433 protein-coding genes, 6 tRNA genes and 4 pseudogenes (2 of these 443 running past the window's edge) are annotated in these 461,373 nt (G+C 48.5%); 144 read left to right on the top strand and 299 right to left on the bottom strand.

Features of this window, described 5'->3' with window-relative positions; all coding sequences use genetic code 11:
- Positions 1–46, top strand: partial view of a carboxymuconolactone decarboxylase family protein gene (locus ACJJIC_RS13795; protein ID WP_444890277.1) — the 3' end only. The gene continues 521 nt to the left of window position 1, outside the view; only the last 46 of its 567 coding nucleotides appear in the window; the start codon falls outside the window, past its left edge; its stop codon occupies positions 44–46.
- Between the two features lie 187 nt (positions 47–233).
- Here ACJJIC_RS13795 and ACJJIC_RS13800 read toward each other — a convergent pair whose 3' ends face one another.
- Both ACJJIC_RS13800 and ACJJIC_RS13805 read right to left on the bottom strand, forming a co-directional pair.
- Positions 234–1,127, bottom strand: a complete 894-nt coding sequence (locus ACJJIC_RS13800) for an enoyl-CoA hydratase-related protein (protein ID WP_444909572.1) — start codon at positions 1,125–1,127, stop codon at positions 234–236.
- 273 nt (positions 1,128–1,400) lie between these two features.
- Positions 1,401–1,568, bottom strand: a complete 168-nt coding sequence (locus ACJJIC_RS13805) for a hypothetical protein (protein ID WP_444909571.1) — start codon at positions 1,566–1,568, stop codon at positions 1,401–1,403.
- Between the two features lie 122 nt (positions 1,569–1,690).
- On the opposite strand from ACJJIC_RS13805, the gene proA reads away from it, so the two are divergent.
- The 3 genes from proA to ACJJIC_RS13820 all read left to right on the top strand — a co-directional run bounded on the left by proA (position 1,691) and on the right by ACJJIC_RS13820 (position 9,178).
- Complete coding sequence (gene proA / locus ACJJIC_RS13810; protein ID WP_445359692.1) at positions 1,691–7,489, top strand: anti-phage protein ProA; 5,799 nt, start codon at positions 1,691–1,693, stop codon at positions 7,487–7,489.
- A gap of 51 nt (positions 7,490–7,540) precedes the next feature.
- The gene (locus ACJJIC_RS13815) at positions 7,541–7,816 is read left to right on the top strand and encodes a hypothetical protein (RefSeq protein WP_444909567.1); all 276 of its coding nucleotides are present in this window, start codon (positions 7,541–7,543) and stop codon (positions 7,814–7,816) included.
- Positions 7,817–7,924: 108 nt separating this feature from the next.
- Positions 7,925–9,178 carry a tyrosine-type recombinase/integrase gene (locus ACJJIC_RS13820; protein ID WP_282932847.1) on the top strand — a complete coding sequence of 418 codons (1,254 nt, stop codon included), beginning with the start codon at positions 7,925–7,927 and terminating at the stop codon, positions 9,176–9,178.
- Positions 9,179–9,293: 115 nt separating this feature from the next.
- Here ACJJIC_RS13820 and ACJJIC_RS13825 read toward each other — a convergent pair whose 3' ends face one another.
- The 3 genes from ACJJIC_RS13825 to ACJJIC_RS13835 all read right to left on the bottom strand — a co-directional run bounded on the left by ACJJIC_RS13825 (position 9,294) and on the right by ACJJIC_RS13835 (position 11,208).
- On the bottom strand, positions 9,294–9,623 hold the full coding sequence (locus ACJJIC_RS13825) for a hypothetical protein (RefSeq protein ID WP_445357189.1): 330 nt from the start codon (positions 9,621–9,623) through the stop codon (positions 9,294–9,296).
- Positions 9,624–9,715: 92 nt separating this feature from the next.
- Positions 9,716–10,213 (bottom strand): SRPBCC family protein, encoded by a 498-nt coding sequence (locus ACJJIC_RS13830; protein ID WP_445357190.1) that lies wholly within the window; start codon positions 10,211–10,213, stop codon positions 9,716–9,718.
- 149 nt (positions 10,214–10,362) lie between these two features.
- Positions 10,363–11,208, bottom strand: coding sequence for a MerR family transcriptional regulator (locus ACJJIC_RS13835; RefSeq protein WP_445357191.1), 846 nt, complete (start codon positions 11,206–11,208; stop codon positions 10,363–10,365).
- 167 nt (positions 11,209–11,375) lie between these two features.
- On the opposite strand from ACJJIC_RS13835, the gene ACJJIC_RS13840 reads away from it, so the two are divergent.
- From ACJJIC_RS13840 to ACJJIC_RS13850, 3 genes are all read left to right on the top strand, one after another.
- On the top strand, positions 11,376–11,540 hold the full coding sequence (locus tag ACJJIC_RS13840; protein WP_445357895.1) for a helix-turn-helix domain-containing protein: 165 nt from the start codon (positions 11,376–11,378) through the stop codon (positions 11,538–11,540).
- Positions 11,541–12,141: 601 nt separating this feature from the next.
- Entirely contained in the window at positions 12,142–13,155 is a 1,014-nt protein-coding gene (locus tag ACJJIC_RS13845) for a cytochrome-c peroxidase (RefSeq protein ID WP_445357192.1), read from the top strand.
- A gap of 866 nt (positions 13,156–14,021) precedes the next feature.
- A complete protein-coding gene (locus ACJJIC_RS13850; RefSeq protein WP_445357193.1) occupies positions 14,022–17,507 on the top strand; it encodes a fascin domain-containing protein in 3,486 nt (1,161 codons plus the stop codon).
- A 135-nt stretch (positions 17,508–17,642) separates the two neighbouring features.
- On the opposite strand, the gene ACJJIC_RS13855 is transcribed toward ACJJIC_RS13850, so the two are convergent.
- Both ACJJIC_RS13855 and pcp read right to left on the bottom strand, forming a co-directional pair.
- Complete coding sequence (locus ACJJIC_RS13855) at positions 17,643–18,554, bottom strand: SMP-30/gluconolactonase/LRE family protein (protein ID WP_252081692.1); 912 nt, start codon at positions 18,552–18,554, stop codon at positions 17,643–17,645.
- 33 nt (positions 18,555–18,587) lie between these two features.
- Positions 18,588–19,256 carry a pyroglutamyl-peptidase I gene (gene pcp / locus ACJJIC_RS13860; RefSeq protein WP_252081693.1) on the bottom strand — a complete coding sequence of 223 codons (669 nt, stop codon included), beginning with the start codon at positions 19,254–19,256 and terminating at the stop codon, positions 18,588–18,590.
- A 477-nt stretch (positions 19,257–19,733) separates the two neighbouring features.
- Here pcp and ACJJIC_RS13865 point away from each other — a divergent pair, with 477 nt between their 5' ends.
- Positions 19,734–21,056, top strand: a complete 1,323-nt coding sequence (locus tag ACJJIC_RS13865) for a tyrosine-type recombinase/integrase (protein WP_445357194.1) — start codon at positions 19,734–19,736, stop codon at positions 21,054–21,056.
- A 254-nt stretch (positions 21,057–21,310) separates the two neighbouring features.
- On the opposite strand, the gene ACJJIC_RS13870 is transcribed toward ACJJIC_RS13865, so the two are convergent.
- The 5 genes from ACJJIC_RS13870 to ACJJIC_RS13890 all read right to left on the bottom strand — a co-directional run bounded on the left by ACJJIC_RS13870 (position 21,311) and on the right by ACJJIC_RS13890 (position 27,384).
- Positions 21,311–22,915 (bottom strand): MFS transporter, encoded by a 1,605-nt coding sequence (locus tag ACJJIC_RS13870; RefSeq protein WP_445357195.1) that lies wholly within the window; start codon positions 22,913–22,915, stop codon positions 21,311–21,313.
- Between the two features lie 47 nt (positions 22,916–22,962).
- Positions 22,963–24,339 (bottom strand): diaminopimelate decarboxylase family protein, encoded by a 1,377-nt coding sequence (locus ACJJIC_RS13875; RefSeq protein ID WP_445357196.1) that lies wholly within the window; start codon positions 24,337–24,339, stop codon positions 22,963–22,965.
- Positions 24,340–24,387: 48 nt separating this feature from the next.
- Entirely contained in the window at positions 24,388–25,545 is a 1,158-nt protein-coding gene (locus tag ACJJIC_RS13880; protein WP_252081697.1) for an arginase family protein, read from the bottom strand.
- A 45-nt stretch (positions 25,546–25,590) separates the two neighbouring features.
- Complete coding sequence (locus tag ACJJIC_RS13885; protein ID WP_252081698.1) at positions 25,591–26,364, bottom strand: SDR family NAD(P)-dependent oxidoreductase; 774 nt, start codon at positions 26,362–26,364, stop codon at positions 25,591–25,593.
- A gap of 219 nt (positions 26,365–26,583) precedes the next feature.
- On the bottom strand, positions 26,584–27,384 hold the full coding sequence (locus tag ACJJIC_RS13890; protein ID WP_252081699.1) for an SDR family NAD(P)-dependent oxidoreductase: 801 nt from the start codon (positions 27,382–27,384) through the stop codon (positions 26,584–26,586).
- Positions 27,385–27,573: 189 nt separating this feature from the next.
- On the opposite strand from ACJJIC_RS13890, the gene ACJJIC_RS13895 reads away from it, so the two are divergent.
- From ACJJIC_RS13895 to ACJJIC_RS13910, 4 genes are all read left to right on the top strand, one after another.
- On the top strand, positions 27,574–28,716 hold the full coding sequence (locus ACJJIC_RS13895) for an Ldh family oxidoreductase (RefSeq protein WP_252081700.1): 1,143 nt from the start codon (positions 27,574–27,576) through the stop codon (positions 28,714–28,716).
- Between the two features lie 797 nt (positions 28,717–29,513).
- The gene (locus ACJJIC_RS13900; protein ID WP_445357197.1) at positions 29,514–30,497 is read left to right on the top strand and encodes an alpha/beta hydrolase; all 984 of its coding nucleotides are present in this window, start codon (positions 29,514–29,516) and stop codon (positions 30,495–30,497) included.
- Between the two features lie 305 nt (positions 30,498–30,802).
- Entirely contained in the window at positions 30,803–31,414 is a 612-nt protein-coding gene (locus ACJJIC_RS13905; protein ID WP_445357198.1) for a hypothetical protein, read from the top strand.
- 103 nt (positions 31,415–31,517) lie between these two features.
- Positions 31,518–32,057 carry a Dps family protein gene (locus ACJJIC_RS13910; protein WP_252081703.1) on the top strand — a complete coding sequence of 180 codons (540 nt, stop codon included), beginning with the start codon at positions 31,518–31,520 and terminating at the stop codon, positions 32,055–32,057.
- Positions 32,058–32,258: 201 nt separating this feature from the next.
- On the opposite strand, the gene ACJJIC_RS13915 is transcribed toward ACJJIC_RS13910, so the two are convergent.
- Entirely contained in the window at positions 32,259–33,179 is a 921-nt protein-coding gene (locus ACJJIC_RS13915; RefSeq protein WP_445357199.1) for a LysR family transcriptional regulator, read from the bottom strand.
- Positions 33,180–33,460: 281 nt separating this feature from the next.
- Here ACJJIC_RS13915 and ACJJIC_RS13920 point away from each other — a divergent pair, with 281 nt between their 5' ends.
- From ACJJIC_RS13920 to ACJJIC_RS13935, 4 genes are all read left to right on the top strand, one after another.
- On the top strand, positions 33,461–34,435 hold the full coding sequence (locus tag ACJJIC_RS13920) for an LLM class oxidoreductase (protein ID WP_445357200.1): 975 nt from the start codon (positions 33,461–33,463) through the stop codon (positions 34,433–34,435).
- A gap of 9 nt (positions 34,436–34,444) precedes the next feature.
- The gene (locus ACJJIC_RS13925) at positions 34,445–35,263 is read left to right on the top strand and encodes an SDR family NAD(P)-dependent oxidoreductase (protein ID WP_444939233.1); all 819 of its coding nucleotides are present in this window, start codon (positions 34,445–34,447) and stop codon (positions 35,261–35,263) included.
- Positions 35,264–35,318: 55 nt separating this feature from the next.
- Positions 35,319–36,164 carry an enoyl-CoA hydratase/isomerase family protein gene (locus ACJJIC_RS13930; RefSeq protein WP_445357201.1) on the top strand — a complete coding sequence of 282 codons (846 nt, stop codon included), beginning with the start codon at positions 35,319–35,321 and terminating at the stop codon, positions 36,162–36,164.
- 138 nt (positions 36,165–36,302) lie between these two features.
- Entirely contained in the window at positions 36,303–37,292 is a 990-nt protein-coding gene (locus tag ACJJIC_RS13935; protein WP_445357202.1) for a zinc-dependent alcohol dehydrogenase family protein, read from the top strand.
- Positions 37,293–37,401: 109 nt separating this feature from the next.
- Here the strand turns inward: ACJJIC_RS13935 and ACJJIC_RS13940 are convergent, their stop codons facing one another.
- Entirely contained in the window at positions 37,402–37,827 is a 426-nt protein-coding gene (locus ACJJIC_RS13940; protein WP_445357203.1) for a nuclear transport factor 2-like protein, read from the bottom strand.
- A gap of 115 nt (positions 37,828–37,942) precedes the next feature.
- Positions 37,943–39,523 (bottom strand): FAD-binding oxidoreductase, encoded by a 1,581-nt coding sequence (locus tag ACJJIC_RS13945; protein ID WP_445357204.1) that lies wholly within the window; start codon positions 39,521–39,523, stop codon positions 37,943–37,945.
- A 258-nt stretch (positions 39,524–39,781) separates the two neighbouring features.
- Between ACJJIC_RS13945 and ACJJIC_RS13950 the strand changes: the two genes are divergently transcribed.
- The 3 genes from ACJJIC_RS13950 (at position 39,782) to ACJJIC_RS13960 (ending at position 43,071) form a co-directional block, all read left to right on the top strand.
- Complete coding sequence (locus ACJJIC_RS13950) at positions 39,782–40,804, top strand: methyltransferase (protein WP_445357205.1); 1,023 nt, start codon at positions 39,782–39,784, stop codon at positions 40,802–40,804.
- Between the two features lie 68 nt (positions 40,805–40,872).
- Positions 40,873–42,039 carry an AMP-binding protein gene (locus ACJJIC_RS13955; RefSeq protein ID WP_445357206.1) on the top strand — a complete coding sequence of 389 codons (1,167 nt, stop codon included), beginning with the start codon at positions 40,873–40,875 and terminating at the stop codon, positions 42,037–42,039.
- Between the two features lie 42 nt (positions 42,040–42,081).
- On the top strand, positions 42,082–43,071 hold the full coding sequence (locus ACJJIC_RS13960) for an alpha/beta hydrolase (protein ID WP_445357207.1): 990 nt from the start codon (positions 42,082–42,084) through the stop codon (positions 43,069–43,071).
- Between the two features lie 197 nt (positions 43,072–43,268).
- On the opposite strand, the gene ACJJIC_RS13965 is transcribed toward ACJJIC_RS13960, so the two are convergent.
- Positions 43,269–44,675 (bottom strand): FAD-binding oxidoreductase, encoded by a 1,407-nt coding sequence (locus ACJJIC_RS13965; protein ID WP_445357208.1) that lies wholly within the window; start codon positions 44,673–44,675, stop codon positions 43,269–43,271.
- Positions 44,672–45,997 carry a cytosine deaminase gene (locus tag ACJJIC_RS13970; RefSeq protein WP_445357209.1) on the bottom strand — a complete coding sequence of 442 codons (1,326 nt, stop codon included), beginning with the start codon at positions 45,995–45,997 and terminating at the stop codon, positions 44,672–44,674. The genes ACJJIC_RS13965 and ACJJIC_RS13970 overlap by 4 nt, the downstream gene beginning before the upstream one ends.
- An 85-nt stretch (positions 45,998–46,082) precedes the next feature.
- On the opposite strand from ACJJIC_RS13970, the gene ACJJIC_RS13975 reads away from it, so the two are divergent.
- The gene (locus ACJJIC_RS13975; RefSeq protein ID WP_444909543.1) at positions 46,083–46,238 is read left to right on the top strand and encodes a hypothetical protein; all 156 of its coding nucleotides are present in this window, start codon (positions 46,083–46,085) and stop codon (positions 46,236–46,238) included.
- Between the two features lie 235 nt (positions 46,239–46,473).
- On the opposite strand, the gene ACJJIC_RS13980 is transcribed toward ACJJIC_RS13975, so the two are convergent.
- From ACJJIC_RS13980 to ACJJIC_RS13990, 3 genes are all read right to left on the bottom strand, one after another.
- Positions 46,474–47,721 (bottom strand): DUF418 domain-containing protein, encoded by a 1,248-nt coding sequence (locus ACJJIC_RS13980; RefSeq protein WP_445357210.1) that lies wholly within the window; start codon positions 47,719–47,721, stop codon positions 46,474–46,476.
- A 330-nt stretch (positions 47,722–48,051) separates the two neighbouring features.
- Positions 48,052–48,609, bottom strand: a complete 558-nt coding sequence (locus ACJJIC_RS13985; RefSeq protein WP_252081718.1) for a hypothetical protein — start codon at positions 48,607–48,609, stop codon at positions 48,052–48,054.
- Between the two features lie 72 nt (positions 48,610–48,681).
- Complete coding sequence (locus ACJJIC_RS13990; protein ID WP_445357211.1) at positions 48,682–49,590, bottom strand: hypothetical protein; 909 nt, start codon at positions 49,588–49,590, stop codon at positions 48,682–48,684.
- 253 nt (positions 49,591–49,843) lie between these two features.
- Here ACJJIC_RS13990 and ACJJIC_RS13995 point away from each other — a divergent pair, with 253 nt between their 5' ends.
- From ACJJIC_RS13995 to ACJJIC_RS14015, 5 genes are all read left to right on the top strand, one after another.
- The gene (locus tag ACJJIC_RS13995; protein ID WP_445357212.1) at positions 49,844–50,248 is read left to right on the top strand and encodes a hypothetical protein; all 405 of its coding nucleotides are present in this window, start codon (positions 49,844–49,846) and stop codon (positions 50,246–50,248) included.
- 241 nt (positions 50,249–50,489) lie between these two features.
- Positions 50,490–52,028, top strand: coding sequence for an efflux RND transporter periplasmic adaptor subunit (locus ACJJIC_RS14000; RefSeq protein ID WP_445357213.1), 1,539 nt, complete (start codon positions 50,490–50,492; stop codon positions 52,026–52,028).
- Complete coding sequence (locus tag ACJJIC_RS14005) at positions 52,022–55,159, top strand: efflux RND transporter permease subunit (protein WP_445357214.1); 3,138 nt, start codon at positions 52,022–52,024, stop codon at positions 55,157–55,159. The genes ACJJIC_RS14000 and ACJJIC_RS14005 overlap by 7 nt, the downstream gene beginning before the upstream one ends.
- 275 nt (positions 55,160–55,434) lie before the next feature.
- Positions 55,435–56,823 carry an ATP-dependent RNA helicase DbpA gene (gene dbpA, locus ACJJIC_RS14010; RefSeq protein ID WP_445357215.1) on the top strand — a complete coding sequence of 463 codons (1,389 nt, stop codon included), beginning with the start codon at positions 55,435–55,437 and terminating at the stop codon, positions 56,821–56,823.
- A 127-nt stretch (positions 56,824–56,950) separates the two neighbouring features.
- Complete coding sequence (locus ACJJIC_RS14015) at positions 56,951–57,520, top strand: DJ-1 family glyoxalase III (RefSeq protein WP_444886273.1); 570 nt, start codon at positions 56,951–56,953, stop codon at positions 57,518–57,520.
- 51 nt (positions 57,521–57,571) lie between these two features.
- Here ACJJIC_RS14015 and ACJJIC_RS14020 read toward each other — a convergent pair whose 3' ends face one another.
- On the bottom strand, positions 57,572–58,495 hold the full coding sequence (locus tag ACJJIC_RS14020) for a LysR family transcriptional regulator (protein ID WP_444884774.1): 924 nt from the start codon (positions 58,493–58,495) through the stop codon (positions 57,572–57,574).
- Between the two features lie 106 nt (positions 58,496–58,601).
- On the opposite strand from ACJJIC_RS14020, the gene ACJJIC_RS14025 reads away from it, so the two are divergent.
- Positions 58,602–58,904, top strand: coding sequence for a GFA family protein (locus tag ACJJIC_RS14025; protein ID WP_445357216.1), 303 nt, complete (start codon positions 58,602–58,604; stop codon positions 58,902–58,904).
- Between the two features lie 84 nt (positions 58,905–58,988).
- Here ACJJIC_RS14025 and ACJJIC_RS14030 read toward each other — a convergent pair whose 3' ends face one another.
- A complete protein-coding gene (locus ACJJIC_RS14030) occupies positions 58,989–59,894 on the bottom strand; it encodes a LysR substrate-binding domain-containing protein (RefSeq protein WP_445357217.1) in 906 nt (301 codons plus the stop codon).
- Between the two features lie 249 nt (positions 59,895–60,143).
- Between ACJJIC_RS14030 and ACJJIC_RS14035 the strand changes: the two genes are divergently transcribed.
- On the top strand, positions 60,144–61,157 hold the full coding sequence (locus ACJJIC_RS14035; protein ID WP_445357218.1) for an aldo/keto reductase: 1,014 nt from the start codon (positions 60,144–60,146) through the stop codon (positions 61,155–61,157).
- 357 nt (positions 61,158–61,514) lie between these two features.
- Here the strand turns inward: ACJJIC_RS14035 and ACJJIC_RS14040 are convergent, their stop codons facing one another.
- The gene (locus ACJJIC_RS14040; RefSeq protein WP_444904854.1) at positions 61,515–62,372 is read right to left on the bottom strand and encodes a LysR family transcriptional regulator; all 858 of its coding nucleotides are present in this window, start codon (positions 62,370–62,372) and stop codon (positions 61,515–61,517) included.
- Positions 62,373–62,481: 109 nt separating this feature from the next.
- On the opposite strand from ACJJIC_RS14040, the gene ACJJIC_RS14045 reads away from it, so the two are divergent.
- Entirely contained in the window at positions 62,482–63,570 is a 1,089-nt protein-coding gene (locus ACJJIC_RS14045; protein ID WP_445357219.1) for an alkene reductase, read from the top strand.
- Between the two features lie 34 nt (positions 63,571–63,604).
- A complete protein-coding gene (locus ACJJIC_RS14050; RefSeq protein WP_445357220.1) occupies positions 63,605–64,489 on the top strand; it encodes an SDR family oxidoreductase in 885 nt (294 codons plus the stop codon).
- Positions 64,490–64,513: 24 nt separating this feature from the next.
- On the opposite strand, the gene ACJJIC_RS14055 is transcribed toward ACJJIC_RS14050, so the two are convergent.
- The 4 genes from ACJJIC_RS14055 to ACJJIC_RS14070 all read right to left on the bottom strand — a co-directional run bounded on the left by ACJJIC_RS14055 (position 64,514) and on the right by ACJJIC_RS14070 (position 69,959).
- On the bottom strand, positions 64,514–64,843 hold the full coding sequence (locus ACJJIC_RS14055; RefSeq protein WP_444909529.1) for a hypothetical protein: 330 nt from the start codon (positions 64,841–64,843) through the stop codon (positions 64,514–64,516).
- Positions 64,844–64,932: 89 nt separating this feature from the next.
- Positions 64,933–66,144: a serine hydrolase domain-containing protein gene (locus ACJJIC_RS14060; protein ID WP_445357221.1), complete on the bottom strand. Its 1,212-nt coding sequence runs from the start codon at positions 66,142–66,144 to the stop codon at positions 64,933–64,935.
- A 440-nt stretch (positions 66,145–66,584) separates the two neighbouring features.
- Positions 66,585–68,078 carry an aldehyde dehydrogenase family protein gene (locus tag ACJJIC_RS14065; RefSeq protein ID WP_445357222.1) on the bottom strand — a complete coding sequence of 498 codons (1,494 nt, stop codon included), beginning with the start codon at positions 68,076–68,078 and terminating at the stop codon, positions 66,585–66,587.
- A gap of 171 nt (positions 68,079–68,249) precedes the next feature.
- The gene (locus tag ACJJIC_RS14070) at positions 68,250–69,959 is read right to left on the bottom strand and encodes an alkaline phosphatase D family protein (protein WP_445357223.1); all 1,710 of its coding nucleotides are present in this window, start codon (positions 69,957–69,959) and stop codon (positions 68,250–68,252) included.
- Between the two features lie 311 nt (positions 69,960–70,270).
- On the opposite strand from ACJJIC_RS14070, the gene ACJJIC_RS14075 reads away from it, so the two are divergent.
- The 5 genes from ACJJIC_RS14075 to ACJJIC_RS14095 all read left to right on the top strand — a co-directional run bounded on the left by ACJJIC_RS14075 (position 70,271) and on the right by ACJJIC_RS14095 (position 76,913).
- Positions 70,271–71,446, top strand: coding sequence for a thiolase family protein (locus ACJJIC_RS14075; protein WP_445357224.1), 1,176 nt, complete (start codon positions 70,271–70,273; stop codon positions 71,444–71,446).
- A 373-nt stretch (positions 71,447–71,819) separates the two neighbouring features.
- A complete protein-coding gene (locus ACJJIC_RS14080) occupies positions 71,820–73,085 on the top strand; it encodes a glycosyltransferase family 2 protein (RefSeq protein WP_445357225.1) in 1,266 nt (421 codons plus the stop codon).
- A gap of 53 nt (positions 73,086–73,138) precedes the next feature.
- Complete coding sequence (locus tag ACJJIC_RS14085; RefSeq protein ID WP_445357226.1) at positions 73,139–74,617, top strand: TackOD1 domain-containing metal-binding protein; 1,479 nt, start codon at positions 73,139–73,141, stop codon at positions 74,615–74,617.
- Positions 74,617–75,882, top strand: a complete 1,266-nt coding sequence (locus ACJJIC_RS14090; protein WP_445357227.1) for a glycosyltransferase family 2 protein — start codon at positions 74,617–74,619, stop codon at positions 75,880–75,882. Before ACJJIC_RS14085 ends, ACJJIC_RS14090 begins: the two co-directional genes overlap by 1 nt.
- Before the next feature lie 5 nt (positions 75,883–75,887).
- Positions 75,888–76,913 carry an HlyD family secretion protein gene (locus ACJJIC_RS14095; RefSeq protein ID WP_445357228.1) on the top strand — a complete coding sequence of 342 codons (1,026 nt, stop codon included), beginning with the start codon at positions 75,888–75,890 and terminating at the stop codon, positions 76,911–76,913.
- Here ACJJIC_RS14095 and ACJJIC_RS14100 read toward each other — a convergent pair.
- The 3 genes from ACJJIC_RS14100 to ACJJIC_RS14110 all read right to left on the bottom strand — a co-directional run bounded on the left by ACJJIC_RS14100 (position 76,903) and on the right by ACJJIC_RS14110 (position 78,773).
- A complete protein-coding gene (locus ACJJIC_RS14100; RefSeq protein WP_445357229.1) occupies positions 76,903–77,328 on the bottom strand; it encodes an acyl-CoA thioesterase in 426 nt (141 codons plus the stop codon). The genes ACJJIC_RS14095 and ACJJIC_RS14100 overlap by 11 nt on opposite strands.
- A gap of 100 nt (positions 77,329–77,428) precedes the next feature.
- Positions 77,429–78,319, bottom strand: a complete 891-nt coding sequence (locus ACJJIC_RS14105; RefSeq protein ID WP_445357230.1) for a metallophosphoesterase — start codon at positions 78,317–78,319, stop codon at positions 77,429–77,431.
- Between the two features lie 28 nt (positions 78,320–78,347).
- Entirely contained in the window at positions 78,348–78,773 is a 426-nt protein-coding gene (locus tag ACJJIC_RS14110) for a Cd(II)/Pb(II)-responsive transcriptional regulator (RefSeq protein ID WP_445357231.1), read from the bottom strand.
- Between the two features lie 78 nt (positions 78,774–78,851).
- On the opposite strand from ACJJIC_RS14110, the gene ACJJIC_RS14115 reads away from it, so the two are divergent.
- The 3 genes from ACJJIC_RS14115 to ACJJIC_RS14125 all read left to right on the top strand — a co-directional run bounded on the left by ACJJIC_RS14115 (position 78,852) and on the right by ACJJIC_RS14125 (position 85,750).
- Entirely contained in the window at positions 78,852–81,029 is a 2,178-nt protein-coding gene (locus tag ACJJIC_RS14115) for a heavy metal translocating P-type ATPase (RefSeq protein WP_445357232.1), read from the top strand.
- A 543-nt stretch (positions 81,030–81,572) separates the two neighbouring features.
- Positions 81,573–82,652 carry an efflux RND transporter periplasmic adaptor subunit gene (locus ACJJIC_RS14120; protein ID WP_445357233.1) on the top strand — a complete coding sequence of 360 codons (1,080 nt, stop codon included), beginning with the start codon at positions 81,573–81,575 and terminating at the stop codon, positions 82,650–82,652.
- Complete coding sequence (locus tag ACJJIC_RS14125) at positions 82,649–85,750, top strand: efflux RND transporter permease subunit (protein WP_445357234.1); 3,102 nt, start codon at positions 82,649–82,651, stop codon at positions 85,748–85,750. Before ACJJIC_RS14120 ends, ACJJIC_RS14125 begins: the two co-directional genes overlap by 4 nt.
- Positions 85,751–85,946: 196 nt before the next feature.
- Here the strand turns inward: ACJJIC_RS14125 and norR are convergent, their stop codons facing one another.
- Positions 85,947–87,518 (bottom strand): nitric oxide reductase transcriptional regulator NorR, encoded by a 1,572-nt coding sequence (gene norR / locus ACJJIC_RS14130; RefSeq protein ID WP_445357235.1) that lies wholly within the window; start codon positions 87,516–87,518, stop codon positions 85,947–85,949.
- Positions 87,519–87,694: 176 nt separating this feature from the next.
- On the opposite strand from norR, the gene ACJJIC_RS14135 reads away from it, so the two are divergent.
- Together ACJJIC_RS14135 and ACJJIC_RS14140 are read left to right on the top strand one after the other, a co-directional pair.
- The gene (locus ACJJIC_RS14135; RefSeq protein ID WP_252081748.1) at positions 87,695–87,946 is read left to right on the top strand and encodes a hypothetical protein; all 252 of its coding nucleotides are present in this window, start codon (positions 87,695–87,697) and stop codon (positions 87,944–87,946) included.
- A gap of 172 nt (positions 87,947–88,118) precedes the next feature.
- A complete protein-coding gene (locus ACJJIC_RS14140; RefSeq protein ID WP_445357236.1) occupies positions 88,119–89,363 on the top strand; it encodes an MFS transporter in 1,245 nt (414 codons plus the stop codon).
- 89 nt (positions 89,364–89,452) lie between these two features.
- Here ACJJIC_RS14140 and ACJJIC_RS14145 read toward each other — a convergent pair whose 3' ends face one another.
- Positions 89,453–91,093 (bottom strand): acetolactate synthase large subunit, encoded by a 1,641-nt coding sequence (locus tag ACJJIC_RS14145; RefSeq protein ID WP_252081750.1) that lies wholly within the window; start codon positions 91,091–91,093, stop codon positions 89,453–89,455.
- Between the two features lie 445 nt (positions 91,094–91,538).
- On the opposite strand from ACJJIC_RS14145, the gene ACJJIC_RS14150 reads away from it, so the two are divergent.
- Entirely contained in the window at positions 91,539–93,428 is a 1,890-nt protein-coding gene (locus ACJJIC_RS14150; RefSeq protein ID WP_445357237.1) for a potassium transporter Kup, read from the top strand.
- An 83-nt stretch (positions 93,429–93,511) separates the two neighbouring features.
- Here the strand turns inward: ACJJIC_RS14150 and ACJJIC_RS14155 are convergent, their stop codons facing one another.
- On the bottom strand, positions 93,512–94,285 hold the full coding sequence (locus ACJJIC_RS14155) for a penicillin-binding transpeptidase domain-containing protein (RefSeq protein ID WP_445357238.1): 774 nt from the start codon (positions 94,283–94,285) through the stop codon (positions 93,512–93,514).
- Between the two features lie 155 nt (positions 94,286–94,440).
- On the bottom strand, positions 94,441–95,751 hold the full coding sequence (locus tag ACJJIC_RS14160; RefSeq protein WP_445357239.1) for a hypothetical protein: 1,311 nt from the start codon (positions 95,749–95,751) through the stop codon (positions 94,441–94,443).
- Positions 95,752–97,058: 1,307 nt separating this feature from the next.
- Here ACJJIC_RS14160 and ACJJIC_RS14165 point away from each other — a divergent pair.
- The 3 genes from ACJJIC_RS14165 (at position 97,059) to ACJJIC_RS14175 (ending at position 100,833) form a co-directional block, all read left to right on the top strand.
- Positions 97,059–99,680: a S8 family serine peptidase gene (locus ACJJIC_RS14165; RefSeq protein WP_444909513.1), complete on the top strand. Its 2,622-nt coding sequence runs from the start codon at positions 97,059–97,061 to the stop codon at positions 99,678–99,680.
- Positions 99,681–99,693: 13 nt separating this feature from the next.
- Positions 99,694–100,245 (top strand): serine protease external chaperone, encoded by a 552-nt coding sequence (locus ACJJIC_RS14170; RefSeq protein ID WP_444909512.1) that lies wholly within the window; start codon positions 99,694–99,696, stop codon positions 100,243–100,245.
- Positions 100,246–100,569: 324 nt separating this feature from the next.
- Positions 100,570–100,833 carry a hypothetical protein gene (locus ACJJIC_RS14175; protein ID WP_445357240.1) on the top strand — a complete coding sequence of 88 codons (264 nt, stop codon included), beginning with the start codon at positions 100,570–100,572 and terminating at the stop codon, positions 100,831–100,833.
- A gap of 114 nt (positions 100,834–100,947) precedes the next feature.
- Here the strand turns inward: ACJJIC_RS14175 and ACJJIC_RS14180 are convergent, their stop codons facing one another.
- Entirely contained in the window at positions 100,948–101,754 is an 807-nt protein-coding gene (locus tag ACJJIC_RS14180; protein WP_444909511.1) for a matrixin family metalloprotease, read from the bottom strand.
- 281 nt (positions 101,755–102,035) lie between these two features.
- Between ACJJIC_RS14180 and ACJJIC_RS14185 the strand changes: the two are divergent.
- A pseudogene (locus tag ACJJIC_RS14185) lies at positions 102,036–103,175 on the top strand (IS30 family transposase).
- Between the two features lie 690 nt (positions 103,176–103,865).
- Here the strand turns inward: ACJJIC_RS14185 and ACJJIC_RS14190 are convergent.
- From ACJJIC_RS14190 to ACJJIC_RS14210, 5 genes are all read right to left on the bottom strand, one after another.
- Positions 103,866–104,306, bottom strand: a complete 441-nt coding sequence (locus ACJJIC_RS14190) for a hypothetical protein (RefSeq protein WP_445357241.1) — start codon at positions 104,304–104,306, stop codon at positions 103,866–103,868.
- A gap of 227 nt (positions 104,307–104,533) precedes the next feature.
- Positions 104,534–107,680 (bottom strand): efflux RND transporter permease subunit, encoded by a 3,147-nt coding sequence (locus ACJJIC_RS14195; RefSeq protein ID WP_445357242.1) that lies wholly within the window; start codon positions 107,678–107,680, stop codon positions 104,534–104,536.
- 13 nt (positions 107,681–107,693) lie between these two features.
- A complete protein-coding gene (locus ACJJIC_RS14200; RefSeq protein WP_445357243.1) occupies positions 107,694–108,947 on the bottom strand; it encodes an efflux RND transporter periplasmic adaptor subunit in 1,254 nt (417 codons plus the stop codon).
- A gap of 14 nt (positions 108,948–108,961) precedes the next feature.
- Entirely contained in the window at positions 108,962–110,293 is a 1,332-nt protein-coding gene (locus tag ACJJIC_RS14205) for a TolC family protein (RefSeq protein ID WP_445357244.1), read from the bottom strand.
- Between the two features lie 76 nt (positions 110,294–110,369).
- Entirely contained in the window at positions 110,370–110,765 is a 396-nt protein-coding gene (locus ACJJIC_RS14210; protein ID WP_444900651.1) for a hypothetical protein, read from the bottom strand.
- Between the two features lie 217 nt (positions 110,766–110,982).
- Here ACJJIC_RS14210 and ACJJIC_RS14215 point away from each other — a divergent pair, with 217 nt between their 5' ends.
- Positions 110,983–111,987 carry a DUF2092 domain-containing protein gene (locus ACJJIC_RS14215; protein WP_445357245.1) on the top strand — a complete coding sequence of 335 codons (1,005 nt, stop codon included), beginning with the start codon at positions 110,983–110,985 and terminating at the stop codon, positions 111,985–111,987.
- Complete coding sequence (locus ACJJIC_RS14220) at positions 111,984–112,499, top strand: hypothetical protein (RefSeq protein WP_252081766.1); 516 nt, start codon at positions 111,984–111,986, stop codon at positions 112,497–112,499. The genes ACJJIC_RS14215 and ACJJIC_RS14220 overlap by 4 nt, the downstream gene beginning before the upstream one ends.
- 70 nt (positions 112,500–112,569) lie before the next feature.
- Here ACJJIC_RS14220 and ACJJIC_RS14225 read toward each other — a convergent pair whose 3' ends face one another.
- Positions 112,570–112,764 carry a zf-HC2 domain-containing protein gene (locus ACJJIC_RS14225; RefSeq protein ID WP_444886313.1) on the bottom strand — a complete coding sequence of 65 codons (195 nt, stop codon included), beginning with the start codon at positions 112,762–112,764 and terminating at the stop codon, positions 112,570–112,572.
- A 4-nt stretch (positions 112,765–112,768) separates the two neighbouring features.
- Complete coding sequence (locus ACJJIC_RS14230; RefSeq protein WP_252081768.1) at positions 112,769–113,389, bottom strand: RNA polymerase factor sigma-70; 621 nt, start codon at positions 113,387–113,389, stop codon at positions 112,769–112,771.
- Between the two features lie 248 nt (positions 113,390–113,637).
- Between ACJJIC_RS14230 and ACJJIC_RS14235 the strand changes: the two genes are divergently transcribed.
- Positions 113,638–114,696: a methyltransferase domain-containing protein gene (locus ACJJIC_RS14235; protein ID WP_445357246.1), complete on the top strand. Its 1,059-nt coding sequence runs from the start codon at positions 113,638–113,640 to the stop codon at positions 114,694–114,696.
- Between the two features lie 45 nt (positions 114,697–114,741).
- Here the strand turns inward: ACJJIC_RS14235 and ACJJIC_RS14240 are convergent, their stop codons facing one another.
- Together ACJJIC_RS14240 and ACJJIC_RS14245 are read right to left on the bottom strand one after the other, a co-directional pair.
- Positions 114,742–115,728 (bottom strand): hydrolase, encoded by a 987-nt coding sequence (locus ACJJIC_RS14240; RefSeq protein WP_445357247.1) that lies wholly within the window; start codon positions 115,726–115,728, stop codon positions 114,742–114,744.
- 189 nt (positions 115,729–115,917) lie between these two features.
- Complete coding sequence (locus tag ACJJIC_RS14245) at positions 115,918–117,132, bottom strand: MFS transporter (protein ID WP_445357248.1); 1,215 nt, start codon at positions 117,130–117,132, stop codon at positions 115,918–115,920.
- A 117-nt stretch (positions 117,133–117,249) separates the two neighbouring features.
- Between ACJJIC_RS14245 and ACJJIC_RS14250 the strand changes: the two genes are divergently transcribed.
- Positions 117,250–118,497, top strand: a complete 1,248-nt coding sequence (locus ACJJIC_RS14250) for an ArsB/NhaD family transporter (RefSeq protein WP_445357249.1) — start codon at positions 117,250–117,252, stop codon at positions 118,495–118,497.
- 51 nt (positions 118,498–118,548) lie between these two features.
- Here ACJJIC_RS14250 and ACJJIC_RS14255 read toward each other — a convergent pair whose 3' ends face one another.
- The 4 genes from ACJJIC_RS14255 to ACJJIC_RS14270 all read right to left on the bottom strand — a co-directional run bounded on the left by ACJJIC_RS14255 (position 118,549) and on the right by ACJJIC_RS14270 (position 124,030).
- On the bottom strand, positions 118,549–119,019 hold the full coding sequence (locus ACJJIC_RS14255) for a DUF411 domain-containing protein (protein ID WP_445357250.1): 471 nt from the start codon (positions 119,017–119,019) through the stop codon (positions 118,549–118,551).
- Between the two features lie 22 nt (positions 119,020–119,041).
- Positions 119,042–120,010 (bottom strand): L-histidine N(alpha)-methyltransferase, encoded by a 969-nt coding sequence (gene egtD / locus ACJJIC_RS14260; RefSeq protein ID WP_445357251.1) that lies wholly within the window; start codon positions 120,008–120,010, stop codon positions 119,042–119,044.
- Position 120,011: 1 nt separating this feature from the next.
- Complete coding sequence (gene egtB / locus ACJJIC_RS14265; protein WP_445357252.1) at positions 120,012–121,295, bottom strand: ergothioneine biosynthesis protein EgtB; 1,284 nt, start codon at positions 121,293–121,295, stop codon at positions 120,012–120,014.
- Positions 121,296–121,483: 188 nt separating this feature from the next.
- Positions 121,484–124,030, bottom strand: a complete 2,547-nt coding sequence (locus ACJJIC_RS14270; RefSeq protein WP_252081776.1) for a TonB-dependent receptor — start codon at positions 124,028–124,030, stop codon at positions 121,484–121,486.
- A 294-nt stretch (positions 124,031–124,324) separates the two neighbouring features.
- Here ACJJIC_RS14270 and ACJJIC_RS14275 point away from each other — a divergent pair, with 294 nt between their 5' ends.
- Entirely contained in the window at positions 124,325–126,682 is a 2,358-nt protein-coding gene (locus tag ACJJIC_RS14275; protein ID WP_445357253.1) for a penicillin acylase family protein, read from the top strand.
- Positions 126,683–127,170: 488 nt separating this feature from the next.
- Here the strand turns inward: ACJJIC_RS14275 and cysG are convergent, their stop codons facing one another.
- The 7 genes from cysG to ACJJIC_RS14310 all read right to left on the bottom strand — a co-directional run bounded on the left by cysG (position 127,171) and on the right by ACJJIC_RS14310 (position 135,901).
- Positions 127,171–128,562, bottom strand: coding sequence for a siroheme synthase CysG (gene cysG / locus ACJJIC_RS14280; RefSeq protein ID WP_445357254.1), 1,392 nt, complete (start codon positions 128,560–128,562; stop codon positions 127,171–127,173).
- A gap of 90 nt (positions 128,563–128,652) precedes the next feature.
- Positions 128,653–129,936: a serine--tRNA ligase gene (gene serS, locus ACJJIC_RS14285; protein WP_445357255.1), complete on the bottom strand. Its 1,284-nt coding sequence runs from the start codon at positions 129,934–129,936 to the stop codon at positions 128,653–128,655.
- Positions 129,937–129,991: 55 nt separating this feature from the next.
- On the bottom strand, positions 129,992–130,366 hold the full coding sequence (crcB, locus tag ACJJIC_RS14290) for a fluoride efflux transporter CrcB (protein ID WP_444884728.1): 375 nt from the start codon (positions 130,364–130,366) through the stop codon (positions 129,992–129,994).
- Between the two features lie 19 nt (positions 130,367–130,385).
- A complete protein-coding gene (locus ACJJIC_RS14295; RefSeq protein ID WP_444909495.1) occupies positions 130,386–131,729 on the bottom strand; it encodes a replication-associated recombination protein A in 1,344 nt (447 codons plus the stop codon).
- On the bottom strand, positions 131,722–132,333 hold the full coding sequence (gene lolA, locus ACJJIC_RS14300; protein ID WP_444884726.1) for an outer membrane lipoprotein periplasmic chaperone LolA: 612 nt from the start codon (positions 132,331–132,333) through the stop codon (positions 131,722–131,724). The genes ACJJIC_RS14295 and lolA overlap by 8 nt, the downstream gene beginning before the upstream one ends.
- An 89-nt stretch (positions 132,334–132,422) precedes the next feature.
- Complete coding sequence (locus ACJJIC_RS14305; RefSeq protein WP_444909494.1) at positions 132,423–134,765, bottom strand: DNA translocase FtsK; 2,343 nt, start codon at positions 134,763–134,765, stop codon at positions 132,423–132,425.
- A 98-nt stretch (positions 134,766–134,863) separates the two neighbouring features.
- Positions 134,864–135,901, bottom strand: a complete 1,038-nt coding sequence (locus ACJJIC_RS14310; RefSeq protein WP_444884724.1) for a class I SAM-dependent methyltransferase — start codon at positions 135,899–135,901, stop codon at positions 134,864–134,866.
- 401 nt (positions 135,902–136,302) lie between these two features.
- Between ACJJIC_RS14310 and trxB the strand changes: the two genes are divergently transcribed.
- From trxB to infA, 4 genes are all read left to right on the top strand, one after another.
- On the top strand, positions 136,303–137,244 hold the full coding sequence (gene trxB / locus ACJJIC_RS14315) for a thioredoxin-disulfide reductase (RefSeq protein WP_444909493.1): 942 nt from the start codon (positions 136,303–136,305) through the stop codon (positions 137,242–137,244).
- A gap of 69 nt (positions 137,245–137,313) precedes the next feature.
- Entirely contained in the window at positions 137,314–138,033 is a 720-nt protein-coding gene (gene aat / locus ACJJIC_RS14320) for a leucyl/phenylalanyl-tRNA--protein transferase (RefSeq protein WP_444904898.1), read from the top strand.
- A complete protein-coding gene (locus ACJJIC_RS14325; protein ID WP_252081787.1) occupies positions 138,026–138,745 on the top strand; it encodes an arginyltransferase in 720 nt (239 codons plus the stop codon). The genes aat and ACJJIC_RS14325 overlap by 8 nt, the downstream gene beginning before the upstream one ends.
- Positions 138,746–138,871: 126 nt before the next feature.
- Entirely contained in the window at positions 138,872–139,090 is a 219-nt protein-coding gene (infA, locus tag ACJJIC_RS14330) for a translation initiation factor IF-1 (protein ID WP_010130378.1), read from the top strand.
- A gap of 91 nt (positions 139,091–139,181) precedes the next feature.
- Here infA and clpA read toward each other — a convergent pair whose 3' ends face one another.
- Positions 139,182–141,467: an ATP-dependent Clp protease ATP-binding subunit ClpA gene (clpA, locus tag ACJJIC_RS14335; protein WP_444886328.1), complete on the bottom strand. Its 2,286-nt coding sequence runs from the start codon at positions 141,465–141,467 to the stop codon at positions 139,182–139,184.
- Positions 141,468–141,601: 134 nt separating this feature from the next.
- A complete protein-coding gene (gene clpS, locus ACJJIC_RS14340; protein ID WP_252081789.1) occupies positions 141,602–141,982 on the bottom strand; it encodes an ATP-dependent Clp protease adapter ClpS in 381 nt (126 codons plus the stop codon).
- 280 nt (positions 141,983–142,262) lie between these two features.
- Here clpS and cspD point away from each other — a divergent pair, with 280 nt between their 5' ends.
- Positions 142,263–142,571, top strand: coding sequence for a cold shock domain-containing protein CspD (cspD, locus tag ACJJIC_RS14345; RefSeq protein WP_286036961.1), 309 nt, complete (start codon positions 142,263–142,265; stop codon positions 142,569–142,571).
- Positions 142,572–142,687: 116 nt separating this feature from the next.
- On the opposite strand, the gene icd is transcribed toward cspD, so the two are convergent.
- Positions 142,688–143,938 (bottom strand): NADP-dependent isocitrate dehydrogenase, encoded by a 1,251-nt coding sequence (gene icd / locus ACJJIC_RS14350; RefSeq protein ID WP_252081790.1) that lies wholly within the window; start codon positions 143,936–143,938, stop codon positions 142,688–142,690.
- Between the two features lie 149 nt (positions 143,939–144,087).
- On the opposite strand from icd, the gene ACJJIC_RS14355 reads away from it, so the two are divergent.
- From ACJJIC_RS14355 to ACJJIC_RS14385, 7 genes are all read left to right on the top strand, one after another.
- Positions 144,088–144,702, top strand: a complete 615-nt coding sequence (locus ACJJIC_RS14355) for a pseudouridine synthase (RefSeq protein WP_444904899.1) — start codon at positions 144,088–144,090, stop codon at positions 144,700–144,702.
- A 97-nt stretch (positions 144,703–144,799) separates the two neighbouring features.
- Entirely contained in the window at positions 144,800–145,945 is a 1,146-nt protein-coding gene (gene mnmA, locus ACJJIC_RS14360) for a tRNA 2-thiouridine(34) synthase MnmA (RefSeq protein WP_444909492.1), read from the top strand.
- Between the two features lie 9 nt (positions 145,946–145,954).
- Positions 145,955–146,590, top strand: a complete 636-nt coding sequence (hflD, locus tag ACJJIC_RS14365) for a high frequency lysogenization protein HflD (protein WP_152453442.1) — start codon at positions 145,955–145,957, stop codon at positions 146,588–146,590.
- 15 nt (positions 146,591–146,605) lie between these two features.
- Positions 146,606–147,979, top strand: coding sequence for an adenylosuccinate lyase (purB, locus tag ACJJIC_RS14370; RefSeq protein ID WP_252081793.1), 1,374 nt, complete (start codon positions 146,606–146,608; stop codon positions 147,977–147,979).
- 157 nt (positions 147,980–148,136) lie between these two features.
- Complete coding sequence (locus ACJJIC_RS14375; protein ID WP_444909491.1) at positions 148,137–149,291, top strand: JmjC domain-containing protein; 1,155 nt, start codon at positions 148,137–148,139, stop codon at positions 149,289–149,291.
- Between the two features lies 1 nt (position 149,292).
- The gene (locus tag ACJJIC_RS14380) at positions 149,293–149,715 is read left to right on the top strand and encodes a GNAT family N-acetyltransferase (protein ID WP_444909490.1); all 423 of its coding nucleotides are present in this window, start codon (positions 149,293–149,295) and stop codon (positions 149,713–149,715) included.
- A gap of 346 nt (positions 149,716–150,061) precedes the next feature.
- The gene (locus ACJJIC_RS14385) at positions 150,062–151,483 is read left to right on the top strand and encodes an 8-oxoguanine deaminase (protein WP_444909489.1); all 1,422 of its coding nucleotides are present in this window, start codon (positions 150,062–150,064) and stop codon (positions 151,481–151,483) included.
- Between the two features lie 970 nt (positions 151,484–152,453).
- On the opposite strand, the gene ACJJIC_RS14390 is transcribed toward ACJJIC_RS14385, so the two are convergent.
- The 8 genes from ACJJIC_RS14390 to ACJJIC_RS14425 all read right to left on the bottom strand — a co-directional run bounded on the left by ACJJIC_RS14390 (position 152,454) and on the right by ACJJIC_RS14425 (position 163,347).
- A complete protein-coding gene (locus ACJJIC_RS14390; RefSeq protein WP_444909488.1) occupies positions 152,454–153,032 on the bottom strand; it encodes a flavodoxin family protein in 579 nt (192 codons plus the stop codon).
- Complete coding sequence (locus tag ACJJIC_RS14395; protein ID WP_444909487.1) at positions 153,029–153,913, bottom strand: arylamine N-acetyltransferase family protein; 885 nt, start codon at positions 153,911–153,913, stop codon at positions 153,029–153,031. The genes ACJJIC_RS14390 and ACJJIC_RS14395 overlap by 4 nt, the downstream gene beginning before the upstream one ends.
- Positions 153,914–154,104: 191 nt before the next feature.
- Positions 154,105–155,631 carry an efflux transporter outer membrane subunit gene (locus tag ACJJIC_RS14400; RefSeq protein ID WP_445357256.1) on the bottom strand — a complete coding sequence of 509 codons (1,527 nt, stop codon included), beginning with the start codon at positions 155,629–155,631 and terminating at the stop codon, positions 154,105–154,107.
- Positions 155,609–156,730 carry an HlyD family secretion protein gene (locus tag ACJJIC_RS14405; RefSeq protein ID WP_444886338.1) on the bottom strand — a complete coding sequence of 374 codons (1,122 nt, stop codon included), beginning with the start codon at positions 156,728–156,730 and terminating at the stop codon, positions 155,609–155,611. Before ACJJIC_RS14405 ends, ACJJIC_RS14400 begins: the two co-directional genes overlap by 23 nt.
- Positions 156,731–156,732: 2 nt before the next feature.
- Positions 156,733–156,945, bottom strand: coding sequence for a DUF1656 domain-containing protein (locus ACJJIC_RS14410; protein WP_353505426.1), 213 nt, complete (start codon positions 156,943–156,945; stop codon positions 156,733–156,735).
- A 17-nt stretch (positions 156,946–156,962) separates the two neighbouring features.
- The gene (locus ACJJIC_RS14415; protein ID WP_445357257.1) at positions 156,963–159,146 is read right to left on the bottom strand and encodes an FUSC family protein; all 2,184 of its coding nucleotides are present in this window, start codon (positions 159,144–159,146) and stop codon (positions 156,963–156,965) included.
- Positions 159,147–160,047: 901 nt separating this feature from the next.
- The gene (locus ACJJIC_RS14420; protein ID WP_444909485.1) at positions 160,048–162,222 is read right to left on the bottom strand and encodes a malate synthase G; all 2,175 of its coding nucleotides are present in this window, start codon (positions 162,220–162,222) and stop codon (positions 160,048–160,050) included.
- A gap of 189 nt (positions 162,223–162,411) precedes the next feature.
- Positions 162,412–163,347 carry a LysR family transcriptional regulator gene (locus ACJJIC_RS14425; protein WP_252081803.1) on the bottom strand — a complete coding sequence of 312 codons (936 nt, stop codon included), beginning with the start codon at positions 163,345–163,347 and terminating at the stop codon, positions 162,412–162,414.
- 114 nt (positions 163,348–163,461) lie between these two features.
- Between ACJJIC_RS14425 and ACJJIC_RS14430 the strand changes: the two genes are divergently transcribed.
- From ACJJIC_RS14430 to pta, 3 genes are all read left to right on the top strand, one after another.
- Positions 163,462–165,060: an isocitrate lyase gene (locus ACJJIC_RS14430; RefSeq protein WP_444909484.1), complete on the top strand. Its 1,599-nt coding sequence runs from the start codon at positions 163,462–163,464 to the stop codon at positions 165,058–165,060.
- 259 nt (positions 165,061–165,319) lie between these two features.
- Complete coding sequence (locus ACJJIC_RS14435; protein ID WP_444909483.1) at positions 165,320–166,528, top strand: acetate kinase; 1,209 nt, start codon at positions 165,320–165,322, stop codon at positions 166,526–166,528.
- Positions 166,529–166,530: 2 nt separating this feature from the next.
- The gene (gene pta, locus ACJJIC_RS14440) at positions 166,531–168,696 is read left to right on the top strand and encodes a phosphate acetyltransferase (protein WP_444909482.1); all 2,166 of its coding nucleotides are present in this window, start codon (positions 166,531–166,533) and stop codon (positions 168,694–168,696) included.
- Between the two features lie 7 nt (positions 168,697–168,703).
- Here the strand turns inward: pta and ACJJIC_RS14445 are convergent, their stop codons facing one another.
- Positions 168,704–170,908, bottom strand: coding sequence for an acetyl-CoA hydrolase/transferase C-terminal domain-containing protein (locus ACJJIC_RS14445; RefSeq protein ID WP_444909481.1), 2,205 nt, complete (start codon positions 170,906–170,908; stop codon positions 168,704–168,706).
- Between the two features lie 24 nt (positions 170,909–170,932).
- Positions 170,933–173,167 (bottom strand): acyl-CoA dehydrogenase, encoded by a 2,235-nt coding sequence (locus ACJJIC_RS14450; protein ID WP_252081808.1) that lies wholly within the window; start codon positions 173,165–173,167, stop codon positions 170,933–170,935.
- 360 nt (positions 173,168–173,527) lie between these two features.
- On the opposite strand from ACJJIC_RS14450, the gene ACJJIC_RS14455 reads away from it, so the two are divergent.
- Complete coding sequence (locus ACJJIC_RS14455) at positions 173,528–174,964, top strand: di-heme oxidoredictase family protein (RefSeq protein WP_445357258.1); 1,437 nt, start codon at positions 173,528–173,530, stop codon at positions 174,962–174,964.
- A gap of 96 nt (positions 174,965–175,060) precedes the next feature.
- Here the strand turns inward: ACJJIC_RS14455 and rraA are convergent, their stop codons facing one another.
- The 3 genes from rraA to ppsA form a co-directional block, all read right to left on the bottom strand.
- Positions 175,061–175,540, bottom strand: a complete 480-nt coding sequence (gene rraA, locus ACJJIC_RS14460) for a ribonuclease E activity regulator RraA (protein ID WP_252081810.1) — start codon at positions 175,538–175,540, stop codon at positions 175,061–175,063.
- Between the two features lie 141 nt (positions 175,541–175,681).
- The gene (locus ACJJIC_RS14465; RefSeq protein WP_252081811.1) at positions 175,682–176,251 is read right to left on the bottom strand and encodes a L,D-transpeptidase; all 570 of its coding nucleotides are present in this window, start codon (positions 176,249–176,251) and stop codon (positions 175,682–175,684) included.
- Positions 176,252–176,680: 429 nt separating this feature from the next.
- Positions 176,681–179,044: a phosphoenolpyruvate synthase gene (ppsA, locus tag ACJJIC_RS14470; protein WP_444904912.1), complete on the bottom strand. Its 2,364-nt coding sequence runs from the start codon at positions 179,042–179,044 to the stop codon at positions 176,681–176,683.
- 196 nt (positions 179,045–179,240) lie between these two features.
- Here ppsA and ppsR point away from each other — a divergent pair, with 196 nt between their 5' ends.
- From ppsR to ACJJIC_RS14485, 3 genes are all read left to right on the top strand, one after another.
- On the top strand, positions 179,241–180,068 hold the full coding sequence (gene ppsR / locus ACJJIC_RS14475) for a phosphoenolpyruvate synthetase regulatory kinase/phosphorylase PpsR (RefSeq protein WP_252081813.1): 828 nt from the start codon (positions 179,241–179,243) through the stop codon (positions 180,066–180,068).
- 84 nt (positions 180,069–180,152) lie between these two features.
- A complete protein-coding gene (gene pabB, locus ACJJIC_RS14480) occupies positions 180,153–181,484 on the top strand; it encodes an aminodeoxychorismate synthase component I (RefSeq protein WP_444909478.1) in 1,332 nt (443 codons plus the stop codon).
- A 167-nt stretch (positions 181,485–181,651) separates the two neighbouring features.
- Positions 181,652–181,948, top strand: a complete 297-nt coding sequence (locus ACJJIC_RS14485; RefSeq protein ID WP_444909477.1) for a hypothetical protein — start codon at positions 181,652–181,654, stop codon at positions 181,946–181,948.
- A gap of 27 nt (positions 181,949–181,975) precedes the next feature.
- Here the strand turns inward: ACJJIC_RS14485 and cysB are convergent, their stop codons facing one another.
- The 4 genes from cysB to ACJJIC_RS14505 form a co-directional block, all read right to left on the bottom strand.
- The gene (gene cysB, locus ACJJIC_RS14490; RefSeq protein WP_444909476.1) at positions 181,976–182,947 is read right to left on the bottom strand and encodes an HTH-type transcriptional regulator CysB; all 972 of its coding nucleotides are present in this window, start codon (positions 182,945–182,947) and stop codon (positions 181,976–181,978) included.
- A 208-nt stretch (positions 182,948–183,155) separates the two neighbouring features.
- Entirely contained in the window at positions 183,156–184,067 is a 912-nt protein-coding gene (locus ACJJIC_RS14495) for a 5'-nucleotidase (RefSeq protein ID WP_444909475.1), read from the bottom strand.
- A complete protein-coding gene (locus tag ACJJIC_RS14500) occupies positions 184,067–184,747 on the bottom strand; it encodes a TetR/AcrR family transcriptional regulator (protein ID WP_444909474.1) in 681 nt (226 codons plus the stop codon). Before ACJJIC_RS14500 ends, ACJJIC_RS14495 begins: the two co-directional genes overlap by 1 nt.
- Positions 184,748–184,834: 87 nt before the next feature.
- Complete coding sequence (locus ACJJIC_RS14505; protein WP_444909473.1) at positions 184,835–186,124, bottom strand: NAD(P)/FAD-dependent oxidoreductase; 1,290 nt, start codon at positions 186,122–186,124, stop codon at positions 184,835–184,837.
- 227 nt (positions 186,125–186,351) lie between these two features.
- Between ACJJIC_RS14505 and ACJJIC_RS14510 the strand changes: the two genes are divergently transcribed.
- Positions 186,352–187,686: a glutamine synthetase family protein gene (locus tag ACJJIC_RS14510; protein ID WP_444886354.1), complete on the top strand. Its 1,335-nt coding sequence runs from the start codon at positions 186,352–186,354 to the stop codon at positions 187,684–187,686.
- Between the two features lie 434 nt (positions 187,687–188,120).
- Positions 188,121–190,244 carry a M4 family metallopeptidase gene (locus ACJJIC_RS14515; RefSeq protein WP_444909472.1) on the top strand — a complete coding sequence of 708 codons (2,124 nt, stop codon included), beginning with the start codon at positions 188,121–188,123 and terminating at the stop codon, positions 190,242–190,244.
- A 111-nt stretch (positions 190,245–190,355) separates the two neighbouring features.
- On the opposite strand, the gene ACJJIC_RS14520 is transcribed toward ACJJIC_RS14515, so the two are convergent.
- From ACJJIC_RS14520 to ACJJIC_RS14625, 22 genes are all read right to left on the bottom strand, one after another.
- Positions 190,356–192,014, bottom strand: a complete 1,659-nt coding sequence (locus tag ACJJIC_RS14520; RefSeq protein ID WP_444909471.1) for an alanine/glycine:cation symporter family protein — start codon at positions 192,012–192,014, stop codon at positions 190,356–190,358.
- A 108-nt stretch (positions 192,015–192,122) separates the two neighbouring features.
- Positions 192,123–193,148, bottom strand: a complete 1,026-nt coding sequence (locus ACJJIC_RS14525) for a D-cysteine desulfhydrase family protein (RefSeq protein WP_445357259.1) — start codon at positions 193,146–193,148, stop codon at positions 192,123–192,125.
- 87 nt (positions 193,149–193,235) lie between these two features.
- A complete protein-coding gene (locus ACJJIC_RS14530; protein WP_445357260.1) occupies positions 193,236–193,826 on the bottom strand; it encodes an OsmC-related (seleno)protein in 591 nt (196 codons plus the stop codon).
- A 136-nt stretch (positions 193,827–193,962) separates the two neighbouring features.
- Positions 193,963–194,295 carry a preprotein translocase subunit YajC gene (yajC, locus tag ACJJIC_RS14535; protein WP_020415218.1) on the bottom strand — a complete coding sequence of 111 codons (333 nt, stop codon included), beginning with the start codon at positions 194,293–194,295 and terminating at the stop codon, positions 193,963–193,965.
- A gap of 115 nt (positions 194,296–194,410) precedes the next feature.
- Complete coding sequence (locus ACJJIC_RS14540; protein WP_020415217.1) at positions 194,411–194,857, bottom strand: helix-turn-helix domain-containing protein; 447 nt, start codon at positions 194,855–194,857, stop codon at positions 194,411–194,413.
- 422 nt (positions 194,858–195,279) lie between these two features.
- Positions 195,280–195,756, bottom strand: coding sequence for a thioredoxin-dependent thiol peroxidase (bcp, locus tag ACJJIC_RS14545; RefSeq protein WP_445357261.1), 477 nt, complete (start codon positions 195,754–195,756; stop codon positions 195,280–195,282).
- A gap of 82 nt (positions 195,757–195,838) precedes the next feature.
- A complete protein-coding gene (locus ACJJIC_RS14550; RefSeq protein WP_444886357.1) occupies positions 195,839–196,360 on the bottom strand; it encodes a DUF2244 domain-containing protein in 522 nt (173 codons plus the stop codon).
- A gap of 394 nt (positions 196,361–196,754) precedes the next feature.
- On the bottom strand, positions 196,755–197,735 hold the full coding sequence (locus ACJJIC_RS14555) for a malate dehydrogenase (RefSeq protein WP_252081829.1): 981 nt from the start codon (positions 197,733–197,735) through the stop codon (positions 196,755–196,757).
- A gap of 131 nt (positions 197,736–197,866) precedes the next feature.
- The gene (locus ACJJIC_RS14560; RefSeq protein ID WP_444925216.1) at positions 197,867–198,490 is read right to left on the bottom strand and encodes a dUTP diphosphatase; all 624 of its coding nucleotides are present in this window, start codon (positions 198,488–198,490) and stop codon (positions 197,867–197,869) included.
- A 28-nt stretch (positions 198,491–198,518) separates the two neighbouring features.
- On the bottom strand, positions 198,519–199,295 hold the full coding sequence (locus tag ACJJIC_RS14565; protein ID WP_445357262.1) for a TatD family hydrolase: 777 nt from the start codon (positions 199,293–199,295) through the stop codon (positions 198,519–198,521).
- Between the two features lie 7 nt (positions 199,296–199,302).
- Positions 199,303–199,656 carry a PilZ domain-containing protein gene (locus tag ACJJIC_RS14570; protein WP_020415211.1) on the bottom strand — a complete coding sequence of 118 codons (354 nt, stop codon included), beginning with the start codon at positions 199,654–199,656 and terminating at the stop codon, positions 199,303–199,305.
- A 128-nt stretch (positions 199,657–199,784) separates the two neighbouring features.
- A complete protein-coding gene (locus ACJJIC_RS14575; protein WP_445357263.1) occupies positions 199,785–200,804 on the bottom strand; it encodes a DNA polymerase III subunit delta' in 1,020 nt (339 codons plus the stop codon).
- 67 nt (positions 200,805–200,871) lie between these two features.
- The gene (gene tmk / locus ACJJIC_RS14580; protein WP_445357264.1) at positions 200,872–201,492 is read right to left on the bottom strand and encodes a dTMP kinase; all 621 of its coding nucleotides are present in this window, start codon (positions 201,490–201,492) and stop codon (positions 200,872–200,874) included.
- 5 nt (positions 201,493–201,497) lie between these two features.
- On the bottom strand, positions 201,498–202,562 hold the full coding sequence (mltG, locus tag ACJJIC_RS14585) for an endolytic transglycosylase MltG (protein WP_445357265.1): 1,065 nt from the start codon (positions 202,560–202,562) through the stop codon (positions 201,498–201,500).
- The gene (locus ACJJIC_RS14590) at positions 202,556–203,287 is read right to left on the bottom strand and encodes an aminotransferase class IV (RefSeq protein ID WP_444884692.1); all 732 of its coding nucleotides are present in this window, start codon (positions 203,285–203,287) and stop codon (positions 202,556–202,558) included. The genes mltG and ACJJIC_RS14590 overlap by 7 nt, the downstream gene beginning before the upstream one ends.
- 79 nt (positions 203,288–203,366) lie before the next feature.
- Positions 203,367–204,608, bottom strand: a complete 1,242-nt coding sequence (gene fabF, locus ACJJIC_RS14595; protein ID WP_252081834.1) for a beta-ketoacyl-ACP synthase II — start codon at positions 204,606–204,608, stop codon at positions 203,367–203,369.
- A 195-nt stretch (positions 204,609–204,803) separates the two neighbouring features.
- Positions 204,804–205,040 (bottom strand): acyl carrier protein, encoded by a 237-nt coding sequence (acpP, locus tag ACJJIC_RS14600; RefSeq protein ID WP_152453358.1) that lies wholly within the window; start codon positions 205,038–205,040, stop codon positions 204,804–204,806.
- A gap of 222 nt (positions 205,041–205,262) precedes the next feature.
- Positions 205,263–206,018 (bottom strand): 3-oxoacyl-ACP reductase FabG, encoded by a 756-nt coding sequence (fabG, locus tag ACJJIC_RS14605; protein WP_252081835.1) that lies wholly within the window; start codon positions 206,016–206,018, stop codon positions 205,263–205,265.
- 45 nt (positions 206,019–206,063) lie between these two features.
- Positions 206,064–207,008, bottom strand: coding sequence for an ACP S-malonyltransferase (gene fabD / locus ACJJIC_RS14610; RefSeq protein ID WP_252081836.1), 945 nt, complete (start codon positions 207,006–207,008; stop codon positions 206,064–206,066).
- Positions 207,009–207,060: 52 nt separating this feature from the next.
- A complete protein-coding gene (gene plsX / locus ACJJIC_RS14615) occupies positions 207,061–208,107 on the bottom strand; it encodes a phosphate acyltransferase PlsX (protein WP_444909464.1) in 1,047 nt (348 codons plus the stop codon).
- 3 nt (positions 208,108–208,110) lie between these two features.
- Positions 208,111–208,305 carry a 50S ribosomal protein L32 gene (gene rpmF / locus ACJJIC_RS14620; RefSeq protein WP_252081838.1) on the bottom strand — a complete coding sequence of 65 codons (195 nt, stop codon included), beginning with the start codon at positions 208,303–208,305 and terminating at the stop codon, positions 208,111–208,113.
- Between the two features lie 74 nt (positions 208,306–208,379).
- The gene (locus tag ACJJIC_RS14625; RefSeq protein WP_252081839.1) at positions 208,380–208,922 is read right to left on the bottom strand and encodes a YceD family protein; all 543 of its coding nucleotides are present in this window, start codon (positions 208,920–208,922) and stop codon (positions 208,380–208,382) included.
- A gap of 107 nt (positions 208,923–209,029) precedes the next feature.
- On the opposite strand from ACJJIC_RS14625, the gene ACJJIC_RS14630 reads away from it, so the two are divergent.
- A complete protein-coding gene (locus ACJJIC_RS14630) occupies positions 209,030–209,629 on the top strand; it encodes a Maf family protein (protein ID WP_444909463.1) in 600 nt (199 codons plus the stop codon).
- Here the strand turns inward: ACJJIC_RS14630 and ACJJIC_RS14635 are convergent.
- Complete coding sequence (locus ACJJIC_RS14635; protein WP_444909462.1) at positions 209,619–210,263, bottom strand: HAD-IA family hydrolase; 645 nt, start codon at positions 210,261–210,263, stop codon at positions 209,619–209,621. The two genes, ACJJIC_RS14630 and ACJJIC_RS14635, sit on opposite strands and share 11 nt — an antisense overlap.
- A gap of 12 nt (positions 210,264–210,275) precedes the next feature.
- Entirely contained in the window at positions 210,276–211,271 is a 996-nt protein-coding gene (rluC, locus tag ACJJIC_RS14640) for a 23S rRNA pseudouridine(955/2504/2580) synthase RluC (RefSeq protein WP_444909461.1), read from the bottom strand.
- On the opposite strand from rluC, the gene ACJJIC_RS14645 reads away from it, so the two are divergent.
- Positions 211,270–211,461 (top strand): hypothetical protein, encoded by a 192-nt coding sequence (locus ACJJIC_RS14645; protein WP_444886370.1) that lies wholly within the window; start codon positions 211,270–211,272, stop codon positions 211,459–211,461. The genes rluC and ACJJIC_RS14645 overlap by 2 nt on opposite strands.
- A gap of 123 nt (positions 211,462–211,584) precedes the next feature.
- On the opposite strand, the gene ACJJIC_RS14650 is transcribed toward ACJJIC_RS14645, so the two are convergent.
- Positions 211,585–212,088: a hypothetical protein gene (locus tag ACJJIC_RS14650; RefSeq protein WP_445359693.1), complete on the bottom strand. Its 504-nt coding sequence runs from the start codon at positions 212,086–212,088 to the stop codon at positions 211,585–211,587.
- On the opposite strand from ACJJIC_RS14650, the gene rne reads away from it, so the two are divergent.
- From rne to ACJJIC_RS14690, 8 genes are all read left to right on the top strand, one after another.
- Positions 212,069–215,011, top strand: a complete 2,943-nt coding sequence (rne, locus tag ACJJIC_RS14655; protein ID WP_445357266.1) for a ribonuclease E — start codon at positions 212,069–212,071, stop codon at positions 215,009–215,011. The two genes, ACJJIC_RS14650 and rne, sit on opposite strands and share 20 nt — an antisense overlap.
- A gap of 164 nt (positions 215,012–215,175) precedes the next feature.
- A tRNA-Ser gene (locus tag ACJJIC_RS14660) sits at positions 215,176–215,263 on the top strand.
- A 245-nt stretch (positions 215,264–215,508) separates the two neighbouring features.
- Positions 215,509–216,027 carry a hypothetical protein gene (locus ACJJIC_RS14665; protein WP_445357267.1) on the top strand — a complete coding sequence of 173 codons (519 nt, stop codon included), beginning with the start codon at positions 215,509–215,511 and terminating at the stop codon, positions 216,025–216,027.
- Complete coding sequence (locus tag ACJJIC_RS14670) at positions 216,027–216,242, top strand: hypothetical protein (RefSeq protein WP_445357268.1); 216 nt, start codon at positions 216,027–216,029, stop codon at positions 216,240–216,242. The genes ACJJIC_RS14665 and ACJJIC_RS14670 overlap by 1 nt, the downstream gene beginning before the upstream one ends.
- Positions 216,235–216,378: a hypothetical protein gene (locus tag ACJJIC_RS14675; protein WP_445357269.1), complete on the top strand. Its 144-nt coding sequence runs from the start codon at positions 216,235–216,237 to the stop codon at positions 216,376–216,378. Before ACJJIC_RS14670 ends, ACJJIC_RS14675 begins: the two co-directional genes overlap by 8 nt.
- Positions 216,379–216,858: 480 nt before the next feature.
- Positions 216,859–217,293: a hypothetical protein gene (locus tag ACJJIC_RS14680; protein WP_445357270.1), complete on the top strand. Its 435-nt coding sequence runs from the start codon at positions 216,859–216,861 to the stop codon at positions 217,291–217,293.
- A gap of 2 nt (positions 217,294–217,295) precedes the next feature.
- The gene (locus ACJJIC_RS14685) at positions 217,296–218,300 is read left to right on the top strand and encodes a hypothetical protein (protein WP_445357271.1); all 1,005 of its coding nucleotides are present in this window, start codon (positions 217,296–217,298) and stop codon (positions 218,298–218,300) included.
- Positions 218,301–218,397: 97 nt separating this feature from the next.
- On the top strand, positions 218,398–219,399 hold the full coding sequence (locus ACJJIC_RS14690) for a hypothetical protein (RefSeq protein ID WP_445357272.1): 1,002 nt from the start codon (positions 218,398–218,400) through the stop codon (positions 219,397–219,399).
- A 133-nt stretch (positions 219,400–219,532) separates the two neighbouring features.
- Here the strand turns inward: ACJJIC_RS14690 and ACJJIC_RS14695 are convergent, their stop codons facing one another.
- The 23 genes from ACJJIC_RS14695 to ACJJIC_RS14805 all read right to left on the bottom strand — a co-directional run bounded on the left by ACJJIC_RS14695 (position 219,533) and on the right by ACJJIC_RS14805 (position 236,048).
- Complete coding sequence (locus ACJJIC_RS14695) at positions 219,533–219,775, bottom strand: hypothetical protein (protein WP_445357273.1); 243 nt, start codon at positions 219,773–219,775, stop codon at positions 219,533–219,535.
- Positions 219,776–219,833: 58 nt separating this feature from the next.
- The gene (locus ACJJIC_RS14700) at positions 219,834–220,562 is read right to left on the bottom strand and encodes a hypothetical protein (protein ID WP_445357274.1); all 729 of its coding nucleotides are present in this window, start codon (positions 220,560–220,562) and stop codon (positions 219,834–219,836) included.
- 2 nt (positions 220,563–220,564) lie between these two features.
- A complete protein-coding gene (locus tag ACJJIC_RS14705) occupies positions 220,565–221,272 on the bottom strand; it encodes a hypothetical protein (RefSeq protein WP_445357275.1) in 708 nt (235 codons plus the stop codon).
- Positions 221,269–221,763 (bottom strand): baseplate complex protein, encoded by a 495-nt coding sequence (locus ACJJIC_RS14710; protein ID WP_445357276.1) that lies wholly within the window; start codon positions 221,761–221,763, stop codon positions 221,269–221,271. The genes ACJJIC_RS14705 and ACJJIC_RS14710 overlap by 4 nt, the downstream gene beginning before the upstream one ends.
- Before the next feature lie 30 nt (positions 221,764–221,793).
- Positions 221,794–224,106, bottom strand: a complete 2,313-nt coding sequence (locus ACJJIC_RS14715; RefSeq protein ID WP_445357277.1) for a phage tail-collar fiber domain-containing protein — start codon at positions 224,104–224,106, stop codon at positions 221,794–221,796.
- On the bottom strand, positions 224,066–224,584 hold the full coding sequence (locus ACJJIC_RS14720) for a phage tail protein (protein ID WP_445357278.1): 519 nt from the start codon (positions 224,582–224,584) through the stop codon (positions 224,066–224,068). Before ACJJIC_RS14720 ends, ACJJIC_RS14715 begins: the two co-directional genes overlap by 41 nt.
- Positions 224,581–225,759: a baseplate J/gp47 family protein gene (locus tag ACJJIC_RS14725; RefSeq protein WP_445357279.1), complete on the bottom strand. Its 1,179-nt coding sequence runs from the start codon at positions 225,757–225,759 to the stop codon at positions 224,581–224,583. Before ACJJIC_RS14725 ends, ACJJIC_RS14720 begins: the two co-directional genes overlap by 4 nt.
- Positions 225,756–226,082, bottom strand: a complete 327-nt coding sequence (locus ACJJIC_RS14730) for a DUF2590 family protein (protein ID WP_445357280.1) — start codon at positions 226,080–226,082, stop codon at positions 225,756–225,758. Before ACJJIC_RS14730 ends, ACJJIC_RS14725 begins: the two co-directional genes overlap by 4 nt.
- Positions 226,082–227,926: a phage tail tape measure protein gene (locus ACJJIC_RS14735; protein ID WP_445357281.1), complete on the bottom strand. Its 1,845-nt coding sequence runs from the start codon at positions 227,924–227,926 to the stop codon at positions 226,082–226,084. Before ACJJIC_RS14735 ends, ACJJIC_RS14730 begins: the two co-directional genes overlap by 1 nt.
- Before the next feature lie 10 nt (positions 227,927–227,936).
- On the bottom strand, positions 227,937–228,077 hold the full coding sequence (locus ACJJIC_RS14740) for a DUF6890 family protein (RefSeq protein WP_445357282.1): 141 nt from the start codon (positions 228,075–228,077) through the stop codon (positions 227,937–227,939).
- Positions 228,078–228,115: 38 nt separating this feature from the next.
- Positions 228,116–228,421 (bottom strand): putative phage tail assembly chaperone, encoded by a 306-nt coding sequence (locus ACJJIC_RS14745; RefSeq protein WP_445357283.1) that lies wholly within the window; start codon positions 228,419–228,421, stop codon positions 228,116–228,118.
- A 15-nt stretch (positions 228,422–228,436) separates the two neighbouring features.
- Positions 228,437–228,700, bottom strand: coding sequence for a hypothetical protein (locus tag ACJJIC_RS14750; protein WP_445357284.1), 264 nt, complete (start codon positions 228,698–228,700; stop codon positions 228,437–228,439).
- The gene (locus tag ACJJIC_RS14755) at positions 228,700–229,182 is read right to left on the bottom strand and encodes a hypothetical protein (RefSeq protein ID WP_445357285.1); all 483 of its coding nucleotides are present in this window, start codon (positions 229,180–229,182) and stop codon (positions 228,700–228,702) included. Before ACJJIC_RS14755 ends, ACJJIC_RS14750 begins: the two co-directional genes overlap by 1 nt.
- Complete coding sequence (locus ACJJIC_RS14760; RefSeq protein WP_445357286.1) at positions 229,179–229,766, bottom strand: hypothetical protein; 588 nt, start codon at positions 229,764–229,766, stop codon at positions 229,179–229,181. Before ACJJIC_RS14760 ends, ACJJIC_RS14755 begins: the two co-directional genes overlap by 4 nt.
- Positions 229,766–229,975: a TraR/DksA family transcriptional regulator gene (locus tag ACJJIC_RS14765; RefSeq protein WP_445357287.1), complete on the bottom strand. Its 210-nt coding sequence runs from the start codon at positions 229,973–229,975 to the stop codon at positions 229,766–229,768. Before ACJJIC_RS14765 ends, ACJJIC_RS14760 begins: the two co-directional genes overlap by 1 nt.
- A gap of 16 nt (positions 229,976–229,991) precedes the next feature.
- Positions 229,992–230,444: a phage protein gene (locus ACJJIC_RS14770; protein ID WP_445357288.1), complete on the bottom strand. Its 453-nt coding sequence runs from the start codon at positions 230,442–230,444 to the stop codon at positions 229,992–229,994.
- A gap of 45 nt (positions 230,445–230,489) precedes the next feature.
- The gene (locus ACJJIC_RS14775; RefSeq protein WP_445357289.1) at positions 230,490–231,596 is read right to left on the bottom strand and encodes a DUF2586 domain-containing protein; all 1,107 of its coding nucleotides are present in this window, start codon (positions 231,594–231,596) and stop codon (positions 230,490–230,492) included.
- Between the two features lie 21 nt (positions 231,597–231,617).
- Positions 231,618–232,262, bottom strand: a complete 645-nt coding sequence (locus ACJJIC_RS14780; RefSeq protein WP_445357290.1) for a phage virion morphogenesis protein — start codon at positions 232,260–232,262, stop codon at positions 231,618–231,620.
- Positions 232,246–232,734: a phage tail protein gene (locus ACJJIC_RS14785; RefSeq protein WP_445357291.1), complete on the bottom strand. Its 489-nt coding sequence runs from the start codon at positions 232,732–232,734 to the stop codon at positions 232,246–232,248. The genes ACJJIC_RS14780 and ACJJIC_RS14785 overlap by 17 nt, the downstream gene beginning before the upstream one ends.
- Positions 232,734–233,195: a head completion/stabilization protein gene (locus ACJJIC_RS14790; protein ID WP_445357292.1), complete on the bottom strand. Its 462-nt coding sequence runs from the start codon at positions 233,193–233,195 to the stop codon at positions 232,734–232,736. The genes ACJJIC_RS14785 and ACJJIC_RS14790 overlap by 1 nt, the downstream gene beginning before the upstream one ends.
- Positions 233,196–233,299: 104 nt before the next feature.
- Positions 233,300–233,980 (bottom strand): phage terminase small subunit, encoded by a 681-nt coding sequence (gene gpM / locus ACJJIC_RS14795; RefSeq protein WP_445357293.1) that lies wholly within the window; start codon positions 233,978–233,980, stop codon positions 233,300–233,302.
- 131 nt (positions 233,981–234,111) lie between these two features.
- Positions 234,112–235,146: a phage major capsid protein, P2 family gene (locus tag ACJJIC_RS14800; protein ID WP_445357294.1), complete on the bottom strand. Its 1,035-nt coding sequence runs from the start codon at positions 235,144–235,146 to the stop codon at positions 234,112–234,114.
- A 50-nt stretch (positions 235,147–235,196) separates the two neighbouring features.
- Positions 235,197–236,048 carry a GPO family capsid scaffolding protein gene (locus ACJJIC_RS14805; RefSeq protein ID WP_445357295.1) on the bottom strand — a complete coding sequence of 284 codons (852 nt, stop codon included), beginning with the start codon at positions 236,046–236,048 and terminating at the stop codon, positions 235,197–235,199.
- 189 nt (positions 236,049–236,237) lie between these two features.
- Here ACJJIC_RS14805 and ACJJIC_RS14810 point away from each other — a divergent pair, with 189 nt between their 5' ends.
- The 3 genes from ACJJIC_RS14810 to ACJJIC_RS14820 all read left to right on the top strand — a co-directional run bounded on the left by ACJJIC_RS14810 (position 236,238) and on the right by ACJJIC_RS14820 (position 239,404).
- A complete protein-coding gene (locus ACJJIC_RS14810; protein WP_445357296.1) occupies positions 236,238–237,983 on the top strand; it encodes a terminase large subunit domain-containing protein in 1,746 nt (581 codons plus the stop codon).
- Positions 237,984–237,995: 12 nt separating this feature from the next.
- Positions 237,996–239,057: a phage portal protein gene (locus tag ACJJIC_RS14815; RefSeq protein WP_445357297.1), complete on the top strand. Its 1,062-nt coding sequence runs from the start codon at positions 237,996–237,998 to the stop codon at positions 239,055–239,057.
- A gap of 92 nt (positions 239,058–239,149) precedes the next feature.
- Positions 239,150–239,404, top strand: coding sequence for an ogr/Delta-like zinc finger family protein (locus ACJJIC_RS14820; RefSeq protein WP_445357298.1), 255 nt, complete (start codon positions 239,150–239,152; stop codon positions 239,402–239,404).
- Here the strand turns inward: ACJJIC_RS14820 and ACJJIC_RS14825 are convergent.
- On the bottom strand, positions 239,401–239,646 hold the full coding sequence (locus ACJJIC_RS14825; protein ID WP_445357299.1) for a hypothetical protein: 246 nt from the start codon (positions 239,644–239,646) through the stop codon (positions 239,401–239,403). The genes ACJJIC_RS14820 and ACJJIC_RS14825 overlap by 4 nt on opposite strands.
- A gap of 224 nt (positions 239,647–239,870) precedes the next feature.
- Here ACJJIC_RS14825 and ACJJIC_RS14830 point away from each other — a divergent pair, with 224 nt between their 5' ends.
- Both ACJJIC_RS14830 and ACJJIC_RS14835 read left to right on the top strand, forming a co-directional pair.
- Complete coding sequence (locus tag ACJJIC_RS14830; protein ID WP_445357300.1) at positions 239,871–240,233, top strand: helix-turn-helix domain-containing protein; 363 nt, start codon at positions 239,871–239,873, stop codon at positions 240,231–240,233.
- A 1,229-nt stretch (positions 240,234–241,462) separates the two neighbouring features.
- On the top strand, positions 241,463–242,095 hold the full coding sequence (locus tag ACJJIC_RS14835) for a ribosome-inactivating family protein (RefSeq protein ID WP_445357301.1): 633 nt from the start codon (positions 241,463–241,465) through the stop codon (positions 242,093–242,095).
- 315 nt (positions 242,096–242,410) lie between these two features.
- Here the strand turns inward: ACJJIC_RS14835 and ACJJIC_RS14840 are convergent, their stop codons facing one another.
- From ACJJIC_RS14840 to ACJJIC_RS14865, 6 genes are all read right to left on the bottom strand, one after another.
- Positions 242,411–242,650: a hypothetical protein gene (locus tag ACJJIC_RS14840; protein ID WP_445357302.1), complete on the bottom strand. Its 240-nt coding sequence runs from the start codon at positions 242,648–242,650 to the stop codon at positions 242,411–242,413.
- A gap of 19 nt (positions 242,651–242,669) precedes the next feature.
- Positions 242,670–242,912 (bottom strand): hypothetical protein, encoded by a 243-nt coding sequence (locus ACJJIC_RS14845; protein WP_445357303.1) that lies wholly within the window; start codon positions 242,910–242,912, stop codon positions 242,670–242,672.
- Positions 242,905–243,345: a hypothetical protein gene (locus ACJJIC_RS14850; protein ID WP_445357304.1), complete on the bottom strand. Its 441-nt coding sequence runs from the start codon at positions 243,343–243,345 to the stop codon at positions 242,905–242,907. The genes ACJJIC_RS14845 and ACJJIC_RS14850 overlap by 8 nt, the downstream gene beginning before the upstream one ends.
- Positions 243,342–243,617: a hypothetical protein gene (locus tag ACJJIC_RS14855; protein WP_445357305.1), complete on the bottom strand. Its 276-nt coding sequence runs from the start codon at positions 243,615–243,617 to the stop codon at positions 243,342–243,344. The genes ACJJIC_RS14850 and ACJJIC_RS14855 overlap by 4 nt, the downstream gene beginning before the upstream one ends.
- A 256-nt stretch (positions 243,618–243,873) precedes the next feature.
- Complete coding sequence (locus ACJJIC_RS14860) at positions 243,874–246,606, bottom strand: toprim domain-containing protein (RefSeq protein ID WP_445357306.1); 2,733 nt, start codon at positions 246,604–246,606, stop codon at positions 243,874–243,876.
- A gap of 9 nt (positions 246,607–246,615) precedes the next feature.
- The gene (locus tag ACJJIC_RS14865) at positions 246,616–246,828 is read right to left on the bottom strand and encodes a hypothetical protein (RefSeq protein WP_252081884.1); all 213 of its coding nucleotides are present in this window, start codon (positions 246,826–246,828) and stop codon (positions 246,616–246,618) included.
- 236 nt (positions 246,829–247,064) lie between these two features.
- On the opposite strand from ACJJIC_RS14865, the gene ACJJIC_RS14870 reads away from it, so the two are divergent.
- The 3 genes from ACJJIC_RS14870 to ACJJIC_RS14880 all read left to right on the top strand — a co-directional run bounded on the left by ACJJIC_RS14870 (position 247,065) and on the right by ACJJIC_RS14880 (position 249,657).
- Positions 247,065–247,415, top strand: coding sequence for a helix-turn-helix domain-containing protein (locus ACJJIC_RS14870; protein WP_445357307.1), 351 nt, complete (start codon positions 247,065–247,067; stop codon positions 247,413–247,415).
- Positions 247,393–248,421 (top strand): phage integrase, encoded by a 1,029-nt coding sequence (locus tag ACJJIC_RS14875; RefSeq protein WP_445357308.1) that lies wholly within the window; start codon positions 247,393–247,395, stop codon positions 248,419–248,421. Before ACJJIC_RS14870 ends, ACJJIC_RS14875 begins: the two co-directional genes overlap by 23 nt.
- A 93-nt stretch (positions 248,422–248,514) precedes the next feature.
- Positions 248,515–249,657: a PIN domain-containing protein gene (locus ACJJIC_RS14880; protein ID WP_445357309.1), complete on the top strand. Its 1,143-nt coding sequence runs from the start codon at positions 248,515–248,517 to the stop codon at positions 249,655–249,657.
- An 809-nt stretch (positions 249,658–250,466) separates the two neighbouring features.
- On the opposite strand, the gene ACJJIC_RS14885 is transcribed toward ACJJIC_RS14880, so the two are convergent.
- Both ACJJIC_RS14885 and ACJJIC_RS14890 read right to left on the bottom strand, forming a co-directional pair.
- Positions 250,467–251,201 (bottom strand): SOS response-associated peptidase family protein, encoded by a 735-nt coding sequence (locus tag ACJJIC_RS14885; protein ID WP_444904924.1) that lies wholly within the window; start codon positions 251,199–251,201, stop codon positions 250,467–250,469.
- 78 nt (positions 251,202–251,279) lie between these two features.
- The gene (locus ACJJIC_RS14890; protein ID WP_445357310.1) at positions 251,280–252,446 is read right to left on the bottom strand and encodes a patatin-like phospholipase family protein; all 1,167 of its coding nucleotides are present in this window, start codon (positions 252,444–252,446) and stop codon (positions 251,280–251,282) included.
- A gap of 541 nt (positions 252,447–252,987) precedes the next feature.
- Between ACJJIC_RS14890 and ACJJIC_RS14895 the strand changes: the two genes are divergently transcribed.
- Positions 252,988–253,539 (top strand): hypothetical protein, encoded by a 552-nt coding sequence (locus ACJJIC_RS14895; RefSeq protein WP_445357311.1) that lies wholly within the window; start codon positions 252,988–252,990, stop codon positions 253,537–253,539.
- A 216-nt stretch (positions 253,540–253,755) separates the two neighbouring features.
- Here ACJJIC_RS14895 and ACJJIC_RS14900 read toward each other — a convergent pair whose 3' ends face one another.
- From ACJJIC_RS14900 to ACJJIC_RS14920, 5 genes are all read right to left on the bottom strand, one after another.
- On the bottom strand, positions 253,756–254,694 hold the full coding sequence (locus ACJJIC_RS14900) for a UDP-glucose 4-epimerase family protein (RefSeq protein WP_445357312.1): 939 nt from the start codon (positions 254,692–254,694) through the stop codon (positions 253,756–253,758).
- Positions 254,695–255,722: 1,028 nt separating this feature from the next.
- Positions 255,723–256,001, bottom strand: a complete 279-nt coding sequence (locus ACJJIC_RS14905; RefSeq protein ID WP_252081914.1) for a hypothetical protein — start codon at positions 255,999–256,001, stop codon at positions 255,723–255,725.
- A 117-nt stretch (positions 256,002–256,118) separates the two neighbouring features.
- Positions 256,119–259,808: an efflux RND transporter permease subunit gene (locus tag ACJJIC_RS14910; protein ID WP_252081915.1), complete on the bottom strand. Its 3,690-nt coding sequence runs from the start codon at positions 259,806–259,808 to the stop codon at positions 256,119–256,121.
- A gap of 18 nt (positions 259,809–259,826) precedes the next feature.
- Positions 259,827–260,933 (bottom strand): efflux RND transporter periplasmic adaptor subunit, encoded by a 1,107-nt coding sequence (locus ACJJIC_RS14915; protein WP_444909456.1) that lies wholly within the window; start codon positions 260,931–260,933, stop codon positions 259,827–259,829.
- A 2-nt stretch (positions 260,934–260,935) separates the two neighbouring features.
- Positions 260,936–262,258, bottom strand: a complete 1,323-nt coding sequence (locus ACJJIC_RS14920) for a TolC family protein (protein WP_444884661.1) — start codon at positions 262,256–262,258, stop codon at positions 260,936–260,938.
- A gap of 305 nt (positions 262,259–262,563) precedes the next feature.
- Between ACJJIC_RS14920 and ACJJIC_RS14925 the strand changes: the two genes are divergently transcribed.
- From ACJJIC_RS14925 to ACJJIC_RS14965, 9 genes are all read left to right on the top strand, one after another.
- Positions 262,564–263,271 carry a TVP38/TMEM64 family protein gene (locus ACJJIC_RS14925; RefSeq protein WP_444886380.1) on the top strand — a complete coding sequence of 236 codons (708 nt, stop codon included), beginning with the start codon at positions 262,564–262,566 and terminating at the stop codon, positions 263,269–263,271.
- The gene (locus tag ACJJIC_RS14930; protein WP_444909455.1) at positions 263,271–265,514 is read left to right on the top strand and encodes a hypothetical protein; all 2,244 of its coding nucleotides are present in this window, start codon (positions 263,271–263,273) and stop codon (positions 265,512–265,514) included. The genes ACJJIC_RS14925 and ACJJIC_RS14930 overlap by 1 nt, the downstream gene beginning before the upstream one ends.
- Complete coding sequence (locus tag ACJJIC_RS14935; protein WP_444909454.1) at positions 265,511–266,785, top strand: glycosyltransferase; 1,275 nt, start codon at positions 265,511–265,513, stop codon at positions 266,783–266,785. Before ACJJIC_RS14930 ends, ACJJIC_RS14935 begins: the two co-directional genes overlap by 4 nt.
- A 9-nt stretch (positions 266,786–266,794) precedes the next feature.
- Positions 266,795–269,242 (top strand): endonuclease/exonuclease/phosphatase family protein, encoded by a 2,448-nt coding sequence (locus ACJJIC_RS14940; protein ID WP_444909453.1) that lies wholly within the window; start codon positions 266,795–266,797, stop codon positions 269,240–269,242.
- A 178-nt stretch (positions 269,243–269,420) separates the two neighbouring features.
- The gene (locus tag ACJJIC_RS14945; RefSeq protein ID WP_444909452.1) at positions 269,421–270,104 is read left to right on the top strand and encodes a Bax inhibitor-1/YccA family protein; all 684 of its coding nucleotides are present in this window, start codon (positions 269,421–269,423) and stop codon (positions 270,102–270,104) included.
- Positions 270,105–270,169: 65 nt separating this feature from the next.
- Positions 270,170–270,562 (top strand): sulfurtransferase complex subunit TusD, encoded by a 393-nt coding sequence (gene tusD / locus ACJJIC_RS14950; protein ID WP_444909451.1) that lies wholly within the window; start codon positions 270,170–270,172, stop codon positions 270,560–270,562.
- A gap of 2 nt (positions 270,563–270,564) precedes the next feature.
- Complete coding sequence (gene tusC, locus ACJJIC_RS14955; RefSeq protein WP_444886385.1) at positions 270,565–270,927, top strand: sulfurtransferase complex subunit TusC; 363 nt, start codon at positions 270,565–270,567, stop codon at positions 270,925–270,927.
- A 1-nt stretch (position 270,928) separates the two neighbouring features.
- The gene (gene tusB / locus ACJJIC_RS14960; RefSeq protein WP_444909450.1) at positions 270,929–271,219 is read left to right on the top strand and encodes a sulfurtransferase complex subunit TusB; all 291 of its coding nucleotides are present in this window, start codon (positions 270,929–270,931) and stop codon (positions 271,217–271,219) included.
- Between the two features lie 8 nt (positions 271,220–271,227).
- Positions 271,228–271,563: a TusE/DsrC/DsvC family sulfur relay protein gene (locus ACJJIC_RS14965; RefSeq protein WP_444909449.1), complete on the top strand. Its 336-nt coding sequence runs from the start codon at positions 271,228–271,230 to the stop codon at positions 271,561–271,563.
- 9 nt (positions 271,564–271,572) lie between these two features.
- Here ACJJIC_RS14965 and ACJJIC_RS14970 read toward each other — a convergent pair whose 3' ends face one another.
- Complete coding sequence (locus ACJJIC_RS14970) at positions 271,573–271,977, bottom strand: secondary thiamine-phosphate synthase enzyme YjbQ (protein ID WP_444884653.1); 405 nt, start codon at positions 271,975–271,977, stop codon at positions 271,573–271,575.
- A 55-nt stretch (positions 271,978–272,032) separates the two neighbouring features.
- On the opposite strand from ACJJIC_RS14970, the gene trmA reads away from it, so the two are divergent.
- Complete coding sequence (gene trmA, locus ACJJIC_RS14975) at positions 272,033–273,121, top strand: tRNA (uridine(54)-C5)-methyltransferase TrmA (RefSeq protein ID WP_445357313.1); 1,089 nt, start codon at positions 272,033–272,035, stop codon at positions 273,119–273,121.
- A 334-nt stretch (positions 273,122–273,455) separates the two neighbouring features.
- On the opposite strand, the gene ACJJIC_RS14980 is transcribed toward trmA, so the two are convergent.
- The 4 genes from ACJJIC_RS14980 to ACJJIC_RS14995 all read right to left on the bottom strand — a co-directional run bounded on the left by ACJJIC_RS14980 (position 273,456) and on the right by ACJJIC_RS14995 (position 277,573).
- Positions 273,456–273,776, bottom strand: a complete 321-nt coding sequence (locus ACJJIC_RS14980; protein ID WP_444909446.1) for a hypothetical protein — start codon at positions 273,774–273,776, stop codon at positions 273,456–273,458.
- A gap of 34 nt (positions 273,777–273,810) precedes the next feature.
- Complete coding sequence (locus ACJJIC_RS14985; protein WP_444909445.1) at positions 273,811–274,527, bottom strand: helix-turn-helix transcriptional regulator; 717 nt, start codon at positions 274,525–274,527, stop codon at positions 273,811–273,813.
- A gap of 211 nt (positions 274,528–274,738) precedes the next feature.
- On the bottom strand, positions 274,739–276,238 hold the full coding sequence (locus tag ACJJIC_RS14990) for a vanadium-dependent haloperoxidase (RefSeq protein ID WP_444886392.1): 1,500 nt from the start codon (positions 276,236–276,238) through the stop codon (positions 274,739–274,741).
- A 717-nt stretch (positions 276,239–276,955) separates the two neighbouring features.
- A complete protein-coding gene (locus ACJJIC_RS14995) occupies positions 276,956–277,573 on the bottom strand; it encodes a LysE family translocator (RefSeq protein ID WP_445357314.1) in 618 nt (205 codons plus the stop codon).
- Between the two features lie 297 nt (positions 277,574–277,870).
- On the opposite strand from ACJJIC_RS14995, the gene ACJJIC_RS15000 reads away from it, so the two are divergent.
- On the top strand, positions 277,871–278,395 hold the full coding sequence (locus ACJJIC_RS15000; protein WP_445357315.1) for an IS110 family transposase: 525 nt from the start codon (positions 277,871–277,873) through the stop codon (positions 278,393–278,395).
- Positions 278,396–278,444: 49 nt separating this feature from the next.
- Here the strand turns inward: ACJJIC_RS15000 and ACJJIC_RS15005 are convergent, their stop codons facing one another.
- The 11 genes from ACJJIC_RS15005 to ACJJIC_RS15055 form a co-directional block, all read right to left on the bottom strand.
- Positions 278,445–278,942 (bottom strand): hypothetical protein, encoded by a 498-nt coding sequence (locus ACJJIC_RS15005; protein WP_444909442.1) that lies wholly within the window; start codon positions 278,940–278,942, stop codon positions 278,445–278,447.
- A gap of 106 nt (positions 278,943–279,048) precedes the next feature.
- On the bottom strand, positions 279,049–279,321 hold the full coding sequence (locus ACJJIC_RS15010; protein WP_444909441.1) for a hypothetical protein: 273 nt from the start codon (positions 279,319–279,321) through the stop codon (positions 279,049–279,051).
- Positions 279,322–279,444: 123 nt separating this feature from the next.
- Entirely contained in the window at positions 279,445–279,660 is a 216-nt protein-coding gene (locus ACJJIC_RS15015) for a hypothetical protein (RefSeq protein WP_444909440.1), read from the bottom strand.
- A 156-nt stretch (positions 279,661–279,816) separates the two neighbouring features.
- Positions 279,817–280,362 carry a hypothetical protein gene (locus ACJJIC_RS15020; protein WP_444909439.1) on the bottom strand — a complete coding sequence of 182 codons (546 nt, stop codon included), beginning with the start codon at positions 280,360–280,362 and terminating at the stop codon, positions 279,817–279,819.
- Positions 280,338–280,640, bottom strand: coding sequence for a hypothetical protein (locus ACJJIC_RS15025; protein ID WP_444884527.1), 303 nt, complete (start codon positions 280,638–280,640; stop codon positions 280,338–280,340). The genes ACJJIC_RS15020 and ACJJIC_RS15025 overlap by 25 nt, the downstream gene beginning before the upstream one ends.
- 585 nt (positions 280,641–281,225) lie before the next feature.
- Entirely contained in the window at positions 281,226–281,591 is a 366-nt protein-coding gene (locus tag ACJJIC_RS15030; RefSeq protein WP_445357316.1) for a hypothetical protein, read from the bottom strand.
- Between the two features lie 17 nt (positions 281,592–281,608).
- Positions 281,609–282,085, bottom strand: a complete 477-nt coding sequence (locus ACJJIC_RS15035) for a hypothetical protein (RefSeq protein ID WP_445357317.1) — start codon at positions 282,083–282,085, stop codon at positions 281,609–281,611.
- Between the two features lie 91 nt (positions 282,086–282,176).
- The gene (locus ACJJIC_RS15040; RefSeq protein WP_445357318.1) at positions 282,177–282,575 is read right to left on the bottom strand and encodes a hypothetical protein; all 399 of its coding nucleotides are present in this window, start codon (positions 282,573–282,575) and stop codon (positions 282,177–282,179) included.
- A gap of 90 nt (positions 282,576–282,665) precedes the next feature.
- On the bottom strand, positions 282,666–283,031 hold the full coding sequence (locus ACJJIC_RS15045) for a hypothetical protein (protein ID WP_445357319.1): 366 nt from the start codon (positions 283,029–283,031) through the stop codon (positions 282,666–282,668).
- A 93-nt stretch (positions 283,032–283,124) separates the two neighbouring features.
- Positions 283,125–283,589 (bottom strand): hypothetical protein, encoded by a 465-nt coding sequence (locus ACJJIC_RS15050; RefSeq protein WP_445357320.1) that lies wholly within the window; start codon positions 283,587–283,589, stop codon positions 283,125–283,127.
- 131 nt (positions 283,590–283,720) lie between these two features.
- The gene (locus ACJJIC_RS15055; protein ID WP_444909433.1) at positions 283,721–283,996 is read right to left on the bottom strand and encodes a hypothetical protein; all 276 of its coding nucleotides are present in this window, start codon (positions 283,994–283,996) and stop codon (positions 283,721–283,723) included.
- Positions 283,997–284,283: 287 nt separating this feature from the next.
- On the opposite strand from ACJJIC_RS15055, the gene ACJJIC_RS15060 reads away from it, so the two are divergent.
- Entirely contained in the window at positions 284,284–285,225 is a 942-nt protein-coding gene (locus ACJJIC_RS15060) for an IS110 family RNA-guided transposase (RefSeq protein ID WP_445357321.1), read from the top strand.
- A 21-nt stretch (positions 285,226–285,246) separates the two neighbouring features.
- Here ACJJIC_RS15060 and ACJJIC_RS15065 read toward each other — a convergent pair whose 3' ends face one another.
- The 9 genes from ACJJIC_RS15065 to ACJJIC_RS15105 form a co-directional block, all read right to left on the bottom strand.
- Positions 285,247–285,921, bottom strand: a complete 675-nt coding sequence (locus tag ACJJIC_RS15065; protein WP_444909431.1) for a hypothetical protein — start codon at positions 285,919–285,921, stop codon at positions 285,247–285,249.
- 87 nt (positions 285,922–286,008) lie between these two features.
- Positions 286,009–286,587 carry a hypothetical protein gene (locus ACJJIC_RS15070; protein WP_444909430.1) on the bottom strand — a complete coding sequence of 193 codons (579 nt, stop codon included), beginning with the start codon at positions 286,585–286,587 and terminating at the stop codon, positions 286,009–286,011.
- 129 nt (positions 286,588–286,716) lie between these two features.
- Positions 286,717–287,187 (bottom strand): hypothetical protein, encoded by a 471-nt coding sequence (locus ACJJIC_RS15075; RefSeq protein ID WP_445357322.1) that lies wholly within the window; start codon positions 287,185–287,187, stop codon positions 286,717–286,719.
- A gap of 90 nt (positions 287,188–287,277) precedes the next feature.
- On the bottom strand, positions 287,278–287,667 hold the full coding sequence (locus ACJJIC_RS15080) for a hypothetical protein (RefSeq protein WP_445357323.1): 390 nt from the start codon (positions 287,665–287,667) through the stop codon (positions 287,278–287,280).
- Positions 287,668–288,137: 470 nt separating this feature from the next.
- Positions 288,138–288,416: a hypothetical protein gene (locus ACJJIC_RS15085; protein WP_445357324.1), complete on the bottom strand. Its 279-nt coding sequence runs from the start codon at positions 288,414–288,416 to the stop codon at positions 288,138–288,140.
- A 126-nt stretch (positions 288,417–288,542) separates the two neighbouring features.
- Entirely contained in the window at positions 288,543–288,803 is a 261-nt protein-coding gene (locus ACJJIC_RS15090; protein WP_445357325.1) for a hypothetical protein, read from the bottom strand.
- A gap of 95 nt (positions 288,804–288,898) precedes the next feature.
- Complete coding sequence (locus tag ACJJIC_RS15095; RefSeq protein ID WP_445357326.1) at positions 288,899–289,423, bottom strand: hypothetical protein; 525 nt, start codon at positions 289,421–289,423, stop codon at positions 288,899–288,901.
- 101 nt (positions 289,424–289,524) lie between these two features.
- Positions 289,525–289,836 carry a hypothetical protein gene (locus tag ACJJIC_RS15100; RefSeq protein ID WP_444890900.1) on the bottom strand — a complete coding sequence of 104 codons (312 nt, stop codon included), beginning with the start codon at positions 289,834–289,836 and terminating at the stop codon, positions 289,525–289,527.
- A gap of 124 nt (positions 289,837–289,960) precedes the next feature.
- Positions 289,961–290,263, bottom strand: coding sequence for a hypothetical protein (locus tag ACJJIC_RS15105; protein ID WP_445357327.1), 303 nt, complete (start codon positions 290,261–290,263; stop codon positions 289,961–289,963).
- A 695-nt stretch (positions 290,264–290,958) separates the two neighbouring features.
- On the opposite strand from ACJJIC_RS15105, the gene ACJJIC_RS15110 reads away from it, so the two are divergent.
- Positions 290,959–291,939, top strand: a complete 981-nt coding sequence (locus ACJJIC_RS15110) for an integron integrase (protein WP_445357328.1) — start codon at positions 290,959–290,961, stop codon at positions 291,937–291,939.
- Positions 291,940–292,019: 80 nt separating this feature from the next.
- Here ACJJIC_RS15110 and ACJJIC_RS15115 read toward each other — a convergent pair whose 3' ends face one another.
- The 12 genes from ACJJIC_RS15115 to ACJJIC_RS15170 form a co-directional block, all read right to left on the bottom strand.
- Complete coding sequence (locus ACJJIC_RS15115) at positions 292,020–292,466, bottom strand: GNAT family N-acetyltransferase (RefSeq protein ID WP_444909417.1); 447 nt, start codon at positions 292,464–292,466, stop codon at positions 292,020–292,022.
- Between the two features lie 82 nt (positions 292,467–292,548).
- The gene (locus ACJJIC_RS15120; RefSeq protein WP_252081947.1) at positions 292,549–293,013 is read right to left on the bottom strand and encodes a thioesterase family protein; all 465 of its coding nucleotides are present in this window, start codon (positions 293,011–293,013) and stop codon (positions 292,549–292,551) included.
- Positions 293,010–294,407 carry a Si-specific NAD(P)(+) transhydrogenase gene (sthA, locus tag ACJJIC_RS15125; protein WP_444909416.1) on the bottom strand — a complete coding sequence of 466 codons (1,398 nt, stop codon included), beginning with the start codon at positions 294,405–294,407 and terminating at the stop codon, positions 293,010–293,012. The genes ACJJIC_RS15120 and sthA overlap by 4 nt, the downstream gene beginning before the upstream one ends.
- A 136-nt stretch (positions 294,408–294,543) precedes the next feature.
- Positions 294,544–294,786, bottom strand: a complete 243-nt coding sequence (gene nqrM / locus ACJJIC_RS15130; RefSeq protein WP_252081949.1) for a (Na+)-NQR maturation NqrM — start codon at positions 294,784–294,786, stop codon at positions 294,544–294,546.
- Entirely contained in the window at positions 294,786–295,844 is a 1,059-nt protein-coding gene (locus tag ACJJIC_RS15135; RefSeq protein ID WP_445357329.1) for an FAD:protein FMN transferase, read from the bottom strand. The genes nqrM and ACJJIC_RS15135 overlap by 1 nt, the downstream gene beginning before the upstream one ends.
- A gap of 14 nt (positions 295,845–295,858) precedes the next feature.
- Positions 295,859–297,082: an NADH:ubiquinone reductase (Na(+)-transporting) subunit F gene (nqrF, locus tag ACJJIC_RS15140; protein ID WP_252081951.1), complete on the bottom strand. Its 1,224-nt coding sequence runs from the start codon at positions 297,080–297,082 to the stop codon at positions 295,859–295,861.
- Between the two features lie 17 nt (positions 297,083–297,099).
- On the bottom strand, positions 297,100–297,708 hold the full coding sequence (gene nqrE, locus ACJJIC_RS15145; protein WP_444909414.1) for an NADH:ubiquinone reductase (Na(+)-transporting) subunit E: 609 nt from the start codon (positions 297,706–297,708) through the stop codon (positions 297,100–297,102).
- Positions 297,709–297,711: 3 nt separating this feature from the next.
- The gene (locus tag ACJJIC_RS15150) at positions 297,712–298,368 is read right to left on the bottom strand and encodes an NADH:ubiquinone reductase (Na(+)-transporting) subunit D (RefSeq protein ID WP_252081952.1); all 657 of its coding nucleotides are present in this window, start codon (positions 298,366–298,368) and stop codon (positions 297,712–297,714) included.
- A gap of 2 nt (positions 298,369–298,370) precedes the next feature.
- Positions 298,371–299,153 carry a Na(+)-translocating NADH-quinone reductase subunit C gene (locus ACJJIC_RS15155; protein ID WP_252081953.1) on the bottom strand — a complete coding sequence of 261 codons (783 nt, stop codon included), beginning with the start codon at positions 299,151–299,153 and terminating at the stop codon, positions 298,371–298,373.
- Positions 299,146–300,357 carry an NADH:ubiquinone reductase (Na(+)-transporting) subunit B gene (locus tag ACJJIC_RS15160; RefSeq protein WP_252081954.1) on the bottom strand — a complete coding sequence of 404 codons (1,212 nt, stop codon included), beginning with the start codon at positions 300,355–300,357 and terminating at the stop codon, positions 299,146–299,148. The genes ACJJIC_RS15155 and ACJJIC_RS15160 overlap by 8 nt, the downstream gene beginning before the upstream one ends.
- Before the next feature lie 2 nt (positions 300,358–300,359).
- Positions 300,360–301,700 (bottom strand): Na(+)-translocating NADH-quinone reductase subunit A, encoded by a 1,341-nt coding sequence (locus ACJJIC_RS15165; RefSeq protein WP_445357330.1) that lies wholly within the window; start codon positions 301,698–301,700, stop codon positions 300,360–300,362.
- 393 nt (positions 301,701–302,093) lie between these two features.
- Positions 302,094–303,554: a glyceraldehyde-3-phosphate dehydrogenase gene (locus ACJJIC_RS15170; RefSeq protein ID WP_444885908.1), complete on the bottom strand. Its 1,461-nt coding sequence runs from the start codon at positions 303,552–303,554 to the stop codon at positions 302,094–302,096.
- Between the two features lie 306 nt (positions 303,555–303,860).
- Between ACJJIC_RS15170 and mfd the strand changes: the two genes are divergently transcribed.
- The gene (gene mfd, locus ACJJIC_RS15175) at positions 303,861–307,340 is read left to right on the top strand and encodes a transcription-repair coupling factor (RefSeq protein ID WP_445357331.1); all 3,480 of its coding nucleotides are present in this window, start codon (positions 303,861–303,863) and stop codon (positions 307,338–307,340) included.
- Between the two features lie 137 nt (positions 307,341–307,477).
- Positions 307,478–308,437 (top strand): CsiV family protein, encoded by a 960-nt coding sequence (locus tag ACJJIC_RS15180; RefSeq protein ID WP_445357332.1) that lies wholly within the window; start codon positions 307,478–307,480, stop codon positions 308,435–308,437.
- Between the two features lie 662 nt (positions 308,438–309,099).
- On the opposite strand, the gene ACJJIC_RS15185 is transcribed toward ACJJIC_RS15180, so the two are convergent.
- The 5 genes from ACJJIC_RS15185 to ACJJIC_RS15205 form a co-directional block, all read right to left on the bottom strand.
- Positions 309,100–309,315 carry a cold-shock protein gene (locus ACJJIC_RS15185; RefSeq protein ID WP_020413094.1) on the bottom strand — a complete coding sequence of 72 codons (216 nt, stop codon included), beginning with the start codon at positions 309,313–309,315 and terminating at the stop codon, positions 309,100–309,102.
- A gap of 299 nt (positions 309,316–309,614) precedes the next feature.
- Complete coding sequence (locus tag ACJJIC_RS15190; protein WP_444909410.1) at positions 309,615–310,721, bottom strand: mechanosensitive ion channel family protein; 1,107 nt, start codon at positions 310,719–310,721, stop codon at positions 309,615–309,617.
- Between the two features lie 79 nt (positions 310,722–310,800).
- Entirely contained in the window at positions 310,801–311,817 is a 1,017-nt protein-coding gene (nagZ, locus tag ACJJIC_RS15195; RefSeq protein ID WP_444909409.1) for a beta-N-acetylhexosaminidase, read from the bottom strand.
- 34 nt (positions 311,818–311,851) lie between these two features.
- The gene (locus tag ACJJIC_RS15200) at positions 311,852–312,484 is read right to left on the bottom strand and encodes a TetR/AcrR family transcriptional regulator (RefSeq protein WP_444884603.1); all 633 of its coding nucleotides are present in this window, start codon (positions 312,482–312,484) and stop codon (positions 311,852–311,854) included.
- Between the two features lie 394 nt (positions 312,485–312,878).
- Complete coding sequence (locus tag ACJJIC_RS15205; protein ID WP_252081961.1) at positions 312,879–313,517, bottom strand: LOG family protein; 639 nt, start codon at positions 313,515–313,517, stop codon at positions 312,879–312,881.
- A 164-nt stretch (positions 313,518–313,681) separates the two neighbouring features.
- On the opposite strand from ACJJIC_RS15205, the gene lexA reads away from it, so the two are divergent.
- Entirely contained in the window at positions 313,682–314,287 is a 606-nt protein-coding gene (gene lexA, locus ACJJIC_RS15210; protein ID WP_252081962.1) for a transcriptional repressor LexA, read from the top strand.
- 86 nt (positions 314,288–314,373) lie between these two features.
- Here the strand turns inward: lexA and ACJJIC_RS15215 are convergent, their stop codons facing one another.
- From ACJJIC_RS15215 to ACJJIC_RS15230, 4 genes are all read right to left on the bottom strand, one after another.
- Positions 314,374–314,628 (bottom strand): hypothetical protein, encoded by a 255-nt coding sequence (locus ACJJIC_RS15215; protein WP_152453256.1) that lies wholly within the window; start codon positions 314,626–314,628, stop codon positions 314,374–314,376.
- A 103-nt stretch (positions 314,629–314,731) separates the two neighbouring features.
- The gene (locus ACJJIC_RS15220) at positions 314,732–315,220 is read right to left on the bottom strand and encodes a DUF6586 family protein (RefSeq protein WP_445357333.1); all 489 of its coding nucleotides are present in this window, start codon (positions 315,218–315,220) and stop codon (positions 314,732–314,734) included.
- Positions 315,221–317,890, bottom strand: coding sequence for a type I DNA topoisomerase (gene topA, locus ACJJIC_RS15225; RefSeq protein WP_444884601.1), 2,670 nt, complete (start codon positions 317,888–317,890; stop codon positions 315,221–315,223).
- A 214-nt stretch (positions 317,891–318,104) separates the two neighbouring features.
- Positions 318,105–318,629, bottom strand: coding sequence for a hypothetical protein (locus ACJJIC_RS15230; protein ID WP_444909407.1), 525 nt, complete (start codon positions 318,627–318,629; stop codon positions 318,105–318,107).
- 146 nt (positions 318,630–318,775) lie between these two features.
- Between ACJJIC_RS15230 and ACJJIC_RS15235 the strand changes: the two genes are divergently transcribed.
- The gene (locus tag ACJJIC_RS15235) at positions 318,776–319,219 is read left to right on the top strand and encodes a universal stress protein (RefSeq protein ID WP_252081967.1); all 444 of its coding nucleotides are present in this window, start codon (positions 318,776–318,778) and stop codon (positions 319,217–319,219) included.
- Positions 319,220–319,278: 59 nt separating this feature from the next.
- On the opposite strand, the gene ACJJIC_RS15240 is transcribed toward ACJJIC_RS15235, so the two are convergent.
- Positions 319,279–321,144, bottom strand: a complete 1,866-nt coding sequence (locus tag ACJJIC_RS15240) for an ATP-binding cassette domain-containing protein (protein ID WP_444909406.1) — start codon at positions 321,142–321,144, stop codon at positions 319,279–319,281.
- Between the two features lie 163 nt (positions 321,145–321,307).
- On the opposite strand from ACJJIC_RS15240, the gene ACJJIC_RS15245 reads away from it, so the two are divergent.
- Positions 321,308–323,311 (top strand): transglycosylase SLT domain-containing protein, encoded by a 2,004-nt coding sequence (locus ACJJIC_RS15245; protein WP_444909405.1) that lies wholly within the window; start codon positions 321,308–321,310, stop codon positions 323,309–323,311.
- Between the two features lie 129 nt (positions 323,312–323,440).
- Here ACJJIC_RS15245 and ACJJIC_RS15250 read toward each other — a convergent pair whose 3' ends face one another.
- Positions 323,441–323,698: a glutaredoxin family protein gene (locus tag ACJJIC_RS15250; protein ID WP_252081970.1), complete on the bottom strand. Its 258-nt coding sequence runs from the start codon at positions 323,696–323,698 to the stop codon at positions 323,441–323,443.
- Entirely contained in the window at positions 323,695–324,576 is an 882-nt protein-coding gene (locus ACJJIC_RS15255; RefSeq protein WP_444909404.1) for an FHA domain-containing protein, read from the bottom strand. The genes ACJJIC_RS15250 and ACJJIC_RS15255 overlap by 4 nt, the downstream gene beginning before the upstream one ends.
- Before the next feature lie 329 nt (positions 324,577–324,905).
- Here ACJJIC_RS15255 and ACJJIC_RS15260 point away from each other — a divergent pair, with 329 nt between their 5' ends.
- From ACJJIC_RS15260 to ACJJIC_RS15270, 3 genes are read left to right on the top strand one after another with little or no spacing between them, the layout of a single operon-like run.
- Positions 324,906–325,838: a PP2C family protein-serine/threonine phosphatase gene (locus tag ACJJIC_RS15260; RefSeq protein ID WP_445357334.1), complete on the top strand. Its 933-nt coding sequence runs from the start codon at positions 324,906–324,908 to the stop codon at positions 325,836–325,838.
- Between the two features lie 17 nt (positions 325,839–325,855).
- A complete protein-coding gene (locus tag ACJJIC_RS15265) occupies positions 325,856–328,192 on the top strand; it encodes an SUMF1/EgtB/PvdO family nonheme iron enzyme (RefSeq protein ID WP_444909402.1) in 2,337 nt (778 codons plus the stop codon).
- A gap of 41 nt (positions 328,193–328,233) precedes the next feature.
- Positions 328,234–328,644, top strand: coding sequence for a hypothetical protein (locus ACJJIC_RS15270; RefSeq protein ID WP_444909401.1), 411 nt, complete (start codon positions 328,234–328,236; stop codon positions 328,642–328,644).
- Between the two features lie 110 nt (positions 328,645–328,754).
- Here the strand turns inward: ACJJIC_RS15270 and rlmKL are convergent, their stop codons facing one another.
- Entirely contained in the window at positions 328,755–330,941 is a 2,187-nt protein-coding gene (gene rlmKL / locus ACJJIC_RS15275) for a bifunctional 23S rRNA (guanine(2069)-N(7))-methyltransferase RlmK/23S rRNA (guanine(2445)-N(2))-methyltransferase RlmL (RefSeq protein WP_444911017.1), read from the bottom strand.
- A gap of 438 nt (positions 330,942–331,379) precedes the next feature.
- On the opposite strand from rlmKL, the gene rmf reads away from it, so the two are divergent.
- A complete protein-coding gene (gene rmf / locus ACJJIC_RS15280) occupies positions 331,380–331,631 on the top strand; it encodes a ribosome modulation factor (RefSeq protein ID WP_444884593.1) in 252 nt (83 codons plus the stop codon).
- Between the two features lie 138 nt (positions 331,632–331,769).
- Here rmf and ACJJIC_RS15285 read toward each other — a convergent pair whose 3' ends face one another.
- Together ACJJIC_RS15285 and ACJJIC_RS15290 are read right to left on the bottom strand one after the other, a co-directional pair.
- Positions 331,770–332,807 (bottom strand): quinone-dependent dihydroorotate dehydrogenase, encoded by a 1,038-nt coding sequence (locus ACJJIC_RS15285; RefSeq protein ID WP_444900554.1) that lies wholly within the window; start codon positions 332,805–332,807, stop codon positions 331,770–331,772.
- 130 nt (positions 332,808–332,937) lie between these two features.
- On the bottom strand, positions 332,938–337,854 hold the full coding sequence (locus ACJJIC_RS15290; RefSeq protein WP_445357896.1) for an NAD-glutamate dehydrogenase: 4,917 nt from the start codon (positions 337,852–337,854) through the stop codon (positions 332,938–332,940).
- A gap of 315 nt (positions 337,855–338,169) precedes the next feature.
- Here ACJJIC_RS15290 and ACJJIC_RS15295 point away from each other — a divergent pair, with 315 nt between their 5' ends.
- From ACJJIC_RS15295 to ACJJIC_RS15320, 6 genes are all read left to right on the top strand, one after another.
- On the top strand, positions 338,170–339,141 hold the full coding sequence (locus tag ACJJIC_RS15295) for an AAA family ATPase (RefSeq protein WP_444884591.1): 972 nt from the start codon (positions 338,170–338,172) through the stop codon (positions 339,139–339,141).
- Positions 339,141–340,112: a DUF58 domain-containing protein gene (locus ACJJIC_RS15300; protein ID WP_252081977.1), complete on the top strand. Its 972-nt coding sequence runs from the start codon at positions 339,141–339,143 to the stop codon at positions 340,110–340,112. The genes ACJJIC_RS15295 and ACJJIC_RS15300 overlap by 1 nt, the downstream gene beginning before the upstream one ends.
- 100 nt (positions 340,113–340,212) lie before the next feature.
- Positions 340,213–340,764 carry a DUF4381 domain-containing protein gene (locus ACJJIC_RS15305; protein ID WP_445357335.1) on the top strand — a complete coding sequence of 184 codons (552 nt, stop codon included), beginning with the start codon at positions 340,213–340,215 and terminating at the stop codon, positions 340,762–340,764.
- Complete coding sequence (locus ACJJIC_RS15310; RefSeq protein ID WP_445357336.1) at positions 340,757–341,794, top strand: vWA domain-containing protein; 1,038 nt, start codon at positions 340,757–340,759, stop codon at positions 341,792–341,794. Before ACJJIC_RS15305 ends, ACJJIC_RS15310 begins: the two co-directional genes overlap by 8 nt.
- Entirely contained in the window at positions 341,794–343,671 is a 1,878-nt protein-coding gene (locus tag ACJJIC_RS15315; RefSeq protein ID WP_445359694.1) for a VWA domain-containing protein, read from the top strand. Before ACJJIC_RS15310 ends, ACJJIC_RS15315 begins: the two co-directional genes overlap by 1 nt.
- 64 nt (positions 343,672–343,735) lie before the next feature.
- Positions 343,736–345,439, top strand: coding sequence for a BatD family protein (locus tag ACJJIC_RS15320; protein ID WP_445357338.1), 1,704 nt, complete (start codon positions 343,736–343,738; stop codon positions 345,437–345,439).
- A gap of 206 nt (positions 345,440–345,645) precedes the next feature.
- On the opposite strand, the pseudogene ACJJIC_RS15325 reads toward ACJJIC_RS15320, so the two are convergent.
- The 3 genes and pseudogenes from ACJJIC_RS15325 to ACJJIC_RS15335 form a co-directional block, all read right to left on the bottom strand.
- A pseudogene (locus ACJJIC_RS15325) lies at positions 345,646–346,618 on the bottom strand (integrase core domain-containing protein).
- A 384-nt stretch (positions 346,619–347,002) separates the two neighbouring features.
- A complete protein-coding gene (locus ACJJIC_RS15330) occupies positions 347,003–348,115 on the bottom strand; it encodes a glycosyltransferase family 4 protein (RefSeq protein WP_444909397.1) in 1,113 nt (370 codons plus the stop codon).
- On the bottom strand, positions 348,112–349,143 hold the full coding sequence (locus ACJJIC_RS15335; RefSeq protein WP_507012356.1) for a glycosyltransferase: 1,032 nt from the start codon (positions 349,141–349,143) through the stop codon (positions 348,112–348,114). Before ACJJIC_RS15335 ends, ACJJIC_RS15330 begins: the two co-directional genes overlap by 4 nt.
- Before the next feature lie 276 nt (positions 349,144–349,419).
- Between ACJJIC_RS15335 and ACJJIC_RS15340 the strand changes: the two genes are divergently transcribed.
- The 6 genes from ACJJIC_RS15340 to ACJJIC_RS15365 are packed head-to-tail and all read left to right on the top strand — an operon-like array spanning position 349,420 to position 355,754.
- Positions 349,420–350,127: an ABC transporter permease gene (locus tag ACJJIC_RS15340; RefSeq protein WP_445357340.1), complete on the top strand. Its 708-nt coding sequence runs from the start codon at positions 349,420–349,422 to the stop codon at positions 350,125–350,127.
- Positions 350,124–350,840, top strand: coding sequence for an ABC transporter ATP-binding protein (locus ACJJIC_RS15345; protein WP_445357341.1), 717 nt, complete (start codon positions 350,124–350,126; stop codon positions 350,838–350,840). Before ACJJIC_RS15340 ends, ACJJIC_RS15345 begins: the two co-directional genes overlap by 4 nt.
- Positions 350,837–351,838 carry a hypothetical protein gene (locus ACJJIC_RS15350; protein ID WP_444909393.1) on the top strand — a complete coding sequence of 334 codons (1,002 nt, stop codon included), beginning with the start codon at positions 350,837–350,839 and terminating at the stop codon, positions 351,836–351,838. Before ACJJIC_RS15345 ends, ACJJIC_RS15350 begins: the two co-directional genes overlap by 4 nt.
- Positions 351,839–351,864: 26 nt before the next feature.
- Positions 351,865–352,800 carry a glycosyltransferase gene (locus tag ACJJIC_RS15355; RefSeq protein ID WP_444909392.1) on the top strand — a complete coding sequence of 312 codons (936 nt, stop codon included), beginning with the start codon at positions 351,865–351,867 and terminating at the stop codon, positions 352,798–352,800.
- Positions 352,797–353,921 carry a UDP-galactopyranose mutase gene (glf, locus tag ACJJIC_RS15360; protein WP_445357342.1) on the top strand — a complete coding sequence of 375 codons (1,125 nt, stop codon included), beginning with the start codon at positions 352,797–352,799 and terminating at the stop codon, positions 353,919–353,921. Before ACJJIC_RS15355 ends, glf begins: the two co-directional genes overlap by 4 nt.
- A 36-nt stretch (positions 353,922–353,957) precedes the next feature.
- A complete protein-coding gene (locus tag ACJJIC_RS15365; RefSeq protein ID WP_445357343.1) occupies positions 353,958–355,754 on the top strand; it encodes a glycosyltransferase family 2 protein in 1,797 nt (598 codons plus the stop codon).
- A 1,521-nt stretch (positions 355,755–357,275) separates the two neighbouring features.
- Here ACJJIC_RS15365 and ACJJIC_RS15370 read toward each other — a convergent pair.
- The 8 genes from ACJJIC_RS15370 to cysC form a co-directional block, all read right to left on the bottom strand.
- Positions 357,276–358,592 carry a glycosyltransferase family 2 protein gene (locus tag ACJJIC_RS15370; protein WP_445357344.1) on the bottom strand — a complete coding sequence of 439 codons (1,317 nt, stop codon included), beginning with the start codon at positions 358,590–358,592 and terminating at the stop codon, positions 357,276–357,278.
- 11 nt (positions 358,593–358,603) lie between these two features.
- Positions 358,604–359,578, bottom strand: a complete 975-nt coding sequence (locus ACJJIC_RS15375; RefSeq protein WP_444909388.1) for a glycosyltransferase family A protein — start codon at positions 359,576–359,578, stop codon at positions 358,604–358,606.
- Between the two features lie 109 nt (positions 359,579–359,687).
- Entirely contained in the window at positions 359,688–360,563 is an 876-nt protein-coding gene (locus ACJJIC_RS15380) for an NAD(+) kinase (RefSeq protein ID WP_444909387.1), read from the bottom strand.
- A 192-nt stretch (positions 360,564–360,755) separates the two neighbouring features.
- A complete protein-coding gene (locus tag ACJJIC_RS15385) occupies positions 360,756–361,721 on the bottom strand; it encodes a 1-aminocyclopropane-1-carboxylate deaminase/D-cysteine desulfhydrase (protein ID WP_444909386.1) in 966 nt (321 codons plus the stop codon).
- Between the two features lie 370 nt (positions 361,722–362,091).
- Positions 362,092–362,168: transfer RNA gene (locus tag ACJJIC_RS15390), tRNA-Asp, on the bottom strand.
- Positions 362,169–362,195: 27 nt separating this feature from the next.
- A tRNA-Val gene (locus tag ACJJIC_RS15395) sits at positions 362,196–362,271 on the bottom strand.
- A gap of 95 nt (positions 362,272–362,366) precedes the next feature.
- Positions 362,367–364,733, bottom strand: a complete 2,367-nt coding sequence (locus tag ACJJIC_RS15400; RefSeq protein WP_444909385.1) for a DUF6351 family protein — start codon at positions 364,731–364,733, stop codon at positions 362,367–362,369.
- A 202-nt stretch (positions 364,734–364,935) separates the two neighbouring features.
- On the bottom strand, positions 364,936–365,565 hold the full coding sequence (cysC, locus tag ACJJIC_RS15405) for an adenylyl-sulfate kinase (RefSeq protein WP_444886443.1): 630 nt from the start codon (positions 365,563–365,565) through the stop codon (positions 364,936–364,938).
- A 993-nt stretch (positions 365,566–366,558) separates the two neighbouring features.
- Here cysC and nhaA point away from each other — a divergent pair.
- Positions 366,559–368,010: a Na+/H+ antiporter NhaA gene (nhaA, locus tag ACJJIC_RS15410; protein WP_445357345.1), complete on the top strand. Its 1,452-nt coding sequence runs from the start codon at positions 366,559–366,561 to the stop codon at positions 368,008–368,010.
- 180 nt (positions 368,011–368,190) lie between these two features.
- Here the strand turns inward: nhaA and ACJJIC_RS15415 are convergent, their stop codons facing one another.
- The 3 genes from ACJJIC_RS15415 to ACJJIC_RS15425 form a co-directional block, all read right to left on the bottom strand.
- Positions 368,191–368,586 (bottom strand): universal stress protein, encoded by a 396-nt coding sequence (locus ACJJIC_RS15415; RefSeq protein WP_444884573.1) that lies wholly within the window; start codon positions 368,584–368,586, stop codon positions 368,191–368,193.
- 345 nt (positions 368,587–368,931) lie between these two features.
- Positions 368,932–369,762 carry a glycerophosphodiester phosphodiesterase family protein gene (locus ACJJIC_RS15420; protein WP_445357346.1) on the bottom strand — a complete coding sequence of 277 codons (831 nt, stop codon included), beginning with the start codon at positions 369,760–369,762 and terminating at the stop codon, positions 368,932–368,934.
- A 2,360-nt stretch (positions 369,763–372,122) separates the two neighbouring features.
- Complete coding sequence (locus tag ACJJIC_RS15425) at positions 372,123–372,257, bottom strand: hypothetical protein (protein ID WP_445357347.1); 135 nt, start codon at positions 372,255–372,257, stop codon at positions 372,123–372,125.
- Positions 372,258–372,721: 464 nt separating this feature from the next.
- Between ACJJIC_RS15425 and ACJJIC_RS15430 the strand changes: the two genes are divergently transcribed.
- Positions 372,722–375,187, top strand: coding sequence for a glycosyltransferase (locus ACJJIC_RS15430; RefSeq protein WP_445357348.1), 2,466 nt, complete (start codon positions 372,722–372,724; stop codon positions 375,185–375,187).
- Between the two features lie 753 nt (positions 375,188–375,940).
- Here the strand turns inward: ACJJIC_RS15430 and ACJJIC_RS15435 are convergent.
- The 3 genes and pseudogenes from ACJJIC_RS15435 to ACJJIC_RS15445 all read right to left on the bottom strand — a co-directional run.
- Positions 375,941–376,817: pseudogene (locus tag ACJJIC_RS15435) on the bottom strand (IS3 family transposase); the annotation flags it as partial.
- 12 nt (positions 376,818–376,829) lie between these two features.
- Positions 376,830–377,441, bottom strand: a complete 612-nt coding sequence (locus ACJJIC_RS15440) for an IS30 family transposase (protein WP_445357897.1) — start codon at positions 377,439–377,441, stop codon at positions 376,830–376,832.
- A 30-nt stretch (positions 377,442–377,471) separates the two neighbouring features.
- On the bottom strand, positions 377,472–378,011 hold the full coding sequence (locus ACJJIC_RS15445; RefSeq protein ID WP_445357349.1) for a hypothetical protein: 540 nt from the start codon (positions 378,009–378,011) through the stop codon (positions 377,472–377,474).
- 889 nt (positions 378,012–378,900) lie between these two features.
- Between ACJJIC_RS15445 and ACJJIC_RS15450 the strand changes: the two are divergent.
- A pseudogene (locus ACJJIC_RS15450) lies at positions 378,901–379,119 on the top strand (DNA-processing protein DprA); the annotation flags it as partial.
- A gap of 957 nt (positions 379,120–380,076) precedes the next feature.
- Here ACJJIC_RS15450 and ACJJIC_RS15455 read toward each other — a convergent pair.
- The 22 genes from ACJJIC_RS15455 to ACJJIC_RS15560 form a co-directional block, all read right to left on the bottom strand.
- Positions 380,077–381,774 (bottom strand): hypothetical protein, encoded by a 1,698-nt coding sequence (locus tag ACJJIC_RS15455; RefSeq protein ID WP_445357350.1) that lies wholly within the window; start codon positions 381,772–381,774, stop codon positions 380,077–380,079.
- A gap of 395 nt (positions 381,775–382,169) precedes the next feature.
- Positions 382,170–382,640, bottom strand: a complete 471-nt coding sequence (locus ACJJIC_RS15460) for a hypothetical protein (RefSeq protein ID WP_444909375.1) — start codon at positions 382,638–382,640, stop codon at positions 382,170–382,172.
- A 445-nt stretch (positions 382,641–383,085) separates the two neighbouring features.
- Positions 383,086–383,403: a DUF2793 domain-containing protein gene (locus ACJJIC_RS15465; protein ID WP_444909374.1), complete on the bottom strand. Its 318-nt coding sequence runs from the start codon at positions 383,401–383,403 to the stop codon at positions 383,086–383,088.
- Between the two features lie 16 nt (positions 383,404–383,419).
- Positions 383,420–383,542, bottom strand: coding sequence for a hypothetical protein (locus tag ACJJIC_RS15470; RefSeq protein ID WP_444909373.1), 123 nt, complete (start codon positions 383,540–383,542; stop codon positions 383,420–383,422).
- A gap of 2 nt (positions 383,543–383,544) precedes the next feature.
- On the bottom strand, positions 383,545–384,012 hold the full coding sequence (locus ACJJIC_RS15475) for a GTA baseplate fiber-binding domain-containing protein (RefSeq protein WP_444911014.1): 468 nt from the start codon (positions 384,010–384,012) through the stop codon (positions 383,545–383,547).
- A 58-nt stretch (positions 384,013–384,070) separates the two neighbouring features.
- Positions 384,071–384,244 carry a hypothetical protein gene (locus ACJJIC_RS15480; RefSeq protein ID WP_444909372.1) on the bottom strand — a complete coding sequence of 58 codons (174 nt, stop codon included), beginning with the start codon at positions 384,242–384,244 and terminating at the stop codon, positions 384,071–384,073.
- Positions 384,245–384,272: 28 nt separating this feature from the next.
- Positions 384,273–384,701 carry a phage tail protein gene (locus ACJJIC_RS15485; RefSeq protein WP_444909371.1) on the bottom strand — a complete coding sequence of 143 codons (429 nt, stop codon included), beginning with the start codon at positions 384,699–384,701 and terminating at the stop codon, positions 384,273–384,275.
- Positions 384,702–384,810: 109 nt separating this feature from the next.
- Positions 384,811–385,275 carry a hypothetical protein gene (locus ACJJIC_RS15490; protein WP_445357351.1) on the bottom strand — a complete coding sequence of 155 codons (465 nt, stop codon included), beginning with the start codon at positions 385,273–385,275 and terminating at the stop codon, positions 384,811–384,813.
- Between the two features lie 29 nt (positions 385,276–385,304).
- On the bottom strand, positions 385,305–385,655 hold the full coding sequence (locus ACJJIC_RS15495; RefSeq protein ID WP_444909369.1) for a DUF2460 domain-containing protein: 351 nt from the start codon (positions 385,653–385,655) through the stop codon (positions 385,305–385,307).
- Entirely contained in the window at positions 385,655–385,822 is a 168-nt protein-coding gene (locus ACJJIC_RS15500; protein WP_445357352.1) for a hypothetical protein, read from the bottom strand. The genes ACJJIC_RS15495 and ACJJIC_RS15500 overlap by 1 nt, the downstream gene beginning before the upstream one ends.
- A gap of 113 nt (positions 385,823–385,935) precedes the next feature.
- Complete coding sequence (locus ACJJIC_RS15505; RefSeq protein WP_444909368.1) at positions 385,936–386,454, bottom strand: phage terminase large subunit family protein; 519 nt, start codon at positions 386,452–386,454, stop codon at positions 385,936–385,938.
- 95 nt (positions 386,455–386,549) lie between these two features.
- Positions 386,550–387,071 (bottom strand): hypothetical protein, encoded by a 522-nt coding sequence (locus ACJJIC_RS15510; RefSeq protein WP_444909367.1) that lies wholly within the window; start codon positions 387,069–387,071, stop codon positions 386,550–386,552.
- Positions 387,072–387,157: 86 nt separating this feature from the next.
- The gene (locus ACJJIC_RS15515) at positions 387,158–387,484 is read right to left on the bottom strand and encodes a hypothetical protein (protein ID WP_445357353.1); all 327 of its coding nucleotides are present in this window, start codon (positions 387,482–387,484) and stop codon (positions 387,158–387,160) included.
- A gap of 97 nt (positions 387,485–387,581) precedes the next feature.
- Entirely contained in the window at positions 387,582–387,875 is a 294-nt protein-coding gene (locus tag ACJJIC_RS15520; protein WP_445357354.1) for a hypothetical protein, read from the bottom strand.
- Positions 387,876–387,894: 19 nt separating this feature from the next.
- Positions 387,895–388,107 carry a holin gene (locus ACJJIC_RS15525; protein WP_445357898.1) on the bottom strand — a complete coding sequence of 71 codons (213 nt, stop codon included), beginning with the start codon at positions 388,105–388,107 and terminating at the stop codon, positions 387,895–387,897.
- Positions 388,092–388,331 (bottom strand): hypothetical protein, encoded by a 240-nt coding sequence (locus tag ACJJIC_RS15530; protein WP_445357355.1) that lies wholly within the window; start codon positions 388,329–388,331, stop codon positions 388,092–388,094. Before ACJJIC_RS15530 ends, ACJJIC_RS15525 begins: the two co-directional genes overlap by 16 nt.
- A gap of 242 nt (positions 388,332–388,573) precedes the next feature.
- Positions 388,574–389,056 carry a YcxB family protein gene (locus ACJJIC_RS15535; RefSeq protein ID WP_445357356.1) on the bottom strand — a complete coding sequence of 161 codons (483 nt, stop codon included), beginning with the start codon at positions 389,054–389,056 and terminating at the stop codon, positions 388,574–388,576.
- 210 nt (positions 389,057–389,266) lie between these two features.
- The gene (locus ACJJIC_RS15540) at positions 389,267–389,575 is read right to left on the bottom strand and encodes a D-Ala-D-Ala carboxypeptidase family metallohydrolase (protein ID WP_444890088.1); all 309 of its coding nucleotides are present in this window, start codon (positions 389,573–389,575) and stop codon (positions 389,267–389,269) included.
- Positions 389,576–389,718: 143 nt separating this feature from the next.
- On the bottom strand, positions 389,719–390,546 hold the full coding sequence (locus tag ACJJIC_RS15545) for a hypothetical protein (RefSeq protein WP_445357357.1): 828 nt from the start codon (positions 390,544–390,546) through the stop codon (positions 389,719–389,721).
- Between the two features lie 366 nt (positions 390,547–390,912).
- Complete coding sequence (locus ACJJIC_RS15550; protein WP_445357358.1) at positions 390,913–391,677, bottom strand: substrate-binding periplasmic protein; 765 nt, start codon at positions 391,675–391,677, stop codon at positions 390,913–390,915.
- An 826-nt stretch (positions 391,678–392,503) separates the two neighbouring features.
- Positions 392,504–392,701, bottom strand: a complete 198-nt coding sequence (locus tag ACJJIC_RS15555) for a hypothetical protein (protein ID WP_252082020.1) — start codon at positions 392,699–392,701, stop codon at positions 392,504–392,506.
- A gap of 294 nt (positions 392,702–392,995) precedes the next feature.
- Positions 392,996–393,697, bottom strand: coding sequence for a hypothetical protein (locus ACJJIC_RS15560; protein ID WP_252082021.1), 702 nt, complete (start codon positions 393,695–393,697; stop codon positions 392,996–392,998).
- A gap of 439 nt (positions 393,698–394,136) precedes the next feature.
- On the opposite strand from ACJJIC_RS15560, the gene ACJJIC_RS15565 reads away from it, so the two are divergent.
- Together ACJJIC_RS15565 and ACJJIC_RS15570 are read left to right on the top strand one after the other, a co-directional pair.
- Complete coding sequence (locus tag ACJJIC_RS15565; RefSeq protein WP_445357359.1) at positions 394,137–394,688, top strand: DNA-processing protein DprA; 552 nt, start codon at positions 394,137–394,139, stop codon at positions 394,686–394,688.
- Positions 394,689–395,097: 409 nt separating this feature from the next.
- Complete coding sequence (locus ACJJIC_RS15570; protein ID WP_444884555.1) at positions 395,098–395,454, top strand: hypothetical protein; 357 nt, start codon at positions 395,098–395,100, stop codon at positions 395,452–395,454.
- 333 nt (positions 395,455–395,787) lie between these two features.
- On the opposite strand, the gene ACJJIC_RS15575 is transcribed toward ACJJIC_RS15570, so the two are convergent.
- The 9 genes from ACJJIC_RS15575 to ACJJIC_RS15615 form a co-directional block, all read right to left on the bottom strand.
- Positions 395,788–396,174 (bottom strand): GmrSD restriction endonuclease domain-containing protein, encoded by a 387-nt coding sequence (locus ACJJIC_RS15575; protein ID WP_445357360.1) that lies wholly within the window; start codon positions 396,172–396,174, stop codon positions 395,788–395,790.
- Positions 396,175–396,323: 149 nt separating this feature from the next.
- Positions 396,324–397,208 (bottom strand): DUF2971 domain-containing protein, encoded by an 885-nt coding sequence (locus ACJJIC_RS15580; protein WP_445357361.1) that lies wholly within the window; start codon positions 397,206–397,208, stop codon positions 396,324–396,326.
- Between the two features lie 137 nt (positions 397,209–397,345).
- Positions 397,346–397,711: a hypothetical protein gene (locus tag ACJJIC_RS15585; RefSeq protein WP_445357362.1), complete on the bottom strand. Its 366-nt coding sequence runs from the start codon at positions 397,709–397,711 to the stop codon at positions 397,346–397,348.
- A gap of 102 nt (positions 397,712–397,813) precedes the next feature.
- The gene (locus tag ACJJIC_RS15590; RefSeq protein WP_445357363.1) at positions 397,814–398,362 is read right to left on the bottom strand and encodes a hypothetical protein; all 549 of its coding nucleotides are present in this window, start codon (positions 398,360–398,362) and stop codon (positions 397,814–397,816) included.
- 578 nt (positions 398,363–398,940) lie between these two features.
- A complete protein-coding gene (locus ACJJIC_RS15595; RefSeq protein ID WP_445357364.1) occupies positions 398,941–401,133 on the bottom strand; it encodes a hypothetical protein in 2,193 nt (730 codons plus the stop codon).
- A 12-nt stretch (positions 401,134–401,145) separates the two neighbouring features.
- Positions 401,146–402,162, bottom strand: coding sequence for a hypothetical protein (locus ACJJIC_RS15600; RefSeq protein WP_445357365.1), 1,017 nt, complete (start codon positions 402,160–402,162; stop codon positions 401,146–401,148).
- A gap of 32 nt (positions 402,163–402,194) precedes the next feature.
- Complete coding sequence (locus ACJJIC_RS15605; RefSeq protein ID WP_444909356.1) at positions 402,195–402,596, bottom strand: hypothetical protein; 402 nt, start codon at positions 402,594–402,596, stop codon at positions 402,195–402,197.
- Complete coding sequence (locus tag ACJJIC_RS15610) at positions 402,535–403,083, bottom strand: hypothetical protein (RefSeq protein WP_444909355.1); 549 nt, start codon at positions 403,081–403,083, stop codon at positions 402,535–402,537. Before ACJJIC_RS15610 ends, ACJJIC_RS15605 begins: the two co-directional genes overlap by 62 nt.
- 10 nt (positions 403,084–403,093) lie before the next feature.
- Positions 403,094–403,636, bottom strand: a complete 543-nt coding sequence (locus ACJJIC_RS15615; RefSeq protein WP_444909354.1) for a hypothetical protein — start codon at positions 403,634–403,636, stop codon at positions 403,094–403,096.
- A 94-nt stretch (positions 403,637–403,730) separates the two neighbouring features.
- On the opposite strand from ACJJIC_RS15615, the gene ACJJIC_RS15620 reads away from it, so the two are divergent.
- Positions 403,731–404,540, top strand: a complete 810-nt coding sequence (locus ACJJIC_RS15620; protein ID WP_444905004.1) for a potassium channel family protein — start codon at positions 403,731–403,733, stop codon at positions 404,538–404,540.
- Between the two features lie 98 nt (positions 404,541–404,638).
- On the opposite strand, the gene ACJJIC_RS15625 is transcribed toward ACJJIC_RS15620, so the two are convergent.
- The 5 genes from ACJJIC_RS15625 to ACJJIC_RS15645 all read right to left on the bottom strand — a co-directional run bounded on the left by ACJJIC_RS15625 (position 404,639) and on the right by ACJJIC_RS15645 (position 407,150).
- Positions 404,639–405,028, bottom strand: coding sequence for a hypothetical protein (locus ACJJIC_RS15625; protein ID WP_444909353.1), 390 nt, complete (start codon positions 405,026–405,028; stop codon positions 404,639–404,641).
- 335 nt (positions 405,029–405,363) lie between these two features.
- Positions 405,364–405,615 carry a hypothetical protein gene (locus ACJJIC_RS15630; protein WP_444909352.1) on the bottom strand — a complete coding sequence of 84 codons (252 nt, stop codon included), beginning with the start codon at positions 405,613–405,615 and terminating at the stop codon, positions 405,364–405,366.
- Entirely contained in the window at positions 405,612–406,709 is a 1,098-nt protein-coding gene (locus tag ACJJIC_RS15635; RefSeq protein ID WP_444909351.1) for a hypothetical protein, read from the bottom strand. The genes ACJJIC_RS15630 and ACJJIC_RS15635 overlap by 4 nt, the downstream gene beginning before the upstream one ends.
- A 21-nt stretch (positions 406,710–406,730) precedes the next feature.
- The gene (locus ACJJIC_RS15640; protein WP_444909350.1) at positions 406,731–406,949 is read right to left on the bottom strand and encodes a hypothetical protein; all 219 of its coding nucleotides are present in this window, start codon (positions 406,947–406,949) and stop codon (positions 406,731–406,733) included.
- A 24-nt stretch (positions 406,950–406,973) separates the two neighbouring features.
- Complete coding sequence (locus ACJJIC_RS15645; RefSeq protein WP_444909349.1) at positions 406,974–407,150, bottom strand: hypothetical protein; 177 nt, start codon at positions 407,148–407,150, stop codon at positions 406,974–406,976.
- Between the two features lie 184 nt (positions 407,151–407,334).
- Here ACJJIC_RS15645 and ACJJIC_RS15650 point away from each other — a divergent pair, with 184 nt between their 5' ends.
- Positions 407,335–407,595, top strand: coding sequence for a site-specific integrase (locus ACJJIC_RS15650; RefSeq protein ID WP_444909348.1), 261 nt, complete (start codon positions 407,335–407,337; stop codon positions 407,593–407,595).
- Positions 407,596–407,835 carry a site-specific integrase gene (locus ACJJIC_RS15655; RefSeq protein ID WP_445359695.1) on the top strand — a complete coding sequence of 80 codons (240 nt, stop codon included), beginning with the start codon at positions 407,596–407,598 and terminating at the stop codon, positions 407,833–407,835.
- A gap of 225 nt (positions 407,836–408,060) precedes the next feature.
- Here the strand turns inward: ACJJIC_RS15655 and ACJJIC_RS15660 are convergent, their stop codons facing one another.
- Positions 408,061–408,447, bottom strand: a complete 387-nt coding sequence (locus ACJJIC_RS15660; protein WP_445357366.1) for a hypothetical protein — start codon at positions 408,445–408,447, stop codon at positions 408,061–408,063.
- A gap of 856 nt (positions 408,448–409,303) precedes the next feature.
- On the opposite strand from ACJJIC_RS15660, the gene ACJJIC_RS15665 reads away from it, so the two are divergent.
- Positions 409,304–410,377 (top strand): hypothetical protein, encoded by a 1,074-nt coding sequence (locus ACJJIC_RS15665; protein WP_444905017.1) that lies wholly within the window; start codon positions 409,304–409,306, stop codon positions 410,375–410,377.
- A 106-nt stretch (positions 410,378–410,483) separates the two neighbouring features.
- Here ACJJIC_RS15665 and ACJJIC_RS15670 read toward each other — a convergent pair whose 3' ends face one another.
- The 40 genes from ACJJIC_RS15670 to ACJJIC_RS15865 all read right to left on the bottom strand — a co-directional run bounded on the left by ACJJIC_RS15670 (position 410,484) and on the right by ACJJIC_RS15865 (position 440,871).
- A complete protein-coding gene (locus ACJJIC_RS15670; protein ID WP_444909345.1) occupies positions 410,484–411,737 on the bottom strand; it encodes a Y-family DNA polymerase in 1,254 nt (417 codons plus the stop codon).
- On the bottom strand, positions 411,738–412,127 hold the full coding sequence (locus ACJJIC_RS15675) for a LexA family protein (RefSeq protein ID WP_444909344.1): 390 nt from the start codon (positions 412,125–412,127) through the stop codon (positions 411,738–411,740). It lies immediately after the preceding gene.
- A gap of 405 nt (positions 412,128–412,532) precedes the next feature.
- Positions 412,533–413,378, bottom strand: coding sequence for a CPBP family intramembrane glutamic endopeptidase (locus ACJJIC_RS15680; RefSeq protein ID WP_445357368.1), 846 nt, complete (start codon positions 413,376–413,378; stop codon positions 412,533–412,535).
- Positions 413,379–413,500: 122 nt separating this feature from the next.
- Positions 413,501–414,154, bottom strand: coding sequence for a hypothetical protein (locus ACJJIC_RS15685; protein WP_445357369.1), 654 nt, complete (start codon positions 414,152–414,154; stop codon positions 413,501–413,503).
- A 484-nt stretch (positions 414,155–414,638) separates the two neighbouring features.
- Positions 414,639–414,998, bottom strand: a complete 360-nt coding sequence (locus ACJJIC_RS15690) for an IS3 family transposase (RefSeq protein WP_445357899.1) — start codon at positions 414,996–414,998, stop codon at positions 414,639–414,641.
- A gap of 95 nt (positions 414,999–415,093) precedes the next feature.
- On the bottom strand, positions 415,094–415,963 hold the full coding sequence (locus ACJJIC_RS15695) for an RbmA family biofilm matrix protein (RefSeq protein WP_445357370.1): 870 nt from the start codon (positions 415,961–415,963) through the stop codon (positions 415,094–415,096).
- A 96-nt stretch (positions 415,964–416,059) separates the two neighbouring features.
- Entirely contained in the window at positions 416,060–416,932 is an 873-nt protein-coding gene (locus ACJJIC_RS15700; RefSeq protein ID WP_444909340.1) for an RbmA family biofilm matrix protein, read from the bottom strand.
- A 272-nt stretch (positions 416,933–417,204) separates the two neighbouring features.
- Positions 417,205–417,645, bottom strand: a complete 441-nt coding sequence (locus ACJJIC_RS15705) for a DUF2793 domain-containing protein (RefSeq protein ID WP_444909339.1) — start codon at positions 417,643–417,645, stop codon at positions 417,205–417,207.
- 16 nt (positions 417,646–417,661) lie between these two features.
- Complete coding sequence (locus ACJJIC_RS15710; RefSeq protein WP_444909338.1) at positions 417,662–418,135, bottom strand: hypothetical protein; 474 nt, start codon at positions 418,133–418,135, stop codon at positions 417,662–417,664.
- Positions 418,039–419,214: a phage tail protein gene (locus tag ACJJIC_RS15715; protein ID WP_445357371.1), complete on the bottom strand. Its 1,176-nt coding sequence runs from the start codon at positions 419,212–419,214 to the stop codon at positions 418,039–418,041. Before ACJJIC_RS15715 ends, ACJJIC_RS15710 begins: the two co-directional genes overlap by 97 nt.
- A gap of 27 nt (positions 419,215–419,241) precedes the next feature.
- On the bottom strand, positions 419,242–419,829 hold the full coding sequence (locus tag ACJJIC_RS15720) for a hypothetical protein (RefSeq protein ID WP_444909336.1): 588 nt from the start codon (positions 419,827–419,829) through the stop codon (positions 419,242–419,244).
- Between the two features lies 1 nt (position 419,830).
- Positions 419,831–420,766 (bottom strand): hypothetical protein, encoded by a 936-nt coding sequence (locus tag ACJJIC_RS15725; RefSeq protein ID WP_444909335.1) that lies wholly within the window; start codon positions 420,764–420,766, stop codon positions 419,831–419,833.
- On the bottom strand, positions 420,763–421,683 hold the full coding sequence (locus ACJJIC_RS15730; RefSeq protein ID WP_444909334.1) for a hypothetical protein: 921 nt from the start codon (positions 421,681–421,683) through the stop codon (positions 420,763–420,765). The genes ACJJIC_RS15725 and ACJJIC_RS15730 overlap by 4 nt, the downstream gene beginning before the upstream one ends.
- A complete protein-coding gene (locus ACJJIC_RS15735; RefSeq protein ID WP_444909333.1) occupies positions 421,671–422,114 on the bottom strand; it encodes an NlpC/P60 family protein in 444 nt (147 codons plus the stop codon). Before ACJJIC_RS15735 ends, ACJJIC_RS15730 begins: the two co-directional genes overlap by 13 nt.
- Positions 422,114–423,058: a phage/gene transfer agent baseplate hub protein gene (locus ACJJIC_RS15740; protein ID WP_444909332.1), complete on the bottom strand. Its 945-nt coding sequence runs from the start codon at positions 423,056–423,058 to the stop codon at positions 422,114–422,116. Before ACJJIC_RS15740 ends, ACJJIC_RS15735 begins: the two co-directional genes overlap by 1 nt.
- The gene (locus ACJJIC_RS15745) at positions 423,055–423,648 is read right to left on the bottom strand and encodes a DUF2460 domain-containing protein (protein ID WP_444909331.1); all 594 of its coding nucleotides are present in this window, start codon (positions 423,646–423,648) and stop codon (positions 423,055–423,057) included. Before ACJJIC_RS15745 ends, ACJJIC_RS15740 begins: the two co-directional genes overlap by 4 nt.
- Complete coding sequence (locus ACJJIC_RS15750) at positions 423,648–425,894, bottom strand: phage tail length tape measure family protein (RefSeq protein WP_445357372.1); 2,247 nt, start codon at positions 425,892–425,894, stop codon at positions 423,648–423,650. The genes ACJJIC_RS15745 and ACJJIC_RS15750 overlap by 1 nt, the downstream gene beginning before the upstream one ends.
- Before the next feature lie 16 nt (positions 425,895–425,910).
- Positions 425,911–426,174 carry a phage tail assembly protein T gene (locus ACJJIC_RS15755; RefSeq protein WP_444909329.1) on the bottom strand — a complete coding sequence of 88 codons (264 nt, stop codon included), beginning with the start codon at positions 426,172–426,174 and terminating at the stop codon, positions 425,911–425,913.
- A gap of 20 nt (positions 426,175–426,194) precedes the next feature.
- Entirely contained in the window at positions 426,195–426,554 is a 360-nt protein-coding gene (locus tag ACJJIC_RS15760; RefSeq protein ID WP_444909328.1) for a phage tail assembly chaperone family protein, TAC, read from the bottom strand.
- A 10-nt stretch (positions 426,555–426,564) separates the two neighbouring features.
- On the bottom strand, positions 426,565–427,038 hold the full coding sequence (locus ACJJIC_RS15765; RefSeq protein WP_444909327.1) for a phage tail tube protein: 474 nt from the start codon (positions 427,036–427,038) through the stop codon (positions 426,565–426,567).
- A 51-nt stretch (positions 427,039–427,089) separates the two neighbouring features.
- Complete coding sequence (locus tag ACJJIC_RS15770) at positions 427,090–427,482, bottom strand: hypothetical protein (RefSeq protein WP_445357373.1); 393 nt, start codon at positions 427,480–427,482, stop codon at positions 427,090–427,092.
- A 102-nt stretch (positions 427,483–427,584) separates the two neighbouring features.
- A complete protein-coding gene (locus ACJJIC_RS15775; RefSeq protein WP_444909325.1) occupies positions 427,585–428,295 on the bottom strand; it encodes a hypothetical protein in 711 nt (236 codons plus the stop codon).
- Between the two features lie 166 nt (positions 428,296–428,461).
- Positions 428,462–428,725, bottom strand: a complete 264-nt coding sequence (locus tag ACJJIC_RS15780; protein WP_445357374.1) for a hypothetical protein — start codon at positions 428,723–428,725, stop codon at positions 428,462–428,464.
- Between the two features lie 89 nt (positions 428,726–428,814).
- Positions 428,815–429,138: a hypothetical protein gene (locus tag ACJJIC_RS15785; RefSeq protein ID WP_444909323.1), complete on the bottom strand. Its 324-nt coding sequence runs from the start codon at positions 429,136–429,138 to the stop codon at positions 428,815–428,817.
- Positions 429,139–429,301: 163 nt separating this feature from the next.
- Positions 429,302–430,363 carry an exonuclease/endonuclease/phosphatase family protein gene (locus tag ACJJIC_RS15790; RefSeq protein ID WP_445357375.1) on the bottom strand — a complete coding sequence of 354 codons (1,062 nt, stop codon included), beginning with the start codon at positions 430,361–430,363 and terminating at the stop codon, positions 429,302–429,304.
- Between the two features lie 169 nt (positions 430,364–430,532).
- Positions 430,533–430,889, bottom strand: coding sequence for a hypothetical protein (locus ACJJIC_RS15795; RefSeq protein ID WP_445357376.1), 357 nt, complete (start codon positions 430,887–430,889; stop codon positions 430,533–430,535).
- Between the two features lie 102 nt (positions 430,890–430,991).
- Entirely contained in the window at positions 430,992–431,309 is a 318-nt protein-coding gene (locus ACJJIC_RS15800; RefSeq protein ID WP_444890038.1) for a hypothetical protein, read from the bottom strand.
- 211 nt (positions 431,310–431,520) lie between these two features.
- Positions 431,521–431,820, bottom strand: coding sequence for a head-tail joining protein (locus ACJJIC_RS15805; RefSeq protein WP_444909320.1), 300 nt, complete (start codon positions 431,818–431,820; stop codon positions 431,521–431,523).
- A gap of 7 nt (positions 431,821–431,827) precedes the next feature.
- Positions 431,828–432,199 carry a capsid cement protein gene (locus tag ACJJIC_RS15810; protein ID WP_444909319.1) on the bottom strand — a complete coding sequence of 124 codons (372 nt, stop codon included), beginning with the start codon at positions 432,197–432,199 and terminating at the stop codon, positions 431,828–431,830.
- A gap of 98 nt (positions 432,200–432,297) precedes the next feature.
- A complete protein-coding gene (locus ACJJIC_RS15815) occupies positions 432,298–434,265 on the bottom strand; it encodes a ClpP-like prohead protease/major capsid protein fusion protein (protein ID WP_445357377.1) in 1,968 nt (655 codons plus the stop codon).
- A 9-nt stretch (positions 434,266–434,274) separates the two neighbouring features.
- Positions 434,275–435,759 (bottom strand): phage portal protein, encoded by a 1,485-nt coding sequence (locus ACJJIC_RS15820; RefSeq protein ID WP_444909317.1) that lies wholly within the window; start codon positions 435,757–435,759, stop codon positions 434,275–434,277.
- Entirely contained in the window at positions 435,756–435,974 is a 219-nt protein-coding gene (locus ACJJIC_RS15825; RefSeq protein ID WP_444909316.1) for a DUF6148 family protein, read from the bottom strand. The genes ACJJIC_RS15820 and ACJJIC_RS15825 overlap by 4 nt, the downstream gene beginning before the upstream one ends.
- 66 nt (positions 435,975–436,040) lie before the next feature.
- A complete protein-coding gene (locus ACJJIC_RS15830) occupies positions 436,041–436,487 on the bottom strand; it encodes a terminase gpA endonuclease subunit (RefSeq protein ID WP_444911010.1) in 447 nt (148 codons plus the stop codon).
- Between the two features lie 2 nt (positions 436,488–436,489).
- Complete coding sequence (locus tag ACJJIC_RS15835) at positions 436,490–437,671, bottom strand: terminase gpA endonuclease subunit (RefSeq protein WP_445357378.1); 1,182 nt, start codon at positions 437,669–437,671, stop codon at positions 436,490–436,492.
- A 12-nt stretch (positions 437,672–437,683) separates the two neighbouring features.
- On the bottom strand, positions 437,684–438,418 hold the full coding sequence (locus tag ACJJIC_RS15840; RefSeq protein ID WP_445357379.1) for a hypothetical protein: 735 nt from the start codon (positions 438,416–438,418) through the stop codon (positions 437,684–437,686).
- A 239-nt stretch (positions 438,419–438,657) separates the two neighbouring features.
- A complete protein-coding gene (locus ACJJIC_RS15845; RefSeq protein ID WP_444909313.1) occupies positions 438,658–438,882 on the bottom strand; it encodes a hypothetical protein in 225 nt (74 codons plus the stop codon).
- Positions 438,883–438,919: 37 nt separating this feature from the next.
- Positions 438,920–439,138, bottom strand: a complete 219-nt coding sequence (locus tag ACJJIC_RS15850; protein WP_444909312.1) for a hypothetical protein — start codon at positions 439,136–439,138, stop codon at positions 438,920–438,922.
- On the bottom strand, positions 439,138–439,530 hold the full coding sequence (locus ACJJIC_RS15855; RefSeq protein WP_444909311.1) for a DUF5675 family protein: 393 nt from the start codon (positions 439,528–439,530) through the stop codon (positions 439,138–439,140). The genes ACJJIC_RS15850 and ACJJIC_RS15855 overlap by 1 nt, the downstream gene beginning before the upstream one ends.
- 136 nt (positions 439,531–439,666) lie before the next feature.
- Complete coding sequence (locus ACJJIC_RS15860; protein ID WP_444909310.1) at positions 439,667–439,999, bottom strand: hypothetical protein; 333 nt, start codon at positions 439,997–439,999, stop codon at positions 439,667–439,669.
- A gap of 209 nt (positions 440,000–440,208) precedes the next feature.
- On the bottom strand, positions 440,209–440,871 hold the full coding sequence (locus tag ACJJIC_RS15865) for a hypothetical protein (protein WP_444909309.1): 663 nt from the start codon (positions 440,869–440,871) through the stop codon (positions 440,209–440,211).
- Between the two features lie 110 nt (positions 440,872–440,981).
- On the opposite strand from ACJJIC_RS15865, the gene ACJJIC_RS15870 reads away from it, so the two are divergent.
- A complete protein-coding gene (locus tag ACJJIC_RS15870; protein WP_444909308.1) occupies positions 440,982–441,254 on the top strand; it encodes a hypothetical protein in 273 nt (90 codons plus the stop codon).
- Here ACJJIC_RS15870 and ACJJIC_RS15875 read toward each other — a convergent pair.
- Entirely contained in the window at positions 441,185–441,742 is a 558-nt protein-coding gene (locus tag ACJJIC_RS15875) for a hypothetical protein (protein ID WP_444909307.1), read from the bottom strand. The two genes, ACJJIC_RS15870 and ACJJIC_RS15875, sit on opposite strands and share 70 nt — an antisense overlap.
- Before the next feature lie 15 nt (positions 441,743–441,757).
- Between ACJJIC_RS15875 and ACJJIC_RS15880 the strand changes: the two genes are divergently transcribed.
- Entirely contained in the window at positions 441,758–442,273 is a 516-nt protein-coding gene (locus ACJJIC_RS15880; protein WP_444909306.1) for a LexA family protein, read from the top strand.
- Between the two features lie 46 nt (positions 442,274–442,319).
- Here ACJJIC_RS15880 and ACJJIC_RS15885 read toward each other — a convergent pair whose 3' ends face one another.
- The gene (locus tag ACJJIC_RS15885; RefSeq protein ID WP_444909305.1) at positions 442,320–442,784 is read right to left on the bottom strand and encodes a hypothetical protein; all 465 of its coding nucleotides are present in this window, start codon (positions 442,782–442,784) and stop codon (positions 442,320–442,322) included.
- Between the two features lie 130 nt (positions 442,785–442,914).
- Here ACJJIC_RS15885 and ACJJIC_RS15890 point away from each other — a divergent pair, with 130 nt between their 5' ends.
- The 7 genes from ACJJIC_RS15890 (at position 442,915) to ACJJIC_RS15920 (ending at position 446,067) form a co-directional block, all read left to right on the top strand.
- Positions 442,915–443,256, top strand: a complete 342-nt coding sequence (locus ACJJIC_RS15890) for a response regulator transcription factor (RefSeq protein WP_445357380.1) — start codon at positions 442,915–442,917, stop codon at positions 443,254–443,256.
- 178 nt (positions 443,257–443,434) lie between these two features.
- Positions 443,435–443,737, top strand: a complete 303-nt coding sequence (locus ACJJIC_RS15895; protein WP_444900484.1) for a DUF7673 family protein — start codon at positions 443,435–443,437, stop codon at positions 443,735–443,737.
- A gap of 168 nt (positions 443,738–443,905) precedes the next feature.
- Positions 443,906–444,070 carry a hypothetical protein gene (locus ACJJIC_RS15900; protein ID WP_444884490.1) on the top strand — a complete coding sequence of 55 codons (165 nt, stop codon included), beginning with the start codon at positions 443,906–443,908 and terminating at the stop codon, positions 444,068–444,070.
- On the top strand, positions 444,067–444,354 hold the full coding sequence (locus ACJJIC_RS15905) for a phage antirepressor KilAC domain-containing protein (protein ID WP_444884489.1): 288 nt from the start codon (positions 444,067–444,069) through the stop codon (positions 444,352–444,354). The genes ACJJIC_RS15900 and ACJJIC_RS15905 overlap by 4 nt, the downstream gene beginning before the upstream one ends.
- A gap of 89 nt (positions 444,355–444,443) precedes the next feature.
- On the top strand, positions 444,444–444,716 hold the full coding sequence (locus ACJJIC_RS15910; protein WP_444884488.1) for a hypothetical protein: 273 nt from the start codon (positions 444,444–444,446) through the stop codon (positions 444,714–444,716).
- 77 nt (positions 444,717–444,793) lie between these two features.
- On the top strand, positions 444,794–445,033 hold the full coding sequence (locus tag ACJJIC_RS15915; RefSeq protein WP_252082084.1) for a DUF4224 domain-containing protein: 240 nt from the start codon (positions 444,794–444,796) through the stop codon (positions 445,031–445,033).
- Complete coding sequence (locus tag ACJJIC_RS15920; RefSeq protein ID WP_445357382.1) at positions 445,033–446,067, top strand: tyrosine-type recombinase/integrase; 1,035 nt, start codon at positions 445,033–445,035, stop codon at positions 446,065–446,067. The genes ACJJIC_RS15915 and ACJJIC_RS15920 overlap by 1 nt, the downstream gene beginning before the upstream one ends.
- A 1-nt stretch (position 446,068) precedes the next feature.
- Here the strand turns inward: ACJJIC_RS15920 and ACJJIC_RS15925 are convergent, their stop codons facing one another.
- The 4 genes from ACJJIC_RS15925 to ACJJIC_RS15940 all read right to left on the bottom strand — a co-directional run bounded on the left by ACJJIC_RS15925 (position 446,069) and on the right by ACJJIC_RS15940 (position 447,350).
- Positions 446,069–446,848 carry a hypothetical protein gene (locus ACJJIC_RS15925; RefSeq protein WP_444884486.1) on the bottom strand — a complete coding sequence of 260 codons (780 nt, stop codon included), beginning with the start codon at positions 446,846–446,848 and terminating at the stop codon, positions 446,069–446,071.
- 139 nt (positions 446,849–446,987) lie between these two features.
- Positions 446,988–447,063 (bottom strand) — tRNA-His (locus ACJJIC_RS15930).
- A gap of 115 nt (positions 447,064–447,178) precedes the next feature.
- A tRNA-Arg gene (locus ACJJIC_RS15935) sits at positions 447,179–447,255 on the bottom strand.
- Positions 447,256–447,273: 18 nt separating this feature from the next.
- Positions 447,274–447,350, bottom strand: a tRNA-Pro gene (locus ACJJIC_RS15940).
- A 340-nt stretch (positions 447,351–447,690) separates the two neighbouring features.
- Between ACJJIC_RS15940 and folD the strand changes: the two genes are divergently transcribed.
- From folD to ACJJIC_RS15955, 3 genes are read left to right on the top strand one after another with little or no spacing between them, the layout of a single operon-like run.
- Positions 447,691–448,536 carry a bifunctional methylenetetrahydrofolate dehydrogenase/methenyltetrahydrofolate cyclohydrolase FolD gene (gene folD, locus ACJJIC_RS15945; protein WP_444884485.1) on the top strand — a complete coding sequence of 282 codons (846 nt, stop codon included), beginning with the start codon at positions 447,691–447,693 and terminating at the stop codon, positions 448,534–448,536.
- A complete protein-coding gene (gene rsuA, locus ACJJIC_RS15950; RefSeq protein ID WP_445357383.1) occupies positions 448,529–449,233 on the top strand; it encodes a 16S rRNA pseudouridine(516) synthase RsuA in 705 nt (234 codons plus the stop codon). The genes folD and rsuA overlap by 8 nt, the downstream gene beginning before the upstream one ends.
- Before the next feature lie 5 nt (positions 449,234–449,238).
- Positions 449,239–450,252 carry a class I SAM-dependent methyltransferase gene (locus ACJJIC_RS15955; RefSeq protein ID WP_445357384.1) on the top strand — a complete coding sequence of 338 codons (1,014 nt, stop codon included), beginning with the start codon at positions 449,239–449,241 and terminating at the stop codon, positions 450,250–450,252.
- A gap of 87 nt (positions 450,253–450,339) precedes the next feature.
- Here the strand turns inward: ACJJIC_RS15955 and ACJJIC_RS15960 are convergent, their stop codons facing one another.
- The 10 genes from ACJJIC_RS15960 to cysS all read right to left on the bottom strand — a co-directional run.
- Positions 450,340–450,795 carry a hypothetical protein gene (locus tag ACJJIC_RS15960; protein ID WP_152453116.1) on the bottom strand — a complete coding sequence of 152 codons (456 nt, stop codon included), beginning with the start codon at positions 450,793–450,795 and terminating at the stop codon, positions 450,340–450,342.
- 140 nt (positions 450,796–450,935) lie between these two features.
- Entirely contained in the window at positions 450,936–451,682 is a 747-nt protein-coding gene (locus ACJJIC_RS15965) for a methyltransferase domain-containing protein (RefSeq protein WP_445357385.1), read from the bottom strand.
- The gene (gene msrC / locus ACJJIC_RS15970) at positions 451,682–452,155 is read right to left on the bottom strand and encodes a free L-methionine (R)-S-oxide reductase MsrC (RefSeq protein WP_444909294.1); all 474 of its coding nucleotides are present in this window, start codon (positions 452,153–452,155) and stop codon (positions 451,682–451,684) included. Before msrC ends, ACJJIC_RS15965 begins: the two co-directional genes overlap by 1 nt.
- 140 nt (positions 452,156–452,295) lie before the next feature.
- On the bottom strand, positions 452,296–452,751 hold the full coding sequence (locus ACJJIC_RS15975; protein ID WP_252082092.1) for a hypothetical protein: 456 nt from the start codon (positions 452,749–452,751) through the stop codon (positions 452,296–452,298).
- A 178-nt stretch (positions 452,752–452,929) separates the two neighbouring features.
- On the bottom strand, positions 452,930–454,132 hold the full coding sequence (locus tag ACJJIC_RS15980; protein ID WP_445357386.1) for a Wadjet anti-phage system protein JetD domain-containing protein: 1,203 nt from the start codon (positions 454,130–454,132) through the stop codon (positions 452,930–452,932).
- A 42-nt stretch (positions 454,133–454,174) separates the two neighbouring features.
- Positions 454,175–457,822 carry an ATP-binding protein gene (locus ACJJIC_RS15985; RefSeq protein WP_445357387.1) on the bottom strand — a complete coding sequence of 1,216 codons (3,648 nt, stop codon included), beginning with the start codon at positions 457,820–457,822 and terminating at the stop codon, positions 454,175–454,177.
- Between the two features lie 155 nt (positions 457,823–457,977).
- The gene (locus ACJJIC_RS15990) at positions 457,978–458,742 is read right to left on the bottom strand and encodes a DUF4194 domain-containing protein (protein ID WP_444909291.1); all 765 of its coding nucleotides are present in this window, start codon (positions 458,740–458,742) and stop codon (positions 457,978–457,980) included.
- The gene (locus tag ACJJIC_RS15995; RefSeq protein ID WP_445357388.1) at positions 458,735–460,162 is read right to left on the bottom strand and encodes a Wadjet anti-phage system protein JetA family protein; all 1,428 of its coding nucleotides are present in this window, start codon (positions 460,160–460,162) and stop codon (positions 458,735–458,737) included. Before ACJJIC_RS15995 ends, ACJJIC_RS15990 begins: the two co-directional genes overlap by 8 nt.
- Positions 460,163–460,177: 15 nt before the next feature.
- Positions 460,178–460,366 carry a DUF3012 domain-containing protein gene (locus ACJJIC_RS16000; RefSeq protein WP_444900467.1) on the bottom strand — a complete coding sequence of 63 codons (189 nt, stop codon included), beginning with the start codon at positions 460,364–460,366 and terminating at the stop codon, positions 460,178–460,180.
- Positions 460,367–460,476: 110 nt separating this feature from the next.
- On the bottom strand, positions 460,477–461,373 hold the 3' portion of the coding sequence (gene cysS, locus ACJJIC_RS16005) for a cysteine--tRNA ligase (protein WP_444909289.1). The gene runs 480 nt beyond the window's last position; only the last 897 of its 1,377 coding nucleotides appear in the window; its start codon lies beyond the right edge, outside the window; the stop codon is at positions 460,477–460,479.

The raw sequence follows: 461,373 nt of genomic DNA on the forward strand, positions 1-461,373 counted from the left end.
GTTTTTGCCAATGGCTTGGAGTAAGGATATGGATTCGAATGGTTGAGCGCAAAAGCAAATAAAAAACATGTATCCGATTCAAGCGTCTAATAAAGACTGGGCCTTGGGAAGAGGGCGCCTGTCCAGATCATAAAAGTGACGATAAGAACCCCACTGATTCACCAAAGTAATGAGGCCCATATAGCCACTATGGGCCTCTACTACAAATACAGCCTTCTTTTGGCTTATCGTAATTACTCCATTTCGCTACGAATAATACCGGGTGTTTTGGCTTGTCCTCGCACTCGGTCAGGATGATCGCGCTCGTTAAAGCGCCTCAAGCCTTCGGACAGCTCTGCTTTGGATTCAGAGTCGCTGAATAATCGGTTAAAGCACTCAGCCTCAATTCGTAGACCTTCATCAAGATCCTTTCCATAACCACGAATGGCGGCTTCTTTATCAGAGTGAATCGCTGGCTGGGGAAGGGTAGAGATATATTGTGCTAACTCAACGGCACGATCTAATGCGGCTCCCTTTGGCACCACTTCGTTGGCTAACCCAATGCGATAAGCTTCTTCAGCATTAATAACTTTTCCCGTGATGATTAACTCCAGCGCTCGCCCCATACCAACAATACGCGGCAAACGCTGAGTACCACCATCGGCTAAGCCGATATTCCAACGACGACAAGTCATTCCAAAGGATGCGTGTTCTTCTACAATCCGCATATCGGCAAAACATGCCCACTCAAAGCCACCCGCATATGCAATTCCGTTCACAGCCGCAATGATAGGCTTATAGATATCGGTCCAGCGGGATGGACCTATAATCCCTGGAGCTTCACCTCGATTATGCCGGGCAATATCAGCGGGTTCTACAGGGCATAAAACAGCCTCGTCAGGATCGGGGTGGTTGGTGGGTTCGGTTGCAGCAAGATTGCTTTTTAAATCACCCCCTGCACAAAATGCAGAATCGCCAGCGCCGGTGATTACCGCAACTTTAGCTCCGTCATCGGTACGAAAACGATCGAATGCATCCACCAGCTCGCGATGAGCGCGTGTTCCAATGCAGTTCTTAACCTCTGGACGGTTAAAAGTAACGATGGTTACAGGGCCATTTTGCTCATATTTAATATGATGATATTCCATGTCATAAGACCTTTATCATGTGGCGTTGAAGTAATATTTAAAATCTACCCTTGATACATCAAATAAGAATTTAATCCAGGTGCCGATTAATATTTTATCAACATATACCGCAATAAATTAGTACAAATGAACCTTGGTTGCTGACTGGTTTTTAACCACTATTTCCTGATCTTCATCAATTGTATCAGGCAAAATAGAGGCGCATAATGGCGCTTGGACTCCACCACGGACCAAGGCGAAATGATACACAAACGGCACAGCAACAGCGGTTTTTCAACCCCTCAATCCAACCAACTCTTTCACTCCGCGGAAGCGCCAGTGGTAGCCTTTCCGATTCAGTCCGTACTCATTGAATGGGATTACACAGCGGTCAATCAGGTAGTAGGACTGAAAAGCCCTGGTAGTAGCGACCTCCATGCGGCTTGCATTGATATGGCTCATTAAATGAACTGCCACTGCGGCTAGTATTTGATCGAACCCCGGTAGCGGTATAACAATAAGTTTTTAGCAAGATATTCTGAAAGAAAAGTTCTGACATGAATTCTACGAATACGGATGAACCAATGGCATCTGGGCCCGCCGTTCAGTTAAAGATAGATCACTTATCCACCTTCTCATTGGCCGCACAACAAAATGCGTATCCAATATTCAGGTCAATTAGCTTGTACGCGCCAACCGCGCCCGAAGAGCCAGTGGAAAATGCACCAATCGCACTATTAAAGAACTTGGTTGTCACGCTACGTTCGGATCCCGAAATCTTCGCGCCAGAAGAATGGTCTATCGATGAAATTCGACCAGGACAAGCGATCTCGCTTCAAAAACGCCCGCTCAACGTGCCGCATGATTTGTTGTTTAATTTAACAGAAGAAATGAAGGTTTCCGTTTCACTTTCAGTCAATTTACGAGACAACACTGATGAGGCCTTAACGACTTCTAGATTTACCATTGAGGTTCTTCCGGCTAACTTTTGGGGCGGGGAGAGTAGACAGCCAGACCTGTTGGCTGCCTTCGTGAAACCCAACGGGCTATATGTTGAATCTTTATTACGGCAAGTCGCGGAAATGCTGGAAAACGGTGGACACGGAAGAGGCATTGATGGCTACCAATCTAATACTCGTGAAAAGCCCTACATGATGGCTGCCGCATTGTGGAACGTTATATTCGCTCAACGAATTGCCTACGTTACACCACCGCAGGGCTTTGCTAGGCACGGACAACGTATACGGCTAGCCGCTGACATCAGCGCCTCTAAAATTGCGGCCTGCCTTGACACATCGCTGCTTTTTGCCAGCTGCCTAGAAGCGATGGGCCTAAATCCGGTAGTAGCGATAACGAAAAATCACGCATTCGTTGGTGTCTGGCTGATCGATGAGCATTTTCCTGTTTTAACCAATGATGATCCCATGGATCTACGTAAACGTATTGATGCACGCGATCTAGTACTTTTTGAAAGCACGCTTGTCACTAATGATTCGCCTGTGACCTTTGAGCAGTCTAAGGAGCACGCACGGAACCTAGTCAGCGAGGACAAAGAGGTCGACTTCGTCTATTTGATTGATATTAAACAGGCTCGTGCGAGAAAGATTAAGCCAATTTCCACCATTGAAGAACAGCCGGAGGAAAAGCCCTCCGACTCAGATACAGCGTTAAGCTTACCGATTATTCCGCCGCTTCCTCCAGTCAGAGCGGATGAACAAGTTATCGATGAAACACCTGATACACGTATTGATACTTGGCAAAGGAAGCTGCTTGATCTAACAAAACGCAATTCATTGTTGTCATTAAAAGACCGCTCTGTGGCAATAAAGCTCTACTGTCCTGATATCGGTGCAATGGAGGATAGTCTCGCTGACGGCGCGTCGTTCAAATTCCTATCTTCAGAAGAAAGTCCTCTCAATGACAGGGAGCGCAGTGGAGAGACCTTTCGTCTACAGGCTGGGTCCGACATTCATCGGGAATACGCTTTAGAGCAGCTCAACAAGCATGTTCTCCTTGCCAACATGTCCAAGAAGAAACTCGAGCAAAATGCAGTCAATCTTCTTCGGAAGGCTAAGAATGATCTAGAGGAGGGCGGGTCTAACACGCTATATCTGGCGTTGGGCATGCTGCGCTGGAAAGAGAATCCGAAGGATGATCGTTCATACCGAGCCCCCTTAATCCTGATCCCGGCAGAACTTACACGTAGCAGTGCGAGAGCACCCGTCAAAATTCGTCAGTTACCTGATGAAAGCCCGATCTTTAATATGACGCTCATTGAGTTTCTGAACACTGAGCACAATATAGACCTGAATCAGTTCAGAGAATCTATGCCTGAAGATGAGTCCGGTGTAGATGTGGCTCTTGTCTGGAACACAGTACGTGCAGCGATTGCTGAACAACCTGGGTTTGAAGTTGTCGAAGAGCTGGTGCTTGCGTCGTTTTCCTTTGCGAAATATCTAATGTGGATGGATCTGAAAGATCGCCTCGATGACTTGAAAGATAACCCTTTTGTTAAACACCTCGTTGACCATCCCCAGGATGCCTATGTTCAGGACGCTAGCTTCGTTCTAAGGGATGAAGTTGATGAGAAGGTCGATCCCGAAAAGGTATTCACACCCCTCAACTGCGACAGCTCCCAATTAGTTGCGGTAGAGGCCTCTGGTAGACCCCAAGATTTCGTGCTTGAAGGCCCTCCTGGCACAGGTAAATCGGAAACCATTGCAAATATCATTTGCCACAATCTTGCACTCGGTAGAAAGGTACTATTTGTCGCCGAGAAAATGGCGGCCCTAAACGTTGTTTATCGGCGCATGGAAAAGGTTGGACTCGACCATTTGTGCCTCGAGCTACACAGTAATAAAGCCAATAAAAAAGCCGTGTTGGAACAGCTGAGGATGGCTACCGATAAACGCGATGAGTCGCAGAGCGCCGGATGGGTTGATTCCGTTCGAGCACTCAAAGAGAAACGAGATAAACTCAATGGTTTTGTAAAGGTACTTCACAAAAAATCGATATATGGCATCTCTGCTCGTGATGCGATTGCTAGAGATGTGCGTTACAAAGACAAACATTCACTAAGTATTAATTGGCCCCTTGGATTCGACAGTGCACCAGTTAACAGCCAAGAAAAGCTAGATGATATGCTGGCTGCAGTTAAAGAGTCTGCATTGGCGTATAACGATATATCCCGCTTGGATCCTACACCGTTTCGTATAATCCGCGCAAAAAGCTGGTCTAACGCGTGGCAAAACCAGGTTTTGGACTGTTTAAACCGATATCAAACGTCGCTCAACGAAGTCTACCGTTCTGCAGCGACTCTTGTATCCAGCTTCAACCTCAAACTGCCGGAAAACACACCGCACAATCTTGTTCGTGCCAATCAGCTAGCAAACCTCGTTGAGATAGCTGAATCAAACTCCCTCAGCTATATCGTTAAACGAGGCGTGAAAGAATCGTTAGACGATCTAGAAGAATTAAGCAGAGCTAAAGCCTCATTTGATAAAGCCCTCGAGACTATAGAGTATAAGGCTACAGCAGAAATGCTAGCTAAAAGCCCTGTATCCGAATGGGTGGAAATGTACGAGGAAGCCAAAGAGAGTTGGTTTAAGCGGGTCTTGGTCAAATTCAAGATAAACGAGGCAGTGAAAAAGCTCGGATACTCGAAATTCAGCGACCTTGACGTCCTTCCTGATCTGGGAAAAGCTGCTGCACTTCAGGAGGACATAAACTCCCTTAAAGGCCAGTTCGAATCTGACAACATCTGGCATGGCTGGGAGACCAGCTCTGAAAGTCTTCAACAGTCAGCATCAATAGGAAAATCAGCGTATCACGCTCTGGTCGACGCAGTAGCGCTAACCGACGATCCTGCCGTCTTGCTTACTGCGATTAAGTCAAGGCTAGTTGATGGACGTGATTTTCTCGAAAGCTCTAAAATTTCAAAACAGAAACATGAGTTTAAACAGTACTGGTCAACCTACAATGCAATAGCTGAAGAAGCTGAAAAACTAGAGCTTTCGTTTGATGAAAACGCCACGTTAGAAGAGGTAACATCAGCCATTGAGCAGCTGCTCACTGGAGCAGTCAAATTCAAGGCGTGGAGTGAATGGCTTTCTGCGAAAGAAGAACTGTCACGTTACAAGCTCGAAAACCTCACCAAAGATCTAGAAGCCAGAACTATTCTGTCGGACGATGCTGAAGATCAAGCTCTCACGGCATTTTGTCGCTGGTTGGCGCCACAGCTGATCGATCAGAGTGAAGAGTTGCGGCAGTTTAAGGCCTCTACACATGAGCAATTGATTGATGAATTCCGAAAGCTCGACGAAGAAGTTTCCATAACAACCAGTGACTATGTGGCAGCGATCGCAGCAAAGGCGATTCCGGATCCATTTGCCAAAAGTAGCCCTAAAGAACTTGGGCTATTGGCCAGGGAGCTGCAGAAAAAAACACGCCATAAGCCAGTACGCTCATTATTCAATGAAATGGGTGGGCGATTACTGGACCTATGCCCCTGTATGATGATGTCACCATTGTCAGTTGCCCAATTTTTACCCTCAGATTTTAACGGTTTTGATTTGGTCGTTTTTGATGAAGCATCGCAGATGACTACGTGGGATTCAGTAGGGGCAATTGCCCGAGGGAAAAATGTGATTGTGGTCGGTGACCCTAAACAAATGCCGCCAACCAGCTTCTTTAGTGGGGCAGTGAATGTAGATGACCCAGATGAAGAAGACCTTGAATCTATTCTGGATCAGGCTCTAGCCGCACGACTGCCTCATTTGAGACTGAAGGGACACTATAGAAGCCGGCACGAAACACTTATTGCCTTCTCCAACAGTAAGTACTACGAGAACTCGCTAGTTACATATCCATCGTCCGACACCAAGCAGTCTGCAGTTACACTACATCGTGTAAATGGCGTTTATTCAAAAGGTAAAGGAAGGAACAATCCTATTGAAGCGGCAGCAGTCGTTGATGAAATCGTTCGACGTTTGACCAATCCTGCAAACACCTCCCAGACTATCGGCGTCGTAACTCTGAATACCGAGCAACAGCGAACAGTAGAAGATTTACTGGATGATGCCCGTAGAAAACATCCCCACATAGAACCATATTTTCAGTCTACTGATACTTATGATGGAGTTTTTGTTAAGAATCTGGAGTCCGTGCAGGGGGATGAACGTGACATTATTATCCTCAGCCTGGGCTACGGACCGACCGAAGCACATGGCCGAACGATGAGTATGAACTTTGGGCCATTGAATAAGTCCGGTGGCGAACGCCGTTTAAATGTAGCGATCACAAGGGCTACCAGTGAAGTACTGATATTCTCGAGTTTTGACTCTTCAATGATTGATCTTAGCCGTACGTCGGCATTGGCAGTTGAACATCTAAAACACTATTTAGAATTTGCTGAGAAGGGACCTATTGCTCTAGCAGAGCAAGCGACCGCAGATTATGGGGTAGACCAGTTCGATAGCGATTTTGAGCAGTCTGTAGCCTGGGCACTACGAGATAAGGGGTGGAGGGTTCAAACTCAGATTGGAGTTAGTAAGTTCAGAATTGATTTGGGAATAATACATCCAGACCATCCAGGTGTTTATTTGGCAGGCGTTGAGTGTGATGGAGCAACGTATCACGGCTCTCCTTCAGCAAGAGATCGTGATCGAGTCCGTCACGCTATTCTCGAGAACCTTGGGTGGCGATTAGTAAGACTGTGGTCTACAGACTATTTTCAAGATCCAGAAGAGGCGATCGATAAAATTGATCGCAGGTTAAATGAAATACTAGAAGAGGACAGAAGGTCAGCCCCAGGCGACGAGCAGATTAGCCCAGCTAACAATGAACCTGAGGATGATATTTTGACAGAAGAGGCTGAGCGTGCAGAAGAGACGATATCATCCGACGAATATAGCCATTTGCGCTACTTCGACGATGACCACAAGGAAACACTTGTGGGTATAGCAAAATCAATTCTATCCCAGAAAAATGGTATTACACTTCATGAATTGGCACTTGATATTGCCAACCTGCATGGCCTATCAAGGACAAGTAAAAAACAGCTTAAGCACATATTTGAATTGCTCACCCCCTGGGCAGGAATTAAAAGAGATAACATTCATAAGCCCGTAGTTTGGCTATCACCGAATGACATCGTCGATGAAATCCCATGGCGAGGGCTCGCACCTTGGGAAGAGGAGAGGGACTGGGCAGAAATACCTCATCCTGAAGCCTTGGGACTTGCTCGATTGGCCATTGAAAAATCGCCAACAAATCCTGTCGAATACATATGCAATGAATTCCGATTGAAACGCCGACACTTTAAGACGCTACAGCAGTTTCAAGCATGGGTTGACGAGGTTACTGAAGAATTAACTGTGAACTAGCTGAACGCGTTCATGAGACTTTCTTATGACTCAGGCAATGGAGCTGGAATCTTGGTAGATAACCCGGCTCCGTTTGATGTGCACCTAACAATATTCGCTAACGAAGTTCAGCCGCTCCGCGACTTCCTTGCGAGCATAAACACCGACCTGGTTAACCTAAAAACCAGGGACCTAAAACAGACGGAAAGCATCATGGGAGCACTTCAGGAAATCATCGGCGAGCTAGACCAGATACAAGTTCGGCCAGAGCATCTCAATCAGGCGTTTCCACAGGAGGGACAGACGTGGTTATCGGAAATAGCCGTCAAGAAAAAACTTCAAACCTAGGCCCTGTAAGGGCTCCCACTATTTCCGATATTTGTGAATATCGGATATTTTATAAATGCCTTTTTTTCCGTATAATTTGCCGCATTCCAACAACAAATCTATATTTCTATGTCTGCTTCCAACCGGCCACCAGCACCAATCATCGACAACCTGAGCAACCTTGAGAATCCATTCCGCTGCACCAGCTTTTCAGCTAGCCGTTATCTCAGCAAGCAGATTCCTGGTGCTGATACCGATCTGGAGTTCACGCTTAAGTTTCTTTACAGCTACAACGGCAGCCAGGCAACGTTTAACAGCTACCGTCGTGAACTTGAGCGGTTGCTGCAATGGGCGTGGCGCATTGAAGAAGTTTCAATAATGACTCTGAAGCGCGAACACATTGAGGAGTTTGTGCAGTTTTGCATTGAGCCTCCAATTGCCTGGATAGGGACTAAGAATGTTGCCAGATTCAAAACACAAAATGGCGAGCGCGTTGTGAATGCCGATTGGCGGCCATTCGTAGTCAGTGTGTCCAAAGTTGAGTTTCGTGCTGGTAAAACGGCTTCTCCCAAGGAGTTCCGGCCATCCCAGGCAGCGATCAAATGCATCTTTACTGCATTGTCGTCCTTCTTCGATTTTCTCTATCAAGAAGGCCTTGTTCCAGCTAATCCTGTGGCACTGATTCGCCAGAAAAGTAAGTTTGTTCGACGCGAACAACAAAGCCAGGTTGTACGTCGAATCAGCAACTTGCAGTGGGACTATGTCCTGGAAACTGCTGAGATCATGGCCGAGACATCACCTACTGATCACGAGCGAACTTTATTTATTATGAACGCCCTATTCGCTATGTATTTGCGAATCTCTGAGTTAGTTGCAGATGAAAGATCGGCGCCAGTTATGGGTGATTTTAAGAAAGATCGCGACGGAAACTGGTGGTTTCACGTTACGGGTAAAGGAAACAAGGGCCGGGCAATCACTGTTTGCGACCAAATGCTGAAGGCCTTGAAGCGCTACAGAAATTATTTGCAGCTCCCTGCTCTGCCCAGCATCAATGAGCAGACACCTCTGGTGCACAAGTCCCGTGGCAAGGGACCAGTTACCAGTACCCGACAGGTGCGCCTGATTGTTCAAAACTGCTTTGATGCTGCCCACCAACGGATGGTTGAAGAAGGCTTAGGGGAAGATGCTGAAGATCTCAAGGCAGCCACTGTGCACTGGCTCCGCCATACGGGTATTTCTGAAGATGTGAAGTACCGCCCCCGCGAGCATGTGCGCGATGATGCGGGACATGCAAGTATGGCTACGACCGATCGCTACATTGATTCCGACATGCGGGAACGACATGAAAGTGGACGGAGTAAGCGGGTAAAGGAGGAGCGGTAATACTACCGCCCTGCCCTATAATGAGGCTCGGGAGTCCTTAGCCGACCTTACTAGGTTTTCCGGAGTTCCTATTATGGTCTCCTTATCAATTGAGTTACGACCAGTAAACATGTAGTCAGATGATTTCGGAAGTTGGTAACTCAGGCTCTACCCGCCACTTCCTACCATAAATAATCTTCTGGCAAGGTTGCTGCTGTAGTGGAATATAAATATCGTAACTAATCACACCGACTTGAATATATATTCCGGAGCTGTCTTCACAGACAAATATGGGGAATTTTTCATCATAGTGAATATCTAACACCAACTCCTCTACAGTTTCTCTTGTATGGTAATATCGCAAAAATTGCTGAGGTATGTAACTGAGCTTCTTATTGTTTGAATGAATCTCAGGTGCTCCCTCTATTGCCACCTCTCGACGTCTTAAGTCTACTGAATACGACATTGAAAAACCTTAAGGGTAGCCAATATGAAATATTTGGGGGCTGTAGGTACTCAGCCCCCCAGAGATATCATTATTGCCTGTTGATATTACTGCTAAGCGGCCTTAGCTATGTTAAGTTTTATTTGTTCTTCTTTTCGCGGATGGACTTTTCCGGTTTCTGAAAAGACTTTCAACTCCTCAAGCACAACCTTGGCAAGTTTGTTAAACTGCCTCTTCATTAGTACTCCCATAATCTGAGCAAATATGGGGAGCAAAGTTACACCAATTTCAAAGCTAACTCGTGACTGCCCATTAGCAACCGGTTCAACTTTCCAAGTATTAATCATGGATCTAACAAAGAATGGCATACTAGATAGCTTTACCTCATAGGAAAAAGTATGCTGACCACTATCCACATTCACTAATGTTTCACTGGCAATGGCTCCATCAGGCAACTCGCACTTTCGACCATCACCTTTCGGTAAATCTGGATTTTCAGTGGATACAACAACAGCACTGGTCCAACTACTAATCTCGCTAAATTTACCTGATAATATTTCCCACACTTTATCAATAGAAGTGTTGATGTTAATTTGATTGACAATCTTCATTTGCACTCTCCCAATTAAAAATTATGACGTAAAAATAAAGTATTCTGTTTTTAAGATATACGAACCCCTAAGCCTTAATTGCCTATTCATTAAAATCTGATTTTTAATATGTTTTACTGTTCGATATCTATAGGGCTTTACCTATATATTCAAACAGAAGTGGTTGGCCTTGTTACCGGAAATTGAATCTCACAAACGCAATCTTCAGGGTCCCCTTGGGATGGTGGCTTTATAAATATTTCTTTTGCAGGCCCTGATATTTGAAAATCACTATTCTCTATCCACCTACCTAGCTGAGCATATTTCTCATACCCGTTTTCAAATGCTCCTACCCTGATCGTAGAAATAACACTCTGCTCTGATTGGAGAACCCGTTCTTTAACTTCACTTCCTCCAGGTAGCAGTAGAACTCTTTCGATACTCCTCTTAACTGGAAACCCTACTTCGATATCTACGTTTTCAATACTAAAAGCATTACCGTGAAGTATGATCGTTAGAGGGCCAAGCTGGTCTTTCCCCGCCACGTCAGGTACATATTCCCTTAGCTCAGTCACCAAGTGGATTGTGTCAAATAGGTTTGGCATTATCTTTCTAACAGAATAGAAAGGCTGCTCAGCAATGCTTTTAAGAATAATTCCATCGAAATTCAAACTCTCAGGCCTTTCGGCCTCTTTTAGGCGTGCTTCAATGATCTTTAGGTGATTAATTTGTTCCTGAACAGTTTGCTCTATTTGTGCTTTTCTCAGCAGTAACATGCCTTGAATTTCTTGCACCGATACGTCCTGAAGAACCATGATCTTAATTTGTTCAAGCGAAATTCCCAGCTCTTTCAAGGCGATAATACGGTTTAATTCAGGCAACTGATTAGTGCTGTAGTATCTATACCCTGTGGACTCATCTGTGTGATCAGGCTGAAACAGACCAATTTGATCGTAATACCGTAATTGTGAAACAGCGGTCTGGGCTATTTTTGAAAACTCACCGATTCTAAACATAGTTCCACCTATCTGTTCGCCCTTCTGCGCGTGAGTTGAAGTATGGACTCTCAAGCTACTTGAGAGTCAACAGATAGATACAAGAAAGATCTCCTTGAGAGACAAAAAGTTATAACCGAAGAGTTAGATATAACCTTTAGAGCTTGAAAGGCAGAAGGCCCTCGTGAATTAAGGCCCGCGAGCTATTGGAAACGGGCACATTGCAAGTCGAACAGATCGCTTGGCAAGTGGGATATGAGGAAGTCAGCGCATTCCGGAAAATGTTTCACAAACAGACCGGTCTTTCTCCTCGGGAGTATCGACAGAGGTTCTCAGGTGGCTCTAAAATGTAATTCCCCGAAAAGGCGGACTAATTGGGAAAGTAACCAATTCCACTAAAGAGATTGATCGAAGAGATTCTTGTTAAGCCCAGTAGCTTGATAGGCAGCGGAACGCCTCTATTTAGAATACGTAGATCAATATAAAAGTTAAACAGATATAACAATAAGATTAAAATCTTCCTAAAACCTAAAAGCGCTAACTAAAAAATTTGACCACATTCAGATAGTTCAGGGGTCATTTATCGTTCGAGTAAATATTACACCTCCAACCGGCTAGCAGAAATACGAATCATTTCTCTTTGGAGATGCCGATAAGTATCCCCTCTATTCTACACTTCCTCCCCATCTCAGAAATTGCCCTGAAATTTTCAAAGGTAAATAGCAAGACATCAATTTTTCCAAATACAGTGCCCTCAATGGATAGGTCAAGTTCTGAGTAATATTTGAAAAAATATTTTGTGAACAATTCTGGATATTCTAAAAATCAACAAATTTTTTGTTAAATTATGGTATCAGCTGAACGAGCTCCCCTATATAGTTAGTGGCACCGCCTAACTTTGATTAAAAATAGGTTAGTTTTCATTCTTTTTTGAGATTTGGGAGAGATACCAAAGTGATTAAGGAAATTTTTTCGAAAAGAGATCTAAAGCTTCCAATCATTGGCGGCTTGATAGCGGCAGCAAGCTTGCTATCAACAACGGCAACAGCCGAAGTTGATATAAATCAATTACGTCAACAATCAAAAATTATGTTCGGCACTCTCTCAGAAACTATGCCAGGCAGTGAGAATGACACCCCAGCTATGGTTGAGCTTGGAAAAACACTGTTCATGGACAAACGGCTTTCAGTCAATGATAGCCAATCTTGTAACAGCTGTCATCAAGTAGGGAACTACAACGGTTCGGGCGTTGACAATGAAGCGACATCACCGGGAGCTTTACCTGGTACCAAGGGTGATCGAAACTCTCCAACGGTCTGGAATTCAGGATTCCAAATGGCTCAATTTTGGGATGGTCGCGCAGAGGACCTGAAGGAACAGGCCAAAGGTCCAATTCTAAACCCTGTAGAGATGGGAATGCCTTCAGAAGAGGCTGTTGAGACAAAGATTTCAAAAATTGCCGAATATCAAGAAAGTTTCAAACACGCCTTTGGTAAAGAAAATGCTATCTCTTACGACAATATTGCTCAGGCCATAGCTGCATTTGAGCGCACCCTGATTACGAATGATCGTTTTGATGATTTTATGAGCGGCGATGATCAGGCTATGACAAAAAGTGAGTTAAAGGGCTTGCAAACCTTTATCAACACTGGTTGTTCGGCATGCCACAATGGTGCAACCTTGGGTGGAAACATGTACCAGAAGATGGGGCTAGTCAACCAATATCCACACCAAGAAGATTTAGGTCGTTATAAAGTTACAGGCCTTGAAAAAGATAAAATGATGTTTAAAGTTCCAATGTTACGCGATATAAGCAGAAGCGCTCCTTACTTCCACGACGGGCGTGTAGAAACCATTGAACAAGCAATTTACGATATGGCTTGGTACCAATTGGGGCAGAAATTAAGCACACAACAAGTAGATGATATTGCAACTTTCCTAAATGCTTTAGAGCATCAAATCCATTAAGGTATTTCCCACCTTTCGGGGTGGGCCCCTTTCGCTCTATTTAATTTTGGCTAGGCTCGCGGATTTTAAATCACTACTCATTGATAACTTATTATCACTCTGCCCTACCTTTGTGTATCAGCCACGTTCAGAGATAGAAGCTAGCGGACTAAACAGTTTCCTAATTGCTAACCAGTTGGTAATGTATAGCCCTCTAACAATATCTATACCAAGTCGGAAAAGTGAAATCCATAGTGAGGTGTATAGTTTTAGCTATCGATTTGCGGCAGCTCCATTAAATTACCGTTCACTACCTGAGCATTCAGTTATCAGTTGTCTTTATCAGAAGGTGTTCTGTCCGTTCAAGGTCAAGTAATCTGATTTATTCGGCGGAAGGTATCAAGTTAATCAGTAGTGATTAGTTTAGCTTTAGACGATAGTATCGAATTCACATCTTTTCAGCTATTAGCTACTAATACAAGTTGCGACAGTCATGCCCCTGCCAATTAGATTTATTTAGATAAACCATTTGCACAAGGCGAGCCAAAGTCACTTTCTCAACACAGAAGCCTAAGAGTATTACGAAATTATTAATGCAATATTTCATGAGATTGCAGAATCAACTTTTAAAAGCTTCGTGAGATCAGTTTCTCACTATACGCCATCTCTGTTTGACCCGATCAACAACAAGGTCTTACATTGCTGAACGAATTTTGAAGTTCGAACAGCCAGCATACATCACTTACTTTATCCAATAATAATTTAATATGCGGCATTGCAAAAATTTCGTGGAACTTTCTAAATTATATGATTAATTTTTAACAAAAAATATTTCCCCTCCAAAGAGTTACTTCTATTTGGTCAAAAAAACAATATAGGACTTGATCATGAAGCTCAAAAAAATAGGTGCGTGTATCGCACTTATGTTTATTCTAATTTTACCAGCATATGCCCATGCAGGATTGTGGGATAAATTTACAACCTGGGTTGTTGATACTTGGGATACTGTTGAAGAGAGAGTTGAAGAGATTATTGAGGATGTCGTTACAACTGTAGAGGATGGTGTAACGTCAGCAATTGGTTTCTTTGTAGATACCGGTGAGTGGATATACGATGGACTAACGACCGTGGTTGAAGGTTCACTTAATTTCTTCTACGGCGTTGCCGATGGTACAGTCACGGCATTAAATTACTTCGGCCTGGATCTCGATATATCGGACTGGTTCACCACGGGGGGGCAGAATTCCGAGGACGGTGCGCGGCTGTGGAGCCTTACAGACTATGATACGTCCTCGCATCCTGCATATTTAAATGCCTTCCGTGATCGGCAGGTAGCTTATATCGAACGCGTTCTTGATTCATCCAAAGCCGAACCTAATAACGATCATTATGTACTCAGGGCATATTATGATTTACCGCTGGATAAAGAGGCTCTGGCTCGGGGGCTGACCGATCTTTTTACACCAGGAAAGCACGCTTACAAAAACCCTGATATGCGCCTGATAGAATATATTAGGCTATTGGCAGAGAGTGATGAGTACGATGATATTATCCTGAGTGAAATTATCAAACTACCTTATTGGCAGGATGAAGATACTGAAGGAAAGCGAGTTTACACTTCTGAAAATCACGTACTTATGTGGCTATCTTCCAGCTGGTTACTATCTGAAATGGAAGGTTGGGATATAGGTGGTGGGCCCGAAAAACTAAGGGAGCGTCTTGTACGTTATCTGGAGGTTAAAAAGCAGTTTGGAGTATATGAGTCCACTTCAAATGTTTATAGTCCATTTTCCCTGACAGCATTGTTAAATTTATACGACTATGCCCAGGATACAGAGATTAAAACCCTAGCTGGACAGGTTGCCCTTATTTTTCTTAATGATATCGCTATGGTCACCAACGACCTTGGTGCTGCTATAGCTGTCGATTCAAGGACCTATGAAGGTGTTCACCAAGATCTTAACTTCTTGAATAATAAGTTCGCACGATATATCGCGTTGATTACTGGCAAAGGTCCACAAGATTTTACGGGTAGTACCCATATGGATATTTTTGCCATGACTTCACTTGATGTAAGCAGTGTTGCCTATAATCGCCTTGAAAAACTTAATGGTGAGATTAACATAAGCTATTCTTCCGGCCACCCTATCACTGAAGTTGATACCGTATGGGCTGGGTTGGACCTCCAAGATAAGTTAATTTTCTCTCAATCTGCCGGCGCCTATGCCCACCCAGAACTGATTGATGAGATGCTGGAATATTACCTGAATCCACTTGCCGGTCTGAACTTCTTTTTGGAAGATTTGATTGTGGAGTCTAACCTGGCAGATGACGTAGTCGACATGTCAGGTGTTCTTCTTACTGAAACCAGTGCACCTTTCACCACAAGCTCAATTATTTCAGAAAAAACCATGGATCTGTATCGCCATGGTAATGTGCAATTATCGTCATACCAGGATTTCCATGCGGGGAATGCAGGTTGGCAGCAGCTGCCCTGGATAGCAACAACCGGTACTATACCGGTTTATACTCGTTCAGGTGCGGAATACGGTGGCTGGAAGGCTGGTGGCCAGGAGCAAATGAACACGCACTTACCCTATATAAAGCAAAATGAGAATGTAGCCCTGGTTTTGTACAAACCTGCGATGGAGCTGCGCTTTATGGATGGTGTTAACAGAGCAACTGACTTTTTACCTGTAGATGACTTTCTAACTGCACCAGTAAATTTGTATTGGCCAACAGAGCAATTCGATGAAGCAACCAGTTTCCAGAACTGGTTGTTTGCACGTGAGGGTGATGGTTATGTGGCTGTTTATCGTCACTGCCTGGATACCAAAACCTTTATTCGCAATGAAGAGGTTGTAGAAATTTACAGCTGTAGTGCTGATGAACAAGTCTGGGCAACAGTTGTTGGTAATACGCAGACTCACGAAAGCTTTAGTAATTTCATTTTTACTGTTTCACAAGCCAAGATCAAAAGCAAATGGTACTGGAGCTGGGCAGAGACCCGCCATGTATGGGAGACAACTTTAGAAGTCGATGGAAAGACCTTAAGTTTTGGCTGGGAAGCAAACGTAGATGATTTAACGGATAGAGAAATGTGGGAATTGGCCAGTGCTAATAACGCATCTACTATCGAAATGGCTTCGGTGAGTGGATTCCAGGTCAATAATGTAACAGACACAGAAACTAATACGGGGCATGGTAACTGCGAGAGTTCAAACGATGTGCTTTTACATCAAAACGTAAGCTTTAACGGTTTTGATCCAACAATATTACGTATGGCAGAGGCCGATAACGGTGAATGCTATCTGATTAACGTAGAAGATCAGTCACAAGATATGGAATTGATCCATGAAGGTGAAAAGGTCGATGTAGTGCGTTTTACTAACCGACGCTTTGTAGGTGGCGAGGCTGATAAGGCTTACGGGATAAATCACGAATGGACTACTATAGAGTTGGACTTCAGTTATGAAAACCCTGTGGTGTTTGCTTCAGTAATTGGTATTGCCGGCACTGACCCGATAACAACTGAGATTCGCAATATCACTTCAACCAGCTTCGATGTGCGTGTTGCGGAGTTTGCCTGGAACGATGGCATCCATACATCGGAAATGGTGCATTATGTAGTGATGGAGGCTGGTAGTTACTCAATTGCCAATGGATTGCAGCTTCATATTGGCGCCGTTGCACTGGAAGATAATTTGAGTGGCTCCCCGGACTTTGAAACTGTCGGGGTCGACTTACAGGATTACTTACTGATCAGCCAAGTACAAGGTAGTGACAGGGATGAAACACTAAGCACGCGTGTCAGAAATAAGAAAACTGGCACATTTGAAATGAGCCTGATGGTACAGGAGGCAAACAGTAATAATGAGGAAACTATAAAGGCAGTTGTAGGTTATATGGCTGTCGGAAAGCCCCCCGTTAAATCCTTAAAAGTGGCACTTAAAGGTGCCCACGGGAAGTATCTGGGCGCCGCAGGTAATGGAGGAAATGGCAAAACTGCCAACGCCAATGCCTCAGTAATTGGTAGCCATGAGACTATTGTCCTTACAGGAAATAGCCTGCAACAAGGTTGCCTAATAGACGGGGATGACGTGTGGCTGCAAAGCACCGATGGTTATTACTACAGTGCCCAACAAAGTGGTGCTTTAGATGTCGATAGAACGGCTAGGTACAGCTGGGAAACATTTAAGTTGATCAATCACTCAGACAATTCGGGCTGTTTACAAAATGGTGACGTGATCTCCTTATACAACCCAGAACATGGTAATTACATCGTTGCAGAATCAGATGGCCGGGCTAATGCGAATCGCAAAGCAATAGGTTCCTGGGAGAAATTTATTGTTTACGATCTAAACGATAACTAACAAGTACCAGGCGGGCACCCACATCCATTCTTACTGGGTTTGGGTGCCCTAATCTTTGGAGATTACGTATCTGCAAAATTATCCTGTGTCAATAAGCTAGACAGATACTCATCAGTGATCCTAACTCGGAGCTTTTCAAGCTCCAAACTTTGGCTCCGGGAGCCCCCGAACACCAAGGCCATGAATAGCAAAAATACTACCTGGCTGCGGGTGACGAGCCAGTTCCTCAGGAGTTACAAATGATTGCTGTGAAGTAACATAGAGAGTTTCATAATTGTCGCCGCCGAATGTAACGCAGGTGGGACTTCGGATCGGTAGGTCAATCTCACGATCAAGGCGGCCCTTAGGATCAATCCTTAAAATCTTACCGCCAAGATTCAAAGCAAACCAATAATACCCTTCAGCATCGACTGTTGCGCCATCTACAATCGCGGGCTTACGCTCTTGAACTGAAAAGAACGGCCTTCGGTTACTGATACGGCCCTCATCCATATCCAAGTCAAATACATAGACCATGCCACCAATGGTATCGCCAAAGTACATACGAGTGTCCTCTGGGTCGAAGGCAATCCCATTGGAACATACAAAGGAAAAGTCCTTAGCAACCTGGCGCACACTAAAATCAGGCTCAAGACAATATAAATGAGAGACTTTACCTTTCAATTGCGTATCCATACTACCGCACCAAAAACGCCCTCTTCTATCGATCTTTCCATCGTTTAACCGGTTTTGGGGTAGATTCGGTTCCGGATCAACAACTGTCTCAAACTCCCCTGTTTCAAGGTCAATGGTGCAGAATCCTGAATTGGCAGCGCCAACTAACCCTCTCCCCTTACGGAAACCAAAGGACCCTACCTGCTCCGGCATTTCCCAAGTCTTTCTTTCACCAGTAGAGATGTTTAGCCGCCGAATCGATGGCCGCCGGGGCCCTGCCAAATCAACCGAAGGGCCGACATGATCCGCCCAGTAGATAGAAGTGTCTTCTGCATGCCAGATGGGTGTTTCTCCCAATCCATCGTTACACTCCCAAAGACATTCAATCTCCATTTTCAAAACCCTTCTTAATAGTTTCAGTAGGTCTTAGACTTGAAACTTGGATGGAATAGGAACATCAATATCCTCAGTATGTAGCAATGCGGCCTCTATTCCAGCATGGACACCAAGTGCTGAGGTCTCTCTGGACATGCTGGGTGTACCAAGGTTTTCGGGCAAAGCCGCTACTTGAGGTAATTGCGGGAGGTGAATCCACCCTGCGCGTATATCCAGCTGATTGCTGGCAATAAAGTGCAAAACGCCATACATCAAGTGATTACAGCAAAAAGTGGCGGCATTATCCGAAATATCTGTAGGCACTCCGGCTTCACGCATTGCCCTAACCATAGCTCTGAGAGGAAGATTACTACGATAGGCTACCGGTCCACTGGCAACCGTAGGTGCGCCCTGCATCTCTACGCCGCGATTGTCCTTTAGGTTGTATCGAGTAGAATCGTTAAAATTTTGAGCAATTCGCTCTACCGTAACCATCGATCGCCCACCATATTCACCCATCATGATCACTATTTGTGGACGGAGCTCATCTATAGCGCTAGTTACTACGTCAATACACTCAAAGAAGTTACTAGGAACCAGGATTCCAAAAACATCTGAATTCCCAATACGGGTACCATCCAAAACACGCATTACCGATTCTGCAGGATTTATTGGCGTATGCCCGAATGGTTCAAAGCCGGTCACTAAAACCTTTTTCATGACAATACTCTTTGAGTCGTTTGAAATTGGCCTTCAGAAATGTGCTGTCTGATTCTATTTATCAAGAATAGAAACTTTTAAGGGCTCAGACTTAAAAGAACGGTTTTGCTGATGTGTTTGATTGGCACAATATGCCAATTAAGAGGCTGTCATGAACCATAGATCTGTAGAAAGGCAGCAGAAGCGTTTTTCAGATAGACGTGAACTTAGTCTCCATTAACTAAAGCGCAATCTACAGGCTTATACCTCGGTATGTCGAACAATGCCTAGCGACACGTATCTCTCATGGAAGAGTGTGTACTTAGGCTCTCTCTGATATCACACCGCCTGTAATGCACCACCAACAAGTGTGGTACGGCGCATCACGATTTCCGGAACGAACCTGCCCTACATATACAGAGTTTTTTCTGCCTCAATTTGTAATGATAAATATTTGTGCAATTAAGTACTTTACTTGGCCAAAATTAAGATAAGTTATTGATTAATAACGGCTTTGTAAGAATACTGATTAAGTACTTTACTTGGCTGTCCACCGTATACCATCAACAACTTCATTTCCTTTCTATGTCTGCCTCCAATCAATCACCAGCACCAATCATCGATAACCTGAGTAATCTTGAGAATCCATTCCGCTGCACCAGCTTTTCCGTTAGTCATTATCTCAGTAAGCAGATTCCTGGTGCGGATACCGATCTGGAGTTCACGCTCAAGTTTCTTTACAGCTACAACGGTAGCCAGGCAACGTTTAATAGTTATCGCCGCGAACTTGAACGACTACTGCAGTGGGCTTGGCGTATCGAAGAAGTTTCAATCTTGTCGCTCAAGCGTGAGCATATAGAGGATTTTGTTCAGTTCTGTATTGAACCGCCACTTGCCTGGATCGGTACAAAGAATGTCGCTCGGTTTAAAACTAGAAACGGCGAACGTGTTGTTAATTCAGATTGGCGACCATTCGTAGTCAGTGTATCTAAGGTTGAGTTTCGTTCAGGTAAGACCCCATCCGCCAAGGGCTTCCGGCCATCTCAGGCGGCCATCAAGTGTATCTTTACTGCGCTGTCTTCTTTTTTCGACTTCCTGTTTCAGGAAGGCTTAGTTCCCGCCAACCCTGTGGCATTGATCCGGCAAAAAAGTAAGTTCGTCCGGCGTGAGCAACAAAGCCAGGTAGTTAGGCGCATCAGCAATCTGCAGTGGGATTATGTGTTGGAAACTGCTGAGGTTATGGCCGAGATGTCACCACTTGAGCACGAGCGTACATTGTTCATTATGAACGCCCTATTCGCTATGTATCTGCGTATCTCTGAGCTGGTTGCCGATGAAAGATCGGCACCCGTTATGGGTGACTTCAAGAAAGATCGCGACGGAAACTGGTGGTTTCACGTCACCGGTAAGGGTAATAAAGGCCGAGCCATTACCGTGTGCGACCAGATGTTAAGTGCCTTAAAGCGCTACAGAATCCAGTTGCAGCTCCCTGCTCTGCCCAGCATCAATGAGCAGACACCCTTAGTGCAAAAATCTCGCGGCAAGGGACCTGTCACCAGTACACGTCAAGTTCGACATATCGTACAGAACTGTTTCGATGCCGCTTACCAACGGATGGTTGAAGAGGGCCTTGGTGAAGACGCGGAAGACTTGAAAGCTGCCACGATGCACTGGCTAAGACACACTGGAATCTCCGAAGATGTGAAATATCGTCCCCGGGAACATGTTCGTGATGATGCAGGCCATGCAAGTATGGCCACAACCGATCGCTATATTGATTCCGGTATGCGGGAACGGCATGAAAGCGGACGAAGCAAGTGAGTTAAGGAGGGGCGGTAAAACTACTGCCCTACTCTACTAACAAGTATGCCCTATTCGCCGAGGCGTTTGTATTATGCACGCGGTTGCTGTGCAGGATCTTCTTATGCGTAATTGGGAGGATACAAAAGCCTGCGTACTAAAGGCCTTTTTAGAGTTACTATCTAGTTAGACATCAATCATTTTGCGTTAATCAAGGGGATTATTTATAGATGTTGTGAATTACAAGATAATCACTAAAGTCTAACCTTTTACTTTCACCTCAAGATTCTGTTAGGCAAAAAAAACATCAATACCAATGAAAGAAATAAAAATATATTTATAGAAAAAAGGGCGTCTTTCAGACCAGTATTTGCGGCTCTCGAAACTATATCTGAATAAGCTAATCTGATTTTTTCTGGCAACTCTGAGACATACTTTTCTTCTTCAGGGACAGAGATACTATTAAATATATCTTCTAATTTGACAACCTCTTCCTGGCGAGTTCTATCTGATAAGGTTTTTCCCTCTATATTGGCATACGAGTCTGCCATACTTGCATATACGGATCCAAAAAGTATAGAACCCGCAAAAGCCACAGCAAAACCTTGCCCTAATATTTCTTTCATAGTTTCAGTTAAACCTGACGCTGCTCCACTATTTTCAGGTTTAACATTCATCATCGTAACTCCCGTATATTGGGCCATTATTAATCCGCCCCCTATTCCCGCAATAATCATAGGAACTAGCAACTCAAGAGGTGTCATATCCATTCTGGCCAACTGCCCGGATAACCATATTCCCAGGAGCATGCAGATTGCACCAAAAATCAGAATCCATTTTGGTGCAATATTTTTTCCGAGGGGTGGAGTTAAAAATGATAATATCGCTAAAATTGCTGTGAATGGTAATGTTGTTAGGGCCGTTGAGAGCGAGTCCATCTGAACACCAGCCTGTAGATATACAGAAACAACAAATAGAAACCCCGCATTTACCAGAAAAAATAAGCCACCAATGAACAATCCTAATGAAAATGATATATTTTTAAACAGGGTTAAATCTAACAATGGGACTTTCCCCTGCTTCTTCAATCTAACACATCGAACAATAAACAAGAATATTGCAATTAGACTCACCCCATAAATAATTGGAACAACTGACAGCTCTCCAAAGGTAATAGTGTTTCCAGCGATTACTAATGGCCTCTTCTCCCACAACCAACCATACTGCCCAGCAAGAGTTGTGCTTACTAAGAAGAAACCAAAACCTAGCGTCGACAAGATGACACTTCTGACATCTATGCTTATCGTTTTATCGCCTTCTGTTTCAGGAAGGGAATGAGCCATCAATAAAGTAATTATTCCAAATATAGGAGATAAAGAAAGTGATACGCGCCAATTAACATTGTCAGCTATTAAACCAACAATTACTGGAGCTAATGCCGATACAGCTGAAAGAACAGCTCCATAAACCCCAAAAGCCAACACCCTCTGGCTACCATGATAATAATTCATGATTAAAGCGATTGATGTGGGCACAACCATAACCATCCCCAGAGGCCAAACAATGGCCCACCCTACAATGAAAATAAGGGTATTTGGGCTTAAAATGACAATTATCATCCCAAGAACATAAATGGCCACTCCAATAGAAAATATTTTCTTTTCTCCATATTTATCACCGAGCCTTCCTGCTGTCACCATTAATGCCCCACCAATTAACGAAGCAGAAACAATAACGGCCTGTAAGGTTGAAACCGTACTTTGAAGGTCATTTACGATCGGAGATATAAGAACATTTACACCAAAAGTTGTTATATAAAGCATCACATTTGACAGAGAAATAACAATCATTGGAAACCAGCTGCGCTCAACTTTTGACATTTTATTTAATCTTAAATTAAGAGCTGAAATACTAAGACTAATGATAACTAGTTAATCCATGGAGGAATAATATCCCGTTGAAACACCTCATCTTGTGTTTCAGGTCGCTTAATCCAGCTAGCTTTATGGCCACTCACCAATAGCATACCCGGTCGAGGGAGAGCGTTAAAATTACACGCATAGGTTTCTATATATGAGCCAGTATTGAGGAACGCCAATATATCTTTTGCAGCAACTTCTGGCATCATGACTTGCTCAGCAATACATTCATAATTACACGTTATTCCTACAACATCATATGGAGCATACTCGGGTGAATTTGCTCTGTTGGCTAATAAAATATCAAATGGAGGATTTGTATTTAAGCTGCCTATACCTAGAAAACACTCAGAAGTATCAGTCTCTATCCAACTGCGGGCAATATAGTTTCGTTCCAATTTTATGTTATGAACTTTTGTTAAATGGATAGCAGTTTCATTGTGGAGTGCTCTTCCTGGTTCAATCTCAAGTACAATCCCTTCCGTTGAAAGGCCTAGTTTTTGCATTGATTTTCTAAATTGCTTAGTAATCATCTTTGCATAATCTTTAGGTGTAGGAGTTTCATAATCCGTTACCGGGACTCGGGTCTCATGATCATTAGAGGCTGCAAAGCCACCACCCACTGAAACTATTCTCGGTACCCAATCCCCTCCCATTAACATACTTATTTTACCTATAAGTGATGCATAGTCTCTCATTAAAGCCTTCCAGAAGGCCGCTTTCTTAGAATGGCGTCCTGCATGAGTATGAAATCCTACGAGATCACACCATTTCGAGCTTTTAAGCTGTGGAATCATATCTACAAGCTCACTGTGAGGGATACCATACTTAACAGTTTGTGTCATTTCTCGAATAGTACGATCAGGGTAAAAATCTGAATTTAGATCAAGATTCTTTAGCCAGGGCTTGACCCTAAGTATTACAGTAGCTTTCTTTTTTAAAAATTTAGCTTCCTGCTCACAATATAAAAGCTCTATAGGACTATCTAAAACAATGGGAATACCTAGATTTATAGCTTTACTTATAATCTCTCGTCCCTTAATAGATCCATTTACAGCTATATCCTTTAATGGAACGTTTCCTCGAAGAGCCAGCTCCAACTCCCCCTTACCGAAAGTGTCACAACCGGCCCCTTCTCTTGTCAGTATTTTACGTATTGCTGTAACAGGATTTGCCTTAATCGCGGCCATAATTCTGACCTTACCCTCAGGCCATTCAGACTCAAATGCCTTCCTATATGATCTTAAGTTTTTAACCAAATGGTTTTCTGATACAACAAATAATGGGGTTCCATATTTCTCAGCAAGCTCAACCGTATCACAGTCTTCAATGAACAAATGGCCATGCCTAACGGATAGAAATTTATTTAAATATTTATATTCCATGCAAAGTCCATTTAAAGTAAATTAAACTATAAAATCCTCATTTGTATATCACAAGCTTGCCTTACCCATAGCTAAAGGCCATTCAGTCTTTTGTTTTTCTCCCTTACGCTTAGCTACACAATCCGCCAGCCAACAGAGCAGTTTCCAACTAATACCGCATGCTATATATGCGTCTCTATGTGTAGAGTCTAGGTATGGAGCATATTCACATACATCAGCACCAACAAGATCAATGTCTCCATTTTTTCTGAGATATCGAATAATGTCCCATATTTGTCTAGACTTTAGTCCAAAGGGCTCCACCGCTGAATTGGAAGCATTATCCGTAGCGTCAAGGCTATCGAGATCTAGAGTGAAATATGTAGGTCCATCTCCAACAACCTCTAAAATCCTTTCTGCAATTTTGTCCGTCCCCAGCTCAAATACTTGATCGGCAGTATAAGTAGTTACGCCAAAATTTTTTGCATGTCCACCAACCAAGGCTGTCATCCTTCCCCGGATACCCATAGTTATCATACGTTCTGGGTCGAGATATCCCTCTGCCATATTTTTTGTGAATTGATTGCCAGAGTGATATGGATAGTTAAAATCCGCGAAGGTTACCAGGTCATAATGCGCGTCGAAATGAATCAAACTTAATGGGCCAAATTTTCTGCCGAGAACATTAATTGGTGCATAGCTAATTGTATGATCACCACCCCAGGTAAATGTGACACAGTCATTATCTAGAACTATCTTTTCATATTCCTGGATTATTTTAGATACCTCATCAGACAAATCAAATCGCCCGTAAGTATCAATATTTCCATAATCTATGATTCTACATGTATCGAAAGGTATATCCCAACCTCCATCAGGATTTGGTTCGATAGTCCCCATGGCATTCTTTGAAAACTCACGAAGGACTTTTGGACCATATTTATGAGATGCATTCATCGGCGCAGCCTTTTCTAAGGGCTGGCCAACTATTACGAGGTCTGCATTTTTACAGTCCCGAGAGTAAGGCGACATAAAGCCACCTAAATAATCCTTGTTTAGGTTACCAACAACTTCTAATCCAACGCCGCCCATCTTACCCATTCTTTGTAGGTGAGACGCTACTTCCGGGTCTATCCCATCAGAGCTTCTAGAATGTTTCCATAAATCCTGAAGACGTGCTTTTTTCTCTTTCGACATTTCTGGATAAGGGTAATTCCTTTTACTCATTTTTACGTCCACTTAAATAACAATATGAAACACCTTAAATTATATCTAAGTATGAGCCAATTTATTGAATGCAGAGATAGAAAGCCCTGCACTAAAACCACCATCAACATTAATGGCTTGACCATTGATAAAGGTACAGTCATGTGACGCTAGAAAATGTATCAAAGCGGCAATTTCATCTGGATGTGCAATGCGTCCCAAAGGAACAGCAACTTTTTCCATAGCTAATTGCGGTTCGCCGCCTTCTGCTTGGGCCATTGGTGTATCAACGGAAGTTGGGCATATGGCATTTACCCTAATATTTTGTGCCCCTAACTCCAATGCTGCTGTCTGTGTAATACCAACAACTGCCCATTTTGATGCAACATATGGAGCAAGGTAAGGAACGCCAGATTTTGCGGCGGCTGAAGCAACATTGACTATGGAGCCACCATACTTCATATGAGGTGTGGCGTATTTTATACCAAAAACGACTCCCATTGTATTGACGCTGTAGTTTGCCCCAAAGTCATTGCAATCTACGTTAAGCAGCGTTTCATATCCTTTGTTTATGCCTGCACAATTAACCAAAGTATCTATTTTCCCAAATTTTTCTGCTGCGTAATTCATTAATTCTTTTACTTGTGACTCACTTGATACGTCTGTTTCAACAAAGTCGCCGCCTTCTATATCCCGAATTGCATTATCCCCACTACCAATACCCGCTATAATGACGTGAGCGCCAGCCTTATGGAAACGTTTTGCAGTGCTCAATCCAATTCCTGAGTTTCCTCCAGTTATCACTGCCACTTGGTCATTAATATCAAAGAATCTATTCATAGCTTATTTCTCCAAAATTCGGTTTTCCTAGGAACTGTTAGTTTTCGGCTGCTATCATTTTTTTGTTAAGGTTTTTGACCTTTTAATTGGATTAATTTTTTCAAAAGAAATGAGTGAGGAAGCGCAAGTGCTGAGCATTTTGAATGCTCACATGGAAATCTTATTAAATACAATATAATTATATGAACCTAAAAGTAAGCTATTACCTCTTAAATATTACTAAATTCCTGGAGACAAGCCTCCACTTACAGGTAATACAACACCTGTAATATACGATGCCTCATCACTTGCTAAAAAAGCTATTGCCGCAGCAACCTCAAAGGGTTCTGCTGGGCGCCCTAACGGTATAGATGAGTTTTCTTGTTCGGCTGCCTGAGAAATAGAAATTCCTTCGCCTTCAGCTATTGCCGCATAAGCTTGCTGCAACATATCTGTATTGATTGCACCAGGTGCTACAACATTAACCCTTATGCCCTTGTCTGCATATTCTAAAGCTAAAGCTTTGGTTGCACCTACCAATGCATGCTTTGTAGCTATATAAGGATATGGCATACCCGCAGAAACCCCGATACCAGCTGTAGATGCAACATTGACTATTGCCCCAGAACCCTCTTTTTCCATTATCTTCAGTACTCCCTTACACATAGATAATGCACCTTTTACATTGATGCTGTAATTAATATCCCAATCTTTATTCTCATTTTCATTTAAAATGGCGGATCCAAATCCAACCCCAGCGTTATTGACTAAAATATCAATGCGACCAAATTTATCTGCCAGGTCATTAACTGCATTATCTATTTGATCAGGTTTTGACATATCTATAAATATATATGTAGCCTCCCAGCCACTAGATTCTATTTCTTTAACATTACATTCAAGGCTATCCTTTGACTTTTCTCTCCCTGCAAGGATCACAGTTGCTCCTAATGAGGCTAGTTTTATTGCTACAGCTTGACCCAACCCTTTTTGCTTGGTAGCACCAGTTATAATCGCGATCTTACCTGAGAGTTTTTTCATAAAGCAGGCTCTGAGATTAATAGCTAGTTATATAGTAGCTAACTACCTAATTGTTTAAATATAAATTTAGAGCTAGATTTTAATTTACTACAATTAATTTTTTGGATAAATCATAAAATTATAGTTTGTAATTCTCCTTTGATACCCATCTATACTTTGACCAACAGGTTAATATAACTGGAAGAAAATATGAATGCTGATGCACAAACGAGAAAAACAAGTGGAGATTTTTTAAGTTACTGCATTAGAAGGATATGGAAAGCTGAGGGGGCAAGCGATGAGCACTGCAATGCGGTGGCAAATGCATTAATGATCGGAATATTCCAGGGCAAACTAAATCAGGGACTCGGTGTTTATGAAGCCATAGATTTGACCCATAAAATGGGAATGTTGGATATCAAAGCTGAACCTGAGATCGTTGATGAAGGTCCTACTTGGGCATCAATTGATGGTAAACGCTCATCTGGATACTATACGATGACGAAAGTTGCCCAGACTGCGATCAAAAAAGCAAAAGAGCAAGGCATTTCAATAGTATTTGCTCATAATCATAATGATGCTGGCAGTTTTGGCGCATACACGTGGCTTGCTCATCAAGCCGATTGTGTAGCACAAGCGTCGAATAACTCTGTACCCATGTGCTCCCCACTGGGCGGTATGGGAAATACAATTGCCGTACCGCCGCTTGATGCCATAGGCCCAAGCGGAGAACAGCCACCGGTCTGGATGAGCACGAAACTGTGTGAGTGGTATGATGCAGATACTGCACAGGCTGTTTTGCAAGGTACCAAGCTTAAATATAATGCTGTAATTGACCCGGATACAGGTGAGCTGGGTAATGATTTGGCTCCCTATGCAATTCCAGTCGAGGGATATGGTCGTGTATATGATCAGACCTGCTTCCAGAATCTTCACGAACCCCGGGTTTATATGCTGAATCTATGGAACGAGTTACTAACAGGCATCATAAATCCTAGAGGTATCATAACGCCAGAGGTTCCCACTTTAGCAGACTTCATAAACGGTAAGGCACAGGCTACCTCAGTAGGTGGTAGTTACTATATATGTATTGATCCCTCTAAATTCGGCCCTATTTCCGAAGTAAAGGCTAAGTCTGATCGTTTTGCGAAAGCTATACAGAATACTCCCCCGTTACCGGGCGGTAGAAACTGTCGTATGCCAGGTGGTACTGGTTGGAAGAAGTTAAATCAAAAGTCTGATGAAGTTGAAGTACTTGAAAGTCACTGGGTTCCATTTTTTGAAACCCAAGCCGGCCGACATGGTTGGAGTGAGGAAAGCTTGAAAAAGGAATGGGAAGCGCAGCGGGAATAACGAGGCTATTCATATTTGTTACATCAAATTAGATTGTTTTTAAGCTCTACTCTGGCCGCTTCTGCGGTTTTCTTTGCAGTGATTTACATGCTTGGACTCGATCCATCAACAACGGACACATCGTTTTTCTACCAGTTGATCTTCAATTTCGTCTAGGCTGAGATAAGCATTAGGGCTGTTAATAGCGGAACTTCTGAGATTATGGCCGAGACATCGCCAACTGTTCACGATCTATCCTTATTTATTATGAGCAGCCTATTCGCTATGTACTTGTGAAACTCTGAGTTGGTTGCCGTTTAAAGATCGTTACCCGCTATGGGTGATTCCAAGAAAGATTGCGGCGCAAACTAATGGTTTCACATTTTAGGTAAAGGTACAAAGGCTGTACGATCATTGTTTGCGAACAAATGCTTAAGGCGCTATCGTCCACTGGTTTCGCCATACTGGTATTTCTGAAGATTTGAGGTACCGTCCCCGTAAGCATATCCGTGATGATGCGGGAACGGTATGAGAGCAGGCGACGTAAGCGAGTTAAGGAGGAGCGGTAAAACTACCGCCCTACTCTACTGGCAAAAATGCACTATTCCAAATTGAAACGATTAAGGCTCACTAATGCGCTTGAACCTGCAAGATATTAAATGACAACAGCTGTTTGAACTGTATTTTTTAGGATCAGCTAAGCTGATATATCAAGAGTAATCTGTCGCGGGATATCGCCAAGTGAACAATTTATGGATTAGTGAATTTATCTACGCGCCATATGAATAAACTGCAGTTACCATTTGAGTTAAAGCGATATGAAAGCCAAGTCAATTTTAGCCAGAGTGCTAACTGTTATCTCAATATGCATTGCTATCCCATCCTGCTCTCAAAGAATAGCTAGCTCAATAGAAAAAGCTGAACACTTCTCCTTTGGAGAAAGGATAACTGTCGAGCGAATAGAACAGTTAAACTTCAGGAAAGCTGAATATTGCCCACCTGGAAAAAAGACATGCATTAGTTATTATTACGGGTCACCTTTAGCCGACGCCAACCTAAACTACTCTGTAACATTTGGTGAGGACGAAAGAGAAAATATTGTTAAGATTAATTTAAGTAGAGATTCTTTAGATCGAAGCTACTTTGGCACCGTAATCTTACTGCATGGATTCCGTACTTCCAAAGAATTTATGCTGGATTCTGCTCTTTATTTTCGTTTTCTTGGGTTTCAGGTTATTGTTCCAGACCTTCTAGGTCATGGTGAAACTGGAGGCAAGAAGAAATATGGGGTAAATGATACTAAATATATCAACTCCCTTATTGACAACCTAATTGAAGAAGGGATCATCAAAAATGAAAATATATATATTGTAGGAAACTCTATGGGCGCCGTAACAGCCTCTCATATTTCTTCTTTAAGATCAGATATTAGCGGAGTTATTCTTTTAGCTCCGATGTTACAACTTGATGAAGCTGTATACAATTATGCAAAACGTGACCACCCCATACTTAGCAGAGTTATCCCTGAGAGAGATATACGCAAGGGGGCGATTTTGGCTCTAAGAAAATCTAATATAAATTTGAAAGATACAAACATAAAACCTCTCTTAAAATCCTCCCAAACTCCGACTCTACTAATGCTCTCAGATTCAGACCATATTTCACCATATGCAAGTTTCAAACAATTGAAGAAAGATAATATCAAAATATTTAAAGTTCATGATAGGTATCATCCAAGCATGAATACAATAGGTGAGATCGAGCATAAAGCCATTGTTAAATGGCTCAATACTACTCAGTAATACTGCCTATAAAGTTTTCGGATATATTCAAAATTTAAATATCGCTGGATAAACCTACCAGAGATAGAGCGAGATAGAGCAGTTATCTTTGTCGACCCTATTAGTTTTTTTCATAATAAGCCTGGATAAGCCACAACCACGGCTACTTAATGAGCAATTAAAGATAATGTTCTTGGGGTGTTCCTTCACACTGCCTGGTCGATAATGACATAGAAACAAATATTAATTAACAACTGCTATTATTTGAGTTTGAGTAAATGTCTGCTCATATCCTACCCGCCCCTTGATTCATAAAGGAGATGTGCATGAAGAAGCATTCATTCTTATTCATAATGATTTTGATTGCTCTTGCCTTTGTAGGGTTTAACACAGCGGCTGAAGAAGGTAAGCCTAAGCCTCCTCAAAGTAGTGAAGGCAATATTTGTAGTAATGAATATGTCTTATGCACTTCCGCCCCTTGTATCCCGGACCCTAGAAATCCGGATTCAAATGCAATTTGCCAATGTGATGTTAACAAGGGTTTAAACTTCGGGATGTCAGCATGTAAAGCCCGGATTCCTGTAACTAACTCGACCGGTGTAAAAAAAGTCTTATCGACTTTTTCTTTCGCTCAGGCACCCACTAAACCAGTGCTTTCCTGTCCAGAAGGTAAACCTTGGACGGATTGCCTGGATCAACCCTGTATTGTCGACCCAATGAATCCACTCAAGGCCATTTGCACATGCAAAATAGTACGTGATCAGCCTTTTGTAACTTTTGGAGGAGACTGCGTTACGTTGACTTGTGATACCGGCTATTGGTCAGGCGCAACAGTAGGGTCCTATATTGGGGCAAGCAGGCAGCTGATGAAGGCTTTTGGTTTAGACCAGACACCTGCTAAATATTGTGCGGGAACAAAGGCGAAAGTCTCAGAGTGACCCAGGCTTGACTGGCAAGTCGCCCTACAGGCGTCTAATCTAATGCCAAGATAATATCTACTCTTCTAGCTCTCCCCCTTGCCATAACCTTATGAGGCTTCCTATGAGAAAAGCAACCAGTGAACAAGTAAGCGCAAAGGATCAAGCCAGACTTAAGGCTCCAACTGATTTGGGCGAGAACGCTAGGAGTAGCATTACTACTGCCGTCAATACGCTACTGGCAGACACCTTTGGCTTATACATGAAAACGAAGAATTTTCACTGGCATGTGAGCGGCCCGCACTTCCGGGACTACCATCTACTGTTTGATGATCAGGCCAGTCAAATTTTTGAGATGACCGATGTTTTGGCTGAGCGTGTGCGTAAACTGGGGGGAACCACACTTCGCTCCATTGGTCAGATCGCCAAACTACAACGATCTTCAGATAATGATGCGGATTATGTAGACCCACAAGATATGCTCACGGAACTTGCTGAAGACAATCAGCAAATGATTGCGAATATGCGCAAAGTCCATGAGCTCTGTGATGAGCATCGTGACATTGCAACTGCGAGCATACTGGAGGAGTATATTGATCAGGCTGAAAGGCGATCTTGGTTCTTATTTGAGGCTAGCCGGAGTTCAGGATTAACGCACCACTGAGCGTCACCCCAAAGGACGCAATAATTTTGTGCTCTAAGTGAAGAAGGGAGTTGTTGTATTTTTAGCGGACAACAATTCCTTTCTTACATCTCTACTAAAACTTTCCACTTATTTACAGAGTAAAATTTACAGTTCCAGCCTCAATTTTCTATACAATTTATCTCTCCAGTTACAGAACGACTGGATAACGTGAGGGCTACTTTATTGGGATTTCAGGTTTGCCCAGGAGGCTGAAATACCAATCTTTTCAACAAGGAAATCAATAAACACCCTGACTTTTGAAGTGAGTACATTAGATTTAGGGTAGACAAGCCAAATCGCTGCCTGGTCATCAATTCTGTAATCCGGAAGTACCCGAACCAGTGTACCCTCTTCTAATTCAGAATAAATATTCCATAACGAACTCATACAAACCCCAACCCCGGCTTTGGCGGCTATACGCATGCTGGCGCCATCATCACAAATTACTCGAGACTTGCCTTTCGGTGGAGGAAATGATCCAGCTTGTTTATCACTTTCAGATATCAGCTTTCTGGGCTTTGAATTCATAAACACCAAAAGCTGGTGCCGAATGAGATCTTCAGGCGTATTTGGAGCACCGTATTTCTTTAAGTAGCTGGGGGAAGCGCACAGGATTCTCTTGTCTTCTGCAAGTTTACGTCCAATAAGACTACTGTCTTCTACGGCATAGTTGCGTAGGGCTAAGTCAAAGCCTCCCTCGATGAGGTTAACTTGTGTATCAGATAGCTTAAGCTCCACATCCACACCGGGATATCGCTCAAGAAATTCAGGCAGTATAGGTGCTACAAAGCGCTGTACAAATGTGCTTGAAGCCGCAAATCTTAGTGTTCCGCTCACATTTGAACTGCCTTTACCCAGGGCTGCCAAGGCAGCATCTTCTTGGGCAAGGATCTCTCTAGCATAGGGAAGGAATTCGGCTCCTTCTGTCGATAAAGTGACCTTCCGAGTGGATCTATGGAATAGATCCGCCCCTAATTGAACCTCAAGCTTTGACAGGCGCGCACTGGCTACTGATGGAGCCAATCCAAGCTGACGTCCTGCGGAACTGATATTGAGCAGGTCAGCAGCCAGCACAAAAAGCCTTATTCCGTTCGTATCCACCAATTATATCCAAAATCAGAATTCTGAATCCATTTATACCTCATTTATTCGTAATAACCAATGAATTAGGCTTTGCCCAGCAGTTGAGTAGTTGCCCTCGAAAGGTCTTGTAGCTAAGCAATAACAGGAAGTTCGTTCGCGATTTGAAGAGATCAATAGATGGTATTTTCTCTCTTCAGGACATTTATGGGATATGAGCCAACTGATCCCAATTGTGCAAAGGACATGGCAATGCCAACAACCATAGTCCGCTGTGTCAACTATGTTGAAGGGGATGTTTAGTGACTTCTGGCCAAAGAGATAGAAATGCTTGGTTTCCCGAAATCAATATTGGCTTCAATAGCGTATTTAAACCCGGACGACTTTCTATAGGCCTAGTCGTCCCTATTGAAAACTACTCGGCAACCTCTGTGCCAACTATGGCAGATCATATTGAGAGAGTTCAACTCGCTGAGGAGCTAGGTTTTAGCGCCGTTTGGCTAAGAGACGTGCCGTTCAATGTACCTTCATTTGGTGATGCCGGGCAAGTGTTTGATCCTTTCGTCTATCTTGGAGTACTTGCAGGTGCTACTTCAAAGATTAGCCTCGGCGTAGCGAGTCTTATTTTGCCATTACGTCACCCGGCACACGTTGCAAAAGCAGCTGCCTCGGTTGATCAACTCTCCGGAGGGCGACTTATCCTTGGCATTGCCAGCGGCGATCGCCCTGAAGAGTATCCAGCGATGAATATTCCTTATAAGGAGAGGGGGGCGATTTTTCGTGAGAGTTACGAATACATTCGAAAAATAACAGCCCCCTACCCTCATTTTGAGAATCGCCTTGGGGCAGGATCTGGCGAAGTGGACCTTTTGCCAAAGCCTTATGGCCAACAATTGCCGTTACTAATAACAGGATCCTCCCAGCAGGCCCCAGATTGGCTAGCGAGCAATGGCGACGGATGGATTACATATCCCAGGCCCCTTACAGAGCAGAAGCATTTTATTAAACAACTAAGAAAAAACATCTGCGAAGAAGGGGTCCCTGCCAAGCCAGTTATGGAGCCACTGTATATTGATGTTATTGACGGCCCTGATTGTCCGCCACAACCAATACATTTGGGGTTTCGCATCGGCATCAATCAATTAGCTGTGTATTTGAAGTCAAGAGCGGCAATTGGCATTAATCATATTGCGCTTAATCTACGCTTTAATAAACGAGACGTACAAGAAACACTTCAACAGATTGCTACAAATATTCTTCCAGAGTTGAAAGGATAGGAATAATTAATGACGAAGACAATTTTACTAACAGGCGCAACAGATGGTATTGGACTAGAAACGGCAAAGCTATTAGCGTCAAAAGGCCATACTTTACTGTTGCATGGCAGAAGCAAGTCTAAATTGGCACAGGTAAAAAAAAGCATCTCACAAGATTACCCTGAAACCACAATAGACACTTTTCTGGCAGATCTCACTAACCTGTCTGAAGTTGTGGCACTGGCAGTAAAAGTTAAAAGTCACTATTCAAATATTGACGTGCTAATAAACAATGCTGGTGTACTTAAAATACCCAATCCAGTTACAGACTCAGGGTACGATATTCGTTTTATCGTAAATACTATTGCACCATATATATTAACCAAGCACCTTTTAACTCTGTTCAATAGTAGTGGCCGTGTCATCAATCTATCCTCTGCCGCCCAGGCGCCTGTGAATCTGGAAGCGCTTAAAGGTGAGCAACTCCTCTCTGATAGTGATGCTTATGCCCAGAGTAAATTGGCTATTACGATGTGGACATTCCAATTATCCAAATCCCTTGGCAATGAAGCCCCAGCATTCATTGCCATTAACCCCGCATCATTCTTGGGCAGCAAAATGGTGAAAGAGGCTTATGGCTCGCTTGGGAGAGATATAGGTATTGGGGCTGATGTATTGGTTCGAGCAGCTCTTAGTGATGAATTCTCCAGTGCTACCGGCAAGTACTTTGATAACGACCTGGGCAATTGGTCTCAGCCACACCCCGATGCTCTTGATGAGGCAAAGAATGAATTGCTTATTTTAGAAATTGAAAGCGTTGCTAATGAGTTAGGGGCTCAAATCCCCTAAAGCATAACCTGTAACTTAAACAATCAATACCTTCCCCCCCAAAAAGGACATAATGATGAAGTATGAAGGCTTTACTACATTCTCAACCGCTCAAAAGGAAGGCATTTTAACGGTCACATTTGATTTTGGGCCAGTGAATGTCCAGGGGCAAGAAATGCTGGCGGACCTTAACAGTTTAGCCATGCGCCTGGAACGTGATCGCAATACCAAAGTGGTAGTTTTTCAATCGGCAAACCCTGAAATTTGGGTCTGCCACTATGACACCGAGCTCTTAAAGGATATGTCTGATGAGGCAATATCCCGAGATGAAGTTAAGTTACTCGATTTACAAGCTATTTGTGAGCGAATTAGTAAAGTTCCACAGGCAACCATTGCCAAACTGGAAGGCTTTGCTCGAGGCGGCGGCCACGAGTTGGCGCTGGCAATGGATATGCGTTTTGCCGCACGTGGCAAATTTAAGTTTATGCAAATGGAAGTTGGTATGGGAATACTGCCCTGCGGGGGTGGCGCATCTCGGATGGCTCGCCAGACCGGGTTAGGGAGAGCATTAGAGATCATTCTAAGCGCTCAAGACTTCGATGCGGATGAGGCGGAGAGGCTAGGCACAATTAACAAAGCACTGGACCCTGATGAAATCGGTGAATATGTAGATTCACTAGCAAAGAGAATCTCTCAATTTCCTGCTGAATCTATCAATGCCTGTAAGCAGGCCGTATATGAGTCCATCGACAAGCCGATAGATGAAGCATTGAAGGCTGAAGCCTACTGGTTATATCAAGCGACCAGTAAAACACCTGCACTGAAGCGGTTTTCGATCGCTGATGAGCAGGGATTAGAGCACGATATTGAAAATCAACGCAATTGGAGTGAACTGGTCATGCAAGTACAAAACATCAATTAACCCTTTGAAAGACTTCTCTTTCCAATAGAAAAATAGAGCCTCTCTATTCTAAGGGCTGACTATTAATAATTCGCCCTGATAATCAGTCCAAAATCCTGATTAGCTACCATTATTACCCGTGATATTTGAGAATTAAAAATGAAAGCAATGATAGTAAATGCCTTTGGCAATCCAGATGTATTTGAAGAAGCCGATGTAGCAAAGCCAAGAATTAAGGCTGGGCATGTACTGGTAAAGGTTGCAGCAACCAGCGTTAACACAGTCGATACGATGATCCGAGAAATGGGCACGGAACTGCCCTTCTCTCCACCTCTCCCCGCCATCTTAGGCATGGATTTCGCTGGGACGATTGAAGAGGTTGGTAACGGTGTCAGTGACTATAAGGTTGGCGATGAAGTCTATGGTTGTGCCGGTGGTTTAGCAGATTTGCCAGGCACCCTGGCCGAATATATGGTTGCGGATGCCAATCTGATCGCATTAAAGCCCACAAATTTAACCATGCGAGAAGCAGCTGCTTTACCACTGGTTGGTATTACCGCGTATGAAGGGCTAAAACGTGCCGGTATTAAAGCGGGTCAGAAAGTCCTTGTTCATGGTGGTTCAGGAGGCGTTGGGCATATTTCCTTGCAATTAGCCCGTCACTTTGGCACCGAGGTCTTTTCAACAGGCGCCGGAGAGCCTCAAATGGCTCTAATCAAAAAGCTCGGTGGAACACCAATCAACTACAAAAAAGAATCGGTCGAGGAATACGTCAAAGAACATACAGATGGCAAAGGCTTTGATATCGTATTCGATTCTGTGGGTGGCGTTAACATGGCAAAATCATTCGAAGCAGCCACACTCAATGGGCAAGTGATCTCAACTGTCGCCATGGTTGAGCTTGACTTAACAACGGCCCACCTTAAAGGCCTTTCTTTGCATGTCGTTTTTATGTTGATTCCTATGATTCATAATCAAGGGCGCAAAGACCATGGGACCATTTTAAAAGCCCTTAAATCTATTGTAGAAAAGGGTGATGTCAAACCCGTACTCGACAAATTATCCTTTGGCTATAAGGAGATTGGCAAAGCTCACGCAAGGCTGAGTAGCGGTAAAGCTATGGGCAAAGTTGTGGTTACAATTGACTGACTCTTGAAGAATTCAAAAGCTATGGCCCACTTGTTGGGCCTAAACAAACCATTTAACATCGAACAAACCTAACTAGGATCCTAGCGGAGAAATTGCGAGCAAACAAGTTTTACTCTTCAGGCTTATAACCCGGATTATATATCGAATATACCCTAACATACGAAAATTTGTTGTTTGGACTTACATCATAAAAAGCACACATCATAAGCCTGAATTTTGAGCCGGCATTATAAGTTATGCCATTCCACTCAAGATCCTCTTTACAGAGGAAATCTATCGGCGCTTCAGAAGCTACAGTTTTTTCATCCGCCAAAAAGTGAGTATGACTTAGAATTACCTCCTGCATTTTTTCTGCAACCCCCCTCCAAAAGGCCAGAATTTGGTCACGCCCAATATTTTTACGGGCCTGAGGAACATACTCAAAAGTTGCACTCTTTTCGTAATACTTACCAAAGAAATCATCCAAGCTGATTCCTCCAGTGAAAGTAGAATTAAAATCACTAATATACTGCCGATATCTTTTCTCAGTAAACATTTAAATAACTCTTACACTCTCAAACCAAAGGGGGAAGTTAAAATTTCTTAAAATGAAAATTTCAACAGCCATAATAAGAACTAAAAAGCTTTCATTAACATTTACCAAAATTGTGTCAAGTTAAATTGTAGTGACCAGGTGCAATGACGCCATTTGGATCAAAAACCTTCTTAATATCCCTTGTGACCTGCCAAAAAATATCATCAGGATCAACTACAAGATCCATAAAATCAACAAACAGACGGTTAGGATGGAAGCCGGCCTTAATGAATTCTTCATTAAGCTCCTTTGCCAAAGATCGCGATTCCTCTCGCGCTACTTTATCGGTGCGTATAAAGTGCGTTGATATACTGAAATGAGTTGTCTTGTCATCAACAAGGCCAAATGCATAACTTGCTTGGGCCTTACTGTAATGTGTATTTACTTTTCGAACAATTGAGTTTGCCTGCTGAACATATTCAACATTCATGGGCACTGTTGGAAGAATGAAATGCATACCAATGTCAGTGTGATCCGGATTCTCCCATCCTTCAGGAAGTTCCGTTTGAGCCGGCCAATAAATACTCATAATAGGTCGATCACTTGGCTCACCCAATGCCATACGATAAAAGCCTGCATTACAATGAATAAAAGAGTTCATTTTTTTCCAGCCGACAAGCTTGGAAGCATACAACCCTAAGTTAATCAACCTATCCGTCACATAAAAAGTAATACCCCAAGGACTCAATCTCTTCAACTCTTTTTTTGCTGCTTTTATCTGGTATTTGGTACCACTGATATTTGAAAATATTACACCTGCACCAAATGAGTATCGATTCAGAAATCCCATCAAGCTCTCACGATCTATATCAACACCCTGCCCCTTAAGATCTTGATACATTACAGGAGCCAGACCATTTTTAACCCGGACATTTTCATAGTAATGAGTAATAGAATTAACCAACCCAAGTTGTTTAATTCCTTTGAGGGCATTGATTGCATCACCCAGGTAACTTTCATCCTTTAAAACCGTCAAAAACATGCACTTTTTTTCAGGCCTTCTCCTCAACTCTATTGTTGCACGAGTTACAACTCCAAAATTTGATTGCAAAAAAATCCGAAGATATGATGGCCCTATTCCTTCCGGAAAGGTATTAGTTGCTTTACAATTTGCATAATGCCCAAATCCCGTCTTAAATATTCTCCCATCCCCTAGAACAACCTCCAGATTAAGAAGTTGCTTATATCGCTCCATATTGTACCCCACCCCTTTGTCTAGAGCGTTGCCTACTATACTTGTATCCTTTGCAGAGCCTGTTGTGTCTGAAAAATACTTTGAGCCAGTCTCGTTGAGGTAATTAAAAAGTTGAAACTGTGTCACTCCCGGCTCAATAACTGCATAGCCAAACCCTTCATTTACTTCGATAATCTTATTCATTCGATGAAGATCAACAAGTATTAGATCACCCTGCGTTGATAATTTTGAACCAAAACCCCAGGACTTTCCGGTACTAAAAGGCTGTATACAAACTTTAAATTTATTTGCATTTAAGACTATCTGTCGAACTTCCTCAGCAGACTCAGGATATAAGATTAAAGGAACATCTACGTTATATGATGTAACATTTTCAATATGCTGTGCTATTTCATCCTGCTCAGATACAACTTGATCAGCCCTAAAAGTTTTTTTCATCTCCAGCAAAAAATCTCTAATCATAACCACTCCACACAGCCCTATACTGGTACAAAATCGCGACATCCTAGTGCTTTACTGGAGATCTACTATTACTCTAAAAGCAAAAGAGCAAACAAATAGACCTAAACCAAATAGCGAAAAGACAAACAAACCTTAGAGTTCATTTAGGTGACAAAAATAGAAGTTAAGCGACAAATCAATATATAAATCACTTCTACACATATTAGAGTGTAACCCTTCGTGTTAAAGATATTTATAAAGACAATAGTGAGGTAGAGTATGTATATAAAGGCGCCCACCTCCTCAGACACCCCCTTGTGGGATCGCCTGATGGGCAACTACACCTTTGCTTGTCTGAAGGTTGCCGCTCAACTTGATATTTACGGCCTGATAGACAAGGGCTACAACACTAGCGACAAGATCTCTCAGGCACTGCAACTTAGTAGCAAGGGTGTTGAGCAATATCTTTTGATTCTTAATCACCTGGGTTATATCAAAATGGAACTGGCCCAGTATGAGAACACTGAGCTGGCAAAAAATTATTTAGATAAGAACAGTTTATATTATTGGGGGGAAGTCTTGCTGGACCCCTTTGCTATTTACGATATCAATCATTTGGACAAGAAAATTATAACCAGCCTTAAGCGGGAATATGAATTAGAGTGTAAGGGGCGTTCAGTAACCGATATGTGGCAAAACGATGAAATGGATAATGAATCGGCAGCGGCGTTTACTCATCTAATGCACTCTCAGGGTTTCGCCTCTGCAGTTAAAGCCGCTTCAGACGGTATTTTCAAACAGGTTGATACCTTACTTGATGCTGGTGCCGGCTCAGGGACTATCGCCCTAGCCTTCTGTGAAACATATCCAAATCGCACTGCTGTACTCTTTGATCTTGCCCCAGTCTGTGAAATTGCCAAGGAGTATGTACAAAAATTTAACAAAACTCGGCAAATAACCATTGCAAAGGGGGACCTATTCAGCGTTGAGTGGCCCACGGGCTTTGACGGCCTCTGCTTTAGCAATGTACTACACGACTGGCAAGAAGCTATCTGTGAATCCTTACTGAGTAAGGCCTTCTCTCTACTGCCCAAAGAGGGTTTTATCTTTATTCATGACATGCTCCTAGATGAAAGCCAGCTTACACCGAGCTTATTTAGCTTCCATCTTTTTATGAATCATGGTTCACGGTTATATTCCGAAAAGGAGCTATACCAAATGCTCACTAAAGCCGGCTTTAAAAATCCGCAAAGCTACAAAGCACTCGGCTATTTCTCAGTCATTTCAGCGCAAAAGCCCTAGCTGATGCATTCATAACCATGGCCATCCATCGGGCAAGTCAATAAAGAAATGAAAGCACGGAGCTCCCCATGACCATCGGACACTTAGATTGGAGCCAGCTGTTACACCATGCCAGATCAATATCTGTACAGGGGGGGCTCAGTGTGCCCCCAAACGCCAACCGGATTGAAGACCTACCTATCAGTGGGCCGAAAGAAATCTTAAAAATCTCCAAAGCCTTGGCAAGAACAGAGGGCGCTATATTAATGTCCAGCGGTGGTACCACAGGAAACCCCAAGCTGGCCTATACGCCCTTCCATCAGGCAACACAGAGACTTCTACAACAGTGGAAACCACTTGGGCCTGGCGATGTACTCCTCAACCTTTTCAACCCCGGCCGCCTATGGGGTGCCCACTACTTTATTCAAACTCTCGCCGAAAAAAGCAGAGCTATCACCGCACCTGTAGGGCCCTTTACTCCCACTGAAACAGGCGCTTGGCTGGAGACATTTCGCAAGATAGAGATTAATGCCCTTGCTGGAGCTCCCACAGGATTAGCGGACTTCGCCCAGGGCATCCTGGATGGCAATTGCAAACTGAACATCAAAACAATTATTTGGATGGCGGAACCCTGGACCGAGAAAAAGTTTAATACGGTGCGTATGGCCTTTCCAAATGCCGGCTTCTGGTGTGACTACGGTTCGGTGGAGACCAACAGCATCGCTGTTAACGGGCCCGAGTGTGATCGGGATACTTACCACCTTTTAGCGGATCAATTGATTGAACCCGACGATCACGGGGCCCTACTCACACGTATTGGCGATGGCTGGACAGTACCAGTTATACGCTATCGGTTAGGGGATTTGATTCGGCACGCCACTTGCCCATGTAGTCAGCCAAATGCATTGCTGATTGAGGGGCGCGCGGACGATGATGTGAGTCTTTGTAGTGCGATTTTTAGCGTTAGGAACATACTTGCTATCGCTAGAGAAGAGGATGGTGTTGAGGAGGCGCAGCTGATTCTCACAAAAAGCGGGGAAACACGTAAATCTGCAAGCGAACTTACTTTAGCTTATACCGGTATTACAGAATCCGACATAGTTCGAAAACGAATTCTAGCCGAGATTCATAACTTGGCATCTGTAGTCCAGCAATACCCTGGAGCCTTTAACACAAAACGGGTTGAAAGGCTGATGAGGGTCAAAAGAACTAACAAGGTGCCGCCTATTATTCAGGCAGACAACATCAATTTGTAGATTTCAGTCAAGCACTAAAGATACAGCATAGGAAACATAGAAATGAAGTCCATAGCTAATTTGTCAGTGCTATTCTCAACCCTACTGTTACGCCCTATACGTGCTGTATGTTCTCAAATGATTGCCAACTTTATAGAAAGCTCTAAATGCTTCCCATTTGATGAGATAATAACCATTGAAAGAATTATAAAACATGGTTTTAAGAAAGATAAATATTGCTTTGTAAAGGATGACATCTGTATAAGCTATTATCATGGACCCCCTTTAATAGATCAAAATTTACAATACTCTGTTACATTTGAAGCAAATGGCAGTGAAAGTACTGCCAGCATGAATTTGAATAAGAGTTCTTTAACAAGGATATATTCCGGAACGGTGATATTATTACACGGATTTCGGGTATCCAAAGAATTCATGTTGAACTCGGCAATATATTTTCGTTTCTTAGGTTATCATGTTGTTGTTCCAGATCTCCTCGGCCATGGTGAATCAGGTGGGATTAAAAAATATGGAGTTTATGATAGCAAACTCATCAACCCTTTTATTAACAACCTCATTGAAGCAGATATTATTAAGAAGGATAATTTTTATATTGTTGGGAACTCAATGGGTGCCTTAACCGCTACCTATATCTCAAATTTGAGAACGGATATCAGTGGAGTTATTTTATTAGCCCCAATGCCGCAATTTGATCAAGCCTTATATAATCACTCTAAAGTCACACATCCAATACTTAGCAAAATCATTCCGGAACAAGATATTCGCAAAGGCGCCAGTTTAGTCTTGGAAAAAAATAATATTAACCTAGAGGATACAAATATAATCCCCCTTATCCAATCATCTAAAATTCCAATACTTTTAATATCCTCAGATACAGATCGAATCGCTCCTTACTCCGACTACAAAGGCTTAAGCCAAGATAATATTGACTTAGTCAAGATTCACAATAGGAACCATCAGAGTATGACAACAATTGGAGATGACGAACATATCTCGATTATTAGATGGCTCAATAAAAATGAAAAGGAATAATACTAAATTTACACATCCTATTTATACCCGAATAAATAAATCATCTTACCAACCAAAAAAAACAGTCACGTCCCTGGGACCTTAGGGATATTAGCTCTTAGTGCACCATAGATTTCAAAAATTATACCGCTATATAAATATGGCAATATAGGCATAGACTGGTGCTGGCGATTCAGGCCCCGGTGAATGATACAAGTTCATGAACGCTGTAAGCCTGGAAACAAAAACCCCTGATCACTATCGAACTTGTAGTCTGGATGCTCCCAGGCGATCATCTTACCCGGATTGAGTAGCCCCTTGGGGTCTGTCTGCCTTTTAAATGCAAGCAGCACCGGGTCAATTTGCTTCATCCCCCCTTCTTCCAGAGTGAATCGGTGCGGATTGAAAATCGTACACCCGAGCGCTTCATGCCGTTTGATAATTTCATCAAGCCGGGTTTTATCCGTGAAGCGAACAAAGGGTAGACCAATGGGAACTAGGCGTCCGTTGTAGCGAATAAACTCCAGGTGGCCGGGCAACTCTTCAGCGTATATGCTCTGCAACTTGCCGACGGTCTCAAGTGGGTTAATATCAGGATAACGGACCTGAAGATAGGTAATCGATGGGTCAACGCTTAGGCCACGCAAGGTTGTGTGGTTCCAGGTGAGTTCATAAGCCGGCGGTAAATGCGTGATATCTTCAGCGGTTGCCCTATCGGAGCGGTACAACATCTCAGCACCCGGCGATCGGCTCAGGAGCCCATCCAATGCCCCCATGGCAAACGCTGCCACCATGAGCACAACAACGGACTGTTCCTTGCGGATAAATTTTTTGTGCCGTAAGAAATAGTCATGGGGCAACGGCGCTTCAATCGTAGCGATATCTTTTGTCAAAAGGCCATCCATGTTGGCAAGCTCTTCAGAAAAACGGATCGCATTTATAAAATCATCAAACCCGACGAGCACATCGATCCAGTCATAAGCTTCTGTCAGCGGTACTTCGATCTCGGTGATGATGCCTGTCGTACCGTAAGCGTGTAGAGCCTTTTGGACATCGCTTCCTGTCAGCTCCAGAACCTGTGGCTCCGCCTCCATGGTTACCATCCGCAGACGGATGACGTTACCTAGATCCCTGAGCCCTCCCCAATTCACCGAGCCGACCCCCGCAGCCCCCCCTGCAAGAAATCCTCCGATGGTCGCGATACGGTAGGTGGAGGGATGTATGCGGAGCGCATGACCGGTCCGGGATATCGTCTGGGCATCGATATCCGCCATAACGGCTCCAGGCTCGGTAACAACAACGCTTGGTTTAATATCCTTGACAGCATCCATTTCCGACAAATCCAGGACAACGCCACCGGAAAGTGGCATGGCCTGACCATAATTGCCGGTACCCGCCCCCCGAGCTGTCACCGGAATGTCCGCGGCGTAGCACACTTTTAGAACGCGAATAACCTCGTCAACATTTTTCGGGCTGACAAGCAGATCACCGGTCACACCATCAAGTTGCTCCTTGAGGATCGGGGAATACCAAAAGAAATCCCGGCTCTTTTTTCTCACTATCCGTGGATCATCCTCGACCTTGATACCGTCGAGATTCGCTTTCAAAGCGGAGAGGTCAGTCATGGGCGTTGCGCTCCCATGTGCATGTGATGATCCAGTTCGCGGAAATCCGGCAAGTCCTTGTCAATGCTGTACCCTGCGCGCAGCACATGCCGTGGACCATTTGGGCGTGAAAGGAGTTCATTCCAATTGCGCGCACGAAAGAGAAGCAGATCTGCCGACTCACCGGCCCCAATCCAGCCGGCAGAAACCCCCATTATATCCGCCGGCGTGGTCGTTATTGACCGAACCCAGTCTCCAACCGGATGGTCCAGATGCAGAGTGCGAGTCGCCTGAGCGTAGACTTCAATCAGATCGAGGTCACCGTAGGCGCAAAAGGGGTCCCGTGTATTATCCGAAGCAACAACAACATCTATTCCACGGGAACGCATTTCATGCAACAGCGTGACACCCCGGCGGCGCGGAGTCCGGCCCATTACCCGGTCCTGAAGATAAAGATTGCTCACCGGCAGAGTCACGACCGCGATCCCCGCCTTAGCCACCAGGTCCAGCGTACGGTCTACCTCGTCATCAGGCTGTACCGATAAAGTACAGCAGTGCCCGCACACAATTTTCCCCTGAAAGCCCAGGCGCAGAGCTGTTTCCGCGATGTGGCGCAAGGTCATTCCGGATGGGTCGAGCGTCTCATCGACATGAAAGTCGAGGTCCAACGCATGCTCCATAGCCGCACGGAACATCGCTTCAAGATACCGATCTAGATCGGGCACCATGTAGGTCGCTGCTCCCAAGATGCCCCCGGCAGCCTGCACCCTAGACGCAATGCGCCCTAAATATTGATCGTCTGCGGCGAGGCGATGGATGCCGAACAAACACACGCCCTGAAGTTCGACTCGGCCCGCCCATTCGGTGCGAATCTCGCAAAAGAGCGGCCAGGTGATCTCATCTTGCAGCGGCGAACTATCCAGGTGCGTCCGGATGACGGCCGTGCCATGGGTATAGGCACAACGCAGCCCAAATTCCATACGCACCCGAACATCCTCTGCTGACCAATTTTTGCTCCGATCCCTGTCAACCGCCTGCATCGCCCCCGTGAAAGAGCCGTCGGGATTGGATGCACGCGGCCAGATATGCCCTTTATCCAGATGAGTATGCAGATCAACAAGAGCCGGTAGGACCAAGCCGTTATCCAGGTCGAGCCCACCTGACGCCTCTGGCAGACTGGCCGCTGGAGCAACCTGGACCAGCGTTCCGTCACGAAATACCAAATCGCAGGAAACAAGATCCGATAGCTCAGAATTGCCAGGGTCGCGCAAGACACAGGCAGGGACCGTTGCATTTCTTATGGTGCCAGTACCTTTGAAACTAGAGCCCCAACTTGCCTGCATCTACACCTCCCGTTCCAATGCGCCCGCACACAATTTGCGCATAGCTGGTAAGAAAAGAGATTGAAAGACAGAGATACCAAAATGCATGCAACAACCCAGTAGGGAATCTTCTGCTGATACTCTGCTCCAGTACAAATATGGCAAGGCCAAGTCCGGAATAGGATATGCCCACAATGAATACGACTGCATCGATAAAATACTGGCCGCCAGCGATCTGCTATCGGCCCAGGAGATACAGTAAGGACATGCTTGATTGTCTTGCAGGCTAAGTCACCGGCCGATTTGCCTCACCAGCAGCTTGCACCCGTAGTTAAAACCGGCGCTATTTGCGTGATGTTGCACATCTTTGATTGTAGCCGGCCCTCTACTTCTGCGATTTGGATATCTGATTAGTTTGAGCTGCTTTTTCTTCTCTGAGCCTTAACACCTGTCACTGCCCTAGCTGACGTGTCCTTTCACTATTCAAATGAGACTAATTAAGCTCCCCTACCGGCAGTCTGGAGCGACTTCTCCCTAAAGATCGGTGGAAGCTTCAGATAGGTTAGTGCCCGCCAAAACCACTCTAAAGGCCCCATACGGAAAACTTTCAGCCACAAATCAGAATAAGCGAGCTGAAATAGGACAAGACCAATACAAACACCAACAACTTCTACTCTTGTCAGCGCACCATATAGCCCCATTCCAAAGCCATAAAATATAAACACACCAATCAAAGACTGAGCGAGGTAATTGGTAAATGCCATTCGGCCAACCTGTTGTATTTTATTCTTAATCCACAGATGTGTATTACTCTGATACCAGAGACAGGCCAAGCCAACATAGCCGATACTGGTGGAGGTAGCCCCTACCAGATTAAATGCATCGCCATATAAGAAGTAGTGATTAATCTCCCAATCATTGCTGTAGTTCCAAACTAAACCCAATACAGTAAGGATCAAACCAATGGGTGTTGCGACAACAGCCATCTTTTTATAGGTCTCAGGGCTTGCCTCACCACGTAAGATACCAACTTTATAGAGTCCCATACCTATTAGTATCATCGCGGCGATTTTCAAAATAAACGACAAACTGAAAAATAGCATCACGATATTCGCCTCCATATCTGCATCGCTATCTTCAGCTGCGAATCGGTGATTGACCAACTCCCAGAAACCACCTGTATAGGCCGCAACTTCCCTTTGAATTTGTGCTGTATCAGGTGCGAAGATATCTGAGACTATATATTTAGCTTCCCCACTGAGCCCGGATAACACAACACCGGTATAGTTTGAGACCAGTACAGCGCCCATTAAACTCAAATTTCCTAGCGTAATGAGCCAACTTCCACGCAGCCCACGGAATATATAAAGCACCATAGCAACTAGCGCATATACTGTCAGTATGTCGCCCTCCCAGATATAGATCGCATGGAGCAAGCCTATAACCAGTAGCCAAAAGTTGCGGCTGTAATGAATCTTAGCGGCAGATTTTTGCTGGTGTAAACGCTTCTCAGCAAGAAGGACTATACCCGCTCCAAAAAGCATGGCAAAAAGTCCCATAAATTTCTGATCGGCAAATATATGCAAGAAAATAAAAATCAGATCATTAAGTGGTCCATCTGCCAGATATGCTTTAGGGTTCAAATAGGCAGCCATGGGCATGGAAAAACTAACCATATTCATAAAAGGAATACCCAATATGGCAATTCCTCTCAACAAATCTAACTGTGAAATCCGGGCTGACATGCAAATCCTTTTAAGCAAAAATAGAGCAGATTAATGCCAGTGTAGGTTTGACACAAGATTGAACCACTTAAAAGTATTATTCTTTTATTGACCAAACGTACCAACTTAAAATATTACCCGGTTAACACCCCTTTTTGGGACGATTGGACTAATAGTTTTTTTAGATCGGTTAGAAAAAATATTTGAAATCTGTCGAGCGCGCATCACCATAATACAAAAATTGCCACTTCCGCTGTCCATACAAGACCTTGGATATCACAATCTTATCAATGGCAATTTATATAACGATTAGATTATCACCACAGACTTAAAAATTGTCCGCTTCTATTATTAATGTAAAGGATATTTAATCTCCTTAGCCATCCCCCACATCTTATAGTCTGCCGGCATTTCGGAGAGGTAATTTAGAGTGTTATAGATCAGGCTCTTCTCCATTTGGTCTATTCCCAAAGATTTACTCCACCCCTCAGCTGCCAATCGATAGCTCATTACAATCAGAAGAAATTTCTGCTCATTCGATAGCCCACTGCCATGCCCATTAATTAAGAGGTGCATGGAGACAAGGTCATAATCCAGATCAAACTTAGATTCATTGACCTGAATATTAATTTGGGCTGATCGCCCAGACACTGATGATCCACGAGCAACTATCTGCATCTCGTCCAGAAAAAAAGATACATGGGCGTTATCTTTATCAGAACTATTCACATAGCGCCCTCTTAACGCCAGTTCCCGAATCTGCCTTTTGCTAATTTCACCCCGGAGCCATAAGTTGGTCATTTTTGTAAGGGGACCGTAGGATTCAGCGGCGGGGGTGTTTTCTTCTGCCGCAAGAGGCAATGAAATGAGAAGTACGACAAGACAAATACAGATCCTTGTTACAGCCATTGCTACTACCACTCAAAATCAAGAATTGACCACATAAGCGACACAAGGCGTTATCGCTATTAATGAGTATATTCAATGATTGGTATACGAACATTGCTTTGGGGCGCAACGACACTCATTGACGGCTTTATCGGTCGGGGGTTTAAATTCCAGATTAATTTGAGTTCTATCGGCTCGCCTTCTCTCTTTGTGTCTCTGCAATGACTCTTTCGTTGATGCATGAAATCCTCCAGAGAGAAAATACCCCATGAATATGTCAACCTTCTCATCCAGGCTAAAACTACTCTTCCCCAGACCTATCCGGGAGTTAACTTTCGACAAACTGTAAGTCAATAAAATATCTTGACCATCACGATCGAACAGGTTAAACAGGCCTATCGCCCAATCGGTTTCCAATACATGTGAGAGCGTGTAAAACTTATCCACAAATTCTAAATAGATTAAGGAAAAGTCTTCACCTCCTTGAAGAAATCTACTTACGTAAGTGGACTCCTCCTCCCGTAAAAAATCCAACGCTGCCTGGATTGTTATTTCCTGAATATCATTGGCAAGGATATAGCCAGTGAGTCTATTGACTTCAACCACCGTCATGCCAAGTTCATAAAGTTTAGCCTGGTGTTCAGGCAGTCCTCGCCAAGAGGATAACGGCATTAGCAACCGGTATGCGGTCATCCACTCAGGATGTTCTTTTAAATTCACCTCATACCAAGTCGGGCTCTTTTTTTCAAGGCCGTGCTTTTGGAGGAAAGACAAGTCTTCACCGTCATAACTCGCTTGGCGAACTGCTTTCATTCGCAGCCAAGCTGTCAAATTCCGTTCCCTACTCAGTATCCAGTCGCTATCAATTTTCTTATTGAGATCATCCGCCGTAGCATGCAATATCTGTAAGGCATCTTGATTAGAGCTAGCGACAGCGGAAGTAGTAAAGATGATGCTCATTAAAGAAATCAACAATAAGGCGGCATTTGGAAGGAATGGCATTGGGGAACCTTAGGTCGCTTTCGATAGCTATATGTGACTTGGCCCATTATTCAGAGGGGCACAGCTTAATTATCGCTTGGAAGCCTGCCTCGAAGAGAAAATGGATGTCGGAATTCCCACCATAGGGCTCATGGGAAATTGCTGAGCCTCGTTTATATTTTCATTGCCTGGAGAAACTTGAGAACACCAGCCAGTCACGCAGTGAAGGCAATCTTTGTCGGGTGGCCGATCTCTGGTGTATGATTTACTAGTAATGAAACACTACTCTTCCACATTTCGCGCCAAACTGATTGCTATGGCGGCCTTGCTCCTGCTGATGTTCCAGGTGCAAACTGTGCTTGCCTGCGAAATGATGGAGAGCCCTGAGCCGGCAGCGGAGTGCTGTTGTGACCACATGGTTACCAGCTCAGACCCCGATGAGGTCGACTGCTGTGAATACGATGCCCAGGTTTCTCTCAAGACCTCCCTGGATGATCACGAAGTCGCCTTAACCGCTGCCTTCCTTGGCCTTGAACTTCCTCAGCTGGCACCACCGCCCACTTACCAGTGGCCGCAAATACTAGCCCCACCGGTGCTCAAGACGGTTACCCCCTCTCACCTAGCCTCCACCTTCCCCGGCAATCGAACCTGGTTAGCCACTCTACGCCTGCGTATTTGATCACTCCCTCTCTCTGATTTGCGAAATTTCCCGCAGCACCATGCATCTTTCAACTTTTGTCATTGCTGCTGTTGGGCTTCAGAAAGATTGTTCTAGGAGTGAACCCTTTGATTTCCCTACAAGCCGTTGCTGCCCGTAGCAGCAAAGAAATGGGCAGTGCCTTTGATAGCCAACTTGGCACCCCACACAGCACCAAGCTCGGTACCCAAATTCTGATCCCCTCTGTCTTTGGAGGTGTGCTATGAGCCGCGCAAAAACGCTGAGCCTGGTTTCTTTCGTTTTTTTTCTGGCGGCGGCAGGCGCTGCCTTCTATTGGAAGAAAACAGCTGGATTAGCGGTGACCGACCATATTGAGTTTATTCCTGCCGGCCCCTTCCAGATCGCTGTAACCGTAGATCCACAGCAGCCCCGCGCTGGTAAGAACCAGATTCGCATCGAAGTTAGGGACAAAGAAAACCGTCCAGTCAGCGGTGCCGAAGTTCGCGCAGTAGCGGAAATGCCCGCGATGGGTGCTATGCCAGCCATGCGCGCTCAGGCGGATATCAACGAGACCAGCCCAGGTATTTTTCAGGGGGAGATAGAGCTCGCGATGGTGGGCTCATGGCCCATGGTGGTAGATGTGGCTACCGGTCACGATCGCCACGTGGACCTGGCCTTTGATATGAGTACCAACCGCAAAGGTTTGCGCTTGAAATCTGCACCTGAGGCCTCCGATACCGCTTACTACACCTGTGCCATGCACCCGTCTGTCCGAGCTGCACAGCCCGGCACCTGCCCTATCTGCGGTATGGACTTACAGCCGGTCAGTCATGATGAGCTGCAAAGCGGCAGTATTGTGGTTGAAAGTGGTCGCCGTCAGGCTATCGGTATCAAAACCGGCACGGTTGAAAGACAGCCATTCGCCCTCCCCATTCACCTACACGGTCAGGTGACTTACGACGAGACCCGCCTGCGGGATATCAGCCTGCGCTTCGATGGCTGGATTGGCGACCTGGATGCCGACTTTGAGGGCAAGGAAGTTAAACGCGGTGAAGTGCTGTTTTCTGTGTACAGCCCGGAGCTTCTGGCCGTTCAGGATGAATACCTAAAAGCGCGCCGCCGCGGCGATTCCCTGGAAAAAGCCGCACGCCGGCGCCTACTGCTCTGGGGACTCTCAGAGGAGCAAATCGATTGGCTGGTAGAGCAACAGAAAGCGCAAGACTATGTACCGATATTCGCTCCGGCCAGTGGCGTGATTATTGAGAAGAATATTGTCGCGGGTTCGGCCTTTCAGAAGGGGGACAACCTGCTGCGTATTGCCGATCTGAGCCAGGTCTGGATAGAAGCCCACGCCTATGAGGACCAGCTGCCACTGTTGGAAAAAGGTATGCCGGCCAAGGTGCGTTTAACCAACGTCTACCACGAGGAAATTCCGGCTACCCTCACCCAGATCGACCCGTTTCTCAATCACAGTAACCGCAGTGCGCGGCTGCGCGTAACCCTGCCCAATACCGATGGCGAGCTTCGCCCCGGGCTGTTCGCGGACATTATGTTAAGTGCCAAACTGGGGAATCTGCTAGTGGTTCCCAGGGATTCTGTGCTGATCTCCGGCAAGAAGCGCATCGTTTTCCGTGATCTGGGCCAGGGACGCCTGGAGCCGGTGCAAGTACGCACCGGTTACGGGGATAGCGAGCGCATTGTGATTCGCTCCGGACTGCAGGAAGGCGACAAAATCGTCACCTCTGGCGTGTTCCTGATCGCGGCAGAGAGCCGCCTGAAATCGGGGGTACAGCAGTGGTAAATACCGAACCCAAAGGGCTGATCGCCCGTATTATCGGGGCCTGCGCTGGCAAGCCGGGGGGCACGCTGATCCTTGTGGCGATTGCCGCCCTGGCGGGATACCGGGCCCTTATCAGTGTTCCCCTGGATGCTATCCCGGATCTCTCCGATGCCCAGGTGATCGTCATGACAGACTGGCCCGGCCGCAGTCCAGACCTGGTGGAAGACCAAATCACCTATCCGCTTTCCACCGCCATGCTGGGGTTGCCCAAAGTCAAATATGTCCGCGGCCAGAGCTTTTTTGGGCTCAGTTTTGTCTACGCCATTTTTGAAGACGGCACCGATATTTATTGGGCCCGTTCGCGGGTGCTCGAATATCTCAACCAGGTATCAGACCAACTCCCCGAGGATGTTCAGCCCACTCTGGGGCCAGACGCCACCGGAGTCGGCTGGGTATTTCAGTATGCGTTGGTGGATCGCAGCGGCAAGCAGGATCTGCAAGAACTGCGCGCACTACAGGATTTTAAATTGCGCTATTGGCTCACTTCTGTGGAGGGTGTGGCCGAAGTCGCGTCTATCGGTGGTTATGAGAAGGAATATCAAGTCCAGATCGACCCCCATCGATTACAGATGTTTAATGTTCCACTGGGCAAAGTGGTCGAAGCCATTCGCCGCAGTAACAACGACACCGGGGGGCGAGTACTGGAGATCGCCGGCCACGAGCATATGGTCCGTGGCCGCGGTTATATCCGCGGTGTTTCTGATCTGGAAGAGGTAGTCATTGGGGTAAACGCGGCAAAAATTCCCGTAACCCTGGATCAGGTTGCCGATATTACCTTGGGGCCGGCCATGCAGCGCGGCATTGCCGAGCTGGATGGTGAGGGGCAAACCGTCGGCGGTATTGTGGTAATGCGCTACGGTGAAAACGCCCTAAAGGTGATTGAAAGGGTTAAAGAGCGCATCGAACAGATTCGCGCTGGGTTGCCAGAGGGCGTCGAGCTGGTGGTGACTTATGATCGCTCAAAGCTGATTAACAGCGCGATCGACAACCTTAAAAACACCCTGATTGAAGAGATGTTGGTGGTCGCCGCTGTAATCGCCATTTTCCTGCTGCACGCACGCTCTGCTTTGGTCGCGGTGATCACCCTACCCATTGCTGTATTGTTGGCTTTTATTCCACTTTCCCTGCAAGGGTTAACCGCCAATATTATGTCGTTGGGGGGGATTGCTGTCGCCATTGGCGCTATGGTGGATGCCGCCGTGGTGATGGTGGATAACATTCATAAAAAGCTGGCAGCCTCTGGCGATAAGGCATTGTCTACTGCTGAGCGAAGAAGGTTGGTTGTTCGGGCAATGCAGGAAGTGGGGCCGAGCATCTTCTTCTCCCTGATTATTATTACGGTTTCCTTCCTACCGGTGTTTGCACTGGAAGCCACCGAGGGCCGTTTGTTCAAACCCCTCGCCTATACAAAAACCTACAGCATGGCCTTTGCCGCACTGCTGGCGATCACCCTGATCCCGGCACTCGCCGTACTGTTGATGCGTGGCAAGATCCGCACCAAGGAAAACCCGATCACCCGTGCCCTGGTTTTTACACTGCAACCGGTGATCCACTTCTGTGTGCGCCAGCGCAAAATGGTGGCGGCCCTCGCGGTAATCGCCCTGGTTTCCGTGGCCTACCCCATCAGTAAGTTGAGTGGTGAATTTATGCCGCCACTCAATGAGGGTAGCATCCTCTATATGCCCACTGCCCTACCCGGTATGTCTGTGACCGAAGCGGGCAAAGTACTGCAGCAAATGGATGAAGAGCTAAAAACCTTTCCCGAGGTTGAGCACGTGTTCGGTAAAATTGGCCGCTCAAACAGTGCGACTGACTCTGCACCACTCTCCATGGTAGAGACTGTGATTACCCTGAAGCCCAAGGATGCATGGCGGCCCGGCATGACCTGGGATGACTTGCTAGCGGAGATGGATGAGAAACTTCAGTATCCCGGTATGCCGAATATCTGGTGGATGCCCATCCAAACCCGTACCGAAATGCTCGCCACCGGTATTCGCAGCCAACTGGGTATCAAGGTTTTTGGCGATAACCTGGAAGAAATCGAACAAACCGCATTGGCTATTGAGGAAGCCCTGCGCAGCGATCAGCGCACCGCCGATGAAACCCGCAGTGTCTTTGCCGAGCGTCTCACCGGTGGCTACTTTTTGGACTTTGATATCGATCGCGCACGGGCCTCCCGCCACGGTTTAAATGTGCAGGATATCGAAGATGTGATTGCCGCGGCTGCCGGTGGCTTGGCTGCAACCCAGACCGTCGAGGGGCGCGAACGTTACGACGTGCTGGTGCGCTATGCCCGCGACTACCGGGACACCCCGGAACAGCTGGAGCAAATCCTGGTTCCCGCTTCCGACGGTTCCCAGGTGCCTCTCAACCAACTGGCTGATATGGACTTCCGCACTGGCCCGCCCATGATTCGCAATGAAGACGGGCAGTTAGTGGGATTAGTATTTGTCGACCTGAAAGGCGATGTGGGTGTTGCGGACTATGTGGGCCGTGCGAAACAGGTGGTCGCTGACCAAGTCAACTTGGTGCCCGGTCAGCGCATCGCCTGGGCTGGCCAGTATCAATATCTGGAGCGGGCCAAGTCCCGCCTGCAATGGCTTGTTCCCTTGACCTTATTAGCAGTTTGTTTCCTGCTTTACCTGCACCGCGGCCGGCTGTCTGACACCCTGTTTGTACTTACCGCTATGCCGATGGCACTGGTCGGGGCCTTCTGGTTGCTGTACCTGCTTGACTACAAACTCAGCGTCGCCGTATGGGTGGGCATGATCGCTATGGCCGGCCTTGCCGCAGAGATGGGGCTATTGATGCTGCACTATTTATCGGCTGCTGGAACCAATAAGCCGCAGCAAGATAATACCGCTGCAGTCGCACAAGCGGCAGCGGGCCGTATACGGCCAATGTTAATGACCAGCCTCACCTTGTTGATTTCATTGATTCCAGTCATGGTTTCCGATGGCACCGGCGCAGATGTCATGAAACGCATTGCCGCCCCCATGGTCGGCGGCACCCTCACGACACTGTTGTTTGTACTGTTGGTTATGCCCGGAGTGTTTTATCAGTGGAAGGCTCGTACAGATAAGGAAAGCTAGAAAAGCGGGGGCATTGGCTCAACTTGGCCCATTGCCCCACCGATTTTCTACTGATCATTTTTCATCAGCGTAAATTACCTATTTGTCAGCTGTGCACTGCTCTAAAGGCAGCGGGCAAATAGGTTTCCTCAGAGTTAACTGTTAAAATGCCAGGCAAGATTTGTATTGCCCAGATTGCAACATTGCAGTAATGACAAAAGCTAGAATGTGAAAATCACTTTCCTGGCTGGTTGAGTAATACGCGTATTTGACATTCAACGACTCCAGGATTTACCTTGACTGCCCCCTTTTCCGAACTCCCCTTGAAGCCAGCCCTGCTGAAAAACCTGGCGTCTCTCAACTACACATCAATGACCGAGGTCCAGGCCAAGACACTTCCGCTCATACTCAATGGCAAAGATGTGATTGCTCAGGCAAAAACCGGCTCTGGTAAAACAGCAGCCTTCGGTTTGGGGGTGCTGCAGCGGCTCAGTGTTGAGCGATTTCGGATTCAATCGCTGATTCTGTGCCCCACACGGGAACTTGCCGACCAGGTTGCGCAGGAACTGCGCCGAATGGCCAGGGCAATACACAACATTAAGATTCTGACCCTGTGTGGCGGTATGCCGTTTGGCCCACAGATTGGCTCCCTGGCGCATGGGGCGCACATTATTGTTGGTACACCAGGGCGCATCGAAGAACACCTGCGTAAGGGAACCCTATCTTTAGAGCATGTCGACACACTCGTCTTTGACGAAGCCGACCGGATGCTCGATATGGGCTTTCAGGACGTTATTGATACCATTCTGGCGCAAGTGCCAGCTCGGCGACAGTCGTTACTGTTCAGCGCGACTTACCCGGATCAAATTGAACGGCTCAGTGCACGAGTTATGCAAAAGCCGGTGATGGTACGCATTGCGTCCGCACACAGTGAGGATGTGCTTGAACAACGCTTTTACAAAACTGAGAGTTTCGATGATCGCCTGGAGATGACCCGCCGCATTTTACTCAATGACAGGCCAGTCAATACCCTGATTTTCTGTAACACCAAGCGCGAGACCGATGACGTCGCCAGTGACCTAAAGCAGGCGGGATTCAACGTGTTGGCCCTGCATGGGGATATGGAGCAACGCCAGCGTAACGAAACCCTGATCCGCTTCGCCAATGGCAGCGCCTCTATTCTGGTGGCCACCGATGTAGCGGCGCGCGGCCTGGATATCGACAAACTGGATGCAGTGATTAACTTTCATATCGCCAAAGATCCGGAAGTACACACCCATCGCATCGGACGGACTGGCCGCGCCGGTGAACGCGGTTGCGCCTACTCCCTGTTTTCCGAGAAGGAAGGCCACAAACTACTGCGAATGGATCTGGCCCAAGACCCGCTATCCGATCCCGATACACCACCGCCTGCCGATATCCTAAGCGAGCCTCCATTTCAGGCACCCATGGCCACCTTGCAAATTGATGGCGGCAAAAAACAAAAAGTCCGCCCCGGCGATATTCTGGGAGCATTAACCGGCGGCGATCGCCCCATCAACGGTAATGATGTAGGCAAGATCAGCGTACTGGATCAAACTGCCTATATTGCTATTAAACGAAATGTGGCATCCCAAGCACTGAAAAAGATCGAAAATGGGAAACTGAAAGGGCGTAAATTCCGGGTACGACGTATACGCGGCTAAGCTTTAAGGACTAATGAGTTAGGTCCGTATGGGCCTAACTCCCTGAACTGGGGATTAGCTTTAAGGTGTGGCGTTAGGTTAGAAAGCCTATAAATACTTAAGTCCTAGCCTTTTTGGAGCTGTATCCATGTCCAAAATACTGATTCCCCTTGCAGATGGCGTTGAAGATATCGAGGCCATTGCTATCTACGACATTTTAAGTCGGACGGATGCGGAGCTAACACTAGCTTCTATTATGCCGAGTAATCGCATCACTACCCTACGAAATCTTGTTATCGAAGCGCCTTATCGTATAGAGGAGTGTTTAAATACCACTTGGAATTTAATAGCTCTGCCAGGAGGTAAGGAAGGTGCCGAGTGTATGCATAACTCGGAACCTCTAATGGAGCTTATCCGCGCACAAATCGAATCCAGCCGTTGGTTAGGGGCAATTTGTACCGCCCCAGTAATCGTACTTGGCCGACATCAGTTAATTACCAATTTTAAAGCAACTTGCTACAAAGCTTTTCGTAGTGAGCTTAGTCAATATGTAAGGGAAGTCAGCGATCAGCGAGTGGTTGTTGACCGCAACTTAGTGACCAGCCAATCACCAGGAACCGCGATAGAGTTCGCACTTGCACTCGTAACCTGCTTGTTTGGGGAAGAGCGAACACACTCTATTGCTCACACTATGAATGTCTTATTACCAGGTAAGTAATCTAACATTCTCCTGACATTCAGTTTTTCAATCGAATTCCACTCTGCCGAGCTACTCGGACTCCGCTGAAACTAACAAATCAAAATCTGACTTTCGTAAACGCCTTTCTAGAAAACTCAAAAACAAATCTATTTTTTTTGAGCTATTACGCCTAACTTTATACAGAGCGCCAACTACTTGAACCTCTTGCTTTAAATTAGGAAATATCTCTATTAGTTGACCGCATTTAATGGCTGGCTGACAGAAATAAGAAGGCAATATAGCAATACCATTGCCATTTATTGCCGCAGCACGGATATGAGTGGTCTTGTTAGAAACAAGATTACCCTTAAACTGATAGAACTTGCCATTGAATAGCCACCCATCTTTCAAACCATTAAGCCTGGCCAACAAAATATTATGTTTTCCGAGTTCTTCGATTGAGTCTGGATGCCCTTTCTTTTTTAAATATTCAGGAGATGCCACAAAAATGGGATGAATATGAAAAAGTGGCAACGCATAAAACTGGCTATCTGGTATTGCCGACCAAACACGGATGGCAATATCAATATCATCCTCAACCATATCCAAATGGTGTGGCGTAAAGATCAGCTCGAGATTAAAGTCTGGAAAGGCTTCTTGAAAGTCAATACATATTTGGCTAAAGACATTTTCACCCAATGTTTCAGGGAAGGTTAAGCGCAATTTGCCCCGGTCCAAGGCCCCAATTTCAGCAACCCGATCTTCCAGGTCAGTAAAGGCATTGATTATCTGCTGCCCTTGCTGGTAAACAAGCCTGCCTGCATCGGTTACAGAGACCGATCTGGTTGTTCGGATCAATAGTACCTGGCCCAGCACCTGCTCCAATTGAGCCAGTGTCTTGCTCACAGTTGGCGCTGACAAGCCCAAATGGCTACCGGCTTTGCTTAGAGAGCCATGATCCACTACCGCACAAAAGACACTGATTAAGTGGTACTTATCATATTCCCGCCGCACCGACTATTTCCTTAAAGCTAATTATGACTTTCCGCTGATGATCTTTATTAAGATCGGCCAAATAGTAAACTTTAAACCCATACTAATCCACTCTGGAATTTAACCCATGAATCACTTAACTTGTCACTGTGGGGCTATTCATTACAAACTTTTCAATAGCTCAGTTTCCCCTAAGGCAGCTGGGGCAATAAGTTTTGTTGAGACTTCCAATCCAGCGTTCATTGAAGATGCCACAAAACAGCTTAATACCTATTCTTTTAAATCTGGACCAGTAAAAGAATATGGATTTTGTAGCCAGTGTGGTGCGGGTATATATCAAACAGATCGCCGTGGACAAACCCATCTCGTAATACATAGCCAGCAAAATTATCAAGCCGACTATAGTGGAATTCTGAGCTTTGGTTTTTAATTAGCCTTGTCAATCCTTCAGACAGAAAATTAACTTAGTCCATCACTCTCTAAGATTCGCTGTTGCATAAAGGTGTGCATGTAGTTAAACCTCATCGAATGGTTGATCACCCAGCTCCTCAAGAATGTGATTGATAAAGCTGGTAATACGTGATGAAAGTGCGGTGTTACGGTAATACACCGCATTAATAGATTGTTTCATGTCTAAGGTTTCACTAGAGAATAGCTGCACCAATCGCCCAGCTTGGCGATCTCTCCTGGTCATAAAGTCTGATAAACATACGATTCCTGCATCTGATAGTGCTAGTTGCCGTAAAGTCTCGCCACTAGATGAAGTAATCGTTGGCTTAATGTGCAGCATGTCCTCACTCTGCTCATACAGCGGCCATTTGTTGAGTGATTCGGGCTTTGTAAAGCCAAGCAAGGTGTGTTGGGCGAGTTGCTCCACATCCTCCGGGGTACCATGCTGTTGCAAGTAGCCAGGACTGGCTAGAATTCGAACTCTGCTAAAACCTATTGGCCGGGCATATAAGGTTGAGTCTTGGAGCTTACCGATACGAATAGCCACATCAGTGCGCTTCTCTATCAAATCGGTTATCCCCTCATTACTGTTTAGCTCAAGCTCTATCTGAGGGTATTTAGTTCGGAAGCTATTTACCATAGGTGCTATTACATGCAGCATAAATGGTGTGGCGGCGTCTATACGCAGAAGACCTGAGGGGTGCTTTTTGCGGGCCGCCATCTGCTCCTCGGCCTCTTCCACGGAAGCAAGAATATCCCGTGCATATTTGAGGAAAGCTTGCCCCTCTTCTGTTAATTCCAGACGCCTGGTAGTGCGCTGTAGCAATGTAGCTTGCAGTTTATTCTCCAAACGGGCTAATGCACGGCTAACCCCGGAAACAGTCTGCTCTAACCGTTCGGCAGCCGAAGTGATCGAAGCGGTATCTACCACAGTGGTAAATACCTGGAGCTCTTGAAGGGTAATCTGCATTGTTGACCTTAAATCAATAGTATATTGCCTATATACGGCTTTTTCATCAAAAGCTATTACCCCACACTTACTCCATCGACCCACTACCGTCGGCTACTACAAACAGGCCATATCGCCATAGTAATCAGCTGCAGTTTTTATGCTAAGTACATTGGTAACGGGACGTAACTGGCTAGTCAGGCATTATTAACCGCCCGACCACATAGTCAAAACCTCTTAAGTTAAGAATTTCATTGATGGGAGAAGCAAGTGAAGCTGAAAAATCTATTGCCCAGTAAGCTCGGATTTGGCACAGCACCTCTTGGCAATATGTTCCGCGAGATTCCGGATGCTGAAGCCTTAGCAACGGTACAGGCGGCCTGGAATAGCGGTATCAGGTATTTTGACAATGCGCCATTCTATGGAGCCGGTCTTGCAGAAATTCGTATGGGTGAGGCGTTGTCTAGCTTCCCACGCGAAAACTATGTTATCAGCACCAAAGTTGGTCGCTTAATTTTGGATGAAGTTGAAGATGTAGCGAACCGAGATATTCAAGATAAGCGTGAGATTTTCAAGTATGGTCGCCCCAATAAGGTTGTTAATGACTACTCATACGATGCAACAATGCGCTCGATAGAAGGCAGCCTCAAGCGGTTAAAGACCGATCGTATTGAAATTGCATGGGTTCACGATGTTGCCCAGGATTTTTATGGTGACGAATGGCTTGGCATTTTTGAAAGCGCGCGGAAAGGTGCTTTCAGGGCTCTCGATAAACTGCGTGATGAAGGCGTAATTCAAGCTTGGGGCCTGGGGGTAAACAGAGTGGAGCCGATTGAAATACTTCTTGATCTTGAAGAACCCCGCCCCGATGGCTTTTTACTCGCTGGCCGCTACAGCTTGCTGGATCACTCTCGAGCTCTCCAGAGAGTAATACCGCAGATAATAGAACGCGACCTCGGCATCGTAGCTGGAGGCCCCTATAGCTCCGGAGCGCTAGTCGGAGGACCAAATTTTGAGTACGCGCCAGCATCAGACTCGATACTGCAAAAAGTTTCCAAAATCAAAGCGATTGGCGATAAGTACGGAGTTAGCACTAAGGCTATTGGTTTGCAATTTGTACTGGCCAATCCAGCCATTGCTGCGGTGATACCAGGTGCGAGCAAACCTAGTAGGATCAAAGAAGATATTGAGGCTTTGGAAACTAATATCCCTGATGCACTATGGCAAGAATTGCGTCAAGAACATCTTGTCAATGACTCCGCTCCACTGCCAAATGGAAAGTAAGGGTAAATATCAATAGCTATACAATACTAATTCCAGCCAATAAACATTGTTGGTGGAATTATTAGGAATAATTTAACTTAATGTTTTGTCGTTAGAACTTGATCTGACAGTAACCGGTTTTTTTATAAGTTGCTCTGCCAGGTCAAGTTCAGCTTCCCAATCATTTACTTTACTCAATAATCTCTATAGCCAACTGACTATAAAAATTTCAAACACAACGGAGAGAAGCAAAATTTATGCAAGTCTGCAATTTTGCATGGCAACTTGATAAAGTTAAAATAATTATCAGAAATCCTTGTATCTTGGGAATCTCCAAATATAAAAAGTATTTACACTTTCAGAATCTCGCTACTTAATCTAAAAGAAGTTCCAAAACCTACTAGCGATTGGCCCCAGAGCACGTTCTCTATTGCGGATAATACATAAATCAAAACTACTAAATGCCTTGATGCCTTCGACATTGATTGGGACAAGTAAGCTCTTCTTCAGCTCATCCTCTATAAAATGCCTAGGAATTCTCCCCCAACCAAGTCCAGCAAGAGTCAATTCTTTTTTTGTATGGTAATCATTAACAAGCCACCTGCGCCCAACTTCTAGCAAGCTAATATTTCCTTTGTTTCCCGAGTGGCCGGTATCCCTCACAACAATTTGCGGTAACTGTGCAGCTTCCAACTGTGAGACACTTTCCCCTGGGAAGACCCCAGGCGCCACAACATTCACAAGCTCAACCTCCCCTATTTTCTTCCATTCATGTTTACTCTCAACACCGTATAAAGTAGCGAATGCTAGATCGGCTTCATTATTATCGACGCGTTCCATAACACCCGATAATAGTTCAGTACTAATACTGAAATCTGTATTGGGAAAAGACAACACTATGGGTTTGATCTGTTTTAATAAAGGAGATAGCTCAACAATACCACTGATAACCACGGTGAATTTTGGCTCTATTCCCGCTCCAAGCTGGTGCCCCATTACGGAGAGCTGTTCAAGGCTCTGAATAACGCGCTTAGACTGCTTATAAAAAGCCTCCCCCTGCTTTGTAAGACTTGGACGATAGCTATCTCTATGGAATAAGGGAAAGCCAAACTCTTCTTCCAACTTCTTAATTGCATTACTGATTGTCGGCTGGGTTTTGAAAATGGTCTTTGCCGCACCTCGAAAACTGCCCTGCTCAACTACAGCGATAAACATCTTGAGTTGTTCCTGGGTCATATCAAAACCTGATTCAATTGATTAATCATGTTGATACAAATATACCATTATCTATCTATCGTACACATAATTATCCTACGCCCTATCAACACAAGCAGAGTTAAGCGATATGGCTAAGAATCATCTAAATCTGAGTCTTTTTTCATCAGGAAATCTCGGATCAATAGAAACTGACAACCGTGTCATTATGGCTGCGTTGACACGTGCTCGAGTTGGAAGGGATGGCGTACCTACAGACATCAATGCCAAGTATTACGCCCAACGAGCCGGTGCGGCGATGATCATCTCTGAAGCCACAGCGATTTCAGCTCAAGGGCTCGGATGGGTAGATACACCAGGTATTTTTACGCAAGAACAAATCAAAGGCTGGCAAAAGGTTACCGATGCTGTGCATCGCTGTGGCGGGAAGATTTTCATCCAACTTTGGCATATGGGCCGAGAAGTGCACCCCGATCTTATCGAAGGCCAGGCTCCCGTAGCGCCTTCACCAATCGCTGCAGAAGGCGCAGCACATACTTATGAAGGAAAGAAACCTTACGCAACGCCCAGAGCCCTAACTCACAATGAGATTCAAGGCATTATCGCGGATTACAAACAGGCAGCTAAGAATGCTCTCAAAGCCGGTTTTGATGGAGTCGAGCTCCACGCTGCAGGGCCTTACCTGCCGGCTCAATTTCTACATGACAGCAGTAATCAGCGCACCGATGCTTACGGAGGGAGTATAGAAAACAGAACTCGCTTCACCTTTGAAGTTCTATCGGCACTGTGTGAAGTCTGGGGGTCTGACAGAGTCGGTATCAAGCTATCACCAGAGATTAGCTTGACAGACAGCCGCGCTCAAGAAACCTACTTATATATTGTCAGTCAACTCAGTAGATATAACCTGGCTTACTTACAGATGATGGAGCGGGCATGGGATAGAAATGAGCAACCATCCATTGACCATACCCAGCTGCGTGATGCTTACAAAGGTTGCTACGTTGCCAATGGTATGTATGACTCGGAATCTGCAAACAACGCTATTGCCGATGGCACAGCCGATTACATTTCATTTGGACGCCTCTTTATATCAAATCCTGACCTAGTAGCGCGCCTGGCAAGTAATGGGCCCTATAACGAAGAAGATATGTCTTCATTTTTTTCCGGTGATGAACGGGGATATGTGGACTACCCATCTTTATCCGAGCAAAGCGCTTAAGCATCAATTAATTATTTGTATTTTGGACACAGCTATGGAAAAAATTCTTATTACCGGCGGAACTGGAAACAACGGCAAAGCCATTCTTGAGAATCTCGCCAACACCAATATGCCTGTTAGAGCTATGTTACGTGATATTTCGAAAGCGCCAATAAGGGCTAAGAATATCGGCTACGTAAAGGGGGACTATGAAGATGAACACTCTCTATTAGAGGCGATGAATGGTATTGAATCAGCCTTTTTGGTTACCGCGTTCGAATCCTCATTCACCAAGAAACATGCCGCTTTTATCCGTGTAGCTGAGCAAGCCGGTGTCAAGCATATAGTGCAACTCTCCGGTTTAGGGGCCGATGCAAATTCGCCTATAGATATAGCAAGATGGTTAGGAGAGGCAGAAGACTACCTTATTCAATCCACTTTAAACTGGACGATACTACAACCCGCCAGCTTTAACAGCAATTTCTTCGCTTCGGCCGATGAAGTTGCCAACTTAAGTACTATTAGTGCGCCTTTTGGTTCCGAACCGAGCGCAACCGTTGTGACAGTCGATCATCAAGACATTGCCGATGTGGCAACAAAAATCTTAATGGAACCAAATTTACATAAAGGAAAGAAATATATTCTCACTGGTCCGGAAAAAATAACTTATAGCGATATAGCACAGATCTTATCTGAGGAGTTAGACAGAGAAATTAAATACATGCCCATCAGCGATGAAACTGCAAGGCTGGGATTACTCAATTCTGGAATTCCAGAGAGCGATATTGATGCCTTAGCACAACTTTGGCCAGTAACTCGCGAATGGGGCCATACTATTGAGCTTTCTGACCATACAGAAAAACTACTGGGTAGAGGGGCAACCTCAATTAGAGCCTTTTTTCGCAGTGAGATACATCGATTTAAGAAAAAAGAAGTCTAGATAAGTAGTTACCCCGTTGGAAAGTTAGTGTTTAACAATGAGCACTAACTTTCCAACGATGCCAATAATCTTTGATAAGTAGAAATGAAAGGCATTCTTCAGTATGACGCTTCCGATGGTTGTGTCTTTTTTCAGCACCAATGGCTGTAGACCTCGGGATAAGAATTGAACCGCAGCGGTAATGCCGATAGGATCGGCACCGATAACAATCACATCATGGAGGTTTTTCATTACCTGTGGCAGTGCCCCGCTAAGAAACACCCCCACCCATCGCAGGCTGGGCGTCACTGTTCTTAGAGCCCGAGTTACAACCTTTAGACTCCAGGTAGGCTTTATCATAAACAAACCGTTCAAAGCCTGATTTCTCCAATAGGAACCCAGCCAATCTCCCCAAGACCAACATTAACTAACATGTAAAAAATTTCTACAACACTGATCTTGCACTATGAACCTTTTTGGTTTCCAAGTTTATTAATAAGGAATTTTGCACGCTCCACGGTTTCAACTAATTTCTTGGGTACAGCATTGTCTTCCCAGTCCTGCATAAAGACCACAGACAAACCGCTATTAAGATCACTAAACCCATATTGCCCATAGGAACCAGCTGTGTAGATGACATTGTATTCTGGCAAGTACCAGGCTTGAGACCCATATGCCACAGGAGTACCCAACGCAGTGGCAAGTGCCTTGCCACTTTCAGATTTAGCAAGAAGGTCCTTATCAAGATTTTTTACTGAATCATAAAAGCTCTTTGGAGCCTTGCCCTGGGCAATCCACTGATGAAAAAGTGCATAGTCGCGTAGGGTAGTACTGATACCATAGGAAGGGCTAGCAGTACCATCAACGGTTAAGGCAATGGAGCCAGAACTATTTGCCCCAAAATCATTAAAGAGATCCGAAAGAAGCTTGTTGAATGGGTGCCCTGAAACTTCTTCTGCAAGTATGGCTAATAGATCGGTGTTTTTATCATTATATGTATATACTTTGCCCGATTCATTCTGGACTTTAGCATTCTTGATGGCACTGCGATGTCCAGTTGGTTTACCCGGCTTTAAGCCTTGCTCAACCTCAAATAAATAGGCTTCACCTCCTGGCACGTGATAATCTGTCGCGGGTAATAAGCCAGAGGTCATATCAAGCACCTCTTGCACCTTGGCTTTTCCAATTTTTGAACCAGCAAAATCCGAGAGATAATCTCCAATCGTCAAATTAGGATCTATCTTACCCTTATCAATCAGCTTTGAGATAATGACTCCTGCATAAGTTTTGGAGGCGGATTGCAAAAGCTGAGTTTGATTGTGATCAAGTCCATTATCATAAAACTCCGCGATAATTTTATTATCTTTCATAACCAGAAAACCTTTTGTTTGAGTGGCATTTAGCGACTCAACGAAAGGCCAGCCCTTGTGGATTTCCAGACTTATATTAAAGGGCTCTTTAACTACCTCCAGATTGGATGGTTTATCTGCACCCATTATATGCACCGTGCCAAAGATGCCATAGTCATCCCAGTGCATGGATGTATATCTGTAATATGGCCAAGTTTGCATATTATTTTGATTAATATCAGATAGATCAAACGGCCGATAAAAATCATTGAGCGTAACTTTTTCTTTAGCTAGAGCAGATGGAAAAGAACTAATCGCCAAGATCATTGCTACACACCCATACTTCAAACATATTCCACCATTTCTCATTGGATTTATCGTTGTTGACATAAAAAAGAACTCGTTGCTGTTTAGCCTGACACGACCTCAATTAACACATCTTCCAAAATCGAAGCAGAATGAAAATTTCAATTTAAATTTAGATACAGAAAAATGTACTTAACATGACCTACAACCAAGTGACCGGGAGTTGCACGATTCTTGGCTTCAGGAGGGCGCTCACAGGTGGATATCATTTCAACGGTACTCAACTTCGGCAGCTCTTCTGTGGAAGCCCTCTTCGCATGTCGCATGCTGTATTTTGACCTAAAGTCATTCACCAGCTGCTTATTAAGTACGCATCTAGATGGGAGGGGCAATCCCGCCATATACGCTTTAAGAGCCACTGATCGAGCCGGCATGTTTGTTGAGCCCCTACAAATCTCGAGCTAGGCAGGCAGTGAGCGCACCACCATCAACCGCTCTTCGGTCATATCCTTGATCGCCCAGCGCACCCCCTCTCGGCCCAGGCCCGAATCCTTCACACCACCGTAGGGCATATTGTCTACCCGCCAACTGGGCACATCCCCTATTACCACACCACCCACCTCCAGGGTGTCCCAGGCTTTTTGGGCTCTGTACAAATCACGGGTGAAAATCCCGGCCTGCAAACCAAATGCGCTGTCATTGACCTTTTTCAGCACCTCATCGAAATCATCAAAGGGTTCCAGTATTGCTACAGGCCCAAAAGCTTCCTGCTGAACTACATTGCAATCACTGGGGACATTCTCTAATAACGTGGGCTCGAGCATGGCGCCATCACGGTTACCACCGCAGAGAAGCGTACCTCCCTGTTCAACCCCTTCTTTAATCCAGTTATGTAACCTTGTCGCTTCCCCCTCTGAAATCATCGGACCAATAAACGTATGTTCATTTTTAGGATCACCTTTCTTAAGCTTCTTGGTGCGCTCCAGCAAACGCGCTTTCAGGTCCTCATATAGACTGGAATGCCCATAGATCCTCTGCACACCGATACAGCTCTGACCCGACTGATAAAAAGCTCCAAAGATCAGGCGTTCTACCGCATCTTCCAGATCGGTATCCCGATCAATCACACAGGCAGCATTGCCACCCAATTCCAGAATAACCTTCTTGCGCCCTGCCCTGGCCTTCAAGTCCCAGCCTACCGCAGGGGAGCCGGTAAAACTGAGCAGCTTAAAGCGATCATCCACAGTAAACAGGTCCGCGCCTTCGCGGTGACAGGGCAGCACCGAGAAGGCCCCCTTGGGCAGATCGGTTTCCGCCAGTACCTCTGCGATAATCAGGGCACCGATCGGGGTTCTACTCGCGGGTTTGAGCACAAAGGGGCAGCCGGCAGCAATGGCTGGAGCCACTTTATGGGCCGCAAGATTCAATGGGAAATTAAACGGTGAAATAAAAGAGCAGGCCCCTACGGGAACCCGTTTAACAAATCCCCGGTACCCCGCGCTGCGCTTGGAGATTTCCAGATTGATAATCTCCCCATCGATACGCACCGCCTCTTCTGCGGCCACACGGAAGGTATCAATCAAACGGGAGACTTCCCCACGGGCATCGTGGATCGGTTTACCCGCCTCAATACACAGGGCCACGGCCAACTCTTCAAAGCGAGTCTGAAAGCGCTGTACACAGTGGTCCAAGACTTGCTGGCGTTTGTAGGGCGGAAACGCAGCCATGGGTTTTTCTGCCAGCAAGGCCCAATCTATCGCGCTATCGATCACCTTGGTATCTGCCATGGCAACCTGTGTTGCCACCTGGCCGGAGTACTTATCGGTTACATCCAGCTCGGTATTGGCATAGATGGCTTCATTGGCCAGGTAGTAGGGGTACGCTTTCTGTAACATCAATGGCTCCTGGTGGTATTCACGGTGAGCATCGACATCGGAACCCGCTCGATCTGTCACGAGGGTATAGGTTACCCAGAGACAGATAGCAACACGGATAGCCTCTATAGGCCTTAGGGGCTGACCCAAATCTAGAGAGGTAGGCGTTGATACAACAGGCGCAGGAAAGCGCCACCACAGTCACTGAGGTGAGTCACTGGGTGGCGCTATTAAAGATGGTTATTGGTTTGGCTATTTCTCCGTCAGCCACATACCTTCGGGTTCGTAGTTAAACGTTTTGTAGGTCTTTTTATTGGTGGATGGGTTGTCTGACTTTTTATCGATGTCATAGACAGTCCAATTCAGCTCGCTGTGGTTGAACTCAATCACCGCATAGCCATAGATATTGCTGACAAAATCCTTGATATGCGGATTGTTAACCTGCACGCCTCCATTAAGCAATGAAGTGAATACGCTACCCACGTCGACCCCTCTCTCTAACGTATCATTCAGGTTCGGTGACGAGATCGAAGGGGTCATCAGCTCAATGCCTACCAAGTTGTCATAGTCCCAGTTGCTGATCTTGTTGAAATTTACTTTCAGGTAAGAGGCAATACTGGTGTGCAGATCCCCGGTCAGCACAACAAAATTATCGACACTGTTGTCTTTCACACTGGAGAGAATTTTCTCACGCTCCCATTGATAGCCATCCCAGGCATCGTAGTTAGCGAATACCAGAGGGCGCCCCAGTGCGGTGCCTGCTAACTGGGCAAGCAGAGTCTGGTTACCCCAAACTTTCCAGCGGGCATTGGAATTGACCAAGCCATTAATCAGCCAATCCCGTTGGGTTTTACCCAGCATGGTTTGGGATTTCTCTTCGTAATCGGTGCACCAGTAGTTTTCCCAGGCACTACCGTCTTTGCAGGGCTCTTTGGTGCGATAGGTTCGGCTATCGGTCATATATAAGTCGACCAAATCGCCGAATTGGAAAGAGCGGTAAATTTGCAGGTAGTCGAAGGCGTGGCTGGCCGCCTCATCCACTTTTACACGAGCTGGCACATACTCAATCCAGGCCTGTTGCGCATCGCGGCGCAGCTGGCGCAATTGCTCGGGATTGTTAGCGCCGGTTTGGTAGGGATGGGATGGCACACCCAGGGTATCGCGATCGTAATCCCAGTAGGCGTTATCCGCAGTTTCGTGGTCATCCCAGGTGATAATAAAGGAATGCATTTCCATCGCCCGCTGCAGGTTTTTATCCTTGCGGTATTCCCGGTAAATATGGCGATAGTCTTCGAGATCCATAGCCACATTACCGCCGGAAGGCAGGCTCATTGGGTGCACAATCGCATCCTCAAAACCTTCGTACTGCGCGTACTCATAGATAAAGTCTCCCAAGTGCAATACGCAATGCACATCTTCATCCGCCAAATGGCTGTAGGCGTTGTAATAACCCGTGGTGTAATCCTGGCAGGTCACCACCGCCATTTTGATACTTTCCAGCCCACCAGTTGGCAGGGTATGGCAACGCCCGGTGCGGCTGCACAGTGCGCCGTATTTAAAGCGGTAGTAGTAGCGCTGATTGGGAGACAGATAGCCTTCCAGGTCGATGTTTACGGTGTAGTCGCGATCCGCACTAATATCCTCAGCATTGATCTCGGCACTCAACACCGGCTGGGTAAATGAATCGTCCAAAGCCACATCCACATACAGGATTTGGCCGGGTACAAAGGCAGCGGGATTGATATGGGTCCAGAGCACCACACCAGTTTGGCTGGGATCACCGGAGGCCACAGACAAATCGAAGATCAACCCATCCTGATCGATATCGTAGCCCGAGGGGCTGCCACTCAGATTAAAGCGCGCATAGGTTTCGCTATTGCTAGCCGCTAATGAGCGAACGGTAAATGGTGTGAGCAGCGCAAGCCCCATGGCTTGCACAAATGTACGGCGAGAAACAGTCATAAACCCCAACTTCCTGTTTGTTATTTAGAATTCGAATAATGTGAATTGGCGCGCATTTTATAGAAATGCGTACCAACAAAGAAGTCGGTTTATTCTACGAAGTGTTAAATTTTGATGAAGGTTTAACCGAAAAAAGTCGATATACGCTACATTAGTCACATCTGACAGTTTGGTGGGACAGTAGATACCCGGGAAGTGGCAGGTCAATAAACTATCTTTAACCCCCCTAACCCTCCAGATAATGCTTCCAGTACAAAGCAATATCAGCTGTTCTACTGTTTACAAAAGCCTCAAAACTCAGGGCATACCCCATGCGAGACGTTGCCGTTGTTGCCTACTGTAGAACCGCAATCGCCAAAGCAAGGCGCGGTGCCTTAAACCAAACCCACGGTATCCCCATGGCCGCGCATGTCATCAAGGAAGCGCTGCACAGAGCTACTTTGGATCCCGAGGAAGTGGAAGACGTTGTACTGGGCTGTGGATTACCTGAGGGAGCAACCGGCCACAATATCGCTCGCAACGCCGCCCTATTTGCAGGTTGTGGCGTCAAAGTGCCCGGTATGACGATTAACCGCTACTGCGGCTCGGGTCTCAATGCCGCATCGATCGTAGCGAATCGGATCGCCAGCGGGGAAATGCAGGTCGGCGTTGCCGGTGGCGTAGAAAGTATTAGTCTCGTGCAGTTCAGCCTGAACCTGAATCACTTTGTCTATGAGCCCCTGCAACAAGAAATCCCCGCGGTTTGGTGGACCATGATCCAAACAGCGGATTTCGTCGCTGACACCTTTTCCATCAGCCGGCAGGCACAAGATGCCTATGTGGTGGAGTCGCAAAAACGCGTGGCGGAAGCGCACAGAGCAGGCAAATTTGCCGAAGAAATCGTTCCTTTTGAGACAGTCATGTCGATAAAAGATAAAGAGACTGGGCAGATCTCAGAAAAGACAGTGTTGCTGAAAGAAGATGAAGGCCCACGCCCCGGTACCACCTTGGAAGGGTTATCGGCTTTAGAGCCAGTGAATGATGGCGGCACTGTAACCGCGGGCAACGCTTCGCAGCTCTCTGATGGCGCTGCGGCCGTCGTCATGATGGATGCCGAGCTGGCCGCCAAAAGAAACCTGCCCATCCTGGGGCTATTTCGCGGTATGCAGCTTGCAGCGGTGGCCCCCGATGAAATGAGTATTGCCGTGGCGCCAGCCATCAAGCGCTTAATGAAGTATCAGGGGCTTTCTATGGGAGAGATAGACCTTTGGGAGTTACACGAAGCCTTTGCGGTTACCACCCTCTATAACCAAGCGGAACTGGAAACGCCTTGGGATATTACTAATGTTAATGGTGGCGCCATTGCCCTTGGTCACCCCTATGGAATGTCCGGCATTCGTTACCTGGGTTCTTCACTGATGGAGCTCAAGCGCAGAGATGCGAACAAAGCGGTCATCGGGGTCTGTACTGCTGGCGGGATGGCCACAGCAGTATTCCTCGAGCGCTAAGCCAATTACAAAGTCTTCCCCTCTGGCCGCCCTACCCCTGGCCACTTTGTACTTGTAACAAGTAAAAACAAGCGAACTGGAACACGCAAACTGGTTCAATCATCACCACCTAGAAGTTGATCCCTTCTATAGCGCCTGAGCGCCTGGTCTGCTGGACAATTTGGCGTCTCGATCCTCTCAATATATCGTATCTATGGCTTCAAAGTGCCCGGAAAGAAGCTTGCAATTGCCACCAGGTTTGCCTCGAAGCTGGAGGAATAGCCATGTCCCGGCTCAAAGAGAGCCACAGCCAAGACTCTCTCTATAAAGACGCTCTCTGTAGCTGCTCACCGAACAAGCAGCCTAAAGCCTCCATCAAAGGTGTATTGCACAGATGATGGAGACAATCCATGACGGCTTTACTTTTCTGTTCGCACAGAGCCGGGGCGCTCTGTTTATCATGTTCTGGATCGTGATCTTCCTGGAACTCCCTCGCTATATCTTCTCTTTCTTCACCGCGGTTTTCTTTTTTAGCTCAAGGATCGAGAAAGAAGTAGATTTGGAGAAGATCGGCAAAATTTCGGTGATTATTGCTGGTCATAACGAAGAGGAGTCGATCGAAAAGTGTGTGCACAGTCTTTGGGCGCAAAGTGTTAAGCCCTATGAAATCATCGTGGTGAGCGATGGCTCCACCGATGGAACCAGAAAAGTGATGTCCAGCTTACTGACCCGAGGACTCATTCAGGGAGCCCATGCAACAGAACTTAGAGGTGGTAAGGCCTCCGCACTAAACCTGGGGATTCGCTTTTGCACTGGCGATATCGTTATCACCGTAGACTGTGATTGCTCCTTTGAGCACCACACTATGAAGGAAGTGTTACTCCCCTTTGAAGACCCCAAAGTGGGGGTGGTTTCCGGTAATGTTTTTGTGCGCAACCCTCACGATAACCTACTCACCGCATTTCAAACTATCGAATACATTGTCAGTATCTCCCTCGGCAGGCATGCATTGGCCATGATCAAGCAAATGTGCTGTGCGTCTGGCGCCTACAGCGGGTTCCGAAAAACCGCTATTGACCAGGTAGGTGGTTTTGATTCCGGTGGGGGGGAAGATCTGGATATTACTTTTCGCCTGCGCAACTACGGCTGGGATATCGCCTTCGCCCCAGAGGCGATCTGCTATACGGATGTACCCACAAATATCCTGACTCTAATTCGTCAGCGCTTGCGTTGGGAGCGGGATGCTGTGCGTTTGCGTTACCGCAAGTACAGCCACTTTATCAATCCTTTTAAGCGCCGCATCAAATTCGAAGAGTTCTTTCATCAATTTGAATTCTTGATCTTTAATGTGATCGCTGCTATCGCTTTGCCCATCTACTTGGTCTGGCTGTTTGCGAGTTACGGCAGTAATGCCTGGTTTATTTTAATCGGTGCACAGATAGTATTGATAATGCTGGATTGTCTCACTTTTGCTCTCGCAGCTTATGCTACCTATAAATTCAGCACCCTTCCGCTCTGGGCATTTCTGATCGGCTACAGCATTCTCTATGTCAACTTGATGCGTGTAGTACGGCTCTATGCCTATGTACAGGAGTGGATCTTTAGAACCTCCTATGCGGATTCCTTCGCCCCTTCAAAAGTACACAAGGTAAGGGAGTAAATTGCTGGGAATACCTCAGAAGCCGATAGTTATCCCTTGGCGACCCCACTTTTTTGGCTGAAACTCGACTTTATAGTCAATCGCGATACCCAGCTCATAAGACCAAGCCTAACCTCCTTATCTCCTGCCGGCTGGCGCTTCAGCCCTCGTGGTCTATCGTTTTACTTAAGGCGGAATTTTACCCGCCAACCGTATCAAGCAAGTACAACCGGCGTCAGTTTGCCCCTTCTGTAGGAGGGTTTGCCATCTCCTTTCTCACTGATGCATACAACTATTATCGCTGGCCCAGTGATTTTAATACGGTGCATCCAGGCATTGAGAAGTGTGATGCCCTGGTGGTTGAGGAGCCCATGACTCCTCAGTGCATCGAAAAACTCTGGAACAGCCAGATAGGCTTGCACCTGCTACCGGTGATTGACCTAACCGGCACACTGGGAGTCAGGGCAGACCTGGATGCCTCTAACACGCTCAAGGCAGACCCTACAGAGTACGGCAAGTTAATCGATTCCTTTAACTTTCGCCGCTCTCAGTTACACCCGGATTTCTACAACCCCCAGAACGATGACGACAAAATCCTGGCCCGCATCTTTGTCTCCGGGATAAGCCTAACCCCTAGCTACCAGCCAGACTCGCGCACCACCGTTTGCTTTAACACCCTGTTAGATTCAGAAACGGTATTGCACGAATGCGAAAAAATGATGACGGCCGAATTACTGGCCGGCAGCTTTTTTGACCGCCGGCATATTTGTAACGGTTGCAGTGCCTCTCAATTTAATGTGCGCGAAGAGTGCCCGGAATGTCGATCCCCCAACTTGAGAGAATCCTTCTATCTGCACCACTTTAAGTGTGCCTACCTTGGGCCTGAAGACGACTTTCGCCAGGGCGAATATTTAATCTGCCCCAAGTGCCGAATGGAAATGAGCCATTTCGGTAGCGATTACGATAAACCGGGCACCATTTTGATATGCAATTCCTGCGGTAAATCCAGTTCAGAAACAGAAGTTGGCTTTTTATGCCTTAATTGCGACACCCATATAGATGGCGATTCGGTAAAAACTGGGGATATTTTTAAATATAGCCTCACCGAAAAAGCCGTTCATTACCTGCATGCCGGCCATGCATTCCTGGAACTCACCCAGCAAAGCCCTATCTTTGCCGGGCTTCCATTCGAACTTATCGTAGTTTTAAACAAAGAGCTGAAAGATTGGAAAAACAATGAGAGCGAATTTGCTCTGCTCTGCATCAAATATGAAAATGAATATTTGGTAGAGCAAGAACACGGTAACCGCCAATTTTTTCACAGCCGCAATCAGTTTTTCCAGAGTTTAAGCCACTCGCTAAAAAAGGTGATGAAAGGGGAATATCCGGTTACCGCGGCCAAAGGCAGGATGGAAGATTTTATCCTGGTAAGCCATATCAGCCAGAAAGATCTGTACAAATTTAGTGAAGAAGCCGGGCAAAGAGCTGCGAGTTCTTTGCGATTGGATGTGGAACCCATCCTCCAGGTCTATGGCCCCGAGGACCTGAGCTAATGTGGGAAGAAATTCAGGACGGCTACTACTACCTTATCTCTCAAAGCTATACAACGCTTTTTTTGATGCTCTGGGTGGTGGTGATCTTCGAGATCCCCCGCTACTTATTTTCGTTCTTTACTGCGCTGGTTTTTTTTAATTCGAAACCAGAATTTGAAGCAGATTTTAAAAGTCTGGGGAAAGTTTCTGTGATTATTGCCGGTCACAACGAAGAGGACGCTATAGAGAAATGTGTACTCAGCTTATGGGAGCAGAGCCGCCCTCCCGATGAGATTATTGTAGTAAGCGATGGTTCCACAGATGGAACTAGAGATAAAATCCGTCAACTCTTAAAAATAGGCCTGATTCATGGTGCACATTCGACAGAATTGCGCGGAGGGAAATCTGCTGCAGCAAACCTAGCCATTCGCTATACGACAGGGAAAATTATCCTAAACGTTGACTGCGACTGCTCCTTCGACTATCACGCCATAAAGAATATCTTACGTCAGTTCGATGATCCCAAGGTCGGGGGAGCATCAAACAATATTTTAGTTCGCAACTGGGATGTAAATTTACTTACAGTTTTTCAGGCAATTGAATATATTATTAGCATTTCTCTAGGTAAGCACGCGCTTTTCATGCTAGGACAAATGTCCTGTGCTTCTGGAGCTTTTAGTGCTTTTCGTAGAACGGCTTTAATACAAGTAGGCGGTTTTGATTCCGGCGGCGGTGAAGACCTGGATGTCACATTGCGCTTACGCAACTATGGTTGGAAAATTGGCTACGCTGCCGACTCCATCTGCTATACCGATGTCCCCACCAACCTAGCAACGTTGATCCGGCAAAGGTTCCGCTGGGAAAGAGATGCCGTTCGCCTACGTTTCAGAAAGTATCGTCACTTCATTAATCCGTTTGAACGTCGCCTTAAATTTAGGGAATTTTTTCATCAGTTCGAATTCCTGCTCTTTAATGTAATTGCCATCTTAATTCTGCCAGTTTACTTAGTCTGGTTATTTTACCATTACGGCGTTAATGGCTGGTTTATTCTGATAGCGGCTCAGATTGTCCTAATCATAATGGACATTATTACCTTCACCCTCAGCGCACTTGCCACAAATAAATTTAGAGCCACTCCAATTTGGCCTTACCTGCTGGGATACAGTATTTTGTATGTCAATCTGATGCGTATCGTTCGGCTCTACTCTTATATTCAGGAGTGGGTATTTAAAACCTCCTATACCGACACTTACGCACCCTCCAAAGTGCATCGTGTCAGGGAGTGAGTAGTATGAGAACTATACGAAAACATATTCGCCCAGACACTATGGCCAGTGAGGTCCGCCCCCATCACAGCGCCATTGGGCGGCGCATCTATATCGGGGTATTGATATTATTTGCCCTGGTTATTCTGCGCTATCTATTTGGGGATTTGTTTATCCTCAAAGGAGATGGGCTGGTCCTTAGGGATTATGCCGCAGTCGAGATGGGTTATATCACCAGAGTGACCGCGGTAGAGGTTGATGAGGGGGAATCTGTTAAGGAGGGGCAGCTACTTCTCAAAATAGAATCTATGGAACTACTGGAGCGCTTGGCAGACCTCTCCAGCCGCCAGGCCAACCTGATTCAAATTTCCGCCGAATTTACCTTGCTTTCCGAGACAGCCAAACAACTGCTGGTTCCTGCAGAACACCGCAAGCAAGAGATAGAAGAGATTCTGGCGCGAATCAATAAGCTGGCCGACAAGGGTTTTGTCAGCAAGATCACCTATCAGGAGGTGCTCAGGGATAACTTTAATGCGGGCCAGGAACTGGTCAAGATTCAGGTAGAAAGCACCACGCTAGACAAGAAAAGAAAAGCTGTCGATGCAGCAATCAAGGTAGCCGGAACGGCCTACCAGAGGCTGAAAGACCACTACGATGATGGCCAAGTCCGCAGCCCGGTAAATGGCTTGGTTGGTGCTACTGTTCCCTCTGTAGGCGATGTCTACCGTGAGGGGGAACCCCTAATGCAAGTCTATTGGGGGGAACCCTATGTACTCGCCTATATGCCGCGCCGATATATTCTTGCTCTTCGGCCGGGCATGGTTGTCACGGTCAAGAGTGGTCGCTACAAAGATAAAGGCGTGATCTCTGAGTTACTGCCCATTTCCGACCAACTGCCGGAAGAATTCCAGAATACGTTTAAACCCCAGGAGCGCAATCAGCTCGCCAAAATAGTACTCTCTGATCCAGAGCATTTTCCCTTATCTGAAAAGGTACAAGTTACCCTGGAAATAAACTGGAAGGATCTCTTTGTAGAGAACTTTATGGATTAGAGGTTTGCCGGGCATTAAATTCTGTCAGTGCGGCCCTCAACCATTCCGGCAAGGATATCTTCTGTTTGGTTTCAACCGAAAGGGTGACATAAGTAATTGTTGCCGTAAAAGCCAAGAGGTCTGGATTGAGATAAGCCTGCACAAGAAAGGTAAACGACTGATTGCCAACCTTGTGTACACTGACTTTAAGCTGTAACTCCTGATCCCAAGTAACTGGGCTTAAGAATTCCAGATTAAAGGCCCGCACCGGTGTCAGGAACCCCCGCTTCTTCATAGTGGCTATAGCCGGCCCATCAAATAAAATAGACATGGCTTCATGGGTGGCCTCCAGGGCAAAATTTGAAAACCTCGGGGTATAAACAATACCCTCGGGATCACAGTCCCCAAACAAGACCTTGCGCTTGACAGTTATCATAAGAGGTTCTCCCATTAAGCCAGGCAGCCATTCTAATCCAGCGCTCTATTTACATCCTGCCAAAGCAGATAACCAATCCAACCAACCATAAACTGCTTATTTATTCACTGCGACTAAAAAGCCTCAGCAAAGTGACTTCTGGCGGCACCAGAAATCTTACCGGCAGGATACTGGTGCCTACCCCTGGGCTCACAAACAGGTGTTTGCCCTCCTCTTCGATATGACCAATGGCATAGCGCTCCCCGTAGCGAGAGGGCACAATCGGGCGGCCAATCAAGGGTAAAAATACCTGGCCGCCATGAGTGTGGCCGGCAATCGTCAAGGCAATCCGTTGTGGAATTTGGGGAAATATATCTGGGTTGTGAGTGAAGGCTAAGACTGTCTCTGACTCTTCAATGGCAGACATTGCCCAATCTATATTGTGTGGCCCCTCCCAGAAATCACTGATGCCAACCAACTGAAAGGCACAGTGGCCGCTACTGATCTTGGTGGATGCATCTTCCAGCAGCGGGATACCTTTCTCAGTAAAAGCCCGCTCTACTCTTTTCGGGTCCAGCCACCAGTCGTGATTGCCCATTACAGCAAAAACGCCCAAGGGTGCCCTGAGGCCGGCAAGCACTTCAGCGGCACTCTCCGGTGTCACAAAAGAACCACCAACTACCCCCTGAATAACAAAGTCACCGGGGAGTAGTACTAAGTCAGGACTACTGGCATTTACTTGGTTAACCAATGAGCGCAGGCTTTCAATACCCTTATAGGGGGAACCCACATGTAAATCCGCCAATACCGCCACGCTTAAACCGCTACAGGAAGCAGGCCAAGATTCCAGGCGGAGCGCTTGCTCATTGATCCTGAAGCTTCTTGGCTCAGCGAAAAAGGCCCAAACGGCAAGGGTAAGAGCAACAACCAGAGCCACTAGAAAGACAACCCGGTACTTTCCCCGTGGCCAGCTCAATAATTCTCCCGATAACTTACTCAACAACTTTTTCAATGAGGCACTCTCAACTTACAGATAACTTTTATACCGTGCTTTGTGCCGGGTGGCAGTCACAGCTGGAGAGTTCTCGTACAATCTCACAGGAATCAGTAAAACCGGGGCCGCCACACTGGCCGCGCAATGCCAGCAAACTCTTCCGCAATTGCTCGAGCAGTGCCATTTGGCTGTCCACCCTATCAATATGCTCATCTACCAACGCATTGATTTCAGCACAGTGCTCTCTCGGTTGCTCCCGCAAGGTTAACAGTTTGCGTATATCCTCAATGGGCATATCGAGGGAGCGACAGTGCCGTATAAAACGCAATTGCGCCAAGTGCGCTTCCGAATACAGGCGATAATTGCCTTCGGACCTCAATGGTTGCGGCAGCAAGCCCACCTGTTCGTAGTAACGCACCGTTTCCACCTTGCAGCCTGCCTGCTTGGCCGCCTCCCCTATTCGGTAACGCATGCTGGTGTCCCCTTGACTCTATAGTTACTAGAGGGATTGTAATGCTGGCTCACTCATTGAGCTATTCGAGAGTTAACCATGGGAAAACAGGACTCCACTTGCGGCTGTGGCAGCAGCACTGAACCTCTACAACAACCGCTCGATAGTGGCGCCGGAAAAGATAGCGAAAGCTCCCTCTTCTCAATCACCAAAATGGATTGCCCCACCGAAGAAGGTTTGATCCGCGCCAAGCTCACCCCACTCGAAGGCATTTACAGCCTGGACTTTAACCTGGTGCAACGCATTTTGCGGGTTGGACACGCTCCGGGTATGCAGCAACAGATCCTGGACATACTCGCCCCTCTGGATCTGGATGCCAGGGTCGCCTCCCCATCGGATACAGAAAATGCACCATCCGCAACCAAGGCCAATTGGTGGCTGCTGGGAGCAGCCGGCTTGGCGGCACTCGCTTCTGAGGTGGTGTTCTGGTTACAGGGGGGAAACAGTTGGCTGGTCATGTTACTGGCATTAGCCGCCATTGCCGGCGGGGGGCTCTCTACTTACAAAAAAGGTTGGATCGCCCTTAAGAACCGCAACCTGAATATGAATGCGCTGATGTCCATCGCGGTCACAGGCGCACTTTTGATTGGGCACTGGCCTGAGGCTGCCATGGTGATGGTACTGTTCACCCTCGCCGAACTGATTGAGGCCAAGTCTCTGGACCGGGCCAGAAACGCTATTCGCGAGTTAATGGACTTGGCCCCGGAAACCGCCACAGTACTTCAGGGTGATGGCCAGTGGCGCGAGGTGAATGCAAAAACCGTTTCCCTCGGCGCCAAGGTCAGGGTGAGGCCCGGTGAGCGCATCGCCCTGGATGGCGAAGTAATTAAAGGCAACTCTGCGGTGAACCAAGCCCCAATCACTGGTGAGAGCCTTCCGGTAGATAAAGAAGCTGGAGACAGCCTCTTTGCCGGTAGCATCAATGAGTCCGGCGCACTGGAATATAGGGTGACTGCCGTAGCCAGTGATGCCGTACTTGCCCGAATCATCCACGCGGTTGAGGAGGCGCAAGGCAGCCGCGCGCCCACCCAGCGTTTTGTCGATCAGTTCGCGCGCTGGTATACCCCCTTGGTATTTGCGGTTGCCCTTGCCACAGCGTTAATTCCCCCGCTGTTTTTCTCCGGTGCCTGGATGGAGTGGATCTACCGCGCCCTGGTACTGCTGGTTATCGCCTGCCCCTGCGCTCTGGTCATTGCCACCCCGGTCACCATCGTCAGCGGCCTCGCAGCAGCAACAAGACACGGCACGCTGATTAAAGGGGGGGCATACCTCGAAGAGGGGCGCCGGCTGCGCTGGCTGGCCCTGGATAAAACCGGCACCATCACCCACGGTGCACCGCAGGTAACAGATTTTGCCCTGATAACGGGCAAAGATGAGGCGCGGGTAAAGCGCCTCGCCGCCAGCCTCGCCCACCGCTCCGATCACCCGGTTTCGAAGGCAGTGGCAGAATTTCTCAACGCCAGTGGAGCACCCTTACTAGAAGTAGAAGCCTTTGAAGCCCTGGCCGGGCGCGGGATTCGAGGAGAGATTGAAGGCACAAGCTATTACCTCGGTAATCACCGCCTGGTGGAAGAATTGCGCGTTTGCAGTGAGGAGCTAGAGGATCGCCTCTCAAAACTGGAGTATCAGGGGAAAACGGTCGTTATGTTGGTGGATGCAAACCGTGTTCTGGCTCTGTTTGCCGTAGCCGATACGGTAAAAGAATCCAGCCGCAAAGCCATTGATGAGCTCCACCAATTGGGGGTGAAAACCCTGATGCTGACCGGTGACAATCAGCACACCGCCGATGCCATTGCCAAGGAGGTGGGCATCGATCGGGCTATGGGCAACCTACTGCCAGAAGATAAACTCCATGAAGTGGATTCCCTTGCCGGCCACGGCCGGGTCGGCATGGTGGGCGACGGCATCAATGATGCACCAGCCCTGGCGCGAGCTGATATCGGCTTCGCCATGGGCGCAACCGGCACCGATACCGCCATAGAAACGGCAGACGTTGCCCTGATGGATGACAACCTGGGTAAAATCGCCAGTTTTATCCGCCTCTCCCGTACGACAGCTCATATTCTTTGGCAAAACATCATCCTTGCCCTGGGTATCAAAGCGGTCTTTCTGGCACTCGCCTTTGCCGGTGAAGCCACTATGTGGATGGCAGTATTCGCCGATATGGGGACCAGCCTGCTGGTGGTTTTCAATGGGCTAAGACTGATGCGGAAGTGATCTCAAAACAAGACGGTAGAAAAGTCTGGAAAATAGAAAAGACAGTACCAATTATTTAATACGCAACCAGTCTATCCCGTAGAAGATCTCGTTAAACAGGTGCTTGAATACGCAATTGTTGGTTACCTTATTAACCAGCAAAAGCAGGCACCTTCGAGAGTTTCTTTGGATAGTGCAAAATTGGCATGACAAAAAACTTTAAACATAAAGAAAGCAGAACTCAGCAACACCGATAACACGCTGCAGGCCTACAATAAAATATTTCGATTCCGCTTTAGCAAGACATGTCCAATGGCACTTAGGAAGTGTCTAACCAAAAAATTATGCTAGCAAAAAGCCCTCTCAAAAAACCGAGCAAATAGAACCTAATTCCAAACACCACTTATCCCCTTTAGGCCTCACCTTGTCGTAGGCCAATTGCAGGAAAATCAGCATCCCCATACCCTTTTGTCAACTACAACACTAAAGACATTAAGTCTCTTTAGCGCCAGATAGTCTCACCACAAACATTAATCTAAGAATAATATCGACTAGAGCCTCCGAATGCGAAACAGTCAATTTAGAGCATTTCTTGCCAGCAGCATCATTTCTACCACTCTATTTTCTAGCTCTAGTATTTTTGCTGATGATAGTCGTGCAGTACTCGTTGAGGCTGCACACCCGTGGCAGCAAGCTATTAATACCAGATTATTTTGTTCGGTGTTATCTCCTCCGCTACACCAAGTCTCCAGCCACACTGAAGCCGAGCTCACCCAAGTAAAACCCGTAGGTTCAATAATTAAAGCTGGCGAGTTAGTAGCCGCACAGGATGGATTTTATCTCTCTCAGGAGATTGAGATTATTCGCACAGATATTGCAATCACACAGAGCCAGCTGATTTATGCGGAAGAAGAGCTGAGCAGACTGGAGAAGCTTCGCTCAGCAGACATGGTGTCTCCGTCCCACTTAAACAGCCTTAAGCTCAATGCTGATACCTACCGGCTCACAAAACAAAGACTCGAGCACCAGCTAACAACAGCCGAATACCGTTTAGAACGACTGCAACACTATGCAAGAACTGATAGTCAAGTTGTAAGTATAGAAGCCAACCCCGGTGAGAGACTAAATTCGGGGCAAAGAATCATGCAATTGCTGCCTCTGAAAGAAAATCAAATTGAGTGCAGCCTTCCCGAAGAAAAATTAAACAATGAAAATTTACTCAACAGTAGCTCCTTTACTTTTAGGGACCAAAATATCCCCTTAAGAAATATTAGTCATACTGTCAATCCGGAAACGCAAAATCTCAACCTCTACTTTGAAACAGAATCAGAGCAATTCGCGTCCCTATTAGTAGGACAGAGATTCGAAATAATGATGCAAACACCCCTCTCAACTAAAAAAACGCAGGAGAGGGTAACAAAAGTTCCCAGTGATGCCGTAATACTAGAGGGCGACCAATATAAAATCTGGACTCTAGACAGTGATCAAAGGGCGGTTAGTACCGAGGTTCAAATAATAGATACCTTGAAGGGACACTTTGTTGTACGTTCAACCATTAAACCTGGAGATCTTGTAGTCGTTCTGGGTTATGAAGGCCTACAACCCAATGAAACTGTCTCTCCGACAAAGAGGGAAAACACATGAAATCCCTGGAGAAATACAGTTCATTTATTATAAGTTGCACTTTTGCCCTAATTGTTGCCGGTATTATTGCGGGCCTAAACTTGCCTAATGCACTACTCCCCACTATCAATCGTCCACAAATTGCACTGGCTATTCCTTGGCCGGGAAAGACAGCGGAAGAGATAGAGCAAATATTAGTTGCACCACTTGAGCAGGAGCTATCGAGCCTAAGCTACCTGAAAGAGGTGCAGACAAATATAAACAGTGGCTTTGCCTGGGTCACGATTGACTTTCACTCTGAAGCAGATATGGAGCAAATGTATATTGAGGTACTCTCCAGAATCAATCAGGTACCGAACTGGCCCACGCAAGTCCGCACACCCCAAGTTTTCAATTTTGCCAATGGTGCGGGGGCTACGCTAGCAACCTTCTTCCTCTATTCGAAGAAGTCAGCCAGTGAGCTGGAATTAATTGATGCATTTTTAAACCACGTAAAGCCAGCCATAAGTAAAATTCCGGGAGTATCCTCTATAGAAGTTGCCGCTACGCCTATCGCCCAACGGGTCGATATTGAGTTCGATCCAGAGAAGATGACTCAAAATTCCTTAAGTATTGCTGGGGTAACTGCACACCTTAATGATCTTGTGGACCGATCGGGCGGCAACCTGAAAATTGGCTCTAAGGACTATGCATTACATTTTAAGGGCCAAATCCCCCTAGATGAGCTCTCACGATTACCTATCGCCACACGTGGAAACCAGATTATACGGCTCTCTGACATTGCCTCTGTAAACGCACGGCCTGCATCCGACTGGGCATATTTTGCCCTTGAGGGCAATCGATCCTTTTATTTCTACTTGCTCCCCACCGAAAACGTCAATGCTCTTGACACTATTGCACAGCTGAAGTCAACCATGGCGGAGCTGAATAGTGGAGAGTTAGCTCGGTTAGACATGGAATTGGCCATAAGCCGTGATGACTCCAAAGGAATCCGAGACTCCCTGAATCTGGTGTACGGGAGCCTCCTTCTTGGATCGCTGCTAGCCTGCTTGGTTTTGTACTGGTTTCTGCGTAACCTGAGAACTTTAACTTTAATATTCCTCAGCATTCCCGTATGCATCTCCCTCGTCGTTGTGGGTATGTATATTGGGGGTAGAAGCATGAATGTTATTTCATTGGCAGGCATCGCTCTTTCTATCGGATTGATGGTAGATGCGGCAATTATTGTGGTGGAAAATATTCAAAGGCTTCGCCAGCAAGGCATTGGCACCCAGGAAAGCATTGTACAGGGAACACGAGAAGTTACAGGTTCATTGGCATCATCAACGATATCAAGCGTCATTGTGTTCCTGCCTATTATTGCCATGCAATCTGCAACAGGGCAATTATTTAGAGATCTCGCTTTTACAATTTCAAGCGCTTTACTCGCCTCACTGCTCTTTGCCTTATTAATACTACCTTCATTCGCAAGGTACATATTAGGCCATTCAAAAAAAATAAAGAAAGAATCTTCAAACACAAGAATTCTATTAATCCTAAAAAGATGGGTTGCCCTTTCCATCAAAGCTACAGCTACCCCCAGACGGTCTATTACAGCCATTATTCTTGGGCTACCCATCGCACTCATAGCCACCTATGTTTCCACACCATCCATAGATGTATTGCCAGATCCAAAACAGAATATGGTTTCCGTTTTTATCAACTTTGAGAGCGCACTAGCCACAGATGCTATTAGAACGGATTACGGGGAACGCGTGGTGAATCGAATCACCAGCAACTTTAAAGAAATAGAAGATCATGTTTCCACTTACGGCATTATCTGCAACCCAAGCAATTGCAACCTCTATATGTATACCCAAGGCGATTGGGATTTTGAATCACTGCGGGAATGGATGAATGAGAAAGTACTCTATGGACTTGTAGGTACCCGTATCCATTTCAGGCATGGGGGTCTTTTACGATTTGCAATGCCAAACAATCGAATAAGCCAACTGGATATTAAAGGGGCTGAACTTTCCAGGCTACAAATGGCTGGCACTGAGTTAATGAACCATCTGCGCGCAGAGTTTCCAGACGCACAAATCCAGGAGGGGAGCGCACTGCAAAACCGGGCTGTACGCATAGAGTTCCAACCTCGTCTGGATCAATTAACTTATTTAGGCATTACAGTTTCAGAGCTAAACCGCCAACTTATGGCTTTGACCGATGGGATATACATAGGCCATTTTTATACTGGCACTAACACGCTACCATTCTACTTCAAAGCAGAAGACCCACAGAGCCTGGAAGTACTTCTAAACACTGAAATATGGATTGACGGGCACGGCCTGATTCCTGTCCGTGAATTAGCAAGCGCAAAATTAACCCAAGCCCCAGCCAGTATTTTGCGAGTTGGGCAAGAAGTCAGTGCATCGTTAAACCTAACCCCGCCAGAAGGGGTAGCAATGAAGTCATTTGTTGAAAACGTAGACCAATCGGTACAGTCCTTTTTAGCAGAAAGCTCCTATAGCGATTTGCACACTCAGTTCAGGGGCAGCGCAAACGAACTAAACCTGTTCCTAGTTGAATTTCTTAAAATATTCTTGGCTGCTCTCGCAGTACTCGCCCTGTTGATGTATTTTGCCCTAAGATCTGCAAAGCTGGCCGCCGCCGTGCTTTGCGCTATACCCCTCTCATTTGCCGGCGGGATGTTAAGTTTACAGCTATTAAACCTTTTCACCCCCCAAAGCCTTGATGTAATTACAATGATTGGATTCGTAATTCTGATGGGGCTTGTAGTCAACAACGCAATACTATTAGTGAATCAATTTCAAAAGTCATTACAGGCCGGGGCCAGTCAGCTAGAAGCTATTTATGCAGCAGCCAGCTTGCGCGCTCGTCCCATTATGCTAACAACAATCACCTGTATCTTTGGCAACCTGCCTTTGGTGTTAAATCCAGGGAGCAGTGCTGCAATTTATCGAGGCCTGGCGACGGTGATTACAGGCGGGATGATATTTAGCGCTCTGTTTGTTTTAGCCTTTATGTCTGCACTACTCTCACAAAAGCTGTTCCGCTCTGAGCAGCAGAGTTTTGCTCAAAAGATTGACTCGGACGTGCCTGAACCTGCTAGCGCGTAACATAAGGGTGGCGATCAATTGATCTAACCTGTGCTGGCAATAACAGCCAAAATGTCAGCACAGGTATGCCTCGCCTGTTTCTAATCTGCAATAGAGATTTGTTTATTATCCTTAGTGAAAGTAACTACTCCAAACCCAATCACAAATATCCCTATTCATCCATATCCCCTAGCAACCTATATTGTGCAAAGCGCCATCAATTTCCGCCCACAACTTCTTTTTTTACATGGATACCCAGACGTTTTGCAAGGCGGACCAAGTTGCCCCTATCCGTAGAGAGCGATTTCGCTGCCCTACTCCAATTCCCATCGCTCTGAGTCAATATATGCTTTATAAGATCCCGCTGATATTCTTCAGTGGCTACCCTAAGATTTATTGCCCCAAGCGGAGGCTGAACGGGTCTCTCAAACTCTGGTTGCGCTGCTATGTCATCCGGAATCTCTATATGTGCCGCCGTCAGTGATACTATTTCAGAGAGTGATGCGTTTTTTCTTGCCTTGAGCGCTGCGCGGCTGATGATATGCTCCAGCTCTCTCACATTTCCAGGCCAGCTATAACGCTTTAATTTACTGGAAGCATCTGCTGATAGCCGCAGCTGACGGAAGCCAAGCTTCCTCGTGGAGCGCTCCAGAAAATAATCTGCCAGCAGGAGAACATCATTTTCTCTCTGTGATAGTGCGGGTACTTCCAGAGGATAAACAGAGAGACGGTGATACAAATCGGCCCTGAATCCACCTAAGTCGATTTCTTTGAGCAAATCCCGATTGGTAGCGGCCACTATACGCACATCTACATGCTGTACCGCATCCTTACCAACAGGCTGAATTTCACCACTTTGCAGTACCCGCAGCAGTTTGCCCTGAACTGATAAAGGCAGTTCACCCACTTCATCCAGAAAAAGTGTCCCGCCGTTTGCCAATAGAAACTTTCCTGGGCGATCCCGATCAGCGCCAGTAAAAGCCCCCTTCGCATGCCCGAATAACTCCGCTTCTGCCAGTGTTTCTGTTAAGGAGGCGCAGTTGAGATAGACAAGAGGTTTTTCCCGACGAGATGACAGCCGATGTACTGTGCGGGCAACTAGCTCCTTACCTACACCAGTTTCCCCTAGAATAAGCACGCTGTAGTCAGACCCCGCAACTAATTCAATGTCGCTTCGCAAGGCCCTCATCACTTGGCTTTCGCCGATTAACTCACCGCCATCCCGCAGAAAGGCTTCCTGGGTCAACTCTTTTACCAGTTGTTCGGCATGTTCAGCAGAAAGGGACAGCGCTTTTAGCTCCAAAGCCGTTTTGAGAGTAGCGGCTGAGAGTGCGGCGATTAGCTCAAGCGTTCGATCGCTAATCAGGCTATAGGCGTCTGAGGTCATACTATCCAAAGTAAGCAGCCCCACTAGATGATTGTCAGAATACAGCGGCAAACCGAGACAGGAGTGCACCGGTAGGTCCCCTTCCCTATCCAGTAGTAAGCCATCAAAAGGGTCCGGCAAATTGCAATCAGAGGGGAAGCGAACGGGAGCATCAGAACTGCAGATTTGCGCTAGGCGGGGATGCTCGTTAATTAGGAAACGCCGCCCCATAGTACGCCTGGCCAAGCCCTGCACAGCCAGGGGGGTAAGCACCTCTCCATTCAGCCCCAGCAAGGCCACCGCATCACACTTAATTGCCTTGCGGATGGTGGAGAGCAGTCGTTCAAATCGGTCACTATTATTCAGGCTATTTGCGAGATCCAGAGCTACTTCAAGCAATAGAGTAGAATTGATATCCACCATATCTCACCAAGTCAATAAGCTTCTTTTGTGTCATTATGACATGGTCACCATATAGGTCAAATTGACACAAACAAATATCTTAATCACCCTAAGCTATTGATTTATAAAGAATTATTAAGCTGGCATAACATTTGCCTAATAACCATTGAGGTTATTTAGTAATAGAGGCGAAGACAATGCTGGACACATACACTTTAAAAATTCGCAGGCGTTTTGAACTCTTGCTCAAGGCCGGAAATCTCACCCTGTTGCTCTCTACCCCCCTGCTATTACTCACCGTTGTCATCTGCTACCCGCTCTCCCATTATTTTTCTATCCCAGCCCAAGTGGCGGGCCATATTTTTATGATTATCAGTGCAACGTTTATCAAGATTGGCTATGTCAGCCGCTGCGTTGCGCAATACAACCTGTGCCAGGAAGTGCGCTAACTGATCACGCCGAGCTTCTCGCCTCCATCCCCTTTGGGGGCGACCTTTGTAGCTTTCAAACTTTCCACACCATCACCTCAGCAGCCGTATCTAACAACTACCTCAGTGCTATCTTCTCTTCAGGGCTGCCAACCCTGCACAGCGATCAATACAAACCCCATAAGGAAACTCGATGTCTGCAATGAGCCGTCTGGCCCTGCTGGCTGTGGTATTTATCGACTTGATGGGTCAAGGACTGCTATTCCCCATCATTAATGAACTGGTCATGTCCACCAAGTTTCAATTCCTGCCTACAGACACCGCACAATCCACCCGCCACCTCTACTATGGCATTGTTATCAGTAGCTTTTTTTTAGCTTGGTTTATTGGGGCGGTGTATATCGCTAAGTTATCTGACAGTATCGGCCGAAAAAGCGCGATGGTACTTTGTTTGGTTGGCGCCCTGGCAGGCTATGCAATTACACTCGCAGCCTTATTTGCCAGCAGCCTGTGGTTGCTGATTCTTGGGCGCGTGGTCAGTGGATTTACTGCCGGCAACCAGCCCATTGCCCAAGCGGCAATGATTGATGCAAGCCGTGATGAACTGGATGCTTCAAAAAACTTGGGGTTACTGGTGGCGGGAATGAGCGCGGGAGCAGTTGCGGGACCAATTATCGCTGGAGTCTTAGCCGACAAGGCCCTGCTCGGTAATATTGCAAGCATTCAACTGCCTTTTTATTTTGCGCTACTTTTGGTTGCTATCACCCTCGGCCTAATTCTGCTCTTTTATCACGATAGCCGCCCCCCGACTTCGCCTATTCAATTGCGCTTATCTGACTTATTCAGGCAATTTGCACACCTCAAAGAGAGGCCCTTAGTCATCAGGCTTTGCCCAGCTTACCTAAGTTTTATGCTGGTTCACCTCAGTTTTTATATCTTTATCACCAACTATCTCAGCAGCCGCTTTGGCCTCGGCTTACTGGGAACCAGTATGGCCATGCTATTCATGGGAATCGCCGTGGGTACTTCCAGTATCTTTTTGGTTAAACCCGTGCTGTCTAAGTGGGGCAAGCCACTGGTTATCAAGGTATCGGCATTGACCATGGGGGCCTGTGCGCTGGTTTTTGCTTTCAGTAGCCAGGTTTGGCTTTGTTACTTGAGTGTGTTTCTCGCCTACTTGTGCTTTGGACTAGCCTATCCGGCACTACTGAACTTGTTTGCCAATAGTGTGGATGAGAGCGAACAGGGATGGGTAATGGGTATCGCCACAGCGGGCTTCACCATTGTGGCCACCCTTATCTCACTATTGGGTGGCGGCGCTATGGAAATTAATATCCGACTACCATTTTTTATCACTGCCATTGCGGCCGTTTTCGTTTTGATACTGAGCTGGTTCAGTTGGCGTAGCAGTGCAATGAAAAAAATTGTTGATCGGTGAAGCCTCCTGAATGCTATCGCGGCATCACTGCGGCCCAGAGCTTGAAATGAGGCCGCAGAAATACCGTGAACTAGCGTTGCTACCTCAAGCTATAGCTTGCTCGCCAAGTCCTTAATTTCGTGATTCAGTATTCGATCATTATGGCTGTAATCCATGGGAACTTCTATCAAATGTACCCCGCCCTCCCGGCAGCACTTCTCAATCATCGGTTTCAATTCATCTGTTGCCTGTATACGATGCCCTTCGGCACCATAAGATTTCGCATAAGCCACAAAATCAGGATTGGTAAAATCGAGACCAAAATTCTTAAGCCCCATCATGGACTGCTTCCATTTGATCATGCCATAGGCATCATCGCGCAAAATCAACACAATTAAGTCCAGCTTCAGGCGAACAGCGGTTTCTATTTCCTGGGAGTTCATCATAAAACCCCCGTCCCCACAGATAGCCACCACCCGGCGATCGGGACAAACCAGCTTGGCTGCCATGGCCGATGGCAAACCAGCCCCCATAGTGGCCAGCGCATTATCCAAAAGTACGGTATTCGGAAAGTAAGCGGGATAATTGCGGGCAAACCAGATCTTGAACATGCCATTATCGAGGGCAATCACGCCCTTCTCTGGCATCACCTCACGCACATCCCTTACTAGTCGCTGGGGTCTGATGGGGAAAGTATCTGCGCTCGAACCCTCCTCAATATGCTTCTGCAAGGCAGCCCGGATGCGGTGAGCATCGCTAAAACTCCAGTGCTCTTGTGGCTCTAGGTGTTCCTGCAGCTGCCACAGGCTGTTGGCGATATCACCGATCACTTCTATCTGCGGGAAATACACCGGGTCTACCTGGGCCGCATTGAAGTTAATATGTACCACTTCTGGCCCACCAGGGCGCATAAAGAACGGGGGCTTCTCTACAACATCGTGACCTACGTTAATGATGAGATCTGCCTGCTCAATAGTGCGATGAATAAAGTCACCATCGGATAAGGCCGTATTGCCAATAAAGTGCGGCCCCGATTCATCGATCACTCCCTTACCCATCTGCGTGGTAATTGCGGGGATTCCCAGCTTTTCCACAAATTTTCTCAGCATCTTCGACGTCAGCTTTCTGTTCGCGCCGGCGCCGATCAGCAGTAGAGGCTTGCGAGAGCTGGCGATAGCCTCAGCCGCCTTACGAATGGCTTTTTCTTCAGCAATGGGACGGCGCTGATAGCTGATGTCGAGCACCGGCATGGCGGAATGCTCCCGAGCGATATCCTCGGGAAACTCCAAGTGCGTAGCCCCTGGCCGCTCTTCCTCTGAGAGACGAAAGGCTTCGCGCACATACGCCGGCACATAATCCCCTCCCACAATCGTTTTTGTGTACTTGGTAAGGGGCCGCATCATGTCGACGATATTAATAATTTGAAATTGTCCCTGCTTGGAACTCTTAATAGGTTTCTGCCCAGTAATCATCACCATAGGCATCCCTCCCAGCTGAGCATAAGCAGCCGCGGTAACCAGATTAGTGGCACCTGGCCCCAGGGTTGCCAAGCACACACCAGATTTACCGGTAAGGCGGCCATAAGTGGCCGCCATAAATCCAGCGGCCTGCTCGTGACGAGTAAGGATTAACTGTATTTTGGAGCCCCGCAAAGACTCCAGCATATCCAGGTTTTCCTCGCCGGGAATACCAAAAACATACTCAACCCCCTCGGCTTCCAGGGCGCGCACAAATAGATCGGATGCTTTCATAGGAGCGTCTCTCGTCGTTGTAATCACTCATGATTTGGCCAGATATGGGGTATTCGACGCTTCTTTCTTTGCTTTTTTACTTGCTAGCCTAAAACCTGATCCAGCATTCCCCACACCCATGGGGCAGAGTCAGTATTTTGCACGTACGGATGCAAAACCCCTCTGAGTTTTAGCACAGGATGACTCCTTCGGAGACCGCAAACTCCACTTTTCCTATTAGTCCAGTTTGGAAGACTACTTTGCAAGGCAAATTTGCCCATGCCAGCGGCTTGCTAATATCTTTCAACGGAGAACTGGATCTGGATAGGCGGACCCCATGGACCACAAGAATGAAAGCAGTAAATTGATATTGCCAATCCCGAATCAGCCAGCCACAACAGCCCCACAATCGACTCTAATGCCAGCAGATCGAGAAAGCTCGGCCGCCTTTTGATAGCAGCCCCTTATGAAAAGCAAAGAGAAGACTCGCAAGGGAAAATGGTTTCTATCGCTGGCGGCCCTCGGCGTGGTTTTCGGAGACATAGGCACCAGCCCCCTGTACGCGGTTAAATTGATCTTCCACTCGAGGCTCAATATTCCTTTAACTGAGGCCAATATACTCGGTGGCGTTTCAACGATCTTCTGGGCCCTGATACTGATCGTGACAATCAAATATGTGACATTGATAATGCGGCTGGATAATCGTGGGGAAGGCGGCATCATGGCACTGATGACGCTGGCAATGGATGCCACAGAAGGACGTAAATACCTCCAATGGTTTGTAGTTACCGCCGGCATACTTGGCGCCGCACTTTTCTTTGGGGATGCCATTATTACCCCAGCGATCTCTGTACTCTCGGCTATAGAGGGGCTTGAGGTTGGAAATCAGACACACCAATCTCTAGTAGTACCTATCTCCATTGGAGTCTTAATTTGCCTATTCTCAGTTCAGCGCTACGGTACCTCTACCGTGGGAACACTATTTGGACCCATCACTGCTCTCTGGTTTCTCACACTTTTGGTAGCTGGAGTATCCAGCATCATCAACAACCCTCAGATTCTCCATGCGATCAACCCTGAACATGCCCTGAGATTCCTCACCAGTCATGGTTTTAGCTCATTCTTGGTATTAGGCGCTGTTCTTCTGGTTTTTACCGGGGCTGAGGCACTTTACACCGATATGGGCCACTTCGGCCGCAGCCCAATCAGAATGGCATGGTTGGGATTGGTTTTTCCCGCTCTTTTTCTGAACTACATGGGACAAGGTGCACTGTTGATGAGCCATCCCTATGCAGTCGATAACCCCTTCTACCGCATGTTTCCCAGTTGGGGGCTTTATCCGGTAATCATACTTGCCACCGCCGCCACAGTTATTGCCTCTCAAGCCTGTATTACCGGCAGCTTCTCCTTGGCCAAACAAGCAATGCAACTAGGGCTTTTACCCCGCCTTACCCTTCGTCATACCTCAGCTCATCTTGAGGGGCAGATATTTATGCCAGGTGTTAACAGGCTGCTTATGTTTTTAGTGATAGGAGCGGTAGTGGGTTTCGGCTCATCCACCAATTTAGCCGCTGCCTACGGTGTTTCCGTAAGCGGCGCTATGTTGATAAGTACTTGCCTGGCCGCGGTTGTATACCGCATTCAATTAAAATGTCACTTACTACTTTGTCTATCAGTGGCGGCCTTCTTTATCTTCATAGATCTCGCCTTTTTCTCTTCCAGCTTGCTAAAAATTAGTCATGGTGGCTGGTTTCCTCTCGGTTTAGGTGCCATAGCCTGTATCTCAATGTTCACCTGGAGAGATGGCAGGGAAGCCTTAGCGCTACAACTTCAGCGGCAAGAATTCAAACTGGAGCCTTATCTAACCGCCCTGCTGAAGAAAAACCCTATAAGAGTTCCTGGAACTGCAGTATTCCTAACCTCCAGACAGCTATCCACTCCCCACGCACTGATTTATAACCTGAAGCACAATAAAGTATTACACGAAAACTTACTGTTCATTACTGTATCATTTGTGAATGCTCCACGAGTAATGCCTGGCAACCGGTATATCCTCAGCGAAATCCGTGAAAACTGCCACTACTTACTTTTACGCTATGGCTACATAGAGCAGCCGGATATTTGGAAGGTTTTAAAGCGGCTACGCCTTAAGAAAGAGCTGGATATCGACCCCAATAAGGCTTCATATTTTTTAACAAGACAAACCATCACCCCAACCAAGCAGGAGGATAGCCGTATGTTCTTATGGCGAGAGCGGTTGTTTGCGGTTATGTTCCGCAATGTGAGTAGCGCTGTAGAGTATTACCGCATTCCTATGAGCCGCGTGATAGTAATGGGCGAAAAAATCCGAATTTAACTTAAACGATAAAGCAGTTGTACCAAGTGGCACCACTGCTTGCCAGTAATGGGAAATCATTAACTTATTTATAAAGCGGAAATCTAAATCACTCCGAGCCGTGACAAGTGTTGTCGGGCAAACTGAATCCTTCTCTGCTGTACTTCGGCAAAACTCTTACCATCTATATTGACTGCAAAAAAATACATATTGTTGCCAGTTTCCACTACGCCAACATACCAACCCAAAGCAAATTCATCATTAATCTGCCCGCCTCCCGTTTTTGCATAGAGCTTGTACGAGTCTGTCTCCTCTACAAACATAACTTCTTTGAATAAAGCAAGAGAGTCATCAGAAATAGGCAGGGCTCCAGAAAATAGCTTTTGCAAGAAATTCACCTGCTCCTTGGCCGATATCTTCAGGCTCCCATTTAGCCAAAATTTATCCAAACCAGAGGAGATATCCCTGTTACCATAGTCGAACTGAATCAAATATTGATTCATTCTCTTCCTGCCTATTTGAGAGGCTAATTGCCGATAAATAGGCACTGCGGAATTTTGAAAAGCCGCCCGGATGGGTAGCGGCTTGTCATACCAAATACTGGGCCACCACCGCTGAGCCGGATACTTCAAGTGGTCATAGGTTAATTCCTGTATAAGGCTGCGGACCAAACCAGCATCTAATGCAATCAGAGTGTTAGGCACCTTAAAGGTTGAGAATGGCGTGAGCCTTACATCGGCTCTCTTTTCATTGATGATTGAGTAAGTGGCCTCTTTGTGATTTTTCAGTACAAATGTGCATGATTTGCCACATTCGATATCTTCGGAAGACCAGGCGAGACTACTAAAGAGCAGAAATAATAATACGATTGCTTTCAATTTAAACTTCCCAGAGGTACTCGTTAATAAAATATCTGATCAGGGTAGCAATCATAAACGATCCTGCCGCATTCTCACCTGCCTTCATTTCAAGAATACTCCGACACGGAGGTTGCACAGGTAGCTGTTACCGGCATCGAAAACTGCGCAAAGAGCTATTCTACCCTTCGACTCGACTGAATTAGCTTTGCTAATGCCTTGTGGGCATCAACAAGGCCCAATCCGGTATTATTGACACCTAAGTGGGATCGCCTTGCCGTACCCTGAAGCGACTGCGCTACCAATGGCACAGCCTCACCGCTGGAGTACCCATAATGATCCGCTGCATCCAATAGCAACGCGCTGATAGCCGCCAACTGTGGTGCGGCAAAAGAGCTACCGGATTCAAAGTTATGGCTTGAAACTGAGTAAACTGCATCTCCCGAGATAGCAAAGCTCCGCTTGATCGCCAAGGGGTTATAACCAGGAACCGTGGCAGTTAAAGAGACTTCGTTGGAGAATGGCTGCAAATTGATCGCAAACATCAAGTTTTGACTGCCTGAAGCACCTTGATTTTGCTGTAAAAAGGCCTTAATCAGATCCAGGTCATAGGTAAAAAAACTTCCCAGCGGAGGAAGGCCTAGACGCTTGCGAACATCCGTATTCTCACCTTCCAAGTCAGTACCTGTATTCCCAATTGACTTGGTAAATATTTTGGATTGCAAAATATGGGATAGATGCTCCGAGAACTCCGGATCCAGCTGATCATTGGTGATATGAAAAGCCCGACTCATATTAATTACATCAATATCATCTCGGTTACGCATGTAAGCCATGGCTTCATTGTACGTTTTGCTTTCAGTACTTATGGGTACAATAGTAGCCTTGGGCGCAATATCGAGGATAATATCAATAACGGTATTGCCATGCAGGAAGGTGATGGGATCACCAAATTGAACTTCGGCTTCGATATTAGGGTGCCGCTCACGCTGTTCCTGTAAACGAACAGGATCAAACAAATCAAACACCCCAATGACAATGCCCTCACCGTCAAAATGCCGTACCAAATTCTGATGCTTGAGGTTATAGCTAGGCACATAGGGATACAGGAATTCATTAAGCTCCATCCGGAACATATCTAAATCCGCAATAGCGGCTTCAAAAGTTAACCTGTTCTCTTCTTGGTAATCTTCCGGCTGAAAGGTATATAAAAGTTCGGCGAGCACGGTAAACTCAGTGATAGACTGACCCCACTTGTGCATTTTCAATTCATCAACCATATAAAGTGATTTAGCCCACCCCTGATACTGGTCAAACTCAGCGGCCAAATAATCATCGAGTATTGGAGTAACAGGCTCCTCCCAAGGCCAGGGTGTTAGCTCTTTGACAACCTGTAAAGAGGCCCTGGCTTGATCTACATTGGGATCTGATGCAAAAACCTTTACACTCCATACAATCAGCAACACCACAAATACTATCTTATTCAAAACTACTTCCTTTTTATTTGATTTTATTCTGGAATGGCAGCAAAAATATGCCAGAGACCTCACATGAGTTTTTTATTTAACAGTCACAACTTCTCTAACTCAAATTAATAGAACCATGGCCCTGATAAAAAGGCAACTTATTAGGCTATCTCCATCCCACAGGAAGCACTCCTATAAAAAGGCTGTTTTTACAGGACATCTGCAACTCGGAAATTAAGTATTTTATATTGTTTGATGCACTAGAAATAGACGTCACACTTTACTACTTGTGTACATGGTTTTCACTTGAGCAAAGTAGCCATTAAAATAAGCCCCCTCCCAACCATGTAAAACCATTGGCGCAGCCATTCTAGAAACCTCCCTTAACATTGCATTCCAAATCCCTCACATTGGCACAAAGTCGAGAAGCCAGCAACACTTAAGTCAACACCGCAACTTTATTAGCAAGGCTTTATGTATAAAACAGAATAAGAAAGGCACTAGAAAGAAATATCCATATAGAACGCACTTCAAACCAGCCAAAATATAACAGTCGAAAACACCTTCATTTAATTAATGTTTACAAACTTCTTCCTTTAGAGACCATGAAACGACAATGCCACTCAATTTGCATAGAAAATCAACTGTCAAGCTTCCCCCAGAACACCTGCCTTTCATACTGTGCAATATTTAGATAAAAACCCATCCCAAGGTAAATTAGCTAAGGCTGGCTTCATCTCAAAAAAATTATTATTTTTATATGTTATTATTCCAAGCCCTTAAAACTACCGATAAAAGTTTTTTTATTTTACTCTTTTCCTAGCCCTAATTGCTGCCATATTAAGATCAAAAGCCTCTCAAAATTTCTTGGCACTATAATTTGAAGCGTCAACTTCAAACCTTGAATTACTTTTGAACCTATTTGAAAGTTGGTCATGTAAAGTAATATTTAAAGGGGCTTTTAATCTTTCAGCTCACTTTAAATATCATACTAGCTCATGAAAGCATATCCCTTTCCGCTGTGGATACTGGTGTAACCTTCAAATTCACAAACCAATTTATTTTACTCCCCCCAATCGCTTCACACATAAAATGTACCCAGCAGCCTGAGTAACTCAATGAGTACTGGATTAGCTTAAGTCATTTACCTCCTTCCTATGTTAATTGCACACTAAATAACCTAAATGTAATGGAATGTCACAATAATACCTTTTGTCAGATCTTATGCAGAATAAAGTTAACCTAATCTAGTTGGCTAAATATCTACTAGGTGGTTTATAATGCCAGAACCCGATAACTACTTAAAATAGGGACAATGGGGAATTTTAATGAATAAAAAGATGTTTCGACTTTCTGTAATTTCAGCAGCTGTTCTATTAACATTAACAGGCTGTGATAGTAATAGTAGCTCATCTTCTGATCCTGCTCCCACTGATAAACCGCCTATTGCTAGCGATGTGACTATCAGCGGTGTTAAGCAAGGAATTCCAGTATCTGGAGAACTACTGGGCAGCGACCCTGATGGCGACACCTTAACTTATAGTTTTTCAGAAAACGATAAAGCTATTAATTTAACTGATGATGTTTATGCGTTCAGCCATGGTGAGTTAACAGTAAACGGCAATCAGTTTGAATACACTTCAATTTCAGGACAAGACGCCTCTATTACTTATACCGTAACAGCAAATGGTGCTTCAGCTTCTGCGGAAATTGAAATCATTGCTGATATTCCTCCAACGGCGGACACTGTTACTATAGATGGAGCAAAGCAGTGGGTACCTATATCTGGTGAGCTGCTGGGCAGCGATGAAGATGGCGATGCTTTAGCATATAGTATCTCTGAGAATGATGTAGCTATTAATAAAGTAGATGACGTTTCTATTTATACCTTTAGTCATGGTGAGCTAAAGTTAGAGGGCAACCAATTTGAATATACTTCAATATCAGGCCAGGATGTCTCAATTACTTATTCCGTAACAGCAAATGATGCATCAACATCTGCAAAAATTGAGTTTGTGAATGTTGCAAACGACCCACTAGCTTATCAGCAATGGCACCTTCGCAATACAGGCCAAAAATCTTATGCCATAAGTGAGCAGATGGCTCAAGGAATGGTCGATGCTGGATTTTACACTCCCGCAGAAGCTGCCGAAGCACTTTTGGAAAGTGAAGCCGAAGAGCTAGTTGCTGGTGAAGATATGAATGTTGCCGCGGCTTACGCTCAAGGAGTAACTGGTGAAGGCGTGACAGCTGTTGTTGTAGATGAGGGGTTGGAAATTCACCATGAAGATTTAATAGATAATGTGCTAGTAAATCGCTCTCTCAACTTGTTCGAATCAGCAACTGATAGAACTGATCCAACGAACCTTTCTAATAGCGGTGACCATGGTACCAGTGTCGCTGGTTTGATTGCAGCTAAAGGCTGGAACAATATAGGCAGCCGCGGTGTGGCCCCAGATACCGGGCTTATCGGTATGACTCTGTTAGGCCAGCCTACAATAGAACAAACAGAGCTGTTAATTCACGGGTTCCCTGGGAGTGGAATTTCTACAGATGAGAAAATCTCAGCTTTTAATCGCAGCTACGGAATTACCTGGCCAGGTTTTATTGGGTACTCTGCTTTAGATGAAGCTATTGAGTCTTACCCTAACCTTATGCTTCGAAGCGGCAAAGGTGCTTTGAACATTAAGTCTAATGGTAATTCTTTTAGAAGCGGCGGCCGTGAAGGGAGTTTCTGTAAAGATAATGGCGCTAAGGATTTAGGCCTTACTTGTTACAGCGCAGCGTTTGAGCCTAGTCAGGCCCACCCATACTACTTGAGTGTTGCTGCGGTGAACGCAAATGGCAAACATACCAGTTACTCAACAGCTGGCGCGAGCACAATGGTGTCGGCTCCTGCGGGTGAATATGGTCGTTGGGCACCGGCAATGGTAACCACAGACCAAATGACCTGCATCAATGGTTATTCTGGCTTCAATGGTGGAACAATCAGCGCTTGGGGCGGTGCCTATGGCGAAGACTTTGCAGCTAGCCAATTCCCGTTCAACTACCCAGGTCACCCGGAAAATGTGAATTGTAACTATACTTCAACGTTCAATGGAACATCTTCCGCTGCACCGAATGCATCAGGTGTTGTGTCTCTAATCTTATCCGCAAACCCAGAACTAACCTGGCGTGACGTTCGACATATTTTGGCTTCAACAAGTACTTTGATTGACGCTGAAAACGAAAAAGTTAAGCTCACACTCCCTGGTGGCTCTTTCTCTGCCCATGACGGCTGGGTTAAAAATGCGGCAGGTTATAACTTTAATAACCTATACGGCTTTGGTCGTGTTGATGCCGGTGCAGCTGTAGCTATGGCTTTGGACTACTCAGAAACTCTTGGTGAGCAAATTATCACCGAATGGAAAGGTCTAGGCTCAACAGCTGGTGAAGTTGCCATGGAGATAACTATTCCAGACAACAGTGCAGCTGGTGTAACCCAACAAATCGAAGTAACTGAAGATATCATTATTGAAGCTATGCAATTCGAGTTTGATATCCGCAATGATGATATGGGCTCTTTCATAAATGATAATCTACTCTCTTCTGCAGGTAACGACCTGGCGCTTGAAGTAGTCTCTCCTTCAGGTACTAGGAGCGTTTTACTCTCCTCTAAGCAGGCATTATTGGATGCTTCTTGGAGTTCTGCAAATGGATATAGCATGGGTTATATCTTAGATGGTGCCGTATTCCTATCTAATGCGTTTTATGGTGAAAATGCCAAGGGAACTTGGACCATCAAGGCACTAGATACCGGTGATACTAACTTAGAATTCAGTGACACAGATGGTCTCGTTATTCTTGTAAATGAAGAGACAGAAGAGAAGCCAACAGGCATGATAAACAACCCCGTAGAGAGTGTTCTAGAGGGTGTATCATTAAGAGCGTTCGGTCGTGCTGCTCAATAAGAAGGATAATACAATGAAGTTTAACAAATTAATGATCTTAACTGCTGCAGTATGTTTATCAGGTATGGCTCAAGCTAACGCTGTTGACAGCATGGATAAGAAAGACATTATTACCAAACAGCCAAGAACTTTACCTGCAGCAAGAACAAGTTCTGCTGAGTTTGGTATCTTTAAAGTTGAGCGATCACTGAAAAGTGTCCCATCATCGATTGCTGCACCTGAACATATTGTTGCAAGAAAAGGTGAAGTAGCTATAGTGAATATTGGTGACGACTCTGTAAAAGATATTGTCGGTAAAGGTACAATAGTACGAAACACAATAACGAAAGAATTAACAACTCTAACTGGAAACGTAACAATTTTATTAAGTAAAAATGTTACTGCATCTGAAGTAGCTGAAGCTACCGGCATGAAAGTATTGTCGGTATTTCCTGGTACTGATATTGCCATCTTGAAAATTAAAGAAGGCAATGATTTGTTAGAAGCTTTCAATGCAATAAAACAGTCTGGCCTGACAATTGAAAGTCGAGTCGAAGTCACTGAAACTATGCATAAAGCACAATAGATAAAACAACCTATAGAAGTGAGTTTTATCTTATAAAAGCAAAAGGCATCGCTAATAAGTGATGCCTTTTCAATTGCAGATGGCGAGCAACGCCCGGATTTAACCAACAAGATTTGGACTATGAATTCTGGCCACTAGCTTTTCCAGCACTCCCTATCGCCCAACTGTCGATACCTTTGCAAGGGTAACCCACTGCGAGCCGTATAGCACCAAACACCAATGACCGCGAGAGACTTTTCTGGAAGGCCATGTATAAGTATTTTATGCCATCCATGACCTACCGGTACTGTGTACCCTTACTGCGGAACTGAATATTGTGGCAAGTTGAAGCAGCTTGATTATCAGTTGAACTTGAGCATCAACGAGATAGAGCTTACCAAGCCAACAGTCAAGCGCCTACAAACGAACGCTATCTGTAAACGCTCCCATAAAACTATTTTGCAGGGGCTTCAGCAGCCCTCACTGCGTCGAATGTTCTATGGATTAATTAAAGATCTAAAAAAGGATCTGGGAAAATGGCTCGTATATTACGATAATGATCGCATTGACCTTGGTGAAAAGATCTGGAAGGAAAAACTCGTAAACTGAATATGACCTGACAAAGCACCTTTTGAAAAAACCGGTAACTATCAGATCAAGTCTGAACTGCTACAGTTGACCACTACACTTCACTAGCCCATCCATTCTAGAGCACTTTAGAGTTTACACAATTGAAACCTCAACGAAAACAGATGCCTGCTCAATAGCCTCATGATATGGTTTAACAAATCTAATTTTCGCCCCATCAATTTCGGTCAACTGTTTAGACCAAGCTAAATCATAAAGAGTTTTCAAGTCATTCTTATCAGCTTCGGTGAGCTCACTTTTTTCGCCATAATTCATAATGGAAAACGGCTTATGCACACCATAGATCACACTGGGCCAAGCTTTCTCTTTCAAATCAGCAAAGAAATGCCTTAATCCAAATATATGGCCCAGCTCGTGAATCATAGTATCAACCTGCTCTTTCCGACTTTGTTCAAACATTGTGGGAAAGAGCACCAATTCATTACGCCCCGAATTAGGAAAAAAGGCACGCGCTAATGTACAGCCTACCACACTACAACTTTCTACAGGCTCTACTCTAATTTTAAAGTCCCAAACATTTAGGTTCTCATTAAATTTGACCGGAGAAGCATCCCCCCACTTTAACAAGGCCTCCCCAAGTAGAGCCCGAATATAGTTTTTTACTTCGTCTGGGTTTTTAAAATACCGCAAAGACTCTTCATCAAATTTCCACCTAAGAGTTACATCTTCCCCCCAAAGGGGGATGTACCCCTCTCCACTGTGTAATACTAAATCCAGTGGGGATCTATTTTCTAAGGCAGGAAATCCCACTTTATCAGTGACACAAATCTTATTCTCACCATACTTATGAACTATAGGCTCGACGCAAGAATCACATTCTTTTTTTGACTTAAGTTCCAGATGGAGTGTTTCATTTGAATAGCTGCTATTGTCTGATGACACTGTAATCCACCAATATAAAACAATAAAGAAACATAACTAAAACGATAATACATGTTTAGTAAAACGCGGGGATATAGGTGGTTTCTCGCAGCAGAATCCTTTCGAAACAATATTAGAACCTCATAATCTATGCCATAGCACTATTCTCATTGCTTAACCAAGTCCCATCCGAGTGGGCATCCACAGTCTCTACTCCAAAGTCATGGATAAAGTGGCGAATGTAGATTCAATTGATCAGTGCAACACCCCTGTAGGAATATGGCTTATCGGGGGATCATTGAATGAAGCGCATATTTACAGCAGAAGAAAAAGAGTGGATTTTCGACACTTGGAAAAAGGGCATTGGCTTTAGTGAAATTGCCAATGCCATAGATTCTAAGCCAGGAACCATTTTTACTGTTTTGAGAGATACTGGCGGAATTAAACCAATACCCAGAAAGCCATCTCCTCAACACCTCACATTAGCCGAACGCGAGGAAATACGTGCGGGTCTTTCTGCAAAACAAAGTATTCGAGCAATCGCTCGCTCCTTGAATCGGAATCCATCCACAATCTCGCGTGAGATTCAGAGAAATCGGGGGCGACGATACTATAAAGCAGTAGACGCAAACAACCGTGCAAACCGGATGGCAAGGCGTCCCAAGCCGTATTTGCTGGAGCAAAACCCGAGGCTAAAGAAGCTTGTTTTGGAAAAATTAGAGTTGAACTGGTCACCAGAGCAGATATCGGGTTGGTTACGGAAAACATATCAGGCTGATGAATCAATGAAGATATCAGCAGAGACTATCTATAAAACACTATACTTCCGTGTGCGTACAGCACTTCATCATAAGCTAGTAAAGCATTTGCGTCGGTCTCACAGCAAACAACATTCACGTAAAGGCGAGCGCGGTACTATCAACATCGTCAACGGTACATCGATAAGGGAGCGTCCTCAGGAGATACAAGAACGATGTGTTTCAGGTCATTGGGAGGGTGACTTAGTGTCAGGTTCAAACAACACTCATATTGCCACGCTTGTTGATCGAAAATCGCGGTATACGATCATTCTTAAATTGAAAGGGAAAGATGCGACTTCTGTGAACCAGGCGCTTGTTGCTAAGTTTAAAAAACTGCCAAAAGAGCTTTGCCAATCACTGACGTGGGACCGAGGAATGGAGCTGGCGAAGCACGCTGAATTTACGGAAAAGACAGGTGTTCCTGTCTTCTTCTGCGATCCTCAGAGCCCCTGGCAAAGGGGAACGAATGAGAATACCAACAGCTTAATCCGTTAGTACTTTCCAAAAAAGACATGCTTGGCGCAGCATACTCAGAGGAAACTCAATCAAGTTGCTAACGAGCTTAATAGCAGGCCAAGAAAAATACTGAACTTTGCGACACCAAAGCAGGTTATTAAACAGGGTGTTGCCTTGACAGGTTGAACCTACAAAGACTTTCTTTAGCTTTGTCGGTAGTCTGCTTCTTATTGATGTAGACGCCTTCAAGATTATTATAATTGGCAAAAATGATAGCCCCGACCGTATCAATAGACTTCAGCTGCGCCTGGTAGGCAAGATATACGTCCGACGACACCTGATACTGCACTTTAAGGATCGGACAGAAGATCACATGGTTATGTGATCTTAAGACTGAGCTCAGCAGGAGTTTTATCCATCCATGAAAGGTAAGAAATACTCAAGTTAAAACTGGACATAGCAATTTTCTAGTGACCACCTAAAAACAGTGCAAAGTGATACTGCCTGGGCTCAATAATCATAATGGCCTTCGCCAACAAGAGAACTAAGCCCAGCACAGTGGTCCAGAAAGTGAAACCTCCAAAAATCTGTTCAGGTATTTCGTTAACTTCTCAAAAATATCATTCAAGATTCACGGATAAAGTAGATTTCTATAAGAAAGCATAACGTAGTAGAAGAAACCCAACAAACCAGCAAAGGCGCTCCAGTAGCTTGAACCTGAATCACTCGTTCAATTTTATCTCACTTCTTTACCTACTCTTTGCTTTTGATCCCCCTTGGCAAAGCCATCGTTTGATAAATTGATATAATGGGAACAAGTGGCATCATGAGAATATCGCCAAATAAATGACTTGATGACTAGAGACGCTTTATTTTTTAATTCTTAATTAGTGCCACCCACCTATATAGATTGAACATCACTATATCAATACAAATACCCAAGAATAACAACATGAGTGCGGCAGCTAATGCTATTAGAGGAGCCTCTACATGCTCATTAGAATTCGACAAATGAGCCACAAAGTAAGTAAAAATTAATATAGCGAGCAAGTATAGAGTCCAGCACCTTTCGAGGTGCTGAAAACATTTATTCTGATTAATTTGAAATCTTAAAACGATGAGCTCTGCTAATACAAATATTATTACTCCAGTTAAAGACAAGACTAGAGCAAATTGCATTGCTCTAGGTAAGCTTGGAAATAATGTTGCTGTGTGTGTCATCTCCCAAAATTTAAGACCAAGGACCAGGGATGTGAACCAAGCAGCGCCCAAAAACACCCCTACAAACGGTTTAAATTTCCAGTAACTTTCAGTCATTTTGAAATCCCCAACTTTGTTTGGACACTCAAAATTTCAGATGCAAAGTAAATTACGTTGAAAACTATGGCTACTAAAAAACCACTTACGATTCAAAGAATCGTAGCCCCAGTATGTTTAAACCAGACAGAATATTGGCATATTTGTCAGCTATCGTATGGTCTGCAATAGGAGCCCTACTCATACTAACTCTAACTCCCTGAGGTAGTATGAGTAAGCTAATCAGTTTATTCGGCTATCCTTGTGTCCCTATTAGCCTCCTCTCTGCCATGTACAATCCGATAAAGCAGTGGCAATACAAATAACGTCAACAATGTCGAAGAAATAATTCCCCCAATCACTACCGTGGCTAGGGGTCTTTGCACTTCAGCTCCTGTACCTACATTCAAAGCCATAGGCACAAAGCCGAGGCTGGCCACCAATGCAGTCATCAACACCGGACGCAGACGGGTCATGGCGCCATCGATAATTGAAGTGAAAAGCCCGCCTCCTTGCTGGCGTAATTGACGGATAAAAGAGAGCATTACCAGGCCATTTAAGACTGCCACACCTGATAGGGCGATGAAGCCAACTCCTGCAGAGATCGACAGTGGCATACCACGCATCCATAGAGCCAGGACACCCCCAGTCAACGCCAAGGGGACTCCGGTAAAGATAATCAGGGCATCCTTAAACGATCCAAAAGCCATTACCAGTAAGCCGAGAATGATAAGCAACGTTAGCGGCACTACGATTGACAAGCGGGTACTTGCGGATTCCAGCTGTTCGAAGGTACCCCCATAGGCAAGCCAATATCCTGCTGGCAGGGATACCTGCTGCTTGATACTCGCCCTCGCCTCTTCCACAAAAGAACCCAGATCACGGTCGCGTACGTTGGCTGTTACCACCACACGTCGCTTGCCATTTTCACGGCTTATTTGATTTGGAGCTGGCGTCATCTCCAAACTGGCGACTTCAGACAATGGCACATAGCTACCCAGTGGACTACCGGCGGGTAACGGCACAGGTAAATCACCGAGACTTTCGTAATCACGACGTAGCTCCTCCGGCAGGCGGACTACCAATTGGAAACGACGGTCTCCTTCGTAAATCAATCCGGCCTCCTCCCCACCAATCGCGGTGGATACCAAATCCTGCAGTGTTTTCAGATCAATACCGTAGCGGGCAAGTGCGATACGCTTGGGAACAACAGAGAGAACCGGCAGTCCCTCTACCTGCTCTACCCTCGCATCGGCAACCCCTTCAATACCATTGAGCACACCGAGGATTTCATTAGCGGAGGCCACCAGCTGATCCAGATCATCGCCGAATACTTTGATGCCCAGATCTGCACGCACCCCGGAAATCAGTTCGTTAAAGCGCATCTGAATTGGCTGAGTAAATTCGTAGTTGTTACCTGGCAACTGACGCACAGCTTCTTCAATCTCTGCTACCAGCTGCTCTTGAGGTAGTTTCGGATTAGGCCACTGGCTCCGGGGTTTTAGGATCACAAAATTATCGGCCACATTGGGGGGCATTGGGTCTGTGGCCACTTCTGGCGTGCCTATCTTTGCGAATACTTTGTCTACCTGGGGAAACTCTTTAATTCGCTGTTCCAACAAGCGCTGCATCTCGACCGATTGCTCCAAACCGGTGCCGGGAATCCGCAAGGCGTGTAGTGCGATATCTCCCTCATTCAATTGAGGAATAAATTCCGAGCCCAGGGTGGTTGCAAGCCAGCTACAAAAAAGTACTAGTGCAAGAGCCCCGGAAAGTACCAGCCAGCGCACTTTCATCGCAGCGATTAGCATTGGCTTATAAAGAGATTTGGTAGCAACGATCAGCTTGTTTTCTTTCTCACTGATTTTGCCTGTGAGGAAAACAGCAACCGCTGCCGGTACAACTGTCAGTGAAAGTACCAGCGCAGCCAGCAAAGCCATTACTACAGTAGCAGCCATGGGGTGGAACATCTTGCCTTCCACACCGGTTAAGGTGAACAATGGTATATACACCACCGTGATAATCAACACACCAAACAAGCTCGGGCGAATAACTTCGTTAGTGGCTTGAAAAACCAGTTCCAATCGCTCTTGCAAGGGCAACTTACCACTTTTACGGCCCTGGGCTTCGGCAAGTCTGCGAATGGCATTCTCGACAATAATCACCGCCCCATCGACAATCAATCCGAAGTCTAGAGCGCCAAGGCTCATCAAGTTTGCGGAAACACCGGTTTGCACCATACCGAAAATTGTGGCAAGCATAGAAAGCGGAATTACTGCTGCGGTGATAAAAGCCGCTCGAATATTCCCCAGTAACAGGAATAGCACTACAACAACCAGTAATGCCCCCTCGATAAGGTTTTTCTGTACCGTAGCAATAGCTTTATCTACCAGAGTGGTGCGGTCGTAAACCGCTTCTACCTTAATACCCTCCGGCACCGTAGACTTTACTCCCTCCAAGGCAACCGCAACATTGCGGGCTACCTCTCGGGAGTTCTCCCCCACAAGCATCATGGCGGTACCCAGTACCGTTTCTACACCATCACGCGTGGCAGCGCCGGTACGCAGTTCCTTGCCGATAGCCACTTCCGCCACGTCCGAAACTTTAACCGGCGCCCCACTGCGACTGGTAATCACTACATCTTCAATTTCGGCGATATCTTGTAACTGGCCTGGTGAGCGCACTAATAATTGACGACCATTATTCTCCAGGTAGCCGGCACCTCGACTCTCGTTATTCCGACGCAGGGCTTCGGCGATATCTTCCATGGAGAGACCAAAGTTGAGCATCTGCCGAGGATTGGGAGTAACGTGATACTGTTTGTTGTAGCCGCCAATGGTATTTACTTCTGTAACACCGGGCACCAAAGACAATTGCGGCTTGATAATCCAATCCTGAATTTCCCGCAGTGCCGTGGCATCGTAGGGCTGCCCGTTCGGCTGGGTAGCGCCGGGGTTTGCCTCCACTGTGTACATAAAGATCTCACCAAGACCGGTGGCAATAGGCCCCATCTCGGGCTCCAGCTCCGGGGGTAAATTGCTCTTTATGGCACCGAGGCGACTGTTAATTAAATTACGGGCAAAATAGAGATCAGTCCCCTCCTTAAAAACCACAGTGACCTGGGATAGCCCATAGCGGGAAATCGAACGGGTGTATTCCAAGTTGGGGAGACCGGCAAGAGCTGCCTCCACCGGGTAGGTAATCCGTTGCTCAGCTTCTAATGGCGAGTATCCGGGGGCCTCAGTATTAATCTGTACCTGGACATTGGTAATATCGGGGACCGCATCAATCGGCAGTTTCTGGTAACTCCAAATCCCCAGTCCCACCAATACAAAGATCAGGGACAGCACGAAAAAACGCCGCTCAATTGAGAAGCGCAGGATGCCTTCAATCATCTTCTGGCCTCAATTAGTGATTATGTGCAGCGCCGGATTTTTCGATATCCGCTTTGATCAGATAGCTGTTCTCAGTGACATAGCGATCCCCCGCTTTGAGGCCACTTAGCACTTCCGTTACTTTGCCATCGGTACGCCCAAGCTTAAGCGGGCGAATCTCGTAGGCTTCGCCCACCTTGACAAATACCACTGTCCAATTGCGAAATGGCTGCAGAGCCCGATTTTCCACCACGAGAGGTACAGGACTTTCACTGGTTACCACTTGGCCCTGAACCATTAAATCGGTTGTCCAAAGATCGTTAGGATTCTCAATTACCGCTCTTGCAATCGCGAAGGGCTGGCCATTACCGCCGGGAGCGAGGCTAGCAATGGTTGAATCGAAAGTTCTCTCTCCAGCTTTAATGGATACTTTTTGGCCGCGACTGATCTGGCCACGGCGAGTGGGAAATACCTGTAGTTCAGCCCACAATTGATTGTAATTGGCGATAGTAAACAGGACTCGCTCACCACTAAACTCACCACGGCTGGCTTGTTTATCGATTATCTGGCCGCTAATAGGCGCAACCAGCGGGTAAGTTTGCAGGCTGTCATTGGATTCAATCGTAGCGAGTTTTTCCCCTTTTTCTACCAAATCACCCAGTGCTTTTTCGATAGTGACCAGAGTTCCCGGGTAGCGTGCGCGCACATGGCTAAGGCTGCGGTGATCAACGGCTGTTTTACCGTATAGAGTGACACTCTCTTTTATTGTGCCGGAGCCAGCAACAGCAGTTTCAATGCCGGCTTTTATTGCCATTTCCTCAGATATTTGTACACGGCCTTCATGGGATTCGTAACTCCATTCTGCTCGCTCCCCGTTATGAAGAACAGAAACAGCAACATCGAAAGAATGCGGTTCCCCTACAGCACCTTCACCGCGGTAATACCCGTTGCGTTGCTCCCAGGTAAATGAGATACGATCCACTTTCCCACCGAGTCTCTTTAACTCTACGGCAAGGCGAGCATTTTCCTGAGGCTTATCTCCCCGAGAAATCCAAGCGCGAAATTCCGGCTGAATGCCTCGCTCATAAATAAGCAGCTCAACTGACAGATCACCCTTTTCCAATAAACGGCCTCCATTTGGGCCTTTTTCTACCTCATGCTCGCCGTGTTCACCATGGCTATCACTATGATCACCACTTGCATAGCTTTGGGGCACCAACCAACTCCCCAAGAGAAACAGGGAAAGGAACAGTATCGCCAGCTGATTCGCTTTAGTTGACTCACTCATATTTCAATCCAAAATTATTTACTGCTATCGACGCTCATGGGCCCCAAGGGTCCGGCGGTCAGCTGTTCAATTTCCGCGCCGAAAAGAAGTACGGATCTCGCCGCTTCAATACGGGCTCGCTCAGCACTCAACAATTCATCCCGGGCAGAAATCAGGTCTACATAGGAATCCCTACCCCTGCGGTAAGCGCGATCCACTTCAGTCAAAGCCTGGCGTAGCTTAGGGATTACAGAGTCTTGCAAGGTGGAGACAGTACCCAGGGCCTGTTCGCGGCTGGTCACTGCGAGAAAAAGCTGTGGGTAGAGCTGCAAAAGTGCTGCCTCACGACGCAGCATGACTTCATCCAGCTCTGTCATTGCCGTTAGCTCAGCACCGCGATTACGTTTGGCGGTAAATAGGGGGACGCTGAAACCCGCTTGGACTGCAGTTTCATTCACTGCCGGATTCACACGAAGACCTGCATACCATCCAACATCCGGTCTGGAATTCGCCTGGGTCAGGCGTAGCCGGGAGGCTTGCAAACGCTCTTCAGAAGCAAATCGTGCTATCGCAGGGTTTGCCTGGGCTCTTTCATAAAGCGCCTCAAAACTTGCACCCGGATCAAAGCGATAAAGCTCAGCGGTGTCCACGCGATAATTTTGGGCTGGCTGCCCCCAGAGTGCCGAGAGCGCATGCTTGTAGTACACCAGCATGCTCTGATCCATCTGTTGTGCGAGGATCGCTTTTGCCAGAGAAGACTCCGCACGCATACGCTCTGAGATGGGGCTGGCCGCAGCACTGACCCGCGCGCTTACAGCGCTCAAAGCCTCACGTGCCAGCGCGACTTTCTCTTCCGCCAAAACCACCAGCTCTTGGGCGGCCAAGACCTGGGTATAGCGGCGGATCACTTCCGCCAACAGATCCAAAGCCTTAGCCTGTTCATCAGCGATTAGCAGGTCGCGCTGCGCATTGACAACATCTATACGAGCCTGGCGTTTATTGCCCAGCTCCACGACTGAAGAAAGAGTTACCGTCAGCTCAAACTCATTGTCGGCATCATCCTCTGGATCTGGAGTATTGTCCGAGTCACCTTCATTGAAGTGCTTGTACTCGGCCTCAACACCCAGCTCCATCTCCGGCTTTAGTGCCGCAGTCTGCCCGGCACCATCCAAACCCCTTTTCTGCAATGGAAAAACTGCAAGCTCCGGATTCTGCGCAAGCGTAAGCCCTATCGCATCCGGTAGTGTTAGCAAGTCCCCCTCCTGTGCAAATACAGGTTGCACAGGCAAAAACAATATCGCCATCGCCAATAGCCAGGCGGCAAGGCGACGAATCACACTCGCAATGAGCGTGTGAAACAAATCCATGGATATCTCCCAAATCACATCCCATATACGTGAGTTGGGTCTTGCGACTCTCTTAACTCACGCAGTAATAGATCGATCAGACTTGGGTTATAGGTGGGCGCAGTAAGGGAGAGAAGTAACCGCTGGGTACCGCGACATTAATCACTTCACGATAAGAAATGGTACCCCAGAGAAAGGGTTGGAATGACTGTCCGAGCAGTCCGGCAACGGTACTGCCATGGCAGTGGCAACAGTGATTACAAAAGTCGAGAAGTGGTGACTGTTGCGCGGGCTCATCGACAGGGAGCGAAACTTGAACCACCTCGCCAAGTTCCGGCGAAGTGAATTCACTATTGAGATCAGATTGGTCCAGATGGTGGGGAAGTAGATGCTCCGTTACATCCTGCAGTTCTTCATGACTGTCATAGAAAGCCCCTGCGGTCTGGAAGACCAGCAGTGCGATCAATAAAAAAGACAGCCTAACTAGGTTCATATGAACAAGGGGACCACAAAATCTTATTCTGGACTCTAGCAAACATGTCAGGATAGCTCAAACAGAAAACCCTCTCAGAATTTGTGCACCGCCAACGGCTTTGAGAAATAGAAGCCCTAGTCAGCAAAGTGAGCCCCCTGTCCATTTGGTCACCCTCAACTCCTCTACACTGATTTTGATGCCATTAACTTGAGTTTGTACCGGGAGGTATCTGTATATGCTTGCCCCTCATCCACTTGGCTGCCACACCAGAGCAATGCTTCTTGCTGTGTCAATAGCCTTAATTCCGGCCGTAGTTGCACAGCCCACTCCCCCGCCGCCTCAGCCAGGTAGTCCGCCGACCCAGGACCAGCAGGGGGGCTCAAACAATCCACCGCAGGGCCAACCCCCAGCTCCTAGTGACAATACTACCGGTCAGGGCCAACCCCCTGCGCCACCGGGAGACACAACCGGTCAAGGTCAACCCTCTTCACCACCAGATACCTCATCTGGACAAGGGCAAAGCTCTCAGTCCTTGGCGGGAGTTGACCAAAATGGTGAAGCTATTGATCCCAAAGCCATGGAGGCACTGAAGGCAATGGGAAAATACCTGGCGAGCATGAAGATGCTGATGTTCAAAGCCAGAATTTTTGCCGATGTAGTACTTGAGAATGAGCAAAAGTTATTGATCGGGGGCAAAGTCAGATACATGGCAATGCCACCAGATAAACTGCGCGTGGATATGACTACTGATTCAATTACTCGGAACTTTATTCACAATGGTGGCAAGTTCACCATGATTGCCCCGCGCAATGGTTATTTTGCAGAAATGGAGGCCTCTCAACCCACCTCCCAAGTACTCTCCAAGGCAGCAAAGGAATACGGCATTGAAGTACCTTTTGCAGACCTTCTGGAATGGGGGCGCAAACCGGACGCCTGGGCAGGGATCAAGGAGGGCTTTCTGGTTAACTCTCCCAAAGTTAACGGGCAACGTACCAAGCACTGGGCTTTCCGTTCGGAAAACCTGGACTGGGAGATCTGGATCCAGGTTGGTGATAAGCCCCTACCACTTCGCATATCCACCGTTAATACCCGCGATCCAGCCAAGCCGCGCTTTATCGCGACACTTAAATGGATGAAGACCAAACCAGAAGCGGCAAAAGAGTTCACTCCAGCTACCGGGAAGCACAAACAAATCCCGTTTAAAAAGGCTGAGCCAAACAAGCAGGAGGCGCCACAATGATCCATGCTAAGCATCGTAAGTCGCGAGCCTTGTCACTATGGGCGGCACCACTATTACTCTCCGGAACTCTGCTCGCCGCAGTGTTCAGCTCTCAGGTGGAGGCGCGCGAGCATTTTGGTGGGCGCGGCGCGCATTTTAATGTGGGTGGACACTTCAATGCGGTTCGCCCAGGACCCGGAGGAGGCTTCCACGGCGAATTTGCACGGGGGGACTTTGAGCGCAGGTTCCCAAACCATCCACCATTTCACCCTATTCGCCCGGGGCACCACCGTCACCCTCCTTACCCTCCACCCTGGCGCCCTCGACACTGGCCCTATCCAGGCCCTAGATATTGGGGGGTTACTGCCGTGGGTGTTGGTGGCTGGCTCTACACACTACCTCCAAGCTGTGTCAGTGTGACGGTCGGTAATGTGACCTATGAGCGATGTGGGTCTTATTGGTATCAACCCCATTTCGTGGCAGGGCATATCGCCTATCGGCATGTAGGAGCACCACGGCGGCCGCGGCGATAGCTTGAAATTCTTCCAGCGCCTAACTGAAACTCCCTGTTGGGTTTATGGCGCTGGGAGACTTATAGGAAAGTTAGTCCTCTGTTCTTTCCGGCCCACCCTCGGCATAGGATTTACTGATACCACGGAGGATGCTGAGCTGTTTGCCAAAGTTTCTACATGGGGCGCACATTGCCAAATGCAGCTTAAGGCTGGCCTGCTCTCGCAAGTGCAGCCTGCGCTCCTGGGACTCCGACATCAACCGCGTAGCTTCCCGGCACGATTTCATTGACTCAGCCCTCCACGCCAAACCAGTTATCTTCCAGGCATTCACGTAATCGCAGGCGCGCCCGGTGCAGTGTCACATTTAAGTTGCTCACCGAAATCTCTGCTGCGGCACAGATCTCGTGGCTCTCCAGCTCAATGAATTCTCGCATCATAAATATTTGCGCCTGACGGGAAGGCAGATGATTGAGGCATGCATCGAAGATTCGCCAAAAATGCTTGTCGTGAATGGCCGACTCGGGGTCTGCCCATTTCTTTGGTCGCTCATCCTTTCTCCAGTGGCCGGTTTGATCAAATAACTCGTCGTGATCGTGCTCCTCGCGATCGCCACGCACCAGCTGGTCTGCATCAACAAAGCGCTGCCGTTGTCGCAAAATGTCGGCAATTTTATTCTTCAAGATGGCAAACACCCAGGTTTTCAGGGCCGATCGCCCGGTAAAGCTGCGGGAGTTTTTCAGGGCTCCCATAAGGGCCTCTTGCACAGCATCTTCAGCCAATTGGGCATCCTGCAACTGCAAGCTGGCAAAACGAAGCATCTGCTGGCGCAGATCCACCAGAAACTGGGGGTTCTGCAAGGATTCCTCAACTCTTGGTTCAGGCGAAGCATCAGGGGCAAGGTAATCGCTCAACTACGTTCCCTCATAAAATCGAAGCGGAGACCGGCGATATTAACTAAAAAGCGAGAATTATCTAACAGCCAGCTCACCCTGACACCAAAAGGCAACTTAATTCCCTCTGCCGGTACTAACAACACAATCACAAAGTTATTAGTCGTGAAGCAGCGGGACTTGTTACAAAAAGAAAGGACAGGTAAAAAATAACCCTCGAATGGCGCCCAGCGCCCGAAAGGAAAATCACTCTGCGAAAGGTATGCTCCATGCATGATATTGTTCAGGACTACTACGGACGCCAGCTAAAAAGCACATCAGATCTCAAAACTGATGCCTGCTGCGATGCCAGTGCGGTGCCAAGTTGGTTGAAGCCGCTACTAGCCAATATACATCCAGAAGTCCTATCCCGCTATTACGGTTGCGGGCTCGTTTGTCCCCCGCTTTTAGAAGGCTGCAGGGTTCTCGATCTTGGCTGTGGTTCAGGTCGCGATGTCTACCTCCTCTCCCAACTCGTGGGAGCAAGCGGTGAAGTGGTCGGCATTGACATGACCGATGAACAACTACAAGTTGCCCGCCAGCACCAGGATTATCATGCGGAAAAGTTTGGCTATGACAACATCACCTTTCTGCATGGTTATATCGAAAAACTGGATGAACTCGGCCTGGAACCGGGTAGTTTCGATGTTATTGTCTCCAATTGTGTCGTGAACCTCTCTACCGACAAAGGGGCCGTGTTACGAAGCCTATATCAATTATTAAAGGAAGGTGGGGAGTTTTACTTTTCCGATGTGTATGCCGATAGGCGTGTCCCTGACACCCTGCGCACGGATCCGGAACTCATCGGCGAGTGCCTGGGTGGCGCTCTCTACTGGAACGATTTCCTCGAACTGGCCCAGGACAGCGGCTTCCGCGATAGCCGACTGGTGGAAAGTCGCCCACTGGAAGTGACCAATGCGCTTCTGCTTGCCCGCTGTGGTAGTGTTCGCTTTTACTCCGCCAGCTACCGTCTTTTCAAACTGGCAGGCTTGGAAAAGGACTGTGAAGACTATGGCCAGGCTGTAGTTTATAAGGGGAGCATTCCAGAACTACCGACTGAATTTGTACTAGATGGGCACCACCGGATTGAGAAAGGGCGTGTGTTTTCTGTCTGCGGTAATACGTGGAAAATGCTGGCAGAAACGCGCTTAGCTCCCCACTTTGACTTTATCGGTGACTTCTCCCAGCACTTCGGTTTATTTCCCGGTTGCGGTCGAGAGATGCCTTTCTCTGAGGGGGCTACTAACCCTTCAATAAGCAGTAGCGACACTGGTAGTCAGTGCTGCTAACCGTCTGACCCAACTACTCAGCGTCGCAACAGCGACGCCGAGTATTCAAGCTCTATTCCGCCGCATGACAAAGTCGAGAAATTTGGGGACTCTATGTTCGAGCCAATAATTCGGCCGCCACACAGAACCCCCAACAAATCCCACATGCCCCCCCTGTAAAGTGACTTCTAACTGCACCATGGAGCTCACTTCTCTCTTCTCGGGAATAGCCGATGGACAAACGAAGGGATCATCCACAGAGTTTACGATCATCGTTGGCACCCCAATTTCCCGTAAAAGATGCTTGCTAGATGCCTTGGTGTAATAGTCATCAACATCCCGGAACCCGTGTAAGGGCGCGGTAAAGGTGTTGTCAAAGCACCGGAAGTTGGCAAAGACCGTAGCATCATCCACATTTGGCAGAGCTGCCGCCATACAGGGGTCTTGCGCCTTTTGTTTGAGAGTGAGGCGCAGGCAACTCAAAAGATGGCGCTGGTAAAGTCTGGAAAGGCCAGTATTAATCTTGCGACTACACGCATGGAGATCCATTGGAGAAGATATCGCCACCGCCGCAGCCACCGGGCTGCAGGTTCCATCCTCCCCCAACATCTTAAGCAGTACATTGCCACCCAACGAGTAACCCACCACCGTAATTGGGGTCAGGGGTAACTCCCCCCTCAGCTGTTCTACCAACCAACGTGGATCCTCACTATCTCCACTGTGGTATGCCCGGGGCAACCTGTTTGGCACACCCCCACAACCGCGGAAGTGCATGACAGCAACCTGGTAGCGGCGTGCGAGTAAGGATTCCATCATACCCTGGACATAGGGAGAAGCCACCGAGCCACCTAGACCATGGAGAATCAAGACTAATGGGAGTTCAGGGTCATCAACCAAAGGGCGAGGAGTGAGTAGTGCGAGACAATCCCCGTCCGGTGTTTCATACCAACGGCACTGGGTTTCTATCCATGGAGCTGGGCGATGCACACGGCCAAAGACGGTTTGAATATGACAGTTTCCAAGGCCTGTGGCGGGGATAAACTGATCAGTCATATACCGGATTCCGCTATTGCTATTTACCTGCCCTACTCTGCTCAATTTAGGCACTTCTATATAGAGACCAAGCAGAGCTGGCTTCGCGAAGCATGAGGGGTAGCTATCCCTCGAAAATATTGCGCGAATATCATCAGTATATAACCTGCGAGGACATATGTTGGGAGAGGCGACGGGTATCGTGTGTTATTACTGCAGCTGAACCCTAGTTTTGGACATGGTTTCAGGCACGAAGATCAGAAAGAAGGTTGCGGCAATAGTGGCAATCCCCGCCAGCGATAAGAACGCGGCGTTATACCCGAAGTACTGAACAACATATTCTGCCGAGAAATTACTGCAGGCAGAACCAATACCCACTAAAGCAGCCATGGCGCCCTGAGTAATGTTGAAGCGTCCTGTACCCTTAGTAAGATCGGCGCACATCAGAATGATGATCACCCCAAAGATGCCGTTGGCCACACCGTCTAACGACTGTATAGCCACTAAAAAGAAAGGGTTATCTGTAGACATAAACAAGAGCGCACGAATTGGGTTAATACAAAAACCGATCATAAAGATAACTTTACGTCCCCAGGCATCGGCTTTGGCTGCACACATTAGTGACATCAACATCATCCAAAATTGCGCAGCAATTATGCAGGCAGAGGTAAAAGCAATGGCCTGGTTCACATTCGAATTGAGTGACAGCTTCTGGCTGACCAGAGGCAACATAGCCGCATTGCCAAAATGGAATAGAAAAACACTCACAGCCAAAGCGATCAGGCGTTTATCGGTAAGCAATACAGAAAAACCGGCAGGCTCCCTTTTTCCCGAAACATCGCGCCGTTCGCCTCCCCGTGCTCGAATATGATCAATTGAATGAGCAGGAATAAATCCAACTGAGATAGCCATTAATACGCCCATAACGGCCATCAACCAGAAAACCCCTTCCGCAGCGATCGTTAGCGCTACAATTCCAGCAATCGCCGCAGCAAATACATTGCCCGCATGATTGGCCGCCTGGTTGGCACTTGTCTGTAATGTAAAAGTCTTATCACTACAAACTCCCAGAGTAATGGCTGCAATAGAGGGAGCCACGAAAGCAATAGCCGCCCCCATTAACACCTGGGAGCCATAAATGACAGGTTTGTGATTGGCCAGTGCAACAATAGCGATAGAGACAATCGCAATAATGATTCCGCAAGTTGCTATTAGCATACGCTTAAAGCGGGTGCTATCAATAAAAGCCCCTGCGGGTGTTTGTAATAAAACCGTGGTGATGCCACCAATAGCTAAAACAATGCCAATATCCCCTGGCTTCCAGTGCATAGCTGACAACAGGTATATCGCCAAATAAGGACCTAAACCTGCAACCACATCTCCCGCGAAGAAGTTCGTAAAAAGAAGAGGCTTGTTTAAACTCATAGATAAGTCTTATTGTGGGATTTATCAGCCCAGGTGGATGCCCTGACACCAAGTATAAGAAGCGGAGAATGATTTTTAGAGTAGCAGTAAGCAGAGACGACATCCGAGGCTGCGCCAATGTCCCTTAGCCTGATAGTATCGGCGATCATCTTCTTAATGATTGCTGCCCGGCAGTGGCTCCCCTCCACGATTCGCATCTGGCATATTATGACCCTTGGTGCGATCGCTTTGCTGCTCATGCGTCAAATTACCTTTAGAGAGGCTTTCTGGGCCATAGATTGGGATCTGATATTATATTTATTCTCGGTCTTCTCTATTGCCTCAGCTCTGTACGATACAGGGATATCCGCGCAAATCAGCCATCGGATTCTTTCAATCAAGCATCCAAGTCTTGTATTAATAAGTTATATCCTCGTAATGGCAATTTGTGCAGCCCTTCTTACCAATGATGCCGCTGCTGTAATCGGTGTACCCATTGCAATTGTACTTGCACGGAATATGAAATGGGGACTGATTCCACTCCTGATTACACTCTGTGCAACAGTCACAATTGGCAGCATGGTATCCCCCGTAGGCAATCCCCAAAACATACTGATTGCCAACGCAGGGAACTTCGACAATATGTTTGTCGTTTTTGCCCAGTGGACTCTTGTACCCGCTATCGTCACTATGTTTCTGTCCATGCTATGGCTGAAACGTTTTTTCAAAACCAGCGATATAATCAATTACGAAGCTAGTAAAGAGTACAGTGAGACGGAAAAGGTTACGCAAAAGTGGCCGGCACTTTTATCTGCAGCCCTATTATTAATCTTTATTGTCCTTGCCAGTATCCTACACAACGTGGATGGCATATATCACCCAAGTATTGGGCAAATCGGGCTAGCCGCTTGCTTGCCGATATATTTGGCCAGCCATGAACGCAGACGGATATTAAGAGAGGTAGACTGGCCTACTCTTTTTTTCTTTGTTTCTATGTTTGTTGTAACCGGATCACTTCTACAATCTGGCTCTCTCCAGCACTTCCTGAAAATGGGCAATATTGATTTAGCAGAACCAGAGACCATAGCTTTTGTCAGCTTCTTTGCAAGCCAGCTATTCTCCAATGTACCAGTAGTAGAGATCTACCTTAACCTTTTGCATCAACGTGACCCCCAAACCTTAATGATGCTTTCCGCAATATCTACAGTTGCCGGCAACCTGTTTATTATTAGCGCGGCCAGTAATGTTATCGTGCTACAGCAGGCAGAGAAATTCGGGGTAAAGCCTTTTAATTTCTGGCAATTCTTTTACCTGATGCTGCCAGTCAGTTTTATAAGCGTACTGATAAGTTATATCTGGATTCTCTGGTATGCATCCTGGCAGTAAACAGCAACAAAACCTACAGTAGTGAGTCATAAAGAAGCCATTTAGATATACTTAAGCTTTTTTAGGTTTCTCTATACGCGCGTATAAACGGTAATCGCCATTTTGGAGCAACAAATAGATATTATAAGGTTCGAATTTTTCACCATCTTCCATTCCAGGGCTCCCAACCGGCATCCCTGAAACTATTAGCCCCACACTACCCACTGGCGGTGAGGCCAGGAAATTCTGGATATACATAGCCGGAACATGCCCCTCAAAAACATACTGATCGCGCCATACCGCTGTGTGGCAGCCTTCCATTCCTCTAGGAATACCCCATTTACGTTTAACCTCCTGCATATTCACTTTAAAAACAGAGGTGGCCGTGAAGTCCTTTTCCTTTAGGTGCGCCATCCATTTTTTACAGCAAAAACATAAAGGATGCTTATAAACAATAAGTTCCGCAGCGTCATCACCGCTTTCTGCGACAGCACCACCAACTAGTGCGATAGCAAATAGAAGCAATAAAAAAATCCTTTTCAACTGCCACCTCTTTATTCAAATTTTAAATAGCCTGAGCGTAATGAATCACATAAGTCTTAGCAGAATCCTGCCAAAAGCAAACGGACTCAAATCCACTGTGAGCCAGTAAACTCTTGAATCCAGCAATTGAATACTTGTGACTATTTTCAGTATGGATTGTTTCCCCTTCAATAAAGTCTATACATGTATCCGCTATAGAAACACTGTGGTTTTTAAGACAAACCAAGTGCATTTCCACTCGCTGACGCAACGGGTGGTAAAATGCTCGATGCGCGAATAGAGAAAGATCAAAGTTTGCTCCTAGCTCAACATTGATCCTTTGCAGAAGGTTCAGATTAAACCGCTCAGTAACGTGATCACTATCGTTATAGGCTCGCTCTAAAATCACAGAATCCTTGACCAGGTCTGTACCAATCAACAAGCCATCGCCAGCATCAAGGTTCGAGGCAAACAATTTCAAGAGGCACTCCGCCTCCAATGGCTCAAAATTTCCTATTGTGGACCCCGGAAAAAAGATAACTTTTTTTCTTGAGGAAACATGAATAAGCTTGTTCCATACCTCAGATTGGGAAAAATCACCCACCTCACTCCACACCTGAACTCCCGGCAAACTCTTTTTGATCCGTTTTCCTGCCTCCAGTAAAATCTCGGGAGAAATATCTATTGGGCAGTAGCCCCTGGGGGAATCCATAGCATCAAGAAGCTCTTCTACCTTCTCACAATTCCCTGCACCTGGTTCTATCAGCAGTGTTTCAGGTCCAAATTTTTGAGCAATTTCATCCCGATAGGTTGTAAATATATCCGCCTCATTTCGGGTCAGGTAGTAATCTTGTGAATCGCAGATTTCCTCAAACAGGCGTGAACCAACTTCATCGTATAAGTATTTGCAGGGCAATGTCTTTCTTTTTCTCCCTAACCCTTCCAAAACATCCTCCAGGAATTCATTATTCTGGAGTTGATTCTCAATAACTGTCGATACGGCTGCTTTCACTTTAGTCTCCTGCCAATCGGACACCGGTAAATTGCCACGCTTGATGTGGATAAAAGAAATTCCTGTAACTGATTCTGATATGATCAGATGGGGTTGCGAAGGATCCTCCGCGCAAGACCTTCTGGTTACACATGAATTTGCCGTTGTACTCGCCAACTGCATCCTTGTGGGCCTTAAAACCGTGGTATGGCAAATAAGCACTAGAAGTCCATTCCCACAAATCCCCCAAGAACTGGGTATGGCCATTTTGAGCCGCCAAGGGCTTCAGATAACGTTTTTCCAACAAGTTGGCACTGGCAAGCTGATTTACTTGTCGCAAGTGACAAGCCGCTGCTTCCCACTCAAATTCTGTTGGCAGTCTTTTGCCGGCCCAGGTGGCAAAGGCATCCGCCTCATAAAACGAAAGGTGATGCACAGGTTCAAAACCATTCAGAGGTTGTAACCCATGTAACGTATATTGCTGCCAACCGTCTTTCGTTTCACGCCAATACAAAGGATGTTTCTGAGCGTTCTTTTGCACCAGTGACCAACCATCCGACAACCACAGGCGATGCTGTTGATAGCCTCCATCCTCAATAAACTCCAGATATTCAGCGTTACTGACTAAACGTGAAGCAATTGAAAAGTCAGGCAGAAACTGTTGGTGTACAGGCCCTTCATTATCAAAAAAGAAATCCTCCCCATCACTACCGATACCATAGAATCCGCCGGGTATTTCCAGCCAGCAAAGTGCAGCAACACTCTCAGCTTCTTCTTCGTGAGTATTATCACAATAAGCAGGTGCCATTGGATTCATCGATAGAGCATGCTTGATATCAGTCAGCAGTAATTCTTGATGTTGCTGCTCATGATTGAGGCCAAGATCCAGCAAAGCACTAATGGTTGAAGTAATGGGGGCTATATCTAACAGCTGTTCTATTGCCGTATCTACAGACTGGCGATAGGCGTAGATGCGCTCAATTCCAGGCCTGGAGATTACCCCCCTTTGCGGTCTGGAGTATGGGGTACCCAAACTGTTATAGTAGGAATTAAAAAGATGGTGAAAATGCGGGTCAAAAAGCTGGTAATTGGGGAGGTAAGGAGCGAGTAAGAATGTTTCAAAAAACCAGCTGGTGTGCGCCAGGTGCCACTTGGTTGGGCTCGCATCCGGCATCGACTGCAGCTGCATATCCTCGACAGATAAAGGTGCAGCAAGACACTCTGTCTCCCCCCGCACCCTTTGATAAGCTAAAAGAACCCGCTGCTGTAACTCTTCCAGAGATACTTCACCTGCAAATATTGTCATATCAATTATCAACTACGATAGAATTCAGTTCTATTGAAATCATCATACGCAGTTTTAGGCGTATTCCTAAGAGCTTGCAGAACTACACGACCTAATCCACGCCACTTTATTCAATTAAGAAAAACTCATGCAAAAAAAAGGGCCGGATAACCGGCCCACACTCTCGTCATGCTGACATGAATAATGAATTAAAATCGTGCAGTAAAATCTGCGCCATACATTCTCGGCATAAAACGCCATGCCGGGCTCGCCCCGATCGCAGCACCAGTGCCACCATAACCCCCAGCGATTTCCTCATCGGTTAAGTTCTGCACCCAAAGGGCTACTGAATAGTTATCCGATGCGCTATTCCAAGCAGCACGTAGATTAAATAACTGATAATCATCCACGATGCGGGTTCTATCGGTGATGGAGCCGATGCGCTCATCCGTCCAGTTATAATCTCCACGGAATACAAACTCTCCACCTGAAGCTAAATCCACTGTGTACTCAGCCATCAGGTTGAGCTTACTTTCGGGAGTGGAAACCCTGGCCTGACCAACCTTGGAGTCTTCCTCGGTTTCACCAATAGCCGTAATAATTTGATAGTCTGTGAATTCAGTGTCCAAGTATGAATAATTACCGGCAATGAACAGACTATCGGTGGCGGCCCACTGCACTTCTATCTCGGCACCGGTCCCCTCAGCGTCGGCATTTCTCAGGTTGTAGCTGGGGATTGGGTAACCGACCAGATCCAACTCCTGAAGGTTTTTATACTCATAGGTGTATACAGACGCATTTAGACGCACGCGGTTATCAAACAGGCTACTCTTAAGCCCCACTTCCAAATTGACGACATCTTCCTGATCAAATGAGGATTCCACACCTGGACCAAAGTTAAGGCTGTTAAATCCGCCGGCCTTAAAACCATCCGCCAAGGAGATAAAGGTCATCATCTCATCAGTCCAGCGATAGTCGAGCACGATGCGGCCGGAAATATCACTCCAGCTATCACTCAGCTTGGAATTTAACTCTGTTTGACCATTGTTATAAAAGGCGATGCCAAAAAGCTGTGAGCCCAGGTCAACTGTTGGCAGTGTGATACTGCCGACTTTATTGCCATTTTCATCTAGGAGATCCACGTCTCCGCCAGACAATGACAGCGGGATACTGTTGCCATAGGCGGTTTGAATAGTGAAATCTTTCTTATCGTAGGTGTAGCGGGCACCGACCGTCAGATCCATTTTGTCGGTGATACTCCAGGTCATATCGCCATAGAGCGCTGTAGAGCGATAATCACCAGTGTTGCGCACACTCTCGTTCCAAGGGGCATCAGAAGCTATCCAGGGCTGGAAGCCTGCCATCATCTGCTCTACAACCTGATCCGCCCTGAGCATACTGCCACTTACCGGCGCTCCTAGCGCATGAAGTAACGCATCCACCTGGCCACTTTGCAACATCAAGTCATAGACAAAAGTCGCACTGGCAACGCCTTCCAGCCCCATCGACTGCAATAACTGCCGATTCATAACCGCCAGGTCTTCCTGCTCTGTTTGGGTCAATTCTGGAAAACTCTCTTTGATACCTTCGTAAACGGCAAAAGATTCAACAGAACCGGTAGTGAAATAAGCGTAAGTTGTGTGGTCCAACTCCTCTTGGGAGTATGAGGCTCCCAGAGTCCATTTAATCGAGTCGGTAGCACCGTTGAGGCGGAATTCCTGCGAGAACTGGCTTTGGTCATCTGTATTCGCAGACCCAAACATATGGTCAGGATTGGCTGTGCCATCCTCGTCCTGCTGCAGGTGCGCATCAAACTTTCGATAAGCCGTGATCGAGGTAAGGGTAAAGTTATCGAACTCTTTGCTAACGGTCAGGGAAGTGCCGAAAGAATCTCGATCTTCAATGGTTGGTGTATCCAGAGCGTAGTCCCCGAATACATCGGTTCCCTCTTTTAGGCTGGGCACAATAGTTGTGCGCAACGCACTACCCTGATCCATTACGCCATAGTCTGCCCGCCACAGCACCTCAATATCTTCCGCAGGCTCCCACAAAACAGATGCCCGGTAGGTCTGGGTATCCTGATCCCCTACTGAAAAACCACCCGCCAAATTATCCGCAAAGGGGTCTCGGCGGTTAGTGGATGCGGAGAAACGAGCGGAAAGCGTATCGGTTAGCTGGCGATTGAGAAGCAGATCGGAGGACTGGCGGCCATAATTACCAGCGGTGAGATTTAGCTCGACGGTATTATCTGCCTGGGGCTTGGTGGTAATAATATGAATGGCCCCACCCGTAGCATTACGCCCAAAAAGCGTACCTTGTGGGCCTTTCAGAACCTCCACTCTTTCTATATCCGTCAGGGGAATTTCGGCGCCTGCACCGCGACCGGTGTAGACACCGTCCACATAAACAGCAACGGCCGGATCGGATCCCACGGTCCAATCGTTGGTTTGAATACCGCGGATACTGTATGTTGGCTGCAAAGCGGTATCGTTGTGCATCTCGACACCAGGCGTATACCGGCCTAGATCCGTGAGATTTTTGACACCCGACTCTTTTATATTTTCCCCGGTAAATGCGGAAATCGCGATCGGTACTTCCTGTAGGTTTTCCGCTCGCTTTTGTGCTGTAACTACAACTTCTTCAATTTCTGCAGCTTGAACATTAGCGCTCACAGCTGTAAAGAAGGCAATAGCGCCGGAGAGGATAGAGAGGTTAAATTGACGGTTTTTTACGGTGCTACCAACATCGTGCATCATCGCGTCCTCGCATTTATTGTTATACAGCGTGATGTATTGGTTTTTTATTTTTGTTATTCCACGCCATCTTACGGTCGCCTTTTTGGATTTAAAACCCCGACATGACCTTTTTCTTATGACTGGTCAGTTTTGTGAAGGATTGCGCGAAAAGACAGGTTAATCGGCGAAAATAACTATCTATTATCGTCACGAAAAGTTACTAAGGTGTGTTCTCTAGTAACTTATATATTTACGGATTCTATAAGGTCCGATTTTACCAACGTCCATTTCATTAACCGCTATACGGGAAAAACTATGGTGCGTTCGTCTTATTTAAAAAGTCGTGTATTGCCCTTACTCGTTGTAATTTCGGCACTCATAGCACTCACTCTTCTCGCAGTCTGGGGTTGGTGGCGACAAAGCCTGCCATCACTCGAAGGAAGTATTGTCACAGGGCAACTACTAGAACCTGCATTAATTCACCGGGATAAGCAGGGTGTAGTAATTATTCAATCCGATGACCGCAATAGTAGCGCTTTTGCCCTGGGCTTTTTACATGCCCAGGAGCGCTTTTTCCAGATGGACCTGTTGCGCCGAAGCTCCGCCGGTGAGCTGTCTGAATTGGTAGGAGCTGCCGCACTAAAGAAAGATAAAAAGGTCCGTAGACACCAGTTTCGCAAGCGGGCAGAGAGGAATATTGCGGCAATGCCTGAAGACCAGCGCCAACTTCTCAACCACTATGTTCAAGGGGTAAATTTTGGCCTGCAGTATCTGAACGCTAAACCCTGGGAGTATTTGCTTCTGGGGCAAGAGCCCAGGCCATGGAACGCAGCAGACAGCCTGCTGGCAACCTTTAGCATGTACTTAACATTGCAAAGTGAAGAGGGCAAGTTTGAGCGGCGCGATACCGCCTTAGCAGATCTGTTACCCCAAGATCTCTATGCTTTCTTCTTTCCCGCCGGAGGTATTTGGGATGCCCCTCTAATTGGCGAAGCGGAATCTCTCGATAATATTCCAGAAACGCCTATTTCCTCATTACTGGATAAAAACGATCCCATTGCCTATCAAGCCATGCAGAGTGATGACAAAGTTTACGGCAGTAACAATTGGGTTGTTGGGGGAGCTTTAACAGAACATGGTAGTGCCATACTCGCGAATGACATGCACCTGGGACTGACTGTACCCAATATCTGGTTTCGTGCGGGCTGGAATATTCCTGGAACTGAAAGAAGTATCCGCGGTGTGACCTTGCCAGGAGGCCCAATTGTGGTAGCAGGTAGCAACGGCGCAGTTGCCTGGGGCTTTACCAATACCGGAGCGGATTGGGGTGACCTTATCCCACTGGAATTAAACTCTGATGCAACCCAGTATCTGACCCCGGATGGCTGGCGAGATCTCTCTATCGAACAGGAAACCATAAAAGTAAAAGGTGCCAAAGATGAAACCATAGCAGTAGAAAAAACCGTCTGGGGACCTGTTATCGGTAAAGACCACCGGGGAACCCCCCTCGCCTACCGCTGGGTTGCCCACGATATTTCCGGTGGCAATATGAACTTGCTGCAGATGGAATCTATTACCTCCGCCAGCGAGGCATTAGACCTGGGCCCAGACATCGGTATTCCTCACCAGAATTTTGTTGTAGGCGATAAAGAAGGCAATATTGGCTGGACAATCGCTGGACCCATTCCCAAGCGAATTGGCTTTGATGGCAGCCGTTCAGTAAGTTGGGCCGGTGGGACTATTTACTGGGACGGATATCTTACTAAGGAGGAACAGCCGCGAATTTACAACCCAGACAACCACCGCCTTTGGAGCGCAAATGCCCGCACCCTGAGCGGTGACTGGCTTAAGATCATGGGCGACCATGGCTATGCTCTCGGTGCCCGCCAGCAGCAGATTCGCGACAGCCTACTTGCCCGCCAACAATTTGATGAACAAGCACTATTAGATATACAGCTGGATGATCGCGCTATTTTTCTTCAGCGATGGCAGCAACACCTCTCAGAACTTCTACATGACCGGGAAGGCTATGACGAAGCCTACAAACTCGTTCGAGATTGGGGCGGACGCGCCAGCGCTGACTCGGCTGGATACCGAATTGTGCGCAACTATCGCTTAAAGTTTATGGAGCTTAGTACCGCTCCTATTCTTACATTTATGCGAAAAACCCAACCGAACTTTTCCTTCGGTCAATTAAAACGCCAATTTGAGTATCCGATCTGGACTCTTGCTCAAGAAGAACCTCAACATTTACTTAACCCCGACTTTGAATCCTGGACAGCTCTGAAGCTATCTGCACTTAACCAAGTACTGGATAAAATGTCGACGGGCGGGCTCCCGCTATTAGAGCAAACCTGGGGTGAACAAAACACGGCTTCCATTCGACACCCATTGGCAAGAGCAGTCTCGGCCATAGATTGGTTTACCGCCATGCCCAGAGACCAATTGGCAGGGGACACCCACATGCCCCGCTTCCAATCACCAACCCATGGTGCCTCCGAGCGAATGGTTGTCTCCCCTGGGCGCGAAGAGCAGGGTATTTTTCATATGGCTACAGGGCAAAGCAGTCACCCGTTATCCCCGTTTTTTGACAAAGGCCATGAAGATTGGGTCGAGGGAAACCCCTCCCCTTTTATTGAGGGGGAGAGCCGCTATCAGCTCAGGCTGCAATAACTGCCGTAACTGTACTGAAAATACTGATAAAAAAGTTATTCAGGCCTATCCCCACCCACACTCGCTGCGGCACAAGCCTGTGCCGCTAATGCCCATGACAGGATTTTTAGATTAACCATTGGAAACAGATATCAAGCAGTCTCATCCAGAATAGCGAATGACAGGAAGGTGGTAAAAAAAGCTAGGCCAACCACTAAAGGTAAAAGTGGAAAGCACAGCATAACCAGAGAAACGCCTATCCATAGCCAGCGTACTAACGCCTTCTTTTGGCGATATTGGTATCTATAGCGGCGGGAGTCATGACTTAATAGGCCAATTTGTGGAAACTCGGGCTGTTGCGGGAGAAAGAATCGCACAAAATTAGTGCAATAAAAGCAAATTATCGTCAGCAGCATGACACAAATACCTGACGGAAAGACCTTCTCAGTATAGGTCTTACCTAGGTAGTTTCAGGCCTGCACAATAGTAATTAGCCTGCCAGAGCCCATTTAGCTCTCGCTGGATTGGTACCAGCTGAGTTTTTTATGCAGCCCCACCACACCACCAATGATGGTGAGTGTAGGCGCCCGTACAGCTTTTTCTTTGGCAAGTGTGGGAAGCGTGTTGAGATCACCGATGATCACCCTTTGTGCCTTGGTAGTGCCTTTTTCAATCAGCGCCGCTGGCGTGGCCGTCGGTAGGCCATGCTGAACCAGCTCTGTACATATTGTTTGCAGGCCCGTTAATCCCATATAAAAAACCAGGGTTTGGCTACCGGAAGCCAGCTCTTTCCATGGCAGGTCGAGACTACCTTCTTTTAAATGGCCCGTAATAAAGCGTACCGACTGTGCATGATCTCGATGAGTCAGCGGAATCCCCGCATAGCTAGCACACCCCGCTGCAGCGGTTATTCCCGGTACCACCTGAAAAGGAATTGAGGCGTCAGCCAGTTTGTCGATCTCCTCTCCACCACGCCCAAAAATAAAGGGATCACCACCTTTCAGGCGCAGAACTTTCTTTCCCTGCTTGGCCAGATCAACCAGTAACTGGTTGATATCATCCTGGGGTACGGCATGAAATGCCTTTTTTTTGCCGACATAAATACGCTCGGCATCTCTTCGGACTAAGTCCATAACTTCTGGAGAAACCAGGCGGTCGTACAGCACCACATCCGCTTGCTGCATTAGTCGCAACGCGCGGAAAGTTAATAAATCGGGATCTCCGGGGCCACCCCCAACCAAATAAACTTCTCCAAGCGGGTTGGGGCTCCCCTGCCAATCTTGCAACGCGCCCAAGAATTCCCTCTCTGCATCTGCCAGCTGACCCGCTTCCACCCGACGGGCAACAGGCCCAGCAAAGACCCATTCCCAAAAATTCTTACGCCGCGCCTCCGGCAACGCCTGCTTCACCTGTGAGCGCATACGCGAAGCGAAATCAACCAGTGATGCGAGCCCAGGGGAAAGCAATGCCTCAAGCTGGGCGCGAATGCGGCGGGCGAGAACTGGGGCCACACCACCACTACTGATCCCGATGGATAGATCGCCACGTTCGACAATTGCGGGGAAAGTAAAAGTGCACAATTCCGGAGCATCCACTGCATTTACCGGCAAGCGGCGCCTCTGCGCATCCCTGGATACACAGCCATTGACCTCAGAGCTGCTCGTTGCCGCAATCACCAAGTCGGCCAGATCCAAATGCTCAACAGAATAAGTTACCCGATGCCACTCTCCATCAGAATCAACCACAATCCGGTGCAATTCTTCCGTGATATCCGGGGATACCACCAGAATCCGAGCTCCCGCCTTATGCAACAAGCGGGCCTTACGTGTGGCAATGGAGCCTCCGCCAACGATTAAGCTGGGGCGATTTTTTACATCGAATGCAAGAGGGAGATAACGCACTGATTAATCCATCAAACAAGCAGTCGGGTAGTATTTTACCCAGAAAAGAAAAAAGGCGAACATAACGTTCGCCCTTTTAAGTCACTGCGCTCAGGCAGCGGAGATTACTTCCTGACCACGCATATAAGGGCGCAGCGCTTCAGGGACCTCGATACTGCCATCCTCGCGTTGGTAGTTTTCCAGCACTGCAATCAAGGTGCGCCCTACTGCCAAGCCGGAGCCATTCAGTGTGTGTAACAATTCCGGCTTGCCGGTTTCCGGGTTGCGCCAACGCGCCTTCATACGGCGAGCCTGGAAGTCACCCACCAGGGAGCAGGAAGAGATTTCGCGGTACTTGTCCTGAGAGGGAATCCAGACTTCGATATCGTAAGTCTTGCGCGCAGCGAAACCAATATCACCACCACACAACACTACAGTGCGGTAAGGCAGGTTCAGCTTTTGCAGGATCGCCTCAGCATTTTTGGTAAGGGTCTCCAGCGCTTCCTCGGACTGGTCCGGGCGCGCCGCCCACACCAATTCCACTTTTTCAAACTGGTGCTGGCGAATCATGCCGCGAGTGTCGCGGCCGTGTGAACCGGCCTCAGAACGGAAGCAGGTTGTATGCGCGACCAGCTTGTGCGGCAAAGAATTACTGTCCTCGACAATATGATCGCGATACATATTAGTAAGAGGCACTTCTGCTGTCGGAATCAGATAGAAGCCACGCTCATCGGTCAGCTTAAACAGATCCTCCTCGAACTTTGGCAGCTGCGAGGTTCCATACAGGGAGTCACCATTGACGACCACCGGTACGTTAGTTTCTTTATAACCATGCTCCTCAATGTGCGTATCGAGCATGAGTTGGGCGAGAGCACGGTGTAAACGCGCTACTTCACCGGACATCACAGCAAAGCGCGATCCAGTAAGTTTTACCGCCATCTCAAAATCGAGACCGCCAAGCTGGGAGCCGAGATCTACATGGTCTTTGATCTCAAAATCGAAGCTACGGGGTTGGCCCCAGCGACGTACTTCCACATTGTCATCTTCGCTCTCGCCTTCGGGCACCGAAGCATCCGGCAGGTTGGGAATTGCGGACAGAATCGAATCCAACTCTTCCTGCAACTCAGACAGCGCCTGCTTGGCATTTTGTAACTCGCCCCCGAGGGACTCGACTTCTTTGAGCAGCGGAGCAATATCTTCTCCGGCGGCCTTAGCTCGCCCGATATTTTTCGACTTGCTATTGCGCTCGTTTTGCAAACTCTCGGTGCGCACCTGCAGCTCTTTACGGCGCTCCTCGAGGGCTTCCAGTTTGGCAGTATCCAGTTCCACACCGCGTTTTTTCAGGGCCGCGGCCACTTGGTCCATATCCGTGCGAATCAGTTTGGGATCGAGCATCGTTTCCAGTTCGCCTGTAATCAGGCTCCTACAACAGAATTAAAATAAATATTGGTTAAAAATAACGCGTCGCTAAGGCGACTGCGGCTCCCGTGGCCGCCAGACAGCAAATGAGACTGCCGACAATATAGCCAAGGGCCATCAAAGGTTGGCCATTGTGCCACAGTATCAAGCTCTCTAGGGAGAAAGTGGAAAAGGTGGTCAGTGCACCGAACATTCCTGTCATGATTAGCAGGCGCCACTCCTCTCCGAGCATTGCTCTATGGGTGATCAAAATGTAGGCGATGCCAATCAAAAATGATCCAAGCACATTCACGATCAATGTACCCAGCGGGAACTTCCCACTGAATACCGGATAGCTCCAGACGCTTATCTGGTGACGAAGTATTGCCCCCAAGGCACCACCTATGGCGATGGCCAGCCACTGCATGGTCTTTTACCTTAAATCCTTATGGTTTCTTCTTATAACGTTGCTGCTCACTCTCACTGTTAAGCCTGCGCAACACTTGCAACTTTTCGGAAATTTTTAACTCCAGCCCACGGGGAACCGGCTGGTAATACTCTCTGTCCGCAATTTCTTCTGGGAAGTAGTTTTCCCCCGCGGCGAAAGCATCTGGCTCATCGTGGGCATAGCGGTACTCGGCCCCATGCGACAAACTTTTCGCCAACTTCGTGGGGGCATTGCGCAAATGCACCGGCACCTCGTAGCTGGGATCACGGCGCACATCCGCCACTGCACGCTTATAAGCGCTATAAACTGCGTTACTTTTCGCCGCGACAGCAAGATAGGTAATTGCCTGCGCAATGGCCAGCTCTCCTTCGGGACTACCGAGACGCTCCTGTACATCCCAGGCATTAAGAGCCAATTGCAATGCTCGCGGGTCGGCATTGCCAATATCTTCACTGGCCATTCGCACTACCCGGCGGGCAACATATAAGGGATCACAACCACCATCGAGCATGCGCACAAACCAATAAAGCGCGGCATCGGGGTCTGAACCCCGTACCGATTTATGCATGGCGGAAATTTGGTCATAAAAATAATCACCGCCCTTGTCAAATCGACGCACGTCGGCGCTGAGCACTTCACTGAGCACATCCTCATCGACCAGCAACCTACCGCCCTCTTCCCTGGCCAAATCGCAGGCGACTTCCAGCAGGTTCAGGGCACTGCGCGCATCCCCATCGGCCGCGCGGGCAATCTTAGCCAAAACCTCTTCCGGGATATGAACATTGCGCTCGCGCAGTTGATCATCCGCCTGCTGCGCATACCCAAGCAGCCCGATAAGATCTTCTTCGGGAATACTGCGCAGTAGATACACACGGCAGCGGGATAAGAGGGCGTTGTTCAGCTCAAAAGCCGGGTTTTCGGTTGTAGCACCAACAAAAGTCACCGTGCCCTCTTCTACATAGGGCAAGAAGGCATCCTGCTGCGCCTTATTAAAACGATGTACTTCGTCGACAAAAAGAATGGTATTGCGGCCTGACTGCATGCGCTGTTGCTCGGCCTCTGCTACTGCCTGCCGAATATCCTTCACCCCCGCCAACACCGCTGAGAGAGTAGCAAAGCGCGCATCACACTCCTCGGCTAACAGCCGGGCAAATGTGGTTTTACCGACGCCCGGTGGTCCCCACAGAATCATTGAGTGTAACTGGCCGCGCTCAACCGCTTCCCGCAACGGCTTTCCCTTCCCCAATAAATGCGATTGGCCCACATAGTGGGCCAGAGAATTAGGCCGCATTCTTGCGGCCAGCGGCTGATGCCGTTGCGGGATTTGAAACAGGTCACTCATCTTTGATTATGTCTGTACCAGCGGGCGGCTTGAAATTAAAGATGGACTCGGAAAGTTTCGGGTTTGCTTTCAAACTGTTGAAAACAATCTCCGTGCTCTGCCCCATGCTGTCGCGCACTTTCATAGCAGATGGCAGACCATTTTTAGCAAAGCGGATTTCCATAGACTTGAACGGCGCCTTTGGATTTTTTGGCGTCAGCTGATAAATACCGTCCTTTAAAGCCACATCGAATGATTTACGAATATCCTCAACCTTACCGCCGAGTAGTAAAGCTGGGGTCTCTTTCATACGCTCATCCACCGGACGTATAGTGACCTGCTCAAGATCCGGATCATAGAGCCAAAGGGTTTTATTATTCGTTACCAATAACTGGGCGTATGGCTCGCCGGTTTTCCAGCGCAACTTGCCTGGCCGCTGTACTGAAAAACTACCATTGCTTTTTTGAGATACCTTACCGCGCTCATCAATCAGCGTTTGCTTAAAGTTTCCGGAAAGGGAAGACAACGGTTGCAGGAGTTTGCCGAGCTCTTCTGTAGCATCGGCCCAGACTGCACTGCTCGCAACGGTCAATACCAGCAGGAAGTTGCGCAGAATATTCTTCATCATCGATTTCCAGTATGTTGATTTCCCTAAAGATTAGTCAGCGGGAAGTGAACCGCAGCTTAACTTTGGATGGCGCCGCCCCTCTTTATTTAGGCTGGAGGCGGAGCCAGTACCTCACGGTTGCCATTATGCCCCGCCGGTGAAACGACTCCGGCAGCCTCCATGGCATCGATAATTCGCGCGGCGCGATTGTAGCCGATGCGAAGCTGGCGCTGAACTGAAGAGATGGACGCTTTGCGTGATTTCGTGACAAAGGCAACCGCTTCATCGTAAAGAGCATCAGCCTCAGGGTCATCTTCATCACCGCCCTCAGACTGCAGGCCAGGCACTGGAATGCTGTTGTTGCTGTCATCAACAATGCCGTCGATATATTCGGGTTCTCCGCGCCGTGTCCAGTCCGCGACAACTTTATGCACTTCATGATCGTCCACAAAGGCGCCATGAACCCGCACTGGTACCCCACTGCCCGGAGGGAGGTAGAGCATATCGCCGTGACCGAGCAGCTGCTCGGCACCGCCCTGGTCTAGGATTGTGCGGGAGTCCACCTTGGAAGAAACCTGGAAGCCAATACGGGTAGGCACATTGGCCTTGATCAATCCGGTAATCACATCCACTGAGGGTCGTTGAGTAGCTAACAGCAAATGAATCCCCGCAGCACGGGCTTTCTGTGCGATACGGGCAATCAGCTGCTCCACCTTCTTGCCAACGATCATCATCATGTCGGCAAATTCATCAATAACAACCACGATTGCGGGCAGTGCCTTAAGTGCAGGAGCGGTTTGCTCTTCAGCCGGAACGCTGGAAGCAGGATCCGGTTCCCACAGTGGATCTAAAATCGGCTCACCAGCTTCCTCTGCCTCTTTTATCTTGCGATTAAAGCCCGCTAGATTGCGCACTCCCATCGCCGCCATCAATTTATAACGACGCTCCATCTCGCCCACACACCAACGCAAACCGTTGGCTGCATCATTCATATCGGTGATCACCGGAGTGAGCAAGTGGGGAATACCCTCGTACACCGATAGCTCCAACATCTTTGGATCCACCAAGATCAGGCGAACCTCATCCGGAGTAGACTTGTACAAAAGACTGAGCAACATCACATTGATGCCCACAGACTTACCAGATCCAGTGGTACCGGCAACCAGGAGGTGGGGCATCTTGGCGAGATCGGCCACTACCGGTTGGCCGGAAATATCGTGCCCAAGTGCCAATGTCAGGGGGGACTTGGCATTCTCATAGACATCGGCGGACAGCACTTCACTAAGACGTACCATCTGTCGATTTTCATTGGGAATCTCAATACCCACCACCGATTTCCCCGGGATCACCTCCACTACGCGGACACTGATTACCGCCAAAGATCGGGCCAGGTCTTTGGCCAAGTTTGAAATCTTACTCACCTTTACACCCGGCGCCGGTTGGATCTCAAAGCGGGTTACCACAGGACCGGGCAATACCGATACAACTTCGGCTACCACACCAAAATCTTTAAGCTTCAGCTCCAATAAGCGCGACAGGGCTTCGAGGGATTCCCGGGAAAAGCCCGGTTTCTTATTTTGATCGGAAGGATCAAGCAAGCCTAAAGGTGGCAATGTTCCTGTAACAGGCCCGCCCTTGAATAATTCGCCTTGCTTTTCTTTAGACGCACGGGGGCTCTGCTTGGGCTTTACTGGAGCCGCTTCAATCTTGGGGGGAATTCGCTTGGCGGTGCGCTGTTTCTCTTCTTCCACTGCAGCTTTGCGCACGACTATGGCTTCCCGCGCCACGCGCTGTTCTGTGCGCTTCAGGCGCCATTGCTTGTAGTAACTGCTCAACCAGGCGATAAGCCCTAACACATTACGACCAATGGACTCGGCCAACTTGAGCCAGGAAAGGCCAGTGAATATCGTCACACCAATGGCAAAAATCGCCAACAATAAAATGGTCCCACCAACATAACCAAGACTTCCCTGAAGAGAACTTGATAGCGCGTCTCCAATGATTCCGCCGTTGGTGAAAGGCAGAGGATCGTCAGCGGGAGAAAAACATAGTGTGGCCAAAGCGGCACCACTAATTAACAGAAGGAACAGACCAAAGACTCTCAGCGCAAACAGGGGAGCATGGAAACGTGCATTGCGGTCGCGTAAGATTTTATAAGCACGCAAGCCAATCAACAGGGGAAACAGATAGGCCATCCAACCCAATAGAGAAAGGCAGACATCGGCGAGCCAGGCGCCTGCAGGACCAATGGCATTGTGAATTTTGCCTAGCTGCCCGGTATGGGACCAACCTGGATCTTGGGAATCGTAACTGAGCAGGCTGATAGCCATTAATAGTGCCCCTGCCAGCAGGCAGATTAACGCCCCCTCTCGGACCAAACGGGCGACGAGTGAATCCGGCAATGCACCGCTCTTTTCAGAATTTTCTCCGGTTGCGCTTTCGGCCTTCAATGGCTTACCTCAATATTCTTTGCTGTTGCTTTCTGGTACTTGTAACAAACGGAAATCGCTACTTGAGCGATTTCCTCTGTGGCCTAATTATCTTTGATTTATGCTGGTTTGTATGTGCGATATATACAAGCCGGGATCTTAAGGGAGATATCCTCTCCAGTATCCCGCCAACACAGCGAATCTCTTATCTCTTGGGGCACTCTGTCGCGGGCAAAGTTGTTCAGTATTTCTAGTTTGCTGGAGTCTCCACCCAGCTCGGCCCCCAGGCTTGCTCGGGTGCTGTAAGTGAATTCAGCCTGAAATATTTCCTCACACCCTCTGAACCCAGCACTTTTAAACAGCCAGGATATCTGGTCCTGCCTGGGGAAGTAGCGGTTGAATGCTTGAGATTCGCAACCAGCCAACATGCTGGTTTTTCGTACGATATCTGTAAACACATCCTGTATCACACCGGAGGCCGGCAGCAATTGCCAAATAATAAAACGCCCCCCTCGCTTCAGGACCCGAAAGACATTCCTCATTACCAGCGGTTGGTCCAACTGGGGCACTTCGTGCAGCCCCATTTTGAGTACCACCGCATCAAAAGATTCCTTTTCATAAGGCAATGCCCTGGCATCACCCACAGTAACATCGACAACCCTTTCACGCACTTTTGAGTTGATACGCTTGAGCTGGGAGTGGTGGGTATCGCACATACTGAGGGCGAGCCCCATTGACTTTTTATCACCATACTCCAACAGCAACTGGCTGACCGCGCCACTACCGCTCATTAAATCCAGTACTTTATTTCCCTCTCTGAGATCCAGCGCTTCGAGTAGCTTTGCTTTCGACTCGGGTGAAGCCACGAAGGCATCTAAAGCATCATGGGAAAGGACATTGTACCCATCCGCCACAATATCGCATCTGACCTGCAGCTTCAGGGATGCGAACAACTCCACTAAATCTGGAGGGCCATGCAAACTGGCAATATGGCTACCATCAGGCCCTAAATCGACAGAAAGCCTCAAGGAGAAAGTGTCATCCAGGATTTCCGACACAAATACCTGTGCTTCATTACTGAGACTGAAGGTAAATGTGGGGTGGCCAATCAAATTGCTGCCCAGATTCAACGGTACTATTTTTCTGCCCTGCCTCATGGCTTCGCCCTTTGGCCGTTGTTATGCATCCCAAATTTGGCTAACTACCAAAAGGATGAAAACACCTCCTCCGAGCCCTCTTGTGACCAAATACAAATACTTTATAAGTCGTACCGAGCGGACTTCACATCGAATAAATCGCAATTTATTCAATAAAAACAATGAATTATTCTCAATTATTGATGTCGTTTCTGGGTATTGAGAGCCGGGTCGACTCGCTGCAGCGATCTAAATAGCACTTCCCAATGGCATAAATTGAGGCAAACTATTTCGTCGAATTGTCACTTTCGCCTATTATATCGGCCAATCTAATAGCTTTGGCTGATCAAAATATGGCCGGCTAGGTGGACTCCCAGTTCTCTGGGTAAACTTTGCACACAGACAGGTTTAAAGAGAGTTTCATGAGCAACAACCATCATCGACTGATTATTCTCGGTTCTGGCCCTGCAGGCTACACAGCAGCCATTTACGCAGCCCGCGCAAACTTGAATCCCGTTGTTATTACCGGTATGCAACAGGGTGGGCAGTTGACCACCACTACAGAAGTTGAAAACTGGCCCGGTGGCATCCCCGAGCTGCAGGGCCCCGACCTGATGGTGCAAATGCAACAACACGCCGAGCGCTTCGACACCCAGATTATTTTTGATCACATCGAGTCTGTAGATCTGAACAATCGCCCATTCACTTTGAAGGGCAATGAAACCTATACCTGCGACGCCCTAGTCATCGCCACTGGTGCCTCAGCTCAATACCTGGGCCTACCGTCTGAAGAAGCCTTCCAGGGTCGTGGTGTCAGTGCCTGTGCGACCTGTGACGGTTTCTTCTATCGCGATCAGAAAGTAGCCGTTGTGGGCGGTGGTAATACCGCAGTAGAAGAGGCCCTATACCTGTCCAATATCGCCAGTGAAGTTACCCTGATCCACCGCCGTGACGAGCTTCGCGCCGAGAAGATCCTTCAGGATCGCCTGATGGAGAAGGTGGAAAACGGCAATATCAAACTTTGCTTTCACCACACCCTCGACGAGGTTCTTGGTGATGACAACGGAGTAACCGGCCTGCGCGTTCGCAGCACCCAGGATGACTCCACCAAGGAATTGGAGGCCGCCGGTGTATTTATCGCGATTGGCCACAAGCCCAATACCGGCATCTTTAAAGATCAGCTTGAAATGAATAACGGCTATATCATCGTGCAAAGTGGCCTGGAGGGTAACGCCACTCAGACATCTGTGCCCGGCGTGTTTGCAGCTGGCGATGTATCTGATCACATCTACCGCCAGGCGGTCACCTCCGCTGGCACCGGCTGTATGGCAGCCCTGGACGCCGAGCGTTTCCTCGACGCCTAACAACTGCTTCTCACCCGGGTAGCCTCAAGGCTACCCGGGCCTCCTCAGACCCAGGACAGGAAACAGTTTGTGGCAAGGAATACCCAAAGCCGCCTAATGTGGCTCGACCACAATCATATAGATTTCCCTTCTACCCAGACTGCTCTAGACGATCCCAATGGACTCCTCGCAGCTGGTGGAGATCTCTCCCCGGAATGGTTGTTGGCCGCCTATCGCCGAGGTATCTTCCCATGGTTTTCCGAAGACCAGCCTATCCTCTGGTGGAGCCCCTCACCGCGCTGTGTAGTAATACCCAGCGACTTCCATATTGGCCGCAGTCTGCGTAAAACCCTGCGCAGAGGTATATTCTCAGTCACATTTGACCAAGCCTTCGAACAAGTAATCGAGGGTTGCCGCCTCCCCAGGAGTTCTGAAGATGGCACCTGGATTACCGATGAGATGACCGAGGCCTATATCGACATGCACCATCTGGGCCATGCCCACTCCGTTGAGGTATGGCGTGAGGGTCGGCTGGTCGGTGGACTTTACGGTCTTTCAATCGGCCGTATTTTTTTTGGGGAATCCATGTTTCACAGGGAGACAGATGCTTCCAAAGTCGCTTTTGTCCACCTCGTTCGCCAATTAGAATTGTGGGGCTGCCCACTGATCGACTGCCAGGTAAGCAACCCCCACCTGAGTAGTCTTGGGGCCGTTGAAATGTGTCGTAGGGACTTCGAACACCTGCTGGAGGACGGCCTTATACAGCCCGCCTTTCCGCAGCCTTGGAAACTTTCGTGGACTTATGGGTAAATATTCTCAACTCGACTCGGTCCGACTTTTGGCAACCCTGCCCCACCCATGTGGCTATCTGCCAGATAGGGAGGCTACAACGGTATTTGTGGACCCGCAGACAGAGGTAGACCAACGCCTTTACAATCGCCTCTCAGAGCTGGGCTTTCGCCGCAGCGGGGCCTATCTCTACCGACCTCAATGCGCAACATGCAGGGCCTGTGTGCCCGCCCGTGTACCAGTGGGCCTTTTTGTACCGGATCGCAACCAGCGCCGCTGCTGGAAACGCAATAAGGACCTGGATATCTTTCATATCGAATCCATCGACACCGATGAGCATTACGAGCTGTACGCACGCTACATTGAGCAGCGTCATGCCGATGGGGAAATGTACCCTCCGAGCCGCGAACAGTATCGCAGCTTCCTAAGCCCGGCCTGGGGAGCTACTCGCTATATTGAGCTGCGTGCACGTGGGCGCCTAGTCGCAGTGGCGGTCACCGACCTGCTTACTGCAGGCCTGTCGGCCATCTATACTTTCTTCGACCCGGATGAGGACAAGCGCAGTCTGGGCAGTTACTGCATTCTCTACCAAATTGAATGGGCCAGAAGGTTAGGGCTTCCCAATCTGTATTTGGGCTATTGGATAGAGAAATGCCATAAGATGGCCTACAAAAGCCAGTTCCAACCCATTGAAATGCTCACAGAGAACCGCTGGAGCCTGAAATCTCTATAATTCCTACGCACGCGCCCTTTGCTCTATTCTGCCTTTTCGTGCAAAATGCTCGCCCGTCAAGCCGCGGCTAGGCAAGATTGCCTCCGGGGTAAAGGTCTGATCAAGTTATTTGAAGGTTGCTGCCGCATGGCAAAAGACGATTATATTGAAATGGAAGGCGAGGTGATCGACACCCTGCCAAATACCACTTTCCGCGTAAAGCTGGAAAACGGACACGTGGTCATTGCGCACATCTCTGGAAAGATGCGTAAAAACTACATTCGCATCCTCACCGGCGATAAGGTCAAAGTGGAACTCACCCCCTACGACCTGAGCAAAGGTCGCATCACCTACCGCGCCCGCTAATTCGCTCGTCAGGCAAAGAGCTTAAAGTGACTTGCCCTGGACACAAAAAAGCCACCTTGCGGTGGCTTTTTTGATGTATTTTTTTGTAGAGCTAGGCAGGAACCGCCGTTTTTATGGAGAGTTCATCATTCTCTATGACGACCACCACGCGGCCCCCTTCCTCTGCCAACTCGCCAAACAAGACTGACTCAGCCAATGGCTTGCGCAGCTTGTCTCTTATCAAACGCGACATCGGGCGAGCCCCCATTTTTTCATCGTAACCGCGAATAGCCAGCCACTCGCGAGCCTCATCATCTACGATCAGAGTCACACGGGAGTCATCTAGCTGCGCTTGCAACTCGACAATAAACTTATCCACTACAGTTTTAACCACATCCAATGGCAGAGAGCCAAACTGGATAATACTGTCGAGGCGGTTGCGGAATTCTGGGGTAAACATCTTTTTGATTTCCTCCATACCATCGGAGGAGTGATCCTGGCTGGAGAAGCCGATAGACCGACGACTCATCAGCTCAGCGCCCGCATTAGTGGTCATAATTAATATGACATTGCGGAAGTCCGCTTTGCGGCCGTTATTATCTGTCAGAGTTCCGTGATCCATCACCTGGAGAAGCAGGTTGAAGACTTCTGGGTGAGCTTTCTCAATCTCATCGAGCAGTACCACACTATGTGGATGCTTAGTCACAGAATCAGTCAGCAAGCCGCCCTGATCAAAACCCACATATCCCGGTGGCGCACCGATCAAACGGGAAACCGTATGTCGCTCCATATACTCAGACATATCGAAGCGGATTAGCTCAATCCCCATCACCTTGGCCAGCTGACGACAGAGCTCAGTCTTACCAACGCCTGTGGGGCCAGAGAATAGGAAGGATCCTATGGGCTTCTCCTCAGCACCCAACCCAGCACGGCTGAGCTTGATCGCCGTACTGAGCGCCTCAATTGCACGATCCTGGCCAAATACCACCATCTTGAGGTTGTCATCAAGCTTGGACAACTGCTCTTTATCAGAAGCGGAGACACTCTTGGCCGGGATACGGGCCATCTTGGCAATTACCGACTCGATTTCACTGATACCAATCACCTCAGTGCGCTCTTCAACCGGCAACAGCGACTGGAAAGCTCCGGCCTCATCAATTACATCTATCGCCTTGTCAGGCAGGAAGCGCTCGGTGATATGGCGGCTGGAAAGCTGAGCCGCGGCATCGAGGGCGGCGTCAGTGAAACGAACTTTATGATGGTCTTCGAAACAACTCCGAAGCCCCTGTAATATTTGCACAGTCTCCTCTACCGATGGCTCACTGACATCGATCTTTTGAAAACGACGGGAAAGCGCACGATCTTTCTCGAAAATGCCGCGATATTCGGTAAAGGTGGTGGAGCCAATGCAGCGGAGCTGACCGCTGGACAGCAGCGGTTTCAACAGGTTGGAGGCGTCCATAACGCCGCCGGATGCTGCGCCGGCTCCAATAATGGTGTGAATTTCATCAATAAACAGGACTGCATGCTCGCGCTTCTTCAGCTCTGCCAGCAGCGCTTTAAAACGTTTCTCAAAATCCCCACGGTACTTGGTACCAGCGAGCAGAGAACCGAGGTCGAGGGAGTAAATAGTGCTCTCTTTTAGTGGCTCAGGGATATCCTCATCCACTATTCGTCGGGCCAACCCCTCCGCGATTGCGGTTTTACCGACTCCGGACTCTCCAACCAACAAGGGGTTGTTTTTGCGACGCCGCGCAAGAACCTGGGTGACTCTCTCTACTTCGGGGCCTCGCCCTACCAAGGGATCAATTCGCCCCAGGATAGCCTCTTGGTTCAGGTTGGTCGCGTAACTCTCCAGGGGGTCAGAACCTCCAGGCTCAGAGCCTGTACTGATCTCCTCTTCCACCTGCTCTTGGGTGGTATCTGAACCGTGGTGGTGATTGTGATTGTTGCCGCTGGAACCGACCCTGGAAATTCCGTGGGTGATGTAATTGACGACATCGATACGCGCAACACTCTGCTGCTTCAGATAATAAACGGCTTGGCTTTCCTGCTCACAGAAAATAGCCACAAGCACATTAGCACCGGTAACCTCTTTTTTCCCCGATGACTGAACATGGAAAACAGCCCTCTGCAACACCCTCTGGAAACCCAATGTGGGTTGAGTTTCGCGATCGGTGTCCGCCTCTGGGATTAACGGCGTGGTAGAGTCCACAAACTCCAATAGTTCGCGGCGCAGTGCGCTCAGGTCGGCCCCGCAGGCATGCAACACGTCAGCAGCCGACTCATTATCCAGAAGCGCCAGTAACAGGTGCTCCACAGTCATGAATTCGTGCCGCTTCGCTCGTGCACCCTTGAACGCCAGATTGAGCGTTACCTCTAAGTCCTTGCTGAGCATTTAAACCTCAAACCCTAATCGCCAATGTTCCCCGCCGACTCCGCTGGTAGGCGTGCACCCTTTGCCGGCGTCTAACTCCTGGCTGATTCCCTTCAGGTGACGGGACCCTTGTGCTAAAGCAGCTTTAATTTCAATCAATCGTCTTTACTCTCGTCCGCCTCAATCTCACACAATAGTGGATGCTCATTCTCCTGGGCGAACTGATTAACCTGAGCGGCCTTTGTCTCCGCTATATCCCGAGTATAGACACCGCACACTGCTTTTCCCCGCGTGTGTACTTGCAACATCAACTGTGTGGCGCGCTCACGGTTAACCCCAAAAAACAACTCCAGAGTCTCTACGACAAAGTCCATGGGGGTGTAGTCATCGTTCAACATGATGACCTTGTACATAGGCGGGCGCTTGAGCCGTGGCGGCGCCTCCTCCAATGCGAGCCCACCCTCGGAACCCTCACCGTCGAAATAGTCTTCTCCAGAATCACTGGAGCCTAGTTTAATGACCTGCAAAATACTCATAACAATTATCAATGTGTTCTATCGAGCCTTGATAGTGCAGCATGCTCAACCATCAATGACCTGCCATTGTAACCTTATTTGACCAACGACACAGGGAGATCACAGCCTCAAGCGCGGTTTCTTGACATTCCTATAGCAGTTGACTACAAGAGGTAGTGCCTGCTCATTCACAGCCGTTAGTCGCAGATAGGATCGCAGCCGATTAATCCGCAGGTCAAATAAATATAAAAACTCTGTAAGGTGGCCGACTGGCCACTCAGGCAATTAGAGGGAGTTCGATATGCCTACTGGTACCGTGAAGTGGTTCAACAACGCTAAGGGATATGGGTTTATTCTTGCAGATGAAGGAGGGGAGGATCTGTTTGCGCACTATTCCGCTATTCAGATGGAAGGCTACCGAACCCTAAAGGCCGGCCAACAGGTCACCTTTGATATCGTCAGAGGTGACAAAGGCTATCACGCCGCCAATATTTCCACCGCAGTGGCGGCAGAGACCGCACCTAGCCCCCAAAGCCCCAAAGTGGCCGCTATTGCAGATCCCAACCACTCTGAAACAGAGCGGGAAAAAGAGGCAGAGATGCTCGACTAACCCTGCAAGCCCGCACAAGCTGCCCCCACCAACAAAAAAGCCCCTTGCTGCAAAGCAAAGGGCTTTTTCCAGCTAGGGCCAGGTTGATTAAAAAAACCTAGCCCCAAATCAGCCAATTAGGCCATGTGCTTGATCACTTCGTCACCAAACGCAGAACAGGACTTCAGCTCAGCACCGTCCATCAGACGCTCGAAATCGTAGGTTACGGTTTTGGCTTCGATAGCACCTTCCATACCCTTGATTACCAGGTCAGCAGCTTCGTTCCAGCCCAGGTGACGCAGCATCATCTCAGCGGAAAGAATCAGAGAGCCCGGGTTAACCTTGTCCTGGCCAGCGTACTTAGGTGCAGTACCGTGGGTTGCTTCGAACAGGGCAACGTCGTCGGACAGGTTTGCGCCCGGAGCGATACCGATACCACCAACCTGTGCAGCCAGTGCGTCAGACAGGTAGTCACCGTTTAGGTTCAAGGTAGCAATTACGTCGTACTCAGCCGGACGCAGCAGGATCTGCTGCAGCATAGCGTCAGCAATTACGTCCTTAACAACGATTTCCTTGCCAGTCTTCGGGTTCTTGAAGCTGTGCCAGGGGCCGCCGTCCAGCGGCTGAGCGCCAAACTCGTCGCGAGCCAGCTCGTAACCCCAATCGGCGAAGGCACCTTCGGTGAACTTCATGATGTTGCCTTTGTGTACCAGGGTTACGGAATCGCGATCCTGGTCCACAGCGTACTGAATAGCCTTGCGCACGAGACGCTTGGTACCCTCTGCAGAAACCGGCTTAACACCGATACCACAGTTCTCAGGGAAACGGATTTTCTTAACACCCATCTCGTCCTGCAGGAACTTGATAACTTTCTTGGCTTCGTCGGTATCAGCTTTCCACTCGATACCAGCGTAGATATCTTCAGAGTTTTCACGGAAGATAACCATGTCTACCTTGTTCGGCTCTTTAACCGGAGAAGGTACACCGCTGAACCAGCGAACGGGACGCTGACATACATACAGGTCAAGCTCCTGACGCAGGGCAACGTTCAGGGAACGGAAACCGCCGCCCACTGGTGTGGTCAGAGGGCCTTTAATGCTGACAACGTAATCTTTGATCGCTTCCAGAGTTTCAGCTGGGAACCAGTCGCCAGCGTAAGTCTCTGCGGCTTTCTCACCACAGTAGATTTCCATCCACTCGATTTTCTTATCGCCGCTGAAAGCTTTCTCTACCGCAGCGTCGATTACTTTGCGCATTACCGGAGTGATGTCCACACCGATGCCGTCACCCTCGATGAACGGAATTACCGGGCGATTCGGAACATTCAGCGAACCGTCGGAATTGACTGTAACTTTTTCGCCGTCTGCCGGCACTTGGATGTGACCCATATTGCGTAAACTCCCAAAATTCTATGACTTTTTAGGTCCAGCGTTGCTTGCACCGCTCCCCCGGGACCATTGGGCGGGGATAAAAATCGGCGGGATTATAGCAGCATCGGCTAATTTTTGTAGTTGGATTACAATACTCAATTTTTCTTATGCCCAAGATTATTCTCCTAAACAAACCTTTTGGCGTGTTAAGCCAATTCACGGACCCCCAGGGTCGCGCCACGCTGGCAGACTATATCCCGCACAAGGGCTTCTATGCCGCGGGTCGGCTCGACTATGACTCAGAGGGACTTCTACTACTCACAGATGATGGAGCGCTACAACATCAAATCAGCCACCCGAAGAGAAAGATGGCGAAGACTTACTGGGCTCAGGTAGAGGGGGACATTTCAGATGACGCCCTGATGTTTCTGCGCAAAGGCGTAGATTTGAAGGATGGACGCACAGCGCCCGCTAAGGCCCGCAGACTCTCCGAAGTCGACCTGTGGCCGCGCAATCCCCCAATCCGAGAGCGCAAGTCCATTCCCACCAGCTGGGTAGAACTTATCATTCACGAGGGTAGAAACCGTCAGGTGCGACGTATGACCGCAGCGGTTGGCTTCCCTACCCTGCGCTTGGTTCGAATGGCTATCGGCAATTGGAATCTCGGCACTCTGCAGCCGGGGCAGCACCGCTCGGAGGAGGTTTTCTCTGCGCCTAAGCCAAGGCCCAAAGGCAAGTCGAAGCCACCTCAGAAGCGCAATCGTCCTCGCCGGAGACAATAAGTAATAACCCAAGATAAAAGCGGCCTTGGTCAGAAGCCCGATTCACAGGTAAAATTCGCCCCCTTTCCATCCCAGTGAAGTAGTGACTGTCCTTCTTATGCCTGATTCCACGCACAACAAACAGCCCAAACGCGTCATCGTCGGTATGTCCGGCGGTGTGGATTCCTCTGTAGCCGCACTTCTGCTCATGCAGCAGGGCTACCAGGTGGAGGGCTTGTTTATGAAGAATTGGGACGAAGATGACGGCACTGAGTACTGCACCGCGAAAGCAGACTTGGCCGATGCCCAGGCGATATGTGAAAAACTGGGCATCAAGCTGCATACCGCCAATTTTGCTGCCGAGTATTGGGACCATGTCTTCGAATACTTCCTGGCAGAATACAAGGCCGGACGCACGCCTAACCCGGACATTCTGTGCAATCGGGAGATCAAGTTTAAAGTTTTCCTGGAATATGCCGAAGTTCTGGGAGCTGATGCCATTGCCACCGGACATTACACCCGCCGACGCGATATAGAAGGTCGCACCTATTTGCTCAAGGGCTTGGATGGCAACAAGGATCAAAGCTACTTCCTCCACGCTGTCGGCGAGGGTGAGTTTGCTCGCTCTCTATTTCCACTGGGCGAGTTGGAAAAACCTGAGGTACGGCGTATCGCTGAGGAAAACGGCTTTATCACCCACAATAAAAAAGACAGTACGGGGATCTGCTTTATTGGCGAACGCCGCTTCAAGGACTTTCTGGAGCAGTATCTGCCCGCCCAGCCGGGCGACATGGAAACTCCAGAAGGTGAAATTATGGGGCGCCACGCCGGCCTGATGTACCACACCATAGGACAGAGGCAGGGTCTTGGTATCGGAGGGGTAAAAGGCGCGGGCGAAGAACCCTGGTACGTAGTCGGAAAGAACCTAGAGCGCAACGTATTGATTGTTGCCCAGGGGGCACATCACCCCCTGCTTTACGCCACGGGTCTGGTGGCAGCCCAAACACATTGGATCAATGGCGCCGCACCGGGTGAGTCTTTCCGCTGTCAAGCGAAGACCCGCTACCGACAGCCAGACCAGGACTGCACAATACGGGTGCAAAAGGGTGGTAACCTGACTGTGGAATTTGACGAGCCACAGCGGGCAATTACCCCTGGACAATCCCTGGTCCTGTACGATGGCGAAATATGCCTCGGCGGCGCAGTTATCGAACAGGCTACAGGTATCGGCACTGCCGTACCGGAAAAATACAAGAAACACTAAGGAGTAACCTTGAATAACTGGCGGGATCAGGCTCTGGCATTGGCCGGAATATTTCAATCCGCAACTTTAGTGGAGCGCTTGGCCAAAACAGGCACCGCTCCCCAGGCCCAACTGGAAACCGGGGTATACAGCCTTTTCCAGCTCAACCCAGATCGCACCGAAGATGTGTTCGCCGGCGCAGAGAAGCTGCTGCCCGGCTTGCAGGTCTCACGGCAGTTACTGCAATCGCGGCAACACCCTGAATACACAGACTGCCTGCGCTATGCACTGTCTGTGCTTTATCTGCAGAGGCAATTGAGTAAGAAAGGAGAGTTGCTCTCCATCATTGGCAGCCGCCTCGAAAAAGCCAAGACTCAGGCGGAACACTTCGCCCCCACCCACGAGAATGTATTTTCCAATCTCGCCAGTATTTATAGCGATACCCTCGGCACTTTCCGCTTTCGTATCCAGGTGCTGGGAGATTTTAATTTCCTGCAGCAACAGCGCGTCGCTAACCAAATCCGCTCAATGCTGTTTGCCGGTATCCGTTCAGCCACGCTGTGGCGACAATTGGGCGGAAGGCGCCTGCATCTGCTATTTCAACGCAAAAAACTATTGCGTGCGACCGACGAGCTAATCGCACAGATCGAATCTATAAAAAACTAATCCCGGAGATTTACTATGACAGTTGAGCTTTCCGCACTCACAGCGGTATCCCCTATTGATGGTCGCTACGAGAGCAAGACTGCCCCCCTACGCGAAATTTTTAGTGAATACGGCCTGATTCGCGCCCGTGTTGAAGTGGAAGTGCGCTGGCTTCAGAAACTCTCCGCGCACTCAGAAATCACTGAGGTAGAGCAGTTCGATGAAGCTGCTAACCAGTTGCTCGATAGCATTGTGGCCAACTTTTCCCTGGAAGATGCCGGGCGTATCAAAGAAATTGAGCGCACCACCAACCACGACGTGAAAGCGGTTGAATACTTCCTCAAAGAAAAAATCAGCGGCAATGCCCAGCTGGAAAAAGTAAGCGAGTTCGTGCACTTCGCTTGCACATCTGAAGACATCAACAACCTGTCCCACGCTCTGATGCTACGCGCTGGTCGCGACAACGTTATGTTGCCCGCAATGAATAGCCTGGTAGAAAAGATCGCCCAGCTAGCCCAGGATTTCGCCGACGTGCCCATGCTGTCTCGCACCCACGGCCAAACTGCCAGTCCTACGACCGTGGGCAAGGAACTCGCCAACGTGGTTGCGCGCCTTCGCCGCCAGGTAGCCCAGGTAGGGGCTGTCCCCTTGCTGGGTAAAATCAACGGTGCTGTAGGCAACTACAATGCCCACCTGTCCGCCTACCCAAATATCGACTGGGAAAAGAATGCGGAAGAATTTATTTCCTCGCTCGGCCTGACCTGGAACCCCTACACCACCCAGATCGAACCACACGACTATATTGCCGAACTGTTCGATGCTATTGCGCGCTTTAACACCATCCTGATCGACTTTGACCGCGACATCTGGGGCTATATTTCCCTCGGTTACTTCAAACAGAAAGTCGTTGCCGGAGAAGTGGGCTCCTCCACTATGCCGCACAAGGTCAATCCTATCGATTTCGAAAACTCCGAAGGAAACCTGGGCCTGGCCAACGCTGTATTCCAGCACCTGGCCGCGAAGTTACCAGTCTCCCGCTGGCAGCGCGATCTGACCGATTCCACCGTACTGCGCAACATGGGTGTGGGCGCCGGTTACTCTGCCATCGCTTATGCCGCCACCATGAAGGGGCTGGGCAAGCTGGAAATCAACCGTGAACGCCTGGCAGAAGACCTGGACAGCTCCTGGGAAGTTCTGGCAGAGCCGATCCAGACTGTGATGCGCCGCTACAACATCGAAGAGCCTTACGAGAAACTGAAGGCCCTTACCCGCGGCCAGGGCATCACCCGCGAAACCTTGAAAGTGTTTATCGAGAATCTGGAAATTCCTGCGGAAGCCAAAAGCGCACTGCTGGAAATGACTCCTGCATCCTACATCGGTAACGCCGTCGAGCAAGCTCGCAAAATCTAAGTGAGCACCGCTTCCGGCCACACCGCAGTGGCCGGAAATTTATTCAAACTTCTTTACTGCCGCTCTACTCTGCAGAGCTTTAACCTCGAGCTGAGTTACACCTATTAGTGGCAGACTAGAGAACATTTCCCCAGCCCAACAAACAGTGAGAGTTACCGTGGCAAGCCCCCTTACCCATCTCGGCGATATGCCAATTGAAGTTTTTATGCGCGATTATTGGCAGCAAAAACCCTTGCTGATCCGCAATGCTTTCCCCAACTTCGAATCGCCCATATCAGGAGAAGAGCTTGCCGGAATGGCTCTGGAGGAGACGATTGAATCTCGCCTGGTGCTTGAAAATGGCGAGAGCGGTCCCTGGGAGCTACGCAACGGCCCTTTCACTGAGGAAGACTTTCTATCCCTACCCCGCACGCACTGGACTCTACTTGTACAAGCCGTAGATCAATGGCTTTCCGAAGTGGCTGAATTAAAAGAGTATTTTCGCTTTATCCCAGACTGGCGCCTGGATGATGTGATGATTAGTTACGCGGCGGATCAGGGGAGTGTCGGACCGCACTATGACCACTACGATGTCTTTCTGCTCCAGGCCGAGGGCAAACGCCTGTGGCAGCAGGGAGCGAAAGTGGATGAGACCAATCCCCGCCTAGAAGGCACGCCCCTCAATATCCTGAAAGAATTTAATGCTGAGAATAGCTGGGTACTGGAGCCTGGCGACATGCTTTACCTCCCGCCACAATACAGTCACTGGGGTATCGCCGAGGGCGGCTGCACCACGATCTCCATTGGCTTCCGAGCACCTTCTGCCTCAGCCATATTGGAAGATCTCGCGGCCGAAGTGGCAATGGGACTGAAGGATAGCCTGCGTTATACCGATGCCGGCATGGAACCGACAAAATCCCCAGCGGAAGTTGACCCCGAGTCCGTAGCTCGCTTACAACAACAACTGGCCGAATGGCTTAGGCAGCCAGAGAAGGTCACTCAGTGGTTTGGCGCAGTGATGACTGAAGCAAAATACCCTGATACCGTCGCACTAGACGCGGATGAGGCCGCTGACTGGCGTGAGCAAATGACAAAGGGGATGCCATTAGTGCTAAACCCCGCATCTCGAGTCGCCTTTTCCAGGGCGCCGGCTACGTTATTTGTCGACGGTGAAGCCCTGACCGCACCACTCACCTTTGCTCAACAATTTGCCGAGTCCCACGAAATTTCCTGGAGCGACATTGAAACCTTTCCAGAAATTGCCAACCCTGATGGTTTAATTGACCAATTGGTAGCCCAAGGCACACTAATTTATCCCCCTGAGGATTTCTGATATGGCCGCTCTGGTGCGCCCCGCTGACTGGCAAAAAGAACAAGAAAGCATTCGCACTATCCGCGAAGCTGTGTTCGTCCAGGAACAGAAAGTTCCTGCCGACTTGGAGTGGGATAACCAGGAAGAATCTTCACAACACTTCCTAGTTTTTAATGGTGATATTGCCGTTGGAACCGGGCGGCTCAGCAAAAGTGGTAAAGTTGGGCGGATGGCGATCATGCCATCCGCCCGAGGCAAAGGTCTGGGGGCCCAGTTACTCAAGGCGATTTGTGACTTTGCCAAACTACAGGGCTTTCGCAGTGTATATCTACATGCACAACAGCATGCTGAAGGCTTCTACATTCGGAGTGGCTTTATCCCAGAGGGAGAAACCTTTTACGAGGCTAATATCCCTCATATTAAAATGATTCGTCAGCTGCACTAGGCTGTAATGAAGGCGCTGGTATGTTTACGCATACCGACGCCTTCATTTCCGTCTGCTCGTTAAAGATGAAATGTCCGCGACTAATTTTCAGGTCTCCCGAGACTACTCCCGCTCCTCTTTCTGACTAACATTTTCGTCGATGTAGCTAGCGGAAAAATAAAAACAAATGATAACGGCTTTGTAAGTGCATTCTTTTAGTGCTCTGAACTGGATTCCGTATCGCAACTTGAAGTAACCGCAGGAGTACCAGCTACTTATTACTCGGGTCAAAACTCTCGCCCTGCGAAAGACTGCCCAGGCTAATATCAGAATGCCAGGAAACCCTATAAGTGAGTGCTCAGATCATATGCCCAAGACACTACTGCTTAAGAGCGCTGAAGTACTGGTAACCATGGACTCAGAAAGACGTGAGATTCCCAATGGCGGTATTTTTGCCGAAGAAGGCATTATCACGGCTGTAGGCCCCACAGATAAACTGCCCATGAGCGCTGACACCATTATTGACGCTAGCGGGCAGATAGTCCTACCAGGACTGGTGAACACTCACCACCATCTAAACCAGACACTCACCCGCAACCTGCCAGCGACCCAGAACAAAAATTTATTCGCTTGGCTTCAGCTTCACTACCCTATCTGGAGTCGGATAAATCCAGAAGCCTCCCGCACAAGTGCTTTGATTGGTTTGGCTGAGCTTATTCTCTCTGGTTGCACCACGGTTTTTGACCATTCTTATTTATTTAAAAGTGGCAACAAAGTGGACTTTCATATTGAAGCAGCAAAGGACTTAGGGGTGAGGTTCCATGCAAGCCGCGGTTCCATGTCTTTGGGCAGATCACAAGGGGGCTTACCCCCAGATGAAAGTGTCGAAGATGAAGATTTTATTCTCCAAGACAGTATCCGGGTCATTGATCGCTATCACGATGCAAGCTATGGAGCCCTGACTCGAATTGTTCTGGCCCCCTGCTCTCCATTTACTGTTTCAGAAAATCTGCTCAAAGAAACTGCCCTGCTGGCCCGTGATAAAGGCGTTATGCTACACACGCATATTTGCGAAACATTTGATGAAGAGCGCCACACTTTAGAACGATTTGGCAAGCGCCCTCTGGAGTGGATGGGAGAAAGCGAGTGGTTGGGGCCCGATGTTTGGTTTGCTCACGCAATACACATCGATACACAAGAAATAAATACTTTTGCTCGTACCGGGTGTGGCATCGCTCACTGTCCAAGCTCTAATATGCGCCTTGCATCAGGGATAGCTCCCGTTAAAGACTATATTGCAGCTGGAATTAAAGTGGGACTTGGTGTGGATGGGTCAGCCAGCAATGACGCCTCCAATATGCTCTTGGAAACCCGCCAGGCAATGTTGCTCTCAAGGTTGCGCATGGGCCTTCGCCCACCGGAGGGGCCACATCGCTACGCCCAACTTCCTCAGTCCCACCCTCTACGCTCGCCGGAATGGATGACAGCCAGGGAAGCTTTAGAGCTTGCCACTATCGGTGGTGCCAGCGTTCTTAATCGTACTGATATCGGAGCATTGGAAGTTGGACGTTGTGCTGATTTCTTTTCTCTAGAACTCAACACTATTCAATATGCCGGGGCTCTTTCAGATCCAGTTGCCGCGATAGTCTTCTGCGCCCCCCAATCAGCAAAAACTGTAGTAATTCACGGTCGACAAATTGTGAGCAATGGAGAGATTACTTCAATAAATATGGAACCCGTTATTCGAGATCACAATCAATGGAGCCAGAGGTTATTGGCTAATGGCTAATGGCTGATGGCTGATGGCTGATGGCTGATGGCTGATGGCTGATGGCTGATGGCTGATGGCTGATGGCTGATGGCTGATGGCTGATGGCTGATGGCTGATGGCTGATGGGCACAGAATAGTAGTAAGTGTGGAAGGAAAGAAAAGGTATCTACCTAGGGCGTAGCTGTACGGTTTTTCAACCAGCGCTGCACTCTCAGTTTTGCTTACCCTTCTCTAGCCCAATACCGAAATAGGACTCCATACCGACAGCAAGCCAAAAATTTCAAATGAGTCAAAGGAGTATCTGTTACCACTTGCAAGCAAGTTTAGAATTTGCAGGAATTCTACACAGTATTGGGCGGCTCTGATTTTTTATATTTATCTCTAAGACTGTATTCTTACACACTTCGATTTTTAGAATATACAAATTCAAGTAGATTTTTTGGTAAAAAATATATGGGAAGGGGCTATCAACAATACAATGATCTTGTTCTGAATAATCACTGGACGTCTCATTATTGGTCTTTGCGACCACTTTAGCCATGCCTACATATTACCAACAAGGAGTTATAGTTTAATCACTGAGGCGTTGGACTCAGCAACTCCGTCCTGACTCTTTTAATCATTCAAGTCCATATATCAAAATCAGCGCACAAGTTAGCTACAGAAGTGGTGCTTACTTCAGGGCTTATATTAGGTCGTATTATGCAAATAGTCCCTGGGCCTAAGCTAGAATCCCTTCAACAATTTGATTTAACAGAAATAAAAACTAAAAACCTTAATCCCTTGCCCACGAGCTGTGAAAATTCCTAAGTTACCGATCAGCCTTCCAGTTGATAGATCTAGTTATCTGTCTCGGCCTCATTAGCAGATTTTTCTTTTAAAGATAACGCAAAATAGCCTCAGCCCTTTCAATTAAAGAACATCGAGGCTATTCCTCTGGGGCTACGCCACTTTCCCTAAAGTTGTATCAAAATTTATTTGTTGGATATTAGATACTGCCGCAAGGACTAAAGCGCTTTAATAGACGCCCTATTCGCTCCCCCAAATATAAAGCCGTAAGTCGATCAAGCTCATGCACAGCCCCTTCAGTATTAACAACGGCCACAAGACCGGACTGACAACCACTTCTATTTCGCCCCTGTACATCCAGATTTGGTAAAATGTCATTAGGCACCCACAACATCCCCATCTGCGCGGCAAATATTTGCAAAGTAGTTAGAGTATTAAGCTGATCCCCACTGAAATTACTGCCGATAGTAAAACCTGCAGATAGCTTATCAACCCAGCCGCGACTACTGTAACGTTCACTGGCCGCATCCATAAAAGCCTTAAACTGGGCTGAAACCGACCCCATAAAAGTTGGCGAGCCCAGCACAATTCCATCACACTGATCCAGACGATGCATCAAGTCAGGATTCTCATAGCGCCCGTGCTGAATATGCTTGGCTTCAACAGCAAATGTAACTCCTTCACATCCAGGGATACTATTAATTCCATCCGCAGTGGCTTCTGCCAATGTCCTTGTACTGCCGCAAACGGAGTGATAAACAACTCCTGCTTTAATCATGATGCGACCCGATCAGTGTTCACAGCAGCATGCTCTGCAACCTTTTGAGATGAGCCGTTCTCAAAGAGGCCAGCTAACCTCTCAAAGGAAGATATATCCTCGGGCACCTCGATCCCAAAAATGCTTAATAGCGTTTTGCGTAACTCTTCAACATTCGCCAGCATGATGACTGTCTTTGCTCCAGTTATCGGCTGATAACTCAATTGGCGATCCAGTAAAGCATGACGCCCTTCGGGGAAAGCACGAGTAGCAATCAGGTGCTCTACAAAACGGGACTCAGGGTGAGTACTACAAAACCAATTGGCGATTTTATAGTCGCCCGCTGTACGTGGCCGTAAATCAAAGCTGTACATTGAATGCCAGGCATCATGGACCTTCACTTCTAATAGATAGTCCTCACCCGATTGAGTTAGGCGATAAGTACCGTGGGGCGTACTCTGAGGACCTGAAACATCTAAGCGCAGAGGTGCAGTCAGTGTATTGCTGCCAAAGCCCGCATCCACCAAATACGGTACCTGCCCTACTTTTACAAGTAAGATCATATGAGACTGAGCCGGCTGATGGCCCGGTGGTGTTTGCCAAAGAACCCGAGCGGCAAGTCCTGTAACTGCAAAGCCTATCTGCTGTAACCCAGCCCGTAACAAAGCATTTTGCTCAAAGCAATAACCACCACGCTTTTGGTTCACAAGCTTTTGTTCAATAGCGGCCATCTCAATATTCACGGGACTCCCAAGAAAGGACGTTACATTCTCAAATGGCAGAGTACGAATATGTTGCGTAAGAATATCCCTTAAGGTTTTCAAATCCAGGGCTAGCTTATTGCGGTAACCAATACGTGCTAAGTATTTTGATAAATTGATGTTATGGGTGCTTGGTGTCATTTGACTTCAATCCTCATGGCCAATCAACAATAGCAGCAGTCTAATACCTGAACCTTGGTTTAGGTCAATATCGATTGCTAATTCTCTTTACTCTTTTTGCGCCAAATGTCTCTAAACGGCTGATGGTATGCTGATCATCCTGAAGATACTGGTTAACGGATTGGTGCGGGCCAGGCAAGTGCAAAGAGACCTTATTCCAAGATCTTATCCCAATAGTGAGTCCTGCGAAGCATATCCTCTATTGTCTCTTCGGGTAATAACTCCAATGGTGTCAGCCCATCTTGAATCTGCCAGCCGCCCCCAAGAGAAAGATAAACCTGAACTAGATTCGCTGCTACTGCACCTTGGGCAATCACCAAGAGATCCTGCTGGGTAAAATTTGAAACCATCGTGGTGATAACAGTGTTGAACTGTATCGCTCCGTCGACATATTGCGTCATGGAGAGATTGACGGCCTCTTCAGAAGCCATAGCTGCGATATTATAAAAGTACTGTTGTTCCTGGGATTTGAGATATGCAACTATTGCATTCTCAACATCAACCTGCGCCTGTAAGACCACTTGCTGGTAGTCTGATACCAGCTGCTGGAAGGTCGCATCCTGCAAGCGCACATTGTTGCGCAACCGGCCATAATTAAACACATTCCAATCAAACTCAACGAATAAATCCCAAGCATCACTTCTGCCATTTAACTGCCCCCCTCTGATATCAATTGCTCCTATTAGCCCACCTATTGAAAAGTTTGGGTATAGCTCCGCTCGAGCAACACCAATCAGCTCCCCCTGTGCTGCGAGAAGCCGCTCAGCCTGGCGAATATCAGGGCGCTGACGCAAAAGATCCTGCGGCATGCCTATCGTTATAATCGAGGGTACATGGGGCACCGTTGGAGGTACAGAAAGGAGGTCATTAAGGCTATGAGGGGGCATACCCAGTAATATCGAAAGGGTATTTTTGAACTGCTGTAGCATTGCTTCCAATGCAGGGACAGCTGCCTGAGTGTTACTTAATAAGGTTTGGGCCTGTTCGGCATCCAACGCACTGACCTCTCCTGCATGGAATTTTACTTCAGCGATTCTCAGTCCCTCAGTCTGAATACGAATATTTTCCTGTGCCACCTGAATACGGCGTTTTACAGTGCGAATATTGATATATGTTTGCGCTACCTGTGCAATGATTGAGACAAGCAGTCCATCATATTCAGCCATACTGGCCTCAAAGTCAGCTGCGGCGGAATTAACCAATCGCCTCAACTGCCCCCACATATCCAACTCCCAGGTTAAATTGAAATTAAGGTAGTACTCACTCTGATAGTTTCCGGTTATACCGGAGCGAACATATTTGGAGCGATCTACGAGCCCCTCAATTTGCTGTATCTGTGGATATTGATTCCCTATTGCAATAGCGAGGAGCTGCTGCGCTTGCAGTGCTCTTAATGCGGCAGATCGCAATTCCAAGTTATTTTCTATTGCCTGCTCGACCAAATCATCCAGAACAGGATCGGCGAAGGCAGACTGCCACCAGTAAGGATTCACCGTTTCAAGGATATCTACCCGTTTACTGTTTTGATAAATCCAGGTGTCTTCAACTGTAACAGGGGGCGGTATATAATTTGGGCCCAGCATGCAACCGTTACCAACAAATACAGAAAAAGCACCAAGAGCTAAGGACTTGCGTAGATATTCAAACCTAAACAGGTTAAGGATTTTGCGCCGTATCATCTTGGTCGGCGCTCGCAGTATTGCTCAATATGAGCACTGAACTGGTAAAACCAACACGAAGTTCGACAGACTCAGGCCTTTCCGTCAAATGAACTCTCACCGGAATTCTCTGAGCGAGACGAATCCACTCAAAAGTTGGATCAACTCGTGGTAAAAGGTCGTTACCCGCAGTTCCATCAGTTTGTGCAATACCCCAGCCAATGCTTTCAACATACCCTTTGAGTGGCCTATGTGGGTATGCCATTAATGTCACTATTGCCTTATCCCCTGGAGCAATTCTGCGTATAAAGGTTTCACGAAAATAACCTTCTACTCGATAAGTACTAATATCCACTATTGATAGTGCGGGCTGATTTGCTACAGCTTGATCACCGAAGCGAAAATCCAGATTTGTAACATATCCGGATACAGGCGCCGTCACCGTTGTATATTCCAGATTAAGTTCAGCCTGACGTACTAAAGCCAGAGCTGCGCGCACACCAGGATTATCAGCCCCAAGTGCACCGAGTTGCGCACGGACCTGTGCCAATTCAGCCTGAGATTGCTCTAAAGCAGCTAAGGATTTAACGAGTGTTGCCTCTGCACCAGCCCGATACTCCACTGACGACTCAAACTCAGCTTGTGCGGCCTGAAGAGATCTCACTGAAGTGGCGCGCTGAGGAAGTAGTTCTTGCTGACGCCTATACTCCGCTCTAGCCTTGGTGATCTCTGCATCTAGTGCATTGATGTTGCTTTGCGCTAAATCTATAGCCGCGGAGGACTCCCTTATCCTAGCTTCATAAGCCAGAATATTCTCCCTCTGAGCATTATAAATATCGACGGCCTCCTCGTATTGAGCCTTGGCTTCCGCCAAAGCGGCTTCATAGGTTCTTGGATCTATTTGAAATAGAAGTTCACCCGCATTGACAAATTGGTTATCTCTAATAGGCAGCGAAACTACTTGACCTGAAACTCTAGGAGTAACCTGGATAATATCCGCCTGCACTTTCCCATCTCTAGTCCAAGGGTTGTTGAGATACTTCCAAAACTGAAGAACCAATGCAAACATTGCCAGGAATACCATACTCGCCGTAAGTATGTACTTTCTAAACTTCTCCACCCTTAAATACCCACAAATACTGACCCAATAAAGACTGAATAGATAATGCTCAACGATATAATTACTACTGGCGGGTTTGCAAAGTATCTAGAAAGGCGGTAACGATCCAGGAGTCTTGCAGTAAGTAATGCCGCGAGCACCCCAAGTACCCCCGCAACTAGAACTGGAGAAATAAAAAAACCTCCCACTGATACATCATGAGGTATCTTTTCCATACATTAACCCATTTGAATCATAAACATCTTTCTTCACAAAAATATTTCCAATCTACGGACTCTGATAATTTATAAAACTCATCGAGGTAATTGCTAATACAGTGGGTAACACCCAAAAAGTACAAAAAGTTGGAAACCCCCTTTGCAGTCTCCTCATCATTTTCCCAGAGCTCCATCAGCCCTCCAACATCCACATTTACTCTATCAAATATACGCCTATAACCTCTTCGTAAAGACTTGATGTTTATATTTCGCTGTTCCCCTGACAAGTAAAACAATATTTTTCCTACGAGAGATCTCCAGATAAACACCTCGCGCAGCATACTATTGGTTGCAACAAGTTTCATTTTTGAGTGATCAATTCCATGCAAAATCTTAACCTGATTAGCAATCAGCATAAGTAAATCAATTACCCTTCGCATTTGATCCCTCGACATACCTTTAACATTATTGACATCAATACCTTCTTTCCAGTAAAGGATCTTCTCATGCGAAATCACAACGATATTTAAATGATATAAAACATAAAGGCGATGAAATATTGAGCGTCTTGTTAAGGCCGGCAAATCGCCTTCAACTACCAAACGCGCAGCACTATCAAGTAGTCGATTCACATTTTTTTTGAAATTTCTTTCAGGATGAGAAGAAATCGGGATATTTCTAGATACCGCCAGTATGCAAAAAATAATCGCCAACACAAATATATAATTTGTATAAACGACAAAACTATAAGTCTGATAATTATTGAAATTGAAAATAATTTGCGGAAAGAGGAGAGCCAAGGTTCTTATCATTGACTGCGCACCAAACATTCGATTCGCAAAATAGGAAATAGTAAAAGTCCAGAAAAACACCATTAAACCCAACGAATAAAAGCCTTGCAATTTTGGCATAACTAAAAAGTAAAGAGGTGCGGACATCAAGCATACGAGAATTGTATATATGCAAGATTTAAACAAGTTAATTTGTGGACTTACAGATGCTATGATTGCTATAATTGTAATTAAAAGTACAACAAGCAGCCCGCCTATCATATCTGGAACAAATAAATAAGCTAAATAAGATATCCAGATCCCCACTAGTACGCGAACCACATTAGCCAGCCTATCAGGATCAGGCATTAACAATCCAAACCAGTATTCTTCACGTTCACTTGAAGTACTCGAACTGGAAAATTCCAGGCTTTTTAAATCATTTACAGCATTAATTAGTGCCCGGGTTTCCACCTCCAAATCATTCAAAGAACGCCTGGTTACAGCTATTGCGGCAGTCTCTGGAGTTGACAGCTCCTTTTTTACTTTTTCAACGTCCCCCCTAACCACCCTCTCCCGAGCATCTCCAGCCACCTCATCTTCAGCAATGGCAAATCTAACTCTCTTAAATCGCCCTCTCATAACTTCCAAATAGTCATTCATATTCAAAAGAAACTTCATAATTCCCAAATCACTGGATAGGGCCAAACTCTCTTCTAATTTAAGTAGTGACTGTGTTACCGCTGTTGTACGATGACCAAATGCCTTCCACTGCCTACGGCACTCCCAGATTTCATAACTATCAGAACTGGCATCATTAATAGCTGTACGCAAGCGTGTATCTGCCCTTAACAGTTCAACTCGCTTATCTCTAAGGACTTTAACTTTCTTTCGATCTTGAATTCTTAAAAAACATCTATTTGCAAAAGCACGATGCATATCTAGCAGGGAAACCGCTGCTTCATGCAGTTCTTCGCGGCTACAATTTGGCCAGATCAAAACAGCTACAAGCCCATATACAATAATACCCAGTAAAGATTCTTGAATACGGAATATCCCTTCCTCATAAGAAAGGGATAAATCACCACCGGTCGCATCCCATAACATCAAAATAACGTAGCCACAGGTCATCCAAAAATACTGACGCTTTGACCTTTGCAGGATATAAACGCAGCCCGCAACCCATACCGATAGCGCAATCATAAAAAGCCATCGATCTTGAGGGAATGATGCGACGATTATCCAGCCGCCTAGAAGTGCAAACAGAGTGCCCAGCATCCACAAAATGGCACGATTTAACGACTGCCCCAAGTTTGCCTGACTACACACAATAACGGCAAATGCACCCCAAAAAGGTTTTTCCCAATTGATACCCATTGCAATGGCATAAACAATTACCAAAGCCAGCGCAATTTTTATTGACTCTTTCGCATTGCGAGACAGGTACAATGTTATCTCCGAGTATTTTCACGATAAAGCGACAAGCTTTTGACATCCTAATGATTACAAGGCATGTAATTTTTAGGTTGGCAGGAGGAAGTATGGCATATAAGAAAGCAACTAAATCAGGGATACACTTATAGATACAGCACGCACAAAGCGTATTTTAAAGTGCCAATAAAGTATGAACGTCAGCGAGGATCACTGAAAACTTATATCCCAACATACGACATAAGTTATAAACGAAAAAATGAAGTTAGTATTTAAAAGCTCGTCTCACAGTCTATGATTTTCCGTCAGTCTCTTTTTATAGCCTGTAGTTTGGGCATAGGCAAAGAGATAATTTGTATAGGCTTTTTATCCCCTAAGGAAAATTGTATTATCAAATTTATTGAGCGGTATACCTTTCTTTAAGCGCTTAATAAAATCAGGATTGGTTAGAGAGGTACCCTAAAGCAATCAGCCCAGCATTTGCCTACTTAACATTTACTTCACTTGATTGCGCGCCATCGTGTCATAACCATACACTTTGAAAATTGAATACCTGCTAAGTCAAAGAATGGGGAGATGGGCCATACTTTACTCCCTCTGTAAGCGGCCGAAATTAAATGATACAAACAGCTTGGACGACTGCCTCAGTGGCGCCAACAATCTATCAATTCGAGTATTTGCGGTGGCTAGTAAGGCGGCACTTTGTACAGCCAGAGTGACTAAATAGGAGGAGGTCACTATGACAACACTCCCCATCCTTTACTGTTCAACAGCAAAGCCATGTCACTTATCAGCTTCAGGCGCGGAATTCTATCCGAATATTAATTACTATCTACTGTTGGGCATGCTAAATGATACTCCACAGACCCAATAAAAAAGGCCCCTTGAGGGGCCTTTAAGAAACAATCCAGCTCAGAAATCAACCATTCAAAGCCTTAAACTCACGCCTGCGACGATGTAGAACCGGCTCAGTGTAGCCGTTTGGTTGTACACAACCTTCAAATACGAGCTCACAAGCGGCCTGGAAGGCAACACTTCTATCGAAATTTGGAGCCATATTGTTGTAATTGGCATCACCGGCATTTTGGCGGTCCACAACTGCAGCCATACGCTCCATGGTTTCGCGCACTTGCTTCTCGCTAACAATGTTATGCTTGAGCCAGTTGGCAATATGCTGTGAAGAAATTCGCAAGGTGGCGCGATCTTCCATCAGACCGACATCATTAATATCCGGCACCTTGGAGCAACCTACCCCCTGCTCAACCCAGCGCACCACATAGCCGAGAATGCCCTGAGCATTGTTATCCAACTCCAATTGAATCTCTTTAGTATTCCAATTAGTGTCTTTGGCCACCGGTACGGTGAGAATATCTTCCAGCTTGGCGTGATGGCGGTGCTGAATCTCTTCCTGTCGACGGTTCACATCGACCTTGTGGTAGTGCAGTGCATGTAAAGTTGCCGCCGTGGGCGATGGTACCCAAGCAGTATTCGCACCAGCCATTGGATGTGCGAGCTTGGCGTGCATCATCGCTGACATCTGATCTGGAATCGGCCACATACCTTTACCAATCTGCGCCCTACCCTTGAGACCGCTATTGAGACCCACATCCACATTCCACTCTTCGTAGGCGTTGATCCAAGTGGACTGCTTCATATCTCCCTTGCGAATCATGGGGCCGGCAAGCATAGAGGTATGAATTTCATCTCCTGTGCGATCCAGGAAGCCGGTGTTGATAAAGACCACGCGCTCTTTGGCTTCGGCAATGCAGGCTTTGAGGTTTACCGTGGTACGCCGCTCCTCATCCATAATACCCATTTTCACCGTGTGGCGCGGTAGGCCGAGGGCATCCTCAATACGATTAAACAACGTGTTGGCAAAAGCCACCTCTTCCGGGCCATGCATCTTCGGCTTTACGATGTAGATGCTTCCTTCACGAGAGTTCTTGATCTCGTTATTGCCGCGTAGATCATGTAGAGCGATCAGGCTGGTAATCATTCCGTCGAGAATACCTTCCGGAATTTCCTGGCCGTCACCATATAAAACAGCATCGTTGGTCATCAGGTGGCCAACATTGCGCACAAACATCAAACTGCGACCCGGCAGGGTTAGCTGATTACCATTCGGTGTAATATATTCACGGTCGACATTTAATTTGCGCTCAAAAGTCTTGCCGCCTTTATTGATGGTTTCCTTGAGGTCACCTCTCATCAGGCCGAGCCAGTTGCGGTAAACCACAACCTTGTCTTCCGCATCGACTGCCGCTACGGAGTCCTCACAGTCCATAATGGTGGTCAATGCAGATTCCATAAGGACGTCTTTAATACCCGCGTCATCGGTTTTACCGATAGGGCTTTCACGATCCACCTGAATTTCAAAGTGCAGGCCGTGCTGCTTGAGCAAAATACTCGAGGGTTCTTCGCTGTCACCGCGGTAACCGGCAAACTGAGTGCCGTCTTTCAAGGTGGCAATATCGCCATTGGCTTGGACAACTTCCAGCAGAGAGCCGTTAATACGATATTGCACGGCTTCTTTATGACTGCCGCAGGTTAATGGAGCAGACTGATCTAGGAAGCTGCGCGCATATTCAATCACTTTGGCTCCGCGCACCGGATTGTACTCACTGCCCTTTTCCGCTCCACCTTCTTCGCTGATCACATCAGTGCCGTAGAGGGCATCGTAAAGGCTGCCCCAGCGGGCATTTGCGGCATTCAGTGCATAGCGGGCGTTCATCACCGGGACCACTAGCTGAGGACCGGCGAGAGTGGCGATCTCCTCATCCACATTCTCAGTGGAAGCACTGAACTCAGCGGGCTCATCCACCAAGTAGCCAATTTCTTTCAGAAAGGTCTGGTAGCCTTCCAGATCGAGGAAGCCCTGCGGATTTTCGGTGTACCAGCGATCCAGGGTTTCCTGTAATTCGTCGCGTTTTTCCAGCAGGGAGCGATTGACTGGCGCCAGGTCGCGGACAATCGCATCGAGTCCAGCCCAGAACTTATCGGCATCGACCCCGGTTCCTGGAATCACCTCCTCGCAGACCAGGTTGTAAAGCTCTGGTGCGATTTGTAGATCACCGATTTGGACTCGTTCCGTCATACCCTGGGCCTCTCACTGATTGTTGGAATTACGGCATTCTAAACAGCCATTTCAGCATACCGCTAATTTATAGACACAATTTCCACTATTCATAGATCAAATTTTTATGAAAATGGGTGACGCATGATTCACTGCCAAGAGAACTGTATATTCACCCGCAGGGCGCATGATTCCTTACTAAGGGGTCACTCATAGAGCCCGACCAATATCCAGGATCAGGCGCCGTAACCAGCGGTGCGGTGCGCTCTGCTGTAAAAGTGGGCTCCAAGCCATTTTTAGCTCAAGAGGAGGGATATCCAACGGCGGATCCCTGCGCACGACTCTGGGATTGTCGCTGGCAAGCTGTGCCAGACGGGTGGGCACAGTGACAATCAGGTCACTCTGCTCGGCCAACAGCATAGCCACTTGGTAGTGGCGTGTGAAAACCGAGATATCCCGCTTTTCCCCCAATTTGCCAATAGCCTCATCTACCCAGCCCAAGCGTTGCACATCCTCTGGGTTTACTCCTACCCCCACACCCATGCCGGTCTTGCTCACCCATATATGCTGAGCCTTTAAGTAACTCTGCAGATTGTAGTCTTCGAGAATTGGGTTATCCGCTCGCATCATGCAAGAGAAACTGTCGCGCCATACGGTAGCTTGGTGGAAGCTCTGGGGCATACTATCGAAACGGTTAATTACCATATCCACCTTACCCTGCTCCACATCGACAAAGCTCACATCGCTGGGCGTCATGATATCCAGGCTGATTCCTGGAGCACCATCCCTCAGCTGCTTAAGCAGGGGCGGGATCAACGTGGATTCGGCATAGTCACTGGCCATAATGCGAAAGGTACGCCGGGTGTTGGCGGGATCAAAATCCCGATTGGGCTGAATCACACGGTCGATGCTGGATAGCGCTTCACGAACCATAGGCTGTAGTTCTAGGGCACGCTCCGTGGGCATCATGCCCTCTCGAGTGCGTACCAGCAGAGGGTCGTCAAAGAGTTCGCGCAGGCGTTTCAGGCCATTGCTCATTGCGGGTTGGGACAGCCCTAGGTAGTTGGCCGCTCGTGTCACATTGCGCTCGCGCAGCAGCACATCCAGGTATACCAGCAGGTTCAGGTCAGCTCTTTCCAGTTGCATACAACATTTGCCAGATCGATAGTGAAAATAAAATCAATAAATTAGGCAAATTATGCCACTCCTCCTAAGATACTCAACACCTAATCGCAGTCACCGTTTTAAGGAAACACTGTCATGTCCACTTACACTCAAGACATCGAAGCGGTAGCTAAGCTCCGTGACAGCAAAAGCGGCACTTGGGACGCTATCAATCCCGAATCTGTTGCCCGTATGCGCGCCCAGAACAAATTCAAAAACGGCCTGGATATTGCCAAATACACTGCCAATATCATGCGCGCTGACATGGAGAACTACGACAAAGACAGCTCCAAGTACACCCAATCCCTGGGCTGCTGGCACGGTTTCATCGGCCAACAGAAGATGATTTCTATTAAGAAGCACTTCGAAGGCAATACCGACCGTCGCTACCTGTACCTGTCCGGCTGGATGGTCGCCGCTCTGCGCAGTGAATTCGGTCCTCTGCCCGACCAGTCCATGCACGAAAAAACCTCTGTTGCGCACCTGATCAACGAACTGTATACCTTCCTGCGCCAGGCCGATGCCCGCGAGCTGAACGACCTGTTCCGCGAGCTGGACGCCGCCCGCGAAGCCGGCAACAAAGAAGCCGAGAAAGCAGTTCAAGACAAGATCGACAACCACAAGACTCACGTTGTGCCGATCATTGCCGACATCGACGCCGGTTTCGGTAACGCAGAAGCCACTTACCTAATGGCTAAGCAGATGATCGAGGCGGGTGCTTGCTGTATCCAGATCGAGAACCAGGTTTCCGACGAGAAGCAGTGTGGTCACCAGGACGGTAAAGTCACCGTTCCTCACGAAGACTTCCTGGCCAAGATCCGCGCAGTTCGCTACGCATTCCTGGAGCTGGGCGTAGACAACGGTGTTATCGTTGCCCGTACCGACTCCCTGGGTGCCGGCCTGACCAAGCAGATCGCCGTGACCAAAGAGCCGGGTGATCTGGGCGACCAGTACAACGCTTTCCTGGACTGTGAAGAAATCGCAGCTTCTGATTTGGCCAATGGTGACGTTGTAATCAACCGCGAAGGTAAGCTGCTGCGTCCTAAGCGCCTGGCTTCCAACCTGTTCCAGTTCCGCAAAGGCACCGGTGAAGCCCGCTGCATCCTGGACAGCATCACCTCTCTGCAGAACGGCGCCGATCTGATTTGGATCGAAACCGAGAAGCCCCACGTTCGCCAGATCGGCGGCATGATGGACGAAATCCGTAAAGTGGTTCCCGATGCGAAGCTGGTTTACAACAACAGCCCATCCTTCAACTGGACCCTGAACTTCCGCCAGCAGGTATTCGATGCATGGTCTGAAGAAGGCAAAGACGTATCCGCTTACGACCGCGCCAACCTGATGAGCGCCGAGTACGACGATACTGAGCTGTCCGCAACTGCTGACGAGAAGATCCGTACCTTCCAGGCCGATGCAGCTCGCGAAGCCGGTATCTTCCACCACCTGATCACCCTGCCGACTTACCACACTGCGGCCCTGTCTACCGACAACCTGGCCAAAGAGTACTTCGGTGAGCAAGGCATGCTGGGCTACGTGAAAGGCGTTCAGCGTAAAGAGATCCGTCAAGGTATCGCCTGCGTTAAGCACCAGAACATGGCTGGTTCCGACATCGGCGACGACCACAAAGAGTACTTTGCTGGTGAAGCGGCACTGAAGGCTGCTGGTAAAGACAACACCATGAACCAGTTCGGTTAAATCGCTCTTATACCTTTCAGGTAGATTCAAGGCGGCGCAAGCCGCCTTTTTCTTCAGGGATTCTCTCCTGTTCAAATTGACCAGGACAATGATTCCGCCGAAGAAGAACAGTTATGCAAACTGCGCTTTTATCTCTGCATTTTGAACTTGGGCCGCAATCGCGGCCCTTTTTTTGCTCCCAATCTTATTGCCTTTTCTCAAAGACTTTTGCGCCATATTAGCTAGCCTTAGGGTATACACGCTAAGGTGCGCACCGCCTATGTCTGGCCCAAGACTTGTACTGACCATCAACTGCGGCAGCTCTTCTTTAAAGTTCACCATCATTAACCCAGAAACTGGTGAGGAACGCTTAAAAGGCCAAGCCGATGCCCTGGGATCATCCTCAGCAGCACTCTCTTGGCAGCGCGATGAAAAAGAAGGAACACAGAAGCTCTCCCCTGGGGATGACTACGAAGGTGTTATCGGAGCGTTGGTAAAGCGATTCGACGGCCCCTGGTCAGCGTTGCGCGAGCAGCTTCGGGCTATCGGGCATCGGGTGGTCCATGGTGGCGAACAGTTCGCAGACTCCACGCTGATCAATGACAGCGTAGTATCAGCTATCAGAGCCTGCTGTGAACTGGCGCCACTACACAACCCTGCAGCCCTGCAAGGTATACAGGCCTCACTGCTCGCCTTCCCAGAGTTGCCGCAGGTGGCGGTCTTCGATACCGCCTTCCACCAGAGTTTGCCGGATTACGCCTACCTCTATGCACTGCCCTACAGTTTGTATCGGGATCACCAACTGCGCCGCTACGGTATGCATGGCAGCAGTCATCGCTATATCGGTGAGCGCAGCGCCGAAATATTGAAAACACCCACAGACAACATCAATGTGATCTCCGCTCACCTCGGCAATGGCGCTTCCCTGTGCGCCATTAAAAACGGAAAGAGCGTGGATACCAGTATGGGGCTGACTCCTCTTGAAGGGCTGGTAATGGGCAGTCGCTGTGGGGACCTAGACCCTGGTTTATTACTTCATTTGGGGGAGGCACTGGACTATTCCCTAGCGGAACTCGAACAGTTACTGAATCGCAACAGCGGCCTGCTGGGAATATCCGAGCTAAGCAATGACTGTCGTGAACTGGAAGAAGCTATGGGCAAAGGCCATGCCGGTGCTAGCTTGGCATTGAAGCTATTTTGTTATCGACTGGCCAAATATATCGCAGCCTACACAGTGCCACTAAAGCGCGTTGATTCGCTGATATTCACCGGGGGTATTGGCGAAAACTCATCTTGGGTGCGGCGAGAAACGATAGGTTGGCTCAGCCAGCTCGGCTACCAGCTGGACAATAAGCGCAATGAAGACATTCGCTTCGGTTCTGAAGGGCAAATATCCAGAGACGGAACACCGGATATCCTTGTGATACCCACCCGTGAAGATTGGGTTATTGCTCGAGATACCATCCGCTTAGCGAACAGGGCGCTATAAACATGCCCCACAACGCGCGCGCCCTAATGCTGATTCCACTGGATGTGGGTGTGGGTATTACATCGGTAAGCCTGGGCTTAATACGGGCACTTGAACGCAACCGCGTAGAAACCCAGTTTTTCAAACCTGTCAGCGAAGCGCCTTCCCGCGACGGCGCCATCGAGAGAACCACAGAGATATTGCGGCAGACTACCAAGCTAGACATTCCCCGTTCAATCAGCGCACAAGAAGCTGAAACTATGATCTCCGCAGGTGGTACCACGGAGCTACTGGAGAAAATTTTGGCCCGCTACCGCAGCAGCGTTCAAACTGCGGATGTAATAGTCGTAGAGGGACTTTTACCTGGAAGGCAGAATCAATTTTCTGACCAATTGAACTGCCAGATGGCAAAAACCCTGGATGCGGAAGTGGTGTTGGTTGCCAGCCTGCACACAGGTGATATTCGCCAGCTTACAGAGCGTCTGCAGTATGCGATGCAACCGTTTGGTGAGGGCCCATCCAACCCAGTGGTAGGCTGCATTATCAATAAGCTGGATGCCCCTCCCCGCATAACCGACCCACCTGGCGGCCACTTTATCTCGGTGGGCGCTCAACAGGAGCCCTGTACCAAAGCTGTCAACCGAAAGGATCTGTATCGTAAAATTCCTCTACGCATCGTTGGCGCCATCCCCTGGAATGCGCAGCTGCTGGCCCCCCGGGCGCTGGATCTGGCCCGGCATTTCAATGCACAACTGATCAATCGCGGAGAACTAGAGAGCCGCCGTTTGCGCAGCGTAACCTTCTGCTCGCGATCCCTAGCCAATATGCTGCATCGCTTTAATTCAGGTGCCCTACTGGTCACTTCAGCTGACAGGCCCGATGTCATGGTAGGAGCCAGCCTGGCAGCAATGAACGGTGTAAAAATTGGCTGCTTGCTGCTGACCGGGGGCTACCGACTGGATCGCGGGGTACACAAACTTTGCACACCGGCCATGGAGACTGGGCTGCCGGTAATGTTAGTCAGCTCCAACACCTGGCATACCGTGATGGAGTTACAAACCTTTAACCTGCGCACCCCCGCAGATGACCGCGAGCGAGTAAACCGGGTACAGGATTTTTTTGCCAGCCACTTGGATAGAAACTGGGTGCAATCCCTAAGCCAGGTTTCCCAGCGACCGCGGCGGATGTCACCCCCAGCATTTCGCTACCACCTAACAGAAATGGCCCGCCGGGTGCTAAAACGCATTGTGCTTCCAGAGGGGGAAGAACCCCGCACTATACGCGCAGCTCTGGCCTGTGCAGAACGGGGAATTGCACAACCGATACTGCTGGGGAGACCGGGATCTATCCAGCGAATCGCCGAGCAACAGGGCCTCAGGCTCAGTAAAAAAGTAGAAATCATCAAGCCCGAAGATGTCAGGGAAGAGTATGTAGAGCCCATGGTAGCTCTTCGTAAAAATAAAGGCCTCACTCAGGTGGTCGCGAAAGAACAGCTGCAAGACAATGTCGTTTTGGGCACTATGATGCTGGCCCTAGACCGAGTGGACGGCCTGGTTTCAGGCGCTATTCACACTACCGCCAATACCATCCGCCCCGCCCTGCAATTGATCAAGAGCGCTCCAGGTGAAGAGCTTGTCTCCTCAATTTTCTTTATGCTTCTACCCGAGCAGGTACTGGTATACGGAGACTGCGCCATCAACCCAGACCCCAACGCCAACCAATTGGCTGCGATCGCCATCCAGTCGGCAGACTCCGCAGCGGCTTTTGGGATAGAACCCCGAGTAGCAATGATCAGTTACTCCACCGGCACCTCAGGAACCGGCTTAGACGTAGACAAAGTGCGTGAAGCTACACAAATCGCCAAGCAGAGAAGGCCCAAGCTGATTATTGATGGACCACTGCAATACGATGCGGCGCTGATAAAAAATGTGGCTGAGCAGAAAGCGCCACAGAGCCCAGTCGCGGGCCGCGCCACCGTATTTATTTTCCCTGATTTAAACACCGGCAACACCACATATAAAGCAGTACAACGCAGTGCGGACTTAGTCAGTATTGGGCCTATGTTGCAGGGGCTGCGCAAACCGGTGAATGATCTTTCCCGCGGTGCCCTGGTGGACGATATTGTCTACACCATTGCACTTACCGCTATTCAGGCCCAGCAACATCAACCACATAAAACTAAAAAATAACTGGCCTCTATCCACAGAGGGGACGGCGAAGGTCAATATATTCATGCAGCGCGGCGGCAATAACATAGGCCTCCAGGCGGTGCTCATAGGTATCCGAATGGTCACAACCCATCCGCTCCAGACAGCGATGGATAAACGCGAACTGATCAGAATTGTCCCGCCACACTCTACGCCCCTTGATCACCGTTATCAGCATTCGCCACCAGCTGCGGTCAGCCGCTCTCAACTGCTGAAGTGCGACAGCCAGCCATCCCTCTTCATCGGTAAAGTCCGTACCCAGCGGATAGTAAGGCAACATGGCGAGGGACTTTTCATCGGAAAAGACCTCGGCAATATGCTCCGGGGTATTTCGATTAAACTCTGCCGGAATAGTGAAGTCCTTTTCAATTTTGCCTGCATATTTGGCCTGTTCCAGCAACACTGCCTGAAATCGTGTATCGCAAATACTGAGCATGGAAACCATCACGTCCCGGTCTGTTTTACCCCGCAGGTCCACCGCGCCGTATTCAGTTACCACAATATCCCGCAAGTGCCGAGGTATAGTGGTGTGGGGGTATTCCCAGACAATATTACTTTCACATATTCCGTCGCGAACGCGTGTGCTCGGCAGGGCAATAATGGAGCGGGCCCCAGGCAGTGCAAACGCCTGGGCAACAAAATTGTATTGCCCTCCAACACCACTAACCACCTGATTATCCATTAAAGCATCGGAAATAACGGCCCCGCCCAATGTCACCATCATGGCTGAGTTTACAAAACGTGCGTGTTTGCGCTGGACTTGCTTCAGTATTTGTTGGCCGCGCAGATCGTTGGTGAAATCGATAGAAGTCATATCGATACCGGCCCGCTCAATGGGGGCTAGATCCCGTAACTCTCGATACATCACCTCAGGACCAAGGTAAAAACCACCGTGCAACCAGATACCGCCTTTAAGTTTGTTGTTCAAACAACTGCCTATCAATCGTCGACGGCCGTGCTCACTGTGCAGGTCACACTCCTCCTCTTCGCCATCGGGTGTTAACAACTTGTGGCCGCGCCAACTGTAACTTGGATCCACAATACCAAAACGCTGCAAAAACGCCGTGTCATCAGGGGTTAATGGACAGTGGATACGCCCTCTCTTTTTCAGAGCAAGCAGAGTCTCTTCGTTCACTGTATGGGTGATCGCATCCGAGTCCAGCAACTCTTGCAGTGCCGCATCAGCAAACACTTCACGGATTAAAACCCCCGCCTTACGCAGATGTAAAAAGCCATGGGGAACCATTTCACTGGCACCATATAGTCCCTGTTGAAAGGGCGTCTTTTGTAGGCGGAGGTTTTTTCGGTATGCGGATGACTCCGAATCGGCTAACTCATCCAGCAGGCGAGTGAAGAGCGGATTCTCTTTGTGACGCAAGCGCAAGGCATGACACACCGCATCGCCGAGCGCCCCGATACCCACTTGTAAAGTACCACCATCAGCGATCAGGCTGGCAATATGAAAACCGATAGCGTATTCGGTAAAACTCACCGGCATTGCAGGAGCGGCAAACAATGGAGTATTGAACTGGTTACCTTCTAACAAAAAATCGAAAGCGCCTTCCGCAAGCTCACTACTGCCCGGCATATAAGGTAATTGATGATTTACCTCTCCCAGTAAAAAAAGCGATTGCCCTTTGCGATCGGAGGCCAGCTTTAAAAGTGGCAGGGTCAGATCCGGATTACAGCTCAAACTGTATTTGCCACCCGCCGGTGAAGGGGAGACCATTTGCGCGATCACATTGATCCCATTGCGCAAGAGATCTTCGGGCACCTCGGTATAATTAGTACTGACATAATGTTGCTGAGCATAGCGATTACCCAGCAAAGCACCGGGCTCCATAAAAAACTCTATCACCTCAATATTATTGGGAAGCTGCCCTTGCCTCCTTGCCGTCACATAACCAAGATCCTGATAGTGACTGTAAAGGCGATCCAGTAAAGGCTGTACAAAACGGCGCGTGATATCACTGTCCCCCCTGGGTCGCTCAAGGGTCAGGGCGGTATAAATGGTCAGAGAAATAGAAGGATCTGCAGCGGCACGCGCGTAGAGGGCATTGGCAAAGTGATTGGCTTTTCCCAATCCAAGGGGTAACCCCAGCACAATCTTCTTACCGACCCTGCGTAACAGAGCATCGATACACTCCTCGGCGCCGGTAAACCGCTGGGGAACATTATCAGGAGAAACTTCCATGGAAATCAGGCTTTTCTCACAAGGCTATTGGATTTTTCCCACCACCCTGGCCAAATGATCAAAGTGGTCGACCTGGATAGCCTTATCCACTGCATCAGCTGCGTCACGAAGAGCATCCGCTTCTTCATCACTAATGAGATTACGTTGCAACCCCTCTTCCACCGACTCGCGACTTAGGGTGCGAATCCCCCCCTTTTTTAACTTCTCTCGTGCACGCTCAGAGGCACATACCTTGTTGAAGGCTTGCTCGACAATTTCAACTCCATCGCCAGGATTGCCAAGGAAAACACCACGGGTCAAACGGTCTCGGGTTTTGGAGGGACTCAACAGCAACTCGGCACATGCTCGCGCCTGTCGATCTGAAGCAGTATGGATACTATGCCCCCAGGGCATAGTCAGAAAATGCATCAACTGCCCAAAAAATGGGCGCGGGAAATTCTGAAAAACTTCCAGCAACTGAACTTCGATTTTATGCAAACCATCACGCATGGCGAATTCCAGCAGCGGTAAATCATCTTTGGGATTGCCATCATCATAGAAACGCTTGAGAGTACAGCTCAACAGATAAAGCTGGCTGAGCACATCGCCGAGCCGGGAGGATATCAGCTCTTTTCTTTTTAACTCACCGCCCAAGGTGATCAGCGAGACCTCTGTCACCAGTGTCAGCACAGCTGAGTAGCGATTGATCTGACGAAAATACTTGGCCGCGCCTCCAACATTGCGAGGGCTGCTGGCAAAGAGCCCCACGGTCCAACCGTGAAATACTCCTCGTAATAGTGTCTTGAACTGGAACCACATATGCTTGGGGAGTAAATGATCCAGTTGCTCCAGCCCCTCCTCTTCATCGGGATTTTCAGCAGCGAGCATTTCATCAAGAATGTAGGGGTGGCAGCGAATAGCGCCCTGGCCAAAGATCATTAAGCTGCGGGTCAATAAATTGGCCCCTTCTACCGTTATCGCCACGGGTACCGCACGATAGGCATTACCCAGGTAATTTAGTGGGCCATCCATGATGGCTTTACCAGCATGAATATCCATGGCGTCATCAATAGCCTGGCGCAGCCCCCCTGTTGCACTGGCTTTCATAATTGCGGTGATTACCGCCGGCTTAAGTCCATCATCCAATGCCCTGGTGGTTGTCTTATGGGCGCTATCTAGCACGAAAGCGATAGCGGCGATCTCCGCCAGCCGACTTTGCACCCCTTCAAAACGCCCTACAGGAATATTGAATTGCTCGCGGATACGCGCATAGGCACCAGTGGTCCTCGCCGCCATTTTGGCACCGCCCGTAGAGAGCGATGGAAGCGAGATGCCACGACCAGCAGCCAAGGCGCTCATCAACATTTCCCAGCCTTTGCCGACATTCTCCTGACCTCCAATAATCCACTCCATAGGGATAAAGACATCTTTTCCCCAGTTGGGACCATTTTGGAAGGCCTGCATCGCCGGAAGATGGCGTTGACCAATAGTCACGCCTTCTGTATCAGTAGGAACCAGTGCCACGGTAATTCCCAGCTCCTCTTTATCGCCGAGAATATGCTCCGGGTCGTACAACTTAAAGGCGAGCCCCAAGACCGTGGCAATAGGCCCCAGGGTGATATACCGCTTGTGCCAGTTGACACGCATCCCCAAGACCTTTTCCCCCTGATGATCACCGTAACAAACCTCTCCGCGGTCAATCATGGATGCCGCATCAGAGCCCGCCTGGGGGCTGGTGAGGCCAAAACAAGGAATATCCGTGCCATCGGCAAGCCGGGGCAAATAATAGTCTTTTTGCTCCTGGGTGCCATGAGCGAGCAGCAATTCTCCCGGCCCAAGGGAGTTGGGCACCATCACAGTGACGCCGACGGTGTTACTCCGCGTAGAAATTTTGGTGACTATTTCTGCATGCGCAGTAGGGGAAAAGCCGAGACCACCATATTTTTTGGGAATGATGATGCCGAAGAAACGATTTTTGCGCAGAAACTCCCAAACATGCTCTGGGATATCGTGATCGACAAAACTGATCTGCCAATCATTGATCATTTTACAGAGCTCTTCGGCAGGCCCATCGAGAAAAGCCTGTTCCTCCTCATTCAGCTCCGGCGGTCCCATATCGAGTAGTTGCTTCCAGTCCGGTTTTCCGGAGAGTAGCTGAGCATCCCACCAAACTTCTCCGGCCTCCATTGCCTCCCGTTCCGTTTGAGATATTGGCGGTAAAATCCTCTTTATGATGTTCAATAGGGGTTTGGTAAAGAATTTCTTGCGCAACTCGCTCATTTTTACCTTCCGCAGTATCCCTAGCGGTGCACTACCCCGCCAATTACCACTAGCCATGGTGCTATTTCAAAAAATAATGATAGGCAACGAATGCGGTTGAAGAGTTTCAGTAAGATCCCTTCCCAAATTGAAAACTCACAAGCAGTCACTCAGTACTCCTGACACAACATTTTGTGCGGGGAGAGCCCCCTGGTAACTAGACGCCCAAGAGAACCTGAAATTTATACATCAATAAGATGTATGAAGCGCCAGTTGTCGCGATATCCCTGGGAAATACTACCTATATTTAGAGAGATGGAATGGACGCCGCAAATGAAGCTCTGGATCAGTTGATAGAAAGCATTGAATTAGGATGCTCGTATGAAGCAGACTCTTGTGAACTCGCTTGCCGGTGTCGGACTTTTAACCCCCAGCCTGCTCTTCGCCAATCTGGTGGGAGAAGGCCCCCGGCTGGCCCCGGAAGACAGAATTACCCAGGGACAAATTGTTGAAGGTGAACTGAGCCTGGATGAAATTCGCCAGGCCGGGATGCTCATTTTCAGCACCCCCTTTAATCGCTACGATGGCTACGGGGATGGTGCACACGATGAATCCCAGCCTGATAACCACTCCGCAGATGGCGGTAACCGACCGACATTACAAGGCAATGGTACCTTCCTGCGAGTCAATGGACTCGACTCCCAGAACTGCCTGGAATGTCACAGTATCGTCAGCAATAGAACTGTGCCGGCCACCATGGGTATTGGCGGCGGTGGCGGTTTTAGCACCAGCGCAATGCTGCGTCCGGTAAATATCGATGTCATTGACGAAAGCTTCGATGGGACTGCGGAATACGATGGCCGCCTAATCAACCCCCTATTCTTATTTGGCTCTGGAGGGATTGAACTAGTCGCCAGAGAAATGACCGCTGACCTTCAGCGCCTCAAACAATACGCCTTAGACAACCCTGGAACTGTTGTCAGTCTGGATACTAAATCCGTTAATTTTGGCAGTATTTTTGTCGATGAAGATGGCAACCTGGACACCAGCAATGTGGAAGGCGTCGATGCAGACCTTGTGGTACGCCCGTTTGGCAGGAAAGGCGATAATGCCTCAGCCCGCGAATTCTCCTTGAACGCCCTTTCTTTCCACATGGGGATGCAGGCAACAGAAAAGTTTGGCGGGGCAGAAGCCGACGAAGACAATGACGGCGTGGCCAACGAAATTTCTGTCGGTGACCTATCCGCGATCAGTATTTTCATTGCCACCCTGGACCGCCCCTTCCAAATAGAATCCGGCAAAAATAACCGGGGTCGCAAATTGTTCCACGAGGTTGGCTGTGCCGACTGCCATCGTCCCGTAATGACCACTGAGCGGAGGACCTTGCCCTTTAAGCTAACGGGCTCCCCGGAGGCCCCATTTGAAGATACTTTCTATCACGTGGATCTAAGTAAGCCCCCCACAGTTTTTAAATCCATTTTTGGAGCGGGAATTGAGGTCGAAATGTTCTCTGATCTCAAGCGCTATGACATGGGCATAGCCTTAGCTGAAACCGCCTTTTTCCAGGATGAGGTGCAAAACAGGGAATTTATCACCGCACGTCTTTGGGGAGTTGCTGACACAGCGCCCTATATGCACGATGGGCGCGCACTCACCTTGGTAGAAGCCATCTTGTTACACGATAATCCTGGAAGTGATGCCGGCTACGCCGCAGAAAACTTCCAAAATCTGAGTGACGAAGACAAGAACAAGATCCTTTATTTTCTGATGTCTCTGCGCATGCCCAAGGATCCAGTTTCAGATTTACACAATCGATAGGCAGCTCTTCATGAACGATGTCCGCGGCAACAAAGTTGCCAGCGGGCATTTTTATTTACAAGCTTTTGTGAAAGCTGTGTAATTGAAAAGTGGGGTTCAAACTAGTGCTTCTTGCGCAACAATGATTCCGTTGTTATCCCCATACAGATATTCTCCAGGTCGAAAAGTCACCCCTCCAAAAGTCACTGCCAGATCCCGCTCACCAATACCTTTTTTCTCCGTTTTCATTGGGTGTGTACCCAGGGCCTGAACGCCTAAATCTAGCGCTCCAATCTGGTCAACATCGCGGATGCAGCCATACATCACTATGCCTTCCCAGCCATTGGCTACCGCTTTATCGGCGAGCATATCGCCAAGACAAGCGCGACGCATTGAACCACCCGCATCGACTACCAGAACCTTTCCTTTTCCCGGTTCCGCCACTAACTCCCGCACCAGCGAGTTATCCTCAAAACACTTAATAGTTACGATTTGACCGCCAAAGCTCTCACGGCCTCCGTAATTAATAAACATCGGCTCAACCACTTGCACTGCATCACCGTGGTCATCACACAAATCGGGGGTAGAAATTGGCATAAGTCCTCTCGCAATCATTCCGTAAAAAATGATGATAGCGATAGTGTCACTCTGGTGGCAGGCTGACAAATAAATACCGGGTATCATCCCTATAGATAATACCCGGCCAAGGCTTCGCTGCTACAAAATCGTTTTCAGGTTTTAGTGCGTAACACGCACTGGAGTGCCTACACGTACATGGCGATAAAACTTTCTAGCCATGTGCGGAGGCATACGCACACAACCATGAGAGGCAGGGTGTCTGGGCACATGGCCAGAAGCATGCAGACCGATCCCGCCATTGAAGCGAATATAGTTATTCATTTTTGCACCACGATACACAGTACCGGCGGGGCGACGATGTTTACGGGTATTTACATTGGACCTCACCACCCGTCCTGTGCGCCTATCTACATAACTACCGTAGATCGAAGAGCGATGATGCGGGTGCTTGGACAATACACGGAAGTGTCCTGGCCGCGTACTATAACCCCGTTTACCAGAGGAAATTCTGGATACCCCGACCAACTTGCCGCCTTTGTAGAGGTAAGCGCGCTGTTCACTCAAGTCAATTCTGATTGAGGCGCCTCCTCCCCTAGCCGCAGCGCGATCATCAAACCAGTTACCACCGCGGGGCTTTGCCATTGCAGGGGGAACGGCGATTAGTGCCAAGAGACACAACATCAGAAAAATATGCAATATTGGGATCTGTAACTGTCTGCTCGTATGCATAGCTCACCTCAACAACTTTCTCTGCTCTGCCAAAGTGGGCGGAAAGGAAAACAGCCCAACCGATACCACTCAAACTTCTACACCGGAGGATTTACCCCTGCAGGTGAATCAGCACCAAAGCAAATTGCGCTCAGTTTTCTATCCACGCTCTGCCTCAGGACTCTTCCGATTTTATTGAGGCTGGTGGTAAGCCTTAGAATGAATTCTTATCTCTGAAGGCAAGCCATAGAGTTTTGAATTTTTTCGGTAGCGTGTGATCTGTAAATCTCACACAGAAATAGCAGGATAAATTCCGAAATTATCGAGAGAAGCGGCAACAGAAGTCTAATTTTGGGGCAAACACGCAATGGATTCGGGGAAAAAAACCAAAGTCGCAGGAGAGGCGCTTAGATAGGAAAAGCGGCCCCAAAGGGCCGCTTTGAAAGGATATTAGGCTTCTTCGTTAGCTAGGAATAGCCAGGTATCTACAGCGGTATCCGGGTTCAGGGAAACACTGTCGATTCCCTCATCCATCAACCAGCGGGCGAAGTCTTTGTGGTCAGAAGGTCCCTGACCGCAGATGCCTACATATTTACCGGCTTTTTTGCAGGCCTGGATGGCGCGGGACAGCAGAGCCTTCACTGCCGGGTTACGCTCGTCGAACAGGTCGGCCACCAGACCGGAATCCCGATCCAGACCCAGGGTAAGCTGGGTCAAGTCATTAGAACCGATTGAGAAGCCATCAAAATGCTGCAGGAACTCTTCTGCCAGCAGGGCATTGGACGGCAGTTCGCACATCATAATGACCTTGAGACCAGCCTCTCCGCGGCGCAGACCGTTCTCAGCGAGCAGACCGACAACCTCTTCTGCCTCTTCCGGAGTTCGCACGAAGGGTACCATGATCTCCACATTGGTCAGCCCCATCTCGTCACGTACTTTCTTCAGTGCACGACATTCCAGGGCGAAACACTGACGGAAATCTTCAGAGCGATAGCGAGCCGCACCACGGAAGCCAAGCATCGGGTTCTCTTCGCTGGGTTCGTACAATTGGCCACCAACCAGGTGTGCGTATTCGTTGGACTTAAAGTCTGATAAACGCACGATTACACGATTAGGTGCAAAGGCCGCGGCCAGGGTAGCGATACCTTCTACCAGTTTCTCAACAATAAAGTCTTCCGGGGAGGCGTAGCCGCCGATGCGCTCGCGGATATTCTGTTGCAGGTCATCCGGGAGGCTATCCAGCTCAAGCAGGGCTTTCGGGTGAATCCCAATCATGCGATTCAGGATAAATTCCAAGCGCGCCAGGCCAACCCCCTGATTGGGCAGGTGGCTAAAGGCAAAAGCGCGATCTGGATTGCCCACATTGAGCATGATTTTGAAAGGCAGATCCGGCATTTCGGAAACTTCAGTTTCTTCACGCTGGAAGTCCAACTCGCCGGACATTACGAAGCCGGTATCGCCTTCGGCACAAGAGACGGTGACGGGAGTACCGTCTTCCAATAACTCGGTGGCGTTTCCACAGCCAACCACTGCGGGAATCCCCAATTCACGGGCAATAATCGCCGCGTGACAAGTACGGCCGCCGCGGTTGGTAACAATTGCGCTCGCCTTTTTCAACACCGGTTCCCAATCCGGGTCGGTCATATCGGTCACCAGGACCTCACCGTCCTGCATAGCCGCCATATCTTCGACGGACTTCAGCTTGCGAACGCGGCCGGCACCGATACGCTGACCAATCGCGCGCCCCTCACACAGTACTTCACCGCGCTCCTGCAGGCTGTAACGCTCAATGCTGGTACCTTGATCGCGGGAGCGCACGGTCTCCGGACGCGCTTGTACGATAAATAGCTTGCCAGTATCACCGTCTTTGGCCCACTCGATATCCATCGGACGACCGTAGTGCTCCTCAATTTTACGGGCCTGAATTGCCAGGCTGGTCAGCTCTTCATCATTGAGAGCAAAACGCTGGCGATCTTCTTCTGCAACCTCAACGGTTTTTACTGAGCGCCCGCAATCGCCGCTTTCGTCGTAAACCATTTTGATGGCTTTACTACCGCGATTGCGACGCAGGATAGCTGGGCGCCCGGCATCCAAAGCCGGCTTGTAGAGATAGAACTCGTCAGGATTCACAGCACCCTGTACAACAGTCTCACCCAGACCGAAGGCCGCAGTGATAAAGATCACATCACGGAATCCACTCTCAGTATCCAAGGTGAACATTACACCGGCAGCGCCAGTCTCACTGCGCACCATGTGCTGAATACCAGCCGACAGAGCAACACCTACATCCGCATAACCTGTATGTACGCGGTAGGCGATGGCGCGGTCGTTATAGAGAGAGGCAAATACTTCTTTAACTGCAATCAGAACCGCATCAATACCGCGGATATTCAGGAAGGTCTCCTGCTGGCCTGCGAAAGAAGCATCCGGTAAATCTTCAGCAGTCGCGGAGGAACGCACAGCAACAGCTGTTTCACCACCACCCAAAGCTTCATAACCATCGCGGATCTCTTTTTCCAGCTGTGCAGGAAATGGGGTCTGTATGATCCAATTGCGAATTTCATCGCCGGCTTTGGCTAACTCAGTAACATCACCGACATCGAGCCCTTTCAGCCGCTCAGCGATACGCTGCTCTAACTGTTCATGGGCTAGGAAAGCCCGAAAAGCCTCCGCTGTGGTCGCAAAGCCGCCCGGTACACTCACACCAGCGCCGGCCAGAGATGAAATCATCTCGCCGAGTGATGCGTTTTTACCGCCGACTTTGTCGACATCATCCATTCCCAGTTTTGCAAAGTCGATGGTGAAATTCGTCAAGTGAAGGCCCTCTGAAATCAGGTTTGTTGGGCGCTGATTATAAGGATGAGTCTTGTAAAAAATAGCCCAGGAAAAACGGCCAATATGTTGTAAATTTTCTACAAGCTTGCTTAGCTCTCAGAAAATAAGACCTTTAAGCCCACCACCCCTATACTAGCGGCCATTAAAAAGTCCCGCCAACAGACAGAGACGCAGCATGGCAAAAGACAAACGCACCGCTTTTTTTATTTCCGACGGAACCGGCCTCACTGTAGAGGGCATTGGCCACAGCCTATTGGCACAGTTTCAAGACCAGCATGTCGAACAGGTGACTCTGCCTTATATTGACTCTACCGAAAAGGTCCAGCAGGCTCTCCAGCGTATAGAGAGCGCTGCCCAGGAATCCGGTCTGCAGCCCATCATTATTACCAGCATCGTTTCTGACCAGATTCGCGATCAATTGCACCAAAGCCCCGCTTTAATGCTGGATATCTTCGAAAATTACCTGACACCTCTGGCCAATTTGTTTGGGCGCGATCCTGCACAGACCGTTAATGTCTCCCACGGCATTGCCGATAATCGCCGCTATAGCGAACGCATTGATGCGGTGCACTTTGCTATCGATAACGACGACGGGCGCCGCATCAGTGAATTTGAGCAAGCGGATGTCATATTGCTCGGCGTCTCCCGCTCCGGCAAAACCCCCACCTGCCTATATTTGGCCTTGCAATTTGGACTGCGCGCGGCCAACTACCCCATCACCGAAGAGGATATGGACTCCACCACCCTCCCCAAGATTCTGCGCCCCTTCCAGCGCAAACTCTTCGGCCTCACCATAGATCCCAAACGCTTGATGCAGATTCGACAGGAAAGGCGCGCCAATAGCCGCTACGCTTCTATAGGACAGTGCGAATTTGAGGTGCGCCAAGTCGAACAGATGCTAAGGCGGGCGCAAGTGCCCTTCCTCAATGCCACCCAGCTATCCGTGGAGGAGCTCGCTACGCGCCTGATGTCCCAGGCCGGCATCGAGCGAAGAATTGACTAAGGGATGACCAAAAAGCCAGGCGCCCTTTTCACGCCGCGACAAAGTGTGTAGTGTGCGCCGTCTTCCAGACTGCCGTGTTTTGATATGCAAATAGTCTCCCTGCCCTATTCACTCAATTCTGCAGCGGCCTTCCAGGCAATTGCGGATCTACCTGTGCCGGTATGGCTCGATAGCGGCCGACCTCTCAGCAGCGGAGGTCGCTACGATATTATCAGTGCCGACCCTCTTAACGCGCTGGAACTGGCAGCAGATAGCAGCGAGCCTTTCACTCGGGTAGATGACCTAAGTCGTGAGCTGTGCCCACAGGAGCGAGACTCACAACTGCCATTTTGCGGTGGAATCATCGGTTTTGCCGGTTATGAACTGGGCACCGGCGGTAACTTTTTGCCGGCGGATACCCGACCTACGGACCTACCGGCAGGCTTTTTTGGGCTCTATAGCTGGGCTTTTATTGCGGATCACCAGCTGGGCTCCAGCCATCTGGTTTTTCACCCTGCCTGCCCAGCCCGACAGGTACAAGAGCTAATCGATCGTTTTAAATCGGTGCACTGGGAGCGAGAGCAGGATCCCGAGGAGTTTCGCCTTTTAGCACCATTTGCCCACGAACTCAGTGTTGCTGACTATGAGGAGCGCATTGCGCGAATCCTCGAATATATCGCAGCGGGAGATGTCTACCAGGCAAACTTTACCCAACGCTTCAGCGCCCCCTACGAGGGCGATCTCTTTGGTGCCTACCTGGCATTGCGTCGACGCGTGGCAGGGCCATTTTCAGCATTTATGGAAATGCCCCAGGGCAGTTTGCTGAGCCTATCGCCAGAGCGCTTTATTCGTGCCGATGGCAGTAGCTTGCGCACCGAGCCCATCAAGGGCACCGCCGCCAGAGTAGCTGATCCGGTAGAGGACCAGCGTGCGGCATTTACCCTGCAGAGAAGCCCTAAAGATCGCGCAGAAAACCTAATGATCGTGGATTTGCTGCGCAACGATTTCAGCAAGTTGTGCCGCAGTGGCAGCGTGAGGGTGCCGGAGCTATTCCAGTTGGCTAGCTTTGCCAATGTTCACCACTTGGTCAGCGTAGTGACAGGAGAAATGCATGAGGACTCAGCTTACAGCGACCTGTTAGCGGCCTGCTTTCCCGGTGGCTCCATCACCGGTGCGCCCAAACGCCGCTCTATGGAGGTCATTCGCGAGCTGGAAGGCAGTCCCAGGGGCATCTATTGCGGTAGCATCGGCTATATCAGTAGCTGCGGCCGCGCTGATACCAACATCGCCATTCGTACCTTTAGCGCCAGCAATGGGCGCATTACCTGTGCTGCCGGTGGAGGCATAGTCGCCGACTCTGACCCGACTGCAGAGTACCAGGAGTGCCTGGCCAAAGTGCGCTTACTTCTTGAAACCGCAGAGCAATTCCTGAATTGATCACCCAGCCCGTCAAAAATCGCTGCCTACTGGGCTTTCTGTAGTCTTACTACAGCATTTTGGTTATAGAACTATCTAGGATTGATATTTCAAAGTTATTAGGCCATCTGATAGATTCAATGCCAGTAGTGCCAATTTCAGCGCTTAACTGGATCAAGGAATTTATTGTGAAGATCACACTAGTCAAAAAAGTACTCGCCGATGGCTCACCCTGCGCCAAATGCCGGGATGTGCAGGAAAAACTGGAAGTGAACGAGCAACTCAAATTTATCGATCAAACCTTGGTAGCTGACGTGCGCGACCCGCAAAGTGCCGGGATGCTAATTGCACAGCAATTTAATGTGGATCGAGCGCCATTCTTTGTGGTCGAGCGTGAAGGGCAAGAAGCAGAGATCTATACCGTCTACTTCAAATTTGCCAAGGAAGTTTTACAACCCCTGATCCAACAGGCAGAGGCCTCTTAGCCTCTGCCAGCCAGCTACACCGCAATACTAATAAACCGGCAGCTCTGTATCGGCAAATAGTGCATCTACCTCAGCTCTGGAAGTAGCATGCGCAGCTTGATCCACCAATTCCCGGGTGAGATGCGGAGCAAACTGTTGAATGAAATCATACATAAAGCCTCGCAGGAATATTCCCTTGCGAAAGCCGATCTTGGTAATACTGGACTCGAACAAATCACTGGCATCCAGGGCAACTAAATCTTCATCCTCACCATCCACCGCCATATCCGCCACTATGCCAATACCGAGACCCAGGCGCACATAGGTTTTAATAACATCCGCATCCGCGGCGGTAAACACGACCTTAGGCGAAAGCCCTTTCTCCAGGAATGCTTCATCCAATTTTGAGCGGCCGGTAAAGCCAAACACGTAAGTGACGATCGAATACTTTGCAACCTCTTCAAGATTCAGCTTGCTGATATGGCAGAGAGGATGATCTTTAGGCACCAAAATACAACGATTCCAGCGATAAACCGGCATCATCACCAAATCACTGAAAAGCTCTAGTGCCTCGGTAGCAATGGCGAAATCCGCAGTACCATCGGCTGCCATTTCCGAGATTTGCATGGGGGTTCCCTGGTGCATATGCAGCGATACATCAGGGTAACGGGAAATAAACAGCTTGATAACCGGGGGCAGCGCATACCGCGCCTGGGTATGGGTAGTGGCAACCGCCAAGCTGCCCTTCTTGTCATTGCTGAACTCCTGGGCAACCTGCTTGATATTTTCCACTTTGCGCATAATTTCGCCAGCGGTCTTGAGGATCGCCTCCCCCGCTGGCGTCACCCTGGTGAGGTGCTTGCCGCTCCGGGCAAAGATTTCCACCCCCAGCTCATCTTCCAGTAGGCGAATCTGCTTGCTGATGCCCGGCTGGGAAGTATAGAGGCTCTGCGCAGTAGCAGAAACGTTGAGATCGTGATGCGCCACTTCCCAGATATATCGCAACTGCTGCAGCTTCATAAGTCCTCCCTTTAATATCAATCACCCCGCCCCAGGACGAGTGCAACTCTGACATATAAATTGTTAGTTATAAAAAACATCTTGAGTTATGCGAGAAAAGAATAGCAGCCAATCGAAGCCGGGGCCAACGGACAGATGAATATCCGGTGAAGAGCGGCGGGTGTCAATCGACTTTCCAACATTTACAGGCCCGAAAGAGCTCAAATACTCAGGCATCACTATTTGCGATATTGGCAATACCGTGCGGCACATGACCTGTAGCCACATGCTCAGCTGCGGAGGCACAGTGCGCCGGCTGGTCATCAAAGAACACATCAGCACCGAATGCCCGCAGAAACTCCCCCTTTGGAAGCCCCCCCAAAAATACCGATTCATCTACACGGATATCCCAGGCACGCAACGTACGGATTACCCGCTCATGGGCTGGCGCAGACCTTGCCGTCACCAGGGCGGTGCGTATTGGACAACTCTCTAAACCAAATTCCGCTTGTAATGTTTGCAGAGCCTCAAGAAATCCCTTGAAAGGCCCTCCACCCAGCGGCATCTGTGCAGAGGCACGCTCTGCACGGGTAAAGGCATCCAGCCCATCCCGCTTGAAAATCTGCTCAGCCTCGTCAGAAAAGATTACCGCATCACCATCAAAGGCAAAGCGCAAGACATCGTCGCGCTGCTTGCGGTTACCCCCAGCCACCAGAGTTGCCGCAGCAACCCCTTGATCCAAGGCGCGACGAACATCCAAGCCATCAGTCGAGAGAAACAAATTACAGCCAAATGGACCGATATAGCGATAGGGGCTTTCACCATTGCAAAAGGCAGCCCGGGTAATATCCAGACCATAGTGCTCAATTGAGTTAAACACCCGAAGTCCTGTATCAGCACTATTGCGGGAAAGCAGGATGACCTCGACCCTGGGCTCCCCCTCCAGCTGTTCGTTGATTTTTAGAAATTTCTCTACCAGGTGGAAGGCATCTCCTTTCTGCAATACATCGTTCTCTCGCTCTACTTGATAGCGCGAGAAAGCTTGCAGGCCCAGCTCCTCGAAAACCTTATGGCTATCATTCAAGTCGAACAGTGCCCGAGAAGAAATCGCGATTACCAGTTTGTCCGGACGCATGGCCATCAGGGCGCCTCCACATCACTGAGCCCCTCGGGACTATTATCGCTTCCCCTGAGGTTCAACAGAGTGAAAAGCATTTGCTGTAAATCTTCACGGGTACGGTAAGCACGCACCTCTGCTTGGTTAACCATCACCAGCAATAGCGCATGGCAGCTTTCCAGTGTGAGCCGACCCAAGCGATTCATTTCATTGGGCGGGCAGGTAAAGCCCAAGCGATGGAACATATCCACCAGGTGCCCGATCACCAGCTCGTCATGGCTCTTATCCAGCTCGTGCAACTCGGGAATTCCCCACATAGCCTGGGCCAATGGCAGCAGTCCTCGCTGCTCACGGTACACAGCTAGAAGGCACCCAACAAACTCATCAATAAAACTCCCAAGTGTCATATGCTCGAGATCGAGCTCTGCCAGCTCAGCCATGGCCTCACTGATACTAGCGAGCCACTGCTCGCCCATAGCATAGAGAATCGCATGTTTATTGGGGAAATAATGGTAGAGGGAGCCCACTGAAATATCGAGCTTCCGCGCAATTAGGATAGTAGTGAGATCATCGAGCCCGACCTCTTCCAGGAGCCTCCCGGTGACATCGAGTATCTGCCGGGCTCGAGCCCGTGCACGGGCTTGGACCGGCTCGCGGCGAGGGGTTAATTGGCTTTTGCGCTTATGCTGTTCGGTACTGGACAAGATCGGTTTCCTAATGGCAACTCACAGCATCTTAACACCAAAGGAGTCGACAATTTCACCAGCAACAGTCCAGCCACCTCACCTCTTTCAATGCCCAAACCTATCAAGCAAACTGTGGTAAAGCATTCCCAACACCAGGCCCGGCCAACGCAAAAGGGTTCCACCAGGAAAAGTCTCTGTTGGGATCTTCGTCATGATGTCAAAGCGCTCCTCAGTGCCAGCAATTGCTTCAGCGAGGAGTTTTCCCGCAAAGGTTGCAGTAGGCACCCCGTGGCCCGAGTAACCTTGACTGTAATAGATATTGGGCTCCAGGCGCCCCATATGCGGCATGCGATTCATAGTGATCGCCAGAGTGCCACCCCAGCCATAATCAATTCGGGTCTGCTTTAGCTGCGGATACACCTGCAGCATTTTTTTCCGTACAAACTTGCGTATATCTGCAGGAAAGCTGGCCGTATAATTCTCACCGCCACCAAAAATCAGGCGGTTATCTCCCGATAACTTCCAGTAGTTGATAACAAACAGTGTGTCCTGCACTGCATAATCATTGGCGATCAATTTTTGAGCAGCAGGCTCAGACAGAGGTTCAGTGGCCAGAACAAAATTATTGATTGGCATAATTTTGCCAGCCAGCCGCGGCTCCAAGTTTCCGAGATAGCCATTGCAGGCCAATATAACCTTAGCCGCCTTTACCTGCCCTTTGGCTGTTTCGACGGTACAGGAATTCCCTCCCCGATAGCTAGTCACTCTGCTGTGCTCATAGAGCTCGACCCCAGCTCTGACACAAGCCGCCGCTAACCCAAGTCCATAGTTCAATGGGTGAAGGTGCATGGAACCACTGTCAATTTGCGCGCCTAAATAACGCCTTGTTCCCACAAGGCCACCCACCTCCTGCTCATCGGCATAGCGCACACCCGAGTAACCATAACGCTCCTGAAGAAGCTCGGCTTCCTTGCGCAGGTAGTTGTCATGGCTGGGTTTAGCTGCGAGATGCATAATCCCTCGCTTCAGGTCGCAATTAATTTGATGCTTATCAATCAACTGCTCTACCAGCCGCACCGCCTCAAGGCTAAATTGCCAAAACCGCTTGGCAATCTCCACACCGAACATTTCTTCCAAGTCACTTTGGCAGCGCCGTTGCCCAACCCCCACATGTCCACCATTGCGACCAGATGCGCCCCATGCCACACGCTGCGCTTCCAAGACAGACACTTTGTAGCCCCGTTCCGCTAAATGCAACGCTGTGGAGAGCCCGGTATAGCCGGCCCCAATCACACAAACATCCACCTCCCGGACACCATCCAGCTGGGGATAGGAGGTAAGCGGATTGGCACTTGCTGAGTAGTAAGAATCTGTATAACCAGAGGTGGTTTTCATCAATGCAGCCCTTCAAGGCGTTGAGTATACGGGAGGCTCTGAAATAGTTCGGCCCCGAGAATAGCAAAATGGTAATTCCCTTTTGCCTGCCGTGCCAGGCTTCCCATAACCCCCCACATATATCCGGCAAGTCATTATTTTTGCCTGCACTGGCGGCTACCGCCTATATAAGGGTCAGGCATATACTGGTCAGACATGTAGATGGAAACACACTGGGTCTCTAACAAATGGACAAGATTACAAGCTGGCTCGCCGAACACGATATTGCCGAGGTGGAGTGCCTGGTGCCGGATATGTCGGGTAATGCCAGAGGCAAATTTACGCCTACAGATAAGTTCCTGACCCAGGACAGCCGACTTCCTGAAAGCATCCTTGTGCAAACCGTTACCGGCGACTATGTCGATGAGCACAATGAACTCGTGGACCCAGCAGATACGGATATGTTGCTGGTGCCAGATCCCGATTCCGTTCGACTTAACCCCTGGGCCAATGATCCCACTGCTCAAATTATTCACGATTGTTATACCCGGGATGGTCAACCACATCCGATTAGTACGCGGAACATCCTCAAATTCGTTTTGGAAAAATATAAAGAGAAAGGCTGGAAACCAATCGTTGCTCCGGAAGTAGAGTTTTACCTCATAAAGCGCAATCTTGATCCAGATGAAAAACTCTCAGCACCCGTTGGCAGATCTGGCCGCACGGAAAAAACCAGACAGTCTTATAGCATCGACGCTGCCAACGAATACGAACCCATTATTGAGGATATGTATAATTTCTGTGAGGCGCAGGGGCTCGATGTAGATACCTTGATTCACGAATCAGGAACCGCGCAGATGGAAATCAATTTCCTTCATGGAGACCCACTTCAACTCGCCGACCAAGTTTTCACCTTTAAACGCACCGTCAGAGAAACTGCTCTGCGCCACGGAATTTATGCCACCTTTATGGCCAAACCCATGGAGGACGAACCCGGCAGTGCATTACATCTTCACCAAAGTGTTGTCGACTTAAAAACAGAGAAGAACATATTTGTAGACGACCATGGAAATGAAAACGATAGCTTCATGTATTTTATTGGCGGTATGCAGGAGTACACTCCAGGATTCATTAGTTTTCTAGCCCCAAATGTCAATTCTTATCGACGCTTCACTCCCGAAATGGCCGCCCCGACAAGCCTGCATTGGGGCTATGACAATCGCACTACCGGCCTTAGAGTTCCCGACAGTTCACCTCAAGGAAAAAGATTGGAAAATCGTTTTCCTGGTGCCGACTGCAACCCTTATCTCGCCATTGCGGCTTCTCTCGCTTGCGGTTATCTCGGTATGATCAATAAGGTAGCACCTAGCGCACCGTATCAGGGCGACTGCTCCAAAGAGACCATTACCTTACCCCGCACTCAAGAGCACGCCCTCAATCTTTTAACGGAATGTGAAGCCGCCGCTGAAATGTTTGGCAAAAAATTCGTAAAAGCATGGAGCGCAATAAAGCGCGATGAATACGAGGAATTTAACCGAGTTATCAGTTCTTGGGAGCGGGAATATCTACTTCTCAACGTATAGATAATCCCAAAAAATATTTTTGAGACTTTTCTGAAATTTTATTCTCGGCTGGCGCACCACCCTTTTATCGGGTTTATTTAGGCGCATCAATTTGGATTCCTCGGCAGGATATTATTTGCTGATTTGTGACTAAATAAGCAAAAATATCGAAAACAATTCAAATATATGAGTTTGTCATCACCTTTTTGTTGCCACTAAGCACATGCAAGGTAATCTCAGGTTGCCCGGAATATTTGGGCAACCGGTTTGAGAAAGCGGACGTCATTGCCAATTTTTGGCCCCACCCCAGATGCCCGGCCTTCTTCTGCTGTCTTACCAACCATAAAGACCGTTTGCATCAAGTTACTGAAGCAATCAGTAATTCCTTACTGGATTGTTTTCCAGCTGCTGATGCTCGGTCGCTAATAAAAAAGTTAAATAAGGGAAAGCTAGCAATGAAGCATTTGATAGGACTTACCTGCACTTTAGCTATGGCTATTAGTGCGCAGGCTGCCGACCGTGTTCCAGCCACTCCGGATATGCTCTCGCCACAGACATTAAATACCGTTGCCGGATCTGACATGGCATTGGTAAAAATTCGTGAGCGTACTCTGGGAAATGGCAAAACCGTCGCCCGCTACCAACAAACCCACAAAGGCATACCCGTGTGGGGACAGACCGTAACCAGTTCTGGACAGGGACTCATTACCGAGATGCACGGTAATATCCTTACCGGACTCGAACTTGAAGTACCCACCGTGCGTGCGGCAATTGACGCAGGCAATGCCCTTGATCGCGCCATGAACCATCAGGTTTCACTGCGCGCACAACAGGGAGTGATGTCGGGTGCTTTATCACTGCCAGTGCTTAAACTGGAGGCCAAAAACCAGAAAAAAGAACTCTATGTTTACATCAATGAACAAGATGAGGCTCGCCTGGCCTACCTGGTGAACTGGGTCGAGTATGGAGACGACCCCAAGCGCCCCTTCTACTTTATTGATGCCATGACCGGTGAAGTGATTAAGCATTGGGATGGCCTCACCTTCCAAGATGCACAAGGTCCTGGCGGCAATGTAAAAACGGGCCGCTATGAATATGGTACCGATTTCCCCTCCATGCAGGTTGATGCCAACTGCCGTATGGATACTACCAACGTTGAAACTGTGAACTTGAATCATGGAACTAGTGGCGGTAGCGTCCATCAATTCAACTGCCCCTATAATGATCACAAAGAAATCAATGGTGCTTATTCACCGCTAAATGACGCGCACTATTTTGGTGGCGTGGTCTTCGCAATGTTCAGTGACTGGTACAACACTTCACCGCTGACTCAAAAGCTGCGCCTTCGCGTGCATTACGGTAATAACTACGAAAATGCTTTCTGGGATGGCAGCCAGATGACCTTTGGCGATGGTCAAAACACCTTCCACCCCCTAGTCAGCCTGGATGTTACGGCTCATGAAGTCAGCCACGGCTTTACCGAGCAGAACTCTGGCCTAGTTTACAGTCAACAACCAGGGGGAATTAATGAAGCCTTCTCCGATATCTCTGGTGAAGCCGCTGAATACTTTATGACTGGCAGTAACGACTGGTTGGTTGGAGCCCAGATTTTCAAAGCCAATGGCGCCTTGCGTTATTTTGAAGACCCAACACAGGATGGACGCTCCATTGGCCATGCCGATGATTATTACAGCGGTATGGACGTACACTATAGCTCCGGTGTCTACAATCGAGCTTTCTATCTGATCGCCAATACCAACGGCTGGGATACTCGCAAGGCATTTGATATTTTTGTCCTCGCTAATCAGATGTACTGGGGCTCAAACTCTGACTACGATGAGGCTGCCTGCGGTGTTGAGCAAGCTGCTGTAGACCTAGGGTACAGTAAAGCGGATGTTACAACTGCCTTCAGTACCGTAGGAGTTACCTGTGATAACACTCCACCACCTCCTCCTGGAGAGCTTGAAAATGGAGTTTCCGTTGACAACCTTGGTGGTGGCTCTGGCGATGAACTCCATTACACATTAGATGTTCCTGCTGGCGCTACCGGCCTAAGCTTTAATATGTCTGGTGGCACCGGTGATGCGGACCTCTATGTACGCTTTGGCTCAGCACCAACCACCAGCACATACGACTGCCGTCCCTACACTACCGGCAACAATGAAACCTGTGAGATCTCCAACTTACAAGCAGGCACCTACTATGTGATGGTGCGTGGTTATAGTTCCTTCTCCGGTGTCAGTCTGGTAGGTAGCTTCACCGACGGTGGCGGTGGCAACCCCGGCGGCTGGGAAAAAACCAATCTGTCTGGCTCCGCTAATGCCTGGCAGCACTTTACCCTGGATGTGGACAGCGGTATGTCATCCCTGAAAGCGGTGATGTCTGGTGGCAGTGGGGACGGTGACCTCTATGTTCGCTTTGGCTCAGCACCAACTCGAAACACCTGGGATTGTCGTCCATATAAGTGGGGTAATGATGAAAACTGCAACATCAGCAACCCACAAGCAGGTACTTGGTACATTAGTATTCGCGGTTACCAGACATACTCCGGTGTAGCACTCAGCGCCCAAGCAGAATAAGCTTATCTGCTGAACAATCTGGCCCCGTTGCCATACCAACAGGGCCAGACACTAAAAAAGGCAGCCACTAGGCTGCCTTTTTTATTCTAGGAGTAACCCTTGCAAGCCAAGTTACTTATGGCTGGGGTCCTTCCAATAATCCTTCACCGTTGACTTCATCTCCTTCGCCAATATCGTAATACCAAACAGGTTCGGTAAGGTCATAATGACGATAGCTACCGCAGACAGGTTCCAAATAACGGTGGTGTCCTCAATCGCCGCCCAGAAGAAAGCTATCACATACACAATTCGGTAAGGCATTACCGCCTTGGGACCAAACAGGTAGATCATAGAGCGATCACCATAGTAGGACCAAGCGATAGCGGTCGAGAAAGCAAACATGAGAATACCCAGAGTTACAATCAAGCCACCGTATTCTCCGAAGAAACCGCGCTGGAAAGCTTTACTGGTCAATGCAACGGAATGAACCAGGGATTTACCCCAAATATCCACATCCTCATTAGCAAACTTACCATCAACAACATTAAGCACACCGCTAAACTGATCTTCACCAACACGGAAATCCAGATCTTCTGCAATTGAGCGTGCATGAATCAGGGTGAAATCCTGCAGGTTTAGAGGCTGCCCATCAGTGACAACCACTGATCCGTTATAGGGCTTCACATCACTGGGTTGACCACTTAAGTAATTAAACAGCTGTTTAACCTGCTGGGGGTCACTCTCTTCGTAGCGACCTTCGACAACATATGTGTCAGCCCCCTCAAACAGGTTTTCGTGTTTTTCAGTCCATACACCGGAAGATAAGATTACCAAGCCAGTCAAAGTACAGATAATGATGGTGTCGATAAACGGTTCCAGTAGTGAAACCATGCCTTCGGAAACAGGCTCATCGGCACGTGCGGCGGCGTGAGCAATCGGTGCAGAACCCTGCCCCGCCTCGTTGGAGAAGAGGCCACGATTCACACCACGGTTAAAGGCATAGGCAAAACTGGCTCCGAGGAAACCACCTACAGCAGCACTTCCAGTGAAGGCATCACGGAAAACGGCCACAAATGAAGGGACGATATTTTCTATATTGTAGAAAATCACACCCAACGCACCAATTACATAGATCAGTGCCATTGCCGGAACGATAGTGGAGGTAACCTTGGCAATTCGGGTAATGCCACCGATGATCACCATCCCCAGCAGGATGGCAAGCACACCACCAGTGAGCGCTTTCTCAATACCGAAAGAATCGTGCATCGCCTGGGCAATATTATTCACCTGGGGCAAGCTTCCGGTACCGAAGGAACAAATTACTGTGGCGATGGCAAATAACACTGCCAGCCACTTCATATTGAGACGGCGCTCCATATAGAACATAGGACCACCTGCGTAGTAGCCATCTGCCGCTTTAATACGATATTTATGTGACAGTGTTACTTCGACAAACTTGGTTGTCATCCCCAGGAAGGCAGTCATCCACATCCAAAACAAAGCGGCCGGGCCGCCCAGGAAAATAGCGAGGCCAACACCACCGATATTACCGGTACCTACAGTTCCTGAAAGAGCGGTAGCCAGTGCTTGGAAGTGAGAGGTATCTCCTGGGTCACCGGGTTTATCATATTTCCCCTGGACAATCTTAATCGCATGTCCAAAGTAACGAAATTGCGGAAACCCAAGATAGATAGTAAAAAAGAAACCTACCCCGAGCAGCACCCACGGGAACCAAGGTGCCGATCCGAGCATACCGTCCAACGACAGCAGCAGCTGATTAAAGGAATCCAAACTAACCCCCCACTTCTCTGAACCAATTCTGATTGTTTTATATACAGCCACAGCTGTAATTTGTTGCGCAGGTTAGCAGCTTCCGAAGCACTAGAACAGTAAAGGGGCCTAAACCCTATTAAAAGAGAAGTTATGACGATAGGGGAACAAGGCAAACTGCCCCCCCGAATGCAGAAATACCAGGTTACTAGATCCTTTATAATGGCCTTTTCTCAATTCTTGCATCAGCCCATAAAAAGCTTTACCGGTATATATAGGGTCCAACAAGATTCCCTCTAGAGCAGCAATCTCTTCAATCATTTCGTAGATTGGAGGTTCAGCCTTGGCATACCCCGGCCCAATATAGTCGGCGTTCACATGCACTTGCAGAGATTGCAAATCCACAGGGTTTCCCGATAGCCTGCTCCAATGGCGGATATCCTCTCTCACTTTGGTTTGAAAATAAGTGGCATTATCGCAGACAGCATAACCTGTGACCTGAACACCAAGCCCCAGCAGATAGCACCCCATCGTTAAACCCGCCTGGGTACCTCCACTGCCAGTGGCACACACAATATGATCCGGCCGGAATCCTCTCATTCGACAATCTGTAATAAGTTCTTGCGAGGCCGAGAGATACCCCCACAATCCCAGACCATCGCTGGCACCAATAGGGATACGGAAGGGAATATGCCCGCGCTTCGAATATTGATCAGACCAAAAATTGAACAGCCCCTTGAGATCTTTGGCAAAATTTTCAGGCGAATGGATGCTCACTTCTGCCCCCGCCAACTGATCCAGCAGTAGGTTTCCATCTGCTTGGGCTAAGGGCTCACCACGCAATAACAGGTGCACTTTGAGTCCTAAGCGAGCACCGACAAGTGCAGTGGTGCGGCAATGATTGGACTGAATACCCCCAGCGGTGATCAAGGTATCGCTGCCCTGCTTTAAGGCCTCAGCAACAACAAACTCAAGTTTTCGCAATTTATTACCTGACATTCCAGATTCAGTCAGGTCATCCCTTTTTATCCAAATTCTAGGGCCGCCAAAAGGAAAGGAATATTGTTTACTAATCCTATCCAGCGGCTGTATAGGCGTGGGAAGATGGGCTAAACGTATCCGCTCAGGTAAAGAAATCGGCAAACTGTCAGGCATAACAAGTTCCACTGCAAATACTAAAAAGGCTTATCAGTAAAGGCATAAAGCCTTGTCTATGCTAAATCTCCCGTAAAGGTAACAATTCTAGGACTCGTTAAAAGCCAATGTAATCCTGGCAGGAACAGCATTTACTACAGTCTGTAATCCCATACAGGCAGCGCGGCAAACTCCCACCATTCTCTCAATAGCTTCCCTCGACTCTGCAGATTTAACAAAAACAACGGTTTCTACTCCTTCACAGACCCCCTTAGGTGGAATATCAGCACATTCCTGCATATTGTACACCTCAGCCTTAAAACGCATCTGTTGCTCAATCTTGACACTTTCAATATTCAGTTTGTTCTGATTAATGTAGATGCTGATATGACTGAGAAAACAAAAAGCAATACCTGCTGATAGGTAATCAAGTGGTGCCGGTGCGCTATCCGCACCACCAATAATGGTGCCTTCATCGCAGAGTAATTCAAAAGCACCACATCCCGGTACGTTCGCTTGTACAGTCGCAGTTTTCAGGTATCCCTCTTCCAAAGCTGCTTTAGCCGAGAGGTTAACTTGAAAGTGAAAACTTCCCCGCTCTTTAACTGGTGGATCCACTTGAATTTTGGATAACTTAGGAAGTGCCGTAACTTTTCTAACAATGGCTGCTTTCAAAGCATTTTGGCTATCGCTTTGCATATGGGGCCTCCTGAAAATTTCTAAATCAATTAACCAGAAGTATCGCCCGAGAAAATCTCACTTGCCGAAAAACGAGAAAGCCCGGCATATGCCGGGCTTTCCAATCTGAATCACTAAAAAATCTAGTAAAAAGCTATCAGATCTTCTTTATCGTGCCCTTGGGCAAAACAGCATGAACTGCTACTTTCTGGAACTTCAAAGACATATTGTCTGCAACTTCCAGCACGATGTAATCTTCGTCCACCTTGTCTACACGACCCAGCATACCGCTGCTCATCACGACTTCGTCACCCTTTTTCAGTGCACCAACCAACTCTTGATGCTCCTTCTGGCGCTTGCGCTGAGGACGGATGATAAAAAACCACATGAAAGCGAACAGGCCCGCAAACATCAACAGGGTGATCATGGGGTTGCCCTGTGGCGCCGGTGCCGCTTGCTGTGCCATGGCGGAGGGGATAAAAAAGCTCATGCAAAACCTCAAAGAGTCAGCCTATAAAATTGCCGCCAACTCTAACGGGTTTCCCCTGTTGAGGCAACGGATTGGGCCGATCAACAGGAGACCGGCCTAACCAATTCGCACTCACTTAAAAGCGTTGACGCACCTGACGGCGATAACCAGTTGGCGACATACCGGTCCAGCGCTTGAAGGCACTGGTAAAGCTGGTCCGATCAGAAAAATCCAAAATCCTTGAAATTCCGTCAACACTCAGGGCGGTATCTTTGAGGAAGTGCACCGCGTGGCGGAAGCGCACGTGGTCACGCAGTGAGGCAAAGCTCAAGTTATGCTCCTGCAAACGACGCTGCAAAGTCCGGGTGGACATGCTTAAGTCGGAAGCAACGGGGCGAATAGCGAGAGAAGCCTTACCAATGCGCTGTTCGAGCACATCGATGACTCTGGCAGCAATGCCAAAGCTGGTAGCTTCCGGTGGGGCCAGCAGCTGGTCGAGAATATTCGGGTCGCCGGATATTCTGGCCTGCTGCAGGGATTTATCTTCAGAGAGCGAAGTCTGGTCGGGCTGAGTATGGTTCATCGAGCTGCTCCTTTTGAGTTCCGTGAGCCGCAGTTATTTTTCTATGTCCGCATCCAGCGAATCCCGGTTGCCCCTGCCCACACCAACACACCTACAACTTCGGCGGACTACTACTCGATGCGGGATGCACCAAAAACAGACATCGAATCCTTCACAGAGATGTACAATTTTTAAACTAACCGCTCCGGCAATACCCAAAGAGAAACACTCTCTCGCCGGCGCACCTTTCCTTTACATCTGCCAGTATAGACCAAGAATTGAGAATGCAAGGGGCGACAGTGGTTTTTTTCATCTTATTGTGCCGTAGAAGACAAAATTGAATGGTTCCGGTACGCAATTTCAATGAAAACTCAAGGAAATTCGGGGGCCAGAGGCTACCCTACCCCCTTAGAAAGAGTTTGCAGAAGCTGTGTAACAGATAATCAATCCAGATTTTCAGCCACCCAGCCAAGCACATCATCACTGTGGGTCTTGGTTTTCACTTTGTCGAGAACATGGCGTAAGCGTCCACTTTTGTCGATGATAAAAGTTGTCCGGATTAGCCCCATATACTCTTTGCCCATAAACTTCTTCAGCCCCCAGCAACCGTACTTGTCCGCAATCTTGTGATCCTCATCGGACAGGAGGTCGAAGTTCAGCTCATGTTTATCAATAAATCGCTGCAACTTAGCTTCTGGGTCTGGGCTCACACCGAGAACAACAGTGTCTAGCTCCTTAAACGCATCGGCACTATCCCGGATACCACAAGCCTGTGTTGTACAACCTGGGGTCAGTGCCTTTGGGTAGAAATAAAGCACAACATTGCTTTTTTCGCGGAAATCTTTCAGTGAAACCTTCTCTCCGCTTTGGTTTGTCAGTGTGAATGCCGGTGCCAAATTGCCAATTTTGGGAAAAGACATAAGAAATCCCCTGAAGTGTTGGTTTAAGTTTTGGGGGGATTATAACGAAAAGTACTAACTGAAATGCCAAGAACTCCATCATTCAAAACTGGTGCAGGCGAAACTCCTTCTCCCTGCGCGCAAAAATGCCTATTTTCCTCAGCTTTTGCACTAACTCTGCCTTCTCTGCATCGGTCAAAAACTCACCTACCTCCAGGCATCCTTCTGGACCGCTAAAGGTCACCGAGGCAGGCTCAGCCGGACTGTTACCCATCCTCACCAGCAAGGCAAGATTTCCCCGTGAGAACTCCCGATGATAGACAGATTGCTGGCGGAACCCTTTACAACAATCGAACACAACCCGCTCATCGCTAATGCGGATTACTTCGCGACGGGTCCCTTCTAGGTAGACATAGGTGAATAAAACTGCAAGTAGTAAAATTTCCAACCCTGCAAATGGCAGGATCATCCAAGCCCCAGCAAAGGCAAAAGCCAAACTAATACCAAGGGAAACACCAACCAGGGAAAAGAACACCCAAAGATTTCCCGTTGCCGACAGGGATTGATTAGGCTGAAGAAGAATACAGGCGCATCGAGGGGCTTGGCGGCCGACTTCTGTGACCATGGCAAATACTTCCAGGCAATACTTACCTAATCAGTGTAGTGCCGCCGCCATCAGCCCACACTCGTATAACGACCCGCCAGTATTCAGGCTACCCCATTCTATTTTAAATACCATTAGCAAAAGTCACTTTATTAAGCTGCGGCTAAAGGAACCCTAATCTAGCCTTTCTGAATAAGCCACGGTTGGCGGGATTGAAAAAATAAGAGGAAATGCCCTCACTTGGTATCGCTTACTTCTTACTTGAAATACGCAAACTTTTTTATCTGGACTAGCTGGCGATTTTATAGCTACAGCGAAGTCAATAAATCAGCGCCGAAGAGCCAAATAAAAAAGCCCGCACACTGGTGCGGGCTTTTTAGACGAACCAGCCATCAAGGCCGATCAATCGACAGGGCTAGGGCAGCAGGTGAGCGACTGCATCACGCTCTTCCGCCAACTCCTGCTCGGTTGCAGTCATCTTCTCGCGGGAGAAGTCGTTGATGTCAACGCCTTGAACAATTTCCCAGTCGCCGTTTTTGCAAGTGCAAGGGAAAGAGTAAATCAGGCCTTCCTGAATACCGTAAGAACCATCGCTGAATACAGCCATGCTGGTCCAGTCACCTTCAGCGGTGCCCAGAGCCCAATCGCGCATATGGTCGATGGCAGCGTTGGCAGCGGAAGCCGCAGAGGAAGCGCCGCGCGCCTTGATAATAGCTGCACCACGCTGTTGAACCGTCGGGATGAAGTCGTTTTCGTACCACTCCTGCTCCACTTTATCCATCGCCGCAGCACCGGCAACCTTCACTTGGTGCAGGTCTGGGTACTGAGTCGAAGAGTGGTTGCCCCAAATAGTCATATGGGTGATGTCGTTAACGCTGGAATCAGTTTTGTTCGCCAGCTGGGACAGAGCGCGATTGTGATCCAGACGGGTCATCGCGGTGAAGTTACGCGGGTCCAGGTCTGGCGCATTGCGCTGAGCAATCAGGGCATTGGTGTTAGCCGGGTTGCCAACAACCAGTACTTTTACGTTACGAGAAGCAACGTCGTTCAGGGCTTTACCCTGTGCAGAGAAGATAGCAGCGTTAGCTTCCAGCAGGTCTTTGCGCTCCATACCCGGTCCACGGGGACGCGCGCCGACCAGCAAAGCATAATCTGCATCTTTGAACGCAATAGTAGCGTCATCGGACTGAACGATACCCGCGAGCAGCGGGAAGGCGCAGTCTTCAAGCTCCATAGCAACGCCTTTCAGCGCTTCTAGTGCCGGGGTAATTTCCAGCAGCTGCAGAATAACTGGTTGATCTTTACCCAGCATCTCGCCGGAAGCGATGCGGAACAGCAGCGAATAGCTGATCTGACCGGCAGCGCCGGTAACAGCAACACGAACAGGTGCTTTCACGATAGTTCTCCTCGTTTGTAAGCGGCCGCATTATAGGGCCTCTTGAGCAAATTTCACCTCAAGCGGAGCAATTCCCAACTCAATTTGCCTAACAAAACTTTAATTTTTTATAAGAGACGCCAAAAAAAGGCTCAAGCCGAGGCAGTTTCCCGGTAACGCTGCTGCAAAATGCGATAAACCTGCTCGCTGTAATCTACTGCCGAGGCATCAAGCTCAGCAGCGATTTCCGCTAAGTGCTCATTGTCTTCACGTCCGCCCCAGTTCTTCACATAAGTTCCTTCTTTGTAACCGTTATCCTGGCGGAATCGATTGAGTACGTTCTTTCCTACATAACGTTGATACAGTTCAGTAAAAGGCATCTCTGTGTCGGCAAGAAGCTGCGCAAACCCTGGCAGATCGAAATGTTTACTTGCCAAGGTGCTCAAAGTAAAGGCCTCCAGGTCTTCACGAAAATCACCGGGCTCTCGCTGGCCAGCCTCTAATTCCCTCAGCATCTTTTCAGCAACTTGGGCCGGAGAGCCCTGTTGCAGCTCAAGACTCAGGCCAAAATGCCAGATATCCACCAGCTCCAACTTTACCTGGTCGATATCCGGTTGCTGCTTTTTCCACCACTTCCAGCCGTAATGATCCAAGAGTTCCGCGCTTTCTACCCAGATCGCGCGATACCAGGCAAAATTTTGCGCACGCCAGTTTTTGTTAACAACGGTATTAATTTCGTCCTGCAGGGTCAGCATGACCTGCAATTGTTGCTTCATCATATAGGGAACTTCTAACTAGCCGGGCTTAGGCAGCCCGAGGAAATAATCGGAGAAAGTTTTCTGTAGTGATTTCAGCCAGCTGCTCGTATGAAATTCCTCGCAACTCAGCAATAAATTCGGCTACTTCTCGCACATAAGCTGGGATATTGGGCTTGCCACGATAAGGAATCGGTGCAAGGTAGGGAGAATCTGTTTCCACCAACAGGCGATCGAGGGGCAGTTTGCGCGCAACATCGCGCAGATCCTCAGCATTTTTAAATGTCACAATACCGGAGAGGGAAATGTAATAGTTAAGATCTAATGCGGCCTTGGCCATCTCCCAGCTCTCAGTGAAGCAATGCAATACACCGGCTGTTTGTGAGTTTCCGTACTCTCGAATCAACTGAATTGTATCTTCACGAGCATCGCGTGTGTGCACAATAACCGGCAACCCCACCTGACCTGCGGCCTGCAAGTGAGCAATAAAGCTCTGCTGCTGGGTCTCTTTGGTGTCCGTACTGTAATAATAATCAAGGCCAGTCTCCCCAAGTGCCACTACCTTGGGACGCTCAGCCATCGCGATCAGTTCGTCCACCCCAGCGAGACCGGATTCAACATCCAGCGGATGTATTCCAACAGAGCAAACAACATCCTCATATTTTGAGGCGATTTCTACGACGGCATCTGCATTTTCCAGACTGATACCAACACATAGGAATTTCCCAACTCCTCGGCTGCGTGCGAACTCCAAGACTGCATCCAGATCGCCATCAAATTTATCGAGTTTCAGTCTATCCAGGTGACAATGAGAATCTACGAGCATGTGAAAATTACAACGTGTGAGTAGGTCGACTGGATTCAAGGGTGCCAGCCAGGTAAGTTTCTATCTTGTTTTGTGCAATGTTGTCCTTGTCACCAAACTGAACGCCAATACCCGGCGTACGGTTTCCTTGGGCCCCATTAGGGGTTATCCAGATAACCTTGCCTGCCACCGGAATTTTTTCCGGCTCATCCATCAGGCTTAACAACAGGAATACTTCATCGCCGAGGCTGTAGGATTTATCCGTGCTGATAAACAAGCCACCATTTTTTACAAAGGGCATATAAGCGGCATAGAGAACCGACTTATCCTGGATTTTCAGCGATAGGATGCCGTTTCGGGCACCGCCTCCCATGGCTTTCATGCTCAACCTCAATGTTTTAAATGTTGCGCTAACTTATCTGAGCGTACTGTTTCTGTCCAGAACACTACACGTTCCCGATAGAAAGAAGCTTTATGCCCTTGCGTGTGGTTACGGCTTTACATTTCTCATTAAGCAAAAAGCCTAGACCACCGTATCATCAACTCCTCCAGCAACAAGCGGCGATTGGGATTCGCTCCACTCGCAAGTCCCTTCCGCGCCTGAACGAGGTGATCGTAAAAACCAAACAGTGGGCGCAAACTGCCTTGACCTATTCCCGGGAACCCTTGAAGAAGGATCATAACTTGAGTATCGCCAGTGGAATCACTACTGCGCACCCTAGCCATTTGGGCAACCCACTGTTGCCAAAATTGAATAAGCTGGCCCAGATCTGTAGGCTCGGGCGGAGTCTCCCAGCGACCTGCAGCTGCCACGGCCCTTGCACTACCCTGAGCTAGGGCAATTAGCTCCCCCAGAAAGCGCTCCCGAACTTCCTCGCATTTTGGCTCGGCCAATTGCGCAGCCAACAATGGCGCCCCACCGGCCAACGCCAGGGCCTTGGTTGCCGCACCTTCCTTCAAGCCATACCTATGCAGCCATTGCAATGCCATTTCTGCAGAAGGGGATGGAAAAGCAACAGCTTGGCAACGACTGCGAATTGTTGGCAGTAAACCTGCGGGAGAGTCACTGACCAGAAGGAAAATCACTGATGCCGCAGGCTCCTCCAGGTTTTTTAATAGCGCATTGGCCGCATTGGTGTTCATAGCTTCCGCTGGCGCCAGCCATACCAAGCGCGCCCCCCCGCGCCCACTGGTGCGGGAGACAAAATCCCCCAGCTGGCGAATCTGTTCAACCTTAAGCGGACCGCCTACCTTTTCAGGCTCTACCCGAAGAAAATCCGGGTGCGACCCCGCCTGCCAAAGGTGGCAATCCTTGCAACTTCCACAGGCCTGCCCTTCTCTGGGCTGCTCGCACAATACCAGCGCAGAAAAAGCCTCAGCAAAAGCGCGTTTGCCAAGACCAGGCTGGCCACTCAGTAATAGGGCATGAGGGCATCGACCAGCACGCCACTGGGTACCAAGCCGTTGCCACTGTTCCGTTTGCCAGGGTAGTAAAGAAGGAATAGGGGTATGTTCAGGTACTTCAGACACTGCCAATTGCCAAATTTGTAACTGGAAACTTCACCACACTAGTGGTGACCATATTTTAAAGCGTGCATCAAAGAAGCCGCTGTAACTCCTGCCCCAGCTGTTGCTGGACCTGCACTAAAGGTTGACTAGCATCGACAACGGCATAGCGCGAAGGGGCTGCCTGAGCACGTTCACGATAAGCTTCACGCACCCGGTGGAAGAAAGCCAGCTGCTCACTTTCAAACCGGTCGGCAGCTCCAGTACTGGCAGCGCGCTGTAAACCTATTTGCGGGTCCAAATCTAAAAGAAGCACCTTATCAGGCCGCAAATCTCCCTGCACATCATTTTCTAAGCGCTCGATTAGAGCCTTGTCAAGCGCTCGCCCCCCACCTTGGTAGGCATAAGTGGCATCAGTAAAGCGGTCACAAATCACCCAGTCACCCCGTTTCAAGGCCGGGATAATCACTTTCGCCAGATGTTGTGCTCGAGCGGCAAAAACCATAAGCAGCTCCGCCGTGGGATCAACAGCCTCGTCACGCTTAGCCAGTAGCAACTCCCGCAGCTGCTCAGCCAGGGGAGTGCCGCCTGGCTCACGGGTTTGAATAAATGGAATATTACGATCAGCTAACCACTGGGTAATAAACTGCAGGTTGGTAGACTTGCCAACCCCCTCCCCGCCTTCCAGGGTTATAAATTTTCCGCGCGACACTATTTCTAATTTCCTTTTGCCGGACTGGAGCGGTAATCCGCTCGTCTTTTCAGCTGATACTCCCGCACCGCACGGTTGTGCTCTGTCAGAGTGGCTGAGAAATGATGGGAACCATCCCCCTTACCTACAAAATACAGGCTTTTGCCGGGCTTTGGGTTCAGTGCGGCGCGGATAGCCGCGCGTCCCGGCAGTGCAATTGGCGTAGGGGGGAGCCCATTGATTACATAAGTATTATACGGGGTTGGCTGGCGAAGGTGTGCTCGGGTGAGGTTACCATCATAGTCTTCCCCCAGCCCATAAATTACGGTGGGATCGGTTTGCAAGCGCATGCCCATATTTAGGCGCCGCACAAAAACTCCGGCAATTTGACTTCGCTCGGAAGGCTGACCAGTTTCCTTTTCAATCAACGAAGCCATAATCAAGGCCTCATAGGGTGTTGCGTAAGGGAGGCCATCCTCTTTTGCCTGCCACTCTTCATCCAGCACGCGCTGCATACGTTCATACGCTTCGCGTAAAAGCTCAATATCTGTAGTCCCAGAGCGATATACATAGGTATCTGGGAAAATCCAACCTTCCTCAGCACCCGCTTTCAGGCCAAGAGCCCTGGCCGCGGCACTGACACTACTGCCAGCCTCAGATCTAACAATCCTCTGCCCCGAGCGAATCTTTTGCAGCGCCTGCCGGAAAGTCCATCCCTCGACTAAAGTAAGTCGATAAATGGTGACGTCACCCCGGTTTAACCGGGCAATTAAATCCACTGCCGTACTTCCGCTGGGTATCAGATACTCACCAGAGTGGATATCGGTTTTGCCCTCCCAATAGGCATAGGCAAGAATCAATCGCGGCCAGCTAATCACCCCGTCACTTTTCAGTTTCCGCAAGGTTCCAGATAAGCTGCTGCCTTTTTGCACTTGGAATTGCAGGCCCTTTTCTCCCACAGCCAGTGGAGACGCTAGGGCCATCTGTAACATCCACAGAGAGGCTCCGCCCAATAAGGCAACGAGGAGAAAACCACTAAACAGGATTTTCCAAAACTTGAAAGGAGAACTTGTCCGCTTTTTCTTTACCACAATGTTTCCATGATCAAATGCTGCAACCCTCGAACACCAGCCCCGATCGACCAACGTTGACGACCGATAATCTCGACAACCGGCAATACCCCGCGCACGCTGTTACACAATGCTACTTCATCAGCCCCGCTCAGATCCCGAATTTCTAAATCTCGCTCCTGCCACTGAATCTCACTGGATAACCAGTCCCGCATGACGCCCCGGACACCACAGCGATGCAAATCAGGCGTTATCCAGGTATTACCAAAGCGAGCCAGTAAATTACAGCGCAAGCTCTCGATAACCCTGCCCTCACTATCTAACATCAGGCCATCGATACGCTCCCCGTCAGGAAGCTCAGATTTCGCCTTATTATATCGATTGCGACATAGAAGTTTGCTGCCTAAGTTCCTACTTTTTGAAAGTGGTAGATAGGTCTTACAGGGGTAAAGTCGAACTCCAAGTTCAGTCTCGGCAGTCAACTTTAGCGGCAACAAGGACAGATCCCAGCACCACTCACCACCAACCGAACCCAGCCGCAATCGGGCGATAGCCATTTTCTGGTTAAGCTGCTCAACCAACCGGGGTATGCACTGATCAATCTCTTTAAGGAGCAGCTCATCCAAACCAGCATTCCGGGCCAGGCGCTCTCGGTGTAGCGGCCACAGCGGCAACCTTCCGTTGTGACAGCGCATGGTTTCGAGGATTCCATCTTCGTAACTCTCATCAGCAGGCAAGCTCAGCACAGGTCGGCTTCTGAGAAAAAATTGTGGCAATTTGCACATATCAGGATGGGAGTTGCCCACCCAGAGGCGGGCAGACAGATCAGGTTCGCTTGAAGATTAATGAACCATTGGTGCCACCAAACCCAAAAGAGTTAGATAGTACCGAATTAATTACTCTAGGCTGGGCCTCCTGAGGCACTAGGTTGATATTTTCACAAGCCTCGTCTGGGTCATACAAATTGATTGTTGGCGGTGCCATTTGATCGCGCAGAGCGAGGACAGAGAAAACTGCTTCAAGAGCTCCTGCAGCACCGAGAAGGTGGCCAGTCATAGACTTTGTAGAACTTACCGCCAGCTCCTCTAAAGAATCTGCAAAAACCTCACGAACAGCCTGAATTTCAGCCGTATCTCCCAATGGCGTAGAGGTGCCATGTGCATTGATATACTGGATATCAGCAGCATTCATACCGGCGTCATTAAGCGCATTCTGCATGGAGAGTGCAGCTCCAGCACCATCTTCTGGAGGCGAAGTCATGTGATGGGCATCGCCACTCATACCAAAGCCTGCAAGCTCTGCGTAAATCTTTGCGCCGCGGGCTTTCGCGTGCTCGTACTCTTCCAGGACAAGTACCGCGGCTCCCTCTCCCAGCACAAAACCATCTCGACTTTTATCCCACGGGCGACTGGCCGTTTTGGGGTCATCATTGCGCGTAGAAAGCGCCCTGGCCGCACAGAAGCCACCGAGCCCAACAGGTGTAGTGACCATTTCGGCCCCGCCACATACCATAACATCCGCATCGCCATACTGAATGGTCCGCATGCCCAATCCCAGAGCATGGGTGCCAGTAGTACAGGCTGTTGTGACGGCGAGATTTGGGCCCCGAAGACCAAATTTTATCGACAAATTGCCAGCGACCATATTGATGATGGCACCCGGCACAAAAAATGGTGACACTCGTCGGGGGCCCTTGTCGGCAATTAACAGGGCATTATCTTCAATAGCCAAAATGCCTCCCATACCGGAACCGATACAGGTCCCCATACGCGACGCATTCTCTTCATTAATTTCTAGACCGCTATCTTCCATTGCCTGATTACCCGCAACCAGGCCATATTGCAAGAAAGTGTCCATCTTGCGCGCATCTTTTGCGGCTACATAAGGAGTCGGATCAAAATCTTTCACCATAGCGGCGAAGCGGGTTGAGAACGCCGAAACATCAAATGACTCTATTGGAGCAGCTCCACTGACGCCCTTTAGGATGCCAGACCAAGTCTCCTCTACGGTGTTACCCAGCGGGCTCACTGCGCCCATTCCGGTTACAACAACTCTTCTGTGCGACACTGCGGTCCCCCCGAAACTCTTACTGCCACTGCTCTCCCTTCAATCTAAGTACGAAGGAATCAACACTAGAACAGCAGTCACAATTCCATAGTGCAAATATAAAGAGAGCCGCGCTATGTAACATAGAACGGCTCTCAGAAACGCTTGGCTACGCACAGTAATAAAACTGTTCGCGCCTAAACCACCCAGCAGGAATTAACCAAGGTTGTCCTTGATGTAATCAATTGCCAGCTGAACAGTTGTGATTTTCTCAGCTTCTTCATCGGGGATTTCGGTTTCGAATTCCTCTTCCAAAGCCATTACCAGCTCAACTGTGTCGAGTGAGTCCGCGCCCAGATCTTCAACAAAAGAGGCTTCAGGCTTAACGTCTTCTTCCTTCACGCCCAGTTGTTCAGCAACGATCTTTTTAACGCGCTCTTCAATGCTGCTCATGATTCAATTTAACTCCTAGTGGGTAAAAATCTGTTTTAGTCGCTATTGTTATTTCGCCAATCCAATTAACGGCGATAACGACCGGCTCACACAGCTTTTGGATAATTCAGAGGCCATTGTACCCCAAGTTTTTAGGGTTGTAATGCACGGCTCTGCGGCACCATCAGCAAATACAAAAAACTTTTAAAAATCAATAGGTTATTGAAATATTTTCAACGTACCTCAGGCCATATACATGCCGCCATTGACATGTATCGTCTCCCCCGTGACATAAGCTCCGGCATCACTCGCCAGGAAGGCTACAACAGAGGCAATCTCTTCGGGCTGCCCCAAACGACCCAGAGGGATCTTACCAAGAAGCGCCTCGCGCTGCGCCTCAGGCAGCACTTTGGTCATATCGGTATCAATAAAACCCGGGGCGACCGTATTCACAGTAATGCCGCGAGAGCCGATCTCTGCAGCCAGGGACCGAGCAAAACCTGCTACTCCAGCCTTGGTGGCCGCGTAATTGCTCTGACCCGCGTTGCCCATGCTACCCACCACGGAGCTGATATTGATGATACGCCCCCAGCGCGCCCGAGTCATATCTCTGAGGCAGGCTTTTGTCATACGGTAGACAGCGGATAAGTTTGTCTCGATCACCGAGTCCCACTCATCATCTTTCATGCGCATGAGCAAATTGTCTTTTGTGATTCCCGCGTTATTAACCAAAATGGTCGGCGCCGCAAAATCATTTTTCACTACTTCTAGCAGCCCAGCGATACTTTCCGCACTGGTGACATCAAGTACCATACCTGCGCCATTGAAGCCCTGCTCGGCGAAACGCGCACTAATTTTTTCGGCACCACCAGCACTAGTGGCAGTACCGATGACCACTGCGCCTTGGCTGCCCAACATATCCGCAATTGCTGCACCTATGCCGCGACTGGCACCAGTGACCAGGGCAACTTTGCCCTCAAGGGAGGTCTTCAGACTCATACTTGCTTTATCCTTATTTGACCATTGCCATCGTGCCTGAGCAACTCAGGCGGCTGTAGATCTCAGTGCTTCATTAAAGCTGCTGGGAGTGTCTATACCGTGACAAACGGCACTGCGATCAATACGCTTGATGAGACCAGCCAGCACCTTACCCGGACCACACTCGACCAGCTGGGAAGCACCATCGTTTATCAGCTTTTGCGCACAGGCAGTCCAGCGAACCGGACTATATATCTGCTCAATCATCAAAGCCTTGATCTTCGCAGGATCAGATTCAGTTTCGGCATGCACGTTGTGTACAACAGGGATTTGCGGGGCACTGAATTCCGCCGCCTCGATCTGAGGGGCAAGCTTCTCCGCTGCCGGACGCATTAACTCAGTATGAAATGGCGCACTCACCGGCAAAGGCATGGCACGCTTTGCACCGGCCGCCTTACAGGCATCTATCGCCCTTTCCACAGCAGCACTATTGCCTGCAATTACGATCTGGCCCGGAGAGTTGTAGTTCACCGCAGCCACCACTTCACCTTGAGCGGCTTTAGCACAGAGCTCTCCCACCACATCATCATCAAGCCCAATCACTGCGGCCATAGCTCCTGTACCCACGGGTACAGCTTCCTGCATCAGGCGGCCACGTTCACGAACCAGGTGGACAGCATCTTTAAAAGCCAGGACACCGGAACACACCAATGCCGACCACTCCCCAAGACTATGCCCTGCCATGCGAGCAGGCACCGCACCACCACGAGCACGCCAATGGCGATAGAGAGCAACACTGGAGGCTAAAAGAAGAGGTTGTGTACGCTGGGTAAGATTGATTGCTTCCTGCTCACCATTTTGACAGAGATCCCAGAGGTCATATCCCAGAACTTCTGAGGCTTCAGCAAAGGTGGATTGGATTTCAGGGGCCTCCTGAGCAATTTCGGAGAGCATGCCGATCTTTTGAGATCCCTGCCCCGGAAAGACGAATGCAAGCGCGGCATTGGTCATAAGATATCCTTAAACCTGTTTGGCAAATTTCAGTAGGAGGGAGGTGTAGCATCTACCCCATTTCCTTTGAGTTTCGCTCGCCAGCTTGTACCAAGGCGGCGCCAACTCTGGCAGCCAAATCGGCATCGGCACATTCTTTTGCCGTCACCATAGCCCGGTAAAAAGCTTCGCTGCTGGCACCCCCGTGACTTTTGATCACGTTGCCCTTCACCCCTACAAAGCTGGCGCCATTATAGCGAGCGGGTTCCACCTGTGTGCGCCATTTTCGCAACAGCTTTATGGCTAATTGGCCAAAAAAACGTTTGAAACACCCCTTTTTCTCAATGGTGAACGCTTTTTGACCCATCAGTCTAATCACGCCTTCGGCGGATTTCATGGCAACATTTCCCATCAAACCGTCGCACACAACTACATCGACAGCCCCGGTAAAGATGTCGTGCCCCTCCACAAAACCCACATAGTTAACCTGCGGATCCCCCTCGAGGAGCTCGGCCGCCCTGCGTATTTCAGCAGTACCTTTGTGCGCCTCGGCACCAATATTCAGCAGTGCAACCTCAATGTCCTCACGCGGAACGCCAGTGTGGAGATGCTGAGCCTCAATACCCATACGCGCAAACTGCAGTAGATCTTCCGCGCTGCACCCCACATTTGCGCCGAGATCCAAAAGGTAGCAGGAACCGTGCCCTGAGGGTACAGACTTGCCCAGTGCCGGCTTGCGAACGCCCTCAATATTACCCAGAACACTGCGACTTAAGGCCAAAAGGGCGCCGGTATTTCCAGAGGTAACCATTGCCTGGGCACTACCTTCCGCCACAGCTTTTAGAGCTTGGGCCATGGTGGAGTTGCGCTTATGGCGAACCGCCTGCAAAGGGTTGCACTCTTGGGTAACAACCTGCTCACAAGGGATGATTTCAAGGCGATCGGGAATTTGGGCGTGGCGCTGCTCGAGGAGCAGAGCTTCTAATTGTGCGCGCGGGCCGAAAAGTTTCAACTGCGCATCAGGGAAATTTTGAAGAAATCTAATACAGGCCGGAACGACAGAGCGGGGACCTAAGTCCCCGCCCATTGCATCCACGGCCAATCGCAATTGGCTGGACAAAGCTTACTCTTCTTCGGAGCCGCCGCCGATGTCGATCACCTTGCGACCACGGTAGAAACCATCTTTGGTCACGTGGTGGCGACGGTGCTTTTCACCAGTAGTCGGGTCTACGGAGAGAGTTGCACCGGCGCCTAGCGCGTCGTGTGAACGGCGCATACCGCGACGGGAACGAGTCTTCTTGTTTTGTTGAACAGCCATTGCTAGCTCCTAAAATAAACAAATTTCGCTGGAACCGGGGCGCCTACCGGCGAGCCCAAACTCTAAGAGAAAATCTAGGATTTTCCCGAAGAACCCTTCAACTGCTCCAGCACTTTAAAGGGGTTTTCCCGTTGCTCACCCGCTTCAGATGCCTTCTCACCAATATGGAAAGTCTCCTTGGAGACACACTCCTCATCGTGATAAGCCACCATCGGCAGATTGAGCAAAATTTCATCTTCGAGGATCTGGTGCAAGTCCAGCTCATCACCATCCTGAATCACCGGATCCAAGTCTTTGGGAAGAGCCTTGCCCTGCTCTTCAGACCAAACGATACCCCAGCAAAACTGCGCCTCGAGCTGCTCGCCCACAGGATGCAGGCAACGCTGGCATAACAAATCCACCGTGCAGTGCACCTTACCGCTAACAGTGAGGTGATTTTGCAGGTCGCGGCCAAATTGGATTTCAGCCTCGACCTCCCCTTTCACAGACTCAACGGCTTCACGTAGTCGCTGCAGTGACTCCAGAGGCAAAATACCTTCCAGATACTGCTCGCGCTGCACCAATTTCCGAGCATCAACGCTCTTAGGCAATACTGATTTAGAGGGGGCTATCGACATAAGCGCGCAATTCTATGGACTCACCCTACCCTTGTCAAAACAATTCAGTCACTGCAGTATCGCTCGGTCACAAACTTTGACCTAACAACCATGGAACCGCCCAAATAATGGCCTCCACACTGATACTAGCTTCCAGCTCCCCCTACCGCAGGGCGCTACTGAAGCAACTCCACCTCCCCTTTCAGACCGCATCTCCCCACATAAATGAAGATGCCAAGCCAGGGGAGGCCGCTGGCGCCCTTGCCTTAAGGCTCGCACAGGAAAAAACTCGCGCTTTAATGCGAGACAACCCCCAATCCCTGATCATCGGCTCCGACCAGGTTGCAGAATGCCGGGGACAAATTCTGGGCAAGCCCGGTAATCGCGACAAAGCCATTGCTCAACTACAGAACTGCTCCGGCAACAAAGTTACCTTCCATACAGGGCTGTCTTTGCTGGAAAGCGCAAGCAACCGCCAAGTGAGCACCGTGGAAACCTTTACAGTGTATTTCCGGCCACTCAGCCTTCCGCAAATTGAAAAATATATTGAGCTGGAAGAGCCCTACGATTGTGCAGGCTCATTTAAGGTGGAGGGCCTCGGTATAGCATTATTTGAAAAGCTCGACGGCACCGACATCAACACTCTTATAGGTTTACCCCTAATTCGCCTGGTAGATCTGCTCGGCGAATTTGGTATAGATCCACTGAAATCAACCGCTAAGAGCTAAGCGGCGGCCAACCCAGCAACCCGGAAAACTCATCGATAATCGCCTGGGGATTACACTCCCGCAGGCGACTTGGGCAATGAGCGCCATAGCTAACCCCCACGGCGGGCATACCAATCGCTGCCGCCATTGCCAAGTCATAAGTGGTGTCACCAACCATCACCGCATCATCAACACCGCAATCAACTTCAGCTAGCAGCTCACTCAGCATCAATGGGTCTGGCTTGGAAGCAGTTTCATCTGCACAGCGGCTCGCTATAAATAAGTACTCCATGCCATGCTCTTCAAACTCCCGACTGAGGCCTCGACGACTCTTCCCCGTGGCGACCGCCAACTGATGCCCCTGGCAAAGCAACGCATCCAAAGTATCTAAAACCCCATCAAATAAAGGTAGGGGTTCCACTCGCGCCGCCATCCACTCCTCTGAATAGAATTGCTTCAAGGCTTGCCGATCTTTATCAACAGCCTCAGGAAAAAGAGTGGCCACCGCCTCCGGCAAACCCAACCCAATAATATTGCTCACCGCTCCAGGAGAAAGTGCCGGCAAACCAACTCGCGCCGCCGCGCGCAACATGCAGTCAACAATCCGCGTCTCGGAATTACAAACAGTGCCATCCCAATCGAGAATAACCAGCATCGCCGCGCCCCTTTACTCGTCTCGCAACTTCTTTAATAGCGCTTGCATTTCAGTGGGTAGCGGCGCTTCAACATGCACATCGGTGCCGTCTGGAAGCGTGCAGCGCACAGAAGCCGAGTGGAGGAAAAGACGCTTAAGGCCTCGCTCACGAAACGCACGGTTATCCTCATCACCGGTGTACTTACTATCACCCGCCAGGGGACAACCAACAAACTGGGCGTGCACGCGAATCTGGTGGGTGCGCCCGGTTACCGGCTCTGCGCCCAACAGTGTTGCCGCTTTAAAACGCTCCAACACCTGGAAGCGCGTCTCGGAAGCCTTTCCATCCTGATGCACCGAGACCATCCGCTCACCACTCTTGAGGGTATTTTTACGCAACGGGGCTTCAACAACCCTCCTACCTCGAGGCCATTTACCTACCGACAGCGCCAGATAAGACTTCCCAATCCGTCCGCCCCTCAGTTCCGCCTGCACATGCTGTAAAACATTACGCTTGCGCGCCACCATGATCGCACCGCTAGTATCCCGGTCGAGGCGATGCACAAGCTCAATAAATGGGCTCTGCGGATACATCTGCCGGAGCACTTCAATCAAGCCAAGCCGGACGCCACTACCGCCATGAACGGCAAGGCCGGCAGGCTTATTGATCACAAGCAGGCCCTTGTCATCATAAAGTATGGAGTCGTGCACCAACTGGCGCAGCTGCTCTCCAGCATGGGGGGCAGGAGCCTGCCCTGCCGCACGAATTGGCGGCACACGCACCACATCGCCCGCCGCGAGCTTGTATTCTGCCTTTACCCGTCCTTTATTTACCCTTACCTCACCCTTGCGCAGGATTCGGTAAACGCGTGAACGGGGCACACCTTTTAGGCGTGCCTGAAGGAAATTGTCAATCCTCTGCCCAGCCAGCTCTTCAGGCACAGTCAAAAACTGCACGCCGCCAGAGGGGTTCCAGGTATCAGAGGGAGTGTCGGCCGCAGCCGTTTTCAGGGGAGGTGTACTTCGCATGACGCGCATCATAGCGCCGCTGCAAGGACAATTGAAGCACCTCCCTGCCCGTGCTATATTCGGCCGGCCTGAATTCGGCTGGTTTTCGGTCATCGGCGGCTTCCCACATGAAGAAATAGCCATGGCTTCGGAGAAAATACTGCTGTTCGGCCAGTGCGCGGGCATACCCGTGTTATTGATAAAAACTTAGCTGATGAGCACTCCCCAAAACGAGAATCTCAAGGGGGCCTCACCAGCACAACAGCCCACAGTTAAGTGGGTAACAATCGCGAAGGTAAGACGGGCCGCGACCCGCAGCGCTTGAAAGGACGACTCAAAACTTGCGTCCCGCTCTGTAGATAATGCCAGCGACCGAACTGGCAACCAGGAGACAACTGCTTACTTTAACCTGGTCAACAAAATATAGAAGAAGAGTAGCGGCCAAAAGCCGAGCTACAGAGCTAGAAACGATGACGCAAACCTTGCCACCCAGCTTGAAACTGACCCAAGGGTGGCGCCCAACCCGGCCATGGAAACCCACGGCCCCGGTACAGGGCAGTACTAAACGTAAGGTACTAAAGGAAGAAAGGTACTGGTAAGTGCCAACGGATAGCAGCACAGCATCGCATATCCGGAGTTTTTGCAGTGGAATGTTGGGCGAACGCTCGTCTCGAAAGGCCGCGTAGACTGAATTTGCGGAACAGACAGCCTCTCTAACTTCCCTGCCCCGCCACCAGGTCATCTCCTCTTGGCGGCCCATAAGCAAGCCTGCAATGAGCGGTGTCTCACCTTTGCGCAACGCAAGGAAATCGACACGCATGAAGAGAATGTTGATCAACGCAACCCAGCCTGAGGAGTTGCGTGTAGCACTGGTGGACGGCCAGTGGCTCTATGACCTGGATATTGAAAATCGCACCCGTCAACAGAAAAAAGCCAACATCTACAAAGGTAAAATCACCCGTGTAGAACCCTCGCTTGAAGCCGCATTCGTCGACTACGGTGAAGAGCGCCACGGCTTCCTTCCCTTGAAAGAAATTTCCCGAGAATACTTCCTCAAGCAACCCAAGGACATCGAAGGCCGCATCAAGATTAAAGATGTCGTCAAAGAGGGGATGGAGGTTGTTGTACAGGTAGATAAGGAAGAGCGCGGCAACAAAGGCGCCGCCCTCACCACATTTATCAGTCTCGCCGGGCGCTATCTGGTACTAATGCCGAACAACCCCCGTGCCGGCGGCATCTCCCGTCGCATTGAGGGCGATGAACGCTCTGAGCTACGTGACGCCCTAGCCAGCGTGGATGTCCCCTCTGGCATGGGCATGATTGTACGCACCGCCGGTGTGGGCCGCAGTGGCGAAGAGCTGCAATGGGATCTCAACTACCTCCTGCAACTGTGGAGCTTAATCAAAGAATCAGCGGACAAAAATAACGCGCCCGAATTCCTCTTCCAGGAAAGCAATGTAATCATCCGGGCGATTCGCGATTACATGCGCGATGATATTGGTGAAGTTATTGTTGATGATGCGGATGCCTTTAAACTAGTAAAGGGCTTTGCTGAACAAGTAATGCCCCACTACGCCCACAAGGTAAAGTTCTACGAAGATAGCATTCCGCTCTTCAACCGATACCAAATCGAAAGCCAGATTGAGACCGCCTTTGAACGCGAAGTAAAACTTCCCTCCGGTGGCTCAATCGTTATTGATGTGACTGAAGCACTGGTCTCCATTGATATCAACTCCTCCCGCGCCACCAAAGGCGGAGACATTGAGGAGACCGCGCGCAACATCAACCTGGAAGCCGCCGATGAGATTGCCCGCCAGCTGCGCCTGCGCGATATGGGCGGTCTGGTCGTGATCGACTTTATCGATATGCAAAGCAAATCCAATCAGCGCGAAGTTGAAAAGCGCATGGAGAAAGCTCTCAGCATGGACCGCGCCCGTGTACAAGTTGGCCGCATCTCCCGCTTCGGCTTGCTGGAAATGTCACGCCAGCGCCTGCGCCCATCTCTTGGTGAAACCACCTTCCGCGTTTGCCCCCGCTGTAGCGGCCAAGGCACTATTCGCGGCACCAAATCTCTGGCCCTCTCTATCTTGCGCCTAGTAGAAGAAGAGGCCAAGAAGGAGCGCAGCGCAGAGATTCGCGCAATTACCCCGGTAAACGTTGCCACCTACCTCCTCAACGAGAAGCGCAAGGCGATCTCCCAAATTGAGTCACGTAATAAAACCCGCGTAGTGGTCGTACCAAATGCGGAAATTGAAACGCCGCACTTTGAAGTTCAGCGCCTACGCGATGACGACACATCTACCCTTGAAACCTCCTATAAAATATCTGGAAGCGTAGAGGAAACTGTCACCAAGAAAGAAGAGCAGCCTAAGCGCCCACAAGCACAGCCTGTTGTACAACCGCTCGCGCACACCGCACCGGCACCAACTCCGGAGAAAAAACCGGAGCCAGGTCTGTTTAGCCGCCTGATAAACGCTATTGCTGAGCTTTTCACCAGCAAAGAAGAAGAGCCCAAAAAGCATCAGAAGTCCCAAAACCGCGGTAAAGATTACCAGCGCAATCGCAACCGTAATCGCAATCAGCGCGGTGGCAACCGTGGCAGTCGCAATGAACGTCAGACTCGCCGCAAAGACGATCGCCGCGAAGATAGCAAGAGCGATGACCTGCGCGAAGCCAGGCAGACCACAAAGTCGTTCGATGAGCGTGATAGCGGAGCCGACCGCGGTGAAGGACAGCGCCGTCGCCGCCGCCGCCGTAGCGGAGACAATCGCCGTAAAGATGAAAATCGCGGCAACGTCTCCGAGGGTAACACTAACGAAAACATCTCACAGGTAGATGAAAGCGCCGATCAGGATCGCCCGGCACGTCGCCCCAGCAATGTTCGCGGCCGTCCACAAGCTCGTCGTCGTGGCCGCCGTACAGAAAACACTGCCGCCACAGCCGTAGCTCAGAGCCAGGAAGAGCTAAATCGCGAAGTCAATGAAGCGATTGACGAAGCGGAAAGTGAAGCCAGGAAATCCAGGGATACCGCAGCCAAAAACTTAAGCGAAGCTCCTGTGAGTGAGGCGGCGAAGCCCAAGCACAAAGAGCAAAAAGCTCCCGAGCCCACCCAGGTAACCGAGCCCAAGCCTGTAGTGAAGGCTCCTGAGCAAAAGCCTTTTGCGCCTAAGGTTTCTGAAAGCCAGGCGGAAGTAAAACCAGTTGCAGAGGCCTCCCCAAAGGCACAGCCAGCAATCACAAACGAGGCACCCGCTCAGCAGCCAGTAACACCTGAAAAGGTTACTGCAACCAGAGAAGAGCAACCCTCTCCTACCCTGGTAACCCCCAAAGCCTCTCAAGAAGTACAAGCCACAAAAGTGTCGGCACCTGCTACTAACGTGGAGGCTACCGCAGCAACTGAAGATGCTGAAGAAACTGCCCTAAAAGAAGCCAGTGAAGCCGCAAAGGCATCGGTAGAGCAAGGCGACGCTATCGCCAGAGAGGAAATGATGGCTGCAGAAGCTAAAGCTTCTGAGGAAATCGCTACGCCGGCAACTCAGGGACGCGCCGGCAACGACCCGCGCATCAACCCCAAGCCATTGCTGGAGTTGGCAATCGTGACAGAGCGTCATGACATAGGCACCCAGCAGCCGCTAGACACCGCTCAACCAGCGGCCATCCAGCACAGCCCTCGCGCACTTGCACGCCCAGCCAATGACCCACGTGTGGCACGTCAAGTAACACAGGCTAATACTGACCACAATTCTGCAGAAGCAGGCTAAGCAACCAATCAAAGCCGTCAGCGGCTCAGCTGCTGGCGGCTTTTTACATCTGAAGAATTGCCCTTGACTGGTCAATAAATCACCTAACCCATTGAACTAATTGAAAAAATTTAAAACGGCACTTGTATGTAGCACGAAGCTATGTATAATGCACAGCACAATTTGGTGGGGTGGCTGAGTGGTCGAAAGCGGCGGTCTTGAAAACCGTTGACTGTAACAGGTCCCAGGGTTCGAATCCCTGCCCCACCGCCATATAAAGCCTTGTAAATCATAGAGTTACAAGCACCGAAGGGCGGTACCAATCTTCTTGGTACCGCCCTTTTTCGTTAAAGTCTCAACAAAGTCTCAACGCAAAAATATCTCTTGCTGCCAGGGAGGCGGAAAGTGCATATGCATACAACGTCCCCTCCCCCACTTCTCAGCTGACTTTTAAATAGGCAAAGCTGAAGCCGGCCGCGGTAAGAAGAAGCAGGAAAGCCATTTGAAAAGGAGTTTTTATGGCAGGCTTTAAGCTAGGTATGCGCGAGGAACTAGAGCGCAGGTATGCCGAACTCAGGCGACAGTCGATCCAAATGGCCAACGATGCACTGGATCTACCGGATACCCGCCTTGCACTTGTTGATAGCGCTTCCTATGCCGCTTTCCAGCAGTGGGAGAATCACCCGCAAAGGAAGGTCGATTGGGATTGGCCTTCTTCCTGGACAAGCTGGAAGCTTAAGTTCCCCAAACGGTTTGAATCCGCCACTTGGGCCGGAAATCGCCTGGTAGGCTTCGCCATGGGCCGCCCAACATATCACGCAACAGGACTAAGGCTGGATTACATTGAGAAATCACCAGATGCAGGTGAAGCACACCTAGACCTTACGTATCTAGCCTTGTATGCCTATGCCACCCTTCTCGGTGCTACGCACGTAAAAATTATGCACCCCATTAATGGTAATGTTCGAGATTACTATGAGCAGAAAGGCTTCAAGTACGACCCCAAAAGCGACAGCTGTATCCGGAGAATTATTTGATGAATGACAAAATCAAAGACTTCAATACTGCTCATGATGAGAAGCTCAAAGGGCTTTCAAAAGAAGAGCGAGCAAAAGCTGGGCTAAAGAAGCTGGCCCAAAAAATGAGAGCAGAGAAAGACAAGATCAAAGAGCCTGAAGGCTTGGCGTCTGGAAAAAGTGACAAAGATGGAAAGATGATCATTGATCTCGATGAGGACCATGACGATGAGTAACAAGCCGCTAACCGATAAAGAAAAACAGTTCACTGTTCTGCCCAATGAAGCAGACCCCAAGAGTTCGTACACAAAGGCAAAGAAAGCAATCTCCAAGGCATTAGCTGAGGTCAAGAAAGGTAAAGGCACAAGATAACCACCTGACCAGCGCTGCCATTACAAATCAAGCCAGAGCGCGCCAGCCCTAGCCGCAAAGATGCTCCTGTCGCCCTCTTCCCTTGTAGCCCGTACCAGTATTCTGAGGTTCTGATCAGTGAAAAATCTGTTCAAAGCGCTTCAAAACCTTTCACAGTGTGAAATCTCCATTGACTGTAGACCCCGCACCAGCTCAGGCCCCAGCCTCTTACGCCATTTCTTCAACTAGGAGAACGCCCAAAATCGGCAGGCGTGGGGAGGAGTGAGCGGCGGCCATTTTGGCGGTATCTTTTTTGATCTGGCCCCTTGTAGGCCTTAGAGATTGCGAGGTTTGACGGGAAATTGAAGGGTTTATTGCACCTTGGAGGGTTTGACGAGTTTTGAAAATTGGCTAAACCGCGCTAGTTGCGTGCTACAAGTATAAAAGCTCTTTCTTGAGGTGTTAGGATTTGATGAAATAATTAATCAGAAGGAACTGAATATGCGTACCCTTGCAGGATTGTTTGCCGTCATTATAAGCCTACCCCTCTTATCAGGATGCGAAAGGAATAGCAGAGTTTATCCGACTACGGAAAACCTACTCGAAATTGAAAGTGAAAGGCTCAAGGTTTTTGAAATTAGAAATGGCGAAGATGGCATATTATTTGTGATTGGTGAATCTGCCTCTCGGCGATGTGAAGTAGAAGTATTTGGAGTAACTTTGGGGAATACTGTAGCGGTCAATTCAATTGAACACAAAGATAAAATTCAGGCTGTTTGTTTTTGGGAAGATAAAACCTACAGGCAATTGGAGAATTCTTTTACAAATATAGCGTTACGAATAGATGAGAACATAACTGTAGACCTTCAGTTGTTAGACAGAGAAAATAATAACTACTTAGCAACCACCCTAGTAAACGCTCCTGTAGACAAATAAAAATGGAACAAGAAATTAGTATCATAGCTGGTAAAACTCCAGAAGAAAAAGAGCCGACACTTACTGAAGACTTCCGGTTTAAATTTTTGTTTTGGGCAGGAATATCAGCTACAGCTTTTATGTTAATCATAATGACCATGCTCTTTATTGAAAGACCACAGCCTGAATCCAACAGTACCGGGATAGCGTGGGTACAGATGCTCACCACCTATCTTACACCTGTGTTTAATGTCGCCGCAGGCTCAATTGCGATGATCGGCATTGTCTCTCTAGTTTTTCGCAGCGAGCAAACTGCACGACAATTAGAACATTCAAATAGAGCACTGAATCATGAGAGAAGAAAATCTTCATTTTCAATCTTCATTGAGCACCAAGAATTATTCAACAAAACAATAGATATAATTGAAGAACATGTGCCATTTAGATTCGAATTTAGGGGTACACTCTACAAACATATGTTCCCCTTCAACGAAATTAAAAATTTCGACATTTCCATACCGGAGGAATCCCTTATTGGCAACGCAATAAAGATAGCTGCAGAAATCATAGAAACTGATCACGCCCATAAAAAACAAGAATATTTCTCTCAAGAAGAACTAGAAGTTCAATATGAAAGATTTTCTGATTTATGCTTTCAGCTATGGATTACTCACAATAAACAAGGTAAAGATTTTATGTTGTGCAGTGATTTAAAATCGATTCATATGGACCTTGAGTACATTATTTCCGAACTAACAAGAATATCCTCTAATGAAAATTATAAAAGAAGCTCAGGGCTCAAAATGGGGGCAATCTACTATCTAGCGATTAGGCAAGCTTTAGCTACAAGAACTATAGACATACCCTCAGAAGAGGGCGAGGTTTTCTTTGTTTTTGGCAGCCTAATAAATGTCGCCCCCTCTCACAAGAACCATTCCCCTAACTTAGTACGCAAGATATACATACCTATTGATTATTTACCTGTTGACAAAGAAAAATTAAAAAAATATATCCCTGTTCAAGCCTAGACCTTAGAGTGCCAGTGTGCGCTGGCACTTTAAGAAAGATGATTTTCAAAAGCAAAAGATGAAAATTATTCGAAGCTGACCGAGAGTTAATTTAAGAATGAGTAAAGAAGAAAATAAATCGATATGGCGTCACATACCTTTGTGGATCGTTCTGATCCTAGGTGGACTTACTACTTTTGTACTTGTCGTCATTATTGGGAACTCATTGAGTGGCCCTGAATATAAAGAATGTTGGTCAGTTCAGTGTGTTTCAAATTTTTTTACATACTTTAATCCAGCCATAAAAACCTTAGCAGGAACACTAACTGCAGCTGGCATAGTCACATTATTATTCCGCATAAATCAAACTTACAGACAAATTGAACATGAACATAAGAAGACAGCTTTTAGTCAGTACATTGAACATAGAAAACTATTTGATGCAACACTGGAAAGACTGGAAGAAGATAAAGAAATAGAATTTGAGGACAAAAACTCTATATACAACCATTGGTTCCCAAACGTTGAAATAACAAAGTTTGACATTTCCTTATCTGGAGAGGGGCCAATTATGGCATGCCTTGAAAGACTCAAGCAGTTAGAGAGCGAACTTAATGAAATTCATAAGAACTTTATATTTTCAGACACTCAGCTTGAACAACTTTACTTACTTTTAAATCTTGCCTTTTGCAATCTCTCTATAAAAAAAATCGACTGGATAGAGGACTCCCTGTTTCATGAAGTCAACTTTCACAAACTTGCAAAAATGCTGTCAGCGGTAATCAATGAAGTTATTAAATTATCAGACAGCAAAGATTATGCACCATCCTTTACTTCGGAGAGAAATAAGATATTTGATCTCGCATCAACATACTTAGAAAGAGAAAAAGAGGAAAAGGTAAGGAGAATAACTCAGAGTTATGTTTTTACTTTTGGGCTCCACTCAAGTCGACACAAAACGTATATCTACTCAGAGTATTATTCCCGTGCCCACCTATTGGACACCACTGACTCCGTCAAATTCCCGACACTTAAATTAAGAAACGAATTAGAATTTGAAGAAAGTGATCCAACTATGTCTGAAGAGTTTATAAACGTTCCAACCAAGCAAAAAAGCTAAATTCAGCCCCCACACTCAAGCCTAACAAATAATATTTATTCTCTATCTTAATGCATGGGCTTTATAATAAACCCATGCAATTTTATAGCCGACACCCTGCCAACCAACAAATAACACTGCTATATACTTGTCACTAGTAACCCCTCTCTTCCAACACCCCTCCTCTCTTAATTGAATACTCTCTATAGCTACCTGCTACAATATCCAGAATTTGCAACCAAGAATAAAACTCCGCTTTCTTAGACTTCGCAATCTCTTCCGCCAACTCCATTGCCGCCTTTTCAGTAGGCGCGGAATCTCTAAAACTTTTCGCACCGCCATTCATTAAATGAACACCTTCGGCAAATATTGCAAACCTGTTGATCTCTCCTCCCATAATTACCTCCAATTCAATTACATATTTATCATGAGTACGGAAATGACTTCGGGCTCTATCAACCCACAATCGGCACCAGCTCAGAATCCAGTTTGTCGGCGTCGCTCTTCTGCCCGCTAAACTCCCCGGCCTGGTCGGGCGCTTTGGTTTTTAGTTTTGTACCGTTATCGGTGTATTCGTGAGTATGTGTAGCCGCGGTATTGGCAATTGCGCTGGTCACTTTGATTAACTCATCCAGAATCCGTAGCACGTTGCTAGATTCATTCCCAAGCCACACAGTGCCGCCGTCCTTCACTACCAGGCGTTGCTTCAGTTTGGCAAAGCGCTCTGCCACTGCCTGGCATTGCTCGCTAATGCTTCCTTTGTCATCGATGCGGTAATAGTTGGCCGCATCCTGGGCCAGCAACACATCAGCGGCGCCCAGCTTCGGTAGTAACTCACCCCGTGTAAATACCGAGCGGATAAACGGCCTGTGCGGCAACCCCATAACAAAGCCCAGCTCCACCAGGGAGCCCGGTTGCGGGAATGCAAATAAGCCCCGCTCGGCGCCGATGCCCGTTACCGGTAGCGGTACTTTCTCCATCAGTGGCATGGCCGTATCCGGTTTGCCGTCCGCGCCTAGTAGCTGCACGTCTACGCAATAGCCCGGCTGTTCATCGGTGCTCTCTACTGCCTCGCTAATGGCTACCGGGGCGTTGATTACCTGGCCCCACAACGGCAAGTGCAAGCCTCCTGTAAGCTCAGGGAACAGACGCCGCACAATCCGTTTAACAATCTTCTCCAGCATTGCTAACGCTCCGCCCAGGGATTGGCCGACCAGGTGATATTCATCTGCGTCCCTGCCAGCTCTACCCCGGTGAGTATGTCGCCGTTGTAGAGCGCTCCAGGGCGCAGTGCGGGCAGCGCTGGCAGCGTTGCGCCATTGTGGCTGGTCAACTGCCGCTCCCAACTGCGATCAATCTGCACGGGCCTGTACGCCCAGTAGGAATGGTCCCAGCTGCCCACATAAACCCGCCCGTCGGTCTGCTGCTGCCACAATAGCCGTGGAATACCGTATACCTCAGCCAAAGAGTCCATCGCGTGGTAACCACTGGCCAGGTTGTAGAACGCCGCCGCTGGGGTATTTAAATACCTGTGATCGCCTGTAGACGTTTCAAACTCCACACCGCTGCGCGCAGTGATCTGCTGTAGAGCCTCCTCACAACTTACATTGCGCAAAGCCAGCGGCAGGCGCAGGGCTAAGGCTGCACTGATTTCCCGGCAAAATAATCGCTGTTGTTTTTTATCGACACTGGTGCAGGCCTCCACATAGCCCACAAACCAGGGAGTGAGGGATTCCAGGTTGTAGCCGCAACGGAAAACAACCAAGCCTCTCAAGGGAGTATCTGCCTGCACAGTAATAAGCGCGCGACCAGGGGTGAAAAGGTTCAAGCGAAAATTACTACTCACTACGGAAAAGTTGCCATCTCCGACCGATAGTTTTTTATGCAATTTCATCGTGGAACCAGCGCCGTATCAACCGTCTGTAAAACTCGCTCAAAGGCGGTTTGACTGATGCTCTCTTGCAGCGGTGTACTCGTTGCACTTTCCTCGCTGCTGATACGTTGCTCCATTTTCTCTGCGACACTCAGGTACTCCTGCAAAGCAAAACTAACCCGCCATGCCTTAAGCTTCGCCATTTCGCGCTGCTCGATTCGACCGGTAAATCTCACCTGTCGAATATTGGCCGCATTGGCTGTTCTGTCGGTGATATCGTAAATAACAAGATCGCCGTTATCCTCTGTTGATTCCGCAAGGCGATAGAATTGTGTAATCTCCTCTGAATCAGAGAACTTCACCATAAAAGACACATTCACGGATTTCGGCTTAATTCCCTTGTGAGCGCTACTGGTACTACTCGTCTCGCCACTGAGATCATCAGCGTCGAACTCAGTGGTTACGCTTACAAAAAGCTCAGTGTTCGGCAGGGCGTTTCCGTTAAGTTGCACTAAATGGCCTCTGTGAATAGATCAGGTCAATTAATTAATCGTGACGCCCGAATGTTTCAACGTTATCCACTGCGTACCTATCCACATCAGTACCAAAGTGTCGCTGCGATTGGAAAAGGTAAACACTTCCGGGTCGCTAGTTTCGTGGTTAATGACTGTGACGGTGCCGCCATTCAACGAGCCCACAGCACTATGATGGATGATTTTGATTTGCCCCTCTTGGCTGCCATTTCCCAAGGTTGCGTTCACCGCGCCTACAGTGCTGTAAATCTCAGTCACACTAATATCTGGCGAAATTGTGTAAGTGCCTACCGCTCTCTCGCTGTTGGCCCGTATACCCTTGTTTCGCGCTACGTGCCATCCGGTCCCGAATGCCGGCCGTATGGAGAAAGTCTCATCATTCATGTCAAAAATATTATCGACTACTACTAGGTTGTTCGTTGTGAACGCTGAGGCGAACGAGGGTGCTTTCGCCTCCCCTTTAACGATATTGCCTTTAACGACTGCACCATGGCTACGTACCGACATACCTGATGAGGATGGGTCAAAAATACTGTTGTGTTTAATATGCAGTCCATCCACGCCGGCCTCATTTTCATAGATGCCAATCTTTATATCTGAAATCAGGTTATCGGAAACAACGACATTGGACGACACGGCGCCGGCATTGTGTAGCCGAATCCCCATACCGGAACCGATCTTGACGGAATAAATATTATTCCCCTGAATCAATATGTTATTGAATGCGGTCGCGCCATTGTAGGGATCTGTTGCGAGCTTGATCCCGTAATCAATTACCCCTGTAATGGTGTTGCCGACAACGCTACAGTGGAAACTGCCTTGCTCAATCACAATGCCTTCATCGCACACCCCATTTCCGTTCACGCTGTTGCCAGAGATGATGCAGTTATTGGTATACTTGTCCACCTTAATGGCCGCCGAGGAAAACCCCGTATTCGCGCTAAAAACATTGCCGGTAATCGCAATATTAGTTGGCGGCTCTACCGTTTCACCAATCACTAGAACAGCCGTATCGGCATTTACAAACTGGTTATTCTGCACGGAAATATTCTTAACGCTGGATACGTTAGGGCTGCGTTGCACAACGATGGATTTTGATCCTGCCGGAGAGAAGGCAATCTCAAAGCGGCAATTTCTCACGGCAACCTTTGAGCTACCGCGAAAGTGGATCAGCGCCGATATTACGCCACTCTCCAGCGACTTTAGGCCCAGACCATCAATGTCCACGCCGCTCACATCGAGAACATCGATAGCCCCACTGCCTGTTGTTTCCACAGAGCCATAGTTCAAGCCATCGTCAAAAACTAATTCGCCACCCTCACCTTGAATAGTGATCGAACCAGTAATAAACAAGCGGTCAGCACAGCGGTAAGTGCCCGCCGGGATCTTGAGTACCTTGCCAGCCCCTTCAGAGGCCGTAATCGCTGCTTGAACCGCGGCGGCGACATTGGTGACCCCGTCCCCTACAGCACCAAACTGCACAATATTTACGCCGTCAGGAAACCATCCTTTTCCCTGTAATCCGGATTCCGGATGATTAATATATCTACCATTGTCATGTGTCCCGGTATTGTCTTCGACCATTTCTATGACATTGCCGCCGCCATCCCCGGGATAATTTAACCCCAACACCTCAATAATCTGGCCAACCCTTAACTTGGAGTCTGAAAGCCACTCCGACCGGTTACGAAATCTCCTGCTGATCCGTTTACTATTAGCCAGCTTGCTGGGTGTCACATGCGAGAAATCGTCATCCCCGTCATCGACACCCTGTTGACTCGCCCGCTTAGATAAACCAGATATTGATTCTGTAGCTTGGTCAAATGACAATTGCCAGGTGCTTGCATCCACCGATATATTGGTAATCGCCTGGGCATCGGTATAAGTCACCATAAAATTGCGGGTCAGGCTGTTGCCGATGCTGGTGCCATTGGTTTTATATTTGGGGATAGAGTCGATATAGCGCACCGCTACCAGGGTGTCATCCTCAGCCAAAAGACCGACCCAGTTAAAAGAGAAATCCCCCTCCCCGGTACCCAAGTAAAGCGAATAAACCACTTTATCAGCAGTGACATAACCTTCCTTGGTAATGGAGCGCTCCGCCACCCGGTGGGAAATATCCGGCAAAGCCTCATTCGGGTCAGGTGCTGCCGTCAAATCTAGCCCTGGTATATTCGCCAGCAAAAACCGGTCGATAGTTAGTGTCTCACCGGATGCAGCCTTTTGTGCAAAGAGATCACGGCCCGCGTTGGTTAATATCCCTAAACCCATGATTATCGCCTCAACTTGCTGCGTCGAAGTACCACGCATGGTCAATTTCATGCGCAGAAATCCCCAAGCTCACCGGGGAAATTAACTTAAATTCATAGCGCCGGCAGGTACGCCCATATTTCTGCAATAGCAGTTTTAATAGCGCTTGATTCTGGCTTAATTGCGCATCACTCAATTGCAGAATAATCACATCCCAGTCTCGGTCAGGATCGCGCTCTATAACCTCCACATAACCCACACCCAACCGTGCAAATATCCGTTTAATTCCTGCAACGCTGCCCGCATCCACCGCATTGACGAATGCGTACTTCACCCGCAAGCGAAACAACTCCAGTGATTCACCATCGAAACGCTCCACATAACGCTGCCATGCCAGCAGTCGCAGTGCCGATTCGCCACAGGTCTCAGGGTCCATTTGTGCCATAGGCCACTGCAACCAACTGGCCACATAACCCCACCAGAGCTCGAGCATCACCCCGAGTTTCTTTACTTCTCCCTTGTTGGCCCAGGTTGGTAGGGTGATTTTCACGATTCGGCCTCCACAACATTCAAACTACCTAAACGGGGCAAATCCATCGTGCTGGTGATCTGCGCCAGATTGAAATAAATATTGCTGATCTGCGGAAACTGCTCCTGTATTTCCCGCGATAGTTGTGAGAAGCCGAACAGGGACCAGGGATAAACCAGCGTGGGGGAATAATCGACATTTTCACGGAAGGCAGCACGGATAAAATTTTCGACTCTGGTAATGAGCGTACTTTTTTCCGCTTCGTTGGTATTGGCTATAAACCACAAAGTACACTCCACGTCGTAATCCGTTTCCGGCATGGCCTTAACCATCAAATCATCACCGTGGCCATGGTTACCGGCATCGGTGATTTCATTCTGGATGCTGGCAATAAACTCATCGGACGGGTTGCCGATATCCAGCATGATATAGACGTTTGCGGTGCCCGGCCCTCGCGGCGCGTCGTGCTCAAAAAAGATGTTTTCAGTTTTGAGCCCAGCAAAGCCGGAAATAATGGCCGTATAGACCGCATCGGTATGCCACTGGTTAAGTGCCGTATATTGGTTGCGCGTGCGCAATCGCAACTCGTCGTCACTCTCCATATTCGCGCCGGGCACGATCAACCAATCGTCATGATTGGTAACACTCACACCAGCCAGCGGTTTCACAGGCAACACATAGTACCCCGCGCCCAGGTTATACCCTTCACCTGTTCCCCGGGCTTTTACCGGCACAATAACAGCGTCCTCACCGGGACTCATTAACACTTCTTCAGTCGTTTCCACCGAATAGGTTTTACCGTTAATTAACGTGCTATTAATCACCGTACCCGCGGAGATGGTAAATGCCACACTGGTATCGGTGCGGGAAAACTGTAGTTGCCCTTGTGCATGGACGGCACTTTTCCTTTCCAGCCCCACCGCCCAGGCGTGCCACTCCAATATTGAACCGGTTGCCGTTTTAACAAAGGCCTGTGCCAATACATGGTCAATCATAAAATTGACCAGCGACAGTACCGGCTTGCTGACCGCTGCCTGCACAAAACGCCAAAACGGCGATACATTACTATCGTTATTTATTGCTAACTGCGCATCCCTGGTAATTTTTTCCAGTTCTGTATTCAAGCTGGTTTCAGTGGTGGGAATACCGGCATCAATCGCCAGTTGTACAAACTGATCACGGTTTTTATCCGTCATAGAGACACCTTAATATCACCGTATTTCATGGTTGTCGCGGTTAACCAATAGCCGCCGCTGTCATTGTTATCCGCGACAATTTGCGCGGTACCCGGACGCACCCGCTCATCGGTATCCACCAGTAATAAAATATGGTTTTTAATCTGGGCAATTTTACGGGGATCGCGCTCACCTATGAGCAACAGGGCCAGGCCACTTTCTAAAATACGGTGCTTAATATCCTGGCCAATACTCACGCGCCCAGAGCAGATAACTGGAAACCCGCCCGCATCCAGAGTCAGGTCACGTTCATCATTAATCAGAAGGTCTTCAAAATCGCTCATCATCCCCCCGCCAGTGCCAGTTCGTCGGCGAGCTGGTAGCCGCTCACACCACCGCTGGTATGCACTTCGATTTTCTCTACATGCGAGCCCCGATTGGTGGTAATGGACTGATTCATCTGCCGCATCACCCCCCCTGCAGGCACAGCACCGGGGCGGCTTTGTGTAATACCGGCGGAGGCCTGGTTCATGGCCTCCCGCTCCTGCGCTATTTTTTCGGTGACTTTAATCTCACCACCACCACCGATGTTTACCCCAGGGATCATATTGATTTTGTCGATCAGCCAATCCAGCGCCTTGCCCAACAGTTGCAGCGGCTTGATATTGCTAAACCAGGCCATTAACTCATCCCAGTAGACAATCAGGCCCACTACAGCGGCCACCAGGGCCACCACAGCCAATACAATCCAGGTGATAGGGTTTGCCAGCAGTGCGGTATTGAATAACCAGGTGGCGGCGGTGGAGGCCATAAAGGCGGTGCGCAGTGCGCGGAAGATCGCCACACCGCCATAAATCGCCATTTGAAACAGGAACCAAGTGGCCTGGGCAGCCCCAAGCGCAAAGCGCCAAATACGCGCCCCTGCAGCGCTGACCAGCAGCGCCCCATTCCAACCCGCCATAGAGAGCGCGGCCAGGCCCTGCACCATAGCGAAGGCGCTTACAGCGGCTACCAGGCTGAATAATGTCAGAACGCCAATACCAACAACCTTGGTTAACAACGGGAAGCGCTCAGTCCAATCCATGATCACCTCGCCACCCGCTATCAGCGTATTCACAACGGGCACCAATACCGGTTGCATCACTCTGCCAAATAAGGTTTTTACAGCGCTTCCCAGAGCGTCCATCCTTTCCCAAGGGTCCGCCATGTCCTGGGCCATCTGCCGAGCTTTATCCAAACCCTGGACATTGCCCAGGGCTTCCATGGATTTCTGCAAACCGTCAGATTTTGGAATGAGTAGATTGAGCAGTGCCACCGCTTCCTGGGTGCCAAAGGCTTTTTGCAGCTGCATGCTTTCTGCTACGTCGATGGTATCGCCGAAGCGGTTGCGCAGTTTTTGCAGAATATCCAGCATTGGCATCATGCGACCCTGGCTATCGGTAAAGGTCATACCCAGTTCATCCTGGGCCTTACCCACACCTTTTAAAAATGCCCGATATTTAGTGCCCGCTTCACTACCACTCATGGTGGCCTGCAGTGATCCGAGAATGGCCATCTGCTCGGTCATAGAAATTCCCTGAGCCGTAGCGTCTGCCCCCAGGGAAGAGAAAGCAGCAGACATCTCGCCACCAGTGGTTTTAAACATCTGCACAGCTGTCGCAGTTTGTCCAGCCAATAGCTGCACCCATTGGGCTTTCCCCATCTGGTCGGCAGTATCCTGAAATATGCCGTACATGGTGCCCATATAGGCGGTGATAGTGCCGGTATTGGATTTTGTGCCTTTAGCCAGAATCGCACCGACTTCGGTAAACTGGGAAAGTTCATTGCCGGTTAATCCAGCAATCGCACTTTGAATATCGTAAGAAGCGCGCACAAACTCCGCCGCGCTCTCACCATATTGCACAGAAAAACGGAGAGCGGTTTTCTCCAATTTCTGTAAAGCCGCATCGGCAACCCCAAGGCTTTTAACTTCACCTATTGCCCGGTCCATTTCTATAGCGGGCCCTAGAACTGACTTCAGCGCATAGCCCGTTGCAAACAGCCCCGCGGCCCCCACCCCTATCTGGGTAAAACCCGCCATGGCGCGTTGGTTGAGCTGGTCGATCTGCGAGGCGATCTTGCCCGCAGGGCCGGAGGCCTTATCGATCAGGCTCACGGAAAATAATAATTTTTCCAGACGCGAGGACATTTGCTCTCCACTATTTGCCGGTTAATGCGTGGGCTATACCATTGGCCACAGCTATCTCTAGGTTCTTACACTCGCGCTGCTCCAGGTAGAGCGCGCGCCCCATATTTTCTTCAGTTGCCGGAGCCCCTGGAAAATATCGAGCGACTAACAAACACAGCTGGTCGTAGCCGCTTTCAGCAATTTGCTCCGCTAAGGCATGCGCTTTTTTGCGGTAATACCCAGATCTGGGGTGTACTCCTCCAGCACCGCGCCAGCAATTTGTACCTCAGCACCAGGGGAAACTTTTAGAAGATCTACCAACGCGCTTTTATCTTCTGCTTGTACCGTATTCACCAGAAAATTATGTGAAGGTGCGACTTTGCTGTTAGGCGTTACGCTATTGATATATTTGTTGTAGTCACTGCGAGTCACATTAAAAACAAACTCTTTTTCTCTAGCAGTAACCTCAATGACTTGTGTGTTTTTATCTTCTGCCGGTTTAGTAATATCTGCCATTGGTAAACCCCTTTTTTAATTTGAGCCTTTTAGCCCGGAAAGAAAGCCCGCCCACAAAGTGGTGCAGAGTGAAGTGATAAAAATCCCTAATAAAATCCGCCGCGCCCACACGCCCACCTGCTCTGCCGCTTTGCGCTGCTGGCGTAGATGCGCTAAATCTTTTTGCATTTCCAGTACATTGGCCACATCGACACCCAGCTTCTCTAAAACCTCTTCAACTGCCTTGTGCCCCGCCTTGCGCGCCAGCTCTTCCGCCTGTTGTTCGGTTAGGTGTGTCACTAACGGCCCCCGGCTCTCGCCCTGAAAATATCCGCAATCATTGGCGACACATTACGTACGGCTCTCTCGCCAAATAAAAAGCCCAGCACCAGTAAGTTGATAACCCAGAGCGCCGCCTCCTGCCGTTCTGTCAGGCTCCATTGGGTAAACCAATACCAATCCAGATACAGCGTGGCGAATCCCCACAGGGGGCGTTGGCAGCCGCGCAGAAGCAGCACCAATGGCCCCAACCAGGGAATCGCGGCCAAGTCACTGGCAGAGCCCTCCAGCTTTTCCACCCGCGCCGTATGGGCCCTCTCCGCCTCCAGGGCCGCGCTGTCCGCCTGCCGGGCACGCTCCAGCTCCATGTGTTCAAACGCCAGGCGCAGGCCTTCTTTTTCGGCATCGCTCATACTGGGCGGGAAGTATTTCTGGGCCACATCGAAAGCTAATTGACCAATACCTCCGGTCGCGGCACTGACAATCTTTTTCAGTAGGTTCACAAGTCCCCCTCCTCGATGAGCGTATAAGTAAAAGTGCTACCCCAGATTTCCGCAGCCCGCTCACACAGCGCCATCAGTAGTGCAAAATCGAACGGATCAGCCAGCACCTGGCAACCCGCACTCCACTTGTCTACACGCTGGCTGGTGTGGCTTGCGCTGGCCCTATGGCAATTAATCCCGAATAGCCCGTCATCGATCGGCGCATCCTGGTTAATCACCGCATCGCGATTGTTGTCCCGGTAAACCCGCGCAGGCCTGCGCTGTACCAGTGCGCGGTACTTGCCCTGGTGCAATCCCAGTTGCCACAAGCCCGGATACTGCCCAGGCACTAAAATGGCGGTGCCGTTTAGATTGATCGGGTTCTCTCGCCAAAAGGTGCCGGGGTCCGTAGTCGTGGCAAACACCAGGCAATGGGGGATACCATCGAAACGCCAGGCCACAGCCAAATAATCGTTAAAAGAATTAGCGTTATGGTCCGCACTGCGAATACCGATCAGGTTCAGGTTGAAATCCCCCTCCTCAAAAAAACGGTAACCTTTTTTAATCAGTGCGCTTTGCAACTTTCCGTATCGCGGCCGTTTCATCAGTGCCCCCATTTTTCGTATTCGGTTTGGCACTCCACACAGCGCGTCACACCGCCAAACGCCTGGCGCGCCTTGGGAATATCCCCGTCGCAGTCCTCACACTGCGCCAGGCTCGGCACATCAAAATTACTGCGCTGGCGTTGTGCTTGTAGAGCCCTTTGTCGCTGGGCTTGCTCCAGTACCGAGGCGCGGTCCAAATCATCCGGCATCGCTTTGCCCTACCCGTTAAATAAAGTTTTCGGTTTCGCTGGCATCGATATAGGGAACACCGTTAATCCGCACAAAGTCGCGGCTGGTTACGTCGTAGGGCAATTTGTGTTTGAGTTTTTCACCACCATTGGCGGCGGCATCGAGCAAATCACTGATGCGCAACTTGCAGCCGAAGGCCTCCACCTTAAATTCCATATTGGTAGTGGCGCCGCTGCTGACAATATCGAACGGCTCCAGCGCACTAAAACTGCCGGCATTTTTTGCCGCATCTAAAATGGTCATCAGGTTATTGGTGTCCACCTCGATTTCTCCCGAGGCTTTTTTCTCACCAGATATCCAACCATCCGGCACACCGCGCGTCATGGCCGGGCCCGTCGCATCCTCAATACTGACCGTGAACTTTTCCACATGGACTAACATGCTACCGATCATCACATCGACATCTTTTCCGCTGAGTTTCTGACTCATGGCGATGACTCCTCAATTAATGAATTAATCAAAACCTCAACGGGATTAACTGCCGCTTAGATCCAAAATAATATTGGCTGTGATCGCCTTGGGTGAGTTATATGGCTGCACCTTGATATAGATTTCCACCGCCGAATGACTGGCCCACACTATGGTGATACTGTCATCGGTGGGTGGCTTGATTTCTCCGGGGAAATGTTGGCCAGCAAATACTCTGCTGTAACTCATCTCCCGCAGGGGGCGCATTAAATCGGTTTTATTGGCATTGATACTGGCCGGGGTAGAGTTCAGGGAGCGATTAGCAATTTTTGCAATCGCTAGGAGTCGCACCGCTCGCGCAGCCTTATCCACTACTCGCAAATGCTCTATTACCTGGTAGTCGCCACCTGGTATATCCAGCAAGTTGCAATCACCCCAATAGGTGCCGGGATAATCCGGGTAGGTCTGCGGTACCGAGAGCCGTGCCGCATCCAAGGTTTGCAAGGTTGCATCTGATAATTCAACACCAGCGCTATCTACAGGAGTTTCTCCCAGACCAATCAAGGGGCCTGTAGCAACACGCATTGGGCTATCGGCAATGCTTACCTCGTGTTTACATAAACGGCCTACCAGTTCACCCAGGTTATTGCCGTGCAGCTGCGGTACCGCTCCCACACGATATCCTGCCACGCCATTTGTTATTGCCGCCTGGGCGGCCTCGTAGTCACTCCAGGTTTGTGAGCTCTGATCGATGCCGAGGGTAGCCCCTAAAACAATCACCCGACGGGCCAGGCTAGTACGTAGACTTTCCGCTTTGGTGTACATTGCGATCAGTTCGGCGCTAGTAGTGGCCGGGGTACACAGGGCAATAATTTCCGGGCTAACCGTCGCCATTGCTGAATCAACCACTTCGGTCCAGTCGTAACCATTCGCCTGTGGCGCCGCCCAGGCCTGCCAGTTCTGGCCACCGTTAAACTGTGCCGCCAGTACGTTATCGCGAATTTCACTACTATCTTCACCCAACAGGCTATCGATATCGCTTTGGCTGTTTAGGGAAATCAGCTGATCGGTATTGGTGGCGCCTTCGCCGATAAATAGCGTCTTGCGCTCAATTTCTGGCGTGCTGCCCTGGGCTTGATTGAGATTGTTGACTGCGACTTTTCCTAGCGCCATTTGATCGCCCTCTTTGCTCCGTTACGACCTTTCTAATGTTTGGTCAATAATTGTGGTGGCCAGCTCTTCGACTTCTTTCTGAGTCACGCCGAGAAAACTGCGCTCGGAAAGTGGAATTTCCCAACTCTGTTTTGCATTTGCATCGCGCATACTCCGTAAGATAATTCCGGCTTGGCCGATGGATAAATTCTCTGTTACCCATTTCAAGCTGGGCTGTTTCCAACCGCGCCCATTGGCCCGACGAATTTTGTAACCCTCTTTGCGTAAGGCTTTGGCCTGTGCCCGCGTTGCCGGGGCGTCATAGTCCGGCTGGCCGTAAACCTTTTCCGCCTTTTGTGCGTTCCAGTGCTCGGTCACGCCGTGCTGGTGCTTATAGGCAATGCCCGCCGTAATCGGGTCTTTAAATTCAATAACCGCTTTTTCTGGCGAGGCCTTACTGAGCATTTTTTTACTCAGGCCCCGCAGCATTTTGCGCTTACCTTTTTTACGCGCCTGCCAGGGCTGGCCGTTTAAATCCCGCTGTTTGCGCAACCGCTTGCGGGAGTAGGTGCGCACCTTGCGCCCCACCTGCCCTAGTAGGCGGCGACGTTTGGCGGCGGGCAGCTGCAATAGTTGCAGTTGCTTTTTCACACCCAAGTGCCCGGTAATATCAATCTTCACGGACATAAGGCGCATCTGTTGGCTGTGATTGATCGTCCCCCACCCCTACCTGGTTAGGCTCATCGATGCCCACCGTGGCGATAGACCACTGCCGCCCGTTGTAGGGGATTACCCCGTTATCGTCGGGCACTAACTGGATGTCTTCATAAAAGGCGATACGGATTTCCACATCGGCCCTGCGATCATCAATTACATCAATTTCAACTTCCGGGTCCGGTAATTCCTGCTTAATGCGCTCCGCGTCCTGGTCTTGCACCCAGGCAGTCACCAACGCAAAAAGCAGGTCAGGCGAGTTGGCAAAGCGCTCGACACTAATCAGCGCGTCATAGCGCAGCCGGCAAATACAAATCCCATTGCCCAGGTTTTTACTGGCAGCTTCCAGCTTGCCGTCTTCCATCCAGCTGTCTAACTGCTCGCAGGAGACCAGGTTGGCATCCAATAAAAAGCGGGTGATTGCGCGCAGTTTTTCCAGGGCCATTACAAAAGCTCCACCGTGATATTGGTTTTTACACCGCGTAGACTGCGTAATGCGCGGTCTGCCTGCGCTTGGTACTGCTGGGCGGTGCTGTCGGATTCCTTTGCCTGGTGTTCGCCCACTTCGCGGCGATTGATGGTGGCGAACTCCTGAAACAGGGTGGCTGTTACCTTACAGAACACCGCGCGCCGGTATTGCTCCTCCAAGCTATTTTTACCGCCGAGGGTTTTATCCGAGACCGCCGCCAAGGTTGCGTGTCCTTCAAGTTGCCAGGCCTCTTGCTGATCGAGTAAATCGTCGTTGACATCGAGCATGGCCAAGCGCAGATGATGCTCCACCTTTTCCTGGTGATATTCCGCCGGCACCCGGTAAAGCCGCTGCAAGTCGCCCAAAGAGAGATCCGGGAAAAAACCGTTATTCTGCAGGGTGGTTTCCAAGTAGCTTTCGGATTTACCGGTAAACATGCCATTGACTCAATCAGCATTGAATTAAAAACACGGCGCCGAGTGGTTTGCCTGATCGCTCAGGGCGACAGGCGCCCCACTGGCCCGTGCCGTGGGAGGAACTGTTACAGTCTTTTTCTGGCCATTTCCAAGCGGGTTTTGACTCCGGCTTTATCGTTTACCTGTTCGGCCTTTTCATACCAATGCACCGCTTTGGCAAAGTCTTCCTCTTGGTCATAGAGTAAGCCCGCCAATTTATAGAGTTTTCCCAACACAATAATATTGATGACCGGCCAGCGCTGAGACTGCACCGCTTCCACTACTTCGGAAAAATAAGGGAATGGGGAACGCTGCGCTTTGTATTCACGCTCCGCCCAGTCGTGTAGCTCTTCGGCAACATAGGTGGGTAAATCCCGTTTGAAGCGCTCAGGCATGGATTGCTGCTGCTCAATAGCATGATTAGCCAGTGCCAAGGCCTGCTCTATATCGCCAACATCAATTAGCCAGATAACGCAGTGCACCAGGATCGGATTCTGATAATGAGCGCCACTTTCCATATATTGACGAACACGGGGCAAATACTTAGGTAATAGTGCCCGCTTAAAGTCAATTTTTTCGGCAATATCTGTGCGTTCCGAAAGCAGTTTTAAATCATGTTCTAAACTCTGCTCGGACAGTTCGCGGGCATACTCATCACGATTCGATTGAGTCGCCACTTCTGATGTCTGTTCTGCTGCTACTTCAGCAGAAATTTTGCTTTGAGCAATAGCCAAGCATTTCTTTTTGTGACGCAATGCGAGACTCATAACGATTACCTTTTAATTTTTCAGTGAGGCGCTATTAAAAAGCCCCTGGCCAATCGCAAGATTACGGTGGCCAGGGGAAGCCCGCTACGCCCATTGGTGATTTGAAAGTTTGATTAATTAGAAGTAATGATTTACTGCCAGCCGCCGCTGCCATCTGGCAATTTCACATTGGCAAATTCAATGCCCGACGCTTTATCCAGTGTTTCCACCACGTAGTCTTCGTTCATGGTGTTGTAATGCTCCACACGGTCGCGCTTGGCGTTATCTTCGATCTTTTGGCGCACTGCGCCGGATTGGTAATACAGGCTTAAGTTATCCCAGCTGGTAATCATTAACCCACGCACTGGAAAGAAAGGAACCGCGTGGGATGGCAAGCCGCCGTAGGTACGTGTTACTGCACTATTCTCGACACGTTCTTTTTCGGTGGGTTTTTGACCCTGGGCCTTATACAGCTGTGCTTTGTCCTGAGCGAGTAGATCACGGCCAATTAGGGCCACCAGGTCATCGCCATCACGGTGCGGTTCAGCAACTAACTGCAGTACGTCATGGACCATCGCATCCAGGTTTTCATAATCGCCACCTGGTCCCAGGCGGATTTGCCCAGCCGTACCTCCTTCGGTGAGCATCTGCGCACCCGCGTTATATTCACGTAACTTCTGGAACCAGCCCTTGTTGACATCTTCACCATTGGGATAGCTACCGGGATTTGTTTCTACCGCCCTATGAGTGCCATAAAACCCCTGCTTAATACGTGCATGGGCAATCGCCTTGCGCACATAGTCCATAAACTTGCTATTGAAATTTTTGAATTTTGCCCAAGCATCCAGGGTCTGATACAGAATATGAACATCGTATTCTGTTTTTACACACTCGTAGCCTAACGGGTCCAGGCCCAACGGATCGCTGGTTTGGCGGTCGTTATTGGTGGTATTGGTTCGCTTACCCACTAACCCAGTCGCAGAGCCGAATATTTTCTCGCCCTTAAGTTCATCGACTCCAATAACATTGATCCGCTGCAGGAAGCTGGAGGACTCGACAATTTGATCCATTAGCTTCTGCTCAACGGATGGCGTTGCCGAAAAAGTTTTCGTTACCGATTTCACACCGTAGGTCTTTGCCATTCCGCTAGACAAAGATTCGAATTTAAGCCGGGTATCATTACGCATAAAATTGCACTCAAAAATTACAGGGTTGTTTAGGTTTACTGCGCGCGGGCTTAAATCACTTCTTCTTCGGTGCCGCCAGTGCCCTCCGGGGTTCTGGTGCCGGGCTTCTCGGTATTGATCGCGGCTTTAAACTCTTTATCCAGCTTGTCAAACTTACTCTGAAACGCATTAAATTCCTTTACGCTCACGGTTTCTTTTTCTTCGTCGTCAGAACCTGCTTCTTTGGATTCCGTTTGACTCTCTCCAGCCGCTCCGCTAGTACTAAAATTTTTTGCTAGTTCTTTCATAGTTTCGCCTTGGGAATTGATAGCCCCCATCAGCTGAGAAAATTGTTCGTCTTTCATGGCTTCACTGTCCTGTTCTGGTGGTTTGGAATCTTTACGTCCAAAAATTCTGTTATAGAGGGTGTTATCTTTTTCCAGACTGTCGGACAGATTGAATTGATGACCGCTAAATATGCGCGCAGACTGGTCACCGTCTTTACTTGAAAAGTGCAGTTCTTGAATACCTGCGCTAGCAGGGCTGTCAGTAACACCCAGGCCTTTCAAATAGAACTTGTCAGTACCGCGATAGTTTTCCCCAAGCTCAATGGAGGGGAATGTGTACTCACCTGATCTATTAGCACTCACCAACCAATCGTTTGGAGAGATAATGCCAAACAACTGGACTTCACCTTTTAGTTCCGGCTCAGTAGCAGGCTCAACCTTTAAAGCTAAAACGGTACCGCCGCTATAGTAGCGACGATGCTCAGGCCAGAGTTTCGCGGTAAAGACCTTGGTGTTATAGGTCTCTGCCATATCCTCTAGCCATTCCTTTTTTATATAGCGGCCATCATCACTGCCATCGACTACCGACCCGCTTGTAGCCAACGTCACCCATCCGGTTTTTAGGTTTCGTGCCATTTCTTGCCCGCTAAATAGGTTCCTGTTTATTAATTTGTGGCCTCTGCCACATCGACGGCCCGAAGATTAAAAGCAATTTAAACCTCAAACAACGCGCTAAATTCCTGCAAATTCCGTTTTCGGGAAAATAGGGATTTATAGAAATTAACCCGCGTTTTTCTGAGCATTTTCTTCCGTACACTGCGGCGCATGGCACAGTACTCTGAAGAAATCAAAACCGCTGCAAAGCTAATGTGGTTGCGTAGACTCTCTGCGCGGGAAATTGCAGAACAGCTAAGCCTGAACAATGCGCGGGTGGTTTACCAGTGGGCAGAGAAAGGCCACTGGGAAGAAATGCTGCAGCATGAAACCGTAGAGCAAGCCACCGCCCGCCGCCTTATTGTTCTGGTGGGAAAACCCAATAAGACTAAGGAGGATTTCACAGAAATAGACCGCCTCAGCAATCTACTGGATAAGCTGGCGGGTATCGATGTAAAGAAAGCCCGCGCAGCCAAAGAAAAAGCAGCGGCCTCACGGGGAGAGCATGGAGACGGGAAAAGCAAAAAGAAGAAAGCCAAAAACGATATCAGTGATATTACAGCGGAACAGCTGGAAAAAATCCGCAAAGAACTGTTTTACGAATACCAGCACCGCTGGCACGAGAACAAAGACCAACGCACCCGCTTTATCCTGAAATCACGCCAGATAGGCGCTACCTATTACTTTGCCTGGGAGGCCTTTGAGGATGCCATTCTCAGCGGGGACAATCAGATATTCCTCTCCGCTAGCCGCAGCCAGGCAGAGGTCTTCAAAGCCTACATTATCAAGTTTGCTCGCGATTACTTTGACATTGAATTGAAGGGTGCTGAGTGTATTGAGCTTTCCAACGGTGCGGAGCTGCGCTTTGTTTCCACCAATGGCCGCACTGCGCAGAGTTACCACGGACACTTATATATCGATGAAGTATTTTGGATTCCCGACTTTGCAAACCTCAACAAAGTCGCCAGCGCTATGGCTTCCCAAAAGAAATGGCGCAAGACCTACTTCTCCACGCCTTCCGTTAAAAGCCACGGCGCCTATCCAATGTGGAGCGGCGAGCGCTACAACGACCGCCGCAAAAATAAAGTTAAGTTTGACCTAAGCCGCGAAACCCTCAAACACGGACAGCGGGGGCCAGATAAGATCTGGCGTAATATCGTCACAGTGGAAGATGCAGCGGAACAGGGTTGCGACCTATTCGATATTGACGAACTCCGCGATGAGTACAACGAGGCAGAATTTAACAACCTGTTTATGTGCGCCTTTATGGAAGCGGGCTTAAGCGTATTTAAGCTGGATGATTTACTCACCGCCGCTGTAGATACCGATGTGGTGTGGGTAGATTTTAAGGCGAAACAAAAAAGGCCTTACGGTAATCACCCTGTTTGGATTGGCTACGATCCCTCGCGCAGTATCGACGGCGCTGCCGTTGTGGTGCTGGCGCCCCCGCTGAAAGAGGGCGGCAAGTTTCGGGTGCTGGAAAAGATTGTGATGCGTAATCGTGCCTGGCAGTACCAGGCCAACCGCATTAAGGAACTAACTGAAAAATATAATGTGCAGTTTATCGGCATCGACTGCACCGGCCCCGGTCACGGTGTCTACGAGATGGTCAAGGAGTTTTACACACGCGTAACCCCGATCCACTACGGCCTGGAAACCAAAACCAACTTGGTATTGAAAACCCAGGATGTAGTGGAAAGCCATCGTATCGAATGGGATGCGGAGCACACCGACATTCCCCAGGCCTTTTTGCAGATTCACCAAACCACCACCAGCGGCGACCACATCACCTACGCCGCCAACCGCAAGAGCGCCACCGGCCACGCAGATGTGGCTTGGGCAATCATGCACGGCCTGAGCAACGAACCCCTCAACCGCAAGCAGCGCAAATCCTCTGTGGCCTTTGCCAGTAACTAACGGGACCAATCAATGGGCAAGAAAAGAAAACAGTTTTCCAGTGGCAAGAATCGGCAGGCCTCAAGCAATAGCAAAGCCCTGTCTGCTGAGACAAGCAGCAATAGCCCTACCCTATTTAGCTTCGGCGATCCTGAGCCCGTTCTGGGGGGCAGCTGGGGGGATTATCTGGGCACCTTCCTAGAACCCAGTGGAGACTACTATGTGCCGCCAGTGAGCCAGAGCGGCCTGGCCAACCTGTTAGGAGCCAACGCCCACCACGGCACTATCCCCTACTTTAAGCGCAACAGGTTGCGCCAGTGGTTTAAAGCTTCCAACACGCTCAAACCTGAATGCTTGGCGAATGCAGGCTTTGATCACTCGGTATTTGGCCACGCCTACTTCCAAAAGATTTATAACCGCTTCGGCCATGTACTGCGCCTGCAACACCTACCCGCGCTCAATATGCGTCGCATGAAAGAGAAAGACCGCTTCTGCATGCTGCGCCCCACCGGCGACCCTATCAGGTTTAAACCCGGTGAAGTGATCCAGCTAAAGGAATACGACCCCACCCAGCAGATATACGGCAGGCCCCAGTACCTGGGCGGGGTGCAATCCGTATTGCTGAATGAAGACAGCACCCTATTCCGGCGCAAGTACTACAACAACGGCGCACATATGGGATATATCTTCTACACCACCGACAGCAGGCTTTCGGATAAGGACGAACAGACTATTAAGGAGAAGATTCAGGACAGTAAGGGCGTGGGCAATTTCCGCTCTATGTACCTGAATATTCCCGACGGCAAAGAGAAGGGGGTACAGATTATTCCGGTTGGAGACATCGCCACTAAAGACGAGTTCGAGCGAATCAAGAACCTCACCCGCAACGACGTACTCAGTATGTGGAGAATTCAACCGGCCCTGGCTGGCGTGATGCCCGAAAATTCCGGTGGCTTTGGAGATATCGAAAAAATCTCCCGGGCGTATTACGAGAATGAAGTGCTGCCAATGCAGGATGTTTTTATGCAGTTGAATGAGTGGCTGCCAATGGGGAAAAGGATTGGGTTTGATAAGCCGGAGTTTGTACATAGCTAAACCAATAAGTGCATTATTCACACCTTTTAATGTACATATAACACCGAGATAGTAGAATGGACGCAGTTTCAATACACGAATGCGGGGAAGATATGCAAATTAATTGCATCAAATGTGGTGCTAAATCAGTGATCACAAGCCGCAATGAAATAGACCCTAAGCTCTCACAGCTCTACTGCGCCTGTAAGAATATTGAACACTGTGGCCACACTTTCGTCATGGACCTGAGCTTTAGGCATTCAATATCGCCTTCCGCCCAGGATAGAAGCGCTCTGCTGATTAACCTCTTAAAGTCCATACCCACTGCAGAACGCGAAAAGTTATTCCAATTGGTGGATGGCTGCTAGTTAGGTTCAGAGTCTAGTGGGCCTGGCAAGCATTTTAAATCACGCTCAAGTTGCTCTTGAGTTCTTATTAACTCTTTGTCAATTAACTTTAGTACAGCCACACGAGCCTCAGGCGAAGCCTCTCCCCCAAACACCTCAAGCGCTAATCGAACATCAGAAATCTGATCAATAAGGTTTACACGCCCCTTTTCTAAGCGCATCAATACGGATGCCGGTAGATGTATCACGTTGTCCTTGACCATGCTCTCAAACTCCATTTAAAGCTAACCAGCAAAAACTAGAATTAAATTCTCGTATAAATTCCATTTTCGAAATCTTTTACCATTCATTTTTCTGAACTGCAAATCAAAGTTTATAAGATTTCTAATATAGAAATATTAGCCATACTAAATTTCTAATATCGAAACCTTCCTTATAATTTGTTCACTCTGTGACCAGCTTGTAGTTTAAATATGGTGTACAGGAATTGACCAAAGCAAAGCGATCCGAACTAAAACGCCGAAAAATCTCCATTGCCAATCGATTGCGGGAATACCGAATTGATGCCGATATCACTGGGCTAGATCTGGCCCGACAGCTGGGTATATCCGCTAGTACTCTCTCAAAAATGGAACAATGCCAGCAGACAATTCCCGCCGAGCTGCTGCCACCTTGGTGCATGGCATTAGGTATTTCCACCAGCGAGGCGCTCGGCATTCAAGAAACCGAGTGGGGCTCATTGGCGGGGATGGTAAAGCGGTTTAAGAAACTCAGCTCCCGAGGGCGGGAGCTGGTGTTGGGGCATATAAAACTGGTAGCGGAGCTAGAGAGGAAGGAGCGCAATGATTAGCCTGCGGCAATTCTTAATTCCTTTTTCATAGCGCAGGAGTTAATGTAAACCCACGACTGGTACGACATAAAACCCCAATCCGTTCCAGATAATTAAATACGGGTTTTTACTACGTTGTTGCCGCCCTTCACTTCTTGGTTGATTTTGCGAATCACTGGTTTCTCGCCATACTCCCCCTCAGCAATTCACTGCGCCAACTGTTTTTGTTCTGGCGTTAATTGCTGCTGATCTGGCATTAATTCATCAGCCACTTTGTTGACGTTATTTTTTGGTGACTGTTTTATCTTGCTATCGCATTCCTCTTTAGCAGGAAGACTTCCCACTAGAAAGGCAAATGAAAAACCCTTTTAACACTGAAGCAGTAGCACTGCCACTAAGATATATTATGTGTTTCTAATATAAAAATAGGCCGAGAAGAAAATCCCTAATTTAGAAATTCTGGCTGATTTTTATACAACTCACTCTTGAATCATGGCGTACATTAATTGATCGATTTGTGCGTATCTGACTACTCAAACAAAAGAACCTCAATCGCTTGTCGATTAAGGCATTCCAGAATTCAGATTGGTATGACAGGGTAACATCTATCCAGCAAACTTGGTATTCGCCCAACCACACTGTCTAAAATGGAACACGGAAACTAAGTAATCCCGACTGAACTTCTGGCTGACTGGTGTAGCGCTCTGAAGGTTCCCGTTACGACAATTACTTGTTCAGAAGAGACAGACAGAGCCCAACAAGAAGAGGCCCTGTTTTTTATGAGAATCCTATCGAAGTTGAACCAAGACCATCAAATACTGGTTCTTAAACATCTTGAAATAGTTTATAACCATGAGAAGAGAGAGTAGAAACAAATAGTAAGATTTAGCTGCTGTAGTTGAGGCCCCAACTGGCAATTGCTGATTTTTCAGCGAACGTCCTATCAGATCAAGATTGATTTTCGAACTTTTTATTCCAGATTTTTTACCAAACTTAAGTATTGCCATCGGTGTGAAGCAACCACACTTTCTTTCATGGCGGGTGCAGCCATTATTCCTCATCATTATGAGATATGAATATATTTCTAGCACCATAATAAGGCATATTTTTTAACGAACGGAAGCACCAATTACACTAGGCAATCTAGGTAGACCATCAGACTGTAATCAAATGTGATAACAACAATAAAAACCTAAGACATTCTTACTGTATATTACCGGCCTTATCTTGAACCAGCTCGCGGTAAACTTATGACAAACACATTTAAAGTAAGACTTGATACAGACTACTATCTTGCTGACATTAGAGCTTTGGTAAAAAAGCTCCAATGTAAAGCCAATAGGGAACTACCTTGTATTTATGTGTATGTAACAGTGTTTGAATACAATGACAATTGGCAAAAAGTTGAAAAAGGAACAATAAAGATATACATGAGGCCTAAAGATTTATACTTAACCGGCTTTGAAGCAGAAAATGGAATCTCTTATTTTACCGACGACTGCGGAATTGAAAAGCCAGCCAATAACAGTGAAATATTTACAAAAGAATCAAATTATAATCATCTAGAAATAAAAAAAATAGAGTCGCTGAATATACATGACTTTCAAGAAGGTTATTTCACTATACTTCTAAACTTCACAAATCCGAAAGACGAATCGGATAGCGAGGTCTGTAGAGCATTTGGGGTATTGTGCCTGATAATTAGTGAAGCTATTAGGTTTTATTGGGGGGTTGCTAAGAAACTCGTACAAAATCGTTTTTTTGACAACCTAGGAGATAAATTTCTTCCTAATGAAGTCTTACGTGTGGCCACCATCTGGGAAACGCTAAGCCGTAATAATGCTCCATGCGTAAGCGTCAAGCATTATGATCACTTGGATTAGTTTAGACCAAATCTGACACTGCCTGTAAGATCAAGTCGAAAATAATTTACCTGTAGTAGCTCAAATTTAACCTAAAAGACACTGCCCGATTAGCTCGGATCTAGTCTAGAATCTTTCTACTATAGCAACCCTCTCCGTCAAGAGAAAACCCTACGGGCGTAGGGTGCGCTCTTGGCTAAGAGGGGTCCAGCAGTTATGCGACATATTTGGGACGTGCCCTCAGCAGTGAGAATGGATACCTATAAACCTACGGTGAATACTACGGAGGTACCACAAATAATAGGGCGGAAATTCCCATCAAATATTTCCATAAAATCACTGTTCTCCCTCCTCAGCTTTCCTAACTTTTTCCTGTAGCCAGGATGTACCCCTCTCTATGGCTGTTAGCTTTGAAGCGCCGGTAATCGGTAAACGCATATCGCCTACGCAAGCGCGGAAAGTAAAATCCCCCTCCTCTATATCGAGTTCAGCCGTTACGCCAACACCTAAAAGAAATTTGGCTCTAGCAGATACTGAGCTAATTTTTCCCAGGGCTTCCATTTGATCATCAGTCACTTGATATCCCTCACCTTCCTTAGTGTATTTTTCCAGAAACCCTGCACGCAGCCCGAGCCGGCGTAGGTGGCAGGCTGATTTCTTCGAAGATGTCTATTGCGCAATCCGTCAATTGGCTTCTTGCCCAATCACTATTGCGCTCTATTTCAGGCGTTAGTGATCCTCCGTTCACAAGATGCGTTTCGTACCCATTTAAAAGCCCAACCAAATATTCAATCCGGTCCAGCAAGTCTGTTGAAATCGCAACGGCTCTCTTATCCATGTGCAGCGGCTCCTAATTCACGATTTAATTTATTTACCTGATCTGCGCGTTCCTCATGCTCTACAAAAATATCCTGTGCTGCTCGAAGTTCACGTACGGCTTCATCTTTGGCTACCGTAGTGGTTTCTGGGCAGGCGATACGCTCACGGCAGAGTGCTAAAGCCAGGCGTACCTGACGGGCTTGAGCGAGATCGAGTACAAAAACTTCCTTTGTAGACATAGCGGTTTCCTCGTTGTGAAAGTGTGCAAACTGTTGCGGGCGTTGCCCGCGATAGGTGTAAGCGGCCTCGCGGGCGAGACAGCCAAATATCAATTCATCGCGCACCACCTGCTTCCAGCTGCAGGCACTATTGATCTCGGCATTATTGAGCCAGGCGTTATAGACCTGGTGTTCGGTGACGGTGTGGTAGAGCTTCAAGGCGCGCTGACTCATAGCGCTTCGGCCTCCCTGCGCATTTCCCATACCTGTTGTTTCAGCCGGTTCAAACGGCTGCGCATATCCTCGGCCATCCCCCTGCTCTGCTTCTTCAACCACTGCCCTATCTCGGAGCGGGTGCGGGTACACAGCAGGTGCCAGGCAAGGCAGTTGCGGCGGTGATCCTCGCTGCTTGGGGCTGCTGGCGAGGAAATTAGAGGGGGGATGTCGGAAAGACCTAACCGAGCTAACCGCCCCTGTTGAACCAATAAAAAGTCCGTATCTTTCATGCACTTAGCTCCCTAATTTCGGTTAGGTTGAAAACCTAACCTGACCTAACCAAAAACCTAACCAATTGATTTATAAGGATTTTTTCAAAGTAAAAAGTTAGGTTTCTAGTTTTTGTTTTTCCTAACTCGGTTAGGTCTTGGTTAGGAAAAAGTTAGTTTTTCCGGTTTCTCTGTATCCCGCATGGTTGCTGGCTTTGCGGGCGTTTTTGGATTTCGGTTAGGCCGGTTAGGTCTTTCCGACGCCCCCTATCGTTTCTTAAGCGGCGCCCTTATTGGCGTCTCTATGCTGGAAAACCCAGCAATAGCGAGCGCGGTCGTCATCAATCCCGGACTTCACGTTTTTGCAGGCGATAAACTTGTGGCGGCGGCTATTGGGCAAGAGCTTTTTCAGCTCTTTGATGTCCGGGTGATCCACTTTGGCCAGCTCGCATTGCTGCTTGTAATGAATCAAGTTGATGGCGATTAAGGCGTTGTCCTTGCTGTGGTTGAGGGTTTGCGCTTCTACTTTGCCTGCCCGATTGGCATAGACCTCTGGTGATTCGGAGTCCGTCACTAGGCGCACATTGAGGTAGTCGTATATCTCCCAGAACTTCTGTACTTCCGGGTGATCCGCACTTAAGCGGCCCTGGCGGCTTACAGCGCGGGTATAGATAAAGTGCTGGATATCCTGAATGGTCTTGGCGGCGAGGGAGGGAAACAGGATGGGCAAAGCTCCAGCCATGGCGGAGACCATGGCATGGGTTTTCACAACCCGCTGATCGTGGATTTCGCCCCGGTGGGCGTACTCCGCATCAAACTTCGGATAGTCTTCTAAGATTCTGCCGACAATGGCTTTCTCTTTGTGCAGGGCAGCAGGGAGAAAGCCGCTGACCTCTTCTACTGAGGCTCGCTCGAACTGCTGGGCTAACAGTTTGGTTTTCTCTGAAAAGTGCGCTTTGGTCGCGTGACAGTGGACTATGCGAGACAGTAGAGCCGGGCTACCATCCACGGTGTCATTCTGGGCAATGACGATAGAGCCGCGAAACGGTGGATCTACAGTTTCGTTGCCGCGATTAAACGCACCGGTTGAGCGAATGGCGCGGCCGTTGTAAGCGGTCTTCAGGTCCTCAAAATCAAAAGCCCCCTTCTTGGCGGAATCGCTCTGACGGTCAGATTCAATCATCACCACCGGCATATTGGACAGCTGCGAAAGTGCTCGAGCACGGGCGGGAAAGGTGGACTTACTGGGGTCAAAGCCTTCGTAGTCGTCGCGGCCACAAAGCTTCCACAGAAATTCAATTACCGTGGATTTACCAGCGCCGTGCTCGCCGGTTAGCTCCAGGAATGGGAATACTTTTAACTCTGCGCGAATTTGCTCGGCAAACAGTGATCCCAGCCAAAATGCCAAAGCCACCATACCCAGGTGAGAGAACACCTGGTGGTAATCCTGTATCCAGCTCGGATCAAAGTTTTTATTATTGTGAATGTAAAGGCTTTTAAAACTAGTTTTAATTTGGTGTTTACCAGCAACAAAATAACCCTGCTTATTGATCTTTAAGCGCCTGCCATTGTGAAAGGAGAAATCCTGAAAAATATAGGTTTGGCAAGACTTGTCATAGCCTTGGTAATTAATTGTCCGTACCTGTTTAACGCCATTGTGAAACCACCGATCCCGTAACATCTTGAGCTGGTTTTCACTGCCGTCAAATGTACACCCCGGTGCTTGGTTGAGAAGTGCTTTATTAAAGGACTTGGGGCTCTCCAGATTTGAGCCGGTGAGAGCGACTTGTAGTCCTTTGCCTTTTGTTTGATAGATGTCAAAAAAATAGGCAACGTCTGTTGCCTCTTGATCTATCTCGCAGTAGAGGAACTTTGGCAGGCAGTTGCTAATATTGTTGACGTTGAGGTTACTGTTAAATATTTCCCGGCCCCGCTCTGTGGCCAGCGCATCTTCTAGGGTTTTTACCGCTTCTTTTTCAGTGCCATCTTCTTCTATATCTGTCTGATTTTGATCTTCTATGGATTCAGACAATTCCCGATTAATATTGTCTTCAATATGCACTGAATACAGGCGGTTGTTAAAATCCAGCACCGTATAATTACGGCGGTTTTTGCAGTGCCAGTGGTAGGCTTTTTCTTCAATACTACTGGCGGTGAATAGGCGCCCCCGGTAAAGGCAGTCTTCTATAAATTCCGGGGTTAATTTATCGGCCCGGTATAGATCGTCCCAATCGTTGCCACCGCCCACCAGGGCAACATCGACCTTTTCTTTTTGCTTGCGCAAGCGATCAAAATATTTCTTGGCCATGGAACGACCGGCGGGGTCGTCGTCATAGCCAAGACGCCAGGTTATCCCCTGGTCTTTGTATTCTTCTATTAGTTCTGTTGGTAGGTTGTTGCTAGAAAATGCGGCGGCCACTTTATAGCCGCAAAGCCATAAGGCGATAGCGTGGAAGATGCCTTCCACAATAAAAACGGTATCGCCCTTTTCTATCTGTTGCCCTGGTGGCTGCCAGTATTTACCCCCGTACTTAATATGCTTTTTAAAAAAGCTCTTGTCGCCCAATTCGCGTTCATGGGTTTTATTGATTACCCGATCCCAGTAGAAGCCGTCCCATAGCTGAAAGCGAACCACGGGTGCATAGCTACCACCCGGTAAAGGCCGCGCAGCCTGTTCGAACCAGTCCCCCACTTTAAGTAGCGGGAACTGGCGAACATGCTCTATATAAGCGCGGGCAGTTGCGTTGGGTTCTTCAGGGGTTGCCGGAAATCTCTCGGAATAATTTTCGAAAATGTCCGGGTAAATATCCCGGACCGATTCTTCATAACCACAATTATTTTTGTGGTTACAGCGCACAGTGATTGGTTTTTCTATCTCAATCCATACTGATTTCTTGCCGCATTCTGGGCAGTTGCCAGAATTTAGATACTTGCCACTGCGCTTGAATTTAAAACTCAAATCCTTTTCTAGCGACTCGACAACATCTCGGTTTATTTGGCTGTAGTCCATATCGAGCCTCTACTTCTGTTTAGGCTTGGCTGGGTCAGCCTCTAGGCACATACGCGAAAGCTGCAACAGATTGATCATCCGATAACGACCGATCTTGATCGTTGGCAAATAACCTCGATCTACCTGCGCACGTACTGTCTTTAGCGTATGACCTGCGTCAACTGCGTACTGCTCCTGAGTACAAACCGGGATTTTGATTGAAGGTACTGAATGCTCTGACATTCCCTCTACTCCTCTTTGGGGTAATATGAGTCCTTATGGGGTAATATTTACACCCAGCAAGAAGTTCCATGTCAACTCTTTTTTGTTCTTTTTTAACACTCAATAGTTCTTTATTTACACTTTTGGCGGATTTTTGCCTTATGAAAGGGTTTGTACTACACCTTTTCTTGTAGATAGAACTTTTTTTGGTGCATTATTTGCCCAGCAAAGGGTAATAAAGAGGCACACGCCAACTAATGGGTAAGACTTCAAAACTAAGGGCCGGTGATCGATTACGAGCGATCAGGGAGCTGACTGGATTAACGCAGAAAGAGTTCGCAGAGCTCTTAAAGCTTGAACTTGTCCATTTGAAGAATATGGAATACAAGAAAAACCGCGTTACGGAAGAGTGCTATGAGGCGGTAGGCTTTACCTTTCCCGAATTATTACCCTGGTTTGTCTACGAAGGTCCTGTGAACCTACAAGGACTACGGAACAGCGAGAATAAGTTGTGCAAATTTATTGCCGCTCGCATTGACGCAGGATTAGTTCCAGAGGGATATTTTTCTGAGGGTTCAATCAGGGATGGCGATACAAAAGAAGGCTAATGGCCGATGGCAAGCGGATTGCCAACCTGAAGGCCGCGGTGGCAAGAGAGTTCAGCGAACCTTCAACACCAAAGGTGAAGCCCAAAGATGGCTTACCGCGCAAAAAGCCGCAGCAGATCGCGGCGAGTGGTCCCCGCCAAAGAGAGACAATCGTACCATTTCACAATTGGTTCACGAATGGTATGAACTGCATGGCCACACGCTTAAAGACCACACCGGACGCCTAAATTACCTGGAAAATACAGCAAGGTGGCTGGGTGATCCCAAAGCCATCAATTTCACTGCTGAAGACTGGATTTTGTACCGCAAGCGGCGGCTAGAATCTCCCAACGAACAAGGGAGACAACCATGTGCCAGAACCATTAACCATGAGCACACCTATCTGAATGCGGTGTTCAATCGCCTGATATCGATTAAAAAGTGGACACATCCCAACCCACTTAAAGGGGTTCCCAAACTTCGGGTGGCCGAACCACCACTCACTTTTTTAAGCATCGAACAGCTCAAAGCCCTGGATGCAGCCCTGCTCCAGGCCCGTAACCCAAATGTCAGAACTATCACCCGTATCTGTTTGGCTACTGGTGCCCGCTGGTCTGAAGCTGAAACCCTAGAAGCGGAACGGATACACCATGGCAAAATTGAGTTTGTCGATACCAAGAATGGCAAGAACCGCAGCATCCCTATCAGCCGCGATTTGGAATCAGAAATACTGAGCGGGCGCCCCATTTCGGGCCGGCTCTTTGTAGGTACCAACTTCCGCGCCTTCCAGGAAGCCCTGGCCAGAGCAAAGCTAAAACTCCCCAAAGGCCAGCTAACCCACATCCTCCGCCACACCTTCGCAAGCCATTACATGATCAACGGCGGCGACCTGCTCAAGCTAAACAAGATTCTGGACCACTCCACTATCGAGATGACCATGCGCTATGCGCATTTGTCGCCGGAGCATTTGGAGGATGCGGTGGAGAGGAGTGCATTGAGTTCACTGAAGAGATCTCAGCTCGATTGAGTAAAGACAAGATAAAGATAAAAAGTGCTGAGCAAGTTATGATAAGCACTACAGAGCCAACTTTATAAGATGTAAAACTACAGAACTAAAAGAATGAGCAAAAACAGAAACAAAAACAAAAACAAAAATCCAACATTGAGTGTAATGTTTGACACCAATGTCTTATATACGCAGGTTGCCTCTGACTTAGTAAGGCATAAGGTTAGAAGTTTAATAACAGAAAACTCATCACACACTGATCTGAATATAAATTGGCATCTTCCAAAAGTAGTTATTGGTGAACGACGCCATCAAATGCTCAAACAAGCTAGAGATCTATTGCCATCCATGCAAAAAATGGAAAATCTACTTGGCCACAAATTTGGGATAGGCGAAGATACTCTATCCTTTCATGTGAATAAAGCTATCGATGCAAGCATCCAAGAACTTAATCTTCAAACATCTGATATTGATGTCGATAATATTGACTGGCATGAATTAATCGATCGTTCAATCAATAGAGTGCCGCCCTTTGAAGACGGTGAGAAAGAAAAAGGTTTTAGAGATTCAGTCATTGCTCATAGTTTTCTACAATTAGTTAAAGACTCACCGATAACACCTAGCGTATGTAGACTGGTACTCGTTTCGGAAGACAAGAAACTACGAGAATATGTTTCAGAAAAAACTGAGACAGCAAAGAATGTAAGAATTTTATCTGGACTTGATGAGCTGGAAAGCCTGATTAATACATTAGTCTCGTTGATACCAGAGGATTTAGCAACTGAGCTTACCAAGAAGGCTAGCTTGACTTTCATTGAACCGGAAAACGAAAAGGGACTTTATTATAAATCAAACATCCAAGATAAGATAAAGGAAGATTTTTCGGAAGTACTAACAAAATCCCCTTTAATGGGGCTTCGGAAAGTTGCGAAAAAGTTCAAAATTCAAGATCCAGTATTTATCAAAAAGGAGAGATCAAAAATCTACTGGACATCTCCAATCAAGGTGGAATTTGATTTATTTCACTATGAAAGAGTTGAGGATGAAGAGATTAAGCCATTTCTTTGGGAGAACTTTAAGGATGCCCTCCTTTCCAAAATAGAGCTCAAAACAAATCTTGATAGGAAGAAGGTAATTGATCTTACTGCTCACGATCTCTTTGAGGTTCATTGGAAAACAACTTTATCTGCAGCACAAAATCTTACGGCACCTAAATTAGATAAAATTGTATATTTGGGTAATGATGTCGGGGACTAAAATTTTATCGCTAACTTAAACTTGATCCTTAGTGACAGTAAGCGTATATGGCCCATTAGATTCAAGCTCACAACTCTTACCCCAGAGCTTCTGAAGGTACTGAGAAAGGCATAATTAAAACAATAATATCCGATATCTATAAGATCCAATAAATATATAAATAAAAACTATATGTATGGCAATCTAAAGCCTCTCTTATTGGCTGCTGAGATGATACTCAAATACAAGCACTGCGATAGCGATTGTATTTTGAAATGTCTCAACAAAGTCTCAACAGTAAAGAAGCACAAAGAGTAATACAGGACAAAAAAGTGTAATTTAACACCATTTTCCGGCATTTTGAGTACCAATGGGAACCTAATTAGGAGTCTTGAAAACCGTTGACTGTAACAGGTCCCAGGGTTCGAATCCCTGCCCCACCGCCATTATTCATGCAGAAAGCCCTGATTTTTCAGGGCTTTTTTGTTTGTGCCCTTTGTGCTCCCCCACTTAACTTTTGTAAGATCTTCACAGCAAAAGCCGCTCCACCCCTGCTGTATCGAATTGGCACCGTGGCAGTCCCTCCGCAATCAGTTCATACCCATCCCGGATAGGAACTGGCGGATATTTTCATTGGCTGCCAGTAACTAGTAACTACTCGCGCCCCCATCAATAACTTTAACAAGTCAGCTGACCGTCCAGCGCCACAAATACCACCACAGAAAAAAAGGTGAGCATCATAAGGACAGCGCATACTACTCATGAGCGCAGCATGTAAAAATAAAGACCTACCGGGCAGGATATGCCCATGAGCAAGCGGCTTCCATTGCTCATACCATCATGTGGTGACGATAAGCTACTGGCTCACGATGCCCAGCCAAGAAATCTTGCCAACCCTCAGCTGATTTAGATTCAGCATTTAACCAAGTCAACATATGATCCGCCCCTAGAAAAACTGGACTACGGTCATGGCCAACCGCCTCAACTTCTGGAGCCGGGTCATCGGTAATCAAGGTGCATGAGAAGTAACCAACCTCTCCCCCCAATGATTCCCAGTAGTCCCAAAGGATTGGTGCCCACATCAAATCTTTACCCTTTGGGGTAAACTGGGCCTGAGCTTTCTTACCCTTGTGTTCGACCCACTCAAAGAAACTCGTGAATGGTAATATCCCATGCTGGCGGCCAATCAGGGGGCGCCAGGTTTTTGCTTCAAGCAATCTATCTAGCCGAGCGTTATATAGACTGTATTTTGCTGCTAGATCCCAAGCCGAGTTGGATGGGCGTATCGAGTAACGTAGCGGGCGCAACCAATTATTACCTCCATCACATACTATACTAGGCGCAAAATAGCGGGGGTATACTCTTTCGCCTGGCCCTGCAAGACGGAATTGACTGACACGAGGTAGCCCCTTCAACCCGAGCGCGTGGCGAACCTCCGCTTTAGCAGAGCAGTTCTCCCACTTCTGGTTGAAGCGGAATTGATTCCAGGCATTCACATCCGCTCTAAACCCTACAGGAAGTAATGACAGCGTCTTGTCACTAGGGACCGTAAAGGAGTAGCACATGGAAATTCACCGTAGAATGTGGCCTGAACCACACTAATAAGATGATTAAAAGAAGAAAGAGAATTTAAGAGGAGTGTATCAGCTGCCTTCACCCTTCAGATAATCCACTATTTTATCAATCTCCTCTTCATTTTCGTCAATAAGCCTATCTGAAAGAATCTTAAGCTTGTCAATTGATTTGTAATCAAAAGGACCCACAAAGGGGTCAATAAGCTCAACATTAAGATAATCATATTTCACCCGCGAGGGTGCCAAAGACTCGGCAATTTCCAGAGAAAATATCTGCTGATAGTCCATTGATCGTGTCATGCTAAATATTGCATCATGGAACCAGCGTAATTTCCCCCAACTCTTTAGACTTCTATAATCAAAACCCATAGTATGAACTGGGTGTATTCCGGAACCAAGAATCAGCAAGTAGTAGTTTTTGCCTGGAAAATTTTTTATTACATCATGCAAGATAACGTTAGCCGGATCATTAGCCGTGATTGCTGCATCTGCAAAGTAACGATGAGTAATCTTCTTGTCTGGCCCCACAAAATCAACAGGGGTAAAAAAAGCCTCTGCACTCGATGCAGCAGCAACAAGCTGATAAAGCGTATTAGTAGGCAAATCTAAAGCTTTTATCCCTCTATTCTTAAATAGATGCAACCTTCCATTATGTACATCCAGCGACGGGATAATTACATAGTTATTTAAGCTGGTGAAATTCATCGCCGGAGAATAATTTCTCTCCAAGACTTCTGAAAGATGGGTGCCCATAAATTGCGGCGAGAGGTATCCATTTAATGTCAAGGCATTATGATACCAGGGCACTGAAAACAAAAACTCACTTTCTTTTTCATATACCTTTATTAACCTTTCACTTCTTGAGGAAATGTTGTCATGATCAAAATCAAGCCGACCCAATTGAGAAAGTGGAATATTCAAGCTGGTGGCAATAATCGCACCTGTTGAAACTCCACTAAAGACGTCGAACACTTCCTCTACAGGCTTCCCCAATTGTTTCTCAATATGCTGTATCACATAGAGAGGAATAAGCCCCCTGACGCCACCCCCTTCAATGATCAGAATATTAATTGTTTCCTTTTTCTCTAACGCCTCATTGCTTTTTATTAACTCCTCTGTAATCGGCCGGGAATCAAACTTGATACCGCGAACAAAAACATAATTGTAAGAAAAAACCAGCAAACCTAGAGCCACTATTAACAAAAAGAAAATGACTACAGAATGCTTGATTTTCATTACAGCACCTCTACCCTACATACAAAGTATAAGCACAAACCTTAAGTTTGACTCTACCATCATAAGCTAGCTGTAAATTCTATTTGGAGAGACTTGTGTCTTATAAAAAATAACATACCACAAACAAATTCCCCCAAGTAAAGTGTTAAACCCATATAAAATTTCACCCCCAAGACACTTATCCGAACAGACATAAAAATAGCTAGATAGTCCTTTTTTTTCGAAAAATATGAGAACGAATTACTAGTGGCTTTTCTTCTCTGTAGGCAAATACAGATATTGACTACTCATGCTCTACTGCCATTATCCTATTCATAACCTTACAATTATTCTTAACGAACGTTACGCCTAGCCTCTCGAAGCTTGCTCACACTACATGTTCTAACAGACTTAACTGATTCATTAGCATCCTGGTCTTTCAAACCTTATGCAAAACTTTATCGCTGGCATTTGTCAAAAAAAATGCATCAATCCCTACAATTAGCGTCAAATATGAGATACTCCCCCCATAAAAGAACCCTAATAAACTGGGAAAAGACCTATGACTAAGTTCACCACCTACCTGGCAGCTGTCTTACTAGCTGGATGTAGCGCCACCACAAGCATCACACAAAAAAGTGCTAGTGAAGTTCGTCAGGCGGTAACGATACATAATAGTTCCGAAAATAACGCAACTGAATATAGCGGCCCCCCAATGCAGGCAACCACCGATGGCTCGGATCACAACCTGTACTACTATATGCTACGCGCTCTTGCCCCCAAGAATGGCGGAAGCCCCCAATACCAACTGCGTATTGATATCACATACCGGGAAAACTGGCGCAACTATGACACAGCCACATTTAGTGGTGGAAACGAGGTTGAGCTATCCAAACTCGATCGAAAAGTCCTCAACTGTGCATCAGCATTTAAATGCATGCTTGAAGAAACTCTGGAAGTCACATTGAGTGAAAATCAGATCACCAATGCTCTCAAGAAGCGAGAAAGCCTTAGAGTGAAGCTTTATGCAAAGTCAGGTCATCGCTCGGTTATCGAAGTGCCCAGCTCTTATCTGATGGGTTTTTACTCCAGTATTGTCAATAGACGGGGCTAAAAACTGGAAGGCCATCACAATTACTTATTGTGTGACCTTTAAATTGTGGGATCTCTGAGTAGCTCCGGAATACCTATACAGACTTCAGCGCCTGGCTTGCTTAACGAGGCAAAGTCTTCATAACAGGTTTGTGAATAGTCTGAACACTCCCAAAAAAATAGAGCCGAAAGCCTGGCGGGATCATTCAGATACTCCCAGGCTTCTATAATCTATAAACTAAGATTTCTGCAGGCTTTCAGCAGTCTTAGCAAGCCCCTCTTCTACCGATACCGGTGGCTGCCAATCAAGCAGGTTCATAGTTTTTCCAATATCCACTTGCAAAGAACCACATAGACGATCGGCAACAGCCCTTTTCCCCAGTAGGGAGAGAGTAAAGATCAGAACAGATGCTGGCACAGGTATCAATAGAGCCCGGCATCTTAGGCTCCTTGAAAGCCGCCGCAATAAATCCGTGATAGACATATCAAGACCATCAGATACAAGGAAGACTTGATTTCTTGCGTTCGGGTGTTCAATACAAACTGTGATCAAGTCGATCAAGTTATAGACAGAAACCAGGCTGCGCCGATTGTTAATTGAACCTAACGGCAGTGGAATACCTTTCTGCAGCCAACGCATCATGGATTGAAAGTTAGCTTTTACTCCAGGTCCATAGACTAGTGGTGGACGAATAACAACCACTTCCAGGCCAGTTTCCTCTGCCAGAGCGATCAAGGCATCCTCAGCTTCTTTTTTTGAAATCCCATAGGAGTCTACAGGATTTGAGGGCTCCTCTGCGGTAAATGGGCCTCTGCCAGTAGTGGATTCCCCATTCACCTTAATAGAGCTTAAGAAAATAAACCTTTTTACTCCTGAAGATGCAGCTTGGCGGGCCAGTTGTAAGGTACCTTCCAAGTTCACTTTGCGAAACTCTGCCAAGGGGTCGACAGCACTTTCTTGCATCACATGAACTCTCGCGGCAGTATGGATCACCACATCAATGTTGTTCAGTGTGGTACCCCAGTCAGTTTCCGCATCTATGCGAGGTACATAAAGCCCCCCTTCTACCTCATGGCGATACACGGGCAGTACCTTAACCCTTTTAGATCGCAGGGCTGATAAAAGAGCACTTCCAATAAAGCCACTGGCACCGGTCAACAATACTCGCTCTTCCACAAGCCCCGCCCATATCAATTAATTTCATCAGGAAGTAGTTTACAGATGGGGAAGCATTGAGTCACTGGTGGAAGGGTTGACGATAAAGAGCTCTTAGCGGGCAGCCTGAAAATAAAAGTATCTTGACTAAGAAATGATTAGACAACTCAAAAGTAATCAGCAGAGGGGTTCGAATACTCTCTTATCTATTATTCGAGCTTTAGTTTTGATCTCTAAGGCTGCAAAACCGAAGCTGAGCTTTACCAGCATTTTTCACTCTGGCTCTGACATTCTCTAGAGCCCGCGCATGGGGTTCTGTAGTTTCTGCGGTTCCCCATTTAATCTCCCACTTTTCTCGGGCTGCCAAGCAAGCCTTGGCTTGCCGATAATGCCAGCGAGCCTCAGCACAGGGGTTAAGATCTCTGGGAACCTTACGGTCACAGATGCGATGGTATCTTTTGCGGGCCAAATTTGCTTTAAAGTCTTTATCTATTACCGCATCAAAGTGGCGAATAGGCAAAGCTATAATCCTTTGCGATGTCGCGCCCCCTCTAGCAATGGCCCTAGAAGGGATAGCCCAGCGTAACGTGGTTAACGCGGGCTGATCTGAGAAAAAACCAATGGGTGAAACGGCTAACAGTTTCCTCTTAGACAAACATATTACTGGAACCGGGCTAGTGCCACCCAAAGGAAGCTTCTTTAGATAGTAACTAGTCGTTAACCTATTAGGCGTTGGCCATGTCGTTAACCTATGAGACGTTGACCATTTAGAGGCACTAAAACCATTTAAAGGGGCGGTATCAAACGCCATAGTGCCGGCTGAGAATGTGGAAATGACAACTATCAATAGACCGCTTAAACCAATTAGTGACTCTCCAATCCGTTTATTACCATTTGTAGGCATAAGCAGATCCTAATAAATTTAGATGCCCGGACAGTCCGAAGCGAGAGACTTAAACTGTAAACAAACTAAAACGCTAGTCTAGTGTCGCGAAGCTTAAGCCCCAACTACGCTCTTTCGGAGAAATCAAACTTGCCTACGTCAAGACTTAAAGGTGTTTTTGTAGTTCTTTTTGATTTAGCACTGGGGTAATCCAAATTTCCGCACCCAGAGCTGAAAAAAACTTTTCGTTATAAGCCATCAGATGATCCTGCCGCTTCTCCTCAAGAATAAAAATAGCCGCGCGCTTACCATCCTCTAAAAAGAAATAGGAGGATTCAGGCTCAGCCGAAGCGATAAAATCATTGAAGGCTCTCGGCATGGACTTGTCTGCGATAGCATTATTGCCACTCTTAACGGGGATCAGGATTTTCATTAACAGGCGCATCGGGCTTCCTCTGTTGGGGAATTAAGGTTTAGGCTCCAACCATAGTCAATACCAGACCAATTAAGCGATATGAGGTGACTAATCCCGCTGAAGGACACTGGTGGCTAAGTAGAGTTCTTATGCTTCTACCATGTTTCTACTGCCGTCTTCCGCGCCTGAACCCCTCTCGTGCCAGTGAATCCACTTTAAATCCACCACCATCACGGTATAAAGCACCGGCACCAGTAGCAAAGTACCGCAGGTTGCCAATATCAAGCCTCCTATCTGGGCAAAACATAAAGGCTGCCAAAGAGGACCACCATGGAAAGCGAGAGGCACCAGGGCGCAGGTAGTAGCCGCTATTGTGATCAGGATTGGTCTTAGTCGTAGGATCCCCGCGTCCAACAATGCCTCTCTGAAAGGATCGCCTGCGGCATGACGCACTTCTATAAAATCAAACAAGACAATAATATGGCTGACAATTACCCCTACCAAGCTTACTATCCCCAGAAAAGCCATAAACCCGAATGGCTGGCCAGTAACATAAAGCGCGGCAAGGGCACCCACCATACCCAGTGGTACGGTGGCAAATACCACCAAGGGCTTCAATAAGTTACTAAACTGGAAAACCAGAGCCAAAAAAATGGCCCCCGAGGAAACACCAAGTATCATGAGTAGCTGTGCAAACCCATGTGTTGAGTTAGCCGCATCTCCAGAAGCTTGTATTTGATAACCACTGGGCAGCGTCTTTTGCAAGGCATCTAATTCATCTTTTACATCTCCCATAATATCGGAGGCAATAAATCCTGCATAAGGGTACGCAAAAACAGAAATCGTGCGAAATTTTTCCAAACGACGAATTCGCTCAGTTCTAAAGTCAATTCTTGTTGTAGCCACCTGCTCTAGGGGAACTCTTACTTCCGTATCTGATGAAAACACATAAAGGTTGTTAATATCCTGCAATTGCCCACGCTGATCCAGTCGGAGGCGAATAACGATTGGTATTTCTTTGTCCCCCTCCCGTAATGTGGATACCTCACTACCATTAATTGCCGTTGATGAAGCCTGGGCAATATCCGCATTAGTGACTCTAGACATCGCTGCCCGGTCTTCAAGAACATTCATATAAACCGCAAGACTCCTCTCTCCCCAGTTCTGGCGAACCGTGCGAGCATATGCCGATTTCTGTACAATATTTTTCACTCTCTCGGCAACATCTCGCAAGATAATAATATCCTTACGCTCTTCCTCAGAACCGGTTGTCACACGCCCCGACACCCTTATTTCAAAGGGATAATCTACCGGGGTAGTTTGCAGTTGGCGCACATCCAGATCGGCTCCGGGGATATTCTTACTGAGTGCTTCCTGAATAAACGGCACCAACTTTGGAGTCAGATTTTTATCATTGATACGGATAATAATTTGACCATAATTAGCTTGCTGTGGCCGAGGGTTCACTGTATACCAAAAACGCGGTGCCCCTCCACCAACGGTAGTACTCAGTGCCTGTAGAATTGGTTCATCAGAATTCCCACCATTTTCTTTTTGATACTTTTCTATTGTTTGTCTAATCACCTGCTCCGCTTGTTTGGCAACATTATCTGTTGCATCAATGCTTGCATCATTCTGCAACCAGACATCCACATAGGACAAATATTGAATGTCATCTGGAAAAAAGGCATTTTTCAACTGCGTTTTCAATACCACTCCCGCAATCAGAAAAAGTAGAAATCCCAGTAGTACAAGTTTCCTGTGATCTATAGCCCAGCTGGCGGTTCGATAGTACACACCTGTAAGCCCATGTTTCCGTCTCTCCTCCAGTGTTGGCTCTGTACGCTTCGGTGGACGCAAGAGAAGATTTCCTATGAAAGGCAGAAAAGTCATAGAAACTATCCGGGAGGCGATCAATGCGCAGGCCATAACAATTGGCAAACTGTGCAAAAAATCACCTTGATTTCCGGTTAGTAGTAAGAAAGGTAAATACGCAACCACATTGGTGAGCGTCGCAAAGAAAATGGCTTTCGCGAGTAGGGTTGGACCAAGCCAGGCAGCAATAAACGATGGTTTACCCGCGGCCATCTGTCGCTTGATGGCATCCCCGGCAACAACAGGATCATCCACTAAAAGCCCAAGGGCAATAATCAATGCTGCAATAGAGACTTGCTGAATATCCACCCCCATAAACTGGATAAAGCCGAAGGTCATTGCCAAGGTAATCGGGATTGAGATCATCAGTAGGACGGCGGAACGCCAATCAGAAAACCCGATAAAAGCGACAATAACCACAAGGATAATGGCTTCAACCAGCGCCTCAATAAAAAGCCCCACACTTTCCTTTACTTGTCTGGGCTGATCAGATACTTTTTCAATAATTAAATCTGGCGGCAAGTCGGCTCTAACCTGTTCCAGTAACTTTGTGAGTACCTTGCCTAGCTCGCCGATTTGCTCACCATCACGCATCTGTACCGATAAGTTGACGCTGCGATGCCGTTGCCATGTTCCATCGTGTTTAGATTTGCTGACATAGTAATTTAATAGCTCTGGTGGCGACTCATACCCCATTGAAACATCCAGTACACCCCGTAGGTACACCGGAGTACCATCATCACTCAAAGCGATAGGTACATCCCCAATTTCTTCATAATTGCTAAAGTCCCCACTGGGAAATATTGCGACATCCATATCCTCAACAGTCAGATTGCCGCCAGGAATGGTTGTATTGCGGGCATTGAGTATTGGGCCAATCATATCCGGGCGCAGGCCGTAAGAAGCAAGCCGCTCCTGGGAATAAACCAAATCGACTTGCTGTTGCAGCACCCCGGAACGCAGTACCCGCTTTACCTGCGGGAGAGTGCGAATATTCGCAGCGATGAGATCGGAGAAATCATCCAGCTGCCGATAGCTGTATTTTGCCCCAGCCACTTCGGCAAGACGCTCACGAGTTTTAGCAATATCTCGCACAAGAAAAGGCTGCCAGGAGTCGGGAAAAAATTTCTGTGCACTAAGTCGCTCATTTAAAAAACGATATCCCGCGCGCATCAACTCTTCATCGCTTTTATCAGAGGTAAAATCTACGCCGATATAACCGGGGCCCGACAGAATTTTAAATGCAGTGCCATAACCCTGTTTCTCCATCCAGCGGGAAAAGACCTTGAAGGCAGCCAAGCTATTCACCCCGTGCACTGAAAGCGGCAGGGCCACCATAATACTGACCCTCTGTTCTACTCCCTGGTTTTTATACTTGGCGCGAACCTCAGATAATGCTTCTCGAATGTTTTCTGCCCGGAGGCTAATTTCAGTAGCTCCGGCCCTTGGGCTGGCTACGGCCAAAAGCACGGCAGCCGTATCCCCAAATTCATCATTGAATTGAGTAGCCTGTGTCCCTGAAGGCAGTTGACTCTGCGCGTCAATAAGTTTCAGGTTTATATCATTAAATGCCTTGGTGACATCGGTGTGGGGGGCAAGCTGAGTTTGCACTACGGACACACCGTTAAGGGTCAGGGATTTTATTGCAAAGGAGCGCGCATCTGGCTGGTAGAGATATTCACTCTGGGCGATGGCATCTTCTATTCGTCGTGTTACCAGCTCCTCAACTTTGATGGCACTTTGCCCTGGCCATTTGGTTGTTGCTGTAGCTATACGGACGGGAATATCTGGATCCTTACTTTTGGGCATCGCGATATAAGAGATAAGCCCCCAAAACATAACCCCAACCAATAGCGCCCATGAAATGGAGGAGTTATCGACAAAAAAGCGAGCGGTATTAAAGCGGTGCTCACTTTCAGCTTCCAGAATTTCTTCTCTGGTTTTTTCGTCTTTAACCACCATTGATATTCCCTTGAGGCACTAGGGCACTATCCTTACCGTCTGACCATCCTGTAACTGTGACGCGCCATTAGACACAACCCGCTCCCCCTCCTTGAGGCCGTGTAAAATAACAATGTTGTTACCCACTACCGGCCCTGGAACCACTCTGCGCAGCTTTGCCTGTAAAACATTGTTGTCAATTTCCAATACAAAAACGGCAAAGCCTTCCGACTCATTTGACTGCGGGACCAAACATGAAAGGGGCACCACAACCCGGTTTGGCTGAGGCCGCATTTTGTCCAGTAAAAGACTCATAATCATGCCCGGTTTTAATATTGCATTGGGGTTAGGCACGGTTACGGTAATGGCAAAAACTCTGGTGCGTTCCTCTGCTTTCGGGGAAACTTCTGTGACCTGGCCAGTAAAAGTCTTGCCTGGTTGGGACTCTGTCATCATAGAGATAACACTACCCAGTTTGGCAAAGCTCAACACCACATCGGGCACATTAAAAACCACTTTGACACGAGAGATATCGGCAACCACAAAACCAACCGTATCCCTTTGCACCAGAGTGCCGACCTCTATATTGCGTTGAAGAATAATTCCGGTAAGGGGTGAACGTAATACCGTGTCATTGAGATTCTCTTTAGCGTTATCCAGGCGTGCCTTAGAACCTACAACAGAGGCCTGTGATATCTCATACTCCTCCCGGGCGGCGTCGTAATCCGGCGCCGTGATACTTGCGGTGGCAAAAAGAGCCGAAGCTCTTTTGTAGTCCAGATCTGCTTTCCTCCGGGCAGCCTCTGCTTTACTGACATTCGCTGCCGCCTCAACCACCTTGTCTCTGTATTGCTCGTCGTTGACGATAGCCAGGGGCTCTCCCTGAATCACTCGGTCCCCGCCCTGCAATATTCTTATTTTTCCAAGAACCCGGCGAGTTGGAATTTCATCGATATACCCCTCTGTTCGAAATGCTACATCTACCTGCGTATAGGGGTGGACCACAGCAGAGTATGGATAACCTTCAATACCACTTTCTGTACGAGCCACTGTAGCTTGCACAGGCACCGGACTTTTCCCCGGCGGCTCACTTTGGCAGGCCGATAGTAAGAGCAGAAACATCAGTAAAAGGGGTAAACGCAACATCGTTACACCTCCCCCACCGCTCTTTCGTATTCGGCTAACGCCCTCCAGACAGAAAGTACCGCTTTGTTGTAATCGCTGTTGGCGCGATCGAGCTGGGTTTCCGTTTCCAGTACGTTGGTTAATAGCGTCGTTTGCTCACGATAGCGGTTGATCATTACCCGTAACTTTTCCCGATATGCCGCTTGTAATTCTCGGGCTACAGCTACCGATTCCTGCGCAGTCCGTAACTTGCGCAAGCTGTCGCGCACTTCTACTTCAATTTGACCGCGCAACTCCCCCACTCTAACTTCGGCCCCAGCAATTTTACTCGCGCGGCTGGCCAGCTCATCCCGCTTGCGTCCCCAGTCAAAAATCTCCCAGCGTAAATCTAAAGCAACGATTGCCTCGGCATCGGGCACTAGGCTTACGTTAAAGAGCTTGAGATAGCTGAAGTGAAAGTCTATATCGGGAATATATTCAGATTTCTTAACATCGTAGCTGTATTCAGCCTTCTCAATGGCCAACAGTGATTCAATAAAATCAGGGCGTTGATCAAAGGCCAACACCAGGGATGCATCGGTGTCATACACGACTTGATGAGGTACAGGGAGGTGCTCGACGCTAAATGGCGTTTCTACATCGCGCCCCAATAGCGCATTGAGTCGCTCCTTGGCCGTAATCATCTCATCAATCCTGCGCTGACGCTCCAGTTGACGCTGGGCCAAGCGGGCACGTACATCCAGCAACTCGTATTCCAGAGCCACCTGTTGGTCGACATAATTGCGCACAAGGTCACTCAGGGAACTCAAGAACAAAATAGATTCATCAATTGCCTGGAGGTCACCGATAATCCTACCCACCTCGAAATACTGCAGCTTTACCAAAAAAGCGACATCCTGCTGCGTCCAGCGCACTTTTTGCACCGCCATCGCAGTGGTGACATAGCCCTCACAGATTTCCAAGGCAATAGTGTAGAGACGGGTAAGAGGCTGGCGCGCACTGAAGGAGACGATCTCAGTAGTTCCCTGCTCGGTGGTGATCTCCACATTGTTTGGTGGGATTGGTCCTATTTCAGAATCGGGAACAAGGCTACCCTCAGGGAAGGTATAGCTCTGGGTGGTGAGGTTGTGATTGATGGCGGCATTCAGTTCCAATCGCGGGTAACGGCGTGTCTTTAGCGCCTCAACCATGTCACCCGCCTCATCAACTTCTAGAGCCGCGCCCTGCACCCGCAGGTTGGTACGAATGGCCGTTTGTACTGCATCATTGAGCGGAAGCACAGGCTCAGGGGCAGAGCTCCAGGCAGCGCCGATAAAGATCCATATTGCGAACCCGCCCTTGAACAACGATCACCCCTTCCTGGCAGCAGCACACACCCGCACAATATGCAATTATTCCAGTAAGTATATGTGCTTCATGCTCACCGCTTAGTCAGCACGCCTATCCCCACGCCAACCAGTGTATTTCCCCGATATATTTCTTTTTTTTATATCTGCCTGAGCCATTTCCCCGCCAATGAATCCTTCTCTAGGTGCTAGCGCCCGATAAAATCCGGATGCGCCACAATGAAGTTTCACCTGCCCTTTTCCATTGGCTAGGCTAATAACTGGCGGCGATCAAAACCGCTTGTTGTTGGCTCCCGAGCAGTTCTATGGCGGTGAAATTCCTACCGGTAATTGTGATTCTGATTTGCCTGATCGCCGTGGCCGGTGCACTCAGCCTGATGATGTATTTCAACCTGGATGAGCGACTGATCGAACTGTTCCAGTGGCTCAATGAGCAGGGCTGGCAAACCAGCCTGCTGTTCGTGTTAATCGTTGCCCTAGCGATCGTATTGTTGTTGCCTGGTGTTATTTTCACCATGGGCGCAGGATTTGTATTTGGAGTAATCAAAGGCACTTTGTTGGTACTGGTGGGAACCGTCCTAGGCGCAACCCTGGCCTTTCTGATTGCCCGCTACTTGCTCGGAGAGAGGCCATCACGCTGGATTATGTCCCACATAAAGCCCGCCACGGTGGGCGAAGTGATTCGTCGTGAGGGCTGGCAGATGATCATGTTAACCCGCCTGGTACCACTGTTCCCTTTCAAGCTCTCCAACTATTTCTTTGGGCTGACACCGGTTCGCTTGCGGGATTTCATACTGGGCAACGCGTTGGGGGTAATTCCCCTTACCCTGAACAATGTGTATGTAGGCTCCATCGCCGCGGATCTAACGTCCCTGGGTGAGGTGGAGGAGCGCACTACGGTGCAATGGGCGCTTTACATCATGGGCTTTGTACTGGCTGTACTGGCCTTGATCGGCCTCACACGCATGGCGCGACGCGCCCTGAAGAAGATCGTGAAAGAAGAGGATCTCTGATGCCCTGGATGAAATGGCTACCGTGGCGCTTCTTCGTACGCCGATTTGCCACCGCCCACGGTTTTCTTGATCCGCTGACATTGATGGCTCGCTTGCAGCGCTTCGCCGAACCCTCAGAAGTCAGCGAGCCCATTGAGCTACTGCGTGCGGGTGCGGTATTTCACGCCCGTGCACTGATCAATAGCAAGGTAATCCAGCACAACCTGGACTGGGTCTGGCCCTATTGGATACAACGCCAGTTTGACCCACGAGATAATTCGTTTATCCCCCGGGCTTTTTCTATTACCCACTGTAACCTCAGCCACCGCAATTGGACCGCTGTGGGGTTGCCAGACTGTGAGGCTTTGCCGGTGGTCGATCCCCGTGGCCTGGTCACACCTTATTACGATGGGTGGTCTATTGATGCCTGGGTAATCGGCGACGGTGGCGAGGAATTAACTCCCGCCTCACTCACCTACTGTGAGCAACACCAAGAACTGGATGATCACCTCTCTGTGGTCACGGAATCCGCTCGCCACGGACTCAAACTGCGCAACACTGTAGCCGTAGAAGCCATTGATGGAGCCCCCCACTGCAACATCAAACTTACCGCCAGTTGCCGGAACAGCGGCTGGCTACTGGTAGTCCTGCGCCCATGTAATCCAGAGGGGGTCAGTTTTGTACACAAGGTGCGCCTCAATGACCAAGGCCGAGGGTGGCTCATTGAAGACAAGCAAGCGGTTTTATTCAGTCAACCCATCGACAAGCACTTGGCCTCAGATTATCGCGGTGGGGATATTTACCTGCACTTGAAAGACGAAACTGGGCGTATGCAGGGTGAATGTGATGTGGGCATGGCCTCCGCTGCAGCCATGTTTCGATTAGAGCGTCACAAACCCCTGAAGCTGGAAGTTTCAATTCCCCTCGACAGCGAAACCCCTAAAGACACAGAGACGAAAAGCTGGGCGGAAAGCTTGGCAGGCCACTGCGCGCTCAAGATTCCAGACCGGGACTTCCAGTTCCTCTACGACTCAGCCATTCGCACCCTGATTCTGCACTCCCCCAAAGATGTGTACCCAGGCCCCTACACCTACAAGCGATTCTGGTTCCGGGATGCCGCCTTTATGATCCAGTCACTGCTTTACGCAGGCTTGATAGATCGCGCAGAACGGGCTTTGGATCAGTTTCCCCACCGACAAAAACGCGATGGTTTTTTTCACTCCCAGGATGGTGAGTGGGATTCCAACGGCGAAGCTCTTTGGATATTCAACTTATTTTGCCAGCTGGCAAATAAGCCGCTTAAGCAATTCTGGTGCGAGCCCATCCTCAAGGGAGCCAGATGGATTATCAACAAGCGCCTGCCCCAGGATGGCAGCCTCTGTGCGGGCCTGTTACCAGCGGGCTTCAGTGCAGAGCACCTGGGTCCCAACGACTGTTACTACTGGGATGACTTTTGGGGAGTAGCCGGATTACACGCCGCTGCCGCCATCTGCACCAGAGAAGGCATCGACGACAATGCACACCGATTCAGCACCGCCGCCAATGATTTTCAGCGCACCATTGACGAAAGCCTCAGCAGTGCTCAAGAACGGCTAGGAAGATCCGCCATGCCGGCCTCTCCCAACCGGCGCCTGGATGCCGGAGCTATCGGGTCCGTGGTGGCAGGCTATCCACTACAGCTCTACCCCCCGGATGATCCCCGCTTGATCGACCTGGCTGACTTTTTGATCGACAAATGCTTTGTCAGCGGCGGTTTCTTTCAAGATATGATCCACTCGGGTATCAATGCCTACCTCACACTACATATTGCCCAGGTCTTACTGCGCGCCGGGGATCGGCGATGCCTGGAGTTAATGCGCAGTGTCGCCAAACTGGCCTCCCCCACCGGCCAGTGGCCTGAAGCCATCCACCCCCATTCCCTGGGCGGTTGCATGGGCGACGGGCAGCATGCCTGGGCCGCTGCAGAGTGGGTCGCCATGCAGCGCAATTGCTTTGTGCGAGAGGAACAGGACGCCCTGATACTGGTCTCAGGATTACCGCCGGAATGGCTCAAGGATACGTCTGCCAAGGTCCCCATTCGCTTCGGCCCAGCGCCGACGCGCTTTGGAGTGATTTCCCTAGAGATCACTCCCGGAGTCCGCCCAAAGGTCTCCTGGACCGCAGACTGGTACGGAAAACCACCGGCCATTGCTGTTAACCCCATTGGCTTTCCACCCACACTGGTTGGCGAGGGGCTGCAATCTGTGGAGTTAAAATCCCAGTGAATATCGTCATGCTGACCAACACCTACTTACCCCATGTCGGTGGAGTGGCGCACTCGGTCGCTGCTTTCAGCGAAGAATATCGCAAGCGAGGGCACAGGGTTTTGATCGTGGCCCCGGAATTTCCAGAGAAAATCTCCGGGGAAAAGCACGTTGTACGCATCCACGCCATCCAAAATTTCAATGGCAGCGACTTCTCAGTAGCACTGCCTTTTTCACCAGATTTGAGTGATCGACTGGATCAATTCAAGCCCGATATCGTTCACGCCCACCACCCTTTTCTTCTAGGTATGACTGCCCTTCGGGTAGCCCGGCAGCGGGAGCTACCGCTGGTTTTCACCCACCACACGCTCTATGAGCACTATACCCACTATGTACCCGCTGACTCTCAAGTGCTGAAACGCTTCGTGATTGAGCTAGCCACACGCTATGCCAACCTGTCCAGCCTGGTACTGGCACCCAGCCACAGCATTGTTAAATTATTGCGCGAGCGCGGCGTTCAAACCCCCATCGCCGAGGTGCCCACGGGCGTTCAACTGGAGGACTATAACAACGGCGACGGCAGCAAAGTGCGTCGGCGCCTGGGTATTCCCAAGTCCGCATTTGTGGTGGGCCATCTGGGCCGCTTTGGTCAGGAAAAAAATCTGCGTTTCCTCTGCAATGCAGTGACGAGATTTATGCGGGATGAAGGCAACACTCACTTCCTGTTTGCCGGCAGCGGACCTCTTGAGGATGAGCTGCAGGCAATTTTTGCCAGCCGGGGGCTTTCCCAGCGTCTGCATATGCCCGGTGCAGTGCTCGGCGAGGCGCGCCGGGACATGTACAACGCCATGGACACTTTTGTTTTCGCCTCTACTAGTGAAACTCAGGGGCTAGTGCTCTCTGAGGCCATGGCTGGAGGGGTACCGGTTATTGCCCTGGATGCCAACGGCTCCCGGGAAATGGTACGCAATGGTAAAAATGGGCGACTGGTGACGGAAATAAACCTGGAAAGCTTTATTGAGGCAATCCGCTGGCTTTACCAGCTACCCCCGGAACAACGCCAGGCTCTCAACCGAGAAGCCTTAAACACCGCACGGGATTTCTCTATGCACAGCTGTGCACAGAGAGCGCTGGATCTCTATCAACCTCTGCTCAAATACGGATGGGCTCTGGATGACTCCCTCTTCGCCCAGTGGATGCGCATGCGCAATCTTATTGGTGCCCAGTGGGAGATTATCGAAGGTCTGACCGGAGCCGCCGGTGCGGCATTTGGCCAGGCACCGGAGCCATAGCCGCCCATTATGTTAAGCAGAGTTGGACTTTCCATTAGGCGCTGGCGCCGCCGCTTCAGCCGCAGCGAGTGGATCGCCAAACTGTTAGGACTCTCCACCAGCGGCCGTCAACCCCACGCACCGGGTTTGATCCTGATCCAGATTGATGGTTTGGCACATCCGGAACTCTTAAAGGCCCTTTCCGGGGGCCGAATGCCTTTCTTGAAGGGCCTGATCCGCAAAGAACACTACCGCCTGGAACACATGTTTTCCGGGATTCCCTCCACCACCCCCGCTGTACAGGCAGAGCTGTTCTACGGAGTGCGCCAGGCTGTACCGGCCTTTGGCTTTCTTATCCATGAAACCCAAAAACTCGGCCGTATGTACGATCCGGAAGTGGCCGCGCTGGTGGAAAGCAGGGATATGTTCAAACAGCGTGACCCCCTTCTGCGCGATGGCAGTTGCTACCTGAGCCTGTTTCGCGCCGGTACCAAGACCGGCGAGGCACACTTTTGCCCAGCCGATCAGGGCTGGGGCCCAGCCCTGCGCAGTGCCAGCCCCTGGACCATTGCCGTTCTCATCCTGACCAACTTATGGAGTCTGATACGCACTGCCGCACTGATTGTGGTGGAGTTGCTGCTATCCCTTGTAGACTGCATACGCGGCGTGATGCAGGGGCAAAACTTGCTCAAGGAATTGATGTTTGTCCCCACCCGGGTCGGTATCACCATTCTCTCAAGAGAATTTTGCACCATGGGGGTCAAGGTGGACATCAGCCGCGGCCTACCCATTATTTATGTCAATTTGCTCGGTTATGACGAGCAGTCCCACCGACGCGGCCCGCGCTCGGCGTTCGCCCACTGGGTATTGAAGGGTATCGACGATGCCATAGCCCGCATTTGGCGTGCCGCCCATGCCTCCGATCGACGCCACTACGATGTGTGGATTTTTTCCGATCACGGCCAGGAACAAACCAAGCCCTACGAAGAGGTCTTTGGCCGCAGCCTTGGCGATGCCCTGTCAGAAACATTGTCAGATCTTGCAAAACCGCCAGAAATTGAGCCAGGCCAAAGCAGGCACGGCGTGCAGCTGGAGCGGGCGCGCTTGTTTGGCAGCGAGTGGATGGATAAAAAAGACATAGAAAAGCAGGAGGAGTCTATTGATTGCAGCGCCAGTAAAACCCCTTTGGCACTCACTGCCCTTGGCCCTCTGGCCATGCTCTACAACCTGGAATTGGATAATATCAGCCGCGAAGAGGTCGCTCGCAAAATAGTTGAACAGGCCCATGTGCCTCTAGTGCTCTATCGGGTGGACCCCACTTCGGCAAAGTCCCCGGTGCACGGATGGTGGAAACACGGCCCGGTGAGGTTGCCCGAAGACGGCCGCAAGTTGATGGGGGACGAACACCCCTACCCCGAGCAATCCATTGCCGACATGATCAGCTTGTGCAGCCACCCCGACTCCGGCGACTTTATGATGTACGGCTGGTGCTCCAGCGAGGAACAGCCTCTGACTTTCGCCATGGAAAACGGCAGCCACGGTGCCGCCGGTCCCAGGGAAACCCACGCCTTTGCCCTAATGCCTAAAGATATACAGCCGCCAGATCCGCGGCTGGGCTACTGGCGCCCCCAGGATCTACGCACTGCTGCGAGGGCCTACCTGCGCGGCGCCCACCCGATGAAATTGGATGAGCACCAGCTGCCACAAAAAACTCTGCGAGTCATGACTTACAATGTGCATAGCTGTAAAGGAACCGACGGTACTCTGTCACCGCAGCGTATTGCCAGGGTAATCGCCCGCTACCGCCCCGATATTGTCGCCTTGCAGGAACTGGATGTGAAACGCAAACGCACCGGGGGGCTTGATCAGGCTGAGCGGCTGGCACGGTTGCTCTCAATGGATGTGCATTTTCAGCCAGCCATTAACCTCAATGAAGAGCGCTACGGCGACGCCATTCTCACTCACCTGCCGGCAAAGCTGATCAAAAAAGGAATTTTACCGGGGCCACCCAAGGGTAAGGGGCGCTTGTTCAATCCCGCTGCAGATGAACCTCGCGGCGCCATTTGGGTAGAGGTTGAGCATAATGGCAGCAAAATTCAGGTGATCAATACGCATCTCGGACTCTCGCGCGCAGAGCGGTTACTGCAGGTGGATGCCCTGCTGGGACCAGAATGGCTGAGCAACCCTCGCTGTAAAGGCGAGCGGATTTTACTCGGTGACTTCAATGCACTGCCCACTTCCGCCGAGTGTAAACGCCTCTGCGGCTACCTGCGCGATGCCCAGGAGCAAGCACCCAGGCATAGCCCTAAAGGCACTTTTCTCAAGGTGCGAATCGATCATATTTTCTTGAGCGCCGGCATTGTGATAAAAAAAGTGCGAGTGCCACGTACCGTGCTGACCCGGCAAGCTTCGGATCACCTGCCTTTGATTGTCGATATCGAGGTGCCTTTTAGGCCCGAAGCAAGCAAAACCCCTTGAAAAATCTCCAGCGGTCCCTATTAATAGCAGGAGAAGATTCGACTAAAACCCTGAAAAAACTGCGGTTTTTCGAACTCAACTCAATTTATAGCCAGCGCCTAAAAGGGATTTCCCGACTTGATGGTCCCCACCGCGAGCTATATGATTCCGGTATCGATTAAATAGCAGGAGTCGCTAAATGCAACCGCAAGCTTATACAAATACCCGTGCACTGGACCGCTCGGAATCGGCGAAGGTGTTGCGCAATACCTATGCCCTCTTGGCCATGACTGTACTTTTTAGTGCTGTCACAGCCGGTATCTCTATGGCCGTCGGCATGGGCCGCGGCATGAGCCTGATCTGCTCTCTGGGAGCCCTGGCCCTGATTTGGTTCGTTCTGCCACGCACTGCCAATTCCAGCGCCGGCATCGGTGTTGTTTTCGCATTCACCGGCCTATTGGGCGCATCTATCGGCCCATTGCTTAACCATTACCTGGGCCTCGCTGGCGGTGGCCAGATCGTAATGCAAGCTTTAGGTACCACAGCCCTGATTTTCTTTGCCCTGTCTGCTTACGTACTGACTACCCGCAAAGACTTCAGCTTTATGGGTGGTTTCCTGGCTGTTGGCCTGATCGCTGTACTGGTCTGCTTCCTGGCAGTCATCATCGCAGGCTTCTTCGGCATTCACATGCCTCTGGTCAGCGTTGCCCTGAGTGGTGTTGTTGCCCTTCTGATGTCAGGTTTCATCCTGTATGACACCAGCCGTATCATCAACGGCGGTGAGACCAACTACCTGATGGCAACGGCTTCCCTGTACCTGAATATCTTCAACCTGTTCACCAGCCTGCTGCACATTCTTGGGTTCGCTTCCTCTGACGACTAAGCATAAGTGCTGCTGAGCTAGACCCAATGCCCCGCTCTGCGGGGCATTTTACTATTTGGCCCCCTATGAAGTTTTCCCTGGCAATTTACTCCGCTCCACACGCCTCGCAATCGGCAGCCAGCGCATTGCGCTTTGCCAAAGCACTACTGGCCGAGGGTCATGAAATCTACCGGATTTTTTTCTACTGTGATGGCATACAAAACGGCAACAATATTGCCGCGCCTCCCCAGGACGAAGCCAACCTGATCAATGAGTGGCAATCACTGCAACAGAAACACAACCTGGATTTGGTCGTCTGTATCGCCGCAGCGCAGAGACGCGGTGTCTTAAGCCAGCGGGAAGCAAACCGCCTGGAAAAGCCCGCAGCCAATCTTGCAGAAGGCTTCGAACTGGCCGGCCTCGGCCAGCTCACCGATGCCGTTGCCAACTCTGAGCGCCTGATCACTTTTGGAGGTTAACAATGGGTAACCAGACCCTGGCCCTATGCAGGGCTGCACCCTATGGGAGCGCCCTGGCCCGAGAGGGGATTGAAGCTGTGCTCGCCTCAGCGGCTATGGAACAGGACGTTGATTTGTTATTCCTTGGCGATGGCGTATTCCAACTACTGGACAACCAAGCTCCAGAAGCCATAGAACAAAAAAACCTGTACCGGAACCTTATGGCACTCCCTATGTTTGGGGTCGAACAGCTCTATGTGTGCCAGCACAGCCTGGAGCAAAGAGGTATTCACCCTGACCAAATACAGATTCCCGGAGCGGAAATCTCCCTGGTTACTAAGCCAGGGAAGCTAATCGCTGCTTACCAGTGCGTGTTGAGTTTTTAAGATGACCTTACATATTGTCAGTAAATCGCCTTTTAGCAGCCAGGCCCTATACGATTGCCTACAGAGTCTCACCGAAGGCGATGCCCTACTCTTGCTTGAAGACGGGGTCTACGCCCTGAAGCACCAAGCCTTGCACGACCTACAAGAAACAAAGGTCTACTGCCTGATAGCCGATAGCGAAGCCCGCGGCATACAGGCCAGCTCGACACTCGCCTCAGTAGAGATGATCAACGATGCTCGCTGGGTGCAATTATGTACCGAGCATAACCCCATCGTCAGTTGGTTCCGGTGATCAATTCAATGAGCAACCTAACTGTAAATGGCCGGGAAATCCCTCTGGATAAAGAGGGTTACCTACGAGACCTCAATGATTGGAGCCGCGATGTGGCCGAAGAACTAGCTCACGCCGAGAATATCGAGCTGACCAACGCCCATTGGGAGGTCATTGGGCTGCTGCAGGAATTTTATCGCCAGTTTGAACTGTCTCCCGCTATGCGCCCGCTAGTAAAGTTTATCGGCCAGCACCTGGGCTCGGAAAAAGGTCGCAGCATCTACCTCATGCAGCTGTTCCCCCCAAGCCCAGCCAAGATTGCCAGCAAAATTGCCGGGCTCCCCAAGCCCACCAACTGCCTCTAGGCCGAACATTTAGATATGGAGAATGACTCTGCGCTCACCGTGGTGGTGTCGGTGCTCCCACAAATAGATACCCTGCCATGTACCCAACATTAGCCGCCCATTTTGCACAGGGATCGAGAGGCTAGTGGCAGTCAGGGCCGCTTTGATATGGGCCGGCATATCGTCTGGCCCCTCAAGAGTATGGGTGTAGAGGCGGTCATCCTCTGGCACCAGCCGATTGAGCCACTGCTCAAGATCCCTGCGCGCGCTAGGGTCGGCATTCTCCTGGATCAGCAGGCTCGCCGAAGTATGTTGTATAAATAGCGTACAAAGCCCCTCCCCCACATTGAGCCTCGACACCCAATCGGCCACTTGGCTGGTAAACTCCTGAAGCCCCTGCCCAGACACTCTTATTGCAATCTCACCTATTGCCATACGGATTCCTATATAATTCGCGCCCGCTCTACCATTGAGACTACCGTATTTTAATATGGCACTGCACCGCGTTAACACCGACGACTATCAAGACCAGCTCCATGCAAAGGCCAAGCGCCTGGCCGAGGCCTATCGTGAATTTACTAATCTGGAGCCTGAGCTATTTCCATCTCCGCCCATTCACTACCGGCTTCGCGCCGAGTTCAAGGTTTGGCATGAAGGCGGCGTAGCTCATTACGCCATGTATCGCCAGGGTGAGTATAAAAAGCCTTTTATCATCGATACATTTACCGTGGGCTCGGAGCTAATGAATCAGCTAATGCCCAAGGTCTTGGAGGCCGTTAACAGCAGCGAGATACTGCGCAAGCGCCTGTTCTCCGCCGAATTCCTTACCACTTTGAGTGGTGATGCGCTCATCACACTCATCTATCACAAAAAGCTGGAAGAGAGCTGGGAACAGGAAGCAAGGGCCTTACAAGAAAAACTGGGCTTCCCTATCCTTGGGCGCTCGCGCAAGCAGAAAATGGTGTTAGAGCGAGATTTCGTCACCGAAAAACTGGATATCGATGGCAAGAGCTATCAGTACAAACAAGTAGAAGGCAGCTTTACCCAACCCAATGGGCACATTTGCCGTTCCATGATCCAGTGGGCCAAGAATGCCTGCGGCCAGAACTCCAGCGACCTGCTTGAGCTCTATTGCGGCAATGGCAACTTTACCATTCCGCTCAGTGACAATTTTGAGAAAGTACTGGCCACTGAAATCTCCAAAGTTTCGGTCAACTCTGCCCAGGAGAATATTCAGGTAAACGGCATCAATAATCTGGATATCGTGCGCTTATCCAGTGAGGAGTTTACCCAGGCTATCGACAAGGTTCGCCCATTTCGTCGCCTCGCTCATATAGATCTTGATAGTTACAATTTTGACACTGTGCTGGTAGATCCCCCCCGCGCCGGTCTGGATGAAGATACCTGTGCAATGGTTGCGCGCTTCCCTCGCATTCTGTATATCTCCTGTAATCCGGGGACCCAGCTGGAAAACCTCAAACTATTGAGCAGGACCCACCGCATCGAGCGCTTTGCCTTATTTGATCAATTCCCCTACACAGACCACACCGAAACCGGCTTGTTACTGGTGCGGAAATAACGACCAATGAAGGTATTACTCGGGGGCAACTTCTTACTGCCCCCGAAACAGCCTTACATCGCTCTAATCATCACTGTAAATCAATTGAAGACCTGACAGTCCCAAATCAAGAGGAAACCTTGAAAGGGAACTTTTGAGGAGAGGGGCATTACTTCCTACCAGTTATTGCAGCAAAGCGAAACCAACACCCGAAGGAACAATTGTAGTACTTACATTTGAACAAAATGAGCACTTCTCGAAGAGATCCTCTCAATTCGGATCAAAACTGATATAAATAAGGAGCAGCACAAAAAGTAATACTCCTTATCACTTTCGTTCTGTGCCTAGCTATCCATCAAGCAATTCTCGACCAAAATGTCATATCAACAGATTCCGAGTCAAGAAGCTGCAAATACTTTCTTGTAAATTCATTATCCAGCCACAACTGACATATCTGTTCAGCCCTTTCCTGGGTTGAGGCTAAAGCGACATCAGCGTAGATGCCATTTTTACCTCGCAGAAGGAAATGAGATAACAAGCCTTCTTGCTTAGATAAAAACGCATCATCCACCTCTTTTGAGAATGCTATCAAGTCTTTCTCCGAAACACCTTCCCGGAGACGAAATGTAGCAAATTCAAAACCTATAAAATCAGCCGTTCGATTGTGATATAACATGATTCACTCCTTCTGTGGAGGTCACATTATCGGGTTAGACTCCTGACAGCATTGTGTCAGTAGTGTTTTGCAAAGATGAGCTTTTCTGCACTTCAATATAATCTGACAAGCTAACATTAGTGGGAAGTTCAAGCTGGGGCACTTCCAGGTCAAGGCTTTCAATACGATCAATTCTAAAGTCACGATAATCTTGCTTTAAACCACACCATCCACCAAGGGTCCATTTGCCACCCCAATAGAAGAGACCCAAGGGATAAACGATTCTCTTTGACCTACTGCCTACCAGGGAAGTATATGAAAGATAAATCCATTGCTTTAGACTAATCGCTTTATGAAGCTGGTCCCACAAACTGAAGTCCACTGATCTTAAATGCTTACCTGGTACCCTAACTGTTTTATGGAGGTCATACTTCCCAAGATCAGGTAAACCAGCTTCAATTTTACTTAACAGTGAAAGTGAAGATTGCTTTAACTCAGCCCCAGTCCATGAAGACAGTAAATTTAAACTAATAATAAGCGCTTCAAATTCTTCTTGTGTTAATTGCAATGGGGGAAGCTCAAACCCATTTGAAAGGCGATACCCTACACCTGCTTCACCATAAACAGGAATCCCCGATACAGAGAGATCATCCATATACCTATATATTGTCCGTTCAGAAACAGATAATTTTTCGGCAAGTTCTTTTGCAGTTATAGGCTGGTGAGCTCTTAAAATGTTCACAAGCTGAAAAAGCCTATCTGATTTCCTCATTTTGGTTACTTCTCTCTATCCATAACTAAGGAAACATTAATCAAAATAACAAACACTTTAACAGCTCAGGAAAATCTAGTCACCTCACCCAAGTTCCGCTACGCCGCTATGACAAAGCGGAAAGATTGCGCATAAGGAGCAAGACGCAGAGTGTAATCATTAATCATACCATTGAATCAGCAAATACACTCTCCGCCCCGATAAATCCTTATTATTCGCCTGCCACTTTTGAAAGATAAAATTGATAGGCACGGCTCGCAATTTCACGGCCTATCTTTTGGCCCGCTGGTACTGAAGGTTCAAAATGCACACCAGCCCAAACACGGCTGTTTCCGCAGTCTTCCTCAAACGATGTCCAAGTCGGGAAATGCAAATACATATCAGCTTGCGGTGTTATACCAGGTTCGATCTGTGAGCTTCCCGCAGGAGCTGGTACGCTATACCCTAACGTATCTCCTTGAGGTAAAAATAGGCGGCTTGTTTCTGCATGAGCTGCACAAAAACTGGCAGATGCAGAGGGATATTCCGGATGATCTGCTACAGGTAAATAGCTTGTCCATTGGCTAGCTGGCAAGTCGTTCACTGTTCCTTTGCCTACGCCACCCCAAGCAGTAACTAGCTCGTCCTTATAAATATAACGAACGGCAGAAAAAGGCCGGACTGAATTATGGCGACGCTTTTCTTTCCAAATTGCAATAGCTGTATCAAAAGCGGCCATATTGGTGAGGAAGTCATAATGAATGAAGTCCATCAACGAAAGACCTTGAGATTCAGATGCAAATACAGCAGCAAAGCCCAAGCTGAATATCTTCATATCAAACAGCTCGGCTTTCATCTTCTGCTCATCCGTCAAGCTCGCTGATGTATTCAGTACATCATTAACTTGCGCAACATAACTTGGATAGTTCCAGATTTTTGACTTCAGAGGTATTGGAGAGGTGAATTCATCCGGAGACTCATAGCTATAGGGTGTTGTCAGTGCAATTTGAGGGGTTACGAATTGCTGAACCCGGAATACGCCAGGGCGCTCCATTAAAACAGCTGGTTGCCACTTAGAAGGGAAGCGTAATTTGTATGCCGTATTAGCTGGCTTGAAATCGGTATAGTCGGCATAGGGTAAACGATGATATAGCTGATCTCCCTCATTACCCAACTGATTCATACCGTCATTGGCGCGCCCTTCCAATACCTTTCGGCCGGCATAGTTACCAATACCAATCGGCGTAGTAGTATCTTCAGAAAGGTTGTAGGGATCCAAACCTAATTCAACCAGCATGTTATCCCATTCCGGTACCAAATGTGGAAACAACCCACTTAGCACTTTATGAGATGCGTAAGAAAGTGCAATATTTAATTCACTGTTATCCGATGGCTGAGGCATCCTTGCAATGTCAGAATAAACACCTTTTGCAGTAGGGTGATAAGGTGCTGTTGCATCAAACCAGGAGTTGGTTATTAATGTCGTAAAACGTAGCACTAAAGTTGCATCATTAGCAGCGGGCGAAACCTCAAAAATTGCGCAGGCCGCAGCAGGAATTATATTCTGTACTGCAGCATTGCAACTCTCTAAGTCTACAGAGCTACACTTTGGTGGCAATGTAACATCGGCCAATTGTGGGCAAGTGAAGGCTTGAGCCTGCCAGCTAGCTGAAACAACTAGAAAACCCAAAACTCCTTTTAGAGCCTGCTTATAAAATTTATTGCTTCGCATTAAACTTCCCTTTTCATTTGATTAACATTAATAACAGAACTTTCGTCCCATAAGACATTTCCGCCGTCAGCAAAAGCCACGTAGACTATTTCAAAATTTTGACACTACTACCCCCCATTACCATTTATAGTGATCATAACGCCCGCATTACTGCAATATTGTGATACAACGCAAGCATCCTAAATATGTAGTGTCAAGCCAAGAGGAGACCAATTACCATTAGAGTTCTTCTCTTATTAAGTACTTAGATACTGCTGGCAGTTAAGCAAACGATACATATAAAGTTCTTATTAGATCGCACCTACTATTTACCAAACAGCCTAACCGATGAAAGGGACACAGCCAAATACCCCAAAATACAAGAACTTACACCCTAAAAAAGACACAAGAATGGAGTAAGAAAAGTGTTCCAAACAGTGAATTTAAAACCTACCCTAGCGCCATCTTCATATAAATAAATAACTCGAAGGAAAGTATATTCTTCAACTTAACTTTGTTGTTTTAGTCGACATGAATTTCAATTAAAGATGAGACGATCAGATTGCCTAGCGTGTCAGAATAAACCTAGGGAGGTGATAGAAAAACATAGATAAATTTTGAGAATTTCACCACAAGCAAGGATGCGACATCGATTAATTAGCGCCTTCAGGCACTTAGAGTGAAAAGCTACTACCCACTTAACTGGAGGAGGTTTCAGGCGCGAAGTTAATTGGCTTGTTATACCCGCTCACTAAACGCCAGCCTGATGCCGAGTGCTGCAAAGCTAGTTGCAAAGAGCTTCTGAATTGCAATGCTTGCTTTCTCTGATTTAATAATGAATGCGCTAAAACTACCTGATAGAAAACCATACACAATAAAAACGCCAAACGTCATTATCATGAACACAACGCCAAGTGTAAGCATGCTATCCAATGCACCTTCTGTTGTAGCTGGAATAAACTGAGGAAGAAACGCTAGAAAGAAAATAGATAATTTTGGGTTTAGTATATTTAGCAAAAAGCCTTTTACTATGATGTCTGAGTATTTGCTGTCTGACTGCTGGTTAGAAACTGATAAAGGAGATGAGGAACGCCACATTTGATATGCCAAATAAAGCAAGTAGACAGCTCCAATGTATTTAACGATTTGAAACGCTATTACACTAGTTTGAAAAATTGCAGCCAAACCAAAAGCGCTTGCTAAGAGTGCTGGAATGATGCCTAAAGTGCATCCTAGGGCAGCAAATAAACTTGCTTTTCTACCAATAAACAATCCGGTAGCCACAGTATACAACACTCCGGTCCCGGGAATTAAAACTACAACTAACGAAGTAAGTAAAAACTCTAAAGATATCATCCGGTGTATCCTTCTCCTGCAAGGGTATAACGTTCAGCTTACATATTTTGCGGGCAATCGTGCTGCTGCTTGTATGGTCGTTCTTGTCCGATTCTGATGTTGAAAATCCTTTTCGCTAACGGGTAAATTGAGACCCACCTTCAGCGGCCACCGAAGGCCTTGTTTATCACAGTTCGCTGCCCGGCCGGTTCGTAAAAGACCGATAACAAGTATGAACGTGATAAGTACTCACTAGGCATAACTCGAATAGTCATGTGGGCCTCGAGCCCGAATAGCAAGGCGGAGATAGCTTATCTTATGGAACCTCAAGAGATCAATGTCGGTATCGATACCAGCAGTAAACAACTCGATATTTATGTGAGACCTAATAGCCAATTCTTTAGTGTTACCAATGATAAAAATGGTATTAAGGATGCCATTAAACAACTACAACCTCTTAAACCTGAAAGAGTATTGATCGAGTCCACAGGAAGGCTAGAATTAGAATTTGTCTGTGCTGCTCATAAAGCGGGACTGCCGATAGTTGTTTGCAATCCTTCACAAGTAAGAAACTTTGCAAAGTCAGCGGGGCGGCTCGCAAAAACAGATAAGCTGGATGCAATTGATATCGCACATTTTGGTGAAGCAATGAAGCCAAGATTGTCATCGATCAAACCAGAAAAACTAAGAAATATCAGTGAGTTGCTGACGGTCAGGAACCAGTGCTTAGAAATGAGCACAATGCAAAAGAATCGCCTCAAGAGAATGCCTAAGTCTGTTCACAAGCCCATTCAGGCTATCCATTCTAAATACGATGGTAAAAAACAACACTTACTGGGATGAGAAAATGGCTTAAATACTTGACAAAGGACCATAGTCACTTGTTAAGCCCTTACTCCCATAGCTCCAGGTACTTGCTATGGAGCTCTTTCCGCTCTTGATCTGACATATTTGAAATTGCCAAACCCTTAGCGCACCTATTTTCGATCACATACTCCTGCCAGCTTGGAGGGAAATCTGAAAGCCTTACTTCTGGCTCAGGCCGCTTAAAGTGAACTAGTTTGAGAGTAAAGTAACTAAACTCTTCTGCTCCACGCATAACTTGGAAAGATTGCCAGAAATGCATATGCCCAAAGAGAACAGAAAGCATCAAAACAAGCGAAAAAAATGGAATAAATCGCTGGGCTTTTGCAACTATGCCAAGTCCCAACTCCAAAAGTGACCAGATAGCAAGCAACAGGAATACTACCGTATACATCCAAAAAGGATTCAATGAATCCGGATGGTAATCCCACACGTCCTCAAAACTCCAGCATTCGAATGGAGTTGCCGTCATAAAAATATGGAATCGGAAGAAAATCAGAACTGCCGTAATCGACAGCACCAGCACCGTTAATCTCCAATAATTTGATTCCACGTATCTCATTTTTACTTTGGCTTAACGCCCGTAGCAGGCGCGCGCATTTTGCGTCGCCTGCCTGCGTTTGTTAGTAGCCTTAGCCTTTATTTGATACGAGGTAAGCTCTAGCTCTTTCAAAACGGCCACCCTCTCCGCATATAGACACAAAAAAGTAGCCTTCATATTTTTCTAATAGGACTGATATTTCAAAGCCCTCTTCTTTTAGAATATAGCGCGCTTCATTCTTCCCAGAATTTACAAATTGATCTTCAAATCTGGAGAAATTACCCTTTACATAAGGCACTTTTGTCAATTCAGATAGACCAATTAAAACTGACTCTGTGTCTGCAACACACTCTGTATAGTTCATGTTCAATCTATTAGCTACTAACGACTACAACAGGGGAGGCTGGAGCGTAGCGTAGGCCGTCCCGCGAAGGGCCAAAGGCCCGTAGCAACCTACTTGTACTTGTTATACTTTTCTTGCGTCAAGTTAATCACCGACCGTACCAATTGAAAAAATGAAAAATAATATTGCTAGAGAGCCGACAAGAAACCATTGCCCATGCACAGCAAACACAATCATACCAAGCAACAAGAAAATAATTATTAGAGTTGACCCTAGATCGTTAAGAATTTTCTTGCGCTTCAGTTTTTTAACCTTTGATTTTAATGTCTTTCCTGACAATGACTCTACGTTATTTTTCAAATATTAATCTCTCTAAATGTATAACACCCGCAGCAGGGGCAACCAATATTGAGCACCCATTGTGCTAAAAAGGAGCGCAGCGACAAGCACAATAGGTGCACAGCGTTGGGCGTCCCGCGCAGGCCCGAAGGGCCGGAGCTATACTGCCTGCGTTTGTTAAAGGGACTTGCCACACCACTGTGTTACTGCCACTTTAGGATCAACCTCAGGCTCATTAACCTTTTCACCAGAGCTAGCCGCGCACTCGTTACTACCACACGTATATCCAACAGCACGATCTACTTCTCCGTACTCTTGAATTAAGCCAACAGCTGCATTGTTACGAAGATAGAAGCGATTCTTATACGTTCCAGTTGGTACTGCGAGCGGAACTGGTACTACGCCAACAAATGCTCCAGCACCAGCCCACGACGTTCCGTCTTTATATATAAGTACTTTGCAATACTCAAATTGATCTACAGAATCAGGTTTTCCCCAACGTTCGATAATTTCAAGTTCTGAGTAAGGCGAATCTCTCTTTTCGAATGAGAATTGATTTCTCTCATTCCCTAGACTGAATTCTGTTCTAGCCCATTCTTTTTTCCCGTAAGTTCCAACAGCAAAACCAACACAACCCGACATTATGCTTAGGGAGACTATTACGAGAACTGCTCTAATCATTGACGTACCTTTAACGCTCAAAGCAGCGGTGCGTTTACGCATCCGCTGCCTTTGCTTGTTATGTTTTTACAACCGCTTGCGCTGCAGAACTGAAGCTGGTTGTCGTTTAATACAAGACCTTTTCCGTACCCTTGGTTTGGTTGCCTGAAGTCGGAAGCCAGAACATTGCCAACTGTAACAGGCAGCTCTCCATTTATTGCCTCGATAGCTTCAGGCCCGACTTTGCTTGAGTGAATGACCACTTGGATAGTACCGTCCCACATTTCTTGCGTGTAGTAAGTGGCAAATCCACCGCAGTACCTTTCTACTTGCTGGCGCATAGCATGATCGTCATTTTTCCAAGGATTAAACGCATACCCAAATATGAGCACAACTCCTATTGCTAGAACCAAAACCAAAGCGCTAACGATTTTAAGAAATTTGGCAATGATCTTCGATTACTCCTGAAACATAACGCCTTTAGCATGTGCGGCTGCGCAGCAGACGTCGCATGCCTAAATTTGTTATGTGCATTTGCCAACTGCCTTAATTGAATAGTGTACTGTACCTGCATGGCTTGTCTTTTTATATAGGCAAAGTTCTGAGCCTATTTTTACTTGACCAGGAGAGCTTACCGCCACATGAACTAAGCTGCCGTTAGCTAATTTGACCGAGAGCTTAGGCTCATTTCCAGTTTGGCTGCCATCATAGACCTGAGCTTGCGCGACACCCGAAACAAGCTCAGTGCTTTTAGGCAGGCCGACATATAGGAAGAGTACTCCAATGCCTAGCGTAACCAAGATTGCGAAAAAAATGCCTTTGCGCTCGGAACACCAGAGTTCAACTGTCGCAAATATGGCTCGTTTATCTCTCATATTCTGGGTACATAACGTCGCAAACACGTGCTTGTCGCGTGTTTTGCCTTGTTAACCCCACTCAAGAAAACTCTCCCCTTGCTCATTTATTTCAACGAAAATATCTGAGTAAGGCGAAATTTCAGGAAACTCGACACCAGGGTCACAGCGAACAGTAACCCCAAGAACCTCCACTAGCCTTCTAGCAAATTCAACGTCAGAACTCCATTTTTCTGCACCCTTGATACTAACTGATATATAACCATCTTGAATGCCAGTATTAATTAGAACCGCAATCTTATTACACGTGAATAAAGTATGTCCCTCATCGATTTCGCAATCGTAGGACAATGCACCAATCTCTTCATTAAGGAATGAAACCACTTGCGTTGTTTCATTTCCCTTCACATAAACTTCTATATCTTCCATTTTGCTCATATGGGTTAACGCCGCATTCACCGGCTTGTCCGGTACAATGCTTTGTTAGGGCCGTGCCGCCATACCAACCAAAAAGCCAAGGCCCCAGCCATTCCAAGGGCACCGAAATAGGAAAAGCCCCAAACATACTGAAACCAACCATCTAAAGTGCGTACACCGTCAACAACTGTTTGAACTCCATTAACTGATGCGGATGTGGCATATGTAGGTAGTGTAAAGACTGCAACTGGAGCAGCGCCTAAAATAAAGCCAGTGCCAATTGTGGACCACCATTTTATAAAATTGAACTTCTTAAGAAGAAAAAACGCAGGTCCTCCAAGTGAAAAGACAAATGCGCCAGACACAAGAACCGTCATGTACAGCCACTTACTAGTTCTTACCCAGATATACGGATCATCAGCTTCGAATATCATAAATTGACCGTATAAATAGTAACTAGTCACTATAAACGCTGGTGCAAAGATCGCTGCTATAAAAGATAAGAATGTGTTCATATAGCCCTAACGCCCACAGCAGGGGCGGCCGAAGCGTAGCGTAGGCCGTCCCGCACAGGCCCGAAGGGGCGGAGCAATCTGCCTGTGTTTGTTAAGCATTTTTCCCCTCCGACAGCTTAAATACAACGCTTGTCACCAAAGCCATTAACGATGTTAACAGAGTAAAAGACAAGAGCACTATTGGTACCACGATAACATGCATTTGTGCGGCTGATGTGCCTGAGTTTTCAGCGCGACCGTTCAAGGCGTAGTAAGCATATGCAACCAGGCTTAAGACCACAGAAAGGACGGCCGAAAATTTGAATGGTAGATCGGGCAAGCCTGAAAATTTAGAAACACCTTGCAGGATCAGAGTAGCCAATATTGGCGTAGCTACAGCGCCAAGGTTTGCTACGCAAAAGCCCAAAAAACTGAAATAACCTTCTTCGTACCAGTTGTAAGCCGACAGCAAAAAAGTAAATGCTATGAGAATCCAAAGATATTTAATCATGCTTATGCTTAACGCCCCGCACAGGGGCAGACAAATGAGCGCAGCGTTTTGGCTGTCCCAGCGACCAACGGGAGCGATTGCTGCGGCTTGTTATACATATTTTGCCCACTCCAGCTGTTTACCAATTCTCTGCTTGTGCTCAGGGTTTTGCTCTATAAATGCCGAGATTCCGGATTTACTTTTTGGCAGTAGAGGATCACTGTGATAACCACTACCCACAAAACGAAAGCCAGCCTCCCAAAGGCGCTTTGCTGCTTCCCAAGCAGAAGCGTCTGCTTTTGATGGCGCTGCAAAATTGCGTCCCATGAATGCCATGCGATGACCGCAATTTGGGCAGACATGAATCATTTCTGAATCCGGCTGGTGAGCCGATCCAGACGACGTATCTTCTATTGCCCTACGCTTAAATGCGACTTGGCAATCAAAGCATGCAAACTTATGTAGGAACTCAGTCATAATGCATAACGCCGGCCACACAGGCGAGCGAAACGCAGTGTAGTGAGTCCAGCCAAATTCGTTTTTTGTATTTGGCGATTGTGCTGGCCTTTGTTAGTTTCGTTTTCCAAATACAAAGTGTTTTCCCTCAAGTGTACCTAATGTTGGGAGCATATTATCCATGCCTCCTTTTATGGTTTTTCCGCTTAGGTCCCATTCAACCTGGGGAAGCCAATAGTCAAGCTCCTCTCTGTTGTCGTGGCACTTAATGGGCATGCTTTCATCAACCTTGCTTCCTGAAAAGGTTGGCCCAAAATTAAAGCATGGCCAAGCAGGCCTCCACCAGTACATATCGGGAAGCCCTGTTGCTTTGCCTTTGCGGGGAATATCAAAAGCAGTAATGGAGCCACTATGGCTTTTGTAGATCATTACGCTCCATTTATAGCCTCTGATTGAATCACCGTAGTTTGGGTGATCAAAAATTATAAATTCCCCATTATTAATCTTTGATATATCTAGCCTAAACAGAGCTGCTTCAGCTTTAGAATTAGGCTGAAGCGATGAAAAAAAAGGCACCATAGAGAAAACAACCCCTATTAATAGAGTTGTTAAAACTAGAATCGATAACGATTTCTTTCGGTTCATATTTAAACTAACGTCTCAAACACTGACCGAGGCCGCCAGGCCGAAGGTCCGTGTGCTTTGACTTGTTAACTTTGTCTTCTGATAAACCTAAGTTCATCGTTATTTTCTGTATCGGTGAACAGTAATCTATCATCGATGTCTTCTAGTTCTTGAGAGTAATTCCAGCAGATAGCAATCGAATCCTCTGCCCACTCAGGTGTTTCATCTAAAAGCCACTGGCATTCTTTAGCTGCTTTCTTTGTATCAGCAATAAAAACGACTGTAGCTTGAACCCAAGTTCCACCCTCATTGCTTTCGACAATGTCGTATAGCTCTACTGATTCGCCAGATATATATTTCATCGTATTTCGAAGTTAACGCTTCAAACACCGACACGCTTTAGCGTGTCGGTGTGCTTTGACTTGTATGGTTGTTCTTGTCCGATTCTGATGTTGAAAATCCTTTTCGCTAACGGGTAAATTGAGACCCACCTTCGGCGGCCACCGAAGGCCTTGTTTGTCACAGTTCGCTGCTGCGCTGGTTCATAAAGACCGATAACAAGTATGAACGTGACAGACACTCACTAGGCATAACTCGAATAGTCATGTGGGCCTCGAGCCCGAATAGCAAGGCGGAGATAGCTTATCTTATGGAACCTCAAGAGATCAATGTCGGTATCGATACCAGCAGTAAACAACTCGATATTTATGTGAGACCTACTGGCCAATTCTTTAGCGTTACCAATGATAAAAATGGTATTAAGGATGCCATTAAACAACTACAACCTCTTAAACCTGAAAGAGTATTGATCGAGTCCACAGGAAGGCTAGAATTAGAATTTGTCTGTGCTGCTCATAAAGCGGGACTGCCGATAGTTGTTTGCAATCCTTCACAAGTAAGAAACTTTGCAAAGTCAGCGGGGCGGCTCGCAAAAACAGATAAGCTGGATGCAATTGATATCGCACATTTTGGTGAAGCAATGAAGCCAAGATTGTCATCGATCAAACCAAAAAAACTAAGAAATATCAGTGATTTGCTGACGGTCAGGAACCAGTGCTTAGAAATGAGCACAATGCAAAAGAATCGCCTCAAGAGAATGCCTAAGTCTGTTCACAAGCCCATTCAGGCTATCTTAAAGGCCATCAAAAAAGAGCTAGAAGGAGTCGATAAGCAACTTGATAAATTTGTTAACAGCGTTGCCCAGTGGCGACAAAAACGCGATCTCTTATTAAGCGCTAAAGGAGTCGGCAATGTACTGGCTTACACGCTAATGAGCGAACTTCCTGAGCTGGGCAAGCTGAACCGCAAAGAGATTGCGGCACTTGTGGGTATCGCCCCGATGAATCGTGATAGCGGCAGCTTCCAGGGTAAGCGCTATATTCGAGGTGGGCGACATCGTGTACGCACGGTTTTGTTTGTTTCTATGATGTCGGCAATACAATGCCACCCTAAATTAAAGCCAATGTATGAGCGCCTGGTCGCTGCTGGTAAACCAAAGAAAGTAGCCCTTATCGCATGTATGAGGAAGCAACTTACCATCCTAAATACAATGGTAAAAAACGGCACTTACTGGGATGAGAAAATGGCTTAAATACTTGACAAAGGACCATAGTCACTTGTTAGGCGATTCAAACGGCACATCAACTTTGTGTGTAAACCCACCCATTTGAAATATGAAACTCTCCAAATCGAATTCATCTTCCGATCCACCATCCTTACTTAGCTCCTCGTATAGAGCCTTATACTCAGAAGTACTCTTGAACACTTTAAATTGACGTGTTTTAAAATCCAGGTATTCATCAGAATTCATTTGAGCTGACTCGACTATTCGCCCACTTTTTATGCGAATTACAAGATAGTTTTCATAGCGAGACGCATATGAAAGATGAACATAGCCTGTTCTTTTACCAAGAGGAACGACAAGCAAGCCTGAAAACCAATCCATTTTCCTGGCAGATTGATTTGGAAATACCTTTTTAAGCACTGACTCCGTCAAATAGTTATGCTCTTTATCTTTATCTGGATCACGTTTTTCGATAGTGATATCACTAACAGTTAAAAATCCTTGCTTGATTTCAAATGTTGCGACGTATCCTCGCCAATTGCCCGTGGACATTACCCCACCTTTAGGCCTCAACTCTTTTTTCATTAGAAACAGCTCTTCAAGTGGATTTACATGCAAACGATGCCGCTCTTCTTTGTAAATCAGATAGTCCGGTGCCTGCGCCGTGGCGAATACGCTGATAGGAAGCAATACAGATGAGAGTAATATTATTATCCGAAGCACTTCGATTTCTCCTTCGCCTAACGCCGCCAGCAGGGGACGAAAAACCAGAGCGAAGCGGCGGTTTTTTGTTCCCTCTGGCTGGCTTTGTTATGCATCGTTCTTCGCACGCCTCTCAGCCGCTTCCCTTTGCCACTCATAGCGCTTTTCCTCAAGCTCCTCTTCAAATTTTTCTACGGCCTCTCTAGCATCGATAATTTTTTGAATAATTTGATTGAGAGAATCTACTGAGAATTGTAAAAATTCGTGCTCAAGGCCTTCCTTTCCCATCTTGAAGCGAACATGGGTATAGCCTTCTTCGTTGGTATGCTGCCAGTTAGCGTGTACTACTCGATTCCTAAGAGTGCCACACTCCCTCAAATTTGATATTAAATTCTTAAAGGAATGTAAATCCCAGCCGCACATTCGTAGCTCTTCACTCTTAAAGCGCTCGTACAAATCAACCTTTGTCCCATACATCATATTATGTAGAACCAACAAACCTTTATGGTCGGTTCGGTCGGAGATATCTCCACAAATCAGTTGATCGATGTCTGATTCTAGTGAGTTAAAAAATAGAACGACCTCGCCGATCAATGGCAGTAGATCTTCAATATATTCATAGGCGTCATCATTATCGCCTATACCTTCAATTATGTATTGCCCGACAGGGGATTTTCTATTCTTCAAAATTTGGCTCCATGCCTACTAGAGATGCATAACGCCCGCAGTAACTGCCGGCTAAAATGGCGCGGCTTTTGGAACAAAAGGCGTGACACTTTTGACAGTCCGTTGCTGCTACTTGTTAGGGCTTTTTTCTTAAAGTGCATTTTTGTACTCTGAAATCATCTCTTCTGTGCACGCCATATAGTTAGCAAATAGATCAAGCAAACCCTGAATGTTAGGCAGTTTAACTCTTTTTGCGAATTCTATTGCTTCACTGATTTCTTGATCTTCACCGCCAAACTCCCAAGTATGAAGCTCAATCATATTAAATAGGCCCTGGTCTATTGAATCGAATATCTCATATTCTTCAGGGGACTCGATGTTGAAGGAAATCAGTTTGTTCTCGATTAGGTCTAGCGCATATATTTCTTCAGAAAACTCCCACAATGGCAACAGCTCTCTTTCCTTGAATTGTGGCCAACTAACTGAATAGAAGTATTCAGGCTTTTCAAAATATCGAGAAAACGCTCCCAAATCGTCTTTTTCTAGAAAAAGATCAACTAATTCAGGCCTAAGAGATAATCCCTTTATCGTTTCTTCTCTTTTACTCTCAGATACGCTCATACTTTCCTAGAGCCCTAACGTTCGCATTTGCGGCGGCTGGAGCATAGCGTAAGCCGTCCGGCCGCGATAGCGGCGAACAACATGCGCTTGTTATGCATTTCTACTTGCCGCGCCAAACACACCACAAAACTCTTGCTCCATTTTGGGGCTGATAATGCCAGCTTTATACATAGCCCAGGTAAAATGCGCACCTAGCCAACATGCTTTATCCAGAGCATCATCATCCGAATCAGACCTGTACTCATGGACAAGCTCACTATCACAGTTATTATCGTGATCAAGCTCTCCTGGTGGCTTTTTAGCATAAACATTTAATAGCGTATTTGAAGCTTCCGCCACATAATGAGCTAACAATCTGGTTTTAGAGTTATGAATGTAAAATTGTAAACGGAAGTAAGAATCGTGGCACGAGCTTTCGCCCCACACAATTCCTTCATTTAAGCCAATCAGTTCTATCAATTTTGAGTAGATAATATTCATTCGGCCTTTATGCATAACGTTGCCAGCAAGGGCAGCCGAAGCAAAGCGTAGGCTGTCCAGCCCAGCCTCCGGCTGGGCGATCTTGCCTGGCCTGGTTATAGCTGGCGCGCTCTGAACGACCTACTTGCTCTCTGCCAGCCAACTTTGGCTGGCCACTGCCAGATAAATTTACAGGGAAAAATACCATACTTTCCCCACCAGTTAACTAGCTGATTGGCACTCCACAATGGTGCAGCTGGCTTGCAGAACTTGTTGGCTTTAAATGAAGGCACTTGAACGAAACTGCGGTACCAGTTTGAAGAAGAACTCTCTGGCGAAGCGTGTTCAGGTAGAGATTGTTACTTGCAGCAACTACAAACCATCTAAAAAGTGACCGCCACAATAACGCTAAGCTTTGGGGCGGACTGCGTAGCAGGCCGTCCCGGCAGCCGAAGGCTGCGACAACAGCGCCTTGTTAAACGTTTCAGCGCTCATAATAGCGCCGCAACAATTAAGGTTGTAAATATAAATACCATAGGCGCCACGCCCGCTAAACCCCAGCCATATTTTTGAGCGATAGAGTTATTTTTGGCTGCTTTACCATTGCTAATGGCAATGCAACCTGCAATTAGTGAAACTGTAGAAATACCCATAAGCCAAAACGGCCCAGTAACAGCCGCCCAAAAAGCTGCGGTGTTTAGAGCAGGAATAATTGCATGCTCAGGAAGCTCTCCCCTACCTAAAACCACTGTTACCACTAAAAATAACATGGTGGACCAGCATATTGATACTACAGTTCTTTCCATATTTACGTTTAACGTTGCCAACAGGGGCGGCCGAAGCATAGCGTAGGCCGTCCAGCCCAGCCAATAGCTGGGCGAGCCTGCTTGGCCTGGTTATGTGGTTGGGGGTATATCAGAATGCTCGCCATTTTTAATTACCGCACGCATGAAATCAATTAAGTGTACTAATACCAGAGTTATTAAAACGCCTATGAATTCAGCACCAAGAGGTATTACCTCATCTTTCCCAAGCAAGAAACGAATCAATCCTACAAGAACTATTGAGGCACACAATGTAAAAATAAGCTTAAGTAAGTGTCTGATAAAAATTTTACCGCAACCACCCGCTTTAAACCCATCAATGACATCGATCATATTTCCTACTCATTGACACATAACGCCCGCAGCTGCGGAAACCGGGGGCTTTTAGGCGCGAAGCGCCGTCCCGGTTTTCCGACAGCCTGCGCTTGTTATGAGCTTTTTGCCCAAACGTTAAATTTTGCATTTACAGTTGAGCCCATAGCTCTTGAAATTTCGTTCATGTTCACATCCGTAAAATAGCCTTCCAGTACTTCAAATATTTTTTCATGATTTTTGGTTCCCTGCGCCATGTCGATTGGGGACTCACTTTCATTTAAGTAGAACAACCACCATACGTCTTCTTCCCAAGGTCCTCGATCGGTTGTAACAATCTCAATCTTCGTTACTTCTTCCCATGGGATTACTCTTGGTGCCTCGCCGGGGCAACTTATCCTTCCTTGGGATTCATCGTATTCAAATACTAGCGTATTTCTCTCAATAACTTTGCGGAAGACTAATCCATTCAAAACCACACCATTTATTAAGAAATGACTCACGATAAAAACAATTGGCATCACGAAGATACCGTAAGAAGCATCATACATCTTGTCTATCGAAATCCCGCAGAAGATGGCAATACAAGCTGACAATATCAGCGATATATAAAACGGAATTTTGTATAGAAACCCTCTCATGACTCAATCTGGCTCATAACGCCCGCATTTGCGGCGGCTGAAGCGCAGCGTAAGCCGTCCGGCCGCGATAGCGGCGAACAACATGCGCTTGTTATACGTGGTTAGCTCCATATAACCCATCCGATTGCCACCCCTAAAACCAAACAAGAAACGCCTATTTTGACCTGTAATTTATACTCTGCTTTATCCTCCATTATTGCGCCTTGAATGTACAAATTTAGAGCTTCTTCAGCTACTTCTGAAGATGGAAACTCTTTATAAAAGTTCAGTAAAGCATTTTGAACTTTGGGAACCCATAAGGATGGATGATCGTCCTCAGAAGGATAATCTAATGCAGACAAAATATGAGGAGCCTGTTTCTTCACTAGCTTCCCGATGTTCTCTGCTTCATCATAATACTGAGATATATCCATTGCCGTATCTACGTATAACGCCGCCAGAATGCGCAGCTTTGTAGTTGATTATTTTGTGGTAGCGTAGCGTTAAGCCACAAAAGAAGCAACGGAAAAGCTGTCGCCGTTGCTGGCTTTGTTAAGGCTAAACCTGCCTAAGCCCCCACCAATGTTTTAATGTGAAAGGGACAAGAAATATTAAGAATACCAGCTGCCCTGATGCGACAAATTTAACGCTATTTGCAGGACTAAATATATTTACGATTACGTAAGACACAAAGCTCAAAATTAGCATGGCTATTATTTCAGGTAATATAGCACTCTGCATTGGGTCAATCTCTGGCTCTTTACCCAGCTTGAGCTGCCTCAAAGTCTCACCTGCAATACTTATATACTTCCACGCAAGAGCATTTAATATCGGCAGTATCAGGAAAATGACGATTTTCAAAATTGAGCCTTAACGTTGCCAGCAAGTGCAGCCGAAGCGGAGCGTAGGCTGTCCAGCCCAGCCTCCGGCTGGGCATTCTTGCCTGGCCTGGTTATAGTTGGCGCGCACTGAACGACCTACTTGCTCTCTGCCAGCCAACTTTGGCTGGCCACTGCCCGATAAATTTACAGGGAAAAATACCATACTTTCCCAACCGGTTAACTATCTGATTCGCACTCTATGATGGCGTAGCTGGCTTGCAGGGCTTGCTGACTTAAAACGATGGCACTGGAGCGAAACTGCGGTACCAGATTACAGGAAAACTCTCAGGAAAAGAGTGCCCAGATAGAGATTGATGCTTGCAGCAGCTACAAAACATCTAAAAATTAGACCGCCACAATAACATTTATATAGTGATCATCATGACCACTATTATCCTGATTACTATTTCAGAAGCAATCCCACGACAGCCCCCTTTGAATCACTTTAAAATCATATAGTTATACAAAAATGATACGAAGGTGCAATGTGGAAATATGGTCACTGCGACCACTATCCCTAAATATACCACTTTACGTAACTCATTGTATTTAATGATTTTTTGAGCATATTTGCTAAACCTATCAAAATAACGGTCACGATGACCGAAATTCCAGCTCGCATCTGGTCATATTTTTTGCAAGACTGTATATATAACCAGAGTTGGGTGTGTTTAAATGGATGACATTCCTATACCGATCCCCAAAAGCTCCTCTCGATTTATGGATCGATTACGAACTTTCATGCGATCAAAGTATTTGGCATACAAAACCGAGCAAACCTATTGCTATTGGATTAAAGACTTCATTCGCTTTAATCAGATGCGCCACCCAGAAGCACTAGGCAAGGCTGAAGTGAATAACTGGCTCAGTCATTTGGCAACCAATCGATCCGTATCAATCAATACCCAGAAAACGGCTTTAAATGCAGTCGTATTTTTATACAAGCAGTTTATGGGCCTTGAACTAGGTGAGCTCAAATTTCACAGCAGTCATCGTCCCAGGCGGTTGCCAGTGGTTTTCAGCCATGTGGAGGCCACAGATATTTTGGGGCAGCTTACTGGCCCGGCAAAGCTTGCTGCATCTTTGATGTACGGTTCCGGTCTTAGGGTCATGGAAGCCGTGCGGCTTCGGGTGAAAGACGTTGATTTTACAGAGCAGTGTATATTCGTACGTGAAGCCAAGGGTGAAAAGTGGAGAAGGACCCTACTACCTAAATCTCTTATTGAACCATTAAGGGCCCAAATTCACTATGCTCTCTCGCTCCATCAGCAGGATCTCGTTGAAGGATATGGCGAGGTCTATCTCCCATTTGCGCTAGCCAGAAAGTTCCCAAAGGCTGCCACCAACCCCGCTTGGCAATATATATTTCCTGCTAGAGAGCGCTCGCTCGATCCTCGTAGCAATATCATACGAAGGCATCATATTGGAGAACAACAGATAAGGCGTGCAGTTGCCAAGGCTATTTCGAGCTTAGGTATACGAAAAAAAGCCAGCTGCCACACCTTCAGGCATTCATTCGCTACCAACCTATTACGATCAGGTGCAGACATTCGCAATATTCAAGAACTTCTTGGTCACAATGATATAAGTACTACGATGATCTACACACACGTGATTGGTGCTCATGAACGTGGGATTAGCAGCCCATTAGATTAGATTGAGCCCCGGGCATGACCTCTAAAAACGGTTGAGCTTTAAGTCCTTCTCTCACTCTTTGCTAAAAGACCCGTTGCTTTTTAACAGGGTACTCTGTAGTAAATATTTTCACAGTCAATCTCAAAACCTAAAGACTGATATAACTGACGTGCGCGATTGTTTCTTTTCTCTGTTTTAAGTTCAATACGAATGGCCTGAGTTTCCTTGACAAAATCTATCGCAACCTGGATCAGCTTTTTAGAAACGCCCCTCCCCCTATAGCGACTTGAAACACCTAAGTCATTTAAAATCCACAGGCGTGTAAGAGCAAGGGAAGAAAAGCTGGGATAAAGATTCACAAAACCCATTACCTCAGAACACTCGGAATCTATTGCTATAAAAAGTGTGGAAGCCTGACTGTCGATCAAGTTGCCCAGAAAAGACTCAGTTCCAATTAAGTCCGATTTATAGCCACAAAACACCCTGTATTCATCAAATAATTGAGCCACCTCAGGTACATGATGGCTTTCACATCGTAATATTTTCACAATGTCCCCTCGCAATTTACAAAAGCATTTCAGCTTACCAAATTAGCTGCAAGTCAGTTCTTGCAACTAATCCAAGGGGGCATCAGTAGAGAAATGTGGCAGTCCCAGTAGCAATTAATTCTTCCCGGTCATTACTCAACTCCATACGCGCAACCACGAGTTTATTGCCTGTGCGTAGAATTGAGCCTTCACAGAGAAAGTGCTCCCCCCTTCCGGGCTTTAAATAATCCACGCGCATATCTACCGTACCCAGCTTAGAAAGGCGATCGGCTTTTTCTTTCCAGTGCAGATCCCCCATGCGCTGATATGCAGCAACCATTGCGGTAAGGCCACCGACGGTATCCAGAGCGGTGGCAATTACGCCGCCGTGCAAAATATTCGTCCAGACGTTACCTATCAACTCCGGACGTTGTTGAAAACCGGCGGAAAGAGTAAGGGCCTCTAGGTCTAGGGAGCGCATTTCAAGGCCAATCTGCTGATTAAAAGGGATCTTTTCAAAAAATCCCTTTACCAACTCCTGAAATTCATGGGGAGAGGGCTCTGTCATAATCTTGCAACCCGGTTGAGACCATCCAGTGCGGCACTACGGTAGGCCTCTGCCATGGTGGGGTAATTAAATGTGGTGTTAACGAAATAATCGATGGTGTTATTTGGCGAGGGCTGCTTCATGATGGCCTGACCAATATGCACAATCTCTGCCGCTTCGGCACCAAAACAGTGAATGCCGAGAATTTCACGGGTTTCAATATGGAACAGGATCTTGAGCATGCCCACGCGCTCACCAGAGATCTGTGCGCGTGCAGTGTGTTTAAAGAGCGCACGCCCCACCTCATAGGGTACCTTGGCGGCTGTCAGTTCGGATTCTGTTTTTCCTACTGAGGAAATTTCCGGCAGGGTATAAATACCAGTGGGCGCATCCTCGATTACACGGTGCCCGCGGCCGGCAATAGCTGCTGCTACCGCCCTACCCTGGTCATAGGAGGCACTGGCAAGGCTGGGCCAACCAATAACATCGCCCACCGCAAAGATATTATCCACTTCCGTGCAGTAATGATCATCTACGCTTAACTGGCCGCGGTGATTCGCTTCGAGGCCGATATTTTCCAGGCCCAGGGAGCTGGTATTACCTGTACGACCATTACACCAGAGCAGTGCGTCTGCATGGATACGCTTACCTGATTGCATTTCCATAATCACGCCCTGATCATTGGGGAGCACACGCGCATACTCCTCCTGGTGACGAACGGTAACGCCCATATCGCGCAAGTGGTAACTCAAGGCATCAGAGATCTCATCATCCAGAAATTCCAACAGGCTGCTGCGGGTATTGATCAAATCTACCTTGATACCAAGACCAGCGAAAATAGAAGCGTATTCACAGCCAATCACGCCGGCGCCGTAGATCATGATGGAATGCGGCGTATGCTGCATATCCAGAATCATATCGCTGTCGTAGACACGCTCGTGATCAAAGTCCACATCTGCGGGACGATATGGACGGGAACCCGTGGCAATAATAAATTTTTTCGCGGTGACAATTTCTGTGGCGCCATCGGGCAGCTGTACTTCTACACTATTCGCATCACGGAAATTTGCCGCCCCAACGATTAGCTCAACCCGATTACGCGCATAAAAAGAGGTGTGCATTTCCACTTGATAGGAAATCACTTTATTGACTGTTTGCATCACCTGAGGGAAGGTTAGGCGGCGCGGTTCACCCAAAGCACGAAAAACACTCTGAGTGTTATAACGCATTAATTGTTTGACAGAGTGGCGCAGAGCTTTGGAGGGAATGGTGCCCTTATGGGTACAGTTACCGCCAACTACTTGGCGTTTTTCAATCACTGCGACACGCATGCCTTTTTTCGCGGCGCTCATTGCGGCGGCCTCACCAGCGGGACCAGAACCAATTACAACCAAGTCAAACTTTTGCTCTGCCATCTATAGCTCTAATTCTATTTTTCCAAAACGGAGTATGAGATTTAAGAATGCCTCACACTCACTACTAAAATCAGCACAGAAGGTGCCAATGATATAAAACAACAAGCCCGTTAATTACGGGCTTGGGAGAGATTGCTTACTTGCGCTTAGTCGCGTCGTAAGCGAGGTCTTCAGCGGCAACCTTTTGCTGACGCTTACGCTCTTGCTCTTTTTCGCATTCGTCGTCGTTGCCACCACAAATGGTGCAGTCCTGCTTCATGCCGATATTATTCAGGCCTCCACAGGAGCCTTTTAGTGGCTTATTTTGCACCATGGCGCCGAGTGCCATTCCGGCAACTACTAACAGCATGGCAATAAAAGCAAAGATAAATATTGTCATTACTCAGACCTCTCTAAGTAGGGTGCAAAGGCGCGACTATAGCGCTCCTCGAAACCCTTATCAGTTTTTACCAACATGAAAACAGCCAGGTTTTCACGTTCGGCCAAAGCCAACCCTTCCTCAGCCCCAAGTACATTGAGAGCGGTAGCAAGGCCATCTGCTTCAGCACAGGTATCTGCCAGCACTGTTACCGAGGCCAGCTTGTGCTGTAACGGTCGACCAGTGCGGGGGTCGATACTGTGCGCATAGCGCACTCCGTCGCGTTCATAGTAATTCCGGTAATCACCACTGGTAGCCACCGCCTTACCACTAACACCAATGGGCTGTTGAACCATCTGGCCGAACGAGTCAGGCGCTTCAATACCAATTACCCAGGTCTTACCTTTTGGATTCACACCCTGGGTACGCAGTTCACCGCCGATTTCGACCAAGTAGTTGCGAATTCCCTGCTGCTCCAGCAACAGTGCAACCCGGTCGACGCCGTGCCCCTTGGCGATAGCCGAAAGGTCAATTTCTACCGGTCTCTGACGAGTGATCGTATCCGGTTTACGGGTCACTTTAAGTGCATCGGAGCCGACTACCTTTTGCAGACCGGCTATCTCCGCATCCGAGGGAATTTTCTCAGGCTCTGGTTGGGGACCAAATCCCCACAAGTTAACCAATGGGCCAACGGTAACCTCGAAGGCACCCTGACTGCGTCGATAAATATCCAGGGACAGCGCCACAATATCTACCAGCGGCTCACTGACCGGGATGGCCTCACCTACAGGACCGCGGTTGAAACGCATCAACTCCGAGTCCTCGATATAGGTGGACATCTCCTGGTTGACCTGCTGCAGCTCATCGTCAATTAACGCTTGCAGCTCGCTACGCTTTACGCTTTGCGGTACATCAACAACCGTGATGTGATAAGTGGTCCCCATGGTGCGGCCACTAAGCTGCCAGTTTTCCGCTGCCGGAGTACAGGCAGTGAAAATTACAGTTGCCCAAAGCAAAAACAGGGCCGGAAGAACGGGCCCTGTTTTTGCTTTTATCGGGGCTTTGATTGCGTTTAGCAAACTAAGCTCTCCGTTTAACCACCGAAGTCATCAAGGAGGATATTTTCATCCTCTACGCCCAAGTCTTTGAGCATGCTGATTACTGCGGCGTTCATCATGGGTGGCCCACACATGTAGTACTCACAGTCTTCCGGAGCCGGGTGGTCCTTCAGGTAGTTTTCATACACTACGTTGTGAATGAAACCTGTGTAACCCGTCCAGTTGTCCTCCGGTTGCGGATCAGACAAGGCCACATGCCACTTGAAGTTATCAAACTCAGCAGCCAGACCGTTGTAGTCATCTTCGTAGAACATCTCGCGCAGAGAACGCGCGCCGTACCAGAAGCTGATCTTGCGCTTGGAATTCAGACGCTTGAGCTGGTCGAAGATGTGTGAACGCATCGGCGCCATACCGGCACCACCACCGATAAACACCATCTCGTTGTCGGTTTCCTTGGCGAAGAACTCACCGAAGGGTCCGTACACCTTGATCTTGTCACCCGGCTTCAGGCTGAACACGTAGGAAGACATCTGACCCGGCGGGATACCCTCGGTACGGGGTGGCGGAGTCGCGATACGGATGTTGAACTTAACAACACCTTTTTCTTCCGGGTAGTTAGCCATGGAGTAGGCGCGAACCACAGGCTCGGTCACCTTGGACTCCAACTTGAAGAAGCCAAAGTGCTCCCAGTCACCGCGGTACTGGTCTTCTACTTCGAAGTCGGCAAATTTAACGTGGTGAGCTGGGGCCTCCAGCTGTACATAACCGCCAGCACGGAAGTCAACGTTTTCGCCTTCGGGCAGACGCAAGGTCAGCTCCTTAATAAAGGTGGCAACGTTGGGGTTGGATTCCACAGTGCACTCCCACTGCTTCACTCCGAACACCTCTTCCGGCACTTCGATTTCCATATCTTGCTTAACCGCAACCTGACAGGAAAGACGCTTGCCTTCTTTCGCATCGCGCGGGGTAAAGTGAGCCGCTTCAGTCGGCAACATATCGCCACCGCCGGCAGTCACTTTACACACACACTGCGCACAACTGCCGCCGCCACCACAGGCGGAGGCCAGGAACAGGTTATTGGCAGCCAGGGTTTGCAGCAGCTTGCCGCCGGCTGGCACGGTGAGAGTCTTCTCACCGTTAACCAAAATGTTGACGTTGCCGGTGTTTACCAGGCGCGAGCGGGCCGCAAGGATCACCGCCACCAGCGCCAGTACGATGACAGTAAACATCGCTACGCCGAGGATAATTTCAATACTCATTCTATTGTTTTCCCCGCTTAGATATCGATGCCGCCGAAGGACATGAAGCCCAGGGACATCAGACCAACGGTTACGAAGGTGATGCCCAGACCTTTCAGGCCATCCGGAACGTCACTGTACTTCAGCTTTTCACGAATACCGGCCAGAGCGGTAATCGCCAGTGCCCAACCGAGGCCGGCACCGAAACCGTAGGCAACACTCTCACCGAACGCGTATTCGCGCTCAACCATGAACAGGGAGGCACCCATGATGGCGCAGTTCACGGTGATCAGCGGCAGGAATACACCCAGGGCGTTGTAGAGCGCTGGTACATATTTATCCAGGAACATCTCCAGGATCTGTACCAGTGCCGCAATTACGCCGATGTAAGACAGCAGGCCGAGGAAGCTCAGGTCCACGTCGGGGTAACCGGCCCAGGCCAGTGCGCCGTCTTTCAGCAGGTAGGTGTAAATCAGGTTGTTCACCGGTACTGTCAGAGTCAGTACCACGATAACCGCAATACCCAGGCCAATCGCAGCTTCAATCTTCTTCGATACGGCCAGGAAGGTACACATACCGAGGAAGAAGGCCAACGCCATGTTTTCAACGAAAACGGCGCGGATAATCAAAGAAATATAATGTTCCATGGATTAGGCCTCCTGCGCTTGGGAATTAGGCGCAATCTTGAACTCGTCTTGCTCAACCTGAGCAGGCTTCCAGGCGCGTATTGCCCAGATGAACAGGCCGATCAGGAAGAATGCACTGGGCGGCAATAACAGCAGGCCGTTGGGGATATACCAGCCACCGTTGCTCACGGTGGTCAGGATATCTACACCGAACAGTTTGCCAGCGCCGAACAGTTCACGGATTACCGCGAGACCAATCAGGATAACGCTGTAGCCCAGACCGTTACCGAGACCATCGAAGAAGCTGGGCAGCGGCGGGTTCTTCATAGCGAAGGCTTCCGCACGACCCATTACGATACAGTTGGTAATGATCAGGCCAACGAATACGGACAACTGCTTGGAGATGTCGTATGCCAATGCCTTGATCAACTGATCCACCAGAATTACCAATGAGGCAATCACGGTCATCTGAACGATGATGCGGATACTGTTCGGGATCTGGTTGCGGATCAGAGATACCGCAACGTTGGAACAGGCCACAACCGAGGTCAGAGCGATACACATTACCAGGGTTACCTGCAGCGAGCTGGTTACAGCCAGTGCAGAACAGATGCCCAGGATCTGCAGTGCGATCGGGTTGTTGTTAAAAATCGGCTCTAGCAGAGTCTCTTTGATTTTCATGCTTATGCCTCCCCTGCTTTCAGGTTTTTCAGGAAGGGACCATAACCTTGGTTACCCAGCCAGAAGTTCACCAGGTTGCTAACGCCCTTACTGGTCAGAGTTGCACCGGACAGGCCGTCTACTTCGTGAATCGCATTCGGGCTGTTGGGGTTAACCTGGCCTTTGATCACAGCGATATCTACGTCGCCTTGCTTATTGAAGACTTGCTTACCAACCCACTGGGCTTTCCAGTTAGGGTTGTCCACTTCGCCACCCAGTCCGGGAGTTTCCTTGTGCTCGTAGAAGCCGAGGCCCGCTACGGTGTCTAGGTTGCTCTCCAGCGCGAGGAAGCCGTACAAGGTACCCCAAAGTCCGTAGCCACGAACAGGCAGAATGATCTTGTCCAGTTGGCCATCTTTCTCTACCAGGTAAACCTCTTTAATGTTTTCCCGACGGATAATCTTGGCGGTATCCTCGTCTGCCGGCAGTCTCTCACTGGCAGAGGGAATCTTGGAAGCAGCGCGACCGCTGCCGCCAGCCGGCGCTTCATCGGTGAACTTACCGGTGTTCAGATCAACGTATTTGATCTTCACATCGGCGAAGGCTTTCTCTACTTCCGCTTTGTTAGCGCGAGAGTCCTTCAGCAGGCCACCAGCCATCAGTACGTTGCGCTTCATGTCCAGCTCGGCATTCGCCTGCTGGGCAGGCTTCAGCATTACCGCCGCAGTGGAAACCACCACAGAGCACACCAGGCACATTACCAGCGCGACAATCAGAGTACCGGTTACGGAATCTTTATTAGCCACGTGCCAACCTCCGTTTGATATTGGACTGCACCACAAAGTGGTCAAACAGCGGAGCGAACAGGTTAGCGAACAAGATCGCCAGCATCATGCCTTCCGGGAAGGCCGGGTTCACTACACGAATCAGGACAACCATCACCCCGATCAGGATGCCGTACCACCAGCGACCAGTGTTGGTCATGGCAGCGGAAACCGGGTCAGTGGTCATAAAGATCAGGCCGAAAGCAAAACCGCCCACTACCAGGTGCCAGTACCAGGGTACCTGGAACATCGGGTTGGTTTCGGAACCGATCATGTTGAACATAAATGCGGTGGCCATCATACCCAGCAGAGTGCCGGCTACGATGCGCCAGCTGGCGATCTTCATGCCCATCAGAATTACACCGGCAATCAGGATAGCCAGGGTAGAAGTTTCACCGATGGAACCATGTATCTTGCCGAAGAAAGCGTCGAACCAGGTTACCTGGCCAACCGCAGCATTCACGATACCGTTCTGGATACCTTCGCTGGCCATGACAGACAGCGCGGTAGCGCCGGTGTAACCGTCAACCGCAGTCCATACTGCATCGCCAGACATCGCTGCCGGATAGGCGAAGAATACGAACGCACGACCGGTAAGTGCCGGGTTGAGGAAGTTTTTGCCGGTACCACCGAACACTTCCTTACCGATCACCACACCGAAGCTGATGCCCATAGCCACCATCCACAGAGGCAGATCCGGCGGACAGGTCAAGGCGAACAGGATGGAGGTTACGAAGAAACCTTCGTTCACTTCATGACCGCGCACAGCGGCGAACAGCACTTCCCAGATACCACCCACAATAAAGGTGACCGCATAAATCGGCAGGAAGTACATGGCTCCGTAGACAAAGTTGTCCCACAGGCTCGCAGGGTTATAGGAGGTCAGAGCACCAATAATGGCGTGACGCCAGCCGGACAGATCCGGATTGGTCATACCTTCCAGAATAGTGTTGGCCTGGAAACCGATATTCCACATACCGTAGAACGCCGGGATCATCGCACAAGCCCACACGGTGATCATAATACGCTTCAGGTCGATACCATCGCGCACATGAGAGGTGGTCTTGGTTTTATCAGCCGGCTGGAACAAGCCAGTATCAATGGCCTCAAAGAGGGCATAGAACTTTTCGAACTTGCCACCTTTGTGGAATTTCGGTTCGATGGAATCGAGGAATTTACGCAACATACTTACCCCTCCTTCTCAATACGGGTCAGGTTGTCCCGCAAAATGGGGCCGTATTCGTACTTGCCCGGACACACAAAGGTGCACAGTGCCAGATCTTCCTCATCCAACTCCAGAGCACCCAGTTTCTGGGCCATAGCGGTATCACCCACGATCAGGGAGCGCAGTAGCTGGGTCGGCAGTACGTCCAGCGGCATGACCTTCTCATAAGTGCCGACCGGTACCATGGCACGCTCGGAACCGTTAGTACTGGTGGTGAAGTTGAACAGTCTGTTCTTGAACAGGCGCGAAAGATAAATCGGGAAAACGGAGAAGCGCTTGTTACCGGCACGCAGATAGTGCAGGAAAGGACGCTCACCACCCTCTTCCAGCACAGATACCTGATTATGGTAACGACCCAGGTAACCCAAAGGACCTTCAGCAGTGCTGCCGCCAAATACGGAGCCGGAAATAACGCGGTCGTTATCACCTTTCAACTCACCGGAAGTCAAAGTTTCCAGGCTGGCGCCGAGACGAGTGCGCACAAGTCGGGGCTGTTTAACTTGAGGGCCGGCCAGGGAAACAACGCGATCGGTGAAAAGTTTACCGGTGGTAAACAGTTTGCCTACGGCGATCACATCCTGGTAATTAATGGTAAATACACTGCGAGAACCGGAAACCGGGTTCAAGTAGTGGATATGGGTACCGGACAGGCCAGCCGGGTGGGGGCCGGCAAAAGCTTCGCGGCGAATATTCGCAGCGCTCGGTACGGGGATATCTGCATCAGGAGCGGTACAGACGTAAGTGGTTTCCGACAGCTTGGAAAGAATCTCAACGCCCTGAGAGAAGGCTTTGGGGTTCTCGGCAATGACCACTTCTGGGTTGGCAGCCAGAGGATTGGTGTCCATCGCATTAATAAACACCGCTTCCGGCTTGGCATCCAAAGCGGGAACGCGGCTGAACGGGCGGGTACGCAGTGCGGTCCACATACCGGATTCAACCAGGTTCTCAACGACCTGTTCGCGCGTCAGACCAGATAGCTTATCTACGCTATAGCTCTGGAACTGTTCTGCTGCATCGCCGTCTATGCCAATCACAACGGATTGCAGAACACGGCGAGCACCGCGATTGATAGCAACAACACGACCGGCGGCCGGCGCGGTGTAGCGCACGCCTTCGGTTTTTTTGTCACTGAACAGTAGCTGACCAAGATTGACGCGATCCCCTACAGCCACTGCCATTGTCGGCTTCATCCCGTGATAATCGGGGCCGAGAACAGCAACGGTCTTGATCGCAGGTCCTTTGTGGATGACCTGCTCGGGCGCGCCGGATATGGGTAAGTCCAATCCCCGACGGATCTTTCTCATACGCCTATGCCTAAGTTTCTAGTTTATAAAATTGCAATAAAGCCCACCCGCCCAGGTTCAAACTGAAAAACAGTCAATCCCGGACTGGCGAGCCATACTGTGGAATTCTGTGCTGCGAGGGCTTATGCCGTTTCACCCGTAGACCGGGCGGAAGGAAGCTAACTAAAGGTTGTGCGCGCTAACTTCTCGGCGCACGGCCGCCCCGCAAAATCGCGCGCATTATAAAGATGGGGCAAAAGCTTTACCAGTCTGGAAGCGTCCAAAGTGGCACTAAGATGGGAAATTTCTACTGAAAAAACAGGGATTTGGAAAGATGTGGGCGGACGGCTGTGACTGCCGCCCCACCCTCATGGCCGGCCCAAAGAGCCGACCTGCAGACCTCAAGCTGACGCCTTAGTCTTTCTTGGGGAACAACTCGTAACGAACGCCAGCCATATCTTCCAAGCAGCGAACCACTTGACAGCTATAACCGAACTCGTTGTCGTACCAGCAGTAGAGCACTGCGTTCTTACCATCCACGATAGTCGCAGTGGAATCGAATACGCAGGCAACGCGGGAGCCAACAAAATCGCTGGATACCACTTCCGGGGAGTTGGTGAAATCGATCTGCTGACGCAGTGGCGAGTGCAGCGCCACGTCGCGCATATATTCGTTCAGCTCTTCCTTGGTGGTCTCTTTACCCAGGTTCAGGTTCAGGATCGCCATGGAAACATTGGGGGTCGGAACGCGAATTGCGTTACCGGTAAGCTTACCTTTCAGCTCGGGCAGCGCTTTGGCAACCGCCTTGGCAGCACCGGTTTCAGTCAGAACCATATTCAGCGCTGCTGCGCGACCGCGACGCTCACCTTTGTGATAGTTGTCGATCAGGTTCTGGTCATTGGTGTAGGCGTGTACAGTTTCTACGTGGCCGTGCTCAACGCCGTAACCGTCCATCATCGCCTTCAGCACAGGCACGATGGCGTTAGTGGTACAGGAAGCGGCAGACAGCACCTTGTCTTCCGGCTTGATGTCGCTACTGTTGATACCGTAAACGATATTCTTGATATCGCCCTTGCCCGGTGCAGTCAGAAGCACTTTGGAGGCGCCGGGGCTCTGCAGGTGCTGGCTCAGGCCTTCTTCATCGCGCCATACACCGGTACTGTCAACGATAATCGCATCGTTGATACCGTGCTGGGTGTAATCCACTTCCTGCGGGGAGTTGGCGTAGATAATCTTGATTTCGTTACCGTTACAGATCAGGGAGTTGGTCTCCTCGTCTACACGGATAGTGCCCTGGAAGGCGCCATGTACGGAGTCGCGACGCAGCAGAGAAGCGCGCTTCACCAGATCGTTGGGGGCCTTACCCTTGCGCAGTACGATAGCGCGCAGACGCAGAACGTCACCACTACCGGCCTTGTCGATCAGCAGGCGGGCAACCAGACGGCCGATACGGCCAAAACCGTAGATCACAACATCTTTGGATTCAGGCAGAGGCTTGCCGGCACCCGCTGCGTCGGACAGCTCTTCACGTACAAACTCATCCACAGACAAGCCGCGATCGTCGCGCATGTACTTGTTGGTCATGGTTCCCAGGTCGATATGTACGGGACCCAGCTCCATCTTGCAGATGGCTTCCAATACAGGGAAGGTTTCAAACTCGGAGAGTTCATTTTCCTCAACCTGACGCACGAAACGGTGCGCTTTCATAATGCTCAGCACTGAGCGATTAACCAGGTTGCGGCCGTACATATAAATACCGACGTTGCTCTCACGGTTGAGCTTTCCAATCATCGGGATCATGGATTCAGCCAGTGCTTCACGCTGTTTCCAGTCCTTGAAAAAGTCCGCGGGCTTCGGTCGCTTCTGAGTCACTATCGGACACCTCTGCAATGTGTTTAATAGGCAGGAAATCACGGCCCACAAACCACTCGGGGCCGTATGGCTGCGCATTATCAGTATTCACCCGCTGCTACGCAACTGCGCAAAAAAAAACCAAAAAAATGTAGTAAAACTACCTTTTTGTTGTCACAAGCCCTCGCGATACGCAACCCCCTAAAAATTGCAGCCGTTTGAGATCGAAACCACAGGCACAGATATCATAGACTGCAGCCCGATCCGATCGCGGCTACAATAGCCGCCCCTGGCACTACAGCAAATGAAAGCGCGGATATTTAAGGAACGATGACCGATATACAGCCCCTGACTCCCCCCAAATTTCACAGCACCACCGACCGGCAATTCTGGGGACAACTTCACGGCGCAGCGGCCGCACTCGCCATTCTGAATGCTGCTCGCGACAGTCAATCCCCCACACTGCTGATCACTCGTGACAGCCTCGAAGCGCACCGCTTAGAGGTACAGCTGAAATTTTTTAACAAAGCGCGGAGAGATGCAGCCTCAGAGGGCGACTTTGAGATCTTTCATTTTCCAGACTGGGAAATTCTCCCCTACGATACCTTCTCCCCCCACCAGGATATTATCTCGGACCGCCTGGCAACCCTCTACCGCCTGCCGCAAATGGGGAGCGGTATTGTCATAGTGCCCGTGAGCACCTTAATGCATCGCCTGCCGCCAAGTGATTACGTAGCTGGCAATGCGCTGATCCTCAATGAGGGGCAACAATTTGATATTGATATCCAGCGTCGCCTGTTAGAGCAGGCAGGCTATCACTGTGTAGATACCGTCTATGAACACGGTGAGTTTGCCGTGCGCGGCTCACTCATGGATATTTTCCCTATGGGCAGTCCACTGCCCTATCGCATCGATCTATTCGACGATGAAATTGAATCCCTGCGCACCTTTGACCCAGAAACCCAACGCACAGTGGATAAGGTGGAAACTATTCACCTGCTGCCCGCAAGAGAGTTCCCAATGCACAAGGCCGGTCTTTCCGGCTTTCTGCGGAACTGGCATGAACAATTCCAGGTGGACCCCAGTCTTGTGTCCATCTACCAGGATATCAGTGCAGGAATTGCCCCAGCGGGTATCGAATACTATCTGCCGCTATTTTTTGATAACAATTGCGCGAGCCTGTTCGACTACCTACCCGAGAACAGCCAAGCTTTTATCCAAGGAAATGTGCAAGCACCTGTTGATAGCTTTTGGCGCGAGGTCAGCAACCGCTATGAGAGCCGCCGCGGCGATCTGACCCGCCCAATTCTTCAACCACGCCAGATTCTGCTGGATATCGATGAATTCAATGGCGCGCTCAAATCGATGCCAAGGGCCATCTTCTCTGCAGAGACGCTGCCCGATGCCCAGGGCAATTACAACTTTGCCACCCAAGTACCTCCAACCCTACCGGTAGACGGCAAGGCCGAGCAACCAATGGCCGCCCTGGAAAGTTACCTGATGGAGTACTCCGGGCGAGTGCTCTTCTGTGCCGAAAGCGGCGGGCGCCGCGAGGCATTGCTGGAGCTTTTAAAAGGTATTCGCCTGACTCCCCCAACCTATGCCAGCTGGGAAGAATTCCTCCAAAGCAATGAATCCATCGGGATCACCGTAGCGCCCCTGGATCAGGGCCTGTTACTGACCGATCCTGCCGTCAACCTGATCGCTGAGCCGCAGTTATTTGGCGAGCGGGTGCTACAACAGCGCCGCCGCAAAAAAGCCAAAGATGATGCAGACAATGCAGTCAAAAACCTGGCCGAATTGCGTATCGGCGCCCCGGTAGTGCATATCGATCAAGGAGTGGGACGCTACCGCGGCCTGCAACACCTGGAAATCGATGGACAGCCTGCCGAGTTCTTGACTCTGGAATACGCCAATGAAGCCAAGCTCTATGTTCCCGTAGCCAGCCTGCACCTGATCAGCCGTTACTCCGGTGCCGACGAGGCCCTGGCTCCACTGCATAAAATGGGCAGCGAACAGTGGCAGAAAGCCAAGCGCAAAGCCGCCGAAAAAGTTCGTGATGCCGCTGCCGAACTCCTGGATATCTATGCGCGTCGTGAAGCCCGTGTAGGTCACGCTTTTGCCGACCCCAAGCTGGCTTATAGAGAATTTTCAGCCGGCTTCCCCTTCGAGGAAACGCCAGACCAGCAGCAGGCCATTGAAGCCGTGATTGGCGACATGCAGTCGAAAAAGCCCATGGACCGACTGGTGTGTGGCGATGTGGGCTTTGGTAAAACCGAAGTCGCTATGCGTGCGGCCTTTGTCGCCGCCCATGCCGGCAAGCAAGTGGCCATGCTGGTACCCACCACCCTATTAGCGCAACAACATTTTCAGTCTTTCCAAGATCGCTTCGCCGACTGGCCCATCAATATTGAAGTGATCTCCCGCTTCCGTTCAGGCAAAGAAGTGGACAGCGTGAAAGAGAAGATAGCCAGTGGCAAAGTGGATATCCTTGTCGGTACCCATAAGCTTCTACAGAGCGACCTGGATTTTAAGAATCTCGGACTGCTGATTATCGACGAAGAACACCGCTTTGGGGTACGCCAGAAAGAGCGCCTCAAGAGCCTGCGCGCCGAAGTGGATATCCTCAACCTAACCGCCACACCGATCCCGCGCACTTTAAATATGGCAATGGCCGGCATTCGCGATCTATCAGTCATCGCCACGCCGCCGGCGCGACGCCTCTCTGTAAAAACTTTCGTGCGCGAGCGCGACGATGCACTGGTGAAGGAGGCCATACTGCGGGAGATCCTCCGCGGCGGCCAGGTGTATTTCCTGCACAATGAAGTGAAAAGCATTGAGCGTATCGCCCGAGAATTACAGGAGCTGATTCCCGAGGCCCGCATCGGTATCGGTCACGGTCAGATGCGTGAGCGCGAACTGGAGCAGGTCATGAGTGACTTTTACCACAAGCGCTTTAACGTACTGGTGTGTACCACCATTATCGAAACCGGTATCGACGTCCCAACTGCCAACACAATACTGATCGAACGCGCAGACAAATTTGGCCTGGCCCAGCTGCACCAGCTGCGTGGTCGTGTGGGGCGATCCCACCACCAAGCCTATGCCTACTTGCTGACCCCCAACAAACGCTCAATGACTGGCGACGCGGTCAAGCGACTGGAAGCCATCAGTGAAGCCCAGGATCTTGGGGCTGGATTCACTCTAGCGACCCACGATCTGGAAATCCGTGGCGCCGGCGAGTTACTTGGTGAGGAACAGAGCGGTCAAATCCAGAGTGTCGGCTTCAACCTGTATATGGAGATGCTCGACCGCGCGGTAAAAGCCATTCGCGAGGGGCGCACTCCCAATATCGACGACCCCCTGGAGTCCCCGGCTGTAGACGTCAATCTGCGGGTACCGGCGCTGATTCCAGAGGACTACTTGCCGGATGTCCATGGCCGTCTAATGATGTACAAACGTATCGCCAACGCAGTTGATCGCCAACAACTGAAGGAGTTACAGGTGGAGATGATCGACCGCTTTGGTCTACTGCCAGAACCGGTCAAACACCTGTTCCGCACCACCGAAATAAAACTGAAGGCCGATAAAATGGGCATTCGCAAATTGGAAGCCTCCGCCGCTCGAGGCCGCATCGAGTTTGCCGAAAATACCCAAGTAGACCCCCTCACCCTGGTGAAATTGGTGCAAACACAGCCGGGACGCTACCAGCTGGCTGGCGCCAACCAGCTGAACTTCAGCCTTGATGAAGAGGGCGCCGACCGCAAGCTACAGGAAATAAGCGAAGTGCTGGAGCGCTTAGCCCAGTGATAGTATCCGGTAGCTAGTGACCTGATCGATCGACAGGGGGGCCACCCCCTGCCACAATCCCGGCCTATATAGCTGGCCGCGAAATACTCACCCTGCTCTGACGATAGACAGGACAGATGGAAGAAAGTGGTAACCCAATGACCATAAAAAAGATAGTGCACCTCTGCTCTACACTTGCCCTGGCACTCTCCGCCACGACCTCACAGGCGGCGAACTACGCCGGCAATACTTTCGAAATCGAGATGATCGTGTTCGAACGCCCCCAAGGTATGGCACAAACCAATGAAACCTGGCCTGCGGAGCCGAGCCTCACCTACCCTGCTCGCTGGGTGGACTTCGACACCCCTGCACCCCGGGAGGAAAAAGCAGAATCCCCTATCGCAACCGCATTCCCTGAATCCACAGAGCTCCCCCAAGAAGATACAGCATTGGACGAGGAGCCTGTCAGCTTTGCAGTCAGCGAGTTCGGCGATCACAATACTGACCAAGCCCCCCCCCTCCGCTTACTCCTCTCCCCCGTAGACACCAAGCTGGATACTAAGGCGGCAGCTCTAGTGAGAGGCGGGGATCGCATTTTATTCCACAAAGCTTGGCACCAAGTTTTGGAGCAAAAACATAAGTCACCAGCAATCCTGATTGATGGTGGCGAAACCTTTTCAGGACACAGCCAACTGGAAGGGTCTATTACCTTGAGCGTCTCACGCTATTTACACCTGAGTACAAACCTTTGGCTCAATGATTTCTCTGCTCCCGCATCTGTGGAGGGTATCCGCCTGCCTCATCGACCCAAGGCTGCTCCAACACCCTCCGAGGAGACAATTTCTTTCACTACCACAAATGAAGGGTTTATTGCTTCCAATCCGGATAGGCATAACTTCTCAAACGCAGCAGGAGACCGGGAGCCAACAACCCTAGATGCCCCGACTGAGCAACCGGTATATGTGATGCGGGCCGCTCATTTACAGCATGAGCGCCGTATGCGAAGCGGCCAACTGCACTATATTGACCACCCGGCTTTTGGTATTTTGATTGAAATTCGCACTGTGGCTGAAAGCAACGAAGAAGTCACAGAAGAAACCACCCCAGTTACCTTATAAACAGCCAATTAATACTCTTTTAAATACCCCCCTTCAAAGGGGGTATTCCATATACAACAGTATATATAACCAAACAAATTACACTTTCCTAAATCTATAAAAGCCGAATCGAATCCGGCATAACAGATAACACAACCAAACCAATTTGACTGCAATTTATAAAATAAAATTTTACAAAGGCAGCAACTTAACGATATCCGGCAAAAAACAAGTACAAAGACACGGAAGGCGAAGAGAAAAACTCACCCCATTATTACAACACCCTCGCTCAAGTGAAAATCACTAGAGAAGAAAAATAGCCAAATAAAATAAAAAAGCTTAATAAAGAAGCAGCAATAAAGATTTTTAAATTTATTCCGCCAGACAGAACTGAAACCCTAACTCCTAATATTAAATTGGTTTCAAGATTATTAAAGCTTCACAAATAGCCTGGAGCGCTTTCAGAAATTAAAGGCGCAGGCAATTAATACATTTCAAAATATAACGAAACTCGTGGGACTGGTCATATATGTATGCAAACCGCCATAAGACACATATTGAACCAAGCGAATGGAGAAATAGAAAAGCGAGCTGAAAAGCCCGCTTTGGAGGCGCTGGCAGAGCTAGCGGCTGGCACCGCAAACTCTACGCGACAACAGTTCTTTCAACGAGTGATCCTAAAATCACTCACAGGGAACAACATCTTCCGCCAGCAGTCCTTTGTCACCTTGTTGCATTTCGAACTCAACCGCCTGCCCCTCGTTAAGGGTTTTATAACCCTCTCCGCGAATGCTGCGATAGTGAACAAAAATATCTTCAGTTCCTTCTCCACAGGTGATGAAGCCATAACCCCGTGCGTTATTAAACCACTTCACTGTACCTGTAACGCGATCACTCATTGAGAAAACCTCATTATTGTTATTGCGCCTACCTCTATTACCTCACTGCTCAATTCGGCAAGAGGGGCAAACGCCACCCCATTGTTAACAAACTGCTCCATGCAGAATGCTATCTTGCTTCACCCTATTGAGAGTAACCCAAAGGGCGTAACCTGATTCTTAGATAAAACAGCGCCAGTGTCTAGGTTTCTATGTGAAATAAATACTACGTTTTTACCAATAGGCGTAATTAACCGTCAAAACCCCAATTAGGCGCGATATTTAAACTAAACATTTGTACCTTATCGCACTCCCAATACTCAACTGTCTAACGCGGCTTCTCGCGCTAATGAAGGAATATCGGCAATATGTACCGTCGAGGTCGGAAATGCACAAGACGCACCATGGCGCTCAATTATATTGAGTACATTCAACAAAACATCCTGTTTGATTTCATGGTATCTCACCCACTCTGTCGTTCTGGTAAAGGTGTATATAAAGAAATCAAGGGATGAGGCTGCAAAACTATTAAAATTAACAATAAGAGTTCGGTTGGCATCTATTTCCGGGTGATGCTGTAACATTTTCTTAACATCTGCCACTATCTGCGCCATTAAATGGCCATCTTCATAACGAACCCCAATAGTTTCAAAGATCCTGCGATTGAGCATTCGCGAAGGGTTCTCGACAGAAATCTGCGTGAAGACACTATTAGGCACATAAACTGGGCGCATATCAAAGGTGCGTATGCGAGTCAGGCGCCAGCCAATATCCTCTACAGTCCCCTCAATCTCCTTGTCCGGGGAGCGTATCCAATCGCCAACCGCAAAGGGGCGATCTAAGTAAATCATCAGCCCACCAAAGAAATTCGCCAGCAAATCCTTAGCGGCAAAGCCAACCGCCAAACCCCCAATGCCACCAAAGGCCAAAACGCCACTGACGCTATAGCCTAGGAACTGCATAATCACTATACCCGCAGTGATAGCGATCGAAGCCCGCACCAGCTTGCCGATGGCTCTAACCGTGGTGGCATCCATCGGCTTGCCAATATAGCGGGGATTGCAAAGGTTACGCTCCGCGCTGTGCGAGAAGCGCCAAGCGAACCAGGAGAGGACCAAAATAAGGCCTATCTCGCGGGCAGGCTCTGCCAGGGAGAAAATCTCTGCACCCGTCGCCTGACCCGCACGCTGGGCGGCCACCGTGAGCCCCAACAGCCAGATTAATACTTGTCCAGGAGGGGAGAGAGCCCCTACCAGCGCATCATCCCAGGGATTGACGGTCTTCTCAGCCCTGGCAGCCAGTTTTTGCACAAAGCGGCCGAAAACCCAGGCCGCCAGTGCGGAAGCTAATACAATAAGAAAAACAGAGATTATCCAAACCCGGTTATCACCCAACCAGGACAACAGCACACTCTCTACGGACTCCACAATTCCCCCTCCGCTTATAAAACCGGCTCCAGCCGCCCATAGGTTCTTGGAGCAAGCTGCGGAAACCGGTATTTCTCAACTACTGCATTATTGAAGCTAACCAGCTGCGAGTTCTATGCCAGCGCTCACTTTTTTCGAGTTCCGCCCAGGAGGTGATTAAGGGTCTACCCCGCATAGCTTTCAGACGCTCACTCGATTCCGCTGCGGGAATAAAGTTCTGCAGCCCAGCGAGAGACTCCAAAGCCCCTGCGCGGTTATTGCAGACTACGCCCATATCACAACCCGCTTCCAGAGCAGCGCGGATTCTCTCCCCATAACCACCGGCAGCTCCCGCCCCCTCCATGGACAGATCATCACTGAAGATAACCCCATTAAAACCCAGCCGTCCTCGCAAAATATCCTGTAGCCAGTAACGGGAGAAACCCACCGGCTGACTGTCTATATTGACGAAGCGAATGTGAGCGGGCATCACCGCATCCAGTTCATCGGCCCCTATGCAGTCAATAAAAGGCAAGGCATCGCTGGCCAGCACCTGCTCCAGGGAGCGCTCGTCTTGAGGAAGCTCCACATGGCTATCTTCAAGCACGTGCCCGTGTCCTGGAAAGTGCTTGCCGGTTGTAGCCATACCGGCCTCACGCATCCCTTGAATAAATGGCCTTGCAATAGCCGTCAGGTGATGGGGGGCGGGACAAAAACTGCGATCTCCAATAACTCGGCTGTGGCTGTCATCGGCATCCAATACAGGGGCGAAACTGAAATCCATCCCTACAGCCAATAACTCAGAGGCGAGCAACCAACCCACATCCTGCAACTGTACTGCTGAAGCCTCGGCGGACAGCTTTTGCATGGAAGGCAAACGCGTGAACCCCTCTCGAAAACGCTGTACTCGCCCACCCTCCTGATCAACAGCCAGCAGTATCTCTGGGCGCACAGATCGAATATCGGCAATCAGAGCTTGAATCTGATCGCGATCGCGATAATTGCGCGCAAAGAAAATCAAACCACCCACGAGCGGGTGGCGCAAAAGCTCACAATCCTCATCAGTGAGCTTCTGCCCTTCGATATCGATCATCACCGGTCCAAGTGATGCAGGCATATTCAGTTCCTCTAAGATTCACCAGCTGCGCAGTTTAACCGGACTCCACCTTTAGCATTGCCGAAGCGGCCGGCACAAGGCGCTCCAAAGTTTCCGGCAGGCTGCTCTGAGCACCAAAATCCTCTCTCAGGATAGCCTCTATGGCATCGTAGCTCGACAAGGTGAAAATAGTGGCCCCTAACATAAAATACAGGCGCCAGTAGAAAGTCACGGGATCAACCCCCGGTAAGGCCTCGGCCAGTAGGCCTGCGAAGCGTCGGTAACTATCACCGTAACGAGACACTATAAAGCGGCGTAAGTGCCCCTGAAACTGCGTATAAGCTAGTCCCAGCAGGCGCATAAAGCGCTGAGCATCCAGCCCAAGTTGGCTCAGACTGCCCAACCCAACTCGGTATAGGCTCTCCAACAACCCTTCAACCTTAAGTGGCTGGCCAGAAGCTATGCGTCGATCCAACTCTGCTTCCAGGGCATCGGTAAATGGTGTTAGGAAACGCTCAAAAACCGCCTGGATCAACTCTTTCTTAGAACCAAAGTGGTAGTTGACGGCTGCCAGATTGACTCCGGCAGTACTCGTAATAGTCCTAAGGGATGTCTCAGTAAAGCCGCGCTCGGCAAAGAGCGCTTCGGCAGCATCCAAGATGCGGTTAACGGTATCCATCTGACTCATAGATATCAAACCACCATTTAAAACAGCTGTTTAATTTCGGCCAGAGTAGCACACTCCCCAGCTCGCTGGCGGCTTATTACACATACAGAAAGAACGGTTGTAGGGGGAAGTCCGACCTGGCGAATCCCCATAGGCGAAATTGGTTTGGTAAGTTGGCAGGATAAGATGTAATTACCGAAGCGACTGACCACTACCTCTTCCCATAGGCCTTAGTGCATTCCACTGCGCGGGAAGAAAGATAGAGGCGCTAACTACTATTTAGGGACGAGGCACAGCTGTAGGCTCTGTATTTGGCCTCTACCTCCTGTATTCCTGTTTTTCCTGCCTCCCCTACTCCTCGCCCTATCCGATTGTTAATTAATAAAGAAAGTAACCTAGACATCTCGAAAACTATTTAATCCCTGGCTCGCATATATTTCATAATTAAATCTGCAGCCTCTTCCACTGCATCCACCACATGAAACAGATCTAGATCAGCAGAGTCGATACAATTTCGTTCCAATACCGTATCTACCAGCCAATCGTACAGCCCTCCCCAATAACGCTTGCCCACCAAAACGATTGGGAATCGCCGTACTTTTTGGGTTTGTACTAATGTCAGCGCCTCAAATAATTCGTCCAGCGTGCCGTAGCCCCCGGGTAAACCCACAAAACCCACGGCATGCTTCACAAACATAAATTTACGCACAAAGAAATAGCGAAAATTCAAGCTGATATCTTGGTAAGGATTGGCTGCCTGCTCAAAAGGCAGCTCGATATTTAATCCGATTGAAGTACCAGGCTGCTCAAAAGCCCCACGATTACACGCTTCCATCAGACCCGGCCCGCCACCGGTCATCACAGGTATCCCCTCTGCTGCTAAAAGCTCCCCAAGCTTCACCCCTTGCTGATATTCCTGGCTATCTTCAGTGAAACGCGCACCGCCAAAAACTGTTACCGCCCCGTTAAGCGCAACCAAACGCTCAATTCCATCAACCAACTCAGATTGAATGCGCAGAACTCTCCAGGCTTCAGCCATTTTCGCATCAAGCATTATTGTTCTCCCTTGCTGTCAGTTCTTTCAACTATTCTTTTCATTCCCTGTTTTCTTAAACAATGTAGCAGCTGGACTGCAGGCAGGTGCTCAGTTTGCGAGATCCTTAAATCTGTATATAATCCCAGCAACTGTATAAAAATACAGAAACGCTAGGTAAATCTATGACCAATCTCACCGCACGCCAGACTCAAGTATTAGAGCTGATAAAAGCCTACCTGGACGACACAGGTTACCCTCCCACCCGCGCAGAAATCGCCCAAGAGCTGGGTTTTCGCTCGCCCAACGCTGCAGAGGAACACCTCAAAGCACTGGCACGGAAAGGAGCCATTGAGATGGTTGCCGGTGCCTCCCGAGGTATTCGAATTCCCGACCACCAATCGGGACTTCCCATCGTGGGGCGTGTCGCCGCAGGCAATCCTATTCTGGCAGCCGAGCATATTGAGGATTATTGCGACCTGCCCGCCAGTTTCTTCCACCCACCGGCAGATTATTTATTGCGGGTACACGGCATGAGTATGCGAAATGCCGGTATTCTCGATGGGGACCTTCTGGCAGTGCAGAAGACCGAACAAATCAGAAACGGGCAGATTGTAGTTGCGCGGATTGATGATGAAGTAACCGTAAAGCGCTTCCGCCGTAAAGGTAATCAGGCAACAGTACAACTCCTGCCTGAAAACGAAGACTTTGATACCATCCAAGTAGATATGCGGGATAAGAACTTTGTGATTGAAGGATTAGCGGTGGGCGTTATTCGCCAAACTCCGTGAGACTAAAAGATTTACCGCCAATCAAATACAATAACAGCGGCTTCTAGCCGCTGTTGTTTCACTTAATTTTTCGCCTTTACCATAGATTAGTGAATCGTATGGTTAACCGGCATCGACTCTTCCTCTTCAAAGTAACCTGGCTCCAGGTCATCGAGATTTTGCACGGCTTCTATACCCGCCTCTAACATGGCCCGGGCTACTGCTACCTTGTGCTTTCGCAAAAATTGGAGACTCTCGGCTGAGAAACGAATACTCACCAGAGGGTCCTCCTCATGGCCGGCACGGCGCAGAGCCACATCGCCATTGGCCAACTCGATAATCTCAAAAGTTTCGGAGGACATTTGCTTTCCCTTCACTGCACATCAGTTTGCGCCCAGTGTACCACAGGCAATTTAGAAGTTTCAGTGGGCGCAAAAAGATGAATAGAAAGGAAGCGGAGCCCTCTTAGCACTCCTCGAGATTGGCACGCTGTCTAAGTATCAGCTCACTGAGAGCTTTGTGCCATTTAAGCAGCACTTCGAAAGAAAGCTCAATTGGTACTGGTCCGGCGATATTGTGGGTCGGAATAAGGTTGCCAGCTTGCCCCTTTTCCTCCGCTAATGTAGGCAGCCTTAAGAGCTGGTTCCACGCGCGTAATAATTCGCTAAGCCAACTCCCTGGCTCTGAGAGCAATGACTGCAGTTCACTTACTTCAAGGCTCGCTCTCCCCTGGCTGTGCAGGCTATCTAAAATAACCTGTACAGACTCCGGCTCAAAACCCAATTGCAGCTGGTGTGACAGTTCAGCCAGGAAAGCCTGATAGGCTTTCCATAGCTGCAACAAAGCACCTTCTTCCAGGGCCATTCGCCGAATAGTAGAGTCATAACTACTTGTGGCCAGCAGCTGGCTCTTACGCAATGCCGAAGTGACTAGGCCGGTATAGGGGTTACTCATTTACTTTTTTGCCGCCGCTTTCTTAGCTGCCGGCTTTTTCTTGGCCGCCGCTTCGACTTTCCAGGAGCCATCCCGGTAAAAAGCCTTCCAACCCGTGGCCTTTCCATCCTCCTCGGACTGAACATACTGCTCTTGGGTCTTACGGCTGAAGCGAACTACGGTATCGCGCCCCTGATCATCCTGTGAGGGAGCCGAGAACAAGAAACTGTACTTAGGGTCAATCTCACTTTGGTGAGGCAGTAGCTCTTTTATCAGCGGGGCACGGGTCTCACGGTTTTTCGGAAACTGGCTGGCAGCCAGGAATAATCCGGAGGCACCATCGCGGAGAATGTAATGATCCTCAACCTTCAGGCAAGCCAACTCCGGCATAGGAACCGGATCCATTTTGGGTGGCGCCGGCTGGCCATTTTTCAACAGCTTGCGGGTATTCTTACAGGCTTCGTTAGTACAGCCGAAGTATTTACCAAAACGACCTGACTTCAGCTGCATGTCGCTACCGCACTTATCACACTCAATAATCGGACCGTCGTAGCCCTTAATTTTGAACGTGCCCTGCTCTACCTCGTAACCATTACAGTCTGGGTTATTACCGCAGATATGTAGCTTTCTCTGCTCATCAAGCAGATAACTATCCATCGCCGTGCCGCACTTGGGACAGCGGCGCTTCTCCCGCAGCTGGCGGGTTTCGGCATCTTCGTCCTTATCCGCGTCCACGGCCTCATCGCCTGAGACCAGATTCATCGTGTTGGTGCAGCGCTCCTTAGGAGGAAGCGCGTAACCGGAGCAGCCAAGGAATACACCGGTAGAGCCTGTGCGGATCTGCATATGGCGACCACACTTACTGCACTCGATATCGGTATCTGTCGGCGTGTTGCGCCGCATACCCGCATCGCTGGACTGAGCTTTTTCCAGCCGCGAGGAGAAGTCTTGATAAAACTCGTCGAGTAACTGCTTCCAACCTTTATCGCCATCGGCAACCGCATCCAGAGACTCCTCCAGGCTTGCGGTAAAACCGTAGTCCATCAGATTTTTAAAACTTTCGCTGAGGCGGTCGGTGACAATATCACCCATTTTTTCCGCGTAGAAACGGCGGTTCTCAAGCCGCACATAGCCCCGATCCTGAATTGTGGAAATAATAGAGGCATAAGTTGAGGGCCGGCCAATACCACGCTTTTCCAGCTCTTTCACCAGAGCGGCTTCGCTAAAACGAGCCGGAGGCTTGGTGAAATGTTGTTTCGGGTCCAGCTGCTGCAGAGACAGCTTATCGCCAACCTGAACATCAGGCAGCAGCAGATCTTCATCTTTCTTGCCCGCAGGAGGGGCAACTTTGAGAAAGCCATCAAAACGAATCACTCGGCCGCGAGCACGCAACTCAAAGTCACCGGCACTCACCACAATTGAGGTGGAAGTGTATTTTGCCGGGGTCATCTGACAGGCGACGAACTGCTGCCAAATCAGATTGTAGAGCCGCTCCGCATCCCGCTCTGCACCTGAGAGCATATTCGGGGCAACACGCACATCGGAGGGACGAATTGCCTCGTGAGCTTCTTGCGCTCCCTCCTTGCTGCTATAACTAACGGGCTTTTCTGGCAGATACTTATCGCCAAAATTCTCACCGATATACTGCCGGGCCGACTCAACCGCCTCTTTACTTAGGTTGGTCGAATCGGTACGCATGTATGTAATATGACCAGCTTCGTAAAGACGCTGTGCAAGGGTCATGGTTTTCTTGACACTGAAACCGAGACGATTACTAGCCGCCTGCTGCAGTGTCGAAGTAATAAAGGGAGCACTAGGCTTGGAACTGGTAGGCTTATCGTCACGACCGCTAACAACAAACTCACTACCCTGAAGCAATTTCACCGCGCTATTCGCATCGGCTTCATTGGTGGGGCGGAAAGTTTCACCAGCTTGTTTTTTAACCTCTAGCCGCAGCTTGTTCGCTTTGCTGGTAGCGGTATCAGCGAAAAGCGTCCAGTACTCCTCAGGAATGAAAGCGCGGATCTCACGTTCGCGCTCTACCACGAGACGAACTGCCACTGACTGCACCCGGCCAGCAGAGAGTCCTCGGGCAACTTTCTCCCACAATAGTGGGGAGACCATATAGCCAACAATGCGATCGAGGAATCGGCGAGCCTGCTGGGCATGAACCCGATTGATATTCAGGCGGCCGGGATCTTTGAACGCCTCCTGGATCGCGGACTTAGTGATTTCATTAAAAACCACTCGGCGATAGCGTTCGTCATTACCGCCAATTGCTTCCCGCAAGTGCCAGGCGATCGCCTCTCCCTCGCGGTCCAAATCCGTTGCCAGATAAATGTGATCGGCATTCTCAGCCAGCTTTTGCAATTCGCTGACTACTTTTTCCTTGCCTGGCAAAATTTCGTAGTGAGCCTGCCAGCTATTATCCGGGTCGATCCCCATGCGCTTGATCAGCTGCGCACGATTTTTCTTGCGCTTGTAAGCTTCTTTCGCCTCAGGAGAAAGCTTACGAGTCTCTGCCGCACGCCTTGCCCGTTCTTTTGCGTCAACGGGCTGTTTGTTGCCACCACCGGTTGGCAAATCGCGAATATGACCGACGCTGGACTTAACAACAAAGTCCTTGCCGAGATATTTATTGATGGTTTTCGCTTTGGCCGGTGATTCGACGATGACCAGTGATTTACCCATAAGCCTTTGATTTCAAATGAAAAATTTACTGCTATCCGAAGCATTTCAGGCCCATCAATCGGGCCTGCGCTGCGCGAATATATAAGCCTCAGTCAAGGCGCGGTCAAGCAAAGCTGACAACTTTTAGTGCTTATTCGCCAAATTTCACCCCCAGAAAAGGGTAAAATTGTGACAATTTTCCCTATTTGAGCAGCCCGCTAAAATGCCTGTCGCCCTAGTCTTCTGGGAGCTTAATGGGACTGATCTTGCGTACAGATTCTTCTATAAGAGGGGTGTACTCCGCCAAACTCTCAGACAGCTGCGAAAAAGCTTTGACCCCACCGTTTTCCTGCCATTGCACGCCCAATCCGACATCGGTTGCGATAATCGCATAGCAATCCGCCGGCAAGCTATCCAGCAACTGGTGCAATTGCTGCCATGCTGCCTGGGGGGCTCTCACACTGTTGCCCCAGTCCCAACTACCGGCAAAATTCATTTCGTGCGTAATCCGCTGGCGCTGTAGCTTCCAACCAATCTGTAGACGCTTTCTATCCTTCCACCGATAGTAATAAACCGCTGCGGTCCCCTCCCCCAAAGCTTCAGGTAAGGCTTGAATTTGCACGGTAATACCTGCCCTGGCGGCACGGCCACGCAAATCAGCCAGACGGCTGTCGCGCTGATTGGGCTTCAGCCACATCACTGGCCCCAGCACCAGGGCAATAGCAAAGCCAATTATGATTACCGGTAGCCATTCGGACATAAAAGTTCCTTATGATGGTTTTAAAAACGGCCTATTCTGCGGCGCCATATATGATCCATGTCAAACAGTTTTTTTTGCGATAGACTGAAAATAGCTGTCGTATGAGGCCCCACTGGGCAAATAGAAAAGACAGGAGCTAATGGAAAATGGCGAAATATGAACGAATATTGGTGGGCCTGGACCTCTCGGAAGAATCCTCACAAGTGCTGGAAAAAGCGGCCTCCCTCGCTGAAGCTTTCAATGCCGAAATCAGCTTGATGCATGCCATTGAGCCGCTGACATTTGCCTACGGTGGGGATATCCCCATGGATTTATCGGAGGTACAGGATCAGCTACAGAGACAGGCCAAGGAACAGCTCCACAAAGCCGCTCTACCGCTGAATATCCCCGCTGAACGACAGCATGTAATTTTGGGCCAACCATCCACCGAGATACATCGCCTAGCCAAAGATTTAGAGGTCGATCTTATTGTTATCGGTAGCCATGGACGCCATGGCCTGGCTCTTCTGCTGGGCTCAACCTCTAACGGGGTTCTTCACGGCGCCAAGTGCGATGTTTTAGCTGTCAGGGTATATGTGGACGAAGAATAAGCCCCCTCTTTCGGCGAGAGAAGTGGTGCCATGCACCCCTTCTCTCCAATACTCAAACCTTACTCTTCGCCCCCCTCCAACTCCGACCATCGATCAAAAGCGGTCTCTAATTGAGTTTGCTTCTCCGCCAGTAAATTGAGCCGGTTTTGCACCTGGGCTTGCTCCTGTTGATAAAAAGTAGGGTCTGCTACCTCAGCCTCTATAGCGCCAATTTCAACTTCAAGCTGTTCGATCAAGGCTGGTAAGCCATCCAGTTCACGTTGCAGCTTATAGCTGAGCTTCTTTTTCTTAACCTGAGGCTTGTCCGCTTCGACCGGCTTTGCTTTCACCTTGCCTTCGGGGACTTTTTCCTCTTTTGACTCCTGTTCAAAGCTACCTCCCTGGCGAATGAAGTCCGCATAACCACCCACATACTCTCGGATACGACCATCTCCCTCGAAGGCCAGACAGGAATCCACAACATTATCGAGAAATGCACGGTCGTGACTGACTAATAACACTGTGCCTGTGAATTCCAGAAGTAACTTTTCAAGCAGCTCCAGGGTTTCTACATCCAAGTCATTTGTCGGCTCATCGAGCACCAGAATATTGGCTGGCTGACTGAATAATTTCGCCAGAAGAGCCCTATTGCGCTCACCACCACTCAACGCACCTACCTTGGTCCGCGCTTTCAAACCGCTAAAGAGGAAATCGGATAAATAGGACATGATATGGCGGCTTTTACCGCCAATGGTGACAGAGTCGCGCCCTCCACCAACATTATCCAACACGGTAAGTTCTGGATTTAATTGGTCCCTGCGCTGGTCAAAATAGGCTACCTGCTGCTTTGTACCCAAACGCACCTGACCGGACTGAGGCTGAAGGTCCCCGAGCAACACTCGAATTAAGGTGCTTTTACCAACCCCATTAGGACCAATCAATCCCACCTTATCACCGCGCATTAAGGTAAATGAAAGGTCGCGAATCAGGGGGGACTCATTGGGGTAGGCAAAGGTAACGTTGCTAAGCTCAGCCACCAGTTTACCGGATATTTCTCCACTATCGAGAGACATCCTTGCAATGCCCTGTTGAGTTCGACGCGCCTCTCTCTGGCGCCTTAGTCCCTGCAAGGCCCGCACCCGCCCTTCATTACGGGTGCGTCGCGCCTTGATACCCTGGCGAATCCAGGCTTCCTCCTGGGCTAGCTTTTTGTCGAATAGCGCTTCGTTCCTGGCCTCTTCTTCTAAAAGTTTCTCTTTTTCTTCCTGGTAACGCCCAAACTTACAACGAAAAACTCGTAGGTATCCACGATCCAAATCCCAGACTGTACTGGCCAGCCGCTGCGCCAAAGCACGATCGTGGCTGACGAACAATAACGCGCCTCTAAAAGTATCGAGGAACCCTTCCAACCACTCCACAGCGGCAATATCCAAATGGTTGGTGGGCTCATCGAGAATGAGCAAATCGGGCTCTGTAACCAGTGCGCGCGCGAGAGCTGCACGGCGCTGCCAACCTCCAGAGAGATCAGCCACGGATTCATCGGGACTCAAGCCGAGGCGGTCGAGCACACTATCGACTCTAGGCAGGAGATCCCAGCCGTGCTCCGCTTCAATTTTGGCCTGTAGCTCGGCCGATGGGTCCTCCCGATAACCAGCCAATACCCCCCCTATAGGGCCCAGACCCTCGGCAACATATCGGTAGACAGAGTCGAGACAGCCTGCGGGCAACTCCTGCTCAAGGGTTGCCATAACCATCCCACTCGCGCGCACAATCTCCCCAGCATCTGGGTCCACCTGCCCCGCAATTAAACGCAACAGGCTGGACTTACCCTCTCCATTGCGGCCAACAAGGCAAATACGATCGCCCCGCTCAATTTTTGCACTGACGTTTTCAGCAAGCACCTGGGTCCCGTAACGCAGACTGACCCCATCCAATAGAAGCAACATAATTAGGCACTACAATTAACAGACCCGGTTAACATTCTCGCTAGTTAGTTGAATGAAACGAAAATTGATACTTCGGGTCCTGTGAAAAATTCGCTATTTTACGCTTTTTTGCCAAGCCGTCTCATAAACTTGCGCGACCAGACTCAACTTTGGGGTTACTGTCATGTCAGTTAGCACAAGTCGACTCTTCCAGTTTATTGCCCCTTTAATGGTCTGGATCTGCCTCAGCGCCCAGGCAGAGTCACAAGCATCATCGAAGGAGTTGTCTCAGCAAGACAAGCCAGCCACAGGTATATCCAACCAGCGCCAGCTATTACAACAAGCCAGGATAGCGATCAAATACGGCAATAAAAAACAGTTAAAGCAATTGAAAGCCAAGTTGGCGAATTACCCTCTAGTGCCCTATCTCGACTACTGGGCGATCGGAAGAAAATTACACCAATTGCCCCTAAAAGATATTGATCGCTTTCTCGCTGAGAATCAGGGAACAGCGGTGGGTGACTGGATGCGTATTAGGTTACTTAGAGAGCTGGGGCAACAGAGACAATTTCAGACCTACCTAAAATACTTTCAACCTGAGAAACACAAGCGCGCGGCACTGCGTTGCTATTATGCCGACGCATTGTTTCGCCATGGCAACAAAGACAATGCCGATCAAGTAACCACCGAGCTCTGGCTGGTTGGGCACTCACAAGTAGAGGAGTGTGACCCTGTTTTTGCCCGTTGGAAGCGCAATGGTGGCCTAACCCAGGAAAAGATTTGGTCCCGCCATTTACTCACCCTAGAAGAGGATAACCTCGAACTCGCTTCCTATATCGCCAGGAAAATGGACAAACCCTTCCAACAGAGAGCAGCCCTGCTAAGGGAGGTGCACAAATCACCCAAGCTTCTTCTCAATTACCCCCGCTTCTTACAGTCACCAGAGCATCATAGGGAAATTATTCTGCATGGATTGCATCGATTAGCTAGGGAAGATGCAGCCGTCGCTGAACAGGCATGGCAGCGCTATAGTGCCAGCCTCCTGTTTAACGATAAGGAGCAAGCCAATATGCTCCGCCATCTGGCTCGACAATTTGCGCGTCAAGACGATACCCAGGGACTGCTACAACTGACCAAGAATCACACAATGGATGATGGATATTCCATTGAATGGCTGGCGCGGCAATCCCTGCGAGAGCTCGACTGGGAGCAGGTTGCCTTTTGGATTGATCGCCTGCCACTCGATCGGCAACAGCGCGATCGCTGGCTCTACTGGAAAGCCCGCTCACTGGAAGAACTTTATGGTAAAGCGCAGTCTGGAGCAGCCTCCCTGCTCTATCGAAAAGCTGCACGGGAACGCAGTTACTACGGCTTCCTTGCTGCCGATACCCTCGGACAAAATTACAGCTTTGTAGATCGTCCCGCGCCAATCACGCCAATTCAAGTGCAGCAGATGGCCCAGCACACCGGCTTACAAAGGGCACGTGAATTGCAGGCTATTGGTGAACTATTCCATGCTCGGCGTGAGTGGAGCTACGCTACTCGGGAAATGGATCACGAGGAGCTATTAGCCGCGGGCAAAGTGGCAAGCGCATGGGGTTGGTATCACAAATCCATTCAATCTGTTCTTGCGGCAGACTACCTGGATGATCTGGAACTCCGCTTCCCCCTGGCCTTTGCCGATATTGTAGAAAGTGTAAGTGAGCAGGTTGGACGGCAGAGCACGCCTCTAGAGCCCTATATGATTTATGCAGTTGCCCGCCAGGAAAGCCACTTCAGCCACGACGCCAAATCACGGTCTGGCGCATTGGGCCTAATGCAATTGCTACCCTCTACCGCACGCGCAACGGCAAAGCGCGCCGGTGTACGCTATCGACGCAGCTGGGATCTACTAAGCCCCAAAACTAATATTGCCCTTGGCAGCTTTTACCTGAGCACCCTGTTAAATCGATTCGATAACAATCGCTTCCTCGCCGCTGCCGCTTACAACGCGGGGCCAACGCGGGTTGCCAAGTGGTTAAAGGAGACTCGTCAGCGTCTGCCACACGATGTCTGGATCGAGACGATTCCCTATAGTGAAACAAGGAATTATGTACAGAATGTACTCGCTTATACGGTAATTTATGCCTATCGAAGCGGCACCAAGCTACAACTTCTCAAGGCGCATGAGGCAGGGAATAAACTTTAAGGTGTCTCAGAATAACCTTACAAACCTCTGCCCTAACTTTGATACCGTTTGATAGGAATAGAGCCCCCCTTGGGAACCCGAGTCATTGGGGCTTAAGGTGGGAGTTATCTCCCAATAAATGACGGGCGCCTAACCAATTCGTTTGGCTAACCAGGCTTGCAGCTGCGATTGCTGAAAGGGCCATGCATAAGTGTCTTCAGGATCACCGAGCCCCACCACGGGTATCAAAAGACTAAAGCGCTCGAATAAATTGTCATCATCGGCAATATCTACCTCCCTTAAACGCAACCCAAACTGCTCGAGCAGGGGCCATATTTCCAGCTTGGCCTTTTCGCACAGGCTGCATCCAAGGGTGGTATAGAGCAGCAATTCACGGGGCGAACTCATGAGAACACTCCCAGGTTATTAACCCAAAAATATCCGGCAGCACCGGAAACCAATAACAGAGTCAAGCCCAAGGCTTTTATAGGGATACGTGGCTGAAGTTTTTCCTCCTGGGGCTCAGCCATACTTGGGCTCTCTTCCCGCAGCCCGGCGATAGAAGCCGAGAAGGATCTCTGAGTGACATCTTCAGCTGTCACTTCACCTGAGCCAATTTTTGGAGACTTCATAAGATGTGAAGAGATTGCAGGGCGCACTGCGGTGCGATCAAGATCATCCGCAGGGCCCACAACAGAAAAACTCAACGAATCAAACCGCAGTTCATCGCCTCTTCGCACACGGCTTTCCGTGATCCGTCGACCATTGACGAATGTCCCGTTGGCCGAGCCGAGATCAATTGCGAACAGCAACCCTTCACGCACCTCCAACCTTGCATGGCGACGTGAAAGGTGTGACAAGGAAAAAGTGATATCGCACTCCTCAGAGCGCCCCACCACCGCGCCACCCTTCACAGGAAACACTTTCCCCGCTATCGCCTTGTGATTTGCCCGTAGCGCCCAGGCGGTATTTTTCGACTTGCTCGAATTAAGCTTTGTTACTTTGGGGTCAATAATTTGTAGTGTTCGAGTACCGATTGTTATCTGATCGTTCAGCTTGATTCGACAGGCTGATGCCATCGGCTTCCCATTAACCAGTACATGGGAGTCTCCAGAAACATTCCCCAGGGTAAGCTGCCCCCCCTTAATCGCGATCTTTAGATGTAACTTCGCAATCGAGTCATCCGGTATACACAGATCACAACCCTGATCTCGCCCCACCGTTACACCGGGGGCCACCAACCAAACACTCTGGCCAGAATCGTTTACATCACAAAGTTTTAGCATTGATCACGCTCCTCAGCCCTAAGGAGACTGAATATAGGGCAGCCTAAATAAAGGGACTGTCCCAATTAACAGTAAAACCTGAAAAAAATTTGCAGATTGAAGATAAAACCGAGTTTAACACGGGCAATATCATTAGCGTGTGATTGGGTTTGCAGCTTACAATGGCGCAAAGGTCTAATATCCGGCTCAGGCAGGGATGACCAATTCAGCTGCCATTGGTGTCGTTGGGTAAAGTACACTTGCAGCACCACAAGGAAAAGACGGATCTTTGCCGAATCGGCTATCACCGTCAGTAACGATGAGAAACCATAACAGGTAGTTGCACGCCAGTGAGTGAAGCCAAAGTTCGCGAGGTATCGCGGCACAGCGAAGTAGTTCAACACACCCCAAGTGCTACACGTAGCGCTGGCGCCACTCATCCCGGCTACCGGCGAGAGCAGAATGAAGATGCCTATTGGGCAGATGAAGAAAAAGGCATTTGGGTCGTCGCCGATGGCTTGGGCGGACACCACGCCGGCGAGATTGCCAGCCAGACCGTAGTAGAAGAAATCCAACAGTGCGCGTCAACTGACCGCCACTATGAACGCGCCCTACAAAGGGCCCACGCCCTACTGCTTGGTGATGAGCACAGCACTGCTAATATGGGCTCAACCGCAGTAGTGCTCGCCGAGGAAGGCGATTACTATCACATCTATTGGGTTGGAGATAGCCGAGCTTACCTCTGGACACCGGGCGACAAAAACGGCGAACTCAGCCAACTGACAAGTGATCACTCCTATGTTCAGATGCTGATGGATTCTGGTGCCATCAACTCAGAGGAAGCCGCAACCCACCCAAATCGCCACGTTATTACCCGATGTATCGGCGGTAGTACCAACCCCAAGCTCGAAGTTGACCGGGTATCTCATCGCTGGAGCTCAGGACAAAAACTTCTACTTTGCAGCGATGGACTCAGTTCCGAAGTACCCAATGAAAAAATAAACCGGATCATCGCTGAAAACCCCAATAACCACCAAATAGTTGAGTTTCTCATAAACGCAGCCCTTGATGCCGGTGGCAAGGACAATATCACCGTTCAGGTTATCGAAGCACCAGCTATCGCCCCTCCCCCAAGCTTTTCGCAAGAATCTCACAGCAGCACTGCACAAAACAAAACTAATGGTGACAGCCAAAGCAATAGAAGCTGGCGACCACTTCTGGTCTTGCTTGCTGCTTGCGGAGCAATTGCCGCACTGGCAGGCGGAATATTCCAGCTATTTTAACGAGGCCATAGCACACCATGGAGCTCGTAAAGAGTGGCAATTCTTCGCTACAAATCCCCGGCTATCGCATCCTCCGCAAAATTAACCAGGGTGGCATGTCCACGGTATACCTAGCCATTCAGCGCAGTGTCGGCCGCCAAGTGGCCCTCAAGGTTATGTCGCCGGTTCTCAATGCCGACCCGATTTTCAGTGAGCGATTTCAACGGGAAGCCAACATTGTCGGACAGCTCTCCCATCCAAATATCGTTGGTATCCATGATATTGGACGCTACCGCAGCCTTAACTATATCGCCATGGACTATATGGCTGGGGGCTCTGTTTCTGAAAGACTCGCCAAAGGGCCATTGGAGCCACTGGAAGCCCTCAATGTTGTACGCCAAATCGCCATGGCCTTGGACCACTCCCACAGCAAGGGGTATGTGCACAGGGACCTAAAACCAGAAAATATACTGTTTCGGGAGGATGGCTCTGCCGTATTGAGTGATTTTGGCGTGGCGCGCGCTGTTGCACATACCACAAGAATGACCAATAGCGGCATGGTCGTAGGCACGCCCCACTATATGAGCCCCGAGCAGGCCAGAGGTAATGCTATTGACGGTCGGGCCGATCTCTACAGCCTAGGTGTTGTCTTTTATGAAATGCTCACTGGTGCTGTTCCCTACCAAGCAGAGGAAGCGGTGGCTATTGCCATCAAGCACCTGACCGACCCCATCCCCAAGTTACCTGCTCGGCACGCGCTATACCAGCCGATCATTGATCGCGCCCTGGCCAAAGAGCCGGCCAAACGATTTCAACGGGGCCTGGATGTCGCAGATGCAACCGATCAGTTAGTTGCAACCCTAGCCGGCAAGCCCAGCCAGCAAATCAGCCAGTTAAACAACGCCTCTGTCGGTGTTTCCAGTCTAGCCCGTGCACTTTTTCTCACTCTTTTAAGCAGCCTCCGGGATCGCTTTATTAAAGGCTGGCAGGTGAGACTGGAGAACCCCCAGCAAGTGGACTCCGTACGTAAAGATCAGGATACCCTGGTGCGTTTACGACAGCTGGTCAGTGAACCAACAAAGCACAGGCGCCCATGGGCACTAACCGCCATCACCGCCATTACGCTACTCTTTGGCTGGAGCGTTCATAGCACTTTCAGTGGTAAGGAAACTTGGCTTAGCCAGATCACTTTATCCGACAGCGCAAGACGCCATACCTCCGACACTGCGCCCAGCGCCGATCGTTCTGAAGAAGTACAAGTCAGAGATGTAGAGAAGCCTCCAGTTAAAGATCTGGTACAGACACAAGGGCAGGAGATCTCTCAAGGTCATTCCATAAACAACCAATCCCCGGAAAATTCACTATCGGGCAATCTACACACCCAAAACTCGGTTGTGCTTTCACAGGAGCAGCCAAACTCAGTACCAAAGTTTGCATTTACGGTCAAAACTGAGCCTGAAGATGCCCGCGTACGTATTATGAATATAAGTCCGCGCTATACACCGGGTATTCAACTAGAGCCCGGGCGATACGATGTAGAGGTCAGCAAACCCGGCTATGACCGCTTTCGTAATTGGATCATTATTGAGGATCAGAACCACCAGCTTTCGGTAAAGCTACAAAAAGCCTATTTTGCCGGAAAGAAAATACGCTCCAAGCTCTCCTCCGGCGGTCAGGGCCCTCAGATGATCGTAGTAGGCTCGGGAGAATTTATGATGGGCAGCAATAAACGCAGTAATAGCCGCCCCGAGCACCAAGTAAAAATTCCCAAACCCTTTGCCATTTCAACTCAAGAAATCACTTTTGAGGATTATGACCGCTTTGCTCTCGCCACAGGCATTAATCAACCCAGTGACTCAGGCTGGGGCCGAGGGAGGCGACCGGTCACCAATATTACCTGGCGGGACGCACAAAAATATGTTGAGTGGCTTTCAGAGCAAACGGGACAAAAATATCGTTTGCCCAGCGAGGCCGAGTGGGAATATGCAGCCCGCGCGGGCACTGACCAACCTTTCTGGTGGAAAAGCAGCGATGCAAGGGGAAAAGCCAATTGCAGGCGCGGATGTGACAGTGAATTTAACAGTCTCTTTATCACGAAAACCGGGCCGGTAGCGAATTACCAAGCCAACCCTTTTGGACTATACGATACGGCCGGCAATGCGGCAGAGTGGGTGCAAGACTGTTATCAACCCGGTTATGATAAAAACCACAACACATCTGCACCACTGAAAATCAAAAACTGTCAGTTACGCAGCGTTCGCGGTGGCTCAATGCGGGACTCGTCTAGCAGAATTGGGGCAGATTATCGCAAGGGCCTCAATGAAAATAGTCGTGCAAAGGATGTAGGAATGCGGATTGTTATGGAACTTGATTAATAACTCCAACTCAAACTAGCGTAACCAGAAAGGATTAAGCAATGATAAGGATCTTTGTTCTACTGTCAGCACTCACAGTTTCAGCTTGTAGCAACCTAAAATTCAACACCAATGCAGGACCATACTTGTCAAATAAAATTACCTCAACTTTTGTTAAGGAGTACTCTCCAGCAGAAATACGCCGATATAATGGAATCATCTTGGGAGTAGTAACGTCTTCAGAATGCCAAGCCTCCCCCAAAGAGGATAAGCCCTCAAAAAAAGCTCTGAACTGGGCACTAAAAAAACAGGTTCATGATATGGGCGGGAATGCAATTGTGATTGAAAACTGCGCAGTACAGCAATCTGCCGGTTGTATTTCTTTTCTTGAATGCCAAGGTGTCGCCTATACAATCCCTAATCCAAATTCACAAGCAAGCAAGACTAGCCATAGAGAGAGTTATAGCTTCTAAAGCTGATTTCTAAATCAAAAACCTCAAAACCCCATGTTAAAAATTGGTTAATTAGCGGCCTGAGGAAATACCCTCAAAGCCGCTGCAAAGAAAGTTTAAGTTATCCCCACTTACACCTTCACTCTCACTTCCCAAACGTTGTGGATTTTAGGGTTGCGTTGAAAATCCTTATCCAACAACTGTAAAGGCTGCACGGCAAAGGCATCAGTAATCGCCACATCCATTTTAAAACTGCGCAAATTATTGGAAAAAATCAGAGTGCCCCCCGGAGCCAATAATGCCATGCATTGGCTGATCAGCTTGGCGTGGTCGCGCTGAATATCCAGCACTCCGCGCATTTTGGCCGAATTGGAAAAGCTCGGGGGATCGAGGAAGATCAGGTCGTAATGGCCTTTGCGATTTTGTTGGGCCGATGCCAACCACTGCAGGCAATCAGCTTCCACCAGCTGGTGCTTATAGGGATCCATACCATTTGCACGGAAGTTTCGCGCAGCCCAGGATTGATAGGTTTTGGACATATCCACACTGGTACTTTGTATGCTGCCACCCAAAGCAGCTTGCACAGTGGCTGTTGCGGTATAGCAAAACAGGTTGAGAAATTTCTTCCCAGAGGATATCTCGCGCAGGTGCTTTCTCACCGGGCGATGGTCTAGGAACAGCCCTGTATCCAAGTAGCGCCATAAATCCACTTCCAGCTCAGCGCCGTACTCCTGCACCTGCAAGCTAGCCCTTTCCTCAACCTGCTTTTGATACTGGCCAGCGCCCTTTTGGCCACCTTTATGGCTGTGGCGGCGACGCTCCTTGATGCTAATTTTCCCTCTAGGCAGCTCCAAAACGGATTGCACGGCTCTCAACAGATCCCTTAACCGGTTGCGCGCCTTACCCTCATCAATACTGGCCGGCGCGCGGTACTCCTGGAGGTGAGCGTAGAGCTCCCCCTCTAAAGTGCGATATAAATCTACTGCGGCGGCGTACTCCGGTAAATCAGCATCGTAGAGCCTATAACAGTCAATACCGTTTCTGGATGCCCACTTGCCTGTTGTGCGTAAATTCTTGCGCAGGCGATTGGCCACCATTTCAGCTTCCGGGGAAAGCTTGCGTTCCTTAGGTGCGCTCTCGGCCTGCCCCCCCTGTTCGCGCACCTGAAACAACAACAGCTGACTGGGGATTGAGCCGTTATATAACTGGTAGTGCTTGTGAGAGCGTAGCCCGGTGGAATACCCCAACTCAGGGTTGCCGGTAAAAATTCCCACCTGCCAACCGGGAAACTCCGCCTTTAACTGCTTACCCAACTCCGCGTAGGTTTCTCGCAGAGCCTCCTGCTCACCAAGGCGTTCACCATAGGGGGGGTTGGTCAATACCAAACCAGTATTGATCTCCCGATGACTCGGAACCTTGAATGCGGCGACCGGCCGGCAACTCACCCGCACCTGGCGCTCCAATCCCGCCCTATCAATATTGGCTTCGGCAGCAAATAGCACCCTAGCATCGGCATCATAACCGCGAATTTCCGGCAAAGGCTTCTCCAAACCGGCAACGCGACGCTGCAGAGCCTCTTCACGAAGCTCATTCCAAATATCGCTCTGGTGGTTGAGCCAGCGCTCAAAACCAAAACTCTCACGGAAGAGACCCGGAGCAATATCAGCAGCCATCATGGCCGCTTCAATCAAAATAGTGCCCGAACCACACATTGGATCCAGCAGAGCCCCACCCTCAGCCGCAATCTGCGGCCAACGAGCGCGCAATAACAGGGCTGCAGCCAGGTTTTCCTTGAGGGGGGCAGCACCGATATGCGTTCGGTAGCCCCTTTTATGCAAGCTATCCCCACTGAGATCTATGGCAATATCCAGCCTGTCCCGCTGCAGTCGCAAAGCCACAGTCAGGTCGGGATTGTGCTTATCGATACTCGGTCTCGCCCCGGTTTTATCACGCAAGCGATCAACGATGGCATCTTTTGTTTTTTGGGCTCCGAACTGACTATTACGGATTTCCCGATTTGTCCCCGAAAACTGCAACCACAGTTTGCCCGAAGGGCCAATATGCTCCTCCCAAGGCTGTGCAGCCACCGCCCGGTAGAGGTCTTCAGCATCACCGATGCGAACCTGATCGAGTTGCAGCAAAATCCGGTTTGCCAGGCGACTCCACAGACAGCAACGATAAGCAAGCTTCAAGGAGCCTGCAAAATGTATGGCCGCAGGCTGCTCCCGAAGGACCTTAGCCCCCAGAGACCCAAGCTCTACAGCAAGTAAGCTTTCCAATCCTTTCGGACATGTCGCAGTAAACTTAAATTCTTCTATACGTGAGTCGATCAAAACTTTTACTCGATAACCCCTAGCATCAGGGGGATAAATATGGCGCCCCTTGGCGCAAATTAGATTTTCAAGAGCCTGGTAGACATACCCGGAGGTCAGTATTCCCCTCAACAGGCCAGATTTTCTGGCGCGATTATCCCACTTTGTAGCGGCGGAGCCTATGTAGTCGGGATATCTTGCTAGTGTCTACACAGTCACCCCGACTTTTAAATGCCTCTCTGTAGATGTCTTGAGAGCGATGCCCAGCCATTTTCCGATTTTGCTCTCTCCACCATATTCTTGCTATGTGGGAAGCGATAGGAGTCACACAACTGCCCACGCAAAAGTTTCGCTAAGCTTTAATTGTCGATGCAACAAAACCGTAATAAGCATCCAACGGACTGCGCCGCAGTTCGTAAATCTACAAGCAGAGGTGCCGTATAGATGAAACGCCAAAAACGCAATCACGCCGACAGGGCTTTCTACAAAGGGTATTTGGCAGCCCTGAACAATAAGTCTATAGATAGCTGTCCCTTTGTCGAAAATGACCCACACCAGGAATGGGTTAACGGCTGGCGTGAAGGGCGGGAAGATTACTGGAATGGCTTTGACAGGACTACCAAGGCGCAAAAACTGGAAATCTATGGCGCCATTTCCACCGATATCCAATATCCAGACGGCTGGAGTACTATTTAGCCTGCGGGAAAGGTGCAGGTTCACCTGCACCTTTTACAAGACCACCACCAGGCTACACCTGCATCCCTCTGAACCCGTTCAACGATAAAGATGAATTCAACATCTCAATCTAGGTTAATAGGACCAGGCGTTACTCGCCTATTCACCAGCTGAGCGACGACGCTCCATAGCTATAGACTCCACCGCTTCGCGGACAAGCTGCGGTCCCCGGTATATAAACCCGGTATAAACCTGTACGGCAGTTGCCCCTGCGCGAATTTTTTCTGCTGCACTGTCACCGTCGAAGATACCCCCAACACCAATAATAGGGATCTGCTTGTCCAGAGCCTTGGACAGCTGCGCAATAACCTCCGTGGAGCGGTGCTGCAGAGGCTTACCGCTCAGCCCACCCTGCTCATTACCATGGGGCAGATTAGCCACAGATGACTTATCAATGGTGGTATTAGTGGCAATTACGCCATCAATACCGTATTCGCACAGAGCCTCGGCGATCTGCTCTATGGCATCCCCTTCGATATCTGGCGCGATTTTTACCGCAACGGGCACGTAGCGATCGCTCTTTTGAGCCAGTTCCGCCTGCTTCTCCTTGATACTTCCCAGTAGCCTGTTGAGGCTCTCACCAAACTGCAGGTCCCGCAGCCCCTTGGTGTTCGGCGAAGAAACATTGGCGGTGATGTAATCCGCATAGGGATACACCTTTTCCATACAGAGCCGGTAATCATCCGCCGCCTTTTCTACCGGAGTGTCGAAGTTTTTACCAACATTGATTCCCAATACACCCCTGTAACGGCGGTGCTTCACTCTGTCGATTAAGTAGTCAACTCCCAGGTTGTTAAACCCCATACGGTTGATAATGGCACCCGCCTCTTCCACACGGAACAGTCGTGGCAACGGGTTGCCCGGCTGTGGGCGTGGGGTCACGGTGCCAACTTCCACAAAACCGAAACCCAAAGCACCCAAACCGTTAAAAGCCTGGGCATTCTTATCCAGTCCTGCAGCCAGACCAACAGGGTTAGGGAGGGTCAACCCCATCAGCTCTACCGGGTCGTGAGCGACTGCCTGTTTGAAAAAAGACATCAGGCCAAGGCGCTCAACGGCACCAATTGCATCCAGAGAGAGGTGGTGGGCCCGCTCGGGATCGAGCGCAAACAGAGCTTTACGCAGAGTTGAATACATACCTTTCCTTACGTGGGGACTGAACCCGTCCGCCAGGAGTCAACGAACGGAGATAGAATTTCATTGCCACCCGTGAAATAGCGCCAAGGAGAACTAACCCCCTAGCGCTATTTCCCGAACTCACTTCGGCCTACTCAGCCAGGGTTTCGCGGTCTGCAGTTGCGTGGGCAAGGTACATCAACTCGCGCAGCGCTACTGTAAACATCGCAAAATCACCGACGGCAGCTGCCTTCAGCTCGGCAATCATGTTGTGCCAACGCTGAATAGCCGGCGCCATAATAGCGCCCCAGCGCAACATTGCACTATCTACGTCCAATTTCTCCACAGTGGCAAGGCGCAGGATATTCACTGCCAGGGTGGCGAGCTGGCTGTCTAAGTCATCCATACTCGTTTCGCGTGCCTGGGCTTGCCAGAAGCTGTCCACCGGTAGATCGACAATCAAATTGCCAAACCAGTGTAGATTCAACTCGTCAGAGAGGCTGAAATAGACTTTGGCCACCTCTTCTACAGGGCGGTCACTGGCATAAGCAGATTCGGAAATGCCCAGTGCCGAATAAAGGTAAGTCGGGGATGCTGATAGCAGGGCAATCTCCTCTGGCAGCCCCGCCTCCAATAACTTTTGATAGCGCTGCTCCCACTCACCCAACGGACCACCACTCAGGACTTTCGGCAGGGCCTTGATCACCCTCTGCACCTGAGACTGGAACAGTGCGCAGTTTTGCCCAGGCTCCAGATCACTGCGACGATTGCGCAGGAACCAGCGGGTGGCACGGCGGACCCGACCGATCATGGAGTTGAGCAACTCGGTCTGCAGCTCGGCCGGTACTTTGTAGTCCAACTCAGCCAGCTGCTGCTGGAATTCCACCATCTTATAAACATCTCGAGCACTGATATAAGCCGCAGCGACATCATTGACGTCCGCGCCTGTTGCCGTGCTGATGCGGTTGTAGAAGGTGATTCCCATGCTGTTCACCATTTCGTTGGCCACCTGGGTGGAAACGATCTGGCGCAGAAGGGGGTGCTCGTAAACTTGGCCCTTGTAGCGCTCAACCAATGCCGAAGGAAAAGCGGATTCCGCGGCTTCACGCACCCGGGGGTTATCCGTGATTTCCGCCTCTTGAAGCTCCTCTTTTAACTTCACCTTCACATAAGAAATCAAAACGGAAAGTTCTGGCCGGGTCAGGGTCTGCCCCTTATGTACCCGATCGGAAATCTGCTCGTTATCGGGGATAAACTCCAGAGCCCGATTCAGTCGACCGTCATCTTCCAGGGTATTAATAGTGCGGCGGTATTCGTCAAGGCGTTTAGAGACCTGGTATTCCGCCACACTCAATGCGCGAGTTTGATCATAGTTATTGTGCAGCACCAGATCACTCACGGAGTCTGTCATACCATGCAGCAGCTCATTGCGCTGCTTCTCGGTCAAGTCACCGTTGGCAACCACTTTATCGAGGAGAATCTTGATATTCACCTCATGGTCGGAACAGTCCACTCCTGCCGCGTTATCGATAAAGTCGGTGTTACAGCGGCCGCCATTGAGGGCAAATTCGATACGTCCTTGTTGGGTCATACCAAGGTTGCCACCCTCACCAAAAACTTTGGCACGCAACTCAGCACCATTAACCCGCAGGTGGTCGTTGGATTTATCACCCACCTCACTGTCAGATTCAGTCCCAGCTTTTACATAAGTACCAATGCCACCATTCCAGATTAAATCAACCGGCGCACGCAGCAGTGCGCTGATTAATTCGTTTGGCGTGAGTCGGTCTTCTTTGATATCGAAGGCTTCTTTCATCTCAGGTGTGATGCTAATGGCCTTCACCCGGCGCTCAAAAACACCACCCCCCTTGGAAATGAGAGTGCGATCGTAATCCCTCCAGCTGGAGCGAGGCAGCTCAAACAGGCGCTTGCGTTCTTCAAAGCTAGCCGCTGCATCAGGGCTTGGGTCAATAAAAATATGCATGTGGTTGAAGGCAGCCTTCAACTGAATATGCTCAGATAGCAACATTCCGTTGCCAAAGACATCCCCACCCATGTCGCCAATACCGATGACAGAGAAGTCCTCTTTCTGAACATCCACCCCCATCTCGCGGAAGTGCCTCTGTACAGATACCCAGGCACCGCGCGCGGTGATTCCCATCTTCTTGTGGTCGTAACCCTGACTACCACCTGAGGCAAAGGCATCCCCCAGCCAAAAACCGTAGTCCTCAGCAATACCATTGGCGATATCAGAAAAAGTCGCGGTTCCTTTATCTGCAGCCACTACCAGATAGGGGTCATTCTCATCCCTGCGCACCACTTGCTTAGGCGCTACTATCTCACCATTTTTCAGGTTGTCGGTGATATCTAGTAAACCGCGAATAAAGGTTTTATAACAGGAAATGCCCTCTTCCAGCATGGCTTCACGACTGCCATCCACCGGAGGACGCCGCACAACGAAACCGCCCTTGGCTCCACTGGGGACAATCACGGCATTTTTTACAGCCTGGGCCTTTACCAGCCCCAACACCTCGGTACGGAAATCTTCTAAACGATCGGACCAACGCAAGCCGCCGCGGGCCACCTTACTACCGCGCAGGTGAACACCTTCCACTCTGGGAGAGTAAACGAAGATTTCAAATTCCGGGCGAGGTTCGGGAATACCGGGAATATCCCGCGGGCTGAATTTAATAGAGATGTAGTCTTTAGGCTGACCGTCAGCACCCGCCTGGAAGAAGTTGGTCCGTAAAGTAGCCAGGATCAATTCGAGATAACGGCGCAGCACCAAGTCTTCGTTGAGATTTTCAACAGCATCCAAACCGTCATGGATCTTAGCGATTAAACGCTCAACTCGTGTTTGTTCCTGCTTGCCACTACTAAGACGCGGGTCAAACAACGCGCGGAACAAAGCCACCAGGTTGCGGGTAATTTCAACCTGATTGGCCAAAGTCGCAGCAATAAAGCTCTGGCTTGCACTGGATTTTGTCTGTTTCAAATAGCGGGCGTAGGCACGCAACATAGAAACCTCTCGCCAATTCAGGCGAGCCGCCAGCACCAGGCGGTTAAAAGCATCACTTTCCGCAGTGTGATTCCAAATAGCAGCGAACGCATCCTGGAACAGCCCGCGCGATGCTTGGGCATCAACTTTTGTTGGAAGGCCAAACTCCAGGTGGAACTCATGCATCCATACATCACTACTGCCACAAGGGCGAATGGTATATGGGAACTCGCCCATAACCCTAAGACCGAGATTTTCCAATACTGGGATCACATCGGAGAGGGTTAAGCCGCTACCCCAGTTAAATACCTTAAAGCGCAAACTGCCCTGGGCCGCACCTACCGGCTGGTAGAAACTCATGGCCACCCGGTTGTTTTCGTTGAGATTCTGGATTGCTGCCACATCCTGTACAGCGATACGCGGCTCAAAATCCTCACGGTAACCAGCGGGAAAGGCACGACCAAAGATACGGAAAAGTCGATTACCCTCTTCCTCTCCACTGCTTTCAACTAAGGATCTTTGAAAAACGTCTTCCCAGGAACGGGTAATATCCACAATCTGCGCCTCCAACAGCGCTACATCTATATCGACAGGTTCATCGGGCGAGATGCGGAATACAAAATGCACACGCGCGAGAATGGATTCAGAAAAATAAGTCGTAAAGTCTGATTCTTTGGCTTTAATTGCCTTGGAAATATGGGAGCAGATCAATTCACGTACGTTACTGTTGAATTGATCTCTCGGCACATACACAGTGGCCGTAACAAATTTTCCAAAAAGGTCTCTACGCATAAACAGGCGAACATGAGCGCGCTCATTCAAACTGAGCACTCCCATCACCACTTTAAACAGGTCCTGACTACTACTTTGGAACAATTCATCGCGGGGGAAGGTATCCAAAATACGGCGCAACGCCTTGCCATCGTGGCCATAACCGGAAAGGCCACTGGACTCGATAATGGAAGCCATCTTACGTCGGATAATTGGGATTTTGGCAGGACTCTCTGTGTACACTGGCGAGGTGTATAGCCCCATAAATGCCGACTCTCCAATTACCTCACCCTCGGCGTTGTAGCGTTTGATCATCACATAATCTGAGTAGGCGCTGCGATGCACACGGGATTTCACTGAGGATTTGGCAAAAGTCAGATAGTTGGGGCCCTGGTAAAAGCGCTGCTTACCCTCGCTAAAGGCGGCTTCGAGCATTGGTGCTGCAGACTCTTCCAGTTTTTTGAAAATACCCAGGCGGCGATCTTCCACCTCACTGAGAATTTTCTTGTCATCAACCTGACTGAACTCGTATTCCCGGTAGCCAAGGAAGGTAAAGTTACCATCGCGCATCCACTGCAGAAACGCACAGGCCTCGAGAAGATTGGTGTCGTCCTCCGAAACCCCAGCTTTCAGCTGCCCCTCCATACCCCCACAGGTCTCGAGCATCGGCGCATAATCATCCACTACCAGCTCTACATCGCCTAGAACATCTTTCAGCGCCGCACTGAGTTCCGAGGCAAACTTGGCGGAAGTGTCATGGTTGACCTCAATATAAATGAGGGCCTCACTGACCAGCTTTGATCCCTTGGCGGGCTTATGATCCTTGGCCGTAACATGGTCGAAAGATAGATTTGGAATTTCATCCCGCGGAGGCAGTAGGTGCTTTAATTTGCCGCTGGCACTGCGCTCTAGTTTTAACACCGTACTCTTAATGGAATGAATAACCGTGTTTCTCTGGTTGACCTCCATACGCACCGAGTCCACCAGGAAAGGCATATCTCGCACCAACAGCCCAATTACAGTGTGCGAGCATTCCCAGCCATCGTCTTCCAGGCGTGGATTGAAGATCCGTACCTTCGGCAGGCCGTCAGAACGTTGTTGGATAAAGTTCCACCAGGTGTAGATACAACCGTAGATATCTACCAGGCGTCGGCCCTGCAGGTCTTCCAGCGGGTACTGGTGCAGGAACTGCTGCGCAAAAGCCACTACTGGTTCTGCATCAGATGCCAACTTGTCGCGAATCAGCTCACAAATCTGTGCTACCAATTCTTCACGGCTTTCGGTAATCACCGTCGCCATATTCACGGGGAACCTCCCAATCTCATTTTTGTCACATCGAATCCAATGACTGTAGATCCGAAAAGATCGTCATCTCATCCCTGAAGTGCTGCAGGGACGAGTCCTAAAAATTAAACTTTCACGTAACCTTGTAAGTGGCACTGGTGCCACCGAAAAAATGTCGCCTAAAAAGTGGGCTTGGGCGCGGTGGTTGCCTCTTCCTCTGGTGCCGTTAAAATCAACAGGCCCCACCGCTTTGGCGGCGACTATATATAAAAGATGGTAGATAGCCACCCGAATGAATAGGGCGGGTACATTTGTAGAAGAAGAGACGCTATGGAAGCAAACCGGAATAACAGAGATCACATCATCGCACTGGGCGACTGGCTTAAAGAGCAGATCATAGGCCAGGAAACGCTGGTTAATCGCATTCTTATCGCTCTGCTTGCCGATGGACACCTGCTTGTCGAGGGGGCGCCAGGCCTGGCCAAAACCAAGGCGATTAAAACACTGGGCGAAGCTATTGAGGGTGACTTCCATCGAGTTCAATTCACGCCAGACTTACTGCCGGCCGATATTACCGGTACCGACATTTACCGGCCGGAAACCGGAGAGTTCCATTTTCAACCGGGACCAGTATTTCACAACTTGATCCTGGCGGATGAGATAAACCGCGCGCCGGCCAAAGTACAGTCGGCACTGCTTGAGGCTATGGCTGAGCGACAAATTAGTGTGGGTCGAAAAACCTATCCGCTGCCGCAATTATTTTTAGTGATGGCCACTCAAAACCCCATTGAACAAGAGGGGACTTATCCTCTGCCCGAGGCTCAACTGGATAGGTTCCTCATGCAAGTGAATCTTGCCTATCCCGATGCCGAGGCGGAAGCAAAAATCCTGCGCCTGGCCAGATCCGAGGCCACCCTTGGCGAAAATCGCCCTACCGAAATCATTAGTCAGGAGACCATTTTTCAGGCTCGCAACCAGATTCTGGAAATGCAGATGGTCGAAGCCGTGGAAACCTATACTGTCCAACTTGTCATTGCTACGCGCGAGCCGGCGAAGTATGACAGCGAGCTGGCATCATGGCTAGATTTTGGTGCAAGCCCAAGGGCAACAATTGCACTCGACCGCTGCGCCCGTGCACGCGCATGGTTAGATGGCCGCGATTTTGTAACGCCCGATGATGTCATGGATGTAGCCCCGGATATTTTACGCCATCGCTTGCTACTCAGCTTTGAAGCCGAAGCCGCAGGTATCACTACCGACCAGGTTATTCAGCGCCTGCTGCAACAGGTGCCGGCTATCTGATGCACACAGCAACACCTCCTTCAGATTTGGACCTGCGCGGCGCCTATCCGGAAGTCAACTCACTCGTACAAATGCGCTATGTCGCACGTCAGCTACAACTCTTTAAACCGCGCCTGGTACGTAGCGACCAGGCTGGTGGCCTTCTTACCCGCTACCGTGGGCGAGGTATGAATTTCGAAGAGGTACGAGATTACCAGGCCGGCGATGACGTGCGCTCAATTGATTGGCGTGTTACCGCCCGCACCGGCACTACCCACACCAAGTTGTATCAAGAGGAGCGGGAGAGACCCATTGTTATCCTGCTCGATTTGCGTTCACCGATGTTTTTTGGCAGCCATCGCGCTTTCAAATCTGTAGCAGCGAGCGGCATTGCCGCCGCGCTGGGCTGGGCTGGACTGCAACATAGCGATCGCATTGGTGCCCTGCTCTTCTCGGATAACGACATCGATACAGTGCGCCCGAAACGCAGCCACCATGCCGTATTAGCGATGATTCACAGCGCGGTGGACAGAGCATCTAAATTACAGAGCCCTATCGCCGAGAATGGCAGCCAATCCATGCAGACTCTGCTGGAGGAAGCCCGCCGTATCGCTCGCCCCGGCAGTGCACTTTTTCTTATAAGTGATTGCCATGACCTCAATCAGGATTGCTCACAATCATTATATTTGCTGTCGAGACATGCGGATTTACAGGTACTGCGAATCACCGATCCGCTGGAACAGCATTTACCCGATCAGTCCCTGACAATTTCTGATGGCCGCCAGCGCACATTTTTGTACGCAGGCAACCGCCCCCTGCGTGAACATTTTGCAGAGAAGCAGGCCCAGGCCCGCGCCGATGTTGAACAATTATGCCGGAGGCACCGACTTCCGCTTTTGGATTTTGACAATACAAAACCCATTGTTGGGGAATTAATGTCTTTTTACGGTTCACGCCAGCAAAACGGCTGGCATAAAAATAAAAGGCAGTAGCCGTGAGCGATAGACAGCACTCTATATTTTCGCCAAGCAGGCTTTATGTAATTGGAGCGATTAGCGCTACCAACAAAGTCATTCCAACGGGGGGGCAACTATGCTGAGAAAGCAGCAACAACTACAGCCCCCCTCGCCTGAGGCCCAGGAATTACTGGCACAACTATACGATATCCAGGAACCAGCACCAGTAAGCTGGTGGCCACCTGCCCCCGGCTGGTGGCTACTAGCCCTATTAATCATGTTATCTCTGCTGGGAATTGCCCTATGGATCAGATATCAGCGCAAACAAACTGAGCGCAACCGCTACAAGGTTAAAGCGGTTAATTTATTGAATACGGTAGATATAAGCCGACCTGAGGCCACCGGGGAGATCAACGAAATTCTTAAGCGTGTTGCTGTGACCACTTATGGCAGAACCCGCTGTGGCAACCTCACCGGTACTGCATGGTTAAGTTTTTTAGAACAGAGCGCTTCTCTGAAGTGTCCTGATGAGGCACGGACAGCATTGCTCGAGCAACTTTATCGCGGCATTTCCAAGCAAGAAAGCAGCCAGGCTTTTCAACAATACGCTATTCAGTGGGTCCTGCAGCATCAACTATCGATGCAGGAACCTGAAAAACAAGTTAGTGAGGAACATGCCGGTGTTTGAGTTTGCCTGGCCCTGGGTTTTCCTGCTCACCCCACTGCCACTACTCGCGCGGTGGCTAATGCCCCGCTCAAAGCCATTGAGCAGTGCCTTAAAAGTACCCTTTTACTCTGAACTTTCCCAACGCAGTGGTGGGGAGCAAAGCAACTATCTCAATTTATTATTACTCACACTGATTTGGTTACTGCTGATCAGCGCTGCCGCGCGGCCTCGCTGGTATGGGGAGCCGATTTCCCAAGCCAGCAGCGCAAGGGATCTATTGGTTGCCGTAGACATATCCGGCAGTATGGAGACTCCCGATATGCTCCTTGGCGGGCGCCCGGCAATGCGTATTAATGCGGTCAAACAGGTAGTGGGAGACTTTGTCGAGCGACGCCAAGGCGACCGACTGGGCCTAGTGCTATTCGGCACCCGCGCCTACCTTCAAGCACCATTAACCTACGATCGGGAAACTGTAGGGACCCTATTGCGCGAGGCGCAAATCGGATTCGCCGGCCAGGGTACCGCTATAGGGGATGCTATAGGCCTCTCTGTTAAGCGCCTAACCCAGCGTCCAGCCGAGCAGCGCGTGTTAATCCTGCTCACCGACGGCGCCAATACTGCCGGCGAAGTCTCCCCACTGAAAGCCGCCGAACTTGCACAGCAAGCGGGCATTACGGTTTACACCATCGGTGTGGGTGCCGAAGAAATGGTTCAACCGGGCTTATTGGGCAGCCGCTATGGCAGCCGCAGAATTAACCCCTCCAGGGATCTCGACAGCAAAACCCTGCAGGCGATTGCCGATACAACGGGGGGGCGCTATTTCCGCGCTCATAACCCCCAGGAACTGGCAGAAATCTATTCGGAATTAGATGAACTGGAACCTGTGGAGCAGGAAGCAGAAAGCTACCGCCCACTGAAGTCCCTATTTGTATGGCCGCTTGGAGTAGCCCTACTCCTGTCTTCTATTTGGGCAGTGGCTCCTCTCACCACTAATTTCAGATATTCCGGCAACGGCAATAAACAAACCACTACCAGCGGAGGCCAGGCATAGTGAGCACCCCTGAGCTACTCCAATCGTTTCATTTTCTCCGCCCGTACTGGCTATGGCTATTAATCCCCGCGGCACTCATTTGCTGGGGCTTGGGCAAAATCGTTCTAAACAATGCCCAGCTACAAAAGGTGATTGATGCAGATCTTTTACCGCACCTTTTAATGCGCGGCGGTGCCAAGCGCCCCTGGTTATTCGGGCTAATCTTTGCATTACTCGCCGCCATGATTATCGCTATGTCAGGGCCCACCTGGAGAAAATTGCCGACACCGGTTTACAGTAATCAAGATGCCCTGGTGATTTTATTGGATCTGTCCCCCTCTATGATGGCGACAGATCTCGCCCCCAACCGTCTCACCCGTGCAAGATTGAAAATTCTGGACATTCTTCGTGAGCGCAAAGATGGCCTGACCGCCCTGGTAGCCTATGCCGGCGAAGCCCATGTGGTCACACCACTGACAGAAGATACCGCCACTATCGCCAACCTGGTCCCCGCATTATCGCCTGCCATTATGCCGGTACCGGGAAGCAATATTGAGATGGCTGTATCGACCGGCATTCGCCTACTCAGGGATGGCTCTGCTGGGCGCGGGCAACTGCTCGCAGTCACAGACGGCATTGAGCCTGCAGCAGCGGATATCGTCGCAAAATCCCTGGCCGAAGCTGGAGTTGAACTCAATATCCTCGCTGTCGGCAGTGGCGAGGGCAGCCCAATCCCCCGCGGCAATAGCGGCGGCTTCGTCACAGATAGTAATGGCGCAATTGTGATTGCCAATTTTGACCTACGGGAGCTGCGTAAGCTGGCTAGAGGCAGCGGCGGCCGTTACGCCAAGATCACCGTCAACGACGCCGACATAGAGCACCTGTTGCCGCAAAGCGAAACCCCCGAGCAGGCCGAATTGACCGAGCGAGAATTCGACCAATGGCGCGATGAAGGCCCCTTGTTGATTTTACTCCTCCTGCCCTTTGCCGCCCTACTGTTTCGCCGTGGCACTCTCGCCTGCACCCTGCCCCTCGCCCTATACTTGGGCCTACCGAGTGAAGGTCAGGCTTTTGAATGGAAAGACCTCTGGCAACGCAAAGACCAGCAGGGACAGGAATTACTCAACAAAGGGGAGTCTGCCGAGGCCGCCGAAACTTTCCGCAACCCGGAATGGCGGGGCACGGCAAATTATCGCGCCGGTGATTATGCCGCTGCTCAGCAGGACTTTGCCCAATTAAATGATGCGCAAGGCCTATACAACCTGGGCAATAGCCTAGTGCAACAGGGCGACTATGAGCGCGCCATTGAAGCCTATGACCAGGCTCTGGCCCAAGCCCCGCAATTCTCCGATGCGCAACACAATCGGGAAATTGCCGAGAAACTCAAGGAGCTTCAAGAGCGCCAGCAACAACAAGACCAACAGCAATCTGGTGATCAACAAGAACAACAAGATAAGCAGGACCAACAACAGGAGCAGCAGGCCGGCAACCAACAGCAAAATCAACAGAATCAACAACAGGAGAGCCAACAGCAGCCCTCCTCTGACGAGCCTCAGCCCTCCGAGCAGCAATCCGGTCAAGAGCAGGAACAATCAGACCAACAGCAACCTGCAAATGCTGAACAACAGAAAAATGAACAGGAGCAGCAGTCTCAGCAAGGCCAACAGGGTGAAGAAGAGCAAAAAGAACAGCAAGGGAAGCCCCAACCCGCCGGCGCCGAAGAGCGACAATTAGACCCAGAAACCCAGCAGGCTCTTGACCAATGGCTGCGCCAAATTCCCGATGACCCCGCCGGCTTAATGCGGGAAAAATTCAAATACGAAAGCCTGCAAAGACGGCGTGCCTATCGCAGTGGCGAGTGGGAGCCCCCTGAAAACGGCGCTACCCAGAGGTGGTAGATAAATCCCCACAATGCACAACATTATTTTCGGCTTTAGATGTGACCAAACCCCAGGAAGGCTTATGGATAGCTTTTTTAGAAAACATAACATTACTCGGCCACTAAACCTTACAGGACTTCATTGCCTGCTATTTTTTCTTGCTCTCTTTTGCCTGCCCGCAAGCAGTTGGGGAAGCGACCTCAATGCCAGCGTGGACCGCAATAAAATTGGTATTGATGAGACCCTGAATCTGCGAGTGCGCTACTCCGGTGATGAGAATGGCGGCCAACCCGATTTCGAATTACTTGAGCAGGATTTCGATATTCTATCCCGTCAGCAGTCCAACCAATATCGGGTAATTAATGGTCGTGCGGAAAGCTTCGTCGAATGGACGCTCACACTGGCACCAAAGCGGGAAGGAGAGCTGTTTATTCCCTCTCTGCACTATAAAGGACAAGTTTCTGATGCAATCCCCATAAAAATCAGCGAAGCCGGTAGTGCGCCCGACGGTGCCGATCGCAAAGCCTTTTTGGAGATCGAATTAGATAAAGATAAAGTCTACGTACAAGAACAGCTACTTGTTAAGGTTCGCCTATACACAACAATCGGCTTGCACGATATCGCCACCGAACCTTTACAAGTAGCCGGCGCCCATGTAGAAAAAGTCGATGAACAGCGTTATGAGCGCAAGCTCGGAGGCGTCAGCCATGCGGTATATGAACTCACTTATGCCGTTTTTCCCGATAGCTCTGGCCAGCTCTCTATCCCCGCAATGACTTATGTTGCGGTTGCCGGTCGCCGAGATCCTTTCTCACTGTTCAATCGCAACAGCCAGAGATTACGATTGCGCTCCCAGGCAAAAACTATTGAGGTCCTTCCCAAGCCTGACAGCTACAGCGGTACCCACTGGCTGCCCGCTGCAAGCCTCGGGATCGTACAAAGCTGGAGCCAAAATCCGGATACCTTCACTGTCGGCGAGCCCATAACCCGTATTCTTACCATACGGGCAGAGGGTCTGCGCGCAGCCCAGCTTCCACCTCTCCCCAAGTTGGATATTGAAGGCCTTAAAACCTACCCAGATCAACCACAACAAGAAGATCAGATAGGCCCCAATGGAGTAACAGGTAGCCGCATAGAAACTACCGCAATCGTCGCCACTCAGCCCGGTAATTATCAGCTACCTGCCGTCACACTCACCTGGTGGGATACCAAGAGCCAAAAACAGCGCGCCACCCAGCTCCCCGCCTTCCGCTTTGAAGTCAGCGGTACTGCTGTAGCCACACCCCAAACTCTAGAGCCAGGAAATCTCCCTACACTAGTTCCTGGAACCACCACTTTGGAGGAGCAAGATCATTTCTGGCGCAATCTGGCCATAGCCGCCCTTGCCTCCCACCTTCTGTGGATTTTTTACCTTTATCGATATCGTCCCCAACGGCTGGAACAGCCCACAGCGAGCGCCAAGCCAGCAAGAAAAATGCACCACGAAGCCAAGCTAAAGAAGGCTCTTGAAAGTGAAGATCCTAGACACATTCAACAAGCCCTACTCGACTGGCTTCAGCAACGCTGGCCACAAGTTGAGGGTAATAATTTAAGTGAGGTTTCGCACCAGTTAGGCTTTGAGGAGCTTCATGAGATCCAATCGCTGCTCAGCGCAGCCATCTATCAAGAACCTGTTAAACCGCTAAATATAGTGAAGATAAAAGTTCTGGTTGATAGGTTGATGAGTCGAGAGGGTGGTATGGATAAAATTTTGGAAGATGGGGAGTTACCGAAGCTATTTACTTGACACTGCCTCCACAAAAACCAACGTTTTTGGCTCGTAAGAATTAGGTAGGACCACCCTCAAAGAAATAACTTGAAAACTACCCCAAGGGCTCAAATAGGCTAACCAATATTGAGAAAGTGGCAATAGATATTAGCACTCATATGTAGTAATTCAGACTTGATCTGATAGTTACCAGTTTTTCAGGGGGCGGCCCTGTCAAGTCAAATTCAGCTTACGAGCTTTTCCTTCCAGATACTTTTTCCATCTTCAAGGGTTGCTATCGGTGTTCGACCGCAGCACTCCTTACCTTGATGGGCTCTCTCGTTATGGTAATATGTGAGCCATTCATCCAAATTCTTTTGAGGCTCTCCCATAGATTTGTAGGCCTTGCGACGCAATAAAGATTGGTAGAGCTCTTGTAAAATAGTTTTATGGAAGCGTTAGCAGATACAGTTCGCCTGCGGATACCTCACTTTTGTCTTGGCATACTCATTCACATTCAAGTGTAACTAATTATGATACTGCTCTGACTAGTCACAATACTCTGTACTGCGGTCAGTAGCACTGGCAGATCATGCATAGCGTATAGTGGTAATACACTATTATCGCTCGAAAGGCCTATCCTAGTGACCGGGGCTCTAGTGGTGTACAGCTTGTAATAGGCCAGCTTTGCATAGTGATTAACACAGGTTTACTGATAGACTAGCCAACACCTAAAATGCTCCTAGGTAAAAGGTATCTTGCAAGAGCAAATATCCTAAGTGATGGGCATTAATTTCACCGCAGACTTCTTGACCGTGTTGCTTTCGCCCCAAAGCCTGAACTTGAGATTCAGTGAGCATCAGCTCCTTTTCAGTTACTTTGGCCTTAGCGCTTTTAAAAGTAATTTGACGTTAACCAAGTCACACCTTAACCAGATGCCCTGAACGCCAATGGGGGCCACAAATACACCCCACCTACGCAATTCATTAGATATTCAAAACCGCCCATGGGCAGGCGCCTGGAGGGCATATATCGACACTAGCTGCTCAATCACAGCGTAAACACGGTTTTATGTCGATTCTTCTCGTTAAGGGCTTCCACGCCGCCGCTTGAAACGGCTTCCTTGCAGCGATAAAAAGGGGCTTTCTACACACCGCGCATCCCACAAGCCATGGAGAGATTACCAAATTTCTCTGCCCGGTTTAGCAGTCCAGTCATTTTTTTAATGTGCCATCATTAGGATCAGCTTTGATTTTAGGTTTGGGTTTAGGTTAGGTTTAGGTTTAGGTTTAGGTTAGGTTTAGGTTTAGGTTTAGGTACCTTAATAAAACTGATAAATCGCTCTTTTTCAAGAGAGTGTCAGATTGGACCTGAACTATTTCACCTCATAGAACCTAAATCATTCAACATAAGCCACCTACAAGCGACTCAGCTACCTCATTAAAAAATATCCCCACAAACAAATCTGCCTCTTCTCTTCCTATTGCCAAAAGCTATTTCATGACCTTTTAACAATTAAGATACGTACAATAATGAAAGTGGGGACTTTTTCCGACACCACTCCCACATTAGAAAAAAGGTAAACAAAGGTAGGGCTTGCAACTATTCTATATAGGATACTCGCTCAAGTATCTCTAGAGTATCTTTAGCTGCTTGATCCCAGCAAAACCGCCTCCTCCTCTGCTTAGCCTGCTGCTGAAGATTACGAACAAGCATCAAATTACGATGCAATTGCACCAAGCCAGCCGCCATATCCTGGATACAAAAAGGATCCACCAACACCCCCCCCGCACCCGCAACCTCTCGCATCGCTCCAGTATTCGACGTCAATACAGGCGTGTTTTGCGAAAACGCCTCAACAATAGGAAGGCCAAACCCTTCATAAATCGATGGCATCAGCAATGCCCTAGAGTTCAAATACAGAGCACTTAATTCAGTATCTGGTACATACCCCAGCACCCTTACATTCTTCTCCAAACCCAACTCCCGAATAATCTCACTTATCTGCGGCAAGCCCCAACCAGCTCCACCACAAATATAAAGCGGCAACGATTCAACCGAGACTATATCCAAATATGCACGATAGGCTTTGAGCAAACGAGCTAGATTTTTTCGAGGTTCCAAGGTGCCAACAAATAAGAAGTATTTACCATCTTTCAAAGTTGACGTACCCTCCAGGAAGGGAGCTTCAGGAATTACAGTGATTTTCCCTATAGATTCCGGTATCAACTTCTCTAGCTCATTTTTAGTAAACTGTGACACAGCTATAACTGCATGAGCCAAACGAACAGAAGAAGGCATTAAGGCCCTCTCAAGATATCTACCAAAAACTGACATAGTCTCAGGAAACCTGGCCCAGACAACATCATGGACTGTCACCACCTTTTTGATGGGTGGCGGCATTAGTAATGGCAAATGATGCCTAGGAGACCAAAATACATCTATAGAGTCACACTTTGCCCAGCATGGAAAAAACGTCTGTGCAAATACGCTACCCAAGGCTTTGTGACCTCTCGCCCCCGCCCTGACCACTACGTTGGAGATGCCATAATATGATTTTGGAAGAGGGGCATCACTATAAAGAAACCATTTATGACCACTCTTAAGTAAACGACCAATAATCGCCTCTGTATAGCGCCCAATTCCCGTTGTAGCAACTGATAGCGGCCTAGCATCCACGCCAATTTTAAGTATACCCCTCCCGGCCTGACTCAAACCACCTCACCCTCATCACAACCAAGCACCTCCCTATAAAGCTTCTGATATGAAGCCCTCATCACCTTACCTGTAAATAATTCCTCGTAACGCTTCCGGGCAGCCAAGCCCATATCCCTCGCTTTCCCTTGATTATCAATAAGATCTAGCATGGCACATCGGAGAGCATTAACATCTGCTGGCTGCACAACGTGACCAGTAACTCCGCTCTGATTAACGAAGCTCGTGCCAGTACCAATCTCGCAACTTATTAGCGGCTTGCCTGCCATAAGCCCTTCAATCAACGTGACCCCAAAGGCTTCCGACCGTAGATGAGATGGGAAAACTACAGCCCCACACAATTGATATAACGCAGACTTTTCCTTTTCAGATACAAAACCTAAGAACTCCACATTAGTTAGGCCCAGATCCCGAACAAGAGAGCGCATCCGCCTTTCCTCGGGCCCTACCCCAGCAATTAATATACGACTACCCAAACCTTCAGCGGCCCGGATTAAATACTCAAGCCCCTTATAATATCGAAGGACCCCAACAAAAAGCATATAACCGCGCCCGTAAGCTCGCTCAAACCTCTCAAGATCACTTTCAGTTGCTAAAGGCAAAACGTCTTCATCAATACCCAAAGGGATAACAGAAACCTTGTGTTTCCAACGCTTTAAAAACTCGCTTGTCTTCACATATTGCTCGGAAGTGGCCACGATTCGATCCGCTTTTGCAAAAAACCGATTCATGAAAGGGGTATAAAGCCTTAATAGCCATTTTTGCCTCACCACATCTGAATGGTAGGTCACGATTAGAGGGCGCCGCCTTCCAGCCAACAAATAAACAATATCACCAAATGGCCAAGGAAAATGCAGATGCAATACTCTCGCTTTGCTTCGCCACATATCCAAAATCAAACCAGGACCAAAGCACATTGACTTAATGGAGAACCATCGACGGCTTACCCGAACATGCAAACCCCGATCAAGCTCAAACGAGCCAGGTCGGGATGAAAGCGACAAGACTTCACCACCCCCTCGGGCCATTTGGAATATAGCTTGTTCTACCCCTCCCTGTGTTTCAGGAAGAAACGTTCTATAACAATGAGTTGCGGTTACTTTTTGTACCAAAACCTAAAGCCCATTCAAACTTTGTGCGACAGTTTACAACATGTAAGCTGTTGTTTCTAAAGCTTTTACTGTATATTTTCGGCTGTTTTGTCATTATAATCCGGCCTCTGTACTAGTAACCGTAACACCTGGATGCTTAAGAATTACTTCAATATTGTCTGGCTTAGAGGCCTTAACGCTCTCAAAGCCGACATGGAAAACACCTACCTTGGGACCATCTGGTGGGTAATGGAACCTCTTCTTCTCACGGCACTTCTATATTTCGCATTCTCGTCAGGATTCCGCGATAACCAGACTGGCTCAGGTTTTCTGATATTTCTACTTTGCGGGATGCTGCCGTTCAAATGGTTTGCATCCTGTATCAGCAATAGTGCCGAATCAATAATTAACAACAAGGGAATTCTTGGGCAGTTTTATTTGCCTAAGTGGATTTTTCCTTGCTCAATTAATTTATCTATATTCTTAAGATTTATATGCATCTTACCAATTCTCCTTGGGGCGGTATGGTTGTCGGGCTTCCCCCCGAAATCAGCATGGCTCGTACTTATTCCTGTAATTTTTTCTCAGCTTATAGTTAATCTAGGCTTGAGTTTGCTAGCCGCTGCCACTGTCCCCCTTATTCCGGATCTGAGGCATTTAATCCCTTTGTGTGTAACAGGGGTTCTTTTTACATCTGGAATTTTTTTTGATATCAGCAGCCGCCCGCAGGAGACTCAAGACCTCTTGCTGTTAAACCCTTATGCTGAAATATTTAATAGCTACAGAACGATTTTATTAGAGGGCCAAGTACCAGCAATCAAAGAGCTCTTATATCCTTTCACTGTCGGCATTTCATCCCTTTGCTTTTCACTCGTATTGATCAAAGTCTTAGATAGGACTTACCCAAGAGTTTTACTATGAAATCGCCGATATTGAGATTCTCTAACGTAGGCCTTGCCTACCGCAAAAGATTGAGCCTATTCGCAAAACCAGATTGGGTCTTGAAGGATATTTCTTTTGACCTATTTGCTGGAGAAACACTTGGAGTAATTGGGAGAAATGGCGCTGGAAAATCAAGTCTACTTAAGCTGCTGGCAGGAATTATATTACCAAATACTGGCAAAATTCATCGCCCTGCCAACACCCAATCACAACTGCTCTCTTTAGGCTTGGGCTTTAATCAGAATCTCAGCGGAATTGATAATGCACTTATGGCTTTGGTTACTCAGGGAAGTGGTATTCGACAAGCAAAAGAGCTAATCCCTACTATTGCGGAATTCTCAGGCCTAGGAGATAAGATTAAGGAGCCCGTAGGCACTTTTTCTTCAGGGCAAAAAGCACGTCTCGGATTTGCAGCAGCAATTCACTCCACTCCAGACATACTTTTGCTTGATGAAATCCTAGGTGTAGGTGATAAAGAGTTCAAGAAAAAGTCGGGAGAAGCTTTAAGAAAGAGAGTACAGTCGAATCAAACAGTGGTTTTAGTTTCACACTCTCTTCAAACATTACGAGACCTCTGTGACAGGATTCTATGGATTGAAAATGGAGTGGTTAAGGAGATCGGAGATGCGCAGATAGTTTTGAACTCATACGAGGCTGAGGCTGAGGCTGAGGCTGAGGCTGCACCAGCGTGAAAGTATATTTGCATATTGGCTCAGATAAAACTGGATCCACCGCTATACAGTCAGCATTAAGTCGATACAGAACCCTATTAAAATCTAAAGGAATAATATACCCGGAGCTAGTCCAAAACCAGGATCATCACGAATCATTAGTGTTAGAACTCCAATCAGGAGTGAAAGGAAATAGCTGGCAAAAGCTAGAAGAAATAATTGCAACCAATCCCCCACACATTTTATTGAGCTCAGAAGCTTTTTGCGCTTTAAAAACCATTGAAATTAAAAGGCTCAAGAATTGGCTAAACCAGCCAACCATAAAAGTCATTGCGTACTTGCGTAGAGCGGATGAATATTTGGAATCGGGAATGCTGCAGCGCCTAAAAAGTACCAGCTCTTTGAAGGCATTCAAAAGGCAGTATCTTATAGCCAAACACGTACCCACAATATTAGACCCCTATGTATTTAATGCCGCCTTTAAAGCATTTTTTTTAGTAAAATGGCAAAGGGTTTACCCAGAACAAGTCATAATTCGCCCCTATGACAAAAACCAATGGGTCGAACAAAATATTGTTCACGATTTGTTAAATAGACTTGGTCTTAACAAAAACCTTGATGACTTAAAACCAGCAAGTATCCATCGAAATGTAACCCTTGATATTACCGCAATTTATGCCATATCAATTTTATCTCGCAACAAACTTTATGGCTTACGCAACACATTTTCTGAAACTTTAGCTAGAGGCTCCAAGCACAAAAAGAGCGGTCCACTCCTCAGCTGGAGTAAGCGCACAACTGCAAGAGCGATGTCATCACTATTTAATTCCTTAGCACTACGCTCCAACAATATTACATTCCCCTCTCACAAAACAGAAAAATCTCATGGTCTACCAAAATTAAGCAAACTAATAAATACAGCAGAAAATATTGTCGCAGGCTACTTGGCCGAAACAAATAGAATTAAAAACAAGCTTCAAGGCCAATTAAACGAGACTTCGCGGTCTTCCCACAAATAACATTTATCAACCAGGGTTGTAGCAGCTTGCCTCTAGAATTTGAAAAGAAACTATCAACTATTCCAGAAGTAGAGATTGTAGTTGTAACATACAATCGAAGCGTTGACTTGCTAAAACAACTAAAACTTTTGCAAGGGCTGGATTACTCAAAAGACCACTACCATGTAACAATCGTCAACAACAATAGCGATGATGATACTAAGCAAGTCGTACAAGATTTCATTAAAGAGAATAGGTTGTCAACCAAAACATATAACCTTATAAATCTATCGAAAAATATTGGCGGCTCTGGCGGCTTCAGCAATGGGATAAAGCAGGCATTACTAAAGGGCACAGCTAAATATATTTGGCTGCTAGATGATGATGCCACACCACAAAAACAAACACTTAAAAAATTGGTACATGCTGCCGAACTTAAATCTGGAAATAGCATTATTGGGGGCGTCATTCTTGACAAAGACAATACTCACATCGTCACCGAAGCTGGGGCTAGGATTAACTGGTGGCAAGCGAGGCAGCAACTACTTTACAACGGCCAGAATATTGAAAATCTTCCAAATAAGCCTTTTGAAAGCGATTACTCGTCAGCAGCCTGTATGCTTATGCCGTTAACATTGGCAAAGGAGCTCCAAAATTTTTCAGATTTTTTCTTACATTTTGACGATGTTGAGTGGTGCCTGAGGGCGCGCAAGGCTGGCTACAAGACCTTTATTGAACCGTCCGCTCGTGTAACCCACCCAAACAAAAAAAATGCTTTTAGACCAGGAATTAAATATTACGATGTTAGAAATTTTCTTTACGTATCTTCCTGGCACTATAAAGCGGCAATGCCTTATCTTTTTATTAGATTTATGGCTAAAGGCATACTCTCCAGCCTTAAAATTTCAACAAGGCCTCAGGGCATGGAAATTTTTAAAGCGCTAATAGATTTCACAAAAAATGTTAGAGGAAAAATGAAATGAACGCAAAGAAAAATACCGTTGCAATAGTTGGTGCAGGGTTTTCTGGGGCGGTAATAGGAAGGCAGCTTGCAGAAGCAGGATTTGATATTGAAATATTTGAAGCGAGAAATCATATCGCTGGTAATTGCTACACAGAACGCGACAAGGAAACAGGCGTCATGGTCCATACGTATGGACCTCATATTTTCCACACCGCAGATGAAGAAGTCTGGAAATATATTAACAAGTATGCAGAAATGGTTCCGTATAAGAACCGCGTCAAAGCAATTTACAACGACAGCGTTTTTAGCCTACCAATTAATTTACATACAATAAACCAATTTTTCGGGAAAACCTTTTCGCCGAAAGAAGCTGCAGCATGGATTGAATCTAAAGCAGACTTATCTATTGAAGATCCAAAAACCTTTGAGGAACAAGCACTCCGCTTTGTAGGTAAGGATTTATATGAGGCATTTTTCAAAGGCTACACTCAAAAACAGTGGGGGCTTCACCCTTCTGAGCTACCAGCTTCAATTTTAAAGCGCCTCCCCGTGCGCTTTAACTATGATGACAACTATTTTAATCACCCCTTCCAAGGGATGCCTAAAAATGGTTACACGGAAATAGTAGCTAAAATATTAGACCATCAAAATATTAAAGTATATTTGAATAGTACATTTGACCCAGAAGCAAGAAGTAATTACGGGCACACCTTCTGGTCAGGCCCTTTGGACGCCTTCTTTGGCTATCAGCACGGCCGCCTTGGATATAGAACCCTGGACTTTAAACGAAGCATTCAAGAAGGTGACGCTCAAGGAAATGCTGTTATCAATTATACAGAAGAGAAAGTGCCATTTACACGCATTACAGAACATAAACATTTTGCGCCCTGGGAAGATCATGAAAAGACCGTGCTTTACCATGAATATTCCAGATCTTGTGAGGAGGGTGATATTCCTTACTACCCCATCCGATTAGCAGGCGAAATCAAAATGCTCGAAACCTATGAAAAATGCGCTAAAGCCATCCCAAATGTAACTTTTGTCGGCAGACTGGGCACATACCGCTATCTCGATATGGATATCACAATCAAAGAAGCCTTAGTTGCAGCAAAAACCTTCTTGGACAACTCAAAAAAATAAATAATATTTAAAAGAGGTTCGGTAGCAGCATCTCCCATGAGCATCAACATTCACACAATTATTCCTCCAAACGACAGCGTATCTGAAGAGCTTTCGCTATACCAGCGATGCTCAGGAGATGTACGCTATCAATCGAACCCTTCATTTTGGCGGCTAAGTGAATTCTCAACACTATCCTTTGACACTTACTTTAATGTTTTCAATTATGGGAAGTGGAAGAAGTATTGTAGTCTAAATTCATTGAGCCTAAAAATTACCGCTTCAGGCTCTTTTAAGTGCAATGTAATGTTTGCCTCAAGGAAACGAGGCGTTATCACTCTCAACCAAACAGAGATTGACTTTAAGGATAAGTCAAGCTTCACAATCAGTATTGATTTAGGAAATGCCTTAGGGTCAGGGCTAATCTATGTTGAGCTTAAAACTAACAAAAGTATTGCAAAAGTTTACAATCTAGCTTTTTCCACCAAAAGCAAACCTAAGAGAAACGCCTCTCTCGCTTTGATTATGCCCACATATAAGCGAGAAAAGTTTGTGGAAAAAAACATCAATACAATTAAAGAACTTAAAAAAAGCCTTTCCTCCGAAGTCACCATAGACCTTGTCGTTATAGATAATGGAAAGACTCTAAGCAACCTTGAAAATTCATCTGCCAAGGTGATTTTCAACAAAAACTATGGTGGATCAGGCGGCTTCGCTAGAGGGTTAATAGAGGTTTTGTCGTCAAAATCTACATATAGCCACATCATTTTATGTGATGACGATATCGTAATAGAACCTTCAATATTTACACGCCTGCAATCATTTTACTCTCACTGTATAAGTGACCAAATAGCAGTAAGCGGGAGCATGTTGCGGCTCGATAATAAAACCATTCAACATGAAAATGGGGCCACTCTGAATAAAGACGCCCACTTCATCCCGATTAAAAGCAAAATTAATCTGAACAATCTTAGTGCACTCTTGGAAAACGACCAAGAGGTTACAAAAGCTTATGCGGGATGGTGGTTCTTCTCAGCCTCTACCGAAGTATTCAAAGAGCTCGGCTTGCCAATACCTGTTTTTTTAAAGTGGGATGATGTAGAGTTTTCATTAAGAGCAACAAAAAGAAAGGTCAAGATAATTGACTTAAATGGTATCGGAGTGTGGCATGAACCATTTGAAAATAAATACTCGTCATCAACATTCTTTTACGAGGAAAGAAATTCATTTATTGCTAGAAGCATCCATGATGCTGACTTTAATTACTTTTCGATGTGTCGACGACTTATCAAGACAGTCCTAGTTTTGTCGCTTGGCTATAGATATGACTCAGCACAAAAAGTGATCGATGGAACTAAAGCCGCATTAAGGGGCTATTTGCATCTTCACGATACATTACCAGATGAGCTGCACAGTCAGCTTATAAGCTCACAGAAAGATGTAGCAAAGACAATTACTACTCCCAAAGTACCTAAGCATAAACTAGATGATACTATAGTTATGCCGCACCTTAAGATCCTGTCCAAACTAACTTTAAATGGGCACCTCCTGCCCAAATTCTGCCTTCGTCCTGAAGAATCATCCGAGCATGAAAAAATCAGAATTCTGGAGATTTATGATTTAGACTATACAAAATGCTTTCGTTCTCGTTACGTGCAATATACTCAACCCTCCTTGACTTCTGGTTTTATAGCTCAACGTAACACCGCTCGCTTTTTTGGAATCCTAATTCAATTAACTGTGACATGCATAACATCTTACAAAAAATTTCCAGAGGCAAAAAAAAGTTACCTCGATAACTTTAACAAAATGACATCCATAATTTTCTGGAAAAAATTTCTAAAACTAAAGTAAACAACAACCCTGTCGACCATTTTTTATGGAATCTAAAGCCACAAAAATTTGATTGTGTTTTTTATCAAGAGTTAAAGTGACACCTAAATCCCAATGCTCTGCACTGAAAAACCTCCAATCTCAAAATACATTATAAGTATAGCAACATAAAAATATGGAACTCGATATTCAGTTAAAGGGGGTATAGGTGATTCTTCAGACTGAAACTTTATCAGCGATTACACAATAAAAATCAGGGAGCGTAAAACTAACCAGCCACTTATGTTAGCACCCACATTTAAATATGTGGGCAAGTGTCAAAAAGAAGATTCAAGTTGGCATTACTACTAAGGGAGGTATTAATTTAAGATATAAAATATTCTTATAATTTTGGCCAGATTACGTTTGCAAGCTTTTCTTTTTAGATATTTTATCCTCTTCAAGGGCCGCCATCGGCATGTGGTCACAACACTTTTACCCCGATGAGTGCGATTATGATTTTAATCTACAAATCATTCGTCCAGATCCTCTACAGGCCTTCTATTGCCCCATAGATCATTGCAGCATAATAGATGCCCTTACAAGTACCTTTCTCTTACTTCTTGATATGCTCTATTTCATTTGTTCTAAGGTACAACTGATAATCATGCTGATCCAGTCTGCCACAATATCTAGTAACGCGATCAGTTATAAATCATGAATCACATAAAACAATGGTACACAGCCATAAAGAATAATCTGCCGCAGTGACTCATGCTTGGTGATATACAGCTTGCTTGTAATGATCCACCTTTACATAGATATCTGTCCAACTTCCTTAAATGTCCCACGTAAAAGGTATCCTGCAATTCTAGGCAGCCGAGATCTTGAGTATCAATTTGACCATAGACTACATCAACATGCCGCTTTCTTTCCAAAGACTAAACCTCGACTCAGCTAGGATCAGCCCTCTCTCAGCCACCTTGGCCTCAAGCGCCTCTAATCGTAAATTGAGGTTGACTAGGTCATGCTGCTCCGAGCACTATCGAGGGAAAAAATACATCGCATCTACAAAGCTTATTGGGGCTCAAACCTGTCTATGGGTAGTGCCTTAAAGGGCATAGGCCAACACGGCCTGTTCAATGGCAGTATCAACACGGTTCTTGTGGTTGGGCGCTCTTCGATTCTTTTCAAGAAGGTCACCCACATAGCCACCTGAAATGAATTTCTTGTAGCGATAGAAAGTGTCTCAATGTATGGAGTATCTTACATGCTTTGGAAATATTGCCGAGCTCTTCTGCCGAATTAATCAATCCGACCTTGTGTTTGATAGTGGGATCGTTAGTATAGATTATGGGGTTTATCCTTGGTTTTACTTTTTTAGGCTTCATCAAAACCGGTAAACCCCTCTTTTTAAGAGGATGTGTCAGATTTCCTCTAAACTAATCCAAATTAAAAATGACGCCTTTCGTTTGTAGTAACTGACACTTAAAAATAAAAAATTTTAATAAACTCTGGCGCCGCCCTTATCTCGCAACCAGTTATATAAAATCTACAGCTACTTCACTTAGGTTTAGAAAGTTCTTGAATATCAGCAAGTACAGATTTAATTTCAGCAAGCTCTTTCCTGACATCCTTTTCGAATTCATCATTTAATGCCAGCAGATATCCCTGCAGGGTCATCTTATTTTCAATAGATCTCAGTTTATTCATTACTTGATCATTTGAGCGGACATTAAGTGTAGTTACTGCTCGCCCCTTATCAATGACAACTTTTACGGCCGGTGGAGATTTATGGTAAAAAAATCTAGCGGCCTGCTTAGCAGTTGAAAAGAAACCCTCTTTTCTAAAATAAGCTATCGCACGCGTGAGCACCCCTCTTTCGCTCTTAATTTTTTTAGCTAATTTTTTATTGCCGGTTATTTCTAATGCATCGCGCACTAGATTCCGCCCGCCCCCCCCCATATAGTCAGACATTGTTACTCTTACCACAGTATCTACATCATGGCGCAGTAATGCCACCGCCAATGACTCGAGTACTTTTGGCTTCAACTCATCCTTAATCGCTTCATAAATCCAACAGCTATTATTGATCACCCATAAGATAAGTTCATTTTTGTACTTCGCATATTCACCCGCTCTATGTAACCATTCAAATATAGTATTGTGATGCTCATACATTGCTAACAGGCGCCCATCACCTGCAGACATTGTCTGCCCCACACGATTCATGCGGTGATGGCAAATATAATCGTCGATTAAAGTAAAATTTCTTGCTGAAATCACACAATACCAATGGAAAGGGTTATCTTCATAAAAGTAGTCTCCTTCGGGAAAAAATATATCATTTTCCACCAGAAAACTGCGAAGATATAATTTTCTCCACGGAACTGGGTTTAACTTCAAAACTTTTTTGCGGACATCCAGCCCAGATATCGCAGTATTTAGAGGTAATGACTCAGAGCCCCAATACTTCTCATCACTCGCATCATAAAATAAATTCGCTTCTTCATCGAAGTTCTTGAATTTTCCGATTGTGATTTCTGCACCACTATTTTGAGCCGCAGTAACAAGTCGCTCAAACATAAATGGCTCACACCAATCATCACCATCCACAAACCCAACGAACTCTCGAGAAGCTTTGCGAAGCCCAATATTTGCAGCAACTGCCACCCCGCCAGGTGTGTTTTCGGGTAATAGTACTGGAATTATCCTTTCATCCTTAAGGGCATATTTTTGTATTAATTCTGGTGTCGAATCAGTAGACCCATCGTCTACTACGATAACCTCGATATCTGTTAAGGTCTGATTTAGAACGCTTTGCAAACAGTCATCAATGTATTTTTCGATGTTATACGCTGTAACAATCACTGAAATCATAGCAACAACTCTTATTTTAACCCCAATTTAAACCGCATAATCTCACTAGCAGTTTCTGGCATTCTTTCTGCAATATTTAAGATATCCAACCTATTCATTCTTGAAAATGTTTTAGAAAACTCAACTTTAAACATGTTGCGATACTCTTCATCTAGGCGATTAGATGCCCAGGAATAAAGTTTCAGCTTAAAGTACATGAAAAAATGATAGAACTTTCTCTTCAACTCAGGGTGGCATGAAAAGTACCGCTCTAATTCTTGGAAAACATCCAACATAGCCAATCTTCTGGAGTCAGAAATATTCGTCACTTGATTGGCCTTGGGGCAAACACGGTGACCGCAAAAAGACTCGGAAAGAAAAGAAATATTTTTTGAGTTCATTAATAACATCCAATGCCCCATTACATCATTATGCACTGGTGTATTCGAGAACCTCAATCCAATTTCTTTTGCGTAACGAGTTGATACCAATTTGTTCCATGGATAATTGACTAGGTTCAAAAGATAACCATTATCATCAATTGAAAGACAATCGCTAACATTCTGAGCGATGCGATCAAATATTTTTCTATCGCCTTCTATCATCCCTAACTTTTGATCATTTCTGCCTTGAACTAAGTCATACTCCATTAGTAGGACATCACACTCTTTATCGTTAGCTTTTTCGACTGCTTTATCTAACATTCCAGGATAAACAAAATCATCCGCATCAAAGAATAATACATACGGCTCTTCTACAAACTTGAGCGCTTGATTTCTTCTATAACCGGCCCCTTTATTACTTTTAGCAACTAGTATCTGGTGGGCTATACTATTCTCTTCAAGGTATTCAGCGGCTCTACAAACAGTATCATCTGTTGAAAGATCATCAGCGATATAAAATTTAACCGGTATCTCATTTTTTTCTACAATCGAGCGTATTGCTGAGATGATACGATCCTGTTCATTAAAAACTGGAATAACAATACCCACTTGAATAGTCGTCATTTATCCTCCAGAAAAACCTAAGCAAACTATAAGAACCTAGAAATAGCTTTTCTTTTTCACTATGTAAGAGCACTTGAAAAGTCTAATCCTATTAACTGTTGAATATTTCTTAGCCGTCTCTATACCACCCTAACTTTGATCGGCAGGTTTCGTAAAAATTGTGATTAATAGGATGTATAAGGGTAAGCCGGTGTGGCTTTTTGTGAATTCGAATTACATCGCCAGGTTCAGTAATAACGTGATTATGCCCATCGCATGTCACATGCGGGTGGGCATTATTTTTTTCACCCACAATAATTTTAAATTCACTACTACCTTCGACAACAATTGGGCGACTACTCAATGTATGAGGATTGAGGGGGACAACAACAATAGCATCTAATTTGGGGTGCATTATCGGTCCCCCCCCAGAAAGAGCATAAGCAGTAGAGCCTGTTGGAGTTGATATAATTAAACCATCAGATCGTTGTGTGTAAACAAATTGGCCATCAATATATAAATCAAATTCAATCATCCGAATATATTCACCGGGATGAAGTACTACATCGTTCAAAGCTGTGCCTCTTCCTTTCGGCCTGCCCTCACGAGATACAGACAGATCAAGCAAGAAGCGGCTTTCAGCCATATACTTACCAGCCAATACCTCACCAACTTTTTGTTCAATCTCGTCAGGGGTAATATCGGTGAGAAAGCCAAGTCGGCCGCGATTAATACCAAGTAGAGGTACACTAAATTTGGCCAGGGCGCGGGCGGCAGCTAAAAGGCTACCATCACCACCTACAACAATGACAAGATCACAAAGTTCTCCCAACTTTTCTTTTGGAGAAACTCTCGCATTATGGCTAGCGACCGCAGTCGCAGTACCCATCTCAAGTACAACAGAATAACCTTCCCTCTCAAGAAACCGCATAAGGCGATTGAGTGAAAGGGCAGCACTATCACTCTCAGTACGGCCGATCAGGCCAATAATTTGAAATTCCGACACCGCTCCCTCTCAAGTGCCCAAACCAGGGCCTTGCGATTGATGCTTTACCTATCTTACATACGCTTGATTACGTTCACCACGCCGACAGGAAATGCTTTCCAAAATGTGACAGGCAATTATGCCTTAGCTTGGAATTGGAGTCGAATTAGAACGGCTGGTCAAGGGAAGTTGTTAGACCAAAAAGGGGAGACCCTAGCGCTCTCGTGGAAGCCCACGCCGACCCTGTAGTCCGCCGGAATGGAGCGCTAAGATCCTGGTTCCGCAGCCGAAATGACCAGCGTTAGCTTTATGCGAAATTGCATATAACAGCTTCACAGTATAAACAGGGTCTAGCGAAATACCCGTTTGATACTCAAAGGTTCGCTGGAATTCCTGAAGCTGCTTGGGGTACTTACCATAACCCCCACAATGGTATTTCTCAGTAATCTCTCCCACACCACCTATTGTCTCAATACTATATGCTTCATTTTTCGATAGTGCCGAGAACCATCGCCAGGCATTTTGACGGACAACCCCCCCTGCTTTTAACACCTCAACTCCACACACAAGAATCCCACTCAAGGAAGAACTTAATCCACCCAGCGTCAAACCTGTACCGCAGGCAATCCAAAGCTGATCAAAATCAACTGGAGCTGTCTCCGCGATAACCCTCCCTAATAAATGGACTCCTCTCACCCCTGCAAAATTTGCCCCACCTTCCGGTAAATAGGCACCACTAGCAGAACCAACGCCAACGCGATTGAGAAAGTCTGATTTGCTGCGTTGCCTATATAATTCACGGGACACGAATATAAATTTCATACCGAGGCGCTCGGCATCTTGCAGCATGGCACTGAGCACCGGTGGGCGCTCACCTCGAACAATACCAATTGTGCGAAAGCCAAACCGTGCTCCAGCAGCAGCAGTGGCATGCAAATGATTTGACCATGCTCCTCCACAAGTGATTAGCGTCTCGACACCCAGCTCCCTTGCTTTAATCAAGTTAAAAATGAGCTTATACGCTTTATTACCTGAAATAAGTGGGTCCAGCAGGTCATCACGACGAATCCAGACCTCAACTCCCGGAAAAAGATTGCTTCGGACTTTTTGGTAAGGAATCGCGCGCGCAGCTTCAGTGAAGGCATTCAGATCAAGAGTGGTCAGGTAGGAAACTGTCACGTATCTCCAATCCCTTTAAAAAGAGGCTGTCTGACAGGGTTCGCTCCATAAAAGCAGCCCTTTACCGATAAGAACACACCCCCCTCTCAAAAAAGTTGACGAGCAAAGTGTGGGTCCCGACCCATCCAGAGCCAGCAATACGATAGAGTCTAACGCCCTCCGTATTAGGTTAGTGCTCGGCACTTAGCCAGAGATCATATGGACAAGGTGAAGAGCACCCCAGTGCAGAAGGCTGAAGGTTTCAAATCTACTGCAAGCCCTATCTTCCCGCCAAATACCACAAGCTTGGCTACAAGGAACAAGAGCAGTGCCACTCCGCCCCCATAAAAATAAAAAGGCCCGTACCTATGTACGGGCCTTTTATCGTATCTGGCGGACCGGACGGGACTCGAACCCGCGACCTCCGGCGTGACAGGCCGGCATTCTAACCAACTGAACTACCGGTCCTCGGTAGTAAACTTCCATTTAGGAAGTTGGTGGGTGGTACAGGGGTCGAACCTGTGACCTACGGCTTGTAAGGCCGTCGCTCTCCCAACTGAGCTAACCACCCGCTGCTCATCTTCTTTCAGGGCCTTGCCCCCTGAGCGAGGCGCATATTACTGGAATAAAATTTCCTGTCAATAATTTTCGCGCCAAGTCCCACTATTATTCATCGGGCATGCTTTCCGGTGGTACAGACACCGGTTGCATCTCCTCTTCCCCGAGACTTGCCTCCTGCAATACCTTACCCTGTCGATAGTCTGGGTCAATTAAATGACCCGCGATTCGCACTGGGACCTCTTTAGGAATCAACTGCTCTCTTGGGCGGGCCAAATCCTGTTCATTGTAGTTGCATACCCCTGTTGGAAAGATACGGCGTAAGTCATCGAGACGACCTGATATCTCTTCCGTATGAGAGCCATAGACGCCTTTTGCAAGAGCCCTCTCCACCGGCTGAAGCGCGCACTTAAAGATGTCATCAGTCACTGGTGCTCCGGCTACCTGCCTTGAGGTGCTGTGGGCAGGGTATTCCCGCATACATTTCCCTTCCGACTGGCGGTTCCAGTCTCCACTCCAAACATCAGATCCTGATGCTAGTACATTACCTTCGCTATCAAAGCATTGGTCACTGGCATCCTCAGGTCGATTACCAACTACACCTTTAGCAGGGTCATTAATGATGTTTTGCATCCACCGGTCGACCAGATCAAGTGCATCATCCAATGGGTTGTAGTCTTTGTGACTCATCCAGATCAGTTGATTGTCAGCGTGGCCACGGGCCCTCCGGATACGCTCTCGAGTCGAAAAAGAAGCCGAGCTGTGATGCATATCTGGTTCTTCGTCCAGATAGTGGCGCATATCAATTATCGGAATTTCTACATCCCCAAGGAAAACATGACCAGACCTATAAATCCCCTTGATTGCCTCCATATCCGCGCGGCTACGCTTAGCTGGACTCGCTAGAGTCCCCATGTTTAAATTTTGCTCACTCCATACTGAAAGGCGCACAGGAAAAAGCCCACCATTGAGAAACCAGAGCTTTTCTTGCGACTGATTCTGCGGGGCTTTCCACCCACCTATTGCAGCATTGATTTTTAAGAAATTATCGATGCTTATTTCTCCATCAACCAACGCTTTCAACCCATACTGAACCCCTTCATTATCCCAGGTTGTATTCGCATAGCCATTTTCAGCAGCACCATAGAACTGTCGAAGATTTTCCCAATGTGTCCAATGCACTCTATCCGGCAAATCACCGGAAAAACTTTTAAAGAAGTGTACAAAGTTTGGGTTATTTACCAGTGGCACCAAACCACGCCAACCTTCTACGCATTCAGTTGCACCGCTAGGTCGTCCCCTATAACGGCCATCAAACAAACCAGCGGCTAAAGTAATCAGCTTAAAGCGGCTATCCGCTTCAGGGTTCGCAGCCAACCCCTGTATCCGTTGACGTTCCTCAACATCCTGCCAGCGGGGGTTGTTAGCATCCAGGACATCGAAGAAATACTCTAAAGGCTCACAGTCAAAGGCATAGATAGTCTGGGTTACCATATCTGGATAGGAGTAAAGTGGTATCGCCGCATCCAGTAGCCCCGGTGCATTTTGCGCCAAGATGTACTGCTGAATAGCACCTCCCGAGCCACCGATACCAACCGTATACATGGGCTCACCATAGAGTGCTAGGAACTGTTTTTTTAGGCGCCGTGCCGTATCCTCTGCCAACCATAAGTTATAGTGATTTCTGGTTTGATTCGCCGTCGAGTAAACGATGGCATATCCTCGAGCCAACTGGTCCATTCGCCGAGTTGTCACATCTCCTTTGCTCAAATTACCTTGGCGCCAACCTATACCTACTCCCCCACGAAACTGATAGATCAAACGCCGGTTCCAATTGCTGGCATTTGGTTTTTCGGCAGTTTCGCCGTCTCCTCGCAGAGCTGCAATAGCATAATGATGCCGGTTAATCGTGCCTGTTTCGACACGGACAATAAAATCTACTTGGCGGCCATTTACTGTTACCTTATCAATATCGTTACGTGCTTCATGTAGGTAATAAAAGCTTCCATCCGTTGTGCTCCTATAGAAGTACGTTACCTCCGTTGCATGGCTACAGTCTCGGCTATAACCAATCACCTCTTTGGTTTTCTTCCCATCTGAACCTAAAGCAAAAACTGGGACTCCCTCCTTAGCTTGGTTATCAACCAATGGCTGCTTATCGGTGATCGCATTACGACCACAAAAGAAGGGGTACTTTGAGGGGCCAGTAAATAACGTTTCTACTGGTCCAACCTCACCAATTGAGATAGGGAATGGGAAATACTCAGGCGGGCGTGACATCATTCTAGGGTGAGGCCCCGCATAAGCCGGTGTAGAAGCATAATCAAGAGCTCCAGCCGGCACCCCTATTACTGGAGCATCTGCTTTACCATGTACTTTTGGCAATTTCGCATACGCGATCCAAGCGACTACCCCCAGCACTCCGAGCAGCGCCAAGAAAAATACAGAGAGAAACCAAGCTCCCCTTGTCGACATAAACGCCTCCACAGCTGTCAACTTCACCAGTGATACAGCTTGAGTATATGAAGGGATAAAGAGGTCAACCGACAGTTGGCGCCGGGGAGGACTTATAGGAAGGATGTATCAGAAATATCGAACCAAGTAGCCCAACAAATCAGGCAAAGACAAAAAGGAAGCCCATCAGGCTTCCCTTATAGTATGCCTCAAAAAAGTCAGCTTAATCCTTGGCAATAAGACCTTTCTCTTGCAGGGTAGAAATAATTACTTCCACCTCTTGCTCTAAGGTCATTTCTGCCGTATTGAGACGCAACTCGGGGGAAATAGGCGCTTCATAAGGGTCATCAATTCCAGTAAAACCCTTAATTTCACCCGCACGAGCCTTTTTATAAAGGCCTTTAGGGTCACGAGATTCTGCCTCCTCCAGTGGACAGTCTACAAACACCTCCAAATAAGGCAGATTGCCATCCTCATGCATCTTTCTAACCATATCGCGATCTTCTCGATATGGACTAATAAAGCTACTGAGAACCACAATCCCAGTGTCCGCAAACAGTTTAGAAATCTCACCTACACGACGGATATTTTCTTGGCGATCTTCAGCAGAAAAGCCTAGATTGGAGTTGATACCCAGACGTATATTGTCACCATCCAAGCGATAGCTCAGGACACCACGCGCAGCCAAAGCCTTCTCAACTGCTACTGCTACCGTGCTCTTGCCGGAACCCGACAGGCCGGTGAACCAAAGGGTCACGCCTTTGTGACCAAGAATACTGGCCCTGTTGTCACGAGTTACATCGCCATCATGCCAATGTACATTGGTCGCCTTGCGTTCAACTGTTGTCGTCACCGATCACTCCAAGATTTTGATTCAATTCCTATTCCCTCTTCAGTGAGAGGTTCACAGGAAACCACCCCCCCAGAGGCTAGACGGCCAATTATCAGGCATTTGAAGCATTAGCGTAAAGACTTTGCTTATAGCATATTCAACCACATATAGTGGTGGATGTGCATAAGTACCTCTGGCCACTTAATTCTAAATTTCGACCTCAAGAAAGAACATTGGCACCAAAAAGAGAAAATTTGAGGTATTAAACCCTTAGGAAAAGCGCCTTTTCCCTGGTCGAGAAGTAGAGACTATTTTTCCATTGACTGTTGTGGGCCAGCAAATAGATTCAACCTAAATTTGATAATGATTACAATTCTATTGAGAGCATCATAAATTCAATGCCTCAATACTGTGCACTTTCAAATAAGCTTCATTAAACAACAATCAGTATTAACCAAATAGCAATTAAAGCATATCACGCAGTATTATCTCACTGCGCTCTATATTGCAGTTATAACACATATAAACAATTGAATATTACGCTATGATTCTAGCATTGCTTCATCTAATGGCATTATGCAAGCATATACAACTATACCTTTAAATATAATCCGCATTCCGCATATAGAAGTGCCACATAAGGACTATGTCACAACCTATCAGAGAGTTAGCTAACAAGTAACCCTAAAAAGTTATAAGGTGGGATAAGCCCTTTAATAATTAGCTGATATTCGAAAGGGAGATTATCTTTTTGTATGTGCCATGCTTCACTCTCCAATTACATATGTAAGCAATATCATGCATATAAATTTGTGCTTACTTAGTGCCTACTCGCAAACAAGATATGCCTGTCTCTCCCCCTATTTTCAAAACTAAACCCAGTTATACCCTGCTCAATAAAACACGTCAAATATAGAAAATGACACTATGACCATGATAACCTCTGGTCTGAATAGGCATGAAATAGCCCTGCATTTAGTGGGGCTTAGCTTTATAAAAGGAGGCAATTAGCCGATGGCAAAAAGTGTTCTGGATAGATTCAAAATTCGTAAAGGAAAAGTCTTTGAGGCACCGCTAGAGGAGGCCTTTGGCCGCCTGGTTACACCTTTTGAAGAATTTATCCATCGCCAAAGCAGCAGTGGTATCTTACTGATGTTCTCTGCAATGGTTGCACTGATTGTTGCCAACTCCCCCCTACAGGATGCTTACAAGCACCTGCTGCACATGCCAGTCAGCATTGGCACTGGTGACTGGGTGCTTTCTTTATCACTACATCATTGGATTAATGATGGCCTAATGGCCATCTTCTTTTTCTTGGTAGGGTTAGAACTTAAACGTGAATTTTTAGTTGGAGAGCTTTCAGATCTACGCCAAGCAGTCCTGCCCGTAATGGCAGCGGTTGGCGGCATGGTAGTTCCAGCCTTGATTTATAGCTCCCTAAACAGTGGCGACATCGCAGAACGCGGTTGGGGTATCCCTATGGCTACTGATATCGCTTTTGCCGTGGGCTGTATAGCATTACTAGGAAACAGAGTACCAAGGGCTGTAGTAACTTTTCTGGTAGCCCTAGCCATTGTAGATGACCTAGGAGCAATTCTTGTAATTGCTATTTGGTATACAGAGCAAGTGAACACTACCGCTTTAATGGCCTCCGGATTTCTAGTTGCAATCATGGGCTTACTCAATGCCGCCGGGGTTCGCCGCTCCTCTGCCTACGTCTTTACCGGTATTTTGCTCTGGTACGGACTTTACAAGGCAGGCGTCCATGCCACTCTAGCAGGCGTAATTACGGCAATGGCACTACCTGCCAAGCCAAAGTATGATCCCGTAGCGTTCAGCACCTTTGTTAAAGATATTATCCGCAGCTTCGATCGATACTTTCGCCCCGGTGATAAGATCATTGCAAACGATGCTCTCCATGCACGTGTAATGGCCTTGGGTAACGGTGTAAATCTAGCTCAGTCCCCCCTACAGCGTATGGAAACCCGTTTACATATCCCGGTGGGCTTTATAGTAATTCCAATTTTCGCACTGGCTAATGCAGGCATCCCTTTCGATAGCTTTAGTAGTTCAGCAGCGGTACTCAACCCAGTAACACTTGGGGTCATTAGCGGCTTGGTTGTTGGCAAGCTAATTGGCATTGTAGGCGCAACTTGGATTGGCTGGAAACTTGGCTGGGGCAAGCTACCCAAGGCTGCGAACTTTCAGCATATCGTAGGTGTGGCATTACTCGCCGGCATTGGCTTTACTATGTCTATCTTTATAGCCGAGCTGGCATTTAGCTCCCAGTACGAACTTCTGGTGCAGGCGAAAGCCGGTATCCTACTAGCTTCTGTAATCGCCGGAGTTGCCGGCTTCCTAGTTCTACGCAATGCACCCATCTCTGCAGAGCAAGAGGATGAATTCAAGGAAGCAGAGGAAGCCGAGAGCTCAAATTCTGGACTGCCGCCTCATTCCGTCTCGTAGCAGAGTAGATTTGTGGTAGGCCTAAAATTTCCGCTTTAAATTGTACAGCCTGAGCCGAGTAACTATAATCAATTGTTACTCGGCTAAGATTTACTCACATAACGATTACTTAGATAACAGCACCGGCTAGGCTTGGTATCGAATAACTCAACTAACAACAAAAAATAAGTTCAGCGTCAATTAAATCCGCACCAAAGTCACATCACAATGAGCATAATTTACGATACTATTTGCCGTAGAGCCTATTAGAGAGCTTATACCTTTCTTAGAGTGAGTCCCGAGCACGATTAAATCTACACTTCTTTTTTCAGCCTCCTTGCAAATCACCTCATAGGGCTTGCCTACTTTCAGGAGTCTATTTTTCTTAGAGATACCGAAATCTGAAACTATCTCCTCAAACTTCGGAATAGCATCCTCTTTAAGCTCTCGCTGATAATCCTTAGGCAAAAAACTGTAGGGAAGCACATTTAATACGATTAACTTACTTTCATGCTGCCTTGAAAGTTCTACGGCCCTAGAAAGCACAAAGCGCCCTTCTTTGGAAGCCTCTATAGCGCAAAGAATTGTTTTATACATCTAACCCCCTCCCCTTATTATCATAACTAAACACTACTAAAAACAGCCGATCAACAAAAAACGCCAACTACTAGATTCATTGTCACACAGAAATCCCCTCCTAAGCACCCAGAAAAATCCAAATACATCAATTTCCAGCCTACTCATACGGCACCTCTGTATTTGCAAATGGATCCAAACTATTCAAACAGGAAGGAACTTAATTCATTAGGAATCGGGGCTCAAAGAAGTCACCTTGGAAGCAACTTAGTATCACTAGAGCACCCAAAACACAATAAGGTCCCAATTCACTTTAAAATTTATTACATTTCAATATTCCATAGCCTTTAAAAATAAAGTGATCAGTTAACGCTCACCAGCATCAACAAGCGCTCGATAAATTCGGCCTGGATAATCGCCAATAATCCCATCTACACCCAATGATATACTGCGCTCAATATGGTCTTCATTGTTCACTGTCCAAAGGTCCACAGCCACTCCTTTTCTCTGAAAAAAGCGCACATAGGGCTTGGTCGTAATACTATATGGCAATTGTGCAACATCAAACTTGGGCTGAAAAGCCCAGCCAAAACCCGTACTCCAAGCAAGACTTGCTTCGATAAGCTCACCTATAGTTGCGCTGGTTCTAACCTGACCCCCGCTAAGTTCACGGAAGTGCTTCATAGCTTTACTATGCTGGCTAGCAACAGTAACTTGCTGCTCCATACGGTAATCTGCAATGACTTGCCAAAGAGTCTCAGAAAGAGTCTTATCATTGGGCTTAATCTCTATATTAAAATAGCCATCCGGGTAACGCTCAAACAATTCATTGAGAGTTAACAGAGTGAGTCCTTGCCCCCTAAAAGGGTAGCTATTGCCATTATCTAATGTGAATTCGTGACCAGCATCAAGGGTTTTAATTTCACCCAGCGTCAAATCCGCAATTTTTTCAGATATCCCAACATTATCCTTTAGGTCTGAATCATGATTAATGATGACAAAATAGTCTTTCGACAGATGAACATCTAACTCTAATATATCGGCACCTTGATCCAGTGCTCTATCAAACGCTAGCCTTGTACTTTGAGGATATTCACCAGATGCCCCCCTATGTGCAAGAATCTCAATAGAAAATGCCTGATTAAAAAACCCAACAGATAAAACCCAGCAGACCGCCACTTTAATAATTGCTTTCATTAATTTGACTCTCATTTTATGCCAAAGGAAATCCTTGAAAACAACCAAATTTCCCCCTAGAAAAATTAGCGCACCTATATCAACATCAAAACGTTAGACCTTATCCAAACCAAATATAATTGACAAACTTTAAGCTAAAGCCTCCACTTTAAATCTGCACAAGTACAATTTTAACCAACTATCGGTTCCAGCGCATAAGTTTCTATTCTCCATCGCCGCCATAGTACTTCTGATGAAAATAGTCATGAAAATTCATGAAAATTTAGGCGCCTTATTACAAGTTACCCTGCAAAAAATCACAGTGAGTGCCTTCTAGCGGCATTAGGCCTTGCAACACTCCAAAAGAGCAGAGAAAAAACCAGCTTGGTTAAGGTGACGTACCGCTGAGATAAGGATATCAGCTGGAGTGGTATTACTTCACGAGCTAAAGGGCCATAAAAGAGATGAAATCACTCGCTCTTAAGACTACATTGCTACCCCGCCTCTCACCTCTGTGAGGATATCCTGCGGTGATCCACTAAACCCGGACACCAATTAAGGTGGTAAAGTTGCCACCGACAATAGAGGCGCCCAATGGGTAGACAACATCGATTCTTTTCTCTCAAATTAAAATAAATGCTGTCCACCTGGTAGCAAATCAGGGCTATTTAATCGCTGAGGCAACCCGGGCGCTTGATGTTGTTACATGAGCTATTCCTGACTGGGCGAAGCACTAGGGGCAGAGCCGTGTAGAGAGACCCCACATGTAAAGCGTTTATTACAGAGCAATCTAGAGCTTGAAACCCGTATCAATTACCCGGAAAGGGACATGGAGACACTAAAAACTACCACTCTCTTAATGTCCGATGGGGTGTGTCGTGCGCGCTAACGGGCCGATTGAGTGATCAGAAATTAGTGAAGCTGCACTGCAAAGTACTCCCAATGCCTCGCCCATGCCACTACGAATATAGGTGAAGGAGTAGCTCCATTAACGCACCCAGAATACAGCTCCAATCCAAGGTCATTGAAGTCTTTGGGCCCATCCGTAGCTCTCCAGAGAATCATATAGTCATAGGCTTGCTTTACGAGCAAGAGATATCAATGACGCTTTAAAGCCCGAAGACTAATGTGTGAGGTCGACTTGGTGTTTAAACAACCTGGTGCTCACAAGCATAAAAGAGCATAGCCTCTTACTAAATGGATAAACAGAATGCACTTGACCGCCAGTTTAATGCAGTGAAACTCAATCAAGTTTGGTGCTGTGGCATTATTTATATCTGAGCCGGCTCAAGCTGGTGTTAGCTGGTGTTAGCTGGTGTTAGCTGGCTACTATTATGGATTTTCACGCTCGTCGTATAGCTGGATAAACCCTCTCACAGCAAAATGCATATACTCCCCCAACCCTACAGCCCGACTCAGAACCTCATTGAAGTAGTCTTTTCATAACTCAAGGCCCATGTGGTAGGGTCATCAGGTCAAAGTTATCGGAATAACCGATCTAGTGAGAAGACTTAAAAGCCTCTTCAGGAGACTATTCAGTGTTGAACACTCCTTGGAGCCGCCCAAGAGCGTGCTTGCCAAAGTGTTTTGGTGCGTTCGAAGCTTCTGCTTATCGTGCTGCGTGCTCTTCCCTGCTTGATAAAGGCCAATTGTAGACAAAACCATCAAAAGCCCCGGCTCAAAGAGTTAAGTAACCAATGTCATCCAGGACAGACTACCTACCATCCTGCCCATATGGCATTATCACGGGCCGCCTTGATTGTCAACCCACCCCTAGTCACGTTGGACCTAGAATATAATCGGGTTGTTTCGTTAGGGCTTGTATTGAAATTTGATTGCAGATAACGACATGGATGCTTTATTATTGCAGTACCACAACCATCGGGGTAGATCATTTTCTCGGGCTTTTGAGGATTCGGATGGAATAGTGTGAATTCGGCCCATAGATGGGTTTGGATTAAGTGCTTAGCCTTTCCATTAGTTCTTGTGGTATAGGATCGAGGGTATACGTGCTTAATCCTTAGTAACCATAAGATATTTCGTAATCGTTTCGCACTATAACTAAACTGGAGCGTTTGCCTGCCATCACCTAGTCCACTTCCACTACGATACCCCGGCTGCGAAATAAGTAAAAAAGCCGGGGGCGAAGGGATGAAGCTCTCCAAGTAAGACCTCGACGTTTTCCAGGCAGATCGCATTATCAATGTTCACATGAAGATAATACCAGTGCAGTCCTTGGGAGTGCTTAGAATTGCAAGTTATGCGGTGACCAAGCCCTTCAAGCTGGCACAATTTATTGGCAGCTAGGCACAAAAGCTCTCCGGCTAGCGGCCAGGAACCGAGCAGGATTGAGCTTGGCAATTACCTCTTGTGCGCTCAATCTATACTTTTGGCGAAAGCGGATCGCTGCCTTCCTTACATAGCCGCCCCCGCACAACCCCTAGAGCACAACGACGGATATTCCAGATCAGTTGAACCTGTTGGGCGATCCACTTACGCATCCTCTGCACACTCATGCAAATGCTCTAACAACTTGATCCAACTGGTTGGCGCCGTTCAAGCACATACCGCACCATCCGTTCACAACGATAAAGCGCAACTTGCGAGCTCCTACCTAAGTTATTTTGGTACAGGCCCCTTGTGACCTGTTTTGTGGTGAAACCCACACTGTGCATTTAAATGCAATGAGCAACCTTTTCAAAAAGTGACATGCTGGCCGCCCCCACCCCTTAAAGCCCAATTGTGACTATTGTGCCTTGACTTTTTGGGCTAACCCCAAAGTTGCTTTGGGGCCATAGGATAGGCGAAAATAGACGCCATGAGCCGGCTCTGCACATATTAAGGTATAGCCCTGAAATTCTGGGAACTCAATAGTCACAAACGAGCTGGGAAGGGTCGCCGGCGTTCTTCAATCCTGGAAACGTCGGTCAAATTTATAAATCAACAAATAAATGTAGTATACGTACATAGCGAGAGAATAGTGCCTAAGAAAGTTTCAATAGTTATTCCGATCTACAATAACTCAGAACACCTCCAACACTGCCTTGATAGCGTAATTAGTCAGACAATTTCAGACATCGAGATTATATGTATTGATGACAAGTCCGAAGATAATAGTGTTGAAATCTTGGATGAGTATGTAAAAAAACACCCAGATATCATCACGGCCATTAAGCATGATAAAAACCTCTCTGCCTCTCAATGCAGAAAAGATGGCGTCCTTTCATCCACGGGTGAATATATAATGTTTGTAGATGCAGATGATTATATTGAACCAACGGCATGTGAAGTTGCTTACAATGCAATAAAGAAAAATGGTACTGACATCCTACACTTCGGGACTGTCATTGAAAATTGCGGCAACTTACCGCAATCTAGGATAGATTATAATCAGAGGTTGGTGCAGCCATTTACTGAGAAAACCATTTCAAGTAACTTAATTGAAAACTGTTTTTTACAAAAGAAGTTTAGCTTTACTTTATGGAATAAAATTTATAGCGGAGCCGTTTGCCGTAAAGCATTTTCAGAAGTTTCAGATGGTTATTTCCCCAAAGCAAACGACCTATACGCAGCTTTTTATATTCTGAAACAGGCAGGCAGTTACTCTGGAATCAATGACAATTTATATCATTATCGGTTTGGCCTGGGGATGACAGGTAAACCAATCATGGATATAGAAAATTTTACACTGCACTGCAAATCTGTATTGGTGTTAAACAAAATCAGGGAAAGTATTAATTCTGAAGACGACCGTATTATTGAGAAATACAATTCTGTTTTCGATATAATAGAAAATAACTTTATTAATGAGCAAATCGGAAGATGGTATACTAACCTGCCAAAAGATGAAAAACATTCTGGCCTTCGTGTAATGAATGCGGCCTGGAATAAAGGGTTTCCTTTTATTATGGCAGCTTTAGCGAGAAATAAATGGTACAATAGAGGTGAAGTATCATCATACCTTAAAGACTTTTCGGAGCTTGAGCATATACCACGAAAAATAGAGAATATTGTACTTTACTACCATTCCGTACGGGGTGGAGGGGCCCAAAGAGTGGTAGCGCATTTGTGTAATCTATTTGCGGATGCTCAAATCAACCAGAAATATAAATATAATGTGGTTCTAGTAACCGATCAACCACAAGCCAACGATGAATTCCACATCTCTCCACGAGTTAATAGAGAGGTTATCACAGATATAAAATTATTCCCCCAAAAAGAAAATTACGCTAAGCGGGCTGAGGCCTGGGTAAATATTATTGACAAATATGACGTTGATATTGTACTTAACTCCGCATGGTTGAGCCCCGCAAGCCTATGGGATATGTTAACCATCAAGTCCCACCCAAAGCGACCAGCTTACATTAATCATACACATAGTTTTTTCGCCATTATCTACAAGGTAAAAAATAAAGTCAGTGAAATATTTAATTCTTTTTCTATTTCAGATGGCGTAATTACCTTAACCGAGTACGATGAAACAATTTGGTCAAACTTTAACAAAAATACTTACCTCATCCCTAACCCCATTCAAAAGTTCAATGATACAAGTGCGAAGTTTGTCCCCAATAGAAAACGGATTCTTTGGCTTTCTAGGATTTCGGACGAAAAAAAGCCCTTAGAAGTAGTATCAATAATGGAGCACGTGGTAAAAGAGCACCCTGATGCCATCTGCAATATTGTTGGAGATGGCGATGAAAAAATTATAAGCAATTTAAGAAACGTAATATCTCAAAAAAACCTGGAAAAAAATATAAATATAGCTGGCTACCATAAAGACGTTGGTATGCACTATTCAAGTTCATCTGTCTTCTTGATGACCTCTATTTATGAAGGCTTTGGGCTAACCTTGTTTGAAAGTGCAAGCCTCGGATTACCCACCGTAATGTATGACCTTCCATGGCTCGAGTATTACAACATGCTAGAAGGGTGGGAGACCGTCCCTCAATTGGACGCGAAAGGGGCCGCTGATAAGATTTGCAAACTGCTAAGCGAAGAAGAATACTGGAACAAAAATAGTTCTTTATTGAAGGATAGCTTTTCCAATTATGAAAAGCTCAATCTATTAGCTAAATGGGAGTTGCTATTTAGCAACCTGCAGAATAATGTTACCCCACAAAGTAAATCTACACCCTTCAACAAAAATTTGATTGAACAAATTTCAATTTTTCACACCCAAAGTATTTCCACAGAAATAAATAAAAATAAAAGAAATGAGCAGACAGTTAATATTGCTCGTAGAGAAAAGTCAGAAATAAACGCGAAACTTCAACGAACCTACAAAGAAAAATCAGAAATAAATGCGAAACTCCAAAAGACCTACAAAGAAAAAGCTGAGAGAGGCTTAAAAATTAAGGAACTTGAGAGTAAATTACAAAAAAATAGAAGGCTTTCATTTGTCAAAAGAAAACTGTTGGGCTTTATTTCTCGCAGAGAGATAATTTAATGAATTGCCTTTAATGACGTCGAATATCTTTCGCACATTTACTTTTGAGAAAGATTCCACCCGCATTTATTGAGCGGGAGGGGGCTGATTGTGGGCGAGAAAGATAGGGCAAAGGAATTGAACAATATCGTCCGCATTGATCCACTGAAGTAGCCTTGAACACCATACTAAACGCGGAAGTCGAGCTACTACGTTGTTCAACAAAAGGCTACTTCACCTGCTCTGCCGCTTCTCAACAAAGTGAGTTTGACCTCCCCGATAGTCGTAGATACTTCGAACGAGAGCTTGGACTGTTTGCAATCCGGGTTACAGGTATGTGTAACCCGCTGCAAGCATCAGGTACTTCCGAAAGCCAATCGGCAGTTACTTCAGTCAGGGTGTCTTCTCCCTCCTGCCCTCCCCCAATCAAAGCACATTACCCACTGACACCAAACAAAGCGGGCTTCACAATCGGCCACATTGGCACCTGTAGATACCGACTATTGACCCAAAGAACCGGCTATATGATTACCCGCCCCAACCTGATTTACCTCTGGGGTGGAATTACCAGTGGAAACCTTCCCCTATAGAGTAGACACCTACCTTTTGAACAAGGTAGGAGAAAATGCCGAAAATATTGAGCGAAGAACGTGTTATTGGATACTCAACAGAGTTCAAAGTTAGAGTGGCAGCTCTCACCAATCAACTGAAAGTAGATACGACTACTATAACCAACGTTATTGGCCTACATTCAGTAATGGTGTATTGTAGTGGTCAACTATTTCCGAACAGTAAGTTAAGTTTTTCTTCCGCTTTTGCAGGCGATAATCCGTCATTGTGTTGTTGGGGAAACTCCTAGTTGTAGTAAGTCATCAAGTAATGGCTGATGTCTCGGCTTGCTTCTGTGATAGAGGTGTAACCGAGAGAGGGTATCCATTCACTTTTCAGACTCCGAAACAGTCTTTCCATTGGTGCATTATCCCAGCAATTTCCACGTCGACTCATGCTCTGGGTCATTCGGTAGCGCCACAGCCGTTGGCGGAACTGATGGCTAGTATACTGACTGCCTTGATCTGAGTGGAACATAACCCCATTAGGCTTTCCTAGCTGCTCCCAGGCCATTTCCAGTGACTTTATTGTTAGTGTGGCATCTGGTTTCCCTGAGAGGCCCATCCAACGATACGGCGAGAGTGTAAATCTATGTAACACCAGCTTGAAACAGCCCAGATATAGGTAATGTCACCACACCAAACTTGATTGGGCTTCTCAACATTAAACTTGCGGTCAAGTTCAATCGATATATCTAAGTCCTCGACTATTGCTCTCTTATTCTTATGAGGATCAGGTTGTTTACACACTAAGGCGGCCTCACACATTAGTCTTCGGACTTTAAAGCGTCCGATTGATATCCCTTGCTCATAAAGCAAACCTACGACTGTACGACTTCCTGCAGAGCTACGGCTGCGCTCGAAGACTGCAACGACTTTGGAGCGGAGCTGCATTCTGGGTACATAAACAGAGTTCTTTTTTTCCTGTATTCGTAGTAGTATCATCGAGGTGTTTCAAACGCTTTGCAGGCCAGTTCCACGAGCTCCAGCTCACTCAACAGGTCTATCAGCGCGTACGATTTATCTCGTCGGAGATCAAGAGAGCGGTTGTAGGTTCAACCTGTCAAGGCAACACCCTGTTTAATAACCTGCTTTGGTGTCGCAAAGTTCAGTGTTTTTCTTGGCCTGCTATTAAGCTCGTTAGCAACTTGATTGAGTTTCCTCTGAGTATGCTGCGCCAAGCATGTCTTTTTTGGAAAGTACTGGCGGATTAAGCTGTTGGTATTCTCATTCGTTCCCCTTTGCCAGAGGCTCTGAGGATCGCAGAAGAAGACAGGAACACCTGTCTTTTCCGTAAATTCAGCGTGCTTCACCAGCTCCATTCCTCGGTCCCACGTCAGTGATTGGCAAAGCTCTTTTGGCAGTTTTTTAAACTTAGCAACAAGCGCCTGCTTCACAGAATTCGCATCTTTCCCTTTCAACTTAAGAATGATCGTATACCGCGATTTTCGATCAACAAGCGTGGCAATATGAGTGTTATTTGAACCTGACACTAAGTCACCCTCCCAATGACCTAAAACACATCGTTCTTGTATCTCCTGAGGACGCTCCCTTATCGATGTACCGTTGACGATGTTGATAGTACCGCGCTCGCCTTTACGTGACCGACGCAGTATAAACTCCATCTGAAAGGACAGCTTCAATTTGATAGAGTCATCGGCCACCAGGGAGCGATATATTCCCAGTGACAGTGCCACTTAGGCCATTGATAGTAACTCCTCCAGCACTACCAGTGGTTCCATAGAAATCAGACCTCCATCGAAAGATGATTGCATAGCCTTGTTTTCTCTGGCAAATCTTGAATATTCATCTACCGTACAGCTTAATTTAGCCGTTCTATTAGATGAGCCAAAAGAAAGCAAATTCATTACGGGTTTATTTTGAACCAAAACATCATTACAAATTGTTTTGCCTGACAAAGGATCTAAAACCGTGACCCAGTGTGGGCCTCTGGTGGTAAATATTATTGGCTCTTTAGCCCTCCACCTGAAGTCCTGATAATTATAATAATCACTTGCTCCATAGCCGGTCGAAGTTGGGAAAAGTGCACTTTTCCCACTATGATAAAAACGATGGGCGTCTAGATAAAAATTTGTCGTCACACCCACAGCAGGGTATTCACTACCCTTAGGGTAGCTACTTGGACCATACCCATTTGTAGTACATATTGCAGAAAAAACAGCCGAGGAGATTGTTAACCCTAATACCATAAAGATGATTTTAATTATTCCATTCATCAACAAATTCACTTAACACTTTAAAAGCGAGCACGAAGAACACACAGACAATAAAAAAATAAAACCAATTTCACACCCCAAAAAAAACAACTTTTCTTTCATGAAGTTTTTATAGCTTTTTGTACGACAGTACAAAAAAATCAACATGATCACTCCAATACAAAGCAACTGGAAAGCCCACTCCATTAAGAACAATATTTACTACCCCCACTCTAAAAAATCCAACGTCCCAAGGCGCGATAGACAATCACACCACAGATTAAGAACAAAAAACAAAACCGCATTTAATTAGAAAATCAACCAAAAACAATCCAGATTTTATGAGTTAAATTTCCACAGTATATTTGCGATTAAAATTCACTAAGATGTAAAGCATTACAAATATTTGGCATGCCGGTAGAATATCTTTTTGAATTCCATCCATATCGCGCGTGGGGGGGGGGCAACCCCAAACATATTGGGGCGAGTGTACAACTACTTAATTTCAAAAATGGTGACCTTAAATTCAAAACAATCTTTACTGATCATTTAGAAGCTAAGGTGAAAACGAATTTACCAGGTGGCACCCGATTCAGTATTGCAATACGCTGGCAAAACTCACAAGGGCTGTGGGTCATTGATTAGGTCTCTAAAAGAGAGATTTCCAACAGCGAAAACCTGCCTCAAAGAATATCTAGCATCTCCTCTCTTCATAAAGGCGGGTATCGTGCACCAAGTCCTCAGTAGCTGGCGATTCGATAGTCTCAGGTAAAAAGATGGTATTAATAAATGATGTGATTACCATCAGAAATTCATTGCAATAGACTGAAAGGCTGCTGCCAAACCGATGTCAATACTGTATGAGAGTGGCAATGTCAGCCTATTAGGTTAGTCAGACGTTGCTTTTTTTGGGTCTCGAAACGCTTCTGCAAACGATCTGAAGATTGCTCGAAGAATCGCGGACTATATCACCTCTAAAGGCAATATTTTCATAAGCGGGCTGGCCATGGGGATTGATGCCACAGCTCATGAATGCACACTGGCAACCGGGAGAGACACTATTGCTGTACTTGCCCATGACCTGTATACTGCAAACCCTCAGGAAAAATATAAGCGGGCGATAATATAATTAAGACTGGCGGCCTCTGGTATCCGAACACCCTGAAGGTGCGCCTCCCTAAAGACACTTCTTTATAGAATTCAAGCTGGTATGCCTCAATCCTCTGTTATCGTGGATTCTGCAACACCAAGTGGAACTATTAAGCATATAGACTTCTGCCTGCAGGCCCTTCACCAACTATTTACCGTTTCCTTTCATAACCTTGAGAATTCACTAGGCTCAATGAAGCTCATCGATGATGAGAAGGCAACAGCCTTAAGGACCAAGTGAGACCACGATCATTTATAACTGTAACTCCCCACGCTTCTAAGAAAGCAAGTAACTGAGCTCCCATACTTCGCCACGATCGCTATAAAGCGCTGTACAAAGATAACCAGGATGGGCTCATAGGGCGGCATCCTCTCATCCGGGCCCCTACTGCCCTTGCTTTGGGTCCACTCGTCGTCGACTAACTAAAGGCTCTAAGGGTCTTCGGCAAGCTGCCGCTTTAGCTCTACTGCCCAATTGGCCCACCGTCTTCATTCGCGAGGAAAGTGGGGCGATGTGTTCAACATTCAGGTCGAGGCCTGGGCGTAAAAGTTGCCGGTGTACGGATCTAGCAACGAGCCAGTATCTACCATGCAACCTTTCGCGTTGATAAAGCTGACCGTAGCCAGGTAGAATTGCACCAGAAGCTCATGACGAGTGCTCTAGCAATCACCGTCATAGTCGGACCACTTCGGTAGCCACTCATGGCTGTCATAACCGTATTCTTCTTTGGTTTCGAGAAAGTTAACCAAGGTGGCTAGAAACTAATAAACGCATAACGATCCCTCATTGTTATTTTGAGAAATCGCATAAGAGGTGGCTTGGGGAAAAAAATATAGACTTTTACTCCTAATGAACAATTAAAGGGGCTATTTAATCCAGTTTAGCCAAATAGCCCCAAGCCATAGAATTGAGCAGTTAAAAAAGAAGGGGCCTGATTTAATCCAAAGTATTGGCTATCGCACCATAAACTTGAGCTTTTGTAGCAACATTGGGGTATAGGTTTGAATCAAAGCTACTCCAAATCCGATATATACTTTTTAACTCCGCATCGTATTTAGATAATTTTACCCAAGCTCCTTGATTCCTACCTACAATTATATTGCCCACTGCGCTACCATCAACATTATCATTAAAGACATGCCCAAGCACATCATTACGAGTTTCCCCGTTCCATATATTATATTTAACAGCGTTAGCCAGCCTTGACAAATCTTGTAGCTCAAAAACAAAATTATGCTGGTAGCTTGCTATAATAAAATTGACTGTATCACCAGCATGACCTACATCAATAGTGCCGTCCACGGGTAATTTTTCTGAGCTACAGTCAGCTATAGGATTCATATAACAGCGTATATCATATGCATTGCCGTGCAACTCTAACGAATCCTTTAACTGTCTACCTTTTACCTCAATGAAGTTTTTATATTCCTTTTTTCGAGATTCACTGAGTGATGTTTGATATAAAGAAAGTGCTATCATACCCACACGCCCTACAAAGTGAGTAACTCTAATATTACTCAGTCTCCCTTTGTATTTTTCGCTTTTCTCCCATTTATCCCAGACATGAGTCTCAACAAAATTGACCAAATTTTCAGCATCTGACTTCATCAGCGGATCACTAGATAAAGCAGGATCGGTTAATACCCTAGCTGCAACAATGGCAATCCCCATAGCCGCTCGCCATTCATAGTGGCCATGGCTGTAACCTTGTGGAATAAGATCACTACTCCAATCCAAATAACCATCACCATCGAAATCGTACCCATTATTCTGGTATGCTAAGCTTATATCTAGTGCATGTCGTATTAATTTTTTATCTCCTGTGGCCTGGTACATTTCAACTAAACCGTCTATTGCAGGCATATTGGAATACATAGGAATTACACTATTAGTAATAGTGTCTTTAAAAGACTCTGGCTTAAGCTTTAATAGCTGATCATAGTAGTAGTCTTTACTCAGTAGATCTACCACATTATAAAGTGCAGTTTGAGTCACACTTCCACTTGATCCAGTACAGATAATAGTAGAGCTTCCTAAGCCAACCCTCTTTGGTATGTTTTCCCATGAACCACTCAAATCTAAATTTGTTCCAGATGAATTGTGGCATTCTGATGCAGAATTAGAGGCCCAAGTTCCTAAAGTATATTCACCGATAAAAATTTCTCTGGGAGTATAAGAAAAGTTTAGAGTCGGCTCAGGATAGGGTAACACTGTATAAATAGCAGTTTTGGTGACACTCCCTCCCGGACCAGTACATGTAATTGTCGATGATCTAAGACCAACTGAAATAGGTGTATTTGTCCAAGAACCGACTAGAGAGAGCTTAGTGCCAGATGAATTATGGCACTCTGTAGCATTAGATGAGCTCCAGCGCCCTACCGTAGATTCTCCAATAATAAACTCACTCGGAAAGTAATTAAAATCGAGGCCCGGGGGAGCAACCTGCTCTCCCGCAAAGCCCAGCTCGTGCTTAGCTCCATCTTCCAACCTGCTAGGAAAGGGCCCACCTAGATCAATTTTTGTATTTATGGTTTCTGCCTGAACCAATGTCGATGCACAGATTAATGTGATACTACCGATAGAATTTTTTAACACAGCTCTGTACTGAGGATACTTATTAGCCAATTTTTTCAAAATCACATTCCATTAAATACAATATGAGACACAACAACATTTCGGACAGTTTTTTATAACTCAGCCCTTATAAAGCAAGGCCTTTGGGTTGATAAAGGGATGGCTAGGACACAAGGGCACCCCAGCCTGCCGATAGTTTAAAACTTAGCCCACACTTTTAGTGAAATACAGACTGTCTTTCACCCGAACGCCGGTACTTGGATCCGTGACATACCAGGTTAACTCGTAATCTCCGGCCTCAAACCACTCTAGTATCGTTAGATAGTTTCGAGTGTAGTCCTTCGCCTCAGAATAATTTAACACAACATCCCGTGATTTATGAGTGGGATAATTATCCCCGTTGGGAAGAGTGAGTACACTCCACTGCTCAAATGTAACCAATGATTTCGAAGAGTCTAAATTACGAATACTCGCATCATAATTGACTCTTCCTCCGTAGAAAGAACTGAAAATTCAGCAGATTCATCAAGCACGATCACCAACTGAGTGTCAGAGGTATTACCTTCAATAACCAACTCAAAGTCCCAAAAATCTACATAACCACCGGACACATTAAATGTAAACTTACCTTCTCCATCGAGAAAATTTTTCGCTAATATGCTATTTTCACCTTCACATATACTGATATTTCCCATCTGTGGCACTAGATTTGGATTTTCCGGAGTTGGGTCATCAGTGGAATAAACAATGCCTATCCCAAACCTTATACCCATAGATACAAAGCCGGGCACAGGCTCACCTTTTACACCCAAAATTGACGAGGAGGCATATCCTTCTTTAGCTTCAGTTTTAATACAAACTTCTTCAATGCTATCGAATCGATAGCCAACATCTAAATCCACCTCGTACTCAATTCCATCTTCCATCCTGAAAGGGAACGGCTCACCCAGATCTATTTTTCTTACTGATTGTGCCTGCCTGAGCCAATGCCGATGTGCAGATTAAAGTGATACCACCAATAGATTTTTTCAACACAGCCTTATGCAGAGGGGAATTTGCAGTCAGTTTTTTCAAAATTAAAATCCATTACATACATTATGAAACACAACTTACTTCGAACAGTTTTCTTGAGTCAAATCCTGATAAGATAAGGTCTATATCTTTATAAATCTACAGACCCCAGAATTACCGACCTGAAACTGTTCGAAGCATTATATTTCACCCTTTCCTGCCCCACCAAAATTTTTTCCCCTTTAGACGTACCAACTAAATACAAAAACTAAATTACCTGGCTATCCCAGTAAATAATATTTAACGCCCCCAACATCTGCGTAAGCACCCCAGCCAAATCGTTGCTTGTACTGCCCGTAATCACCGGCAAGGTCGCGGGGCGGTTACCAATTTGCCAGCCGCTTTATTCAGGGCCACTTTTGCGGGGAAAAATTGCCAGTAGCCTGGGTCTGCGACATAGAGGGCGAGCTGGCCGTCTTTGCCGGCCCAAACGCCAGTGCCGGTAGCGACTAGGTAGCGATCACCATCGCTGGCAGAGCCCGGTGGATCGTTCTGTATGGCCAGCATTTCCAGCTGTAGCAGTGTGTCTGCGGTATCCAGTGCTTGGTTTAGGCTGACGGCGGGGTCTAGGGTGCCTTCCTGGGCGTAGGGGATACCGTTGTTAGGTGTGTTGCTCATGGGGTTTGGTTCCTGCTTATACGCTGATCTGTGCGGCCGGGCCTGGGCCGGTGATGCTGTTTAGCGGGCTGACCTGAATAGTTACTGGGTCTGCAATGGTGATTGTGGTGGCGGTGGTGTCTGTGCTTTGGGCATTCACCGTTACCCTTTAGCTAGTGAAGTATTGCGATTGGTCGTAAGTAGCGCGGCCACCGAGGCGCCTACTCCGAGCCATTGAATTACCAGCTGGCCATTTGCGCGGTGCGCATTGAGATTGGCCGGTGCTGGCTCGGCATGGCTGGCCCCATTGAAAGTGCCGCTGGTGGTTGTCTCTTTGCCGCTGCCAACACTGGTGGCGCGGAAGGTGAGTGTCTGGCCGAGGTTGTAGCGCTCGGTGGGAATGTAATTCAGGGTGTTGCGCTCGAGTAAAACAAAGCACGTGCCCGCCGGGTGATTGGCTGACGTGGTGCCAAGGCGCCCACGCAAGAAGTAACCGATCTCCCACAAGCCGGGGCTGATTTCTTCGGCCTCGCCAAAGCTGGCGATTTCATCGCCGATCAGTGCCCTATTCTGGCGGTTGAGCAGATCCGAGAAGGTGCAGTTTTCCAGCGCGTCGCTGGTATCGTACAGGCGCTGTTGCTGCCGGCAATCAGGACGTAATAGCCCAGCTGGCTGTCGTCACCGCTGGTCAGTATGGGCGCGTCGAAAATTCGATAGTGGTAAAGCCCAGCACCAGTGGCACCGGGGCCGGCGGTGCCATAGGAGCTACGCCGAAGGCCTGAGATTGATAGGCGCTTTTGCGGTCGTGGATCAGTTTGTACTTCTGCTCTCCGTTATCCAGGGATACGGCAGCGATCCCCACTGAACAGCACCACATCGCCGGGGTGAGCTTAATTATCCGGCAGGGTAATTTCAAACTCGCCGCGCTGCTCTTCGATCATCACCTTATACGTAATCACGGTGATCTGTGCGGCCTGGTCGGCCTCCAGTACCAGCTGGGTCTCTATATTTTTCTCGCCCTCGCCGCGAGTATCGATGCTACGATCACAGGTCTGCTTACAAGTATCGATACCACCATCAGCGTCGTAATAGTTTAGATTGAGCACCCGCACAATCTCCTCGGGGGAGCGGCGGGTTTTCTCGTCGTCGCTATCGCCGATCAAATCTTTTTCATCGATGGTCATCACCGGTTCGGCGCCGCGCGGGGTAAATACCAATGAATCACCGCAATTGACCGGGTCAAAAAAGAACGCCTTGGCCAACTCCTGAATATGCTCGAACTTGGGGGCTTCGTTGCTGACCTGCATCCCCCGAGACATACCCCTCCAGCAGGGTGGTATCGAATTTGCCAAACGGCAGGCCGGCGCGCTCGCAGATCTTTGCAACCACGGCATCGAGGGGATAAGGCATAGGATTTTATTCGGGGTTTTATTCAGGGCTTTTGAGTAAAAACTGCAAGCGGAATTGCCGATTCATACCAATTTTTACCAGGCAGGGGCTATTCACATTGCTAGCCGGTAAATACTCATTGCTATAGCGGTCGCGCTGTTGGCAGTAATCCAGGTTGCCACTTTTTAAATGGGCAAAAATCACATCGCTAGCGCCGGTCTGGGGGCAGTGCTTATCGTCCAGGGAGACTCTCAGGGTAACAAAGCCCGCAACGGTTATTGTTGCCTGGGTGCCCAGGCTGCTGTCATACCAGTACAGTTTGGCCGTGCCGGCTTCCACATAGGCAATCACCGGGCGCATATTCTGGTCAAACGCCAGTCTGACCTCGGTGATATTGGCTCCGGTGATCACCGTGCTGGCCCGCACCTGCAGGGAATCCAATACGATGGCTTTGCCATCCTCCATGACCCGCGCCCAGCTGTGGGTTAGGGTAAGGTTGAGCATAATGGTTACCCGGCCGTTCACCGGCTTCGCTATTTTCCGCTGATAGGAAAAAGCACCGAATACATATTTTTTACCAGCTGGTAGCTCTCGCTATTGCCGCTGCCAAAGCCAATCACTTCCCGCTCCGCTTCAAGATCGCTGGCGTCTTTAAAACGAAAACCAATCAGGGCACCCATGCAGGCATGATGAGCAGCGGCCACGATTTGATGATCCGCATAATCCAGATTTTTAAACAGCACCGAGTAACGGCCCAGCGGGCGCTCCCATTCGGCATTGCGGCGCTCTACTCCGCTGCGTAATTCTTTAATATCGGTTTTATAGCGGTGGTCGTATCCGGAGCCGTAGGCCACTTTTTCCAGCAGGCGACTTTCATTAAACATTAAGATCCCAGCCTCCTGCGGTTAATCCGTTGTTTGCGTTCGCTCTCGCGGGCAAGCTGCGTGGAAGTGCGATTATTTACCTTGCCATCAACACGAATATTCTGCGTCATGAAAACCGGGCGGCGGTAATCATCCCAGGCGCTGCCACATTCCGGGCACGTATACACTGCGGTTTCTGGTTGGTGCAGGCCGAACACCGGATGCGGTGTACCGCCTTCTTTTTCCAGCCAGCTGACGTTTTCTCAATCCAGTACATGAGACTCACCGCAATCGTGACAGGTCACCGGCAGCACGCGCATGGTGTCAAGTTTGGTGTAGTGCTCCACCTGGGAAAGGTCTGCAACGGCCGGTGTGCCAATTTCTTATTGCGCATGCGCTTGAGGCGTTCCCGCAGGTGGCGAATGAAATCGCCCTGATCGCCAACGTCTTTGTTGGTATCGTCCGGCTCCTCCACATAGCCCCGACGGGCTGTGGTGGATTTCACATTGGAGATGGAGTTGGAGCCAATGGTGCGCACCTCACCACCGGGGAATTTCTTCCGCGTTGAGCGGCTACCGCCTTTGCGACTGGTGGTGACATCGATCACCCGATTAACAGCTGGTGACCCCTCGATAATCGGCACCAGCTTTTCATCCATAAACAGCCGGCCTTTTTCATCCTTGGGAAACAGCATCAGGATGTGGGCCAGGTCGGTGACGGCGACCTTGCAGATATCCGTGGCCAGCAATACCGTCCAGCCGATCTGCGCGGCCTTCTGCATCACCACCATCCACGACAGTGGATTATCCAGTGCGTGCATGACACCCCAGAAAATCATTGCGGTAATAACCAGCGTTATCGCTATCTTCCGACGGCAGTTTGATATTGTCCGGCAACCACTCGATCAGCGGGATTTTAGGCTGCGGTATCCAGGCCTGGCGTACTTCCTCCACCAGCCTCTTCAGATTCAATCTCGTAACTGCCAATAGCTTTGAGGGCAGCGTCAATGTTTGGCTGTAGGGGTTCGCGATCGATGGTAATGGCATGCTGGCTCTCGATAGCAATAACGATGCTTTCCACCGCTCCTAAAAATTCATTCTTGCCAATGGTGGACCACTCCACCATCGCTTTACGTACGGACTCAATATCGACAATCAGCTGATCCTGCTTGTACAGCTCGCGCATCTTCAGCTGTGCATTCGCCTCAGATTCAACTGCCTGCGCCATATCGCGGCGGTTGCGGGCCTCATTCGCCTGGCGGCCAGCGGCCTCGGTTCGCAGACGCTCGCAATATTCATGAAGCCAAACTCTGAAGCTGGCACCTACAGTAAAAAGCCCTGCTTTGTAGTGTTTGGCAATAGCCGGTTGAGTAGCGCCAACCAAGCGAGCAAAGCCCAATTGAGTGGCCTGATCATCAAGAGAGATATCACCAGCCAAGGTATAACCCCCTAGGAAATTTCAGATATCTGTTAAAAAAGCGGGGTCCGAATCACCCGTGTGTTGGCCCCCTCAGGAAGACCCGTTCAACGTCTTTTTGCGGTCGCAATTGCATGGTCCATGGCCTTATCCAGTTCAATCGGCAGATGACGCCGCGCTATGCCTTCAGCAATACGGAGGAAAGGGAATCGCTTGCGGTAGTCAGGTTTTCCCTTGAGGAAAATCAGGGTGGGCTTAACCGTTGGCCGGCGTTTGCCGCCTGCCCTCTTCCAAACGCCTAAGACACCATCCAACTTTGCCAACGAAATATTTACCGTTTTTACCCTGCGCACTACCTGCCCCACTTGTAGAGCCAGGGTTACCCCGTAATTCAGCCAGGATTTTTTTATAGGTTCCGACCGAGATATTTCCATGCTTGTTTAATCTCGCCGCCTTGCCATGCACCACATACATACCAGCAGTGAACACCCATATGCCAAAGGGCTCGCTCAAAGCACTTGTCGTTCCGGTTCACATCCATGACCGACGGGGCCAGGTATCTCCGGGTGCAGTACCGTTGGAAACCTGATCACGGATAAAGACTTTGGCAATACCTGAACGCTTCGTGGCTTTCTTTACCAATACGGAGTTCAGCGTTAACTTTACTGGGTTTGTAAATACACGCCCTATAGCTGCACCCTCTTCTCCCCGGATTCGTAACGCCACAGTATTGAGTACGACAGAACTAGCATAAGGTAATTGCTTTTTTAATTCAGCAGATGCTTGATCAAACTTTGAAGTATCCAGCTTTACACTAACGCCCATCGTCCCCGCCCTGCAGCTTCTAGCGCTTGTGGTTGTGGTTGTGGTTGTGGTTGTGGTTGTGGTTGTAATACCAATTAATCATTAAACCTGCTGCAGCTATCAGTACACCAGCAAAGCCAAGCCAGTTGTTTGCGAGCCAACCCGCGAAAGCTCCAGCACCAATAGCAGTCGTATAGCCAGCCTTATCCGCTATTTCTCTCAGAGCATCCTGAAGTGTTATGACTGCTTCCAGGCAATAGTTGCCTTCTCAACGCTGCGCCCCACTACATAACCACCGAGGCCGATTTTTACTATTTCCAGAAGGGCGAGAGTCTGGTTCTCGCTGAGGTTTAGCGCTGTCCACCCCAACCAATGAAAGACGGTCAGCCCCACGAACGTAAGCATTGTTACTGGCCGCCAGTTTCTTTGTAGCCATGACTCTCCTCCAGCTTCTGCAGTGATTACCTGGGTAGCCACTCTCAACTCCTTCAGGTCCATTGAGATTAACTTTGAATCCACCTGCGCCTTTAAGCGGTTGGCTTCTGTCTTACCTGGGAATGCCTTACGTAAAAAAACCGGCTCAGTGGCCGGTTTATATGGTTAGGTACCTGCTAGAGACAACAATCGTAAGGTAGCTTATTTATACTCCCAAAACGCAGAAGTACCAAAAAGGTGTCAGCCCAAAATAATAAAGAAGTGGTCGGTTGTGCTTAGTCTTATTAGCTGCTGATGCTTTGCAGATTTGATAAAAAGTCATTTTCCTGGTCTGTGTTTTCAAATGATGATTTAGGAATAATGTTAAAAATCAAATCTGACTGATAAAGCATGATAATCCGCTTGCTTTCTCGCCACTTGACATAGTCTGACCATTTGATTTTTACTACCCCTCTTTCGTTAATTGCGTTAATGCCCTCACGATTCCATTCGAATTGAGCTGGAAGATTTAAGCTCTTTTGCTGCCGATAAATTTTATTACACTTGTAGCGCAGATAGACCAAATAATAGCCAAAATACCAAAGTAGCCAGCCAGAGGCACTACCAACGGCGATTGATAATTCAACGTTTAAAGCACTATATAAAAAATAGGCAAGCCATACTGTTAAAAGCGTAATGATAAAAAATTTGCTTACACTAAGCTTCTGATGAACCCATTGGGAATGATAGTAATCATCGGGTGTTATCTTAACTTCGATTTTATTCATACTTATTGCTAACATTTATATACTGATGATCTTGACCACTATTATCCTGATCACTGCCTCGGAAGCAATTCCGCGTCAGTTTTCCAAAGTAATCTTTCAAATCAGACTGCCGGACAAATTTTATACACTTCAGCGGGACGGCTAGTAACTTAAGACTGTAGGGCGGGTACGCTCGCCCGGCATTGATTCAAGGTCATCCAGGTGAAGGAATCACCTTTTGAATGCCCCCTTTTGCCATACCCCTATAACGGTGAAACCTTCCTCCTGGGTGATTTTAATTAACCGGTAGACCCTGCCTGACGCCACCTGAACATCAATAGCCTGCCCGGTGGTATGGGTCATGGTGGCGTTTAATCGAGCGTTATGAACTGGGCAGCGGTAACCGGAGTTAATAATCATCGGCTTGCCAAAGCGCTCTCTAACTTGGATCAGGCGCCTGAGCGTTTCATCTTTGAAATAATTTTTGCCACAACAACGACAGGCCAATTCCAACTCTGTGAAATAGTCATTATCAAACATGGAAGCACCAGAAATAAAAAAACCCGCACAGTGCGGGTTAATTTTTGAAAATTAGTGTCGCTACAGAACGATTTTACTAATACTTTTTAACTGTTTTAAATAAACAGCGTATCTTAAAGCTTAAATCAAAAATAAGGATGCGATTAAAGCTCGTAAGCTTCCCTCAGCATATCTTTAAGATAAATATGATGTGTTTCAAACTCCATACCTTGCGCGTCTTTAGCTTTAATACTGACAGCTGTTTCATCACCATCAGGCCCAGGCATTGCTGAGACTTCTAGCTTGTATGCCTCAAAAAACTTTGACTCATCGCCGTAGGGTGCGTAAAAATGAAAAACTTCTTTCCCTTCTCCAAACCACAGCAATTCGATAACAAATGCCATATCACCATTGCTTGAATTTGGATCAACAGCTGGATTATCTTTAAGCGACAACTCAACCTGACTGCCATCAACTGTAAACGATTTAACATCAACAACTTTGCTTGGAGTAACTTCAACTAATTGTCCATGAACAGAAAATAGTCTTTGCTCAAAATTTAGTGAACGCTCTTCCCCAATAAAATTTTCAGCTTCAGAGACAAAGCCTTCAATGTGAACCATTGCATTATTTGGATTTCCAGCATTGAAACCATCTACTGCAATATCAAGCTGACGATACACCCAAACATCATCGACGGTAGAATAAAATCTCCAACCTTGATCATCTTCTTTGAAATTACTTACTGACAGACCGGGCGCATGAGGAAAATTAATTTCTAACGAAGTTAGCATTGCGGGCACTGAATGATCCGCTTGATCAACAGTCAAAATCACAGAACTAGCACCATTCAAGTTTAGGCCAGGGTACTGTATTTCACCGTTAGATGAATGTAGATCTTGAAGTTCATACTTGAACGTTTTAGCTTGCGCACCGAAGGCAAATAGAGCCACAGAGACAGCCACTGTTTTAATGGTATTTCTTAAAAACATAAAAATTCACTGAAAAATAAATTGAGTTAACCGTTTGAAGAGAAAGTGAACCTTATAACATACATCAAAACTCAGCACCTGATCACACTTTTCGAAAAATCTAATCAAAAAATATATAAAGTATGAGTTAAAGCCTACAGAAGCTTATCAACGACAGTAAAGCTTATTAAATAATAAACACAAAAAACCGGCTTAGGGGCCGGTTTAAGAAAGGATGATCGGTCGCTATACATACAACTCGACAGCTTGCCCAAGATTATTCTTTTGATGGCTAGCTGTCAATAAATACAGTTTTATATATGCACAGAGTAGAAATTAGCGTGCCAATAAATCCTAAAAGCCTCTAATAGCATCTAGATCACCAGCTCATTCGCAGATATTCGCTTTTTCCGAAATGCCATGTTTCCTAAGAAGCTTTGCATATTCACCTGTAGAACAAAGACGGGCCAGCCCTTTATTGAACTCATCTCTAGTCTTTTCATCCTTAAACGCCATTTTAAATTTCGAAACCGGTAAAAAGACTTTATGAGTATCCACCTCATCCATTGAGTGCCCCTGTTTCATGGAGAAGTGAGCAAAAATACTCTTATCGATAATGGCAATAGAATCTTCGTTCTGCCAGAAATCCCGGACCTGATCTCGTGAATCCTGTATCTCAACATAATTTTTGCTACCTGCCCCTCCAGGCGAGAAAAGGCGCTCAAATTCTAGCCCTAGATCCAGGTGAGCCCCCTTCCAGGCAATGACATGGTGCCCTACAAGGTCGTTCACATTATCTATTTTAATATCTTCACTCTTGCGGCTAATTGCGTAATTAACAAATCCAACATATTTCTTTGAGAAAAAATGGCCACCCGTCTCACCATGCTCATACACATTTGTCTCAGCATCTGCTATGCCATTTTTAATAGCATTTTGAATATCCCCCCAACCCATCTGCAAGAATTTTATTGAATACCCAGGTAATGACTGCTGGATTATTTCGACTTCGAGCCCGCTCTTCGCGTTATCAGCAACATAAGGAGGTGCATCATTAGCTATAGCGACCTTTAACTCCGACGTATTAGCGAATAAAGGTAACCCAAGCAATAATGGGAACAAGACTAGCAGCTTTAAGGTCTTGTTTCGCATAGTAAAACTCCTTAATAGCAGGAAATTCTTAATACTTAAATAGCAGGTTAGGCCAAAACATAGATACTATGTAAAAATACGATATCGAATACAATCGACTTTAACTGTTAATAAGGCTTAATAATTAAGGCGCCAATGGCCAGAGCAAATTGGTATAATAAAAAATTGTACTTAATTAACTGGAAGGGAAAGGGCCTTTCCTCATCCCTGCTAAAGCCTCTCTCGCATCTTGTAGCCCACTTCTATGCTGGACTTAATGATTTGGCATAGAATCTTAATGCTAGCTACCTGCCACCTTTGCCACCTCCTGCAATTCCCATCTTCGGAAGTAACGGAGCCAAAATACTGTTAACTCAATTCTGGCCTTATCTTGTTTATTGCGCCCCTTTACCGCTCGTAGTTACATACCAACAACTTGATCAGTTTCCTCCGACCCTCCTTCGTTCACGGGTTCTGGATTCTCTCGATAATTTGACTTCATATTCCTAGCAAAGGAGGACATATGGGGCCAGGATACTGAATCTCCTGCTCTCTCCGGGAATGATAAGAATGTCCCGGTCGAAGATTCCCACCCCTTGCATAGAGTCGCCATTGGCACGAGCCATGAACGTCGTCAGGCCGCTGGTTATTAAATGATCATTAGACTGAGGGCTTCTTCTTTGTAGTCGTCTGCCGGTGAGGGGAAGCCGCAGCTGACGCCGCTGCCGTATAGAGGGGTAAGTTTCACCGTAATGCTAGATACTGCTTATACATACAGTGTCGAGAGGCTGGGAGCGGTCAGGCAAGGGGGCGCATGACCACAGCGCCACCACTTGACCTTGCCTGACTACTTTAATAATTCTCTAAGCTGTTCTTGCTTCTCATTAAGAGTGTTTAGCTCATCAACCAGGGTGTTGGTTGCTGCATCTAGGTTGTTTATCTGCACCTTTAGCATATCCCTTATTTTCGGGTCGGTAGTGTCTGCAGTCATCTCAATAGTGTTCAAGCAAGCGCGTATCTCGGCCTCAACATCTATAAATGTCATGGTCCAACCCCTTCTTTCCGGCGACACAGGAGCAATTTACCAAAATACTGTGTAAACATACAGAATAAAAAAAGGAATGAATTCGGCGCCTATTCCGTTCCGCACTGGAAGTAAGGGTATGCATGAAACATGGGTGCTGAATAAGAAACTGGAGGATACTCCCGGGAGAGTGCTTGAAGGTGTACCTCACTCACCCAAAAAGACTGGTTGCTAGGCTGACTCGTTCTCACAAAAGGTCAACCCAGCACACAACACTCTTTTGACTAGAGTGAAATTTTCATAGCCTTGTGTAATCTAGTTCTTATTGCAGCGTTCACATGGCCGATTAGAATCGCCCTGAGTTCTAATATAGCCCAGGTTTACCGCCGCAGTATAAGTACCATCTGATAGGACGGCATCAATTTCATAGAGATCATCGCCACCAGGGACTGATATATTCCCGGTGACAGTACCACTTAAGCCATTGATAGTGACTCCTCCAGCGCTACCAGTTGTCCCATAGAAATCAGACCTCCAGCGGAATACGATTGCCATAGACTTGTTTTCTTTGGCAAACTTGGAATACTCATCTACGGTATAACTTATTTTTGCTGTTCTATTAGATGAACTAAAAGAAAGCAAACTCATTTTAGGTTTATTTTGAACCGAAACGTCATTACAAATTGTTTTGGCTGACAAAGGATCTTTAACTGTCACCCAGTGTGGTCCTCTGGTCGTAAATGTAATGGACTCTTTGGCTCTCCATTTAAAATCCTGATAATTATACTCATCCCATCCCATAAATCCGGTAGAGGTTGAGAAGGTTGCCTTTTTCCCGCTGTAATCAACATGCCGGGTATCGTGATAAAAAGTTGTCGGTACACCCACAGCTGGATATTCGCTTCCCTTAGGATAGCTGCTTGGATCATACCCACTTGTAGAACACGTTGCAGAAAATACAGCCGAGGAAATTGTTAACCCTAATACTGCAGAGGTTATTTTAATTATTTTATTCATCAATAAATCCATTTAACACTTTAAAACAGAGTGCGAAGAATACACAGACAAACAAAAAAGTAAAACTTTTTTTAGACCAAAGAAACCCTTCCTTTCAAAAGGTTTTCAGCCTTTTGTACACTAGTACAAAAACATCAATAAGATCACTACAACGAAAAGCAACTCGAAAAACTTGAGCAACTCATGAAGTGATAGATAAGCCCGCCGATGATTCAACGCAAAAACAAAACGCACCAAACCAAGAAGCTTAACCAAAATAAATCCAGTTTTTATGATTTAAATTTCCGCTGTATATTTACGATCAAATTTCACTAGGATGTAAAGTGTTACAAGGATTTTGGCATGTCCGTAGAATATCTTTTTGAGTACCATCCATATCGCGGGGCAATAACCCTAAGCATCTAGTTTTAACACTAGCTCTCTGCAAAACTGCTTCTTAATGGAAATAGTTGAGATTCAACGCGGCAATCCAGAGTATCCAGTCGGCCTGGAAGATACTCCCAATCCGTCGGCAACACTGTTTGCCCGCGGCAATGTCAGCCTACTAAATCGGCCAGGCGTTGCGATTGTTGGATCTCGAGACACTTCTCCAAACGGCCTGGAGATTACTCGAAGAATCGCAGGTTACATCACCACTAAGGGCAATGTTGTCATAAGCGGACTAGCCCTGGGGATTGATGCCGTAGCCCATGAGGGCGCCCTGGCAGCCGGGGGAGACACTATCCCTGTGCTTGCCCATGGCCTGCACACTGCAAACCCTCGGGCAAACTATAAGCTAGCAATGCGAATACTCGATACTGGAGGCCTCTGGGTATCCGAACACCCTGAAGACGTATCACCCCAAAGACACTTCTTTGTAGCAAGAAACAGGGTTCAAGTTGGCCTGTCTCAATCTTCTGTCATCGTGGAGTCTGCGGCATCAAGCGGGACTATGAAACATGTAGATTTCTACCTGCAGGCCCCCACCCCTCTTTGCTGTTGCCCCTCATAACCCTGAGGATTCACTAGGCTAAACTGTCAGGGCCCAATGAAACTCATCAATGAAGGGAAGGCGACAGCCCTAAGAACTAAGTCAGACTACGATCTCCTAGAGCTGTAACTACCCTACTCTTCTAAGAGAGCCAGTTATTGGGCTGATTCCTCCTCCGAGAACTCCAGCCCATACTTCTCCACTATCGCCATAAAGCGCTGCCCATAAATTGTTCTAGCTATCTCTATCTACGAATCTACTCACTATCACATCCAATTGGCACCATTGTGCCCATATATTACCGGTAGTACAGCACAAACTATATCTTCATAACTTGAACTCAACACCTCCCGCAAAGGAAAATACTTAATGTTGTTTTAAATAAAAAACAAGACTTGATACAAGCTTTTAATCAAAAAAGGATTTATTGATGTTAAAAATAAAATTATTGGCAGCCGTAGTTTTATCTTCTGTCACCACAATGGCCAACAGCGCTACCTGCCCATCCCAACAACTGTCACACCACTTTGTTTTTCAGGGAGAGCTATATCAATGCACTGGGGTCATAAAGGAAACAACTTCAGGATTTAGATCCAGCACCTATAAAGTTGAGATTGATACCACCAACAGAACCGGAAAAGATTGTTGGCTTGGAGATGTTGAAGCAGCACATCATGAAGGTACAATAATTAATATAAGCAGAGGTTCGATTTGTAAGAACTATTGCGACGTTAACGCCTACTGTAATGACAATGGCGAGTGGATAGACTTCAAATACTCTTGGTAAAAACTGTCAATAACCACAAACAACTTCACGATACCACTAATAATGAGGAGTATTTCAACAGGTTGAATGCTCCCACTTGATGAGCTTATTTTAAGAGAAGCAGCCTACACAATAAGGGGAGGCCGCTTCTCTAATAAATAGAGCAGATTATGAACTCCAAGATCTGACAATCGCCTACTCTCCCAAGAATGCCAACATTTGGGCTAACTCTTTCCGTTAGAACTTTAGCCCATACATCTCAACTATCGCCATAAAGCGCTTAACATAGATGGCCTAGACTGGCTCATAGGGCGGCATCCATTCGTCCGAGCCTTTGTCGCCCTTGCTCTGGTTTCAGCCGTCATCGACTAACCAGAGGTTCTCAGGGTCTTCGGCAAACTGTCTCTTCAGCTCTACAGTCCAGTTGGCACCACCGTGCTCGTGCGCCCAGGAAAGTGGCACGATGTGTTCAACATCCAGGTCAGAGGCCAGTGTGTAAAAGTTGCCAGTGTATGGGTCCAGCCAGAGACCGGTGTCCACCGTGCACTGCTTTTCATTGGTGAAGGTTACTGGAGCCAGGGAGAATTGAACTAGCAGCTCATGGCGGGTGCTCTGGCGATCTCGGCCAGTATCAGACCAGTCTGGAAGCCATTCGTGGCGGTCGTACTCGCTGGTATTGGCTTCAGCCTCGAAACAGCCCGATAGAGCAGCGGATAAGATAACTGGTAGGATAAGGCGCATGACGGCCCCCCAATTGTTTTAAGGGATCGTACAGGGGGTGGATGGGAGGAACAAATACAACAGATCACAGTTCAAGTGTAAATTACTTTCAATTTAATAATGAACTACTACTAGTGACTCCACAATCTTTAGCACGCAGCGCCTACTACTCAAGAATCCAAATGTGGGCTAAAAAACCAATCCTTTCCTGCATTCTCCGCACTACTATAAGTGTTATTAATAGGGGCAGAAGCTTGAATGGAGAGGTCTCGGTAATTTAATCTAAATAGATTAGGATCAATGACTGCCTCTTGAACCTGAATACTTCCTTGGTTAATGACACCCAATTTAAATGCCTGGTTTAATTGATCTACTATTTCCTGCTTCCTAGAACCCGCTCGACAACCAATCACAACTCTCTTGATAGCTTCCGGGGGAATTTGATAAAGCAAAATGCATGATTCATGATTGGGGTCACTCTCCTCACAGGATGCTAGGTTATGGAAATCAGCGTCTTCACGGCGCAAAAACATCCGATACTCTTCTTCATAACTCCACTCCTCTCCCTTAACCAGTAAAGATTTTATGCTAGATTGTCCTTGAGGAATCTTTGCACGCTGACTGGAATACGCAACGTCATGTATCCGCCCTAAAAGTTGATCCGCAGGTCTCACAACTTTTTTATAGGAATACCAATCTTGAAAAAATAGATGAGAAGAATCGAGCTCGATCATGAAGCCAGTATGATTCTCAGCATAGTGAGCCCACATCAAAAGATTTTGCTCACAGGACGCTAAACACAAGATCGCATATTCCGGATAAATTAAATTAGGTGATTCTGTAGCCGTCTGTAGATTTTGAATCAACTGCTGGAAAACCTCCCCGTACTGAGCCTTCGGCTGCATCGACTGTGTGAGTTCCAGCATACTTTGGGCTGATGCCTGCCCTTCAAAGGGGTCATTAAACTGAGACGGCTGGGTAAATCTCAACTTTGGCTGCAAGAAAAACTCATACGATGCATTCCACGTCATATACTTATATAGAGAAACTGTCACTCAGCTAAGTTCCTAATCTGCATAAACTAAACATTATCACCCATAAATTAATAAATACTGTAATTATTTTTTCTAAAGGAGAACCGAAATAACAAATTACAAACCCAATATATCTTGCCCTATGAAATTCAACCGAGCTATACCGCAGATTCAATCATATAGCTAACATCAAGCACCGCATCATTGAGATCGTCCATCCTGCGGTAGGTGGCGTCATGCTCGAACACCTTGCCACCGAGCAAATTCAGGGCAAAGACCATATTATTCTCATCGCGATAACCACCATCTCTGGCTTCGTGTTCGTTAATAGCAATGATTGCTGCTAAGTTTGGTGTTGCTGAATTTTGAACCAAAAGCTCATGACGGGTGCTCTGGCAATCGCCGTCAGAGTCGGACCACTTCGGTAGCCACTCATGGCGGTCATAGTTGCGCTCCCCTTTAGCTTCGACTTCAAGGCAGCCAGCCAGGGCGGTAGATGGGAGAATAGGCAGTAAAAGGCGCATGACGATCCCTCCATTGTTCTGAGGGATCGTACATGAGATAAAATATTGGAACAAACACAGCTTATTTCGAGCGGTACACCCTATTATTCAAGCGTCTCTAGCCTACTTCAACCCAAAAGCCGTAACGACTAGCACGATAGCAACACCAATTACCACCCTGCCCCACCATGTGTCATGCCAAGGCGGATCATCATTAGTTGCATTCCTAACCATAATATCAATGGTGGAATTTTCTTTTAAAGTCTCCAGACCTGCTTCCTCACGCATCTCACGCAGAGCAATTTCCTTTTCGATTTGGTCTTTGAGCTCATAAAATTTCTGCTTCAAAATACGGTGGTCAAGTATAAATAACGCACACACACCAAAAATGACAAAAGGAGGAATAATCACTTTATAAAAAGCTAGAATATCTCTACCTTCGAATGGTATTGCCGGTATTATTTGCCAAAGTCCATTTATCGGCCTTGTTTCCGCGATAAGCCAACTAGTCCACATGTGTATGTTATGAGCGAAAGTGAAAAGACTGCCTTCAGTCCAAAAATAAATACCTTTAATTGTAATCATGCAAAAATAGATCACAACAAAGAAACCTATTACATACGAAAATATTGATCGTCTTTTGGCTTTTAAAATCTTATCAGTAAACTTCAAATCAGCCTCCTTGGGGGGGTAGATAAATATACAGTACAGTTAGCAAGCACCACTTATATACCACCAAACCTCGAAACCCTAAAAGGAAAAATTACTAAAAAGTTAAAAAATTACAACTTTTTATTAAACTGGCATATCTTTCAACCTGTCAACACCTAACAACTTTTAACTCTTGAAGTTAAAAGTAAATTTTACATCTTCTTTCCAGAAGGTTTATAAATCTACTCTACCTGATGATTTCATCCAAACTATTTCTATCTAGCTAGTTTTGCCCCCAAAGCATGCACCAACAATTTTGCAGATTCTGTTAGCAAACAATTCTATAGCTGCGGGTATATACCATTTAGCCTGCAGCCACTTATCAATGGCCAAGCGATTTGCCATCTCTACAATCAACACGGACCATTATCATTATCAGCATACACCGGCACGGGACTGTTGAACGTCTCTGGATGGAGTTTGCCAGCCATACTCTGACAGTTTCAAAACGGAGAGGTGTTTACCCGTATCGTTGGTGCGTATTCGCCTCGAAACAGCCTGGTAGAGCATCAGGCGGGTTAACTGACACTGGGGGGGAGTTATTTAATAGCCAAGACACCCTGATTGCGAGGCTCGTCATCCTCACTTAACAGTAGCGCCGGTGATACTCCTGAGGGCGCCGGGGCGCCACCTAGTAATGCACCAAGTAAAGTAGCAGTGTCGCTGGACACGGTGAAATCACCTTCAGCCAAGCCGTTTTTTCTCAGGTCTCGCCAACGGCGGCTCTTGCTCACACTCTCGGCACCCTCGCGCATAAACGGCAGCCACTGGGTAATGATGCCTACCCGGTCAATCAGTGCACTCATCGGTCCGGCTAGGTGGTACGCAGAGCCCGAAAAGTTCTTCTTGCGCACATTCTCCTGTAGTTTGCGCAGCTCGCCGGAAAACTTATTCCATCTACCCACCTCAGACTCATCGAACAAGGCCCGCAGATTGCTCTCATTGCTCTCATTGCTCTTGAGCTGGTCGGAGAGTCGATTGATATAGCAGCCCCTGGATAGATGCAGGCTGCCATCCTCGGCCACCTTAAAAGCGGGGCCGAAAATATTCATAAAAGCGGACTGCCGCAGGGCTCCGAATTCCGGAGAGTCTTCACCGAATAGCCGCTTGAAGTCCTCAACGATGGCCGCTCCCTGCTTCTTGCCGGTGCCACCGATTATCTTGTTGACCACTTCCTCTGGAGTGCTTCGCCCGTTCACAACATCATTGATAATGCCAGTGCGAGCTGTGGGCTTACCATCCTTGTGAGTGCCTTTGACTATCTGCATGTACTCGCGATTAAGGCGGCGAGCTTCTTTAAGGGCGTCCAGCTGCTCGGGCGAGCCGAAAAACTTCCCATTCTCCACGGCCTCATCAAGCCAGCTGTCATATTGCCGACGCACTTGCCCAAGTAGTGCTTGGTCGGCAGAGCCGGGGGCGGAGGCCCGCTCAGCAGCAGAAATTCGACGGCGCAGGCTTTCGAAGTTATCCAAACTTTCCATCTTGTTGGTCGCGACTGTAAGGGCGCCCGGTAAACCGGAAGACTTTTCACCTCGCAGCGCTGCATGAAACTCCTCATACAACCCATATGCGTTGGGCGTCTCGGTCTTGCTGGCAAGTTTGATATCGCCATCAAATCCGCGATAGGCCGCTCCCAGCCCCTCTTGCATAACCGAGCCCTCGGCCATCATAGGACCACGTTCTTTGGCAATATCGTCCACTCTGGTGTAAGCGTCGGTTTTAGCCTGCTTGGCATTCTCTACCTTTGACAAAAGGCCGTCATAGAGCATCCCCGCATTACTTGCGAGTGAGCTAGCCCCTTCAGTCAGCCCCAGGTCATCCATCTGATTCTGCACCACCTTGCCCAGCTGGCGCTCGCGGAAATCAGTGAAACGATTAACTGCCTGCTCTGCATGGCTTCCGTAAACGCCGGCCGCAGCCTCATTCTGTTTGCGCCATAGGTCAAAGTTGCCAGTTTCAATCCCCTGCTGCTCGGCGCGGGTTTTTGGTACCCAATCCTCTGGCATATCGACATTTTCAAGGACTCCCACCAGAGCATCACTGGAGAAGTCAGCACCCTCATTCAGTTCGTCAACTACCCTTAAGACTGCCTCCTCCGACATCTGATGCGAGTCCACACCAAGTCGCGTCAGTTCCGTTTTTACATTCTCTGGCGTGGCCCTTTTTGCTTGGGTAGCGCCTTTACCGAGGCCAACGCCCAGCAGCTCCAAAATTGCCGTTGGTACAGAGGCGGCACCGGCAGCCAATGCTGGACTTCCTGTAGCGTTATAGGTCGCATCACCCAGGCTCTTTTCGGCATATTCCATAGCCCGGCCGGCAGGTTCGATAAAGTCAGAAAGCGTATTTAGCTTGTCCCTACCTTCATCGGTGCACGGCTCATAGGTGAGGAAGTTGCGAGCCGCCCCCACTGCTCGGTAACCAGCTCCCGGCTCGGCCCAGGGATTTAGCGATTGAGCAATGCCCGCGAGTCCAGAAACCGGCTCAGCCAAAATCGACGAACCTACCGCGCCCACCACCTCAAGCTCACCAATGGAATTGTCCGCAAACTGCTCGAAAGCGCCGGGTTGATTAATACCTGCAGGGTCTGGCAGTGTGTAGCCAATTTTGCCGGCGAACTCGCCAAACTCCATATCTCTGTAATACGACTGGTGCAGGCTGCGCGCCAAAGCTTCATCGCTCATATCTGAATATTCAGGATATTGCTTACGTATTTCCGCGATAGTTAAAGCCATTCATCGAATCCCCTATGGGTCTTTATTTGTGTTGGCGGCGTCAGCTACCGCCTCAGGACCATCACGCTCAATATCTTCGAAGTCGATACCAAGTTTCGCCCGAACAATTCGGTCAACCATTTCGAGTTTTGCCTTGCGGGCTTCTGGGTGGTCCTTCCGGGTTGGAATCATCTTTAACAGCAGTTCTTGATCTTTATCAGTAAAGACACCCTCGCCGGCCTCACGAAAAAGGGATTTAAGGATTGGGGCCATGGCAGACACTGCCCCATCAGCCGTCTGCGCCCCAGAGGTCAACGCCGGGAATGAACCTGTAAACGGATTAGTGGTAGTTCCCTCCATCCCTTTAGATAAGCCTTCCATTCCAGCCTGATACGCCTTGTAAGTTTTAGCGTTAAGCGCGGCCGTCTTTTCGGCCTCAGAATTATTCTTGAAATCAATCTCACCTTTCTTGTTTTTTATACGCTGGTCATAAATCTTCTGAAGCTGCTCATCAGACAGGAGCTCTACGGGCGTGCTTCCGCCAGTTGTCATCAGGAGCTGGTCACCGACCTTATGCACCTTGGGGTCAAACCGAACACCGAGGTCACGCACCTCGGTAGAGCCGTCAGGATTCTTAACCGCAATCCCATAATTACCATTAGCGAGTGTTAGCGGAGAACCTACTGTGTCTGCCGAGCCCGCACCTTGCTGCTCCAACATTGCCCGCTTTAGATTCATTTCATCAATCCCAGAATTGAGCTTGGCGCCATGATTTTGCAGCGCTGTTAGTTGGTTGTTGTAACCGCGATAAGCCTGCGACGGGTCGCCACCGTTAAGGCCAACACCGGCAGCGGTTAGCATGCGCCCAATCCGGGCCCATTTATTGCCCTTCAGTTTTTCAACTTCACTCTGGTTTTCTATTAGCTGCAGTTCGTAACGGTCGATGGTGCGGGCAAAAGGGTTTGAGGAGTCGAAGGTGGGGGATTGTTGGGGTTCTATGAAATTCTGGTCGAGCGCCCCGATAGGCTCGCCGATGCTGAGTATTGGCATTTCTCTATCCTGTTGAGTTTCAGTTGTGGGCCTTACCCCATGCCCTGCATGATTCCCCCGGCTCCGTTGCTGCCTCCCGCCTGAGTGGATTCATTGAGCACAATTGGAGAGCCAATCGAGCCCTGGTACAGCTGCAGTTTTTGCCAAGGTGCCATGGCTACCTGCTGCATATAGTTCTGCATCGCGTTTCCGCCCTGCCCCATCATGCTCACACCGCCCGCGCCCATGTTGTAGGCGTTGCCGAATCCGGTATTGAAGAGATTGCCAGCGGTACCGAAGTTATTGCTGGCCAGGGATGTGTTGAGGTTATTGGTTGCCAGCTGAGCGCCCTGATTCGCGCTGGATTGGCCGGCCGCAACCTGCACGGCTTGGTTATAGGCGTTGGAGCGTATACCCGCAGCTACATCTGCGGCCCTGTCGTCTGCACCGCTCATGGCGATACCCTCTCGAGCCAGCATTGCCGGTAGAAACCGCCCCAGAGGCGATGCCCGGCAACTGACTCTCATTAAGGTTGCGGTATATGTCTCGAGTGTTGGCCGTAATTTGAGAATCCAGCAGGTCGTTATCTATTAAGGAATTCACAGTGTTCATATCAACACCGTTTTGCATTGGGGCCTGAAAGCCTCCGCCGCTCATTACCTGGGTCAAATAATCCTGCATCACATTGGCGGTATTTCCAAATCCACTGGCCGCGCCAGATACTTGGTTGGCATTGCCATTGGCGGTGTTGCCAAACCCCATTGCAGCCTGGATATATTGCTGCATTTCCGGGCTGAGGTCGGCGACCGGAGATTGCCCGGAGTTATAGAGCCTTTGCCCCTCCCCCCAGATATCATTCAGGTAGCCTTTCTGGTCCTCATCCAGATAACTCTGGCTTTTGGACTCGCCACCACCACCCATAAGACCGTCTAAAAATCCCATGTTTCACCTGTTAGAAGAGGCTGAGAATGCCTTTAATTAGTGGGTCTTCTTTCAATCCATCTTCAAACGCTTTGCCAGCGTTGGAGAAATCCAGAGAACCGAGGTTTGCCATTGATTCGACCATGCTGCCAGAGCCTGGCGCTGCATCGTTGAGGTCATCTTTCCAGCGGTAGGTTGCGTCTTGCTCGAATACCTTGCCGCCGAGTAAGTCCAGGGCGTAGTCCTTGTCATCCTCATCGCGATAGCCACCTTCGCGGGCTTCGTTTTCATTTACCCCAATGAGTACAGCCAACGCCGCCCAGGGACCTAGAGAAGCGATCCAGCTGGAACCGCCTGCCGCACCACTGCCCGCGCCAGTGCTGGCGGTACCGCCTGCCGTGCTACCTGCACCAGATGCGCCAACGCCTGCGAATTTGTTGTACCAGCTCATTGCCTGCATTGGGTTAATGCTGGATTGTTGCTGAGCTTGTGGTTGTTGAATTAGAGAGGGTGCCGGGTTGTACTGGGTTTCCCAGTCGGGCATGTAGGGGTTGTGTCCGTAGTTAGAGTTCATAAATTTAGCTCATTTTCTTGACGCTTAATTCGTTTACACACAATAGCTGTGGCGTGATAATGGAAGCTTCGGCACGAAAATTATGGACGGACATATGCAACGCTTTCTCTCATGGCTCTCCTGGAAAAAGCTTCTATTTTGTTATGTAGCGGCAATACTTTTTTTTGCAATTATCTATTATTTCCTCCGAGATTCTTTTTCCTTTAATGAAGAGGAGATGGGCTTAATTCAAACCATCTACTTCAGCATTGTGACAATCACAACTCTGGGGTATGGAGAAGTCCACCCAAAAAATGAGATTGGTTACTTTTGGACAGCTCTCGAAGCTTTAGTAGGTATTTTTGCTTTCGGATTACTTTTAAATGAACTAGCCAAACATCAAGCAGACCAGCAAGAGAGAAAAAGGCAGGCTTTAATCGCCGAACAGCTAATCCAAACATATGATCATTTTCTTTACATAACCACTTACCTTGTTATCCAAACAGTCAACAGCAGAGAAAGTGGAACTTGGAAATTGTGGAATACGCCTAAAGTAACGAAAACACGTGAATATCTCTTCAAAGATAAGGGGAAGAATTTTCAATTATTTAAGGATAAGCTAGAAAAATCTCAAGATTTACAACTAGACATCATGTCCGAATATCTTATATTTTCAAAACAGGTGGAATTTTCACTGCTACATATAACACCTAAAGATCAGAAATTATTCGACTTCTTAGCAAGAATAATTAAAAGGTCTACTCACTTTGAGCACTCTCCAAACAGATGCTATTTATTAGAGCTAATGATAAAAGATATTATAACCGGCAACCCTAATACAGGAGGGCTTTCTGTTCTGACAGAACCCAGAGACCATGACCTGTATAGGGAAAAGCTTGAAGAGCTAAAAGCTCAAGTTAGCTGAAAGTAAAAACTACATATTCAGTCTCACTTTAGCCAAGGGAATCGCCATAGCCACAATGGAGTTTTGAACGGCTAGGCGATTCGATGGAAAAAGCCCCTCTACACCTCTGGCAAGTCCCACTTAACAGATTTGGTCGCACCAATAACTTCTATGCCTTTTTCACCCATATAGTTTTTAAGGTCTAAATCGAGTGGGAATCTTTTCACCTTTTTAGGGCGAGGACTACTCAAACGTTTTCCTAATACTTCTATCTCATAATAATCCGGATTCGATGGGTTATATCTTGGATTAAGTGAAGGCTCTATATCAGGGTCATTTTTTCCCCATACAGTTAGCACGTATTCCCCTGTAATACCTTTAACCACCTTGATTTTAGTGAAATCAATTATTTCCTGCTCCTCAGATTTATGTTCTGATTGAGCGATAGACTGACCAGCTTTACCAAATTTTTTAGGCGAAATATCCTCGCCACTTCTAGCCCTCGCCATAAACACCTCACGAATATAAAGGATTCCAGATCAATCTTATGGGGCCAAGTCCTAGCAAGGTTCTAATGACCCCAAATATATGTCACGATTTCAGGCTAGACCAATTTAGCAGCGGCCTCCTCACAAGGGATAAATTTGCGCCAATGCTCTAATGGTGCGTCTATAATTAACCCCCACCTATTTAAGGCGATACTCAGGCAGTCTCTGAGGAGCTACTTATTCCCAAGTCACCACACGCGGATTTAGCGTGCACTCAATGCACTCCATACGCCAGGCTCCCTTATTGCCTCCGCGTTCTCAACACTCTTGGGCAACAGGTTTGATTCTCTCTAACCTCACAGCGCATGCACCTGCACCCAGGCAGTGCCTACCCAGATATACAAACCCTTCCCCTGTCCAGGGTCCCAGTCCGTGCCGTCGGCAGTCACCAACAGGCCCAGCGGCGGGCGTCGTGGCGGCTCACGGTAAAGCGGTGCCAGCGCCTCCAGGTCGGTAAAGGCGCGCTGTATCTTGCTCAGCTCCGCCTGTAAATACCGCCACAGCTCCTCAAGGTTTCTCGGCTGCGCCGGTCCCGGTGTGTAACTCATCGGCCATCCACCGGAATCAGGTCCAGGTCCCAGCCGGTCAGCCGCCAGAAGCCGGCGTCTACGGATTGGATTTTGATGGCTAGATAGCGAGCCTTAAGCCGTACATCCACCTTGAGCCCTTCGGCCACGTCGAACTCCCGCGGCTGGCGCCAGTGCACATCACCCATAGCCGTTGAGGCCCCGCCTACGGTGATGCGAACTTTGCCTGCACCATGAATTTGCGGAACAATTTGTCGAATCAATTTCCACTGTTTCGTAGGCGCTTTCAGTAATTGGTCTAGGTCAATGCCAGTGCGCTCCAAGTATACCGACTGAGTTGTGCTCGCTGTGCTGAGGAAGTCGGCTTCCTGCAGGGTGTGGGCAGCTCTGTCGCTGCTGAAGTAATACATCACCGGGTAGAAAGCGGTATCAGCAAACTCACCCCAGCTCTGGGTGAGGTCCACCCAGCTCTGCGTCAGCTCCTCCCAGGTCACAATTTCACCCTGCTTGGGTGCAAAGACTGCACAAGCGACGCCCGGTACATCTACAAACGTGAAGGTATTATCCAGCCAGTTGTAAACCATGGCCCGGTTAGCATTACCCGCGCCTGTAGTGTAATAGGTCCATACTTCTTTGGTTTTATGGTTGGCTACGCAACGCACCTTGGTGCGGTCACCCACCTCATTGTAAAAAGTTTTATTCGCTCTCCGATGCGCTACCGGTCGAGTACTGGAACCATCATGTACAAAAATTTCAGTAGAACCAATTACAAAGTGAAACTTGTCGAACGCGGCAACAGCACCCCGGCAAAGAATACCTTGGTCGAGTAGTTTGTCGAAGGCGAATACATATTGCCCGCCGACAAACTGCATCAGATAGGTGGCTTCCTGAGAGTAGATAATATTGGCCCCACCCAGAGGCAGACAATCAACTAGCTCACTTGCCCCAGAGTCCACCGGGTTAGCACCAGCAAGGCCGGACAGGTCCACCACATCCCAAGTCCAGGGTACTTGGCCTGGCTCAGCCTCAGTAGACCAGCGCACAGTGTTCGGATAACTGACCCCACCCTCAGTAATACCCAAGGCCACCATGAAATTTTTGTAACCGCGCAGCAATTTAGCTCGTAGATTGGATGGTCAGTTAGGCAGCGCTTTAAATTCCGTGTCCGTCGGCTCACGAATCTGCGGGACATCTACGCCATTATTGAATATCACGCTTTCGCCCCACACCAGCGACTGCCAGTTTTCCGAAGGAGAATACCCGGTGGAAAAATCTGTGCTGTTGGTGCGTTTAACAAAGGTTTCATTCTCGCGTATATACAGCTCTGTTTGCGAGGCATAGGCCAGCTGCGGCACACCATCGGAAACCCAGCCGGCACCTCATACGGGAGCCTCTGCCAGGACCTCTAGTGTTTTCGGGGATGGCATAGTCTGTGCCGCGCCGTTGGCAAATCGGGCGTTTTTGCCCGCCGAGAATTCATTGACGGGCAGCTCGAATGGAGGCGTATCAACATTAATGCCGCGCTCACCTAACTGTCGGATAGGATAGAAAGCCATTAGGTATCCTCATCGCCGCTCAACTCAGCCAGTAAGTCAGCAATATTCTCACTGGTGATTTCAGAAGTTTTTATTATCCAAGCAAGTGCATAGTATGGCGGGCGCACGTCAACAGAATGCGTATGAGAGTCGCTATTGCCAATACCGTGGCTATGGGCCTGACCGCCCCCCTGAGACTTAATGGATGCTGGCCGTCCATCTTTATCGCTGGGGAAAGGCCCGTGGATTCGTATCGATCGGCGACCCAACTAAGGCGATGAAACCTCTCAAGGAAAAACAGGGTGGGCGTTATGTCGAAGATTCCGAATATTTAGCCTTTTACACCTGGCTTGAATCCAGGGGCCACACCGCACACGCTGCTGCCATAGAAATTTCATACCTCTACGACGCACGGCAACAAGATGTTCTTGCATTAAAGCGGCAGGATATCACCGACGAGGATTAGTTGATTTGCCAGCAAAAAACCGGCAAGAAGCAGCTGAAGCTCTGGACAGATCGATTACACGACGCAGTTAAACTGGCGCTTAAAAGCAACACCAGCTCCAGGTCACAAAGTATGTATCTGATTCGTGGCCGAATTGGGCAGCGCTACACCCGAGATGGATTTAATAGCACCTGGAGCCCCGAACAGAAAGCTGCCTATGAGGCCGGCGCCCTACCCGCTCGCTCCCGTTTCATGATTTAAAGATTAAAGGCATCTCAGATTTCGAAGGCAACAAGCAGGAATTCAGCGGGCACAAGACCCGCAGCATGATGGAGCGCTACAACCACACCGCCGATAAAGTTGTTTCTCTTAACAAGGCGAGGATTAAAGGAAAGCGAGGCGTGCCCAAGGGCGACGGGTGAAGTTTCTGCTGAAAAGGGCCTAAAATCTTCCGAGCAGAAAGCACTAAACTGAAGATTTCAATAGCTACTCCTGATGAATCCTTGAGGATTGATTGAGCCTTTTTGCATACTTTGAAAAAGTTACGTCACCATTTTCCAGCTCTTCACAATAATTAAACTCAAGTTCAAATTTTTTAGCGTGAGGAATCGCAATGAAATGTGCAACATTCCAATCCCCCATATTTTTTTCCACATAATACGCTTTTAGTTCGCCCACTAGGTCTGAGACTCTAGTACCAGCCTCATAAGATAAAGCAAACCCGCCAGCTGTTGACCTTAGCTCACCCACCCATACAGAAATCATGGAAGATTCCTTAAAATATCTCACAAGAGCGTGCACCTCACTCGAAACATCTGGAGCTTCGAGGTACAGCAGCTTTGCAACCTCCTGATAAATAGTTTGATCTTTCATTTAAAACTCCTGTGTAGGGCTTTTAGATTGGTAGACTTAGCGACACTCAGAGCAGCGGCGGCATTCTTCACTTCTGAGGTACCCATTACAATCCAAAGTGATGGTATATAAGGGAACGCTTTAGGCGCAGTGGACACTGGATAAATGTCCAATCGGAGGGACTGAAAAAATCGATTATGGTAAAAATTACCCCCTCGAATTACCCCTCAAAGGCCCAAAACGAAAAAACCCCGCACTAGGCGAGGTTTTAAGTCCTTGATAGACAAGGAAGAATCTGGGGTGGCCGACGGGGATCGAACCCGCGACCTCAGGAGCCACAATCAAACCTAAATCTCTATAACTACCATACAGTTACAGACCTTTGTGTGTAAATATCAAGGTGGTTCAGCATCGCAATAAACCCCATGATTACTTAGCTGGTCAATTTTTGACACACTTAAAAGCTGTACACTTACACAGCAACTAGACTGCAATCACCGGCAGTTGATCTCACTGAAAGATATAGGCAAGCAATGTAAACGCCTGCCTATGCCAATTTCCTGTACTCTTTCAGCACCCAGACATAGTGATCCTTAACCAAGCGTTTTGTTGAAGCCGTCCTGCGCTTGTATTGTTCCCCCAGCTATTTCTGGAACAGTGATATGTTCTACCGCTATTAATACTTTACAATCCCCTTCAGAGGCTAAGCCGGCTCAGAGGTTATGGAATGAAACACTGGTCGGTGCATGACTTGCACAAAACGGCATGGCAATTTTTCCTAACTGACCGAGCCCCATATCGCTGAAAAAATGCTGGGGCACAAACTGCCAGGTAAAATTAGATCTGCTGCTTATAAATAGGATATAAGAGATGTTGAATGAATAAAGTACACGTTACATTTTTAATTGGTCTTGTCACTTCAGGTGTAGCCGTTGCGGAAAGTTTTTATGAAGATGTTGGCATTGGAGTTACAAGTCCTCAAGCCACTTTGCACATCAAAGACTCAGGATCAAAAAAACCCGCGATACTAATATCTGGTGCCAGCTCTACTGAAGGCGATATTGCGGTCTTGAATGATGATACATTCCAGCTTGGAAATTGGATAGATTCTACCGAAAGCTATATTAACTGGCTGGAGATTGACACTGAAAATGTTAAGGAATCCGAGAACGATATAAAGGAATCCGGCCACAGTGAATTTGTGCCCGGCAACACTAAAACTAGATTGAAATTAATTGGCGACAATAGCCATTCAACTATATTCCATTATTCAGGTTTCATTCGACCCGAGGACCATAATGTAAATCTGGATAAGGAGTGCAAAGATACTGAATTGAATGAATGCCTACCGTATAGGGAAGAGCTTGCACTGAGAGCCGTCTCTGACGGTGTTAACCCAAATAACAATGGAGCCGGTGCTCACTTCTACGGTAACCAGGATAGCCAGCATGGCGGCTGGATTGGTTTTTTTACGGATGGCAAAGCAAGGATGTCTATAAACAAACAGGGGCGAGTTGGTGTAGGCTCTAAAAATGTACTTGACGATTACAAAAATTATTTTAAGGGTCGCTTCAATATTATAAATCCCGAAAATGAGCCTGGACTCTATATCGAAGGTGCAGGGCCCGATGAAGGAGATATCGCGTGGAAAGATGGTGAATACCTTCAAATGGGAACATGGGAAGCCTCAATGGAGGATAATTTTGACGACAAAAACATCGGAGGCGAATTCCATGAAGTGGTGAGGATTACGCATGCAGGTAATTTCTCTGTCAAAAATCCGATCGAGAACGACGATTCTCCAGGGTATATACAGTTAGATACTTCTGCAGGAACTCCTCCTGATTCTGATTGTAATAGCTCATCAGATGTAGGCCGCATGACCATACATCAATCTGAATCGCTACTATATGTTTGCGCATCATCAGGCTGGAAAAGCTTGACTCTTTAAGAAGCCAGTAATTAAATATTAATAGTTTTATCTTTTAAATCAGGTGAGCCATAAATCTCACCTGATTTAAAGGTTATTTCCTAAAAGTAAAATTTCCGCAATCGCTTCAGGTCACCACCCTAGGCAAATCCCCCCACCGGGTGGTATAGGCAGGCGATGTAAATGCCTGCCGCATCTTCCACTTTTTCTGGATGCCTTCAGCCCCCAGGAACAAAGTGCCCCGGCCGAATTTTTTGTTAATTCGGTCCATCGCCTGCATGGTCTGCCCTGCCCTAAGTGATTGCCCTGGGGTGAACAAATCCCCCTGGCCCAGGGCGCGGGGGATTATCTCGATGAGCCCTACGCCTGCTTTCATAAAGCGACAGCCGGGGCGGTACAAGTCCGCAATGGCTTCTCTCACCAGCCGCACGATTACCCGCGTGTCGTCGGTGGGGTATGGGGTCTGCACTACGGCGCTGCGGCTGTAGTAGTTGGGCTCATGGGGTGAGGTGTGCAGGAATAAATGGATCGACTTAACCAGCGACTTCTGCGCGCGCAGTTTCTCCGCTGCCCTGCTGGCGTAGAGGGTGGCGGCCTGCAGTATCGGCGCTAGCTCGGTGAGCTTTTCACCGAAGGAGCGGGTGCAATAGATCTGCTTCTTCGCTGGGGGCTCTTCCTCCAGGCCCAGGCAGGGAATCCCGTTCAACTCCTCAATAGTGCGCTCAATATTCACATTGATACGGCGGCGCAAAATTTTCGGGTTGGCCTGCGCCAGGTCATAGGCGGTCTCTATGCCGAAATCCGCTAGGCGCTTGGTGAGGCGCCGGCCTATGCCCCACACATCATTCACAGCGGTACGGCGCTGCATCCACTGCCACTTCTCCGGGGTATCCAATGCACAGACGCCATCGCACTTTGGGGTTTTCTTGGCCGCGCGGTTGGCGAGCTTGGCCAAGGTTTTACTGGGGGCGATCCCCACACCCACAGGCATTCGAATATTGCGCCAGAGGGTATTGCGGATCTTGCGGCCGTAGTCCTGCCAATTCTCCTGCAGCCCGTGCAGGTCCAAAAACATCTCGTCAATGCTGTAGACCTCCACGCTGGGGCCGAACTCGCGCAGGGTGGTCATCACCCGGTGAGAGATATCACCATACAGGGGATAATTACTGGAGAAGATCGCTACCCGGTGGGCGCCCAGTAGCGGCTGAACCTTGAAGAAGGGCTCCAGGTCGCCAATGCCTAATAGCTTCGCCTCCTTGGAGCGCGCCACCACAAAGCCATCGTTATTGGAGAGCACCACCACCGGACGCCCACGCAAATCCGGCCGGAATATCTGCTCACAGCTAGCGTAGCAGCTGTTGCAATCCACCAGTACCAGCATTCAGCTCGGCCGGTGGTAGCGCACCGAAGCCTTTACCACCCCCTCCACAATCAATTCCTGCCCCTCCCAAATAGGGATCGGGGCGTAATCATCATTAGCAGAGAGCAGCCGCCCCTGCTGCTGGTCCAGCACCTTGCAGGTCAGCTGGCCATCCAGGGCCACCACGACCACATCGCCATGGGTGGGCTTTAACGAACGATCGACAATCAATAGATCCTTGTCGAAGATGCCGATCCCCATCATGGAATCCCCGTTCGCCCGCGCCATAAAGGTCGCCGCTGGCTTGCTGACCAGATGCTCATCCAGGCTAAGGGCCGCCTCCTTGTGGTCATCGGCAGGAGAGGGAAAGCCACAGGCAATGCCGTGGCCATAGAGTTGGGAAAGCTTCATTCTGGGATACCCAAATACTGTATATACATACAGTTTATTGCCAGAAGGTAGCAATCGGCAAGAGCAATGGATGACTATGAGGCCGGTACCACTCTCAGCAGCGGCTTCAATAGCCGGCTAGGCCGCCTCTTCTATCGGTAGGCTTGTGCCTGCGGCCTTTGCCTCAACGCCGAAAATAACGCCCTGCAGGGTTTCCCCCATTTCCTCACCAATCAGCTACAGCAAGGCAGTGCGCGCATTCTGATTGGGGCAGCCAACCACCCATTCCAGGCCGGCACATAGATTATTAACGTGGTGAAGTTGTTGAACGTGAGCAGTCAAAGGCATGGTCTACCTCCTTGTAGGAACGACAAACCCTAACCACCAAAGGCACTGGCCCCGGTGGCTTACCCCCGCCAAGGCCCGCTACTGATTTATCGGGGCTTTTGGCGATAAACACCGATCAAAAGCCCTGCCCCGTCGAACGACATGACGAAAAACGAGGTACGCAACAGCATAGAACACTGCGATACACAAACCAGTATCGCTGGCCACCATATCCCAAAACTTTGAACGCGAACCCGGTTCCGTTAAAAGCAATACAGGGGCCGCGAACTGGAAGAAGAAATTGTGAGCAGCGTGGGCGATGGTGGCAACCCAGACTGATCCAGAGCGCATTCTGAGCTCGCTGAATACAAAGCTCATGGCGATAATACCGAGGCCATAGATCAACGCCATGAGCAACGTATAATCTGTCTGGTAGAAACCTCCGTAAGCAATGAGTGGAAGATGCCAGGACGCCCATACAAGTCCGCTGACGAGATAGGGGTTCTTAACACCACCACTTACCAACTTTGGCAATAGGAATCCGCGCCATCCGAGCTCTTCCCCAAATGCGCCGATCAGGCCAAGCACTAAGACGGACAGAAGAACAGGGCTGAGTTGGATCAGTTGCTCCAATGACACCAGCGAGAATTGCCGGATATCAATGGCTGCAGATACCAGACCCGTTAGCAATACTAATAGGAATGGAATTGCTACAGCATAGACGTAGTAGCGTCCCTTTCCGATCCGAAATCTGACATCTTCATATCCCGATTTCAGGATGAGTCTCAGCACTATTGAAAGAGAGCCAGGGATGCACATCAGGGCGACTATCCAAAGCAGGCCGAAATTTCTGACACCCCCGCTGGTGATGATGAACGCCTCCAAGCTCCAACTAATTGCAAGCACCAAGACGATAAAGACTTTTGCTTGATCTCTATCCCTCATCATACCTCCGTGTGTTCAACAGCTTACGCCCGTATAACCGGTGAGTAGTACTAGGGAGATTTTTGCCCCGAAGGGAATAGCAAAAAGCGTCACAGTAGTACGAATCCGTGTTTATACGTTTATTAGGCATCGTTTTTTTCAATTATTATAAATGGCTTTTCATCCCTAGCTGGACCATTAGGAGCTACTACAGGCCGATAACTAGTAAACTCTGATAACTTATACAAAATATCAACTTCTGAATTATCACTTAGTTTCAAATTTACTTTGAGAGATTTTATGCTCTTTTGATTTATAGTGAGCATACAGGTATATTTTTCTCCGATATCATCCTCCGAACTCTTGGAAAATTCACAGCCTTCCCCTGCCGCACTGACAGCAATAAGTTTTAATGGTATAACATTAAAATCATCAGTCTCAGAGTATGTTCTAAATCTAAAGTACAACTTTCGTTCCGATGATTCCAATCCGTTGTTACCACCCAAAGGAATTACCGGTAGTCCTAATGGGCCAGCAGCGATCTCCCTATGACTTACAAGAAGTGGATAGATAACAAGGTATCCTTTATCTACTGGGTAAGAGTAAAGAGGGGGATTATAAATTCCAAAACAGTGATCTTCAAATAAACCCAAAGTAGCTTGGTTTTCTTCACACCAATCAAAAACGTAAGTTCTTTTAAGTAAAGAAGTTGGTTCTATTTCGTAATTAATAGTTTTGCTAAGTGTCGAGCATCCAGCAAAAATTAAAACTGTCAAAAATTTTACCAATAACTTCAATATCAAAGCCTCCTCTAGATGCCCAACACTGCTAGCAAGGGTAGCCGAAGCGAAGCGTTGGCTATCCACTGTCCGATAAATTTACAGGGAAAATACCATACTTTCCCCACCAATTAACTATCTGATTGGCTTTCCACTATGGTGCTGCTGGCTTACAGGGCTTGCCGACTTAAAACGAAGGCACTTGTATGAAACTGTGGTACCAGCTGGAAGAAAAAACTCTCTGGAGAAGTGTGTCCAGTTAGAGATTGATACTTGCAGCAACTACAAAATATCTAAAAAATGACCACCACAATAACGTCACGATAACCGGCATTCTAAAACGTGCTGCAGCGCAGCTGAAGTATGCTTTATAATGTGATCTTGCCCCGATAAAACAGACACACTACATTTCATTTTGCTATTCGCTCATATTCCATTGGTGATTGGTAGTCTAGCGCTGAACTGACAAGTACTGCCACTGCCCCTTAGCCATAAGGTATGGTTACGTCAGCACCCAAACTTGATTCCTGCTTTTAGGCACAGCTCCATCCGGTCTAAGATTCTCCCCAGAGGCTAGGAAACGTATTATGCCTGGTGCCCTACATGTCACTCTCATAACTCTGGCTACGACCCCTAACTCCTGCATCAGCCGGGCTACGCGCTTACGGCTAACTTCATAGCCCTTGGTCAGCAAGGCTTTCCAAATCCTTGGACTACCATAGCGCCCTGCAGAGTCATCCGATATCTTTTGAATCTGAACCTTGAGATCATCATCTTGGTATTTTCGTTCTGATCGCGGCCTCTTCAGCCAATCATAATAGCCACTGCGCGATACTCCCAGCCACTGACAAGTTCTTTTGATTCCTAGTTCTGATCCGAACCTCTGGCTGAGCTAAATATGATTAGAACGAGACAGCTGGGACACAAGGGCACCCCAGTCTGCCGAAAGCTTAACGTTTAGTCTGCACTTTTAGTGAAATACAGACTGTCTTTCACCCGAACGCCGGTACTTGGGTCAGTGACATACCAGGTTAGCTCATAATCTCCGGCCTCAAACCAAGCAGGAATATTTAGATAATTTCTAGTGTAGTCCTTCGCCTCAGAATAATTTAGCACCACATCCCGTGACTTATGGATGGGATAATTATCCCCGTTGGGAAATTTAAGTACACTCCACTGTTCGAGTGTCACCAAAGATTGCGTAGAATCTAAATTACGAATACTTGCATCATAATTGACTCTCCCTCCGTAAGAAGGAACTGAAAACTCGGCAGGTTCGTCAAGTGCAATTGTTAACTGAGTATTAGAGATATCACCTTCAACTTGCAATCTAAGGCCCGATAACTCTACATAGCCACCGGACACAGTGAAATTAATCTCACCTTTTCTGTCAAGAAGATTCTTTGGTAATATATTATTGCCATCCATACAATAATTGAAATCTTGCAACTGCCTAATGGGATTAGGATTTTCTGGAGTTGGGAGAATAATGGGATAAAATAAAGGTACCGAAATCCATTGACTAACTACAGGCGGGTAACCTGGGGATTCATTTTCTACTATGAAACCTGCATAGTCCGCATCTCCACCATTAACTTCAGCTTGGATACAAAGCCTTTCAATACTATTGAATTGAAAGCCAATGTCTAACTTCACCTCATGAGTAATTCCATCCTCCATCATGAAAGGATACGGTTCACTCAGGTGTACTGGGGCACTGATCATGTCTGCCTGTACGGATGCCGATGCGCAGATTAAAGTAAAGCCAGCGATGGATTTTCTCAACACAGTATTGTGCAGAGGTTGATTTATACTCAGCTTTTTCAAAATAACAACTCACTCAATATATTATGAAGTATAACAATTCTTCCAAATAGAGTAGCTGGGACACAAGAGCGTCCCAGCCTGCCAGGAGCTTAAAGCTTAGTCAGCACTTTTAGTGAAATACAGGCTGTCCTCTACCAGATTCCCGGTGCTTGGATTAACCACATACCAAGTCAACTCGTAGTCTCCAGCCTCAAACCAAGCAGGTATATTGAGGTAATTTCGCGTGTAATCCTTTGCTTCAGAATAATTCAATACGACATCCCGTGATTTATGAATGGGATAATTAGTCCCATTGGGAAGTTTGAGCACACTCCATTGTTCGAATGTAACCAATGATTGCGTATAGTCTAAATTACGAATACTTGCATCATAATTAACTCTTCCCCCATAAGAAGGAACTGAAAACTCAGCAGGTTCATCAATTTCGATCGCCAACTGGATGTCAGAGGATTCACCTTCGACAACTAGCTCAACGTCCCAGAACTCTACGTAACCATCAACCGCTTCGATTGAAAACTTAACTTCCCCATCGAGAAGGTGTTTCGCCAAGAGAGAATTTTGATCTAAACAGAGACTAACATCCTGTAGCTCTGAGACAGGGTTGGGATTTTCCGGAGTTGGATCATCGGCGGTGTAAACCATAGACATAGGATACAATATCTCATAGGACATATGGCAGGGTTTAACATATTCCGGTCCTACAATAACAGCCATCCTGTCAGCATTTCCGCCTTTAACTTTAGTTTTGAAACAAACTTTTTCAATGGTATCAAACTGATGGGCAATATCTAAATCCACCTCATGCTCAACTCTATCTTCGAAGCTGAAGGGATACGGCTCACCTAGATCTATTGTTGTACTGATCGTATCTGCCTGAACTAATGTCGACGCGCAAATTAAAGAGAAACCAGCGATAGAATTTTTCACTACAGCCTTGTATCGAGGGGATCTATTTGTCAATTTTTTCAAAACTACATTCCATTACATACATTTTGAGACACAAAAATACTTCGAACATTTTTTATAACCCAATCCTGATTAAGTGCGACCCATGCTTTGGTAATCGGTATTTATCGCACGTCTTAGATAGCTCCAAACTACGAAAAATAGATTTACAGAGCACAAACCTCAAAATCAGTAGGCTAAAAATGTTCGAATTATTCTATTCGATCATTTCCTTATACCTCAAAATTTTTACCTTAGTATCCGTACCATCTAAGCCAACAACTAAAACAACACGACTAACTAATCTGATTATCCCAATAAATCCCATTCAACGCGCTTAACATCTGCGTAACCACCCCAGCCAAATCGCTGCTTGTGTCGCCAGTAATCTGCGGCAAGGTCGCGGGGCGGTTGGCGATCTGCCAGCCGCTGTTGCCTTTTACATACAGAAGACCATCCGCCTTATTCAGGGCCACTTTTGCGGGGAAAAATTGCCAGTAGCCCGGGTCTGCCACATAGCGCGCGAGCTGGCCGTCTTTTCCGGACCAGGCGCCAGTGCCTGCGGCAACTAGATAGCGATCGCCATCGCTTGCAGAGCCCGGTGGATCATTCTGTATGGCCTGCACTTCCAGCTGTAGCAGTGTGTCGGTGGTATCCAGCGCTTGGTTAAGGCTGGCGGCGGGGTCTAGGGTGCCTTCCTGGGCGTAGGGAATACCGTTATTGGGTGTGTTGCTCATGGGGTTTGGTTCCTGCTTATATGCCGATTTGTGTCATCAGGCCTGGGCCGGTGATACTGTTTAGCTGGCTGACTTTAATCGTGGCGGTGCCTGGGTCTGCAATGGATAAAGTGGTTGCTGTGGTGTCTGTGCTTTGGCCGTTGACCGTTACCCGGTAGCCGGCAAAAAACTGGCTTTGATCGTAGGCGGCGCGGCCACCCAGGCGCCCTACTCCGAGCCATTGAATTACCAGCTGGCCATTTGCGCGGTGCGCATTGAGATTGGCCGGGGCGGGTTCGGTATGGCTGGCACCGATGAAGGTGCCGCTGGTGGTTGTCTCTTTGCCGCTGCCAATACTGGTGGCGCGGAAGGTGAGTGTCTGGCCGAGGTTGTAGCGCTCGGCGGGAATAAAATTCAGCGTGTTGGCTCCAGTAATATAAAGCGCGTGCCCGCCGGGTGGTTGGCTGGTGCGGTGCCGAGGCGCCCGCGCAGGAAATAACCGATTTCCCACACGCCGGGGCTGATTTCTTCGGCCTCGCCAAAGCTGACGATTTCATTGCCGATCAGCGCCCTATTCTGGCGGTTTAACAACTCGGCCAAGGTGCGGTTTTCCAGCGCGTCGCCACTATCATAGAGGCGTAGCTGTACGCGGTTGTGCGTATCGGGGATTTCCCGCTTGTGGCTGGCGAGGCTGGTAGTGAGCTCGCCCATCACCGCTTCAATATCAGTATTATCCGATTCTATATAGTTCTGCCCCCCGTCGAGGGACAGAGCCACTGTGGCACCGGCCCAGGCGCTGTTGCTGCCGGCAATGGCCACGTAATAGCCCAGCTGTAAATCATCACCGCTGGCCAGTATGGGCGCGTCGATAAATTCGATATACGTAGAGCCCGGCACCAGCTGCACCGGGGCCGGTGGGGCCATAGGAGCTACGCCGAAGGCCTGTGATTGATAGGCGCTTTTGCGGTCGTGGATCAGTTTGTATTTTTGCTCGCCGTTATCCAGGGAAACTTCATCAATTCGGCAACGATCCCCACGGAACAGCACCACGTCACCGGGGGTCAGTTTTAAGTAGTTATCCGGCAGGGTGATTTCAAAATCGCCGCGCTGCTCTTCGATCATCACCTTGTGCATAATCACGGCGATCTGCGCGGCCTGGTCGGTCTCTAGTACCAGCGGGGTTTCAATATTCTTTTCCCCCTCGCCACGTGTATCGATGCTGCGATCACTGGTCTGCTTACAGGTATCGATACCGCCTTCAGCATCGTAATAGTTCAGGTTTAAAACCCGCACAATTTCCTCGGGGGAGCGTCGGGTTTTCTCGTCGTCGCTATCGCCGATCAAATCGTTTTCGTCGATGGTCATTACCAGCTCGGCACCGCGCGGGGTAAATACCAGGGAATCGCCGCGATTGACCGGATCAAAAAAGAACGCCTTGGCCAGCTCCTGAATATGCTCGAACGCGGGGGCCTCGTTGCTGATCTGCATCCCCGAGACATAACCCTCCAGCAGGGTGGTATCGAATTTGCCAAACGGCAGGCCGGCGCGCTCGCAGATCTCTGCAACCACGGCATAGAGGGGATAAGGCATAAATCGCTCTGAGTGATTTGAGGTTTTCTATTCAGGACTTTTCAGCAAAAACTGGAAACGGAAATTGCGGCTCATACCGATTTTCACCAGGCCGGGGCTGTTCACATTGCTGGCCAGCAGATACTCAGTGCCGTAGCGGTCGCGCTGCTGGCGATAGTAGAGATTGCCGTTTTTTAAGTAGGCAAAAATGACATCACTATTGCCGGTCTGGGTGCTGCGCTTATCGTCCAGGGAAACCCGTGGGGTAACAAAGCCCGCGAAGGTTGTTGTTGCCTGGGCGCCCTGGCTGGAGTCATACCAGTACAGCTTGGCCGTGCCGGCCTCTACGTAAGCAATCACTGGGCGCATATTCTGGTCGAAGGCCAGACTGACCTCGGTGATATTGTTACCAGTGATCACCGTGCTGGCCCGCACCTGCTGGGCATCCAATACGATGGCTTTGCCATCCTCCAATACCCGCGCGCGCCAGGTTTGGAAATTCAGCCCTCGGCTGGGATCTTGCAGGGCAATACCGCCGCGCTGGTAATCGGTAATATTTCGCACCGGTAGGGCGGCGCCGCCGATAAAGGGGCTGGCTACCGGCTGGCTCGATAAGGTGTTTTCAGGCAGCGCCATTTCAGCCTCGCGCCCAGCTGTGGGTAAAGGTCAGGGTCAGGACTTTGTTGCTATCTTTGGGTATGGCGGCACCATCACTCACGCGGTCAAACTGGACTTGCCAACAAGTCCAACCGATATAAGTGACAAGCGAGCGGATACCGCCGATATTACCGTTGCTTAAGCCCCAAGAATTTTGCACAGAGGCCTGCAGGCTGCTGTCCGCATAGACCAGAGGTTGGGCGACCCCAGCACCTGTAATGCCATCGGGAAACCCCGTTACATCGCCCAGCTGACCAGTTTTCGCGAATGGCGCCTGAGCATAGGAGTTAGCCCGCCCCAAAGCCCACCCGCCATTGTTGATGGTGCTAAAACCCGCTGGGCGGGCTGTGTAGTTGTAGCTCTCACCATCGAGAGTAATCTGCCCGCCGGTATCAGAAAAGTCTGGATAGACGCGCAGCTCATAGGTCACATCCAAATATTCATCTGAACGCACGGTAAGGCTCGCGGGGTTACCATCGGCATCTTGTATCAGTGCACGGGAGAAGACATAGGGGTTACTGTTACCACTCCAACCTACACCCACTTCCGACAAGTTGCCCGCGGCGTCCCCCGGGGAAAAGCGCAGCGTATTGGAAAAATAAGCAAAATAAGGCTGCTGGGTAGTCTGTACCCCACCGCTTTGGCTCTGGCCATCCCCAGTAACACCGACAATCTGATTCATTCCACTATCGCTGGTCTGTGGGGTCGCGCTACCGCTACCCACATAGCAATAGCTCATAACCTCACTGATGGAATCTATACCCAGCCGATTTAAGCCGATATCGGTGATCAGATTTTCAAACTCGGCACACCGTTGGCGGCTGCCGGGAATTTCTTTCAAGCCCGTTGGCGTTTCCACAGCCTTGAAGATTTCCAGTTTGTAAAAACCGCGCACGCGGTTATGGGTGTGAATCATTGAAGGTCTCCCGATACGCCAGCAAATGTTGCAGTAATGGATTCTGTACTGGCATCGCCATAGGTAATTAATGCGCGGCGCAGCTCGCCGGATACCCCAACCAGTGACGCCGCTATTTTTTCTGGTGAGGCGTGGTCATAGCCACGTAAAGTGGAGCGCAGCTCACCGGCGACGCCGACAAATGCTGCCCCGATTTTTTCGTCCGGGTAGTGGTCATAGCTACGCAAAGTGGGACGCAGCTCACCAGAGACCTGTACCAGGCTGCTTGTGAGGTTGTCACGGACTGCAGCACCGGGTGCGGGCCGCACCTCGGCAAACTCCGCACCCAGTGCATCCACAGACTCCAGCGGGTAAGGCTTGCTAGTAAGGGTAAAACCCTCAGAGCGCTCCACTTCAAACGCATACTGCGGAATGGCACCGCCGGTACTGGTGAGGTTTTCGTTATCGATCACCAGGTAACAGGTGCCGCGATGCGCGGGTACGTTACTGATACCAAAGGCGGCCTGCAGTACTGCCGAGGGCATCTGTTTAAAGCCACCGAGGAAAAACTCGGCTAGCTGTAAAAACGCCTGGTTATTATCGATCTGCGTGGGGTCAGCGCTGTCGCGGTCATAAACTAATTCGTTGTTGCGCCAGACTTTGCAGATACCGGTAATAGGGCCTTCGCAAATGCGAATGGCGTAGGTTCTATAAACCTCTTCATTAACGACTTCGGTCTTACCGCCGCCTTTACCGCTTTTTTGCTTTTGTTTTTTCTTAACAATTTTTGGCGGCGTGGTGGCGATAATATTGCCGATCACCGGCTTTACCCGCCCAAAAATAATCTGACGCGGCACCCCAGCCTTGCTGGTCTGCAGTTGGATCTTGTCGAACTTGCGCCCTTGAATCGTAGTGGTGCCGAATATTAAAGCGCCCATGGCGAGTACACCTCCACCAGTAGCCGGCGCCAGCGCGCATCCAATACATGCTCTCTGCAATCCTGATCGGCGTGGGCATGGATTAAGGAGAAATCAGCGGAGCTTCCAAGCGGGTAATCGCCAAGAAAACCCACATGGCTGGGATCGCTGCGCTGCGGACTTTTAAAAACGGCGATATCACCAGGCTGCCATAAATCCTCGGCAATAGGATCACCGAAACGCGCGCGCATTTTGCGGCGCACGCCATCTTTCCAGGGCTCGCGGCCGTAGTGTTTTTCATCTTCGATTTCCAGGCCGGCGGCGCGCAAGCTGAGCACAATTAAACCCACGCAATCCACCGCCCAGGCGGTGCGGCCCCGGTGGCGCCAGCGCACACCAGCAGCCACCAGACCGCGGGCAAAGGCCAGTGTGTCGATTCTTTGTTGTTGCATTAGCGTTGCTGCTGGCTGGTATTTCTGGAATTGTAAGAGGAGCCACCACCGGTACTGCCGGGCACACCGGCGCCGGGGGTATCACTGGCCTGGCCGATGGGAATTAGGTTTTCACCCTTAAAATCCAGGTGATTGCCGTACACATCGCGGCAGACAGAAAAGGTCTTGTCGCAGTCCGGGCGGATCTCTAATTGATCACCCACGGCTACCGCAAACGGCAATGGTTCTATCTGGGTGATCTGCCCACTGGCAGTATCGACTGCTTCCACCTGATACAGGCGCGAGGAGATGTTATTGCCGCTTTTCCAACGCACTCGCCAGCGCTTGGCGGCGGTGGACAGGCTGGCAATATTGCCCACCACATAGGTGACTTTTGGCTCATCAGCATTAACAGCAGTGACGGTGGCGGACTGCCACAGGGCTTCCGCATTCACACCGCAACCGGTCTGGGAATTGGCCGGGGTGCCAAAAATCGCGCGGCAGGTGACGGAATCCACATGGCCGATCGACTGGCGCAGGCGCATGGCGTAGCTGAGTAATTCCGGCATAAAGACCGTATTGCGCGCGGTGCGCACCTCGCCCACATCACCGCCATCCAATAACAGCGCACCCATTGACAGATCGCGGTAATTCACCAGAACCATGGCCCACTCCGCCCCGTCCAATTCGCCGCGCTCTGCCATGGCTACGGTGATACCGGGCACGTCGGTGCTATACAGCGAATAGCCCTCGGCGTTGTCCACATCGAAACTGGTATCGCTGGCAATAATGCTGGAATCAAAACCGTTCTGCGCGTAATAGGTGAGCCCTTCAAACTCGATATCGCGGTCCAGAGTAGTGGCGCCAAACTGGCGGCCATCGGTGAGGGTGATTTTTAATAAGCGGCACAGCGTGGTGACGCCGCTGTCCAGGTGGGCCTGGAGTGCTGGGGGAATCTGTCTCACAGGCGAATCTCCAGCAGTTCCACATTGCCATTCAGTACCGGCATTGCCTGGTGGCGATTGTCGATACTGAAACCGATCTCATCATCCTCAAAGCGCACCGGCACATCGAATTCCCCGCTCCAGGTAATTTCCGCATCGTTATCGGCGCTGAGCTGCACTTGGCCCGTGGTGTAGTCGATACTGGCGGCCACCGGATTGCCATCGGCAAAAATGGTTACCCGGCCGATCACCGGCTTCGCTATTTTTCGTTGATAGGAAAAAGCACCGAATATATATTTTTTTACCAGCTGGTAGCTCTCACTGCTGCCAGTACCGAAACCAATCACTTCCCGCTCCGCTTCAAAATCGCTGGCGTCTTTAAAACGAAAACCAATCAGGGCACCCATGCAGGCGTGATGGGCGGCGACCACGATTTGATGGTCGGCATAATCCAGGTTTTTAAACAGCACCGAGTAACGGCCCAGCGGGCGCTCCCACTCCGCATTGCGGCGCTCTACCCCGCTGCGTAATTCTTTGATATCGGTTTTATAGCGGTGGCCGTATTCGGAACCGTAGGCCACTTTTTCCAGCAGGCGACTTTCATTAAACATTAAGAGCCGAGCCTCCTGCGGTTTATCCGTTGTTTACGCTCGCTCTCGCGGGCGAGCTGTGTGGCGGTGCGGTTATTCACCGTGCCATCAACGCGAATATTCTGTGTCATGGAAACCGGGCGGCTGTAATCGCCACCGCCAACACCGCTGTGCATATCCGCCTGAATCATGGCCAGGGTGCGGTCCAGTTTTGCGCTGGTTTCCGAGGTGGTAACCCGCTCACCTTTTTGCAAAAACCAGGTGCCGTCTTCCGGTACCGCATCGATACCGTCGTGGGCCATACCGGTAATTTTTGACGCAGCCAAACCGCCGGTGACGTAGACTGCACCCGCCGCCGCAGCACCGAGTACCGGGCCCACATAGGGAATAGAGGCCATGGCGTTGTAGGCGCCCATAGCGGCATCCTGGGTATTGGCGATTACGCTCTGCAGGGCATTGCGTTTTTTCTCATCCAGCAGGGTTTGACCGATAGCGAGGGCCGTGCGCATATAGGCCGCCTCCTCACCTTCCATACCTTGGTAATACTGACCTGCTACCTCCATCAGTGTTGCGTAACCCTCCAGCTGCTGCTGGCGACGTAGGTCTTCATTAGCCTGGGTGATTTCGGTAAGGCGTTCTTCGTACTGCTGCCGCAGGGATAATTCCTCTTCATCCCAGGTGGCATTGAGGTCGGCGCGCTCACTGCGGAATTGCTCCTGCATTTGCAGTTGAGTGGAATACCAGTCTTCCAGCTCGGTGCGCGCGGCTTCAACATCCTCACCACTGCCGAAACCGCCCAGGGTTGGGCCGTCTTCGGTGGCCGCGTCGGCGATACGGCAGAGGGTGCTAGCTCGCTGCTCTTCGGTCAGGCCGGCCATGGCATCGACGATGGCCAGGCGCTCGCGCATCTGATCGGTGAGCACTTCTTCGTCGGTGCGCAGATCCCGCAGCAGGCCGGCATAGGCTTCCTGATTGCGCTGCAGGGCCTCGGCTTCTTCCTTGGTGGCTTTAAATTCAGTGCCGAGTTCTTCGATCATCTCATTAAAAATCAGCCAGTGATCTACTGGCGGAAGTAGCTCGCCCTCCGGGTTCGCATCAGTAACCAGGCTGGTATTTTCCACTAGCCCGGCGGGAGCCGGTGATGAGTTTCCGGTAATTTTTGAGCGCGGTTTGTAATAGGTATCAATCGCGGATTCCAGCCGCGCCAGCTCCGCTTTTAATTCCTCATCATTCCAATATTCCACCACGCCTTTAGGGCCGAAGAAGCGCAGGCGCTGGCCGAGGTCATTGCTATCCAGCACGTCGCGAATGCGTTGAGCGTCCCGCTCCAGGCGTACAATATCGTCGGCATGGATGCCCACAGTAATTGCGGCGAATTCGTCGGCCAGATGTTGAACCGTGTTCACCGTATCGGTGACCACTTTGGAAACTGCGGTAAAGCCTTTAATCAGACCATTGGTAAGCGCAGCAGCCGCCTTCTTGGTAGCCGGATCTTGCAATAGTGCAGTCAGCTCCTGCAGGGCCGCTTTCCCCTCATTGAGCCCGCCCTCGGATTCGAGCAGATCGCCAAAGGCGTTCTGGGCCTGCTTTAATGCCCCACCAAAAGTATCGGCAGCCGCCTCGGCAGCGCCACCAAATTGCTTTTCCAGCTCTTCAAGGATCAGCCCCTGCGCCTCAGCAATGCGACCGGATTCCACCAGGGCTTCAATAGTGCTTTTCTGCGCGTCGGTAAACTGAATACCGGTACGGCTCAGGGCTGAAATACCCTTAATTGGATCATTTAGCGCTTTGCCCAGCTGTACTGCCGAGGAACGCAGATCCGTACCCATGGCCACGGACATATCCAGAATCGCCGGGGTAGCCCTTTTAAATACCTCGCCATGGATATTGGTAAAGGTCAGCAGCAACGCTTCCATTTCCATCACAGCTTCATCGCCAAAGGTAGTGAGCTGCTGCATGGTGCCGGCGAGGTTTTGCAATTCCTCCGAGGAGAGGCCGGCCGCACCCTCGGTGGATTTAAGGCGCGCTTCCAGCTGACGTATGGCGTTTTCCTGGCGGATAGTGGCCTCAATAATCTCCTTGGCGCCCACTGCCGCACCAATCGCGGCAAAGGCAGCCCCGATAGCCCGTGCGGCGGTTTGGCTGCTCTTTTTAATTTCCCGCATACGTTTATTCGTATGGCGGGTGGCCTTATCCAGTCCCCTTTCAAAGCCGCCCACTTTGGCGATTAAATCCAGCGTTAATGTGCCCAGGCTTTTTTTAGACATAGCTATCCACTGGCCCCTAGGACCAGCTTTTCATCGCCTCTTGCAGCGACAGCTCTGGCTCTTCCTCGTGGGGCATAAAGTCGGTAATTTTTACGGGGGTGCCTTTACCGCGATGGGTATTGGCATAGAGTGTGGCGAGTAGTGCCGATGACCTTTCGATTCGCATCCCCGGATGTAGGGAGCCGCGTTTTTTGCGGTAGAGTGCCCAGCGCTGGACCTCTTCATAGCTGAGTCGCTGCTGGGCCTCGGCGATGGTGCAACCGCCGATACCATTCAGCACCAACTCATGCCAGAGTTCGTCTAGCTCGCTGAGCTGGGCGTCTTTCCCAGATTATTGACCGCGCCGATTTCCAATAGCAGGGCCTGGGTCAGATTCGCACTGAGCGGGCCGCGCTGCGGGTCTGCCTCACCGGTAATATCCGCCGGGGTAAACACCGGCTTGCCCTCGGCATCGACAATACAGGCAGCGATCCGCCCGGCAATCACATCCCCCTCACCACGCAGCGCCGCCACATCACTGACGGCGCTGTGATAAGAGAGTCGGCGGACATAAACGGTTGCCGACAACTCCTGTTCACCCTGCTTCCAGGTAATGGAACGCTTCACAGGCGCACCGGAAAAAGCCCCCTGCTGCTGCAGGGATTCGATGGATAATTCCATAGTTACGCCCTTAAGTTGAAGACTTAACCGTCCAGGCGGAACCGCCGCTGCGCTGGATCGACATTTCACCAGTGACCAGACTGTTCTGCTGGAAATCAAAGGGGAAGTCGGCCACATAGCCCTCAAAGGTGAACCAGGTGCGCGTAGTTGGTAAGGTCCACTCGCCGGTTGTCACCGTGGGCGCCTCGGTGCCATCACTCCAACCCACCGCCCATTTCATATTTTCCACGGTGTCATCCTGGGACAACTCATGCAGGCGTTTATGGACCGCATTTCTCGGATCAATTTTGAGGCCCACCGACGCCTGCCCCGGTGTACGCAGGCCCCGTTTGAATTTTTTATCCAAGTCCTCCAGAGAGGTATCGTCGAGCTGATCCGCCGGATTGCCGCCGGGGTTAAAAGAGTTCAGCCCGGTCACTTTCTTCACAGAGTCATCTGCCGGGTCGATAAAATAGATATTGGTGCCCTGAGCCAATTGAGACATAGGGGTTCTCCCGTTGCTTTAATAGAAATGAAAGTCCGACGCAGGGGTGCGTCATTCAGTGGAATATTGGGCGGTATAGGTCAGGCGCACCTCGCCCAGCGGGTGATCCTGATCTAAGGCGAAACCGGTTTGTGAGAGCGCAAAAATTTCACAGGTACCCCCCAGGGTTCGATCCTGCAGGACGCCCTCTACATCCTCAGAAGCCTGATCCAACAGTTCATAGATATCTCCCCGGCTGTGCACCACCACCGAAACGACAAGATCCAGCTGGCGGGTAGTACCCGAGAGTTCCTGTTCTGCTTGTTCTGTGGCAAAGCCCACAAAAATGGCCGGCAGTTTTTCCCGCTCGATGCCTTCCGTGGTGCCCGCTGAGGGGACGTTGTAGCCGGATAGGATTTTCAGGTTATTTAGAACGTCATCGCGGATGGTGATGCGTTGGGTCATTGGGATTACTCCAGGAATTTTGGGCATAAAAAAACCCGCTGGTGCGGGTTTGGGGCATCAATAATTCGACAGTATCTTTACACTGCCCACCTATTCATGAGTTTAGTTATTAGCTTGTCGCAGGCCTATAAATGCTTTATTCAATTCAGTTTCAATAACCTCCTGGTAAAATGAAAGGAATTGATCAATTCCACTTTCATCTGTTGGATTTTCATAAGGAAAGGGGACTCCCTTTACTCTATGAAAATAAACCCCAACACCTTTGCTTTCGTACTGACCCCTCTTAAAAATCCACATAATGGGTGGTGAGTAAGCCATATCATTGGAGTCAGGTGTTAAGGCATATGACCCATATTGATTATAAAACTCGCGTGGCTTGATACTAATTGCTCCGAAGCAATCGCCCTGCAGCCAATTCCCCGTGATCGAACCATGCTCCATAACTAGGAGAAGGTCAAAATCATTCATGATTTTTCCAAATGCGACACGATTGATATCTAAAACTTCCGCAGTATTCGACCGCTTATGTCGTACAGTCAAAACTTCGGAATTGGCCCCATAATCTCGAATATCTACTTCCGTCGCATCCAACCCCAAAGTCTGTAAGTAAGGAATACTTGTACCCACAACAACTTCTCTATGATTAAAAATGTCTGAGTATTTTTTACCAAATAAACACACATCGTCACTGGAATTAAATACAATTCCAACCTTGCTTAGAGGTCGATATTCACCAGAAATTCTATGAGTAATGCTCGCAGATTCACAACCGATCACAAATAACATTACAACTAAAATAGGAATAAACTTCATTACATCTCCTTGACTTCAACAACCGACATCAACTACTGGAGGTCAGGTCCACACCCATATCATGACTTATTTCATCATACATCACCCAAACCTTACCATGTCAATTTTAAAGTTTTATCAAGCCACCCAGGGGACTGCAACTGGTCTTATCCGCCAGAAATTAATCCTACTCCCTCAATCTCTGCCGCAGCCTGATCCAGTAAGTCATAGATATCCCCCGGCTGTGTACCACTATCGCTACCATAAGATCCTGCTGGCGGGTAGTGCCTAAGAACTCCTGTTCTGCTTGTTCCGAAGTAAAACCCACAAAGATTGCCGGCAGCTTTTCCCGCTCGATGCCTTCAGTGCTTCCAGCTGAGGGAAAGTTGTAGCCGGATAGGGTTTTTAGATTGCTTAAAACGGCATCGAGGATTGTTATGCGTTGGGTCATTGGGACGCACTCCAGGAATTTTGGGCACAAAAAAAACCCGCTGGAGCGGGTTTTGGTATTTGTATTACTACAAACAGATTCTTCAAAATCTAAAAGCGGATTGAGTCTATCCAGGGTCTATTTGTTTCATCACAGGTATACTCCATTTTCACTCCCTGCCCAGAAGTCTTAGCAGTAACTAACAATGAAAATTTTTGATCAAACTCAATAGCCTTTTCTCGACTCATCAAATATCTTGTGGGATATGTCTGATCTGGACATACATGCTCCCCACCATTTTTTTCGAGCCAAACATGAACCTCACCATTCTTCCAAGAATATACATGCTCAACTTTATAATAATTATCATTGCCAAGTGACAAAGCATCAATTGAAACTAGGCAGGCCACAGCTGTAAATATAACTTTCTTCATATCAACCTCATTCAACCATCCAACATTATCAATACTAAAACCAATCAATTCAACTATGACAACAAGAAACCACAACCAGCAACATGATATACCCCCTATACTCTAGCCTCATTGGATCGAAAGCTTACTTCTAGCATTTCTATTTATACCCACCAATAAAAAGCTAGGGCCAGTAAAACTCAGCATATATTAACTTATGATCCGGAAAACATTCCCCATCAATACATAAAGCATCTTTCGCCCCTGCAGACATAACAGGAATCGGATGCTTATTTAAGGCTCCAGCAGGCAATACTTTTTGTTTGATTTGACCACCTGGCGAATAGTAAAAAATATAGTCTATCTTATGACTATCCTTCAAAGTATTTCCGCCACCAACGGAATCTTTTATCTTGTAATGGTATGTCTTGTTTATTGGTTGTGTGGCCTCGATCGTTCCCTCGAAGTGCTTTTCAAACAAATCTATCAATTGATCATAGTATTCCGTGCCAAATTTAATATTAAAATCTCCAGCAAATATTATTGGCCTAGGCGTCTCCTCATATACAACCTTCATTTCAGTCAACATTTTCCGTGCATCGTCAACTGCCAGATTCTTATCGGTATCATGATGAGTAGCATGAATATTTACAAACCAAAGCTGCTTTCCTGGCTCAATTTCCAATAGAGTTGCGATGTATCCTCGCAAAAATTTGCTCCCATCCACTCTTTCCACTTCTCTAACCGTCTTATACTTAGTATCAAGAACATTAGGGCTTGTTACAATTGCATTTCCATTATAAACCCCTGCAGCTGCACCGTGAGATTGAGAGTTATCATAACCCTTCCCACCATCCATTGGCACCAACCCTAAAAAACGATTTTCGACTCTCGGTGAAAAATACTCATCAATCTCCTGAGTCAATGAAAATTTATCACCGCATGCCCTCTTAGTTTTGTTGTCCATTTCCTGAAAAGCAATAATAAAATCTTCATCCTTTACCACTTCTTCACTCAAATAATTTAAATATGCTTCAAACCTCCCTCTATACTTATAGTAATCATCCGCACAACTTAACTTAAAGGGATTTTCCGGCTTCTCATCTACATTTAAGTCGTAAAATGAAGTAAACCCAGACCATACATTATGGCTCACCACTTTAAAACTTGCCGCCTGGAGACTAACTGCGGATAAAGACAGGGTAATAAGCACAAACGGAAACAATAGACTTTGTATTTTTCTCACTATAAGCACTCAACAAATAAATCCATAACCAACATATAAGCCATTAAGCCTTAACCTGCCATTCAAATATCTCACTCCTAGAACACCAACAATAAACAGACATTCAACCACTATAAAGTCTACTTGCTAGGTTCGCCGCGCGATACGGGTGACAATTTAATTAACAGCATTACTCCCAAATACTAACCCACTCAATTTCATGAGCATCAGAGGCGATACCGCTAGACTCTTTTACATTTACACTTACCTTCTTTCCTGAAGCCTGCGCAGTTAGCAGAGTAGACAAAATACTTGCGTAAGATGACTCTGAGTTTTTAAGATATGCATATTTAACACCAACGCAATCTCCTTGGTAATTTACGTGAATACGCATTGTGTTCGCGTAAGCACTACCATTATCACGATTCGCTTGCACAGTGATGCCTTTAACATCAATATATCCACACTCTAAATATGCATACGATTGCATAGAGAAAGTAGAAAGAGCTACCAAACCGGAAATAACAAATAAAATTTTATTTAGCATAAACAGAGCACCTCATCTCATAAACTCTTGAAAGATATATTCTTTCACACTACCAAAAAAATGCACACAACTACATACATTAAGCTGTCGCGATCTACAGCATTACGACTTTACAATTATTCCCGTAACTACAGGGAACTCACCCTCAAAACAACCATTTACATTCAAATCTATTTCCTTATTTGCCATCATTGCCGCCAATGCCATACTAATTATTTTTTCATGCCCATGATTTGACTCATCTAGCCTTTTGTACTTTGTTGGCTGCGCTCCAGGACACTGAGATGCATCATCATTCTCAACGGTTATATAGCCATAATCTGTATACCAGCGAACATCGACAATTTTAGTGTTGTATATCCAAGCGGCAGATGCCTGAGCATGAAAGATTAGAAGAATAAAAAATAATACGTATTTCATAACTTATACTCAAAAGAAAATAACGATATGCTCCAAGAAACCTCTTCACATCTATCAACCTTATATCTCGCCCCTTCCCCTTAGATAAACTAAAAAAAACGGTCGATACATTCTGATAGACAGAAAGAAAATTGAATGTAAATCGGTTTCAGTACAGCTCTGCCATTCTCTCAGCTTCTCCTCTAATTATAAAGTCGCCACAAAATGCACCTCATAACTCAGCTACCAACACCCGCCAAACAACCCCATCATCCAACAACCGCTTGCGCACTGCATACTCCACACCGCCAAGCGTAACCACCGCCTCGGAGTTGTAAGCCCCTACCTCACTCACCAGCAGGCTTAACTCAATACGCGGCACCCGCACACGCTCATCCTCATCGAAGTCGTCAATCTCTTGATCCTTGATCACGCGGCAATCAATTGGCTCAGCACCGCTACCGTCTGTATAGGTAGCGGGCTTGCCCCACTTGCGAAACGCACGTTCTGCGGTTCGTTGGTCCAGGTCCATAAATCACCTAGACCTTCACGGTGCCCGGTACGCCGGTAAATTTGACCGCTAGGCTGGTAACGCCATCGCCGGCAGCTTCGGCGGCAAAGGCGGTGGGGCCAGTGATATCGCCGGTTGCGGCTGTTGCAGTACTATCGTCAAAGGCAGCTGCGGATACATCCCAGGTGAGCAACTCGCCCTGGCCAATCACTGCACCGGATACCTTGGGCACAGTGAATACGCCTTCAATAGCAATCACACCGGACTCACCCACGGCAATATCATCCATCGCCACGCCCAGCACTGCGCCTACTGCTAGCACCTGGCCTGAGGCAATCAATGCACTCGTGTTGTTGGTGAAATCCAGCATGCGCCCGTCTTGCACAAAATTAGTAGCCATTCTCTTTCTCTCAATTGAGTAAATTACTGTAAGCAAAAAGGCCGCGATGTGCGGCCCTTTTCGGATTCTTTAAGGTTTGATTCGGTTTGAGCTGGGTATTAGGTCTTAGGTGTTTTCACCATGCCTTTTGCATCCCAGGCTTTCGCAGCGGCATCCAGGTAAAGCACTTCGATAGTGTCGTGCGCTACTGGGTCGGCATTGAGGTACCAGCCATTGTGTCCGCTAAGGCGACCATCGGAGATCACGCTGGCAATATTGCGCACGCTGTTGGGTACAGTGTTGGATTTCTCAGCAGCTCCAACTTCAAATTCTGACTCCAGCGCAACCTTTGCGGCACCCTCGTCGGCAATATCACACAGCAGGAATTTGGGACGGATATTTAGGAAAGCGGTACCGTCCTTCTGTTTACCCATCAATACCCGCGCGGCATCGATGCTGGCTGTATTGATACCTGCCTTAGTAGCTAGGTTGCCATGATCGGTATGGAATAAGGCCTTGCCATCGGCCATTTGTGGATTATTGATCAGGATACTGAACACCAGGTCTCCCACTGTGCGAATAGCAGCAAGGCCCATCTTTTGCGGGATGCGGGTAAAGGCTCCCAGATCGTCATTGATAATCGCCTGGCGAGTAATGGAGAAGAGTTCACCGTAAGTAGCCAGCGCGGCAGTTTCGGCGCGCTCTCCGATACTTACATATTTAAATTCTGCTCCGGGTGCTACTTGGCGCAATGAGGGGAAGGTGCCAAGATCCGTACGAGTAGCTATCTTGAAATCGCTTAAATTTCCAGTGGCGGTAAACTGCGGGAATACTTCCTGGGCTTCCGAGTAGCCCTTCAGCATCGATTTATTAGCAATATTGCCCAGGACGGTAGCGAAGTCACCAGAGCTATGGGTAAACGCTGCGGCAACCACGCCCATTTTATCCAGGCCCGCTAAATTCTGTCCGTGGGCGTGCATAAACATACGGGCAATTTCCAGCATGGTATAGCCGGCCAGACTGTTGCCTTCGGTGCGTTTCTCATCAAAGGCACGCATGGCAATGGCATTCTCAGCATCCGCCTTAATACGCTTGATACCCTCACCTTCCTGCACCACTACGCTGTAGCTTTGCACTGGGGTTGGGGTTTGGTTACCCAGGGCTGTGAGCAGTTTATCCTTGGCCTTTTCAGCGGTGCAGTCCATATCATTGAGACATTCCTGCATAACAACACTGTGCGCCTCGAATCCCTTAAAAACGGCTTTGATAGTGTCTTTGCGTTTTTGCTCATCCACTGCAAATTGTGCTCTGGCATCGGCAGCAATCTGCGCTTTCATTTCTGGGGTAACCTCGGGTGCAGCGGTTGCAGCTGGCATGGTGGAGGTGGTTGTAGTCATGGCTTGCGCCTCCTTGGTTTTGGGGGGATTGTCTGCAACCGCAGACGGGAATTTAAATTCAGTGGGCCCCTGCATAACCAAAGCACTAATAGCTTGCGGGGTATTTTTGAACTGGTTTAAGTGATCGGCATTAAAGCTGGCAGCCATTTCCATTGCTGCGGTGGTGTCGGTAGCAAAACCCGCTTCCACGGCTTCGGCGCCGGTATACCAAGTTTCGTCATCCATCACTTGGCTGATTTCCTCATCCGACATACCGGTGCGTGAGGAATACAGGCTTTTCATGGTGGTTTTGACTTTGGCCAGCAGGCTCTTGGTTTTTTCCAGGGCGCGCTCATCGCCTCGCACACCGGCGCTGGGGTTGTGCACCATGTAATAGGCATTCTCAGCGATATGAACCGTGTCCCCGGCTAAGGCGATCACACTGCCCATACTGGCTGCGATGCCTTCAATCCAGGTTTCCACCTCGGCTTTGTGATCTTTGAGCAGGTTGTAAATGGCGGTGCCATCGAACACATCCCCACCGGGGCAGTTGATATGCAGATTGATCTTGCTGACATCGCCTAGCGCTTTGAGATCTCGGGCAAAGTCTTTTGCCGTTACCCCCCAATAACCGATGGTATCGTACAGATAGATATCGGCTTCAGTCGCATTTGCAGCAGCGGTAATGCTGTACCAAGATTTTTTGGGCATAGCAGTTTCCTACTCGGATTCAGTATTTCCTGCGGGGACCGCAGCGCGTTTGCTTGGGGTGGTGATTCCGTTCTCTTCCAACTTCCTCTGCCAAGCAGCGGTTTGTTTAACAACGTCATCAGGTTTTTTGCCTCGGCGGCGAATGGTCTGCTGCGGGCTGACCAGAACATTTTCCAGCAGGGTTTCATCGGCGCTGGCTTCGTGGGCTGGATTAATCCAGGGCATGACCGGAGTAATAAAATCGACGTGCATCAGGGTGGCCGGGTCGACATCAGCGGGTACTTGAAAGGTGTCTGCTAATAAACCCATTTGCACCCAGCGCCGGGTGACCGGTTCCACGATCTCCTCGCAGAACTCCAGACTGAGGGTTTCGTAATTGGTCCACTGCTCCACCAGTTCCTGGCGCTGCGCACTATAAGTACCGTTGTAGTTTTTGCTGATACCGCTAAAGCTGGCCATGGTGCCGGCAGCAGCCATGCGGTGCATGGTTTCTAAAAATGGCGTTAGCAGACCGCTTGGGCGATTACTTTGAATGGTGCCGACAGATTCCCCGGGGCGGAGATCGTCATAGATGGCGCCGGCACGGATATCGAGAATGCGCTTTCCTTCACTATCCCAAGCATCATCATGCTCATAAGTATCAGGGCTGCCCTTTTGTATAAAACCCACCATGGCCGAGGCAATCTTGGCGGCAACGCGCTCGTTTTCTTCATAGTCTTTAATATCGTTGAGGCGATTCATTACCGCTGCAAAGATGGAAACCCCTCGGCTCTGGTGCAGCCGGCGCACAAATTTCAGGTGTTCGATATTTTCCGCACTGTGGCGCCTGCGTTTCATACGCCAGTTCAGTGAGGCACCGGGGTGCTCGTCGTAGAGCCAAAATGCCTTGGCTTCGCCCCAGGCGGATTTCTCAATGCCCTGCACTATGCGTTTGCTGGGATCGTTGTAATCCACCGGCAGAAAATCCGGTTCCAGGCATTCGATGGTGTAAGGCACATTGGTACGGTGCTTTAAACCGGGCACTGTGCCCTGCAGGTGCCGCAGTAGGGTTTCGCCATCGCGCAGCCAGGTATTGCACAAAAGCCGCTGGGATTTGCCCCAGCTGAACTGCCGGGTACATTCCAGGCGACGCGCCCATTCCTTGTGAGCCTCATTCATTTGGCTGGCGAGACCTTCGTGAATATCGCCATCCCAGGTTTTAGGTTGGAACTCCACATCGATACCGCGCGGGCCGACGATGTTGTTGGTCAGGGTAGTGAGAATGCCAAAGGCAAAATCGTGGTTTTGCTCCAGGTGCCGGGCCTGGCCGCGCAGGGTTTCCACGCTGCCTTCAATGACTAAATCCCCACTGCGGTTATCACCGGGGTTTTTCCGCAGGCGACTGGGTCGCGCGGCTTCATAGGCGGCGGCGATCTCCAGGGCGCGGCGAGCTTGCACGCGACGTAAAGCGGCCTCGGGTGCAAAGAACCCGATAACAGAATCCAGTTTGTTCATGAGTAAAAGTTCGCGTAGGCGGGTCCGCGGCGTTTGCCGGTAGCCTTGAGTTGTTCTTGCTGTGCGCGGCGTTCCCACTCCTGCCGACCTGAACGGATTTCCTGCAGGTTCTCCGCGGTAAATTGGCGGCCGTTAATCACCGTGGTTTTACCGGCGAGCACGTCTATTTCGGCCTCAATATAGAGGTCGACCATCTCTTGCGGGGTTTTAGACATTTAACTATCCAGTAAGGAGCCAACAGGCTGTGCTGGCCGGGGTGGTTTTCTAGTAGATTGATTGGATTATGGGGATTGATCAGGTTCACTAAACAACGTGCGCTGGCCTAGACGCGCCTCAAGAATTGACCATTTTTTCTCAGTCTTTTTTTGTACTTCCATGGAATAAGCCGCGTGTAGGGCATAGACCTCGGTATCTAGCCCTTCATTACTCTTTCCAGGTCTTTTCTGCCAAATTTCCCTTCCTGAATATTTTTTGCTTGGAGCTTTTACTTCAGCGGTGACCTGCTCCCAGTAATCCTGACGCACATGCTTGCAGCTGTGCATATAAGCGCTGGTGCCTAACAATCGCCTGGCAATAAGATCCTTAGCCTTGTGGGTGCCCACCATGTACAACTTCACTTGATGGCGATCGGCTTTAGTAGTGCGCGTTGGGTTACTAACCTCTGCTTTCCTTGGATGTGAAAATATTTCTTTGCTGCCAAAGTCTCTACTATCGCCCTTAATTGCCATCACTAGGACGCGGCGATATTTTTTTCTCTAGTTCTTACCCATTCATACACCGCGCCGCTGGTAGTACCATCAGAGGAATCGATACTGACTGCAGATGCGTAAATCTCACCAAAGCGCTCATGCTTGAAGCCTTGGAAAACTAACTTGTCCAAGGCATCCCAGCAGCTATCGCGCTTATCTACCATGTCGCCATCGATTTCGCCCCAGTACATTTGCCAGCTTTCTTCATTGCGACTAAAGGCGCGGATGGTGATGGCAAGCCGGTCATGCTGAACATCAATACCGACAGTAACCAGCAACCCACCAGCCGGACAAAATAATTCTGGATAATCCTCGGCAGTTTCTTGCAGTTTTTCATGATCCAGCAACCGGTTGGCCGCATATTTATAGGGCCTGCCTAACTTGTTGTTTTGGAATACGATGCGTGCAGATTCATCGCCGCTTTTGGCTTCGTGTTCGGCTTCCAAGAAATCCCTGACGACCTCCGCCAAGCCAGTGCCAGGAATACACACATAAAGCTCCGATAGCTCCATAAAGGTTTCTATCGGCTCGATTTCATCCTCTGTAAAGTCCTCGCCGCATTGGGTTTTGACCCAGCCGGCAAAGTCATCGCCGTTTTCCCGCGCGGTTTTACAGGTCTGCAGGATATTGGCCTGGCGGCGGTAGTCATCCCAGGCACTACCACATTTAGGACAGGTATAAACGGCGGTTTCTGGCTGATTCAGGCCGAATACCGGGTGCGGTGTGCCGCCCTCTTTCTCCAACCAACTGACGTTTTCCCAGTCCAGTACATGGGACTCACCACAGTCGTGACAGGTAACCGGTAGCACGCGCATTGTGCCGAGCTTGGTGTAGTGCTCCACTTGGGAAAGATCAGCAATCGCCGGCGTGCCGCCAATAATCAATTTCTTATTGCGCATGCGCTTGAGGCGTTCGCGCAAGTGGCGAATGGAGTCACCCTGATCGCCAACGTCTTTATTAGTATCGTCCGGCTCCTCCACATAGCCCCGGCGGGCCGTGGTGGATTTCACATTGGATATCGAGTTGGAGCCAATGGTGCGCACCTCACCACCGGGGAATTTCTTGCGCGTCGAGCGGCTACCGCCTTTGCGACTGGTGGTGACATCGATCACCCGATTTACCGCTGGTGAGCCTTCGATAATCGGCACCAGCTTTTCATCCATAAACAGCCGGCCTTATGGCTTAGCTGTCGCAATGGCATGACTTAATGCTTTATCAAGCTCAATCGGTAGGTGCCGACGCGCTATACCTTCGGCGATCTGATAGAACGGGAAACGTTTTCGATAGTTGGGCCTGCCTTCTACAAAGATTAAGATCGGGCGTGCTGACCGACGGCGCTTGTATCCAACCCGTTGCCACACTCCCAAGGTGCCCTCAATCTTTCCAACAAAATAGCCCTTGGTTATTCCCCGTTTAGCTTTGCTGCGTTTACTATTGGTTGCGTTCTGCATAGGGTCAGGGTTAGCTCTAACTTGAGATAGAATCTTGCTATAAGTGGTAGCCGTAATATTTCCATGTTTGTTCAGTCTGGCAGCCTCCCCAGGTACCACATACCAACCTGAGGGCAATAAACCAGCAGCATGCAACGCACGCTCAAATCTTTTTTCATTACGAGCAGTACCGAAAACTGCCGGAGCTAGGTATTTCTCAGGTGCTGTTCCCTTAGTCGCTTCATCCCTGATATGAATTTTGGAAACACCCGAACGCTTCGTGGCCCTCTCAACCAAAACAGAATTAAGTGTAAATCGTGTCGGCTTAACAAAGACCCGCCCCATTGCTGAGCGCTCTTCCCCTCGAATCAGAACTGACACATTGTTCACCGCCACCGCACCGGCATACGGTAACTGTCGTTTCAATTTAGCCGAGCTATTTTTATAGATTGAGGTATCGACCTTGACACTAACGTCCATCGCCCCACTCCTCAGCAGAGCTATCCTCACCCCGCTTCATCTGCTCCCGCTTCAGCTTAATATCCTGATGTCGGTAATAAGCGAAAACAACGATGGAAAGCAGGCCGGTGGTGAATGCACCGTAGGTAATTACATATTGCTCAAACGCCGATGCAACCTGAGCTGAGCCGTCACGCTACCCACTCCCGCAATCCATATCATTAGCCGCTCCATTGCTGTATGTGCTGCATCAGTTGGACTCATTGCGCCACCCCTTTTGCCGCACGCTTCAGAGCTGCTAGCGGTTTCATGATGTGCCGGCCAATGCTATAGGAACCAAAGAAAAAGACAATCACCGCCGAAAACGCACCGAACATCAATGTCGATCCAGCCACAGCCCAAATAAACTTCGCGTACTCAGAGTTCCATGTCCACACCACTACAGAAGCAATAACCAAAAACATCTCAACACGAATAATTGCCAAGGCCGTAAAACGTCTGGTTAAGCTTCGCTGTGTGTTCTCACTCGCTGTGCTCTCTACATGAGCCACCACAGTATCGATACTCCTGTGCATGCAGAATGATTTCCTTTGCATCCTCTGCGCTCTCTTGATCGGTATAGGACAGGCCATCAATCCAACCTCCAGCCCGCACCAGTAACCCGTTATCCCTATCGAGAATATCGTCTACAGGTTTAGCGTTACTGCTGAATAGCGATTTCACTCCAGACCAAATACCCATCACGGATACTCCGGCACATAGTGCGTAATTGTCAGATCAAACTCAGGCGGGAGCAGCTCTCGCAGCTGCTGCATTGCCTTGTGGGATTGCATAACCCACCAGCCACCGGGAGCCAAGCCAGAACCAATACCAATACAACCCTGCACATCCGCCGAATAATTAGCGGTGTGGATTAATATTTTTGTACGGCCAGGGACTTCCTGAAGCTCCCACACATTGGGGAACCTTGGTGAGTTATAGGGATTACAGGAATACACCCCTTCAGGAATACAGCTCTCGAATGGACGATTCCCCAACCACGGACGCTCTACCGTATAAAACACACAGTCGTGCACTCTCAGCCGCCCCAATGTGGCATCAGGCCCATAGGCGAATCGCGTTAATTCAAACATGAGGTATTAGCTCCCGGATTTCGGGCACAAAAAAACCCGCTTAGAGCGGGCTTGGCATTCAGCAGAATGAGAATTTTTCAGGCGATGAATCTAGCTCACCCGAAACCTCATATCATTTAAATAAAAACTGTACTATTTAAGGACGAACATCAAGATAGTCTGGAGATGCTTGATTTGAATTTTTTTCATCACAGGTTGAAATGTTAGGCCACACAAATGCAACACTCTTATCAGCAACCGTAGCTGATAAAAGCATCGAGTACGCCCTATCAATTTGTTTGGGATCTTCGAAATCTATCTTGCACCACATATCCGCACAGGTCTTATCTGTGGAGAAGTATACACTTCCATTTTTATGGACAATGGTCCTGAGGACTTTTTCACTACACTGCACTGAAGCATATACGGCATTATTTAAAAGGATTACAGCAACCACTGAATAAATTAAAGACTTAATTAATTTCGCCATTTACTCTTAATTCCCTGAAAAAATGTTCAAAGATTACACAAAGAAAAGATGAGTATACTATATATTATGACACTCTATTTATCTCTACACCAAATACTCGAGTTCCAACCACATTACAGGCACAAAAAAACCGGCTCAGAGGCCGGCTTTATTCTGCAAAGCAGAAAAACTGCACACTAGGGAATTTATACCTACTCAGGACAAAGCTGTCAACAAGCGGCTTTAAGCCGCCCTCTGTACCCCTGTACAACTTCAGAAATAGGCCCTAAAGCTCTTGCGGGTAGAGAGTCCAAACGCCGCTGCAAACGTTTCCAAATTTTTACCCACTCCCTATCCCAACGCTTTTTGTCACACCCTAAAATTGTCCGCGCTTGGCCCAGGTCTATTAATCGGCCATTTACATCTCGCAGTGCACACGCATTAATACAAAATAGCGCTAGCTGGCTAACCTTTTCTCGTGGGTGCGGTTCATCCCATTTGTCGAACTCACTCATCAAGTATTTCAATAGTGTTGCTCGCTCTTTGACTCTTGAGGCTGGCGGGGCGTAGGCGGCCATGCCCCAGCAGTATGCCAACGGATCACTCACTCGCAGCTTTGCAACTGCATCTTGGATTAACCCCTTTTCACAGGCATCCATGATGCGATTGCCGCTGTCCTTAGTTCCCGGGGTTTCTTTCGCAATTACTGTTGGGGCTGCAACCCGGCAAATGACTTGGTTGGCCCTGCCCTGCACCTCTCCGCGAATTACAACCTTTCGCCCTCTCCCAGCTGAGGAAACCGTACTTCTGCCGCCCATGGCTTCATAATCAAATGCAGCTGTGGAGCTATCAAAGGCGTCGTGCCACGCTTGCCTAGCACTATCGAATCTCATGTCATGCCCCCCAAGCAATTTTCAAGCAACCAAGCACCCCATCAAGCAGCCTGCGGCATGCTCTCGAAATAATCCTGAAGTCGCCTTTCGGCTGCGTGCAAATTGTCTCGGTGATACGTGCCCAGGTAATTTATGTGGCCCTGGTTTATCCAGAATTGGGTAACCACCGTATTCGCGAACACAACCTCCACGAGGTGAGCGTACTTGGTGCGGAATACGGCCAGCGGGCTGCTGGGGTTGGTTGTGGAAATCCTTTCGATGGCTTCTGGGATGGTGACTGTGCACATGGTGAACTCTCCTTGGTGATTGGGTTTTACCAATTGGTATCCGTTGCGATTTCTACTGCGCTGAGATTTCGCGTTAGCCGCTGCCCTGACGCCTGAGGTTGAGGTGCGAAGTACTTCTCGCGTTTTAGCCAGTTACGCCAGGTGGCGAGCCAATCGAGTTTTACGCCCCGCTGGCCGGGTTGGGATATCCAGTAATCGCGGAAGCTTTCGGCAATGTCGTGGATTCGGTGGATCAGGTCTGGGCGGAGGCGTTGGGCTTCGGTGCGGAATTTGTCAGTGAGAATCCAGTTTCCAGGCAAGCGTGTGCCGCGTTTGGGGTTGGCGCGATTTGGAACTGTGCCTCTCTCTACTGGTTTCTTATTGGTTCTTACTGGTTCTATAGAGAAGGACGTGTTGTCATTTTCACCGGTTGGGTGCACAGATTTCACCGGTTCGTGTTTTATTTTCACCGGTGAAGATTTTTCACCGGTGAAATCATTGCACCGGTTTACGTGTAAAAAGAGGTCATAATTGGTCCTGCGCCCGTTGGATTTTTCGGCGCTCAGGTAGCCCAGTTCTTCCAACTCTTCGATGGCATTAATCACCGAACGCTTTGTACATTGCGCAACGTCGGCCAGGTAGGCATTGCCCAGGCATCACTGTTATGGCAATCGGCCAAAGCAATTAAAACCAGCTTTGCTGTTGGTGTTCTGGTCCTGCGTTTAATGGCCCATGCCGCAGCTTCAAAGCTCACCACCCACCTCCTGTATAAATTTCCATGTAGCGCAGTAGATCTATTAGAGCCCGGGGAAGCCGAAGCTTCGCTGCCCTGCCCCGGTACTCACTCAGGCCGCTCTTACGCATTACGAGTGAATGGTGATAGCATGACTAGCCTTTACCCAGGCCAGCGCTCTTATCCAGAAGGGACAATCATTTTTGTCGACCCCGACAAACCTCTGACCAATGGCTGCCGAGTTATCGCCAAAATAAATGGTGAGGTCATCTTCAAAAGCTATGCAGAAGACATGGGCCATATTTATCTACGCCCCATCAACCCAACCTACTCTCCGATGGAAGTTACAGGCAAAATTATATCCTTTTGTGGCGTAATTATTGGCTCCTACACCCCTAAGTAGGACAAAAAAAAAGCCCGCATTAGCGGGCCTTTCTGAATGCTGAGAGTCACAACAGAATTTTTTTGACCATCTCAACTTCAATAACACCCCGAGAAACACAGTTCAAAGTGAGATCTTGTGCCGGCTTCTCCGGTAAGTATTCGCCCTGAATGTTTGAACGAACAATCACATCCCTATCATCAACAACCACATTAAAGGCAACTTCTGTCTTGGTGTAATTATCCTCTAAATAATCTCTGCCCTCGTTAGCACCACAATTGGCCTGCTCAGGCGTAAGTTTCCAGTTTTTTAGGGTTGTAGAGATATAACCCGCCTCTAAATCAGAGGACAAAATCTGAAACCCATCCCTCAACAAAGCTTGCCTCGCCTTACTCAATACCTCTTGTTTTGTTGAAAGGTGCTCTAAAGCAAAGTACTCACTGATAAACACTGGCGTCTGGTTCGTTGCAGTACAGCCACCAAGGCCAGTCGCTAGCAGAACTCCTACTACTGCATGTCTTATTTTTTTCATTCTTATCCTCCGTGATAAGCGCTCCCTGAGCATATCAAGGTGAAAACCTTTTAAGAAATTAACTTACGACTATTGACCAGACAATTTACTTTCGGCTACTGCAATTATTAACCAAGGACAGGGCATCAAAATGCACACAGCCAGGAATCTAAGGCCATTGGCGCCACGCGAAGCTGAAGCGCTTACATATCGTTCCCGTGGCCTCACCAACAAAGAGACCGCCGAAGCTATGCGGTGCTCTGTAGCGAATGTCACCAACTTGCTGGCGGAATGCTTTTACAAGTTGCATGCCCGCAACAGTACTGAAGCCGTGGCCAAGGCGGTAAAGCACGGATTGATTCAATTCGCCCTGCTCGCCTGCGTACTCAGCGGTATGGGCGCTGATGCTCAAGACCAATTACGCACCCGCTTCCAGCGCCGCCCCACAGTTCGAACCATTCGCATCCGCAACAATCGGGAGGGACTCGCATGACCGCCACCGTGTTTGTACTTCCAACGGCTACGAGCAAAAGCGACGTAGATCGCCTCAAGCAGCGCACCGATATCGCCAACGCGGATCACAAAACGCACATCCGTTTAGTGCAGCCAAAACCCACTTTTGCACGGCCAGTGCACCAAAACGACTGGCCACCTTTTGGAGGTGATGCAGCATGAATACTTTCAGCCCAACCCAGAGTGTGGAAACGCTGCTCACTGTAGCCAACGGATACTCCGGTGCTAGCGCAATTGCCGCACAGGTGTTGCTTTCGGCTTGGAACAGCAACGATTTTACGGTTCCCGTTGCCGAGTTATCGCTACTTGATGGGGAGAACTATCAGCACGCTCTCAACGTGATGACACTTCGCTATCAAGGCAAGGAACCCCAAAACGTAATCGCACAGGGCGATAAAAAATTTCGCACCCTTTGTGTCGAGTGGTCTCACCTTGAAACCCAGAGGAAAGGTGCAGCATGAACAAACCGCAGCAGCTGCCACGGATACATTGCGCCCTTTGCGGAAAACCCGCAGGGCCAGTATTCAACGGGAAGCTGTTATTGCGCGGCTGGAGTTGTCAGCTTTGCAAATACTGGGAGCCGGCAATTGGCAGGGAGCGGAAGTTCAAAAAAATAGTAGGGGCGGACCATGAATGAATTCTCCCAACTACTAAAAATCACTCAAGACCTAATGGCCACGGTAGAAACTCAGCAGTTACAAATAAACGGCATGCAAGAGCAAATCGCCGCACTCTCCGAAGCCATCCAGGGCCAACCATCAGAACAAAATTTGAAGGACCAGGAGGCAGCGTGAAAAAGGAAAAACTCTTCACCATCACCCAGGCCGCCCGAACTTTAGAAATGGGCAGAAACAACCTGTTAAAGGTTCTACGAAATAGCGACCTTTTGCATAGCCGCGAACCTATGCGCAACTCACCAACAAAGGCCGCCGTTCAGCAGGGACTGCTGGTTGCAGAGAATGCCGAATATAACCGTGGCCCGGTGAAGGTGCCGTATATCAATACCAAGGTGACATCGAAAGGTATGGTGTGGATTCGGGATCTGATCGAAAAGAGTTCCATCTCCCAAGCCAGCTAGAAATTTAGCCGCGCCCTGGCGCATTCAGTCAGAGGTAACCATCCTTGGGCTGCCAGTATGGAGCCCATTTTTAAAAATGGGAAAATCTAATGAAAAGATACGCACTGCTTACTGGCTCCTACAACCTATTGATGGGCGGTATCAAAGATTTCAAACGCTCCTACGCCACCAAAGAAGAGGCCTTCGAAGAAGTGCAGCGCATTGCTCAAAATGACCTGTTTACCGACTGGGCACAGATATTCGATAAGAAAACCGACAAGGCAAAAATTTATCGCATAGTCGATAAGAAAATCATCGAAGAGAAACCCAAAGACTGCCCTCACCCAGAGTCAAAACCCAAGACAGAACCGCAGTACGCCTGAACTCAACTAAAGATAGCGCTCTCAGCCCGCCAAACGCGGGCTTTTTAGGTAGAAGACAACAACGCGAGGGATGTGCGATGGGTAACTTGCTAACCAAGCATGAGATAGCCCGCCTAACGGGCGCTGGCGCCGAGAATGCCGAGGAGCAAAAGCGTATTCTCGATGCCAATCGGATTCCCTATGTGCTGAAAAAGGATCGATCCCCCGCTCTCACTTGGGAAATGGTTAATCAAGCCATTCTAGCCCGAGGGGCCTCAAAACCCGACTTAGCTGGTGTTAATCTACCCCCAGGCTTTAACCTTGGAGCAGCAAGCTGATGGGCAGAAGGCGTAACCCCGAAAATGCATGGATGCCACCACATGTTGAGCGGTACAAGAATGGCTTTCGAGTAAACCGCAGGGGCTACCCAACTAAGCACTTAGCTAAACAAGATGCCAGCAAAGCAGAAGTTTGGACGGCATATGAACGCTACCTTGCGGGCCTAGTCGAGAAAGAATTCACTCTTAAAGACCTAATTGAGTTGTACTTCGCATCACCTCAGTACACCAAGCACATCAAGCCACAAACTCAAAAAGACTACTACCGCTACAGCCAACGTATATTGACAGTGTTTGGAGAGATGACACCTGATTCAATCACTTCACCACTGGTACAGATGTTTTTGGATGCCCGCGGGGCAGAACACCCTACCGCAGCAAACCGAGAAAAAACCTTTCTAGGCATTGTGATGAAATGGGGTAAGGCAAGAGGGTTTGTAAAAATTGAAGACCCTACAGCGGTAGTTAAAGCACTCAAGGAAAAAGCTGGCGGTCGCTATTTGGAAGACTGGGAGTATGAAGCCTTTTGGCAATGGCTTGGTGAACGCGGCCACATCATGCACCAGTGCGCTATGGAGATCAACTATCTGTGTGCAGCCCGACAGCAGGATGTATTGGCACTTACGCGAACAGATATGAAAGAAGATGGTCTGCTTGTAATTCAAAGCAAGACCGGAAAAGCACAGATAAAACTCTGGAGCCCAGCACTAAGGGAAGCTGTGGATCGCGCACTCGCAAGCAATGTTGATACACAAATTCAAACAGCTCATATTATTCGCAGCCGCACCGGGCGACCTTTCACCCGCATGGGCTTTAATGCTACTTGGCTAAGAGAACAGCGAGCCGCCTTGGAAGCGGGAGTTATTAAGGAGCGTTTTCGGTTTCATGATTTGAAAATTAAAGCCGCCAGTGATTTTGACGGTGACGTGCAGAAATTTACCGGACACAAAACCCGCTCTATGGCGGAGCGATATAATCGAGCAGCAGATAAAGTTGTCAGCCTAGACCGGAAGCGCCCAAAAAAAGGCAAATAATTTAGTTTGCCTTTTGCCCTGCCTCTGTCTGATCTTTTGACGCTATCGCCGACTTCCTACGCTCAAGTTCAGCCGCCACAGCCATACTCAACCCATCTATTGATTCCGGAGAAAGAGTGATAGGTTTCAGCTGCACGGAAGAATCAAGAATAACTGACACAGGTTTACCATTCCCCCTCTCCAGCTCAGCTTTGACAATTGCATCACCTAAGCTCTTGATAGACTCTGAAGTGAGGGTGACAGCTTGAAGGCTTACCGGCGAAGCGAGCTGTACATCGATTGATTTCCCTTGATTATAAATTTGCCATAAAAGCGCACCGCTTGAGATTACTGCTGATATCGCCGCTACTCCGACCCCAATTCTTGTCAGAATTGTGCCCCTCCGTGCAATTTTGAGACTTGTATTAGCAGCTTCAGAGCTCTCTTTTGCTGCCGCGACCCCCTCAGATGCAACTTTAATGCTCTGCCTTTGCAGCTTTAAAGTGTTCATGACTGTAAAAGCATCAACTGATGCTTGGACTTGCGGCAAAAATGATGCGAGGAACTGCTTTTTTGGTTCTCCTGCAGTTTTATCCCAATCCTGCCCACTCCTTAATTTCAACCCATCTAGAGTGAAGATATAACCTTCAATCTCCCCCTTAAAAGCCATCAGATGCACCAAAGCAACTGCTATGAATTCGGGGCCCCTCTCTTCTGGCGCTGAGATTTCTGCCATTTTTTTCGTTAAATCAGGCGGCTCTGGCACCAAAGATATTAACTCTTCCAACTCCTTGAAATCCATATCCCTCTCCTAGCCCGCTTTTAAAACCTCAACATAGATTGAGGCCAAAATTACCACACCAAATTACCACACTGAGGCCAAAAACGAAAAAACCCCGCACTAGGCGAGGTTTTAAGTCCTTGAAAAACAAGGAAGAATCTGGGGTGGCCGACGGGGATCGAACCCGCGACCTCAGGAGCCACAATCCTGTGCTCTACCAACTGAGCTACGGCCACCATAAAAGTGATATACTTCAGCACCTTGTGGCAGTACTGATTGCCGGATATCTCTTGCAGCCAATCTGGCTTCAGACTAAGTCCTTTTTGCCAAACCAGCACCATCTTGTGAAGATGGCACGCCCGGCAGGACTCGAACCTGCGACCATCCGCTTAGAAGGCGGATGCTCTATCCAGCTGAGCTACGGGCGCAAGGTGAACCCGGAAAATTGGTCGGGGCAGAGGGATTCGAACCCCCGACATCCTGCTCCCAAAGCAGGCGCGCTACCAGACTGCGCTATGCCCCGTTTTTCCAATCATTCGCATCTCTTTGACCCTGTTAACCGCCCCGTAGGTGGTTGTGTAAGTCGCTGTAGCTGCGAAGTGCGTGCATAGTAATGATACCCCCGGCCCATGTCAACGCTTCTAAGCTATTATTTTTAAAGAAGTTTATCCTTTTGCCTATCTGGGCCCAGAAGTGGCGAAATTATTTCCAACCTGTGCGAAAATGGCGCACTTCGCAAATCCGACCGGATAAAAAGTAAGCGTTTTTAAAAATCGCCTGCTTCCGCCCTTCTATATACAGTAGGTGCTGAAGCAGACTCCGGTCTATTAGCCATCGATTTTTTATTGTTAGAGATAGCATCTATGTCTGCACTGGTTCTGGACGGCAAGGCCCTGGCACAGAAAACTGAAGAAGAACTCTCGGCTCGGGTAGCCCTACTAAAAGAGAAGAGCGGTGGGCAAACGCCAATCCTGGCGACCATCCTGGTGGGTGATGACCCCGCTTCAGCTACCTATGTAAAGATGAAGGGCAATGCTTGCCGCCGTATCGGCATGGATTCCATGCAGGTGGAACTGCCCTCCTCCACCACCACTGAAGAGTTACTCGCCAAGATTGAGGCGCTCAACGCCAACCCCAACGTCCACGGTATCCTACTTCAGCACCCGGTGCCGGCACAGATCGATGAGCGTGCCTGTTTCGACGCGATTAGCCTGGAGAAAGATGTAGATGGCGTGACCTGCCTGGGTTTTGGCCGTATGGCAATGGGTGAAGAAGCCTATGGCTGCGCAACCCCCAAAGGCATTATGCGTCTACTGGAGGCCTACAATATCGAAATGGAAGGCAAGCACGCCGTAGTTGTGGGCCGCAGCCCTATCCTGGGTAAGCCGATGGCTGCCATGTTGTTGAACGCCAACGCCACCGTAACTATCTGCCACTCCCGCACTCAAGATCTGGCCGAACATATCCGCCGCGCCGATATCGTAGTGGGCGCCGTGGGCAAACCTGAGTTTATTAAGGCCGAGTGGATTAAAGATGGCGCAGTGGTTGTCGATGCCGGCTACCACCCAGGCGGTGTGGGCGATATCGAACTGGGTCCGCTAACTGAGCGCGTTGCCGCCTACACCCCGGTGCCCGGCGGTGTTGGCCCAATGACCATCAATACCCTGATCTACCAATCTGTCGATTCCGGTGAACGCAAGATTGGCTAGTTCTATACGGTTGGATAAGGCGGTCAGCCAGGTGACGGACCTCTCTCGTTCCGATGTGAAGCGCGCCGCCAAGGCGGAGCGTATCAGCGTAAACGGCGAGGTAGTCACCGATCCGGCCGCCAAGGTACAGGCCAGCGATGCACTGTACCTGGACGGAGAGCCCCTGCACGAGCCGGGGCCACGCTACATTATGTTAAACAAACCCCTGGGCTATGTAAGCGCGACCAAAGATGGCGAACACCCTACGGTGCTGGACCTGATTGACGAGCCCAACAAAGCCAAGCTACATATCGCCGGGCGCCTGGATATCGATACCACCGGGCTGGTACTACTCACCGATGATGGCCAGTGGTCACATAAAGTGACCTCGCCGAACCACCACTGTGAGAAAACCTATTACGCTCTTCTGGCTGAGAAAATTGAGGAAGATGCGGTGGCAAAGTTTGCCAAAGGCATCTGGCTCAACAATGAAAAGAAAAGAACCAAGCCGGCCAAGCTTGAGATTCTCTACGCTAACGAAGTGCGCATAACCATCGGTGAGGGCCGTTACCACCAGGTCAAGCGTATGTTTGCCGCCCTGGGCAACCGGGTAATCGAACTGCACCGGGAGAGAATCGGCGATATCTTCCTGGATGAAGAGCTCCAGGAAGGCGAATACCGGCTGTTAACTTCTGAAGAAATCGCTTCGGTACAATAAAGACTATGTCCTCGCTTCTCCTCCAGGAAATCTCACAGGTCCCGAGTGAAACCCTGTGGATCGCCGATGAAAACAGCAAGCCTTTACTCCAGCCGGGCCTTCACTTCGAAGGTGACCTCCTTACCAACCGCTGGGATATTGCCGAACTGGCCCAGGGTAAGGTTGGGCGCAGCTTCTATAACGACTTTCATCTTGAAGAGCTGGATCGCCGCTACCGCCGCATTGTTTATTCGGTCTCCAAGGAAAAAACCGTCGTTCACCATATCATCAACCAGGCCCCACTGTTTCTCGGTGAGGGCGGTGAACTGGTGTTGTTAGGGGAAAAGCAGAGCGGCATTAAAAGCTATGCGGCTAAAGTTGCCGAGCGCCTGGATGGCAGTAAGCATCTGCAAAAGTACGGCAACGATTATTGCAGTGTTAACCTGGTGGAGCATCCCCAAGGTGGAACACCTATCGGTGAGGAGGATTACCCGCAGCTACGCAGCCTGCCGGAGCTTGGGGGTCTTTATAGCAAGCCCGGCCTGTTTGGCTGGAATAAGATTGATAAGGGCAGCGCCCTGCTGGCCCAACAGCTCACCACCGAGCTTCCCAAGGAGGGCGCTCAAGTCATCGATCTCGGCTGTGGCTACGGTTATCTCAGTGCCCGACTAGCGTCATTGGGGAGCTTCCACTTTACCGCTATCGACAATAATGCCGCTGCCCTACTCGCCTGTAAGAAAAATTTTCAAACTCAGGGTATCAAGGGCGTAGTGCTGCCCTCCGATGCCGGGGCAGAGCTGGAAAGCGGTGCTGCGGACCTGGTGCTGTGCAACCCGCCCTTCCATCAGGGGTTCCAGGTGGAGGGCGATCTCACCGATCGCTTTCTGCAACAAAGCGCACGGTTATTGAAAATAACCGGTACGGCACTCTTTGTGGTGAATGAGTTTATTCCGCTGCTCAAGAAGGGGCCGCGTTACTTTTCTGAGGTGCAGTTGATCAACAAAGAAAAAGGCTTCTGTGTATACCGGCTGCGCCCTTAGGGCGCAGTTTGCCAGCGTTTATCTAAATTAGGCGAGCAGTCGCCAGGAGACAAAAATCAAATTTGCGGACCAGCTGAGTCGTAAGGATTAGTAGTCGCGCAAATTAAACAGGTTCATCGAGAGGGTGTGCTCCTCCAGCTCTTCCAATTGTCGCAAGCGCTCGAAGGCTTCACGCGCCGAGGGAGTCTCCGCCCCCTGGGCCAGATCCCGGTATTGGTCAGCCAGATAAATCTCAATATCCATAGCCAGTTTGGCAATGTCATCTAGATTATCTATATCGATACTGCGCAGGCGCTGCAGAAACTCCTTCTCGCGCCCTTCCGGGGCAAATTGCACCCAGGTGTGCAAGGCACCTGGCGGCAAATCGGCGTGGAAGTTCTCCAGTGAATGCTTCATGGAGTCTTCCCGTCGTCGAAGCTGATCTAGGAGCAGCTCAACCCGCTTGTTGGTGGCAAGCTGCTCATACTCTTCGTATTGCAGCGCCAATTTGGCATGAAAATCCCTTCCTTCCTGAATAACTTCCTCAACTGTTTTGTACCGCATTAACGAGCCCTGGAGTAATAAGTCGCTAATGTCAGTATAGACAGGCAGTGAGAAAGGGCGCCAACAACACCCAACAAAAAAACGACAGTGGCAGTTTTCTCTTTGCCTATCGAGCCGCCAGGGCGCTCCAGACAGATAACTCAACGCAGAAGTCGATGATGAGCATACAGGCGACAACTGGGACTACCGGGATTGATTTTGGCTGGAACGCGCTTCTTCAGCTCCGCCAGTGAAAGCGTGTTCCTGCTCACCGCCAGAATATGATTTTCGTATTGGGGCATGTAGGCCATCCAGGCGCCACGCAGACGGCTGCGCAAAGCCTTTTGACGCCAGGCACTGTCTCGGAGCTCCTGAAGATCGCCAAAGTTACTCACTAAAACCCCATCCCGATGCAATAGGCGCATCAAGTTGGCGCACCACTCTTGACTTGCGGGCACGGCGCGCTGTGCCACCCCCTGAAAATGACCAAATAAGTCATCGATTACCAGATCAAACGGCTCAGCAGAGGGGTTTTGCAGGTAATCTGCCACATACTCTTTGGCATCGGCATGTACCAGCTCTACATCCTTAACTCCGAAGAAGCGGCGGGCCACCTGTAGGTGAACCGGGTCCAGGTCCACCCCAACAATACGTTTCGCCGAGGTGTAAGCCTGTAACAAGCGGATCAAGGCACCGCCCCCAACACCTAATAACAATACAGAGTTCAGACGCTTCTCTGGCAGAAAGAAGGCCGGCAGCAGAAGCAGCTCCCACAGGGAGCCCTTAAGGGGATCGCGAGGATTCCACTGGGAATGGAAAACCCCGTTGCTGTACAAACGTACGCTGGCGCCGTGGTTGCGCACCTCATAACAGGTGTCTCCCACCTGCTTCTGCCACAGTAGTGCCATTAGCTTTGTGGCAGGTCTGAAGATTTCAGCAGTACTTGGGCAAAGCCCTGTAAGCCAGCCAGATCTTCTGCGGTGAAACGGGCAACGGTCGGGCTATCGATATCGAGCACCCCAAGGCAGCGGCCGTTATTATCGTAAAGTGGAATGACCACTTCAGAAGCAGAAACCGCATCGCAGGCGATATGGCCTGGAAACAGGTGCACATCCTCTACCAGTTGAGATTCTCCGCTGGATACCGCCGTACCGCAAACTCCGGCACCTACGGGAATACGTGTACAGGCGGGCTTGCCCTGAAAAGGCCCCAGACGCAGCTCATCATCATGCAAAAAGTAGAAGCCCGCCCAATTGATATCCTCCAACTCCATAAACAACAGAGCGCTGGCATTGGCAGTATTGGCCAGCCAATCCCTCTCGGCGGATAGCAGACCTTCGAGTTGACTATTGAGCGATAAGTAGAATTTATTTAACGACATGGCCGGATCGCCCCCTCACAATCAGTGGCTATAAAACGCGTTTGCCAGACACAGCAAACCCGCGAAATACCTGGCGCATTGTGTGCCAAGAGGCAGGTATTTTGCGGGCTTTACAGCAGGAATCAACCGGTGATTGAAAATTACTGGTAGGGGTCCAGCACCTCCTCTTTTGAGGACTCCCGTTGATATTGGTCTGCATCCATCGTGGGACGTGACCACTCATCACTCTCGCGGCCACCCTGCTCCTCCCCCGATTGGATAGCCGGGGGAGCCTTGGTGACATCGGAGGCAATTAAAGCGGAGCGTTTTTGCTCGAATCGCTTTTCCACGACGGGCTTGGGCGGCATGGAGGTGCTGGACTCTCGGCGGATACGGCTGGCCATAGTGCTTAGCGTTGGTCGTCGGCGCTCGGCCAGCTTAACCGCTTCCAACTCGCTGTTGAGCCGATTGACCTCTGCCTGCAAATCTCCCATCTGCGCCTGCAGTTCGGTAATCTGAGTCAGTACGCCTTTAACTTTACGGCTTTCCTTCTCATATAAAACAGCGGCGCCGCCGAAGGCCAAAGCAAAAATGACCAAAATGGAAAACTGACGCATAGAGATCTCCAGAAACTTCCCTTGTTATTTTTAAAGGGCATTTTTACCGTATATTTTCTGTATCTTCCGAGATCTCGCGCATAAAAAACAAGCTTTAAGGCTGACTGAAACGATTGCAACAGCCAGCACAGAGTTAAGAGGAAGAAGAATTTATCTGATAGCGACAAAAGGCCCAGCGTTAAGGAAGAGTCTCCAGCAAAGCCTCTGTTTTGACGGCCTCCTGATCCACAAAACAATTATTGGCCGAGATAGCTGGGATCAAATAATCATCCGCATATTGGCAGCCGATCATTTCGATGGGTTTTTGCCCGAGCTTTTCCGCCAAGTCGGGAGAATGGGCTTTGCCGGCGTGCAGAGAGTTGAGTAACAAATCATAACCGGGCCGCCAACACTGCAACTCAGGAAAACTTTTCTTCAGCGCGGCGGCTATACGCAGCCCTTCATAATCCAGATCCCCCCAAAAGAAAACGGGAAGTGAACCCAAATTATCGCCATACCACCACTGTGAAAATTGCTGCCGAGAAACTGTAGTGGCCGAATTAATCGTGCTAAAGCGAGTAATACCATAATTGCGAATCCGATCCGTACCCCCCTGATAGCCCTCGCTATACACCAGCGCCGTGGAGCTGGGCTGCAATTCCGCCAGGCTGATAAAAGTATCCTGGTTCTCTATAAAAATCACCTGCGTAAACTGTTCCGGCAGGTAGGCGTGAAGTAATAACTGGCGCTCGCGAATTTTTCGGCTCAGCTCCGGAAACAGGTTACGCACCAGGGACTGGCGACTAGGTAAATCAAGATATTTGGAATCCCCTTTAAAGCAGCGCGCGGCCAATTGCCGCCAGGTGATTTGCTCGGCAAAAATCAATTCCCGACTTATCGCGGCCCAGCAGGAGACCATCTCCTCGGCAGAGTCGAACCCCGCTTGAAGCTCCAAACCCTCTACGGGAAAAGCCGCGGGATTCTCAAAGCGATCGGCATAAGGCTCCAGCAGACTGATCCAGGCTGACTTGCGCAAGTTGGGGGATGGACGATTGAGCCACAGGCGCAGCTGCTCTTCACTGGCGTCCCGAAAGATCAGCTGAGCGCCCTGCCACTCGGCAACACCCGGTCGCCGTTTAGGGTTCGGTTTTACTGCAAAACATTGATACTCACTGGCAAAGTGCTGCAATTCATTCCACAGCTCTTGCTCGTCTTGGTCGGGGTCTCTGAGGGGCTCCAAAACTTCCAACCAGCGCTTACTGCCAGCGCGCAAATCCAGCCTGAAACTAATGCGGGCTTCCTTGCCCCGTTCCAGCTGGCTGTCCCGCCGATCCAGAATGAAATTCAGGATGCCGATTAACAGCGGGTTTTCCTCTACCCAATAGGGCAATGCCTTTTCCATCGGTTGCCTCCCTGCCAATGGAGGGGTTTCCCCCGAAAATACCTATCCTTCTACTTCTACCAGGTCCATAAAATCCAGCGACGCCTGCTGGCGAATCGTGCGGCGGTGATTGGCCCAGAGTTCGGCGATACGCTCCTGGTTGCACACCTTGCGATCGACATACACCCGCGTATTCAGCTGGCCGATGGGCTTGGCACTGGGGCACTTGCTGAATACAAACTGATTCGAAATCAGGTCCATAAAAGGCCCAGATTTACTACTGGGCATAATAAACAGCAGCTGTAAGCCCAGGGTTTCAGTCAGGTAACGGATCACTTCCTTGGAGCGGGACTCATCCATTTTGGAGAAGGCCTCATCCACCAGCACCATTTGCAAATGGCTGCCGCTTTCACCAAAGCGGAAGGCCGAAGTGACCGCTGCGGAGCGGATAATATAAGCCGGCGTTTCCAGCTGGCCGCCGGAACCGGTGCCGTACTGGCTGAGCGCAATCGGCTCCTTGCCTTCCGGTTCCTTATAGATCTCATAGCTGCGATAGTTGCGGTAATCGCTGATTCGATCCAGCTCGCGCCGCGCCACCTGCTCATCTTCACTCAGCAGCATACTCAACAGGCGATCCCGCACCTTGCGGTGCTTGGGCGCCAAGTCCGTGTCGAACAGGCTCTGCTCTTCGCCCAAGTTCGGCAGTTCGATTACCGCCTTAAAGAAGCTCCAATATTCCTTGAATTCCGCCACCCACTGGTAGTCAAAACGGAAGCGCTCGCGGTCGGCGCCAAAGCGGTGGTGCTCCAGCTCTTTGTTCAGATCATCCAACACGCGCTTACCATCGTTAATGGACTGGTAAATAGCGTGGCACAAGTGGGTTACAAAAGTGGTGTTAAAGGATTTTTTCAATCCCAGCAGTTGATCGTGGCGCTCCACCAGCAGGTTGTTCTTCAGGCGGTTACGCAGGGTCTCTACCTGATCGCCGAGACCGCTGATCAACTTGAACAGGCCATCTTTATGGCCGCCACTCAAGTCGGGCTCAAATACCAGGGTATCGATGCTGGCACAGGTGGCGTTGTACTCCATCATCGCGCGATCCAACTGGCGACTGTATTTCTCCAGCTGTCCCTGCCAACTTTCGATATCCGCTGAGAAGTCGAAGTTGTCGGCCGCACGTTCTACCTGCTCGTCAGCAGTAACCAGCACTTGCTCGGCATCGAAAGTGGGGTCGATGGCGGTAATGCGCCTTACCATTTCCTCGCTGTCAATGGCAGCATCGTCCAGGGACTCAAGCTCGCCAGACAGGGCATACAAGAGCTTTTCATTACTCCTTAGCTTGGTCTCCAGAGAGCCATGCTTGCGCTGGAGATCAGACAGCTGCTTCTGTTGGTTTTTGAGCTGGGCTTTGAGTTCATCGACCTGCTGCTCGAACTGCTCGAAGTCCTTCAGGTCCAGGTTTTCCAGAGCCCGCTCGGCGCTGCGCCATTCCCGCTGGGCCGCCAGGGCGGAATCCACTATGGACAACAGCTTGATATTCGCCAACCCTCGCACCGCGTTAGTGACCCGGCGGTAGAGCTGGTGGCGCTCGTTGACGTGGGCGGCCTCTTCCAGCAACTGCTCCATAGCGCGCTGCTGCGCCGCCAGTGCGCGGGCGCGGGCGCCCTGGCCGAAGACCAGCTCGGCATCGTCCATATCGCAGCGCCACATGCTGTAGTTGCCACTGGCCATACCGTCGGCAGTCAGGCCCCGGCGGGTGCCGCGCAGCTCGTGTTCATCCTCCACCTGCACCACGGCACCGTAAGAGGCGCGCAAATAGTGCTCGGCAGTTTTATGGGTGAACTCCATCAGTTCGATAATGGAGCCCGACGGCGTATCCAGGCGCTCCGCATCGCGGCGGGCTTTATCCCCTTGGATCACCCGGGCGCGGTTATTGCGACCGGGCAGGCCGCGCACTAAGCGAATCGCGCGGGCCTCGTGTTCCGGCTCCACAATAATCGAGAAACGCGCGCCGCCCAGATAGCCTTCAATCGCCATCTGCCAGCGCTCATCCAGCACTTCCACATAATCACACAGGACACGGGGCTCTGCCTCCGGGCACTGCTCGCGAATTACGGCCAGGGCCGCTTCCACCGATTGGGGGTAGCGCACGCGGTTGGCCTGGAGATGCTGAATGCGGCTCTCCTGGGTGCGCAGCTGCTTTTGCAGCTGCTGTACTTTTTGCTCCCAGCGGGAGGCCTGCTGGGCAATCTGCTCTTTGGGGGAAACCTCATCACCGACGCCAGCTTTACCACTGCTATCCAGCAGGTCGTAGAGGCGGTTCTGTAGGGCCTCACTGCTGGCAGCGCGCTCGCGCAGTGGCTCCAATGCGGCCAGGTCAATCCAGTCCTTGCCCAGCAACTTGTGCAGATCCGGCAGGTCTTCCTCGCGGGCTACCTGCTTGATCGCCTGCACCAGTGCTTTATCGGAGAAGGCGGGAATTTCCAGCTCGGCGGAGGTGGAGTTGAGCAGATTTAATAATTCTTCGGCGGCCTCGCGGTTCTCACGCCAGCGGGCCTCTTCGGCAGACATGGGGGTGTGCTGCTGGGACAGAAGGCTCAAGGCATTGTTAATACGCTGTTCCAGTTCGTCCTTATTGCGCAGCGCATCGATACCCAGGCGCTGGGCTTGAAGCTCTACCAGCTGGCCATTGAGTTGCTCGACGCGCTCGGAAGCGACGCGCACTTCGCGCTCATTGTTGTCCAGATCGCTGCGCAGTTTTTTCTGGTCGTTCTTGCCGCTCAGATAACTCTTTTGCACCCGCTGCTGGCGGTGGCGTGCGCACAAATATTCCTGCACCCGCAACTGCAACCACTGCTCCCGGTAGAGCTCTACCGACTGGGCGATGGCCTCCAGGGAACTGACCCGCTCTACAATCTGGCGGGCTTCCTGCTCCATGCTGTGAATGGTTTTCATCAGCTCGGAGACGGAGCGGATGGCATCACCCAGATCGCGTTTTTCCAACACTTCCTGGGCGACAAAATCGTTGATGCTTTTTACTGGCTTGTAGGCCATAAAATTGGCAAAGGTGCGCGCGGCGTGCATGGCCTCGCGATCGGAGACCGCATCGCGGCGTCCACGCAGTGCGCCGTAAAGGCGGCGCAGGTAGGCCTTTTTCTTGTCGTACTGCTCTACTTTTTCGAACTGCTTGCTCAGGACCTGGTTGAATTTATCCAGCGGCAGCAGGTGTTTGCCATCGGTGTAATCCCGGACAAAATCGCCCATCACCAACTGTTCACCGGGGAATACAAAAAAGCGCAAATCACTCTGGCGAGCCTGGGCGGGTTTGCTGCTGTTATCCAGGTGTGCGCGAATACCCATCACTGCAGTAAAAGGCTCAGCATCGTCTTCACCGCTGGTGGGGTGAAAAATACCGGCAATGTAACAGTCGGTGGGCTCTACCCGAGCGTAACTGCCGTCGTCACAACCCAGTACATAAGAAGCTAGTGTCCGCACCTGCTTGCCACCACGGCCGCGCTGGGTGGTTTCATCCTGCCCCGGGTTAAAGGTAAACAGGGTGTCGTGGGCGGCAGTCATCAATGTTTGGATAGCATCGGCCGCCGTAGTTTTACCGGAACCGTTGCCACCGGAAAACAGGTTGATCGGGCCGAAATCATATTCCAACTGCGGGATATTGCCCCAGTTAATCAGGATCAGTTTTTTTAGGAACATAGTCTTTTCAAAAAAACGGTCTTTTCAAAAGCAGGGTCTTTTTACTGGCGGGAAGCCGACACCCCTCTCCGAGGCTCCCGGGCATGATTTACGCAAACCCGGGCGGTCGAATGTTTTCGATTTTTTATAGCCGCTACTGCGGCCTCTATTTTCAACTAGGAAGCGGCTTCACTCTCAAACAGGCTGTTATCTTCGACTTCAGGAGTGATGCGTTCGAGCGCTTGCTCTTGTTCCGCCTCTTCAGCCTCATCAATTTCATCAGTTTGAGTGGCCTCGCTCTCCACTGCGGGCGGGGCTTCGCTGTCGATCAGCTGGTGCAATACTGACTCGCTGACAAAGTGGGCGATGGTCGGGCGCACGCGCAACCAAACTTCCGCACTGGTCTCCACTTCTTCGCTGCTGAACTGCACCAGACGCAGCTGGCGCAATTTCTTCAGCAGGTTTTTACGCTCGGCATGTTTATCAGGCAGGGACATTTTCAGCAGATTGCGCATGCCCAGTTCCAGGGCTTCCAGTGACAGCGCGGCGCAACCACTCTCATCCACCTGCCCTTCCCGCAGCGCTTTATCGTATTCCACTCGTAAGGCGAGAATCGCGGCTACTTCCTGCTGACTGAGACGGGCGCGGAAGCCGCCGTGGTGCGGCTCTTCCTGATCCGGCAGACCCGGCACTTCGGCGCCGGGCGGATACACGCGGATAAACTGGAAACGGCTGTCGTGCTGCAAACGCAATCCCAGCGGGGCCAACCACTCGCGCACCAGCTGCTCGCAGCGCTGGAAGCGATCGTAAAGCGTGGTTTCGATAACGCTTTCATCCCGGCAAATAACGCCGTAATCCAACAGGCGCACCAGCAGCTCGGAAAATTCGCTGCGGTTCAGGCGACACTGCGCCAGGGCCTCATCCAAAGCCTGTTCAATCACTGTTTTTCAGCTCCAGGATATATTCGTCAAATTCGGTGAAATAATCATTGCTGGCGATTTCACCGGTAAATTTCACCTGCAAGTCGGCGGCACCGCTCTGGTTCACCGCCGCCGCTTCGATCACATGGCTCATAGCGAGCAGATCACGCGCATCGCGCAATGGCAGGTTGCGACTGTTGATCTGGCGGCCGGTGCCGAGAGCATCACTCAGATAATCGCGCAGGTTACTGTTGTTGAAATTAAACGCCTGGTCGAGCAGTTGTTGCAGCTCGATCTCGCGACGGTTTTCTTCACCGATGGGGGTTTCATCTTCGACCCGGGTATTCACCGGCTGGCGGCGATTGCGCTGCCACAGCTGGGTTTGTTTGGGGTCAAACAGGCGCAGCTGGAAGCCACCTAACTGTTCGCCCAGCTGCTCGAGAATTTGTGTTTTTTGCTGGCTCTCACCGAGACGCTGGCACAAATCCGCAAACTCGCCCTCGGCCTGGCTGTGCAGGTAGCTGAGCTGGCGAATAATAATATCCGCGCGCTTGGTAAAACCCTGTAACGCGCGGCGCAACGCGGGCAACTTCACCTCGCAGGCGCGGCGCATACGGTCCTCGATGGTATCGAGCATCAGCCACAGCAGGGACTGGCCGGGCTGCATCAATTCTGGCAGCAGCTGGCGCAGGCGCTTCTCCCACTCCGCTTTCTGCATATCCTCCTTGCGGCGAATGCAGTCAATCACCCGGTTGATGGAATCGCGATGTTTTTCCACGCTGTCCGCAGACAGACGAATAGCCAGGTCCGGCTGGAAGCGGCTCTCCATAAAGGAGAAAAACTCATCGGTGGCCTGCTGCACCAGCAATTGGGCCTCCACCTCCCGCACCATTTCCCGCTTGCGCTCTTCCAGCTCGGCGATCATATCGGTGAAATCCGCCACGATACGCTCGGAGTATTCCCAGGCATCGATCAAGTCGTGGATTTCACCTCGACTGGCGAAGGCCTCCAGGGCATTTAAGGTGTTGCGGGTATTGCGGTGGCGGGTGCGCACGCGAGTGCCGTTCACTTCCACTAGCGGCTGAGTGAAAAGTCGGCCCCGGCGGCTAAACGGATAGGTGGCGGTGAGCGTGGCGCTGTCCACCTGCTTCTCCAACCAACCGAACTCCACCAGGCTGTTCAGTACCCAGACGGCTTGATCGCGCAGGTTGCGGAAGCGGCCCTCGGGGTCCTGCACTCCATCTTCACTATCGAGTTGGGGCGCGCGGGTCAGGGCCTCAGCAAAAATTCCCAGGATCTGTTCCCGCAGCAAAGACTCACCGTAGTCAGCCTTGGCGGTGTACAGACGCTCATACAAAAGACGCAAGCACTCAACCACCTGTTCGCGGTATTTACCGGTCAGCGGGCGGAAGAAGTGCTGGTAAGAATCGACGAAGAACAACGACTATAGGCCCACTTATTCCTCTTCCGGCTTTTGGTTGAATACGCAGTACTTGGTGTAGTCGCGTCCATCATCCAGGGTCCATTGGCCCTTGGGCACTTTATCCATTTTTTCACACCAGGCATCGGAGCCGCGCTTGGGCTCACAGGCGGTCAGTGCGACAAGGGCTACAGCGGAGCAGATCAGAAAGAGTACTTTTTTCATGGTTCGCTTCTACAAATGAAATTCGAATGGCTTTTTCTCCCCAGCTGCGACCAGCCAGGGAGAAATCAGTGAGCTTAGTTTAAGGATGTTGTTTAGGGGATAGAGGCGCCCTACTCGCGGCGCCACTTAGTGCCCTCGCGGCTATCCTCAAGCACCACACCTTTTGATTTTAACTCTTCGCGAATCTCATCGGCGCGGGCAAAGTCACGGTTTTTCTTGCTCTGCACGCGCTCTTCAATCAGCGCTTCAATTTCCTCTGCGGAAATAGTTTCCTCGCCACCGCGGGCCTGCTTGAACCAGGTTTCCGGGTCTTGCTGCAAAATACCGAGCATTTCACCGGCCGCCAGCAACAAACCTTTCAGGCGCGCTTTATCGGCGTCTTCGGCCTTATTCAAATCGCGGGCGATCTGGTGCAGCTCGCTAATGGCGATGGGGGTATTTAGATCATCTTCCAATGCTTTAAGAAAAGCGGTGCCGGCCAAATCTGCCGCTTGCGCCTCAACCACTTCCGTTTCACGCAGTGCACCGTAGAGGGTATCCAGGGTGCGCCATGCCTGATCCAGCAAGTCAGCACTGAAATTCAGCTCAGAGCGGTAGTGGGCAGACAGCAGTGCGAAACGCAGCACTTCACCGGGGTATTGGCTCAGCAGGTCTTTGACCATGCGGAAGTTACCCAGGGACTTGGACATCTTCTCGCCGTCGATATTCACGTAGCCGTTGTGCATCCAGTAGCGCACAAAATCCACGCCATTGGCGCAGCAGCTTTGGGCCCGCTCATTCTCGTGGTGGGGGAAGGTCAGGTCGCGACCGCCGCCGTGAATATCGATGGTGTCACCCAGATGCTTCTTGATCATGGCCGAGCACTCCAGGTGCCAACCAGGACGACCGCGACCCCAGGGGCTGTCCCAACCGGGCTCTTCTTCTGAGGAGGGCTTCCACAATACGAAGTCACCGGCATATTTTTTGTAAGGCGCTACTTCCACCCGCGCACCGGCGAGCATATCGTC

It is taken from the genome of Microbulbifer mixtoriginis (SeqCode), from assembly GCF_052468275.1.

What these genes read in the sequence shown, in the direction of transcription:
- ACJJIC_RS13800 (WP_444909572.1), bottom strand. Translation starts at nt 1,127, where the DNA reads ATGGAATATCATCATATTAAATATGAGCAAAATGGCCCTGTAACCATC.
- ACJJIC_RS13805 (WP_444909571.1), bottom strand. Translation starts at nt 1,568, where the DNA reads ATGAGCCATATCAATGCAAGCCGCATGGAGGTCGCTACTACCAGGGCT.
- proA (WP_445359692.1), top strand. Translation starts at nt 1,691, where the DNA reads ATGGCATCTGGGCCCGCCGTTCAGTTAAAGATAGATCACTTATCCACC.
- ACJJIC_RS13820 (WP_282932847.1), top strand. Translation starts at nt 7,925, where the DNA reads ATGTCTGCTTCCAACCGGCCACCAGCACCAATCATCGACAACCTGAGC.
- ACJJIC_RS13825 (WP_445357189.1), bottom strand. Translation starts at nt 9,623, where the DNA reads ATGTCGTATTCAGTAGACTTAAGACGTCGAGAGGTGGCAATAGAGGGA.
- ACJJIC_RS13830 (WP_445357190.1), bottom strand. Translation starts at nt 10,213, where the DNA reads ATGAAGATTGTCAATCAAATTAACATCAACACTTCTATTGATAAAGTG.
- ACJJIC_RS13835 (WP_445357191.1), bottom strand. Translation starts at nt 11,208, where the DNA reads ATGTTTAGAATCGGTGAGTTTTCAAAAATAGCCCAGACCGCTGTTTCA.
- ACJJIC_RS13850 (WP_445357193.1), top strand. Translation starts at nt 14,022, where the DNA reads ATGAAGCTCAAAAAAATAGGTGCGTGTATCGCACTTATGTTTATTCTA.
- ACJJIC_RS13855 (WP_252081692.1), bottom strand. Translation starts at nt 18,554, where the DNA reads ATGGAGATTGAATGTCTTTGGGAGTGTAACGATGGATTGGGAGAAACA.
- pcp (WP_252081693.1), bottom strand. Translation starts at nt 19,256, where the DNA reads ATGAAAAAGGTTTTAGTGACCGGCTTTGAACCATTCGGGCATACGCCA.
- ACJJIC_RS13870 (WP_445357195.1), bottom strand. Translation starts at nt 22,915, where the DNA reads ATGTCAAAAGTTGAGCGCAGCTGGTTTCCAATGATTGTTATTTCTCTG.
- ACJJIC_RS13875 (WP_445357196.1), bottom strand. Translation starts at nt 24,339, where the DNA reads ATGGAATATAAATATTTAAATAAATTTCTATCCGTTAGGCATGGCCAT.
- ACJJIC_RS13880 (WP_252081697.1), bottom strand. Translation starts at nt 25,545, where the DNA reads ATGAGTAAAAGGAATTACCCTTATCCAGAAATGTCGAAAGAGAAAAAA.
- ACJJIC_RS13885 (WP_252081698.1), bottom strand. Translation starts at nt 26,364, where the DNA reads ATGAATAGATTCTTTGATATTAATGACCAAGTGGCAGTGATAACTGGA.
- ACJJIC_RS13890 (WP_252081699.1), bottom strand. Translation starts at nt 27,384, where the DNA reads ATGAAAAAACTCTCAGGTAAGATCGCGATTATAACTGGTGCTACCAAG.
- ACJJIC_RS13895 (WP_252081700.1), top strand. Translation starts at nt 27,574, where the DNA reads ATGAATGCTGATGCACAAACGAGAAAAACAAGTGGAGATTTTTTAAGT.
- ACJJIC_RS13900 (WP_445357197.1), top strand. Translation starts at nt 29,514, where the DNA reads ATGAAAGCCAAGTCAATTTTAGCCAGAGTGCTAACTGTTATCTCAATA.
- ACJJIC_RS13905 (WP_445357198.1), top strand. Translation starts at nt 30,803, where the DNA reads ATGAAGAAGCATTCATTCTTATTCATAATGATTTTGATTGCTCTTGCC.
- ACJJIC_RS13910 (WP_252081703.1), top strand. Translation starts at nt 31,518, where the DNA reads ATGAGAAAAGCAACCAGTGAACAAGTAAGCGCAAAGGATCAAGCCAGA.
- ACJJIC_RS13925 (WP_444939233.1), top strand. Translation starts at nt 34,445, where the DNA reads ATGACGAAGACAATTTTACTAACAGGCGCAACAGATGGTATTGGACTA.
- ACJJIC_RS13930 (WP_445357201.1), top strand. Translation starts at nt 35,319, where the DNA reads ATGAAGTATGAAGGCTTTACTACATTCTCAACCGCTCAAAAGGAAGGC.
- ACJJIC_RS13935 (WP_445357202.1), top strand. Translation starts at nt 36,303, where the DNA reads ATGAAAGCAATGATAGTAAATGCCTTTGGCAATCCAGATGTATTTGAA.
- ACJJIC_RS13940 (WP_445357203.1), bottom strand. Translation starts at nt 37,827, where the DNA reads ATGTTTACTGAGAAAAGATATCGGCAGTATATTAGTGATTTTAATTCT.
- ACJJIC_RS13945 (WP_445357204.1), bottom strand. Translation starts at nt 39,523, where the DNA reads ATGATTAGAGATTTTTTGCTGGAGATGAAAAAAACTTTTAGGGCTGAT.
- ACJJIC_RS13950 (WP_445357205.1), top strand. Translation starts at nt 39,782, where the DNA reads ATGTATATAAAGGCGCCCACCTCCTCAGACACCCCCTTGTGGGATCGC.
- ACJJIC_RS13955 (WP_445357206.1), top strand. Translation starts at nt 40,873, where the DNA reads ATGACCATCGGACACTTAGATTGGAGCCAGCTGTTACACCATGCCAGA.
- ACJJIC_RS13960 (WP_445357207.1), top strand. Translation starts at nt 42,082, where the DNA reads ATGAAGTCCATAGCTAATTTGTCAGTGCTATTCTCAACCCTACTGTTA.
- ACJJIC_RS13965 (WP_445357208.1), bottom strand. Translation starts at nt 44,675, where the DNA reads ATGACTGACCTCTCCGCTTTGAAAGCGAATCTCGACGGTATCAAGGTC.
- ACJJIC_RS13970 (WP_445357209.1), bottom strand. Translation starts at nt 45,997, where the DNA reads ATGCAGGCAAGTTGGGGCTCTAGTTTCAAAGGTACTGGCACCATAAGA.
- ACJJIC_RS13975 (WP_444909543.1), top strand. Translation starts at nt 46,083, where the DNA reads ATGCAACAACCCAGTAGGGAATCTTCTGCTGATACTCTGCTCCAGTAC.
- ACJJIC_RS13980 (WP_445357210.1), bottom strand. Translation starts at nt 47,721, where the DNA reads ATGTCAGCCCGGATTTCACAGTTAGATTTGTTGAGAGGAATTGCCATA.
- ACJJIC_RS13985 (WP_252081718.1), bottom strand. Translation starts at nt 48,609, where the DNA reads ATGGCTGTAACAAGGATCTGTATTTGTCTTGTCGTACTTCTCATTTCA.
- ACJJIC_RS13990 (WP_445357211.1), bottom strand. Translation starts at nt 49,590, where the DNA reads ATGCCATTCCTTCCAAATGCCGCCTTATTGTTGATTTCTTTAATGAGC.
- ACJJIC_RS13995 (WP_445357212.1), top strand. Translation starts at nt 49,844, where the DNA reads ATGAAACACTACTCTTCCACATTTCGCGCCAAACTGATTGCTATGGCG.
- ACJJIC_RS14000 (WP_445357213.1), top strand. Translation starts at nt 50,490, where the DNA reads ATGAGCCGCGCAAAAACGCTGAGCCTGGTTTCTTTCGTTTTTTTTCTG.
- ACJJIC_RS14015 (WP_444886273.1), top strand. Translation starts at nt 56,951, where the DNA reads ATGTCCAAAATACTGATTCCCCTTGCAGATGGCGTTGAAGATATCGAG.
- ACJJIC_RS14025 (WP_445357216.1), top strand. Translation starts at nt 58,602, where the DNA reads ATGAATCACTTAACTTGTCACTGTGGGGCTATTCATTACAAACTTTTC.
- ACJJIC_RS14030 (WP_445357217.1), bottom strand. Translation starts at nt 59,894, where the DNA reads ATGCAGATTACCCTTCAAGAGCTCCAGGTATTTACCACTGTGGTAGAT.
- ACJJIC_RS14040 (WP_444904854.1), bottom strand. Translation starts at nt 62,372, where the DNA reads ATGACCCAGGAACAACTCAAGATGTTTATCGCTGTAGTTGAGCAGGGC.
- ACJJIC_RS14045 (WP_445357219.1), top strand. Translation starts at nt 62,482, where the DNA reads ATGGCTAAGAATCATCTAAATCTGAGTCTTTTTTCATCAGGAAATCTC.
- ACJJIC_RS14050 (WP_445357220.1), top strand. Translation starts at nt 63,605, where the DNA reads ATGGAAAAAATTCTTATTACCGGCGGAACTGGAAACAACGGCAAAGCC.
- ACJJIC_RS14060 (WP_445357221.1), bottom strand. Translation starts at nt 66,144, where the DNA reads ATGATCTTGGCGATTAGTTCTTTTCCATCTGCTCTAGCTAAAGAAAAA.
- ACJJIC_RS14070 (WP_445357223.1), bottom strand. Translation starts at nt 69,959, where the DNA reads ATGACTGTTTCTCGCCGTACATTTGTGCAAGCCATGGGGCTTGCGCTG.
- ACJJIC_RS14075 (WP_445357224.1), top strand. Translation starts at nt 70,271, where the DNA reads ATGCGAGACGTTGCCGTTGTTGCCTACTGTAGAACCGCAATCGCCAAA.
- ACJJIC_RS14080 (WP_445357225.1), top strand. Translation starts at nt 71,820, where the DNA reads ATGATGGAGACAATCCATGACGGCTTTACTTTTCTGTTCGCACAGAGC.
- ACJJIC_RS14090 (WP_445357227.1), top strand. Translation starts at nt 74,617, where the DNA reads ATGTGGGAAGAAATTCAGGACGGCTACTACTACCTTATCTCTCAAAGC.
- ACJJIC_RS14095 (WP_445357228.1), top strand. Translation starts at nt 75,888, where the DNA reads ATGAGAACTATACGAAAACATATTCGCCCAGACACTATGGCCAGTGAG.
- ACJJIC_RS14100 (WP_445357229.1), bottom strand. Translation starts at nt 77,328, where the DNA reads ATGATAACTGTCAAGCGCAAGGTCTTGTTTGGGGACTGTGATCCCGAG.
- ACJJIC_RS14110 (WP_445357231.1), bottom strand. Translation starts at nt 78,773, where the DNA reads ATGCGTTACCGAATAGGGGAGGCGGCCAAGCAGGCAGGCTGCAAGGTG.
- ACJJIC_RS14115 (WP_445357232.1), top strand. Translation starts at nt 78,852, where the DNA reads ATGGGAAAACAGGACTCCACTTGCGGCTGTGGCAGCAGCACTGAACCT.
- ACJJIC_RS14120 (WP_445357233.1), top strand. Translation starts at nt 81,573, where the DNA reads ATGCGAAACAGTCAATTTAGAGCATTTCTTGCCAGCAGCATCATTTCT.
- ACJJIC_RS14125 (WP_445357234.1), top strand. Translation starts at nt 82,649, where the DNA reads ATGAAATCCCTGGAGAAATACAGTTCATTTATTATAAGTTGCACTTTT.
- norR (WP_445357235.1), bottom strand. Translation starts at nt 87,518, where the DNA reads ATGGTGGATATCAATTCTACTCTATTGCTTGAAGTAGCTCTGGATCTC.
- ACJJIC_RS14135 (WP_252081748.1), top strand. Translation starts at nt 87,695, where the DNA reads ATGCTGGACACATACACTTTAAAAATTCGCAGGCGTTTTGAACTCTTG.
- ACJJIC_RS14140 (WP_445357236.1), top strand. Translation starts at nt 88,119, where the DNA reads ATGTCTGCAATGAGCCGTCTGGCCCTGCTGGCTGTGGTATTTATCGAC.
- ACJJIC_RS14145 (WP_252081750.1), bottom strand. Translation starts at nt 91,093, where the DNA reads ATGAAAGCATCCGATCTATTTGTGCGCGCCCTGGAAGCCGAGGGGGTT.
- ACJJIC_RS14150 (WP_445357237.1), top strand. Translation starts at nt 91,539, where the DNA reads ATGAAAAGCAAAGAGAAGACTCGCAAGGGAAAATGGTTTCTATCGCTG.
- ACJJIC_RS14165 (WP_444909513.1), top strand. Translation starts at nt 97,059, where the DNA reads ATGAATAAAAAGATGTTTCGACTTTCTGTAATTTCAGCAGCTGTTCTA.
- ACJJIC_RS14170 (WP_444909512.1), top strand. Translation starts at nt 99,694, where the DNA reads ATGAAGTTTAACAAATTAATGATCTTAACTGCTGCAGTATGTTTATCA.
- ACJJIC_RS14190 (WP_445357241.1), bottom strand. Translation starts at nt 104,306, where the DNA reads ATGACTGAAAGTTACTGGAAATTTAAACCGTTTGTAGGGGTGTTTTTG.
- ACJJIC_RS14195 (WP_445357242.1), bottom strand. Translation starts at nt 107,680, where the DNA reads ATGATTGAAGGCATCCTGCGCTTCTCAATTGAGCGGCGTTTTTTCGTG.
- ACJJIC_RS14200 (WP_445357243.1), bottom strand. Translation starts at nt 108,947, where the DNA reads ATGAGTGAGTCAACTAAAGCGAATCAGCTGGCGATACTGTTCCTTTCC.
- ACJJIC_RS14205 (WP_445357244.1), bottom strand. Translation starts at nt 110,293, where the DNA reads ATGGATTTGTTTCACACGCTCATTGCGAGTGTGATTCGTCGCCTTGCC.
- ACJJIC_RS14210 (WP_444900651.1), bottom strand. Translation starts at nt 110,765, where the DNA reads ATGAACCTAGTTAGGCTGTCTTTTTTATTGATCGCACTGCTGGTCTTC.
- ACJJIC_RS14215 (WP_445357245.1), top strand. Translation starts at nt 110,983, where the DNA reads ATGCTTGCCCCTCATCCACTTGGCTGCCACACCAGAGCAATGCTTCTT.
- ACJJIC_RS14220 (WP_252081766.1), top strand. Translation starts at nt 111,984, where the DNA reads ATGATCCATGCTAAGCATCGTAAGTCGCGAGCCTTGTCACTATGGGCG.
- ACJJIC_RS14225 (WP_444886313.1), bottom strand. Translation starts at nt 112,764, where the DNA reads ATGAAATCGTGCCGGGAAGCTACGCGGTTGATGTCGGAGTCCCAGGAG.
- ACJJIC_RS14235 (WP_445357246.1), top strand. Translation starts at nt 113,638, where the DNA reads ATGCATGATATTGTTCAGGACTACTACGGACGCCAGCTAAAAAGCACA.
- ACJJIC_RS14240 (WP_445357247.1), bottom strand. Translation starts at nt 115,728, where the DNA reads ATGACTGATCAGTTTATCCCCGCCACAGGCCTTGGAAACTGTCATATT.
- ACJJIC_RS14245 (WP_445357248.1), bottom strand. Translation starts at nt 117,132, where the DNA reads ATGAGTTTAAACAAGCCTCTTCTTTTTACGAACTTCTTCGCGGGAGAT.
- ACJJIC_RS14250 (WP_445357249.1), top strand. Translation starts at nt 117,250, where the DNA reads ATGTCCCTTAGCCTGATAGTATCGGCGATCATCTTCTTAATGATTGCT.
- egtB (WP_445357252.1), bottom strand. Translation starts at nt 121,295, where the DNA reads ATGACAATATTTGCAGGTGAAGTATCTCTGGAAGAGTTACAGCAGCGG.
- ACJJIC_RS14270 (WP_252081776.1), bottom strand. Translation starts at nt 124,030, where the DNA reads ATGATGCACGATGTTGGTAGCACCGTAAAAAACCGTCAATTTAACCTC.
- ACJJIC_RS14275 (WP_445357253.1), top strand. Translation starts at nt 124,325, where the DNA reads ATGGTGCGTTCGTCTTATTTAAAAAGTCGTGTATTGCCCTTACTCGTT.
- serS (WP_445357255.1), bottom strand. Translation starts at nt 129,936, where the DNA reads ATGCTCGATCCCAAACTGATTCGCACGGATATGGACCAAGTGGCCGCG.
- crcB (WP_444884728.1), bottom strand. Translation starts at nt 130,366, where the DNA reads ATGCAGTGGCTGGCCATCGCCATAGGTGGTGCCTTGGGGGCAATACTT.
- ACJJIC_RS14295 (WP_444909495.1), bottom strand. Translation starts at nt 131,729, where the DNA reads ATGAGTGACCTGTTTCAAATCCCGCAACGGCATCAGCCGCTGGCCGCA.
- lolA (WP_444884726.1), bottom strand. Translation starts at nt 132,333, where the DNA reads ATGAAGAATATTCTGCGCAACTTCCTGCTGGTATTGACCGTTGCGAGC.
- ACJJIC_RS14310 (WP_444884724.1), bottom strand. Translation starts at nt 135,901, where the DNA reads ATGAGGCAGGGCAGAAAAATAGTACCGTTGAATCTGGGCAGCAATTTG.
- trxB (WP_444909493.1), top strand. Translation starts at nt 136,303, where the DNA reads ATGAGCAACAACCATCATCGACTGATTATTCTCGGTTCTGGCCCTGCA.
- ACJJIC_RS14325 (WP_252081787.1), top strand. Translation starts at nt 138,026, where the DNA reads ATGGGTAAATATTCTCAACTCGACTCGGTCCGACTTTTGGCAACCCTG.
- infA (WP_010130378.1), top strand. Translation starts at nt 138,872, where the DNA reads ATGGCAAAAGACGATTATATTGAAATGGAAGGCGAGGTGATCGACACC.
- clpA (WP_444886328.1), bottom strand. Translation starts at nt 141,467, where the DNA reads ATGCTCAGCAAGGACTTAGAGGTAACGCTCAATCTGGCGTTCAAGGGT.
- clpS (WP_252081789.1), bottom strand. Translation starts at nt 141,982, where the DNA reads ATGAGTATTTTGCAGGTCATTAAACTAGGCTCCAGTGATTCTGGAGAA.
- cspD (WP_286036961.1), top strand. Translation starts at nt 142,263, where the DNA reads ATGCCTACTGGTACCGTGAAGTGGTTCAACAACGCTAAGGGATATGGG.
- icd (WP_252081790.1), bottom strand. Translation starts at nt 143,938, where the DNA reads ATGGGTCACATCCAAGTGCCGGCAGACGGCGAAAAAGTTACAGTCAAT.
- ACJJIC_RS14355 (WP_444904899.1), top strand. Translation starts at nt 144,088, where the DNA reads ATGCCCAAGATTATTCTCCTAAACAAACCTTTTGGCGTGTTAAGCCAA.
- mnmA (WP_444909492.1), top strand. Translation starts at nt 144,800, where the DNA reads ATGCCTGATTCCACGCACAACAAACAGCCCAAACGCGTCATCGTCGGT.
- purB (WP_252081793.1), top strand. Translation starts at nt 146,606, where the DNA reads ATGACAGTTGAGCTTTCCGCACTCACAGCGGTATCCCCTATTGATGGT.
- ACJJIC_RS14380 (WP_444909490.1), top strand. Translation starts at nt 149,293, where the DNA reads ATGGCCGCTCTGGTGCGCCCCGCTGACTGGCAAAAAGAACAAGAAAGC.
- ACJJIC_RS14385 (WP_444909489.1), top strand. Translation starts at nt 150,062, where the DNA reads ATGCCCAAGACACTACTGCTTAAGAGCGCTGAAGTACTGGTAACCATG.
- ACJJIC_RS14390 (WP_444909488.1), bottom strand. Translation starts at nt 153,032, where the DNA reads ATGATTAAAGCAGGAGTTGTTTATCACTCCGTTTGCGGCAGTACAAGG.
- ACJJIC_RS14395 (WP_444909487.1), bottom strand. Translation starts at nt 153,913, where the DNA reads ATGACACCAAGCACCCATAACATCAATTTATCAAAATACTTAGCACGT.
- ACJJIC_RS14400 (WP_445357256.1), bottom strand. Translation starts at nt 155,631, where the DNA reads ATGATACGGCGCAAAATCCTTAACCTGTTTAGGTTTGAATATCTACGC.
- ACJJIC_RS14410 (WP_353505426.1), bottom strand. Translation starts at nt 156,945, where the DNA reads ATGGAAAAGATACCTCATGATGTATCAGTGGGAGGTTTTTTTATTTCT.
- ACJJIC_RS14420 (WP_444909485.1), bottom strand. Translation starts at nt 162,222, where the DNA reads ATGACGGAACGAGTCCAAATCGGTGATCTACAAATCGCACCAGAGCTT.
- ACJJIC_RS14425 (WP_252081803.1), bottom strand. Translation starts at nt 163,347, where the DNA reads ATGCAACTGGAAAGAGCTGACCTGAACCTGCTGGTATACCTGGATGTG.
- ACJJIC_RS14430 (WP_444909484.1), top strand. Translation starts at nt 163,462, where the DNA reads ATGTCCACTTACACTCAAGACATCGAAGCGGTAGCTAAGCTCCGTGAC.
- ACJJIC_RS14435 (WP_444909483.1), top strand. Translation starts at nt 165,320, where the DNA reads ATGTCTGGCCCAAGACTTGTACTGACCATCAACTGCGGCAGCTCTTCT.
- pta (WP_444909482.1), top strand. Translation starts at nt 166,531, where the DNA reads ATGCCCCACAACGCGCGCGCCCTAATGCTGATTCCACTGGATGTGGGT.
- ACJJIC_RS14445 (WP_444909481.1), bottom strand. Translation starts at nt 170,908, where the DNA reads ATGGAAGTTTCTCCTGATAATGTTCCCCAGCGGTTTACCGGCGCCGAG.
- ACJJIC_RS14450 (WP_252081808.1), bottom strand. Translation starts at nt 173,167, where the DNA reads ATGAGCGAGTTGCGCAAGAAATTCTTTACCAAACCCCTATTGAACATC.
- ACJJIC_RS14455 (WP_445357258.1), top strand. Translation starts at nt 173,528, where the DNA reads ATGAAGCAGACTCTTGTGAACTCGCTTGCCGGTGTCGGACTTTTAACC.
- rraA (WP_252081810.1), bottom strand. Translation starts at nt 175,540, where the DNA reads ATGCCAATTTCTACCCCCGATTTGTGTGATGACCACGGTGATGCAGTG.
- ACJJIC_RS14465 (WP_252081811.1), bottom strand. Translation starts at nt 176,251, where the DNA reads ATGCATACGAGCAGACAGTTACAGATCCCAATATTGCATATTTTTCTG.
- ppsR (WP_252081813.1), top strand. Translation starts at nt 179,241, where the DNA reads ATGGCAAAAGACAAACGCACCGCTTTTTTTATTTCCGACGGAACCGGC.
- pabB (WP_444909478.1), top strand. Translation starts at nt 180,153, where the DNA reads ATGCAAATAGTCTCCCTGCCCTATTCACTCAATTCTGCAGCGGCCTTC.
- cysB (WP_444909476.1), bottom strand. Translation starts at nt 182,947, where the DNA reads ATGAAGCTGCAGCAGTTGCGATATATCTGGGAAGTGGCGCATCACGAT.
- ACJJIC_RS14495 (WP_444909475.1), bottom strand. Translation starts at nt 184,067, where the DNA reads ATGGCCATGCGTCCGGACAAACTGGTAATCGCGATTTCTTCTCGGGCA.
- ACJJIC_RS14505 (WP_444909473.1), bottom strand. Translation starts at nt 186,124, where the DNA reads ATGAAAACCACCTCTGGTTATACAGATTCTTACTACTCAGCAAGTGCC.
- ACJJIC_RS14510 (WP_444886354.1), top strand. Translation starts at nt 186,352, where the DNA reads ATGGACAAGATTACAAGCTGGCTCGCCGAACACGATATTGCCGAGGTG.
- ACJJIC_RS14515 (WP_444909472.1), top strand. Translation starts at nt 188,121, where the DNA reads ATGAAGCATTTGATAGGACTTACCTGCACTTTAGCTATGGCTATTAGT.
- ACJJIC_RS14525 (WP_445357259.1), bottom strand. Translation starts at nt 193,148, where the DNA reads ATGCCTGACAGTTTGCCGATTTCTTTACCTGAGCGGATACGTTTAGCC.
- ACJJIC_RS14530 (WP_445357260.1), bottom strand. Translation starts at nt 193,826, where the DNA reads ATGCAAAGCGATAGCCAAAATGCTTTGAAAGCAGCCATTGTTAGAAAA.
- yajC (WP_020415218.1), bottom strand. Translation starts at nt 194,295, where the DNA reads ATGAGCTTTTTTATCCCCTCCGCCATGGCACAGCAAGCGGCACCGGCG.
- ACJJIC_RS14540 (WP_020415217.1), bottom strand. Translation starts at nt 194,857, where the DNA reads ATGAACCATACTCAGCCCGACCAGACTTCGCTCTCTGAAGATAAATCC.
- bcp (WP_445357261.1), bottom strand. Translation starts at nt 195,756, where the DNA reads ATGTCTTTTCCCAAAATTGGCAATTTGGCACCGGCATTCACACTGACA.
- ACJJIC_RS14550 (WP_444886357.1), bottom strand. Translation starts at nt 196,360, where the DNA reads ATGGTCACAGAAGTCGGCCGCCAAGCCCCTCGATGCGCCTGTATTCTT.
- ACJJIC_RS14560 (WP_444925216.1), bottom strand. Translation starts at nt 198,490, where the DNA reads ATGAAGCAACAATTGCAGGTCATGCTGACCCTGCAGGACGAAATTAAT.
- ACJJIC_RS14565 (WP_445357262.1), bottom strand. Translation starts at nt 199,295, where the DNA reads ATGCTCGTAGATTCTCATTGTCACCTGGATAGACTGAAACTCGATAAA.
- ACJJIC_RS14570 (WP_020415211.1), bottom strand. Translation starts at nt 199,656, where the DNA reads ATGAAAGCCATGGGAGGCGGTGCCCGAAACGGCATCCTATCGCTGAAA.
- acpP (WP_152453358.1), bottom strand. Translation starts at nt 205,040, where the DNA reads ATGAGCAGCATTGAAGAGCGCGTTAAAAAGATCGTTGCTGAACAACTG.
- fabG (WP_252081835.1), bottom strand. Translation starts at nt 206,018, where the DNA reads ATGAGTCTGAAGACCTCCCTTGAGGGCAAAGTTGCCCTGGTCACTGGT.
- fabD (WP_252081836.1), bottom strand. Translation starts at nt 207,008, where the DNA reads ATGACCAATGCCGCGCTTGCATTCGTCTTTCCGGGGCAGGGATCTCAA.
- rpmF (WP_252081838.1), bottom strand. Translation starts at nt 208,305, where the DNA reads ATGGCTGTTCAACAAAACAAGAAGACTCGTTCCCGTCGCGGTATGCGC.
- ACJJIC_RS14625 (WP_252081839.1), bottom strand. Translation starts at nt 208,922, where the DNA reads ATGTCGATAGCCCCCTCTAAATCAGTATTGCCTAAGAGCGTTGATGCT.
- ACJJIC_RS14630 (WP_444909463.1), top strand. Translation starts at nt 209,030, where the DNA reads ATGGCCTCCACACTGATACTAGCTTCCAGCTCCCCCTACCGCAGGGCG.
- ACJJIC_RS14635 (WP_444909462.1), bottom strand. Translation starts at nt 210,263, where the DNA reads ATGCTGGTTATTCTCGATTGGGATGGCACTGTTTGTAATTCCGAGACG.
- ACJJIC_RS14645 (WP_444886370.1), top strand. Translation starts at nt 211,270, where the DNA reads ATGACGCGCATCATAGCGCCGCTGCAAGGACAATTGAAGCACCTCCCT.
- rluC (WP_444909461.1), bottom strand. Translation starts at nt 211,271, where the DNA reads ATGCGAAGTACACCTCCCCTGAAAACGGCTGCGGCCGACACTCCCTCT.
- rne (WP_445357266.1), top strand. Translation starts at nt 212,069, where the DNA reads ATGAAGAGAATGTTGATCAACGCAACCCAGCCTGAGGAGTTGCGTGTA.
- ACJJIC_RS14665 (WP_445357267.1), top strand. Translation starts at nt 215,509, where the DNA reads ATGGCAGGCTTTAAGCTAGGTATGCGCGAGGAACTAGAGCGCAGGTAT.
- ACJJIC_RS14670 (WP_445357268.1), top strand. Translation starts at nt 216,027, where the DNA reads ATGAATGACAAAATCAAAGACTTCAATACTGCTCATGATGAGAAGCTC.
- ACJJIC_RS14675 (WP_445357269.1), top strand. Translation starts at nt 216,235, where the DNA reads ATGAGTAACAAGCCGCTAACCGATAAAGAAAAACAGTTCACTGTTCTG.
- ACJJIC_RS14680 (WP_445357270.1), top strand. Translation starts at nt 216,859, where the DNA reads ATGCGTACCCTTGCAGGATTGTTTGCCGTCATTATAAGCCTACCCCTC.
- ACJJIC_RS14685 (WP_445357271.1), top strand. Translation starts at nt 217,296, where the DNA reads ATGGAACAAGAAATTAGTATCATAGCTGGTAAAACTCCAGAAGAAAAA.
- ACJJIC_RS14690 (WP_445357272.1), top strand. Translation starts at nt 218,398, where the DNA reads ATGAGTAAAGAAGAAAATAAATCGATATGGCGTCACATACCTTTGTGG.
- ACJJIC_RS14695 (WP_445357273.1), bottom strand. Translation starts at nt 219,775, where the DNA reads ATGGGAGGAGAGATCAACAGGTTTGCAATATTTGCCGAAGGTGTTCAT.
- ACJJIC_RS14700 (WP_445357274.1), bottom strand. Translation starts at nt 220,562, where the DNA reads ATGCTGGAGAAGATTGTTAAACGGATTGTGCGGCGTCTGTTCCCTGAG.
- ACJJIC_RS14705 (WP_445357275.1), bottom strand. Translation starts at nt 221,272, where the DNA reads ATGAAATTGCATAAAAAACTATCGGTCGGAGATGGCAACTTTTCCGTA.
- ACJJIC_RS14715 (WP_445357277.1), bottom strand. Translation starts at nt 224,106, where the DNA reads ATGAAATTGACCATGCGTGGTACTTCGACGCAGCAAGTTGAGGCGATA.
- ACJJIC_RS14725 (WP_445357279.1), bottom strand. Translation starts at nt 225,759, where the DNA reads ATGACGGATAAAAACCGTGATCAGTTTGTACAACTGGCGATTGATGCC.
- ACJJIC_RS14730 (WP_445357280.1), bottom strand. Translation starts at nt 226,082, where the DNA reads ATGAGCGATTTTGAAGACCTTCTGATTAATGATGAACGTGACCTGACT.
- ACJJIC_RS14735 (WP_445357281.1), bottom strand. Translation starts at nt 227,926, where the DNA reads ATGTCCTCGCGTCTGGAAAAATTATTATTTTCCGTGAGCCTGATCGAT.
- ACJJIC_RS14745 (WP_445357283.1), bottom strand. Translation starts at nt 228,421, where the DNA reads ATGGCAGATATTACTAAACCGGCAGAAGATAAAAACACACAAGTCATT.
- ACJJIC_RS14760 (WP_445357286.1), bottom strand. Translation starts at nt 229,766, where the DNA reads ATGAAACGGCCGCGATACGGAAAGTTGCAAAGCGCACTGATTAAAAAA.
- ACJJIC_RS14765 (WP_445357287.1), bottom strand. Translation starts at nt 229,975, where the DNA reads ATGCCGGATGATTTGGACCGCGCCTCGGTACTGGAGCAAGCCCAGCGA.
- ACJJIC_RS14770 (WP_445357288.1), bottom strand. Translation starts at nt 230,444, where the DNA reads ATGAGTCAGAAACTCAGCGGAAAAGATGTCGATGTGATGATCGGTAGC.
- ACJJIC_RS14775 (WP_445357289.1), bottom strand. Translation starts at nt 231,596, where the DNA reads ATGGCGCTAGGAAAAGTCGCAGTCAACAATCTCAATCAAGCCCAGGGC.
- ACJJIC_RS14780 (WP_445357290.1), bottom strand. Translation starts at nt 232,262, where the DNA reads ATGTCCGTGAAGATTGATATTACCGGGCACTTGGGTGTGAAAAAGCAA.
- ACJJIC_RS14785 (WP_445357291.1), bottom strand. Translation starts at nt 232,734, where the DNA reads ATGGCCCTGGAAAAACTGCGCGCAATCACCCGCTTTTTATTGGATGCC.
- ACJJIC_RS14790 (WP_445357292.1), bottom strand. Translation starts at nt 233,195, where the DNA reads ATGTTTACCGGTAAATCCGAAAGCTACTTGGAAACCACCCTGCAGAAT.
- gpM (WP_445357293.1), bottom strand. Translation starts at nt 233,980, where the DNA reads ATGAGTCTCGCATTGCGTCACAAAAAGAAATGCTTGGCTATTGCTCAA.
- ACJJIC_RS14800 (WP_445357294.1), bottom strand. Translation starts at nt 235,146, where the DNA reads ATGCGTAATGATACCCGGCTTAAATTCGAATCTTTGTCTAGCGGAATG.
- ACJJIC_RS14805 (WP_445357295.1), bottom strand. Translation starts at nt 236,048, where the DNA reads ATGGCACGAAACCTAAAAACCGGATGGGTGACGTTGGCTACAAGCGGG.
- ACJJIC_RS14810 (WP_445357296.1), top strand. Translation starts at nt 236,238, where the DNA reads ATGGCACAGTACTCTGAAGAAATCAAAACCGCTGCAAAGCTAATGTGG.
- ACJJIC_RS14815 (WP_445357297.1), top strand. Translation starts at nt 237,996, where the DNA reads ATGGGCAAGAAAAGAAAACAGTTTTCCAGTGGCAAGAATCGGCAGGCC.
- ACJJIC_RS14820 (WP_445357298.1), top strand. Translation starts at nt 239,150, where the DNA reads ATGCAAATTAATTGCATCAAATGTGGTGCTAAATCAGTGATCACAAGC.
- ACJJIC_RS14825 (WP_445357299.1), bottom strand. Translation starts at nt 239,646, where the DNA reads ATGGTCAAGGACAACGTGATACATCTACCGGCATCCGTATTGATGCGC.
- ACJJIC_RS14835 (WP_445357301.1), top strand. Translation starts at nt 241,463, where the DNA reads ATGACAAACACATTTAAAGTAAGACTTGATACAGACTACTATCTTGCT.
- ACJJIC_RS14845 (WP_445357303.1), bottom strand. Translation starts at nt 242,912, where the DNA reads ATGGATAAGAGAGCCGTTGCGATTTCAACAGACTTGCTGGACCGGATT.
- ACJJIC_RS14850 (WP_445357304.1), bottom strand. Translation starts at nt 243,345, where the DNA reads ATGAGTCAGCGCGCCTTGAAGCTCTACCACACCGTCACCGAACACCAG.
- ACJJIC_RS14855 (WP_445357305.1), bottom strand. Translation starts at nt 243,617, where the DNA reads ATGAAAGATACGGACTTTTTATTGGTTCAACAGGGGCGGTTAGCTCGG.
- ACJJIC_RS14860 (WP_445357306.1), bottom strand. Translation starts at nt 246,606, where the DNA reads ATGGACTACAGCCAAATAAACCGAGATGTTGTCGAGTCGCTAGAAAAG.
- ACJJIC_RS14865 (WP_252081884.1), bottom strand. Translation starts at nt 246,828, where the DNA reads ATGTCAGAGCATTCAGTACCTTCAATCAAAATCCCGGTTTGTACTCAG.
- ACJJIC_RS14870 (WP_445357307.1), top strand. Translation starts at nt 247,065, where the DNA reads ATGGGTAAGACTTCAAAACTAAGGGCCGGTGATCGATTACGAGCGATC.
- ACJJIC_RS14875 (WP_445357308.1), top strand. Translation starts at nt 247,393, where the DNA reads ATGGCGATACAAAAGAAGGCTAATGGCCGATGGCAAGCGGATTGCCAA.
- ACJJIC_RS14880 (WP_445357309.1), top strand. Translation starts at nt 248,515, where the DNA reads ATGAGCAAAAACAGAAACAAAAACAAAAACAAAAATCCAACATTGAGT.
- ACJJIC_RS14885 (WP_444904924.1), bottom strand. Translation starts at nt 251,201, where the DNA reads ATGTGCTACTCCTTTACGGTCCCTAGTGACAAGACGCTGTCATTACTT.
- ACJJIC_RS14890 (WP_445357310.1), bottom strand. Translation starts at nt 252,446, where the DNA reads ATGAAAATCAAGCATTCTGTAGTCATTTTCTTTTTGTTAATAGTGGCT.
- ACJJIC_RS14895 (WP_445357311.1), top strand. Translation starts at nt 252,988, where the DNA reads ATGACTAAGTTCACCACCTACCTGGCAGCTGTCTTACTAGCTGGATGT.
- ACJJIC_RS14905 (WP_252081914.1), bottom strand. Translation starts at nt 256,001, where the DNA reads ATGCGCCTGTTAATGAAAATCCTGATCCCCGTTAAGAGTGGCAATAAT.
- ACJJIC_RS14910 (WP_252081915.1), bottom strand. Translation starts at nt 259,808, where the DNA reads ATGGTGGTTAAAGACGAAAAAACCAGAGAAGAAATTCTGGAAGCTGAA.
- ACJJIC_RS14915 (WP_444909456.1), bottom strand. Translation starts at nt 260,933, where the DNA reads ATGTTGCGTTTACCCCTTTTACTGATGTTTCTGCTCTTACTATCGGCC.
- ACJJIC_RS14925 (WP_444886380.1), top strand. Translation starts at nt 262,564, where the DNA reads ATGGCGGTGAAATTCCTACCGGTAATTGTGATTCTGATTTGCCTGATC.
- ACJJIC_RS14930 (WP_444909455.1), top strand. Translation starts at nt 263,271, where the DNA reads ATGCCCTGGATGAAATGGCTACCGTGGCGCTTCTTCGTACGCCGATTT.
- ACJJIC_RS14940 (WP_444909453.1), top strand. Translation starts at nt 266,795, where the DNA reads ATGTTAAGCAGAGTTGGACTTTCCATTAGGCGCTGGCGCCGCCGCTTC.
- ACJJIC_RS14945 (WP_444909452.1), top strand. Translation starts at nt 269,421, where the DNA reads ATGCAACCGCAAGCTTATACAAATACCCGTGCACTGGACCGCTCGGAA.
- tusD (WP_444909451.1), top strand. Translation starts at nt 270,170, where the DNA reads ATGAAGTTTTCCCTGGCAATTTACTCCGCTCCACACGCCTCGCAATCG.
- tusC (WP_444886385.1), top strand. Translation starts at nt 270,565, where the DNA reads ATGGGTAACCAGACCCTGGCCCTATGCAGGGCTGCACCCTATGGGAGC.
- tusB (WP_444909450.1), top strand. Translation starts at nt 270,929, where the DNA reads ATGACCTTACATATTGTCAGTAAATCGCCTTTTAGCAGCCAGGCCCTA.
- ACJJIC_RS14965 (WP_444909449.1), top strand. Translation starts at nt 271,228, where the DNA reads ATGAGCAACCTAACTGTAAATGGCCGGGAAATCCCTCTGGATAAAGAG.
- ACJJIC_RS14970 (WP_444884653.1), bottom strand. Translation starts at nt 271,977, where the DNA reads ATGGCAATAGGTGAGATTGCAATAAGAGTGTCTGGGCAGGGGCTTCAG.
- trmA (WP_445357313.1), top strand. Translation starts at nt 272,033, where the DNA reads ATGGCACTGCACCGCGTTAACACCGACGACTATCAAGACCAGCTCCAT.
- ACJJIC_RS14980 (WP_444909446.1), bottom strand. Translation starts at nt 273,776, where the DNA reads ATGTTATATCACAATCGAACGGCTGATTTTATAGGTTTTGAATTTGCT.
- ACJJIC_RS14985 (WP_444909445.1), bottom strand. Translation starts at nt 274,527, where the DNA reads ATGAGGAAATCAGATAGGCTTTTTCAGCTTGTGAACATTTTAAGAGCT.
- ACJJIC_RS14990 (WP_444886392.1), bottom strand. Translation starts at nt 276,238, where the DNA reads ATGCGAAGCAATAAATTTTATAAGCAGGCTCTAAAAGGAGTTTTGGGT.
- ACJJIC_RS14995 (WP_445357314.1), bottom strand. Translation starts at nt 277,573, where the DNA reads ATGATATCTTTAGAGTTTTTACTTACTTCGTTAGTTGTAGTTTTAATT.
- ACJJIC_RS15000 (WP_445357315.1), top strand. Translation starts at nt 277,871, where the DNA reads ATGGAACCTCAAGAGATCAATGTCGGTATCGATACCAGCAGTAAACAA.
- ACJJIC_RS15010 (WP_444909441.1), bottom strand. Translation starts at nt 279,321, where the DNA reads ATGAACTATACAGAGTGTGTTGCAGACACAGAGTCAGTTTTAATTGGT.
- ACJJIC_RS15020 (WP_444909439.1), bottom strand. Translation starts at nt 280,362, where the DNA reads ATGCGTAAACGCACCGCTGCTTTGAGCGTTAAAGGTACGTCAATGATT.
- ACJJIC_RS15025 (WP_444884527.1), bottom strand. Translation starts at nt 280,640, where the DNA reads ATGCGCCAGCAAGTAGAAAGGTACTGCGGTGGATTTGCCACTTACTAC.
- ACJJIC_RS15030 (WP_445357316.1), bottom strand. Translation starts at nt 281,591, where the DNA reads ATGAGCAAAATGGAAGATATAGAAGTTTATGTGAAGGGAAATGAAACA.
- ACJJIC_RS15035 (WP_445357317.1), bottom strand. Translation starts at nt 282,085, where the DNA reads ATGAACACATTCTTATCTTTTATAGCAGCGATCTTTGCACCAGCGTTT.
- ACJJIC_RS15040 (WP_445357318.1), bottom strand. Translation starts at nt 282,575, where the DNA reads ATGATTAAATATCTTTGGATTCTCATAGCATTTACTTTTTTGCTGTCG.
- ACJJIC_RS15045 (WP_445357319.1), bottom strand. Translation starts at nt 283,031, where the DNA reads ATGACTGAGTTCCTACATAAGTTTGCATGCTTTGATTGCCAAGTCGCA.
- ACJJIC_RS15050 (WP_445357320.1), bottom strand. Translation starts at nt 283,589, where the DNA reads ATGGTGCCTTTTTTTTCATCGCTTCAGCCTAATTCTAAAGCTGAAGCA.
- ACJJIC_RS15055 (WP_444909433.1), bottom strand. Translation starts at nt 283,996, where the DNA reads ATGAAATATATATCTGGCGAATCAGTAGAGCTATACGACATTGTCGAA.
- ACJJIC_RS15060 (WP_445357321.1), top strand. Translation starts at nt 284,284, where the DNA reads ATGGAACCTCAAGAGATCAATGTCGGTATCGATACCAGCAGTAAACAA.
- ACJJIC_RS15075 (WP_445357322.1), bottom strand. Translation starts at nt 287,187, where the DNA reads ATGAGCGTATCTGAGAGTAAAAGAGAAGAAACGATAAAGGGATTATCT.
- ACJJIC_RS15080 (WP_445357323.1), bottom strand. Translation starts at nt 287,667, where the DNA reads ATGAATATTATCTACTCAAAATTGATAGAACTGATTGGCTTAAATGAA.
- ACJJIC_RS15085 (WP_445357324.1), bottom strand. Translation starts at nt 288,416, where the DNA reads ATGTTATTTTTAGTGGTAACAGTGGTTTTAGGTAGGGGAGAGCTTCCT.
- ACJJIC_RS15090 (WP_445357325.1), bottom strand. Translation starts at nt 288,803, where the DNA reads ATGATCGATGTCATTGATGGGTTTAAAGCGGGTGGTTGCGGTAAAATT.
- ACJJIC_RS15095 (WP_445357326.1), bottom strand. Translation starts at nt 289,423, where the DNA reads ATGAGAGGGTTTCTATACAAAATTCCGTTTTATATATCGCTGATATTG.
- ACJJIC_RS15100 (WP_444890900.1), bottom strand. Translation starts at nt 289,836, where the DNA reads ATGGATATATCTCAGTATTATGATGAAGCAGAGAACATCGGGAAGCTA.
- ACJJIC_RS15110 (WP_445357328.1), top strand. Translation starts at nt 290,959, where the DNA reads ATGGATGACATTCCTATACCGATCCCCAAAAGCTCCTCTCGATTTATG.
- ACJJIC_RS15120 (WP_252081947.1), bottom strand. Translation starts at nt 293,013, where the DNA reads ATGACAGAGCCCTCTCCCCATGAATTTCAGGAGTTGGTAAAGGGATTT.
- sthA (WP_444909416.1), bottom strand. Translation starts at nt 294,407, where the DNA reads ATGGCAGAGCAAAAGTTTGACTTGGTTGTAATTGGTTCTGGTCCCGCT.
- nqrM (WP_252081949.1), bottom strand. Translation starts at nt 294,786, where the DNA reads ATGACAATATTTATCTTTGCTTTTATTGCCATGCTGTTAGTAGTTGCC.
- nqrF (WP_252081951.1), bottom strand. Translation starts at nt 297,082, where the DNA reads ATGAGTATTGAAATTATCCTCGGCGTAGCGATGTTTACTGTCATCGTA.
- nqrE (WP_444909414.1), bottom strand. Translation starts at nt 297,708, where the DNA reads ATGGAACATTATATTTCTTTGATTATCCGCGCCGTTTTCGTTGAAAAC.
- ACJJIC_RS15150 (WP_252081952.1), bottom strand. Translation starts at nt 298,368, where the DNA reads ATGAAAATCAAAGAGACTCTGCTAGAGCCGATTTTTAACAACAACCCG.
- ACJJIC_RS15160 (WP_252081954.1), bottom strand. Translation starts at nt 300,357, where the DNA reads ATGTTGCGTAAATTCCTCGATTCCATCGAACCGAAATTCCACAAAGGT.
- ACJJIC_RS15165 (WP_445357330.1), bottom strand. Translation starts at nt 301,700, where the DNA reads ATGAGAAAGATCCGTCGGGGATTGGACTTACCCATATCCGGCGCGCCC.
- mfd (WP_445357331.1), top strand. Translation starts at nt 303,861, where the DNA reads ATGACCGATATACAGCCCCTGACTCCCCCCAAATTTCACAGCACCACC.
- ACJJIC_RS15180 (WP_445357332.1), top strand. Translation starts at nt 307,478, where the DNA reads ATGACCATAAAAAAGATAGTGCACCTCTGCTCTACACTTGCCCTGGCA.
- ACJJIC_RS15185 (WP_020413094.1), bottom strand. Translation starts at nt 309,315, where the DNA reads ATGAGTGATCGCGTTACAGGTACAGTGAAGTGGTTTAATAACGCACGG.
- nagZ (WP_444909409.1), bottom strand. Translation starts at nt 311,817, where the DNA reads ATGCCTGCATCACTTGGACCGGTGATGATCGATATCGAAGGGCAGAAG.
- ACJJIC_RS15200 (WP_444884603.1), bottom strand. Translation starts at nt 312,484, where the DNA reads ATGAGTCAGATGGATACCGTTAACCGCATCTTGGATGCTGCCGAAGCG.
- ACJJIC_RS15205 (WP_252081961.1), bottom strand. Translation starts at nt 313,517, where the DNA reads ATGCTTGATGCGAAAATGGCTGAAGCCTGGAGAGTTCTGCGCATTCAA.
- lexA (WP_252081962.1), top strand. Translation starts at nt 313,682, where the DNA reads ATGACCAATCTCACCGCACGCCAGACTCAAGTATTAGAGCTGATAAAA.
- ACJJIC_RS15215 (WP_152453256.1), bottom strand. Translation starts at nt 314,628, where the DNA reads ATGTCCTCCGAAACTTTTGAGATTATCGAGTTGGCCAATGGCGATGTG.
- ACJJIC_RS15220 (WP_445357333.1), bottom strand. Translation starts at nt 315,220, where the DNA reads ATGAGTAACCCCTATACCGGCCTAGTCACTTCGGCATTGCGTAAGAGC.
- topA (WP_444884601.1), bottom strand. Translation starts at nt 317,890, where the DNA reads ATGGGTAAATCACTGGTCATCGTCGAATCACCGGCCAAAGCGAAAACC.
- ACJJIC_RS15230 (WP_444909407.1), bottom strand. Translation starts at nt 318,629, where the DNA reads ATGTCCGAATGGCTACCGGTAATCATAATTGGCTTTGCTATTGCCCTG.
- ACJJIC_RS15235 (WP_252081967.1), top strand. Translation starts at nt 318,776, where the DNA reads ATGGCGAAATATGAACGAATATTGGTGGGCCTGGACCTCTCGGAAGAA.
- ACJJIC_RS15240 (WP_444909406.1), bottom strand. Translation starts at nt 321,144, where the DNA reads ATGTTGCTTCTATTGGATGGGGTCAGTCTGCGTTACGGGACCCAGGTG.
- ACJJIC_RS15245 (WP_444909405.1), top strand. Translation starts at nt 321,308, where the DNA reads ATGTCAGTTAGCACAAGTCGACTCTTCCAGTTTATTGCCCCTTTAATG.
- ACJJIC_RS15250 (WP_252081970.1), bottom strand. Translation starts at nt 323,698, where the DNA reads ATGAGTTCGCCCCGTGAATTGCTGCTCTATACCACCCTTGGATGCAGC.
- ACJJIC_RS15255 (WP_444909404.1), bottom strand. Translation starts at nt 324,576, where the DNA reads ATGCTAAAACTTTGTGATGTAAACGATTCTGGCCAGAGTGTTTGGTTG.
- ACJJIC_RS15265 (WP_444909402.1), top strand. Translation starts at nt 325,856, where the DNA reads ATGGAGCTCGTAAAGAGTGGCAATTCTTCGCTACAAATCCCCGGCTAT.
- ACJJIC_RS15270 (WP_444909401.1), top strand. Translation starts at nt 328,234, where the DNA reads ATGATAAGGATCTTTGTTCTACTGTCAGCACTCACAGTTTCAGCTTGT.
- rmf (WP_444884593.1), top strand. Translation starts at nt 331,380, where the DNA reads ATGAAACGCCAAAAACGCAATCACGCCGACAGGGCTTTCTACAAAGGG.
- ACJJIC_RS15285 (WP_444900554.1), bottom strand. Translation starts at nt 332,807, where the DNA reads ATGTATTCAACTCTGCGTAAAGCTCTGTTTGCGCTCGATCCCGAGCGG.
- ACJJIC_RS15290 (WP_445357896.1), bottom strand. Translation starts at nt 337,854, where the DNA reads ATGGCGACGGTGATTACCGAAAGCCGTGAAGAATTGGTAGCACAGATT.
- ACJJIC_RS15295 (WP_444884591.1), top strand. Translation starts at nt 338,170, where the DNA reads ATGGAAGCAAACCGGAATAACAGAGATCACATCATCGCACTGGGCGAC.
- ACJJIC_RS15300 (WP_252081977.1), top strand. Translation starts at nt 339,141, where the DNA reads ATGCACACAGCAACACCTCCTTCAGATTTGGACCTGCGCGGCGCCTAT.
- ACJJIC_RS15305 (WP_445357335.1), top strand. Translation starts at nt 340,213, where the DNA reads ATGCTGAGAAAGCAGCAACAACTACAGCCCCCCTCGCCTGAGGCCCAG.
- ACJJIC_RS15320 (WP_445357338.1), top strand. Translation starts at nt 343,736, where the DNA reads ATGGATAGCTTTTTTAGAAAACATAACATTACTCGGCCACTAAACCTT.
- ACJJIC_RS15335 (WP_507012356.1), bottom strand. Translation starts at nt 349,143, where the DNA reads ATGGCCCGAGGGGGTGGTGAAGTCTTGTCGCTTTCATCCCGACCTGGC.
- ACJJIC_RS15340 (WP_445357340.1), top strand. Translation starts at nt 349,420, where the DNA reads ATGGAAAACACCTACCTTGGGACCATCTGGTGGGTAATGGAACCTCTT.
- ACJJIC_RS15345 (WP_445357341.1), top strand. Translation starts at nt 350,124, where the DNA reads ATGAAATCGCCGATATTGAGATTCTCTAACGTAGGCCTTGCCTACCGC.
- glf (WP_445357342.1), top strand. Translation starts at nt 352,797, where the DNA reads ATGAACGCAAAGAAAAATACCGTTGCAATAGTTGGTGCAGGGTTTTCT.
- ACJJIC_RS15365 (WP_445357343.1), top strand. Translation starts at nt 353,958, where the DNA reads ATGAGCATCAACATTCACACAATTATTCCTCCAAACGACAGCGTATCT.
- ACJJIC_RS15370 (WP_445357344.1), bottom strand. Translation starts at nt 358,592, where the DNA reads ATGATTTCAGTGATTGTTACAGCGTATAACATCGAAAAATACATTGAT.
- ACJJIC_RS15375 (WP_444909388.1), bottom strand. Translation starts at nt 359,578, where the DNA reads ATGACGACTATTCAAGTGGGTATTGTTATTCCAGTTTTTAATGAACAG.
- ACJJIC_RS15400 (WP_444909385.1), bottom strand. Translation starts at nt 364,733, where the DNA reads ATGTCGACAAGGGGAGCTTGGTTTCTCTCTGTATTTTTCTTGGCGCTG.
- nhaA (WP_445357345.1), top strand. Translation starts at nt 366,559, where the DNA reads ATGGCAAAAAGTGTTCTGGATAGATTCAAAATTCGTAAAGGAAAAGTC.
- ACJJIC_RS15415 (WP_444884573.1), bottom strand. Translation starts at nt 368,586, where the DNA reads ATGTATAAAACAATTCTTTGCGCTATAGAGGCTTCCAAAGAAGGGCGC.
- ACJJIC_RS15420 (WP_445357346.1), bottom strand. Translation starts at nt 369,762, where the DNA reads ATGAAAGCAATTATTAAAGTGGCGGTCTGCTGGGTTTTATCTGTTGGG.
- ACJJIC_RS15425 (WP_445357347.1), bottom strand. Translation starts at nt 372,257, where the DNA reads ATGAGTGTGCAGAGGATGCGTAAGTGGATCGCCCAACAGGTTCAACTG.
- ACJJIC_RS15445 (WP_445357349.1), bottom strand. Translation starts at nt 378,011, where the DNA reads ATGAATGGAATAATTAAAATCATCTTTATGGTATTAGGGTTAACAATC.
- ACJJIC_RS15460 (WP_444909375.1), bottom strand. Translation starts at nt 382,640, where the DNA reads ATGGAAGATGGAATTGAGTACGAGGTGGATTTAGATGTTGGCTATCGA.
- ACJJIC_RS15465 (WP_444909374.1), bottom strand. Translation starts at nt 383,403, where the DNA reads ATGAGCAACACACCTAACAACGGTATCCCCTACGCCCAGGAAGGCACC.
- ACJJIC_RS15485 (WP_444909371.1), bottom strand. Translation starts at nt 384,701, where the DNA reads ATGTCTCGGGGGATGCAGGTCAGCAACGAAGCCCCCAAGTTCGAGCAT.
- ACJJIC_RS15490 (WP_445357351.1), bottom strand. Translation starts at nt 385,275, where the DNA reads ATGCTCAACCTTACCCTAACCCACAGCTGGGCGCGGGTCATGGAGGAT.
- ACJJIC_RS15495 (WP_444909369.1), bottom strand. Translation starts at nt 385,655, where the DNA reads ATGTTTAATGAAAGTCGCCTGCTGGAAAAAGTGGCCTACGGCTCCGGA.
- ACJJIC_RS15505 (WP_444909368.1), bottom strand. Translation starts at nt 386,454, where the DNA reads ATGCACGCACTGGATAATCCACTGTCGTGGATGGTGGTGATGCAGAAG.
- ACJJIC_RS15515 (WP_445357353.1), bottom strand. Translation starts at nt 387,484, where the DNA reads ATGGAAATATCTCGGTCGGAACCTATAAAAAAATCCTGGCTGAATTAC.
- ACJJIC_RS15520 (WP_445357354.1), bottom strand. Translation starts at nt 387,875, where the DNA reads ATGGGCGTTAGTGTAAAGCTGGATACTTCAAAGTTTGATCAAGCATCT.
- ACJJIC_RS15535 (WP_445357356.1), bottom strand. Translation starts at nt 389,056, where the DNA reads ATGAATAAAATCGAAGTTAAGATAACACCCGATGATTACTATCATTCC.
- ACJJIC_RS15540 (WP_444890088.1), bottom strand. Translation starts at nt 389,575, where the DNA reads ATGTTTGATAATGACTATTTCACAGAGTTGGAATTGGCCTGTCGTTGT.
- ACJJIC_RS15545 (WP_445357357.1), bottom strand. Translation starts at nt 390,546, where the DNA reads ATGTTTTTAAGAAATACCATTAAAACAGTGGCTGTCTCTGTGGCTCTA.
- ACJJIC_RS15550 (WP_445357358.1), bottom strand. Translation starts at nt 391,677, where the DNA reads ATGCGAAACAAGACCTTAAAGCTGCTAGTCTTGTTCCCATTATTGCTT.
- ACJJIC_RS15555 (WP_252082020.1), bottom strand. Translation starts at nt 392,701, where the DNA reads ATGACATTTATAGATGTTGAGGCCGAGATACGCGCTTGCTTGAACACT.
- ACJJIC_RS15560 (WP_252082021.1), bottom strand. Translation starts at nt 393,697, where the DNA reads ATGAATAAAATAATTAAAATAACCTCTGCAGTATTAGGGTTAACAATT.
- ACJJIC_RS15565 (WP_445357359.1), top strand. Translation starts at nt 394,137, where the DNA reads ATGGAAATAGTTGAGATTCAACGCGGCAATCCAGAGTATCCAGTCGGC.
- ACJJIC_RS15570 (WP_444884555.1), top strand. Translation starts at nt 395,098, where the DNA reads ATGTTAAAAATAAAATTATTGGCAGCCGTAGTTTTATCTTCTGTCACC.
- ACJJIC_RS15575 (WP_445357360.1), bottom strand. Translation starts at nt 396,174, where the DNA reads ATGCGCCTTATCCTACCAGTTATCTTATCCGCTGCTCTATCGGGCTGT.
- ACJJIC_RS15585 (WP_445357362.1), bottom strand. Translation starts at nt 397,711, where the DNA reads ATGCGCCTTTTACTGCCTATTCTCCCATCTACCGCCCTGGCTGGCTGC.
- ACJJIC_RS15595 (WP_445357364.1), bottom strand. Translation starts at nt 401,133, where the DNA reads ATGGCTTTAACTATCGCGGAAATACGTAAGCAATATCCTGAATATTCA.
- ACJJIC_RS15600 (WP_445357365.1), bottom strand. Translation starts at nt 402,162, where the DNA reads ATGCCAATACTCAGCATCGGCGAGCCTATCGGGGCGCTCGACCAGAAT.
- ACJJIC_RS15605 (WP_444909356.1), bottom strand. Translation starts at nt 402,596, where the DNA reads ATGAGCGGTGCAGACGACAGGGCCGCAGATGTAGCTGCGGGTATACGC.
- ACJJIC_RS15610 (WP_444909355.1), bottom strand. Translation starts at nt 403,083, where the DNA reads ATGGGATTTTTAGACGGTCTTATGGGTGGTGGTGGCGAGTCCAAAAGC.
- ACJJIC_RS15615 (WP_444909354.1), bottom strand. Translation starts at nt 403,636, where the DNA reads ATGAACTCTAACTACGGACACAACCCCTACATGCCCGACTGGGAAACC.
- ACJJIC_RS15620 (WP_444905004.1), top strand. Translation starts at nt 403,731, where the DNA reads ATGCAACGCTTTCTCTCATGGCTCTCCTGGAAAAAGCTTCTATTTTGT.
- ACJJIC_RS15625 (WP_444909353.1), bottom strand. Translation starts at nt 405,028, where the DNA reads ATGGCGAGGGCTAGAAGTGGCGAGGATATTTCGCCTAAAAAATTTGGT.
- ACJJIC_RS15630 (WP_444909352.1), bottom strand. Translation starts at nt 405,615, where the DNA reads ATGAGTTACACACCGGGACCGGCGCAGCCGAGAAACCTTGAGGAGCTG.
- ACJJIC_RS15645 (WP_444909349.1), bottom strand. Translation starts at nt 407,150, where the DNA reads ATGGCTTTCTATCCTATCCGACAGTTAGGTGAGCGCGGCATTAATGTT.
- ACJJIC_RS15650 (WP_444909348.1), top strand. Translation starts at nt 407,335, where the DNA reads ATGCTGGCCGTCCATCTTTATCGCTGGGGAAAGGCCCGTGGATTCGTA.
- ACJJIC_RS15660 (WP_445357366.1), bottom strand. Translation starts at nt 408,447, where the DNA reads ATGAAAGATCAAACTATTTATCAGGAGGTTGCAAAGCTGCTGTACCTC.
- ACJJIC_RS15665 (WP_444905017.1), top strand. Translation starts at nt 409,304, where the DNA reads ATGAATAAAGTACACGTTACATTTTTAATTGGTCTTGTCACTTCAGGT.
- ACJJIC_RS15670 (WP_444909345.1), bottom strand. Translation starts at nt 411,737, where the DNA reads ATGCTGGTACTGGTGGATTGCAACAGCTGCTACGCTAGCTGTGAGCAG.
- ACJJIC_RS15675 (WP_444909344.1), bottom strand. Translation starts at nt 412,127, where the DNA reads ATGAAGCTTTCCCAACTCTATGGCCACGGCATTGCCTGTGGCTTTCCC.
- ACJJIC_RS15680 (WP_445357368.1), bottom strand. Translation starts at nt 413,378, where the DNA reads ATGAGGGATAGAGATCAAGCAAAAGTCTTTATCGTCTTGGTGCTTGCA.
- ACJJIC_RS15705 (WP_444909339.1), bottom strand. Translation starts at nt 417,645, where the DNA reads ATGAGCAACACACCCAATAACGGTATTCCCTACGCCCAGGAAGGCACC.
- ACJJIC_RS15715 (WP_445357371.1), bottom strand. Translation starts at nt 419,214, where the DNA reads ATGCCTTATCCCCTCTATGCCGTGGTTGCAGAGATCTGCGAGCGCGCC.
- ACJJIC_RS15720 (WP_444909336.1), bottom strand. Translation starts at nt 419,829, where the DNA reads ATGGCGCTGCCTGAAAACACCTTATCGAGCCAGCCGGTAGCCAGCCCC.
- ACJJIC_RS15725 (WP_444909335.1), bottom strand. Translation starts at nt 420,766, where the DNA reads ATGATTCACACCCATAACCGCGTGCGCGGTTTTTACAAACTGGAAATC.
- ACJJIC_RS15730 (WP_444909334.1), bottom strand. Translation starts at nt 421,683, where the DNA reads ATGGGCGCTTTAATATTCGGCACCACTACGATTCAAGGGCGCAAGTTC.
- ACJJIC_RS15735 (WP_444909333.1), bottom strand. Translation starts at nt 422,114, where the DNA reads ATGCAACAACAAAGAATCGACACACTGGCCTTTGCCCGCGGTCTGGTG.
- ACJJIC_RS15745 (WP_444909331.1), bottom strand. Translation starts at nt 423,648, where the DNA reads ATGTTTAATGAAAGTCGCCTGCTGGAAAAAGTGGCCTACGGTTCCGAA.
- ACJJIC_RS15750 (WP_445357372.1), bottom strand. Translation starts at nt 425,894, where the DNA reads ATGTCTAAAAAAAGCCTGGGCACATTAACGCTGGATTTAATCGCCAAA.
- ACJJIC_RS15760 (WP_444909328.1), bottom strand. Translation starts at nt 426,554, where the DNA reads ATGGAATTATCCATCGAATCCCTGCAGCAGCAGGGGGCTTTTTCCGGT.
- ACJJIC_RS15765 (WP_444909327.1), bottom strand. Translation starts at nt 427,038, where the DNA reads ATGTCTCAATTGGCTCAGGGCACCAATATCTATTTTATCGACCCGGCA.
- ACJJIC_RS15770 (WP_445357373.1), bottom strand. Translation starts at nt 427,482, where the DNA reads ATGACCCAACGCATCACCATCCGCGATGACGTTCTAAATAACCTGAAA.
- ACJJIC_RS15775 (WP_444909325.1), bottom strand. Translation starts at nt 428,295, where the DNA reads ATGAAGTTTATTCCTATTTTAGTTGTAATGTTATTTGTGATCGGTTGT.
- ACJJIC_RS15780 (WP_445357374.1), bottom strand. Translation starts at nt 428,725, where the DNA reads ATGACCCAACGCATAACAATCCTCGATGCCGTTTTAAGCAATCTAAAA.
- ACJJIC_RS15785 (WP_444909323.1), bottom strand. Translation starts at nt 429,138, where the DNA reads ATGAAGAAAGTTATATTTACAGCTGTGGCCTGCCTAGTTTCAATTGAT.
- ACJJIC_RS15795 (WP_445357376.1), bottom strand. Translation starts at nt 430,889, where the DNA reads ATGCTAAATAAAATTTTATTTGTTATTTCCGGTTTGGTAGCTCTTTCT.
- ACJJIC_RS15800 (WP_444890038.1), bottom strand. Translation starts at nt 431,309, where the DNA reads ATGAAATACGTATTATTTTTTATTCTTCTAATCTTTCATGCTCAGGCA.
- ACJJIC_RS15805 (WP_444909320.1), bottom strand. Translation starts at nt 431,820, where the DNA reads ATGGACCTGGACCAACGAACCGCAGAACGTGCGTTTCGCAAGTGGGGC.
- ACJJIC_RS15810 (WP_444909319.1), bottom strand. Translation starts at nt 432,199, where the DNA reads ATGGCTACTAATTTTGTGCAAGACGGGCGCATGCTGGATTTCACCAAC.
- ACJJIC_RS15815 (WP_445357377.1), bottom strand. Translation starts at nt 434,265, where the DNA reads ATGCCCAAAAAATCTTGGTACAGCATTACCGCTGCTGCAAATGCGACT.
- ACJJIC_RS15820 (WP_444909317.1), bottom strand. Translation starts at nt 435,759, where the DNA reads ATGAACAAACTGGATTCTGTTATCGGGTTCTTTGCACCCGAGGCCGCT.
- ACJJIC_RS15825 (WP_444909316.1), bottom strand. Translation starts at nt 435,974, where the DNA reads ATGTCTAAAACCCCGCAAGAGATGGTCGACCTCTATATTGAGGCCGAA.
- ACJJIC_RS15830 (WP_444911010.1), bottom strand. Translation starts at nt 436,487, where the DNA reads ATGGCAATTAAGGGCGATAGTAGAGACTTTGGCAGCAAAGAAATATTT.
- ACJJIC_RS15835 (WP_445357378.1), bottom strand. Translation starts at nt 437,671, where the DNA reads ATGGATGAAAAGCTGGTGCCGATTATCGAAGGCTCACCAGCGGTAAAT.
- ACJJIC_RS15840 (WP_445357379.1), bottom strand. Translation starts at nt 438,418, where the DNA reads ATGGACGTTAGTGTCAAGGTCGATACCTCAATCTATAAAAATAGCTCG.
- ACJJIC_RS15850 (WP_444909312.1), bottom strand. Translation starts at nt 439,138, where the DNA reads ATGGGTATTTGGTCTGGAGTGAAATCGCTATTCAGCAGTAACGCTAAA.
- ACJJIC_RS15855 (WP_444909311.1), bottom strand. Translation starts at nt 439,530, where the DNA reads ATGTTTGAATTAACGCGATTCGCCTATGGGCCTGATGCCACATTGGGG.
- ACJJIC_RS15860 (WP_444909310.1), bottom strand. Translation starts at nt 439,999, where the DNA reads ATGGCGAAATTAATTAAGTCTTTAATTTATTCAGTGGTTGCTGTAATC.
- ACJJIC_RS15865 (WP_444909309.1), bottom strand. Translation starts at nt 440,871, where the DNA reads ATGAGATTCGATAGTGCTAGGCAAGCGTGGCACGACGCCTTTGATAGC.
- ACJJIC_RS15885 (WP_444909305.1), bottom strand. Translation starts at nt 442,784, where the DNA reads ATGAAAAAAATAAGACATGCAGTAGTAGGAGTTCTGCTAGCGACTGGC.
- ACJJIC_RS15890 (WP_445357380.1), top strand. Translation starts at nt 442,915, where the DNA reads ATGCACACAGCCAGGAATCTAAGGCCATTGGCGCCACGCGAAGCTGAA.
- ACJJIC_RS15895 (WP_444900484.1), top strand. Translation starts at nt 443,435, where the DNA reads ATGAATACTTTCAGCCCAACCCAGAGTGTGGAAACGCTGCTCACTGTA.
- ACJJIC_RS15900 (WP_444884490.1), top strand. Translation starts at nt 443,906, where the DNA reads ATGAATGAATTCTCCCAACTACTAAAAATCACTCAAGACCTAATGGCC.
- ACJJIC_RS15910 (WP_444884488.1), top strand. Translation starts at nt 444,444, where the DNA reads ATGAAAAGATACGCACTGCTTACTGGCTCCTACAACCTATTGATGGGC.
- ACJJIC_RS15915 (WP_252082084.1), top strand. Translation starts at nt 444,794, where the DNA reads ATGGGTAACTTGCTAACCAAGCATGAGATAGCCCGCCTAACGGGCGCT.
- ACJJIC_RS15920 (WP_445357382.1), top strand. Translation starts at nt 445,033, where the DNA reads ATGGGCAGAAGGCGTAACCCCGAAAATGCATGGATGCCACCACATGTT.
- ACJJIC_RS15925 (WP_444884486.1), bottom strand. Translation starts at nt 446,848, where the DNA reads ATGGATTTCAAGGAGTTGGAAGAGTTAATATCTTTGGTGCCAGAGCCG.
- folD (WP_444884485.1), top strand. Translation starts at nt 447,691, where the DNA reads ATGTCTGCACTGGTTCTGGACGGCAAGGCCCTGGCACAGAAAACTGAA.
- ACJJIC_RS15955 (WP_445357384.1), top strand. Translation starts at nt 449,239, where the DNA reads ATGTCCTCGCTTCTCCTCCAGGAAATCTCACAGGTCCCGAGTGAAACC.
- ACJJIC_RS15960 (WP_152453116.1), bottom strand. Translation starts at nt 450,795, where the DNA reads ATGCGGTACAAAACAGTTGAGGAAGTTATTCAGGAAGGAAGGGATTTT.
- ACJJIC_RS15965 (WP_445357385.1), bottom strand. Translation starts at nt 451,682, where the DNA reads ATGGCACTACTGTGGCAGAAGCAGGTGGGAGACACCTGTTATGAGGTG.
- msrC (WP_444909294.1), bottom strand. Translation starts at nt 452,155, where the DNA reads ATGTCGTTAAATAAATTCTACTTATCGCTCAATAGTCAACTCGAAGGT.
- ACJJIC_RS15975 (WP_252082092.1), bottom strand. Translation starts at nt 452,751, where the DNA reads ATGCGTCAGTTTTCCATTTTGGTCATTTTTGCTTTGGCCTTCGGCGGC.
- ACJJIC_RS15980 (WP_445357386.1), bottom strand. Translation starts at nt 454,132, where the DNA reads ATGGAAAAGGCATTGCCCTATTGGGTAGAGGAAAACCCGCTGTTAATC.
- ACJJIC_RS15985 (WP_445357387.1), bottom strand. Translation starts at nt 457,822, where the DNA reads ATGTTCCTAAAAAAACTGATCCTGATTAACTGGGGCAATATCCCGCAG.
- ACJJIC_RS16000 (WP_444900467.1), bottom strand. Translation starts at nt 460,366, where the DNA reads ATGAAAAAAGTACTCTTTCTGATCTGCTCCGCTGTAGCCCTTGTCGCA.